Annotated in this window: 394 protein-coding genes, 1 tRNA gene and 1 other RNA gene (2 of these 396 cut by a window edge); 189 read left to right on the forward strand and 207 right to left on the reverse strand. The window is 37.0% G+C overall.

Translation table 11 applies throughout. The features are described 5' to 3' along the window. The 3 genes from smpB to JM84_RS07190 form a co-directional block, all read left to right on the forward strand. Positions 1–265: the 3' portion of an SsrA-binding protein SmpB gene (gene smpB / locus JM84_RS07180; protein ID WP_144783402.1), read on the forward strand. The gene continues 197 nt to the left of window position 1, outside the view; the window shows 265 of its 462 coding nt (coding positions 198–462); its start codon lies off the left edge, out of view; the stop codon is at positions 263–265. 78 nt (positions 266–343) lie between these two features. Continuing rightward, positions 344–1078 (forward strand): hypothetical protein, encoded by a 735-nt coding sequence (locus JM84_RS07185; RefSeq protein ID WP_144783404.1) that lies wholly within the window; start codon positions 344–346, stop codon positions 1076–1078. Between the two features lie 24 nt (positions 1079–1102). Then, positions 1103–3580, forward strand: a complete 2478-nt coding sequence (locus JM84_RS07190) for a DUF5686 and carboxypeptidase regulatory-like domain-containing protein (protein WP_144783406.1) — start codon at positions 1103–1105, stop codon at positions 3578–3580. A gap of 7 nt (positions 3581–3587) precedes the next feature. On the opposite strand, the gene JM84_RS07195 is transcribed toward JM84_RS07190, so the two are convergent. The 4 genes from JM84_RS07195 to JM84_RS07210 form a co-directional block, all read right to left on the reverse strand. Further along, a complete protein-coding gene (locus JM84_RS07195; protein WP_144783408.1) occupies positions 3588–4412 on the reverse strand; it encodes a M23 family metallopeptidase in 825 nt (274 codons plus the stop codon). A 17-nt stretch (positions 4413–4429) separates the two neighbouring features. Then, positions 4430–5986 (reverse strand): hypothetical protein, encoded by a 1557-nt coding sequence (locus JM84_RS07200; RefSeq protein WP_144783410.1) that lies wholly within the window; start codon positions 5984–5986, stop codon positions 4430–4432. 45 nt (positions 5987–6031) lie between these two features. Further along, entirely contained in the window at positions 6032–6778 is a 747-nt protein-coding gene (locus tag JM84_RS07205) for a carboxypeptidase-like regulatory domain-containing protein (RefSeq protein ID WP_144783412.1), read from the reverse strand. Positions 6779–6869: 91 nt separating this feature from the next. Then, a complete protein-coding gene (locus JM84_RS07210; RefSeq protein WP_144783414.1) occupies positions 6870–7931 on the reverse strand; it encodes a glutaminyl-peptide cyclotransferase in 1062 nt (353 codons plus the stop codon). Positions 7932–8015: 84 nt separating this feature from the next. Here JM84_RS07210 and ffs point away from each other — a divergent pair. Next, positions 8016–8114, forward strand: an RNA gene (ffs, locus tag JM84_RS07215) — signal recognition particle sRNA small type. Between the two features lie 193 nt (positions 8115–8307). Here ffs and JM84_RS07220 read toward each other — a convergent pair. From JM84_RS07220 to JM84_RS07295, 16 genes are all read right to left on the reverse strand, one after another. Next, the gene (locus JM84_RS07220; RefSeq protein WP_035334055.1) at positions 8308–8892 is read right to left on the reverse strand and encodes a hypothetical protein; all 585 of its coding nucleotides are present in this window, start codon (positions 8890–8892) and stop codon (positions 8308–8310) included. 11 nt (positions 8893–8903) lie between these two features. Further along, positions 8904–10046, reverse strand: a complete 1143-nt coding sequence (ribB, locus tag JM84_RS07225; RefSeq protein WP_144783416.1) for a 3,4-dihydroxy-2-butanone-4-phosphate synthase — start codon at positions 10044–10046, stop codon at positions 8904–8906. Positions 10047–10112: 66 nt separating this feature from the next. Continuing rightward, positions 10113–11768 carry an LptF/LptG family permease gene (locus JM84_RS07230; RefSeq protein ID WP_261375708.1) on the reverse strand — a complete coding sequence of 552 codons (1656 nt, stop codon included), beginning with the start codon at positions 11766–11768 and terminating at the stop codon, positions 10113–10115. A gap of 63 nt (positions 11769–11831) precedes the next feature. After that, positions 11832–12551 (reverse strand): LolA family protein, encoded by a 720-nt coding sequence (locus tag JM84_RS07235; protein ID WP_144783418.1) that lies wholly within the window; start codon positions 12549–12551, stop codon positions 11832–11834. Between the two features lie 6 nt (positions 12552–12557). Beyond that, a complete protein-coding gene (locus JM84_RS07240; RefSeq protein ID WP_144783420.1) occupies positions 12558–15008 on the reverse strand; it encodes an FtsK/SpoIIIE family DNA translocase in 2451 nt (816 codons plus the stop codon). Positions 15009–15188: 180 nt separating this feature from the next. Beyond that, a complete protein-coding gene (locus JM84_RS07245) occupies positions 15189–15878 on the reverse strand; it encodes a hypothetical protein (protein WP_013749705.1) in 690 nt (229 codons plus the stop codon). A 312-nt stretch (positions 15879–16190) separates the two neighbouring features. Continuing rightward, positions 16191–16925 carry a hypothetical protein gene (locus JM84_RS07250; RefSeq protein ID WP_013749704.1) on the reverse strand — a complete coding sequence of 245 codons (735 nt, stop codon included), beginning with the start codon at positions 16923–16925 and terminating at the stop codon, positions 16191–16193. Between the two features lie 17 nt (positions 16926–16942). After that, on the reverse strand, positions 16943–17434 hold the full coding sequence (locus tag JM84_RS07255; protein WP_013749703.1) for a hypothetical protein: 492 nt from the start codon (positions 17432–17434) through the stop codon (positions 16943–16945). A 275-nt stretch (positions 17435–17709) separates the two neighbouring features. Further along, positions 17710–18036, reverse strand: coding sequence for a diacylglycerol kinase (locus tag JM84_RS07260; RefSeq protein WP_049783458.1), 327 nt, complete (start codon positions 18034–18036; stop codon positions 17710–17712). Positions 18037–18147: 111 nt separating this feature from the next. After that, positions 18148–18648 (reverse strand): thiol peroxidase, encoded by a 501-nt coding sequence (gene tpx / locus JM84_RS07265; protein WP_013749701.1) that lies wholly within the window; start codon positions 18646–18648, stop codon positions 18148–18150. 90 nt (positions 18649–18738) lie between these two features. Then, a complete protein-coding gene (locus tag JM84_RS07270; protein ID WP_144783422.1) occupies positions 18739–19293 on the reverse strand; it encodes a DUF427 domain-containing protein in 555 nt (184 codons plus the stop codon). Between the two features lie 91 nt (positions 19294–19384). Next, positions 19385–19642, reverse strand: a complete 258-nt coding sequence (locus JM84_RS07275) for a DUF6952 family protein (protein WP_013749699.1) — start codon at positions 19640–19642, stop codon at positions 19385–19387. Next, positions 19623–19937: a thioredoxin family protein gene (locus JM84_RS07280; RefSeq protein ID WP_144783424.1), complete on the reverse strand. Its 315-nt coding sequence runs from the start codon at positions 19935–19937 to the stop codon at positions 19623–19625. The genes JM84_RS07275 and JM84_RS07280 overlap by 20 nt, the downstream gene beginning before the upstream one ends. Positions 19938–19951: 14 nt before the next feature. Further along, a complete protein-coding gene (locus JM84_RS07285) occupies positions 19952–20596 on the reverse strand; it encodes a peroxiredoxin (RefSeq protein ID WP_013749697.1) in 645 nt (214 codons plus the stop codon). A gap of 165 nt (positions 20597–20761) precedes the next feature. Next, positions 20762–22246: a Na+/H+ antiporter NhaC gene (gene nhaC / locus JM84_RS07290; protein WP_013749696.1), complete on the reverse strand. Its 1485-nt coding sequence runs from the start codon at positions 22244–22246 to the stop codon at positions 20762–20764. A 240-nt stretch (positions 22247–22486) separates the two neighbouring features. Further along, on the reverse strand, positions 22487–23701 hold the full coding sequence (locus JM84_RS07295; protein ID WP_013749695.1) for an aminotransferase class I/II-fold pyridoxal phosphate-dependent enzyme: 1215 nt from the start codon (positions 23699–23701) through the stop codon (positions 22487–22489). Between the two features lie 259 nt (positions 23702–23960). Here JM84_RS07295 and JM84_RS07300 point away from each other — a divergent pair, with 259 nt between their 5' ends. The 8 genes from JM84_RS07300 to JM84_RS07330 all read left to right on the forward strand — a co-directional run bounded on the left by JM84_RS07300 (position 23961) and on the right by JM84_RS07330 (position 29726). Beyond that, positions 23961–24419, forward strand: coding sequence for an Lrp/AsnC family transcriptional regulator (locus JM84_RS07300; RefSeq protein WP_013749694.1), 459 nt, complete (start codon positions 23961–23963; stop codon positions 24417–24419). Continuing rightward, positions 24419–25057 carry a CPBP family intramembrane glutamic endopeptidase gene (locus tag JM84_RS07305; protein WP_144783426.1) on the forward strand — a complete coding sequence of 213 codons (639 nt, stop codon included), beginning with the start codon at positions 24419–24421 and terminating at the stop codon, positions 25055–25057. The genes JM84_RS07300 and JM84_RS07305 overlap by 1 nt, the downstream gene beginning before the upstream one ends. Positions 25058–25118: 61 nt before the next feature. Further along, on the forward strand, positions 25119–25691 hold the full coding sequence (locus JM84_RS07310) for a Crp/Fnr family transcriptional regulator (RefSeq protein WP_144783428.1): 573 nt from the start codon (positions 25119–25121) through the stop codon (positions 25689–25691). 118 nt (positions 25692–25809) lie between these two features. Continuing rightward, positions 25810–26292 (forward strand): cupin domain-containing protein, encoded by a 483-nt coding sequence (locus JM84_RS07315; protein ID WP_013749691.1) that lies wholly within the window; start codon positions 25810–25812, stop codon positions 26290–26292. A 32-nt stretch (positions 26293–26324) separates the two neighbouring features. Beyond that, positions 26325–27422, forward strand: coding sequence for an L-dopachrome tautomerase-related protein (locus JM84_RS07320; protein ID WP_144783430.1), 1098 nt, complete (start codon positions 26325–26327; stop codon positions 27420–27422). Between the two features lie 133 nt (positions 27423–27555). After that, complete coding sequence (locus JM84_RS15520; RefSeq protein WP_222428939.1) at positions 27556–28170, forward strand: cyclase family protein; 615 nt, start codon at positions 27556–27558, stop codon at positions 28168–28170. Between the two features lie 9 nt (positions 28171–28179). Next, on the forward strand, positions 28180–28473 hold the full coding sequence (locus JM84_RS15525) for a cyclase family protein (RefSeq protein ID WP_222428940.1): 294 nt from the start codon (positions 28180–28182) through the stop codon (positions 28471–28473). A 44-nt stretch (positions 28474–28517) separates the two neighbouring features. Further along, positions 28518–29726: an MFS transporter gene (locus tag JM84_RS07330; RefSeq protein WP_013749688.1), complete on the forward strand. Its 1209-nt coding sequence runs from the start codon at positions 28518–28520 to the stop codon at positions 29724–29726. A gap of 69 nt (positions 29727–29795) precedes the next feature. Here JM84_RS07330 and prfB read toward each other — a convergent pair. From prfB to JM84_RS07365, 7 genes are all read right to left on the reverse strand, one after another. Continuing rightward, positions 29796–30903 (reverse strand): peptide chain release factor 2 gene (prfB, locus tag JM84_RS07335; RefSeq protein WP_108878351.1). Its coding sequence is split into 2 segments (ribosomal slippage): positions 29796–30839 and positions 30841–30903, totalling 1107 coding nucleotides; the frame shifts between segments, so codons are not numbered across the junction. A 100-nt stretch (positions 30904–31003) separates the two neighbouring features. Then, positions 31004–31681, reverse strand: a complete 678-nt coding sequence (gene trmD, locus JM84_RS07340) for a tRNA (guanosine(37)-N1)-methyltransferase TrmD (protein WP_144783432.1) — start codon at positions 31679–31681, stop codon at positions 31004–31006. A 40-nt stretch (positions 31682–31721) separates the two neighbouring features. After that, positions 31722–32165, reverse strand: a complete 444-nt coding sequence (locus tag JM84_RS07345; RefSeq protein WP_144783434.1) for a GNAT family N-acetyltransferase — start codon at positions 32163–32165, stop codon at positions 31722–31724. A 56-nt stretch (positions 32166–32221) separates the two neighbouring features. Next, positions 32222–32809: a hypothetical protein gene (locus JM84_RS07350; protein WP_144783436.1), complete on the reverse strand. Its 588-nt coding sequence runs from the start codon at positions 32807–32809 to the stop codon at positions 32222–32224. Positions 32810–32934: 125 nt separating this feature from the next. Continuing rightward, positions 32935–34167: a DUF748 domain-containing protein gene (locus tag JM84_RS07355; RefSeq protein WP_144783438.1), complete on the reverse strand. Its 1233-nt coding sequence runs from the start codon at positions 34165–34167 to the stop codon at positions 32935–32937. A 166-nt stretch (positions 34168–34333) separates the two neighbouring features. Beyond that, positions 34334–35776: a glyceraldehyde-3-phosphate dehydrogenase gene (locus tag JM84_RS07360; RefSeq protein WP_144783440.1), complete on the reverse strand. Its 1443-nt coding sequence runs from the start codon at positions 35774–35776 to the stop codon at positions 34334–34336. A 171-nt stretch (positions 35777–35947) separates the two neighbouring features. Beyond that, positions 35948–37354, reverse strand: a complete 1407-nt coding sequence (locus JM84_RS07365; protein WP_144783442.1) for a trypsin-like peptidase domain-containing protein — start codon at positions 37352–37354, stop codon at positions 35948–35950. Positions 37355–37483: 129 nt separating this feature from the next. Here JM84_RS07365 and dapF point away from each other — a divergent pair, with 129 nt between their 5' ends. The 11 genes from dapF (at position 37484) to JM84_RS07420 (ending at position 48950) form a co-directional block, all read left to right on the forward strand. Further along, entirely contained in the window at positions 37484–38260 is a 777-nt protein-coding gene (dapF, locus tag JM84_RS07370) for a diaminopimelate epimerase (protein ID WP_013749680.1), read from the forward strand. After that, on the forward strand, positions 38257–38799 hold the full coding sequence (locus tag JM84_RS07375) for a GNAT family N-acetyltransferase (protein ID WP_013749679.1): 543 nt from the start codon (positions 38257–38259) through the stop codon (positions 38797–38799). The genes dapF and JM84_RS07375 overlap by 4 nt, the downstream gene beginning before the upstream one ends. Beyond that, positions 38800–39843 (forward strand): endolytic transglycosylase MltG, encoded by a 1044-nt coding sequence (mltG, locus tag JM84_RS07380; protein ID WP_013749678.1) that lies wholly within the window; start codon positions 38800–38802, stop codon positions 39841–39843. Positions 39844–40089: 246 nt separating this feature from the next. Next, a complete protein-coding gene (locus tag JM84_RS07385; RefSeq protein WP_013749677.1) occupies positions 40090–40740 on the forward strand; it encodes a hypothetical protein in 651 nt (216 codons plus the stop codon). 399 nt (positions 40741–41139) lie between these two features. Continuing rightward, positions 41140–41799: a peptidoglycan-binding protein LysM gene (locus JM84_RS07390; protein ID WP_144783444.1), complete on the forward strand. Its 660-nt coding sequence runs from the start codon at positions 41140–41142 to the stop codon at positions 41797–41799. A gap of 250 nt (positions 41800–42049) precedes the next feature. Next, a complete protein-coding gene (htpG, locus tag JM84_RS07395) occupies positions 42050–43939 on the forward strand; it encodes a molecular chaperone HtpG (protein WP_144783446.1) in 1890 nt (629 codons plus the stop codon). Between the two features lie 189 nt (positions 43940–44128). After that, positions 44129–44686 carry a thioredoxin family protein gene (locus tag JM84_RS07400; protein WP_013749674.1) on the forward strand — a complete coding sequence of 186 codons (558 nt, stop codon included), beginning with the start codon at positions 44129–44131 and terminating at the stop codon, positions 44684–44686. A 215-nt stretch (positions 44687–44901) separates the two neighbouring features. Then, complete coding sequence (locus JM84_RS07405; RefSeq protein ID WP_013749673.1) at positions 44902–45675, forward strand: diadenylate cyclase; 774 nt, start codon at positions 44902–44904, stop codon at positions 45673–45675. Between the two features lie 4 nt (positions 45676–45679). Further along, on the forward strand, positions 45680–46678 hold the full coding sequence (locus tag JM84_RS07410; protein ID WP_013749672.1) for a DUF3667 domain-containing protein: 999 nt from the start codon (positions 45680–45682) through the stop codon (positions 46676–46678). A gap of 24 nt (positions 46679–46702) precedes the next feature. Next, complete coding sequence (locus tag JM84_RS07415) at positions 46703–47716, forward strand: DUF3667 domain-containing protein (protein WP_013749671.1); 1014 nt, start codon at positions 46703–46705, stop codon at positions 47714–47716. Positions 47717–47831: 115 nt separating this feature from the next. Then, the gene (locus JM84_RS07420; RefSeq protein ID WP_013749670.1) at positions 47832–48950 is read left to right on the forward strand and encodes an adenylate/guanylate cyclase domain-containing protein; all 1119 of its coding nucleotides are present in this window, start codon (positions 47832–47834) and stop codon (positions 48948–48950) included. 57 nt (positions 48951–49007) lie between these two features. Here the strand turns inward: JM84_RS07420 and JM84_RS07425 are convergent, their stop codons facing one another. Next, on the reverse strand, positions 49008–50774 hold the full coding sequence (locus JM84_RS07425) for an ABC transporter ATP-binding protein (protein ID WP_013749669.1): 1767 nt from the start codon (positions 50772–50774) through the stop codon (positions 49008–49010). Further along, positions 50761–51534 (reverse strand): tRNA pseudouridine(38-40) synthase TruA, encoded by a 774-nt coding sequence (gene truA / locus JM84_RS07430; RefSeq protein WP_144783448.1) that lies wholly within the window; start codon positions 51532–51534, stop codon positions 50761–50763. The genes JM84_RS07425 and truA overlap by 14 nt, the downstream gene beginning before the upstream one ends. Before the next feature lie 49 nt (positions 51535–51583). Here truA and JM84_RS07435 point away from each other — a divergent pair, with 49 nt between their 5' ends. From JM84_RS07435 to JM84_RS07445, 3 genes are all read left to right on the forward strand, one after another. Further along, entirely contained in the window at positions 51584–52075 is a 492-nt protein-coding gene (locus JM84_RS07435) for a metallophosphoesterase family protein (RefSeq protein ID WP_144783450.1), read from the forward strand. 159 nt (positions 52076–52234) lie between these two features. Further along, positions 52235–53167 carry a peptidylprolyl isomerase gene (locus tag JM84_RS07440; RefSeq protein ID WP_144783452.1) on the forward strand — a complete coding sequence of 311 codons (933 nt, stop codon included), beginning with the start codon at positions 52235–52237 and terminating at the stop codon, positions 53165–53167. Between the two features lie 106 nt (positions 53168–53273). Next, positions 53274–53801: a YfiT family bacillithiol transferase gene (locus JM84_RS07445; RefSeq protein WP_013749665.1), complete on the forward strand. Its 528-nt coding sequence runs from the start codon at positions 53274–53276 to the stop codon at positions 53799–53801. 81 nt (positions 53802–53882) lie between these two features. Here the strand turns inward: JM84_RS07445 and JM84_RS07450 are convergent, their stop codons facing one another. The 3 genes from JM84_RS07450 to JM84_RS07460 form a co-directional block, all read right to left on the reverse strand. Further along, the gene (locus JM84_RS07450; protein ID WP_144783454.1) at positions 53883–54890 is read right to left on the reverse strand and encodes a 3-oxoacyl-ACP synthase III family protein; all 1008 of its coding nucleotides are present in this window, start codon (positions 54888–54890) and stop codon (positions 53883–53885) included. 249 nt (positions 54891–55139) lie between these two features. Then, positions 55140–56465 (reverse strand): ABC1 kinase family protein, encoded by a 1326-nt coding sequence (locus tag JM84_RS07455; RefSeq protein WP_144783455.1) that lies wholly within the window; start codon positions 56463–56465, stop codon positions 55140–55142. A gap of 55 nt (positions 56466–56520) precedes the next feature. Next, positions 56521–57213: a TetR family transcriptional regulator C-terminal domain-containing protein gene (locus tag JM84_RS07460; RefSeq protein ID WP_144783457.1), complete on the reverse strand. Its 693-nt coding sequence runs from the start codon at positions 57211–57213 to the stop codon at positions 56521–56523. A gap of 315 nt (positions 57214–57528) precedes the next feature. Between JM84_RS07460 and dnaK the strand changes: the two genes are divergently transcribed. The 4 genes from dnaK to JM84_RS07480 all read left to right on the forward strand — a co-directional run bounded on the left by dnaK (position 57529) and on the right by JM84_RS07480 (position 66670). Next, positions 57529–59433 (forward strand): molecular chaperone DnaK, encoded by a 1905-nt coding sequence (gene dnaK / locus JM84_RS07465; RefSeq protein ID WP_013749661.1) that lies wholly within the window; start codon positions 57529–57531, stop codon positions 59431–59433. 471 nt (positions 59434–59904) lie between these two features. Then, positions 59905–63708, forward strand: coding sequence for a gliding motility-associated C-terminal domain-containing protein (locus JM84_RS07470; RefSeq protein ID WP_144783459.1), 3804 nt, complete (start codon positions 59905–59907; stop codon positions 63706–63708). Positions 63709–63723: 15 nt separating this feature from the next. Further along, positions 63724–64644, forward strand: a complete 921-nt coding sequence (locus tag JM84_RS07475; RefSeq protein WP_144783461.1) for a type IX secretion system membrane protein PorP/SprF — start codon at positions 63724–63726, stop codon at positions 64642–64644. 1 nt (position 64645) lies between these two features. Further along, entirely contained in the window at positions 64646–66670 is a 2025-nt protein-coding gene (locus JM84_RS07480; protein ID WP_013749658.1) for an OmpA family protein, read from the forward strand. Positions 66671–66763: 93 nt separating this feature from the next. Here the strand turns inward: JM84_RS07480 and JM84_RS07485 are convergent, their stop codons facing one another. Then, on the reverse strand, positions 66764–67423 hold the full coding sequence (locus tag JM84_RS07485) for an alpha/beta hydrolase (RefSeq protein WP_013749657.1): 660 nt from the start codon (positions 67421–67423) through the stop codon (positions 66764–66766). A gap of 100 nt (positions 67424–67523) precedes the next feature. Then, entirely contained in the window at positions 67524–67823 is a 300-nt protein-coding gene (locus JM84_RS07490; protein ID WP_013749656.1) for a hypothetical protein, read from the reverse strand. 201 nt (positions 67824–68024) lie between these two features. On the opposite strand from JM84_RS07490, the gene JM84_RS07495 reads away from it, so the two are divergent. The 3 genes from JM84_RS07495 to JM84_RS07505 all read left to right on the forward strand — a co-directional run bounded on the left by JM84_RS07495 (position 68025) and on the right by JM84_RS07505 (position 70146). Continuing rightward, positions 68025–68693, forward strand: a complete 669-nt coding sequence (locus JM84_RS07495; RefSeq protein WP_013749655.1) for an alpha/beta fold hydrolase — start codon at positions 68025–68027, stop codon at positions 68691–68693. 8 nt (positions 68694–68701) lie between these two features. Continuing rightward, a complete protein-coding gene (locus JM84_RS07500; protein ID WP_041295753.1) occupies positions 68702–69664 on the forward strand; it encodes a lytic transglycosylase domain-containing protein in 963 nt (320 codons plus the stop codon). 113 nt (positions 69665–69777) lie between these two features. Beyond that, a complete protein-coding gene (locus tag JM84_RS07505) occupies positions 69778–70146 on the forward strand; it encodes a sulfite exporter TauE/SafE family protein (protein WP_013749653.1) in 369 nt (122 codons plus the stop codon). 3 nt (positions 70147–70149) lie between these two features. Here the strand turns inward: JM84_RS07505 and JM84_RS07510 are convergent, their stop codons facing one another. The 5 genes from JM84_RS07510 to JM84_RS07530 form a co-directional block, all read right to left on the reverse strand. Beyond that, positions 70150–70842, reverse strand: coding sequence for a redoxin domain-containing protein (locus tag JM84_RS07510; protein ID WP_144783464.1), 693 nt, complete (start codon positions 70840–70842; stop codon positions 70150–70152). A 210-nt stretch (positions 70843–71052) separates the two neighbouring features. Then, positions 71053–72879, reverse strand: coding sequence for an OstA-like protein (locus tag JM84_RS07515; protein ID WP_013749651.1), 1827 nt, complete (start codon positions 72877–72879; stop codon positions 71053–71055). Positions 72880–73058: 179 nt separating this feature from the next. Beyond that, the gene (locus tag JM84_RS07520) at positions 73059–74333 is read right to left on the reverse strand and encodes an adenylosuccinate synthase (RefSeq protein ID WP_013749650.1); all 1275 of its coding nucleotides are present in this window, start codon (positions 74331–74333) and stop codon (positions 73059–73061) included. A gap of 7 nt (positions 74334–74340) precedes the next feature. Then, a complete protein-coding gene (locus tag JM84_RS07525) occupies positions 74341–74796 on the reverse strand; it encodes a Fur family transcriptional regulator (protein WP_013749649.1) in 456 nt (151 codons plus the stop codon). A gap of 29 nt (positions 74797–74825) precedes the next feature. Beyond that, positions 74826–77036, reverse strand: a complete 2211-nt coding sequence (locus JM84_RS07530) for a RelA/SpoT family protein (protein WP_041295578.1) — start codon at positions 77034–77036, stop codon at positions 74826–74828. Between the two features lie 213 nt (positions 77037–77249). Here JM84_RS07530 and JM84_RS07535 point away from each other — a divergent pair, with 213 nt between their 5' ends. After that, positions 77250–78200, forward strand: a complete 951-nt coding sequence (locus JM84_RS07535; RefSeq protein WP_013749647.1) for a calcium/sodium antiporter — start codon at positions 77250–77252, stop codon at positions 78198–78200. Between the two features lie 158 nt (positions 78201–78358). On the opposite strand, the gene JM84_RS07540 is transcribed toward JM84_RS07535, so the two are convergent. Continuing rightward, the gene (locus JM84_RS07540) at positions 78359–79369 is read right to left on the reverse strand and encodes a glutamine synthetase beta-grasp domain-containing protein (protein WP_013749646.1); all 1011 of its coding nucleotides are present in this window, start codon (positions 79367–79369) and stop codon (positions 78359–78361) included. A 304-nt stretch (positions 79370–79673) separates the two neighbouring features. Between JM84_RS07540 and JM84_RS07545 the strand changes: the two genes are divergently transcribed. From JM84_RS07545 to JM84_RS07575, 7 genes are all read left to right on the forward strand, one after another. After that, positions 79674–81857 carry a glutamine synthetase III gene (locus JM84_RS07545; protein ID WP_144783466.1) on the forward strand — a complete coding sequence of 728 codons (2184 nt, stop codon included), beginning with the start codon at positions 79674–79676 and terminating at the stop codon, positions 81855–81857. Between the two features lie 408 nt (positions 81858–82265). Beyond that, on the forward strand, positions 82266–83795 hold the full coding sequence (locus tag JM84_RS07550) for a curlin associated repeat-containing protein (protein WP_013749644.1): 1530 nt from the start codon (positions 82266–82268) through the stop codon (positions 83793–83795). A 148-nt stretch (positions 83796–83943) separates the two neighbouring features. After that, complete coding sequence (locus JM84_RS07555; protein ID WP_144783468.1) at positions 83944–84495, forward strand: hypothetical protein; 552 nt, start codon at positions 83944–83946, stop codon at positions 84493–84495. Between the two features lie 43 nt (positions 84496–84538). Then, the gene (locus tag JM84_RS07560; protein ID WP_083811785.1) at positions 84539–85282 is read left to right on the forward strand and encodes a CsgE family curli-type amyloid fiber assembly protein; all 744 of its coding nucleotides are present in this window, start codon (positions 84539–84541) and stop codon (positions 85280–85282) included. Position 85283: 1 nt separating this feature from the next. Then, positions 85284–85688, forward strand: coding sequence for a curli assembly protein CsgF (locus JM84_RS07565; RefSeq protein WP_013749641.1), 405 nt, complete (start codon positions 85284–85286; stop codon positions 85686–85688). Between the two features lie 16 nt (positions 85689–85704). Then, positions 85705–87129, forward strand: a complete 1425-nt coding sequence (locus tag JM84_RS07570; protein ID WP_013749640.1) for a CsgG/HfaB family protein — start codon at positions 85705–85707, stop codon at positions 87127–87129. A 20-nt stretch (positions 87130–87149) separates the two neighbouring features. Beyond that, the gene (locus JM84_RS07575; protein WP_013749639.1) at positions 87150–88664 is read left to right on the forward strand and encodes a carboxypeptidase regulatory-like domain-containing protein; all 1515 of its coding nucleotides are present in this window, start codon (positions 87150–87152) and stop codon (positions 88662–88664) included. 113 nt (positions 88665–88777) lie between these two features. On the opposite strand, the gene JM84_RS07580 is transcribed toward JM84_RS07575, so the two are convergent. Next, complete coding sequence (locus tag JM84_RS07580) at positions 88778–92113, reverse strand: ankyrin repeat domain-containing protein (protein WP_013749638.1); 3336 nt, start codon at positions 92111–92113, stop codon at positions 88778–88780. Positions 92114–92439: 326 nt separating this feature from the next. Here JM84_RS07580 and JM84_RS07585 point away from each other — a divergent pair, with 326 nt between their 5' ends. The 6 genes from JM84_RS07585 (at position 92440) to JM84_RS07610 (ending at position 98373) form a co-directional block, all read left to right on the forward strand. Beyond that, positions 92440–93621, forward strand: a complete 1182-nt coding sequence (locus JM84_RS07585; RefSeq protein WP_013749637.1) for an AIR synthase related protein — start codon at positions 92440–92442, stop codon at positions 93619–93621. Between the two features lie 329 nt (positions 93622–93950). After that, positions 93951–94613: a hypothetical protein gene (locus tag JM84_RS07590; protein WP_144783470.1), complete on the forward strand. Its 663-nt coding sequence runs from the start codon at positions 93951–93953 to the stop codon at positions 94611–94613. Positions 94614–95114: 501 nt separating this feature from the next. Continuing rightward, on the forward strand, positions 95115–95525 hold the full coding sequence (locus tag JM84_RS07595) for a hypothetical protein (protein WP_144783472.1): 411 nt from the start codon (positions 95115–95117) through the stop codon (positions 95523–95525). 105 nt (positions 95526–95630) lie between these two features. Next, positions 95631–96710: a peptide chain release factor 1 gene (gene prfA, locus JM84_RS07600; protein ID WP_013749634.1), complete on the forward strand. Its 1080-nt coding sequence runs from the start codon at positions 95631–95633 to the stop codon at positions 96708–96710. Positions 96711–96752: 42 nt separating this feature from the next. Further along, complete coding sequence (gene pyrF / locus JM84_RS07605) at positions 96753–97574, forward strand: orotidine-5'-phosphate decarboxylase (protein WP_144783474.1); 822 nt, start codon at positions 96753–96755, stop codon at positions 97572–97574. Position 97575: 1 nt separating this feature from the next. Beyond that, positions 97576–98373: an ABC transporter substrate-binding protein gene (locus tag JM84_RS07610; protein WP_013749632.1), complete on the forward strand. Its 798-nt coding sequence runs from the start codon at positions 97576–97578 to the stop codon at positions 98371–98373. Here the strand turns inward: JM84_RS07610 and JM84_RS07615 are convergent. From JM84_RS07615 to purU, 3 genes are all read right to left on the reverse strand, one after another. After that, positions 98353–98520, reverse strand: coding sequence for a Lacal_2735 family protein (locus JM84_RS07615; RefSeq protein ID WP_013749631.1), 168 nt, complete (start codon positions 98518–98520; stop codon positions 98353–98355). The genes JM84_RS07610 and JM84_RS07615 overlap by 21 nt on opposite strands. Positions 98521–98640: 120 nt before the next feature. Beyond that, positions 98641–99351 (reverse strand): DUF4197 domain-containing protein, encoded by a 711-nt coding sequence (locus JM84_RS07620; RefSeq protein WP_013749630.1) that lies wholly within the window; start codon positions 99349–99351, stop codon positions 98641–98643. Between the two features lie 79 nt (positions 99352–99430). Beyond that, complete coding sequence (gene purU, locus JM84_RS07625) at positions 99431–100285, reverse strand: formyltetrahydrofolate deformylase (RefSeq protein WP_144783476.1); 855 nt, start codon at positions 100283–100285, stop codon at positions 99431–99433. 144 nt (positions 100286–100429) lie between these two features. Here purU and JM84_RS07630 point away from each other — a divergent pair, with 144 nt between their 5' ends. Further along, positions 100430–103855: a methylmalonyl-CoA mutase family protein gene (locus JM84_RS07630; protein ID WP_144783478.1), complete on the forward strand. Its 3426-nt coding sequence runs from the start codon at positions 100430–100432 to the stop codon at positions 103853–103855. A gap of 69 nt (positions 103856–103924) precedes the next feature. Here the strand turns inward: JM84_RS07630 and JM84_RS07635 are convergent, their stop codons facing one another. From JM84_RS07635 to JM84_RS07680, 10 genes are all read right to left on the reverse strand, one after another. Beyond that, a complete protein-coding gene (locus tag JM84_RS07635; protein WP_144783480.1) occupies positions 103925–105031 on the reverse strand; it encodes a two-component regulator propeller domain-containing protein in 1107 nt (368 codons plus the stop codon). A 147-nt stretch (positions 105032–105178) separates the two neighbouring features. Beyond that, positions 105179–105376, reverse strand: a complete 198-nt coding sequence (locus tag JM84_RS07640) for a hypothetical protein (RefSeq protein WP_144783482.1) — start codon at positions 105374–105376, stop codon at positions 105179–105181. A 340-nt stretch (positions 105377–105716) separates the two neighbouring features. Next, positions 105717–106106, reverse strand: a complete 390-nt coding sequence (locus tag JM84_RS07645) for a hypothetical protein (protein ID WP_144783484.1) — start codon at positions 106104–106106, stop codon at positions 105717–105719. A gap of 4 nt (positions 106107–106110) precedes the next feature. Then, a complete protein-coding gene (locus JM84_RS07650) occupies positions 106111–107238 on the reverse strand; it encodes a hypothetical protein (RefSeq protein WP_144783490.1) in 1128 nt (375 codons plus the stop codon). A 487-nt stretch (positions 107239–107725) separates the two neighbouring features. Continuing rightward, a complete protein-coding gene (locus tag JM84_RS07655; protein WP_144783492.1) occupies positions 107726–108232 on the reverse strand; it encodes a DUF695 domain-containing protein in 507 nt (168 codons plus the stop codon). Between the two features lie 316 nt (positions 108233–108548). Next, positions 108549–109097 (reverse strand): hypothetical protein, encoded by a 549-nt coding sequence (locus tag JM84_RS07660; protein ID WP_144783494.1) that lies wholly within the window; start codon positions 109095–109097, stop codon positions 108549–108551. Positions 109098–109376: 279 nt separating this feature from the next. After that, a complete protein-coding gene (locus JM84_RS07665; RefSeq protein WP_186439105.1) occupies positions 109377–109673 on the reverse strand; it encodes a hypothetical protein in 297 nt (98 codons plus the stop codon). A gap of 131 nt (positions 109674–109804) precedes the next feature. Further along, positions 109805–110467 carry a CPBP family intramembrane glutamic endopeptidase gene (locus tag JM84_RS07670; protein ID WP_144783498.1) on the reverse strand — a complete coding sequence of 221 codons (663 nt, stop codon included), beginning with the start codon at positions 110465–110467 and terminating at the stop codon, positions 109805–109807. A gap of 122 nt (positions 110468–110589) precedes the next feature. Beyond that, positions 110590–111426 carry a LytR/AlgR family response regulator transcription factor gene (locus JM84_RS07675; protein WP_144783500.1) on the reverse strand — a complete coding sequence of 279 codons (837 nt, stop codon included), beginning with the start codon at positions 111424–111426 and terminating at the stop codon, positions 110590–110592. Positions 111427–111577: 151 nt separating this feature from the next. Further along, positions 111578–111763, reverse strand: coding sequence for a hypothetical protein (locus JM84_RS07680; protein ID WP_144783502.1), 186 nt, complete (start codon positions 111761–111763; stop codon positions 111578–111580). 1913 nt (positions 111764–113676) lie between these two features. Between JM84_RS07680 and ltrA (JM84_RS07685) the strand changes: the two genes are divergently transcribed. Beyond that, on the forward strand, positions 113677–114945 hold the full coding sequence (gene ltrA / locus JM84_RS07685) for a group II intron reverse transcriptase/maturase (protein ID WP_144783505.1): 1269 nt from the start codon (positions 113677–113679) through the stop codon (positions 114943–114945). Between the two features lie 98 nt (positions 114946–115043). Here the strand turns inward: ltrA (JM84_RS07685) and JM84_RS07690 are convergent, their stop codons facing one another. Together JM84_RS07690 and JM84_RS07695 are read right to left on the reverse strand one after the other, a co-directional pair. Then, positions 115044–115964 carry a YeiH family protein gene (locus JM84_RS07690; RefSeq protein ID WP_028284075.1) on the reverse strand — a complete coding sequence of 307 codons (921 nt, stop codon included), beginning with the start codon at positions 115962–115964 and terminating at the stop codon, positions 115044–115046. A 76-nt stretch (positions 115965–116040) separates the two neighbouring features. Continuing rightward, entirely contained in the window at positions 116041–116925 is an 885-nt protein-coding gene (locus tag JM84_RS07695) for a LysR family transcriptional regulator (protein WP_028284074.1), read from the reverse strand. Positions 116926–117117: 192 nt separating this feature from the next. On the opposite strand from JM84_RS07695, the gene JM84_RS15460 reads away from it, so the two are divergent. Then, entirely contained in the window at positions 117118–117249 is a 132-nt protein-coding gene (locus JM84_RS15460; RefSeq protein ID WP_261375711.1) for a hypothetical protein, read from the forward strand. On the opposite strand, the gene JM84_RS07700 is transcribed toward JM84_RS15460, so the two are convergent. Then, positions 117239–117502, reverse strand: coding sequence for a hypothetical protein (locus tag JM84_RS07700; RefSeq protein ID WP_144783507.1), 264 nt, complete (start codon positions 117500–117502; stop codon positions 117239–117241). The genes JM84_RS15460 and JM84_RS07700 overlap by 11 nt on opposite strands. Positions 117503–118378: 876 nt before the next feature. Between JM84_RS07700 and ltrA (JM84_RS07705) the strand changes: the two genes are divergently transcribed. Continuing rightward, positions 118379–119647, forward strand: a complete 1269-nt coding sequence (gene ltrA, locus JM84_RS07705; RefSeq protein WP_144783505.1) for a group II intron reverse transcriptase/maturase — start codon at positions 118379–118381, stop codon at positions 119645–119647. A 77-nt stretch (positions 119648–119724) separates the two neighbouring features. Here ltrA (JM84_RS07705) and JM84_RS07710 read toward each other — a convergent pair whose 3' ends face one another. Continuing rightward, entirely contained in the window at positions 119725–120156 is a 432-nt protein-coding gene (locus JM84_RS07710) for a winged helix-turn-helix transcriptional regulator (RefSeq protein ID WP_144783509.1), read from the reverse strand. 148 nt (positions 120157–120304) lie between these two features. Between JM84_RS07710 and JM84_RS07715 the strand changes: the two genes are divergently transcribed. After that, positions 120305–120841 (forward strand): hypothetical protein, encoded by a 537-nt coding sequence (locus tag JM84_RS07715; protein ID WP_144783512.1) that lies wholly within the window; start codon positions 120305–120307, stop codon positions 120839–120841. A gap of 22 nt (positions 120842–120863) precedes the next feature. Further along, on the forward strand, positions 120864–121730 hold the full coding sequence (locus JM84_RS07720; RefSeq protein ID WP_144783514.1) for an SDR family oxidoreductase: 867 nt from the start codon (positions 120864–120866) through the stop codon (positions 121728–121730). 760 nt (positions 121731–122490) lie between these two features. Here the strand turns inward: JM84_RS07720 and JM84_RS07725 are convergent. From JM84_RS07725 to JM84_RS07735, 3 genes are all read right to left on the reverse strand, one after another. Next, complete coding sequence (locus JM84_RS07725; protein ID WP_028284032.1) at positions 122491–122928, reverse strand: PaaI family thioesterase; 438 nt, start codon at positions 122926–122928, stop codon at positions 122491–122493. Positions 122929–123199: 271 nt separating this feature from the next. Next, positions 123200–123580: a hypothetical protein gene (locus JM84_RS07730; RefSeq protein ID WP_144783517.1), complete on the reverse strand. Its 381-nt coding sequence runs from the start codon at positions 123578–123580 to the stop codon at positions 123200–123202. Between the two features lie 7 nt (positions 123581–123587). Next, entirely contained in the window at positions 123588–124787 is a 1200-nt protein-coding gene (locus tag JM84_RS07735) for an alanine dehydrogenase (RefSeq protein WP_013749615.1), read from the reverse strand. Between the two features lie 644 nt (positions 124788–125431). On the opposite strand from JM84_RS07735, the gene JM84_RS07740 reads away from it, so the two are divergent. Then, positions 125432–126796 (forward strand): pyridoxal-phosphate dependent enzyme, encoded by a 1365-nt coding sequence (locus JM84_RS07740; RefSeq protein WP_035333956.1) that lies wholly within the window; start codon positions 125432–125434, stop codon positions 126794–126796. 143 nt (positions 126797–126939) lie between these two features. Beyond that, positions 126940–128214 carry a DUF2851 family protein gene (locus JM84_RS07745; RefSeq protein ID WP_144783519.1) on the forward strand — a complete coding sequence of 425 codons (1275 nt, stop codon included), beginning with the start codon at positions 126940–126942 and terminating at the stop codon, positions 128212–128214. Between the two features lie 271 nt (positions 128215–128485). On the opposite strand, the gene JM84_RS07750 is transcribed toward JM84_RS07745, so the two are convergent. Further along, positions 128486–130078, reverse strand: a complete 1593-nt coding sequence (locus JM84_RS07750) for a peptide chain release factor 3 (RefSeq protein WP_144783522.1) — start codon at positions 130076–130078, stop codon at positions 128486–128488. Between the two features lie 550 nt (positions 130079–130628). Between JM84_RS07750 and JM84_RS07755 the strand changes: the two genes are divergently transcribed. From JM84_RS07755 to JM84_RS07780, 6 genes are all read left to right on the forward strand, one after another. Next, entirely contained in the window at positions 130629–145292 is a 14664-nt protein-coding gene (locus JM84_RS07755) for an Ig-like domain-containing protein (RefSeq protein ID WP_186439106.1), read from the forward strand. Positions 145293–145500: 208 nt separating this feature from the next. Continuing rightward, positions 145501–146445, forward strand: a complete 945-nt coding sequence (locus tag JM84_RS07760) for a type IX secretion system membrane protein PorP/SprF (protein WP_013749610.1) — start codon at positions 145501–145503, stop codon at positions 146443–146445. Positions 146446–146457: 12 nt separating this feature from the next. Next, positions 146458–148404, forward strand: a complete 1947-nt coding sequence (locus JM84_RS07765) for an OmpA family protein (RefSeq protein ID WP_144783527.1) — start codon at positions 146458–146460, stop codon at positions 148402–148404. Positions 148405–148485: 81 nt separating this feature from the next. Beyond that, the gene (idi, locus tag JM84_RS07770) at positions 148486–149004 is read left to right on the forward strand and encodes an isopentenyl-diphosphate Delta-isomerase (RefSeq protein ID WP_013749608.1); all 519 of its coding nucleotides are present in this window, start codon (positions 148486–148488) and stop codon (positions 149002–149004) included. Further along, positions 149001–149411 (forward strand): 6-pyruvoyl trahydropterin synthase family protein, encoded by a 411-nt coding sequence (locus tag JM84_RS07775; RefSeq protein WP_013749607.1) that lies wholly within the window; start codon positions 149001–149003, stop codon positions 149409–149411. Before idi ends, JM84_RS07775 begins: the two co-directional genes overlap by 4 nt. Before the next feature lie 2 nt (positions 149412–149413). Beyond that, entirely contained in the window at positions 149414–149866 is a 453-nt protein-coding gene (locus JM84_RS07780) for a peroxiredoxin (RefSeq protein WP_013749606.1), read from the forward strand. An 84-nt stretch (positions 149867–149950) separates the two neighbouring features. Here the strand turns inward: JM84_RS07780 and JM84_RS07785 are convergent, their stop codons facing one another. The 13 genes from JM84_RS07785 to JM84_RS07845 form a co-directional block, all read right to left on the reverse strand. Next, positions 149951–151780 (reverse strand): PLP-dependent transferase, encoded by a 1830-nt coding sequence (locus JM84_RS07785; protein ID WP_013749605.1) that lies wholly within the window; start codon positions 151778–151780, stop codon positions 149951–149953. A gap of 356 nt (positions 151781–152136) precedes the next feature. After that, positions 152137–154023, reverse strand: a complete 1887-nt coding sequence (locus tag JM84_RS07790; RefSeq protein WP_013749604.1) for a CocE/NonD family hydrolase — start codon at positions 154021–154023, stop codon at positions 152137–152139. A 194-nt stretch (positions 154024–154217) separates the two neighbouring features. Then, the gene (locus tag JM84_RS07795) at positions 154218–155048 is read right to left on the reverse strand and encodes a DUF1963 domain-containing protein (protein ID WP_013749603.1); all 831 of its coding nucleotides are present in this window, start codon (positions 155046–155048) and stop codon (positions 154218–154220) included. A 130-nt stretch (positions 155049–155178) separates the two neighbouring features. Beyond that, positions 155179–155649, reverse strand: coding sequence for a GNAT family N-acetyltransferase (locus tag JM84_RS07800; RefSeq protein WP_013749602.1), 471 nt, complete (start codon positions 155647–155649; stop codon positions 155179–155181). A 147-nt stretch (positions 155650–155796) separates the two neighbouring features. Further along, positions 155797–156627 carry a M23 family metallopeptidase gene (locus tag JM84_RS07805; protein ID WP_186439107.1) on the reverse strand — a complete coding sequence of 277 codons (831 nt, stop codon included), beginning with the start codon at positions 156625–156627 and terminating at the stop codon, positions 155797–155799. Between the two features lie 90 nt (positions 156628–156717). Then, positions 156718–157428, reverse strand: coding sequence for a class I SAM-dependent methyltransferase (locus JM84_RS07810; protein ID WP_144783533.1), 711 nt, complete (start codon positions 157426–157428; stop codon positions 156718–156720). Between the two features lie 96 nt (positions 157429–157524). Continuing rightward, positions 157525–158472 (reverse strand): hypothetical protein, encoded by a 948-nt coding sequence (locus JM84_RS07815; RefSeq protein WP_144783536.1) that lies wholly within the window; start codon positions 158470–158472, stop codon positions 157525–157527. 158 nt (positions 158473–158630) lie between these two features. Beyond that, positions 158631–159551 (reverse strand): glycosyltransferase, encoded by a 921-nt coding sequence (locus tag JM84_RS07820; RefSeq protein ID WP_144783538.1) that lies wholly within the window; start codon positions 159549–159551, stop codon positions 158631–158633. Between the two features lie 313 nt (positions 159552–159864). Beyond that, positions 159865–160308, reverse strand: coding sequence for a hypothetical protein (locus JM84_RS07825; RefSeq protein ID WP_013749594.1), 444 nt, complete (start codon positions 160306–160308; stop codon positions 159865–159867). Positions 160309–160431: 123 nt separating this feature from the next. Continuing rightward, positions 160432–161151, reverse strand: a complete 720-nt coding sequence (locus tag JM84_RS07830) for a suppressor of fused domain protein (RefSeq protein WP_144783541.1) — start codon at positions 161149–161151, stop codon at positions 160432–160434. Between the two features lie 44 nt (positions 161152–161195). Next, entirely contained in the window at positions 161196–161933 is a 738-nt protein-coding gene (locus JM84_RS07835) for a toll/interleukin-1 receptor domain-containing protein (protein WP_144783544.1), read from the reverse strand. Between the two features lie 226 nt (positions 161934–162159). Beyond that, complete coding sequence (locus tag JM84_RS07840) at positions 162160–162984, reverse strand: RES domain-containing protein (protein ID WP_144783547.1); 825 nt, start codon at positions 162982–162984, stop codon at positions 162160–162162. A gap of 241 nt (positions 162985–163225) precedes the next feature. Continuing rightward, on the reverse strand, positions 163226–163609 hold the full coding sequence (locus JM84_RS07845; protein WP_144783549.1) for a VOC family protein: 384 nt from the start codon (positions 163607–163609) through the stop codon (positions 163226–163228). Positions 163610–163812: 203 nt separating this feature from the next. On the opposite strand from JM84_RS07845, the gene JM84_RS07850 reads away from it, so the two are divergent. Beyond that, a complete protein-coding gene (locus JM84_RS07850) occupies positions 163813–166149 on the forward strand; it encodes an ATP-dependent helicase (protein ID WP_144783552.1) in 2337 nt (778 codons plus the stop codon). A gap of 136 nt (positions 166150–166285) precedes the next feature. On the opposite strand, the gene JM84_RS07855 is transcribed toward JM84_RS07850, so the two are convergent. Next, positions 166286–167185 carry an alpha/beta hydrolase gene (locus tag JM84_RS07855; RefSeq protein WP_144783554.1) on the reverse strand — a complete coding sequence of 300 codons (900 nt, stop codon included), beginning with the start codon at positions 167183–167185 and terminating at the stop codon, positions 166286–166288. A 105-nt stretch (positions 167186–167290) separates the two neighbouring features. On the opposite strand from JM84_RS07855, the gene JM84_RS07860 reads away from it, so the two are divergent. Together JM84_RS07860 and JM84_RS07865 are read left to right on the forward strand one after the other, a co-directional pair. After that, on the forward strand, positions 167291–167503 hold the full coding sequence (locus JM84_RS07860) for a DUF2945 domain-containing protein (protein ID WP_013749586.1): 213 nt from the start codon (positions 167291–167293) through the stop codon (positions 167501–167503). A gap of 72 nt (positions 167504–167575) precedes the next feature. Continuing rightward, a complete protein-coding gene (locus JM84_RS07865) occupies positions 167576–168193 on the forward strand; it encodes an L-threonylcarbamoyladenylate synthase (protein WP_144783556.1) in 618 nt (205 codons plus the stop codon). 100 nt (positions 168194–168293) lie between these two features. On the opposite strand, the gene JM84_RS07870 is transcribed toward JM84_RS07865, so the two are convergent. The 4 genes from JM84_RS07870 to JM84_RS07885 all read right to left on the reverse strand — a co-directional run bounded on the left by JM84_RS07870 (position 168294) and on the right by JM84_RS07885 (position 171757). Beyond that, positions 168294–169052, reverse strand: coding sequence for a Two component regulator three Y domain protein (locus JM84_RS07870; RefSeq protein WP_144783559.1), 759 nt, complete (start codon positions 169050–169052; stop codon positions 168294–168296). A gap of 242 nt (positions 169053–169294) precedes the next feature. Continuing rightward, positions 169295–170176 carry a flagellar motor protein MotB gene (locus JM84_RS07875; protein WP_013749583.1) on the reverse strand — a complete coding sequence of 294 codons (882 nt, stop codon included), beginning with the start codon at positions 170174–170176 and terminating at the stop codon, positions 169295–169297. Positions 170177–170248: 72 nt separating this feature from the next. Then, positions 170249–171253, reverse strand: a complete 1005-nt coding sequence (locus JM84_RS07880; protein ID WP_013749582.1) for a glycosyltransferase family 2 protein — start codon at positions 171251–171253, stop codon at positions 170249–170251. Positions 171254–171301: 48 nt separating this feature from the next. Next, positions 171302–171757 (reverse strand): type I restriction enzyme HsdR N-terminal domain-containing protein, encoded by a 456-nt coding sequence (locus JM84_RS07885; protein ID WP_013749581.1) that lies wholly within the window; start codon positions 171755–171757, stop codon positions 171302–171304. Positions 171758–171793: 36 nt separating this feature from the next. On the opposite strand from JM84_RS07885, the gene holA reads away from it, so the two are divergent. Then, positions 171794–172798: a DNA polymerase III subunit delta gene (gene holA / locus JM84_RS07890; protein ID WP_013749580.1), complete on the forward strand. Its 1005-nt coding sequence runs from the start codon at positions 171794–171796 to the stop codon at positions 172796–172798. Between the two features lie 44 nt (positions 172799–172842). Here the strand turns inward: holA and JM84_RS07895 are convergent, their stop codons facing one another. Next, complete coding sequence (locus JM84_RS07895; RefSeq protein ID WP_041295568.1) at positions 172843–173223, reverse strand: Rid family detoxifying hydrolase; 381 nt, start codon at positions 173221–173223, stop codon at positions 172843–172845. A 52-nt stretch (positions 173224–173275) separates the two neighbouring features. Next, on the reverse strand, positions 173276–176041 hold the full coding sequence (locus JM84_RS07900) for a putative LPS assembly protein LptD (protein ID WP_013749578.1): 2766 nt from the start codon (positions 176039–176041) through the stop codon (positions 173276–173278). A gap of 177 nt (positions 176042–176218) precedes the next feature. Between JM84_RS07900 and JM84_RS07905 the strand changes: the two genes are divergently transcribed. The 9 genes from JM84_RS07905 to bshA all read left to right on the forward strand — a co-directional run bounded on the left by JM84_RS07905 (position 176219) and on the right by bshA (position 186171). Further along, positions 176219–177346 carry an N-acetylmuramoyl-L-alanine amidase gene (locus JM84_RS07905; protein WP_013749577.1) on the forward strand — a complete coding sequence of 376 codons (1128 nt, stop codon included), beginning with the start codon at positions 176219–176221 and terminating at the stop codon, positions 177344–177346. Between the two features lie 67 nt (positions 177347–177413). Next, positions 177414–178358 (forward strand): MlaD family protein, encoded by a 945-nt coding sequence (locus tag JM84_RS07910; RefSeq protein ID WP_013749576.1) that lies wholly within the window; start codon positions 177414–177416, stop codon positions 178356–178358. 25 nt (positions 178359–178383) lie between these two features. Further along, positions 178384–179730: a (Fe-S)-binding protein gene (locus JM84_RS07915; protein WP_013749575.1), complete on the forward strand. Its 1347-nt coding sequence runs from the start codon at positions 178384–178386 to the stop codon at positions 179728–179730. Beyond that, complete coding sequence (locus JM84_RS07920) at positions 179720–180061, forward strand: hypothetical protein (RefSeq protein ID WP_013749574.1); 342 nt, start codon at positions 179720–179722, stop codon at positions 180059–180061. Before JM84_RS07915 ends, JM84_RS07920 begins: the two co-directional genes overlap by 11 nt. Next, positions 180054–180488: a phosphoheptose isomerase gene (locus JM84_RS07925; RefSeq protein ID WP_013749573.1), complete on the forward strand. Its 435-nt coding sequence runs from the start codon at positions 180054–180056 to the stop codon at positions 180486–180488. The genes JM84_RS07920 and JM84_RS07925 overlap by 8 nt, the downstream gene beginning before the upstream one ends. A 33-nt stretch (positions 180489–180521) precedes the next feature. Next, positions 180522–181313 carry a (Fe-S)-binding protein gene (locus JM84_RS07930; protein WP_013749572.1) on the forward strand — a complete coding sequence of 264 codons (792 nt, stop codon included), beginning with the start codon at positions 180522–180524 and terminating at the stop codon, positions 181311–181313. Between the two features lie 70 nt (positions 181314–181383). Beyond that, complete coding sequence (locus JM84_RS07935; protein WP_144783561.1) at positions 181384–181878, forward strand: ABC transporter ATPase; 495 nt, start codon at positions 181384–181386, stop codon at positions 181876–181878. 147 nt (positions 181879–182025) lie between these two features. Then, a complete protein-coding gene (locus JM84_RS07940; protein ID WP_013749570.1) occupies positions 182026–184947 on the forward strand; it encodes a glycoside hydrolase family 3 N-terminal domain-containing protein in 2922 nt (973 codons plus the stop codon). Between the two features lie 93 nt (positions 184948–185040). Next, positions 185041–186171, forward strand: a complete 1131-nt coding sequence (gene bshA / locus JM84_RS07945) for an N-acetyl-alpha-D-glucosaminyl L-malate synthase BshA (protein WP_013749569.1) — start codon at positions 185041–185043, stop codon at positions 186169–186171. On the opposite strand, the gene JM84_RS07950 is transcribed toward bshA, so the two are convergent. Further along, positions 186172–186666, reverse strand: a complete 495-nt coding sequence (locus tag JM84_RS07950; RefSeq protein ID WP_144783564.1) for a hypothetical protein — start codon at positions 186664–186666, stop codon at positions 186172–186174. A gap of 90 nt (positions 186667–186756) precedes the next feature. On the opposite strand from JM84_RS07950, the gene JM84_RS07955 reads away from it, so the two are divergent. Beyond that, complete coding sequence (locus tag JM84_RS07955) at positions 186757–189672, forward strand: FAD-binding and (Fe-S)-binding domain-containing protein (RefSeq protein ID WP_144783566.1); 2916 nt, start codon at positions 186757–186759, stop codon at positions 189670–189672. 27 nt (positions 189673–189699) lie between these two features. Here JM84_RS07955 and JM84_RS07960 read toward each other — a convergent pair whose 3' ends face one another. Continuing rightward, the gene (locus JM84_RS07960; RefSeq protein WP_144783568.1) at positions 189700–190512 is read right to left on the reverse strand and encodes a UDP-2,3-diacylglucosamine diphosphatase; all 813 of its coding nucleotides are present in this window, start codon (positions 190510–190512) and stop codon (positions 189700–189702) included. Positions 190513–190684: 172 nt separating this feature from the next. On the opposite strand from JM84_RS07960, the gene aroC reads away from it, so the two are divergent. The 4 genes from aroC (at position 190685) to JM84_RS07980 (ending at position 195054) form a co-directional block, all read left to right on the forward strand. Next, the gene (gene aroC, locus JM84_RS07965; RefSeq protein WP_144783571.1) at positions 190685–191749 is read left to right on the forward strand and encodes a chorismate synthase; all 1065 of its coding nucleotides are present in this window, start codon (positions 190685–190687) and stop codon (positions 191747–191749) included. A 132-nt stretch (positions 191750–191881) separates the two neighbouring features. Beyond that, a complete protein-coding gene (locus JM84_RS07970; RefSeq protein WP_013749564.1) occupies positions 191882–193327 on the forward strand; it encodes a dicarboxylate/amino acid:cation symporter in 1446 nt (481 codons plus the stop codon). 119 nt (positions 193328–193446) lie between these two features. After that, positions 193447–194229, forward strand: coding sequence for a hypothetical protein (locus tag JM84_RS07975; RefSeq protein WP_144783574.1), 783 nt, complete (start codon positions 193447–193449; stop codon positions 194227–194229). 6 nt (positions 194230–194235) lie between these two features. Next, positions 194236–195054 (forward strand): lamin tail domain-containing protein, encoded by an 819-nt coding sequence (locus tag JM84_RS07980; protein WP_144783577.1) that lies wholly within the window; start codon positions 194236–194238, stop codon positions 195052–195054. Positions 195055–195074: 20 nt separating this feature from the next. Here JM84_RS07980 and JM84_RS07985 read toward each other — a convergent pair whose 3' ends face one another. Then, positions 195075–195929 (reverse strand): DUF5694 domain-containing protein, encoded by an 855-nt coding sequence (locus tag JM84_RS07985; protein WP_013749561.1) that lies wholly within the window; start codon positions 195927–195929, stop codon positions 195075–195077. A 92-nt stretch (positions 195930–196021) separates the two neighbouring features. On the opposite strand from JM84_RS07985, the gene JM84_RS07990 reads away from it, so the two are divergent. From JM84_RS07990 to JM84_RS08005, 4 genes are all read left to right on the forward strand, one after another. After that, positions 196022–196876, forward strand: a complete 855-nt coding sequence (locus JM84_RS07990) for a family 16 glycosylhydrolase (RefSeq protein ID WP_144783580.1) — start codon at positions 196022–196024, stop codon at positions 196874–196876. Between the two features lie 40 nt (positions 196877–196916). Then, the gene (locus tag JM84_RS07995) at positions 196917–197603 is read left to right on the forward strand and encodes an HAD family hydrolase (RefSeq protein ID WP_144783582.1); all 687 of its coding nucleotides are present in this window, start codon (positions 196917–196919) and stop codon (positions 197601–197603) included. Positions 197604–197750: 147 nt separating this feature from the next. Then, a complete protein-coding gene (locus tag JM84_RS08000) occupies positions 197751–198140 on the forward strand; it encodes an acyl-CoA thioesterase (protein WP_144783584.1) in 390 nt (129 codons plus the stop codon). A gap of 109 nt (positions 198141–198249) precedes the next feature. Then, positions 198250–200748 carry a zinc-dependent metalloprotease gene (locus JM84_RS08005; RefSeq protein ID WP_144783586.1) on the forward strand — a complete coding sequence of 833 codons (2499 nt, stop codon included), beginning with the start codon at positions 198250–198252 and terminating at the stop codon, positions 200746–200748. 2 nt (positions 200749–200750) lie between these two features. Here JM84_RS08005 and JM84_RS08010 read toward each other — a convergent pair whose 3' ends face one another. Then, positions 200751–201368, reverse strand: coding sequence for a M15 family metallopeptidase (locus JM84_RS08010; protein ID WP_144783589.1), 618 nt, complete (start codon positions 201366–201368; stop codon positions 200751–200753). Positions 201369–201441: 73 nt separating this feature from the next. Between JM84_RS08010 and JM84_RS08015 the strand changes: the two genes are divergently transcribed. Together JM84_RS08015 and JM84_RS08020 are read left to right on the forward strand one after the other, a co-directional pair. After that, complete coding sequence (locus tag JM84_RS08015) at positions 201442–202650, forward strand: class I SAM-dependent rRNA methyltransferase (RefSeq protein WP_144783591.1); 1209 nt, start codon at positions 201442–201444, stop codon at positions 202648–202650. 76 nt (positions 202651–202726) lie between these two features. Next, positions 202727–204208: a beta-N-acetylhexosaminidase gene (locus JM84_RS08020; RefSeq protein WP_261375712.1), complete on the forward strand. Its 1482-nt coding sequence runs from the start codon at positions 202727–202729 to the stop codon at positions 204206–204208. Here JM84_RS08020 and JM84_RS08025 read toward each other — a convergent pair. Continuing rightward, entirely contained in the window at positions 204198–204629 is a 432-nt protein-coding gene (locus JM84_RS08025) for a hypothetical protein (protein WP_144783594.1), read from the reverse strand. The genes JM84_RS08020 and JM84_RS08025 overlap by 11 nt on opposite strands. Positions 204630–204747: 118 nt before the next feature. After that, positions 204748–205803 (reverse strand): vWA domain-containing protein, encoded by a 1056-nt coding sequence (locus JM84_RS08030; protein ID WP_144783596.1) that lies wholly within the window; start codon positions 205801–205803, stop codon positions 204748–204750. Between the two features lie 246 nt (positions 205804–206049). Between JM84_RS08030 and JM84_RS08035 the strand changes: the two genes are divergently transcribed. Then, positions 206050–206757 carry a hypothetical protein gene (locus JM84_RS08035; RefSeq protein ID WP_144783598.1) on the forward strand — a complete coding sequence of 236 codons (708 nt, stop codon included), beginning with the start codon at positions 206050–206052 and terminating at the stop codon, positions 206755–206757. Between the two features lies 1 nt (position 206758). On the opposite strand, the gene JM84_RS08040 is transcribed toward JM84_RS08035, so the two are convergent. The 4 genes from JM84_RS08040 to JM84_RS08055 form a co-directional block, all read right to left on the reverse strand. Beyond that, positions 206759–208594 (reverse strand): ABC transporter ATP-binding protein, encoded by a 1836-nt coding sequence (locus tag JM84_RS08040; RefSeq protein WP_144783600.1) that lies wholly within the window; start codon positions 208592–208594, stop codon positions 206759–206761. Positions 208595–208628: 34 nt separating this feature from the next. Then, positions 208629–210356 (reverse strand): phospho-sugar mutase, encoded by a 1728-nt coding sequence (locus JM84_RS08045; RefSeq protein ID WP_144783603.1) that lies wholly within the window; start codon positions 210354–210356, stop codon positions 208629–208631. 89 nt (positions 210357–210445) lie between these two features. Next, positions 210446–211387 carry a glycosyltransferase family 2 protein gene (locus JM84_RS08050; protein ID WP_144783605.1) on the reverse strand — a complete coding sequence of 314 codons (942 nt, stop codon included), beginning with the start codon at positions 211385–211387 and terminating at the stop codon, positions 210446–210448. Between the two features lie 9 nt (positions 211388–211396). Beyond that, on the reverse strand, positions 211397–211936 hold the full coding sequence (locus JM84_RS08055; RefSeq protein WP_013749547.1) for a DUF4199 domain-containing protein: 540 nt from the start codon (positions 211934–211936) through the stop codon (positions 211397–211399). A 181-nt stretch (positions 211937–212117) separates the two neighbouring features. Between JM84_RS08055 and JM84_RS08060 the strand changes: the two genes are divergently transcribed. From JM84_RS08060 to JM84_RS08070, 3 genes are all read left to right on the forward strand, one after another. Next, positions 212118–212369 carry a type B 50S ribosomal protein L31 gene (locus JM84_RS08060; protein ID WP_013749546.1) on the forward strand — a complete coding sequence of 84 codons (252 nt, stop codon included), beginning with the start codon at positions 212118–212120 and terminating at the stop codon, positions 212367–212369. A 325-nt stretch (positions 212370–212694) separates the two neighbouring features. Continuing rightward, entirely contained in the window at positions 212695–214023 is a 1329-nt protein-coding gene (gene ffh, locus JM84_RS08065) for a signal recognition particle protein (RefSeq protein WP_144783608.1), read from the forward strand. Between the two features lie 78 nt (positions 214024–214101). Beyond that, positions 214102–214995: a bifunctional 5,10-methylenetetrahydrofolate dehydrogenase/5,10-methenyltetrahydrofolate cyclohydrolase gene (locus JM84_RS08070; protein ID WP_108878511.1), complete on the forward strand. Its 894-nt coding sequence runs from the start codon at positions 214102–214104 to the stop codon at positions 214993–214995. On the opposite strand, the gene JM84_RS08075 is transcribed toward JM84_RS08070, so the two are convergent. From JM84_RS08075 to JM84_RS08095, 6 genes are all read right to left on the reverse strand, one after another. Beyond that, complete coding sequence (locus JM84_RS08075; RefSeq protein ID WP_144783611.1) at positions 214996–215283, reverse strand: hypothetical protein; 288 nt, start codon at positions 215281–215283, stop codon at positions 214996–214998. It lies immediately after the preceding gene. Between the two features lies 1 nt (position 215284). Further along, positions 215285–215983 (reverse strand): hypothetical protein, encoded by a 699-nt coding sequence (locus JM84_RS08080; protein ID WP_144783613.1) that lies wholly within the window; start codon positions 215981–215983, stop codon positions 215285–215287. Positions 215984–216064: 81 nt separating this feature from the next. After that, entirely contained in the window at positions 216065–216457 is a 393-nt protein-coding gene (locus JM84_RS08085) for a cupredoxin domain-containing protein (protein ID WP_144783615.1), read from the reverse strand. Between the two features lie 442 nt (positions 216458–216899). After that, on the reverse strand, positions 216900–217040 hold the full coding sequence (locus JM84_RS15375; RefSeq protein WP_013749540.1) for a hypothetical protein: 141 nt from the start codon (positions 217038–217040) through the stop codon (positions 216900–216902). A 29-nt stretch (positions 217041–217069) separates the two neighbouring features. After that, a complete protein-coding gene (locus JM84_RS08090) occupies positions 217070–217228 on the reverse strand; it encodes a lmo0937 family membrane protein (RefSeq protein ID WP_035337578.1) in 159 nt (52 codons plus the stop codon). Between the two features lie 135 nt (positions 217229–217363). Further along, positions 217364–217786: a hypothetical protein gene (locus JM84_RS08095; protein WP_144783618.1), complete on the reverse strand. Its 423-nt coding sequence runs from the start codon at positions 217784–217786 to the stop codon at positions 217364–217366. A gap of 108 nt (positions 217787–217894) precedes the next feature. Between JM84_RS08095 and JM84_RS08100 the strand changes: the two genes are divergently transcribed. Further along, complete coding sequence (locus JM84_RS08100; RefSeq protein WP_013749537.1) at positions 217895–218329, forward strand: Lrp/AsnC family transcriptional regulator; 435 nt, start codon at positions 217895–217897, stop codon at positions 218327–218329. Positions 218330–218338: 9 nt separating this feature from the next. On the opposite strand, the gene JM84_RS08105 is transcribed toward JM84_RS08100, so the two are convergent. Then, positions 218339–218917, reverse strand: a complete 579-nt coding sequence (locus JM84_RS08105) for a hypothetical protein (protein WP_144783621.1) — start codon at positions 218915–218917, stop codon at positions 218339–218341. A gap of 382 nt (positions 218918–219299) precedes the next feature. Between JM84_RS08105 and guaA the strand changes: the two genes are divergently transcribed. Further along, a complete protein-coding gene (guaA, locus tag JM84_RS08110; protein WP_144783624.1) occupies positions 219300–220832 on the forward strand; it encodes a glutamine-hydrolyzing GMP synthase in 1533 nt (510 codons plus the stop codon). A 9-nt stretch (positions 220833–220841) separates the two neighbouring features. Further along, on the forward strand, positions 220842–222887 hold the full coding sequence (locus JM84_RS08115; protein WP_144783628.1) for a LysM peptidoglycan-binding domain-containing protein: 2046 nt from the start codon (positions 220842–220844) through the stop codon (positions 222885–222887). A gap of 74 nt (positions 222888–222961) precedes the next feature. Here the strand turns inward: JM84_RS08115 and JM84_RS08120 are convergent, their stop codons facing one another. After that, entirely contained in the window at positions 222962–223738 is a 777-nt protein-coding gene (locus tag JM84_RS08120; RefSeq protein WP_144783631.1) for a hypothetical protein, read from the reverse strand. Positions 223739–223781: 43 nt separating this feature from the next. On the opposite strand from JM84_RS08120, the gene JM84_RS08125 reads away from it, so the two are divergent. Beyond that, positions 223782–224312, forward strand: a complete 531-nt coding sequence (locus tag JM84_RS08125; RefSeq protein WP_144783633.1) for a DUF2059 domain-containing protein — start codon at positions 223782–223784, stop codon at positions 224310–224312. Here JM84_RS08125 and JM84_RS08130 read toward each other — a convergent pair. Beyond that, positions 224305–225015, reverse strand: coding sequence for a class I SAM-dependent methyltransferase (locus JM84_RS08130; RefSeq protein WP_144783636.1), 711 nt, complete (start codon positions 225013–225015; stop codon positions 224305–224307). The two genes, JM84_RS08125 and JM84_RS08130, sit on opposite strands and share 8 nt — an antisense overlap. A 23-nt stretch (positions 225016–225038) precedes the next feature. Here JM84_RS08130 and JM84_RS08135 point away from each other — a divergent pair, with 23 nt between their 5' ends. Further along, positions 225039–225533: a YkgJ family cysteine cluster protein gene (locus tag JM84_RS08135; protein ID WP_144783639.1), complete on the forward strand. Its 495-nt coding sequence runs from the start codon at positions 225039–225041 to the stop codon at positions 225531–225533. A 32-nt stretch (positions 225534–225565) separates the two neighbouring features. Here the strand turns inward: JM84_RS08135 and crcB are convergent, their stop codons facing one another. Both crcB and JM84_RS08145 read right to left on the reverse strand, forming a co-directional pair. After that, the gene (crcB, locus tag JM84_RS08140; protein WP_144783641.1) at positions 225566–225937 is read right to left on the reverse strand and encodes a fluoride efflux transporter CrcB; all 372 of its coding nucleotides are present in this window, start codon (positions 225935–225937) and stop codon (positions 225566–225568) included. Between the two features lie 6 nt (positions 225938–225943). Continuing rightward, positions 225944–226975 (reverse strand): SRPBCC family protein, encoded by a 1032-nt coding sequence (locus tag JM84_RS08145; protein WP_144783644.1) that lies wholly within the window; start codon positions 226973–226975, stop codon positions 225944–225946. 88 nt (positions 226976–227063) lie between these two features. On the opposite strand from JM84_RS08145, the gene JM84_RS08150 reads away from it, so the two are divergent. Then, positions 227064–229088: a dipeptidyl-peptidase 3 family protein gene (locus tag JM84_RS08150; RefSeq protein WP_144783647.1), complete on the forward strand. Its 2025-nt coding sequence runs from the start codon at positions 227064–227066 to the stop codon at positions 229086–229088. A 149-nt stretch (positions 229089–229237) separates the two neighbouring features. On the opposite strand, the gene JM84_RS08155 is transcribed toward JM84_RS08150, so the two are convergent. Then, the gene (locus JM84_RS08155) at positions 229238–230638 is read right to left on the reverse strand and encodes a fasciclin domain-containing protein (protein WP_144783650.1); all 1401 of its coding nucleotides are present in this window, start codon (positions 230636–230638) and stop codon (positions 229238–229240) included. Positions 230639–230714: 76 nt separating this feature from the next. Here JM84_RS08155 and JM84_RS08160 point away from each other — a divergent pair, with 76 nt between their 5' ends. The 4 genes from JM84_RS08160 to JM84_RS08175 all read left to right on the forward strand — a co-directional run bounded on the left by JM84_RS08160 (position 230715) and on the right by JM84_RS08175 (position 235364). Further along, positions 230715–231407: a toxin-antitoxin system YwqK family antitoxin gene (locus tag JM84_RS08160; RefSeq protein ID WP_144783653.1), complete on the forward strand. Its 693-nt coding sequence runs from the start codon at positions 230715–230717 to the stop codon at positions 231405–231407. Between the two features lie 162 nt (positions 231408–231569). Then, on the forward strand, positions 231570–232763 hold the full coding sequence (mnmA, locus tag JM84_RS08165) for a tRNA 2-thiouridine(34) synthase MnmA (RefSeq protein WP_144783655.1): 1194 nt from the start codon (positions 231570–231572) through the stop codon (positions 232761–232763). 37 nt (positions 232764–232800) lie between these two features. Next, positions 232801–234417: a S8 family serine peptidase gene (locus JM84_RS08170; protein WP_261375714.1), complete on the forward strand. Its 1617-nt coding sequence runs from the start codon at positions 232801–232803 to the stop codon at positions 234415–234417. Continuing rightward, positions 234417–235364 carry an NAD(P)H-dependent flavin oxidoreductase gene (locus JM84_RS08175; RefSeq protein ID WP_144783656.1) on the forward strand — a complete coding sequence of 316 codons (948 nt, stop codon included), beginning with the start codon at positions 234417–234419 and terminating at the stop codon, positions 235362–235364. Before JM84_RS08170 ends, JM84_RS08175 begins: the two co-directional genes overlap by 1 nt. Positions 235365–235380: 16 nt before the next feature. On the opposite strand, the gene JM84_RS08180 is transcribed toward JM84_RS08175, so the two are convergent. The 3 genes from JM84_RS08180 to lysA form a co-directional block, all read right to left on the reverse strand. Continuing rightward, positions 235381–235944 carry a PhnA domain-containing protein gene (locus JM84_RS08180; RefSeq protein ID WP_144783658.1) on the reverse strand — a complete coding sequence of 188 codons (564 nt, stop codon included), beginning with the start codon at positions 235942–235944 and terminating at the stop codon, positions 235381–235383. A gap of 101 nt (positions 235945–236045) precedes the next feature. Then, a complete protein-coding gene (locus JM84_RS08185; RefSeq protein ID WP_186439108.1) occupies positions 236046–237161 on the reverse strand; it encodes a serine hydrolase in 1116 nt (371 codons plus the stop codon). Between the two features lie 71 nt (positions 237162–237232). Further along, the gene (lysA, locus tag JM84_RS08190) at positions 237233–238438 is read right to left on the reverse strand and encodes a diaminopimelate decarboxylase (RefSeq protein WP_144783661.1); all 1206 of its coding nucleotides are present in this window, start codon (positions 238436–238438) and stop codon (positions 237233–237235) included. Positions 238439–238582: 144 nt separating this feature from the next. Here lysA and JM84_RS08195 point away from each other — a divergent pair, with 144 nt between their 5' ends. Together JM84_RS08195 and JM84_RS08200 are read left to right on the forward strand one after the other, a co-directional pair. After that, positions 238583–239233, forward strand: a complete 651-nt coding sequence (locus JM84_RS08195; RefSeq protein WP_144783663.1) for an LON peptidase substrate-binding domain-containing protein — start codon at positions 238583–238585, stop codon at positions 239231–239233. Positions 239234–239588: 355 nt separating this feature from the next. Further along, positions 239589–240467, forward strand: a complete 879-nt coding sequence (locus tag JM84_RS08200) for a zinc-dependent metalloprotease (RefSeq protein WP_013749517.1) — start codon at positions 239589–239591, stop codon at positions 240465–240467. Between the two features lie 102 nt (positions 240468–240569). On the opposite strand, the gene JM84_RS08205 is transcribed toward JM84_RS08200, so the two are convergent. Continuing rightward, positions 240570–241583: a pirin family protein gene (locus tag JM84_RS08205; RefSeq protein ID WP_144783665.1), complete on the reverse strand. Its 1014-nt coding sequence runs from the start codon at positions 241581–241583 to the stop codon at positions 240570–240572. A 357-nt stretch (positions 241584–241940) separates the two neighbouring features. Here JM84_RS08205 and JM84_RS08210 point away from each other — a divergent pair, with 357 nt between their 5' ends. The 6 genes from JM84_RS08210 (at position 241941) to JM84_RS08235 (ending at position 250674) form a co-directional block, all read left to right on the forward strand. Continuing rightward, positions 241941–244961 (forward strand): tetratricopeptide repeat protein, encoded by a 3021-nt coding sequence (locus JM84_RS08210; protein ID WP_144783667.1) that lies wholly within the window; start codon positions 241941–241943, stop codon positions 244959–244961. Between the two features lie 76 nt (positions 244962–245037). Then, the gene (locus JM84_RS08215) at positions 245038–246816 is read left to right on the forward strand and encodes a TonB-dependent receptor (RefSeq protein ID WP_144783669.1); all 1779 of its coding nucleotides are present in this window, start codon (positions 245038–245040) and stop codon (positions 246814–246816) included. Between the two features lie 49 nt (positions 246817–246865). Next, on the forward strand, positions 246866–247339 hold the full coding sequence (locus tag JM84_RS08220) for a hypothetical protein (RefSeq protein WP_144783671.1): 474 nt from the start codon (positions 246866–246868) through the stop codon (positions 247337–247339). Positions 247340–247997: 658 nt separating this feature from the next. After that, complete coding sequence (locus tag JM84_RS08225; RefSeq protein ID WP_144783673.1) at positions 247998–249629, forward strand: amidohydrolase; 1632 nt, start codon at positions 247998–248000, stop codon at positions 249627–249629. A gap of 68 nt (positions 249630–249697) precedes the next feature. After that, the gene (locus JM84_RS08230) at positions 249698–250411 is read left to right on the forward strand and encodes a YqjF family protein (RefSeq protein ID WP_144783674.1); all 714 of its coding nucleotides are present in this window, start codon (positions 249698–249700) and stop codon (positions 250409–250411) included. Positions 250412–250416: 5 nt separating this feature from the next. Next, positions 250417–250674, forward strand: a complete 258-nt coding sequence (locus tag JM84_RS08235) for a DUF3820 family protein (protein WP_013749509.1) — start codon at positions 250417–250419, stop codon at positions 250672–250674. Position 250675: 1 nt separating this feature from the next. Here the strand turns inward: JM84_RS08235 and JM84_RS08240 are convergent, their stop codons facing one another. The 5 genes from JM84_RS08240 to JM84_RS08260 form a co-directional block, all read right to left on the reverse strand. After that, positions 250676–251401 carry an SAM-dependent methyltransferase gene (locus JM84_RS08240; RefSeq protein ID WP_144783676.1) on the reverse strand — a complete coding sequence of 242 codons (726 nt, stop codon included), beginning with the start codon at positions 251399–251401 and terminating at the stop codon, positions 250676–250678. A gap of 120 nt (positions 251402–251521) precedes the next feature. Then, positions 251522–251995, reverse strand: a complete 474-nt coding sequence (locus tag JM84_RS08245; protein ID WP_144783678.1) for a low molecular weight protein-tyrosine-phosphatase — start codon at positions 251993–251995, stop codon at positions 251522–251524. 118 nt (positions 251996–252113) lie between these two features. After that, positions 252114–253349, reverse strand: a complete 1236-nt coding sequence (locus tag JM84_RS08250; RefSeq protein WP_144783680.1) for an ammonium transporter — start codon at positions 253347–253349, stop codon at positions 252114–252116. Positions 253350–253384: 35 nt separating this feature from the next. After that, positions 253385–253723, reverse strand: a complete 339-nt coding sequence (locus JM84_RS08255; protein WP_013749505.1) for a P-II family nitrogen regulator — start codon at positions 253721–253723, stop codon at positions 253385–253387. 12 nt (positions 253724–253735) lie between these two features. Beyond that, on the reverse strand, positions 253736–254776 hold the full coding sequence (locus tag JM84_RS08260) for a porin (RefSeq protein WP_013749504.1): 1041 nt from the start codon (positions 254774–254776) through the stop codon (positions 253736–253738). 439 nt (positions 254777–255215) lie between these two features. Here JM84_RS08260 and gltB point away from each other — a divergent pair, with 439 nt between their 5' ends. From gltB to JM84_RS08275, 3 genes are read left to right on the forward strand one after another with little or no spacing between them, the layout of a single operon-like run. Next, the gene (gene gltB, locus JM84_RS08265) at positions 255216–259754 is read left to right on the forward strand and encodes a glutamate synthase large subunit (protein WP_144783682.1); all 4539 of its coding nucleotides are present in this window, start codon (positions 255216–255218) and stop codon (positions 259752–259754) included. A 3-nt stretch (positions 259755–259757) separates the two neighbouring features. Beyond that, positions 259758–261221, forward strand: a complete 1464-nt coding sequence (locus JM84_RS08270) for a glutamate synthase subunit beta (protein WP_144783684.1) — start codon at positions 259758–259760, stop codon at positions 261219–261221. A 52-nt stretch (positions 261222–261273) separates the two neighbouring features. Beyond that, positions 261274–261468 (forward strand): hypothetical protein, encoded by a 195-nt coding sequence (locus tag JM84_RS08275; RefSeq protein ID WP_144783686.1) that lies wholly within the window; start codon positions 261274–261276, stop codon positions 261466–261468. 103 nt (positions 261469–261571) lie between these two features. Here the strand turns inward: JM84_RS08275 and dnaA are convergent, their stop codons facing one another. Then, positions 261572–262999, reverse strand: coding sequence for a chromosomal replication initiator protein DnaA (gene dnaA / locus JM84_RS08280; RefSeq protein WP_013749500.1), 1428 nt, complete (start codon positions 262997–262999; stop codon positions 261572–261574). Positions 263000–263202: 203 nt separating this feature from the next. Between dnaA and JM84_RS08285 the strand changes: the two genes are divergently transcribed. Then, the gene (locus JM84_RS08285; RefSeq protein WP_144783688.1) at positions 263203–263595 is read left to right on the forward strand and encodes an acyl-CoA thioesterase; all 393 of its coding nucleotides are present in this window, start codon (positions 263203–263205) and stop codon (positions 263593–263595) included. Here the strand turns inward: JM84_RS08285 and JM84_RS08290 are convergent, their stop codons facing one another. Genes JM84_RS08290 through gndA form a run of 3 tightly spaced genes read right to left on the reverse strand, consistent with a single transcriptional unit; the run spans position 263596 to position 267349 of the window. Further along, entirely contained in the window at positions 263596–264207 is a 612-nt protein-coding gene (locus tag JM84_RS08290) for an IMPACT family protein (protein ID WP_144783690.1), read from the reverse strand. A gap of 43 nt (positions 264208–264250) precedes the next feature. Further along, positions 264251–265900 (reverse strand): ABC transporter substrate-binding protein, encoded by a 1650-nt coding sequence (locus JM84_RS08295; RefSeq protein WP_409994607.1) that lies wholly within the window; start codon positions 265898–265900, stop codon positions 264251–264253. A 39-nt stretch (positions 265901–265939) separates the two neighbouring features. Then, positions 265940–267349 carry an NADP-dependent phosphogluconate dehydrogenase gene (gene gndA / locus JM84_RS08300; protein ID WP_144783692.1) on the reverse strand — a complete coding sequence of 470 codons (1410 nt, stop codon included), beginning with the start codon at positions 267347–267349 and terminating at the stop codon, positions 265940–265942. Positions 267350–267525: 176 nt separating this feature from the next. Between gndA and zwf the strand changes: the two genes are divergently transcribed. From zwf to JM84_RS08320, 4 genes are all read left to right on the forward strand, one after another. Next, positions 267526–269037 (forward strand): glucose-6-phosphate dehydrogenase, encoded by a 1512-nt coding sequence (zwf, locus tag JM84_RS08305; RefSeq protein ID WP_144783694.1) that lies wholly within the window; start codon positions 267526–267528, stop codon positions 269035–269037. 63 nt (positions 269038–269100) lie between these two features. After that, on the forward strand, positions 269101–269814 hold the full coding sequence (gene pgl, locus JM84_RS08310) for a 6-phosphogluconolactonase (protein WP_144783696.1): 714 nt from the start codon (positions 269101–269103) through the stop codon (positions 269812–269814). A 42-nt stretch (positions 269815–269856) separates the two neighbouring features. Beyond that, positions 269857–270858, forward strand: a complete 1002-nt coding sequence (locus tag JM84_RS08315) for a carboxypeptidase-like regulatory domain-containing protein (RefSeq protein WP_144783699.1) — start codon at positions 269857–269859, stop codon at positions 270856–270858. Positions 270859–270978: 120 nt separating this feature from the next. Further along, entirely contained in the window at positions 270979–272619 is a 1641-nt protein-coding gene (locus JM84_RS08320; protein ID WP_144783701.1) for an ABC-F family ATP-binding cassette domain-containing protein, read from the forward strand. Positions 272620–272738: 119 nt separating this feature from the next. On the opposite strand, the gene JM84_RS08325 is transcribed toward JM84_RS08320, so the two are convergent. The 11 genes from JM84_RS08325 to JM84_RS08375 all read right to left on the reverse strand — a co-directional run bounded on the left by JM84_RS08325 (position 272739) and on the right by JM84_RS08375 (position 281817). Continuing rightward, entirely contained in the window at positions 272739–274382 is a 1644-nt protein-coding gene (locus JM84_RS08325) for a serine hydrolase domain-containing protein (protein ID WP_186439109.1), read from the reverse strand. An 82-nt stretch (positions 274383–274464) separates the two neighbouring features. Next, on the reverse strand, positions 274465–274842 hold the full coding sequence (locus tag JM84_RS08330) for a VOC family protein (RefSeq protein WP_144783705.1): 378 nt from the start codon (positions 274840–274842) through the stop codon (positions 274465–274467). Positions 274843–275040: 198 nt separating this feature from the next. Next, positions 275041–275421 (reverse strand): nuclear transport factor 2 family protein, encoded by a 381-nt coding sequence (locus JM84_RS08335; RefSeq protein ID WP_144783707.1) that lies wholly within the window; start codon positions 275419–275421, stop codon positions 275041–275043. Positions 275422–275431: 10 nt separating this feature from the next. Then, a complete protein-coding gene (locus JM84_RS08340; protein WP_144783709.1) occupies positions 275432–275941 on the reverse strand; it encodes a VOC family protein in 510 nt (169 codons plus the stop codon). Next, positions 275941–277374 carry an amidohydrolase gene (locus JM84_RS08345; protein ID WP_144783711.1) on the reverse strand — a complete coding sequence of 478 codons (1434 nt, stop codon included), beginning with the start codon at positions 277372–277374 and terminating at the stop codon, positions 275941–275943. The genes JM84_RS08340 and JM84_RS08345 overlap by 1 nt, the downstream gene beginning before the upstream one ends. 67 nt (positions 277375–277441) lie before the next feature. Further along, complete coding sequence (locus JM84_RS08350; protein ID WP_222428942.1) at positions 277442–277729, reverse strand: hypothetical protein; 288 nt, start codon at positions 277727–277729, stop codon at positions 277442–277444. A gap of 143 nt (positions 277730–277872) precedes the next feature. Next, a complete protein-coding gene (locus JM84_RS08355) occupies positions 277873–278610 on the reverse strand; it encodes an SDR family oxidoreductase (RefSeq protein WP_144783713.1) in 738 nt (245 codons plus the stop codon). Beyond that, positions 278603–279004 (reverse strand): DoxX family protein, encoded by a 402-nt coding sequence (locus JM84_RS08360; protein ID WP_144783716.1) that lies wholly within the window; start codon positions 279002–279004, stop codon positions 278603–278605. Before JM84_RS08360 ends, JM84_RS08355 begins: the two co-directional genes overlap by 8 nt. Before the next feature lie 155 nt (positions 279005–279159). Then, on the reverse strand, positions 279160–280470 hold the full coding sequence (locus JM84_RS08365) for a cryptochrome/photolyase family protein (protein WP_144785159.1): 1311 nt from the start codon (positions 280468–280470) through the stop codon (positions 279160–279162). A 110-nt stretch (positions 280471–280580) separates the two neighbouring features. Further along, on the reverse strand, positions 280581–281279 hold the full coding sequence (locus tag JM84_RS08370) for an SDR family NAD(P)-dependent oxidoreductase (protein ID WP_144783718.1): 699 nt from the start codon (positions 281277–281279) through the stop codon (positions 280581–280583). Between the two features lie 28 nt (positions 281280–281307). Further along, positions 281308–281817: an SRPBCC family protein gene (locus JM84_RS08375; RefSeq protein WP_144783720.1), complete on the reverse strand. Its 510-nt coding sequence runs from the start codon at positions 281815–281817 to the stop codon at positions 281308–281310. Between the two features lie 324 nt (positions 281818–282141). Between JM84_RS08375 and JM84_RS08380 the strand changes: the two genes are divergently transcribed. Then, complete coding sequence (locus JM84_RS08380; RefSeq protein WP_144783722.1) at positions 282142–282987, forward strand: DUF2911 domain-containing protein; 846 nt, start codon at positions 282142–282144, stop codon at positions 282985–282987. 167 nt (positions 282988–283154) lie between these two features. Next, on the forward strand, positions 283155–284552 hold the full coding sequence (gene lpdA / locus JM84_RS08385) for a dihydrolipoyl dehydrogenase (RefSeq protein WP_144783724.1): 1398 nt from the start codon (positions 283155–283157) through the stop codon (positions 284550–284552). 110 nt (positions 284553–284662) lie between these two features. On the opposite strand, the gene JM84_RS08390 is transcribed toward lpdA, so the two are convergent. Together JM84_RS08390 and JM84_RS08395 are read right to left on the reverse strand one after the other, a co-directional pair. Further along, positions 284663–285082 carry a hypothetical protein gene (locus JM84_RS08390; protein ID WP_144783726.1) on the reverse strand — a complete coding sequence of 140 codons (420 nt, stop codon included), beginning with the start codon at positions 285080–285082 and terminating at the stop codon, positions 284663–284665. A 4-nt stretch (positions 285083–285086) separates the two neighbouring features. Next, entirely contained in the window at positions 285087–286043 is a 957-nt protein-coding gene (locus JM84_RS08395) for a hypothetical protein (RefSeq protein WP_144783728.1), read from the reverse strand. Between the two features lie 211 nt (positions 286044–286254). Here JM84_RS08395 and JM84_RS08400 point away from each other — a divergent pair, with 211 nt between their 5' ends. The 3 genes from JM84_RS08400 (at position 286255) to JM84_RS08410 (ending at position 288998) form a co-directional block, all read left to right on the forward strand. Beyond that, positions 286255–287310 carry a COX15/CtaA family protein gene (locus tag JM84_RS08400; RefSeq protein WP_144783730.1) on the forward strand — a complete coding sequence of 352 codons (1056 nt, stop codon included), beginning with the start codon at positions 286255–286257 and terminating at the stop codon, positions 287308–287310. Between the two features lie 39 nt (positions 287311–287349). Next, entirely contained in the window at positions 287350–287871 is a 522-nt protein-coding gene (locus JM84_RS08405; protein WP_144783732.1) for an IS1096 element passenger TnpR family protein, read from the forward strand. 71 nt (positions 287872–287942) lie between these two features. Continuing rightward, a complete protein-coding gene (locus JM84_RS08410; RefSeq protein WP_108878575.1) occupies positions 287943–288998 on the forward strand; it encodes a nucleoid-associated protein in 1056 nt (351 codons plus the stop codon). Positions 288999–289074: 76 nt separating this feature from the next. On the opposite strand, the gene JM84_RS08415 is transcribed toward JM84_RS08410, so the two are convergent. Then, entirely contained in the window at positions 289075–290145 is a 1071-nt protein-coding gene (locus JM84_RS08415; RefSeq protein WP_013752453.1) for a hypothetical protein, read from the reverse strand. Between the two features lie 94 nt (positions 290146–290239). On the opposite strand from JM84_RS08415, the gene JM84_RS08420 reads away from it, so the two are divergent. The 5 genes from JM84_RS08420 (at position 290240) to JM84_RS08440 (ending at position 294696) form a co-directional block, all read left to right on the forward strand. Further along, positions 290240–291133, forward strand: a complete 894-nt coding sequence (locus JM84_RS08420) for an ABC transporter ATP-binding protein (RefSeq protein WP_013752452.1) — start codon at positions 290240–290242, stop codon at positions 291131–291133. An 8-nt stretch (positions 291134–291141) separates the two neighbouring features. Then, a complete protein-coding gene (locus tag JM84_RS08425; RefSeq protein ID WP_013752451.1) occupies positions 291142–291984 on the forward strand; it encodes an ABC transporter permease in 843 nt (280 codons plus the stop codon). Positions 291985–292237: 253 nt separating this feature from the next. After that, complete coding sequence (locus JM84_RS08430; protein ID WP_013752450.1) at positions 292238–293596, forward strand: DEAD/DEAH box helicase; 1359 nt, start codon at positions 292238–292240, stop codon at positions 293594–293596. Between the two features lie 8 nt (positions 293597–293604). Further along, entirely contained in the window at positions 293605–294396 is a 792-nt protein-coding gene (bla, locus tag JM84_RS08435) for a subclass B1 metallo-beta-lactamase (protein WP_013752449.1), read from the forward strand. Between the two features lie 45 nt (positions 294397–294441). Then, on the forward strand, positions 294442–294696 hold the full coding sequence (locus JM84_RS08440; RefSeq protein WP_013752448.1) for a CDGSH iron-sulfur domain-containing protein: 255 nt from the start codon (positions 294442–294444) through the stop codon (positions 294694–294696). A gap of 78 nt (positions 294697–294774) precedes the next feature. Here the strand turns inward: JM84_RS08440 and JM84_RS08445 are convergent, their stop codons facing one another. Continuing rightward, positions 294775–296190: a CCA tRNA nucleotidyltransferase gene (locus JM84_RS08445; RefSeq protein WP_013752447.1), complete on the reverse strand. Its 1416-nt coding sequence runs from the start codon at positions 296188–296190 to the stop codon at positions 294775–294777. Between the two features lie 126 nt (positions 296191–296316). Further along, entirely contained in the window at positions 296317–296877 is a 561-nt protein-coding gene (locus tag JM84_RS08450; protein ID WP_013752446.1) for an L-threonylcarbamoyladenylate synthase, read from the reverse strand. 204 nt (positions 296878–297081) lie between these two features. Between JM84_RS08450 and JM84_RS08455 the strand changes: the two genes are divergently transcribed. The 7 genes from JM84_RS08455 (at position 297082) to JM84_RS08485 (ending at position 306240) form a co-directional block, all read left to right on the forward strand. After that, the gene (locus JM84_RS08455) at positions 297082–297837 is read left to right on the forward strand and encodes a Kdo domain containing protein (protein ID WP_144783734.1); all 756 of its coding nucleotides are present in this window, start codon (positions 297082–297084) and stop codon (positions 297835–297837) included. A 136-nt stretch (positions 297838–297973) separates the two neighbouring features. Then, the gene (locus JM84_RS08460; protein WP_144783736.1) at positions 297974–299257 is read left to right on the forward strand and encodes a DEAD/DEAH box helicase; all 1284 of its coding nucleotides are present in this window, start codon (positions 297974–297976) and stop codon (positions 299255–299257) included. A gap of 183 nt (positions 299258–299440) precedes the next feature. Beyond that, positions 299441–299908 carry a heme-binding domain-containing protein gene (locus tag JM84_RS08465; protein WP_013752443.1) on the forward strand — a complete coding sequence of 156 codons (468 nt, stop codon included), beginning with the start codon at positions 299441–299443 and terminating at the stop codon, positions 299906–299908. A gap of 128 nt (positions 299909–300036) precedes the next feature. Continuing rightward, a complete protein-coding gene (locus JM84_RS08470) occupies positions 300037–301245 on the forward strand; it encodes a DUF4856 domain-containing protein (RefSeq protein ID WP_013752442.1) in 1209 nt (402 codons plus the stop codon). A gap of 67 nt (positions 301246–301312) precedes the next feature. Then, entirely contained in the window at positions 301313–302434 is a 1122-nt protein-coding gene (locus tag JM84_RS08475; RefSeq protein WP_013752441.1) for an imelysin family protein, read from the forward strand. Between the two features lie 7 nt (positions 302435–302441). Then, entirely contained in the window at positions 302442–303821 is a 1380-nt protein-coding gene (locus tag JM84_RS08480) for an HTTM domain-containing protein (RefSeq protein ID WP_013752440.1), read from the forward strand. Further along, on the forward strand, positions 303802–306240 hold the full coding sequence (locus JM84_RS08485) for a TonB-dependent receptor (RefSeq protein ID WP_041295739.1): 2439 nt from the start codon (positions 303802–303804) through the stop codon (positions 306238–306240). The genes JM84_RS08480 and JM84_RS08485 overlap by 20 nt, the downstream gene beginning before the upstream one ends. A gap of 74 nt (positions 306241–306314) precedes the next feature. Here the strand turns inward: JM84_RS08485 and JM84_RS08490 are convergent, their stop codons facing one another. Then, entirely contained in the window at positions 306315–306560 is a 246-nt protein-coding gene (locus tag JM84_RS08490; protein WP_013752438.1) for a hypothetical protein, read from the reverse strand. Between the two features lie 336 nt (positions 306561–306896). Here JM84_RS08490 and guaB point away from each other — a divergent pair, with 336 nt between their 5' ends. From guaB to JM84_RS08540, 10 genes are all read left to right on the forward strand, one after another. Further along, a complete protein-coding gene (gene guaB / locus JM84_RS08495) occupies positions 306897–308369 on the forward strand; it encodes an IMP dehydrogenase (protein ID WP_013752437.1) in 1473 nt (490 codons plus the stop codon). Between the two features lie 156 nt (positions 308370–308525). Continuing rightward, a complete protein-coding gene (locus JM84_RS08500) occupies positions 308526–310160 on the forward strand; it encodes a CTP synthase (RefSeq protein ID WP_013752436.1) in 1635 nt (544 codons plus the stop codon). An 82-nt stretch (positions 310161–310242) separates the two neighbouring features. Further along, positions 310243–312129 (forward strand): membrane protein insertase YidC, encoded by a 1887-nt coding sequence (gene yidC / locus JM84_RS08505; protein ID WP_013752435.1) that lies wholly within the window; start codon positions 310243–310245, stop codon positions 312127–312129. Positions 312130–312315: 186 nt separating this feature from the next. After that, positions 312316–312825, forward strand: a complete 510-nt coding sequence (locus JM84_RS08510) for an RNA polymerase sigma factor (protein WP_013752434.1) — start codon at positions 312316–312318, stop codon at positions 312823–312825. Next, positions 312812–313255, forward strand: coding sequence for a hypothetical protein (locus tag JM84_RS08515; protein ID WP_013752433.1), 444 nt, complete (start codon positions 312812–312814; stop codon positions 313253–313255). The genes JM84_RS08510 and JM84_RS08515 overlap by 14 nt, the downstream gene beginning before the upstream one ends. A 20-nt stretch (positions 313256–313275) precedes the next feature. Further along, entirely contained in the window at positions 313276–313812 is a 537-nt protein-coding gene (locus JM84_RS08520; protein ID WP_041295737.1) for a DUF4252 domain-containing protein, read from the forward strand. Position 313813: 1 nt separating this feature from the next. Next, positions 313814–314362, forward strand: a complete 549-nt coding sequence (locus tag JM84_RS08525) for a DUF4252 domain-containing protein (protein ID WP_013752431.1) — start codon at positions 313814–313816, stop codon at positions 314360–314362. A 315-nt stretch (positions 314363–314677) separates the two neighbouring features. Then, entirely contained in the window at positions 314678–317074 is a 2397-nt protein-coding gene (locus JM84_RS08530; RefSeq protein ID WP_013752430.1) for a zinc-dependent metalloprotease, read from the forward strand. 85 nt (positions 317075–317159) lie between these two features. Beyond that, on the forward strand, positions 317160–318188 hold the full coding sequence (locus JM84_RS08535) for a threonine aldolase family protein (protein ID WP_013752429.1): 1029 nt from the start codon (positions 317160–317162) through the stop codon (positions 318186–318188). A gap of 192 nt (positions 318189–318380) precedes the next feature. Next, positions 318381–319487 (forward strand): OmpA family protein, encoded by a 1107-nt coding sequence (locus tag JM84_RS08540; RefSeq protein ID WP_144783738.1) that lies wholly within the window; start codon positions 318381–318383, stop codon positions 319485–319487. Positions 319488–319644: 157 nt separating this feature from the next. On the opposite strand, the gene JM84_RS08545 is transcribed toward JM84_RS08540, so the two are convergent. Further along, on the reverse strand, positions 319645–319968 hold the full coding sequence (locus JM84_RS08545; RefSeq protein WP_013752427.1) for a YbaB/EbfC family nucleoid-associated protein: 324 nt from the start codon (positions 319966–319968) through the stop codon (positions 319645–319647). A gap of 121 nt (positions 319969–320089) precedes the next feature. Between JM84_RS08545 and JM84_RS08550 the strand changes: the two genes are divergently transcribed. The 3 genes from JM84_RS08550 (at position 320090) to JM84_RS08560 (ending at position 324722) form a co-directional block, all read left to right on the forward strand. Beyond that, positions 320090–322150, forward strand: a complete 2061-nt coding sequence (locus JM84_RS08550) for a S9 family peptidase (protein ID WP_013752426.1) — start codon at positions 320090–320092, stop codon at positions 322148–322150. 133 nt (positions 322151–322283) lie between these two features. Beyond that, complete coding sequence (locus JM84_RS08555; protein WP_013752425.1) at positions 322284–323324, forward strand: PLP-dependent cysteine synthase family protein; 1041 nt, start codon at positions 322284–322286, stop codon at positions 323322–323324. 138 nt (positions 323325–323462) lie between these two features. After that, positions 323463–324722, forward strand: a complete 1260-nt coding sequence (locus JM84_RS08560; protein ID WP_013752424.1) for an aminotransferase class I/II-fold pyridoxal phosphate-dependent enzyme — start codon at positions 323463–323465, stop codon at positions 324720–324722. 76 nt (positions 324723–324798) lie between these two features. Here JM84_RS08560 and JM84_RS08565 read toward each other — a convergent pair whose 3' ends face one another. The 3 genes from JM84_RS08565 to JM84_RS08575 all read right to left on the reverse strand — a co-directional run bounded on the left by JM84_RS08565 (position 324799) and on the right by JM84_RS08575 (position 328107). Beyond that, a complete protein-coding gene (locus JM84_RS08565; RefSeq protein ID WP_013752423.1) occupies positions 324799–325686 on the reverse strand; it encodes a mechanosensitive ion channel family protein in 888 nt (295 codons plus the stop codon). Between the two features lie 160 nt (positions 325687–325846). Further along, a complete protein-coding gene (locus JM84_RS08570) occupies positions 325847–326902 on the reverse strand; it encodes an endonuclease/exonuclease/phosphatase family protein (RefSeq protein WP_013752422.1) in 1056 nt (351 codons plus the stop codon). Positions 326903–326970: 68 nt separating this feature from the next. After that, a complete protein-coding gene (locus JM84_RS08575; RefSeq protein WP_013752421.1) occupies positions 326971–328107 on the reverse strand; it encodes a TlpA disulfide reductase family protein in 1137 nt (378 codons plus the stop codon). Positions 328108–328188: 81 nt separating this feature from the next. Here JM84_RS08575 and JM84_RS08580 point away from each other — a divergent pair, with 81 nt between their 5' ends. Beyond that, complete coding sequence (locus JM84_RS08580; RefSeq protein WP_013752420.1) at positions 328189–330576, forward strand: GAF domain-containing protein; 2388 nt, start codon at positions 328189–328191, stop codon at positions 330574–330576. Between the two features lie 44 nt (positions 330577–330620). Here JM84_RS08580 and JM84_RS08585 read toward each other — a convergent pair whose 3' ends face one another. Then, the gene (locus tag JM84_RS08585) at positions 330621–331862 is read right to left on the reverse strand and encodes a Pycsar system effector family protein (protein WP_013752419.1); all 1242 of its coding nucleotides are present in this window, start codon (positions 331860–331862) and stop codon (positions 330621–330623) included. 48 nt (positions 331863–331910) lie between these two features. On the opposite strand from JM84_RS08585, the gene JM84_RS08590 reads away from it, so the two are divergent. Beyond that, entirely contained in the window at positions 331911–335633 is a 3723-nt protein-coding gene (locus tag JM84_RS08590; RefSeq protein ID WP_144783740.1) for a metallophosphoesterase, read from the forward strand. A 188-nt stretch (positions 335634–335821) separates the two neighbouring features. Here JM84_RS08590 and JM84_RS08595 read toward each other — a convergent pair whose 3' ends face one another. The 11 genes from JM84_RS08595 to JM84_RS08645 all read right to left on the reverse strand — a co-directional run bounded on the left by JM84_RS08595 (position 335822) and on the right by JM84_RS08645 (position 349915). After that, positions 335822–339487 carry a hypothetical protein gene (locus JM84_RS08595; RefSeq protein ID WP_144783742.1) on the reverse strand — a complete coding sequence of 1222 codons (3666 nt, stop codon included), beginning with the start codon at positions 339485–339487 and terminating at the stop codon, positions 335822–335824. A gap of 130 nt (positions 339488–339617) precedes the next feature. After that, positions 339618–339995 (reverse strand): hypothetical protein, encoded by a 378-nt coding sequence (locus JM84_RS08600; RefSeq protein WP_013752416.1) that lies wholly within the window; start codon positions 339993–339995, stop codon positions 339618–339620. A 147-nt stretch (positions 339996–340142) separates the two neighbouring features. Beyond that, entirely contained in the window at positions 340143–341240 is a 1098-nt protein-coding gene (gene amrB, locus JM84_RS08605) for an AmmeMemoRadiSam system protein B (RefSeq protein WP_013752415.1), read from the reverse strand. 34 nt (positions 341241–341274) lie between these two features. Next, on the reverse strand, positions 341275–342369 hold the full coding sequence (locus tag JM84_RS08610; RefSeq protein ID WP_013752414.1) for an endonuclease/exonuclease/phosphatase family protein: 1095 nt from the start codon (positions 342367–342369) through the stop codon (positions 341275–341277). 178 nt (positions 342370–342547) lie between these two features. Continuing rightward, positions 342548–342865, reverse strand: a complete 318-nt coding sequence (locus JM84_RS08615; RefSeq protein ID WP_013752413.1) for a YbjQ family protein — start codon at positions 342863–342865, stop codon at positions 342548–342550. A gap of 87 nt (positions 342866–342952) precedes the next feature. Beyond that, entirely contained in the window at positions 342953–344674 is a 1722-nt protein-coding gene (locus JM84_RS08620) for a mechanosensitive ion channel family protein (protein ID WP_144783744.1), read from the reverse strand. Between the two features lie 20 nt (positions 344675–344694). After that, complete coding sequence (locus JM84_RS08625) at positions 344695–345408, reverse strand: pirin family protein (RefSeq protein WP_144783746.1); 714 nt, start codon at positions 345406–345408, stop codon at positions 344695–344697. A 109-nt stretch (positions 345409–345517) separates the two neighbouring features. Next, positions 345518–346021: a GreA/GreB family elongation factor gene (locus JM84_RS08630; protein ID WP_013752410.1), complete on the reverse strand. Its 504-nt coding sequence runs from the start codon at positions 346019–346021 to the stop codon at positions 345518–345520. A 5-nt stretch (positions 346022–346026) separates the two neighbouring features. Then, positions 346027–347766 carry an FAD/NAD(P)-binding protein gene (locus tag JM84_RS08635; protein WP_144783748.1) on the reverse strand — a complete coding sequence of 580 codons (1740 nt, stop codon included), beginning with the start codon at positions 347764–347766 and terminating at the stop codon, positions 346027–346029. A gap of 101 nt (positions 347767–347867) precedes the next feature. Beyond that, a complete protein-coding gene (locus JM84_RS08640; protein WP_013752408.1) occupies positions 347868–348428 on the reverse strand; it encodes a hypothetical protein in 561 nt (186 codons plus the stop codon). Positions 348429–348625: 197 nt separating this feature from the next. Continuing rightward, entirely contained in the window at positions 348626–349915 is a 1290-nt protein-coding gene (locus JM84_RS08645) for a DUF2254 domain-containing protein (protein WP_013752407.1), read from the reverse strand. Positions 349916–350307: 392 nt separating this feature from the next. Here JM84_RS08645 and JM84_RS08650 point away from each other — a divergent pair, with 392 nt between their 5' ends. Further along, the gene (locus tag JM84_RS08650) at positions 350308–351189 is read left to right on the forward strand and encodes a hypothetical protein (RefSeq protein WP_013752406.1); all 882 of its coding nucleotides are present in this window, start codon (positions 350308–350310) and stop codon (positions 351187–351189) included. Positions 351190–351281: 92 nt separating this feature from the next. Here JM84_RS08650 and JM84_RS08655 read toward each other — a convergent pair whose 3' ends face one another. From JM84_RS08655 to JM84_RS08665, 3 genes are all read right to left on the reverse strand, one after another. Continuing rightward, on the reverse strand, positions 351282–352082 hold the full coding sequence (locus tag JM84_RS08655) for an MBL fold metallo-hydrolase (RefSeq protein WP_013752405.1): 801 nt from the start codon (positions 352080–352082) through the stop codon (positions 351282–351284). A 66-nt stretch (positions 352083–352148) separates the two neighbouring features. Then, complete coding sequence (locus tag JM84_RS08660) at positions 352149–352610, reverse strand: GNAT family N-acetyltransferase (RefSeq protein ID WP_013752404.1); 462 nt, start codon at positions 352608–352610, stop codon at positions 352149–352151. A gap of 30 nt (positions 352611–352640) precedes the next feature. Next, positions 352641–353219: a hypothetical protein gene (locus tag JM84_RS08665; RefSeq protein ID WP_013752403.1), complete on the reverse strand. Its 579-nt coding sequence runs from the start codon at positions 353217–353219 to the stop codon at positions 352641–352643. Between the two features lie 405 nt (positions 353220–353624). On the opposite strand from JM84_RS08665, the gene JM84_RS08670 reads away from it, so the two are divergent. The 3 genes from JM84_RS08670 (at position 353625) to JM84_RS08680 (ending at position 356009) form a co-directional block, all read left to right on the forward strand. Then, entirely contained in the window at positions 353625–354800 is a 1176-nt protein-coding gene (locus JM84_RS08670) for a trans-sulfuration enzyme family protein (RefSeq protein ID WP_144783750.1), read from the forward strand. Positions 354801–354934: 134 nt separating this feature from the next. Further along, a complete protein-coding gene (bshB1, locus tag JM84_RS08675; RefSeq protein WP_013752401.1) occupies positions 354935–355651 on the forward strand; it encodes a bacillithiol biosynthesis deacetylase BshB1 in 717 nt (238 codons plus the stop codon). Between the two features lie 7 nt (positions 355652–355658). Continuing rightward, on the forward strand, positions 355659–356009 hold the full coding sequence (locus tag JM84_RS08680) for a hypothetical protein (protein WP_013752400.1): 351 nt from the start codon (positions 355659–355661) through the stop codon (positions 356007–356009). Positions 356010–356142: 133 nt separating this feature from the next. On the opposite strand, the gene JM84_RS08685 is transcribed toward JM84_RS08680, so the two are convergent. The 7 genes from JM84_RS08685 to JM84_RS08715 form a co-directional block, all read right to left on the reverse strand. After that, positions 356143–356218: transfer RNA gene (locus JM84_RS08685), tRNA-His, on the reverse strand. A 150-nt stretch (positions 356219–356368) separates the two neighbouring features. After that, the gene (locus JM84_RS08690; RefSeq protein WP_013752399.1) at positions 356369–357442 is read right to left on the reverse strand and encodes a M28 family metallopeptidase; all 1074 of its coding nucleotides are present in this window, start codon (positions 357440–357442) and stop codon (positions 356369–356371) included. A 192-nt stretch (positions 357443–357634) separates the two neighbouring features. After that, the gene (dnaN, locus tag JM84_RS08695) at positions 357635–358753 is read right to left on the reverse strand and encodes a DNA polymerase III subunit beta (RefSeq protein WP_108878628.1); all 1119 of its coding nucleotides are present in this window, start codon (positions 358751–358753) and stop codon (positions 357635–357637) included. 118 nt (positions 358754–358871) lie between these two features. Further along, a complete protein-coding gene (gene gldG / locus JM84_RS08700; RefSeq protein ID WP_013752397.1) occupies positions 358872–360566 on the reverse strand; it encodes a gliding motility-associated ABC transporter substrate-binding protein GldG in 1695 nt (564 codons plus the stop codon). Then, the gene (gldF, locus tag JM84_RS08705; protein WP_013752396.1) at positions 360563–361300 is read right to left on the reverse strand and encodes a gliding motility-associated ABC transporter permease subunit GldF; all 738 of its coding nucleotides are present in this window, start codon (positions 361298–361300) and stop codon (positions 360563–360565) included. Before gldF ends, gldG begins: the two co-directional genes overlap by 4 nt. 56 nt (positions 361301–361356) lie before the next feature. Next, positions 361357–362025: a vancomycin high temperature exclusion protein gene (locus JM84_RS08710; protein ID WP_013752395.1), complete on the reverse strand. Its 669-nt coding sequence runs from the start codon at positions 362023–362025 to the stop codon at positions 361357–361359. Further along, positions 362025–362420, reverse strand: coding sequence for an acyl-CoA thioesterase (locus tag JM84_RS08715; RefSeq protein WP_013752394.1), 396 nt, complete (start codon positions 362418–362420; stop codon positions 362025–362027). Before JM84_RS08715 ends, JM84_RS08710 begins: the two co-directional genes overlap by 1 nt. Positions 362421–362510: 90 nt before the next feature. Between JM84_RS08715 and JM84_RS08720 the strand changes: the two genes are divergently transcribed. The 4 genes from JM84_RS08720 to fsa all read left to right on the forward strand — a co-directional run bounded on the left by JM84_RS08720 (position 362511) and on the right by fsa (position 365401). After that, a complete protein-coding gene (locus JM84_RS08720) occupies positions 362511–363143 on the forward strand; it encodes an NAD(P)H-dependent oxidoreductase (RefSeq protein WP_013752393.1) in 633 nt (210 codons plus the stop codon). Positions 363144–363239: 96 nt separating this feature from the next. After that, entirely contained in the window at positions 363240–363683 is a 444-nt protein-coding gene (locus JM84_RS08725; RefSeq protein ID WP_013752392.1) for a thioredoxin family protein, read from the forward strand. A 176-nt stretch (positions 363684–363859) separates the two neighbouring features. Continuing rightward, on the forward strand, positions 363860–364663 hold the full coding sequence (locus JM84_RS08730; protein ID WP_013752391.1) for an SDR family oxidoreductase: 804 nt from the start codon (positions 363860–363862) through the stop codon (positions 364661–364663). A gap of 81 nt (positions 364664–364744) precedes the next feature. Next, positions 364745–365401, forward strand: coding sequence for a fructose-6-phosphate aldolase (gene fsa, locus JM84_RS08735; RefSeq protein WP_013752390.1), 657 nt, complete (start codon positions 364745–364747; stop codon positions 365399–365401). A gap of 75 nt (positions 365402–365476) precedes the next feature. Here fsa and JM84_RS08740 read toward each other — a convergent pair whose 3' ends face one another. Then, positions 365477–366880, reverse strand: a complete 1404-nt coding sequence (locus JM84_RS08740; protein WP_013752389.1) for a TlpA family protein disulfide reductase — start codon at positions 366878–366880, stop codon at positions 365477–365479. A 166-nt stretch (positions 366881–367046) separates the two neighbouring features. Between JM84_RS08740 and JM84_RS08745 the strand changes: the two genes are divergently transcribed. Then, complete coding sequence (locus JM84_RS08745) at positions 367047–368666, forward strand: ABC-F family ATP-binding cassette domain-containing protein (protein WP_013752388.1); 1620 nt, start codon at positions 367047–367049, stop codon at positions 368664–368666. Between the two features lie 2 nt (positions 368667–368668). On the opposite strand, the gene JM84_RS08750 is transcribed toward JM84_RS08745, so the two are convergent. The 3 genes from JM84_RS08750 to pheT form a co-directional block, all read right to left on the reverse strand. Continuing rightward, a complete protein-coding gene (locus tag JM84_RS08750; protein WP_013752387.1) occupies positions 368669–369193 on the reverse strand; it encodes a putative signal transducing protein in 525 nt (174 codons plus the stop codon). Positions 369194–369210: 17 nt separating this feature from the next. Continuing rightward, the gene (locus JM84_RS08755; RefSeq protein WP_013752386.1) at positions 369211–369933 is read right to left on the reverse strand and encodes a hypothetical protein; all 723 of its coding nucleotides are present in this window, start codon (positions 369931–369933) and stop codon (positions 369211–369213) included. A 168-nt stretch (positions 369934–370101) separates the two neighbouring features. Next, entirely contained in the window at positions 370102–372528 is a 2427-nt protein-coding gene (gene pheT / locus JM84_RS08760) for a phenylalanine--tRNA ligase subunit beta (protein WP_013752385.1), read from the reverse strand. 290 nt (positions 372529–372818) lie between these two features. Between pheT and JM84_RS08765 the strand changes: the two genes are divergently transcribed. Then, positions 372819–374069, forward strand: coding sequence for a peroxiredoxin family protein (locus tag JM84_RS08765; RefSeq protein WP_013752384.1), 1251 nt, complete (start codon positions 372819–372821; stop codon positions 374067–374069). Here the strand turns inward: JM84_RS08765 and recG are convergent, their stop codons facing one another. Continuing rightward, positions 374070–376172 (reverse strand): ATP-dependent DNA helicase RecG, encoded by a 2103-nt coding sequence (gene recG / locus JM84_RS08770; RefSeq protein ID WP_013752383.1) that lies wholly within the window; start codon positions 376170–376172, stop codon positions 374070–374072. 81 nt (positions 376173–376253) lie between these two features. Here recG and JM84_RS08775 point away from each other — a divergent pair, with 81 nt between their 5' ends. Then, positions 376254–378350, forward strand: a complete 2097-nt coding sequence (locus JM84_RS08775) for a M1 family metallopeptidase (protein ID WP_144783752.1) — start codon at positions 376254–376256, stop codon at positions 378348–378350. Here the strand turns inward: JM84_RS08775 and JM84_RS08780 are convergent, their stop codons facing one another. From JM84_RS08780 to JM84_RS08845, 14 genes are all read right to left on the reverse strand, one after another. After that, complete coding sequence (locus JM84_RS08780; protein WP_144783754.1) at positions 378351–378869, reverse strand: hypothetical protein; 519 nt, start codon at positions 378867–378869, stop codon at positions 378351–378353. A gap of 164 nt (positions 378870–379033) precedes the next feature. Beyond that, on the reverse strand, positions 379034–380353 hold the full coding sequence (locus JM84_RS08785) for an MFS transporter (protein ID WP_144783756.1): 1320 nt from the start codon (positions 380351–380353) through the stop codon (positions 379034–379036). Positions 380354–380551: 198 nt separating this feature from the next. Further along, positions 380552–381061 (reverse strand): GNAT family N-acetyltransferase, encoded by a 510-nt coding sequence (locus JM84_RS08790; RefSeq protein WP_144783758.1) that lies wholly within the window; start codon positions 381059–381061, stop codon positions 380552–380554. A 286-nt stretch (positions 381062–381347) separates the two neighbouring features. Further along, positions 381348–381926: a hypothetical protein gene (locus JM84_RS08795; protein WP_035337299.1), complete on the reverse strand. Its 579-nt coding sequence runs from the start codon at positions 381924–381926 to the stop codon at positions 381348–381350. A 176-nt stretch (positions 381927–382102) separates the two neighbouring features. After that, positions 382103–383500 (reverse strand): DUF6794 domain-containing protein, encoded by a 1398-nt coding sequence (locus JM84_RS08800; RefSeq protein WP_144783760.1) that lies wholly within the window; start codon positions 383498–383500, stop codon positions 382103–382105. 252 nt (positions 383501–383752) lie between these two features. Next, positions 383753–384445 (reverse strand): hypothetical protein, encoded by a 693-nt coding sequence (locus JM84_RS08805; protein WP_144783762.1) that lies wholly within the window; start codon positions 384443–384445, stop codon positions 383753–383755. Between the two features lie 72 nt (positions 384446–384517). Then, positions 384518–385378 (reverse strand): glycerophosphodiester phosphodiesterase family protein, encoded by an 861-nt coding sequence (locus JM84_RS08810; protein WP_144783764.1) that lies wholly within the window; start codon positions 385376–385378, stop codon positions 384518–384520. A gap of 117 nt (positions 385379–385495) precedes the next feature. Continuing rightward, positions 385496–385990: a hypothetical protein gene (locus tag JM84_RS08815; protein WP_144783766.1), complete on the reverse strand. Its 495-nt coding sequence runs from the start codon at positions 385988–385990 to the stop codon at positions 385496–385498. Between the two features lie 289 nt (positions 385991–386279). Beyond that, complete coding sequence (locus tag JM84_RS08820) at positions 386280–386654, reverse strand: hypothetical protein (protein ID WP_144783768.1); 375 nt, start codon at positions 386652–386654, stop codon at positions 386280–386282. Positions 386655–386859: 205 nt separating this feature from the next. Next, positions 386860–387411 carry a hypothetical protein gene (locus JM84_RS08825; protein WP_144783770.1) on the reverse strand — a complete coding sequence of 184 codons (552 nt, stop codon included), beginning with the start codon at positions 387409–387411 and terminating at the stop codon, positions 386860–386862. A 139-nt stretch (positions 387412–387550) separates the two neighbouring features. Continuing rightward, entirely contained in the window at positions 387551–390103 is a 2553-nt protein-coding gene (locus JM84_RS08830) for a DUF7017 domain-containing protein (RefSeq protein ID WP_144783772.1), read from the reverse strand. 6 nt (positions 390104–390109) lie between these two features. Beyond that, on the reverse strand, positions 390110–393040 hold the full coding sequence (locus tag JM84_RS08835; protein WP_144783774.1) for an NERD domain-containing protein: 2931 nt from the start codon (positions 393038–393040) through the stop codon (positions 390110–390112). 405 nt (positions 393041–393445) lie between these two features. After that, positions 393446–394261 (reverse strand): FRG domain-containing protein, encoded by an 816-nt coding sequence (locus tag JM84_RS08840; protein ID WP_144783776.1) that lies wholly within the window; start codon positions 394259–394261, stop codon positions 393446–393448. Between the two features lie 147 nt (positions 394262–394408). Next, positions 394409–395020, reverse strand: a complete 612-nt coding sequence (locus tag JM84_RS08845; protein WP_261375715.1) for a GNAT family N-acetyltransferase — start codon at positions 395018–395020, stop codon at positions 394409–394411. Between the two features lie 139 nt (positions 395021–395159). Between JM84_RS08845 and JM84_RS08850 the strand changes: the two genes are divergently transcribed. The 3 genes from JM84_RS08850 to JM84_RS08860 all read left to right on the forward strand — a co-directional run bounded on the left by JM84_RS08850 (position 395160) and on the right by JM84_RS08860 (position 397624). Further along, entirely contained in the window at positions 395160–395825 is a 666-nt protein-coding gene (locus JM84_RS08850) for a Crp/Fnr family transcriptional regulator (protein ID WP_108878658.1), read from the forward strand. 83 nt (positions 395826–395908) lie between these two features. Then, positions 395909–396985, forward strand: coding sequence for a hypothetical protein (locus tag JM84_RS08855; protein WP_144783778.1), 1077 nt, complete (start codon positions 395909–395911; stop codon positions 396983–396985). Positions 396986–397099: 114 nt separating this feature from the next. Then, positions 397100–397624, forward strand: coding sequence for a TlpA family protein disulfide reductase (locus tag JM84_RS08860; protein WP_186439110.1), 525 nt, complete (start codon positions 397100–397102; stop codon positions 397622–397624). Here JM84_RS08860 and JM84_RS08865 read toward each other — a convergent pair. The 5 genes from JM84_RS08865 to JM84_RS08880 all read right to left on the reverse strand — a co-directional run bounded on the left by JM84_RS08865 (position 397621) and on the right by JM84_RS08880 (position 401123). Further along, positions 397621–398085, reverse strand: coding sequence for a DUF6265 family protein (locus JM84_RS08865; RefSeq protein ID WP_144783782.1), 465 nt, complete (start codon positions 398083–398085; stop codon positions 397621–397623). The two genes, JM84_RS08860 and JM84_RS08865, sit on opposite strands and share 4 nt — an antisense overlap. Before the next feature lie 37 nt (positions 398086–398122). After that, complete coding sequence (locus tag JM84_RS08870) at positions 398123–398704, reverse strand: tRNA-(ms[2]io[6]A)-hydroxylase (protein WP_144785167.1); 582 nt, start codon at positions 398702–398704, stop codon at positions 398123–398125. Between the two features lie 35 nt (positions 398705–398739). Further along, positions 398740–400644: a DNA polymerase III subunit gamma/tau gene (locus JM84_RS08875; RefSeq protein WP_144783784.1), complete on the reverse strand. Its 1905-nt coding sequence runs from the start codon at positions 400642–400644 to the stop codon at positions 398740–398742. Between the two features lie 58 nt (positions 400645–400702). Then, positions 400703–400876: a hypothetical protein gene (locus JM84_RS15380; RefSeq protein ID WP_160164977.1), complete on the reverse strand. Its 174-nt coding sequence runs from the start codon at positions 400874–400876 to the stop codon at positions 400703–400705. A gap of 82 nt (positions 400877–400958) precedes the next feature. Further along, positions 400959–401123: a Lacal_2735 family protein gene (locus JM84_RS08880; protein ID WP_144783786.1), complete on the reverse strand. Its 165-nt coding sequence runs from the start codon at positions 401121–401123 to the stop codon at positions 400959–400961. A 160-nt stretch (positions 401124–401283) separates the two neighbouring features. Here JM84_RS08880 and JM84_RS08885 point away from each other — a divergent pair, with 160 nt between their 5' ends. The 5 genes from JM84_RS08885 to JM84_RS08905 are packed head-to-tail and all read left to right on the forward strand — an operon-like array spanning position 401284 to position 404171. Continuing rightward, entirely contained in the window at positions 401284–401568 is a 285-nt protein-coding gene (locus JM84_RS08885) for a 2TM domain-containing protein (protein ID WP_144783788.1), read from the forward strand. A gap of 6 nt (positions 401569–401574) precedes the next feature. Then, positions 401575–401886 (forward strand): 2TM domain-containing protein, encoded by a 312-nt coding sequence (locus tag JM84_RS08890; RefSeq protein WP_108878665.1) that lies wholly within the window; start codon positions 401575–401577, stop codon positions 401884–401886. Continuing rightward, positions 401886–402230, forward strand: coding sequence for a 2TM domain-containing protein (locus JM84_RS08895; RefSeq protein ID WP_144783790.1), 345 nt, complete (start codon positions 401886–401888; stop codon positions 402228–402230). Before JM84_RS08890 ends, JM84_RS08895 begins: the two co-directional genes overlap by 1 nt. After that, positions 402227–403363, forward strand: coding sequence for an amidohydrolase family protein (locus tag JM84_RS08900; RefSeq protein ID WP_144783792.1), 1137 nt, complete (start codon positions 402227–402229; stop codon positions 403361–403363). The genes JM84_RS08895 and JM84_RS08900 overlap by 4 nt, the downstream gene beginning before the upstream one ends. A 49-nt stretch (positions 403364–403412) precedes the next feature. Further along, positions 403413–404171 (forward strand): LytR/AlgR family response regulator transcription factor, encoded by a 759-nt coding sequence (locus tag JM84_RS08905; RefSeq protein ID WP_013752352.1) that lies wholly within the window; start codon positions 403413–403415, stop codon positions 404169–404171. Here the strand turns inward: JM84_RS08905 and JM84_RS08910 are convergent. Next, positions 404168–405361, reverse strand: coding sequence for an LETM1-related biofilm-associated protein (locus JM84_RS08910; protein WP_144783794.1), 1194 nt, complete (start codon positions 405359–405361; stop codon positions 404168–404170). The two genes, JM84_RS08905 and JM84_RS08910, sit on opposite strands and share 4 nt — an antisense overlap. Before the next feature lie 58 nt (positions 405362–405419). Next, positions 405420–406661: a peptidase T gene (gene pepT / locus JM84_RS08915; RefSeq protein ID WP_144783796.1), complete on the reverse strand. Its 1242-nt coding sequence runs from the start codon at positions 406659–406661 to the stop codon at positions 405420–405422. Positions 406662–406768: 107 nt separating this feature from the next. Here pepT and JM84_RS08920 point away from each other — a divergent pair, with 107 nt between their 5' ends. The 3 genes from JM84_RS08920 to JM84_RS08925 are packed head-to-tail and all read left to right on the forward strand — an operon-like array spanning position 406769 to position 408683. Next, positions 406769–407803, forward strand: coding sequence for a quinone-dependent dihydroorotate dehydrogenase (locus JM84_RS08920; RefSeq protein ID WP_144783798.1), 1035 nt, complete (start codon positions 406769–406771; stop codon positions 407801–407803). Positions 407804–407847: 44 nt separating this feature from the next. Continuing rightward, entirely contained in the window at positions 407848–408009 is a 162-nt protein-coding gene (locus JM84_RS15385) for a hypothetical protein (protein WP_013752348.1), read from the forward strand. Between the two features lie 56 nt (positions 408010–408065). Then, positions 408066–408683 carry a LysE family translocator gene (locus JM84_RS08925; protein ID WP_144783800.1) on the forward strand — a complete coding sequence of 206 codons (618 nt, stop codon included), beginning with the start codon at positions 408066–408068 and terminating at the stop codon, positions 408681–408683. On the opposite strand, the gene JM84_RS08930 is transcribed toward JM84_RS08925, so the two are convergent. Then, on the reverse strand, positions 408680–410374 hold the full coding sequence (locus tag JM84_RS08930) for a glycoside hydrolase family 13 protein (protein ID WP_144783803.1): 1695 nt from the start codon (positions 410372–410374) through the stop codon (positions 408680–408682). The genes JM84_RS08925 and JM84_RS08930 overlap by 4 nt on opposite strands. A 124-nt stretch (positions 410375–410498) precedes the next feature. On the opposite strand from JM84_RS08930, the gene pyrR reads away from it, so the two are divergent. The 11 genes from pyrR (at position 410499) to JM84_RS08985 (ending at position 419367) form a co-directional block, all read left to right on the forward strand. Then, the gene (pyrR, locus tag JM84_RS08935; RefSeq protein ID WP_013752345.1) at positions 410499–411038 is read left to right on the forward strand and encodes a bifunctional pyr operon transcriptional regulator/uracil phosphoribosyltransferase PyrR; all 540 of its coding nucleotides are present in this window, start codon (positions 410499–410501) and stop codon (positions 411036–411038) included. A gap of 5 nt (positions 411039–411043) precedes the next feature. After that, positions 411044–411973, forward strand: a complete 930-nt coding sequence (locus JM84_RS08940) for an aspartate carbamoyltransferase catalytic subunit (RefSeq protein WP_013752344.1) — start codon at positions 411044–411046, stop codon at positions 411971–411973. After that, positions 411973–412308, forward strand: coding sequence for a ribonuclease Z (locus JM84_RS08945; RefSeq protein ID WP_144783805.1), 336 nt, complete (start codon positions 411973–411975; stop codon positions 412306–412308). Before JM84_RS08940 ends, JM84_RS08945 begins: the two co-directional genes overlap by 1 nt. Before the next feature lie 8 nt (positions 412309–412316). Then, positions 412317–413234 (forward strand): ribonuclease Z, encoded by a 918-nt coding sequence (locus JM84_RS08950; RefSeq protein WP_144783807.1) that lies wholly within the window; start codon positions 412317–412319, stop codon positions 413232–413234. A gap of 6 nt (positions 413235–413240) precedes the next feature. After that, a complete protein-coding gene (locus tag JM84_RS08955) occupies positions 413241–413657 on the forward strand; it encodes a hypothetical protein (protein ID WP_013752341.1) in 417 nt (138 codons plus the stop codon). 129 nt (positions 413658–413786) lie between these two features. Beyond that, a complete protein-coding gene (gene pdxH, locus JM84_RS08960; RefSeq protein ID WP_144783809.1) occupies positions 413787–414431 on the forward strand; it encodes a pyridoxamine 5'-phosphate oxidase in 645 nt (214 codons plus the stop codon). Position 414432: 1 nt separating this feature from the next. After that, positions 414433–414915 carry a SixA phosphatase family protein gene (locus JM84_RS08965; RefSeq protein WP_013752339.1) on the forward strand — a complete coding sequence of 161 codons (483 nt, stop codon included), beginning with the start codon at positions 414433–414435 and terminating at the stop codon, positions 414913–414915. 2 nt (positions 414916–414917) lie between these two features. Continuing rightward, positions 414918–416984, forward strand: a complete 2067-nt coding sequence (gene ppk1, locus JM84_RS08970) for a polyphosphate kinase 1 (RefSeq protein ID WP_013752338.1) — start codon at positions 414918–414920, stop codon at positions 416982–416984. Further along, entirely contained in the window at positions 416984–417877 is an 894-nt protein-coding gene (locus JM84_RS08975; protein ID WP_013752337.1) for a Ppx/GppA phosphatase family protein, read from the forward strand. The genes ppk1 and JM84_RS08975 overlap by 1 nt, the downstream gene beginning before the upstream one ends. Positions 417878–417938: 61 nt before the next feature. Next, on the forward strand, positions 417939–418544 hold the full coding sequence (locus tag JM84_RS08980) for a porin family protein (protein ID WP_144783810.1): 606 nt from the start codon (positions 417939–417941) through the stop codon (positions 418542–418544). A gap of 157 nt (positions 418545–418701) precedes the next feature. Then, on the forward strand, positions 418702–419367 hold the full coding sequence (locus JM84_RS08985; protein ID WP_041295728.1) for an outer membrane beta-barrel protein: 666 nt from the start codon (positions 418702–418704) through the stop codon (positions 419365–419367). A 76-nt stretch (positions 419368–419443) separates the two neighbouring features. Here the strand turns inward: JM84_RS08985 and JM84_RS08990 are convergent, their stop codons facing one another. From JM84_RS08990 to tsaD, 4 genes are all read right to left on the reverse strand, one after another. After that, complete coding sequence (locus tag JM84_RS08990) at positions 419444–420217, reverse strand: CDP-alcohol phosphatidyltransferase family protein (RefSeq protein ID WP_144783812.1); 774 nt, start codon at positions 420215–420217, stop codon at positions 419444–419446. 113 nt (positions 420218–420330) lie between these two features. Further along, on the reverse strand, positions 420331–421284 hold the full coding sequence (locus JM84_RS08995) for a hypothetical protein (RefSeq protein ID WP_041295727.1): 954 nt from the start codon (positions 421282–421284) through the stop codon (positions 420331–420333). A 180-nt stretch (positions 421285–421464) separates the two neighbouring features. Further along, positions 421465–422169, reverse strand: coding sequence for a 16S rRNA (uracil(1498)-N(3))-methyltransferase (locus JM84_RS09000; RefSeq protein WP_144783815.1), 705 nt, complete (start codon positions 422167–422169; stop codon positions 421465–421467). A 2-nt stretch (positions 422170–422171) separates the two neighbouring features. Beyond that, complete coding sequence (gene tsaD, locus JM84_RS09005) at positions 422172–423212, reverse strand: tRNA (adenosine(37)-N6)-threonylcarbamoyltransferase complex transferase subunit TsaD (protein ID WP_144783817.1); 1041 nt, start codon at positions 423210–423212, stop codon at positions 422172–422174. Positions 423213–423233: 21 nt separating this feature from the next. Here tsaD and JM84_RS09010 point away from each other — a divergent pair, with 21 nt between their 5' ends. The 4 genes from JM84_RS09010 to JM84_RS09025 all read left to right on the forward strand — a co-directional run bounded on the left by JM84_RS09010 (position 423234) and on the right by JM84_RS09025 (position 430898). Then, positions 423234–427694 (forward strand): translocation/assembly module TamB, encoded by a 4461-nt coding sequence (locus tag JM84_RS09010; RefSeq protein WP_144783818.1) that lies wholly within the window; start codon positions 423234–423236, stop codon positions 427692–427694. Positions 427695–427893: 199 nt separating this feature from the next. Continuing rightward, entirely contained in the window at positions 427894–428880 is a 987-nt protein-coding gene (gene pfkA / locus JM84_RS09015) for a 6-phosphofructokinase (protein WP_013752329.1), read from the forward strand. 16 nt (positions 428881–428896) lie between these two features. Continuing rightward, positions 428897–429898: a type I glyceraldehyde-3-phosphate dehydrogenase gene (gene gap, locus JM84_RS09020; RefSeq protein WP_013752328.1), complete on the forward strand. Its 1002-nt coding sequence runs from the start codon at positions 428897–428899 to the stop codon at positions 429896–429898. A 133-nt stretch (positions 429899–430031) separates the two neighbouring features. Further along, on the forward strand, positions 430032–430898 hold the full coding sequence (locus tag JM84_RS09025; RefSeq protein WP_013752327.1) for a hypothetical protein: 867 nt from the start codon (positions 430032–430034) through the stop codon (positions 430896–430898). 25 nt (positions 430899–430923) lie between these two features. Here JM84_RS09025 and JM84_RS09030 read toward each other — a convergent pair whose 3' ends face one another. From JM84_RS09030 to JM84_RS09040, 3 genes are read right to left on the reverse strand one after another with little or no spacing between them, the layout of a single operon-like run. Beyond that, a complete protein-coding gene (locus JM84_RS09030; protein WP_013752326.1) occupies positions 430924–431349 on the reverse strand; it encodes a hypothetical protein in 426 nt (141 codons plus the stop codon). Between the two features lie 40 nt (positions 431350–431389). Beyond that, the gene (locus tag JM84_RS09035; RefSeq protein ID WP_144785169.1) at positions 431390–432529 is read right to left on the reverse strand and encodes a GNAT family N-acetyltransferase; all 1140 of its coding nucleotides are present in this window, start codon (positions 432527–432529) and stop codon (positions 431390–431392) included. Positions 432530–432547: 18 nt separating this feature from the next. Beyond that, positions 432548–433621: a transporter gene (locus JM84_RS09040; protein WP_144783820.1), complete on the reverse strand. Its 1074-nt coding sequence runs from the start codon at positions 433619–433621 to the stop codon at positions 432548–432550. A gap of 30 nt (positions 433622–433651) precedes the next feature. Between JM84_RS09040 and JM84_RS09045 the strand changes: the two genes are divergently transcribed. The 3 genes from JM84_RS09045 (at position 433652) to JM84_RS09055 (ending at position 436536) form a co-directional block, all read left to right on the forward strand. Further along, entirely contained in the window at positions 433652–433921 is a 270-nt protein-coding gene (locus JM84_RS09045) for a DUF4834 domain-containing protein (RefSeq protein ID WP_144783822.1), read from the forward strand. A gap of 89 nt (positions 433922–434010) precedes the next feature. Beyond that, a complete protein-coding gene (locus JM84_RS09050; RefSeq protein WP_144783824.1) occupies positions 434011–435573 on the forward strand; it encodes an NAD(P)/FAD-dependent oxidoreductase in 1563 nt (520 codons plus the stop codon). 96 nt (positions 435574–435669) lie between these two features. Beyond that, complete coding sequence (locus JM84_RS09055; RefSeq protein ID WP_144783826.1) at positions 435670–436536, forward strand: hydroxymethylglutaryl-CoA lyase; 867 nt, start codon at positions 435670–435672, stop codon at positions 436534–436536. A 45-nt stretch (positions 436537–436581) separates the two neighbouring features. Here JM84_RS09055 and JM84_RS09060 read toward each other — a convergent pair whose 3' ends face one another. From JM84_RS09060 to JM84_RS09120, 13 genes are all read right to left on the reverse strand, one after another. Further along, the gene (locus JM84_RS09060) at positions 436582–438759 is read right to left on the reverse strand and encodes a B12-binding domain-containing radical SAM protein (protein WP_144783828.1); all 2178 of its coding nucleotides are present in this window, start codon (positions 438757–438759) and stop codon (positions 436582–436584) included. Between the two features lie 90 nt (positions 438760–438849). Continuing rightward, positions 438850–439323 carry a nuclear transport factor 2 family protein gene (locus JM84_RS09065; RefSeq protein WP_144783830.1) on the reverse strand — a complete coding sequence of 158 codons (474 nt, stop codon included), beginning with the start codon at positions 439321–439323 and terminating at the stop codon, positions 438850–438852. 5 nt (positions 439324–439328) lie between these two features. After that, the gene (locus JM84_RS09070; protein WP_144783832.1) at positions 439329–440219 is read right to left on the reverse strand and encodes a dienelactone hydrolase family protein; all 891 of its coding nucleotides are present in this window, start codon (positions 440217–440219) and stop codon (positions 439329–439331) included. A gap of 82 nt (positions 440220–440301) precedes the next feature. Continuing rightward, positions 440302–441852, reverse strand: coding sequence for a M20/M25/M40 family metallo-hydrolase (locus JM84_RS09075; protein WP_144783834.1), 1551 nt, complete (start codon positions 441850–441852; stop codon positions 440302–440304). 118 nt (positions 441853–441970) lie between these two features. Then, positions 441971–443707, reverse strand: a complete 1737-nt coding sequence (locus JM84_RS09080) for an alpha-amylase family glycosyl hydrolase (RefSeq protein ID WP_144783836.1) — start codon at positions 443705–443707, stop codon at positions 441971–441973. A 78-nt stretch (positions 443708–443785) separates the two neighbouring features. Further along, entirely contained in the window at positions 443786–444742 is a 957-nt protein-coding gene (locus JM84_RS09085) for a tRNA dihydrouridine synthase (RefSeq protein WP_144783838.1), read from the reverse strand. Between the two features lie 113 nt (positions 444743–444855). Next, on the reverse strand, positions 444856–446124 hold the full coding sequence (locus tag JM84_RS09090; RefSeq protein ID WP_144783840.1) for an MFS transporter: 1269 nt from the start codon (positions 446122–446124) through the stop codon (positions 444856–444858). A 102-nt stretch (positions 446125–446226) separates the two neighbouring features. Next, positions 446227–449367 carry a DEAD/DEAH box helicase gene (locus JM84_RS09095; protein ID WP_144783842.1) on the reverse strand — a complete coding sequence of 1047 codons (3141 nt, stop codon included), beginning with the start codon at positions 449365–449367 and terminating at the stop codon, positions 446227–446229. 198 nt (positions 449368–449565) lie between these two features. Beyond that, positions 449566–453018, reverse strand: a complete 3453-nt coding sequence (locus JM84_RS09100) for a pyruvate carboxylase (RefSeq protein WP_144783844.1) — start codon at positions 453016–453018, stop codon at positions 449566–449568. A 180-nt stretch (positions 453019–453198) separates the two neighbouring features. Then, a complete protein-coding gene (locus JM84_RS09105) occupies positions 453199–455013 on the reverse strand; it encodes an acyl-CoA dehydrogenase family protein (protein WP_144783846.1) in 1815 nt (604 codons plus the stop codon). A gap of 177 nt (positions 455014–455190) precedes the next feature. Further along, positions 455191–456384, reverse strand: coding sequence for an acetyl-CoA C-acyltransferase (locus JM84_RS09110; protein WP_144783848.1), 1194 nt, complete (start codon positions 456382–456384; stop codon positions 455191–455193). Between the two features lie 158 nt (positions 456385–456542). Beyond that, positions 456543–458951: a 3-hydroxyacyl-CoA dehydrogenase/enoyl-CoA hydratase family protein gene (locus tag JM84_RS09115; protein WP_144783850.1), complete on the reverse strand. Its 2409-nt coding sequence runs from the start codon at positions 458949–458951 to the stop codon at positions 456543–456545. Next, the gene (locus JM84_RS09120) at positions 458951–459406 is read right to left on the reverse strand and encodes a MarR family winged helix-turn-helix transcriptional regulator (RefSeq protein ID WP_013752306.1); all 456 of its coding nucleotides are present in this window, start codon (positions 459404–459406) and stop codon (positions 458951–458953) included. The genes JM84_RS09115 and JM84_RS09120 overlap by 1 nt, the downstream gene beginning before the upstream one ends. Positions 459407–459708: 302 nt before the next feature. Here JM84_RS09120 and JM84_RS09125 point away from each other — a divergent pair, with 302 nt between their 5' ends. Then, complete coding sequence (locus JM84_RS09125) at positions 459709–460911, forward strand: GAF domain-containing sensor histidine kinase (RefSeq protein WP_144783852.1); 1203 nt, start codon at positions 459709–459711, stop codon at positions 460909–460911. A gap of 211 nt (positions 460912–461122) precedes the next feature. After that, a protein-coding gene (locus tag JM84_RS09130; protein WP_144783854.1) for a PEP/pyruvate-binding domain-containing protein crosses the window boundary here: on the forward strand, positions 461123–461373 show its 5' portion. The gene runs 2668 nt beyond the window's last position; 251 of the gene's 2919 nt are visible here — the first part of the coding sequence; it begins with the start codon at positions 461123–461125; its stop codon lies beyond the right edge, outside the window.

A 461373-nucleotide genomic window follows, 5' to 3' on the forward strand; every position in this document is an offset into this window, starting at 1 on the left:
TTCTCATGCTACCTATTTTAATCACCAGCCTAAAAATCAACGTAAGTTATTACTTAATAAACGCGAACTCAAAAAATGGGAACGTGAGGTAAATAAATCAGGTCTTACTATTGTACCACTACGTTTATTTACAAACGAGAAAGGATTTGCAAAGCTTGAAATTGCACTTGCAAAAGGAAAGAAAACCTACGACAAACGAGAAACTATAAAAGATCGAGATAACAAGAAAAACTTAGATCGCATCAAGAAGTCTTTTAATAATTAAAACTCATTTTCTCAGTTTAACATTTTGTTAGGCAACTATTTATAATTTTATAACGTCTTTTATAGAGTACTATTCTCTATGCGTTTAAGATTACTTCTACTTTTATTATTTATCACCTTCCAAGTTGTTGCACAGTTTCCTATGTCTATGCAAGGACAGGTTACTCTTGAAGATAAAGTTCTAGAGTCTGCTCACGTGACTAATCTCAACTCACAGGGGAGTACTACTACAGATAATAACGGAATATTCTGGCTACAAGTAGATGTGGGTGATGTATTACTTGTATCCCATGTTTCGGCCAAAGAGAAATTTGTTATCATACACAAGCAGCTAGCAAATGAACCTTTGCTTTCTATATCGTTAAAAGAACAAAGAAATGAGCTAGATGAAGTGATCATAAAGGAACAGCCAGATATAACAGTACAAAGTGTAGGTATTATACAGGGAGAACAAAAAATTCCAACTGCAAATGAACGTAGGTTACATACAGCAGGAGATTTTAAACCTATTCATCTACTTAGTTTATTAGGTGGCAGTCTACAAGTAGACCCTATAATTAATGCTATTACTGGCCGTACTAAAAGGCTTAAACGTTATGTAGAAATAGATAAGCAAATCGCCGTTTTTCAAAGTCTATATGAATATCATGCCTATTTTGTAAAAGATAGGTTTGAGATAGACGATACCGAGGTTAAGCGATTTTTTAACGAGCTAGTAGACCACCCAAACATTACAGCATTACTTAAGAAAAATAATGAAGACCAGATTCGTATATGGCTTTGTGCTCAGTATCTTATCTTTAGTAATTCATAATTTTTCATTTTCTAAGACAATTACATGCGCACATACTTTACATTAGTTTTTATACTACTCTTTTCCTTTGTTACAGCTGCACAGATTACAGGTACTGTAGTAAGTAAAGAAGGTGAGGCGCTTCCATTTGTAAATGTGTTTATAGAAAATACTAACCGAGGTACTACCACAAATGGTGATGGGCAATACGCTCTAGAATTACTGGTAATAGATCAAGGAGAAACATTAAATGTCACCTTTCAGTTTCTAGGCTATGCAACGGTTATAAAGGAAGTGGAGGTAAATTCTGAAGAAATGACAGTTTCTGTTGTAATGGAAGAATCTTCTACATCCCTAGATGAAGTAATCGTGCAAGGTGGTATAAATCCCGCAGATCGCATTATACAAGGAGCAATAGCCTCAAGAAAAAAGAATTTACAGAAGATAGGAGCGTATACGGCCTCCTTTTACTCTAGAGGTCTGTGGCAGGTAAAAGATGCACCAGATAAAATTTTAGGGCAAGAAGTAGGAGATTTAGGCGGTGGTCTGGACTCTACACGAACAGGTATAATATATTTAAGTGAGACTATTTCAAATATTAAATATCAGCGTCCAGATAATTTTAGCGAGGTAATTGTAGCGAGTAAAGTAAGTGGAGATGATAACGGTTTTAGCTTTAATACTGCGAGCGATGCAAATTTCTCTTTTTATGAAAATACCCTAGATCTCAATACGCAGATCATTTCTCCTATCGCTAGTAATGCATTCTCTTACTACAAGTATAATCTTGAAGGAACGTTTTTTGAAAACGACCAACTCATCAATAAAATAACGGTAACACCACGTAGAGAAAACGACCGGGTATTTACTGGAACCATCTATATTGTAGAAGATTCATGGCAACTTTATGGCGTAGATTTACAAACGGATGGTAGTGCGATTCAAGTGCCATTTATTGAAAATCTCAACTTTAAGCAGAATTTTAAATATGAATCCTCACTTAGTCAGTGGGTAAAAATCTCACAAGTCATAGACTTTAGCTTTGGTTTTTTAGGACTTAAAGGTGATGGTAGATTTACAGCAGCTTATTCTGATTATGAGTTTGCTCCTCAGTTTACGAAGGGCTCTTTTTCGGCAGAGATTTTGTCTTTTGCAGATCAGGCAAATAAAAAAGATAGTGTGTTCTGGGAGCGCAGTCGTCCCGTGCCTTTAACGTCACTTGAAATAAATGATTATATCAAGAAAGATAGCATACAGGTTATAAGAAAATCAAAGAAGTACCTAGATTCTATAGATGACCGAGGCAATCGATTTAAGATTACTTCGTCCATCTTTGGATATTCTTATACAGATACTTATAATAAATGGCGATTTGGAATCACGCCACCTATCCAGAATATTCAGTTTAATACCGTTCAAGGTTGGAACGGAACCATGCAGGCAACTTATTCTAGTTGGAGTGATGAAGATTATAGTAAATCTCTTTCCGCTTTCGCGAAAGCGAACTATGGATTTTCAGAAGATCGTTTGCGTTATACATTAGGATTTACTAGACGTTTTAATCGTACTAATAGAGCCACTATAAGTGCTACGGGAGGAGTTGATATTTTACAAGTGAATAATGCAGACCCTATACGCCCTATTATAAATTCATATCTCACATTAACTCAGGAAAAGAACTTTGCAAAATATTACGAAAAGGAATTTGCACAACTATACTATGGACAAGAAATAGTGAATGGCTTGCGAGCAAACGCCATTATTGCTTACGAGCAGCGTAATCCTGTTTTCAACACTACAGACCAAACATTCTTCCCAAAAGAGGATCGTGAGTATACTAGTAATAATCCGCTCAATTCTTTTGATACTGAGAATGGAGCTTTTGAAGCGCACTCTTTAGGGAAGTTGCTTATAAGTGCCACGGCAAATTTTGGTCAGAAATACTACAGTTATCCTAGCGGGAAATTTAATGTTACCTCAGAAAAATATCCATCACTAACCTTAGTGTATGAAAAAGGTTTTGGAGCTTCTATAGCAGATTATAACTTTGACCAACTACGCGTTGTCGCTCAACAAGAGTTTAATGTGAGTAATAAGGGTAGAATGTCTTATGATGTGCGCGCTGGGACCTTCTTAGGCACCGCAAAAGGTGTGAGCTTTATAGATAGACAGCATTTTAATGGTAATCGCTCGCTTTTTTTTGAGCCATCACGCCTCAATCGATTTAATGTCTTACCTTATTATGAACGTAGTACAAACCAAGGGTATGTAGAAGGACATGCCGAGCATAATTTTAAAGGGTGGATACTAGGGAAGATTCCACTTGTAAATAAACTAAACTTCAATCTTATAGCAGGAGCTCACGTACTTAGCACAAATGAAAGTCCATTCTACAGAGAGTTCACCGTAGGAATAGGAAATGTAGGTTGGGGTAAATTTAGGCTATTGCGTTTTGACTATGTGTATGGTCAAGGAGCGCTAGGAGGTAATGATGGTGCGTTTCTGATAGGGTTGAGCTTGTAAAATTCTTTTAATAACCTTTCTTATAATTTTCTTTTTCTTTTAGAAATTGCACTGTGTCACCTGAATCAATTTTAAATTTAGTTTTGATGGTATGTCTATCTTGTATCTCTTGCCTATAAACTACAAAGTGTAGATGTGGTCCATCGCTATAGCCTACATTACCACTGTATCCTATTAATTCTCCTTGTTTTACTACAGTGCCTTTCTTGAGAGTAGATCCTTTAAATTTTAGGTGTGCATAATCTGCAAATGTGCCATCATCGTGATAGATGGTTATTTTGTTATTGAACTGTTTGCATTCTGGCTTAAAACACGTTTTATTGTTATTTACTATGACCGTAGTAACAATGCCTCCTCTCGCCGCAGTGATAGACGTCCCTATGGGCATGCTAAAGTCTAATGAATTCTCATTTTGATGCGTTTGCTTCCCATTGTAACCTTGAAATAAAAGATACTCCTCACCTTTTTTAAATGGTAGGTCATATATGTGATTTTCATCATATAACGTTTTATGGTGATTACCTTTATTAAAAAAGGTTTTGTAAGAGTATTTATAGGCTTTTACTTTATTTATTATGGCTAGTGAATTAGTGAGTTGTCTTTTTGAGTGAGCTGGAATAACATAAACAGTACCGTTTTTATCTTTACTTTTTAAATTAGTAAGGTCAAAATTTATTTTGATGCTTATCGGGTATGGTTCATTATTATCTACAAAAAAGTCATATCCATTTGCTATGGATTCTCCATAAGCTTTTATATCAAACTGTTCACTTTGAGCAGATGTAGACATGACTGCGCAAATTAGGGCAAGTAATAAAGTTGTTCTTTTCATTATTTGATCTTTTAAGATTATTCAGGAAACACAACACTTTCATACGCCCCAAAGTCTGAATTACTTGTGCGGCTCGTGCCTATAATATCTAACGGGAATTGGTTTGATGCACTTTGAAGTCCGAGGCCGTTGCTTGCTGTGTTTTCTCCTATTTGGAGCATGTTTTCTGTTGGCTCAAAGAAATCTGGATCTCCACCTCTTATAATGTCTTGATAGAAACTTACGTTTGTAAAATCAAATAACGGATTTTCATTAAAATCTCCAAAATCATCATCAAAACGAATCTGAGTATTTGTAAACTTGAAGTTAAACGGAGCGCTGTCATCTTTATTAAAACCTAGCTCCTCATCCTGATTACCATATATAATACAATTTGTAAAATTAGCTTGAGCAAGTTCGCCTACTAAAAGAGTGTCCCCACTTAGAAGGGTATTGTCTATAAATACTGCGGGTGTATTTCTGAAACTCTGCGTCCAGTAATTCGCAAAGGTGCTATGCGTGAAATTGTAACTACCGCCTAATTGTATAAGCATAGCAAACTGGCCACAGTTATTAATCACAGTATTAGAAGCTTCCACAGCCGAAAATCTATTGAGTAACCCCACAGCAGATGCATTGTAGATCTGAGTGTTGCTAAGAGTAAGGCTAGGAGTCGCTGAGTTGTTTGCGCTAGATTCATTAAGAATTCCTACCGTGGCATTTTTAATAGTTGCATGATTAATGGTATTGTTTACACTACCATCTGTAAGTAAGATAGTTCCCCATTGACCTGGAACATTAGAAAAAACAGTCTCAAGTCTATCGCTTTCAAAAATCACTTCATTTTCAAGAAGTACGCTATCTGTGCTTAATAATCCGTTTACTTGTAGCGATGCATTATCTGCAATGAGTAAGCCGCTATCTGCATGGAAGTGAATGCGTGCGCCAGCTTCTATGTTGAGCGTTTTAGCGTCAATTCCATTAGGATCTCCTACAGCCATATATCCATAAATTACATAAGGCTTATCATTTGTAAAAGTAAGCTCATCATCCATGAGATAGCGTCCTTCTAGCGAAGTTTCTACATTATTTACGGTAAGTGTTTCTACTATTCCAGTAGCTCCATCACGTTCTGGAAAAAGAAATATAGCATCTTTAACCAAGGTTACAAGATCTACTTGTTGCGTTGTTCCTGTGCTATTAAACTCTATAATATCTGTATATAAAAACTCATTAGAGCCATCGCCTACACTATTTATATCCAGCGTAGTTTCTACAAAAACAAAGATGCTATCATTTGCAAGAATCTCTACGTTTTCAAAAGTTCTACCAGGCATTCCATCTACGTTGAGTCTATAATTTGAAGATTCACCTAGTCCTAAACGCACACTAGGAATTGAAATATCCTCGTCACTGCGGTTATATACTTTAAGATTATAGGTGCTCGAGCCTATGTTTGTAAAAACAGTATCTAAAAAAATAGTATCTCTAGAGAACTCAAGATTACCCGTGCTTGCTGTCGTTTCAAAATCATTACGACAAGAGCTAAAGGTTATAATTCCAGCAAGGACGATGAGTAGGTATATACTGCGCATGTAAATGTAGTTTGTAACAAATATAAAGCATTAAGTGTAGTGTTTTTAGTGTCCTTTTTCTTTCTTGAGACGCCTTTTTTCTCTTCTCTCTTCTTTCTTAATTTGTTTGTAATCGAGTATGAGAACTTCTCCTAAAAGAATGTTTTGATCCTCATCTTTAAAATTCACATTTATTTCAACTTGTGAGCCTACGAGTATTGTACGTGGTTCGTAACCTAAGAAGCTATACTTAATCGTTTCTCCAGGATACACTTTGAGACTATAATTTCCTTCAAAATCTGTTTGATAAGCTCTTGAAGTTCCATGAACGGTTATGTTCACTCCAGGAAGCGGGCCAACCATATCGGTAACAGTGCCTTTTATGGTTACTAGTTTTTGTGGAGTTTTATGCTTTCGCGAAAGCGAACCAATTCCTAAACTATCATACGCATTAATAGGTAATTCAACGGGTGCTATGTCTCCAGTGATAAAGACCTCTTCTGTGGTTTGAGATGCCGCATCTCCAGCCGAAAGTGTAGCGATCGGCACTAACAAAGAAGCTGCATATTGCGCAAAACTACGGCCTTTATGATGCGATAAAGATAGGGGTGTACCTAGCTGGTCTTTTCTAAAACGACCACAAATCGAATCTCCACTCACTATACGATCACGTAATTGTGTTGTAGTGTGTGCTGTAAAATCAATGACCTCTTTATTACATACAGCGCAGTGTTTTCCTTGCTGGGTAGGAGTCATTTTAGTCCAGTCTTCATGACATGGCTTTGGGATTGTAAGGGCGATAGGCTTTTTCATAATGCTTTGATTAACTGATGTAAATCTAGTTAATCAAGCATCTTGCCAATAGTCATAATGAGTAAACGCGCGGTTACGGTGAGTAAACAGACTATTTTTCTACAATCTCTATTTCAAATAAGGTGTTCCAGTGTTTTCCAGTCACAAAAAGACGACCTTCATTTGCTTTATAAGCGATTCCATTAAGAACTTCGTTTGCTGAATCTAAGCCTGATTGTACTTCCTTTTTAAGTTCTCTTAAATCTATAAGTCCTTCTATAGCACCAGATTTAGGATTAATAATTGAAATTAAATCTACTTGATAATTATTTGCATAAATTTTTCCATTTACCCACTCAAGTTCATTAAGTCTACTCGTTACTTTAGAATTGTCTGTAGGCTCTATATAAGATTGCTCAGAAAGGTTAGAAGGGTCTAGCGTCCAGATTTTACTAGTTCCGTCAGACTTGTAAATAACCGTACCATCATTTGTAAGTCCCCAGCCTTCTTTACTTTGATTGTAAGCAAATGTTCCAGTCTTCTCAAAGGTATCTTTGTTGTAAATAAAGCCTGTATTTTTCTGCCATGTGAGTTGGTAGATATTGTCTCCTATGATCGTCATGCCTTCTGCAAAATAAGAGTTGTCTAGCTTTACTTCTTTGAGAACTGCGCCAGTCTTGTAGTCAAGTTTTCGCAGTGTAGACTCGCCATAGCTTCCATTACTTTCATAAAGTGTATCTCCTACAAATTCTAGTCCTTGTGTGTAGGCATCTGTTTGATGTGGGTATCTATTTATGATTTTATAACCATATACTTTAGGAGCTTTAGTGTGCAGTATATTTATTTTTTGAGTAGCAGTTGTCGTTCCATCTGGAGTAGAGATAGTTGCGGTTAAGGTTCTGCCACCTAATTTTGGCGAAGTAAGCGTAGTGGTATATTTACCGCTGTCTTTATTACTGCCTAAGCGCTGTCCGTCAAGATCATAAACGACAGAGTCTATTGCGATATTTTTTTTCGCTTTAAGCGAAATAGCAATCTCTCCACCATTTTTTATAGAATTTTTAATGGCACTAGTCTCGATTGTGAAGTTTCCATCTAGTGATCCTTTATCACCACAGCCTATGATAAGAAGTGGTAAAAGTAATAGAATGAGGTGCTTAGCGTATGCTGTCATGTGATGTTGAATTTTAAGGCAATTTAAAACAAAAAATCGGGCAAAAAAACCTTGCGACTTCTCAAAGAAGCTATATCTTTGCAGCGGCAAGTCCTACACAACCAGCTCCTGTCGAATCCCCCAGGGTGGGAACGCAGCAAGGGTAGATGGTCGTAGCGGTGTGATGTAGGTAGCTTGCCATTTTTTGTGCGCACAAGTCAAGCAATTTGACACTATATATAAAGAATCCCAAATTTCATAAGCTATTGAAATTTGGGATTTTGTTTTTTAAGCTTTCGCGAAAGCGTAATTGTACCTCAAAAAAAAGCCATCTCAATGTGAGATATGAAAGCTTTCATTTATATAATGATTAGAATATTTAGAATATTGTTCAGAGTTAATTGTTACAATGCTCAATATATAAGTTTGTAATAGCCGATAAATTCATTTTAGAAATTTTATTTTGTCTCATTATTTTTAAAAGCTCTGGGCAATTTTCGTAAAAGTTTTTAAACCTTTTTCTCCAGCCTTTATAACCAAACCCATGCATGAAAATTAATTCATGAAGATACTCTTCGTTTTTTCTTTTTATGCGAACACTAATACCTTTGTTGAACTTTTCCCGTCTTAAAGAGTCGGAATAGTTTTTTTTAAAAGGATTATAGCTTTCGTAAATTTCAAAATCTCCTCTGTCATAATACTTTATTCCAAACCATGTCGTTTTAATTTTATCAGTAGGAGTGCGAAGTATCGAATGCTTTTCTTGAAGAGAGTCAGATAAAAGAGTGAAATAATCAATATCTGTAGCTTTTATATTTTTCTTGGTTTGTTTTCCATAGAATATGTCCTTTTTCTGTATAAAAAAATCTATGTTTTCACTGCCATCTTTTAAGGTTACGTTTAATAGTCCCCTTTGTTGACCGGTCGAAGTAGTCGTAAAAAAGATAAATAAAGTGAATATAAAAAAATTAAAAATTTTCATGGTATACTTTTTTAATACCCTACACGCTCTACAATCTCTAGACCGTAGCCTACGATGCCTATACGTTTAAGACCTTCACTATTAGTCATTAGTTTTACCTTGGATATGCGCAGATCATGTAAGATTTGTGCACCTATGCCAAAATCTTTTGAGTCCATGACTACGTTAGGAGCTTTCATCTCTCCTTCCTTTTGTAATGTTTTTAGTTCGCTTAATCTTCCTAAAAGATTTGCACTTGCATTCTCTTGATTTATAAAAACAATTGCTCCTTTTCCAGCTTCATTAACTGCACGAAACATATCATCTAGTTTGGCATCTGGATTGTTTGTGAGCGTACCTAGTAGGTCATTGTTAATTTGAGTTGAGTTTACGCGTACAAGTACTGGCTCATCATCTTCCCAGCCACCTTTAGTAAGTGCTATGTGAACGGTGTCATTTGTAGTTTGTTCATACGCACGAAGTCTAAAATCTCCAAAACGCGTTTTAATCTCAAAGTCTTCTTTTTTATCAATAAGGCTATCGTGATTCATACGATAAGCAACGAGGTCTTCAATTGAAACTATCTTTAGGTCAAAAGTTTTGGCAACTTCTAGAAGCTGTGGCAATCTAGCCATCGTCCCGTCTGCATTCATGATCTCTACAATCACACCAGCTGGTTTGAAGCCAGCGAGCCTTGCAAAATCTATCGCTGCCTCTGTATGTCCCGTACGACGTAGTACACCTCCTTCTTTCGCTTTAAGCGGGAAGATATGTCCTGGTCTACTTAAATCGTAAGGTTTTGTATTTGGGTTTATTAGTGCCTGTACCGTTTTTGATCTATCTGAGGCAGATATTCCAGTTGTAACTCCATTGCCTTTAAGGTCTACAGAAACGGTAAAAGCAGTCTCCATAGGATCTGTATTACTAGTTACCATCATGTTGAGATGTAACTCTTCACAACGATCTTCTGTAATAGGTGTGCATATAAGACCACGACCATGAGTAGCCATAAAATTGATCATTTCTGGTGTTACTGCTTCTGCAGCAGCCAGAAAATCTCCTTCATTCTCACGATCCTCATCATCTACTACAATGATTACTTTTCCATTTTTAATATCTTTAATGGCTTCTTCAATAGTATGTAGTTGGATGCTTGTAGATGCTGTCTTTTGCATAGGTAATATTTTGTACAAAGATACGGGAACACCTTTGTTTTGTGTATAAGTTTTAAGCGCAAAAAGTTATTTGCTGTCTCGATAATATCCTTGGACTCTTAGGTTTTCTATGGTGATGCCTAATTGGTCAAGTCTATCAATAGCGGCTAAACGCATATCGTTAGAATATCCAAGATCTTTGTGGTTTTTTACCACGTCCTTAAGTTGGTTAGAAGAAAAGGAGTCTAATAATTTAATCTCATCTTCCGTGAGCACGTATGATTTATCTACCGTAGGAGGAATGATAAGTTCTTTTTTCTTTTTAGAAAATAATCTCTTTATAGGCTTAGGAACAATATCTACATCAAATATTCCTTGATCAGTAGTAGCTCGATAGGTAAGGTAAATACCTAGCGGTAATAATATAAAAGTACTAAGCCAACTAGCAACGAAGGGACTTATAGAGTTGTTTTCTGCACTATTTTTTGCAAAAATTCCTATAAAATGAAAGGTAAGGAATACTACAACACCTATTACAATAGGAAGACCTAATCCTCCTTTACGAATAATTGCACCTAGTGGAGCGCCCACAAAGAATAGTAGAATACAGCTAAACCCTAGTACGTACTTTTCGTGTAGTGAGATTTCAAATTTACTTAGGCGTTTTACATCTACTTTGAGTTTGTTCTTTCGATTCTCAAGATCTGCGACGGTATTATTTAAATTAGACTTTGCAATTTCTAGTATACGCACACGGTCTCTTACCTCGTAATTATCTAGAAGCGTGTCTTTAATCTCTATATCTTGAGCAGGAACTCCAGAATAAAGTGAGTCTAGGGATGTTAAGTTTGCTTTGTGTATGTACTTATCACTAAATGTGGTTCTGTCTTCTACGTAACGCTTTGATAGCTCTGTGATGCTAGAGTCTAATAAAACGATATTCATCATCTGGTAGCTGTTATTGATATCCTTATCGTCAAGGTCAACAGCATCTAGTTCGCTCAAGTCAATATTGAGGGTGTATGTTTCAAAATAACTTTTTGCAAACGGTTCTTTCTTACGCTCCTTATAATCTTTCTTTTGAACTTCGGTATAGTAATTACCGTCCGTAAGTTTTAAGGAAAGTGTAGGGGAGTCTATAGAACTTATGAGTTCGCCTTCAGAGGCTATAATAACAGTATAGTTACCCATTCTACCTTTTTCGGCTTGATGAATTACAATATCTCTGAGGTACTGATCTCTATCGCCATATTTCTCAGCCACACGCATATTAAAATCTTCTGTAATCTCATTAAACTGCCCACTGCGTATGAGCATGGCAGGTTTAAGTTTTCCTATGTTTCTACGTAAATTTCTGAACTCAATTTGAGAAGCAGGAATTACATGATTTGCAAATAAGAAAGAACCTACCGCAAGAAGAATCACAAAGTAAATCACACTTTTCATCGCGCGTTGTAGTGAGATTCCAGTAGATTTCATTGCTGCAAACTCATAGTTTTCGGCAAAGTTACCGAAGGTCATGATACTTGTAAGAAGAACTGAGAGTGGAAGTACTAGCGTTACCAGACTGGGCATTGCAAAAAGTAAGAACTTGACAATAACATCAAAGTCAAGATCTCTACCTGCTAGTTCTTGTATATATAACCAGACACTTTGTAAAACAAAAATGAACATCAAAATAGTGAAGATGCTCAGGAATGTTCTTACGAACGTAAAAAGAATATATCGGTCTAGTATTTTCATGTAAAAAGCTGAGGGCGCAAACAAAAATAAGAAGTCTGCGCCCTTGCTACTAGTATTATACTATTATAATTTATTGATGTAATAATCTGCGTACTTCGTCTTATCAAAAACAAATACATTTTTTGCCAAAGGTTGATTAGGCTTAAATGAATTTACAGTAATAGTCACTTTAGTACCATTCTTTTGTGTGATAATAAGCTTGTGTATATGCTTAGTCTGTGCGTCTACACCTAATAACGTATATTTTACGTCACTATTAGAGTCCATAGGAGTAAGCTTTACAAACTGTATTTCTCTACCGTTTACTTTTTGCACGATGTCCATCTTCTGTGTGTAACCTTCATTAAAGAAGGATAACATTTTTGAAGGTGTGATTGCGTTTTCATCTTGATCACTCATTGCACTAATGGTGATTTCCTCATCTTCAGGAACAATAGTATAAACGTTCCTTCCATCAAATAATTGCGTAGTCCCCATAAGAGATAGCTTGTAGTTGTTACCAGCCATGACTACGTTTCCTTTAGTCTCTTGATTTACACCTTCGGCTTCATTACTTAAGGCATATTTAAAATCAATAGCGATGTTGTCATAGCTTTTTACCTTGGTGTCTACCTCTTTAAGAAGGGTTTGTGCTGTTTGCGCTTTCGCGAAAGCGGTCATAAATAATAACAATACCACAGGCATTGCACGTTTTGCAAATTTGCGGTAACCTTTTACTGCGACAGGAACTAACACTTTCTTAAAAAGGATAGGAGCCAGCCAAAAAATAAGTTTCTTTTTCATTTTGATTTATTCGTTATTTAGGAGTTGATCCAGTCCAGCCATATCTTGAACTAGTACTTGACGTGCTTTACTTCCTTCAAAAGGACCTACCACACCTGCAGCTTCTAGTTGATCTATGATTCTTCCAGCTCTATTGTATCCTAGTTTTAATTTACGTTGTAATAGAGAAGCACTTCCTTGCTGTGCAATGACCAATACTTCGGCGGCATCGCGAAAGAGAGCATCCCTATCTGAAGCATCTATATCAAGACTTGTGCCACTCTCTTCACCTACATATTCTGGCAATAAGTGGGCGTTTGGATATGCTTTTTGATTTCCTATATAATCTACAATACGTTCTACTTCTGGAGTATCCACAAATGCACACTGTATACGCACCACGTCATTACCTTGAGTGTACAACATGTCACCACGACCTATAAGCTGGTCTGCGCCAGAGGTGTCAAGAATAGTACGGCTATCTATTTTTGAAGTTACTCTAAAAGCGATACGAGCTGGGAAGTTGGCTTTAATAATACCTGTAATTACATTTACAGAAGGACGTTGCGTTGCAATAATTAAATGAATACCAATGGCACGAGCAAGCTGAGCAAGCCTTGCTATTGGTGTTTCTACTTCTTTTCCAGAAGTCATAATAAGATCTGCAAACTCGTCTACTACTAGTATAATATAAGGTAAGAACTTATGTCCATTTTCTGGATTGAGCTTACGTGCCTTAAACTTGACGTTGTATTCCTTAATGTTACGACACATTGCATCCTTAAGCAAGTCATAACGGTTATCCATCTCTATACATAGAGAGTTAAGCGTGTTAATCACCTTAGAATTATCTGTGATAATGGCTTCGTCTGTATCTGGAAGTTTTGCTAGATAGTGTCGTTCTATTTTATTGAATAAAGTAAGCTCCACTTTTTTAGGATCTACCAGTACAAATTTCACTTCGGCAGGATGTTTTTTGTATAGTAGCGAAGTTAGGATTGCGTTAAGACCAACAGATTTACCTTGTCCTGTTGCACCTGCCATGAGTAGGTGAGGCATTTTGGCAAGGTCTACCACAAAAGTTTCGTTTGAAATGGTTTTACCTAGTGTAAGTGGTAGCTCCATTTCTGCTTCTTGAAATTTCTTACTAGCCACTGCAGAGCGCATACTCACAATACGCGGATTCTTATTAGGCACCTCAATACCTATCGTACCACGTCCAGGGATAGGAGCAATAATACGTATACCCAGTGCGCTGAGTGATAAAGCAATATCATCTTCAAGATTCTTGATTTTTGAAATACGAACCCCAGCCTCAGGTACAATCTCATATAATGTCACCGTAGGCCCTACGGTCGCTTTAATGTTTGAGATGCCTATTTTATAGTTGTTAAGCGTCTCAACAATTCGATTTTTATTTTCTTCAAGCTCTGCTTGGTTAATGGTGATACCTTGTCCGTTTGTATAATCTTTTAATAGATCAATAGGAGGGAAATTAAATTTTGAAAGTTCTAAGGTAGGGTCAAATTCGCCAAAATCTGCAACTAGCTTTGAGCTCAGGTTATCGGTGAGTTCTTCCTCTTCAATAGGTTTTTCTACCTCTACAGCAACTTCTTCCACAGGTACGACAACTTCTTCCTCTGGAGCTTTCGTTACTTGGAAGCTACTTGTAGGTTCCGCTTCTTTTTTGGTGAGTGCAGGTTGTAAATCTTGAACGTTTTGTTCAAAGGTAGATGTCTTAGGAGGTGTTGCGGTTTCCGCTTTCGCGAAAGCGGTCTCATCCTCAACCTTAGTTCCTTTTAAAAATTCTTCGGCTTCGTAAGTAGAGGAGTTATCTACAATAATAGGTTCTTTTCCATCTTCTGAAAACTCACCAGCGAGATCACTACGTTGTTTGTTTATAAAAGTGGATATACGTTCAGGTGTAAGTTTTAAACGCACAACTAGATAGACAATGGCTAGAAAAGCCATCACGATGATTGCTCCCGCAAGACCTAAATAATCTTGCAAGAAGTCATTGATTTCATAACCAACGGTACCTCCAAGGATATCATTCTTTTTATGGAAAAACCCAAGAAATACAGCTAACCAAAGCATGAGCAATATTCCCCAAAACCAAAATCTTTTTAATGACGTCTTTGCGTAATCAAAAAAGTAATGTATTCCAGTAAGTGCTGTGAGAATACAAAGTGCGAGGGCCGGGATACCAAAACCTTTATAGATAAAGAAATGGCTAATACGGGCACCCACAAGAGAGAGCCAGTTTGAAGCTTCGTCCTCTCTGGTTCCTGTAGCGATAAGACTTTGATCTACTTTCCAAGTAAATAAGTATGAGATAAAAGAAAACAGCAAACCGAGACCAAGTAAGAATAAAAAACTTCCTAAAATGATCTGCTGCTGGCGCGTCAACTTAAAGGAAATAGATTTTCTAGGAGTCTTAGTATTTGTTTTTTTAGCCGTGGATTTCTTTTTTGCCATAGAAGCGTTCAAGGTTGTTTTTTTGTGGGAGATAAAAGTACAATATTGAAACGGAAGTTTTCTTGGTTTATGATCCGTATTTATTGGCGAAGATGAGTAGTTTTTAAATATAGATACTTATAATGGTGGGTGAATAATCTCCTTTAATGTAAGTGGTGAAGAAATTTAAAAGTCACTACATTAAAGGCAAGGAGATGCTATAATTATTTGCTTTTGTATTTTATGGGTACTTACTATTTTTTCTTTCATAAACGTTTTTCCAGAATAAAATAACATGTGTTTTTCGATAAATAGTCCATTTGGAATGTTTCGTTCAGTTTTCCACTCTTCATAGGCCGTTGCAAATGTGAGTAAGGGTAAGTGCTCAGCAATACGTTTATCAATAATATATAGATTAGTTCCTAATTTATTTCTTTTGGCTCTTTTTGAATTATTAGAAGTAAGCTTATATGAGCTATATGCTATACCTTCTATTATGGTATCTTTAATGTCTGTAAAATCGTAATTTTTAACTTGATATTTATATGGATTCATATACTCAGAGACATTTTTACAAGTAGCTTCGAGTGTTTCTAGCTGTTCAAATTGAATTCTTGAAATGTCCATTGTTATTTTAATTCCATTACGGTCTGTCAACTTGAGAGTGAAATTAAGGGAGTCTTTTTTAGTAAGCTGTGCGAAGTAGCTATTGTCACTTTCTTGAGTTAAATAGATTACCTCCCGCTTTGTAATACTATCATTTTTGCCCTTTTTACTATCGCCAGGTTTTACTATTTCTCTACTGTATGTACTTATCCGATCAAAGACATATTTTTTTTGTGCTAGAATATTTGATGAGAATAAAATTAATAGTAAGAGAATGATTTTCATATAATGCAGAATTTAATGTTCTTAATATGTAGGTAGTTGTAAATATCGATAACTATAACTATTTCTGCTAGAGGTAAGAGGTACTAAAATATAATTAAGCTTGATGTTATTTACTATCATCCTATAATTTTATAAAAAAGTATAATATTAAAAACGAGAGCATAAACTGTTTGAAGCGTTATAGAGGTAATTACTATATAAAGGAAAGTAAGTAAAATGTATAAGGCGTATTTATAGAGTCTTATAGCAGGGTAATGTGGTATTGTTTATTAAGTTGACACTATTTTTAAGAAGTTATTGTAAAAATTTTGCTCAAAATCTCTGTTTTTTAAAACATGAACTCTTGAAAGAAACTTTTAGTATTCTAGATTTTATACTTGATAACCTTGCAGTTCTCCAGATTTCTCCTTTCTCATTAATTGAGTGTTTCTCTAGAAAAATTTTATTTGGTAATTTTTGAGATTCTTTCCATAGCGAATATTGAGTTCTTGATGTAAGTAAGGGAAGATGGTTAACACCTGATGTATCTACAATGTATTCCTCTCTGCTTTGCATTCTATCTAGTTTATGTTTTATTATCGAGAAATCATATCGTTTGAAATTATAATCGTTGCTAACTGTGTCAGGGATATTTTTTAAGTCATAGTATTCTGGATTATTATATGAATTCCAAAATTTTCTATACCGCTGACTTATGTCACAATTCATTTCAATAACATCGGCAACATTAAAATTTTCCTTTCCCATAACATCATTGGTGTAAAATTTTTCATTGTTGCGAAAAAAAAGCTGTACTACTAATTCATTTTTTTTAACAACTTTCAAATAATAGGAGTTGTCTTTGGAATTTGTTAAGTAAATAATTTTTGGTCTCCTGTCAGGGTTTTTCGTAATTCCTTTGGCATAATACAAAGAATCATTACTATATGAGACGTCATATTCAATTTGATAGTCAAATGTATACGTCTCTTGTGCATATATTATAGAAGAAATAAATAAGCTAATTATAAAAACAATAATCGTACGTACGTTTAAAGATAAATTCAAAATTGATAAATTATTAATTAGTACATTTTTTCTAAAAAATCTCGGGTAGTTAGAATGTCGTCAGTGGGCATTATTAAGAATGTTCTATCTGGATAAACAATAACTGTATTAGCATTGATTGTTTTATTGCCTTCTTGAGTTGAATTATGAGATGAGAAGAAGATTTTTTTCAATATTGATTTTTGATCTATAATCTGATTTTTGAATTTTTTTCGATCTTTTTTTCTTTTTGGAATTTCATTGATAAATTCAATGTGTTTAATGGAGTTTTTTGAAGCTATTAAGGCTTTGTAATTTTCATAATGCCCACTAGTCATATTTCGAATATTAGAACTGATAGTGCCCAAATCAATTAATAGTGTGTCTTTTGGAATTACATTCAGTCCATATTCATTTAGGTAGTTGATAAGTTGTACTTGATATAGATTACTTAATTTACCTGATTTGGTAAAGTCATTCTGAGCATTTAAATAAGAGGTCGTTAAAAATAGTAATAGTAGAAACCTCATTTGTTATGCGCCTTGATTGGATTTAATAACTTAAAATAATCTAGACGTATGTCTATTTTTAGATTACAAACTTCAATATAGGTATTATGTACATTTATTGATACTTACAAAGTAAATTTTCCAGATTAAAATCTTTCTGAATTAACGATAGTATTAATTTAGGTGGGGTGAATAATCTTTAAGGATTACTAGAGTTTATTATCAAACAAGAGACACTGGTCTTAGCTAAATACTCGCCCTTTTATTAGAAAAACTAGAATAAGATAAACTATTATCTAAAAAATACGTGGCACATATATAATCCCAGCCACAACAACAGACGCTAGTGCTGCGATACCTACCGCACCTGCAGCAATATCTTTAATGCGACCTATCTTCTCATGAAAGTCTGGATGTATAAAATCTGCAATTCCTTCTATGGCGGTATTGAGACCTTCGGCGGTCATTACGAGGCCTATGCATAATATTTGGGCAATCCACTCTGTGCGTGAGATGTTGTAGTATAATCCAGCAATAGTAATTAGTATGGCAACGCCAAACTGTACTTGAATACTAGCCTCAGAGCGTATAAGTTGTATACCTCCTTGAAGAGAATATTTCATTCCCTTAAGTCTTCCAGTAATAAATTTAATAGGCAATGGAGTGGAGGTATATAGTTAAAAAAATGCTGAGTATATCAGTCTGTGATACACTCAGCATTAAAGGTATGGATATTATTTAATAGCGCTCATTGCACCTTCATAATTAGGTTCTTGACCTACTTCTGGTACTTGCTCTGTATAAATTACTTTTCCAGCTTCATCGAGTACGACTACAGCTCTTGAATGAAGACCTTCAAAGGCTCCACCTTCTATAGTTACCCCATAGTTTTTTCCGAAATCACCAGATTTAAAATCAGAAAGTGTGTGTACATTTTCTAGACCTTCGGCTGCACAAAAACGAGCTTGTGCAAATGGTAGGTCACGAGAAATACAAAGTACCTCTGTGTTTTCTGCACTTGAAATCTTCTCATTAAAGGTGCGTACAGATTGAGCACAAACACCAGTATCCACCGATGGGAATATATTTAATACAACACGTTTTCCTTTAAAGTCTGCAAGACTTGCAGTAGACATGTCATTTTTTGAAAGTGAAAAATCTGGAGCTGTTGTTCCTACTTTTGGAAGTTCTCCTATCGTTGTTGCAGCGTTTCCGCCTAAAGTGATATTTGCCATATTATTTTTTTTGGTTACGTAAAAGTACAGAAATGCGAGAGCAATTTTATTAAAAGTATGGTAAAGAAATTTTTAAGAAATAGAGTGTATCTATAAGGATGCTTCTGGTATTTCGCCTTTTACGGGACCTACAATCTCATCAGTAATCCATCCTCCATAAAAACCTCCAGGTTGTGGGCGTACCTTTTCATCATCTATATAACAATCTAGAATCGCTGGGTAAAACGAGATACTATTACTTATCTCTTGAAATTCTTCATATGGATCTGGATAACTCCATGCAGCATTTTTAAATGTAGTAGATGGTAGTATAATATCCCAATAAGCCGCAGCTCCTTTCCACTCACAGTGCGAACTACCAACGACCTCCTCAAGCAATTCCATATCTATATCCTCCTGCGGAATATAATATGTGGGCGGGCTAGCAGTTTCAGTAATTCTAAAAGCTCTAGTAGTAGCAGCGATAACAATGTCTTTGTGCTTTACAATAATCTGCCTTTGATCTATTGTAATTTTTGGTGGTCTTGGGTAATCCCATACAGATTCTTGTCCCTCAGAAGGGGTGATTGCAAATGGCGGTCTTTTTTGACCTCTATATTCCCAAGAGTCGCGGTGTTCTAGTATCCAGCTAGGTGCTTTTTTCATTTTTATTCTAAAGATAACTTTTAAAGAACGTATAAAAAAAATGCGATGTCTGTAAGACATCGCATTTTAAAATTTATGTACTTAGGTAGACTTAATTGTCTATAGATCCCATTACTCGTTGCATGAAGCCGTTGAGAGCTTCTTTCTTTGCAGTACCACTTTGTATGTCTTTGTGCACTTCAAGCGCACCATACATATTTGAGATGAGTTCGCCTATAACGTCTAGCTCTTCATCTTTAAGAGAGGGAACTTCTGTAAGGTTTTCTAAAGTCTCCACAGTCTCAATAAGAAAATCTTGATCATTTTCTTCTATAAAACTTACGAGGTGTTTAATTACTGGTAACTTCATTTACGAGATCTTTAAGTATGTCAAACTTGTTAGTTTGCACTTGATTTTTAAATGCTCCTTTTGTAAATGTTGCAAATGTAGGAAGGTTATCTACCGTTGCCATTTTACGTGACTCTGGATTCTTCTCTGCATCTACTATTACAAATTTTACATTTTCATTTTCTGAAGCTAGTTTCTTGAACTTAGGCTTCATAATGCGACAGTTACCACACCATGTTGCACTATACTGTACAATAACAGTATTATTATCTGCAACAATCTGGTTAAGGTTATCTTGATCTAATTCTTGAATCATAGCTTCTTTATTATTTAGTTTGCGTGTGCAGCAAGGTAGCTGGCAACACCATCACGGTTTGCGTTCATTGCATCTTTTCCATCTTCCCAGTTTGCAGGACAAACTTCTCCTTTTTCTTGTACGTGCGTGTAAGCATCTACGAGTCTCAAGAACTCAGCTACATTACGACCAAGAGGCATATGGTTTACACCTTCGTGAAAAACAGTTCCTTCCTCATCAATAAGGTAAGTCGCTCTATAAGTAACATTGTCACCATCTACCATTACAGTTCCAGTCTCTTCATCAAAACGCTCGTTTGTCACGTCAAGAATTCCAAGTTGGTTTGCAAGGTTACGGTTAGTATCTGCAAGAATAGGGTATGTTACACCTTCTATACCTCCATTATCTTTCGCAGTGTTTAACCACGCAAAGTGTACTTCTGGAGTATCACATGAAGCTCCTATTACTAGCGTATTGCGATCTGCAAATGCTTGTTTAGCTGCCTCGAAAGCATGAAGCTCAGTAGGACAAACAAATGTAAAATCTTTTGGGTACCAGAAAAGAATGATTTTCTTTCCTTCTTCCTTAGCTTTTTCTAAGATGTTTAATTTAAAAGTATCTCCCATTTCATCCATTGCGTCAACAGCAAGGTTTGGAAATTTTTTACCGACTAAAGTCATTTTTCTAGGTTTTTTAATTCGGGTGCAAAAGTACCTAGAAAAAGAGTGAATTAAGATGTTTGAAAATGGGATAATCTTATAGTAGTATTGATTTCACTTATGCTTGTGCTTTAGGTATTGTAAATGTTGTAGTTACGCTTTCGCGAAAGCGTAATTTTAAGACCATTAAGCCGCCGAACGAGCATCTTTAAGTTGTCTAATTTTAATATTAAAAGCAGCAAATAGTAAAGTCATAAATGGAGAAAGCCAGTTAAAGATGGCATATACAAAGTAATCATACACAGAGACCCCAAGTACACCACTTTGATATGCTCCACAAGTATTCCAAGGTACAAGCACAGAAGTGACAGTCCCAGAATCTTCCAAGGTTCTGGAAAGATTTTCTGGCGCTAGACCTTTATCTTGAAAAGCTTTACTATACATTTTACCAGGAACGACAATAGCAAGGTATTGGTCACTAGCTGTTAAATTAAGAGCTAGACAACTTGCTACAGTACTAGCAAAAAGTCCAAAAGTAGTACTAAACAGCTTTAACAGGGCTTTACTTATGGTAGCAAGTGCACCTATTGCGTCCATAATTCCACCAAAAACCATAGCACATATTATTAGCCATATAGTCCCGAGCATTCCAGCCATACCCCCTGAAGAGAATAGGTCTTTGAGAATTGTATTATCAGTAGCTACACTTGTATCTACAGTAATTGCATTGAGAACCCCTTTGTATCCGTTAGTAAAGTTAAGTTCATTACCGCCAGAAACCGAAATGATGACATCCGGTTGAAAAATAAGTGCTGCAAGAGCTGCAAGTATAGTTCCTACTAGAAGTGCAATAAGTGGTGGAGTTTTTTTGATAATTAGAAATATCACTAGCACTGGAACTGTAAACAGCCACGGTGTTATATTAAAAGAAGTTCTTATATCGCTCAGAATTGCTGAGGTATCAGTAGGTCCTGATGTATCGAGGGTAAGGCCTAAAATAATAAATACAATAAGCGTAACAACTATAGTGGGAACTGTAGTGAGTGTCATATATCTTATATGAGTAAAAAGATCTGTCCCTGACATTGCTGGTGCTAGATTTGTGGTGTCACTCATAGGTGAAAGCTTGTCCCCAAAATAAGCTCCAGATAGTACTGCCCCGGCTGTCATACCTAGAGAAATCCCCAAAGCCTCTGCAATACCAATGAGAGCTATACCTACTGTTGCAGAGGTGGTCCAGCTACTCCCTGTTGCAATTGAGATAACTGCACAAATTATTACACAAGCAGGTAGAAATATGGTTGGATTTAGTATTTGAAGCCCATAGTATATCATTGTCGGTATAATACCACTTACAAGCCAAGTACCTGCTAGAGCACCTACCATTAATAATATGAGTATAGCTCCAGTTGTAGATTTTAGATTTTGAGAGACTTCCTCAACCATTGTCTCATAGCCCACTTTGTTAAAGTAACCCACAATCGCAGCTACAGCTGCACCTATAATTAGTATAAATTGATTAGAACCACTCAATGCATCATCACCAAAAACGTACACATTAAATGCTAGCATCGCAACAAGAACAATGATAGGTATGAGTGCTTCCCAAATATTTAATTCACGATTTTCAACAGTATGATGGTTTTTTTGATCTTCCAATTCGTTGTTCATAAGACTGTGCGGTTTCTATCCGTAATGTTACAATAATAGGAGGTATTCTGCAAGGTGTATGCTCAAAAACCAGCAATGTAAGATTACATAGTATTTTAAATAAAAATAACTCAAAGCGCTATCTTATTGAGTTGTTTCAAATCACTAGTCTTTAAAGTGTCTAAAATAGATACATTCAAAAAAAAAGCGAGGACAAAGCAGTTATGCTTTATCCTCGCATATCAATAAAATTGAAAAAAATTAAGCCACGACAGTTTGCAAAACTCCTACTTCTTCCATGCAAGACTTCATCATCTCAAAAGTGCGCTCTATATCTGCATCAAGACCTATTGAGAATCGTATAAGGCCATCTGTAAGTCCCATAGCTGCTTGCTCATCTTCTGGGATTTCTGACGAAGTTGAGGTTCCTGGTGCGCTAAAAAGTGTTTTATAAAAACCTAAGCTCACCGCTAGGTATCCAAGATTCTTTTCCTGCATTAATTCCATTAATGCATTTGCTTTGTCTAGAGAGCCCACATCTACTGTGAGCATTCCTCCGTAACCATATTTTTCGTTCATGTGTCTATTAAAAACCTCATGACTTGGGTGTGATGTAAGCCCCGGATATACAGTTCTTAACCCTAACTTTTCAAAACGCTCTGCCAGATACATAGCATTGTGACTGTGTTGCATCATACGTATATGAAGTGTACGTAAGTTTTTAAGAACAGAAGCAGCTCTCAAGCTATCCATTGTAGGACCTAGTAGCATACTTGCTCCATCATTTACATTGCGTAGTGCATCGATAAATTCTTGAGTACCGCAAACCACACCTCCTACAGTGTCTGAGGATCCATTTATAAATTTAGTAAGACTGTGTATCACCACATCTGCTCCGTGTTGTACAGGAGAAATAGAAAGTGGAGAGAACGTATTATCTACCACTAATGTAAGATTGTGTTTTTTTGCAATTACTGATAAAGCAGCGATATCTGCAATTTCTAAAAGCGGATTGCTCACAGACTCACAGTATAATACTTTTGTATCTTTTGTAATTGCCGCCTCAACAACCTCAAGGTTTGTGATATCCACAAAGCTCGTTGTAATATTAAGTCTTGGTGCAAAATTCTTTAAAAATGCATACGTTCCTCCGTAAATAGTACGACTAGAAACTACGTGATCGCCTGCTTGGCATAATTGTAACAGCACAGGTGTGATAGCACCCATTCCACTGGCGGCAACGTTTGCCGTTTCTGTTCCTTCCATTGCGGCAAGAGCTGCACCTAGATATAAGTTTGATGGAGTGCTGTGTCTAGAGTATAAATAACATCCATCTGCATTTCCTTCAAAGGTGTCAAACATTGTTTTTGCCGAAAGGAATGTGTAAGTAGAGCTGTCTGAAATAGAAGGGTTTACTCCTCCAAATTCTCCAAAATATTGTAAATCTTGAATCTCGTTCGCTGGTTTAAATTTCATGGTTGATATCGGTTTTTGTAATAGAGACCTGTTGAGGTGTTCTATTACATTTGTTGTTAGTGTTACAGGATCAAAGTAATTGTCTTTTAGTTATTAAGCTGGGGATCTTGTGATTGTGTTTAGTAAATGTATGTGATTGTAGATTTATAGTCAACGCTATCCATTAATTATAGATTTTAAAACTGTATTTTTGATAAAAAATAGAATTTAGCTTTCGCGAAAGCGTAAAATAATAATCCTCACTGATAATTTTTCTACCATGAAACTAGACGAGATAGACAAAAAGATACTAGGTTACCTTCAACATGATGCCAAAATCACAAATAAAGAACTCTCTGCAAAGTTGAACCTTTCTGTAACTGCTATTTATGAGCGTGTAAAAAAGATGGAGCGCTCTGGTGTTATTTCACAATATATCACACTCATTAATAAGGAGATAGTAGGACTTGGTTTTCAAGTGTTTTGTCATGTGAAACTAGAAAAACATGCGAAAGATGCTATAGATTCTTTTGAGAAAGAAGTAAGAGCATTAGATGAGGTGCTAGAGTGTTTTCACGTAAGTGGCGATTATGATTATCTACTCAAGGTGCTTGTGAGAGATATGGAGCACTTTCGTAATTTTATGGTAACCAAGCTTACTACGCTTAAGTATATAGGCAGCACGCAGAGTTCCTTTACGATAAGTGAGGTGAAGAATACCACAACAATCTCCGTATAATGAACGGTAAATACTACGTGCTTTCGGAGTTTTTTGTACTCTTTGTGTTATTACCATTAAGCCTCTTGCTGCCTTATGATTTCAAAATAAAAGTAGCTAGTGTACTCATAGGTTTCACCTATTTACTTGTAATGCTTTTTAAGAGTGGTTCTGTAAGTTTCAAACTGGAGCGCTCTATAAATTGGCACTCTTTTATAAAGAAGACTACCGTGAAACTTATTGCTATAGCAATTATTACAACCATATATGTTTATGTGGTGCAGCCTTCAAGTTTATTCTGCGTGCCATTAAGCAATCCAGGATTGTGGGTGATGATATTATTGTTTTATACTTTTCTGTCAGTATGGCCACAAGAATTGATTTATAGAACCTTTTTCTTTAATCGTTATGGCAGTTTCTTTAAAGACAAGCGATTGCTTATTGTAGTAAATGCGATTATGTTCGCAATGGCGCATTTATTCTTGCGTAACACCTTAGTGATTGTGCTTACATTTTTAGGAGGACTATTATTTGCTTATACCTTTAAGAAAACAAGATCTACCACGCTGGTGTTTATAGAACATGCACTGTATGGTAACTGGCTTTTTACAGTTGGGATGGGGCAAATACTTGCCTTTCCTGGGATGGAGGCGTGTTAATCTATAGCAAATGAGCATTTATCTTTAATTAAGATTCTAGTAAATAGTGTAATTTTGAACTATGGAAAACAAGTTTCATTCACTAAGGCAACATTTTGAAGAGTTATACTCGTTGACAGATGAAGAGTGGAATTTTATTGAGCCACACTTTCATTTTAAAACATTAAAAAAGCATCAATTTTTAATTCAAGCAGGGCAGGCTGTCAATTTTGAATACTGGATTATCAATGGCCTTGTGAAAGCCTATCACATAGATGATAAAGGTAAAGAGCACATTCTCCAGTTTGCAATGGAGAAATACTGGGTGAGTGATCACTGTGCTTTTCAGCATCAAGAACCAGGAACTATATTTGTAGATTGTCTAGAAAATTCTGAATTTTTCTGCTTGTCATTGGAAGATAGAGAGAAGATTTGTCTTGCAGTGCCAGCTGTTGCTAATTTCTTTAGAGTTAAATCAAACCACGGTTATATAAACCTGCAAAAAAGAGTGTTGTCATTACTTACAATGACTGCAGAAGATAGGTATCAATACCTAGTTACTAAACTACCTGCTTTAATACAGCGCGTGCCTAAAAAATTAATAGCTTCCTATTTAGGCGTTTCTAGAGAGACTTTAAGTCGTTTTAATAGCTAAAAGTGATCTAAATCACATTTTTATATTGATCTACCTCACATTAAAACTGTGAGGTATGTCCTCGCACACCCCTTTGTTTTCATAGAATTTTGTATCCAACAATTAAAAACAAATTATTATGAAAACATCAAGGACACTACTCTTAGTATTAGCAATAATTTCATTTGGATTTACATCATTTGCACAAGATGGTAAAGGACTTTCTTCTGGCAATTCTTATGGTGTAATTAACATAGATGAATATGTTGATTTACTACCAAAAGAACACAACGGTATCATCAAAGACATCAGATTAATAGACCGCGAGCACGCAGGTGTTAGAATCTTTCGATTATATGACGAAGTGCCTATGCACTACCACGCAAAATCTGATGCCTACCTCTACATTTTAAACGGCAAAGCAGAATTTTATGTTGCAGATCAAGGTCCTGTTGTTGCAGGAAAAGGCGACTTACTTTTTTGGGGAAAAGGCACAGCACATGGTAACGGAAAAATTTTAGAAGGTCCATTAGACGTACTCGTTTTTGACGCAATAGCCAGGGATCCAAGCGATGTTATTTGGGTAGACCCATCAACGCAAAAAAAGTTTTTAGGCAACTAAGTAAGTCATATTCAATTTTTAAAACAATAACGATGAAAACAGTAACAATTATAAAAACAGTCTTGTTTGCATTTGTAATGAACTTTACACTATTTGCACAAGCACAATTAGAAACTATAGCAACATTTCCAGAATCTAGACCAGGGAATATAACGGTGTCTAACGACGGAAGAATATTTGTAACGATGAGCGCCTTAAGCGCTTCAAAATATATGGTAGAGGAAATTTTGCCAAGTGGAGAAGCTATTCCGTTCGGAGATAAAGAATGGATTGTAAAACCAGAAAACGGAAGCATAAAAGGTATCAATTCAACCATCGGAATTCAAGCCGATGCAAATGGAATCCTTTGGGTGTTAGATATGGGCAATGTTAAACAAAATCAGGCTCCAAAATTAGTTGGTTTTGATTTAGTTACTGGTAACGTCACAAAGGTGTTTCCAATTCCGAATACGGTATTGTCATCAAAACCTTTTTTACAAGATTTTGTGATTGATGTAAAAAATAACACTGCTGTAATTGCAGATATGACCGATGCTTTAAATCCGCCAATTGCACCAGCTTTTGTCGTGATAAATCTAGAAACGGGTTATATAAGACGCGTTTTGGAAGGGAATGCTTCATTTTTGCCTGCTGATGAGCCAGTAAAAATTCACGGTAGACTAGTCTCTCATAAAAGAAAAGACGGTACTACAATCCAGCCAAGATATCCTTTAAATCCAATTTCTATAGATGATGAAAACAAGTATATCTACTATGGTGCAATGGGAAATACTAAGATTTACCGCATTCCGTCTGCCGTATTAGCAGATGAAAGTAAGAAAGATGGCGATCTTAATAAATACATCGAGTTCTATGCCAATAAACCAAAATCTGACGGATTTAAAGTGGGGGCAAACGGTAAAGTATATGTAACCGATGTTGAAAATTCAGCCATTGTAGAAAGTACGCCTGCTGGAACGAAAACCATTGCGCAATCCAAAAAAGATCTCTCTTGGCCAGATGGTGTTGCCATACACGGAAACCACTTATATATCGTAGCAAATCAGCTTCATAATCTGCCCTTGTTAAACGAAGGTAAAGATGCTAGTAAACCACCTTACTTGGTGCTAAAAATGAAGCTTCAAGATTAAATAAAATGAAAAGTATAGTGATGTATGAGCAGTGTTAACTGTGACATACATCACTTTAAAATGGTGATGTACATCCTCGCACACCCATTGCATTAATCAGAAATTTGTATAAGAAATTTAAAAACATATAAAAATGAAAACAATAGTAAATACTTTAAAAACAATAGCCGTAGCAGTCACACTGTTTGCTGCTTTAAGTACAAACGCACAACAAGTACCAACGTCACCTTATGGAGCAGACGATGAAATTGGTGCACTTAACCTTTTAAATGAAGAAACGGTTTTAGATGCTGTAAAATTGGTTGAAAAAGGAAAAGTATACCGCTTAGGAATGGTGGTAAACGCCGAGACTGCAGCTTTCCGCCACAGATATTTTCATATAAAAACTTTACAACCAGAAACTGCTGCTGCAGGTTCTAACAAATTTACTTACGTTGATGACCAGTTAATTGGTTGGACAGGTGTTGGTTCTCAAATAAATGGATTGGCACATTACGGTAGAGATAATGTTCATTATAACGGACATAAAGTTGAAGATTTTTTAACCGTTTCTGGTGTAAAAAAATTAGGACTAGAAAAATTACCTCCAATTGTTACCAGAGGAGTTGTCTTGGATATGCGTTCATACTACAATCAAGATATTGTAAAAGAGGGTACTGTTTTTACAGTGGAAGACATTGAAAAAGTAGCCAAGAAACAAGGTGTTGAAATCCGTAAAGGTGATGTAGTGCTTTTTTACACAGGATAGACCAAATTAATGGGTAAAGATGATAAACGTTATCTAGCTGGCGGACCTGGAATTGGTACGGAAGCTGCACATTACTTGGGTAAGAAAGGAATTGTTGCAGCCGGTGCAGACAACTGGTCTTTTGAGGCTGTGCCACACGAAAATAGTGCATTGTCTTTCCCAGTAAATCAAATGATGGCAACCGAATACGGCGTACAAGTATTGGAAAATATTCTTGTAGATGAGTTGGTTGAGGACAAGTTTGGGAATTCCTTTTTGTATTGGGTCATCCATTATATGAAGGCTCTACACAAGTACAAATAAATCCTGTAGCCATAAAATAAGGATAGAAAGAAAAATTAGAAATTATGAAAACAACAACTATAAATAAAGAAACAACGGTGACTAAAAAGAAGAGTCTACCAGCTGCTCTATGGGCATTGACCATAAGTGCCTTTGCGATAGGTACGACAGAATTTGTAATTGTAGGGCTGCTGTCTACAGTTGCAAACGACCTAGGTACATCATTAACATCAGCAGGATTATTAGTAAGCCTTTATGCTATTGGGGTAGCCATTGGCGCACCTATATTAACTGCTTTAACTGGTAAAATTCCAAGGAAACAATTATTGATGGGAATTATGTTGCTTTTCATCATTGGTAATGGTTTAGCAGCAATTTCAGCTAGTTTTGAATTGTTACTCTTATCAAGAGTCGTGACAGGTTTTGCACACGGTGTATTCTTTTCAATTGGGTCTACCATTGCCGCTAGTTTAGTGCCAAAAGACAAAAGAGCAACTGCCATTTCAATAATGTTTGCTGGTCTTACTGTGGCTATTGTGACTGGTGTGCCTTTGGGAACTTATATCGGTCAGAATTTTGGATGGAGAGCAACATTTATTGGTGTCGCATTATTAGGATTAATAGGAGCAATAGCAAGTTTAGTTTTGGTTCCTAAAAACATCAAACAATCGGCTCCATTAAGACTAGTAGACCAATTGAAAGTGATTAAAAATCCGTCTATTTTATTGGTGCTTGCCATTACTGCATTTGGTTATGGAGGCACATTTGTCACGTTTACTTACCTAACACCATTGTTAGAAAAAGTGACCGGCTTCTCTTCAGATATGACTAGTGTATTTCTTTTGATCTATGGAATTGCAATTGCTATAGGAAATATTGTAGGCGGTAAAGTTTCAAACAATAAACCAGGAAAAGCCTTATTGGTAATGTTTGCATTACAAGCCATTGTGTTGTTCGTATTGTACTTCACGGCTTCTAGTCAGACTTATTCCATAGCAACCTTATTTTTTATGGGAATACTTGCCTTTTCAAATGTACCTGCATTACAGTTGTATGTCGTAAAAATGTCCGAAAAATACCTACCAGGAACCGAAGATGTAGCTTCTGCATTAAACATCGCAGCATTTAATGTTGGGATTGCCATAGGGGCTTATGTAGGCGGAATGGTAGTGGAATCTGATCTAGGTGTTGCCGCAACGCCTTGGGTAGGAGGTATTCTTGTAATTGTAGGGTTCTTATTAACCTTAGTTTTATTTAAAAAAGAAAGAATATAGAAGTCATAAGTCTATAAATTTAAAAAGCCAATCTTTCGATTGGCTTTTTTTTATTTAAAATTGATCCTTTTAAAGCTCATCACTCGCTTCTTCTTGTCCCATCATCATTAGGTAACCTTTTAAGAAGAGGTCTATGTTACCATCTAGTACAGCATCTGTATTACCCGTCTCTACGCCGCTACGTACATCTTTTATGAGCTTGTAAGGATGTAATACGTAATTGCGTATTTGTGATCCCCATTCTATTGCTTTCTTATCTGCTTCAATAGCATTACGGGCTTCCATTTGCTTACGTAGTTCAAGTTCATATAACTGCGAGCGTAACATTTGTAATGCTTTTGCACGGTTGTCGTGTTGTGAGCGCGAGTCTGAACAAGAGATTTGTATACCAGTAGGGTGGTGGGTAAGTTGGACCTTAGTCTCAACTTTGTTTACATTTTGCCCTCCAGCACCAGAAGATCTAGCGGTTACAATATCATAGTCTGCTGGGTTAATTTCTATCTCGATACTATCATCTACAAGTGGGTATACGTATACAGAGGCAAATGAAGTATGACGTTTTGCATTACTGTCAAAAGGGGAGATGCGCACCAGTCTGTGCACACCGTTTTCACCTTTAAGCCATCCAAAAGCAAAGTCTCCTTCTATCTCTAGCGATACCGTTTTTATACCCGCAACATCACCCTCTTGAAAGTTAAGTTCTTTCACCTTCCAGCCTTGCTTTTCTGCATACATTAAGTACATGCGCATAAGCATTGCTGCCCAGTCGCAACTCTCTGTGCCACCAGCACCAGCGGTTATTTGTAAGACACAGCTAAGCTCATCACCTTCCTCAGAAAGCATGTTTCTAAACTCGATATCCTCTATAAAAGCAGCTGCCTTGTCGTAACGATCTTGCACATTTTCTTCGGGAGCTTCTCCTTCTTTTGCAAATTCGTACAAGACTTCAAGGTCCTCTATAAAAGTTTGAGCATCCTCATAATCTGTTACCCATTTCTTTTTAGAACGCAACGCTTTCATAAAAGCCTCGGCTTCCTTAGGGTCATTCCAAAAATTTGGGTCAAAGGTTTTTTCTTCTTCGTTTTGTATCTCGATGCGTTTACGATCTACGTCAAAGATATCTCCTTAAGCCGTCTACGCGCTCTTGGAGTGATTTTATGTGATCTGTTGTAATCATATGTTTCCCAGAAAGGGGGTGTATTTAAATTGATAATGTATGTAGTAAAAAACCAAGTGATGTCAATTGTTGAGGTTACGCTTTCGCGAAAGCGTACTCATTACTCATCTAGTAAATCTGGTCTTCTTTCTTTTGTTCTTTGGTATGCTTGTTCTTCTCGCCATTCTTCAATTTTAGGAGTGTTACCACTCGTTAAAATCTCAGGAACTTTCCAGCCATTATATTCTGCTGGGCGCGTGTAAATAGGTGGAGCAAGTAGTCCATCTTGAAAACTATCTGTAAGCGCCGAAGTCTCATTACCTAGCACCCCAGGAATTAAACGTATGACAGCGTCGCAAAGTATCAGAGCACCTAGCTCTCCACCACTCAAAACGTAGTCTCCTATGGATATTTCCTTGGTAATAAAATGATCTCTCACACGCTGATCTACTCCTTTATAATGACCGCACAAAATGATGATATTTCCTTTGAGAGAGATGGTATTTGCCATCCCTTGGTCTAGCGTTTCACCATCTGGAGTCATGTAGATTACCTCATCATAATCACGCTCAGATTTGAGCTTAGAAATACATTTATCTATAGGCTCAATTTGCATCACCATTCCTGCGCCACCACCAAACTGGTAGTCGTCTACTTGCTTATGATTTGTATCTGTGTAATCACGTAGATTATGAAACTGCACATCTACTAATCCTTTTGCGATAGAGCGCTGCATGATAGAAGCTTCAAAAGGGCTTTTAAGTAAATCTGGTACAACGGTAATGATATCTATTCTCATAATCTTAATAAGGTTGAGCTATTGTAATTGGGGTATTATACTAGCGAGCCCAAAAGTAATGTAAATCGGGGTCTTTATTAAATCCTAGGCGCTCATAAAGTTGTTGAGCAGGGTTTGTAGTCTCTGTTTGTAAAACGATGCCTTTATACTTTAACGATATGCATAGTTCTTTTGCACTGTTTATGAGTAATGTACCTATACCTTTTCCACGGTGAGTTGGGGTTATATATAAATCATTAAGCAGCAGCATGCGCTCCATGCTCACTGATGAGAAAAGCGGATAAAGCTGGGTAAATCCTACGGCTTCCGTTTCTTCTCTGTCATAAAAGGCTATGAAAATAATGCTCTCATTATAGGTAAGCCTTTCTTTCAGAAATACGCTTGCTCCTTCCAGGTTTGAAGCTTGCCTATAGAATTGTCTATACCCGTCAAACAGTGGCGTTATGATATCTAAATCTTGTAATGTTGCTTTGCGTATATGCATAAAAAAAACCTGTACTACAAAGTACAGATTTTTTGATTTTATTAAAAATAAGCAGACTATCCTTTTGCAGACTTAAGTGCTTTATTACGCTCGTCTTGAAGCTGGCGTCCTAATTTTTGTTCTTTTTCTAGTGCTTTGCGACGGTACTCATCAAACTCAACTTCTGTTTCATCAAGTTTGTGTTGTGCTTCTTTAGTGAGTACGTTGCTGCTTCTAAATTTGAAAATAAAAAACACAAGTCCAAGTAATAGAAGTCCAATAATACTCCACATCATGGTCTGGTAACTTCCTTTGCTCATCTGGATGCCAAAGAAGTTTATAGAGTCTTTTTCCTCTTCAGTTTCTGTAAGTGTTAGTTGTATTTTTTCTAAGTCGGCGCTTACTTTTGAGGCAGCTGATTGCTGCTTATTCATTTCAGACTTAAGATTTTCAATTTCTGTTTGCAGTACATCGATACGCGCTTTTGCATTTTCTTGCAGGCGTGTCATTTTTACTTTATCAATAACCTTAAATTGCTGGTAGTTATTAGAACCCTCGATGACTTCGGTAAATTGTTCGTCTATTGTTTTAGTAGCATCTTGAGCATGTGTCACAGAAAATGACAGGAGGAATATAAAAGCAATTGCTCTAGTAAAAAATCTCATATAGGTTGTTGTTTAAATATAATTGCGGATTGTGAAATCCTACGGTTTACAAAAATACGTGTAAAGTCTTAATGCTGGACGTCTCGATATTCAAAAATATCATTATTTCTTCCGTTCTGTAGCAATTATATTGATTCTTTCGCGTCATTTTCTGATTGTCGTTCCTTGCGTCTTTGTTCTCTCCTTTTTATACGTTGTTCTTTTTTATAAGCTCTTCTTTCTTTTCCACTCATTGCATCTAGTTCTTCCTCAGATATTCTATCTGCTTCTGCCTCTGCGTCAGAAAAATTAATCTCTTCATCTACATTCGTTTTAAAAGCATTAATCCATCCATTTTCAAAAATGCTAAATATCGTAGGAAAAACTCCTGCTTCTACATTATTAAGATCGCCCTCTAGCGGAACCTTAAGCGCGAGTGTATTTGTACCTTGGTTTTTGAGAATAAACTTAAAAACTCCTACAAAACCTTCCCATATCACTCCTAAGATACCGTCTTCCTTGCTTATCAGTTTACTATCTTCTATAAGTGGTTTTACATAACCTTTAAGATATCCATCTGCTATTGCAATCTCTCCAAAGACTTCTACGGTGCCATTTTTGAAGTCAATCCCTCCGTAGTGTCTTGTAAGATCATTAATGGCAGTGATATTTGCGTTTTCTAGCGCAAAATCAATGTCCATATCTGGAATCTCTTTGATAAGATTGATTTTACCATCTAGGTCAAATAAGCCCTGACCAATAGTCACGCCCGTAGCTTTTATAGGTGAGGGTAAATTGCGCTCTGTTTCTTTTACATTGCGCAGATTATCTGCAGTGAGTTCAACTTGATCCATGTATAAATCTATTTGTGGCTCAGTGGTTATTTGTGCAAATCCTAGTTTTCCATCATGTACTTCAAAATGGTTTATTTCTAAGGGTACAAGATCTGTAAGTACAGCAGTCCAATCATCTACATCTGCCTCTTGTCCTTCTGTTGGAGTATTTTGATCTTCAAAAATGTAGGTTACCTGCGGACTATACATCTTTATCTCGGCAACAATTTTACCATCAAAAATAGACTTCCACTCTACAGAAATATCTGTTTGCGGAAAATTGAGAAATGGCACCTGCGTTTGTGCGTCAACCTTGTTCAAGTAGAGTCCTTTTATCACATAAGCTCCTCTGTAAAGTGCTATGTCAATGTCTTCCACTTGGCCATAATAACCAGGTATGTTTGCAAGAGTTTTATTTACATACTTCTTTACTATATAAGGGAGAAGTAATCTTGCAATTATGAGCAGTAAAATAATAGTAACCGGAATCCAGTATCTTTTTTTCTTTACCGCTTTGCGCTTAGTCTTTTGCTCAATATTATTCATAGCGCAAATGTCTGTAAATGTTAAAATTACTTGCGTTAACAATCTCACAAATATAAAAAGCCACCTGGTGAGGTGGCTTTATGTGTATGCATAAGATTACTGTGAAGCAATCTGTCTTGTGTTTACATCACGCTTTCGCGAAAGCGTAACAACTACAAGTATAATCCTAGTAATATGTAAATCTGCGCACCTTTGCAATGAACTTAGCAAGGCGTATAACTTGATGGCTATATCCATACTCGTTATCATACCAAACGTAGAGTATAACGTTTTTACCATCCTTACGTACTATCGTAGCATTACTGTCATAAATGCTAGGAGCAGATGATCCTATGATGTCGCTAGATACGAGTTCGTTATCAATAGAATACTTGATTTGCTCCACAAGAGCTCCTTCAAGCGCATATTTTTTAAGAAGCGTGTTGATTCCCTTTATGCTTGTTTTCTTATTCAGTTCTAGATTAAGTATCGCAAGTGAACCGTTAGGTACAGGAACGCGTATCGCATTTGAAGTAAGTTTCCCTTCAAAATGAGGAAGCGCTTTACTCACTGCAGCTCCAGCACCAGTCTCTGTGATTACCATGTTAAGTGCAGCAGCACGACCTCTACGGTACTTGCTGTGCATGTTATCAACTAGGTTCTGATCGTTAGTATATGCGTGTATCGTTTCTAGGTGTCCTGTTTCTACACCTAATGTGTCATCAATCGCTTTAAGAATAGGAGTGATGGCATTAGTAGTACAAGAAGCTGCAGAGAAAATATTGATTTCATCTGGGTTATTCTCCATGTGGTTTACACCGTGTACGATGTTAGGAATCCCTTTTCCAGGAGCAGTAAGAAGTACCTTAGCAGCTCCTTTGCTTACTAGATGCCTACTCAGTTGTTCTTTATCACGGAAGGCTCCAGTATTATCAATAACTAACGCATCGCTAATGCCGTATGCCGTATAATCGATATCTTCTGGTGCATTTGCACTTATGAAGTTTACGGTGGTACCATTAATGATAAGTGCTTTATTTTCTGCATCTATAGTTACAGTTCCTGTAAAGTCACCGTGTACAGAATCACTTTTAAGAAGACTAGCTCTTTTTTCAAGAACCGTTTGATCTACAACACCGCGAGTCACTACTGCTCTTAGACGTAGCTGGCTTCCTTTGCCAGTGCGAGTCATTAACTCTCTTGCAACAAGACGACCTATACGTCCAAAACCGTAAAGAACAACATCTTTAGGCTCAATAGGAGTTACATTTTCGGCAGGCTTTAAGCGCTGCGCTACAAAACTAGTTGCATTTGCATTATCCTCTAGGTGATACTCATAAGTAAGTTTACCTATGTCTAGCTTAGAAGGAGGAAGGTTAAGTTGCTTGATTGCTTCTGCGATTTCTACACTATCAAAAATTGAGATAGGCTTCCCTACAAAGGCACCTGCATACTCGTGTAAATCTAGAATCTGGCTCACGTTGCGATCCATTACTTGATTTCTAAATACTACAAGTTCTATGGCGCTGTCGTACCATAAATCACTAGCAATTTTAATAAATTCTACAGTTGCTCTACGGCGATCTGCTTGAAAGGATAGTTCTTTTTCGTACGTTTCTGATTGACTCATTACGATGTAGTTAAAAGGTTTGTTTTGGTTTTAAAAAAATGTAAATTCACTTAAATTTTCGGCAAAAGTATATATTTTAAGTGGGTACGCAAACGATTTCGTTATCGAATTTGATGTAAAAAAATAACCCCTCTGGTACGGAAGGGTTATTCATTTTTATGTGTCTAATTATTAATCGAAGATGAAGCGGTTGCGTTCTCCTTTTTGATCAACAAAAACGATACTTACAGGTTCGTTTACACTTTTATTTTTAAAGATGTTCTTTACATCCTCTATAGAATTTACCATCACGTCATCTATCTCTGAGATTACAAGTCCTTCAATTCTATAACGTTTCATTGCTTCTGTAAGTGTCTGGCTTATAACTACGCCATTTTTGGCTTTGTATTTTGCAAGGTCTTTTGGTGAAGCATTTTTAACTTGTATACCTAGTCTTTCAATATCAAAAGTAATTGATTTGATTAATGTGACAGGTAATGTCATTTTAGTGTCGTCTCTTAAAATTTCAACTTGAACCACATCATCAGGTCTCTTTGAATTAATGTATCCAGTGAGATCAGAAAATTTTGTAATGTTAATATTGTCTATCTTTTTAATGATATCTCCAGTTTTTAAGCCTGCTTGTTCTGCGCCACTTTCAAACTCTACACCTGCGACATAAAAACCTTCGGCAGTTTTTAGGTTTTCGGCTTTTGCAATTTCGGCTGTAAGTGTACCACCACTTACTCCCAATATTCCTTTTTGTACAGAGCCAAACTGCATGATGTCTTCCATGATCTTACGAGCATTATTTGAAGGTACGGCAAATGCGTATCCTACGTAAGATCCAGTTTGTGAGGTGATGGCAGTATTAATACCAATTAACTCACCAAAGATATTCACCAAAGCTCCACCGCTGTTCCCAGGGTTGATAGCTGCATCTGTTTGTATAAAGGACTGGTAGTTTGCATCGCGCTCATCTATGTCACGAGCTTTTGCAGATACAATCCCTGCGGTTACTGTAGAGGTTAAGTTAAATGGATTACCTACGGCAAGTACCCATTCTCCTACCTTTGTGCCGTCACTATCGCCAAATGGGATATAAGGAAGTTCCTCACCAGCATCTATTTTTAATATTGCAATGTCTGCCTTTGCGTCTTTACCTACCACTTCTGCCATGAAGGTTTTGTTGTTGTTTAAAGTAACTTCAACTTCTGTAGCGCCATCTATTACGTGATTGTTTGTAATTATAAAGCCGTCGCCAGAGATGATAACTCCACTTCCTGCACCTACAATACCTTTGTTTGCCTGGCCGCCACCTCTCAGATATTCCATCATATTACGAGGCTGTCTATATTCTTGTACGTTTTTAACGTGTACCACTCCATTCACTGTTCTTTCGGCAGCTTCTGTAAAATCTACACCACTTGCAGCAGCAGTGAGTGCTTCATAATTGACCGGTTTATAAGTAGGTGTATTATCTATTTGATTAGGGTAAGAGGCTACTTGTATAGGCTCCTCAATAAATAGCTTATATGATCCTAGCGTGATTGCGCCTGCTAGTACGGCGATTAAAATTGTTCCTGCGATTTTTTTCATAGTCCGTTGCATTTAATCAATAATCGTTAAAATTAAAAATTTAGTATATCTACGGTTTCTATTTAACTGCCATTTAACACGAGAAACGAAATCGAGATTTGCTATTTTTGTCGCAATAAAGCATTAAAAATGACAATCCCATTTTCAAAATATCAAGGTACTGGCAATGATTTTGTAATCATAGATAACCGTACTCAATACTTTCCCAAAGATGATACCAAACTCATCTCAAAGCTCTGTGACAGAAAGTTTGGCATAGGAGCAGATGGATTAATGCTGTTAGAAAACCATCCTTCGGCAGATTTTAGAATGGTGTACTATAATGCAGATGGTAATGAAAGTAGTATGTGTGGTAATGGTGGACGTTGTTTGGTAGCTTTCGCGAAAGCGTTATCTATTATAGAAAACAACGCAACCTTTGAAGCGATAGATGGTTTACACGAGGCAAGCATAGAAGGTGATATCGTGCAGCTGAAAATGCAAGATGTATCTAAAATTAAGAAAGAACCTACATATACTTTTTTAGATACAGGGTCACCACATCACATTGCAATGGTAGACGATGTAGAAAAAGTAAACGTAAAAGCCGAAGGTGCAGCATTGCGCTACGGTAGTTTATATGGAGAAGCGGGTAGTAACATCAATTTTGTACAGCAATTGGATAATGCTCATTTTGCAGTGCGCACCTATGAGCGTGGAGTAGAGGATGAAACGTTGAGCTGTGGGACAGGAGTGACAGCTGTTGCAATCGCAGCACATACAAATGGCTTAACCACTAGCAATAAAGTAGCGCTAGATGTACAAGGTGGGAAACTGTCTGTACAGTTTGAGAAAACTAATGATGGGTATTCTAATATCTATTTAATAGGTCCTGCAACATTTGTTTTTAAAGGAGAATGGCAATGAAGACATTGCAAGGCACCCATTGCTATTTAAGAGCACTAGAACCAGAAGATATTGATCACGTATATCGTGTAGAAAATGATGAAGGTTTATGGAGTGTGGGAGAGACACTTGTTCCGTTTTCTAAATATGTGCTCAAAGAATACTTAGCAAACAGCCACCGTGATATCTTTGACGTACGTCAATTGCGCTTAGTGATATGTGATAGTACTTCACATAGTTTTGTAGGTCTTATTGATGTATTTGACTTTGATCCACATAATTTAAGAGCAGGTATAGGTATTGTAATTGCTGGTGAGGAACATAAGAGAAAAGGTTACGCCACAGAGAGTATTAACCTTCTCAAAAATTACTGCAATACACATCTAAATTTACATCAACTATATGCTAATATAGAAGAGGACAATAAGGCAAGTATCTCACTATTTGAAAAAGCAGGTTTTGAGTTAATAGGTATTAAAAAACAGTGGAGACGCAAACGCAGTCTCACTACAGGAAAAGAATCATATATAAACGAATTACTATACCAACACATATTCTAGATGTACATTAAAAAGATTTTACTACTTATAGTTGCCATAGGCATTGTTATAGGAGGCGTATTTGCTTACACAGTATACACTTCTATTTTTTCTGACAATACTGCCTTTAACAATGATCGCGCGCACTTATACATTGCAACAGGATCTGCTTTTAATGATGTGGTTGCAGATCTCTCACCACTTTTAAAAGACGAAGATTCTTTTATTACTGTAGCCGAAAAGAAAGGATATAATGATAATGTGAGACCTGGTCATTACATTATAAAAAAGGGGATGAGTAATAATGAGATTATCAATACCATCCGTATTAAAAATACACCTGTAAAAGTGGCTTTTAATAACCAAGAGCGTTTACAAGATATGGCGGGTAGAGTAGCAACCCAAATAGAAGCAGATAGTACATCGCTTATAACAGCGATGCTCGATACAAACTTCTTGAGAGAACATGACTTTAATAATGACACTGCACTCACTATGTATATCCCTAATAGCTATGAGTTTTTCTGGAACACGAGTGCAGAAGATTTTAGAGCAAGAATGCTAAGTGAGTATAAAAAATTCTGGAATGCCACGCGATTAGCCAAAGCAGCAGCGCTTAATCTAACTCCGCAAGAAGTATACTCGATAGCAGCCATTGTGCAAAAGGAAACTGCCAAAACTGATGAGAGACCTAGAGTAGCTGGTGTGTATTTAAACAGACTTAGAGATGGCATAAAACTAGATGCAGATCCTACTGTTATTTATGCCGTAAAGAGAGAAAAGAATGACTGGGACATGGTCATAAAACGTGTGCTGTATAAAGATCTAGAAGTAGACTCTCCGTATAATACTTATAGAAATAGGGGTATTCCTCCAGGGCCTATATTCATGCCAGATGTAACGGCTATCCAGGCCGTGCTCAATCCAGAAAAGCATAGCTACTATTACTTTGTAGCAGATGTAGAAAACTTTGGATATCACAAGTTTGCTAAGACATTGTCACAACACAATGCAAATAGCGCTGCTTACAGACGCTGGATCAACAATAAGGGTATCAATCGTTAAGTCCTTGTTAACTTTCATGTTAACAGGTATTAAATCATATTTCTAACACACTAAAGCTCCTTATATTGAAGTTGTTACCGTGATTCTCATAGAGACGCGGTTAACAGAAAATTCCTATAACAGGAATATGTTCTTTTAATTACAATAGAATAATGGCAAGCCGCGCTTGCAAGCTCTTATGAGAATTACTAAAGATTAGATCACACTAAGTGGTCGGTAATTGTAAACTTTAATTCGATTCATTATATGAAGAGACGTTATTTACTATTAGTAGTATTGCTACCTGTGTTATTTATAATATCTACAGGTTTCATTGTAAAAGATGATAATGGCAATGCGATAGCCGCAATGTGGTTCAAAAACCAGGCAGATACTTTTGTAACTCCTACGCTTGAATCATTTGTACCCGATTTTCCAGGAGGATTTAATAGTCCTGTTTTGGGAACATCGTATATAGGCTTTAAGGAAGCTTTGGCTTTTAGTGAGTCCAGTGGTAATTATTTTGCAGTAAACAGACTTGGTTATAAAGGCAGATACCAGTTTGGTCAATCTACTCTTAAGTGGGTAGGTGTAGACAGTGCAAGAGATTTTATGAGCTCTCCAGCCATGCAAGAAAGTGCATTTGATGCGCTTGTTGCAAGGAATAAATATGTTTTACGTGAGTATATCAACGCCTTTGACGGTAAAACAATAGGAGGTCATAAAGTTACCGAAAGTGGTCTCATAGCTGCGGCACATTTATGCGGAGCAGGAAACGTCAAGAAATTTCTTGACTCTGGTGGTGAGGATGTATTTGCAGATGCAAATAATGTACCTCTCACATCTTATCTAAGTCGCTTTGGCAACTTTGATACATCAATTATCCCCGCAAATGCGTCGGCAAAAGCTACTTTATAATTACTAAAAACCCAGACACTATTAGGTCTGGGTTTTTTATTGCGCATTATTTAAGGATCTATATAGTTGAATACCTTATGTTAAAGTAGTGTTATGTCTAGTTATTAAGGAAGTTTTCTGGTCTACTTTTGCACTGTTATTGTATCGTCTAGTAGTGTAAATTGACGTTTTGAAGTGGGATTGATTGTAGAGAGGAGAGCGTTTTTAAGTCTATTAGGTGTTGTAAGAGGTGTAAATAACCTCGTAAATGCAAGTAAATGAGCACAGAACAGTGCTTTTGAGTGATTTGCCGATTAAGCTTGCTGGTTACTCAAGATAGTTGTATTTTTGCGCGCCGAAATAGAGAGCACTTTAAGAAAGGTTTTAATTATGACCTTTTGGCGATCGAAAAGCAACCCTATGCTAAGAAACTTGATTAAAGTTACTGTATTACCTTTTATGTTAGGTATTCTGATGATTTCCCCAACATCTGACGAAACATATGATTTTACTCACTACGCTACAGATGGAACATCTCTAGATTATAGTGTTGCCCTTCCTAATGAAACTGAAGAAGTTCCATTTGTTTTTAACCCTACCCCACTTACTGGTAAAAATTACACAGGTTTTAAGGAAGCACTCGCTTTTAAAGAATCGAGAGGTGATTATTTGACAATTAACCGTTTTGGTTACCTTGGGAAGTATCAATTTGGTGCATCCACTCTTGATCTGCTTGGTATTACAGATGGATCTGAGTTTTTAGAAGACCCGCTACTTCAAGAACAGGCTTTTTTATTAAATGCTTCCCGTAATAAATGGGTTCTTAGACGTGATATTAAACGTTTTGAAGGACGATGGATTGCAGGAGTTCGAGTGACGGAGTCAGGTATACTTGCCGCAGCTCACCTTGCTGGACCTGGTAGTGTAAAGAAATTTTTAAGATCTGGTGGAGAAATAGGTTTTGCAGATGCCTTTGGTACTAACATACGTAGCTATATGAAACGATTTTCTGGTTATGATGTATCTAATGTAAAAGCAGTAAAATACCCATCTATTGACAAATTAACGGCTAGTCTATAAAGTATATAGCTTAGTGTAAGAATATATAAGACATCCAGTATCGTATAGATGCTGGATGTTTTTTTATACGCTTTCGCGAAAGCGTAATTACTCACACTTAAAACTCTGTCATTGTAGGTGTATTACTAGATAGATACAAGAAGCTACCATCTTTAAAAGGTTGTAAAATGTCAGTTTGTCACTTATGTCGTTGTGGTACTTTTTTCGCTTTAAGCGAGAAAGAATTATTACAAATCAAAACACATATAACATGTCAACAGGAAAAATTAATGTATCGGTAGAGAATATCTTTCCGCTTATTAAAAAGTTCTTATATAGTGATCACGAGATCTTTCTCCGTGAGCTCGTTTCAAATGCAACAGATGCAACACTTAAACTAAAGCACTTAACTTCAATAGGAGAGGCTAGTGTAGATTATGGAAATCCTAAAATTGAGATTAAGATTGATAAAGAAGGAAAGAAACTTCACATTATCGATCAAGGTCTTGGTATGACGCAAGATGAGGTTGAAAAGTACATCAACCAACTTGCATTTTCTGGAGCAGAGGAGTTTTTAAATAAGTATGAAGAAGGAGCAAAGGACACTGGAATTATAGGTCATTTTGGTCTAGGTTTCTACTCTGCTTTTATGGTAGCTTCTACTGTAGAGATTATCACAAAATCTTACAAAGATGAGCCTGCAGCACACTGGACGTGTGATGGTAGCCCTAACTTTACACTTGAAGCGGCAGATAAAACTGACAGAGGAACAGAAATCATACTACACATTGCAGATGATAGCTTAGAGTTTCTTGAAGAAAACCGCATCTCTGGATTACTAGCAAAGTATAACAAGTTTATGCCAGTGCCAATTAAGTTTGGTATGAAAACAGAAACACTTCCTAAGCCAGAAGACGCAAAAGAAGAAGATCCTGCACCTACACAAGAGGTAGATAATATCATCAACAACCCAGAACCAGCATGGACTAAGCAACCTGCAGATCTAGAGGATGAGGATTATAAGAACTTCTATCAAGAATTATATCGATCACAATTTGATGAGCCATTATTCAACATTCACTTAAATGTAGATTATCCTTTTAACCTAACAGGAATTTTATACTTCCCTAAGTTAGGACAGGATATGAACATACAGAAGGATCGCATACAGTTATATCAAAATCAAGTTTTTGTAACTGATAATGTAGAAGGTATTGTACCAGATTTCTTGACAATGTTACGCGGAGTGATAGACTCTCCAGATATTCCACTTAACGTATCACGTAGCTATTTACAAGCAGATGGTGCCGTAAAGAAAATCTCTGGTTACATCTCACGAAAAGTAGCAGATAAATTGAAGTCATTATTTAATAGCGATAGAGCAGACTTTGAGAAGAAATGGAATGACATTAAACTCGTAATTGAGTACGGAATGTTATCTGAAGATAAATTCTTTGAAAAAGCAGATAAGTTTGCTTTATACCCTACAGTAGATGATTCTTACTTTACATGGGAAGAGCTTGAAGCAAAAATAAAAGACAACCAGACGGATAAGGATGGTAAAATGGTGGTGCTTTATGCAAGTGATAAAGATACACAACACTCATACATAGAAAGTGCAAAGGCAAAAGGATATGAAGTTTTATTACTAGATACTCCTATTGTACCGCACTTAATTCAAAAGCTTGAAACAAGCAAAGAGAACGTGAGCTTTGTACGTGTAGATGGAGATCACATCAATAATCTTATCAAGAAAGACGAAGAAGAGATTTCTAAACTTTCTGATGAGGAGATGGAAACTGTAAAAACTACCATTACAGAAGCGATAGGGACTACTTCTTATACGGTTCAAGTAGAAGCGATGGACAGTAACGCTGCGCCATTTATCATTACACAACCTGAGTTTATGCGTCGTATGAAAGAGATGCAGCAAACTGGCGGTGGCGGTGGTATGAACATGTTTGGTAATATGCCAGAGATGTACAACCTCGTAGTAAATGGTAATCATGCACTTGTGTCAGAAATTCTCAATGCAGACTCAGAAGACACTAAAAAGCGCTTAATCACACAGTCATTTGATCTAGCAAAGCTTTCTCAAAATCTTCTTAAAGGAGAGGAACTTACTAGCTTTATCAAACGTTCTTACGAGATGATTAAATAATTTTACTCGATATTATTTATATCTAGTAAGAAGTAAATTTTATAAAAGCCACTTTTCATTTATGGAAAGTGGCTTTTTGATTTTATAAAAGCGTAACTTTTTAAGTAGCTTACCGTCCTATGAGATAGTAGCGCAATAACTTCACTTGTTACTTTGCAAACGACTACATTTAATAAATAAATAAATATCATGTCACTCACTCCTTCAACCATGCTCGATCTGGGCACAAAAGCCCCAGAATTTCAACTTATAGATACCGTTACAAATCAGCTGTGTAGTTACCATGATGTTAAAGGAGAACGCGGTACTGTGGTGATGTTTATATGTAATCACTGTCCTTTTGTTATTCATGTGATAGATGAGATCGTGCGTATAGCAAATGATTATCGCGTGCTTGGTTTTGGGTTTGTTGCCATAAGCAGTAATGATATTGTTAAGTATCCGCAAGATGGGCCAGAGATGATGTGGCAAAATGCTCGTAAAAACAACTTCACATTTCCTTATCTACTTGATGAAACACAAGAGGTAGCAAAAAACTATAAGGCGGCATGTACTCCAGATCTCTATGTTTTTGGACCTAATAACAAGCTAGTATATCGCGGTCAGCTTGATAATAGTCGTCCGGGTAATGGAATTCCTGTAAATGGACGTGACTTAAGAGAGGCGCTAGATAACATTTTCAATAGTAAGCCCCAATCTACCCTCCAAAAGCCAAGTATGGGTTGTAATATCAAGTGGAAATCATAAGTGGGGTAGTAGGATTAGTACGCTTTCGCGAAAGCGTGACTCAATAAATATATCTTTTAAAATTCTTAAATATCATTAAGCGTTAGGGTCGCAGTCTAGAGGTAAGCCGAAAGTAAAGACCGCAAAATCAAAGTAGTGCCACTTAAAATTAAGTTTTTAGGTGCTAGATTTTTTGCTCTCCCTTTTTCTGCTATTTTTACGTAAATCCTAGACTATTGGAAATTTTAGAAAATCTGCGCATCTTAGACGGTATCGACATTTTGCTCGTTGCTACCTTGATGTTTTATTTATACAGGCTCGTTAAGGGAACGGTAGCTATAAATATCTTTATAGGTATCGTGGTGATTTATCTCATCTGGCAACTCACAGTACTTCTCAAAATGGAAATGCTTAGTACCATACTAGGGCAGTTTATAGGCGTGGGGATGTTTGCGCTCATTGTAGTATTTCAACAAGAGATTAGAAAGTTTTTATTACTCATAGGAAGCACAAACCTCACGAAGGGCGGACTATTTAAGAATTTTAATTTTTCAAAAAAAGAAGGTGTTCTCAATCTAGATATTCATGCAATTCTAGGAGCTTGTGAGAATATGAGTAACACCAGGACAGGTGCACTTATCATTATAAGGAGAGCAACGAGTCTAGAGTTTGTAAAAGATACTGGAGACCGCATGGAAATAGAGGTAAACAGACCTATTATAGAAAGTGTTTTTTATAAGAACTCTACATTACACGATGGTGCAATGATTATTGAGGATAATAAGATAACAGCAACACGTGTTATTTTGCCTGTAACTCAGGAACGCAATATTCCATTACGCTTTGGACTTAGGCATCGTGCTGCAGTAGGAATTACAGAAAAGACAGACGCACTTGCCCTAGTGGTAAGTGAAGAAAGTGGTGCTATAAACTATATAAAGGATGGTGAGTTTGTACTCTTTGATACCATAGATGAGCTGCGTGTTTTATTAGAACAAGAACTAATGTAACGCTATGTCTAAGAAACCATCAGATAACAGTAAGATAGATAAAAAAAGTAATAAGCTTACTAAAAAAAGCAGAGATGTCCACGTAGTTTCTGACCACTGTAAGAACTGCGGAACCCCAGTACAACTAGACCAGGGATTCTGTTCTCATTGTGGAGCAAAGCGCATGTATAATAGGCTCAACACTCGTAATCTTCTAGAGGACTTCACAGAGCGTTTTCTCAATATTGAGAATGTATTCTTAAAAACCTTTATTGTATTATTTACCGCACCAGAAGATGTAATCCATGGCTATGTAGAAGGTCTTAGAAAAAGATACATGTCTGCTTTTGGGTATTTTGCTGTGGCGCTTACTATCACGAGTGTCTATACATTTTTCTTTAGAAATTGGTTTATTGATTCTGAGAGTTTCTCTGAGTTTTCAAATGGATTTGCTAGCGGATTCAAATCGCCTGATACTACAGTATTGAATGATTACTTGGACTTTGTGTTTGATTATCAAAGTCTCTTTAGTTTTCTGTGTATTCCGTTGTATGCTGTGATTTCAAAACTGGTTTTTTGGAACTATAAGCAATACAATTTTATAGAGCATGTTGTCATCTATTTGTACACCTACTCTCAGGTTCAGATTTTAATGTCTGTGCTTGGTATGCTCTTCATCTGGTCAGATATAGCACAGGTGATACTAGGAGTGGTGACTATTGCTTTTCCTATAATTTATACGATTTATGTCCTTTATAGAATATTTGATTTAACAATTGAAAAAGCAATACTTAAAACGATATTGTTTCTTGCCATACTATTACCGCTATCATGTCTTTTTATGAGTGCTGTGGGTGGGATTATGTATACCACTGGTATGCTTGATGAGTTTGTAGCAGACGTAAAACAGCAATCTGAAATAGCCAGAGCAGCTAGAGAAGCCGCTGCAAAAGCAAAGGACTCTATACGACGTGTAGATAGTGTCAAAGCAGCTGTGCAAATCGTAAAAGATACGCTTAACTAATCTCTTAAATATTAAAACCAACCTATGTCCAAGTTGTCTCGCGCTGAGAAAAAAACTTTAAAAAAGAAACAGACCCAACTTGAGGTAAAAGATACCTGTGTGAACTGTGAGCAGTTTATAGCGCTAGATCAAAGGTTTTGCTCACACTGTGGTGGTAAGCGTATTTATAATAAACTCACATGGCGTAACTTACTAGAAGACTTTGTAGATCGATTTTTTAATCTAGAAAATTCTTTTGTCAAGACTTTTGTAGCAATGTTTCGCCAGCCAGAAGATGTGATAGGTGGTTACATAAATGGGATGCGCAAGAAGTATCTTCCGGCCTTCAGCTACTTTGCAATTGCAATTACATTTAGCGGATTTTACTCATTTATATTAAAAGGTTGGTTTCTTGACGAACTTATAGCTACACAAACTAGCTTCTATGGCGTAGATATGGCAAGTGCTCAAGTGGAAATGACAGAGACCGTTACAAATACCATGATGGAATATCAGTCCGTATATATGTTCCTTAGTATACCTATTATGGCGCTTATATCTAAACTCGTATTTTGGAACTATAAGAATTATAATCTAGTTGAACATTTTGTAATATACCTATATACATATTCCCATATATCAATAATATCTGTAACGCTCAACATCTTGGTTATTTGGAATACAACATTACTATTTGCATTTAGTTTTGTAACTGTCTTGCTATTATTTGTATTTACAGTGTATGTGTTGAAACGTTTATATAAATTGGATAATGCCAGTGTAATTTTAAAAAGCGCTTTATTTTTAGTCGTTATACTCGCATTTTCTTGCTTTTCAACGATTCCTATTATATTATATGGAGCAGTACAAGGAGTAAAGATTGCAAAAGGGGAGGAGCTAGATATTGATGAAAACTCATTTATAGGCAATATGATGAAGCCAGCTCTAGAGCAAGCAGAACGTAAAAAAATTCTAGACTCTCTAAAACAAGATAGTCTCAAACGTCTAGAGTATGAGCTAGAGATCACTCCAGATATGATTAAAAATAGACCTCAGTAGGTATACGTTTTCGCGAAAGCGTAGTAAAAATACTTTTTCTCACAAATCTCTCTTAAACGAGCAATGATTGTTAGTATATATGAGGTACTTTGATAGACGCAGCATAAGATAATATATGAAACTATTTAAAAGAGAACTTACCAACAACGAAATCCTATTCTACGTAAGGCGTGCCTTGTGGATTCTCTTTGCGTGGATGCTGGTTGCAAATATTATTTTCTTGTACGACTATGCCACACTCGTATCTGCAGATGCGCTTACGTCAGATTTTGATTTTGAAGTTTCCTTTAAGGCGAACTTATTGGTGTCAATCATGGCTGGGTTAATAGGAGGGATTTTTACCGTAAATATTATGGAGTTGTGGCTGCGTAAATATGCCTTCTGGAGAGCGCTTATTTACATCACATTACTCTATGTGATTATTGCGTTTATTGTAGGTACCGTAGGGGCATATTACTATTATGCAGATTACCTAGGCTTACAACTTACCAGTGACTTACTTTATGACCGCGTGATCTCTTTTTATACAGAACACATATTTATTAAGAATTTTGTGGTGTGGCTGTTTATTGTCATTCTAACGCTCATCATCCTTATGATTAATGATAAGTATGGTCCAGGCGTTTTTCCAGATTACTTAATGGGGCGTTATTTTCATCCTAAAACTGAGACGCGTATTTTCATGTTTGCAGATATACGAGACGCCACAAGAATCGCCGAAAAACTAGGCGAACAAGAATACTTCAATTTCTTAAAAGATTTTTTTAATGATATCGCACCAGCTATTATGCAAACTAAGGGCGAGGTATACCAGTACGTAGGCGATGAGGTTGTCATCACCTGGAAGATGAAAAATGGTGTGAAAAATGCAAATGCCTTACGTTGCTATTATCGTATGAAAAATATCATTTACAAGAAATCTATAAAATATTACAAGCGCTATAATGCTTTGCCAGATTTTAAAGTTGGCTTTCATTATGGCCAAGTTACAGTAGGGGAGCTGGGTAAAATAAAGAGAGATATCGCCTTTTCTGGAGATGTACTTAATACTACGGCTCGTATCCAGAGCATGTGTAACGAAAAGGGTGTAGATATCCTAGCGTCAAAAGCTTTTGCAAATATACTACCTAAGTTGCCAGGTACTACACGAGTAGTATCTATGGGTGAGGAGCTTCTTAAGGGTAAAAAAGAGGAAGTTTCGCTAGTGACTTTTGAGCAGGGTAATGTGATTTAAACATTATAAATTATATACGCTTTCGCGAAAATGTGCCTAGCAAACCAATAGTAACATCTAGCTAGCTTCTGCTTGCATAAATTGTACTTCATACAGATTGCGGTAATGTCCATCTTCCTTAGCGAGAAGTTCTTTATGAGTACCCTGCTCGATGATTTTACCTTTTTCCATCACAATAATCTGATCTGCTTTTTTAATAGTAGCAAGACGGTGAGCAATCACAATAGAGGTTCTTCCTTTAGTAATTTTATTAATCGCTTTTTGGATTAACTGCTCGCTGTGTGAGTCTACAGATGAAGTAGCTTCATCAAGAACAAGAATTGAAGGATTGCTCACATATGCTCTTAAAAAAGCAATAAGCTGTCGCTGACCGCTAGATAACATAGAGCCTCGCTCTTTTACGTTATAGTGATATCCATCAGGAAGGCTAGAAATAAATTTATGAACGCCTATGGTCTTTGCACTTTCTATCACCGTTTCCTCAGAAATGTCTGGATTGTTAAGCGTGATATTATTCAAAATAGTGTCGGCAAAAAGGAATACATCTTGTAGCACGACAGCAATCTCATTTCTTAGATTGTTTAGTTTTATGTCTTTAATATCTGTTCCGTCTAGTAATATCTTACCGCTATCTATCTCATAAAATCTACTAAGTAAGTTGATAATAGTAGATTTTCCAGCTCCCGTAGATCCTACAATAGCAATGGTTTGTCCTGGTGCTGCGGTGAGTGATATTCCTTTGAGTACCTCTTCATTCTCTACATAAGAAAATCTAACATCTTCAAAGTCTATTTTACCTTGTACGTTATTAAGTTCTAAGGTTCCTATGTCTTGTATAGAAGACTGTGTGTCTAAAATGCCAAAAACACGATTTGCAGCAACCATTCCCATTTGCAAGGTGTTGAATTTATCTGCTATCTGTCTAAGTGGTGTAAAAAGCATCTGGATATAGCTTATAAATGCTGTTATTAATCCTATGGTGATGACATCACTTTGCGCAGCTTTAAGACCACCATACCATACAATAAGACCTATGGTGACAGAAGTACATATCTCTGCAATAGGGAAGAAGATAGAGTTGTACCATACCGTCTTATTCCACGCATCCATATGTTTTTTATTAATGGCTTGGAATTTTTTATGCTCTATAGCTTCACGGTTAAAAATCTGTACGATTTTCATCCCAGTCACACGTTCTTGTACAAAAGTGTTGAGGTTTGCTACTTGCGTGCGTACTTCCTCAAAGGCAACTTTCATCGCTTTTTGAAATACACGTGTTGCATATAAAATCACCGGGAAAACAGCAAGAACAATGAGCGTAAGTCTCCAGCTCTCATAAAACATAAATGCAAGAACGACACTCATCTTCAATAAATCTGCAATAATCATAAAGAGACCTTGAGAGAAAATACTTGAGATGGTCTCAATATCACCTACGGCTCTAGTAACTAATCTCCCCACTGCCGACTTGTCAAAATATTGCATCTTGAACGTAAGCATGTGATCAAAGAGTTTTACTCTTATATCCTTAATTACTTGTTGGCCTATCCAGTTAGAAAAATAAATAAATAGTAATTGAAAGAGAACTTCGCCAAAGAGTACAGCGGCCATGAGCCTCATATAAAAGAATAAGTCATCACTAGATCGTTGTGATATCCCTAAATCTATGGCGTTTTTAAGGAAATATGGGCGTAGTGCAGCACAAAGTGAGAGTACTACGGCAGCTATAGCAGCTATATATAATCTACTGCGATACGGTGTCGTAAAAGCGAGTAGACGTTTAAATAATTGCGTATCAAAAGCTTTTCCTTTAGTCTCTGCCATGATCTTTATAAATTGTTTCTGGGTATAAAATCTCTGTTAAGTATAAACCGCGTCCAGGAACTGATTTTCCTGCCTGTGATCTACTTTTACCAGTTATTACCTCGTGCATCCATTTAATGTCTCTCTTTCCTTCGCCTATTTCTAGTAAAGTACCTACAATAGCTCGTACCATATTACGTAAAAATCTATTTGCCGTAATGTGAAAATGATACTCATCTTCGGTCTCTATCCAGGTTGCACGTGTAATATCACAAAGATAGGTGTTCACGTCAGTATTTGATTTAGAAAAACACTCAAAATCACTATAGTCAAGCAGGATCGCTGCCGCCTTATTCATAGCTTCAATATGCACTTTATTCCGTACTGTTGGGGCGTGATCTGATGTAAATGGGTTTTTTTCTTTCCCTATGCGATACACATAAGACCTACTAGTGGCGTCAAAACGTGTATGTGCTTTGTCTGCCACTTGAAAAATGCGTTTAAAGGCTATATCTTTTGGTAAAAGACGATTGAATTTATGGGTAAGTTTTTCTATACTTTCTTGAGTAGTAAACTGCTCGCCATCCCAATCAAAATGTGCATACATCTGTGTGGCATGCACACCAGCGTCAGTGCGCCCAGCACCCATGATTTGGACTGGTTTTCTCAAAATCATAGATAGTGCCTTCTCTATCGTTTCTTGCACGGTAACGGCATTAGGTTGACGTTGCCAGCCGTGGTAGTGTTTTCCAAAGTAAGAAAGCTCGATAAAATAACGCACTGTGTTGTATTTTTGTGGCAAATATACGCTTTCGCGAAAGCGCACTCAAATGAAAAAGATACTCCTATTAAGCGATACACATAGTTATATAGATGATCATATCTTGGGTCACGTAGACTGGGCAGATGAGGTCTGGCATGCAGGTGACATAGGTGACTTAAAAGTAACAGATGCTATAGCAAAACGGAAACCGCTACGAGCTGTTTTTGGAAATATAGATGATACAGAAGCACGACAAGAATTCCCTCTCAATAATAGATTTGTATGTGAAGGAGTAGATGTTTTGATTACTCACATAGGTGGATACCCTGGGAGATATTCTCCAGCTATTAGAGATGAGATTTATAGTAACCCGCCTAAGTTGTTTATTTGCGGCCATAGCCACATCTTAAAGGTTATGCCAGATAAAAAAAGAGGCCTCTTACATATGAATCCTGGAGCGATAGGTAAGCACGGTTTTCATAAAGTGCGCACCATGCTCAGATTTACGGTTCATTCAGGCAAGATTGAGAATCTTGAGGTGATTGAGGTAGCGCGGTAGTTGTCGTTATTAGCTATTGATAATCAGATTGTAAGACTCATAAGTCAAGCTTTGCATTACTTGAAGCTGACAATGTGGAGGTTTGTAACATTTTCGCGCAAGCATATTTGCCTTCCCACTAGTAAATAGTATCTTTGCAGCTCATTAAAAATAAGGATAATGAAAGACGGAATTTACGCAAAGATACATACGCCTAAAGGCGAAATTATTTTAAAATTAGAGCACGAGAAGACGCCAGGAACGGTAGGAAACTTTGTAGCGCTAGCAGAAGGAAACCTTGAGAACTCTCAAAAGCCTCAAGGAACTCCATATTATGATGGTTTGAAATTTCACCGTGTAATTCCTGATTTCATGATTCAAGGTGGTTGCCCACTAGGAACAGGAACTGGTGATGGAGGATATAAATTTGATGATGAGATTCACCCAGACTTAAAGCACGATGCTCCAGGAATACTTTCTATGGCAAATGCAGGTCCTGGAACAAACGGAACTCAGTTTTTTATTACACACATCGCTACAGACTGGTTAGACGGTAAGCATACTGTTTTTGGGAACGTTGTAGAAGGACAAGAAGTTGTAAATGCAGTGGCTCAAGGTGATGAGATGACAAAAATCGAAATCATTAGAGTAGGAGCAGAGGCAGAAGCTTGGAACGCAGTTGAAGCTTTTAGAACTTTTGAAGGTTCAAGAACAAAACGTGTTGAAGAAGAAAAAGCTGCACAAGCTGCAGAAATTGAAGCGCTAGCAACTGGTTTTGAAACGACAGCTAGTGGTTTGCGTTACCAGATTATCCAAAAAGGTACTGGTGCAAAAGCAGAAAAAGGTAAAACAGTTTCTGTACACTACAAAGGAGCACTTCCTGATGGAACTGTGTTTGATAGTTCATTTAAAAGAAACCAACCTATTGACTTTCAATTAGGAGTAGGACAAGTAATTCCAGGATGGGATGAAGGTATTTCTTTATTAAATGTAGGAGATAAAGCACGCTTAGTAATCCCTTCAGATTTAGGATACGGAAGCGCTGGTGCAGGTGGAGTAATCCCTCCAAATGCAACTTTAGTTTTTGACGTAGAGCTTGTTGCTGTAAAGTAATTAGTTTTTGATACATATTTTAAAAGGTCTGACTTGCGTCAGACCTTTTTTTATGGACTTGAGTCAGTAATGTTTTGTATCGCAAAGCTTTCCTATTTTTGATGATATGGAAACACTACAATATCCTATAGGAAAATTTCAAGCACCTGCGCAAATTAGTCAAGAGCATCTCACGGCGTGGATTGATATTTTAGAACAATTACCAGCTAGACTACGAGCACTTACAAAGGATTTAAGTGACCAGCAGCTAGATACTCCATACAGACCAGAAGGATGGACGGTAAGACAAGTGGTGCATCACCTAGCAGATAGTCATCATAATAGTTACATACGTTTTAAATGGGCACTTACAGAAGATAATCCTATGATTAAGGCGTATGATGAGAAGGCATGGACATTGCTGCCAGATGTAGAAGCATCACCTATAGAATGGTCATTGCGACATCTTGAGGTAGTCCATCATAAACTGGTGCAATTACTAAAAGTAATGACAGAAGCGCAGTATCAAAGAACCTTCACGCACCCAGACGGAAATAAAGTACTAACCTTAGAAGAAAACCTAGGACACTACGCATGGCATAGTAACCATCACTATGCGCATATAGAAAGCCTAATTAAAAGGGGCAATTGGTAGCGATATTTAGAACACATAAAAAAGTCCCACATAGAGAACTATGTGGGACTTTTCTTTGACAGCAATACTAGTTACAAGTAATTACCATTTTATGATGGAGCTGGCCCAAGTGAATCCACTACCAAAGGCAGCGAGTACAACAGTGTCACCTTCTTTAATTTTTCCATTTTCCCAGGCTTCGGTAAGAGCAATTGGGATAGAAGCTGCGGTTGTATTACCGTATTTCTGAATGTTGTTATATACTTTGTCATCGCTCAGCTTAAACTTTTTCTGCACAAATTGTGAGATACGCAAGTTGGCTTGATGAGGGATAAGCATGTCAATATCTGACACCTCTAAGTTATTCTTTTGTAAACCTTCCATAATCACTTCAGAGAAGCGTACTACGGCGTTTTTAAATACAAATTGCCCGTTCATGTGTGGGTAATAAGGAATGTTCTCTTGCGGATTAGTTGCTATAAGTTCTGGAACCCATTGCTCTGTGCTTGGTCCTTTTAGAGAAAGCTCCAGTGCGTGCTCACCTTCACTATGTAAGTGAGAAGAAAGAATACCTTTACTGTTTTCCTCTTCGCGAGAAAGCACTGCCGCACCTGCACCGTCACCAAATATGACAGACACACTACGGCCTCGAGTAGTAAAATCTAATCCTCCACTATGATTTTCTGAACCTATAACAAGTACATTTTTATACATGCCTGATTTTATAAACTGATCTGCCGTTGCAAGGGCATATATAAACCCAGAACACTGGTTACGCACATCTAGTGCAGGTACGGTTTCCATACCCATCAAGTGTTGAACTTGCACACCACAACCAGGGAAGTAATAGTCTGGACTAAGCGTTGCAAAAACAATCATGTCAATGTCCTTGTTTGTCAAGCCTGCGCGTTCTATTGCGATTTCGGCAGCTTTTACTCCCATTTTGGCAGTAGAGTTGCCGTCACCCTTTTTTATATGTCTTCTTTCTTTTATACCTGTACGTTCTTGGATCCATTCATCATTAGTATCCATCAGTTTTGATAGATCATCATTTGTTACGACGTTTTCAGGAACGTATTTACCAAGACCGGTAATTTTAGAATTATACATAGTGTGTGATGTGTGTTTGAAAGAGTGTTTTGTGAGCAGATACGCTTTCGCGAAAGCGTACTAATCAATTTCTCGGGTGTAAAGATACTTTTTTACAAGGCGGAGATAAAGCGTAAATGTGTCAATTGCTATGCGTGCATAGTTTAATGACAGGAAGGCATAAAAAAGAGCGCCCGACTAAAAGCGCTCTTTTAAAAAACAACCTAACCAATAAAGTACCGTAAAAGATTACGGTACACTTATTACCGTTTATGCTACAGAATCTGTAGCGATATAATTTTTAAAATTATTGACCTTAATTTGTGCCTTTAAGTCATGCATCAAATTATAAAGTCCAAAAAATGTTCTGTTTATATACAGGAAGTGCTTACTTCCTCTATTTCCATTCATTTTGCGTATTTCTGTATCCTTACTGTACTTCTCACTTAGCACTGCTATTTGATCAAAGAAGGTACTGTCTCTAAAATCAAAATCTTCTTGTTGCATAGGTTGTGTAAACAAACTCAACATCTCGTGGAAGAGTGCCGAAAAGAATGTTACAGTATCTGCATCATCATCTTTTCTCAGTATTTCTAGCTGATATAGTTTCTCTTCAAAAACAGCAGGATTATTAATATTTGCAGGCTCTGCTAGTTCGAAATAAGGAATGTAAAAGTCTTCTGGAACGTGTTTTATACATCCAAAATCTATTGCGATAAGATTATTATCTTTATCTACCATGAAATTTCCAGGATGTGGATCCGCATGTATACGTTTTAGCACGTGCATTTGATACATGTAGAAATCCCATAATGCCTGTCCTAATTTATTGGCAGCTTCTTGATTAGTATTGTATGCTACAAATTCACTCAGGTGCTCACCATCCATCCAGTCCATAGTAAGGATGCGCTCGCTTGATAACTCTTCGTAATACTTAGGAAAGGTAAGATTAGGTATTGCTGCACAGTCTTCAGTCATGGCAATACTTTGAGCAAGCTCAAGATTGTAATCTGTTTCCTCAAGAAGCTTGTCTTCTATCTCTTTAAAGAACTTTTCTTTTCCTTCACCTTGAAGGTTAAACATTTTCTTTGCAATAGGCTTTACTAATGCCAGATCACTACTGATACTGTCTGCGACTCCTGGATATTGGATTTTCACAGCAAGTTTTTTCCCATTTAATGTCGCTTGGTGAACTTGGCCTATACTGGCCGCGTTCACACTTTGAGCCGCAAACGTATCAAATAGATCTTCTGGGTATTTACCTAAATATTTTTTAAATGTCTTACGCACTAAGGGTGCAGAAAGCGGGGGGACTGAAAATTGTGATAGGGAGAATTTTTCTACATATGCTTTAGGCATAATATTTTTCTCCATGCTAAGCATTTGTGCCACCTTAAGTGCACTACCTTTTAAACTCTTTAATCCGTCATATATATCCTCAGCATTATCTTCATTAAGTTGATCCTTTGTTAAGGAAGGATTAACCACTTTCTTACCATAATATTTGGCATAATTTGCGCCCACTTTCACACCAGTGGTAACGAGCTTAGATGCTCGCTGGAGTTTGTTAGTAGGTATGTGGTCTATTGTTTTCATATATATAATCCCATGAGGGATGTGTGTTAAAATTTATTGTTTGAGAACCTAATCTTTATGATTTTGAACCAAAGTTTTCTTTAAATAGAAACTTTCCAAAGTCAATAATGCTTTCTAGTGGAGTAGTTTCAAAAATGTCAAATATTGCATTGACAGATTTTTCAATAGCTACATCTGTCTTCTCAAATCCTGGTGAATTATCGCTCATCCAATATTTCAATAAGAATAAAAATTGTACCCATGCTCCTTCACTAAATAAGCGAACAGGATTTTTTGTAATCTTGTAGTTTTTGTCGTCATTACCAGCTTCTATAAGATTTGATGCATATGAGGTTAGATGTCCTCTCAACTCCTTAAGCTGACTTATGTTCTTAAGCATGTTTTTGTGCTTGTCTAGAGAAAATAACACATAACTTCTATTTGCTGTGAGCAATTCAAACATTGTAAAGAAGTATGAAAGCATCTTTTCTTTATTTGGATAGCTTTCATAATCAGCGTCCATATTAAGAACAGCTAAGGTGTTAGTATGAAAGGCATTCCAAATACCCGTTTTGAGGTTTTCAAAAGATCCAAAAAATTGATAGAATTCTGATTCTTCAACTTTTAGGTCCTTACAAAATTTATATATAGTTTTTGGCTCCTCTCCATGTTCTAATACATAATCCATGTATGCAGAAATTATCATGGTCGAAGTCACTGCTTTCTTTTTGGCTGTTGTTTTTTTAGTCGGTGTCTTTGTAGTTGCCATAGTACTTGTTGTTTGATGTAAAGATACATTATGTTTATCGTTATTGCGATTTGATTAAACAAAAGTTAAGTTAAAATTATTTCAAATTATATGAAACTCAATGGCTACAATAGAAATGCACATTTTTTGCTTTAGAAATATAGTAGAGTATTAAGAGTATGCTTTCGCGAAAGCGTAACAACATTATACATGCATCTGTCTTAAAATAACTAGCTGCATATGTCTAGCTGTGACACCTTGTCATACTTTCTCTAGTGGCATACTCCTTGTCTATTTGTGTTTGTTGAAAATTAATAACACTTAAATACATATATAATGAGTAAAATAATAGGAATTGACTTGGGTACTACCAACTCGTGCGTTGCTGTAATGGAAGGTAACGAACCAACGGTAATCCCTAATGCAGAAGGTAAGAGAACTACACCATCTGTAATCGCTTTTGTAGAAGGCGGTGAGATTAAGGTAGGAGACCCTGCAAAAAGACAGGCTGTAACAAACCCAACTAAAACGGTTGCTTCTATCAAACGTTTTATGGGAAATAAATTTAGCGGAAGTGCTAAAGAAGCAGATCGTAGTGCTTATAACGTCGTAAAAGGAGATAATGACACGCCTCGTGTTGATATTGACGGACGTTTATACACGCCACAAGAGCTTAGTGCAATGATTCTTCAAAAAATGAAGAAAACTGCCGAAGATTACTTAGGTCAAGATGTAACTCGTGCGGTAATTACTGTACCTGCTTATTTTAATGATAGTCAGCGTCAAGCTACTAAAGAAGCTGGAGAAATCGCAGGCCTTAAAGTAGAGCGTATCATTAACGAGCCTACTGCAGCGGCACTAGCTTACGGACTTGATAAGAAAGATACAGATCAAAAAATCGTTGTATTTGACTTTGGAGGAGGAACGCATGATGTTTCTATCCTTGAGTTAGGTGATGGAGTTTTTGAAGTTTTATCAACAGATGGTGATACACACTTAGGTGGAGATGACGTAGATCAAAAAATTATCGATTGGCTTGCAGATGAGTTTAAGGCTGAGGAAGACATGGACCTTCGTAAGGATCCTATGGCATTACAGAGACTTAAAGAAGCAGCTGAGAAAGCAAAAATTGAGCTTTCATCATCTACATCTACAGAGGTAAACTTACCTTATGTTACTGCAACAGCATCGGGACCTAAGCACTTAGTACGTACATTAAGTCGTGCAAAGTTTGAGGCACTTATAGATGACTTAGTAAAAAGAACAATTGAGCCATGTCAAACAGCACTTAAATCTGCTGGATTAAGTACTGGCGATATAGATGAAATCATATTGGTAGGAGGATCTACTCGTATTCCTGCAGTACAGGCAGCGGTAGAAAAATTCTTTGGCAAAGCACCATCAAAAGGAGTAAATCCTGATGAGGTTGTAGCTGTAGGAGCTGCTATCCAAGGAGGTGTACTTACTGGAGACGTAAAAGATGTGTTACTTCTTGATGTAACTCCACTTTCATTAGGTATTGAAACAATGGGTAATGTATTTACAAAGCTTATTGAGTCTAATACTACAATCCCTACTAAAAAGTCACAAGTATTCTCTACAGCGGCAGATAACCAACCAAGTGTTGATATCCACGTATTACAAGGTGAAAGACCAATGGCTGCAGATAACAATACAATAGGACGCTTCCAACTTACAGATATTCCACCAGCACAGCGTGGAGTACCTCAAATTGAAGTTGTTTTTGATATTGATGCAAATGGAATCATTAAAGTTTCTGCAATAGATAAGGCTACTGGAAAATCTCAAGATATTCGTATCGAGGCATCTTCTGGACTTTCTGAAGAAGAAATTGCAAAGATGAAAGCAGAGGCAGAAGCAAATGCAGAGTCTGATGCAAAAGCAAAAGAAACTGCAGACAAAATCAACGAAGCAGATGGTATGATTTTCCAAACGGAAAAGCAACTAACTGAATTTGGTGATAAATTATCTGATGATAAGAAGAAGCCTATCGAGGATGCACTTGCAGAATTGAAAGCAGCTTATGAAACGAAGTCTGTAGATGCTATTACTCCAGCGCTTGATAAAATCAACGAAGCTTGGAAAGTAGCCTCTGAAGAAATGTACAAAGCACAAGCAGAAGGAGCTGGACAACCAGGACCTGATGCACAAGCTGGAGGAGATGCAGGAGCAGATACCGCTAGTGATGTGGAAGACGTAGACTTCGAAGAAGTTAAGTAGCCTGTGCTGAGCGAAGTCGAAGTATAGATTTTGAGGAAGTGAAGTAATCATTTTCGCGAAACTGGAATTATTTGAGACGTATGATTTAATATCCCATACAACTTCAAATCAATAATAGAAAAGTCTCACAACGTATGTTGTGAGACTTTTTTTATGTCTTTTTATTTCCTGATTCCACAAAAAATATAGCATGGAAAATAGCTGATTCATATGTCGTTACAATTAGGGCTTGAATGGTGTTTTAGGTGTTCAGTAAATTCGTAAACTTCATGTTTTCAGTAAATTACTGTCAGTTTTTTCTATATTTAATTATGAATTTGAAAGCATTTTTATATTGTAACATACTGATAGTCAGCATTAGTGTAACGTTATAACGTTGTCAATGTGTATTTCATCGATATTAATTAACATAATATTAGGTTTGTATAAGCGGTCTGATTTATCTTCGTTGCACCTTAATCCAACTTAACTATGGGGAAATTATACCTTTTTCTTACTTTATTGTTATGCTCTACGGTAGCGGCTTTTAGTCAGTGTGCCGAGGTAGAGACATTTACTGTGTGCGACATGACGGTTGTAGACGGTAACGGTGATTCAATTCCAGATGGAATCATAAATCTCTATGAAGAATTTTCTGCAATTACCGGAACAACAATCACTCCTGCAGATGGGATGTGGTTTGATCCTAACTTTAATTTTGCACTTGATGTTGTGACTGGAGATCTGTATTTATGGGATCTTGGTAGCTCATCTGAAAATATTGCAGATTACCAATTTGAGTTTCTTAATGGAGCTACAGGATGTCCAGATGATGTACAGTTTTTATTCAATGTAGTTCTAGGACCTTACTCAGGAACCGCAGCAAGTACTACCGCAGGTGGAGTGAATCTTCAAGTGTGTCAAGGAGCTCCGCCTTTTGAGTGTGACAGTACTACAAATATTGATTTATTTCAAACTTTATTATCTAACCCTAGTCCGCATGGAAATGGAGAGTGGGTTTATGTAGGTTCAAGTCCTAATTACGTTGGAATCTCAGGAAATAGATTTCTTAACGTTAATATACCGTATCAAGCTGGTCCACCACTTGTAGACGAAGAGACTTTTGAGTTAGAATATCGTGTGCCTGGAATTACTCCTTGTTCAGCAGAAGAAATTACTTCTGTTTTGGTATCTGTTACTAAAGAGCCATTTGCAGGATTTGCAAATTCATTTGTGATATGTGAGACAGAGTTGTTAGCAGGTAACTTTGATATGGATATTAATTTACGTGATGATGAATATCTAGTAAATGAAAATATTGAAGGTATTTGGTTAACGGATTCTACAGGCCAAATATCTGGACCTGGTGATTCTATAATCAATCTTAGAGAAATTTATGACGACCTTGTAGCTACTACTCCAGAATTTGGATGTATAACTTATGACTTTACATATTTTGTAGAAAGTAGATCATCAATTTGTTCTGACCAACAAAGTACAATCAGATTTACATTTTATGAATATATACGACCTTTTGAACAAAATGATATTCCAGAATTATGTGTAGGAGATGAAACTCTGACGACGTTAAATTTATACGATTATATAGACTTTGCGCAAGAAGGAGCTACATTATTTGATTACCCAAACAATAGTTGTACAAATTGGAGGTTGGTCTCTGGGCCTTCTAACCTAGGACTTGTATCTAATTTAGATGAAATATGTTCGCTTGTAGGAGATGTTGATTATACGAGTGCCGGTACAATTGATGTATCAACACTTACAGACAATACTTCTGCAGGAACCTATGTGTTTGAATTCATTGTAAATGAAAGTTACCATTGTGGTCCAGGTATCACGCAAACATATATAGGTCCAGATGGCTGCGAAGTAGTCGTGTCTGGAGATCAGCCGTGTGAATCACAATCTACACTAGTTACCTTAATAGTTAACCCAACAAACTACGCAGGAGAAGACACTGCAGATCTTGAGATTTGTGAAACAGAGAGTCCTCTAGTACTCACGGACTTATTAGAAGTGAATACTGATGAAGGTCCTATTTATGTAGGTCCAAACGGAGTATGGACTAATACTGCAAATGGAGACGTAGTTGATAATAACTTTGAAATACCTACTATTACAGACTCTCAATTATTCAACTTTGAATATAATACGGTAACAGAAAACGGATGTGAAGACAGTGCTACACTAAGCTTTACTGTATATGAGCAATACGATCCAGGAGAAAGTGGACCGCTTGCAGTTTGTAGTGATGCAGCTGAGGTTGATCTTTTTACTCTCTTAGGGGGAACTCCAGATACTAACGGTACTTGGTCTGGCCCTGATGGTTTTACAACTACAGATAATGTTGCTTTGTTTACACCAGGAACAAGTGTAGAAGGAGAGTATATCTATACCGTTCCGGCAAACGGAACCTGTGAAGAAGCGTCTGCAACGGTAGATGTGACTTTAGGAGATGCAATATATGCAGGTGAAGATACTACGGGTGTTGAGTTATGTAATACAACGACAACTGTAGATTTAATTTCACTTCTAGAAGATAACGGCACAGATACTATAGATACTAATGGTGATTGGACTGATAGCTCTGGAGCAGTTATAGTAAATCCATTTACAATACCATCAATTACAGATTCTCAAACTTTTGAGTTTATTTATACTACTGGAGGTGGTGGTTGTGAAGATACAGCGACTTTATCTTTTACAGTTTTTGAGCAAGGTGATGCTGGTATAGATGCAGCTTATGAAACTTGTGAAGATGGAGCCACTATAAATCTCTTTACATTATTAGGAGGTACACCAGATCCAAATGGAACTTGGTCTGGTCCTAATGGATATACCACTACGGATAATGAAGCTAACTTTGACCCATCTGTAAATGCAGAAGGCGCTTATGTTTACACTATAGCTGCAAATGGTGCTTGTGAAGCGGTAACTGCTATGGTGACGGTTTCATTTTTTGCAACTAATTATGCTGGCGAAGATACTACGGGAGTGGAGCTTTGTGACGATAGTTTTACAAATCCTATTGATCTAATTTCATTACTAGAAACTAACGGTACAGATACGATTTACGTTGGAGCACAAGGTGTTTGGACAGACACAGCTACTGGTGCGGTAATATCTAATCCGTTTACAGTTCCTGCTGTAGATGGGCAGCAAGTATTTGAATTTACGTATACAACAACTACAGATGATGGTTGTGGAGATGTAGCTACATTATCTTTTATTGTTTTTGAAAGTAGTAATGCTGGAATTGGAGGTACTTTTCAGGCTTGTGAGGATGGCGCTATTGTAGATTTATTTACAATTTTAGGAGGAAGCCCTGATAGTAATGGTAGCTGGTCTGGTCCAGAAGGATATGCTACAGCAGATAATAATGGTTCTATTGACCCAATGACTGCAGTGAGCGGTGACTACGTGTATAGTATTGCAGCAAACGGAGCATGTGATGCGGTGAGTGCAACGATATCAGTAAGTATTGTACCTGTCTCAAACGCAGGAGACGATATAGATACGTTTGTTTGTGCAGGAGATTACACAACTTCTTTATTTGGATTATTATCTAATGATGCTCAGCTTACAGGAGAGTTTATAAATATCGATACATCAGAAACTGTAGTAGATGGATTAATTGATGTGGGAGCCTTAGGTGAAGGTACTTTCTCATATCTATACATAGTTTTTACAGATGCTTGTGGTCAAGATGATGCAACTATTACATTTACTATTACACCGGTTATGGCGCCTACAGTAGTATTAAATGAGCCATTTATCTGTATTAATGATGGAGTTACCTTAGGGAATCTTGTTGTTAGTGTAGAAGACTTTGTTTGGTACGCTTCCGCGGAAGGTGGAGATCCATTACCATTATCTACTTTATTAGTAGATGAGACAACTTATTATGTGAGTGCGGTAGATGACAACGGATGTGAATCACCTAGAGTACCATATCTAGCAGATGTTTTACCACTAAGCGATGGAAGATGTCAGATTCAAATCTCTGATGGAGTGTCAGACAATGATGATGGTCAGAATGACTTCTTAGAATTAGGAACTTTACCAAATATCTTCCCGAATTTTGATATTCAAATTTTCAATAGATACGGAACTATCGTTTACAGAGGAAATAGAAATACGCCACTTTTTGATGGAAGTTCTAATACAGGATCTGGATTAGGTGATCAACTACCTACAGGTGTATATTTTTACATCTTCTATCCTAATGATTCAAACTCAGAACCGATAGACGGATCTTTTTACTTAAGTAGATAAAAAAACAACCTCAAGATGAAATTTAAAATATTCATACTAGCGACATTTTGTAGTTTATCTACGTTTGCTCAACAAGAACCACAGTACACGCAGTATATGTACAATCAAGGTGTGGTAAATCCAGCCTATATGATTAATGAACCAGGACTTATAAGAGTAGGTAGTTTGTACCGCTCTCAATGGGTAGGTCTAGATGGTGCGCCAAAAACTGCAAATATTTTTGCAAATATTCCTCTTAACGAGCGAGTAGAAATAGGCGTAAACTATGTAAATGATCAAATAGGAGACGTACTCACTACAAATAATTTTAATGTAAATTTTGCTTACAGAATTAATGTAGCAGAAAATACAAACCTATCTTTTGGATTAAAATTAGGCGTAGATAATCAGAGTCTTGATTTTACAGATCAAAATGTAGGAGGAGATTTAGCTTTTCAAAATGGGGAAACTACCTCACTAGATGTTGGTGTAGGAGCTTTTCTTTTTAAAGATAATTACTACATTGGGTTAAGTTCGCCAAGCGTGATACCGTACAAAATTGAAAATAATTTAGGCAATGGTGATTCCTCTATTCTATATAAGAAGGATCCTACTGCATATTTAATGGCAGGTTACGTGTATGATGTGAGTGATGTGCTTAAAATAAAGCCTTCTGCTGTTGCAAAATGGATAAGCGGGGCACCATTAACCTACGACCTTTCGCTAAATGCTTTGTATGACGAGAAATTTGAACTCGGTGTTTCATACAGACATCAAGATGCTATCGCAGCACTAGCAGGATTTAATATTACAAATGATTTAAAAATAGGATACAGTTATGACTTTAATGTGAGCGATCTTAATCGTTTTAACAATGGAAGTCACGAGGTAGTACTATTATACACATTTGATTTGCTAGGCGTACAAAAACGTTACATCTCACCAAGATTTTACTAAGATGAAAAATATATACACATTACTTATTATACTCTGTGTAAGTGCAGGTGCATTTGGGCAAGTACAAAAGGGAGATCGTTTTTTTAATAAGGGAGACTACGCTAGTGCTGCAAAGTATTATGAAGTGGCTTTAAGAAAAAATAACTCTAAAGAAATACTAGGGAAACTTATTGACGCTTACTATTTAGATCAAGATTATAGAAGCGCTTCTATATATCTTAATCAGCTAGTAGGACAGCGATTTAATGACGAGGATAGAACATATGATAATGAGTTTAATTTCAAAATGTTTCACGTACTTAATACTACTTTAGATTCTGATCAGGGTATTGACTACCTTGATATTTATTATAAAAACAAAGGTGAAGACTTTGATAAAGTCGCTGCTATTAAATTATTGGAAGATTTAATGAAGAAAAATCCAAAATTTGACGCTACCAAGAGTAATATAAGCTCAGAAGCAGACGACTTTGGACCCGTAAGAGTAGGAGATAGTGTTTTCTTTACATCAGATAGATTAAATGACGATGTACTTAGAACCTTATTTGCAAGGCGTTTTAAGACTACACAAAGACCATTCTTAGATATTTACGGAGTACGAGTAAATGACAAAAATGAACTCGCAGGTGAAGCTGTAAGACTTAAGCAAGGAGTAAACTCACCACTTCATGATGGTAATCTGTGTTTTAACACAGCAGGCGATGAGATGTACTTATCTCGTAGTGCTTATAAAAATGGAGATAGCGGGAAGATGTTTGATGAAGAACAAACTAATAGGGTTCATCTTTATAAAAGTGTTCGTATTGATGGAATATGGAGAGATGCAGAACGTCTGTCATTTGTAAATGAAAATTATTCTTACATGCATCCTACACTTACTAGAGATGGAAAGCGTTTGTACTTTGCCTCAGATATGGAAGGAGGTCTTGGCGGGTTTGATATCTACTATGTAACCGTACAGCTAGATGGGACGTATAGTACTCCGGTAAATTTAGGGCCTACAATTAATACTATTCATAGAGAGCAATTTCCATTTGTTTCGAACACAGGAGATTTATATTTTTCTACAGATGGACGTTTAGGTTTAGGTTTACTTGATATTTTTGTAGCACCACTCACAGTAAAAGGGTTCACAGAGCCTATTAACCTAGGAGCACCTATTAATTCTAAATATGATGATTTTAGTCTAAGTTACTATTCTGATAATAACGGATTGTATGCCACTAATCGTAATGGAACAGATGACGATATCTATAGCTTTGTACAAACTGGAGAAATCATAACTCGCGAGTTTAAAACGCAGTTTGAAATACGTGACGCAGATACTGATGAACTTATCTCAGATGCGGCAATAAAGATCCTAGGATATCAAGGGAAAGAAGTTTATGCAGACCGTAAAGAGGATGCTGCACCTTTCCAAGTACCACTTACTGTAGACGATTATACGTTTATAGCTTCTGGAGATAATCATGAAGAAGGACGTATGGATATTCAAATACGAGGTATACAGACAGCACCTTATGTAATCAAAGTAAAGAGGATATTTACAGACAGTGAGCTTGCTCTTATGAAAGAGAAAAATCTTTCTAAAGACCTTAAAGAGAAAGATCCAAGTCGTTTTGAGTTGCTTACAGATGTAAATGCACCACAGGTTGTGGAGAAGGAAGGTAAGCTATTTATGGATGTAGCTCCTATTTATTTTGATTTTGATTTACATGTGGTGCGTGAAGATTCGCAAGCTGTACTTGATAGACTGGCTGCTAAGCTTACCAAATACAAGCGCATTAAAATAAAAATAAGCTCTCACACAGATAGTCGTGGTCCAGCCGCATATAATATGCCGCTATCAGAAAAAAGAGCAAAAAGTACCTTTGACTACCTAGTTAGTAAAGGAATCGATGCTTCAAGAATACAATATCAAGGATATGGCGATACAAAGCCTGTGATTAACTGTCCTGTAGGTAAGTGTACAGAAGATGATCATCAGCTTAACAGACGTAGTGAATTTGAAATCACTGGTTATTAATAAGCATTTCATTAAATAACAAAATCGGCAATTCAATGAGTTGCCGATTTTTTTGTTTTACGCTTTCGCGAAAGCGTAACCTACACCATTAATTTACTCTTCCAGTGCAGTTAATATCTTCGGGAAGAATGCTGTGTGAACCTCATGAATACCAGAAAATACAACAACTTCAAGACGATTTCCAAAAAGAGCAGAACCGTTGAGATGTTGTTCTGTAACACGAGCTTCTGTGATATATTCGTCTTTATCTCCATAAATATATGTGACTGGAGTGGTGTTAGAAAGATGCTCAAAATCCGTCGGATTTAACTCAGCTGGTATTGCGCCAGAATGTAACAGAAGATAGGAGCAATCTATTTTTCTAGAAGCAATCCATCTGGTGACGATAGATACACCTTGAGAATACCCCATCATGATCACGTTTACGGCACTTTTGTCGATAGTTGCTAGTTCCATATCCCATAGCTCATCAAGGTAGTTAAAAACATTGTTCTTCTCTGTTTCTGTGTTTTCTTTAGTAAGCCAGCTAGCACCTACATATTTAAAACGTTTGTCTTGGTAATATTTACTAGGTGCTTGTGGGGCTATGATGTAATTCTCTTCTGGTGGAAGCTCCTTGAAGTAATTGATAAAATATCTTGACAAGTAACCCATGCCGTGAAAAACGAACCAAACATTCTTAGTTTTTTCTGATAGCTCGTTAAGGGTGGAGTATGTATTAGTATGTGTGTAGGGTATATTTTTTTCTATCATAAATAGTGTAAAATTTTATAGGATATATGTTTCAAGGTAATCTCGCAATATTGCATAAAAAAACCACTCATGGAGTGGTTTTTAAATAGAATAAGATCACCTATATGTTAATTCCTACAGGTAGTAATTTTTTGTATTTACGTCTGTTAGAACGCATGAATTTTGCAATTTCAGGACTCGTAGGTACGAGGCTTATTTCTCTCTCTGCAACTTCATTAAATACTGCTATAATAAATTCATTCATGTGCTCCTCTGTGCCTTCTGGCATGAAGATTTTTGTCAGGAAGATTTTACGCTCTTGTAACGAGTATTCCATTTTTGCCATTTTCCCTGCAAATGTTGCTTCAAACTGTCTTTGGAACTCATTATCTGTCAATTCAACTGCTGTCGTCGCTTCCATAAATTTTGAAAAATATTTAAAGTATTTGTAAAATTATTAACGGGGTTATTAGAAATCTCTCCTTAATTTTGACCCCTAAGAGGCAAGAAATAATAAGATAATCAAATCTTAATAATTTCTTTTTGAGAAAGTCTTGCAAATGTATAAAAAATTCCCGAAATAGAGCGCTTCTCTTATGTTAAACCCTTACTTATAAGTTAGATGACGCACGTGTATTTAATGCCAGGTATGGCGGCCAATCCTTCTATTTTTGAGAATATAAAGTTACCCGAGGATTCTTATCAAATTCATTTGCTAGAATGGTTCATTCCAGAGGTAAATGAGTCACTACAAGACTATGCCTTGAGAATGACAACTCATATTAAGCATGACAATGTCGTATTGCTAGGCGTTAGTTTTGGCGGGATACTCGTACAAGAAATGGCAAAGCACATCGAAGTGGCAAAGCTTATTATTGTAAGTAGTGTTAAAACTAAGCATGAGTTACCACGTAGAATGAAGCTTTCGCGAAAGCTAAAGTTATACAACATATTGCCTACGAGATTAGTAGAAGATATAGATACACTAGCAAAATATGCCTTTGGCGAGACCATAAAAAATAGAGTGGCACTATATAAAAAGTACCTATCTATGAATGATAGAAGATACTTGAGTTGGGCAGTAAAAGAAATGGTCTGTTGGGATCAAGAAATTGCGCCGCCAGGAATTATTCACATACACGGAAGTGCAGATAAGGTCTTCCCAGTGAAGTATATAGATAACTGTATTAATATAGAAGGAGGGACTCACATTATGGTGATAACTCGAGCAAAATGGTTTAATAAAAACTTAATCGAACTGATTGAAAATGATTACATTGATTTAAAATAGAAAAGATGATGATAATGATAAAGAAAGTTGTTGCAGGTATTGCAGTAGTAGCTATTGCAGGCCTAGTTATAAACTCTGCACAAGCACCACAAGAAGAAGTGGTAGAAGAAAAAGGAGAGGTGCAGAATGAAAAAATGACATCAAAGAAGTTACTTAATGACTATAACGTGTATGCGATCCCAATGCCAGATGGATTAAACTTTGCAGGAGAGGCAGTTCCTGTAGAAAATCCTGACATTAGAGAACGTATGGATCGTGAGCTTTTGGTTAATACTTACTGGCAGTCTAACGCGCTGCTCATTTTTAAAAGAGCAAATAAGTATTTTCCAACGATAGAAAAGATTCTAGCAGAGGAAGGTGTGCCAGATGATCTTAAATATCTAGCAGTAATTGAAAGCGGACTAACACAAGCAGTTTCTCCTGCTAGAGCCACTGGTTTCTGGCAAATTCTCAAAGAAACTGGAAGAGAATACGGTCTAGAGGTAAATGATAATGTGGATGAAAGATATCATGTGGAGAAGTCTACACGTGCTGCTTGTAAATATTTAAAGCAGTCTAAGGAGAAGTTTGGCAATTGGACGGCTGCAGCAGCAGCTTATAATGCTGGTAATTACGGTGTTTCTCGTCGTTTTGAAGAACAAAATGTACAAGATTACTACGATTTGCTTTTAGGAGAAGAAACGGGGCGTTACGTATTTAGAATTATTGCACTTAAGGAGATTTTAAGCAATCCAAAGAAGTATGGTTTCAACTTTAGAGCAGAGGATTTATATGCAGAGGTGCCTACTTATAAAGTGGAGGTCGATACAGCAGTGACAGATTTCGTAAAATTTGCAGAGCGCTTTGACATTAACTATAAGCTTCTTAAACTTCACAATCCTTGGTTGCGTGAGACTAAACTCAATAATAGTTCAAGAAAGAAATATTATATAGAGATACCAGAAAAAGGTACATACACGCTAGGTAGATAATACAGATAACTAGTTAATTATTTAATAGGCTTCTCATTTTGTAAAATGAGAAGCCTATTTTTATTTATAAGACTCGCTAATATGGTATTTTTATTGAATCAAAATTTAATGTAATGAATGCATCAGTTATTATAGCGCTTATAGCCATAGGTCTTATTGCCGGAGTCTTGAGTGGTATTATGGGAGTAGGTGGAGGTGTTATTATGATACCTCTTATGATTATGTTACTGCACTTTAATCAACATGAAGCTCAAGGTACAAGTCTTGCTGTGCTTGCAGTTCCAGTAACATTTCTTGCTGCTTATAATTACTATAACGAAGGCTATGTAAACTGGAAATATGCTGCGGTTATCGCTGTGTTTTTTGTGGTAGGCGGGTTTCTAGGATCAAAACTAGCTGTAAATCTTGATCAAAAAACGCTTAAAAGAATCTTTGGAGCGGTGCTTCTCGTCCTTTCTATTAAAATGCTGTGGGGTAAATAACTATTAATTGATAACTATAGGGTCATCACTTAACAGTTGCTGATTATACAGTAGCTCTGTGAGCATCCCTTTGTATAGTTTAAAATTATTTGTAGTAGATAATGCCTCATCTTGAGACAGCTTGTTAGATAGACGTCTTTTTATATCTATAATTTTCTTATCAGAAGTAATGGTATAAGCAAGAGGAAGTCCTAAAGAGTGTTTGAGATTCTTGATAACTAAAGAGTAATTATTATCAGAATCATCAACATAAAGTATATCTATATTGCGATCGTAGTCTTTACTTAATTTTTTTACTTGCTTAACATCTCCCCAAAATAAAAGGACAATCGCTACGTCATCACCATAATGATTTGCTAGCTCGTTAAGAGCTGCTTGTTCTCCTTTGCTACTTATTCTCCAGCTAGAGTAGGTGAGTAGCATTACAGGTTTGTTATAATCTGCTAATGATTTACTTTTCTTTGAGGTTGTTTTAACCTTAAAATTATTCATTAAGGATCCCACAAGTTTATCCTCTACAAGATCATCAAAAAGCACTTTGACTTTGTCTTGTTCAAGATTCCTAATAGCTTCTTCTGCTTGTAATAAATATGAAGGAAGGTGAGCATCTAGTGCCTCAGAAAAGAACATCTGAGAGTTCTGTGCTGTTAGGTTAGTTATTGCTATAAATACGAGTAAAAGTAAAAATTTTCTCATAGTCTAATGATTTGGGACTATAAAGATAGGAGGGTAAAAAGGCGTATAAAAATTTTTTCGCCAACTGACTTATAAATTGGGTCAAAACGCAATATTCTGTACTATATTGGTTCTTTTAGATGTATAAAAACCTGATATTTAGCTCTTTTTGTAAGAATATCATATTCTATTTGATTTTCCCTCAGAGGATTTCACTTCAAAAATTGCATGTTAATTGCCGTCTTTTTTAACGGGTTTTAATAATCTTGGTGTGGTTTTTAGGGTTGGACTCTGCGCCCGTTGTGTAGAGGTATTTTGGTTGCGCTCAATTAGTGCGTCTTTTTCAATTTTACTCTTTTCATCTAGATTTTCTTGGCCGTATTTTGGCTTATTTTCTTCTCTATTTTCTAGAGTACCTTCTTTAATGTCTGAGCTTGTAGATAGAGGTTTAATTGTAGAGTCATCACTAGTTGAAAAGAAACCTTCATCTATTTCAGGAAGAGGAATACCTTGAATTTTAGTAAGTACAAAAGGCGATTCTCCTCTAAAAATATCTTCCTTACTTAGTAGCTCTTCATCACCTCTCCAGTTAAATCCTTCAAAGGTTTGTGGTTCATTCTTAAATTGTGACTCAGGAAAAATGGTTCCTCCAGGACTTTTAAGTTTATTAATCTCGTCTATCGTATTTTCAAAAAATGTAATTTCTATACGAGCAGAGGTTCCTCTATCTATACCGGTGAGGTCACCGTTTTCTTCACGCATATACATTATGGTCTCTGCGTTGTTTATAATGTCTACTTGCTTGAGCTGATTCTCATCATCAAAAAAGCCATACAGTTTTTGTCCTTTGACTTGGTTAAATCCAGAGATTGTGTCTTTCTGAGCGATAAACGCATTATCAAAAACCTTAAGCGAGTCTACTTTTTCAGTTTCTAGATTATTGAGAAGGTGAATGCTATCTCCAGTGATTTGGCTCTTCTCACTCCATAATATAGGCTTTCCTATCATTTGGGTGAGTCCTGTGCGCTGGTTACTGTGTAGGGAGTCGCTCTTTCCACTCATGTTACTCTTATAAAGTTTTACGTTCTTAAAAGCTCGGATAATTCGGTTCTCTGGCTTTCCTGTAAGTAGGAGTCTATCTCCATGCACATAAACAGAGTCATTGTCTTCTACTGTGATAGCAACGGCTCGTTGTGTGATTAAAACGGAATCCTTTGCTCTGTACACCTCTGCATAGTGTCCTTTTATAAGACTTCTATTTAGGGTATCAAGTACTTTGATGTTGTTTGTGGCACTTGCAAAATTTCTAGCACGGTCAAAATAGAGGCTATCTCCATATACCTGCCTATTGTCGTAATCTATTCTCGAGTTTTTTACAAAATAACCATAGTCATTTGCGGTGTCATAAAAACCACGTTCGCAGTATACCTTAGATGTCGAGCTCGTGATTGTAGTAGGTCCATATAAGTAAGCATGTTCTGGGACGCTGTAAAAATCTAGTTGCTCACTATTAATTACATACTCTGTATTTGTAACTACAACATCATTGATGAAAGAAATTTTATCCTGCTCGATATAGTAGCGACCTACGCGACTCGTTATTTTGCTATTGGGTGAAGTGACAACTCCTCCCGTGCGATAATATGCTTGCTGGCTTATGCGGTTAAAGTACATGGTGTCTGTAGTCACTGTCGTAGTATCTTTTTTTAAGAAGACATCACCTGCGGCATAAGCAAACTTCGTATCACCATTATATTCTATATATCTACCGCGCATCGATATAGAGTCACCTTGTTTTAAGCGTACGTTTCTGTATGCTTTTACAAAGTTCTCATCTTTGTAATAGAACGCAAGATCGCACCACATTTCGGCGCCTTCGTGTTGTATGTATACTTGCTTATTTGATTTCTGAAAAATAATTGCGCCAGGAAATTCTTCTTCATTGATGCGTTCAATGTCAGATTCTATGAGGATTTCTTTAGGTTGGTTTTGTTGTGCTTTCGCGAAAGCAGAACATAAAAACATCCCAGTAAGTAAAATGTAAAAGTAATTTTTCATCAGTGTCAAAAATAATCAAATTGCCTCCCGAAATCGATAACAGTTTATCAAAAAGCAGTTAATACTGCCTTGTCTCTACGTTGGGTATTCTTTTAACGCCGTTTGCTTAAAATAAGTGTATATAAAAAGCCTCCAGATTGATATCTGAAGGCTTTCTTATAATTTAAATTTCAATACGCTTATCTAAGTATCGTTTGTGTACGATCTGGTCCTACAGATACAATCTTAATAGGAGTTTCAAGTTCTTTCTCAAGATAATCTATATAGTCATTAAGGGCCTTAGGAAGTTGATCTGCAGTAGTCATACCTGTTAGATCTTCAGACCATCCAGCCATTTCTTTATAAACTACTTCAACGTTTTCTGGCTCAATATTATAAGGAAGGTGCTCGATAGTCTCTCCTTTATATTTATATGCAGTACATACTTTCAAGGTTTTAAAACCAGAAAGTACATCACCTTTCATCATCATAAGTTGAGTGACTCCGTTTACACGTACGGCATATTTAAGAGCTACAAGATCTAACCATCCACAACGACGTGCACGGCCAGTAGTAGCGCCAAATTCATTACCTACGCGTCCCATAGTCTCACCATCTTCGTCAAAAAGCTCTGTAGGGAATGGTCCAGAACCTACACGAGTTGTATATGCTTTGAAGATTCCAAATACTTCGCCTATTTGATTAGGAGCAACACCAAGACCTGTACAAGCTCCTGCTGCTGTCGTGTTTGAAGAAGTCACATAAGGATAAGTACCAAAGTCAATATCAAGTAGTGACCCTTGAGCACCCTCTGCAAGTATAGACTTTCCAGATTTTTGTGCTTGGTATAAATACTCTTCTGAGTCTATAAACTTGAGCGTCTTAAGTGTTTTTATAGCAGCAAAGAATTCTGTTTCTAGTTCGTCTAGATCGTAATCAATCTTTGCATCATAAAAATCAATCATTGAGATATGCTTATCTCTCAATGTAGCATAGCGCTCTTTCCAGTCTGCAAGTTCTAGGTCTCCTACACGTATACCGTTACGGCCTGTTTTATCCATATAAGTAGGACCTATTCCTTTAAGAGTAGAACCTATTTTTGCCTTTCCTTTTGAAGCTTCAGAAGCTGCATCTAGTAAGCGGTGTGTAGGAAGTATAAGGTGTGCTTTACGTGAGATCACCATTTTTGCTTTATAATCTAGTCCTTCAAACTTATCAAGATTTTGAAGTTCTTTCTTAAAAATCACAGGATCTATCACAACGCCATTACCTATGACATTCATAGCATTGTCATGAAAAATTCCAGAAGGAATCGTATGTAATACGTGCTTTATACCGTCAAATTCAAGAGTATGACCTGCATTAGGTCCTCCTTGAAAACGTGCAATAATATCGTAGTCCTTCGTAAGAACGTCTACAATTTTTCCTTTTCCTTCGTCGCCCCATTGGAGGCCCAGTAGTAAGTCTACAGCCATTGTTATGTTAATTAGTCGTGTTTTTCTTTCCGTAAAAATAGAGTGAATGCTTGTCTATTGTGATATCAAAAACCTCTTCAATGGTTTTCTTTATAGACTGTATACGAGGATCGCAAAATTCTATAACTTCTCCTGTATCTGTAAGTATAACGTGATCATGTTGTTTATCAAAGTATGACTTTTCATACTGAGCTTGATTATTGCCAAACTGGTGTTTGCGCACGAGCCCACATTCTAGTAAGAGCTCTATGGTGTTGTATAGTGTCGCACGGCTCACCCTGTAGTTTTTATTTTTCATGCTAATGTAGAGAGCTTCTATATCAAAGTGCTCTTCATTGCTATATATCTCCTGCAAGATGGCAAAACGTTCAGGTGTTTTGCGGTGGCCTTTTTCTTCTAGATAGGCAGTAAAAACGCCTTTTACAACGTCTTGATCCTTATTTATGGTAGCTTTTAGTGGCATCGTTTTTAGTAAAGGACGAATTTACGGATTTATACTCGAGTCACTTGGTCGATACCGTCTATTTTTTTAAGATTTTCTATCAGGGTTTTCAACAATTCATTGTTTCTCACTAGTACCGTTATTTTTCCTTTAAAAACACCTCCTTGCGTAGTGAAATTTATACCCTTTATTTCTACATGCTGGTGTTTTGAAATCTCTGCGGTTACGGTATTTACAAGTCCTAAATTATCAATACCTGTAAGTATAATGTCTGTTTGATAACCAGTGTCTGACGAGTCTACCCACTTTGCTTTTATAATTCTATAGGCATAGTTGCTTCGCATAGATATTGCATTAGGGCAATTATTTTTATGGACTTTAATGCCATCTTTTATTGTTGTAAATCCAAAAACTGGATCACCAGGAATAGGACTACAACACTTTGCAAATGAGTAATCAAGTTTTTGATCTTCTGGTCCAAAAACTAATGAGTCATAATTGTTAGTAATTTCATCTTTATTTACATCTGGAGGACTGTTAGGCTTACGTATTTTACTTTTTATAAATGACATTAAAGCGTTGCTACGCTGCGCAGCAAACTCTTTAATCATTTTATTATCTATTGTTCCATTACCTATACGATAAAACAAATCTAGACTAGTGTTTAGCTTGAAGTAAGAAACTAATTCATTAATAGTTTTCTCGTTAAGAGGTATTTTTTGAGATTTAAGTTTACGATGTAAGATAGCTTTACCATCATCTGCAAGTTCTTTCTTTTCATCTTTGAGGGATGATTTTATTTTAGCACGCGCCCTTGCTGTGGTAGCATAATCAAGCCAGTTATTTGTAGGGTGAGCAGATTCTGATGTGATGATTTCTACTTGGTCACCACTTTTGAGTTCATGACTTAACGGCACCAACCTTCCATTTACTCTTGATCCGCGAGTGTGAAGCCCTACTTCTGTGTGTACACTAAAGGCAAAATCAAGCGGAGTTGCGCCTTTAGGTAGAGATTTAAGCTCACCTTGAGGTGTAAATACAAAGATTTCCTTGTTGTAAAGATTGAGTTTGAAGTTTTCAACAAAGTCCACTGCATTTTGATCAGGATTTTCTAGCGCTTCTTGAAGTTTATTAATCCAGTCGTCTAGTGTAGAATCTCCATCGTTCCCTTGTTTATACTTAAAGTGAGCTGCATATCCTTTCTCTGCTATTTCATTCATTCGTTCAGAACGAATTTGTACTTCTACCCATCGTCCTTTAAGGCCCATTACGGTAATGTGCAATGCTTCATAACCCGTCGTTTTAGGAGAAGAAATCCAGTCTCGCAAACGAGTAGGGTTAGGTCTAAAGTGATCTGTAACGATAGAATATATTTTCCAGGCTAAGAATTTTTCATTTGCCTTATCACTCTTATAGATGATGCGTATTGCAAACTTGTCATACACCTCTTCAAAAGTGACACCCTGGGCAAGAATTTTACGCCTTATACTATATATTGATTTTGGCCGCCCTTTTATCTCATAATTAAGTCCCTCTTCATCTAGAGAGTCTTCTATAACTTTTTTAAAGTCCTTAATGTAATCATCTTGTTGTGCTTTACTCTCTGTAATTTTGCTAGAAAGGTCTTTGTAAACTTCTGGTTCTGTATATTTTAGACTTAAGTCTTCAAGCTCAGTTTTTATATTGTAAAGTCCCATTCTATGAGCGAGTGGTGCATAGATGTACAAAGTCTCACTTGCAATTTTTGATTGCTTATCTGGACGCATGGAATCCATGGTCTGCATATTGTGAAGGCGGTCTGCTATTTTAATAATAATAACTCTAGGGTCGTCATTAATAGTAAGTAGCATTTTTCTAAAATTCTCTGCTTGTAAAGACACATCTCTGTCCTTTTTTAAACTAGATATTTTAGTTAGTCCATTTACAATACGAGCGACAGTCTCGCCAAACATTTGTTCAAGGTCAGATAGGGTATACTCAGTATCTTCTACTACATCATGTAATAATGCGCTGGCTATAGATGTGGCATCAAGGCCTATCTCGCTTGCAACAATTTGTGCCACTGCAACTGGATGAAAAATGTATGCCTCACCAGACTTTCGGCGTTGTGATTTGTGAGCATCAACAGCAACATCAAATGCTTTACGAATCATTTTTTTATCATCCTCTGATAAGGTTTGATAGCTTATGCGCAACAGTTTTTTATACTGTCTCGTCAGCTCCTTATTCTCTGCCTCTATAAATTCTGTCGTTAATTCCATATGATATCTTAAATGTACCATTTTCTCATAAATGAACAACATATTATAACGACATCTTGTGAGGATTTATGTAACGATGTCTTTTTAAGATATATGGGTTCATTTATTAATAACGCTTTCGCGAAAGCGCACTACTCATTACGACCATCAGTACTTATTTATTCCCATTACACATGAGTGTTAATTCTTATCTTCGCCCTAAAAGTAGAATTTATGAGCATTTTTTATATCCTAGTGGGTTTGGTATTGCTAGTAGTAGGAGGGGAGTTTTTAGTAAGGGCATCTGTAGGATTGTCATTTAAACTCAACCTTTCTAAAATGGTAATAGGTCTCACAGTTGTGTCATTTGCAACCTCTGCTCCAGAGTTGTTAGTGAGTGTTCAAGCTGCTTTAGACGGTAGTTCTGATATTGCATTAGGTAATGTCATAGGGTCTAATATTGCAAACATAGGTCTCGTTTTAGGTATCACTGCAGTAATTTCTGCACTTGCGATAGATCGTGATTTTTACCGTTTTAACTGGCCGGTGATGATGTTCTTTTCTGTAGCCTTGTTTTTCTTACTCTCAAATGATGGAAAACTCACCGCTACCGAAGGTGGAGGACTACTTGCAGCACTTGGTGTTTATTTATATTTCTTATTGCGCAGAGCTAGAAAAAGTGCAGCGCTAGAAGAAAGTGATGGTGTAGATGAGGGATTAGGTCAAGCATCTTATTTTAAAATAATCCTCTGGCTTCTCATAGGTGGAGCAGCATTGTACTTTGGTTCTGAGTGGTTAGTTTCTGGAGCAAAGGAGCTTGCAACAGCCGTTGGTATAAGTGAGTATGCTATTTCTGTAACTGTTATCGCAATAGGAACTAGTGTTCCAGAACTTGCGGCATCTGTTATTGCGGCTTTAAAGAAAGAAAAAGCTATTTCCTTAGGAAACTTAATAGGTTCTAATATTTTTAATATTGCCTCAGTATTAGGGATAACATCACTTATTAAGGACATTAATGTGGTAGATGATGCTATTTTGGGCACTAATATTTACTGGATGATAGGCTTTGCAGCAATCTTATTACCACTTGCTTTTATACCTACAAAACTACAGATAGGGAGAATTAAAGGGTTGGTTCTTGTAGGAGCTTACATATTATTTATAGCACTCGCATTTGCGGCCTAACGTAAACTGGTTGCTCGTAAAATTTACAATCGTATTAAGTATGTCAATATGTTGATTATATAATGCTCTTAGTGTCTTCAAAGTACGCTTTCGCGAAAGCGTAACAAAAAAAATGCTCAACCTAAGTTGAGCATTTTTTACATTTATATAAATCAGAATTAAACCTTTGCAGTTTTTACAGTCTCGATAATACGACCTGCTACTCTGTATGGATCTGCGTTTGAAGCTGGACGACGATCTTCTAGCCATCCTTTCCATCCTTGCTCTACAGTAATAATAGGAATACGTAATGATGCTCCACGATCTGATACTCCATAAGAGAAATCTGTAATAGAAGCGGTCTCGTGATCACCTGTAAGGCGCTCTTCATTGTGAGCTCCGTATGCTTTTATGTGTTCTTTAGTTACTGGGCGGAAAGCCTCACAGATAGTGTTGTAAGTTTCCTCAGATCCACAAGTTCTCAAGGTTGTGTTTGAGAAGTTTGCATGCATACCAGATCCATTCCAATCTCCTTTTACTGGTTTAGGGTGATACTCAATGTACCATCCATACTGTTCAGTAAGACGGTCTAGAAGGTAGCGAGATACCCATATTTCATCTCCTGCTTTTTTTGCTCCTTTTGCAAATAATTGGTATTCCCACTGTCCAGAAGCAACCTCTTGGTTTATTCCTTCAAAGTTAAGACCAGCCTCGATACAAAGATCTGCGTGCTCTTCTACAAAATCACGACCATGTGTATGACGACCTCCTACAGAACAGTAGTACATTCCTTGTGGTCCAGGGTATCCACCTATTGGGAAGCCTAAAGGTAGTTGAGTTTCTCTATCCATGATAAAATATTCTTGTTCAAAACCGAACCAGAAATCATTATCATCGTCATCTATTTTTGCTCTGTGGTTTGATGCATGTGGCGTACCATCTGCACTCAGCACTTCTGTCATTACTAAAAATCCATCAGTACGTTGTGGATCTGGGTAGATAGCTACTGGTTTTAGAAGGCAATCTGAAGCTCCTCCAGATGCTTGCTTAGTAGAAGACCCATCAAAAGACCATATTGGACAGTCTTCTAATTTTCCGCTAAAGTCGTTTACAACTTTAGTCTTGCTTCTCATATTTTGTGTGGGTGTGTACCCGTCTAACCAAATGTATTCTAGTTTTGACTTACTCATAATAGCATTTAATGTTTTAGTTAACGAAGGCAAATATAAAATAATTTTAAAAGGCAATCAGTATTTTAGGGCTTAGTTATTAAAAAATATTGATTTTTATAAACAACCCCTTAAAATTTAGGGGGTCTGTAATATTTGGCTATAATTTTTATATTTCCCTTATATTTGTGCCCTAGTTTAGGGGTGTTATTAGGTTTTTAGCAACGGCTATTATTAAACATCTCGTAAAATATTTATAATCATTGCGTTATGATAATTTTTCTTTAGTAGAAAATATTGTAACTATAATAATGTAAGATCAATTATGTCAAAAATCCGTTTTAAGGCCTTGCATGATGTGCAACACAGGCCAGCAGTAAGTTTTGAAGCTTTAGGAAGGCCATCTTCATTATTTAAGTCTAACGTTTTTGGAGAGCAAGCTATGCGTCAGTTTCTTTCTAAATCTACCATAGACAGTGTGCAGACAGCGATACGAAAAGGAGATAATATAGATCGCATCACCGCAGATGCCATTGCTACAGGAATGAAATCTTGGGCACTTGATAAAGGAGCTACTCATTACACGCATTGGTTTCAACCGCTCACAGGTGCCACGGCAGAGAAGCATGATGCTTTTTTTGAAATTACAACAGATGGTCATGTTATTGATAAATTTGACGGTGGGCAGCTAGCACAGCAAGAGCCAGATGCAAGTAGTTTTCCTAATGGAGGAATACGCAACACTTTTGAAGCAAGAGGATATACCGCTTGGGATCCTACTTCACCAGCATTTATATATGACAATACCTTGTGTATTCCAACGGTTTTTGTTGCATACACGGGAGAAGCACTTGATTATAAGACACCTTTATTAAAAGCTCTTAACACGATTGATCAAGCTGCTACGGCAGTCGCTCAATATTTTAATAAAAATGTAAATAAAGTAACAGCGACCTTAGGTTGGGAGCAGGAGTTTTATCTTATAGATGCATCACTAGCAGCTGCGAGACCAGACTTAATGCTTACAGGAAGAACGCTTTTAGGCCATGCGGCTGCCAAAGGACAGCAACTCGATGATCATTACTTTGGATCTATTCCTATCCGTGTGCTGGCATATTTAAAGGAGTTAGAGCAAGAATGCTTGTTACTTGGTATTCCTTTAAAGACAAGGCATAATGAAGTTGCTCCTAATCAATTTGAGATGGCTCCTATTTTTGAAGAAGCAAATCTAGCGGTAGATCATAATGCATTACTCATGGATGTGATGCAGAAAGTAGCGCAACGTCATCACTTTAAGGTACTCTTTCATGAGAAACCATTTGAGAATATAAATGGTAGCGGGAAACATAATAACTGGTCACTAGCTACAGATACTGGAGTAAACCTACTAAGCCCAGGAAGTACTCCAATGAAAAATTTACAATTTCTCACCTTCTTTGTAAATACTATTAAAGCGGTTCATGAGCATGAAGCTTTGCTTAGAGCTTCTATTGCTAGTGCGGGTAATGATTATCGTCTAGGTGCAAATGAAGCACCACCAGCCATTATATCTGTATTTATAGGTTCGCAACTCACACAAGTGTTAGATGAGTTAGAAAAAGTAACAGATGGGAAATTATCTCCACAAGAAAAAACAGATTTAAAACTTAATGTAATAGGTAAGATTCCAGAGATTTTACTTGATAATACAGATCGCAATCGTACCTCACCTTTTGCGTTTACAGGTAATAAATTTGAATTTAGAGCCGTAGGTGCTACTGCAAACTGCGCAAACCCGATGACGGTTCTTAACGCAATCGTGGCGCAACAGCTTATTGCTTTTAAAAAGGAGGTAGATGCTCTTATTGATAATAAGGACATGAAAAAGGACGATGCTATCTTTAATATCCTTAGAGAGTATATAAAGGATAGTAAGAAAATAAGATTTGAGGGAGATGGTTATGGAGCCTCTTGGGAAAAAGAAGCAAAAAAGCGCAAGCTTAGCAATAATAAGACTACAGTATCTGCTCTTGAAGGTCGTATAAGTAAGAGTACGATAGCATTATTTGAGTCTTTAGGTATTATGAACAATGTTGAGATTCAAGCGCGTTACGAGATTGAATTAGAAGAATATGTTAAGCGCATACAAATAGAAAGCCGTGTGCTGGGTGATGTAGCTCGTAATCATATTATTCCTACAGCTTTGAGATATCAAAATGTTTTGATAGACAATGTAAGAGGTTTGAAAGAAATATACGGAGAAGATTTTACCGCTTTCGCGAAAGCGCAAACAACCATTATTAAATCAATCTCAGAACATACCGCTAGTATTAATAGTCTCATAACGGAAATGATAAATGCTCGAAAAGAAGCAAATGCACTTGACCTTAAAGACAAGGCAGGCAGTTATGCTGCGAAAGTGAAACCATTTTTTGAACAGATAAGAAGAGATTGTGACAAGCTAGAACTTTTAGTAGAAGATGAGTTATGGCCTTTACCAAAATATAGAGAATTACTCTTCGTAAATTAAGGGATGTTTTTAATTTAAGTCGCAAGGCTTTATAATGTACAAGTATAAGACGACTGTAAGTTTCTTATAGTCAGCGTACTCGTAAGAAAAATCTGATTCTAATATAGCCGCACCTATAAAGGGGTGTTTACCCCTACGTGCTTAGACACTGTAAACACTAGTGCTAACCGAAAAATGTTAAAAATACCATAACGTTTCATCGAAAACAGCTGGTAACTTCTTGGAAGAGAGATAGATTTTCCTAATTTAGTACTCGTATTACAACCATTATCTCCCCCTCGTAATACATACTCCCCCGTAATAATAGATTAAAAGACGCAATTGCGATGACAATGACGATGATTTGTTGTGTCTTATAAATATGTATTTATTAACCATTTATATATTATTAACTTAAACTCAATTATTATGAAAAAAGTAATTTTTAGTGCTGCGGCACTCATGATCGGAGCAGTTGCTCTGGGGCAGACAACCACAGAAGCTACTGAGGCAAATTTCCAGGACACTCCAGTACTAGTAACGGCAGGTTTTCCTTTAACTAGTTCGGCAACTATTGAAACGGCAGACGCATTACCACAAGCTTTTGGAATAGGCCCTAATACTGGTTATTCTACACAAAACGGAAATAATAACCTAGTACGAGCTCGTCAGGCTGGTGATTTAAACTCTATGTATGCAACTCAAGACGGTGATGGAAACCTTGTTTCTATGCGTCAAACAGGTAACACTAATAACGGAGGTTTCTTCATAAGCGCCATTGATAACGATGCACAAGCAAATCAAGTAGGAGATCAGAATGATGCCCGCATTGAGCAACAAGGAGATTTTAACGATGCTCAAGTGTATCAAGAAAACTCGGTAGCAGGAACAACAGGAAACTCTGCAGATATCCAGCAAGGTACTGCTCAAAATGCAGAAAACAATTATGCAGGCGTTGACCAAAGAGGTAATGATAACTCTGCTAGAATTTTACAAACTTGGGATAACAGTGATGCATTAGCGTTACAAAGTGGTACAAACAATGCAGTTGAAATTAAGCAACAAGCAGATCCAGAAAATAGCCTAGGTCAAGAAGCTCTTTCTGAGCAACTAGGTGTGGATAACCAAGGAACAATTAATCAACTTTCTGACGGTACTTCTGGACGTAATTATGCAAGACTTTTCCAAGAAGGTAACAACAATATGTCAAATCAAACTCAGACTACGGATGATAACGTTTTAGGAAATGAGGCATTAGTTAATCAAGGTAGTAATATTCTTTTAGATGATGCTAACACTGCAGCTCAGTTTACTGCTGTAAACGGTGTAGACGATATCTCTAACGGTATTGAAAGTCAAGTTTCAAGTTGGAGTAAAGCTATCCAAGTACAAGAAGGAAATAGCAATTTAGCTGAGACTCATCAATTTGGGGATGGTACTAGTGATACTAACGGAGATTATTCTGAGCAAAATCAAGACGGTGTAGGGAACGAAGCTTATGTATTTCAAAACATTTTTGGATCACCAACAGGTCGTGGTAACTCTGTAGTTCAAAACCAAACTGGAGACGATAACTACGTAGCGACTGGTCAAAATGGGCGTCGTAATGATATCACAATTGATCAGCAAGGAACAAACAACTACGCTATCTCTACTCAAAGAGGAAAAGATCACGTTGTTGATGCACTTCAAACTGGAGATTTTAACGCTTTAGAAACTGCACAAAGAGGAGATATGAACACTATCGTAGTTCGTCAAGATGGAGACATAGGACAAAGCTGGAAAGCTGAGCAAAATGTACCAGGAGGACTTCCTGATGGAGGAAATACACTTGATGTTTTCCAAACTACAGGTTTCTCAGGAATCTTACCTGCTATAGGAACTTCTCAAACTGCTAATATGGTTACAAGAGCTGCTATGGCTGCTCCAGCAAGAGCTAGATCTGGTTCAGGTCTATAAATCAATTGATTGAATTTTAGATTGGGTCATTTTTATTACAAAAAAATGATTTACATCTAAATTAATAAAAACTTGGACATACTTGATATCAAGTATGTCCACTGTTTTTTTAGAATATGTATCTGAATTAACTTAATATGATAATATTATGAAATTATATATAATGTGTTTAGTGTTTTTTTTTACGACAATTTCGGTTAATGCACAAACCTATAATGAGGATATTGAGGGTACTACTAAACTCACAAACGTAGAACTTGTAAAGAAAGATATTGTAACAAAAGCTGCTCTTGGTGATTTTGGAATAGGTACTGCAAAGAATACTAGGAATACTTCAATTCAGGGAAATAGTGTTTTTATTGCGCAAATAGGAGACTTTAATGCTGCGTTATTAAATGTAAAAAGTAGAGCAAGTGAAATAAATATAGAGCAAAATGGAGACTTTAACCTTACGGGTTTAGATTATAATGTTGACACTGTAATCACAGATATTAAACAGGAGGGTAATAGAAATGTAGTATTTGATATTGTTCAAGACAGAACAGCAAATATTTCATTAGATCTAGAGCAACAAGGAAATAATCTCAATTTTCAAAGATTAGGCTCTAATAGCCTTACAGAATCATTACAATTTATTCAAACAGAAGCATCACCATCATTAATAATTAGAAGTAGCACTAACGGAACACCAGATAATTAAAATTTTAAATACAAAGATAATTTTGAAGTTGTTTAAGAAGCTTATGTTACTATTTTTCTTTTCATCCTTAGGGATGCAGGCGCAATATTATAATAAAGAAGTAGCTGCATCAGTAAGAATAGAAAGAAATAGCGAGTTTTTAAAGTTTTTTGCATTAGCAGAAAATAAAACACCTGTCGAGTTACCTCTTGAATATGAATTTTTGATTTTCAAAACACAAGATGATGGTACTATACAAAAGGATAGTGATAAGCAACGGTTTGTTTTAAAGCCGTATGAGAAAAAAGTATTACAAACATTGGTTCTGGGAAATGCGGTTACAAATAAAACAGTACTCGCATTACTCATTTTTGATAAGGACGGTAAACCTTTAGGTAAAGATCGAATAGTTCTAGAAAATGGGAGTCTTTCAGAAATTGATATCCAGCAACCTAAGAAGGATCTTTTTCGATCAAGCGATCAAGCAAAACCGCAAGATGGCTTTTTTATAGAGGGGTTAGTAATTCAGAAGACAATTACAAAAGCGGGAAGAGACTTTTTTAAGTATTTCTACTCGCTATACTTTAATAAATCTATTAAGTCACCTAAAGATATTATTATCGAAGAAGTGCCTGGTAGATCAAGAACAACATTAATAACAGTTAAGGTTGATAATCAAATAGTATGGAAATTTTTCTCTCAACCTCAGCGTAAATTTTTAGAAGAGCAGGCACAGTTTACAATTAGTAGAGTAGGTAAAATATTGCAAATTTTAGAACAACAAAAGGATCAACAAATACAATATTGATATGAGAATATTACTTTTTTTATTTATTGCTGTAGGAGTTTCTGCTTTCGCGAAAGCACAACAATTTTCTTATAAACCTATAAGCCCTTTTTTTGGAGGGGATACCTTTAATTATCAGCAAATTATAACTTCTGTAACATTACAAAATAGCCTTTCAGAATCTGTTGATGAGCAAGAGAACTTATCGGAGCTGCAGCAGTTTGGCAGAGAGCTTAATAGGAATTTATTAAATGCTATAGAGAGCCAGCTAAGTCAGGCACAACTAAACGCTTTAAATATTACTGAAGAAGGAACTTTTACTTTTGGATCGCTTAATGTAGAGGTGTTCGAAACCTTTGAGGGATTAGTTATAAATATTTTGGATACCAATAATGGTGAAGAAACGCAAATAGTAGTACCTAACTAGAACTAACTGAATGTTTATGAGAATTTTACAAAAGTTGACACTTGTAATCAGCTTCTTTTTATTGTCTTCATGTGGAGCTTATTTTAATCAGAAATTTGACCAGCAGCCTGCTAGAACGGGGGAGTTTGGGAAAACCACAAAAAAGTTATTAGATCTTCCAGAAGCATCATTGCCTGTTGAAGTTGCAGTTTATAATTTCAGTGATCAAACTGGGCAGTTTAAAGCTATTGAAACTGGAAGTACTTTTAGCACGGCCGTTACCCAAGGTGGAACAACAATTTTGATAAAAGCTCTAGAAGATTCTGGGTGGTTTAGACCTATTGAAAGAGAGAATTTAAGCAACTTATCTACAGAACGTAATATTATACGTAATACAAAACAAGAATATATTAAAAACTTAAACCCCAATGAACCACCTTTGCCGCCATTATTATATGCAGGGTTACTATTAGAGGGGGGAATCGTATCTTATGATACGAATATCGTTACAGGAGGTCTTGGTGTTAGATATTTTGGGTTAGGCGGATCTGCTAAATACAGGCAGGATAGAATAACTGTTTATCTCAGAGCTGTATCAACAAGTAATGGTGAGATTTTAAAAACAATATATGTCTCAAAAACTATCTTATCACAAGCTCTTGACGCAAGCTTTTTTAGATTTGTTAAGTTTCAGCGGTTGTTGGAGGCAGAAACGGGAATCACTCAAAATGAACCTGTTCAGATTGCGGTAAAAGATGCAATAGAGCGGGCAGTACACGATTTAATAATGGAAGGGCTCATTGATCAATATTGGAGTGCAAAAGATGGTCGTGAAGTGAATGAAGAGCTTATTTCAAATTATTTGAAGGAAAAGGAGCTAGAAGAAAGTTCAGGTCTTTACGATAGAATGTTTGTAAATGATGAGTATGATACTCATGTTACACTTCAAGGTGGTGTAAACTTAATAGATGGCGATTTAACTCCAAACAAACCTGGTTTCATGTCAAAACTTACTATAGAGCACGATGTTACGGATAACTTTAGTGTCGGTCTTTCTGGGAGTGCTTTTGAATTAAATAATGGTGACGCATACTCAAATATTATGGGGAGTGTAGATTTAAATGCAAGAATGTTTTTATTACCGAAAGATGATTTTGGTCCATATATATATGGAGGTCCTGGTTTGGTAGTTGATTTAGTAGACTCGGCCCAAGATGGATTAGGTCTTGGTAAAACTTTTCCCAAATTACAATACGGAGCAGGTTTACAATATAAGTTTTCACCTAGATTGAGCTTCACTGCTTTTGCTGAACATAATGTATTACTTAACGATGATATTGATTTTATTGATCAAGGAAAGCGCAATGATTTCTACTATAATTTTGGTTTTGGTTTAAGGTATGGGCTAAACTTTAAAAGCCATAAGAAGAAAGATAATAAGTTAATAGTAATTGAAAATTGAAGAATTTAAAAATGTCAACAATGAATAAGTACTTTTTAATTATAGTCACATTTGCAATTTTATTATTCTTAGGTTGTTCTGAAGATACTATAGAGGCAGATGTATTCGGATCAATATCAGGAGTTGTTACAGCAGAAGACACAAACGAGCCACTAAATAATGTAAAGATCTCTACTAGTCCTGCTAGTAATACCGTTTTCACAAATGAAGAAGGGAAATTTAGTATTTCTAATGTACTTGTAAATTCATATTCAGTGGAAGCCGAATTAGATAACTATAATACCGAGTTTGAGGGAGTGGAAGTTCTTGAAGGATTGACTTCTGAAGTAGCTATAGAATTAGTGCTTTCAAACACAGGAAATGGAGCTCCAAGTACACCTGTTCTTCTCAACCCTGTTGATGGATCTGTAAATCAATTACTTGAAATTGAGTTTGCATGGAATTCAATAGATCCCGAGGACGATGAACTTAGTTATACAATTCAATTAAGAAATGGTTCTACAAATGAGATGGAAGAATTTCAAATAGTAGGAGATACTACGTATACTGTAAATAATTTAAGTCTTGAGACCAATTATTTTTGGCAAGTCTCTGCAAAAGATGAACTTAATGAATCAGTAAGTTCAGAAATAAGTTCTTTCACTACATTTTCTGCGCAAAATAATCCTTTCTTATTCATAAAAAGGATAGACGGAAATAGTGTTGTATTTTCTGGAGCAAATTCTGATGAGGTTAATGAAACCACTGATGCAAATGTTCTACAGCTTACAGATGAATCTAAAAATAGTTTTCGACCTAAGCGAAATAACAACGTCGGTAAAATTGCATTTCTAAGAACTATAGGAGGAGAAAATCAAATTTTTACAATGAGTCTTGCTGGAGCAAATGAACAACAAATCACTTCCACGGTTCCTGTTGCTGGATTTAGACAGGAAAGTATACAATTTACTTGGGCTGAAAATGGACAAAAATTTTATTATCCAAACTTTGATAAACTATACGCCATTAATAATGATGGTAGTGGGTTATCTCAAATATATCAAACGAATGATGGGTCATTAATATCTGATGTAGCTGTTTCGTCATTCAATCCCGATACTATTATTTTAAAAACCAATGATGTTGACGGTTACAATGTTAGAGTATTTGCTATTTCTCAGAGCTCAGGTCAACTATTATACACAGTTTTAGAAAATCAACTCGGTGCAGTTTCGGGAATAGATGTAACTGCAAATATGGATAAAGTCCTCTATGCGCGTGATGTTTCAGGCTCAGAAAATGGAGATTATAGAATTTTCACAAGTCGAATTTTTGAATATAATGTAAATACTCAAGAGACCTCAGTGGTAGAGACAGAGGTAATAGCAGGGGAGAATGATCTTTTTCCTAGTTACTCTCCTGACGAAGGGAGAATTATATTGACAAGAGTTTTAAATAACCAAGGAGCAATACCTTCAATATATCTCGCCTTTCTGAATGATTCTGATGATAATGATGAACTATTTACAAACGCTCTTATGCCAGATTGGGAATAATAACGGAAATCAATGGTAAGTTGTTTATTAATATATAAACTCACAGGAATTTTATACGAAAGAGCGCATTTATATAAATGCGCTCTTTTTTATTTATTTAATATTTGTTCTATCTATTTCGCCCGCATTGCTTTCTTAAAAATGCTTCTTGTAGTTTTATTTAATGCATAATCAAGTGGCTTCTTACCTTTATGGTTCATTTGATTTGGATTTGCATCATTGGTTATCAAGAGTTCTATTATAGGTAGCGCATATTCCTTTTGACTAGCTAGAATATGTAATGCCGTATCACCAGATGAATCTTGAATGTTTATGCGAGCGCCAAGTTCAATGAGCATTTGCATAATTAATTTACTCTCTTCAGTTAATGATCTACTTAGGGTATGTATTGGGTAATTACCATTATCAAAAGCAGTATTTAAATCTATTTCTTGCTGTTTCACAAGTAGTAATACTCCTTCAGTAAACTGATAATCTATGGCTATTCTTAAATGCTCTTGACTGCATGTAGCTCCATTTTTAATAAGCTCTTTTAGAGAACCTATCATTTTATAACGGATAGCATCTTCAATAGCTAGGGAAGGATTTGCTCCATTATATAGTAGCCTTTTTGCAACTGATAAATTTCCTTTACGTGCTGCGCTGCGAATAAACTCATTACTATTTAAACTAGATACATAATCCATTAGTAATAAAATAAGAGGTTCATTTTTAGTTTCCATTGCATTAGCTAATGACTCATCAGCTTTAGCTCCGCTTTTTAATAAGGAATTTACAATTTCAATATTTTCTGTTTTTGTTGCGTCAAGTAATGCTTGGTTGAGGTTAATGTCTCCTTGATTCACAAGTAACTCAACAAGACCTAGGTTTTCATTTGTAATTGCTGATTCGATGAGTCGTGGGTCTGTAGTGTCTGCCCCCATAGAGATTAAGTACTGACTTATAGTTTGGTTCTCTATAGTTATGGCTTTATTAATTCCGCTACTAGGGTTGCTATTATTAGAAACCAATAGTTTTACCATGTCAACATTTTCACCAGCTACAGCAAGGGGTAACAGATTATCAACATTCATCCCTTCTTTCTTTGTAGCAATCACAGATGCTGCAAAAGGTAAGTTGTCTTCTTTAATAGCTGCTTTCATAGCTACATGTGGGTTTCCATTATACAGGTTTAATACATCATTAAATAATTGAGCATCATCTTTCTGAGCAGCATAAAATAGTGCGCTGTCTGGAGCTGCCTTATTTTGAAGCGCGACATTGATAGCTTTGATATTCTCTTTGATGATGGCATACTCTAATGACTCAGAAGCGTTTCCCCCATTTTTAAGTGAGATATCTAGAATTTCATAATTATTATTGTCTGTTGCTATATTAGGGATTTTATTACTGCTTATACGTGCATTCTTATTAATAAAGTAATTGAATAACGCTGTGTTATCAAGCATTGATGTGACTTCGAGAGTATTTTCATTTGCTTCAGTTACAGGTATGATTATATTTTTAAGATCTTCATTATCATTTCTCAGAGCGCTATCTAAAAGAGATGCATCTGCGGTTGCACCAAGTATTGTAAATTTTTCAGCGAGGTCAGCATCATTGTTTTCTACGGCTAGAGATAGTTCTTTTTTACCTGCTTCAAATGCATCAAACTCAACACTCATTAAAGCCTTGACAGATGGATAATGATAGGTGTCTAGCGCAAATGATAAATCATTGTTTACAGGAGTAGCTCCTTCTCTCAGTAACGCATAAATAATAGGTTCACTTTGAAAAGCAACCGCCTTATAAATCATATTATTTTTAAAAGGAGCACCTCTTTCTAAAAGGATTAATACTTTTTGTTCATCAAAATATTCTTTAAGGAATAGTAAGTCGAGATCTTCACTGGTTGGTATTACTCCTTTGTCTAGTACAAAATTTAAAATTTGAGAAGATTGTTTTGAAGTAATAATAGCAGCGATTAAACCCGGGATTCTTCTAGTTGCATTTTGTGCCAATAAAGTTTTCATGCGAGCTAGATCGCCTATGTTTGCAGCTCTTACAATTTCTGTTTGTAATGCAGTATTGTAATGTTGTGCGCTATTTTCTAATAATTTTTTTTCCTTTTCTAGGGACAATACGTAAGCCACTTCATAAATATCGCCGTCTATAGTCGTTATCTCCACATCTTTATGAATATCCCTTACGAGTGCTTCTTTATAAAAAGTTTTTGCTTCTTCCGGACCAGAAACTCGTAAGCGCTTGCGTTCTCTGCTTTTGACTAGTTTTTTTGTATCATCCCATACACTTACATATCCTTTTTCTAAGTCCTCAGGTTTTGCTGTAATGATGACTTGCTTATTGAGTTTTATTTCTTCGTCAGTGATTAAGGTTTCTAGCCGTACACCGCCACGATCTATGAGTGGTGCGGTACGTAGCATAGCTTCGTCTTTTGAAAATCCTCCAAAAAATAAATCACCCGTATAGGCATCCACATCACTTGAGGTAGCGCCAGCACTTTTTTTAACTAGTTTGTCGATAGCTTGTTTGAAACGTAAGGAATATTTAGTGAAATAAGCAGAAGGCTGCGGGGCATGTAATTGATTTTTACAAGTGCTTACAGCTATTTCAATAACACTATCTAGTAATTGTATTTTCCTTTCTGTTTCCTGTATGTTTTCTGTAGTTAGGCTTCTAAATGCCTTAGTCCAGGGTTGTAGTGAGACATCTATGGGGGCAGTATTGTTTTCTAAAGTAGCTTGCCAGTCTGTAAACCATGGTGCGTTTATATCACCTCCCTTTGTAAATGAGCTGCTAGATCCAGCGGTAATGTATGGATCTGTATCCTCTTGATTTTGATGTGATGCACTAATATCTTCAATTACCTTTTTCTTAAATAAGTCACGATCATACGGAGAGTATATAAAGTCGTCACTTTTTATTAAGTTTCTCTTTAAGAAAAGACCTCCATAAATGACTTCATGAGCATAATGTGTGCCGTAACGATATATAAATCCTTCTGGGGTGATATCGCGTCCTAGTCTTTTAAAATCTTCAACCATTGCACTATCTAGTACGTTAGAAGAAACAGCTACAAGTATATCTTTTGATAATGGTATTTGTTTTTTAGTATAGACTAATAGGGTTTTATTTGACTCATCGTTATTAAAGCCTTTGTAATGTGCTTCACTATGTAACGCATGATAGGGTTTTGAAAGCGTATCGGCATTTAAAATTTGTTTTTCAAACTCGTAGGGAGATGTTATAAAATGAAAACTCTCAATTGGACTAGTATTAATAGGAGTGCTATGCACGGATCCATGGATAAGTTGTTTTCCTTTTGAAGATCCTAGCCAGTCTAAGGCATCAACATAACGTATGTCAAAACCCTGCCCAATGAGATTAGGATTTAGTTGTTGCTGGCAGAATAAAGGGTTATTTAAAATTAATAGGAATAGGGGGAGCATAAAGTATTCCTTTCGGAAAAAGCGTGTAGTCTCCAAAGGCAAAGGTGTTAGTTAAATAAAATGGTCAATAAGTATCTAAAATACTTATAAAAAAGCTAAGAAAAAATTCAATTAGATTAAGGTGTAAATAACTGGATTAAAGAGGGTTTGAAGTAAAATGTTTGTAAGAAACGACTGATTTTTAATGATTTTTATCACGCTTTCGCGAAAGCGTAATTATAAAATATAAAATAGAAATAAATATTTTAGAAACTTGGTCAAACTGTTTGTAAATCAATTTTAAAGCCCATTATATAATCCCTATTTTTGCGATGTAAAATTTATAGATGAGCCAAGAAATTTCTAAACGATACGCACAACGCGGAGTCTCTGCAGGTAAGGAAGATGTGCACAATGCCATTAAAAATGTAGACAAGGGATTGTTTCCTAAAGCATTTTGTAAGATTGTACCAGACGCACTTACGGGAGACGAGGATTATTGTCTTGTAATGCATGCAGATGGGGCAGGAACAAAATCTGCTCTTGCATACATGTACTGGAAAGAAACTGGTGATATCTCTGTATGGAAAGGCATCGCTCAAGATGCTCTTATCATGAATATAGATGATCTATTATGTGTGGGTGCAACAGACCATATCATGCTATCATCAACAATAGGGCGTAATAAGAATGTAATTCCAGGTGAAGTTATTTCGGCCATTATTAATGGATCTGAAGAACTTTTGGCGGAGTTAAAATCTTACGGTGTTACCATTCACTCTACAGGTGGAGAAACAGCAGATGTAGGTGATCTTGTGCGCACAATCATAGTAGACTCTACTGTTACGGCACGTATGAAGCGCAGCGATGTTATTGATAATGCAAACATACGTCCTGGAGATGTTATTGTAGGTCTTTCATCGAGCGGTCAAGCGACTTACGAAAAAGAATATAATGGAGGTATGGGAAGTAACGGACTAACTTCTGCACGTCACGATGTGTTTGATAAGTACCTTGCACAAAAATATCCAGAGAGTTTTGACGCAGCAGTACCAGAAGATCTAGTGTATAGCGGTTCAAAAAAGCTTACAGATGCAGTAACGGGTAGTCCTCTAGACGCTGGCAAGCTTGTGCTTTCTCCTACGAGAACCTATGCGCCTATAATTAAAGATATTTTGTCCAAATATAACTCAGACAGTATACATGGTATGGTGCACTGTAGTGGTGGTGCTCAAACAAAGATTTTACATTTTGTAGAGGACTTACATATTATCAAGGATAATCTATTTGAAACTCCGCCACTTTTTAAACTTATACAAGAAGAGAGTGGTACAGACTGGAAGGAGATGTACCAAGTGTTTAATATGGGACATCGTATGGAGATCTACTGCCCACAAGAGGTAGCTCAAGAGCTTATAAAGATCTCAACATCTTATAATGTTGATGCACAAATAGTAGGTAGTGTAGAAGCTTCTCAAAGTGGAAAGAGACTTACTATAAAAAGTGAGAAAGGAACTTTTTCTTATTAATATACTTTATAAAGCACCTTTTAAAAGAGGGGATGTTATTATTAAACAAAAGGTCTGTATTCTTTACAGATCTTTTTTTATGCACGTGAAATGAGTATTAAGTTTTGTTTCACATACGGTAATAATTTGCTTTTAGGAAAGTTAGCTTTTTCTTTTAAGTTTTTTTTATGATTCAAGAAATCCAATGGCTATCGTTTTTTCGTATATTTTCTATCCCAAGTCAAATGATTATTTAACTACCCCTAATTAGTCAAATAGCTATCCATATGGAGAAAATTACATCAGCGATAAAATGTAGAAGATTACCATTAATCATTGGATTTGTAATTTTGATTAATATAATCGCCGTTATCACCTCAGATATGCAAATTATGAGGATGGTGCGTTTACTCACGATAGGGATTTATATTTCATATTATCTTTTTCAAGCTTCACAAAAGAGTCTTATAGTAATTCTAATTCTATTTGGATTACTTTCAAGAGATATAGCGGTTTTGTATTATGAGACTAGTTTAGGACATAAATTATATCTTATATTGGGTGTCGTCGCTTACGCAACTATCTGTCTAGAGCGAGGAGATATACTTAAGGTAATTAGTAGGGATAGAAGCGCTTTAATTTTTACTTTTATATTTATTGTTTTAAATACGTTTGCTCTCAATGAGATAACCAAATTAGTTAGTCTTGGCTTTCAAGGACCATTTGAACCATATCTCTTTTATGTGTACGGCGTATTTATGATTATTTTTGGAGCAACGGCTATTATTTATAATCAAGTATATAATAGCAATAGATCACTAGCTTATATTTTATTTATGATAAGCTTCCTCACTAGTGATGTCACTTCATTATTTGCTTATTATTTTGGTTATGAGATGCTTTTTTATGTAGATCGTGTCGCTTATGCTATAGGTTTAGGTCTATTTTCTTATACCGTTATTGAAACCAGTAGTCAGCTAGAAGAAGCGGAGCAGTATGATATGCTGTCTTAATGCTTTTTTTTAAATAATAAAAAGGTTAATAATTATCTAAATGATAGATATAAGTACCTTAATATTAGGTAATTATGAATTGATATTACTTGTTAAATTCACTTTTTTGTATCATTTACGACTTTATTTTACATATTTTTAGAAAAGTGAAAAGATTTAAGTTTTCCCCCAACCAACAACGAACTAATGCAATTTTCATTACGTGAAACAGGTAAAAGTTTACCATTAATAACGATAGGATTAATAGTCTTGAACATCCTTTCAATTTATTTAGGTTATAAGATTTACATTCTAAGGTATATTCCGCTTTTTACCGTGCTGTTTTTTCTAGTTTTTTATATAATTAAGACACCCAAAACTAGAGCCATTGTTGTATCAATTTTTGTAATGCTAGCATTACGGGAGCTTTCAGTTTTTTATTATTATAAAAGCTTTGGGCAAATATCATATATCCTCCTTGGTTGCTTGACGTACAGTCTTATTATCGTTAAGCGATTAGATATGTTCACTACATTTTTAAAAGATAGAGCAGCAATTATATGTACTCTCATTTTTATAATTCTCAACATACTTATTCTTAATGAATTGATAGGCTTAGTTAAGGATAGCTACCAAGGAACTTTCCAGTCTGGTCTCATCTTTCTTTTTGGAGTTATAATAAGTTTACTTGGCGCAATAGCAGTGTTGTATAACCAAGTAGTAAATAGTGATAGATCTTTGGCCTTTGTATTTTTTGTATTTTGTTTTATCTTCTCAGACGTGTCGTCTCTTCTTGGTTACTATCTCGATATTTATTTCTTCTATTATATTGATTTTATTTGCGCTACTTTAGGGTTAGCTTTTTTTGTCTATACGGTATTAAATACTAGGAATAATGAGGAAGAAAATAATGAACTCACCGAATTCTATTAACAGCTAATTGGTTTTTTTGCTTTCGCGAAAGCGTATATAGACCTCCATTTACCTTTCATTCCTTGTTTAAATTATCGTAAATTCGCTACTTATTATAGAAAGTAGATGTTAGAAAAATTACAGATCGTAAAGCAACGTTTTGATGAGATAAGTGATCTCATCATACAACCAGATATTATAACAGATCAAAAGCGCTATGTCCAGCTCAATAAGGAATATAGCGATCTCAAGGCGCTCATGGAAGTGCGCGAGGTATACATAGAACTTAGTGAAAATCTTAAAGAGGCCGAAGAAATCATAGCTGACGGTAGTGATGCAGAAATGGTTGAAATGGCCAAAATGCAATACGAAGAGGCAAAAACTGGTATTCCTGAACTAGAGGAAAAAATCAGAATGATGCTTATTCCTAAAGATCCAGAAGATGCAAAGAATGTCGTTGTAGAAATACGCGCTGGAACTGGTGGTGATGAAGCAAGTATTTTTGCTGGAGACTTGTACAGAATGTATACTAAGTATGTAGATTCTGTGCCAGGATGGAAACACAGTACGGTAGATTATTCTGAAGGTACTTCTGGAGGTTTTAAAGAAATCCAATTTGAAATTACAGGCCAAGATGTATACGGTACTATGAAGTTTGAAGCTGGAGTGCACCGTGTACAGCGAGTACCGCAAACAGAAACTCAAGGTCGTGTGCATACTAGTGCTGCAACAGTAATGGTACTTCCAGAAGCAGAGGAGTTTGATGTTCAAATAGAGCCTAAAGATGTGCGTGTAGATTTTTTCTGTTCTTCTGGACCAGGTGGACAGTCTGTAAACACAACATACTCTGCAGTACGATTAACACACATCCCTACAGGACTTGTAGCACAGTGTCAAGATCAAAAATCTCAACATAAAAACAAGGAGAAGGCTTTTAAAGTACTACGCTCGCGTTTATATGATATGGAACTTGCCAAAAAACAAGAAGAAGATGCCGCAAAACGTAACTCTCAAGTAAGTAGTGGTGACCGTAGTGCAAAAATTCGTACATATAATTACCCTCAAGGACGTGTAACGGATCACCGTATTGGATTAACATTATATGATTTACAAAATATCGTAAATGGTGATATTCAAAAAATTCTTGAAGAGTTAAGACTTGTTGAGAATACAGAGAAACTCAAATTTACCGAAGGCGAACTATAATATAATAAAGCTGATTATTATCTAGATCTGAAATAAACGACAATGAAAACAGCTGATTTAATTACCCAAATTAAAAAGAAGCAATCTTTTTTAATAGTTGGTCTAGATACAGATCTTGATAAGATTCCTGCGAATTTATTGAAGGAGGAAGATCCCATTTTTGCTTTTAACAAAGCGATTATAGATGCTACTCACGATTTATGTGTGGGCTATAAACCTAATACTGCTTTTTATGAAGCTTATGGTATCAAAGGATGGCAAGCACTAGAGAAAACCATTTACTATATCAACGAAAAGTATCCAGAGCAATTCACTATTGCAGATGCAAAACGCGGAGATATAGGGAATACATCTACTCGATATGCTAAGGCATTTTTTGAGGATTTAAACTTTGACTCTGTAACGGTTGCTCCATACATGGGTAAAGACTCTGTAGAGCCATTTCTTGAGTTTAAAGATAAGCACACCATATTACTAGCACTTACTTCAAATAAAGGAGCCTTTGATTTTCAAACCAAGGAAATTGACGGTAAAGAAGTGTATAAACACGTACTTGAAACATCTAAGTCATATACAAATAGTGAGCAACTTATGTATGTAGTAGGTGCTACAAAAGCTGAGTATCTTACAGATATACGAGCAATCATTCCTGAGGCATTCTTACTTGTGCCGGGAGTAGGAGCACAGGGAGGTAGTTTACGTGAAGTTTGTAAATACGGAATGACTAAGGATATAGGACTTCTTGTTAATTCTTCTCGAGGTATTATTTATAATTCTCAAGGAGAAGACTTTGCCATCGCCGCGCGCAATGTTGCACAGCAGATGCAAGAAGAAATGAGAGAGCTTATTTTAGAATATATCTAATATGAACGTTATAGATCAAATAGGCACTCGTCTTGAGTTTGATCATACACCACTGCGCATTGTTTCTTTAGTACCTAGTCAGACAGAACTTCTCGTTCACCTAGGGTTAGAAGAGCATATCATGGGTGTGACAAAATTTTGTGTTCATCCTTCTCATCTGCGTGGTGATAAAGAAGTTGTAGGAGGTACAAAGCAAGTAGATATTGCAAAAATAACCGCGCTACAGCCAGATATTATTCTCTGCAATAAAGAAGAAAACACAAAAGAGATTGTAGAAAGTTTGCGAGCTATTGCTCCGGTACACACATCAGATATTATAAGCGTACAAGAGTCTCTAGATCTCATACTACAATACGGATTAATTTTCAAAAAAGAGACACAAGCTCAGCAGCTAGTTACTGCTATTACAGAAGAGCGTAATCAATTTTTAAAGGAACTAAAGACATCAAGTCAAGGTAGTGTAGGTTACTTTATCTGGAAAGAACCAATGATGGTTGCTGGTGCAGATACTTTTATAAATACACTATTAGAAGAGGCTGGCTTTAAAAATACTTTTACATCTTTAGAAGGTAGATACCCAGAGGTCCAAGCAGAACAGTTAGCAAATCTTGATTACATCTTCTTATCATCAGAGCCTTTTCCATTTAAGGAAGAACACATCGCATTATTCAAAAAAAATACCACTGCTAGAGTGGTATTAGTAGACGGTGAGTATTTCTCTTGGTATGGCAGTAGGCTTTTAGCAGCATACTCATACTTTAGAAATTTACGAGCTCAACTAGAATTGCAAGAACTTTAATTTTGAATCTAGTTGCAGTGCTTCAAAGGTAAGCACATCACTTTGCTCATGATCTGTGTACTTTAAATTGTATGCCTCTTCTACAAGTTTTTTATGCTTGCGCTCCATGTAAGTCTTGATGCGCTGGTGTTTATATTGAGAATTCATATTACAATTAGGTTGATTTGGGGTTAAACTTATTTTCTCTACTTAAATGTATTAAAAAAAAATCAATCTAAATCACTATAACTATATAAAAATCAAGCAATTAATGTAAGAATAATCTTGTTAATCTTGAAGTGCAAATACACGTTGTAAAAGATCTGTAGTTCTACTTTGTGTTTTAGTACGGATTTCCTTTTCCTCCACCGCAATCATTTTATAAACCCCTTCAAGTGCTTGTTGCGTTACATAATCTGTAAGGTCAGGGTTTACATCATTAGTAAGTGGTAACTCGTTATACTTTGTAATCAGGTTAGTCCATATTTGATCTGCACCTACTTTTGTAAAACTATTTTTTATCACAGGATTAAATTTCCCATAAAGTACTGTTTGTGTTTTTCCTTCTAAGTATGAAGTCGCAGCATTGTCAGATCCTAATAAGATGTTGCGCACATCATTAAATGTAATTTGCTTTACTGCATCTACAAAGATTGGAGTAGCCTCACTTACTGCATCTTCGGCAGCGCGGTTAAGGGCTTTGATGCCTTCATCTGCAAGGCTTCCTAAGCCTATTGCTCTTAGTGTTTTATCTACTTTTTGTAACTCTTCTGGAAGTAAGATTTTTACTAATTCGTTTTTATAAAACCCATCTGTAGACGTAAGTTTTGTTACCTGTTTATCAATTCCAAAGTCTAACGCTTGCTTGAGACCGTTCCCTATCATTTGGTTGCTAATTCCAGAAGTTCCAGTTTCTGTAGGTAAACTATCTATTACGCCTTGCAATTCGGCACAAGAGATTAGTGAAAACAAAGCAAATACAGCGATAATCTTTTTCATGATACTATGGGTTTTAATGTGTGGTAAAGATAGTTTTTAATTGCGCTTTCGCGAAAGCGTAACTCAGCTTATTCATATGTTAAGTAAAAATCACCGTCTTATTATCGTAAACAAAACACTTGTGCTGTGCGTGTAATTTTATAGCTCTTGAGAGTACAATCTTCTCCAGATCTCTCCCTTTTGCAATAAGATCTGGAATCGTGTGGCTGTGAGTTACACGTATGGTATCTTGCTCAATAATAGGACCTGCATCGAGTTCTTCAGTAACATAGTGACTTGTGGTTCCTATAATTTTCACACCACGAGCAAAGGCCGCATGATAAGGCTTTGCGCCTACAAAGGCAGGTAAAAAGGAGTGGTGTATGTTTATAATGCGATGCGTGTATTCACTTATAATGGTAGGCGTCACAATCTGCATATAGCGAGCAAGAACGATAAAATCAACCTTAAATTTTCGCAGTAAGTCTAACTGGCGTTGCTCTGCGAGTGCCTTCGTACCTTTTGTGACGGGAATATGGTAAAATGGGATATCAAAATTTGCTGCAATATGAGCTAGATCCTTGTGATTACTCACAATAAACGGGATGTGTACTTGGAGTTCTCCAGCGTTATAACGACCCAGAATATCATAGAGGCAGTGATCATATTTAGATACAAAAATTGCCATTTGCAATTTTTGTGTAGCAGGATATAACTGCCATTGCATCTCAAATGGATCTCCTATGTCTTGAGCGAAATTTTTTGTAAAAAGCTCCACATTAAAATCTGCTTGTTCAAAAAAGCACTCTAATCGCATAAAGAACACATTTTCCTGCGCATCTACATGTTGATCTATGTAGGTGGTGTTTCCGCCATGATCAAGTATGAAATTAGTAACAGAAGCGATGATTCCCTTTTGATCTTTGCAATGTATAAGCAGTGTAAGATGTGCCATAAATCAGATTTTTATCACCTCTAAATTGCAATTATTATAACGCAATTCAGCTATAAACAATCCTTTTTGTGTTATTCATATTCAAGCGTCGTTTTTACTGATTATTACGTAAATTTACATCATCAAACACACCAATAATTACAGATGGAACAAGCTACTCCTTACACACCAAAATATAAAGTTAGAATAGTTACTGCAGCTGCACTCTTTGATGGTCACGATGCCGCTATAAATATTATGCGTCGTATCATTCAGAGCACAGGCGTTGAGGTGATCCATTTGGGTCACGATCGCTCGGTAGAAGAGGTGGTGAATACCGCAATACAAGAAGATGCAAATGCAATAGCGATAACCTCTTATCAAGGAGGCCACAATGAGTATTTTAAATATATGTATGATCTTCTTAAAGAGAAGGGAGCGTCACATATTAAAATCTTCGGAGGTGGAGGTGGTGTGATCTTGCCAGAAGAGATACAAGAACTCATGGATTATGGGATTACTCGTATCTACGCTCCAGATGATGGTCGTGCCATGGGATTACAAGGGATGATTAATGACCTTGTAAAACAATCTGACTATGCCATAGGAGATAAGCTTGATGTAACTGTAGATAGCTTAAGCGAAAAAGTGCCTACGGCAATCGCTAGAGTTATATCTGCTGCCGAAAACTTTCCAGAGGTTGCAAAGAAAACCCTAGATGCAATTCATAAAAAGAATGAAAACTCGCTTACACCCGTACTTGGTATTACAGGTACAGGAGGTGCAGGAAAGTCATCACTTGTAGATGAATTAGTACGTAGATTTCTAATTGACTTTCCAAAGAAAAAGATAGGATTAATATCTGTAGATCCTTCTAAGCGTAAGACGGGAGGAGCATTACTAGGAGATCGTATCCGTATGAATGCGATTAATAGTGACCGTGTTTACATGCGCTCACTAGCAACTCGCCAGAGTAACCTTGCACTTTCTAAGTATGTAGGAGAGGCTATTGAGGTATTAAAAGCAGCCGAGTATGACCTAATTATCCTTGAGACTTCAGGAATAGGACAGTCTGATACGGAGATTATAGAACACAGTGATGTTTCTTTATATGTGATGACGCCAGAATTTGGTGCAGCAACACAGCTAGAGAAAATCGATATGCTTGACTTTGCAGATTTAGTTGCTATCAACAAGTTTGATAAGCGTGGATCACTAGACGCACTACGTGATGTAAAGAAGCAGTACATGCGTAACAACAACCTTTGGGATATCCCACAAGATGAGTTACCAGTTTTTGGTACCATTGCAAGCCAATTTAATGATCCTGGGATGAACACGCTCTATAAGCGCATCATGGAAAAGGTAAACGCAGTAAACGAGTCTGATCTTACTAGTACGTTTGAGATCAGCCAAGAGATGAGTGAGAAAATCTTTGTGATCCCTCCATCTCGTACGCGCTACCTAAGTGAGATCGCAGAGAGCAACCGTGCATATGACGCTTTCGCGAAAGCGCAACAAGAAACAGCACAACGTCTCTACGGAATTTATAAGACCATAGAAACTATTGCCGGTACAGCTCCAGCACTAGACAAAGCAGGAGTACAGTTAGCCGATTTCACTACCGAAAATACAGAAGAAGATAAAGACCTTATCAAATTGTTGCTAGCACAGTTTGACCGAGTAAAAATGGATCTTGATCCGTATAACTGGGAAGTTATCACTGGATGGGATGAGAAAGTAAATAGATATAAAGCACCTCTGTTTACCTTTAAGGTAAGAGATAAGGAGATTAAAATCCCTACGCACAGCGCATCGCTATCACATACAGAAATCCCTAAGATAGCATTACCTAAGTACCAAGCTTGGGGAGATATCTTAATCTGGTGTTTACAAGAAAATGTACCAGGAGAATTCCCATATACAGCAGGGCTATATCCTTTTAAACGTACAGGAGAAGATCCTACACGTATGTTTGCAGGAGAAGGAGGACCGGAACGTACTAACAGACGTTTTCACTACGTGAGTGCTGGATTACCGGCTAAGCGTTTGAGTACGGCTTTTGACTCTGTGACTTTGTATGGTAATGATCCAGGAATGCGTCCAGATATCTATGGGAAAATAGGAAATGCAGGAGTAAGTATTTGCTGTCTTGATGATGCAAAGAAGCTCTATTCTGGTTTCGACTTAAGTCATGCTATGACATCGGTAAGTATGACGATAAACGGGCCAGCACCTATGTTACTTGGTTTCTTTATGAATGCCGCTATAGATCAAAACTGTGAGAAGTACATTAAAGAAAACGAACTAGAAGCAGAGGTAGAAGCAAAGATTGCAGCTATGTATAAAGGAAAAACACGTCCAGCATACCAAGGCGATCTTCCAGAAGGAAACGATGGTCTAGGTTTAATGCTGCTGGGAGTAACGGGTGATCAAGTATTACCAGCAGATGTGTACAGCCGCATAAAAGTAGAGACACTCACACAAGTGCGTGGTACGGTACAAGCAGATATTCTTAAAGAAGATCAGGCACAAAATACGTGTATCTTCTCTACAGAATTTGCACTGCGCTTAATGGGAGATGTACAAGAGTACTTTATTGAGCAAAAAGTGCGTAACTTCTATAGTGTGTCAATCTCTGGATATCACATTGCAGAGGCAGGAGCAAACCCTATCACACAACTAGCACTTACATTGTCTAACGGATTTACGTATGTAGAGTACTACCTAAGCCGTGGGATGGATATCAATAAATTTGGTCCTAACTTATCGTTCTTTTTCTCAAACGGAATCGATCCAGAATATGCAGTTATAGGTCGTGTTGCACGTAAGATTTGGGCAAAAGCAATGAAGGAAAAATATAAGGCAAATCCTCGTGCACAAATGCTTAAGTACCACATCCAGACATCTGGGCGTAGCTTACACGCACAAGAGATTGACTTTAACGACATCCGTACTACATTACAAGCGTTATATGCGATTTATGACAACTGTAACTCGTTACACACAAATGCATATGATGAGGCGATTACAACGCCTACAGAAGAGAGTGTACGTCGTGCAATGGCAATCCAGCTTATTATCAATAAAGAGCTAGGACTTACTAAAAACGAAAACCCAATACAGGGATCATTTATTATAGAAGAACTTACAGAGCTTGTAGAAGAAGTCGTCTTACTAGAATTTGACAGAATCACAGAGCGTGGAGGAGTTTTAGGAGCAATGGAAACGATGTACCAGCGTTCTAAAATTCAAGAAGAAAGCTTGTATTATGAAACGCTTAAGCATAACGGTGAGTTTCCAATAATTGGAGTAAATACGTTCTTGAGTTCAAAAGGAAGTCCTACGGTACGTCCAGCAGAAGTAATAAGAGCTACCGAAGAGGAGAAGCAATATCAAATTGATATGCTTAATAATCTCCACAAGGAAAAAGCAGATAAGATAGAAGCACAACTTGAGACTATTCAAGATGCAGCGATTAATAACCGCAACATTTTTGAAGAATTAATGGAAGCGACTAAAGTTTGCTCACTAGGGCAAATTACAAGTGCGCTCTTTGAAGTAGGAGGACAGTATAGACGTAATATGTAATACTACGAGATTATAATCAATAAAAAAGGCGACCCAGAGGGTCGCCTTTTTTATTGATTTTTTTCAAGATTAATCCTTCCAAGGTCCGCTCTCGGTGATATGTATAAAGCGATTATCTTTTAATCTTGATAGGCCAAGGTATCCTCCTAACCAAATGGTGCCAACAGTATCCTCATAAATAGTCTGGATAGCATTGCTTTGCAAGCCATCCTTCTCATTATAGTTTGTAAAGCTATTACTATCGTATTTGTAAACGCCAGCATTTTCGGCGGGAAACCAAATGTTCCCTTTGGAGTCTTCAAAGAGCGACCAGATCTCTTCTCCTGTAATCACACCATCTGTAGTGAAATTTGTAAACGAAGTTCCGTCATAACGGCTCACGCCATTATGATGTGTTGCAAACCAGATATTTCCTGAGCGATCTTCTAGCATGTCATTTACATTATTTCCCGCAAGTCCATCTTTTGTAGATAAGGAATCTAGAGAAGTCCCATCCCAGATAAAGGTACCAGCGTTTGAAGCAAACCATAAACGTCCTTTGTTATCTTCCATGATACTATGCACGATTTTAGTACTTGAAACACCTCTTGAATTATCTACTACCGTTTCTGGAAGAGCGAACGGTTTAAAAGTAGTTCCATCATAACTATTAACGCCATTTAAAGCTCCTATCCACAACGTTCCTTCAGCGTCCAGCAACATACTCCATACATTACTTTCTTTAAGTCCTTGCGCTTCTGTGTAGTTTATAAAAGAAGGTTTTACTGTTGTTGTAGATGTAGTCAAGTCAAGCGATGTAATTCCTCTATTAGTCCCAAACCAGATTGTTCCATTTTTATCTTCCAGAATCGCACGCACGGCTTTACCATTAAAACCTTCGTCTATAGAAAAGTAGTCTACACTCGTTCCATTATATCGTATCACCCCATCACCATTAGTTCCCATCCACATCGTTCCTTGTGAATCTTGAAAGATTCTTCGTATGAATTGGCTTAATGGAGGAGGAGCCAAATCAATGACAGTAGGTCCCATGATTGTGTTAGTAGCTGAGGTCGTATCGCTCAAGGCGAAATGAGGAGCTTCATCTATAACATGCGTTGGTATCGCTTCTTTACAAGAAATGCTAAGCAGTAGCACCATAGAAAATACAATCAAAGTAATTCTGCCGAAGGTCATAGCGATAATTTTAAGTGTGGATACTTAAAAGTAAACTATTCAAATCAATTAGTAAGTGAGATGATTACTGATTGTCTTTTGTCCAGATAGTCTCAAAAGTCTCACACACAATGAGCATATTATCTATGGCTTTAATCAATTTTTGGCTTATTGGATTTTATAAATCCAAAGTGATTCACCTAAAGGCTCTGCTGGGCTTAGACCACACTCTTCAGCTCTTTCTATACTTTCTGGATCATCGATGTTAATTGTCAATTGGTCAGGACAATTGTCATCACTTGAGCAACCTGTTACTACAGTTATGATCAATATTATTAACAAGTATTCAAAAGCTTTTTTTATCATATTATTTTTGTTGGGTCTTCTAGAACAAGCTGAACATGGAGAAAATTAAGCTCCTTAAGACTTGCATAATAGCTAATTGGTTTTAGTTTGTGGTCTGGTTTGTTTGGACTAAATATACAATGAATTTTGAAGTTGTGGGCTGTGTATAAGGCTTTCAAAGTTGATAGCTAGATAGATGTTTTCTAGGAAGCACAAAGAGCGAAAGAAAAGCTGTTGTAATCCTTAAATCAGTAAGAACCTACAATTAGAATTATAGATCAAAATTAGCTTAAAAGCATGTGCTGAGCTTAGTCGAAGTAGGCTTGTTTTTTTAGCTTGCCTCTTTGTTGTCCTTTCATCTTTATTCTTCATTATTGATAAAAATCCAGCCTCTTTTGCTAGCGTAATTTTTCATTTTTTTAGCCTTCTTTTTAATAGCTCCTGTTTCTAAACCATTGTAATCAATAGAGCAATGTCCTTCAAAAGGAATGTTGTCTTCATTTACAGGTAAAGATTCTGCATCACATTCTCCTTTAGAAACACCGACAACTCCTGCAGAAGTGTAGCCTTGTTCAGAGAAATGATCAAAAGATTCTTTTGCAGAGAAAAGAGTTTCATTGTAAACAGATAACTTATTATCATCCTTAGGTGTCGGTCTAAAAGTTTGAGATGAAAAAACTTGAGATGAAATAGAATCTCCTTGTACAAAACTAGGATGAACTTGACGTAAAAGTATATTTTTAGAGTCCATAATGTTATGTAAAGTGAATTTGAATCTGTTCATTTAATTTTTTCCAACCATCAATACTATTAAGGTCTAAATCAAATAAAATTTCATCATCTTTATCTATTTTTAATATCGATAATTCACCTTTTTTATTTTTCAAATCCACAAATAAATCTGCTTCTATATTGTCTGAAGACCATTCAAATTGAATATTTGCATCAGGAGATGGGAATGTGTAGGGTAATTTTAATTCAGGATTAAATTTGTCATCAAATTCCGTTGAAAGCCAGAGTAATTGTTGCATATTAAAACTGTCACTTTCAGAGTTTAACCAGCCTTTTTTCAAATACCCTATTTCTTCAAGTCTAAAAGAAACGTCTAAATCTTCCAAATCAGAAATTGATTCAACGGATTCAATTTTAATTATATTATCGGTTTTGTTAAATCTAACTGATGAAGAAATTGATATTTTTTTCTTGATTCTCTCAGTAAAACTAATTAAAGCTGTTTTTAAAATATCTTGAAACTCTGATTCGTAAGAAGAAGTTAATCTCTGACCATTAAGCAAGTCAATAGTAAATGACATTTTTTGAAAATCCATTTCAGAAATAAAACCACGCAATTTTACATCTTCATTATATTCATTAGCTTTTGAAGATGCCTTGATTATTTTTTTTCTAGACTCTCGCGTGAACTTAGCCTTTTTTGTTCCATTAGGATTAAATTCTATAAATTCATTTTCTCCAAGTTTTTTACCAAATCTAGAGAAGTATTTTAAAACAAAATCAGGAGCATGACTATTAATATTTGTATCATCTTCTGCAGATTGAACTACTTCAATTATTCTATCTTTAGCTTCTTCAAAATATGCAACATTTTGTTGAGGGAATAAACCGCTCATTGCTGTTATTAAAACAATCTTTGGAATTGTACTTCCTTCTACAATGTTTTCTAATTCAAATGAAATTCCTTTTGTGAAGTCTTTAGGGATTCTTTCTCTTCCCTGATTTTTTTCTTTGTAAATAACCTTAGCCATTGCAATAGTCATCTCTTGGAAAACAGATAAATCTTCAATTAAGTCAAGTGGTAAACGGTGTTCATTGAATCGTTCACCTTCATAACGAGGTGCAAATATTTCAATTCTATGTTTATCCATTTCTCTCGTCTTTCATTTTGTTTCTATTTAGAAAGTTTTACAAATTTACGATGAATTTAATGTAGTAATAATATTTTATTCTACTTTTCCTCAAAGTATTAAATATTCGTAGTTTTTTAATGAAGCACAACAAGCCACTACAAAAAGCAAAGATAGCTCCCGATAGCTATAGGGATTGCTAGTTTCCTTTAATTTATGACCTCGTTTCTTTAAGCTAAATATACAATGAATTTTGGAGTTGCTGCTGTACGTAGCACTTTCAAAGTTGGCTATTAAGCTTTTGCGAAAGCGGTACCCAAATATGGGAAGTGAAGAGCATTTGTTATAGTAGTAAACAAGGACTTAAAACAAGTCTTTGCCATAATAAAATCAGGAAGACTCTACAGTGAAAATGATAGATAAAAACTAGCTTAAAAGCATGTGCTGAGTGAAGTCGAAGTAGGCTTATTTTTTAACTCAGTTCTTTGTTGTGTGTACGTGCTTTTTATTACGACTTATATAATTTAACAGGATAGTCTTTAATGAAACTCCAATCAGAGTCATTTCGATAATCCAATTCTAATTTTTTGTCAGAGTGTTTACTTTTTAATTCCTCAAACGTATTAAAGAAGAATTTAGGATCAGTTATGTAAAACCAATAATTTCTTGCTCCACCATAAGTTTCCACTAAAATGACAATTCCGCTTTTGTTTGGGTCAAAAAGATTAACAACTTCTCCGTCAAAGTCAATCAATGGTTCGTTGTATTCTGCTGTTGCCAACCCGTTATCTTTTACACTATCAAATTCGTGCGTAATGCAAATCAGTTTAGGGTATTTTGATTTATATTCCCAAACGTTTTTATAATTCGGAAGTCGTAAGTAGAGTGGAAGTCCATCGTATTCCGTTTCGGTTGTTAACCATTCCATTTCTTCTGTCGTTTTATTTTGGCTGAAACAAACGATTGTAAAAGTCAGAAAGAGTAAAGTCAATATTTTTCTAAATTTGTTCTTCATTTCGTTCTTTCGGCATTACACATAACAGGCTACTGCATAAAGCGAGTACCGCTCCCAATAACTTTCGGGATTGCTGGTTTGCTTTAATTTATGGTCTGGTTTGTTTGATCTAAATATACAATGAATTTTAGAGTTGTGCGCCGCGTGTAGGGGTTTCAAACTTAATACTCATCGCAGTGGCAAATAAACTCTTAAAACAAGCCTTTGCCATTATAAAATCGATAAGGCTCTAAGATGTGAATTATAGATCAAGATTAGCTTAAAAGCTTGTGCAGAGTGAAGTCGAAGTAGGTTTGTTTTTTAACTCTGTTGTTTGTTATAGCCAGTTTTTTATTTGATTTAGCGTTCCAATTATCAGTCCGACAATTCCTCCGATATATGAGAAATCATGGATTTTCGCCACTTTATTAAATTTCGCTTTATGTTCAATTTCAAACGGGAAATTATAATTCGTAATAATTTCCGATGGATTTAATTCCGCAATTCCATATCCAACGAATCCGAACAGAATTGTAATTCCGATTACGATTAGTATTGATTTCAGCGTTTTATTGAGCATTTTTTTTTCGTCGCTATATTTCATTCCGACAATTCCGAGAATCAGTCCAGTTAAAACACCAAACCACCAAGTTGAGAGAAATCCAACCCAAACCAGAGCAAAAGTCCAATTCCCACCAAATTCTCTCGAATAATCATCTAAAATCCCAAAATTGAAAAAAGTCCATTTTGTGTAAAATTCAGGTGAAATTTTTGAAGTAATAAAATCGTGCGAAATTCCATAAATCACGCTTATGATTATGGAAATGAAGATGATTAATATTAAAGTTGATGTTTTTCTCAAATTGGTGGTAACAGGCCACTGCATTAAGCGAGTATCACTCCCGATAGCTATCGGGAGTGATAGTTTGCTTTAGTTTATGGTCTTGTTTGTTTGATCTAAATATACAATGAATTATAGTATTACTTGATTCACATATAGACTACACATTTGTAAATGATAATCACATTTTCGCGAAAGCGTAAAAACCAACAATGATAATTTCCTCTATGTGAAAAGAAAACTGTTGAAATTCTTTTGTGCGAAATCTATTGGAAACCTATACTAAAAGTATGATGGTTCCTTTGTTTACTCTTTATGCTAGAGCTAATTGACATCAGAATTTAAAATAATGCGATAGCCTATGATGTTTTCTGGTAAGTCATTACGATCATCATTTTCTATATGCATCATAAAGTAATTACTTTTTGCTCTCACAGGTCCTTGTACTGTCCAAAATTGCCCTAATTTATTGGCTTTTAATAGTATTTCATTGACCGCAGTTTTATAGTCTCTAGCTTTATATGAAAGATTGATTGCAAAAGACTTTGTGCCATTAGCTTCGGGAAACTGAGTAGTATAATCATCACTATTGAGATCTACCTCCTTTGAGGTGTCAAACAATTGGACGATTTTTTTAATTAGCACATCAGGTTTGTCGTTCTGATACCTTATAGAAATAATAAGCTGTTGAGGCATTTTGGTGTAATTGCTCTTGTGGTTTTCCTTAAATGTAATGCAATAATTTCAAATCGCTATGCTAGGCCAAAGTAAAAACTTAAAATACCTAGTGTGTTGAAAATGCCATGTATCATAATCATAAACCACAAGTCGTATTTGCGCTTGTAGAATATGATAGATAAGAGTGCTCCTATAATTATTACAACAAGTTGCCCCGTGATTCCTTGCTGCATGTGCATATATCCGAAAAAGCCACAAATGACTAGAATATTAATAGCAAGACTGATGTTGCTATCTCCAAAGAACTTGACGAACTGTCGCATGAGATAACCTCTAAAAATAATTTCTTCTCCAAATCCCGCAGTAACCCAAACTATCAATAACCAAACAATTGTTGTTTGAAGATCTCCTTCCAGTTGACTCATGCTGGAATAATCAATAGGAACTCCTGTGAGTATCTCGATTCCCGGAACCACAGCAAAGACGTAAAAAATAAAGAGTGCCAGTGCAACTAAGGGAGCATGTACAAGGAGATTTTTTGCATTGAAATTTGTACGTTTAAATCCAAGCGCTGTAAATGGTTTTCCTTTGTATTCTATATAATTTGCTATAATGATGATTATAGAGATAATTATATTTTCAAAAGGTGTTCTGGTAATTGGACCAAAGTACATGAAACAAATAATGGCAAGGATCACTAATGGAATTACTATTTGTCGTACGGTAAGTTTGTTCATTTTCTTGATTTTAAATTCAATACGAAATAATGAACTTAAACTCTTAAAAACCCTTTAAACACTGATGTTTTTACTGAATGGTCGCAAATTGATAACTGAATAGCAGACGGTATCGTTGCATGTTACTGAAACCAATTCATAAATGCTTCTCGCTTATAACGGCTAATGGTGATATTATGGATTGCTTTGTTTTCAATAGCAGTTTTTAACTGGACACGCAACCTGCTATTTTCAATCTTTTCAATGTGGTCCACAGCATCTTTGTGGATAATGATTTGCCTGTTTGCTCTAAAAAATAATTGATCATTTATCTTTTCTTCAAGCGCATTTAATGTGAAATCTGAGGTGATTGTTTTCCCATCTTTTTGAACAGCATAAACAATTTTATTTTCGCTGTAAAAGCAGGCAATATTATCATAAGAAAGCTTCGTTATTGTTGCGCCACTTTCAATAGTGATTTCGGCATCTTTTATGGGTAGCTTATATAAATTATAGATATCAAGGGAATATGCAAACCCTATGAGAATGAAACTTACCAACAAGGTAACTAGCAGTCCAGTTAGTAAGTAATAGAATTCAGTTTCTCCTCCCGCAATTTTATTTAAAATTATACCTAACGGGATATACATGATGGTAATATATCCAAGCGTAGTGACCATATACCGAGAGATAGATTTGATTTCTACCTTTTTTGAGAAATACTTTCTCTCGTAAAATTTAAAATTAAGATACGCTATAATCCCAATGAATGTACACAAGGCAAGAGACGATAGAAAACCTTCCAAGGGAAATCGGTACGACTCACCGTCTGGAAAACTCTCTCGCGTGGCTAGATGATTAACCACTAAAGAGAAAATCACCAAGAACATTACTTTTTTAAACAAATTCCATGCAGCTCTACGGGTAGTTGAGTGGTCTCGCGTGTTGGGAGTATTCTTGGCTGGTTGTTTAGTACTCATGAATGAGAAGCTCCTTTTTTATTAAGTCTGTTCCTAGTAGATGCGATTTGTGTTTAGGTAGCTAGTCGTACATGTTTAAATAAGATAGCTTGGAGAAAGATACTAGCTTTAAGAATTACAAAGGCTGTATTATGAATTATTCTGAATCTCGTTACTCTTTAATTTCTCTATTTTGGGTAATACTTTTAAATAATTTGTAAGCATACAAGACTGCAATTAAGGTTAAGAGGCAACAAATTAAATACTTCTCTTCTGCGTAATAACTTAATGCACCAACGACTCCAAAGGCAGTCCATAGGAGGTTAGTAAGGGTGTCGTTTTTGAGTAGGTTTTTCATGGGTTTTTAAGTCGGTTCTTTGTTAGTAAACGTTTAACAAGATTAAAATATCAGATGTTCTAATTGATTCCTAGTTAAAAATAAAAATAACACAATTGAAAGTACAATCAAGTTAGTTTTGAAATTCACGTGTTCTTGTTTGCGGTATTGCTGAATTATTGAATAGATTGAAATTCCACCAACGATTAACATTGGGAAATAATTTATTATTAAATCAACATACCACAATTGAGCTATTCTACTTGAGCCTTCCCCTGAACCATATAAAAGAAAGAAAGCAATAATCTCAATTAGAAATAGAAGTATAATCAGTCCAGTAAATAGAATTGTCCGAATTCCAATTCCGAGATAATTCGTTTTTACGTTTAAAAATTCGGTTAGATTCATCCGTTAAAAGTTTCAGTTGGTAAATTCAGACAAATGATTGTAGAAACGATATGTATTCCAAATATTAGGATAGTCCATTTCCCTTTTTTAACTATCAAAAATCCGTAAACAGGAATTTGAAGAATGGCAATGATTATTGGCACAATTCCGATTTTATTATTCAGCGCACTTATTATCATTGAATACGGATAAACGACTTTCGCTGGCCAATAAAAACCGTGTCCACTACCCATTGAAAGCACTATAAATGCTAAAATAAGAAGGGTTGTTAATGTTATGAAGATTATTTTTTTCAATGTCTGGTAACACGCCACTGCATAAAGCGAGTGCGACTCCCGATAGCTATCGAGATTGCTGATTTGCTTTAGTTTGCGGTCTCGTTTGTTTGGACTAAATATACAATGAATTTTGGAGTTGTGCGCCGCGCGTAGAGCTTTCAAATCCCGATGTACTTCGGGACGCTTTATGTTGTAGTTCTTGCATCCGACGAGTGAGGATCGAGGGAGAGGAATGCACAGGCGCAACAACGTTTGAGCTGTCTATGTTTTAGATGTATACCTTAGACATTTTTGAGTCCTGCCTCCGACGAGCATAGCGAGAGGAAGGCATCAAAGAACCGCTTAGTCAGCACATAACGAATAATCAATAAGAAGACACCAAGAGCTTTAAAATCCTTGCGGATTTACTCTTACTTGATCTATACTCAACTCTTCGATATTTCAACGACTTTTGAGGTGTTCTGATTTTGAAGCGGAGCCATACGATGGCGGAAATTTCCAAGTATGCTACTGCCTTGGATGTGGCTTATCTTGAGATGAAAAACATGTCCTTTGGCAATCAGCCGTCCACGGTTTTGTATATGGCTTGTAGCGTGCAAAATAGCTTTTATTTTTCGGTTGAGCACAAGCCAGATTTTTAAATTTTACTATTTATCTTTTTTTATGGAAATCGTCAAATTTAAAAATTTGGCGACTTTCCAAATACGCCTTAACTTCGATTATGTAACTGAACAGCTATGAGCTACATACGTTGTGTGTGCCCAGTATGGGCATCTTTAGACTACTTATTAAAAGTAGTGTATTTATCTAGAGGGTGCAAGTCCCTTATGGGCAGGGGTAACGCCTTGAACCATTAGTAAGCTGCAAGGTTGCTAGTTGTGAAGCTAGGACTGAAGAAAGCAGGACTACAAATCTTGGTACTGACGAACAGGAACCGTATATGAGGCATAATTATTTGGGTAAGCAAGCACATCATTGTTACGCTCTAAATAGTATCAAAAGGGTAATTATGTAGATACGGCAGGGATTGAGAGAAAGAAGATGTTCTTACCTGGGGAGGTCTCTATAACCACGAGTTGGTCTATTAGAGAAGTCAGCAGAAGTCATAGTAGCTAAAGCCTGATATTTTAGTGAAGGACAGAACAATAATTGTCTTTAATGACCAAAGGAGTTGTTTTATGTTACGGATAGTTTTCTAGTAAAACAGTAGCCTTCGATTAAGCGAGATAGCAATTCAAATTATGAGTATTGATTAAACAAGTAACAAGTAAAAAGAACCTAAACGAAGCCTACGCGCGAGTGTATCGTAACAAGGGATCTGCTGGAGTGGATAAGGTTCATATTAAAGAGCTAAAATCTATACTACAGATTCATGGAAAGCAATACGTTTCGCACATAGAAAGAAAGCGCTATCAGGTGTCTCCTATATTAGGTGTTGAAATCCCAAAAAGCAATGGCAAGAAACGATTACTCGGTATTCCTACAGTTGTTGATAGAGTATTTCAGCAGGCATTACATCAAGTATTGCAACCTTTATTTGAGCCAGACTTTCAAAAGCATAGTTACGGGTTCAGACCACAACGTAATGCCCATCAAGCCACGGCACAAAGCCTTTTAAATATCAATGCTGGTTTTCAAGATATAGTAGATATAGATTTAAAGAGTTTCTTTGATGAAGTATCACACTGTATACTTCTAGAGTTGATTTACAAAAAGGTACAGTGCAAAGCTACGATGCGGTTATTGCGTTCATTTCTTAGAGCGCCTATACTGATTAACGGTCGATTACAAAAACGCAGAAAAGGCGTTCCTCAGGGTTCGCCATTAAGTCCATTGCTTTCTAATATTCTGCTCAATGAGCTTGATAAAGAATTAGAGCAACGAGGACATCGTTATGTAAGATATGCCGATGATTTTAGTATTTACGTTAAAAGTAAAGAGGCTGCAAAGCGTGTAGGTAACAGTATCTATAAGTATTTGCGAGACCACCTCCAACTTCCCATAAATAGGGTAAAGAGCGGTGTGCGGAGACCTTTAGATTTCCAAGTATTAGGCTTTGGATTTGTGCCAACGTATAAGAAAGGGGAAAAAGGGAAGTATCAGCTCGTGGTAACTAGGTCTAAATGGCAAGATTTTAAGTCAAAACTTAAATACCTGACCAAAAAGACGATACCTGCAAGTTTTGATGAGCGTATCAAACGTATCAACCTATTAATACGTGGTTGGATAAATTACTTTAAACCTGCCTCCATTCAGTCGAAGCTTAAGAAGCTAGAAGAATGGCTAAGGAACCGATTGAGGTACTGCATATGGCATCACTGGAAGAAACCAGAACGGAAGCGTAAAAACCTAATCCGTTTAGGAGTAAACTTAGACCACGCCTATGCTTGGAGTCGCACAAGAATGGGAGGATGGGCAGTCGCTCAAAGCCCTATACTAGGCACTACAATTACTATTAAACGGTTAAAAATGAGAGGTTATGTTAGTCTAATCGAGTACTATAATCGAGCTGTATAATTATTGAACCGCCGTATACGAGACCCGTATGTACGGTGGTGTGAGAGGCGCACTCTGCTAGTTGCTAGCAGAGCCGTCTACTCGATTGTACACTGGCTTTAGTTCAATATATATATTAATGAAAAAATTGAAATAAAAATCCACAAAGTTAGTGCGAATACAATGGGTTTCATTCCTGTAGATTTCAAATCTTTTATAGAAATGGTAGAACCTACAAGAAACAATGTTATTATTAATAATCGTTTAGCCATTAATACAATAAAATTAGTAGCTGGTTCAGGTAAAATATGGTAACTATTAATAATAATCGCAATAATAAATAAAACAATAAAGTAAGGAATTTTTATTTTTTCTCCTTTTGTTTTGAATAGAAACATTGAAAAAATTGATAAAGGGATAATCCACAAAGTTCTAGATAGTTTTACTGTTGTTGCTATTCTCAAGGCTTCGTCTCCATAACCTAGCGCAGCTCCGACTACCGAACTTGTATCGTGTATAGCAATAGCACACCATAAGCCAAATTGTTCTTGTGTTAAATTTAGAAAATGACCGACTGCAGGAAACACAAACAACGCAATAGAGTTTAATAGAAATACGATACCTAAAGCAATACTTATAGTTTTACTTTTAGCTTTAATTACTGGGGAAATTGCAGCAATTGCGCTTCCACCACAAATTGCTGTTCCAGATGTAATTAGATGACCTAGTTTTAAATCTAACTTCAAAAGTCTTGTTAACAACAAACCTAACGATACGGTTAAAAATATTGAATATATAGTTAAACTTAATCCCTCTTTACTTGTTTCCAAAGTTTCTTTGATAAACATCCCAAAGCCCAGCCCTACAACCGAAATTTTTAGAAAATAATGAATTGCTTTATGACTGTATGCTTTAAACGGATTATTGAAAATAAGTGTATATACAAAACCAAGTAACAATGCAGTTGGACTGTTTATAATGCCTAAAAGGGCAATAATAATTATAAGGAAGTAAACTATTTTTGAAAAAATCTCTTTCATATCATTTAGTATTATTTGATACAAAAGTAGATTGAATTAATAACCTTTAAGCAAATTAATTAGTTATTTGAGATAACTAAAAGTTATAGTTAAGCCGAATATATTTTTCGAAATATTCCACGGTATTTGAAAGATAACCTGTTCTTTTTACAAAATAAAACCACCTTTCAATACTTAAATCTTTAATATCTATAATTTTGAGTTTATTATTTAACAAATCTTCAGTGATAGCACTAATTGAAAGAAGTGCATAATCATCAGAATTGTATAAATAATTTTTAATAGCTTCAGTACTGTTTAAAGTTACTGCTACATTAAGCTTTTTGATATTATTTTCCAATAAAAATTTATTAATAATTACTTTAGTTCCAGAACCTTTTTCACGTTCAATCATTGGAATTCTTTGCAACTTTTCGATATCGATACTTCCTTTTTTAAAAGAATTATTATTAACATTGGTTACGAGGACAATTTCATCTTTAATAAATTTTTCAAATTGTAATTTTGGATTCGAAATACTTCCTTCAGTAATTCCGAAATCAATTTCCTGATTCAAAATTAAATTTTCAATATTTTCAGAATTATTACTGATTATGTTAAAATTTGTTTCAGGAAATTGTACTCTAAACTTCGCAATTATTTTAGGTATAATGTAGTTAGACAAGGTTGTGCTTACTCCGAAGTTTATTAGTTTTGGGAAGGTTTCTTTCTTATGTAGAAACTGTTCGTCCATTTCAGAATAGATAGCTAAAATTTTATTAACGTATATAAGAAATGACTTTCCTTCCTTGGTCATTTCTATCGAGTTTCTTTTTCGAATAAATAACGTTGTTTTATATTCTTGCTCTAAATTTTTAATTGCCTTGGATATAGCAGGCTGTGAAATATACAATTGCTCGGCAGCTTTTGTGAAGCTTAAATGTTTAGCAACAATTTTGAATATATGTAACTTGGTTTTCATCAGCTTGTGTACAACGTGGGGGTCTATGTTTTGATGCGTGTTACGGCTGTGCCCTTTTCGGGTACAGAGGTAGTAACGTAAGCATCAAAAAAATTAAAAGGCACTCAATGCCCTAAGCATTGAAATATAGACAGTGTTGCTCACAGTAACACTGTCTGAGTGAATCAATAATTAATATTAAAACCTGAAATTATGATAAAAGAGTCTATACCTCCAAAAACATTTAATGAAATTAAGAGAGCTAAGGAATTACTAGAAATAATAAATACCGCTAAAAATGAATTAAACGATTTAGGATATGATATCTCAAATGTTAAGGTTTAAGTTCTTTAACTAGTTTATTGGCTGCTTCAAAATTTATTTTCTGCATTTTATTAATGTCTGAATCTGAAAATTCTTTGCCTTTAGCATATTCATTACCAACCTTCACCAACTGCTTATTGGTATATGTCAATATCTTCTCATAATATTCAAGATATTCTGACATTCCTTGTAGTGTACCTTTCGACTTAGGTTTTTTGAATTTGTTTTTAGCTTTTTTAATCTCTAAATCAATTACCCTTTTGTATTCATCCATATTGCTTAAATATTTAGTCCCTCTCGTTTTTCAGAGAGGGCAAGTGCCTTTTTATTTTAATAGACCCCCACGTTGCTCACAATTAGACTTACAGGGGAAACGGAATGAAATGAGTTTCGTAAGGCGTATCCGAGACGTTATAGATATTTTAACGAGGTACGAGAGAATATCTATAACGTTGAGGTTATTGTGAGCAACGGTTTTGTATATGGCTCGTAGCGTGTAAATTAGCGATTGTTTTTCGGTTGAGCACAAGCCATATTTTTAAATTTTACTATTTATCTTTTTTCTTGGAAATCGTCAAATTTAAAAATTTGTCGACATTCCAAATACGCTTTAACTTTGGATTGAGCAATTAATTAGCTATGAGATATATACGTTGTGTGTGCCCAGTATGGGCATCTTTAGACTACTTATTAAAAGTAGTGTATTTATCTAGAGGGTGCAAGTCCCTTATGGGCAGGGGTAACGCCTTGAACCATTAGTAAGCTGCAAGGTTGCTAGTTGTGAAGCTAGGACTGAAGAAAGCAGGACTACAAATCTTGGTACTGACGAACAGGAACCGTATATGAGGCATAATTATTTGGGTAAGCAAGCACATCATTGTTACGCTCTAAATAGTATCAAAAGGGTAATTATGTAGATACGGCAGGGATTGAGAGAAAGAAGATGTTCTTACCTGGGGAGGTCTCTATAACCACGAGTTGGTCTATTAGAGAAGTCAGCAGAAGTCATAGTAGCTAAAGCCTGATATTTTAGTGAAGGACAGAACAATAATTGTCTTTAATGACCAAAGGAGTTGTTTTATGTTACGGATAGTTTTCTAGTAAAACAGTAGCCTTCGATTAAGCGAGATAGCAATTCAAATTATGAGTATTGATTAAACAAGTAACAAGTAAAAAGAACCTAAACGAAGCCTACGCGCGAGTGTATCGTAACAAGGGATCTGCTGGAGTGGATAAGGTTCATATTAAAGAGCTAAAATCTATACTACAGATTCATGGAAAGCAATACGTTTCGCACATAGAAAGAAAGCGCTATCAGGTGTCTCCTATATTAGGTGTTGAAATCCCAAAAAGCAATGGCAAGAAACGATTACTCGGTATTCCTACAGTTGTTGATAGAGTATTTCAGCAGGCATTACATCAAGTATTGCAACCTTTATTTGAGCCAGACTTTCAAAAGCATAGTTACGGGTTCAGACCACAACGTAATGCCCATCAAGCCACGGCACAAAGCCTTTTAAATATCAATGCTGGTTTTCAAGATATAGTAGATATAGATTTAAAGAGTTTCTTTGATGAAGTATCACACTGTATACTTCTAGAGTTGATTTACAAAAAGGTACAGTGCAAAGCTACGATGCGGTTATTGCGTTCATTTCTTAGAGCGCCTATACTGATTAACGGTCGATTACAAAAACGCAGAAAAGGCGTTCCTCAGGGTTCGCCATTAAGTCCATTGCTTTCTAATATTCTGCTCAATGAGCTTGATAAAGAATTAGAGCAACGAGGACATCGTTATGTAAGATATGCCGATGATTTTAGTATTTACGTTAAAAGTAAAGAGGCTGCAAAGCGTGTAGGTAACAGTATCTATAAGTATTTGCGAGACCACCTCCAACTTCCCATAAATAGGGTAAAGAGCGGTGTGCGGAGACCTTTAGATTTCCAAGTATTAGGCTTTGGATTTGTGCCAACGTATAAGAAAGGGGAAAAAGGGAAGTATCAGCTCGTGGTAACTAGGTCTAAATGGCAAGATTTTAAGTCAAAACTTAAATACCTGACCAAAAAGACGATACCTGCAAGTTTTGATGAGCGTATCAAACGTATCAACCTATTAATACGTGGTTGGATAAATTACTTTAAACCTGCCTCCATTCAGTCGAAGCTTAAGAAGCTAGAAGAATGGCTAAGGAACCGATTGAGGTACTGCATATGGCATCACTGGAAGAAACCAGAACGGAAGCGTAAAAACCTAATCCGTTTAGGAGTAAACTTAGACCACGCCTATGCTTGGAGTCGCACAAGAATGGGAGGATGGGCAGTCGCTCAAAGCCCTATACTAGGCACTACAATTACTATTAAACGGTTAAAAATGAGAGGTTATGTTAGTCTAATCGAGTACTATAATCGAGCTGTATAATTATTGAACCGCCGTATACGAGACCCGTATGTACGGTGGTGTGAGAGGCGCACTCTGCTAGTTGCTAGCAGAGCCGTCTACTCGATTGTAGCCAGTTTTTTTCTATAATTCTCCCGAAGAACCTTAATAAAATCCGCTTTGTTGTTTTTCATTAATTCAAGTTCGTTAGGATTTCTCATATCAATATTAAGTTCACTCAGATTTGCATCACTCCAAAGCGCTAAATCTACTATAATAGTTGCTAACGACAATCCTCGTTCCGTTAATTGATAAAGATTTGTTTTCTTATTATTAGGAAGTTTTGATTTTGTTACAATTTCTAATTCTTCAAGTAATTTTAGCTTAATTGTAAGAATATTTGTTGCAATAGCTTCGTCACTTTCAATAAAATCCTTAAAGGTCTGTTTGTGTTCTACCAGCATTTGTTTAATTATAACTAACATCCATTTATCTCCTAAAATATCAAGGGCAGAAGTTATAGGACAATCACAACGAAAGGTATGTTTCATATTAAACCATTCTTTACATTCTATTACAAAGGTACAAAAAATGATTTATTACTTGTAAAACACAACTTATTTGCAATATTACTTGCAAATTAAAAGTAATTATATATATTTGCTTGTAAATCACAAGTAATGTTTAGTGCTAAATAAAATGAGCGAAATTCAAATTTCAACATTAGCACTTATTCTATCCATTATTCCCGTTACACTTCATGGAATCGAAGTTTTATTTCCTATGCAGACAAGGTGGATTGTAAACTGGGTATTACCATTTTTTGGACTCAAAACACCGAGCAAATCAAGTGCTTTGACGCGAAATGAACAAATCAATATGATTGATGCTGCTTTGGAAGCTGCGCCAGAGAAGAAGAAAACAAATGCAAAGGACTATCTATTTCTATTACTTTTTGAGCAACGCCAAGGGGCAATTGGTTTTACAGCAGTAGCTATTGGGGCAATTTATGGAATGAACTTAGAACTTGCTGCACGTCAACCTTTACATCTTGTTTTTGGGGTGGTTGCCGTACTTATGATGTTAGTCAATGCCAATCAAGCGGGGTTTTTACCATTTTTTGGTAAGCATCCTAAAATTTCTAAACACGGCAAAAATGTAGGTATTGTTTTTACACCATTTTGGTTCGCAGTTGCTCTACTCAATTATTTGGCTTTTACCTATGTATCAATTTAATTTTTAAACTTAAATAAATAAAATGAAAAAAATAGTAATCACAGGAAGCAGTAGCGGTTTTGGATTAAAAGCCGTTAAAGATTTTGCCGATAAAGGCAACAAAGTATTTGCCACAATGCGAAATCCAGAAGGAAAAAACGCAGAGGTAAAAAAAGAATTAGAAGCATATTCATCTCTCATTACGGTAGTTGATATGGATGTTACTAATGATACTTCTGTAAAAGAAGCTATGAATAGCATCCTTGAGCAAGCAGGAAATATTGATATTCTAATTAACAATGCAGGTATTATGTATATAGGCATTACTGAAGCCTATAGCGTTGAGCAGGCAAAGTGGCAAATGGAAACCAACTATTATGGTGCTATTAGAACAATGCAAGCGGTTCTGCCTTCAATGCGAAGCTCAGGTTCAGGTTTAATTATCAATACATCTTCGTTAGTTGGTCGCATGTCTCCACCATTTTTCGGAACATATACTGCTACCAAACACGCTTTAGAAGGCTATTCTCAGGCTTTACGATATGAGGTTTCGCCTTTTGGTGTTGATGTTGTTATGGTAGAACCAGGTCCGTTTGGAACAGGATTATTGGCATCAGGACAAGTTCCTGCTCATAATGATATTTTAGAATCTTATGGTGAATTGGCAGGTGTTCCTTCGGCTATGGGTGAAAATTTTGCTCAAATGTTACAAAGCGAAGATGCTCCGGACCCACAATGGGTAGTAGATGCTTATTTAAAATTAGCAGAATTGCCTTTTGGCAAACGTCCAACTCGAACTGTTGTTGGAATTACTTGGGGCGTTGATGAAATTAACGAATTGACACAACCTATTCAAGACAGGGTTCTTAAAGAAATGCAGTTAGAGAATGTACTTGGTGGCGTTTCGTGATAATCATAAAATCCTCAGTTAACTTTTTAAAATCACAAGGGTTTCGGCTCTTGTGATTTTTTTTTGGAATGTGCTGTTAAATTGGTTACAACAGGCCACTGCATAAAGCGAGTGCGGCATTTTGCTGGATAGCCTCTATTTATTTGTTTATTAATTGATTGTCTAAATATACAGTTATTTGTGGTTCTGTCGCCGCGCGTAGAGCTTTCAAACTTGCCTCCGACGAGCGCAGCGAGAGGAAGGCATAATATTCGCTTTATGCTGTAGTTGTGGCTGGTTGCAACCACGTCTCGAGCTTTCTATGCTTTAGATGTATACCCTAGACATTTTTGAGTAGTGGCCTGTGGACGGCTGATTGGTAGGGTGGGAGCTTTAAAATCCTTGCGGATTTGCTCTAACTTGATTCATGCTCAACCCTTCGATATTTCAACGACTTTTGAGGTGTTCTGATTTTGAAGTGGAGCCATACGACGGCGGGAATTTGCAAGTATGCTACTGCCTTGGATGTGGCTTATCTTTAGATGAAAAACATGTCCTTTGGCAATCAGCCGTCCACGGTTTGTGTAAGAATAGTAAGGGATTTCGAAGGACTGAACTTTCAATTTATCACTTAGCCAAATTTGCAATTTTTTCTTTAATTAATAGACATGCAAAATTGTAAATTTTGCGGACTTTGTAAAATGCACTTCACTTTGGGATAAGCACTAAAACCCTTATTATTTTTACACTTTGTTACCTGTAGGCTATTTTGTTTCAGTTCCTATTTTTCCGTTGATTTGTTAATTCGTATGAAATTATATACGCCTTTTCCTTCTGCAATTAATTCATCATTCTGAAAGGCTTTCATTTTCGTTACAAGTATTCTATTACCTAACCTAACTATTTTACCTTCCACAATTATTTCAGATGCTTCAGCACCTTTTAAATAATCTATTCTTAAATCAATAGTTACTAATTTATCTTCCAATGACGTAAAGTGAGTGCTTCCTGCAATACCACCAACAGAGTCCATTATTGTAGCAATAATTCCTCCGTGCCACCTGTTTGTTCTCATATCTCCAACAATTTCATCTCTAAAGGGAACTTTAACTTTTACAAACCCTTTTTCAAGTTCCAATAATTTTAGTCCTAAAAATTTATGAACTGGAATACCTTCTTCAATTATTTGTTTAATAAATCCTATGTTTTTTTCTATCATTTATTTTGATTCTAATTATTGTTCTTGGCTTACAGGTAACGTTTATATAAACGCAAGTTATTACATATTAGTCATATATCATACCCATACCAGGTGTATAAACGAATGTTTTTACTTAATCCTAGCAATCTCGATTTTCAGCGTATAAACGCATGTTTTTCAATTGTACACGTTTGTAAACAACTATTAAAGGATTTGTAATAGGTCGTAATAATCTACCACGAGACTTGGTTGTGTGATATCACATTTTCGCGAAAGCGTACTAAAGAGGCTAGTTGGTTATTTTGGTAAGGGACTTGATGTTTACTGCTTCTTTACAGTTATCTAGTTCCATCTTGAGATCGTTTCCTGCTTCGTCTTGTCCTGTGATTACATAATGACCACATGGCTCGCGGCGAGGTACGCTCTCTCCAAAATCTACATCCCCTAGTTTTAATAAACGGTTTATAGTGACCGTATCTAGTTGCATACTAGCAAGTGACTGTGTTGCTCCTGGGGTGAGATTATAAGGTTTTACACGCAGGTTTTTAAGTACACGCTCTTGTGGGAAGTAAGCACAGCTGGTTTTTTTACCGCTAAAAAAGAAAGCAAGTAAAACAAGTCCAATGGAAAAGCCACCGAGGTAATATCCTATACGTTTAAGAGTATGCATTGCTTAACTAAAAGATCAAAAGGTTGATATCACGGTAAGAAAGGTCAAACCAATCTGCTACCGATTTTTTGGTTAAAATACCGTGGTAAAAATACAATCCATTTTTTAATCCGCGGTCGTAGCGTAGCTTATTTTCTATACCGCCTTCCTCTGCAATGTCAAGTAGGTAAGGGGTAAAAATATTACTGAGAGATACAGATGCCGTACGGGCAAATCTTGCAGGAATATTAGGCACGCAATAGTGCGTCACGCCGTGTTTCTTATAGGTAGGTTTATCATGCGTAGTTACTTCTGAGGTTTCAAAACAACCTCCCATATCGATACTTACGTCTATAATGACAGCGCCATTTTTCATCCCTTCTACCATGCGCTCGCTCACAATGACTGGTGCGCGGTTTGCACCTCGTACAGCACCTATGACTACGTCACAACGTTTGAGGGCTTTTACAAGATTCTTAGGCTGTAGGGTAGAGGTATATAATGGCCTGCCTACATTAGTCTGTATGCAGCGTAACTTTGTGATTGAGTTATCAAAAATCTTCACATTTGCTCCTAGTCCAATAGCAGATCGCGCGGCAAACTCGCCTACGGTGCCTGCTCCTATAATCACAATCTCTGCTGGTGGCACGCCGCTTATGTTGCCTAGCAGCATACCTGTGCCCGTTTCTGGGCTAGACATAATCTCTGCCGCCATTTGTACGGCAGCGGTACCGGCAATTTCAGAAAGTGTGCGCACGGCAGGGTAGGTGCCGTCCTCATCTTTTATAAACTCAAAAGCGAGTGCAGTGATGCGCTTGCTGGCAAGTTTTTCAAAATATTGTTTCTTCTGGGTTTTGATCTGTAAGGCAGAGATAAGCACCGTTTGCGGGTTCATCATCTCTATTTCTTCTAGGGAAGGCGGTTCTACCTTAAGAATCATAGGGCAAGAAAACACTTTGGCAGTGTCTTGCGTGATTTCTGCGCCGTTTTCTGAGTAGTCCTTATCTGTGTAGCGAGCTCCTTTTCCAGCTTTAGACTCTACCATCACGCGGTGTCCATTTGCCGTAAGTGCTCCCACAGCATCAGGGGTTAAGCACACCCTGCGTTCTTGAAAGTGTGTCTCACGCGGAATCCCAATAAAGAGCTCTCCTCGTTTCTTTTCGACCTCAAGACATTCCTCTTGAGGAAGCAACATTTCTCTAGTAAAAGGTGAGCTATTGGTTTCCATGTGTGTTTGTATGCGATTACCCAAAAGTAAGGAATAATTTAAAATATAGACTAGATATAAATCAAGACGCAGCTGTAGGGTGAATTGCAGTATTGAACTAGTACAGCGTGGTATAATTATTAGTGAATTTTTTAACTCTACGCTGTAGCTATGTGTCTAATAAAACTATTTTTTTAAAATTCAATTCATCATCTTAATTGGCCTAAGCAAGTTTTACGTAAAAAATGATGTGAGCTTAAGGTTAAGCAAATTAGCTACAGCTGAGTATATAGTTTAAGCTATAAGTTCATATCGATAAAGAAAATATTTATTTAATAAGATGATGCTTTTAATTTGTGCTTAAGCGAGGGAAATTTTTAGTAAAGTTTGATTAAGCCTAGCTTTTTTTGGTTCGTTTTTTTAGCGATGAAAAAAATGAACAATTTTTATAAAATTTGGTAGATTATAATTTCGTTGATTTAATGCGCTGTAGTTCTCTAATCTCCCAAGTTTTAATAGTAGATAATTAATAACATAGTTACGTTTCTTGAAGTAAATGCGAGACAGCTTTCGCGAAAGCGTAAAAAACCACATTGCCAATAATCTGTAAAGGCATTCTCGCATCTGTCTTGTAAAAAGTATCTTTGCACCCACAAAAGAAGATTATGAAATACGCTGAAAATATATTAGGAACGATAGGAGACACTCCTATGGTAAAAATGAATGCACTTGTAAAAGACCTTCCTTGTCTTGTGCTAGCAAAATATGAAACTTTTAATCCTGGAAACTCTGTAAAAGACCGTATGGCGTTACAGATGGTAGAAGATGCAGAGGCAGCAGGTGTACTTAAGCCTGGTGGGACTATTATAGAAGGTACTTCTGGTAATACGGGAATGGGTCTTGCCCTTGCTGCTATTATTAAAGGCTATAAAATGATCTGTGTAATCTCAGACAAGCAGTCTAAAGAGAAGATGGATATCTTGCGTGCTGTAGGTAGTGAGGTGGTAGTGTGTCCTACAAATGTAGAGCCAGATGATCCAAGATCATACTACTCTACATCAAAAAGACTTGCCGAAGAAACACCAAATAGCTGGTATGTAAACCAGTATGATAATCCTTCTAACTGTAAGGCACACTTTAATAGTACAGGACCAGAAATCTGGGATCAAACAGATGGAAAGGTAACGCACTTTGTGGTAGGTGTAGGAACAGGAGGTACCATCTCTGGGGTAGGAAGCTATCTTAAAATGAAAAACCCAAATGTAAAAGTATGGGGAATTGATACGTATGGATCTGTATTTAAAAAATATAAAGAGACAGGTATTTTTGACGAGAATGAGATTTACCCATACATCACTGAGGGAATAGGGGAAGATATATTACCACTTAATGTAAACTTTAGCATCATCGATGGATTTACAAAGGTGACAGATAAGGATGCTGCAGTATACACAAGACGCCTTGCCAAAGAGGAAGGGATGTTCTTGGGGAATTCGGCTGGATCTGCTATCAAAGGGTTGTTACAACTTAATGAGGAAGGAAAATTTGGTCCAGATGATGTCGTTGTCGTACTCTTCCACGATCATGGAAGCCGTTACGTAGGTAAGATGTTTAATGACGACTGGATGCGCGAGCGCGGTTTCTTAGACCAAGAATATAAGGTAGCAAGCGATTTGATCCAGAATCACATAGATAAACCACTTGTGACTGTAAAGACAGAGGAGCTTGTATCACACGCGATAGAGCGCATGCGTGATTATAAAATCTCACAAATCCCAGTAGAAGATGTGACAGGTATTGTAGGTTCTGTAGATGAGGGAGACCTTTTTAGAGCATATATGGAGAATAATGAGGTGGCAGACTTACCTATCAAGGATGTAATGGGAGCAGCATATCCTATTGTGCAGAAAAATGCAACCGTAGCAGAGGTTTCAAAGCTTATCTCAAAAGAGAATAATGCAGTCTTAGTAGATCTGGGAGATGGTAAACATCATATCATTACAAAGCATGATATTATTAATGCGATGTAATTAAATAGCAATTTTTAGAAAAAAACGCGGGACATTGTCCCGCGTTTTTTTTTGTGCGCTATTGTAATGTTATTCTTATTTGTAAGCAGCGTATTTTGTTAGTAATCAGAAAGATGTATTTTAGCTTTGAGAAATAAGCTCCTATGCAAGAAGACTTTTTACATTACTTATGGAAATTTAAGAAGTACGCTTTCGCGAAAGCAGAAACAACCACAGGATTACCCATTACATTAATCAAGGTAGGACAACATAATCATCTCGCCGGTCCAGACTTTTTTAATACCACACTTGTAATAGGCGGTCAAAAGTGGGCTGGAAATGTAGAAATACACTTAAAATCTTCAGATTGGTATGCGCATAATCATGAGGTAGATGCTGCTTATGACAATGTGATTCTTCATGTAGTGTGGGAGCATGATGTAGAGATTTACAGAAAAGACAACTCTGCCATCCCAACCTTAGTACTCAAAGATCTAGTTGCCGAAAAGGCGTTGAGAAGTTATAAGGAACTCTTTAATAATCAGTCACAACAATGGATTAATTGTGAGAACAGCATAAGAGAGATTCCACAGATGATACAAAGTAACTGGCTAGAACGTCTCTATTTTGAACGCTTAACGCGAAAAACGGAAGGCATCACACCTATGCTTAACAAGGTAAACGGTGACTGGGAAGCGGCACTTTTTGTGTTGCTCATGCGCAGTTTTGGCACTAAAGTAAATGCAAACGCCTTTCAATCCATCGCCGAAAAACTTGACTTTTCTACCATTCGTAAATGCGCTCAAGAACCCTTTAGACTAGAAGCATTATTATTAGGCATAGGCGGATTGTTACCAGAAAACACCATAGACTCATACCCGATGCAGCTACAAGGAGAGTATGAGTTTGTTTCTCATAAATTTCAGATTGCAAGCGATGGCATATTGCCAGTGCAATTCTATAAGTTGAGGCCAGATAACTTTCCCACAATACGCCTGTCACAAGTGGCGCAGCTCTACCATAAACACCTGAATTTGTTTCAGAAGATGATGTCTGCTTCAACTATTGCTGAGTTATACGCCCTGCTTGATGTTAAAGCTTCTCAGTATTGGGATACACACTATTCTTTTGGGAAAGACCAGAAAAAACGTGCTAAGAAGCTATCGTCGTCATTTATAGATATCATCATTATAAATGCGATTATACCATTACGGTTTTCTTATAATCAATACCTAGGGAAAGATGAGAGTGAGGTGCTGCTGTCTATGATGCACGCTATCAAGCCAGAATGTAACAGTATTATCAAAAAGTATAACACCTTAAGAGATCGCGCACAAAATGCTCAAGAAACCCAAGCCTTATTAGAATTAAAAGCCAATTACTGTGATCTCAACAAATGCCTGTCATGTGCTGTAGGTAATTATTTGATTAAGCATTAAAATATATATTTCGTTTAAGAAACCTAAAAAGGTGTGATCATTAAAATGAACACACCTTTTTTAAAAATAACTATCAGCTAGAAATTATGAGTATTTGTAATTTCTATACAAAAATTATTTTCAATAAGTATAACTAATTAGTATTGGATTAAAGTAAACCTAATTTAAGCGACGATTAGATTTTTGTCTCGCAACCAGTTGTCTTTTATTGTAAAATACTCTTAAACGTCTTTAAAGTGAATTTTGTGTAAAAAATTTAGTTTTAAAACTCTTAGTCTTTAAATTCACTTACATAGTGCATTTTTACAGACGGATATTTTTGTTGCGTCATCTGTAATGTGAAAGGAGAATCTGCTAGAAAAACGAGTTGGCCTCTTTTGTCTTTTGCCATAAAACGTTGTTTTACTCGTAAAAATTCTTTGAATTCTTCACTTTTTGGATCTTCTGGGTCAACCCAGCAGGCTTTTGATACACTTAGAGGTTCGTAGGTGCACTTAGCTCCGTATTCGTGTTCAAGACGGTATTGTATTACTTCATATTGTAATGCTCCTACAGTACCTATTACTTTACGACCGTTAAGTTCTAGCGTGAATAATTGAGCCACACCTTCATCCATAAGTTGGTCAATTCCCTTAGCAAGCTGTTTAGACTTCATTGGGTCTGCATTATTGATATATCTAAAGTGCTCAGGAGAGAACGCAGGTATACCTTTATAATGCAGCTCCTCACCAGAAGTAAGTGTATCACCTATTTTAAAGTTACCAGTATCATGCAGTCCTACAATATCCCCTGGATATGAGATGTCTACAATCTCCTTGCGCTCTGCAAAGAATGCATTAGGACTTGAGAATTTTAATTTTTTCTTGTTTCTAACGTGCAGGTATGGCTTGTTGCGTTCAAAAACACCAGAAACTATTTTTATAAATGCAAGCCTGTCTCTATGCTTGGGGTCCATGTTTGCGTGAATCTTAAATACAAAACCAGAGAAGTCTTTTTCGTCAGGTTGTACAAGACGTTCTTCACTCTTTTTTGGACGTGGTGGTGGAGCAATTTTCACAAAACAATCTAGTAATTCCCTTACTCCAAAATTATTTAAAGCAGAACCAAAAAATACAGGTTGTTGCTTTCCATCAAGATAATCCTGCTGATTGAAAGCAGGGTATACTCCTTGTACTAGTTCGATTTCTTCTCTGAGATTATCGGCAGCTTTAGGGCCTACGAGCTTATCAAGCACTTCATCTTTAAGATTTGAGATTTTGATGGTTTCCTCGATATTTTTTCTGCTGTCTCCACTAAAAAGGTTAACATTTTTCTCCCAAAGGTTGTAAATTCCTTTAAAGTCATACCCCATACCAATAGGGAAACTTAAAGGAGTAACTGAGAGGTGTAGTTTTTCTTCTATTTCATCTAGTAGTTCAAATGCATCTTTACCCTCACGGTCCAGTTTGTTTACAAAAACAATCATCGGGATATTGCGCATACGGCATACTTCAACAAGTTTTTCTGTTTGCGGCTCTACTCCCTTTGCTACATCTACAACTACAATCACGCTGTCTACAGCAGTTAATGTTCTAAAAGTATCCTCTGCAAAATCCTTGTGACCAGGAGTGTCAAGGATGTTTATTTTAATGCCATTATATTCAAAAGCAAGCACAGAAGTTGCTACAGAAATACCACGCTGGCGTTCTATTTCCATAAAGTCACTCGTAGCTCCTTTTTTAATTTTATTAGATTTTACAGCCCCAGCTTCTTGTATCGCTCCACCAAAGAGGAGTAATTTTTCAGTAAGTGTTGTCTTTCCTGCATCTGGGTGAGATACAATTCCAAACGTTCGGCGACGGGCTATTTCTTTTTTAAAACTCATAGAATTCACTAATATTTTAGAGTGTAAAGATACTATATAGTCTTAAGGAATAAGAAGTATATTTGAAAGCTACTTTAAAGGTAATTTTGACTGAGTTGAGGGTGGTTTTAGGCGCTTTCGCGAAAGCTGATTTGATTTTATATTGGGCGATTTTTCAATGATAATAGTTAGAACTTATTATATAGAAGATTGGTTTTTGTGTAGTTTGTCGATGATAATAAGTAGCATAACTAATACATTGAAAAGTAAAATTGTAGATGTAATAATCGCTTTATATTTGGACACCCAACTTAGAATGACATAAATTGACTAAATCTCAAATGAGGTTTACTATGGTTTCGATTTTTTTTGATTTTTTGTTGTGGTCTATTCTATTGCAAACCTGCATCAAAATGTAATGTGTGTCTCACATTACTTTAATCACTGAAACTTTATTAAACCAAACCTGAGTCGAATTAATTTCGTGCTTAAAATGTATAATTATGCGTTTGCATAATAATTGAATAAGATGAAAAGAAAATTACAATTTGCTTCACTCCGAAGTTTAACTATGTTACTCCTAATAGGGAGCTTTAGTGTTTTAGGAACATTTGAGATGCACTCCCAAGTTATAGGGCAACAAGAAGCCTCAATTACTCAGGGTGTCACCTTTCAATGGGAGGATGATCAAGATGTCAATGGGGATAATGATATTGATAATACAGAAAATAATAGATCTGCAACCATACAGTCTATAACGGTAGGTAATGATGTGTTTAACACCTTCGTGGCTCCTTCTGGTTATCAACTCACGAGATTGGGTGGAAATGGGAATATTGCTGCCAGACATAGTAGGAATGGGATAGTACTTAATCGTACTACACCACCTTTTAGTGGAGAAGTTATTGGTACAAGTGCAAGTGCAACTTTTGATCCTACAGACACTGGTAGTGCTTGGGATAATGCTGCTCTCGCTGCTTTTCAAGATAAAAATTTAAATCACTATTTTACTTCAAATGGTAATGGGCAAAACATCTGTGGTAATTTTAGTGGTGTTGTGGATACGGGTAATGCTCAAAAACAGACATTATTTTATAATCCACCTATTCCTTCTAACCAAGATGGTATCATCGCTATTACAGAGCGTGGTGGTAATAACTGTTTTTATATACGTTTTTATGGTACTAAATTAGGGTCAAATACAGAAACGATACTTGGAGATACTTTCGTTAGAACATCCGGAGACCTTAGAGGTGGTGATGGTCCTAATCCACCGGCACCGGGATCTGATTATTGGGAGTCTGATAGGGAGATTGAAAATAGCCAATCCATTGCTATAGCGCTGTTTGAATTAAATAGTGTGGCACCTACAGGTTCGAAAATTACAAGAGTTGAATTTGTGGCTGCATCTTTAGATGATGGTGATGGTAAATTATTTATTCTTCAGAAATATGCCGTAGATCAATTAGAGATAGGATGCCTTAATGAGAAGTTTGAAGGAAATATTGATCTTTCAAATAATGTTCCTCAGGGTTCAACATACTCTGTGGTGAGTGGTCCTTCTCCTGCCGGTGAAGCATTTAATTTAAATAGCAATGGTACTTTTAGTTATACACCACCTGCTGGTTATACCGGTAGTGTAGTATTTGAGTATCAAGTGTGCTTGCCTGCTCCTAACTCCAGTGTGTGTGATACTGCATTTGTAACGCTTGATTATGTAAGCCCTCCTGAGGCTGCAATTATAGATTTAGATTGTAATTCAAACGGAACTACTAATTTAATTGTCACGAGTCCACTAGGTAATAATCTTGAATACTCTATAAACAATGGACCATTCCAGTCCGACACAACTTTTTCAAATTTATCTGAAGGTAGTTATGTTGTAACTGTAAGAGATAAAAATACTGGATGTTCCCAAGCATCTGTATCTGGATTTGTTATAGAGAATCTTGAAGTCGCTATACCTATTGATGTAGCTGATGTAAGTTGTTTTGGAGGTAATGATGGAGCTATAAATCTTGAGCCATCTGGAGGCAAGGCACCTTATGAGTTTGAATGGAGTAACGGAGCAACTACAGAAGATCTTAGTGGTTTGAGTGCGGGAACATACACAGTCGTTGTGACAGATGCTTATGGTTGTGAGCTTGAGGCAACTGCAGTTGTAAGTGGACCTGCTAAGGCAGTTTCAATCAAACCTAATACTGTAATTACAGCTGTATCTTGTTTTGAGGGTAACGATGGTGCTATAAATATTACGCCGGATGGTGGAACTCCTCCTTATACATATGTATGGAGTAACGGTGCGACTACACAAGATATTTCTAATCTTGAAGCGGGATCATATACGGTTACTGTTATAGATGCTAATAACTGTGAAGCTGAAAGTACATTTAGTGTAGAACAGCCTACCGCAGCATTGTCAATAACTGATACAATAACTAATGTGTTGTGTAATGGTGATGATAGTGGTGCTGTACAATTAACAGTTAGTGGTGGTACAGCTCCTTATACTTATGAATGGAGTGATGGATCAACTACAGCACACTTAGAAGATGTTACTGCTGGAAGTTATTCGGTAGTGGTTAGAGATGCTAATGATTGTGAAATTCAGGAGTCTTTTACAATTACAGAGCCAGACTCTCCACTAAGTATAAATCTTACTAGAGAAAATGCTACAACTGCACAGAATTGTGCAGATGGCACTGCTATTGCTGCAGTAACGGGAGGAACAGCTCCTTATACTTACTTGTGGAGTAACGGAGCAACGGTTGCAACAATTTCAAACCTTGCGGATGGTACGTATTCTGTAACAGTGAAAGATGCAAATGGTTGTGAAATAACACAGAGCGTTGTTGTAGACTGTATTAATACGTGTGATGCAGTTATAGCAATAGGGACTGTGAGAGATGTACTTTGTGCTGGTGAGGAAACTGGTTCTACTACGGTAAGCGCTAGCTCGGAAGCTAATCCTGATGCGCTTTTTACTTTTACTTGGAGTAATGGAGATGTAGATGCTGGTGTTACTTCTAGTACCTTAGATAATATTGGTGCCGGGGTTTATACAGTAAGTGTTACTATAGATGGGACAGTGTGCCAGCCGGTAGAACAGAGTGTAACAATATCAGAGCCTAGTTCTGCAGTAGGAGTAACAATTGTTACTGAAGATGAAACTGGACCTGGTTTGTCAAATGGTGAGGCTAAAGCAACTGCAACTGGTGGTGTGGCACCTTATACGTATTCTTGGAGTACTGGCGCAACTACTGCAGAAATAAATAACTTAAGTCCTGGTGATTATACCGTAGAGGTGACAGATGCTAATGGATGTACAGTAGAGAATACTGTGACTATTAATCCAGGTAGTTGTAATAATTTAGCAATTACGACAGGGGTAGAGGATGTGACTTGTAATGGTTTTTCAGATGGTTCTATTATATCAACAACAACTGGAGGAAATGGACCATTTACCTACTCTTGGAGTAATGGAGCTACAACAGAAAATATCAATAATGTAACTGCAGGTTCATATACGGTTACTGTTACAGATTCTTTTACAAATTGTACAGCTCAGTCGACTGTTACAGTAAATGAGCCTACAGTATTAAGTGCAGGTATTGCTGTAAATAATGTATTGTGTTTTGGAGAATCAACAGGTTCTTTAAATCTTACAGTATCTGGTGGTACTCCAGATTATACATACGAGTGGAGTGGTGGTCAGACTATTGAAGATTTAACTGCTTTACCAGCTGGAAATTATTCGGTTATTGTTACTGATGGAAATGGTTGTACAACTACAGCTCAAGCTGTAATCAGTCAACCAGCTAGTGCGGTAACAGCTGATGTTTCTAGTACAAACGAAAATGGTGCTACGGCAAATGATGGTACTGCGACTGTTTTACCAGAAGGTGGAACTATGCCTTACACGATTTTGTGGAGTAATGGAGAGACTACTAATACTATTGATGGTCTTGATGCTGGGGATTATGCAGTTGTCGTTACAGATGCAAATGGATGTACATATGAAGAGACTATTACTGTAGCTTCGACAAATCAAGTACCCGCTCCAGTTAATGATTCAGCAACAACAAGCGAAGATACTGCTGTGGCGATTAATGTTACAGATAATGATAGTTTTGGGTCAGATGGTCCAAATGATTCAGTGATAGTTATTACAGAACAACCAGAGAATGGATCTGTAACTGTTGATGATGGTGGAACTCCAAATGACCCAACTGATGATACTGTACTTTATACTCCAGAACCTGATTTTAATGGAACTGATACCTTTGAGTACGAAATTACAGACAGTAATGGAGATTCTGAGACGGCTACTGTAACGGTAGTGGTTACTCCAGTGGATGATGTAGTTTCAGATACTTCAAATACAGATGAAGATGTACCTGTTGAAATAGATGTATTAGGGAATGATACTTTCGATGAAAATGCTGATGTGGCAATAACAGATGTTACGGATCCTGCAAACGGAACAGTAGAGATCAACGATAATGGCACTGTAACCTATACTCCAAATCCTGATTTCAACGGAGAAGATACTTTTGAATACACGGTAACAGTAACGAATCCAGATGGAACAACTACCACTGAGACAGCTATCGTTACCGTAACGGTAAGTCCTATTGTAGATGTCGCTGATGATGCGGAGACTACGCCGGAAGATACTCCTGTGAATGTAGATGTGTTAGGTAATGATACTTTTGAGGGTACCAATAACGAGGTAACAGATGTTACGGATCCTGCAAACGGAACTGTAGTTATCAACGATGATGGCACTGTAACCTATACTCCAGATCCTGATTTCAACGGAGAAGATACTTTTGATTACACAGTAACTGTAACAAACCCTGATGGAACAACAACAACTGAGACTGCTACTGTAGTAGTAACAGTAACTCCAGAGCAGGATGTAATGGATGACGCTGCAACAACACCAGAAGATACACCAGTAGATATTGATGTATTAGAGAATGATGGTTTCGATCCTGCTGCCGATGTAGCAGTAACAGATGTTACGGATCCTGCAAACGGAACTGTAGTTATCAACGATGATGGCACTGTAACCTATACTCCAGATCCTGATTTCAACGGAGAAGATACTTTTGATTACACAGTAACTGTAACAAATCCTGATGGAACAACAACAACTGAGACTGCTACTGTAGTAGTAACAGTAACTCCAGAGGAGGATGTAATGGATGATGCTGCGACAACACCAGAAGATACACCAGTAGATATTGATGTATTAGAGAATGATGGTTTCGATCCTGCTGCTGATGTAGCAGTAACAGATGTTACGGATCCTGCAAACGGAACTGTAGTTATCAACGATGATGGAACTGTAACCTATACTCCAGATCCTGATTTCAACGGAGAAGATACTTTTGATTACACAGTAACTGTAACAAACCCTGATGGAACAACAACAACTGAGACTGCTACTGTAGTAGTAACAGTAACTCCAGAGGAGGATGTAATGGATGATGCTGCGACAACACCAGAAGATACACCAGTAGATATTGATGTATTAGAGAATGATGGTTTCGATCCTGCTGCCGATGTAGCAGTAACAGATGTTACGGATCCTGCAAACGGAACTGTAGTTATCAACGATGATGGCACTGTAACTTACACTCCAGATCCTGATTTCAACGGAGAAGATACTTTTGATTACACAGTAACTGTAACAAATCCTGATGGAACAACAACAACTGAGACTGCTACTGTAGTAGTAACAGTAACTCCAGAGGAGGATGTAATGGATGATGCTGCGACAACACCAGAAGATACACCAGTAGATATTGATGTATTAGAGAATGATGGTTTCGATCCTGCTGCTGATGTAGCAGTAACAGATGTTACGGATCCTGCAAACGGAACTGTAGTTATCAACGATGATGGAACTGTAACCTATACTCCAGATCCTGATTTCAACGGAGAAGATACTTTTGATTACACAGTAACTGTAACAAATCCTGATGGAACAACAACAACTGAGACTGCTACTGTAGTAGTAACAGTAACTCCAGAGCAGGATGTAATGGATGACGCTGCAACAACACCAGAAGATACACCAGTAGATATTGATGTATTAGAGAATGATGGTTTTGATCCTGCTGCCGATGTAGCAGTAACAGATGTTACGGATCCTGCAAATGGAACAGTAGTTATCAACGATGATGGCACTGTAACCTATACTCCAGATCCTGATTTCAACGGAGAAGATACTTTTGATTACACAGTAACTGTAACAAACCCTGATGGAACAACAACAACTGAGACTGCTACTGTAGTAGTAACAGTAACTCCAGAGCAGGATGTAATGGATGATGCTGCGACAACACCAGAAGATACACCAGTAGATATTGATGTATTAGAGAATGATGGTTTCGATCCTGCTGCTGATGTAGCAGTAACAGATGTTACGGATCCTGCAAACGGAACTGTAGTTATCAACGATGATGGAACTGTAACCTATACTCCAGATCCTGATTTCAACGGAGAAGATACTTTTGATTACACAGTAACTGTAACAAATCCTGATGGAACAACAACAACTGAGACTGCTACTGTAGTAGTAACAGTAACTCCAGAGGAGGATGTAATGGATGATGCTGCGACAACACCAGAAGATACACCAGTAGATATTGATGTATTAGAGAATGATGGTTTCGATCCTGCTGCTGATGTAGCAGTAACAGATGTTACGGATCCTGCAAACGGAACTGTAGTTATCAACGATGATGGAACTGTAACCTATACTCCAGATCCTGATTTCAACGGAGAAGATACTTTTGATTACACAGTAACTGTAACAAATCCTGATGGAACAACAACAACTGAGACTGCTACTGTAGTAGTAACAGTAACTCCAGAGGAGGATGTAATGGATGATGCTGCGACAACACCAGAAGATACACCAGTAGATATTGATGTATTAGAGAATGATGGTTTCGATCCTGCTGCTGATGTAGCAGTAACAGATGTTACGGATCCTGCAAACGGAACTGTAGTTATCAACGATGATGGCACTGTAACCTATACTCCAGATCCTGATTTCAACGGAGAAGATACTTTTGATTACACAGTAACTGTAACAAACCCTGATGGAACAACAACAACTGAGACTGCTACTGTAGTAGTAACAGTAACTCCAGAGGAGGATGTAATGGATGATGCTGCGACAACACCAGAAGATACACCAGTAGATATTGATGTATTAGAGAATGATGGTTTCGATCCTGCTGCTGATGTAGCAGTAACAGATGTTACGGATCCTGCAAACGGAACTGTAGTTATCAACGATGATGGCACTGTAACCTATACTCCAGATCCTGATTTCAACGGAGAAGATACTTTTGATTACACAGTAACTGTAACAAATCCTGATGGAACAACAACAACTGAGACTGCTACTGTAGTAGTAACAGTAACTCCAGAGGAGGATGTAATGGATGATGCTGCGACAACACCAGAAGATACACCAGTAGATATTGATGTATTAGAGAATGATGGTTTCGATCCTGCTGCCGATGTAGCAGTAACAGATGTTACGGATCCTGCAAACGGAACTGTAGTTATCAACGATGATGGCACTGTAACCTATACTCCAGATCCTGATTTCAACGGAGAAGATACTTTTGATTACACAGTAACTGTAACAAACCCTGATGGAACAACAACAACTGAGACTGCTACTGTAGTAGTAACAGTAACTCCAGAGGAGGATGTAATGGATGATGCTGCGACAACACCAGAAGATACACCAGTAGATATTGATGTATTAGAGAATGATGGTTTCGATCCTGCTGCCGATGTAGCAGTAACAGATGTTACGGATCCTGCAAACGGAACTGTAGTTATCAACGATGATGGCACTGTAACCTATACTCCAGATCCTGATTTCAACGGAGAAGATACTTTTGATTACACAGTAACTGTAACAAATCCTGATGGAACAACAACAACTGAGACTGCTACTGTAGTAGTAACAGTAACTCCAGAGGAGGATGTAATGGATGATGCTGCGACAACACCAGAAGATACACCAGTAGATATTGATGTATTAGAGAATGATGGTTTCGATCCTGCTGCTGATGTAGCAGTAACAGATGTTACGGATCCTGCAAACGGAACTGTAGTTATCAACGATGATGGAACTGTAACCTATACTCCAGATCCTGATTTCAACGGAGAAGATACTTTTGATTACACAGTAACTGTAACAAATCCTGATGGAACAACAACAACTGAGACTGCTACTGTAGTAGTAACAGTAACTCCAGAGCAGGATGTAATGGATGACGCTGCAACAACACCAGAAGATACACCAGTAGATATTGATGTATTAGAGAATGATGGTTTTGATCCTGCTGCCGATGTAGCAGTAACAGATGTTACGGATCCTGCAAATGGAACAGTAGTAATCAACGATGATGGAACTGTAACCTATACTCCAGATCCTGATTTCAACGGAGAAGATACTTTTGATTACACAGTAACTGTAACAAACCCTGATGGAACAACAACAACTGAGACTGCTACTGTAGTAGTAACAGTAACTCCAGAGCAGGATGTAATGGATGACGCTGCAACAACACCAGAAGATACACCAGTAGATATTGATGTATTAGAGAATGATGGTTTCGATCCTGCTGCCGATGTAGCAGTAACAGATGTTACGGATCCTGCAAACGGAACTGTAGTTATCAACGATGATGGCACTGTAACCTATACTCCAGATCCTGATTTCAACGGAGAAGATACTTTTGATTACACAGTAACTGTAACAAATCCTGATGGAACAACAACAACTGAGACTGCTACTGTAGTAGTAACAGTAACTCCAGAGGAGGATGTAATGGATGATGCTGCGACAACACCAGAAGATACACCAGTAGATATTGATGTATTAGAGAATGATGGTTTCGATCCTGCTGCCGATGTAGCAGTAACAGATGTTACGGATCCTGCAAACGGAACTGTAGTTATCAACGATGATGGAACTGTAACCTATACTCCAGATCCTGATTTCAACGGAGAAGATACTTTTGATTACACAGTAACTGTAACAAACCCTGATGGAACAACAACAACTGAGACTGCTACTGTAGTAGTAACAGTAACTCCAGAGGAGGATGTAATGGATGATGCTGCGACAACACCAGAAGATACACCAGTAGATATTGATGTATTAGAGAATGATGGTTTCGATCCTGCTGCCGATGTAGCAGTAACAGATGTTACGGATCCTGCAAACGGAACTGTAGTTATCAACGATGATGGCACTGTAACTTACACTCCAGATCCTGATTTCAACGGAGAAGATACTTTTGATTACACAGTAACTGTAACAAATCCTGATGGAACAACAACAACTGAGACTGCTACTGTAGTAGTAACAGTAACTCCAGAGGAGGATGTAATGGATGATGCTGCGACAACACCAGAAGATACACCAGTAGATATTGATGTATTAGAGAATGATGGTTTCGATCCTGCTGCTGATGTAGCAGTAACAGATGTTACGGATCCTGCAAACGGAACTGTAGTTATCAACGATGATGGAACTGTAACCTATACTCCAGATCCTGATTTCAACGGAGAAGATACTTTTGATTACACAGTAACTGTAACAAATCCTGATGGAACAACAACAACTGAGACTGCTACTGTAGTAGTAACAGTAACTCCAGAGCAGGATGTAATGGATGACGCTGCAACAACACCAGAAGATACACCAGTAGATATTGATGTATTAGAGAATGATGGTTTTGATCCTGCTGCCGATGTAGCAGTAACAGATGTTACGGATCCTGCAAATGGAACAGTAGTTATCAACGATGATGGCACTGTAACCTATACTCCAGATCCTGATTTCAACGGAGAAGATACTTTTGATTACACAGTAACTGTAACAAACCCTGATGGAACAACAACAACTGAGACTGCTACTGTAGTAGTAACAGTAACTCCAGAGCAGGATGTAATGGATGATGCTGCGACAACACCAGAAGATACACCAGTAGATATTGATGTATTAGAGAATGATGGTTTCGATCCTGCTGCTGATGTAGCAGTAACAGATGTTACGGATCCTGCAAACGGAACTGTAGTTATCAACGATGATGGAACTGTAACCTATACTCCAGATCCTGATTTCAACGGAGAAGATACTTTTGATTACACAGTAACTGTAACAAATCCTGATGGAACAACAACAACTGAGACTGCTACTGTAGTAGTAACAGTAACTCCAGAGGAGGATGTAATGGATGATGCTGCGACAACACCAGAAGATACACCAGTAGATATTGATGTATTAGAGAATGATGGTTTCGATCCTGCTGCTGATGTAGCAGTAACAGATGTTACGGATCCTGCAAACGGAACTGTAGTTATCAACGATGATGGCACTGTAACCTATACTCCAGATCCTGATTTCAACGGAGAAGATACTTTTGATTACACAGTAACTGTAACAAACCCTGATGGAACAACAACAACTGAGACTGCTACTGTAGTAGTAACAGTAACTCCAGAGGAGGATGTAATGGATGATGCTGCGACAACACCAGAAGATACACCAGTAGATATTGATGTATTAGAGAATGATGGTTTCGATCCTGCTGCTGATGTAGCAGTAACAGATGTTACGGATCCTGCAAATGGAACTGTAGTTATCAACGATGATGGCACTGTAACCTATACTCCAGATCCTGATTTCAACGGAGAAGATACTTTTGATTACACAGTAACTGTAACAAATCCTGATGGAACAACAACAACTGAGACTGCTACTGTAGTAGTAACAGTAACTCCAGAGGAGGATGTAATGGATGACGCTGCGACAACACCAGAAGATACACCAGTAGATATTGATGTATTAGAGAATGATGGTTTCGATCCTGCTGCCGATGTAGCAGTAACAGATGTTACGGATCCTGCAAACGGAACTGTAGTTATCAACGATGATGGAACTGTAACTTACACTCCAGATCCTAACTTCAACGGAGAAGATACTTTTGATTACACAGTAACTGTAACAAACCCTGATGGAACAACAACAACTGAAACTGCTACTGTAGTAGTAACAGTAACTCCAGATAATCCATCACTAGATCTATTTAAAGAAGGTAATTATGAAGATACAAATGAAGATGGGGTAGTAAATCTTGGAGATTCTATTATATACAACTTTATAGTATTCAATAATGGTGATGTTCCACTTAGTAATATTACTCTAACTGATGAATTAGTTGAAGTAATGGGTGGACCTATAGATCTTGAAGTTGGAGAAAGTGATTCGATGACATTTACAGCGATATACGCTATTACTCAAGATGATATTAATGCAGGAGCTGTATATAACCAAGCAATTGCTACTGGTGAAGATCCAGCTGGAGAATTAGCAACAGATGCATCTGAAGATCCAACCGGTATAGATCCTAATAATCCTCTTAACGATCCAGATTGTATGGAATGTACTATTACAGTTCTTAATCAAGATCCGGAAATTGCAATTGTTAAGACTGGACTGTTCAATGATCAAAATGGAGACGGTTTCGCTCAAGCTGGTGAGACAATCACTTATAACTTCTCTGTGACAAACACTGGAAATGTTACAGTAACTAATATTGTTGTAACAGATCCATTAGTAACAGTAACTGGAGGTCCTATTGATTTAGTGCCTGGAACTAGTGATGATACTACGTTTTTAGCTGAATATGTCTTAACACAAGAAGATGTGGATGCAGGACTAGTAGAAAACCAAGCACTTGCAACTGGTCAAGATCCAAATGGAGATGATGTAGTAGATACTTCTGATGATAATAGTACAATAGAAGGGGAAGAGGATGTAACAATCACAGATTTACCAGAAGATCCAGGAATGATAGCAATAGTTAAGACTGGAACGTTCAATGATGAAGATGGAGATGGTTTTGCTCAAGCTGGTGAAACAATCACTTATAACTTCACAGTGACAAACACTGGAAATGTAACCGTAACAAACATTGTGGTAACAGATCCATTGGTAACTGTAACTGGAGGTCCTATAGATTTAGCACCTGATGCTATTGACGCTACTACATTTGTAGCTCAGTATGTATTAACACAAGAAGATGTAGACGCAGGAATGGTAGAAAACCAAGCCCTTGCAACTGGTCAGAACCCTAATGGAGATGACGTTGTAGATACATCAGATGATGATAGTAGTGTAGAAGGTGAAGAAGATGTGACAGTCACAGATTTACCAGAAGATCCAGGAATGATAGCAATAGTTAAGACTGGAACGTTCAATGATGAAGATGGAGATGGTTTTGCACAAGCTGGTGAGACAATCACTTATAACTTCACAATTACAAACACTGGAAATGTAACAGTGACTAATATTGTTGTAACAGACCCATTAGTAACAGTAACTGGAGGTCCTATAGATTTAGCACCTGATGCTATTGACGCTACTACATTTGTAGCTCAGTATGTATTAACACAAGAAGATGTAGACGCAGGAATGGTAGAAAACCAAGCCCTTGCAACTGGTCAGAACCCTAATGGAGATGACGTTGTAGATACATCAGATGATGATAGTAGTGTAGAAGGTGAAGAAGATGTGACAGTCACAGATTTACCAGAAGATCCAGGAATGATAGCAATAGTTAAGACTGGAACGTTCAATGATGAAGATGGAGATGGTTTTGCACAAGCTGGTGAGACAATCACTTATAACTTCACAATTACAAACACTGGAAATGTAACAGTGACTAATATTGTTGTAACAGACCCATTAGTAACAGTAACTGGAGGTCCTATAGATTTAGCACCTGATGCTATTGACGCTACTACATTTGTAGCTCAGTATGTATTAACACAAGAAGATGTAGACGCAGGAATGGTAGAAAACCAAGCCCTTGCAACTGGTCAGAACCCTAATGGAGAAGACGTTGTAGATACATCAGATGATGATAGTAGTGTAGAAGGTGAAGAAGATGTGACAGTCACAGATTTACCAGAAGATCCAGGAATGATAGCAATAGTTAAGACTGGAACGTTCAATGATGAAGATGGAGATGGTTTTGCTCAAGCTGGTGAAACAATCACTTATAACTTCACAGTGACAAACACTGGAAATGTAACCGTAACAAACATTGTGGTAACAGATCCATTGGTAACTGTAACTGGAGGTCCTATAGATTTAGCACCTGATGCTATTGACGCTACTACATTTGTAGCTCAGTATGTATTAACACAAGAAGATGTAGACGCAGGAATGGTAGAAAACCAAGCCCTTGCAACTGGTCAGAACCCTAATGGAGATGACGTTGTAGATACATCAGATGATGATAGTAGTGTAGAAGGTGAAGAAGATGTGACAGTTACAGATTTACCAGAAGATCCAGGAATGATAGCAATAGTTAAGACTGGAACGTTCAATGATGAAGATGGAGATGGTTTTGCACAAGCTGGTGAGACAATCACTTATAACTTCACAATTACAAACACTGGAAATGTAACAGTGACTAATATTGTTGTAACAGACCCATTAGTAACAGTAACTGGTGGACCGATTGATTTAAATGCTGGCGCTTCAGATGCTACAACTTTTAGTGCTATTTATACTATTACGCAAGCAGATATTGACAATGGCGGAGTAACAAATCAAGCACTTGCAACAGGACAGAATCCTGATGGCGATGATGTAACAGATACTTCAGATGACGATAGTAATCTTGAGGATGATGAAACAATCACTACGTTCCCAACAGACGAAGGAGCGATTGCATTAATCAAGACTGGATTCTTTAATGATGAAAGCGGAGATGGTTTTGCGCAAGTAGGAGAGACGGTGACGTATAACTTCACCGTAACGAACACAGGAAATATAACGATTACAAATATTGTGATCAATGACCCATTAGTGACTGTAACTGGTGGACCGATTGATTTATCAGCAGGGGAAGTAGATACTGATACTTTTAGTGCAGTATATACATTAACTCAAGCCGACGTAGATGCTGGAGGAGTAACAAATCAAGCGGTAGTTACAGGGCAAAACCCTGATGGCAATGACGTATTAGATACTTCAGATGACGATAGTAACCTAGAGGATGACATAACTGTAACAGACTTGCCTCAAGGAGCTAGCATAAGTTTAATTAAAACTGCTGTATTTAATGATGTTGACGGTGACGGATTTGCTCAAGTAGGCGAAACCATTACTTACAACTTTATAGTTACAAATACAGGAAATGTAACCGTCACAAATATTATCATTGAAGACCCATTAGTAAATGTAACTGGCGGACCTATCGACTTGGACCCAGGTGAGACAGATAGTACAACATTTGTAGCTATTTATACTATAGTTCAAAGTGATATTGCTCTTGGTTATGTTACGAACCAGGCTATTGCAACAGGGCAAGATCCTGATGGTATTGATGTTGTTGATATTTCAGACGATAATAATAGTGTCGAAGATGATGAAACAGTTACTAATCTTCCAATTAAAAGTTCAATAGCTTTAGAGAAAGTAGGAACAACTGTCGATATTGATGGTGATGGTTTAATTCAGGATGGAGAAGTAATTCAGTACACATTTACTGTCACTAACACAGGATCACTTCCATTAAATAATATTTCAATAACTGACCCATTGGTAACAGTTGATGGAGGACCTATATCATTATTACCTGGAGAATCAGACAGTACTACATTTACAGCAACCTATGTAGTAACCCCTCTTGATATAGCAAACGGATTTGTACTAAATCAAGCTGTAGTAAACTCCATCGATTCAAATGGTCTTGACGTAACTGATTTATCTGATGACCCTAACAATGATGAGAACGTTGATCCAAATATGGATGGTAATCCAGATGATCCAACACTTACTACATTTGAAGGAGTTCTTAATATTTTTGATTTGGAAGTATTTAATGGAATATCACCAGATGGAGATGGGATAAATGATTTCTTTATTATAGAAGGAATTGATGCTTTCCCAGAAAATAATGTACAGATATTTAACAGATGGGGTGTACAAGTTTTTGAACAAGATGGTTATACAAATAGTCCAACTACTGGTTTTAAAGGTATTTCAGAAGGTAGAGCAACTATAAGTGCCGATAATTTATTACCAGCGGGCACTTATTTCTACCTCATTTCTTACCAGACACCAGACGGTTTGAGAAGGAAGAGTGGATATTTATACATTAATCGTTAATATAAATTACGCTTTCGCGAAAGCGTTATAACAACTAACATAAATAATATTCGACTTTTTGGAATTTAGTTAAGAACAAGATATAGTAATCAAATTTCTAGATGAAATGCATTATGAAACTTGTAAATAATTATAAAAATCAAATTATTTAATTTGAGCTAATTTTACCCAAAAGTCTTTTATTATAGGTGCAATAAATTAAGTTAGAATGAAACAACTACATCTTTTAGTCCTATTAGTTATTACGGGTTTAAGCCTTACAGAGGTAAGTGCTCAACAAGACCCTCAGTATACACAATACATGTATAATACTGTAGCTATAAATCCAGCATACGCAGGTAACAGAGGTGTTACTAGTATTGTAGGATTGCATAGAAGTCAATGGGTAGGTCTTGATGGAGCTCCTCGTACGCAAAGTCTCAGCATACATTCACCAATAGGGGAAGGAAAGGTAGGACTTGGTTTATCGATAGTAAATGACGCATTAGGTCCAGCACAAGAGACTTACATAGGTGCAGATTTTAGTTATACTGTCAATACGTCAAATAGTGGTAAACTTAGTTTTGGTTTAAAAGCTGGAGGACACGTTTTAGATGTAGACTTTACCAAGTTGACATTATTTGATGTTTCTGATCCTCGTTTTTCTCAAAATATAGACAATAAGATTTCGCCAATTGTTGGAGCAGGACTTTATTATCATACTGATAGATTTTATGTGGGACTAAGCGTACCAAACCTTATCCAGACAGAGCATTTTGATGAGAGTAATAACAGTAACCAAGCTAGCTTTGTGGCAAAAGAGCGTATAAATTACTACGGTATTATGGGTTATACTTTTGATATTAATGATCAGCTTAAATTTAAGCCTAGTACTTTAGTAAAGCTAGTATCTGGAGCACCATTACAAGTTGATATTACTGCAAACTTTTTAGTAATGGAAAAATTACATTTAGGGGCAGCATATAGATGGAGTGCGGCTCTAAGTGGTTTAGTTGGTTTTCAAGTATCGGATAGTATGCTCATAGGTCTTGCTTATGATAGAGAAAGTACTGATCTAGGAAATACAGTTTATAATGATGGAAGTTTTGAAGTGTTTTTACGTTTTGAACTTTTCAATGAGTATGACAGAATGTTAACACCGAGATTCTTTTAATAAAAGTCTACTATGAGATATATTACTATTGCACTCCTTTTGTTTGCTACCATTGTAGGAAACGCACAGGAAGGAAAAATAGAGAGAGGTACAAAGAATTTCAATAAATATGATTTCGTAGATGCTCAAGAAATCTATCAAAAAGTTGCTGATAAAGGTTATGAGTCTGCAGACTTATTCAAGAGATTAGGAGACTCTTATTATCTCAACGCAAGCTATAAGAAATCTTCAACTTATTATGGAAAACTTATTGAGCAATTTCCTGAAGCCGCTCAAGCAGAAGCATATTTTAGATATGCTCTTTCGTTGAGAGCAACAAAAGATTATGCGCTTTCTGATAGAATGATGTCTAGATTTTTTGATCTTAAGGAAGATGATAGAAGAGCAAGTTTATTTAAGGAAACTCCAGATTACTTAAGGGAAATAGATTACCAAAAAGGTTCTTACGAGGTTTCAAATACTACAATCAATTCTGGTTATTCAGATTTTGGTCCTATGCTTTATAATGACAAACTGATTTTTGCTTCTAACAGAGATACAGGATCTTTTACAAAGCGTATACACAAGTGGAATGGTCAGCCATTTTTAAACTTATACCAAGTAAGCTTAAATAAAGTTGATCAAGATGCTGGTAATAAATATGTTGAAAAATTTAGTGCTTATTTAAACACACAGTACCACGAAAGTACTCCTGTATTTACAGAAGATGGTAAAACGGTTTACTTTACTCGTAATAATTATAATAACGGGAAGTATAGAGAAGATAATGATGGAACAAATAGGCTTAAGCTTTATAAGGCATCATTAGTTAATGGCAAATGGACAGACTCTCAAGAGCTTCCATTTAATAGTGATGAATATACAGTTGCACATCCGGCTTTAAGCGTTGATGGTAGTCGATTGTATTTTGCGTCTGATATGCCTGGAACTTTTGGCCTTTCTGATTTATGGTATGTTTCTATAAATGGGGATAAGACTTATGGAACTCCGGTAAACCTTGGTAGCGACATTAACACAGAGGGTAGAGAGTCATTTCCTTTTATTAGTTCGGAAAATGATATTTATTTTGCATCAGACGGTCACCCTGGATTGGGAGGTTTAGATCTATTTGTTACTGCTTTAGGCAGAAATGGAGAAACTGCAGAAATACTAAACCTAGGAGAGCCTGCAAATACCTCAAAGGACGATTTTGCCTTTGTAATTAATAGTGAGTCTAATACAGGGTTTTTATCATCTAATCGTGGTAAAAGAGGTGTAGATGATAATATTTATATGCTAAAGCAAATAAAGAAACCTTCTCCCCCTTGCGATATTTTATTATCGGGAATTGTTACTGATAAGAGTACTGGAGATTATCTTGAGGGTGCTACAGTTAGCTTGTATGATACCAACAATAATTTGTTCAAATCTGTTGTTACTGGAGCGTCTGCAGCGTTTGCTTTCATTCCTGATTGTGATAAGATTTTCCTTATCAGAGCAGAGAAGGAAGGATACAATACTTCGGAGAAAATGGTAACCACGCCTAATGTTTCTTCTGAAATAGAAGAGATATTACAATTAGACAAAACCTTGAAACCAGTGGTTCCTGGAGATGATATCGCAAAAATATTAGACCTTAATCCTATTTACTTTAACTTTGATAAGTATGATATACGTCCTGATGCAGAGGTAGAACTTGCAAAAGTATTAGTATATATGGAAACTTACCCATCTGTACGCATAGATGTTCGATCTCATACAGATAGTAGAGGAAGAGATGCGTATAACCTTAATTTATCACAAAACAGAAATGTTTCTACTAGAGACTGGCTTATTTCAAAAGGAATAAGTGCATCTAGATTAACTGGAAAGGGATATGGAGAAACACAACTTGTAAACGATTGTGGCAACGGTGTACGTTGTAGTAAAGATCAACATCAATTAAATAGACGTAGTGAATTTATAGTACTTAGTAACTAAGACTAGAATTCTTACATTTTAAAGAAGAGCGCCTCAATTGAGGCGCTTTTTTTATGAGTTATTTGTATTTTTACAAAGCTTATGAAAGAAGAATTAGTCATCCTTGTGGATGAAAATGACAATCAAATAGGGCTTATGCCCAAAATGGAAGCTCATGAAAAAGCTGTGTTACACAGAGCTTTTTCAGTGTTTGTTTTTAACAGTAAGAATGAACTTATGTTACAGCAACGAGCATTACATAAATACCACAGCCCCGGTCTTTGGACAAATACCTGTTGCAGTCATCAACGTGAAGGTGAAAGTAATATAGAAGCTGGTATGCGACGTCTACAAGAAGAAATGGGTTTCTCTGTACCTTTAGAAGAGACGATCTCATTTATTTACAAAGCTCCTTTTGATAATGGTCTTACAGAACATGAGCTAGATCATATTCTAATAGGTCATTCGGAACAATCTCCGGCTATCAATGAAGACGAAGTTGCGGCTTGGAAATGGATGGATCTAGAAAATGTGAAAACTGATATCGCAAATCATCCAGAACTATATACAGAGTGGTTTAAAATCATTTTTGATAAATTTTATACACACATTAAGAGATGAGAATAACCGCACATAGAAAAGCGCATTTTAATGCTGCTCACAGATTGTATAGAGCAGATTGGGACGACGCAAAGAATATGCAAATATTCGGGAAGTGTAGTAACCCTAATTTTCATGGTCATAATTATGACCTTACGGTTAGTGTAAGTGGAGAAATTGATCCCGAAACAGGATTTCTCATTGACCTTAAGATTTTAAAAGATATTATAAAGGCAGAGGTAGAGGATTATTTAGATCACAAAAATCTCAATCTTGAGGTTCCTGAATTTAAAACGCTTAATCCTACGGCCGAAAATATTGCTGTTGTTATTCATAAAAAGATTAAAGCGGTTTTAGATCCTAAATTTGATCTAGAGATCACCTTATATGAGACGCCTCGTAACTTTGTAACCTATAAAGGCGAGTAGTTATGGCATTAAAAATAGGAGATAAAGCACCTGGTTTTACACTCAATAATCAGGATAACGTAGCAGTATTAGTAGACGAATTGATAGGGAAAGTGCCTATGGTAATTTATTTCTACCCTAAAAACTTTACACCTGGATGTACAGCTCAGGCTTGTAGCTTTAGAGATCAATACCAAGATTTTACAGATGCAGGAGCAAAAGTATTTGGTATAAGCGCAGATAGTGTAGAAAGTCATAAACGCTTTAGATCAAAGCATAATCTACCCTTTGATACGCTCTCAGACGCAAATAATAAGGTGCGTAAAAAGTATGGCGTTAAAAATGAACTATTAGGATTGCTACCTGGTAGAGAAACTTTCGTAGTAGATGCAAACGGAATTATAAAGATTCGTTTCAATAGCATGATGGCTGCAAAACATATACCTAAAGCACTTGCAGTTATTAAAGGATTGTAAATCAAAGCATGTTTTCGCGAAAGCGTAACCATTACATAATACCACAAAAATAAAAGGGAGATGCTTAGCATCTCCCTTTTTATGTTATATAGATTTTACAAAATCTAGAAATACTTTTTTATGTAAATCTAAATCTAAATCTGGTGAGAGAGAAGCTCTCACGATGTAATCTTTATCACCTTCTTTAGTGGTTCCTTGCGTAGAGGTAGCTGGAATAGTCCAGTAACAGCCTTTAAGCTGGCCGTAGCTTACACAGAATTTACTCTCATTAGGAATCTCTGTAATCATTAAGTTAATAAGCTTAAGATTAAGAGCTCTTTTGTATTGCTCTCTTTCTATGTCATTAGCTCCTTTAGTTGGTAAATCTAGAGAAAATACAGAAGGAGTAAATCCTTGTGATGCTAGCTCCTCAGACACAAAATTAATTTTTGCGCCCGGAAGTTCTTTTTCTATAAAGGTTACAAACTCACGCGTGTTTACATAAGCTGCTGCAATACGATCGTTCATAGAAGGTAACTGTGCGGCTAGTATCTCATATTGTAAATCTGTAGCCTCGTTATCACAAAGCTCAAGGTGAAAAGCGATACTCTTAATGAGGTCTTCTGCTTTATTGTTTACCACGCAATAGCCTGCAGTACATTTACCACCACTTGGGAATTTTGATCCGCTGGCATATGAAATAGTGCGCACGGTAGATAGTATTTTATCTTCTCCTAAGAAGTGTACATTAGGACAAAACGTTTGATCAAGGATAAAAACAGGGTCTATTGCTGTTGCTCCAGTAGGAGTGGTACGTTTTTTACTAAGCGCCTCTTTGAGTTGTAAAAGATCTGGAACTTCTACTCTTGGGTTCGTTGGTATTTCTGCAATAATATAGGGTACTGCGTCCTCTGCAGCTATTTTAGTAAGTACAGTGTCTATGCTCTGCACCATATCATTATCTCCATCTACAGGAAGATCCACAACTTCTACATTATCAAGGCAAGCAGCAACGCGTCTAGCTTGATCATTTGTACCACCATAACAGTTAGGAGGAACAATAAATTTAATCGCCTTACCAGGATGTTTATTGATAGCATCATCTACTAACCCCATCATAATAGCGTACTGTATAGAAAGTCCGCTAGAAGCCACGAGAGGCTCTGTATCGGTTCCATTTACTTCTTTAATGAGTTCATGTACACGCGCTTTATCTTTTGCTACATCACCAGCCTTGTAATCTATAGGAGCATTGTTTACCAATGATTTTAATGCCACTAAAGAATTTGATGGCGTCATCGCAATGGTTTCCCTTCTACGCACGTGTTGGATATCTGAAACATAGTGTGCGTTCTTCTCACCATTTATAACGAGTAGACTACCTATATTTTCATATACACTTACGTGAAAATCAATGCTGTTTGCTATAGGTTCTGCCTTTATTTGGTTTTCTTGCGAGAGATAAACAGTACTCCCGTCAAAAGCCGAAATATCTTCTGGGTTGTTCACTTGATTAAGTTCGAAGTGATATCCGTAAACGCTTTTCAAAGCTTCTGCATCAAATATAGCAGGAAGTTTCCCTGTGTAGTTGATTTGTGTTTTTTTACCGTCTAATAAATTTTTTCTCAGCACGGCAAGTACTGGAACGGTAATAGAATCAAAGCTAATAACGCTGTCTGCTTCTAGGCCTAGCAATCTCGCTACGCTCCATTCTAGAATACTAGAAAGTGGGTGGCCTAACCTTATGTAATCATAGGCTGTTGGAAGATTTGCTAGAGCAACAGTAGTTGCATTTTTCTCATTGTATAAAGCTTCAAATTCATTTAGAAACTCAGATTTAGCAAGCTTTTCATTATAAATATCCAATCGGTGGGTGGTGAGACCTATCCAGTCGTTGGGCATATTATCGAGTACTTCTTTGATGTAGTGTAACATTTATAAGTTTTAAAACAGTGTCTTCATCGCATAAAGACACCTTAAATATTAATTTTTTAAAGGATAATTTTAGACGCTTTTTTCGGAAATTCCTAACAGTAAATACTCTCAAATAGTACTAGTCTCAATGAGTGTAAATATGGTTAACTACAAGTAATGTAAACCGTTCATTTACTTAAAAAACCAATTAAAGTTTGAGCAGATAAAACGATTTTACAAAAGTATGCGAGTCATTTGCAATAGCAAAGACTCGCACTATGAATTATTATTTTTTAATGAAGGTTTAACAATGAAATGACTTAGCTAGTAAATAGCCAAGCTATGATACATTGAAAACTTACAATGATGTTTGTTATCTAATCTTTGATCATTGGCAGTTCGATAGATGATGCATGCACGGCCGAGTGATGCACGTTATTATGTGCTACAACACCTTCTTTTTCGTCATAATTATTTCCTCCTGTATTGAGATTACGAGCAAAACGTGGGAAGTTACTACTTGAGATTTCTACACGAATACGATGTCCTTTTTTAAAATAATTACTTGTAGACATCGGCGTAAGGTCTAATTTATATACTTCGCCCTCTTTCATAAATACTTCCTTATCATATCCTTCTCGATATCTTGCGCGTTGTATCGTTTCATCAAGATTGTAAGCTGTACCGTCAGGGTAAACGTCAATTAGTTTGATAGTAAAGTCGGTATCTTTCACGTCAGAGGAGAAGTATAACGTGCTATTTATAAAACCAGATACTTCTACGCCTTCCTCTAGCGGATCTGTAGTATACACTAAGATGTCATTTCTAGTTTCCATTTGTTGTTGGTCAAAAGCGCCACCTTGAACGGCATTACCTGTACAACATACATTACCACCGTATGAGGGTACTGGTTGCATAGGGTCATATGTAAACCCATCTGCATTATCCGAAGTTGCTTTAGTAGTAGATAATGTTCCGTCTCCAAAACGGCTATTAGCATTTCCATTACTATTTAAATAATAGGTGGTAGGTTCAGTTTTTTTAGGTGGCCAGGTTTCGGCAGCTTGCCACTTATTGCTACCCATAGTGTAGTACTGAACTCTCGGTGTTTTTTCTTTAAAGTCATTTTTCTCATCTTTAAGCCATAAATCAAACCATCCATAAATCTGCTCCTCATAATTGAGTGTTGCATCACCTACGCTGCGCTCACCCACAATAGTATTTTCGGTTGCTCTTGTGTATGCACAATGTAGGGTAGGAGCAATGACGAGATATTGATTATCTCTTATGTTTTCATCCTTCGTATTATTTCTCACGTGATTAAATAGGGCTAGGTTAGGAGTGATAGAAACATCATACCAAGAGGCAAACCAGAAACTAGGAACACCAATATCTTTGTTGTCATGATAAATGCCTCCTTCAAACCATGCCTTATCATTAGGTTTGCGACGTATCATTTTGTCAAAAATCTCGTTCTTACCGTTGATGTTTTTCAAAATATCTTGAATAGGCAAGTGCTTTAAAGCCTCCGCCATATCTACTGGCGGGTTTTCTGGTGCTAGATCATAAAATCGTGAAATTCTTATTAAATCTTCTTGTGTTGCTCCTTCAGGAATACGAGGTTTAAATTTATCATGTTCCACACCGTACAACCATGAGAAAAAGAGCATCTGCTCAACACCACCACGATACCAGTTTCCTTGTTCTTGAATATCGCCTATTCTTCCTACGCCAGCTCCATAGCCTTGCGGTACCATAGCTGCATGAGAAGGATGATCTAAAGCTGCAACTGCCATCTGCCACTCTGCAGTAGAGGAGCAGCCAAGTGTGCCAATTTTTCCGTTAGACCAGGATTGATTTTTCATCCATGTAAATGCGTCATATCCATCTGTGAGCGGTACGCCTAGTATATCCCATTCACCTTCAGAGTAGTATCTTCCTCTTTCATTTTGAACCACGTAAGCATATCCTCTTTTTACAGCTTCTAGCGCTCGCTCGGCGGTTCTTGTTCTTTGTTTTCCATCTCCCCAAGAATTGAAGTTATAAGGAGTTCGCGAGAATATAATAGGAACCTTACCACTCGTCTTTGGTCTATAGATATCAGTAGCGAGGCGTATGCCATCGCGCATAGGCATCATGACTTTTTGATCTACAATGGCTATTTTTTCAAGTTCGGCGAGTACATCGTTTTGTGCGTAAAGGGTGTCGCTCGATATCATAGACATCGCAAGCGCAAGAAATAAAAGAAACGTAATTTTCTTCATCGTGTAGGGATATTAGCTTGTAATAAGGATTACAATGATTAATCAATAAATATGCTTCTAAATATACAATGAATTTATTGGTGCTTATAATTTTTGTGGTAACAAGCAGCTAATATTGAGATATATAGGTGTTAGGAGTTAATTGCAATTATGCATATAATGATATCAAACAACCTTGGGATTGTGTGTAAAGTCTAGTGACACTGTAAGGTAAACTCTATCTTTCCAGAAGATTCATCATAAAAAACATAAATCAGTCCTACATCTCCCCACATCAATTCGGCATTATCTTCGGAGTCTATTTGAAATAGAAGCTTCATTGGATTTCCATCGCCGTCATTAGGTGTTTCTTCACCTTGTACCCAATTAGGATAACCTCCCAGCTGACTCAAATAATCTTGTTCTCCTATCAGCTTTTGAACAACTTGATCATAACTATCCCAAGGTTCATCTTCGTCAAGAACACAAGATAGTTTAGAAGCCGCTGGACTGTGTAGATCTATTCCTTCCCAGTCAGGGAGAGATTTTGTAGCGCTAAAATTTATCAAGCAATACTTAGACATTTCTAGCGTGCTGGGTGTCGCAATAAATTGAACATTATCTTGGTTCACTTTCTTATAAATTTTCACAAGCCAGCCGTCACTTGATGTTTCCCAAGGAAATTCTTCCCAATCGTAATAGAATTGAACTAATGCTATACTTTCTGGAAGTTCCAATGCTGGAGTGTTGAAAATTTGGAAGATAAAGGCTAGATGATCTCCTTTGTTAGTTTCTGGCCATGATTCTCCCTTTTCAAAATATGGGTGTCCCCCAAAATGTGAAACCATTTGAGAGTTTTCTAGAGGCCTAGAAGCTGGTAATACCTCTAGCTTAGTAGCCGTTCTAATTAAAGGTTTTACTAAATTTTCTAAATCAGAAAATGTTTTTAAGTTAAGATCATTTAGCTCCTCACGATATTTATTAAAATGTGACATAGCCTTAGGTTTGTTTTCTTTGCTTTGAAATAGTTTTTTAAGAAAGTTCATCTTACAGGTTTAGTTTAGATTACAAAGACAAGTTTAATCTGGGATAAGTGGAATGTTTAATGAGAAGAAGCTATTTAATCTTTACACTAGATCAACGCTCAATTCTTTTTTAATAGATCTTTTGTCCACATTAATCGCTTGTATCCATTCTCATTTTAAGCAAGTCTGGTTTAAATCCTTTCTTTCTATAAGCTTGCAGTGCGCTTTCATTTTCGGCATACACATCAAGTTGAATCTCTGTAATATTTTTCTTCTTTACATCGGTAATTAGCGCATCAATGATTTTACCATTTATTCCCTTTCCTCGGTAGCTAGGCAATACATACATAAAACCTAGGTACGCATATTTCGCAGGGTTCTTGTAGGGTTTAGCATCTAGTATGAGCGCATATCCCGAGCCTACAATCTTATTATCTACTTCGGCAACTAGTAGGGTAGCGTCTTCATTATTTATGAGATCTACTATATTGTAATAGGTGATAGGATCTTCTTTTAAATTTGGAGCAAAGGGACGCTCATAAGAGATCACTGCCTGCTCAAAAGATTTTAAAATCTCAAGGTCATTTATATGGGCATTACGTATGATGATATTTTCTGTCATGATAGTATTATATATTTATCTGATGTAAGCAGAGTAGGAGCACTAAAATATATTTCATAAAGATTTCAATTGTTACAGGCACGCTTTCGCGAAAGCGTAATTACTTAAACAGCACTAAGTTGATGAGTAGACACTTTGCTATTCATCTTAATTTTTGACTACATCACCCTTTTTTAATGTACTTGCATCTACGGCATTGTCAAATGTATACTCGGTAGATATGAGGCCATTAGTTGCAGATGGAATTTTAACATTAAAATGTAGGTGCTCAACGGTGGTAAAACCCGTCATTCCACTAATAGCGATGGGTTGCCCTTTCTCCACATAATCACCAAGCTCAACGATGGCTCCATCATAGTTTAAGTGTACATATTGAGAGTATAAACCGCTGTCAGGATGATAAACGGTTAGGTAATTACTTTTATCATTATCCCTCCATTGCTGGCTTGTACCATGATCTTTGTATTTATCAATCAAACCCACTACATATCCATCATCTACACTGACGATGGTATCCCCTATGCTTAGATCGAAATCAATTGCATACTTACTCGTGATTTTATTATGAGAAAAGCTGTTGTTAAAGCCTTGTATGATTTTGTACTGCTTACCCTTTGGAAATGGTAATCCTATGCTGCTTTTGTTGATTTCACGCTGTAAATCCCCATATCTAATGCTGTATTTTGGTTTTATAGTAGATTGTACATCTGGATAATGAATTTTAATAATAGTGTCTTGCAGTTTACTTAGGGTTACATGCCCAAATAGTGTTGCTAGGTCAGGATTTGCAGCATCTTTAACGAGCTTTACTTTCATGGGACACATGAGAGGGTTCTTTAAATGAAAAGCGATCGTGTCATTTTCATACGCATCTTTAAAGTTTAATTTAGCTGGAGCGTACTGCTCTTTAGGGAAATTGTCTAGGCTATTGCAAGCTGCAAGGCAAATTATGGACAGGAAAAGGATAAGTTTTTTCATATATTTTCCATCTATTTCAAACTTGGAGATAACACTTAGAATTCCCAATATTTTGATGCTCTTTTTAATCCAGCTCTTCATATTTAAATATTATTTTTTCACACCTTTAATTCCGCTGGCGCACCCGAAAAAATATTCAATATACTCAACTTCAAAATTGGCTTTTTTAAAAATACCATATACATTTTTAGAGTTCCCGAATTCTTGAGTGTAAATACCTAGCATCTTGTAAGTCTCAGGACTTCCTAAAAATACTTTTCCTAAAATTGGAATAATGTTCTTTAGGTAAAACATATAAAAAGGCTTTAAAATTCTGAATTTCGGTACAGAAACATCAATCAATGAGAACTTTCCATTTGGCTTGAGAATCCGGTCGATTTCATTGGCAAGTTGTACAAGTTGCTCATCATTAAATGTTTTTAATCCAAATCCAGAAATCACGCAATCTGCAGAACCACTTTCTATAGAGTTATCAAATACATTTTCCTTTAGTAATGCGATGTTAGCATCACTGAACTTTACCTTTCTTCGTTCAGCGCGATTAATCATTCCAGATGAAAAGTCAAGACCAATTAGTTGAGAGTTACTATCTGAGTTTTTTAAAATATGTTTCCAGCATTCTCCCATTCCAGTCATTAGATCAACCACAACTTTCCCTTCTTCAATGTCAATTTCCTCCACACATTGTCTTCTCCATCTTTCGCTGAACCCAAATGATGTGATGTAATTCATCTTTGTATAAGAACTTGACATGTTATCAAATAGCCTTTCTACAAATTTCGGTTCGTAAATTTCCTTCATCTGCCGTAGTTGGTTAGTGTTATTTGCGATTTGCGTGGACGTAAGAAGAGTGTTTTTAAAGAATTTACCATCTTAAAAGCAATATACTAATCACAACTACTCCTTCCTTTCAAAAGTTTGCACAACGTTCTTTATATCTGATATGGCTTGACTGCTTCCAGGAACATAGGTTCCTACAAATAAATAATAACCACCATTCTCATCATATAAGATCACTTGATACATCTCCTCGTTATTATTGCCATTATTTGTGGCAAAGAGCTCAAAACCTTCTAGTCCGTCAATAGTTATATTGTTGATTCCTTTGTTTGGAATTACGGAGTAATCATCAGGATATTTTTTTAATCGCGAAATACAAAACAATTTCTTATCTGTGATATTTACTTTTGCAAAAGATTTGTCGGTGAGTAAGCTGGCTTTATCAATACTTTCAGTAGGTGTTTTTAGATCCCTATTAAAGAGCATTCCATTACCTATGACTGCTACATATTTTAAAGATCCTATACCTTCATTTAGTGAGTAATTAAGTGCCTCTCTAGGGTTGTTTTCCACCATAGCGTCCACAAAGGTGCTTAGTACACTTTGTTTTATTTTTTTACCTAATTCAAGAGAATCCTTTACATACACACCATTTAGTAAGGTGCTAGATTTTTCGTCACCATAAATAAGAATGTGTTTTGAAAAAATCATTCCGTTTGCGGGTTGTTCTACATCTAGAAATATTCCATTATAGTTACCTACTTTAATTTCCTTTCTGGATTTCATTTCCATGCCTTGCGTTTTTAGCATGTCTGCATTAAAACCTTTTGATACTTCACTGTAAGGTCCTGGGATCTCAAAAGCCATAATCATGGAAGATGGATCTTGCGGATCTTGAAAACCCTTAAAATTATCTGAAGCTGTAAATGATACCGGAGGAATCATAAAAATATTCGTTCCCTTAATTTGAAGGTGACGCTCCGTTTTTTGTGATGGAAATTCTTGCCCAACAATAATACTAGAAATGGATAATAGAAGTAGGGTGATTATTAATGAATGTTTCATTGTTATTGTTTTTAGCCTTTCGGCGAAAATTTTAGGTTCAAGTTATATTGTAAAGATTTTGTTTTTAGCGCAATGCATTATCAATGCTTAAATGTAAGTGGTATGTTAAATCTAGAAATTAGGTAATTTGTGATAATTGCGCCTATATATAAGATTAACTATATAGGCTGCTGCCAGCCATGCTTCCTTAAAATTTTATTAGCTTTTCTGTATCCAAGTTTTAATCCAATGAATTGAAATTTTGCTAAAAGCTCATTTGCTAAATTCCTTTCGTTCGGTCGGAAAACCCTAGGTTTTAAATCTGTATCCCATAATTCCTGTACGATTCTATTACCTTCTCCGTATCTCTTAAATCTTTTATAAAAACCAATAATTCCATCTGAAAAATCGTGGACTGCAACACTATCAAAAGCATAGGCTAGATTTCCGATTTGTGAAAGTCGTAAACCTAAATCAACATCTTCACCACCTGCAATTCCTATTTGTTCATTAAACCCACCTATTTGATTGAATGATTTTTTCCAAATTAGTGAATTGGCTGTAATTAAATATTGTGGAACAAAATTGCCATTTTCATCTTGAGTTTTCAGAGGAATTAGTATTTCTTGACTCTCGTAATATTTTGAAAGTTTGTCATTATCTAATGATTTTATGTTTCCTGCATAAGCCACAGAATTATTGTCAGCTTTCAGGTATCCCTTTAGGAGTGATTTTGTTGGAATACAATCACTATCATTAAACAGTAACCATTTTCCTTTCGCAATTTCAGCGCCTTTATTTCTCGCAGAGGCTGGTCCAATTTTACGACATTCAATCAATTTAATTGGTAAGCCATAGTTTAGATAGTCAGGTTTTAATGTTATTGGTAAACTTGAATTGTTGTCAACAATTATTATCTCTTTTGGAAAATCTATTTTCGAGTGGGTTTCAAAGAACTTGGTTAAATAATTATCAATTCCCTTTTGATTGTCTTTTACTGGTATTACGACTGATATTTCGTTTTTAATAATTGATTCAGAAAAGTTTTTTTCTATTTTCTTTTCGTCTTTAAAGAATACTAATCGGCTTATTAATGTCATGCGTGGTTTTTTATATGGTAATAACGGTCTCCTTTAAAAATAGCATCACTTTAAAAAATACTTGCTTTTCAGATTAAACTCAACCCTAATCATCAAATTTTAATACGAATACTATGCTCTAGCTTGTAATTCTGCTTTTATGTTCTTGTGTTTTTTATCCAAAAATATAATCGCTAAAACCATTGCGATAGTAATTAGTGAGAAGGTAGAATCAATTCCATCATCATTCATGATCCAATTGTAAACAAAAAATACAGCTGTTATTATGGTAACTGTTGATAGCACTTGTATGATTTTTTTGGTGCTATTAAGTTTAGTTTTTATCTAATTCTAAGTAATAGAGTTTTGCTGCTTCTTGAATTTCATTATCTAAGTTATCATCAAGAGCGTATGAATATAATACCCATTTGTCATTTGGTTTGTAAAATTTGAATATAAACCTAAGGGGCTGTCTATCGTATTTTACTAGGTATGAATATAATTCAAAGCTCTCAGCAAATTTCTTTGTAGTTATGATTTCATATCCATAGTACTTACCCATGTAGCTTTCAGAAAACCCATTCACAGTACCAATAATTTTATCGATATCATCTTTTATTCTATCAGTCCATTTGTTTGTCTCATATAATTCTTTTACAGCTTTACCAGCGTCTTTTTCATATGTTTCAAAAAAGGTGTCAATTAAATCTTGTGGACTAGATTGAGCATATGAGTTTCCAGATATTGTGATTAGTAATAGAAGTAATAATTTTTTCATTTATTTAGTTTTTAATGGTTATTAAGAGTGCTTTAGATAGAGGTTGACTTATAAAAAGACCAAACCGTTTCGTGTTAAACACAAGTCATATTTTTGAGTTCATTGATTTAAAAGTTATCCTCCCTAAAACAACCCAAAAAGCTTTTTTCTTTTGGCAGTATTAGGCCTGTTTAATTCTAATATATCTGTCACTGCGTGCTTGTCAAAGCCGTCAAAAAGCGCTTCTACGCCTTTTTTAATCTTTACATTAACTTCATCGGTATATAGCGGTATTAATGAATAAAAGTCAATGTTTTTATTTGCCAACTTTAGAGAATGGAAATCTTCCTTAAAAACAATAGTTGGTAAGAGTACCATGGTGTTAAGCTGTGTGTTTGGAGCAAAAGGATCAGCGGGGTTTCCATTGGGTATGGTGTGTCCGTAACCGACCCAAGTGTTGTATTCGTGAGGGAATCTAGCTATTTGTTTTAACCATCTAATAGGCCAGTAGTTGTTTTCATCCTTAAAGTCTTCTTCAGAGATTTTCCAGGATGCCGGTAGACAAATACTTATTTCTGCATAATCGCAATCTATTACATCTTCTGGTGTATTCATTGCCTTATCACTCATGCCAGAAGTAACGAGTGTATGAAATGGTCTCTCATCTGTAGGCTTTACCCAGTGTACATCAATGTGAACTTGATCTGATATAAGCTCATGAAACACCATATGAATCTCTCCAATATGTTTTTCAATATGATCTGATATATCATCTATATGATCTCCTCCAGTAGCTAACTCAAAATCATTTCTATTGGATTCTGTGTAACGATAAACAGGTGCGCCTGATTCAGATTTTTCCATGTTGTTTGAGGTTGTATTTAATTCAGTTTTTTCATAATGTTAATTTAATCGACCATATTCTTGTTGAAGGCATACATTAATCCTTTATCAGTTGCTTTAATCCATTTGTTATTTGAATACCATTGAGCATAACCAAGTTTTATCAATTTTATAGCGAGTACTTTAAACATTGATGGAGATATATTCAGTCTGATTGCCACTCCAGAAGAGTTAGCATAACTTTCTACTCCTTGTAGTTTTATTATCATCGAGAGCGTTTCATCTAACACTTTAATATCTCCATCTAATTGATGATCTTTAATTATAGTAAATGGATTATTTCCGATTGGCGGCTTTTCAAAAATTGGAGTATTATGAATAGTTCGAACTAGGTTATCATAATTAAATTCAAAATTACTTTCTTTAGAAAAATCAATGTATAATTTTGTTTTTAAGAAAGTTGGTACTGCTATAATATCATTTTGGCGTATTATAGGTATGATTTTATTCTCATCAATTCTATTTAAAAGATTCGATGTAATAATCATTTTTTCATATCCAACTCCACCTTGACCATCATTGGCCTTATCAACGTAAGTTTCTGTGCAAATCATTAAAATTTTATCAGCTCTAGCTAAGTTGATTTCCATGAATTGTGGTAAATCATCCCCTGCAGTAAGTTCAAACTGGTCAATGATGGCATCTATCCCATTATTTCGAAGTCTAATAGCTAATTCTAGAGTCCATTTTTTATGCTCGAGAGTATCGTGGGAATATGAAATAAAGACTTTTGGTACTTCCATAAAGTTATTCTTAGAATTATGTTTTCGTCGGCTCCTTATATGATATGTAGCGCTGATTTGCACGCTATCCATTCGGTTAAACTCAAGCCGAATTTTTAAATTTTTCCTTTAATCTTTATTTTACTAAAGGCATATTCAAAAATTTGGCGACTTTCCAAAAATGCCCAAGCCTTAGTTTTAGCAATGACTTGCGGTATTTTTTCTATACATTGTTACCCACTGGCTTTTACCAGTTTATTTCATCTTTTTCTCTGTTGTAGCTGACACTTTCATTTATTAATTCCTCAACAAATGTTTTGTGTTTAGTCTTTTTAAAGACTGTTTTTCGAGCCGCCACAAACTCCAGCTTTTTATCAACAACTTCTGGCCAAAGAACAATATTTACACCTTTATATTCAGATTTTACACTCGCATACATAATTCCGTCAACCTCTGGTATTTGCTCTTTAATATACATCGCAAATGCGCAAGATATTTTATAATTAGAATTGTGTTTTTCGATGTCAAGAGTAAATTCATTTGCTAAAAATTCATTAAGAATTTTCAAGTCTTCAAATTCTGGACTTTCTTCAAAACGATTAAAATCAGCCTTCATCATATCAAAGTCTTTGTTGTTACCAATAATTTGTTCGCTAGGAAGTATCATTGCTAATGTCAAATTCTGATTCACATCCCAAGCACCAATAGTTAAAACTTCTTCTTCACTATTTATGTTTCCACGAAATATAGATACAATCTCTGTGATTCCTGTATTTTGATTTTCGTTATCGTTGCAATAGAACAATCCTTGTCCAGACTCGTTTGCACGTCCAAATTCATTTATATTCAGTATATCAGTTCTGTAAGACAACTCTTTTGAACTCCCAAAAAGCTTGTCCCTATTGCCATCATTATGACTTCTATATCTAATTAATTTAAAAGGTTTTAGTTCAGTAAAGGCAATAGGAATCCGCTGATTCTTAAGAATGTTTTTGATGTGTGGATAGCTTGAAATAGAATTACTCACTTTTAATTTCGATAGTTTTTCTATAATTTCTTTTGAAGCACTCATTTTCTTTAGCTTGTGGGTAACTTGCATATATAAACAAGCTCCATATTTACATCACCCAACCCAAGCAAAAACCAGAATCACGATGACCTATATTATTAATTCTTGATATTTAAAAAGTAAAATCACTCATTCACTTTCTAAAAAGCTAATCTACAACCTCAAACCCACACTTCTTTACGACTTTCCTCATTTTGGGCAAAAAAATGTAGAATATTTAGTTTCAGTAGGATAAATCTTGGTGCTAGGCATCGTCATTTACTTCTATCCAGTAGCCATCTGGATCTTGGAAATACACTTGCTGTATCCCGTCATTGCGCACATAATCTTTAGTGGGCGTTCCTCGCCAGTCGGCATAATCTATATTGAGGCTTTTAAGGTGTGTGATAAAGGAAGCAAGGTCTGCTGTGGCAAGTGCGAGGTGTACTGCTTTGTTTGTGATTACGGTTTCGCCTGGTCTTGGGATGAGGTGCAGTTGCTTGCCATCACCTAGTGCGAGCCAGCGAGTAGGGGAGACAGAGGCGGTGTTTTCTATTTCGGTAAGCCCAAATACTTTTTGGTAAAAAGCAATGGAGACGGCTACGTCTTGTACAGAAATGGCAATATGATTTATAAAGAATGTGCTCATGATGATTGGTTTTGGAGGCTAAATATCTTCATTTTTAATGAAATACGCTGCTCCTCGCCAGCAATAGTTATCATGGAACGCGGTAGGTGCGAGGTGTCATATTTTCGCGAAAGCGTACCTATTGTTATTGTTTACAAAAGAGCTATAAAATCATAGATTGTGGTTTTAATTCTTGTGATCAATCCGTACTTTGTACCCCTGCTATGGATTCAAAATTAGAAGTATATATTGAGGGCTTAAACGAGGCCCAACGCGCTCCTACACTACATAAAGAGGGAGCATTAATTGTAATTGCAGGTGCGGGATCTGGTAAAACGCGTGTGCTTACCTTACGTATTGCTTACCTCATGTCACAGGGAGTAGACGCCTTTAACATCTTATCACTCACCTTTACAAATAAGGCGGCACGTGAGATGAAAAAGCGTATCTCTGATATTGTGGGTAGCTCTGAGGCAAAGAATTTATGGATGGGAACCTTTCACTCCATTTTTGCCAAAATCTTGCGTATCGAGGCAGATAAGCTAGGGTACCCGTCTAACTTTACGATTTATGATACCCAAGACTCGCAGCGTTTAATAAGCGCGATTATCAAGGAGCTGCAGCTGGATAAGGATATCTATAAGTACAAGCAGATACAAAACCGTATTTCTTCTTTTAAAAACAGCTTGATTACGGTACGTGCGTATCAAAATGATCCTGAGCTGGTAGAGGCAGATGCGATGGCAAAACGCCCGCGTATGGGGGAGATTTATGCAGAGTATGTAGATCGCTGTTTTAAGGCAGGAGCGATGGACTTTGATGATTTACTGCTACGCACAAATGAGTTGCTTAACCGTTTTCCAGAGGTGCTTAATAAATACCAGAATCGTTTTAAATACATACTGGTAGATGAGTACCAAGATACAAACCATAGTCAGTACCTAATTGTAAAGGCACTGTCTGATAAGTTTCAGAATATCTGTGTAGTGGGAGATGACTCGCAGAGTATCTACGCCTTCCGTGGGGCAAACATTAATAACATTTTGAACTTCCAGAAGGATTATGAGAATGTAGCGATGTACCGCCTGGAGCAGAATTATCGCTCCTCAAAAGTGATTGTGGAGGCGGCAAACAGTGTGATAGAAAAAAATAAAACCAGACTGGATAAAACAGTATGGACCGCAAACCCAGATGGTGGCGAGATTATCGTGCACCGCTCTCCTACAGATGGTGAGGAGGGACGCTATGTGGCAAGTTCTATTTTTGAAAATAGAATGAATCACCAACTCATGAATGGGGATTTTGCGATTTTATATAGAACAAACGCACAGTCACGTGCGATGGAGGATGCCTTGCGCAAGCGAGATATCCCATACCGTATTTATGGAGGATTATCCTTCTATCAACGTAAGGAGATTAAGGATGTGCTGGGTTACCTGCGCGTGCTTGTTAATCCAAAGGATGAGGAGGCACTTAAACGTGTGGTAAACTACCCAGCACGTGGTATAGGTGGTACCACCTTAGACAAGCTTACGGTGGCGGCAAAGCATTATGGCCGCTCTATGTTTGAGGTGATGGAGAAGATCGAGCAGCTGGGTCCCTCGATGAATATAAATCGTGGTACACAGACTAAGCTTAAGAACTTTGTAACGATGATTAAGAGTTTCCAGATTCTTAATGAGCAAAGCGATGCCTTTACCGTGGCAGAAACGGTTGCAAAGAAAACAGGACTTTTACAAGAACTTAAAAAGGATGGAACTCCAGAGGGTGTTGCTCGTATAGAAAATATAGAGGAGCTACTCAATGGTATGCGTGACTTTGTAGAGGAGCAAAAGGAGCTGGCAGATACTACAGGATCGCTAGCAGAGTTTCTAGAAGATGTGGCACTTGCCACAAGTATGGATAATGATACGGGTGATGATGATCGCGTGGCGTTAATGACCATCCACCTAGCAAAGGGACTTGAGTTTCCATTTGTATACATCGTGGGGATGGAGGAAGATCTCTTTCCTTCTGGTATGAGTATGAGCACGCGTAGTGAGCTAGAGGAGGAGCGCCGCTTGTTTTATGTGGCACTTACAAGAGCAGAGAAGCAGGCATACCTTACCTATACAGAGTCTAGATATCGCTGGGGTAAACTGGTAGATGCAGAGCCTAGCCGTTTTATAGAGGAAATAGATGATAAGTATCTGGATTACCAGACGCCTATGATGAGAAACCGCTATAAGTCACTCATGGATATAGATGAGTATGGCGAGGTAGATAAAAGTAAATTACGATTAAAGAAGCCAGTGAGTGGTACACCGCCTAGAGTGGGTAATCCATCACAAGACCAGCTACGCAAGTTGCGCAAGATAAGACCTACTAGCGGTGATGAGCCTGTCTCTTCACTCGCAGGTGCGCTGGAAGCGGGTACGGTGGTAAAGCATATCCGTTTTGGTAAAGGGATTGTGGTAGGACTAGAAGGGAAAGGCCAAGATCAAAAAGCAGAAATTAATTTTGAAAACGGTGGTCTCAAAAAGTTGTTACTACGATTTGCAAAGCTTGAGATTGTAAGCTAGTACGCACACAAGCTGATATAAAACACAAATGCTGACGTCTAATAGATGTCAGCATTTTTTTATGGTGATAAATACGCTTTCGCGAAAGCTAAACAGGAACACTCCCTATCTCGTCATACTGTTTAATACGATGTGCTTAATCTTCAATAGGTAAGTAGAGGTCGATGTACGTGCCTATTTTTTGTTGTACATCGAGGTAGCTAGTTGCGTCCCAATCTCCATGACCACCTTCATAAATAGTAAAGATGTGCGGAACACCAGCATTAGAAAGCGCCGTGTCTAGTCGCTGACCATTAGTAAGCGGCACCAGCGGATCTTGATCTCCGTAAAATTGTAGCGTAGGACTAGCACTTGCAGTCACTACTTTGGCAGGGCTTAATAACTCGCTGTAATTTGCATTCTCAGGATACGCACTTTCATCGGTAAGTGCGGCTACATAGGTTTCAAAACCTGGGCCGTCTGCATAAAAAGGATCTGTAAAATCTGCTGGGCCCACAATGTTGGCTACAAATTTTACTTGATCGTCCACATCATACGTATAGTCATACATCATCGCAATATGTGCGCCAGCACTAAGTCCTATAAAACCATACTCGTTATTAAATTGCAATTCGCTACTAGTAGCATTCAGCTGATTGATCACCGCCTGCACATCTAGAAACTGATTAGGAAATGCCGGTATCGCTGGCGGATCTGCCAGTATGTAATTCATATTTACCACGCCATAATCTGGATGTTGTGATTGCACCAGATTTATAAAAGCAGATACATTTTCCTTATCTCCCTCTGTCCAGCCACCACCGTGTATGAGGATAATCATCTTTGTTTTGGCAGCACTACGTCCTGCAGGTAAATAGAGGTCATACACCTGCGCAGGGTCATTACCGTAGGGAACATCTGTAAGCGTAAGCGCCTCGAGTGCAACAGCTTCTTCCATCTCTGTATCAGGAGTAATGACATCTATGGTAGTATCGTCACTATCTGAGCAGCTCCAACTCATTGTAGCCAGTAAGCATAGGATATATAGTAGTTTCATTAAGATAATTTTAAGGTATAACGCACAGATTTTACTTTTATGTTAAGGTTGCGTTAGTTTCTGCGAGATATTTTAAGCTTATAAGTAACTTTAAATAAAAAAGTTATGATCAAAGAAGGAACAAAAGTACAGTGGAAGTGGGGTAACGGTACCGCAGAAGGAAAAGTAACCGAAACTTTTACAGAGAAAGTAACCAAAACCATCAAAGGTAGCGAAGTCACTCGCAATGGAGAGTCAGGCAATAAAGCATTGTATATCGAGCAAGAAGATGGAGATAAAGTACTCAAACTTGAGGACGAAGTAGAGCGCGTAGATTAGGGAAGTTACGCTTTCGCGAAAGCGTGATTATCATATTAATTGTTACTCGTACATTCACAAAAAATTACAGCCATGTCAAAGTTTATAAAACTCTACGAAGAAAATCCAAACCCCAAGGACTTACAGGAAATCGTAAAAATCCTAAAAAACGGCGGACTCATCATTTATCCAAGTGATACCGTGTATGCATTAGGCTGCGATATTACAAATACCAAAGCACTAGAACGCGTAGCACAGATAAAAGGAGTAAAGCTAGCTAAGGCCAACTTCTCCTTTGTATGTGAAGATCTAAGTAATCTCTCAGATTATGTGAAACAAATAGATACGAAGACCTTTAAAATATTGAAAAGAGCACTACCAGGACCTTATACCTTTATATTACCAGGTAACAATAACCTACCTAGCGTCTTTAAAAAGAAAAAGGAAGTAGGAATACGTGTTCCAGATAACGAGATTACAAGAGCCATCGTAAGAGCACTGGGTAATCCTATTATCTCTACGTCCATCTATGATGAAGATGAGGTGATAGAATACACCACAGATCCAGAACTCATCTTTGAGAAATGGCAGAACCGTGTTGATGTAATTGTAGATGGTGGTTATGGAGGTAATATTCCTTCTACTGTAATTGACCTTACGGGTGATGAGCCTATCCTTATAAGAGAAGGAAAAGGTAGCCCAGAATTTTAAAACGTATACCTATTAAAAAACCTCTCCAAAGGGAGAGGCTCTTAACTAAATCTAATTAAAGATTTGGGGTACTTACTAATCTAACCTAAAGACTAGTAACTTATTCGCCAGCCGCAAGTAGGGTAGCAGTTTCTGTAAAGTTGTTGTTGTTGTATGTAAGCTCATCTAAGTTAAGAGCATTAAGCTGTGTAGGAAACTCACCTGTAAAGTTATTATCAAAAAGGTTAAGCTTCTTTAACTGTGCTAATGATGATAGACCTTTTGGTAACTTACCTGAAAAGTTGTTACTACTAATTTGTAGGTCTGTAAGTTTTTCTAATGATACTATCGCTGCAGGTAACTGTCCTCTAAAGTCGTTGTTTGCAAGACTTAGTCTTTTTAAATTTTTTAATCCTGAAAGATCGCTTTGTAATTCTCCACTTAAGTTATTAAAGAAAAGATCTAAATACTCTAAACTTCCCATCGCAAGGATCTCATTAGGGATATTCCCTTCAAGTTTGTTTAAAGATAAGTTGATTGTTTTAAGACCCTTAATAGAACCTAAAGAAGCTGGTATTGTTCCTTCTAAGTTATTTTTGTGCAGATTTAATATTTTAAGACCTGTAAGGTTACCAATACTTGCTGGGAGCGTACCCGTAAGATTATTGTCCTTAAGGCTTATAGCAAACACCTTATCACTGATGATCGTCACACCCATCCAGTTTTCTGGAGTTTGAGAAAGATCCCAAGAACTTGTCCACTCATTTCCATTAGTGCTATTGTATAAGTCTACAAGAGCCTGCTTCTCCTTTGGAGAAATTCCTGCAACAAGTATTGATGAGCAGAAAAGAGCTAAGATAATTAGTGTAAAATTCTTCATAATTGGTCTGTATTAATTTGCGATAGAACTAAAGTATTGTGAAAACATCTATGAACCGCACATTTAAGACGATAATCGACCAAGTACACTAAATTTTAACATTTAAACGTATAATTTGTGTCTTTAAGCGATGATTTTGACGTGCAAGAACATAGTTTGAGAATCTGTTTTGTGTCTTTAAACGAAAAAAGCGACTATCTTGCCGATAGTCGCTTTTCTCTGTAAGAGTTCTAATGAGATTCTTAGTTTCCTTCTTCAACCTCTACATCCTCTCCAGACATGTTCTTCATTTCTTGTTCAATCATATCATAAAATTGATCAATCTTAGGAAGTACATATATCTTCGTTCTACGGTTTGTAGATCTGTTTTCTGCAGTACTGTTATCTACTAGAGGAACAAACTCGCTACGTCCAGCAGCAATAAGCTGTGCAGGATTTGCTCCTAGGTCTACGAGCTTTCTTACGATAGCAGTTGCTCTTTTTGCACTTAAATCCCAGTTGTCTATAAGAACACCTCCTTTATTATAAGGAACGTTATCTGTATGACCTTCTACAAGTGCTTCAAAGTTAGGCTTACCATTAATTACAGTAGCAACCTTTCCTAAGATCTCTTCTGCTCTTGAAGTAATATTATAGCTTCCGCTCTTAAATAATACTTTATCAGAAAGTGATATAAATACCACACCTTTCTCAACATTGATTTCAATATCTGTATCGTTGATACCTACTTCTTTCTTAAGGCTTGTAACTAGTGCAAGTGTTACACTATCCTTTTTAGTAAGGGCATCTTGAAGACGGTTAATCTTAAGGTCTTTTTCTTTTAAGCTCTCTAGTGACTTTTCTAAGTTAGACGCTCCTTGCTTTGTAAGCATCGTAAGGTCTTTAGAACTTTGTATAAGTTCATTTTTGTCTTTTCTCATTTCAGCAATGCGCTCTTCTAATGACTTCACACGAGTAGTGGCACTTGCTTTTTCTTCTAGACAAGAATTTAACTTTACCGTAGCAGAGTTTAGAAGATCTTGAGTTTCTTGTTGTCTTGCTTCAAGCGCAGCATATTCTTTCTTAGAAACGCAAGAAGTAAGTAATAGGGCACTGGTAATACCAGCAATCAATAATCGTTTCATAGTTTGTGTAACTTTTAAATTTGTGATAAATGTACTAAAACGGCAATGCCATAGATACTTGTTAACAGTAATTTATGGTTTGTTACTTAAGTTCTTATATGTGTGCTTTTTCTGCACAAAATAACTCCATATAATAGAGGTTGTACCGGCATAACGTCTAGAGGATACTAGATGAAAGCGTCTTTCTAATAGCGCAGGTAAGTGTAAATAGAAACTTAAATGAGCCTTCAATATAGCCAAAAGATGCTTAGGCTGCCCAGATAATAGAAACTTTAGTGCCGCAATACCATCAAGCACAAGTCTTGAAAATATGATAAATATCGCTTTAAACCCCTTAATATTCTTTACAATATTAAAAAGCGTATTTCTAAAGTTATAAAATGTCTTCTTTGGGTTTGCAGAGGGTAGTGTAGCTCCGCCTAGATGATACACTTCGCTATCACCACAAGCGAGTACACGATATCCCTTGTTTTTAATGCGCCAGCATAGATCTATTTCTTCCTGATGAGCAAAGAATATTTCATCTAGTGCTCCCACTTCCCAGAAGGTAGATGCTCTCACAAAGAGACAAGCACCACTTGCCCATTGTACTTCTATAGTAGTATCGTATTGTCCTGTATCTTCCTCGCAAGTGTCAAAAAGTCTACCTCTACAATATGGATATCCTAACTTATCAAGAAAACCTCCAGCCGCACCTGCATATTCAAAGTGTGAAGGTTTTTTTAAATCTTTAATTTTAGGTTGCGCTGCAGACACCCTAGGGTCGTCAAAAAGAGCAATCATAGGTGTTAGCCAGCCCTTAGTCACTTGCACATCACTATTAAGGAGTACATAAATATCTGCCTTTATAGTCTTAAGTGCGTCATTATAGCCCTTTGCATAACCGCCATTTATAGCATTCTTTATAATGTGAACGCTAGGGAAGTGTTCTTTTACATAACCTACAGAGTTATCTGTACTTGCATTATCGGCTACATAAATACTAGCGAGGTCTGTGCTATGCTCAATTATAGTGGGAAGGAATCGTTCAAGTAGTTCTTTTCCGTTCCAGTTTAAGATGACGATGGCTGTTTTCACGCTGCAAATAAAAGCTTTTTATGGGATTCCGCTTTCGCGAAAGCGTACTTATTTTACTTCTCGCTCATAATCTGGTAGTGATCGCAAGAAGTCATAACGCTCTGCTACTGTGTCTACTTGGCAATAATAATGTGAAAGTCCGTTGCTCACCATCAAGTAATCTGCTTGTAATTGCAAATTATAACGGGCTATCTGATCAAAGGTTTCTTGGGTAATTTTTATAGCCGGAGCTTTACACTCTACAATAAGTAGGAGGGAGCCATCTTTATTAAAAATGACAATATCATAACGTTTGCGCGTATTGCCTACTTTTATTTCTTTCTCAACATTGATAAGGCTTAGCGGATATCCTTTTTCAGTCAGGAGCCATTGTAATATATGTTGTCGCACCCATTCTTCGGGAGTGAGTACCAAGAACTTTTTACGAATGACGTCAAAAATATACCGTTTGTTTTCGCTACTTTTGAGTCTGAAAGAGTATGCAGGAAAAGAGAGTTGTTGCATACCACAATAGTACGAGTTCTGCAGGAAAACCCAAAGGTGAAGCACGCAAAAAACATAGTTGAAGACATTAAAAAAGGAATCATAAAACCCATTTACTTTTTAAGTGGGGAAGAGCCTTATTTTATAGATCAAATTTCAGATTATATAGAGCATAATCTACTCGATGAAGCTGAAAAAGGCTTCAATCAAGTGGTGCTTTATGGTCGTGACGTTACCATAGAAGATATTGTGAGTAACGCAAAGCGCTATCCTATGATGGCAGAACGCCAGGTGGTAATTGTAAAGGAAGCGCAAGATCTCTCGCGCCAGATTGAGAAGCTAGCAGATTATGTGAAAAACCCACAACCTACAACGGTGCTTGTGGTGGCATATAAGTATAAGAAGCTTGACAAACGTAAAGGACTCGCAAAAGCCCTAAAGGAATACGGAGTTCATTATGAAAGTAAGAAACTTTATGAAAACCAAGTAGGCGACTGGTTGCGTCGTGTGCTTATAGATGAGGGATACCATATCCAACCTAAAGCGGCACAAATTCTAGTAGACTATCTAGGGAATGACTTAGGGAAAGTAATTAATGAGCTCAATAAGTTGATGCTTATTCTTCCTAAAGGAAGCGAGATTACACCACAAGCCATAGAAGAGAATATCGGGATCAGTAAGGACTTCAATATTTTTGAGTTACGTAAAGCAATCTCAGAGAAGGATATTGTGAAGGCACAGCGGATTGCACAATACTTTACACAGAATCCTAAGGATAATCCGCTGGTCTTAACAGTGAGCCAGTTGTTTAGTTTGTTTGCGAGTATTCTCAAATATCACGGGCTTCCTCAAAAGGATAAGACTACGGTAGCAAGAGCACTGGGTGTCTCGCCTTTTTTTGTAGAGGAATATATTACTGCAGGTCGCAATTACCCTATGAAAAAAGTAAGTGCTTGTATCTCCTTAATAAGAGAAGTAGATGTAAAGAGTAAAGGGGTAGGAGCGAGTGCTTTTGCAAGTAACGACTTACTAAAAGAGCTGCTTGTAAAAATCATGAATTAAGATTTTACAAGCAGCTCTCAGAATTATTTGAAGTGTAGGTTAGCTTATTCTGCTGCGATAACGCTTATTTCTACATTTACATATTTAGGAAGATTTGCCACCTCTACCGTTTCCCTTGCAGGAGCTGTCGCTTCATCAAAGTACTTTCCATACACACTATTAATCTTCCCGAAGTTTTCCATATCACTAATGAAAATAGAAGTCTTCACGACGTTTTCAAAAGTCATCCCCGCTTCTGTAAGAATCGCTTTTACGCTTTGCATTACAAGTTCAGTCTCCTCTTCTATACATCCTTTAAAGAGTTCACCAGTAGCTGGTATAATCGCAATCTGTCCGCTTGTGTACAGCATTCCATTTACTAATGTTGCTTGGTTGTAAGGGCCTATTGGAGCCGGAGCGTTTAGTGTGGTGATAATTTTTTTCATGAGTAATAGTATTTGGTACGCTTTCGCGAAAGCGTGATTATACATTTCGTACTTATAATTGTTGATCAGGAGTACGGCGTTTGTCGTATTTAATATCACTAAGTAGGTTACCAGTAATCCCGATAAAGAAATTCCAAGAGGTTCTACTAGGATCTGAGTTTACAGGAGGAACCCAACTGAAACGCATATTCCAACTCTCAAGATCACGCGCAAAGTTAAGAGAGGTAAAGGTGATACCTGGGTTCGCAAGATCATATCCTGTAGATCCACCTACCGTCCATCTATTTCCTAATTTTACATCTCCGCTTATCACGATAGAGTGGGAGCTTACGTCGTTTTGACGTGCATTGTTTGCGTATCCTACTTGATACCCAAAGCGTAAATTCCATGGAATTTTAAACCTATAAAATTCAATCTCTTTTTCTTCTTCGTCTTCTGGCTCCTGATTTCCAGCATTTGTATTTCCAGTAATGTCAACACCTTTTCCTAATAAATCATCTGGACGTCCACCACCTGCAAAGGTTTCGTTTTCTGTTCGATCTGTATTTACGCCAGCCTTAGCATCTTTGTCAAAGTCTCTACTAGAAAAACTGTACCCAAAACTCGCCTGCCCACTTGTAAGTCTAAAAAGGCTACCTCCATTATTTATATTAAGCGTGTTTATACGCTGGTTTGCACTATTAAGTGCGTAGAGGTCTAAATTTGCACTAAAGTTTACGTCAAGCTTTTCTTGTAAAACTGGGATAGATCCATTTACAGAGATAGGTGACAACTTGAGATCATCTGCAGCAAAATTATAGGAAGTCCTGATGTTGAGGTTATTGATGAGTTTTATTTTCTTGGGTTCTGTATCTGTGCTATCCTTACTCCGTACTTTTGCTTCTAGTGTGTTTGCAAGACTAAACGAGAGCGAATTAGAAACGCGATTACTAGGGGCACCAAAGAATCCTCCATCAAATCTTGAGTATTCTACTTCTACATTTTGAGGATCTGTCACGTCATTAGGATCAGGTCTAGTGTAGGTCTCGTAAAACTGATCAAAAGCTGGGGTGTAAGACCAGCTTAACGATGGACGCACTACGTGGCGTATGGTTTGAATCTTACTCGTCTCCTTAAAATTAAAAGTTCCGTACACTGTGGTACCTAAACTTAAACCTCCTCTGTAGGTTCTATAAGCATCAAAACCATTTACAGTATCTCGCACAACAGTATTGGTTTCTTCGTCAAAACTTTGATCTATGGTCTTAAATACCCAACTCTCCTCAAGACTACCACTTACAGAAGCACTGATGTAGTTAAAGAGTTTAAAGTTGGTTGCAATAGGAATACTATGTCTTATTCCGGTTTCTGCACTTTCAAACATGGCAGCTGTAAAAAACTCATCGTCATTTGTTCTAAAGCGGTTATCTGCTCTTAAAGCATAACTCAAGTTCAAATTCTTGATAAGCCCTTTTTTAGATCCAGAATTACCAGCAAAAGGATATATTCTATCTACGTTAAGTTGGGTAGTAGGAAGCGACATGGTAATTTCTTCCGTACGTGAGTTTTGGCTGTGAGTTGCAGCAACAGTTAGATTTACAGGCACTGTACCAGGAAACGTGCGAGAGTAAGAAACCGAAGAACTAAAGTTGTTATTTAAGAAGTTACCTGTGTTGGCTTGATTAAGTGATTGTCTATAAAAGTTACTACTACCTAAATTTACAGAGGCCGAAAATCTACTGTTAGGACTAGACTTCGTATCCTGACTATGATTCCAGCGTATGTTATATGTATTAGTCTCAGAAAAGTCTGGAAGGCCACGCTCACTAAACAAGATGCGCTCCGAACTAAAGCTAAACCTACCATTAAACTTATAACGTACTTTATAATCCGTGTCTGCTCTAATGGCATAACTACCGTTTGTGTAATAATCACCTGTAAGTGCAAGGTTAAAGTACTCGCTAAGTGCAAAATAGTAACCACCATTTGTAAGGGAATATCCACGTTCTCTACTTTCTCCAGGTCCTGGTAATATAAAACCAGAAACGCTTGTTTCCTTTTCCATAGGGAAAAAAGCAAATGGTAATCCTATAGGAGTAGGAACATCTGCGATGTACATATTAGTAAGTCCGGCAACAAGTTTTTTACCAGGTACAAACTTTACTTTACGAGCTAGAAAGTAATATTCTGGATTATCAAGATCTTCAGAGGTGGTAATCTTTACATTACTCATAAAGATTACAGAGTCATTTACTCTCTTACTGCGTTCTGCTTTTAAATTTATTTGCTGTCCGCCAGCTTTTTCTACGCGCGAACCATAGATAAGAGCTCGTTGCGTATCAAAATTAAATTTTATGGAATCTGGCTTAACTTGATTAGGACCTTGGACAAAAAATGGTATTTGAGAATAGTTTCCTGCAGAATCTTCGATTCCTCGAGCAAAAACGGTGTTAGTCTCATAATCAAGAATAATCTCACCCGCGTTTATTTTCATATCCTCGTAAACGATTTCGGCTTCATTATAAAGGTAAATTTTCTTTTTACGCTGTGATATGCGCTGGTAGTCTGTTGCCTTGTAAACAACCTTGTCAGTCAGGGTTTCTGGCTTTTGTTTGATGGAATCTTGTATAGTTCTCGTAGTATCTTCTATAGTAACTACGGTAGGAGTGATAGAATCAAGCCTCGCAAAACCTTCTGTCGCCGATTGGATTAAAGTCGTGTCCCTTGCTGGTACGCGTCTGGCATCATTCTTGGATGGGAGTTCTTGTGCACTTACCTTAAGCAATGGTAGCAAGCAAAGAGAGAGTACAATAAGAAAGTGTGCAGTTTTTGTTTGCAATGCGATTAGCCTATTTTTGTGCAAATAATTATCAATTAAAGTGTCAAAATTACGTATATTTTTTTCGGCTACAGCCCTAGAAATGCAATTTTGAAAATAACAAGCGTGTAAAGCACGTTACCTATTTACAGAGATCAATTTAATACCTAACGTTCAAAAGAGTCATATTTGATATAAATGATGCGTAAAAAAAACATATTTAATATTTATTTAACAACTACCTTGCTTGTAGTTAGTTGTTTTTCAGGCGCTTTCGCGAAAGCGCAATCCAATAATTCTTCTAAAAAATTTAAAGTCGTTCTTGATGCGGGACATGGAGGAGGCGATAGTGGTAACCGTGGAAACGGATACTATGAGAAAAATATAGCCCTTAATGTCGTCTTGGCATTAGGGAAAGAATTAGAAAAGCAGTCTGATGTCGAAGTAATTTATACCAGGAAAACAGATGTTTTCTTAGAATTATGGGAGCGAGCAGATATTGCAAATAATGCAAATGCAGACCTTTTTATAAGTGTACATTGTAATTCCCACTCCTCACAAGCAAAAGGAACGGAAACTTTTGTACTTGGTATAGACGGTAACGCTAAAAACATGGCTATTGCCAAAAAAGAAAACTCAGTAATCTTACTGGAGGAAAACTATGAGAAGCGATACGCAGGTTTTGATCCTAACAGTCCCGAAACGAGTATAGGTCTTGAGCTTATGCAAGAAGAATACCTAGATCAAAGTATCAACCTAGCAAGCTTTGTAGAAAATGAATTTACAGGGAGCGTAAAGCGCAGCAGTCGTGGTGTGAAGCAAGCTATTTTCTGGGTATTGCACAGATCTGTAATGCCTAGTGTGCTTATAGAAACAGGTTTCCTTACTAATAATGAGGAAGGGAAGTTCTTAAACTCTAGTGCAGGTCAAGATAAAATGGCTAAAGCGATAAGTAAAGCAGTTACTAATTACAAGAAGAGTATACAGATAAATGAGCGTGTAGAGATTGCAGATCATGTAGTGAAAACTCCAAGTGCTCCGGTTACTGCTACTAAGTCTAAGGTAGTAGAGGGCGTAACTTTTAAAGTACAACTGGCAGCGAGTAAACGTAAGCTAGAAACTAAATCTTATAATTTTAAGGGTCTCAAGTCTGTAAGTCGTTCTAAAGATGGTCGTCTATATAAGTATTATTATGGCGCAACCTCAGACTATAACTTAGCTCGCACGCAATTACAAGAAGCAAAAAACAAAGGGTATAAAGAGGCTTTTATCGTATCATTTAATAAGGATAATATAAAGGTGCCCCTCAATCAAGTGTTAAATTAGTCTTATACGTAAGGACTGCCTTTAACAATTGACCTACATTTGTTTTAACCAATAAGCATCTTATTTAATGTCTAAAGAAATAAAAACCGCCATTCTAGTTATCGCAGCATTGCTGCTTGTAATATTTGGCTACAACTATCTAAAAGGCAATAACCTTTTAGATAAAAGCAAAATCCTTTATGCAAAATATGACAATGTAGAAGGACTTGCACCGTCTTCACAGGTAACCATAAACGGATTACCAGTAGGTAGAGTAATGTCTATAGACTTTGCAGATAGTAGCGGTAAACTCGTGGTTAAATTTGTAGTAGAAAAAGATTTTGAATTTTCAAACAATAGCCTCGCGAGAGTATACGGAGGTGGTCTTATAGGTGGTAAATCTTTGGCTATTATTCCTTCTTACGAGAAAGGAAGAAATGCGAAAACGGGGGATACTTTGCCTGGTGAAATGGGCGAAGGAATCATGGAGCTTGTAAATGAGCGTCTAACTCCACTTCAAAATCAAGTTGAAAAAGTAATAGGAGATACAGATTCATTGCTAGTGAATGTGAACTCAGTATTAGATAGAGATACAAGAGCCAACTTAAGGGATGCAATTGCAAACTTTACAGATGCTTCTCGAGAGATGAAAGGAATTTCTAAATCTGTAAATGGGTTGCTGGCTTCTAATCAAGACAAATTAGATCGTACGATTACTAATCTAGATAAAATGAGTGGCAACTTTGCAACTTTATCAGATTCGCTTTCTAAAATTCAAATGGGACAAATGGTTGCAGATTTAGAGAAAACTATAGCAGATTTCCAAGAATTATCTAATAAGTTAAATTCTCCTGAAGGAACCGTAGGTAAACTTTTGAATGATGACCAACTTTACTTAAATTTGGATCGTACAGCAAACCAGATGGGAGATCTTCTACAAGATATGAAGCTTAACCCAAAACGTTATGTACATTTTTCACTCTTCGGGAAAAAACCAGGGGAGTACACTCCGCCTAAAGATTCGTTACAGTAGGCGCGAGCTTAACTAACGAATTTATATGCAATACGTACAAAACATCATTTTTCTCATTGTTCTAGTTTTAGGAGTTGGTTTTTTTGTTAAAAACATCAAGAAACTCCTACGTAATATTAATCTAGGAAAGGACGTAGATCGTTCTGATAACAAACCACAACGCTGGCGGAACATGGCAAAAATTGCCTTGGGCCAGTACAAAATGGTAAAGAGACCAGTTTCTGGGATTTTACACGTAGTTGTTTACGTAGGTTTTATCATTATTAATATCGAAGTCCTCGAGATTATCATAGATGGACTTTTTGGTACTCACAGAATATTTAGTTTTCTAGGCGGACTTTATGATTTCTTAATTGGAAGTTTTGAAATTCTTGCTTTCTTAGTATTAGTTGCCGTAATTATATTCTGGCTACGTCGTAATGTGATGAACATTAAACGATTTATAAGCTCAGATCTTAAAGGATGGCCTAAGGCTGACGGTAATATCATCTTGTATTTTGAAGTGGTATTAATGGGTTTATTTCTCACAATGAACGCCGCAGATTTACAATTGCAATTAATGGGAGCAGACCATTATGCTTCGGCAGATGGAAGCATTACAGGTTCATTCCCAATAAGTAGTTTTATTGCACCACTTTTTGATGGCATGTCAATAAGCTCGATTGTTGTTGTTGAGCGTGCTGCTTGGTGGTTACACATTGTAGGTATTCTAATTTTCTTAAACTACCTATACTATTCTAAGCACTTACATATCTTACTTGCATTTCCAAATACTTGGTATGCTAAGCTTAAACCACAAGGAGAATTTAATAATCTTAAGGCTGTAACAGACGAGGTTATGCTTATGATGGATCCTAATGCAGATCCTTTTGCAGCCCCAGCCGAAGGTGCAGAAGAAGTTGAGGTGGGTAAATTTGGAGCAAGTGATGTGACAGATCTTAACTGGGTACAACTTATGAACTCATATAGCTGTACAGAGTGTGGTCGCTGTACAAGTGAATGTCCTGCAAACCAAACTGGAAAAAAATTGAGCCCTCGTAAAATCATGATGGATACGCGTGACCGTCTTGAGGAAGTAGGTAAAAATATAGATGAAAATAATGGAGTATTTGTGATGGATAACAAGCAGTTGCTTGATGATTATATCACAAAAGAGGAACTTTGGGCCTGTACGACCTGTAATGCTTGTGTGGAGGCGTGTCCTATAGGTATCGATCCTTTAAGCATTATAATTGATATGCGTCGTTACATGGTAATGGAAGAAAGTGCAGCGCCTACAGATTTAAACAACGCGATGACAAATATCGAGAATAATGGAGCGCCATGGCCGTTTAACCAGATGGATAGAGGTAACTGGATTAATGAAGCATAGATATTTTATAATTGTAGGGTTATTGTTGAGTTTCGCTTTTGCGAAAGCGCAATCTTCTACAAAGAATTATAAAATAGATAGCTTACAATTTAAAATGTACACACGTCTTTTTGTAAATGAACAGTTGCAAGTAGATAGCGTCACCGTAAAGAAGATTTTTTGTGATTACTGTAGTGAGTCTCAGATGGCAGTGTTACGTGAAGAAGCAATGAGGCAGTCCCTTGTGGAGCGGTATAATCCAAAGTATAAAAAGCCAGGTGAACACAGATTGGCACTTTATGTAAGATTTAGTAAAAGAGATTTTAAGAATTTAAACGACAACCATGAATAAAGAAGACGTAGACAAGATGTTAAGTGAGAAACTAGAGGATGGTGAACACGTAAGTCCGGTGCTTCCTGAAGGAGTCAAAAATTACTTAATTGACATAGATGGCACCATTACAGAAGATGTTCCTAATGAGGAGCCAGAGCGTATGGGTACATGTGAGCCATTTCCAGATGCGCTTAAAACATTAAATAAATGGCATGATGAAGGTCATATTATTTGCTTCTTTACCTCTAGAACAGAAGAGCACAGAGCGGTTACTACAGAATGGCTTAACCGTCATGGGTTTAAATTCCACAGCTTACTTATGGGGAAACCTAGAGGAGGTAACTATCACTGGGTAGATAATCACTTAGTAAAAGCAACTCGTTACAAAGGGAAGTTTACAGACCTTATCGAGAAGAAAGTAACTATTGAAGTTTTTGAAGATTAATTAAATACCGTTTTTTACACGGAATACAAGAATATGAGCGAGACACTTAAAGTACCCACTATGGCCGAGTATGTGGCGCTAGGAAAACAACCAGAAGTATTATTTTGGGTAGGTTGTGCAGGAAGTTTTGATGATAGAGCAAAGAAGATAACAAAGGCTTTTGCACGTATCTTAAATAAAGCAAATGTAGATTTTGCTGTCTTAGGAGCAGAAGAAAGCTGTACTGGAGATCCAGCAAAACGTGCTGGAAATGAATTTTTATTCCAGATGCAAGCTGTGACCAACATTGAGGTGCTTAATGGATATGAAGTTAAGAAAATAGTAACGGCTTGTCCGCACTGTTTTAATACTCTCAAAAATGAGTACCCATCATTAGGTGGAAATTATGAAGTAGTACACCACACGCAATTTTTAAAGTCATTATTAGACGATGGCCGCCTTACGGTAGAAGGAGGTAAGTTTAAAGGAAAGCGTATCACTTTTCATGATCCTTGTTATTTAGGTCGTGCAAATGGAGTATATGAGGCGCCAAGAGATTTACTACGTAAGCTTGATGTAGAACTTGTAGAAATGCGTAAGTGCAAGACTAACGGACTCTGTTGTGGAGCTGGTGGAGCGCAAATGTTTAAAGAGCCAGAACCAGGAAATAAAGACGTAAACATAGAGCGCACAGAGCAAGCACTCGAAGTAAAGCCTGATATTATTGCTGCTGGATGTCCTTTCTGTAATACTATGATGACAGACGGAATAAAAGGTAAAGAAAAAGAAGGTAGCGTCGAGGTAATGGATGTTGCCGAAATGATAGCATCTGCCGAAGAATTATAAAATTATATTTTTTGAAATATTAGAAAAGCGGATTTCGAAAGAGTCCGCTTTTTTACCTAAATAATAAATTATGCTTGTAGATTTTAATTCACTTTCTGACTCATCAAGAATCTGGTTATATCAATCTGATCAAAAATTTACAGAAGAACAAGTAGCTCAACTAGAGAAAGATATAGCTACTTTTTTAACAAGCTGGACAGCTCACGGAGCAAGCCTAAAGGCTGGTTTTGAGATTAAATATGACCGCTTTATTGTGATAGGTCTTGACCAGTCTGAAGCTGCTGCAACAGGATGCTCAATTGATAGTCAAGTGCGTTTTATCATAGCGCAGCAAGAGGAGCTAGGTGTAGACTTACTAGATAAAATGAATGTGACCTATTATCAGAATGATCGTATTCATTATAAAACATTGCTTGAGTTTAAGAAGATGGTTAAAGATGGTGCGGTAAGTAAAAACACTATAGTTTTCAATAACCTTGTTGCAAATGTAGGTGAGTATAAAACTAATTGGGAAATTCCAGCAATAGATAGCTGGCATTCTCGTTTTCTCAAGAAGGGTAAATAGAAGTAACTTGAAGGTCTTAAGATGTTGTTAAGATTTGCACGCTTTCGCGAAAGCGTACCTCAAACCCTTTACTTTTATATTAGAATGTAATAAGCGCTATCTGGCGTCGTTATTGCAGTCGTTTCTACAACTTAAAATATTGCATTTATGGCGCCTAGACGCATTATCACCATATTATTCTTCTTATTTGTTTCCGTAATTTCTTATGCTCAAGAGCGATACCCGCTCTATGCAAATGACATTATTGCACAGCGTAAATGGGTAGATTCTGTTTATATGCAAATGACGCCAAAGGAACGCGTGGGACAGTTATTTATGGTTGATGTGTTCTCTAGTGATCCTAAGGCTAAAATTGATAAAATTAAAAAGCTTATCAAAGAAGAACACATAGGCGGACTTATATTTTCTAAGGGTGGGCCTATGCGTCAAGCAAAACTCAATAATGAATTTCAAGAACTGGCAAAAACGAAGCTTCTCATAGGGATGGATGCAGAGTGGGGACTTGCGATGAGATTAGATAGTACCTATGCTTTTCCTTGGAATATGACGCTAGGAGCTATACAAGATAATAATATTGTAAGGAAAGTAGGAAAGCGTATAGGAGAGCATTCTAAGCGTTTAGGGGTACATATTAATTTTGCTCCAGTGGTAGATATTAATATCAATCCCGCAAATCCTATTATAGGAAATAGATCTTTTGGCGAAGATAAAATCAACGTTACAGAAAAAGCAATTGCCTTCATGGAAGGAATGCAAGAAGCTGGAGTCTTAGGAAGCGCAAAACACTTCCCAGGTCACGGTGATACAGATAAAGACAGTCATAAAACGCTACCTACGCTTAACTTCACTAAGGAACGTCTGCAGAGTGTAGAGATGTATCCATATAAGCCAATTATTGAGAACGGTATTGCGAGTATTATGGTTGCACACCTTAATGTGCCAGCTCTCGTACCAGAAGTGGGAGTGCCTACAAGTATCTCACCTACTATCGTGACAAAAATGCTTAAGGAAGATTACCGCTTTCACGGTTTGATATTTACAGATGCGTTAAATATGAAAGGCGCTGCAAATTTTAAAGAGCCTGGAGATATTGATCTTGCAGCTTTTGAGGCAGGAAATGATATTTTATTGATAAGTGAAGATGTATCTTCTGCATCTGCCAAAATTATGAAGGCTCTTGAGTCTGGTAAGATTACAGAAGAGAGACTAGCGCACTCGGTAAAGAAAATTTTATATGCTAAGTATAAAGTGGGCTTAAATAAATACAAACCCGTAGTCACAAAATACCTTCTTGATGATCTTAATGCACGTATTGATGACGTGGTTTATAGTGAAGCTATAGAAAACGCAATAACCGTTACTAAGAATAACAATAATGTGCTTCCTGTAGTAAATATAGATCAGAAAAAGATTGCTTATTTAGGCTTAGGTGATGATGATGGATCTGCATTTAAATTCCAACTACGCAAGTATGCGCAGATGGCTGAGATAAAATCAAAAACTCTTGAAGCTGCACAGAAAGAATTAAAAGATTATAATTATGTTATTATAGGTTTTCATAGATCTAATGCAAACCCTTGGAAGTCCTATAAATTTTCGGCAGAAGAGATTAGATGGATTACAGAGATAGCAAAAACTAAAACTGTCGTTTTAGACCTTTTTGTAAGACCTTATGCAATGCTAGATTTGCAAAATAGCTCAGATATTGAGGCTATAATTCACAGTTATCAAAATAGCCAGCTAGCCCAAGAAAAAAGCGCCCAACTTATTTTTGGAGCTATACCTAGTAAAGGAAGGCTACCAGTTTCTCTTGGTAAAACGCCAATAAGGACAGGTTTACAATCTGGAACTTTAAGAAGACTTTCATATGGAATTCCAGAAGAGGTAGGAGTAGATTCAGATACGCTTAATATCAAAATTGATTCCCTTGTAAATCTTGGAATCAAAAGAGCGATGATGCCAGGTGCTCAGGTACTAGTTGCCCGCCGTGGTAAAGTGATTTACGATAAAAGCTTTGGATATCACACCTACAATAAAAAGCGCGCTGTACGTCCAGAAGACATGTATGATGTTGCTTCTATGACAAAAATACTAGCTTCTTTACCTTTATTGATGGAGCTTGAGAGTGAAGGGTCTATTGCATTAGAAAATAAACTAGGCGCTCTTATTCCTGCACTTAAAGGGAGTAATAAAGCAAATATAACACTCAAAGATGCGCTATCACACTATGGTCGTTTTAAGGCATGGATCCCTTTTTATATCAGCACACTAGATTCTGTTACAAAAAAGCCACTTGATGATTATTATAGCACGGCATACTCAGAAAATTATAATATTAAAGTTGCCGAAAAAATGTACCTGCGCACAGGATACGGTGATACTCTAGTAAAGAAAATAGCAGATAGTGATCTTAGGTCTAGGCTTTCTTACAAGTACAGTGACCTTCCTTATTATTTGATGAAAAAATTTCTAGAAGATCACTACAATGATAATCTTGATGAAATTACACGATCACATTTTTATAATGCATTAGGAGCAAATTTTACTGGCTACAGACCATTGCGTAAGTATGCTAAAGATATGATTGTACCATCAGAAAATGACTCTTACTGGCGCAACCAGAAAGTGCAAGGCTATGTACATGACATGGGAGCGGCTATGCAGAGTAATATTGGAGGTCATGCTGGATTATTTTCAAACTCAAATGACGTTGCCAAAATGATGCAAATGTATCTTCAAAATGGTTATTATGGTGGTAAGCGCTATTTTTCAAAAGAGACTATGGATCGCTTTAATACTTGTTATTACTGTGATAATAATGTTAGACGAGGTGTGGGTTTTGATAAGCCACAATTGAGCGGTGGTGGTCCTACCTGTGGTTGTGTGCCTATGACGAGTTTTGGGCACAGTGGTTTTACGGGTACATACACTTGGGCAGATCCAGAAAACGAACTTGTCTATGTGTTTCTATCAAATAGAACATTCCCCACTATGGATAACCGTGCCCTCATAAAATCTGGTTTGAGAACCCAAATTCAAGAAGTCATTTATAATGCTTTAATTGATTAAATTTGAAGTGCTATTTATATACTCGTATTGTAGGTGATATGATGTGAGTGCGCTTTCGCGAAAGCAAAAAAGAAATCTATCAAAAATCCTGTTATGAAAATTGCAATTGTCTGTTACCCAACCTTTGGAGGAAGTGGAGTAGTAGCAACAGAACTAGGAATCGCCCTGTCAAAAAGAGGTCACGAAGTACATTTTGTAACATATAAGCAACCTGTACGCCTAGCTTTATTAAATGACAATATTCATTTTCACGAGGTAAACGTTCCAGATTATCCGCTTTTTCATTATCAGCCATATGAGCTAGCACTTTCTAGTAAGCTGGTAAAAATTATTAAGAAAGAAAAAATTGATATTTTACACGTACACTATGCGATTCCTCACGCATATGCAGGATACATGGCAAAGGAAATGCTCAAGCAAGAAGGAATCCATGTGCCTATGGTAACGACGCTACATGGTACAGATATTACGCTTGTAGGTAGTCACCCATTTTATCGCCCTGCGGTAAGTTTTAGCATCAATAATAGTGATGTTGTAACCTCCGTGTCAGAAAGTTTAAAACAGGATACGCTAAGGCTTTTTGAAATTACTAGAGAGATAGATGTGGTGCCTAATTTTATAGATTTTGGTGCAATAACAGATACTTTTACAGAGTGCCAGCGTGATTTAATGGCAAATGAAGGGGAGCGTATTGTTACGCATGTGAGTAATTTTAGAAAGGTAAAACGCATCTCAGACGTGATTGAGGTGTTCTATCGTTTGCAACTAGAAATTCCTTCTAAGCTACTTATGGTAGGTGAAGGTCCAGAAAGAGAAGCTGCAGAGGAACGCGTAAAAGAACTAGGTATAGAAGATAAAGTACGTTTCTTAGGAAACAGTAATGAAGTAGATAAAATCTTATGTTTTTCTGATTTATTCCTGCTGCCATCTGAAGCAGAAAGCTTCGGACTTGCGGCGCTAGAAGCTATGGTAAATCGTGTCCCTGTGATTTCAAGTAATGCAGGCGGTATTCCAGAAGTAAATGTAGATGGAGTGACCGGTTACTTATCTAACGTCGGTAACATTGCAGATATGGCTCAAAATGCTATCAGAATCTTAGAAGATGATGATACGCTTGCAAAGTTCAAAACAAACGCAAGAAAAGAAGCGGCCAAGTTTGATATACAAAACATTGTGCCGCTTTATGAATCTCTTTATAAGAGAGCTTTAGAAAAAGTCTCTTGATTAAAATAGGTAACGTATTCCTAACGCTACGTCAAATTCTAGATCATCATCAAAGTCATTTAGTATCCCTATTTCTGGTCTAAAATCTAGCGATAATAGTAATGGGATATCAAAACGATACTCAATACCTATATCTCCAGCTGCGTTTACAAAAAACTCATTGTCATCATCGTCAAAGAAAGGAGCGTCGTTATCTACATCAAAAGCACCTACAGCGGCACCTACACCTGCATACCAGTTAAAACCGCCATCGATGTTCCATACCCACTGGTAAATTCCTGTTCCTTTTACTGCGTCAAAGTTGTTTCCTGATCTCCAAGCTAGTCCTAATTCTAGTCTGTTGTTTTCACTTAAAGCTCTTTGGTAATTTACTTCTGTACTGAATCCGTCGTTGTCTCCAATTCTCAATCCTATTGCATTAGGAGAGATTTCTTGAGCATAAATTATTCCACTTAATCCTAGAAAAAGCAGGGCAATAATTAGTGTTTTTTTCATTGTCATTGTTTGTTTGAGTCGGTAAAACTATTAGTAATTATATAGTAATAACGTTAAGAGCTACATAAAGTTTTAGTTACATTTATCTTAATGAAAATGGGTCTTAAAAAATTAGAAAGTCAGTTAGAAGGTGATTTGCATGTAGATCAACTACATAAGATTATCTATGCCACAGATGCCTCTGTATATCGCAAAATTCCGCTTGCTGTTGCATTTCCTAAGACGGTAAATGATATTAAGAAATTATGCGCTTTCGCGAAAGCGCAACACATCACCCTTATCCCAAGAACGGCAGGAACCTCCCTTGCTGGGCAATGTGTGGGCGATGGTATTGTGGTAGATGTGTCTAAGCATTTTACAGAGATTATTCACTTTGATAAAGACAAGCAGCAGGTAACAGTACAACCTGGTGTTATAAGAGACGAACTCAATTTGTTTTTAAAGCCCCATGGTTTGTTTTTTGGGCCAAATACGTCTACTGCAAACAGATGTATGATAGGTGGAATGGTGGGAAATAACTCATCTGGAACCACTAGTATTAAGTACGGTGTTACAAGAGATAAAGTTGTTCGATTAAAGACGGTATTATCTGATGGTAGTGAGGCTATTTTTGAAGAAGTGGATGCAGTTGGCTTTCGCCAAAAATTGAACCTTGACAACTTGGAAGGTTCCATTTACAAAAGAACAAATGATTACTTTTCTCAAAGTATCGTTCGCAATGAGATTAAAGAGCAGTTTCCAAAACCTGAAATCCATCGCCGAAATACGGGTTACGCACTTGATGAAATCGCTAGTACCGCACCATTTGAAGAGCATGGAAAACCTTTTAATTTCTGTAAACTATTATCTGGTAGTGAAGGTACACTTGCATTTACCACAGAGATCACCTTGCAGTTAGATGTGCTACCGCCTGCTTCTGGTGTTATGGTTGCAGGGCATTACAAGGATTTAGATTCATGTTTACAGGCTGTGGTACCCGCCATGAAGCATGATCTTTATACTTGTGAGATGATGGACAAGGTGATCCTAGATTGTACTAAGAACAATCGGGAGCAAGAGAAAAATAGATTTTTTATAGAAGGCGACCCAGCAGCAATATTAATGTTCGAGTTAAGGGATGCTACTCTTGAAGGGGCCATGCAGCAGGCAGAAGAGCTTATAGATAGTTTACAGCAGGATGGGCAAGGATATGCATATCCTATATTACAAGGAGATCAGATTGTACAAGCAATGGATCTGCGCAAAGCTGGTCTTGGCTTGCTTGGGAATATGATAGGTGATAGAAAGGCCGTGGCATGTATAGAAGATACAGCGGTAGCACTAGATGATCTTGCACCATATATAAGTGAATTTACTGCGCTCATGAAAAGACATGAGCAAGATGCCGTGTACTACGCCCACGCTGGTGCGGGAGAAATACATTTACGTCCTATTCTTGATCTCAAAACGTCACAAGATGTAGCACTTTTTAGACAGATAACTACAGATGTAGCGCATCTGGTTAAAAAATACAATGGTTCTATGAGCGGCGAGCATGGAGATGGCATCGTGCGAGCAGAGTTTATCTCTATGATGGTAGGTGATGAGAATTATGAGGTAATGAAAGCTGTAAAAAAAGCTTTTGACCCTCATCAAGTATTTAATGCTGGAAAAGTAATCGATGCTTTCCCGATGGACGAAAGCTTGAGGTATGAAGTAGATCGCAAAGAGCCAGCGGTAGAGACACTCATGAATTTTGAGGATAACCAAGGAATTCTAAGACTTGCCGAAAAATGTAATGGAAGCGGCAATTGTAGAAAATTACCAAGCGCAGGAGGTGCGATGTGCCCTAGTTACAGAGCAACAAGAGACGAGAAGGATACAACAAGAGCAAGAGCAAATGCCTTAAGGGAGTTTCTTACTACATCAAATAAGTCTAATAAATATGATCATACAGAGTTAAAGGAGGTCTTTGACCTTTGCTTAAGCTGTAAAGCCTGTGCTAGTGAGTGCCCTAGTAATGTGGATGTAGCTACATTAAAAGCTGAGTTTGAGTATCAATATCAGAAAGCTAACGGGAGCAGTCTTCGTACTAAATTATTTGCAAATACCACTAAAATCAATAAGCTAGGAGCATTTTCTCCTAAAATATATAATACGCTACTTAGGATAACTGCAGGGATAGCAAAAGCTAGCTTGGGAATAGCACATGAGCGAAGTCTACCTTTATTAAATGTATTTTCAGATCCTGCAGATGTATCTGGAAAAGCTAATTTTAGTGTAAATCAGAAATTGAACAGCGCGATAAAGGTTATTTTATATATTGATGAATTCACTCAGTTTCTAGATGGAAATATTGGTCAAGATGCTTTAACGCTGTTACGTCGCCTTGGTTATGAGGTGGAAGTAGTGATAAACCATGATAGTGGGCGCTCTTACATTTCAAAAGGATTTCTTGAGGAAGCAAAGACACTGGCAAATAAGAATATTGCACTATTCAAGGATTTAGCAGAAGACACTGTAATTCTAGGTATTGAACCTTCGGCTATTTTGTCATTTAGAGATGAGTATCTAAGGCTTGCAGATGATGTGGAGGTTGCCCAAAAGCTTTCGGTACAATCATTTTTAATTGAAGAGTTTTTACATAGTGAAATCAAACGAGGTGTTATTACCTCCGAGCAATTTTCGGCGAAAGCCAAAAAACTAAAAATACATGGTCACTGTCACCAGAAAGCACTTTCCTCTGTGTCACATACGTTTGCCATTCTTAATCTTCCTTTAAATTATACTCCTACTATTATACCTTCTGGTTGTTGTGGGATGGCAGGTAGTTTTGGGTATGAAAAAGAGCATTATGAGCTGAGTATGAAAGTAGGCGAGCAAACGCTATTTCCTGCGATAAGAAAAGCAGATGGTGAGACTATTATTGTAGCCAATGGTACAAGCTGTAGGCATCAGATTAAAGACGGTACAGCACGAGTCGCTGTGCATCCTGTAACCGTGTTACGCGATGCGCTTTTAGAGTAGTAATTAATGGTACGTGGCTATTGAGTATTAATTAAGAATATCTGGTTTGAACATTCTGGGCTCTAGGAGAATTTTTGAGCTGTTATGCGATTTTTTAGGCTGGATTTCTCTGTAGTAGTTGAGACTCCATTTACGGTTATGGTACTCTAGATAGCTCAAGTTTTCAATCCAGTCGCCGCTATTTAGGTAAAGTGTGCTTCCTTTCGGAGTGTTTACTTGTTGTTTTGCTGGTTGATGTATATGACCACAGATAACGTAATCAAAATTATTTTCGATAGCAAGATCTGTTGCTGTTGTTTCAAAATCATTGATAAACTTCACTGCTCCTTTTACACTGTTTTTGATCTTTTTTGAGAGAGAATACTTTTCTCTTCCCGTACTTACGAGCCATTTGTTGAGGAGTCTATTAAATAGAATTAAAAAATCATAACCCCATCCGCCTAGTTTTGCAATCCACTTAGTGTGCTGTATAGAAACATCAAAAACATCACCATGAAAAAACCAAGCTTTTTTACCATCTAGATTAAGCACAAGCTTATCGATAAGGTGAATATTTCCCATAGTAGCATCACTAAATTTTCTAAGCATCTCATCATGATTACCTGTGATGTAATACACGTGAGTTCCCTTAGAAGCAAGTGTGATTATTTTTTTAATGACTTTGAGATGCTCTTTAGGGAAGAAACGTTTTCTAAACTGCCAGATGTCAATGATATCACCGTTTAAGATGAGTATTTCTGGTGTGATAGAATTTAAATATTGGCAGACTTCTGCAGCATGGCAGCCGTAAGTGCCTAGATGAATGTCTGATAGTACAGCAATTTCTACGGGTCTTTTCACCGAGATTGTTTTGCTTGTAAGATCTTTAGATTTTAAGAGAGGATGGTAAAGTAGATGTTAAGAAGTATAAAAGTTATAGTTATTTAATAGAGACCAAGTTAATTAATCATTAAGTGAGTTTTTAGCTTTTGATTATGGCCTTTTCAATTTACATTTGTTAAAAACACATACGATGGCAGGTAATACGTACGGAACTATATTTAAGGTCACAACTTTTGGTGAATCACATGGTAAGGCTATAGGTGGAATTATAGATGGATGTCCTGCCGGTTTGAGTATTGACTTTGATGCGATTCAACATGATTTAGATCGTCGTAAGCCTGGTCAATCTAAGATTGTAACACAACGTAAGGAGCCAGATACCGTAGATTTCTTATCAGGAATTTTTGAGGATAAAACAACGGGAACGCCTATTGGGTTTCAGATTGTTAATACTAATCAGAAATCTAAGGATTACGGACATATTAAAGATACTTACAGACCTAGTCACGCAGATTATACATATGACAAGAAGTACGGTAACCGTGATTACCGTGGCGGAGGAAGATCTTCGGCTAGAGAAACTGCCAGTCGCGTTGTAGCTGGAGCTATTGCAAAACAATTTTTGAAGGGCATATCCTTTCACGCATTTACAAGTGCTGTGGGAGATTTATCTATGGATACACCATATCAAGATCTTGACTTTAGCGAGATTGAAAAAAATGATGTTAGGTGTGCAGATGCCGCTTTCGCGAAAGCGTGTGAAGAAAAAATTAAAGAAATAAAAAAACAAGGTGACACCATAGGAGGTGTTATTACTTGTGTAATACAAAATGTGCCAGTAGGTCTTGGAGAGCCAGTTTTTGATAAACTTCATGCAGAGCTAGGAAAAGCAATGCTATCAATAAATGCTGTAAAAGGGTTTGAATATGGAAGCGGTTTTGAAGGGGCGACTATGAAAGGCAGTGATCATAACGATCATTTTAATACAGACGGAACTACTAAAACTAACCTGAGTGGCGGTGTTCAAGGAGGTATTTCTAACGGAATGGACATTTACTTCAAGGTGGCATTTAAGCCAGTTGCAACTGTAATGCAAAAGCAAGAAACTATAAATGCCGCTGGGGAAGTAGTGGAAATGCAAGGAAAGGGAAGGCACGATCCGTGTGTAGTACCTCGTGCAGTACCTATTGTAGAGGCGATGGCAGCACTTGTTATTGCAGATTTTGTACTACGAGATAAATCTATTAGATTGTAGAAATAAAATTGCGAGGAATGGTAAGTAGTAAAGCTGTTTGCCTCCGAGGGATTTATAGTATTTTGAAATAAATTTAAACATCACATTTTCAACTCACTAGTTGGGTTTTCATTCAAGAAGGAACTACTACCTATGAAAAAATTAGCACTACACTGGAAGATTATTATTGGATTAATTTTAGGTGTGGTTTGGGCACTAGTGTCTTCTTCGGTAGGATTAAGTGATTTTACGATTAATTGGATTGCTCCTTTTGGAACTATTTTTATCAACCTTTTAAAGCTTATTGCAGTTCCTTTAGTTCTGTTTTCTATCATAGCTGGAGTTGCTGGTATAGGTGATCCTTCTAGTCTAGGTAGAATGGGTGGAAAAACACTTCTAGCTTACCTCATCACAACATTACTAGCTGTAGGATTAGGGCTAACACTTGTAAATATTGTAAAACCTGGTGCCCTTGTAGATCAAGAGAGTCGTATAGATAATAGAATAAGCTATGAGCTATGGGCTCAAGAACAAGGTGTAGAAATTAAGGATGGCGTAAATTATTTACAAGATCCTCAATTTATGGAACGCGCAGGACGTGTAAATGAACTCGTAAAATCTAAAGGAGAAGATGCTACTGTTGCAGAAAAAATGAAAACTGCAAATGCGACTAAAGACGCTGGTCCTTTACAGCCTCTTATTGATCTTGTGCCTCAAAACTTCTTTAAAGCACTTACTGATAATGGTTTAATGTTGCAAATTATCTTCTTTGCCATATTTTTTGGGATTAGCTTGTTGTTTATTCCTAAAGAAAAGTCTGGACCAGTCATTAAACTAGTAGATAGTGTGATGGAGGTCTTTTTAAAGATGGTAGATTTTGTGATGCAAGCTTCCCCATTTTTCGTGTTTGCATTATTAGCGGGTGTCATAAGTAAGATGGCAGGTGACGATATAGGTAAGGTGGTTGAAATATTTAAAGGACTTTCATGGTACTCACTTACAGTGTTCTTAGGCTTAATGCTTATGGTATTTGTGATGTACCCACTTATTATTAAAATCTTTGTGCGTACTATTCCTTATAAAGGCTTTTTTAAAGCAATGGGACTTGCACAAACTACAGCTTTCTCTACCTCAAGTAGCGCTGCGACACTTCCTGTAACGATGGAGTGTGTGGAGGATAATCTAGGAGTAGATAAGAAAATAACAAGTTTTGTACTCCCTATAGGTGCTACAGTAAATATGGATGGTACCGTTTTATACCAAGCTGTAGCAGTTGTTTTTCTGGCACAACTTCACATGATTGATCTTACGATAGGGCAACAACTTACAATCGTGCTCACGGCGACACTAGCCTCTATAGGATCTGCAGCGGTACCTAGTGCTGGACTTGTGATGCTAATTATTGTTCTAGGTTCTGTAGATTTAAATCCAGCTTGGATTGCGATTATCTTTCCTGTAGACCGTATTCTTGATATGTGTAGAACGGTGGTAAATGTTACAGGAGATGCAACGGTTTCTTCTATTATTGCAAAAACGGAAGGAATGCTCAATTATGATGATACAGTAAATCCAGACGACGCCTTTAATCCTGAAAAATAGGTAGTTAGCCGAAAATTACATGTAATTATATTTTGTAAGATAAATCTTCATTACTTTCATAATCCCAAACTACTACATTGTAAATTAATTGCTTAGCTATGATGTTTAAAATCATAGTTATGAAAGTCTTTATGTTTTCTTTGTTGCTACTAGCAACTACATTTTCGTATGCCCAAGTTGGTATAGGAACCACTACACCCTCTGATGCTGCTATGCTCGAAATTAGTGGTGTTACTACAGCTGGTGCTTATAAAGGGTTTATACCTCCTAGAGTAGCAACTACGGCAAATCAAGTAAGTATTGCACCTACTACTACAGATATAGGCCTAATGGTTTTTGTAGAAGAAACTGGCTGTTTAGACTTTTGGACAGGCACAGCATGGGAAAGTATTTATTGCTCTGGAGGACCCTCAGACATTTGGATCAATGAATTTCATTATACAAATAGTGGGACAGATGTAAATCAGTTCATAGAAATTGCAGGGCCTGCAGGTTTAGATATCTCGGGTTATTACTTGGTGAGATATCGTGCGGATACTGGACAACCCTATGGTGATATTCTAACGCTCTCAGGCACTATAGATGATGAAGAAAATGGCTTCGGAGCGGTTTCTGTAGATGCTAGCAATTTAAGAAATGACACTAGTGGCTTTGCGCTAGTAGGTCCGGATGGTAAAGTGATACAGTTTTTGAGTTATGAAGGAACTATCACAGCTACTGGTGGACCAGCAAACGGACTTACATCAATTAATGTAGGTGTAGTAGAGAACACAAGTACAACAGCAACACAATCTATACATCTTACTGGATCAGGTAATTCTTTTATAGATTTTGCTTGGAGTATAAGTGCCGCAGGTCAAAGCACAGCAGGTGTAAAGAATGTAGGGCAAACTTTTAATTAGAAGATTATGAGTTTTTCAAAAAAGTGTTTGTGTGTAATTGGAGTGATTTTCTATTCATTTGTTGTAGTAGGCCAAGTAGGAGTAGGGACAAGAAACCCCTCAGAAAAGTCGATGCTTGAAGTAAGTAGTCAGGTAGATGGTGCGGGAGCTTATTTAGGTTTTATGCCACCACGAATTCCATCTGATGCAGCTAGGGATGGTATACCAACAACTATAGCAGATAAAGGTATGATGGTCTATGTAGAAGCTACTGGATGTATTGATATTTTTAATGGAGAATTTTGGGGACATATAAAATGTGCTTCAGAGATTCCTGCAAGAACAGATATTTGGATAAATGAAATACATTATGACAATGCAGGAGTAGACGCTGGTGAATTTATAGAAGTCGCTGGTATTGCAGGATTAGATATAAATGGATATTCTGTGGTGTTGTATAATGGGAATAATACCTCTCCATATAACACTATGTCTCTCTCGGGGCTTATAGCTAACGATACGGGAAATGGTTTTGGCTTTATAGTCATTAATTATCCACCTGGTGGAATTCAAAACGGCGGACCATCTCCTGATGGTATCGCACTTGTAAATCCTGCTGGTAAACTCATTCAGTTTTTAAGTTATGAAGGTGCGTTTACTGCGACGGCTGGAGTGGCAGCGGGAATAACTTCTATAGATATAGGAGTAGAAGAAGAGGGTACAAACCCCGCAGGCGAATCTCTACAACTTACCGGTGGGCCAGGTAATATGTATGCTAATTTTAGCTGGACAACTTCTGCGACTAGTACTCCTGGAGCATCAAATAATAGTCAGAGTTTCAATTAGGAGTTATATAGTGTTTACACCTATAAACTATCAAATTCTATGTATTCAAATTCTGGAGAGGCTTCATAAAGATGTCTAAGTATCGATGCATGACCATTACCTATTATTACCAAAACCCTATCATTATTATCATTAGTGATTTTCTGGATGTTGTTAAAGATTCTAAGATTACGATCATACCACCAAGTAGCAAGGTGATCTGCTCCTTGACCATCGCCAGTTTCAAAAGAACCTGTTAAGTACAAACCATAATTAAAATTATGAGCGGCTCTCGTATTCATTCTTTTAAAATAATCGAGGAGTGGTAATTCCTTCGTAAGTCTATCATCTTGCTCAAAAGATTTTTCGGCCATTTTCCAGTATGGATCAGATACTTCCCAATCTATCTTTCCAAAAAGCTCTTTAAAAGTAATAGAATCTCTTTCCCATAGTTCGCTTCGCATATTTCCAGCATCCACGGGATATAAAGAGTCTATAGATAACTCTTGCGCAATACGCATGGCAAGCTGGTAGCGCTCATCGCGCTCATTATTTTTGAGTCCTTTCTTGTAATCTTTAAATTTCTCGTTCGTGTTCCACTCAGGAAAAGCTTCTATAGCAATTTTAGTAGGATTAAAGCGCTTTATATAGTTGACTAGCGCTGTTACTTCAGATTTTTTAGGCTCTGTAAGAATATCTATTTTATCACTTTCGGCAGTTTTGACTTCATCGAGGCCAGGATAATCAAAATGAAATGTACCCACTACAAGTACCTTAGCCCTTTCTTGGTTATAGAAAGAGTCATAGCTAGCAACAGACGGATTTTCAGAGATTTTTGGCTCGACTTGTGCACAAGAAGCCATTAAAATTATACATAATAGAATAACGTATTTCATGGTGTGGTTGTTTACTCATATTGACCCATTACATTTATGATTGTTACACTTATATTGTATTTTTAAACTTTACAAATTCACACCCTATTATCATGAAAAATAGCATCCTTCTAATATTTCTTTTTACAGCTATTGTGAGCTGTAAAGAAACAAATCAAAACAACAATGACTTAGAGAGTAATGTTGAACAAGTAGAATCATCTTCTCAAGAAGCAACAGAAACTAAAAAGTTAAAGTGGAGCGAAGAGTTTAACGGTACAACTGTAGATACCTCGCAGTGGAATTACAAAACAGGTGCTACTGGGTGGGGAAATGACGAATTACAAAATTATACAGATGGGAATAATGTTGAGGTGGCAGACGGGTCTCTCAAAATTATAGTAAAGAAAGAGGGCGAAGGTCAAAAAGTAGGTGATTATACTTCTGCTAGAATTACTAGTACTCAGAAAGTGCAATACGGTCACGTAGCCATCAGAGCAAAGATGCCAGATTATAAAGGAAAAGGTATCTGGCCTGCCCTATGGATGCTAGGTGCAGATATTACAGAGATAGGATGGCCACAGTGTGGTGAGATTGATGTGATGGAGTACGTAAGTAAGAATCCAGATCAAGTATTACAAACCATACACAGCGTTGCAAATAACCACTCTAATGGAACCCAAATTTCAACAGATTTTATTGCGCTTCCTACTATTGAAGAGGAATTTCACATTTATGGATTGCTGTGGAAAGAAGATCAACTTCAATTTTACATAGACAGCCCAGATAACATCACGCTTACCATAGATCGTCCAGAAGATTATAATAATGAAAACTGGCCTTTTATGAAGGAGTACTATTTTATACTCAATATTGCCGTAGGAGGTAATCTTGGAGGTGAGGTAGACGACCTTATTTTTCCAGCAGCAATGGAAGTAGATTATGTACGTGTTTACGAATTAGACTAAGAGATTTACGCTTTCGCAAAAGCGTGCTTAAAATAATACCATGAACAACATTCATACAATTGCTTTTGATGCAGATGATACCTTATGGGTCAATGAAACTTTCTTTCGTGATGCCGAAGATGAGGTATGTAAATTATTGAGTCCTTACATTGACTATGAGTCGTGCCAAAAACGACTTTTTGAAATGGAAATGCGCAATCTCTCTCTTTACGGATACGGGATAAAGCCCTTTACATTATCACTAATTGAATGTGCGCAAGAAGTTTCTGAGGGGAAGGTGACTAATGAGATTATTGCAAGCATTATAGATATAGGTAAAGAAATGCTTAACGCTCCGGTAGATCTTATTGTTGGTATTGAAGAGGTGCTAGAGCAGCTATCTGATAAGTATAAACTTGTAGTGGCTACTAAGGGAGATCTTCTCGATCAAGAGCGTAAACTTGAAAAATCTGGACTTTCAAAATATTTTCATCATATAGAAGTAATGTCAGACAAGCAGCCAGCAAATTATCTCAAGCTTGTAAAACACCTTGATATAGACCCAACATCTTTTCTTATGATAGGTAATTCATTAAAGTCTGATGTGCTGCCAGTCTTAGAAATAGGAGGTCATGCATTTCATATTCCTTTCCATACTACATGGGCGCATGAGCAGGTAGATATAGAGATTACTCACGAGCGTTTCAAGTCTTTTGGAATGTCCAGCGAGATTCTTAAGCATTTATAATGTCAATTTTATGGTAGCCATTTCATAAATACTGTTCATATTTATGAAGATTATTGATGATCTGGTAAAATGAGTTTTTTAAGTACGCTTTCGCGAAAGCGTGACACATCTTTTTACTAACTTTAAATAAATCTCAACCTAGATATTATGAATTTTCACACACGTAAATGGATAAAACCTGAAGACTTAAATCCTAATGGAACACTCTTTGGCGGAAGGCTCTTAGAATGGATTGATGAAGAAGCGGCGCTTTATGCCATCATCCAACTAGAAAATCCTAGGACGGTTACAAAGTACATGAGTGAGATAGACTTTCGCTCTAGTGCCAAAATAGGTGATATTATTGAGATAGGGATTGAAGCTACTGCTTTTGGTACAGCATCACTCACATTGAGATGCGAGGTGCGCAATAAGATGACTAGAGAGATTATCATAAGCATTGAGCGTATTGTAATGGTAGGTCTAGATGAAGATGGAAAAGCCCTAGCGCATGGTAAAAAGCAAATAGAATTTGTAAAAGATAGACTGGACAAATAGCGAGTGATAAACACTAATGTTAATACGACCGTATTCTGTTAATGTTATCTAAAATTAATCTTGCTCATTGCAGTCAATTCTTATTTTCGGAGTACTTTAAACAAACTCCATGAAAAGAATACTACTCCTTTGTCTCATTGTCACCTTTTTTAATGTTCAAGATTCTTTTGCACAACGCAAAGAATTAAGAAAACGTAAGTTAAAAAACAAGAAAGAGCAGGTTGCAACTCCTAAGAAAGCTGATAAGGATGCAATCAAATCATATACTGATGTAATTACAAAAGAAGCAGTAACAGATTCTGGTTTATTTCAAGTACATAAGGTAAAGAATAATTTCTATTATGAAATCCCATTTACGGCGCTTGAAAAAGACATGCTATGGGTCACTCGTATAGCTCAAATCCCTAATGGATTAGGTGGAGGATACATGAATGCTGGTTCAAAAACTAACGAGCAAGTTGTACACTGGCAGCGTTTTCAAGATAAGGTCTTACTTAAGATAAAGTCATACACCAACATTGCAGATAGTAGCAAGGCGATAAGCAACTCTGTACGAGTAAACAATTATGAACCTACATTATATGCTTTTGATGTAGAAACGTTCAATCAAGACTCTACTGCCGTAGTCATTGATGTTACAAAATTATTTTCTACAGACGTAAAAGCGATTAGTCCGCTATCTGGTCGTTTACGTAAAGAATACAAAGTAAAAAAACTTGATGGTAGCCGTAGCTTTATCAACAGTGTTAAGAGTTTTCCAGAAAACATTGAAGTAAAGCAAGACTTTACGTATGATGCCTCAGAACCACCTACAGAACGTTCTGCAGAGAGTATCAGTTTGCAAGTAAATCAATCTATGATTTTACTTCCAGAGGTGGCAATGCAACCTAGATTGTATGACCCACGTGTTGGTTTTTTTACTGTAAATCAGTTTGATTATGGAAGCGATGCTTTAAAAGCAGATGAGAAAACATACATACGTCGCTGGAGACTAGAGCCTAGTGATCCAGAAGCGTATAAAAGAGGTGAGCTGGTAGATCCAGTAAAGCCTATTGTCTACTACTTAGACCCAGGAACACCAGAAAGCCTTAGAGAGTACATCAAACAGGGAATAGAAGACTGGCAAAAGCCATTTGAAACTGCAGGTTTTAAAAATGCAATTATTGCAAAGGATGCTCCTACACCAGAAGAAGATCCAGATTTTAGCCCAGAAGATATAAGATACTCTGTTGTGAGATATGTGGCAAGTACTACGCGTAATGCCGTAGGGCCAAGTGTATCAGATCCTCGAAGTGGTGAGATTATAGAAAGTGATATTATCTGGTATCACAATCACCTGCGCAGTTATAGAAATAGATACCTCCTTGAAACAGGAGCAGCAAACCCAAGCGCTAGAACGCTAGATACTCCAGAGGAAGAGATAGGAGAGATGATGCGTATGGTTATTGCTCATGAGGTAGGGCACGCATTAGGTTTTCCACATAACATGGCAGCAAGTTATGCTTATGATGTAGAATCTTACAGAGACGGAGCTTTTACTCAAGAAAATGGGATAGCAGCTAGTCTTATGGATTATGCTAGATATAATTATATAGCGCAGCCAGGAGATACAAACATCCGTTTTGTGCGCCAGATGGGACCTTATGATCATTATGCGACTAACTGGGGTTACCGCTGGTTGCCAGAAGCTTCTTCACCGTTAATGGAAAAAGGAACACTTAATAAGTGGATTCAAGAAAAAGCTGGAGATCCCCGTTTTAAATTTGGACGACAGTCCAGTAGTTTTGATCCGCAATCACAGACGGAATCTATAGGTAATGATCCTGTAAAAGCAAGTACTTACGGAATTAAAAACTTGCGTTATGTAGCACAAAATCTTCCAAGTTGGACGTCAGATAAAACAAACGACTATGGAGATCTAGAAGAGCTTTATGGAGAGCTTGTAGGTGTTTATAGCAGATTTGTAGGTCATGTAGTTACAAATATAGGAGGAGTTTTTGAAGATATTAAAATGCCTTCTCAATCTGGAGTAGTGTATACGCACCTAGATAAAGCTGCACAAAAAGAATCTATGAGCTGGTTACAAAACAATCTTTTTGAAACTCCTACATGGCTTGTAGATCCAGCGATCATGCAAAACATAGATCACGCAGGATATGCAGAAAAGGTGAGAAGAACACAATCACGCTATTTAAATAGAATCTTAAGTTTTGATAGGATAGGTCGTCTTATAGATGCAGAGACTACGCAAACAGATTACTATAGCGCTCTTGATATGCTGTCAGACCTTAGAAATGGTATCTGGTCAGAAACTAGCAGAGGCACTTCGGTAGATCTTTATCGTCGTAATTTACAGCGTTCTTACTTAGATAGAATGGAGTTTTTAATGACGGACCAAGGTCCAAAAGCTAGATCTGGAAGATCTGGTTTTGAAGGAACTCTATATTACGATGTGAGTGTATCAGATGTGCGACCGCTAGTAAGAGGTGAACTAGGAAAACTGCGTAGTAAACTACGCTCAGCGCGTAATAGCAATGTGAATACGGTTACAAAATATCACTATGAAGATGCCATTGCACGCATAGAGCAATTGCTAGATCCTAAATAAAATTACTCACAGTCAAAATCGATGTCGAGCACTTTGAGACCATAGTTCTTTGCATCATAATTAAAATGCCACCACTCGGTACGAATAGGTGAGAAGCCAAATTTTTTCATAACAGACCATAGCTGCTTTCTATTTGCAGTTATGGTCTCATTATGTGGATGATCAATATGAGCAGCTTTACCAAAAAAGTCATAGTCACTCCCCATATCTAGCGGAGTGCCATCAAGCTTAACAATAGTCATATCTATAGCAGCACCACGATTATGTATGGAGGCACTACCATATGGATTTCCTACGTAACCTGGATTAGGGTATATCTCCCACATCTTTTTCTGTACAGATAATGGCCTGTAGCAATCATAAAGTTTTACCATGTAGCCTAACTCACAGAAGTAATTATTTGCATCTACAAGCGCCTCTGCCACCTCGGGTATGAGTAAGCATTGCACACAGTCATAAACTGTTTGTTTTAAAAAATTATCATCTGTTGCATAACGTACATCGTATGCAAAAGTTGAGTCAAACTGGTCTATATTTACCAGCGGACTTTCATCATCACTTTGGAAGGTTAGAAAAAAAAGGGCCGATACTACTAAAAAAAGCGTGCGATACATTCTCATACTGGAAAATTACGATTAATTTGGTTTTTTTCACGCTTTCGCGAAAGCGTAATTTCATAATACTACATCTTACATGATAGATTTACCTCAAATAAAGACAAAGAGACTTGCAGTACACCTCACAACAAATGCCGAAAAGCTTGTAAAACAAGGACATCCTTGGATTTTTGAAAATAGTATAGCAAAGCTTAATAAAGCTGGAAGCTCCGGCGACATTGCCATTCTTTTTGATAATCGATCTGATAAAGTGTTTGGAATAGGATTGTATGATCCAGATTCTCCTATACGAATAAAGGTTCTCAGTAATGTGCCGGCAACTATAAATGAAGAGTTTTTTAAAACTAGAATAAAGGAAGCATTCTCCTTGAGAAAACAACTATTGAGAACAAATACCAATAGTTATCGTCTCATCTTTGGCGAGAATGATGGTTTCCCAGGGCTCATTGCAGATGTTTATGACGATGTCATTGTTGTAAAAATTTACAGCGCCATTTGGTTTCCATATCTAGAAGAAATATTACCTGAGCTTATTGAAACCTCAAAAGCAAATACGATGGTATTACGCTTAAGTCGAAACGTGGCCAAAGGTAAATCACATGGGTTTACAGATGGACAAGTGATTTATGGAACGCTCAAAAAAGAAGTAGTTCGTTTTGTGGAACACGGTGTGAAATTTTCGGCAAACGTGATTCATGGGCATAAAACAGGTTACTTTCTAGACCACCGTAACAATAGAAAAAGAGTAGGAGACATGGCAAAGGGTAAGACTGTGCTAGATGTCTTTAGCTATGCTGGAGGATTCTCTGTACATGCACTTGCAGGAGGAGCAACAGAGGTGTTGAGTCTTGATATTAGTGCTCAGGCATTACAGGTTGCTCTAGATAATGGTAAACTCAATAAGCATGCTGGTAATCATAAAATTCTTGCTATAGATGCCTTTGTTGGTTTACAGCAACTTATAGATGAAGGTGAGAAGTATGATATCGTTGTGATAGACCCACCAAGTTTTGCAAAGAGCGCAAAGGAAGTAAATACGGCTAGAAATAGTTATGCTAGACTTGCTCAATTAGGAACTAAGTTAACATCAAAAAGAGGGATGCTCGTATTAGCTTCTTGCTCATCTAGAGTAGAAGCAGAGGCATTTTTTGATATCTGTGAACTCAATATAAAAAAGGCAGATCGCAAGTTTACGGTTGAAGGTAAAACCTACCATGATAGCGATCACCCTATTAGTTTTCCTGAAGGAGCATATCTTAAGTGTGGTTATTATAGATTAAATTAATCAAGTTATGGCTTTGAGATTTTTAGTGCTAGTTATTTGTTTCTCATTTTTCTCTTGTAAAAAGGAGAAACCTCTTGTGCAAACAAGTATTGAAAAGCTCGTTCTTATCCCAATTCCAGATCAGATAGTTGCAGAGGATTATGGCTTTTTATTTGATCAGGAAACAGTTGTTACTAGCGATACGCTACCAGAAATTAAAGCGATTGCTTCCCAGTTTAAAAAATTATTAAAGAACACAGCTTTTCCATTAAAGAGTGGTGATGATGAGGTAAAGCAAAATGTTATCTCGTTTGATATGGTGTCTAGTGATAGTATATCTTCTCCAGAGGGCTACGTACTTGCTATAAATAATAAGAGGCTGTCACTTGCTGGGTCTACACCTACTGGTGTCTTTAGAGGTATGCAAACGCTATTGCAAGTATTACCAGATGCTGTTATCGTAGGAAAGCAGATTGATAGTCTGGTAATCCCCGGACTAAAAATTGTTGATGAACCGCAGTACGAGTATAGAGGCATGATGCTAGACGTTGCACGTCACTTTTTTACGGTAGATGAAGTAAAGCGTCTCATTGATCAAATGGCATTTTATAAACTTAATAAATTACACTTACACTTAACCGATGACCAAGGGTGGCGTATTGAGATCAAGTCATGGCCTAAACTTACGGAAATAGGAGGGAGCTCGTCTGTGCGTAATGAACGCCCTGGATTTTATACTCAAGAAGATTATAAATCGATTGTAGCTTATGCTCAATCAAAATTTATTACGGTGATCCCAGAGATTGACATGCCTGGACATACAAATGCAGCACTGGCATCTTATCCCGAGCTCAACTGTAATGGTAAAGCCACAAAGCTGTATAAGGGAATGCGTGTAGGTTTTAGCACCTTATGCGTAGATAAAGATATTACATACACATTTGTAGAAGATGTGATAAAGGAAATAGCAGCAATGACCCCTGGGCCATATATACATCTAGGAGGTGATGAATCTCACGTCACTTCAAAAAAGGATTATAATATATTTCTCAATAAAGTGTTTCCGATAGTAAAGAAGTGTAATAAACAAGTGATAGGCTGGGAAGAGATAGAAAGTGCTGGGATAGATAGCACCTACATAGTACAACACTGGCAAAGAACCACTACCGCATCGCGAGGACTTGCTCAAGGTGCAAAAGTTATTTTATCTCCTGCAAAGCGTATGTATCTTGATATGAAATACACAAAGAAGTCACCTATAGGACTTACTTGGGCCGGAACGGTTGAGTTAGATAGCGCTTATATCTGGAATCCATCACAAATTTTTAAAAATGTTCTTGTCTCACAAGTGTTGGGTATTGAATCTCCTTTGTGGTCTGAGACTATAAAATCCTCTGATGATATTGAGTATCTTGCTTTTCCAAGACTCATAGGTCACGCTGAATTAGGCTGGAGTAACCCCAGTAATTATAATTGGGATTCTTATAAGAAGCGATTAAATAAGCATTATAAGAGAATGGATATACTTGAGATTAACTATTATAATTCTCCAGTACTCGAAACTAAAATCAAGCTGTAGTTTTTTTTATCTTATATTCTTTCTGCTGTTCTATAGCCCATGTTACCGCCTCATTTAAGTCAAAGAATTTTTTGATTTTAGACTTAAAAAAAAGGCGTTCTATAAGGATATCAGATTTTTCTTTTTCATTATATGAGACTACAGCAAACGCACTAATAGAATTGCGAGCCTTAAAAAACTTCAGCCAATCTTGAGGCACTAAAGAATACGAGTGTATACGGTTAGATATGTATGCTACCTTGTTATTTTTACCGTAATGGTTTTCGGCTAGATTAATAAGTTCTTGCGCCATCTCCCAATCAAACAGTAAACCTTCATTGATTTCTGAGATAATAAAATCTTCAAAAAAATAGTAAGTCCCTGTTTTTAAGATATAAACATCTTCTAATCCGTTGTTGAGGTTTGATTCTGATACTAGCATAATACAAAGATATACTATTGTCTAAAATCAATAGTGAACAATAGAATTTTGTAATCATATCAATCCATAAAGCCATCTTTTAAGTCGATTAACTACTCAAATTGAGTAGTTTAAAAACCTATTCACAACCACTAGTGAATCCTGTAGCATCAAAAGAAGTTTGAACTAGACCATCTTGCCCGCCATTAATTACTTGAATCACAAGGTTATTCATACCACTTCCATCACGTTTAGGGCTGCAGTATTCAAACAAGTAAAAACTATTTGCTTGTCCTGCTACTCCAGTAGAAATATCATTAAATACAGATTCTAGTTCTGCTGCATTAGATGCAAATACACTTTCTGTCTGTCCTATTTTAGAAAGTATGCCTTCATCTATCTCTGAGCCAAGACCTATAGTAAAGAAGCTTATATCATCATCTGCATCAGAAACAGCATCTACTGCCTCTTGTTCTGTATATCTAGCTGCCTGATCTGTTCCGTCTGTAAAAATTACTACAGAGGCTGCTGCAAAAAGTTCTTCATTTTCAGAAACGTCAATAATATCATCTGCAATTTCGGTAGCTTTAATTACGGCACCATATAAATCTGTTGAGGGATCATTACTGATATCCTCTGTAATTCCATCTATAGCTTCTTGTAGCACCGCTGCACTGGTGGTGAGTGGTTGTAATTCATGAAGAACATCTTCTCCATCAAACCAGTAAATAGCCATTTTAAAAGAATCTGTAGGAATTGCTGGCATTACATTAGCTATGAAACTGCTTGACGCTTGCTTAAGTTCTTGTAAGCTTGTACTCAAGACACTGTTACTTAAATCTAACACTAGCAGTGTGTTATTTGAAAAAATCTGAGCATTTGGAGATATCGCGCCAGATGCCTCAGAATTTGAAATTTCATTATAGCAATCGTCATTACGGCCTTGCTCAAAAATTGTAAAATTAGAAGGTGTTAATCCTGCTACGGGACTACCGTCACTACCATTTACTTTAAAGAAAACAGATACCTTAGAAGGTAGTGTGGTAAAAGATTCTTGTATGGTAATATCAAGCTCTTGGGTTCCTAAGTTGAGACAGTCTATATCTGTTGTGCTATTTCCATCGTCGTCTCTTGAGCTACAAGAGAAAGATAAAGAGGCTAAGACAAAAAGAGCAAGTAATGCACGTAGTTTCATAAGTGTTCATTTGTTTGATGTGGTTAGAACGCATTACATTTCAATTTATTTCTTAATACGTTGTAATGAACAACAAATTTTGCCAACTGATATATTGAGCTATAAATTTCAAATATTTTATCTTTGATTGCGTTTGTTTGCTGGTACGCTTTCGCGAAAGCGTAATTTTAATCAACAATGGCATACTTTATGGTAAATATGCATGGAAGCCATAACTCTAAAATGTTACATCGACTCACTTACTATTTGAAAAGCACTTTCCTCATATCAATTAAAGCTCTTCCATTACTAGCCTTACTCTTAGTATCTCTAAGTGCACAAGCTCAAATAGATGCGCCAAGTGCTTCTATAGAAATTAAGGGAAAGCAGCCTAATGATGTTCCAGCGCCTGTGTTTATAGCACCTATGGCAAGAAAAAAGAGTAGTGATGTACAATCTGGTTCTCTTATTTTTAAAAGTAAAATAAAACTTAAAGATCCTTTTAAATCAAATGAGAAAAGAGAGATTAACTTTATGGAAGGCACCGACTTTGCCGAAAAAACTTATACTGCTCTTGAAAACAAGATGAATAATTCTCAAGAAAAAGATATAGAAAAACTTCGTCCAGAATATTTTAGAAATCAAAATTTAGGAGACTTTAAAAGCGGATCCAAATTTGTAAACTTTACATACAGAGATCACGGCGCAGTAGATGGAGATCTAGTAAGCGTGAGTGTAAATGATACGATCGTACATCCTAGAATATTTCTTGAAGGTCAGTTTCAAGGATTTTATCTAGACCTTAAGAAAGGATTTAATAAAATAGAAATTAAGGCACTTAATCAGGGCTCTGTAGGAGCAAATACCGCACAGTTTGTGATGTATGATGATATGAAAAAGGTGATTTCTTCAAACACCTGGTTTCTAGCATCTGGCTATACAGCAACTGTTGTGATTGTAAAAGAAAACGACTAGTCTAAGCCTCTTCAAAAGATTGCATTGATACTAGTTTGTGATACATTCCTTTCTTATCAATAAGCTCTTGATGTTTCCCTTGCTCTACAATTTCTCCTTTTTGCATGACCACAATCTCATCTGCATTTTGAATAGTAGAAAGTCTGTGAGCAATTACAATAGAAGTTCTGTTCTTCATCATATTTTCTAGCGCTTTCTGCACGAGACGCTCACTCTCCGTATCTAGTGCTGAGGTAGCTTCATCAAGAATCATTATAGGTGGATTCTTAAGAACCGCTCTAGCGATTGAGAGGCGCTGCTTTTGCCCACCACTCAATTTATTACCACTATCACCTATATTAGTATCAAGCCCCTTAGGAAGGTCTTGTACAAACTCCCAAGCGTTGGCAATTTTTAATGCATCGATGATTTCTTGATCTGTGGCGTTCTCTTTACCTAGATTTATATTGTTGCGTATAGTGTCATTAAAGAGAATAGCGTCTTGAGTGACTAACCCCATGAGGTTACGTAGAGATTTTTTAGAAATATCTTTTATATCTGTATTGTCTATTTTTATGTTTCCTTCATTAACGTCATAAAAACGAGTAACTAGATTTGCAATTGTACTTTTTCCAGAACCAGATTGACCTACAAGTGCTACAGTATGTCCTTTCTTTACATTAAGTGTAAAGTTCTTTAGTACACTTTCCTCATCATACTTGAAAGAGATGCCCTCTAAATTTATACGACTGTCAAATGTATCTTTACTAATCGCTCTGGGGTTGTCTTTTATAGTTGTTTCAGTTTCTAATACTTCTAGAATACGAGCGGCAGCAGCGTCTCCCTTTTTAACCGAGTAACTAGCCTTTGCAATAGATTTTGCAGGGGTTAAAATTTGGTATGCTAATCCCATATAAACAATGAACTGAGCTCCATCTAGTCCTCCAGAACCATCTAACACCATATTGCCGCCGTACCATAATAAGATTCCGATTACTGTAATTCCCAAAAACTCACTTACGGGAGATGCTAAGTTTTGCCTATGTGTAAGAGTATTGCTGTATTTTTCAAAATTAGTAGTAGAGGTTTGAAACTTAGTTTCCATTCTATCTTCGGCTGCAAATCCTTTTATAATTTTAAGATTGGCTAGTGTTTCTTCTACTAGAGACAAGAAATATCCTTGTTCTGTCTGTACTTGACCTGATTTCTTTTTGAGGCTTTTTCCAATTTTAGAAATTATAAATCCAGCCACAGGTATGAAAATAAATACAAAAAGAGTCAGTTGTGCACTCATAAACAACATAGTACCTATAGCAAAAAGAATAGTAAGAGGTTCTCTTATAAAAAGCTCTAGTATTGATAAGAAAGAATGTTGCACTTCAAGAACATCAGACGTGATTCTTGCAATAGTATCTCCTTTCCTTTTTTCTGAGTAGAAACTTAAATTAAGATTGACGATACGGTTGTACATCTTATTACGGATGTCTTTAAGAACTCCATTCCTTAGATAGGTGATGAAGTAGTTTGCTAAGTATCCAAAGACATTTTTTAATAAAAAGGTGACAATGACAAGTCCAACCATTATACCTAATACATACACGTCACCATGCAGATCAGTTTGCGTATTGATAAAATAGTTAAGAGAGTCATCTAAAAAGCTTTTAAAACTGCTGGAAGATTCAAGAGTAGGTTTTACTCTCACAGGGTCTACTTGTTTAAGTAGCACTGTAAGCATAGGTATAAGCGAAACGAAAGCTAGCGTACCAAAAAGAGCATATAAAATATTAAACAAAATATTTAAAAATCCGTATTTCTTATAAGGAATGGCAAACTTGAGAATCTTCTTAAAATATTCCATAGAGGGTTTCCGCTTGCGCGAAATTTTGAGTTGTTTAAACGCCTAATGCATTTTTTATACCAGCAAGACGTTTATCTAATGAAGCAGAAATTGTGTCATACTCATTTAACGAAGCTAGTGGAGCATTTACACTTATATAAAACTTTACTTTAGGTTCTGTGCCACTTGGTCGCGCGGCAACTTTGCTACCGTCTTCTGTATAAAAGATAAGTACATTAGACTTTGGAACATCAATGGTAGTGGTTTCTCCAGTAATAAGGTCACGACTTATAGATGATTGATAGTCCTCTACACGTATCACCTTACTTCCATTAATTTCTTTCATAGGCTCAAGACGAAGATCTTTGAGCATTTGTTTGATTTCTGCTGCGCCAGATTGTCCTTTTTTTACAAGAGCAATTAATGTTTCCTTGTAAAAACCGTGTTTTACGTACAGTGTTTTAAGTTTTTCAAACAGTGTTTGTCCTTCTTCTTTTGCTTGAGCAGCAATTGAACAAGCGAGTAGGGTAGCGGTTACAGCATCCTTATCTCTTACAAAGTCACCTACCATATATCCAAAGCTTTCTTCACCACCACCTATAAAGTGTTGGTTAGGATAATCTTCAATCATTTTGGCAATCCATTTAAAGCCTGTAAGGCCTGTTTTGCATTCTACATTATACGCTGCAGCAAGAATATCCATCATAGGTGTAGATACGATGGTGCTTCCTATAAATGGTGATGAGTGTTGATCCGCACTTTCGCGAAAGCGTTCTAATAAATAATCTGTCATTAAGATCATGGTTTGATTACCATTTAAAATGGTAAGCTTGCCATCATCTCCTCTCACAGCAATCCCTAGTCGATCACAGTCTGGGTCTGTGCCTATGACAATATCTGCTTTTTTTTCTTCTCCTAGTTCAAGCGCCATTTTAAGAGCAGCAGTTTCTTCTGGATTAGGAGAAACTACAGTAGGGAAGTTACCATCTGGTACTTCTTGTTCTTTTACAATGTTAAGAGTGGTAAAACCAGCTTGTTTTAATGTGTCTGGCACGAGTGTGATTGAGGTACCGTGTAACGAGGTGAAAACGATATTTAAGTTCTCCTTTACTTCATTAGTAAGGCCAAAAGATACATTTGCAACACTTGCATCTACAAAGGCTTTATCTACCTCTTCATCTACAAGTTCAATAAGGGAGTCATCTCCTTTGAATTTTATAGCGCTAAAATCAAGCGCTTCAATAATAGCTATTATTTCTGCATCTTGTGGTGGTACCAGCTGTCCACCGTCTTCCCAGTACACTTTGTAACCGTTATATTCTGGCGGGTTGTGACTTGCAGTGAGTACAATACCACACTGGCAATCTAGATGACGCACAGCAAAACTTAATTCTGGTGTAGGTCTCAGGTCAGAAAATAGGAATACTTTAATCCCATTTGCCGAAAATACATTTGCAACCACCTGAGCAAGTTCTTTACTGTTATGACGGCAATCATAAGCAATAGCGACTTTTATTTTTTTGTCAGGAAACTGTTTGTGTAGGTAGTCAGATAGACCTTGAGTGTTTTTTCCCAAGGTATATTTATTAATTCTGTTAGTTCCAGCTCCCATGATACCGCGCATACCGCCAGTACCAAATTCTAGATTTTTATAGAAACTATCTGCAAGCTCATCTGGATTGTGAGCGATATTTTCTTTAATGGCTTGTTGAGTTTCCTCATCAAAGGTCTCTGTAAGCCATGCATTTGCTTTTTCTAAAATAGCGGGATCGTGGTATACCATAAGAATGTATGTTGTTTACTAACAAAAGTACGATTTTGTTATAATTTATAAAGCTCACTACGAGGGATGTCTACGTGTTGAGTTATGTATTATAAAGTCTCTTTAATATTGTATCTCTTTTTATCACGTTTTGATCTTAGTACGAGTTCGCCTAAGAAGCCAGCAATAAATAGTTGAATACCCATAAGCATCGCAACAAGTGATATATAAAATTGTGGTCTCTCTGTAATCAGTCTGCCCGCTCTATGAAAGAATACTTTATCTATACCTAAGTATCCGGCAAATCCAAAACCTATTACAAACATTAGTACGCCTAGTGCTCCAAAAAGATGCATAGGTCGCTTTCCAAAACTTCCTAAAAACCAAATCGTGAGTAAATCTAAGAAGCCATTTAAAAAGCGTTCCATACCAAATTTAGTCTCACCATACTTACGAGCTTGATGTTGTACTACTTTCTCACCTATGTTTGAAAACCCTGCATTCTTAGCAAGTACGGGTATGTAACGGTGCATCTCACCATATACATCTACAGTTTTGATGACCTCTTTTTTATAAGCTTTTAAGCCACAATTAAAGTCGTGTAGTTTGAGTCCGCTTGTTTTCCTTGCCGCTGCATTAAATAGTTTGCTAGGTAAGTTTTTTGCAATTACAGAGTCGTAGCGTTTCTTTTTCCATCCTGAGACCAGGTCATACTTATCTTCGGTAATCATTCTGTATAAGTCTGGAATCTCCTCTGGATTGTCTTGCAAATCTGCATCCATAGTGATAATTACATCACCTTCGGCAGCTTCAAAACCTGCATGTAAGGCTTGAGATTTACCGTAGTTACGGTTAAAGCGAATTCCTTTGATGTTATTACGCTTTCGCGAAAGCGTTTCAATCACCTCCCAAGAAGCATCTGTACTTCCATCATCTATAAATAGGATTTCATAAGAAAAACCATTGGTTTCCAGAGTTTCTGAAATCCAATGGTGTAGTTCTTTAAGTGATTCTTCCTCGTTGAGAAGAGGTATGACAACAGATATTTGCATAAATAATTTTTAAGCGTCTGCGTATGGGTTTTCTTTTTTCATTATTAATCCTCCTATTAAAGAGATAATAAATCCAAAAAATAATGACAACATGATCGCAATAGGAATCATAAAGCCAATTTTAGTAAAAGGTTCTTGAAAAGAAATAGTCTGATCAATTTGTGAGTCTGTCATATCTGGGTACATCTCAATCATTTGAGTGCGGATTGCATCAAGCGCTAACTCTGAGTAGTTAGGTTCGAGAACTTGAGTAAGTACGAGAACCCACAGTGCACCTAAAAGTGCTGCTATAAGTGAAACTCCAAGGCCAATTTTAATCGCTTGTCCAAGTTTTAAAAAGCCACCGTTACTTTCTTTAAACGCTTTTAAAGCTAGAATAATAACGACTACAGTCATTACAAAATTGAGAATTCCTAATGACCAGTGAGGGGCAAGGAAGTTGTCTGTCACGTATAGTATTACATTAAAGAGAATAGCTAGTATACCTAGTACTAGACCAAATTTGAGCATTACATCTTTTGCAGATGTTGGTTTGTCTTCTAATATCATAATAATGGTTGTTTTGGTTATGGTCAGTTAGTAGACAAATATACAATATCGTTACACCGAGCGTAGAAAAATCGTAACTTCGTGAAATAGGTAATATTTATTTTAAAAAATAGTTGCTCATTTTTAAAATTTATGTAAATTTGCACCTCGAAAAATAGAATAATTTTTAAGTACGATTATAATGAAAGCAGATATACACCCAGAAAATTTTAGAGTAGTAGCATTTAAAGACATGTCTAATGAAGAGGTGTTCTTAACGAAGTCTGCTGCAGATACTAAAGAAACTATTGAGATTGAAGGAACTGAGTATCCTTTAATAAAATTAGAAATTTCTAGAACTTCACATCCATTCTATACAGGTAAAGCTAAGCTTGTAGATACAGCTGGACGTATTGATAAGTTCAAAAACAAATACGCTAAGTTCAAGAAGTAGTTTCTTGTTCTTATCAAGTTCAAAGCCTCCTTTTATGGGAGGCTTTTTTTGTTTGTTACAACTCATGTTTAAAAGCTGTTTGATTTTCTTATTAGAGTTGGTGCTGAGCCTATTAGCTCTTCATGTAAATAGCAGTTCCTTGCTTACTATCCCATCTTATAAGAAGTTAAGCGCAAGCATGAATCAATTGTACTAGTGGCGCTCATTGCATTGCTTCTAGTTATTAAGTAGTTTTCTACACATTTTTATAGAATCTGTAATTATTATAGGAGTGATAAACCACTACAAATCCTTAAATTTGCAACCTTTACAATAGCAGATAACTATGTTTGATAATTTAAGTGATAAGTTAGATAAAGCCCTACACGTACTCAAAGGTCACGGTAGCATTACGGAAGTAAACGTTGCAGAGACACTTAAGGAAGTGCGTCGTGCTCTTATAGATGCAGATGTTAACTTTAAGACTGCAAAGGAATTTACAAACCGTGTTAAAGAAAAAGCTTTAGGATCTGATGTATTAACGACCCTACAACCAGGGCAGTTAATGGTGAAGCTTGTAAAAGATGAGCTTACAGAATTAATGGGAGGTGATGCAGAAGGAATTAATCTTTCTGGCACTCCATCTATTATCTTAATGTCAGGTTTACAAGGTTCTGGTAAGACAACCTTTTCAGGTAAGCTTGCAAACTTTCTTAAAACTAAGAAGACAAAAAAACCTTTATTAGTAGCCTGTGATGTATATCGTCCAGCGGCTATTGATCAGTTACACGTAGTAGGAGATCAGATTAAGGTAGATGTATATTCTGATCGTGACGAGAAGAACCCTGTAAAGATTGCTCAAGATGGTATCGCTTTCGCGAAAGCAAACGGTCACAACGTAGTAATCATTGATACAGCAGGTCGTCTTGCTGTAGATGAGGTGATGATGAAAGAAATTGCAGACGTTCATGCTGCAATACAACCACAAGAGACACTCTTTGTAGTAGACTCGATGACTGGTCAAGATGCTGTAAATACAGCAAAAGCCTTTAATGATATTCTTAACTTTGACGGGGTTATCCTTACAAAGCTAGATGGAGATACAAGAGGTGGAGCAGCAATTTCTATTAAATCTGTAGTAAACAAGCCTATTAAATTTGTAGGTACAGGGGAGAAAATGGAAGCGATAGATGTATTCTATCCTTCACGTATGGCAGATCGAATTCTTGGAATGGGAGATGTTGTGTCACTTGTAGAGAGAGCACAAGAGCAGTTTGATGAAGAAGAAGCTAGAAAGCTTCAAAAGAAAATTGCAAAAAACCAATTCGGTTTTGATGATTTCTTAAAGCAAATCCAGCAAGTAAAGAAAATGGGTAACATGAAGGACCTAATGGGAATGATCCCAGGTGCCGGAAAGATGCTCAAAGATGTAGACATTGATGACGATGCTTTTAAGCATATAGAAGCAATCATTCACTCCATGACGCCTAGTGAGCGTGAAAATCCTTCCTCAATTAATGCGAGTCGTAAAAAGCGCATAGGAAAAGGATCTGGTACTTCGGTACAACAAGTAAATCAGTTACTCAAGCAATTTAATCAAATGAGTAAGATGATGAAAATGATGCAAGGAGGCGGAGGCCGCAAGATGATGCAGATGATGAATCAAATGAAATAACAATATCCTTAAAAGGCACCCATAACGGGTGTCTTTTTAATTTATATGAATACAAACTAAACCATAACGCTATTACCTATGACTATTCTTGACGGGAAGAAAACTTCAAACGACATTAAAAATGAAATCAAAGCCGAAGTTGATAAAATGAAAGCAAACGGTGAGAAAGTTCCTCATCTTGCTGCAGTGATTGTAGGTAATGATGGAGCTTCTCTTACATACGTAGGAAGTAAAGTGCGTGCCTGTGAGCGTGTAGGTTTTGAGTCTACTATGGTGCGCATGACAAACATGACTAGTGAAATTGAATTGCTAGACAAAATTGAGGAGCTTAACCAGAACGAAGATATCGATGGTTTTATAGTGCAGTTGCCATTACCTCCTCAAATTGATACTCAAAAAGTATTACTAGCAGTAGATCCAGATAAGGATGTAGATGGTTTTCATCCTACAAACTTTGGAAAGATGTCTCTTGATATGAGTACATTTATCCCTGCAACGCCATTTGGTATCCTTGAGCTTATGGATCGCTACGGTGTAGAGACTAAGGGAAAACATACCGTTGTTATAGGACGTAGCCACATTGTAGGTAGACCTATGAGTATATTAATGGGGCGTAAAGGCTTCCCAGGAAACTCTACTGTTACCTTAACACACAGTCATACTAAGAATATAACGCAAATTACATCACAAGCAGATATCATTATTACTGCACTAGGAGTTCCTGGATTCCTTAAAGCCGAAATGGTAAAAGATGGAGCTGTAATTGTAGATGTGGGGATTACTCGTGTACCAGATGAAACTCGTGAGAGAGGTTATTATATTACTGGAGATGTAGACTTTGAGCCTGTAAGTAAAAAGGCAAGTTTTATCACGCCAGTACCTGGAGGAGTAGGACCTATGACAATCGCAATGTTGCTTAAGAATACATTGCTAGCACGCGAACGTCACAGAGCAATGTCTAAGAAAAAATAATTAAGCGTGTCTTGCGGCTCCAAAGAAAATAGGAAGCGCTATCATGAGCATGCTCATGATACCTAGGATAGTAATAATCCAGTTATATCGTTTACCAATGAGTCTTGATAAAACATATAGCAAAGCTGTTGCAACTCCTAGAATAAGTGGAATCCCAGCAACCGAAGCTGCGTTCTTGCTTAAAGTACCATAATCGCCATAATAGAGCATTGTGGTACAGATGATAATAAAACAGCCCAGAGTGATTAAGTTCCACTTTGGGCTGTTCTTTTTTTGTTTAAAATTCATATTATTTGATGACGTTTACATCTGTAAAGTATAGTCTAAAGCTACCATCTTCACTCTTGTGATCTGTAGCTATAGAAAGCCCTTCGATATTTTTGTATCCTTCAAAAGTTGTAACCATAGAAGGTTCAGTAGCATTTCCTTTTCTAAATACCCATTCGGTAATTACGTAGTCATCGCCATAGTAGAAGTCGTAGGCGTCTCCTGGTGTGTAACCTCCTTCATTTCCGTACAGAAGAGTAAGTTTTTTAGTTTGCTTTCGCGAAAGCGGACTCATAACACTGTCGGTTACTTTTATTGAAGTTCCTTCATCCCAAACAAGTTGATAAGGAGCAAGAAGCCAGTATTTATCATTTATAAACCCTTGGTCTGCTTGCATAGAGGTGCTGTCTACGGTAGCACGATTATAAGAAATGGTATCTCCAGCGGCAATCATAGTCACATCATTTGTGACTGGTTTCCAAGACCATGAACGACTTGCTACAGTAGCACCGTTGCGATCTACATTAAATGTAAAGTCAAGTTGTTTTACATCTTTCCAGTTTGCTAGACCGTTTGCATAAGCAACTTTTTCTGCCTCTGTGGTTGGTGTGAATGTAGCTTCAACTTCTAAGTTATTGGTGTCTCCTATAGTTGTGGTGTTCTCCTCTTTACAGCTTAATATAACTAGAGAAGATGCAAGAAGCATTGAGTATAATTTCATAGTGTTATTTTTGAGTTACAAAAATAACTAAAAAAAAGCCCTGTATAAGATTATACAGGGCTTTGCTATATTTATTATAGATTACTGTACTACAAGAACGTTGTCTGTAGATGTCTTGTTAAGTGGGCAGAAGTAAACATACTCACCTTTAGTAAGTTTTGTAACGTTTGAAGTTCCTGTTGTATTGTTAGGTACTACTGCAGTTACATAGGCAGTTTTGATGTGATTTTCTGGATTAGAAATATCTTTTCCTTTAGGTACTAACACAAAACCTACATCTGTACCTACATTGTTATTTGCAATTGAAAACGTGTAAGTTCCTTCACTTACTACGATTTGCTTTTGAGTAAACTCTCCTTTAGTTTGCTCTAATGCGATTACTTTGTTTGAGCTCTCCTTCATCCTTTTATCTTGCGCCTGTGCAGAAAAAGAAACCGTTAAGATAAGTACGAAAATTGAAATTATTTTTTTCATTGTATTGGATTTTGAACGTAAATGTTTTTTTAAAAATCAGTTTAGTAATTTCATGGTGGTTATAGTGATCACTAAAGCTTTACCATTTGAAATTCTTATGCTCGGTTGGACGGAGCTTTATGGGAACGCTTACATCTTAGTAGAGATAATTTTGTAATTAAGTAGTAACTAGTTGTAAGTCAATTATAAATAGAACTTTTTTTTGTGCTGAGTAATCCAAATACAATCTTTCTAGCGTATATCATATTATATAATGGTTCTTAAATGTGTTGAGTCATTTAAGATTGATAAATAGCTTACCGCAAGTTCTCCAAATAAATCCCTCATTCTAAAATGCGTTTTGCAGAGCAATTCTTCAAAACGCATTTTTTCTTGATAACATGAGAAACAAAAAAAGCCTTTCCATTTTGGAAAGGCTTTTCTATTAAAAATTTTGATGCGATTAATCTACTGCATCTTCTACGTCATCTACTGCATTTTCTACTGCGTTTCCTACTTTTTCGCCAGTAGTTTTTTCTCTACAGCTTGAAAATGAAAGTGTAAAAATTGCGATTGCTGCTAGTGTTAAAAATTTCTTAGTCATTGTTTTATGGTTTATTGATTAATTTGTTTTTATAACTTTTTTCCGGTTGCTAGTCTATAGAGAATGCCTACTACAGCTAGTACGAGTAAAATGTGAATTAAACTTCCTACTGCATCTCCAAAGCCAAAATAGCCTACGAGCCAGCCTATAATTAGGAGTACTACAATTAGGGATATAATATCTCTCATAACAATTGGTTTTATAGTTGTTCAATGTTAAAAGTAGGTGGATTGCTGAAATCCAGATGTTTGCTTAACGATATTTAACAAGGCATTCTTAATATATTGACAATTTCCCTGGAGACGTTGGGAAAATTTATCGTGCTAGTTTTGGCTAGTCAACTGTAACGACCACTTTTTAAATCCTGTCTCAAGCTTATGAGCTGTATGTGCTAATTGTTGTACACTATGACAGCGATTGCGGTAAAGGACTTCGAGCTTTTTGCAAAGTTTAGAAAGTTGGCTTACGCGTTCTTCAATATGTTTTTGAAAATAAAGCTTCTTTGAGTAGTCGGCAGTTATTGCGGCTTCGGCAATAGACATAGGTAGTGATAGTGCTGTGTGTGAAATAAATTCAGATAGATTTGTGGCAAGTTCTTTTTCTGAAGGACAGTTTAAAATACTGTGTTGCAAATTTCCATTAGACAGCTTTCGCGAAAGCGTAAAAAGATCCATAGCCTCATTGTATAAAGCGTGGCGCTTTATATCAAAAGATTGCTTAAACTGTGGTTCTTGAACTATTTTCATCGTAAAGTAAAAATACAATCAGAATACTTATTGTAAATTTGGTTTATTAAGCAGAATGCTATTTTTGCTTTAAGAATATTGTATTATTAACCTTGAAGTTTAAATTATATGGTAGATGCACTTAATAATCGTATTTTAAAATGTTTGCAAGAAAATGCGAGACAGTCTAACACTGCAATTGCTACCCAAGTAGGAATAAGTTCGCCAGCCGTAGGAGAGCGCATAAGAAAGATGGAAGATGCAGGGATAATACTAGGTTATAAGGCAGAAGTCTCTGAGGAGGCTTTGGGGTATCAACTCAAAGCAATTATTACGATAAGAGCTTTTATGGGGAAGTTGAAACCTTTTTTAGAAAACGTAAAAGGATGGGAAGAGGTAGTGAATTGCTATCGTATTACAGGTAATGAAAATATTGTGATGGAAGTCGTGTTGCGAAATCAAAAACACCTTGAGCAATTTATAGATAGAGTGATATCGTACGGGGAGTCAAAAACGCAAATAGTGCTTTCTCACGTAGTTGCTCAAAATCCTATTCTTAAATAGCAAAGAAGCTTAATTTTTTAAGCCTTCGTCCTCACTATCCTCCCAGTCATCATCTTCATCTAGATTATTTAAAAATGTGTTTGGGTCTATGTTCTTTAGTTGGGCGGGATCATCAAAGTTTACACCTGGGGGATTAAAGAGGCCCCATCTATCAATGATATATTGAGTGGCATCAAAGGTCTGAACCCAGCGAGCAAAAATAGGTCTAAGCATCTCAATAGCATCTCCTAATAAATCGAGATACTCAACATCTTTATAGTTAGAGGCTAGTAAACCTTTTGAATCCTGAATGATTTCTCTAGCCGCCTTTCTTACTACGGTAGCATTCTCCATTTTGAGGTCATACAGATCTACTCCGTGAGCAGTGGCTATGGCAGATGGAATAAGAATCGCATTATCCATCATTTGTTCTGTATATCGCTGGTAGAGCGCTTTTTTATATTGAGAGTTAGGATTGTTGTCCTCTAGCTTAATACCTTCTATGATATGCTCTACAAGATGAAGAATCACAACGCCTTGTCTAAAAACAGGGAGCTTGCGCCATTCATCTATTCCGCTTTCATAGTGATTGTTTTCATCTTCGGTCATAAGGATTTATAAGAAGTTGTTTATGTGGTCGTTACTTACTATTAAATATAGTTAGAGATACATAATTGCATGTAAAATTAAATATTTTATAATAGTTTAAAATTAGTAATTAATGTACTTCGCTACTTCTCGTTGAGTAGGTAGAAATCACCGTTTATAGGTTACTAATTTCTGAAATATAACTGCCGCTGCATTCTTCATGCAACGGATTAATAAAAGTCATTATTACCTTTAACTTAGTAGCTATTATAGACTGCAATTTTAAATAAGTTTAAGTGGTTACATGGGATGTCCTCTAATGGTAAAAGCGCTGTAGAAAAAAATCCAAATATTTCTGCTTTTGTCTTTATAGGAACTCTATCAAATTATGCTATTTTTGTCTATGCAAAATAACGTCCTCATATTAGACTTCGGGTCTCAATACACGCAGTTAATAGCACGTAGAGTGCGAGAATTAAATATATACTGCGAGATAAAACCATTTAATAATCCACCCAAAGATCTTTCTTCTTATAAGGCTGTAATCCTTTCGGGATCACCGCATTCTGTAAGAGGAGAAGATGCACCGCATCCAGATCTTTCAGAAATAAAAGGTAAAAAACCTCTTCTAGGAGTTTGTTACGGAGCGCAATACCTAGCTCACTTTTATGATGGTGAGGTAGGACAGTCTAGTACTCGTGAGTATGGACGAGCAAAACTCTCTGTAGTAGACGAAGGAGAACTTTTTTTAGAAGGTGTTTCTGTAGGAAGTCAGGTATGGATGAGTCATAGTGATACCATAAAGAAATTACCAGAAGGAGCAAAACGTATCGCATCTACACACGATGTAGAAAACGCTGGATACAAACTAGAGGGAGAAGAAACTTATGGGATACAGTTTCACCCAGAAGTATATCACTCTACAGACGGAAAGCAGATTTTAGAAAACTTCTTAGTGAAAATTGCAGGAGTTGAACAAACATGGACGCCTGATGCCTTTGTAGATACTACGGTTGCAGATCTAAAAGCAAAGCTAGGTGATGATCGCGTTATTCTAGGACTCTCTGGCGGTGTTGATAGCACAGTAGCCGCTACATTACTTCATAAAGCTATAGGAAGAAATCTTTACTGCATTTTTGTAAATAATGGATTGTTACGTAAGGACGAGTATACGCAAGTGCTTAAACAGTACGAAGGTATGGGTCTTAATGTAAAAGGTGTAGATGCTTCGGCACGTTTCTTGGAAGCCCTAAAAGGTGAGAGTGATCCAGAGACTAAGCGTAAAGCTATAGGACGCGTTTTTGTAGAAGTATTTGATGACGAAAGTAAACTTGTAGAAAATGCAAAGTGGCTTGGTCAAGGTACTATCTACCCAGACGTTATTGAATCTGTAAGTGCAACAGGAGGACCAAGTGCAACTATAAAATCTCACCACAATGTGGGAGGATTACCAGATTATATGACGCTTAAGGTTGTAGAGCCTTTGAGAATGTTATTTAAAGACGAAGTTCGTAGAGTAGGAGCGAGTATGGGATTATCACCTGAGTTACTAGGTAGACATCCATTCCCTGGTCCTGGACTTGCGATTAGAATTCTAGGTGATATTACTGCCGAGAAAGTGCGCATTTTACAAGAAGTAGATCATATATTTATAAGTGGTCTTCGCGATTGGGGATTATACGATCAAGTATGGCAAGCAGGAGCGATGTTATTACCTGTAAACTCTGTTGGAGTGATGGGTGATGAGCGCACTTATGAAAAATGCGTTGCACTTAGAGCTGTGGAGAGTACAGATGGAATGACCGCAGATTGGGTAAATCTTCCTTATGAATTTTTACAAAAAGTGTCTAACGATATAATTAATAAGGTAAAAGGCGTTAATAGAGTAGTCTATGATATAAGTTCTAAGCCACCCGCTACAATTGAGTGGGAATAAATTTTAACTATGAATAAATATATTACTGTAATTGCGATAGTTGTTTTTAGCGCTTTCGCGAAAGCGTGCTCAACACCAGCAGCTACAATAGCTAGCAATACTGCGACTGTTCAAAAGTTTGTTTCTCATCAAGTGAAAGCTGGAGAAACTCTCAAGGACATAGCCTATAAGTTTGGTATTACCGAAACAGAAATTACTAAGCTCAATCCAGACGCTCGTGAGGAGGTTTACGAAGGATTGGTGTTAATTTTACCATCTACAGCAACTGCTGATAGAAAGTCAGATAGTGTTACTCAGGATAACCTAAAGTTTAAAATACACAAGGTGAAACGCAAGGAAACACTTTATAGCATCTCTAAAAAGTATGGTGTTTCTCAAGAAGTGATAAAACGTTTTAATAAGTCTTTATATAGCGAAGTGTTACGAAAAGGTGATAAACTTCGTATACCTGTCAACTATAGCGAAAATAGTGTTACAGATGCAGTAGTAAATGTGCCGCAAACGCAAGTAGCGTATATAACGCACAATGTAATTGCAAAAGAGACTAAATACGGTATCGCTAGAAAGTATGGAATTACTATAGCAGAGCTTGAGAGTACAAATCCATCACTTAGAGATGGACTTAAAATAGGCGATGAGCTTAAAGTTCCTAAAGCAAATTTTGCAAAAAGCACCATCATAGATAATGATGAATATGCCTTTTATGAAGTGCAAAAAGGAAACACTTTGTACAGTTTATTACGCATTTTTAAGCTAGAGGCAGATGAGTTAATCGCACTAAATCCAGCATTAGACGAAGGTCTTAAGGAAGGAATGATCCTCAAAGTGCCTAAGGGAAGCCCAGGTTCTGGTACCCCAACGCAAGCTGTTGCAGAAAACCAAGGAAATCCTGACGTTACTATTCTAGAAGGTGAAAAAGGATCTCTGGTTAATCAATTAACGGATTTCTCTCCTAAACGTGTAGCTATAATGCTTCCATTTGGTGTGGGGCGTGCAAATGCTGGTAATGCCGAAGTAAATGAAAATCTACTTAGAAATGATCGTGTACTTAGACTATCACTAGATTTATATAGTGGAATGCTTATGGCAGTACAAGATGCTAAAAAAGCTGGTATAACCACAATTGTTGATACTTATGACACATCATACAATAGCAAAGATGGCGCGGCAACAAATGCACGTAAAGTAGAAACGATTATTCAGTCCAATGATTTTTCTGGTGTTAATGCAGTAATAGGTCCGCTTCTAGGTAATAATATAGACAGAGCGTCTTCACTACTTAATGCACGTAAGATACCAGTAATCTCACCTATGTCTAACAAAGTAGCTGGTGGAAATAACGTTTTTGTATCAAGACCAGAAGATAATTTGTTAAGTAAAAAGATGCTTTCTTACTTAAAAGCTAATGGGGTAGGCAAAAATATCGTTGTAATAGCAGACAAGAAAAATAGTGCTACATTATCAAAGATAAAGGCAATTTTTCCTAATCTAAAGACGGTAACACCTCGTTCTAACGATAAAGGATATTTCTTGTATCCAGGAGATATCCCAGCACAGCTTTCTAGCGAACTAGAAAACTGGGTGATTGTAGAGACTAATGATGTTCCTTTGATTAGTAGTGTAACCACAAGTCTTAATGGGCAGTTAGGTACTATGAAGGTAGTGATGTTTACTACTGATAGGGGTAATGCTTATGAAAGTGATGAGATACAACATGATCACCTAAAGAATCTTGCTTTTCATTTTCCATCTGCCGAGAAAGAATATAAGTACAGTCAAGCAAAAGCATTTATTGATAGTTATGAAACCATGTATGGAGTGAGTCCAAGCGAATCTGCCATAAAGGGATATGATTTGATGTATGATACTTTACTGCGTCTAGCATACTCATCAGATTTATATGCTGCGGCAGCTACCGGTGTGGAGACAGATTATGTAGAAAACAAGTTTAAGTATAGCTCTAGAGCAAAAGGTGGATTTTCAAATAACGCGGTGTATCTTATGAAATATACAGATACATTAGAGCTTGAAGAAGTACCTTTTGTAGAAGACTAATTTGATGAAATTGAATTGTATTAAAAAAGGAATTGACGCAAGTCAATCCCTTTTTTAATTGTTAGAATAAATTTTTATAACCCTCCATTTGCTTGTAAATCTTGAATGCATAACGTGTCAAAATCGGGTAATGAATCTGTGTTGCTAGTATTAAAGATCGATGTTACAGTTTGAAAATACATTAAGCAGTCTTCTACATCACAATGTCTACCATTTTCTTCATCTTGATGATCTGATGTAAGCGGTGTTCCACCATTTACCAAGCCAAAAATATGACCAAACTCATGACGAATTGTTCCTGTCTCAATGGCTGTTCTATTTCCTGGGGTTATTGTGTTCTCACTTATGTCCATCAGAGTTTTTTCATAAATGACCATAGATGTGTTTCTATATGCTGTTCCTAATACGACAGAAGTATCAGTATCAGTAGGGTTGCTTTCATCAGAAAAGAATAACCATACACCCATCTCATCACCATTGTTAAAAACAGATCTATTAGCATCTTCTATGGCGACGATATCGTTTATGTCATAAGGACCCTCTTTATTTGTTATAATTGTAGATTCTACAAGTGTAATGCCATCTGGTTTATTGAGTCTCTCTTCTAAAAATGGTATTAGTAAATTTATAGTGTTATTCGTTGGTCTAAAGCCTTCTGGATAGGCTATTTCTACTCGTACGCTAGTAAACTCGTCACTTGATAATAATTCATTTGCAGAGGTTCCTAGCGGTTGCTTATTAGCAGCATTTTCTACTGGATCAGATGATATGGTGGTAGGGTCATCATCATCACAACTTAAAACAAAAAGAAGTGATAGTATCAAAAATGCAAGCTGTTTCAATGATTTCATGTGTATTATGTTCTATATTTATGCTCTAAATTGAACAGCAAAAATGATGAAAAAATTATATATAGCGTTATTTCTACTTACTTCTTTATCTGGATATGCACAAGAGAAAACATATCACGAAGAAGTTCTAAGGTATTTTCAAGTGAATGGCACTGCAGATCAGTATAGTAATGCCACAAAAGGTCTTTTTGATTTATTGAAAAATCAATATGCTAGCAAGAATGTTCCAGAGGCAGTGTGGAACGAGTTAAAAACAGAAACACCTAAACAAGTTGATCGCGTCTTAAATATGCTTGTCTCTGCTTATAGAGGAAGCTATAATCAAGAGGATATACAGAATATGCTTGCTTTTTATGAAACCGATGCAGGCCGCCAGACACTTACGGATAAAACAGCACTAAATTACGAGCAACAAAAGGAAATTGCAGTTTTTTACAACACACCTACAGGTCAAAAGATCTTAACTGTAGAGCCAGATATTGCTCAGAACATAGGAGAAATATCAGAAATCTGGAGTAGAGATTTATACAGAATGATGGTAGATAAACTTGCCGAAAAAGGATATACTATGTAAGCGTAAGTTTGGCTAAATATTCATAATGATCACCTTCTAAAATGAGCTCACAATTGAGCTCATTTTTTTGTGCATACCATGCAAGTCTTTCATAGTCTAGGTAAAGCCAGTCAAAGCTAGAGCTCTGCTCGCCTTTATAGCTCATCGAGTACATCACCTCTCCATAGTAGTCACGATGTGTATCCATCCAGAAGCCGCCATCTTCGTCTTCAAACATAAATGCAATATCTGATCCATCTATAAGAATCTGACCATCTTTATTAAGTAATGTTTTAAGGTGCTTTAAGTAATCGTCTATTTTTGATATTCGCTCAAAAATTCCAGTACCATTCATGAGTAATAAAAGTGTGTCGTAGGTGCCTTTATGTTCGAGAATATTAGAGTGTACAGCTTTTTTTAAACCACGCTTTCGCGAAAGCGTAACAGCTCCCTCACTAATATCTATTCCAGTAACATCAAGTCCTTGCTCTTGTAACCATAAACTATGACTGCCCGCGCCACTTCCTATGTCGAGTATAGTTCCCTTAGAAAGTGATAATGCTCGTTGCTCTATCACTGGCATTTCTTCAAATGGCCTGAATAAATATGGAATAGGGATTATATCATCTTCTGCAATAGAGGAGTGCACCACGATATCTTCTGTGTACTTGTTATCAATAAAATCTTGGAGTGCTGCCCCAAAAATATCTACCTCTTTTGCCATAGCTTTATGATTACCTTTGCGCCATGGAAGATTTTATTAAAGCCCTCCCGCAGCTGGCCAAAGATAAGCAGAATGAGAATAAAAAGTTCTTTGCAAAGCTGCGCAGTAAACCTCCAAAAAACTTGGACTACATCATGCAAGAACTGCATGAAGATGAGTTTGTAAGAACAGATTGCCTTACGTGTGCAAACTGTTGTAAGACAACAGGACCGCTCTTTACAGACAAGGATATCCAGCGTATCTCAAAACACTTCCGTATGAAGGAATTTGACTTTATTAAAACGTATTTACGTATTGATGAAGAGAAGGATTACGTGCTACAAGAAACACCATGCACATTCTTAGGGGCAGATAACTACTGCTCTATCTATGATGTGAGACCTAAGGCATGTAGAGAATTTCCACATACGGATAGAAAGAAATTTCAGCAAATTTCTAAGCTTACTATGGAAAACGTAAAGATGTGTCCAGCTGCTTTTAATATCGTAGAGGAGATGAAAAAGAGAATCAAAGTATAGTTGATATACTTAAAAGTCAAAAGTTGGATATTTTAAAAACTCTTTCCTAGCTCAATTCCTCCAAACACTGCAAGAATACCAAGTGCAAAACTTGCAATGGCATACAATGCAAATGTCATAAAATCCCCAGATTTTAGAAGCACGTGATTTTCATATGCAAAGGTAGAAAAGGTGGTAAAACCTCCGCAAAAACCTGTTGCTAGTAATAATGTAGTGTTACTATTAAGTGTGTTGTTTTTAAGAGCCCATCCTAAGATAATACCTATCAACAAGCTACCTATAATATTTGCAGCAAAGGTGCCGTAGGGTATGCCAGAACTAGGGTCATTTATAAACTTCCCTAAAAGGTATCTTGCAATACTTCCAGTACCACCACCTATAAAAACGAGTATTAGAGTTTTCAAGGGAGCTTATTTTAAATCTTCAATTGGCACATAAATTTCTGTAATCCAATCTGCAGGGTTAGGATGATCTTGAGGGTCTGTTACATAAACCTCAAAAGGCTTTTCTTTAGAAAGTGTATATCCTTTGTCCTGCACATGTTTCATAGCAGTGCTCCATGCCTCTCCTAGATTTATATAGTTACCCACTAGAGTTACTTTTACCGCAGTCACTGTAGGCATATATCCGCTAAAAACGTTTGTATCTCCAGCTACAATAATTTTTTCACGCACAGGTAATGCATTTGTCATAATAACATCACCGTTGGGGAATGTCTCATTATAAATAGTAAAAGGCATTCCAGTTACTGCAATATTATTTTCAGACATAAATGTAGAGATGCCGTTATAATTTTGAGACATGATAGTAGGTACAGAAGGAGCTTTGGCAGAAGTAGTTCTGTAAAGATAAAAACCACCACTGTATTGCGTGATTCCATCTATATTAACGTTGTATTTTCCTATTTCTTCACGAGCAGCTGCTTCAAGACCAGTAAGCCCTTGCTCATACATTTCTTGCATATCCGCTTCAAAGTCCATTCCTGTAAAGGCAAAATATACTTTATCCATGAGCGTATGCTCACCTTTGATTCCCCATGTTGCTATGGTAGCAAGTTGTTCTGTAGTTTCAAATGTCCAGTACACCTCAGGTTTGCGTTCACCTCCTGGTGTTTGCAGCGTCATATCTTGTTTTAGTGAAATGCCAGGAACAGCTTCTGTAGTAGTCATGCTTCCGTCCACTTCACCTTGCCAGCTGTATGAAGCCCCTTCACCAGATGTTTTATCAGCATAATTAAAAACCATAGTAGGCTCTTCCTTCTTCCAAGGGCCCCATTCTTCCCATGTTTTGTACTCGTTTACAATATCGTAAACCACCTCTCTTGGCGCATTAATCTCTCTAGAAGCTTCTATTTGATAAGTGCCATCTTGAGTGCCAAAGTATATTGCTCCAGCAATAACAACAATAAGAATAACGAAGAGTAAAAATTTTAAAAATTTCATTGGTGATGGTTTGGTTGTGCAGTAAAGATAACAAAATTCATCGTGTGGAATTTTGCTATATTTACGTGCACAAATTATTAAATAACTTATGAGTCACAAAGGATTATACGCGCTAGCAATTGCAGCGATTCTCGCAGTAGGATGTGGAGAAGAAAATAAGGATGATAACACTTTCGCGAAAGCGGAAACAACAACCGCAGATTTTGATTTTACAGTTGGCCAGTTTGCCGATATTAAGATATTACGTTACCAAATTCCAGGTTTTGAAGACCTAACACTTAAGGAGCAAAAGCTGGTTTATTATATGACACAAGCGGGACTTGCAGGTCGTGATATTATGTGGGCTCAAAACTACCGTCATAATCTTGAGATTAGGAATGCGCTAGAGACGATTTATACGTCTGACAAGGTTGCAAAAACAGGAGAAGAGTGGGAGCAGTTTGAAACATTCATGAAGCGAGTATGGTTTGCAAACGGTATACACCACCATTACAGCAATGCTAAGATGAAGCCAGATTTTTCTCAAGATTACTTAAAACAATTACTTGCCGAAAGCGGAGCAACACTAGAAGGAGAAGCTTTTGAAGTACTCTTTAATAATAAGGACAGTAAGAAAGTAAACCTAGCCAAAGATGTTGATATCGTACTTGAAAGCGCGATTAACTTTTATGGTCCAGACGTAACTACAGCAGAAGCAGAAGCATTTTATGATGCAATTAAAGTAGATGAAAATGAGCCTATAGAAAAAGGACTCAATACACGCCTTGTAAAAGAAAACGGAAAACTAGTAGAACAAGTTTACAAGAGTGGAGGATTATATGGCGAGGCTATAGATAATATAATCGGTTGGTTAGAAAAAGCACAAACCGTTGCCGAAAATGAGCAGCAAGGAAAAGCTTTAGGACTGCTTATTGAATATTACAAGACGGGAAGCCTTGATACTTGGGATGATTACTGCATCGCGTGGGCAAAGTCTACAGAAGGAAATATAGATTGGATTAACGGATTTATAGAAGTCTACAATGACCCTAAAGGGTATAAAGGTTCTTATGAAACTGTAGTTCAAATTAAAGATTTTGACATGTCAAAAAAGATGGCAGCACTATCTGTAGATGCACAATGGTTTGAAGACAACTCACCATTAATGCCAGAGCATAAGAAGAAGGAAGTAAAAGGAGTTTCTTACAAAACAGTGATTGTAGCAGGAGAAGCGGGAGATGCCTCACCATCTACACCTATAGGTGTAAACTTGCCTAACAATAACTGGATACGCCAGACGCATGGTAGTAAATCAGTTTCTCTAGGTAACATAATCAATGCTTACAACAATGCTGGTGGATCTGGACGTCTTAAAGAGTTTGCTCATGATGCAGAGGAAGTTGAGCTAGAAGAAGCATATGGACAATTAGGAGATAAGCTTCACACAGCTTTACATGAAGTAGTAGGTCATGCCTCTGGACAGATTAACAAAGGAGTGGGAACTCCTAAGGAAACTCTTAAACGTTATAAGTCTACGATAGAAGAAGGTCGCGCAGATCTTTTTGGGCTGTATTACCTTATGGATCCAAAACTTCAAGAAATAGGACTGGTAGAAGACTGGGAAAAAACAGGAATGGCTGCTTACGATGGTTACATCCGCAACGGATTGATGACACAGCTTATACGTCTTGAATTAGGAGATAATGTAGAAGAAGCACACATGGTAAATCGCCAGTGGGTTAGTGCTTGGGCTTTTGAGCGTGGTGCAAATGAGAATGTAATTGAGAAAGTAACTCGTGATGGTAAGACTTACTTTAATATCACAGATTACAAGAAGCTTCGTGCAATCTTTGGAGAATTACTAAGAGAGACACAGCGCATTACTTCAGAAGGTGATTATGAAGCTGCAAAGGCACTTGTTGAAAATTATGGGGTGATTGTAGATCAAGACATACACAAGGAAGTGCTGGCTCGTAATAGCCAATTCAAAAGTGCTCCATACAGTGGTTTTGTAAACCCTGTAATCGTTCCGCAAATGGAAGGTGAGGAAATTACTGGCTTTACTATAGAGCAACCAGAAAGCTTTGAGAAGCAAATGCTTGATTATTCTAGCAAATACGGTCATTTAGATTAAGTATAAAAAGCACGCTTTCGCGAAAGTGTAATACTTAAAACCTCCCATCTCAAAAAAAGATGGGAGGTTTTTTTATAATGTAATATCAAAAAAATCTCCACTACAATAAATTGCAGGGGAGATTTTAAATAGTTGGGTAAGAATCTCTTTTATAAGTCTCTTAGCACTCTACTTACAGCATGTATTACACCATTTGTAGCTTGTACATTTGTAGCGACAATTGGGTTTGCATCGCCATCTGGGTCAATAACCGCTGCAGGATCTGCTTGTATAGTCACATCTGCTCCTCCTAATGGAGTTACTGCAGTACCATCAAGATCTGCAAGGTCTTCTGCTCTTACATTTGCATTAGGAATCACATGCAGTTCTAAGGTCGCAGCAAGTGTCTCTGTAGGAATATCTGATAAACTCTCTAATTCTAGGTCTGCTAGTAAATCTGTAAAGGCATCATTAGTAGGTGCAAATACTGTGAATGGTGCTGGTGATGTTCCAAAAGGAGTTTGCAATGCAGCTACATATTCAAAAGATTCGTCTGCAGTTAATGCTGCAACAAGTGTAGAAAAATTAGGATCTGCAGTGGCAAATGTCGTGATATCTGGAAGTCCTATTACGGTGTCAACTACATGAATCACTCCATTTACAGTTACAATATCTGCTATAATTACATTTGAAGTTCCGTTAAGTGTTACCCCATCATCTGTATTTACATAAAGACTTATAGGCGCATCTTCATTTCCTTCAAAAGTAGCAGCTGTATTTACATATCCATTACTTAATGTTGTAGAAATTGCAACAGCTCCCGGTACTACGTGGTTTGATAATACTTGTGCAAGCACGCCATTATCTACATCTGCAAGGGTGTTATCACCTAAAAATGTTGCAAAGGCGTCATTAGTAGGTGCAAATACTGTAAAGTCTGCATCTGTATCACTTAATAGATCTGTAAAAGTTGTATTTCCTTCATCTGTAAGAGCGGCAACTAGTGATGTTAATGCAGGATTTGTAGTTGCAAATGTTACGATGGTTGGTAAATCAATCACGGTATCTACAGCATGTATTACGCCGTTATCCGTTACGATATCTGCAGTTGTTACTGTAGATTGTCCATTAAGTACAACACCATCTGTTGTGTCTACATATAGACTTATGTTTGCGTTAGAAGAAGGCTCAGTAGCTAGATTACTTACGTATCCAGTTGATAGTTCGCTAGAAGTTACAGTCGAGTTAAGAACATGGTTTAATAGTACTTGAGTTAATACCGCATCATCTACTTCCTCAAGAGCAGCTCCATTTAAAAATGTTTCAAAAGCTGCGTTATCAGGTGCAAATACAGTAAATGTTCCGCTTCCTGCTAGTGTGGCGTCGAGATTGGTGCGTTGTAAAGCGGCTAGTAAAGAACTATAGTTTTCATTACCTGCTACAAAGTCTGCAATGGTGTTGCTTTCTCCTTCTATAATGTTTCCATTATCATCGTCATCGTTACAAGAAATTGTAACTAATAGCGTTAATGCAATAAACGCTAATTTTGTGATACTCATTAGATTTTTCATAAAAATGTAGTTTTTGATTTTGTTTAACGTAAAATTAAAATGAGTAGACAAAATAATCTCCTAATAAATAGTTAAAATGTCAAGATTAACAATTGTTTTAATAATTCTAATGGCTCAATATCAGCAGTTGAGCGTAGCACAAAGCTATAATCAATTTGATGAAGATGGTAAGCGCCACGGCCTATGGCAGAAAACTTTTGATAATGAAAAGCAATTGCGATATACTGGAGCTTTTAGTCATGGTCAAGAAGTAGGTACCTTCAATTTTTATGATAGTAAAGGAGGTCATCCCACTGCTGTAAAAGTATATACGCCAGATTCACCTTATATAGACGTAACCTTTTTTACAACCGATGGAATGATGGTAAGTAAAGGGAAGATGAATAAGAGAGAACGCATAGGAGAGTGGTTGTCATATCATCAAGATGGAAAATCAATAATGATAAAAGAGAATTATGAAAACGGCAAATTAGAAGGAGAACGATCTGTTTATTTTATGAATGGCTTACTGGCTCAGCAAGTATTTTATAAGAAAGGTTTAAAAGAAGGGAAAGCCACTTATTACTCAGAAGAAAAGAAAGTACTTAAAGAATTACAGTATGTAAATGACAAACTAGAAGGGGCAGTACGATTATACAATGGTTTTGGACAACTAGAAGTAGAGGGTACTTACAAGAATAATCGTAAGCACGGTCTCTGGAAGTATTATAAAGGTGATAGGGTAGATAAAGAAATTAAATACCCTCGTAACAAGATAGGAGTTCAGTAATCTTAGTGTAAGTTTTCTCTATAAATATCAACTACTTCTTATGTGAAAAAATGCACTCTTATTGTGTAAATTTGCATCCTCAATTATGAGCAAGAATAATAGCTCTTAAAATAGCAAAGTGAAGCTATAATTAGCCGATGTTTTGCAAACATATATCAGAAAATGAAAACGGTAGTAGTAGGTCTTAGTGGTGGAGTAGATAGTAGTGTTACGGCTCACTTATTAAAGGAACAAGGATACAACGTGATCGGTCTTTTTATGAAGAACTGGCACGATGATTCTGTAACGATATCTGACGAATGTCCATGGCTAGATGATAGCAATGACGCAATGCTCGTTGCTGAAAAATTGGGAATTCCTTTTCAAACAGTAGATTTAAGCGAGCAATACAGAGAGCGTATTGTTAATTACATGTTTAAAGAATATGAGATGGGACGCACCCCTAATCCCGATGTCCTTTGTAATCGCGAGATTAAGTTTGATGTGTTTATGAAAATTGCACTTTCTCTCGGAGCAGATTATGTAGCGACAGGACATTACTGTCAAATGACTTCGATTGAAGTAGACGGTAAGACAATATATCAGCTTAAAGCCGGAGCAGACGATAATAAAGATCAATCATATTTTTTATGCCAGCTATCACAAGAGCAATTGGCAAAGACATTATTTCCTATAGGTCATTTACAAAAACCTAAGGTGCGCGAGATTGCCTTAGAGCAAGATCTCGTAACTGCTGGGAAGAAAGATTCTCAAGGACTTTGTTTTATAGGGAAGGTACGATTACCAGACTTTTTACAACAACAATTAAAACCTAAGGAAGGTGTGATTGTTGAGGTGATGGAAGATACTATTCCTGAAGTTGCAGGTGGTATGGAGGCTAGTAACGCTTTCGCGAAAGCGGACTTAGAAAACCTAGTAAAAAAACCAACATATAGCGTTGCCGAAGGAAAGGTGGTAGGAAAGCACCAAGGAGCACATTACTTTACAATTGGTCAGCGTAAGGGACTCGCAGTAGGCGGAACCGTAGAGCCACTTTTTGTAATAGATACCGACGTAAATGAAAATGTGATTTACACAGGCCAAGGAAAAAATCACAGAGGATTATACCGAAAAGGACTCTTTGTAAAAGAAGAAGAAATACACTGGATACGTGAGGATCTCACGCTTGCAGTAGACGAAACTATGGAAGTTGAGGCAAGAATACGCTATAGACAGCCACTAGAAAGGGCGACACTTTATAGAGTAGAAGGTGGCATGTATGTAATTTTTGACAATCCTCAAACCGCAATTGCCGAAGGTCAGTTTGTGGCATGGCATCATGGAGAAGAGTGCTTAGGTTCTGGAGTTATTTCGTAACTTACGTACTCATCTTACGGAGCTTAACTTCTTGCTTATGAATATAAAACTACTTCTAGTACTCCTACTTATGACGGCTTATGGAAATGCCCAGCAGGATGCTTGGGTATTTTTTGTAGATAAAGAAAACGTTGCGGCAAGCCTTGATAATCCTATTTCTATACTCACACAAGATGCGCTAGACCGAAAAGAACTACACGGTGTAGCTATAGATGAACGTGATGTGCCCGTAAATGAAAATTATATCACTCAAATTAAATCTGAGCCTGGTATAACTGTATTAGCAAAATCTAAATGGATGAACTGTGTCCACGTAAGGGGTTCACTAGCGCAAATTGAAGCTTTAGAAGCATTGCAAATTGTAGATTATATAGAGTATGCAGATCGAAGTATAACAAGACAAGCCACTCCATTTGAGTTTTTAAAAGGTGATCCTTTAGCTCCACAATCACGAGTTACATTTAATTACGGAGCAACAGATAATCAAGTGACTATGCTCTCTGTAGATGAGTTGCATGAGCAAGATTTTACGGGCGCAGGAATGGTAATTGCAATTATGGATTCTGGTTTCCCAGGAGTTAATAATAATGAAGGATTCTCACGATTGAGAAATGCAGGAAACTTGCTAGATGGTTATGATTTTGTGGGGAGAAATAACGATGAGTTTGAATTTTCAAACAGTAGCCACGGCACTAGAGTAGCAAGTGACATTGTAGGTTTTATAGAAAATCAATTTGTAGGCACAGCTCCAGATGCTGCTATTTACTGTTTTAGAACAGAAGATGTGGCAAGTGAGAATCCAGTAGAAGAATCTTATTGGGTGGAAGCTGCAGAAAGAGCAGATAGTCTAGGAGTAGATGTAATAAATACATCACTAGGATATAGAACTTTTGATAATTCTGATTATGACTATAGCTACGATGACATGGATGGTGAGACTACTTTCATTTCTAGAGGCGCTACACTTGCTTTTGAAAAAGGAATGCTCGTGGTTACTAGTGCTGGAAATAGTGGTACAGGAATGATAAGCGCGCCGGCAGATGCTGTAGGTTCATTTACAGTAGGTGCTGTAAATGCTAGTGGTAATTATGCTAGTTTTAGTAGTATAGGACCGTCAAGTGATGGCAGGATAAAGCCAGACGTAGTAGCAAAGGGAGCGGGTAGTGCAGTTATAGATCAAAACGATAACATTACTACAAATAATGGTACAAGCTTTAGTTCGCCAATAATGGCTGGAGCAATGGCTAGCTTTTGGCAGGCAAATCCAGAGCTTACAAATGCCGTTATAATGCAGCTCGTTCGGGAGAGTGCTAGTATTTATGATAATCCTACTGTGCAGTTAGGGTATGGTATACCAGATTTTGGTGCAGCATTAGAAGAGGTTTTAAATACTGCAACGTTTAATGAAGCTCAAGAGTTTAAAGACTATCAAATTTTACCTAATCCAGCATCTGAGATCGCAGTATTAGTATTGCCTAAGGAAGTAACTCAAGTTGAAGTGACCATTTTTGATATTTTAGGTAAGAAGATCACAACCAAACGTATGTCGCAACAAGTAAATGCACTTCCTATCTCAACACTTAAAAAAGGAGTTTATCTCATTCAAATAAACGATGGAACTTCAATCGTTACTCAAAAATTTATAAAAGCATAATGAATAGAATTACATCCCTATTTAACGTTAAGTATCCACTAGTACAAGGTGGAATGATATGGAACTCTGGCTGGCGTCTTGCAAGTGCTGTGAGTAATGCTGGAGGTCTAGGGTTAATAGGAGCAGCTTCTATGTATCCAGAGGTACTAGTGGAGCACGTTGAGAAATGTAAAAAAGCTACTGATAAGCCTTTTGGGGTCAATATACCTATGTTATATCCTAACATAGAAGAGCACATGAAAACGGTAGTAGATTATAAAGTTCCTATTGTCTTCACGAGCGCCGGTAATCCAAAACTATGGACTAAAGAATTAAAGAAGCACGGAATAAAAGTGGTGCACGTAGTAAGTAGTGTAAAGTTTGCTTTAAAATCACAAGAAGCAGGAGTGGACGCAGTAGTAGCCGAAGGTTTTGAAGCTGGAGGTCACAATGGTAGAGAGGAGACTACAACATTCACGCTAATACCAATGGTAAAAGAAAAGTTAGATATCCCTCTTATTGCGGCGGGTGGTATTGCAACAGGTAGAGGTATGCTTGCAGCAATGACATTAGGTGCAGACGGTGTGCAAGTAGGAAGTCGTTTTGCCGCAAGTGAAGAATCTAGTGCTCATCAATTATTTAAACAAGCAATAGTAGATACACAAGAGGGAGATACTGTATTAACACTTAAAGAACTTGCGCCTGTAAGACTCATAAAAAACAAATTTTATGAGCAGGTAGCAGAATTATATACTACGGCACCATCAAAGGAGCAGTTGTCACAATTATTAGGACGTGCACGTGCAAAGCGAGGTATGTTTGAGGGAGATCTTGAGGACGGCGAACTAGAAATAGGTCAGATTTCTGGGCTTATACATGATATAAAACCAGCGGGGCAAATAGTGTCAGATATGATAACAGAATATACTGAAGCAAAGAACGCTTTACTCAATTTTGACAACTGGTAGAGTAATTAGTCATAGTCTAGTTGCTCTTCTTTACGTATTGAGTAACTATAACAACCTGCTGTCCTTGAATGCGTCCTTCTATGTGCTCAGGATTATCATGTACAAGATTAATATTACGCATAAACTCTCCACGTTTTGCAGTAAAGTTGGCTCCCTTTACATCTAGATCTTTAATGAGCACTACGCTATCACCGTTGGCCAGCCTCGTTCCATTGGAGTCTTTATGAATAATCGTGTTTTCATCTTCTTCTATGTGCTCTCCTGTAGCTTTTGCCCACTCTAACGTTTCTTCTTCTAGATACATCATGTCGAGAAGATCTTGTGGCCATCCTTCTTTGCGTAGTCTTGTAAGCATACGCCACGCTACAACTTGTACTGCAGGTTCTGTGCTCCACATGCTATCATTAAGACATCTCCAGTGGTTTACATCTACTTCCTCTGGATTATTGATCTGGTTAATACATGTTTTACAGGCTAGAATATCATCTTCTCTTGGTTCCACGCTAAATGGAGAAAGATCGTATTCATTGCTGCATAGTTCGCAAATAGTGGTGCGTTTATTAAGTTCTCTTAAGCTCACAGTACTCGATTTATAGGTTGTAAAAGCAAATTAATTTGCTGTCAATTTAAGGCATTGCCTTGATAGTGCTGCGAAGTAACAAAATTTACATCTAAGGTGCTTTATTCCCTGCGCTCTTTTTCTTGTTTATAGAACTCACGACCTAGTTGCGCGAGAAAGGGGATACCTATATTTTCATACTCATAGGTATCATCATTGTAAATTGCGTTCTCATTTACTAAAATAGTTGCAGAGAGTATAAAGCGTATGTCATTCTCTGTGTCAACAATGTATGCAGTCTCTGTAAGCGTTCCATACGCATACCCCACTTTATTATAAATTTTGATATTACTAGGCATAGGATTTTTTGAATCTCCATATATGAAAAACTTGACATAACTGTCATAATACGCTGGCGAGGTATATTTTGCCTCCCTAGGTATTGCTTTCATTGCAGATAGTAAGCGAGTTCTACTTTCTTCGGAGAGGTCAAATCGTTCTACTTCGGGAAAGACTTCTGGGGCTATAAGCTTTTTGATTAGTACATGCTGCTCTTTAAGCGGGAAGTAGTTTTTCTTACTAAAATTCATTGGAGATTCTTCAAAAACCCCATCTTCTATATATCCTTTGCCTTTGTCGGTACCTTCTATGGTAATTGGTGTGATGTCGCTATCTGTTTGATTTTTTAATTCAATTACGTCTTCTGTATATCCTGGAAAGAATTGAATATTGCTCCTGCTAGCTTTATCAGCATTTGGCGTAGATAATCTATGGGCGACACGGGTGTTGTTTAGTCCTTTTTCGCGTAAGCGCTTATTAATATAATCTCTACCTAAAATCTCATAAAGCCTGTTGTAGGAATCATTATCACTTACTGCAAAAATCTGTCTAATATCGTCAGACACTGTATGCAAGTTGTCGTCATCACCTATAATATATGGTGTGTCAAGATGTAGGTTCTCACGTACATCCATAAACTCTGCAGCTAGTAGTGCTACAGGGAATTTTACCGTGCTTGCAGGGTAAAAATATTGGTTACTGTCTACGTTATACTCATAATCTGTAAATACCATCTCACCAGTATTAGACGTATCGATTTGTGTATACAGTATTTGTACTTCGTGTTTTTTAATATCGCTTACAACGGTTTTTATAAGCTCATTTTTTGAGCTTAATGCTGTCTCGATAGGATTGCTACAACTTGCAAATATTACTGCTATAAATACCCAATATTTCATAGTATAAATGTACTCAGTATTCATAAAAAAGACCAGCTGTTTGCTGGTCTTTGTGATAGTTTTAAGTGTAGTTATTCTTTAAGAATAACTTGGTTACTTATGAGATCTTCAAAGGTTTCTCGTTTACGTATTAAATGTGCTTCGCCATTTTTGATCAACACCTCTGCAGGTCTATAGCGGCTGTTATAATTACTCGCCATCGTAAAGCAATATGCACCGGCATTATCAAAGGCAAGAATGTCACCTTCAGAAATTTCTGAGATGCGACGGTTGTTTGCAAAAGTATCTGTCTCACAGATATATCCTACAACACTGTAAAAGCGTTCTCGCCCTTTTGGGTTACTTATATTATGTATTTCATGCTGGCTTCCATAAAGCATAGGTCGTATTAAGTGGTTGAACCCGCTATCCACTTGAGCAAATACTGTTGAGGTTGTTTGTTTTACCACATTTACTTGTACAAGAAATTTACCTGCCTCGCTTACAAGGAATTTACCAGGTTCAAAGGTAAGAGTTAGGGGTTTTCCGTACGCTTTCGCGAAAGCGTTAAAACGTTTCCCTAATTTCTCTCCTAGTTCCTCTATGTTAGTCTCAATGTCTCCTTCTTTATAGGGTACTTTAAAACCGCTACCGAAGTCAATAAAAGTAAGGTCGCTGAATTTTTGTGCCGCATCAAATAATATTTCAGTCGCATATACAAATACATCAATATCGAGAATGTCACTTCCGGTGTGCATGTGAATTCCATTGATATTCATTCCGGTATTTTCCACAATACGCAGTACATGCGGTAGTTGGTGGATACTTATCCCAAACTTGCTATCAATGTGTCCTACAGAAATATTGGTGTTTCCTCCTGCCATCACGTGAGGATTCACGCGGATACACACAGGTATTTGAGGATGCTTCGTCCCAAACTGTTCTAGTATAGAAAGGTTATCTATATTGATTTGAACACCCATTTGTGCTACTTCCTCTATCTCTGCAAGCGATACACCATTAGGTGTAAAGATGATACGATCTGGTGTAAAGCCAGCTAGAAGTCCTAGTTGTACTTCTTGAATAGAAACCGTGTCTAGTCCAGAACCCAAGCTCTTTAAATGCTGTAATATAGAAATGTTGCTTAAAGCTTTTACGGCATAGTTAAGTCTTAACTGTTTTACATCCTTAAATGCATTAGTAAGTCTATTATATTGTGCGGTAATAGTCTCTGCATCGTACACATAAACTGGACTTCCGTGGGTGTTAACCACGTTTAAAAGATCTCTGTTTTTCATCTTAACGTATTTAAAGCAAAATTAGAAGAGTTTTGTAAATTCATAAGATACAATGTCTATAAATGTTGAACAATAAGGTTAAAAATTGTTCATTATATAACAGTAAGCAGAAGCTTTTGTATTTTTCATAGCCAAAATTAAGTTATGACTACAGCAATACTCCCCATGTTCCCGCTAGAAATGGTAGCCTTTCCAGGTGAGCCGCTCAATTTACATGTGTTTGAAGATAGGTACCAGCAATTACTACAAGATTGTGAATCTGGAGGAATCACCTTTGGTATTCCCACTTATATAAATAATAGCCTTGCTTATGGTACAGAAATGGAAGTTACACAGGTTGTAAAACGTTATCCTTCTGGAGCTGCAGATATTATCTGTAAAGGTTTAAGGGTTTTTAAGCTTATGAATTTTTATAATACGTTAGGAGAACGTTTATATGCTGGAGGAGAGGTTACATTCATAGAAGAGCGTCAAGAGCCAACATCCTCACGTAAAATAAGGTTTATTACATTGCTAGCTGATTTTTACGATGAGCTTGATATGAAAACTCCAGAAATCAACGAGAACAACATACGAAGTTTTACATTTGCTCATAAGATGGGATTGACTTTAGAACAAGAGTATGAGTTATTAAAAATAACTTCCGAGAATAATAGGTTACAATATCTCATAGAGCACCTAGAGATAGCGTTGCCTACACTAAAGTCTGTAAATAGAACAAAACGACTCATAGCTCTTAATGGTCATTTTAAAAATTTTGATCCTTTGGACTTTGATGATTATACTACTCAATAGTTAATATAAGAGTTTGTTTATTCAATTATCGTTAAATTGATTGCGAAATCCTCAATAATTGATAAGTTGTTGAGGATTTTTAATGTAAAAATGTGGGGTGATTTGTGTATTTTGGTTGATGATTGTTAAAAAAAATATTAGTAATACTTATCCTACAAAATTTTAATCTATTGTTGGTCAGAGCGTTAATGCCCTATAAAGGATTTCCTTTATCACTTTGTGGATATTTAGGTGTTTAATATGTTGATTTGATAAAAATGTTTACGAAAACGTTGTAGTGTTGTAATTAATGTATTTGTTATGTTAAAATGAGTTAATTTTGGACGAAACGTTAACCCTTAATTAAACAATCCAAATGAAAAATCAATTCAAATTTAGTGCAATGGCTATCGCTTTGATGGCTATAACGTTCACATCATGTGAAAAAGAAACAGAAGAAGCTATCGAGAACGACTTAGTAACCGAAGAGTTTGTAGCTGACACTAGAGAGGCTGTAACAGATGCAGGTGTTCTAGGCAAAATTAGAGAAGATCTTAAGCTTGATGCAGGTGCAGTAACAAAAGGGGATTTTCATCTTCCTGATGGTACAGTACAGCAACGTATTTACATAGGTGAAGATATTGTTGTGACAGCAAAGGAACTCGATGAAATGACAGTAAACCAAGATACAAGACAGTTTAGAACAAACAACCTTGTGACTGGAGCAAACAGAACCATAGATATCATAGGATATACTGGTAATGACAACTTCGGACTTTCTACAAAAGGGCGTACTGCATTAGAGTGGGCTGTAGCAAACTTTAACCGTATTTCTGGTTCTGCTTTACGCTTCCGTCTTACTTTTGGGACTAACTTCAATAACAGTGATATGGTAGTGTATGATAACACTGCGAATAATCCTGGTCAAAGTGGAGGTGTAGCTGGTTTTCCAAGTGCACAAGGACTTCCTAACAAGTTTGTACAGATTTATGGTCTTGAGGGATCATCTACAAACGTAAATGAGCACGTAATTACACACGAGATAGGTCACTCTATAGGTTTCCGTCACTCTGATTACTATGATCGCGCGAGCTGTGGAAGCGGTGGAGGTGAGTCTGCTGGATCTACAGGAGCAATACAATTACCTGGGACTCCAACAAGAGATTTTGACTCTATCATGCAAGCTTGTTTCTCAAACAATGAGGATGGTGAATTCAGCTCAAATGATGTTACTGCATTAAGAGCTATGTACTAAGAGCTATAGTTTACCCACACTATAGGTTAAAAATTAAACACCTCGTCTGTAAAAGGCGAGGTGTTTTTTTTGTGTAACGCTTTCGCGAAAATGTGATAGATCTTACTTAATCTCTTCGCGACCATCTGCATGCAGGGCAAAACGGCCACGTTCTTTAGGGTGTGTATGACCATAAGAACTCCAAGGCCAGCCACCAAAAGCCGTCTTTCTAAATTCGGTGATGGCTTCATGAATTTCTTGAGGGCTATTCATTACAAAAGGTCCTTGTTGAGCAACTGGCTCATTGATAGGTTTTCCTTGTAATAGTAAGAAACTTGCAGTGGTATTGCCGTTTTTTATCTCAAGCTCTTGATCACTTAAAAGATCAAGACTGTGATTAACTGGTATCTGATTACCTTCTATAGTTACTTTTTCTCCGCTAAAAAAATATAGAGATCTATTTAGCTGTGCAGCTGCCGAAGGTAATTTCCAGACAGCGCTTGGTTCCATAGTAATGAGCCAGATGGCTACGTGATTACTAGCATCCATAGCCCAAGAATCTGGAGCAGCATCGGGAGCTTTTGTATCATTGTAATCTCCAGATATGAGTTTTATGCTTGTACTTTTTCCATCGTCGTCTTGTAAGTAATGAATAGGAATGTCTTCTTTCCACAGCATTTTAAAATGTGGATCAACCAGCTTATTCTTTTTAGGAAGGTTGAGCCAGAGTTGAAATAATAACAGCGGATTTTCTTTATCATCATTCAGTAGCGGAAACATCTCGCTATGCTGTACGCCTTTACCAGCGGTCATCCACTGTACATCTCCATTTCCAAAACGCCCAGCAGCTCCTAGAGAATCACTATGGTCTGCGAGACCTCGCTCTACAATAGTTACAGTCTCAAAACCGCGATGAGGATGCGCAGGAAATCCCGGTACTGTCGTGCCGTGATACATATTCCATCCCTCTGCGTTGGGTTCAAAATCCATTCCTAGATTACGACCTTGTAGTGATGCAGCTGGACCTAGCTGCTCATTACCTTTCGGGTAATTATCTAGATGATATGCGCAAAAAAGAAAAGGATCTTGTGTTTCCCACTGAAAACCGAGTTGTTTAATTTTTTTAATTGCTGTCATAGGTGTTTCGTTTTTACATAGCATTACAAAGGTATGAATGAATGTTCTGCATTGTTAGCTACAATAGAATTTCAAATTTAATTAGAGATGTATGTAAATCTGATGTGAGGTCATAATTTCCTTAAGGGCAGGGTATTCAATTTTATTTTTTTAAGTTTTTAAAGTACTGTTTTAGACTGTTAAAATCCTTTTCACAACTCTATATAATTAACAAAGATTTCTGACGTTATGCTTAGGGAAGAAACTTAACTTTGAAGCGATGTAAATAGCGTGTTTAGCTTTCGCGAAAGCATTCTTATTTTACATTTTTTAGTCTATTCCTGATAATGATCAGAACTCATAAAACAACTCTTAACTATGCATAAAATCAAGTACGTACTTGTTGCATTATTTTTATATTCAACTATTGCTGTAGCGCAACAATCGGCAATATATACGAATGATCTTGTACAATTTAATAAGGCGCTCTCCTTATATAATAGCAAGCAATATCTAGCATCGCAAACTCTTTTTGAAGAAGTAAAGGGAGATACAGATGACACTACGGTAAAAGGTGATTGTGCGTATTACATCGCAAATGCGGCAGTGCGCCTCAATCAGCAAGGGGCAGATGATCTCATGACTACTTTTGTGACAGAATACCCTACAAGTACAAAGCGCAACAGCGCATTTCTAGATGTAGCTCAGTATTACTTTGATAATGGCAAATTTGCTTATGCTCGTAAATGGTATGATCGCGTAGATGAAAGCACTCTTACGGCAGGAGAGAAGGAGACTTTTTACTTTAATAATGGCTATGCTTACTTTAAAAGTAATCGTTTTGACGAGGCGAAGAAATATTTAAACCGCGTACGTGATTCAAAAAAATATGGAGCGCAGGCTAAATATTACATTGGCTTCATGGCTTATGAGGGTGACGATTATGAGGAAGCAAATGAGCTTTTTGAAGAAGTAGAAGCAGAGACAGGAGGAGCATATAATGAGGATCTTGCATACTTTAAAGCAGACCTTAATTTTAAGTTAGGAAAATTTGATGAAGCAATTTCAGAGGGAAAGTCACAACTAGCCAGCGCAAACCCAACAGAAAAGTCTGAGCTTAATAAAATTATAGGTGAAAGCTATTTTAACCAAAAGAAGTATGCAGAGGCATTACCATATTTACAAGCCTACAAAGGAAAGCGCGGTAAGTGGAATAATACAGATTATTACCAGCTGGGATATACTTATTATAAGCAAGGAGATTATGCAAATGCGATTAATGAGTTTAATAAAATAATTGATGGTAACAATAGTGTAGCACAAAATGGATATTACCACCTAGCAGAATCTTACCTAAAATTAGATAAAAAGCAAGAAGCACTCAATGCATTTAAAAATGCAAGTGAAATGGACTTTAATGCACAAATTAAAGAAGATAGTGGTCTTAATTATGCAAAGTTGAGCTATGAAATAGGTAATGCATACAAGTCTACACCTGCTGTGATTACAGATTATATAGATACATATCCAAAATCTCCAGCTAAGACAGAACTAGAAGCATTACTAATAGATTCTTACATCACCTCAAAAAATTACAAAGAGGCAATGCGCTTGCTAGAAAGCAATAATAATTTTGATAATAAGGTAGCTTATCAAAAAGTAGCGTTTCTTTATGGGCTTGATCTTTATAATGAAGGTAATTATCCAGAGGCTGCTGCTGCATTTAAAAAATCTCTTAATGAACCACGCGATCCTTTATATGTGACACGTGCGACTTACTGGAAAGCAGAGAGTGATTATGTTGCAAATGATTTTAAAGAAGCAATTATAGGCTACAAGCAGTTTTTAAATAATAGTAACGCTGCAAGTACTCCAGAATATCAAGACATCAATTATAACCTTGCATATGCATATTTTTCGGATAAGCAGTATGAACAAGCAGCGACCGTTTTTGAGTCGTATACTGCAAGTAATGTGCAAGATCAAACTAAGCTTAATGATGCGTATTTACGTTTAGGTGATAGCCGTTTTATAAGTAGTAAGTACTGGCCTGCACTTGAAGCCTACAATAAGTCTATAGCGCTTAATATGACAGATCAAGATTATGCAACTTTTCAAAAATCGATGAGTTATGGTTTTATAAAAAAGGATGAGGACAAAATAAGCGGACTTCAAACTTTTTCGACCAAGTTTCCAAATTCTACTTATCGCGATGATGCGCTTTATGAATTAGGTAACATCTATGTATCTCAAAACAAAAATGATCAAGCAATTACTGCTTATGATAAACTAGTAAGAGATTTACCTGGTAGCTCTTATGTGTCAAAAGCAATGCTTAAAAAAGCGTTGATACTTGATAATAAAAACAAGTCCGATGAGGCACTCGCACTTTTACGCAAAGTAGCTGGTGATTATCCTGGGACTCCGGAGGCATTGCAAGCAGTGACTACAGCAAAACTTATTTATATAGATCTGGGTCGTGTTGATGAATATGGTCAATGGGTGAGTACACTAGATTTTATCGATGTGGAGGATGCAGAGCTTGATGATGCTGCATACGCTTCGGCAGAGAAGCAATATGTGGAGAATAATGTAGGTCAAGCAGAACGACTTTTTGAGTCATACTTGAGTGACTATCCTAATGGGCAGCATGCATTACAAGCTCATTTTTATTTAGGGCAGCTCGCTTTCGCGAAAGCGGAATACAAAAAAACAATTCCACATTACCAATTTGTTATTGCAAAGGAGCGTAGTGAATTTACGGAGCAAGCACTTGCACGTCTAGGGCAAGTATATCTTACAGATAAAAATTACACAGCTGCAATTCCGGTGTTAAAACGATTAGAAACAGAAGCAGACTTCCCGCAGAATATTGTTTTTGCTCAGTCTAACCTGATGAAATCTTTTTATGAAAGTGAAGACTTGACAAAGGCAGTGAGATATGCTGAAAAGGTGCTTGGAAATGCAAAAATTGATAATGCAGTAAAAAGTGATGCGCAAATAATAATTGCTCGCTCTTCTATAAAAACAGGTGATAAAGCAAGAGCTAAAATGGCGTATGCTGAGGTTCAGAAAATTGCTACAGGAGCACTAGCAGCAGAGGCTTTATATTATGATGCTTATTTTAAAAATGAGGCGCAAAACTTTGAAGCATCTAATGTAGCAGTGCAAAAACTTGCTAAAGATTACAGTGGTTTTAAAGAGTATGGAGCAAAAGGTCTTGTGCTTATGGCAAAGAACTTTTATGCACTAGGAGATGCATATCAAGCGACCTACATTTTAGAAAGTGTGATTACAAATTTTGCAGATTATCCAGAAACTGTAGAAAAAGCACGTGGCGAACTAGCAATTATTAAACAAGCAGAAGGAAAAACGAATGCCTCTGTAGAAAAAGGGTAGTTGTTGATTAATATATCAACAAATCACTTGCTTTATAAATAAGACAAACGTCTAACGAATTAAGACAATACATTATATGAATCGTTCATTCAATACATTATATAACTTAGGACTTGTTGCATTTGCAATGCTTTTTGTTCAAGTAGTTACTGCACAAGAAGAAGAGTCTACCATAGGTACAGAAGTGGTAAACGTTGTAAAAGCGTATACTCCTACCATAAGTGATGCTTTTAAAGTAAAAGCGACTCCTGCGCTTAATGACTCTATCACTACAGCAAAAAAGAAAGTGACTTATAGCATCTTTTCTGTGCCTGTAGCGAGTACGTTTACTCCAGCCAAAGGCAAAGCTGCCGTAGTAAAGAAAACTAAAAAAGAAAAGTTGTATGATAACTATGCAACTATTGGTTTTGGTAGCTATACATCTGTTTTAGCAGAGCTTTATAGTAATTTTCAAATAAGCCGTACAGAGGATTTTGGTGTCTTTTTAAACCATAATTCTTCTCAGGGCGGAATAGACGGTACTGTAGTTGACGATTATTTTTATGATAGCAGACTTAATTTAAGTTACGGAGCGCGTGAGCGTGATATGACATGGAGAGCAGATCTTGATGCAAAACACCAAGTATATAACTGGTATGGAATTCCTGAGGAACTTAAGACAATTAACGGAGCAGGTAATACGCCTTTATTTAATGAAGATTTTGACGTGTCTCATTCTTTTCTCACAGCAGGATTAAATGGTAGTGTGAGTTTGCAAGATTCTTTCTTTAAGAAAGCAAATGCTACGTTGAGATACTTTGGTGATGATCAAGATAGCGGCGAACTTAGAGCATTAGTTGCTCCTACATTTGAGTTTCCTATTGCGGGAGAGCTTATTACAACAAAAGTAACAGCAGATTATGTAAGCGGTTCTTTTGACAACGCATTTGATACCGTAGATACAGAAATCAACTATAGCTTTCTTAATGCGGGGATTAATCCAAGTCTTGTAATTTTAAGAGATGACCTTGAAGTGACTTTAGGAGTAGAGGCAATGGTGTCGATAGATACTGAGGCAAGTGAAACAGACTTTTTTGTGTATCCAAAAATTACAGCATCTTACCGAGTGGCTGGAGATTATTTTATTGCGTATGCAGGTCTTGAAGGTGGATTACAACAAAATAATTACCATGATTTTGCTCAAGAAAATCCTTTTATATCACCTACACTTACTATCAAGCCAACAGATAAGCAGTATGACGGGTATTTAGGAATGAAAGGTAAATTATCTGAAGCTTTGAGTTACAACCTACGTGCAAGTTATACGGCAGAGAGTGATAAGGCTTTATTCATTCACAATCCATACTCTCAAAGTGGTAATGGCTTTGGTGCAAACGGATATGCAAACGGAAACTCTTTCTCAATTGCTTATGACGATATTAATACGGTAGGAGTATTTGCAGAGCTCAATTTTGATGTGAATGCAAACTTTAAAATGAAAGTAAACGGTCAATATTATACTTATAACACAGATAGCCAGCAAGAAGCTTGGAACCTTCCAGACTTACAGGCATCTGTTTTTGCAGATTACCAGATTACAGAAAAATGGTTTGCCGGAGTAAACTTATTCTTCATGGGAGAACGCAGTGATTTAGTATCTAGTAACGACCCTGCAGATCTTTTGATTACAAATACAGTGGAAACCCTAGATAGCTATTTTGATGCAAATGCTCATGTGGGCTATCGCTTTAATAATCGCTTGTCTGCATTTGCTCGTGTAAATAACATTCTAGACAGTAATTACGAGAAATGGCTCAATTATGAAGTTCAAGGTCTACAAGGAATGGTGGGAGCTACTTATAAATTTGACTTTTAAAAGCAACCTTTCTGTAAAGATTGCATCTTACATATAAACCCTTAAGGTTATGAAGAAATTTATAGGTGTACTAGCTTTCATTATTATGTTTATGTTCAGTTCTTGCAGTAGCGATGCAGATAGTGCACTAGCAGACTGCAGTGCTGTATCTTGTGCATCAGGCAATATTATAATACAATTTTTAGATGCCGAAACAGGAGAAGATGTATTCTTTAACGACACATATTCTTTTGATGAACTAACGATTACCGATGTATCTAACGACGCAGATTTCCCTTTTGTCACGGGTATATCTGATGATTCTCAGATTGCCCAAGTGGTACTCAATGCCTTTTCTGAAAGTCGCTCTAATGTAATGTTGCGTTTAACAGTTCCTGATGGTTTTGAAACAGACTTATCTTTTGATGTGGAATATAAGGAAGGAGAATGCTGCAATATAAATGACTACTCAGACGTACAGTTTTCAAATGTTGTAAATGTGGTACAGAGTCAGGGTGGTTTTTTCTATAATGTATATCTTTAGGCTCCTCTGTTATTAAGATAGTAGCAGTTATTTAAGATATTAGACACTATTGAAAAACAATTGGCACTGCGAACTTTGTAATCACCAGCGTAAAAATTTACGTGAGGGTTCAATTTGTAATCTCACAAAACGCAAACCAGACTTTAATCGTACGTGCTCAAAAAAGCTATTTTCTACAAAATTCAAAAACAGGCTAAGGGAGGTTAATATTCTTTTTGAGTATGCTAAAATTGAAAGGAAATCAAAGTTTAAAAGTGTATTTGTCTTTGGTCTATTAGGTTTGTTCTTAATAGGTGTTGGAGTTTATTTCCTATACTACATGTATACGATACTTGAATCTATGAAATCCCCTGGATATTATATAATTTTTAAATTGTATGGATTACCTTTCTTCATTTTTATTTTCGCTTATAAGTTTTTATCAGATAGCGTTAAGATATATAGTTATCACGTATTAAAGCTTCGCGAAGCAAAGCTCAAAAAAGATAGAATAGACGCAGTTCTGGAGCTGTATCACATTACATATGATTTAGAGATTGATCTCCATCCCAATTATAGGTCACCACAGGATGCAAAAGTTAATCTTGAGGTTCATAATCTTAGATAAAAACTATCAACGTACTAGGAGTCTTTTGTATTTTTAAACAAAAAACCAACGATGCGTAAAATTCTATATTCTTTAGCAATTCTTCCTTTATTATTCTCTTGCGAGACTAAGCAATCTGTAGACCTTATTGTCACAAATGCAAATGTGTATACGGTAGATAACGCTTTCGCGAAAGCGGAATCTTTTGCTATCAAAGATGGAAAATTTATAGCAGTAGGCACATCTAACGACATTACCGAAAAGTATGAAGCTGCTGAAACAATAGATGCTACAGGAAAAACTGTGTTGCCAGGACTTATAGATGGTCACTGTCACTTTTATGGACTCGGTCAAAACCTCCAAATAGCAGATCTCGTTGGTACTGAAAGTTATGATGAAGTAATTGCAAAAGTGTCTGCCTTTGCAAAGGCAAATCCTGATGCAACTGTGTTGAGAGGAAGAGGATGGGATCAGAACGATTGGGCTGTAAAAGAGTTTCCTACAAAAGATAAGTTAGACGTTTTATTTCCAGATGTTCCTGTTGTTTTAGAACGTGTGGATGGTCACGCATATTTAGTAAATCAAAAAGCGTTAGATCTTGCCAGTATTGACGCTTCTACAAAGGTAAGTGGAGGAGAAGTAATACTTGTAGATGGTAAAGTTACTGGTGTTCTTATCGACACACCGCAAACATTAGTTGACGCGGTATTACCACAACCTAGCACTGCCGAAAGTGCTCAAGTGTTACTAGAAGCACAGGAGCTTTGTTTTTCTTACGGTCTTACTACAGTAAATGATGCAGGTCTTAATAAAAACATTGTAGAACTTATAGATAGCCTTCAGCAAGATGGAAGTTTGCAAATGAGAGTATATGCAATGTTATCTAATAATGAAGAAAATCTAGATCACTACCTAACTACAGGAAAAGTAAAAACAGATCGTCTTAATGTACGTTCTATTAAGGTTTATGGTGATGGAGCTCTTGGTTCTCGTGGAGCGACAATGCGTGAGGCTTATAGTGATAAGGATGGACATTTTGGAGCGATGATCACACCATCTGAAGAGATGAATGATCTTGCAAAGCGTATCGCCGCAGCAGATTTCCAAATGAATACACATGCCATAGGTGATAGTGCAAACGTAGTCGTACTAAGAGCTTATGAAAAAGTGCTAGCTTCTAAAACAGATCCAAGATGGAAAGTAGAACATGCACAAATAGTATCAAGAGAAGATTTTGATGTTTTTAGTGAGAAGATTTTACCTTCTGTACAGCCTACACACGCTACTAGCGATATGTATTGGGCAGAAGATAGAGTAGGAGCAGAGCGTATTAAAGGAGCATATGCATACAAAGACTTATTAAATCAGTCAGGTATTGTAATCCTAGGAACAGATTTTCCTGTAGAACAGGTAAGTCCGTTTTATACATTTTATGCATCTGTTGCTCGTAAAGATTTAAAGCAATATCCAGAAGGTGGATATCAAATGGAGAATGCACTTACTAGAGAAGAAACTTTAAAAGGAATGACAATCTGGGCTGCCTATTCAAATTTTGAAGAAGACGAGAAAGGAAGTATTGAAACTGGAAAGTTTGCAGATTTTATCATCATGGATGAAGATATCATGACGGTAGAAGAGGATAAGATTCCTAACTTAAAAGTCGCTGCTACGTATGTAGATGGTATAAAAGTGTATCAGCAGTAAACGATCCTACTTTACAGTCTAGGTGAGACTAGCAGTACTTTATATAATTACAATCACACTATAATTCTATGAGCTTCCTTACCGCAGCATGGCGCCAGCTTGTATTTATAAATTATGAGGTAGATCCAACTCTTTTAGAGCCCTATGTCCCTTATGGAACAGAGTTAGATTTTTATGAAGGTAAATGTTACGTGAGTGTCATTGCCTTTATGTTTATGGATACATGTATTAAGGGTATTAAAATTCCGTTTCACGTAAATTTTGAAGAGGTGAATCTCCGTTTTTACGTGCGTAGGAAAGATGGTGGTATTTGGAAACGTGGAGCAGTGTTTATAAAAGAAGTAGTTCCTAAGCCTGCAATTTCTTTTGTTGCAAATGCACTTTATAATGAGAGCTATGAAACCTTACCAATGCGACATGAGTGGGAGATTACAAGTGAACATCGCAAGATCTCATATGGATGGAAAAAGGATGGCACCTGGCAGTCTATTAGTATAGAGGCTGCTGTAGCTTCGCAACCTATTGAGAAGAATAGCGAGATGGAGTTCATATCAGAACATTACTGGGGATACGCCAGTCCTTCTAAGTTTAAAACTAATGAGTACGAGGTGACGCACCCGCGATGGAATCATCATCCTATAAAGAAAGCAACGTTTGATATTGACTTTGAGGCGATGTATGGTGCTAAATTTAGCTTCCTACAAGCGCAGGAGCCTACTTCTATATATTTGATAGAAGGTTCGGCAATAACGATTGAGGGTAAAACGGTGGTTAAAAAATAACATGCATGGCAGATATACATAAAGAAGCACAAGATCACCTTATAGAGATGGCTTATTATAGAATGCCTTTTGGTAAATACAAAGGCTGGTACTTAGTAGATCTGCCAGAATCATATTTTGTATGGTTTAGGCAGCAAGGTTTTCCAGAGGGTAAGCTGGGAAGACTACTTCAAGAAATGATGGAAATAAAAGTAAATGGTCTAGAACCTATGATCAAAAAAATCCAACAAAAGTATCCTAGGCCAGCTAATTTAAGACGCTAAGTTAGTACGACTTGTGAATTATGAAAATTGCAGGTCTTTTGTGTAGATCTGGTGCATTTTTTTTCCAGAAAGAAGCACTCTTTGTCACTATATATTCTGTAGGAAGCGTGATATCACAAGCAACACAAACTTGTGTGTCAGGATGAACAGTATTACAAATGTCTTCTAGCATCTTGTTATTGCGATATGGAGTTTCAATGAATAATTGCGTCTGTCCCTGCTCAGAAGATAATCGTTCTAATCGTTTTAACTCTTGCTTACGCTGTTGTGCGTCAATAGGTAGATATCCATTAAAAGCAAAATTTTGACCATTCATACCGCTACTCATCATTGCCATAAGTATAGATGATGGACCTACAAGTGGCACAACTTGGATACCTTTTTGATGTGCAATTTTTACAACTTCTGCTCCGGGATCTGCGACACCTGGAACTCCAGCCTCAGATAGTAACCCTACAGATTCCCCTTGTAAACATGGCTCTAAATACGATGGCAGCTCAGCAATATCTGTGTATTTATTTAAAGGAAAGAGTTTAAGTGAGGGCTGTGATTTACTAGGGCATATTGCTTTTATGGAGCGACGTGCCGTTTTTTCGTTTTCTACGATGTACGTATCTATAAATTCTACCACCTTTTTTACTGAGATAGGCATTACTTCTAGTGCGCTTGTGTCACCTAGAGTAGTGGGTATCAAATATAATTTTCCAGTTGCAGTAAATGAACTCATAGGACGTAGTTTATAGGTTGGGGTTATGGTATAGGTTGCAATATAATTACATCGCGGGATATGGGCAATAATTACTTTTGCAATGTCTATAATTTCTAATGAGATGTATGATGTAATAAATTACGCTAGTTCTTTTGCAATCTGGTCACAGGCTGTATCTAGCATTTCATACACTCTCTCAAAGTCTTCTGCACTTCCATGATATGGGTCTGGAACATCTACTTTTTCTCCATGAAAAACCACATCAAGAATCATTACCACTTTACGGCGTTGCTCGTCAGTAGTTGCTTTGGCTAGCACATCTTCCAGATTGTTTTGATCCATCACATAAATATGATCAAAATCATTAAAATCACTTTGAGATAACTGTCTCCCTCTAAGTCCTGAGATATCCACACCGTGAGATAATCCTACTTTTACACTCCTAGGGTCTGGCGGATTACCAACGTGCCAATCTCCTGTGCTTACGGAGTCTATATTAAAATGGGTTGCATCTAGTTTAGATCTTAAAATACCTTCGGCAAGTGGGGATCTACATATGTTTCCTAGACATACCATCAGGATATTTGTAACTGTAGTGGGTGCTTCGTTCATTACTCTAAGGTAATTAAATTTATCACGCTTTCGCGAAAGCAAAACCAAAAACCCTAAAAACAGTAAACCCCGACCAAAAATGGTCGAGGCTTACATACACATAGCACAAATCTCAATATTAATGCTCGTTTAGACGGAAATCTGGATAAGCACTCATTCCGTGTTCGTGAGGGTCAAGCCCCTCAATTTCTTCAGTTTCTGAAACTCTAATGCCAACTGTCTTCTTAAGAACAAACAGTATAATAAATGAAGTGATAATACAGAAAGCAGCATAACATCCTACACCTATAAGCTGGCTCACAAATTGAGCTCCACTAGCTAAGCTTCCAAAAATACCCACTGCAAGTGTTCCCCAGATACCACAAATTAAGTGTACTGCAATAGCTCCTACAGGATCGTCTAGCCTTAATTTGTCAACAAGAGCAACACCAAACACAATGATAGCTCCTGCAATAGCGCCTATGGCAATCGCATCTGTAGGGCTCATTACATCTGCTCCCGCGGTAATACCTACAAGACCTCCTAGTATACCATTTAAAAACATGGTGAGGTCATAGTTTTTATACATTAAGGTAGATACAAGAAAAGCAAACACTCCTCCAGCTGCTGCTGCAAGTGAGGTTGTAACAAGTGTAAGTGAAGTAAGCGCAGGATCTGCAGATAGTACAGAACCTCCATTAAAGCCAAACCAACCTAACCATAAGATAAGTACACCTGCCGTTGCGAGTGGTACATTATGTCCAGGGATGGCTTGTGGTTTACCATTTTCATCAAACTTCCCTATACGTGATCCCAGTAAGAATACGGCAACGAGTGCGGCCCATCCTCCTACAGAGTGAACAAGTGTAGATCCAGCAAAATCATAAAAAGGTGTTTCTAGTGTTTGTAAAAATCCACCTCCCCATTTCCAAGAACCAGCGATAGGGTATACAAATCCTACATAAAGTAATACAAAGACCATAAAAGGACCTATTTTAATACGCTCTGCTACGGCACCAGATACAATGGTTGCTGCTGTTGCTGCAAACATCCCTTGAAAAAGGAAGTCTGTCCAGTAGGTGTAGCCTTCGTTATATGTAAGATCAAGAACACCTTCTGCGTTAAGAGGTGCATCTAGTCCAAAACCTGCAAAGCCTAAAAACCCATTAAACTCTCCGGGATACATAAGATTAAAGCCTACTAAGCAATAAAGTAGAAGACCTACTGTGATGATAAAAATATTCTTAAAGAGAATGTTGATGGTGTTTTTTTGACGAGTAAGACCTATTTCTAAAAATGAAAAGCCAAGGTGCATGAAGAAGACAAGACCAGTACAGATCATCATCCATACGTTATTTACAGTTAAAATTTCCATAAGTTGTTAATGCTATATTATTATAAGTTTTTAGACTACTTGAGTGTTTGATTTCCTTTCTCTCCGGTGCGTATGCGATAGCACTCGCTTATGTCTGAGACAAAGATTTTACCGTCACCTACATCGCCAGTACGAGCAGACTCGATAATTGTTTTGATTGTAATTTCTTCAAATTCATTATTTACTACGATGCTTAAATAGCGTCGTTGTATGTCGCTGGTGCTATAGCTCACGCCGCGGTAAACAGAACCTTTTTTTTCGTTACCAAGTCCAGTAACATCCCAATAGGAGAAGAAGTTTACACCCACATCATGCAGTGCTTTTTTTACTGCCGAAAATTTGGATTTACGTATGATTGCTTCTATTTTTTTCATGTTTTAGGTTATTTAAAATTTATATATGCCTGCGATTAGAAATGAAGATAATGAGCTGTTAGGCTCAAGGTCAGTATCAAGGAAGGTGTCTTCACTAGCACTGTCTAAACGAAATTCTGGTTTGATGGTAAGGTCACCTACGGTATAACTTCCAGTAAGAGTAAGTGCAAGTACAGATGCATCTCCTTCATCATCATAACCTCCTATGGCTCCAGCACCACCTTCAGCTTCTGCAAAGTATTCTCCTCTCAGTCCTAGTGTAAAAGATTCTGATGTTTTGTACTGTGGGTATAGAGCTACTCCATAAAATGAAGCTCCGTCTGTATCATTGTATGTAGCGTTGAGACCTAGGTAAAAGTCATCTGATAGATCGTGACCAGTAGTAAGATCTACTTGGAGCGTACTTTCTGTGCTTCCTCCTTGTTTTCCATATAGAAAGTTAAGGTAAGTGGTTTTATAACCTAGCTGAGCGCCTAGTGTGTAATCGTTGTCAAAATTAAATTCTGTTGCATCTGTCTGGTTGAGTACACCAAGCATTGCGCTCCAATCTTCAGATAGTGTAAAATCTGCTTTTATACCTGTATGAGAAAATGGTCCATATGAAAACATATAAGACGTAGAGTAGTTGAAGTTAAGAGTGGGAGAGATTACTTCATAACCTAAGAACGTATTGAAATTTCCTAAAGTAAGTTTTACTTTTTCCGAAACATTCCAGTAAACGTATAGTTGGTTTACAATGTTTGAAGAAGGTCCAGATAGGAAAACAGCTTCTTCACCTCTAGGGCCAAAAACTAAATCTGCGACTGCACCTACTTTTCCATTTTCACTTTCAAAAGAGCCTATCACATTTGCCATACCTATTGCAAAGCCATTGCGATTTGCAAAAGAGGTGTTTGGTGCGATAGCATCCTCACCATTTGGTCCAGAAAGATTTTGTCTAAAGTAAGTATCGACGCTTCCCTCTACACTAAATTTTTTCTTTGTTGATTCTTCTTGAGCAAATAAGGAAGTGGTGGTAATGGCCAGCACTAAGAACGTAATAATGAACTTCATAAGAGTGTAATATTTTGTTGATTAGGTCTCAAATGTATCTTAAAATTTAGTTAAGGGTGTGAAATAGGTAGGTGTTTTGTAAATTTTTATGATTTTTTTAAAATGACCCCTTTAAAATTAGGGGTGTGATAAATAATTTGTGATTTTATTGAGATATGTGTTTTGAGGTTGTTGCGCTTTTTGTAGTAATTAAGCGTTATTGTTGAGGATATTATTGATTTTAACAGTATTTATTAAAATAGCTATAACGTTTTCGTAGTTTTTAAGATAATTTAAGAGTCAGAATATGATAAAATAACATACCTAATAATGAACTTTTGTGAAATATTAAGTATCTATATTTCATTAATCGTAATAATGAGATGTGATTTTTGACCCTTAGATAAGTAGGATTATCTTGTGAATAAGTAATAATGGTTTCACCATAAAAATGTAGACAATGCTTAAGGATCAGGGATTATATTTAAGAGAATTTGAACACGATGCTTGTGGAGCAGGATTCATTTGTAGTTTAAAAGGAATAAAGTCAAACGACATTATCCACAAAGCACTAGAAATTCTTGAAAAACTAGAGCATCGAGGAGCAGTAAGTGCAGATGGAAGAACGGGAGATGGTGCAGGAATACTTATAGATATTCCTCATGATTATTTTCAAGCTAGCTGTGATTTTGAGTTGCCACAAGAAGGAAGTTATGCTGTGAGTAATGTGTTTCTCCCTCTTAAACAAAATCAACGAGATTACTGTATTTCGGTGTTTGAAAAGAGTCTTACAGATCAGGGCATACATATTATAGGATGGAGAGATGTGCCGGTAGATAAATCTATCTTAGGTGAGATTGCTCAGGTTTCTGAGCCCTTTGTAAAGCAAATCTTTGTTTCATATGACGGTGGTGATAAAAATCCCGCTTTCGCGAAAGCGCAACAAAAACACACTCCAGAATTTGCATTCAACTTAAAATTATTTACTGCACGTAAAATTGCAGAACACACTATATATGATTCTAAGCTATCTGAAAGTTCATTCTTTTATGTACCTAGTTTTTCAACCAAAACAATAATTTATAAGGGGCTATTAATGCCTCAAGACATTAAGGTTTATTATAAGGACTTGATGGATCCTAGGGTTGTGACGCGCCTGGCACTTGTGCATCAGCGTTTTTCAACAAATACATTCCCTACATGGGATCTTGCGCAGCCTTTTAGATACATGTGCCATAATGGAGAGATTAATACGTTGCGAGGCAATGTAACTCGTATGTATTCCAGAGAAGAACTTATGGAGAGTCCGCTCTTTGGAGAGGATATTAAAGCTGTTCTTCCAGTGGTGATACCAGGCAAATCTGATAGTGCTTCTATGGATATGGTGGTGGAGCTGTTATTAATGACAGGTCGCTCACTTCCAGAGGTAATGATGATGCTCGTGCCAGAAGCATGGGAGAAAAATAAGGAAATGTCTCCTGCAAAACGTGCTTTTTATGAATTTAACTCCTGCCTAATGGAGCCTTGGGATGGTCCTGCATCTATTCCATTTACAGATGGTAATTATATAGGAGCGGTACTTGATCGTAATGGATTGCGTCCATCGCGTTATTCTGTTACAAAGGATGGCTACGTGATTATGGCTTCAGAAATTGGTGTAGTAGATATTGAGCCTAGCAATGTACAGTTTCACGGTCGTTTAGAACCTGGTAAGATGTTTCTAGTAGATATGGCGCAAGGTCGTATCATTAACGATGAGGAAATAAAAGAGGAGATTGCTACGCGTAACCCTTATCAAGAATGGCTTGATGAAAATTTAATTCACTTAAGGAATATTCCTTATAATGAGTGTCCGCTATTTTTAAATGAAGCACCGCTTAAGGATCGTTTAATCACCTTTGGGTACACACAAGAAGATATAAATACCATCATATTACCCATGGCTGCAAATGCTAAGGAGCCTATAGGTTCTATGGGTAATGATGCTCCTATTGCTGCGCTTTCAGAAAGACCGCAACTCATTTATAACTACTTCAAACAATTATTTGCTCAGGTTACAAACCCACCACTAGATGGTATTAGAGAAGAGTTGATTACAGATATTTCTCTAACCCTGGGAGCCGATTATAATATTTTTGACATAAATCCCGAGCATTGTAGAAAACTTAAAATCCAAAACCCAGTTATATCAAAACAAGATTTAGATAAGATTAAAAGTCTAGATGATAAAAACTTCAAAGTGGTTTCTGTGCCGATGTTATATCAGGTAGAGAGAGGTCATAACGGTCTTGAAGAAGCGCTAGAAAAACTGTTGCAAAATGTAAGTAAGCAGCTTGATGAGGGAGCAAATATTGTTATTCTATCAGATCGAAATACGTCAATTACAGAGGCGCCTATACCAGCATTGCTTGCCTGCTCTTATGTAAACAACGGACTAGCAACTCATAAGAAGAGATCTCAATTAAGTTTAATTATTGAATCTGCAGAGCCTAGAGAGGTGCATCATTTTGCATTATTGTTTGGTTATGGTGCGAGTGCGATTAATCCTTATATGGTAAATGAGATAATAGAAAATCATCCTGAAGATCTTGAGCTTGCTAGTGTAGATGTAGAGGAGGCTATTCAAAACTTTAATAAAGCTGTAGGTAAGGGTGTGCTTAAGGTGATGAACAAGATTGGAATTTCTACACTTAATTCATATCGTAGTTCGCAGCTATTTGAATGTATAGGTATTAGTAAAAAAGTAGTTTCAAAATACTTTCCTCGCACGGTGACTAGAATTGAGGGTGTTGGATTACACCAATTAGAAGGAGAAATAAGTAAGCGTCATACAGCTGCTTACGATAAGAAAGAAATTGCTGCGGACTTGCCTCTAGAAATAGGTGGTGAGTATAGATGGAGAAGAGATGGTGAAGCGCATTTATTTAATCCGCTTACGATTGCAAAACTTCAAGAATCTGTACGAAGCAATAAGCCAGTAATTTATAAGGAATATGCAGATCGTGTAAATAATCAAGCTAAACAACTAATGACTATTAGAGGCTTGTTTGAATTTACAAACTATGATCCTATAGATATTGACGAAGTAGAGCCTTGGACGGATATTGTAAAGCGTTTTAAAACGGGAGCAATGTCTTATGGATCTATTAGTAAAGAGGCGCACGAGACACTAGCTGTAGCGATGAATCGTATAGATGGTAAATCAAATTCTGGCGAAGGAGGAGAAAACCAAGAGCGTTTTTATAAAGATGTTAATGGTGATTGGAAAAACAGTGCAATCAAGCAAGTAGCTTCTGGGCGATTTGGGGTAACTTCAAATTACCTTACAAATGCTGCAGAGATTCAAATTAAAATGGCACAAGGAGCTAAGCCTGGTGAAGGAGGGCAGTTGCCTGGGCCTAAAGTCAATCCAGAAATTGCAAAAACACGTAATTCTACTCCTTATGTAGGATTGATTTCTCCACCACCGCACCATGATATTTACTCTATTGAAGATTTATCACAGCTTATTTATGACCTTAAATCTGCAAATAGAGAGGCACGTATTAATGTAAAATTAGTATCAGAAGTAGGTGTAGGTACTGTAGCCGCTGGTGTTGCAAAAGCTAAGGCAGATGTAATCTTGATCTCTGGGCATGATGGAGGAACTGGTGCAACGCCGCTTACTTCATTAAAACATACAGGGCTTCCGTGGGAGTTAGGACTAGCCGAAGCGCAGCAAACACTCGTTATGAATGATTTGCGTGGTCGTGTGAGATTAGAATGTGATGGCCAACTTAAAACCGGTAGAGACGTAGCAATTGCATGTCTTTTAGGAGCAGAGGAGTTTGGTTTTGCAACTGCACCGCTAGTGGCTTCTGGATGTATTATGATGCGTGTATGTCACTTAAATACTTGTCCTGTGGGAATTGCTACGCAAAACCCAGAGTTACGTAAGCGTTTCAAAGGAAAGCCAGAACATGTAGTTAACTTCATGTATTTCGTGGCGCAAGAGCTTCGTGAGATTATGGCAAAGCTTGGCTTCAAGACCGTAGATGAAATGGTTGGGCAAGTGCAAAAACTAGAGCGAAACACCGCTATAGATCAGTATAAAGCATTAGGTCTAGACTTGTCTCCTATATTACACAAGATTGCTGTTAAAGAAGGACAGTCCTTACGAAATACAGAGAAGCAAGATCACGATTTAGAAAAAGCATTAGATTTCAAAATTATATCTCAGGCGCACCCTGCATTATTCAGAAAAGAGAAAACCACGCTTGATCTTAAGATTACAAATGAAGACAGAGCAGTAGGAGCCATTTTAAGTAATGAGATCTCAAAAATTTATGGAGTTAATGGGCTGCCAGAAAATACATTAAAAATCAACTTTGAAGGTTCGGCTGGGCAGAGTTTTGCAGCATTTGCAACGCATGGACTAACACTTTCGGTTACTGGAAATACAAATGACTATATAGGCAAAGGACTTTCTGGAGCAAAAGTGATTGTAAAAGTACCTGTAGAGGCAACCATAATTCCTGAGGATAATGTCATTATTGGAAACGTAGCATTTTACGGTGCCACTGCTGGAGAGGCTTACATCAATGGAAAGGCTGGAGAGCGTTTTTGTGTACGTAACTCGGGAGCTAGAGCTGTTGTAGAAGGTATAGGTGATCATGGTTGTGAGTATATGACAGGAGGAGTAGCAGTGATTTTAGGAGCTGTGGGAAGAAACTTCGGAGCTGGAATGAGTGGTGGAATTGCATATGTGTATGATGTTGATAGTTCGCTTTCGCGAAAAGCAAACTCAGAGGGCTTAAACTTCTTAAAAGTAGAAGAAACACAAGATCGTGAGGAACTTAGACAATTGGTCGAAAACCATTATAATGCCACACAATCTCCACTAGCACAACGTTTCCTAGAAAATTGGGATGTGGAAATAGGCAATTTCACGAAAGTGTTACCAGAAGAATACCGCCAGGCTTTAATAAGACTAGAGGAAGAACAAAAATTAGCAAACTAAGAGATGGGAAAAGTAACAGGATTTTTAGAATATAAGCGCAAAGATGAGAGCTATGTAGCTCCGGAGGAACGCTTAAAAAATTACAAAGAATTTACCGTTCCTCTTGAAGAGTCAGATCTCAAAAAGCAGGGAGGAAGGTGTATGGATTGTGGGATTCCATTTTGTCATTCTGGATGCCCGCTAGGTAACCTCATACCAGACTTTAATGATGCAGTGTATAAAGGTCGCTGGAAAGTGGCTGCAGGGATATTACATGCAACTAATAATTTTCCAGAATTTACAGGAAGACTTTGTCCTGCCCCATGTGAGGAAGCTTGTGTTCTTGGTATTAATGAAGATCCAGTAACTATTGAAAATATAGAAAAAAATATAGTAGAGCGTGCTTTTGAAGAAGGATGGATTACTGCGCAACCACCTGTGAAACGTACAGGGAAATCTGTTGCTGTTATTGGTTCTGGACCTTCTGGACTTGCTACGGCACAACAGCTTAACAGAGCTGGACATGCGGTGACTGTTTTTGAAAGGGATGCAAAAGTGGGCGGATTACTACGTTATGGAATTCCAGATTTTAAGATGGAAAAAAATGTAATAGATCGTCGTCTTGAGGTCCTTGAAGAAGAAGGAATCACCTTTAAAACAAATGCGCATGTGGGTAATAACATAAGTGTAGAGGCGCTCCAAGATGAGTACGATGCTATTGTACTGTGCGGAGGAGCAACCATAAGAAGATCAATACCAATTAAGGGTGCACATCTTAAAGGAGTGTATCAAGCAATGGATTTTTTAAAGCAAAATAATGAGCGTCAAGATGGTCTAAATGATTGGGAAGAAGAAATTGTAGCAACCGGTAAAAACGTTGTTGTAATAGGAGGCGGAGATACAGGTTCTGATTGTATAGGCACGAGTAATAGGCAAGGAGCAAGTAGTGTGACTAACTTTGAGATTCTTAATAAGCCTACTGTAGGGCGACCTACAGAACAGCCTTGGCCATATTATCCTATGCGATTACGCACAAGTTCTTCACATAAAGAAGGGGTTGATCGTGTGTTTAGTATATCTACCAAAGAATTTGTGGGTGACGCTGCAGGAAATCTTACAGGACTAATTACCGCAGAGGTGGAGTGGATTACTCATGAAAGTGGAAGACGAGAGTTAAAAGAAGTTCCTAATTCAGAAAAAGAATGGGAATGTGATATGGCATTTCTAGCATTAGGTTTCACCGGTCCAGAAAAAACATTAATTGACCAATTACATCTCGATACAGATTTGAGAGGTAACATTAAGGCAACTGATTATAGTACTAATGTTTCTGGTGTATTTGCAGCAGGTGATATGCGTAGGGGGCAATCCCTTATCGTCTGGGCAATTTCTGAAGGGCGTCAAGCAGCACATCACGTAGATAAGTTTTTAATGGGAAGTTCTGAGCTTCCATTAAAAGATGAGGAAAGCGATTTGCCTAGACGTTAACTATTTGTGATGTTAATTGTATATTGACATTTCTAACAATAGAAGTAATATCATGAAAATTCAAAAAAGTTCAAAAGGAGAATGGATATCAACTTTTGGTGGTGTACTTATAACTACTGGTATTATGTGTATGGCTTTAGAGGCTAGTAATTATTTTATTTTTGGCTTTCTTCTCACGGGTATGGCTGTAACGATTTACGGTATAGTTAGTTCTTCTAGAGAAAAAGCTGCGAGTGACAACATTTAAAAAGAAATAAGTGACTCAATAGTTTTTATTCATTCCTAAAAACTAACAAAGCCTCTACGTGAAAATGTAGAGGCTTTGTTATATGTTTAATTTAAGTTAGAAATTACACAGAGAGCTTCTTTCCTAAATCTTCTACGTATTTTCTAAACTGCTTGTCTGTGCTAGCAAGGTTATCTACCGTTTTACAAGCGTGTAATACGGTTGCGTGATCGCGTTGTCCTATTTGAGAACCTATACTTGCAAGTGATGCCTTTGTAAGCTTCTTTGCAAAGAACATAGCGAGCTGTCTCGCTTGTACAATGTGACGTTTACGAGTTTTAGACTGTAGTGTCTCTACATCCATCTGGAAGTAATCTGATACAATCTTTTGTATGTAATCTATAGATACTTCGCGCTTCGTATGCTTCACGTAGTTGTCTACAATCTTCTTAGCTAAATCTAATGTGATTTCTTTCTTATTGAAAGAAGAGTGAGCAATAAGTGATATAATAGCACCTTCTAGCTCTCTTACATTTGTCTTGATGTTATTTGCAAGAAATTCTACAATCTCTTCTGGCATCTCAACACCATCTTGATATAGCTTTTGCTTTATGATGGCTATACGCGTTTCAAAGCTTGGGTGTTGTAGCTCTGCGCTTAATCCCCATTTAAAACGAGAAAGAAGGCGTTGCTCGATGTCTTGCATATCAACCGGCGCCTTATCTGAGGTAAGAATTACTTGCTTACCATTCTGATGTAGGTGATTAAAGATATGGAAGAACACATCTTGAGTTCCTGCTTTACCACTTAGTAATTGAATATCATCTACAATAAGAACATCAATAACTTGATAGAAATGTATAAAGTCATTTCTGTTGTTCTTTTTTACAGACTCAATATACTGTTGTGTAAACTTCTCAGCAGATATGTATAAAACAGTCTTTGCTGGATATTTATCTTTTATTTGAACACCTATAGCGTGTGCAAGGTGAGTTTTTCCTAAACCTACACCGCCAAAAACGAGTAGTGGATTAAATGATGTTCCTCCAGGTTTATTTGCAACTGCCATTCCTGCAGAACGTGCAAGACGGTTAGAGTCGCCTTCAAGGAAGTTATCAAAGTTATAATTAGGATTGAGCTGTGATTCAATTTGTAAATTTCTGATACCAGGAATTACAAAAGGATTTTTAAGCTCTGGGTTCTTGTTTTTAAATGGAGCATCAACATCTTGAGATTTCATAGTGCTACGATTTGCACTAGGAATCTTTTCAGTAAACGGTTGATTGTTTCCGTAAGTGTTTTCCATTCTGATTACATAAACCAGTTTGGCATTTTCACCTAGTACTTTGTTAAGCGCAACTTTAAGAAGTTTAACATAGTGCTCTTCTAGCCATTCATAAAAGAACTTACTAGGCACTTGTATGCTTAATGCGTTATCTGTGAGCTTGACCGCTTTAATCGGTTCAAACCACGTCTTGTATGCCTGGGGTGTAATATTGTCTTTAATAAAAGAGAGACAATTATCCCATACAGATTGCGCAGTTAGAGTCATTCGTTGAGTTAAATTATTGGTTGTTTTTTAGTACAGAATGCCTTTTAAAAGGATTATCGTATTGTTGATAAGGCCCCCTTTAAAAGCTAAGCAAATATGTGAACAAAAAAAGTAATAAAAAAACTAGTAGAGGGTTGTTTTTTTGCAAATTTTGTTGCATCATATATCAGATTTAAAATTACAAAAAATTAGACCTCTCTACTGTGAAAAACCATATTACTTTTGTTAAAGTTCGCTACTCAGAAACCGACCAGATGGGCTTTGTGCACCATAGTAACTACGCTCAATATCTTGAAATTGCGAGACTTGAATGGCTAGAACAGCTTGGAATTTCATATAAATGGATGGAAGAAAATGGAGTTATGCTACCGGTATATAATTTAAATACGACCTTTAAAAAATCTGCACTTTTCGATGATCGCCTTAAAATAGAAACTTCACTTAGGAATATTCCTACGGTGCGTATTATGTTCGATTATAAAGTTTATAACCAAAAGGAAGAGTTATTAACAGTGGCAAGTACAGAATTGATCTTTATGAATACTAAAACTGGGAGACCTATGAGGTGCCCAAAATACATTTTAGAGAAGCTCTAATTAATCTTCTTTTAGAAGGTTAATTCCATAGACTTCATTAAAAGCCTCAATCACCTTTTCAGACTCTTTTCTGCGTATGGCGAGATGGAAGACGCAGTCCATTTCCATTTTTTGCTCGATAATGGTCACCTTATGATCATTTATTAAGCGCATTGCTTTGTTGAGTAGGGGATATTCAAATTGTACTGAGAAAGGAATATCAATTGTTTTCTTTACAATACGAGCATTCTCAAGTGCGAGTTGTGCACCCGTTCTATAAGCATTGATTAGACCACCTACACCTAATTTTGTTCCACCAAAATATCTTACAACCACCACAAGTACATTTGTAACATCAAAAGATTGTAGCTGTCCATAAATAGGAGCACCCGCACTGTTAGAAGGCTCGCCATCGTCATTTGCTCGGTATTGTTCGTATTCCTTACCTAACACATAAGCATAGCACCAGTGCCTGGCTTGATAGTGCTGCTTTTTTAGTGCATCTATACGTTCCTTGACTTCTTCCTCTGTGGTAACGGGAAATGCATAGCCAAAGAATTTGCTATTACGATCTTTAAAGAGTGTCTCTTCAGAAGGTGATAAAATGGTGTTGTAAGTGTCTTTTTGTTCGATGTTGTAATTTTTTTAGGTACGCTTTCGCGAAAGCGTAATCACACTACTTTTTACTCTTTTTCACATGTTTCAAAACTAAAAAGTTCTGAGCATTGGGTTCAAAACCTGAAATGGTCTTCTGTGTAAATCGTACCACTTCGTCATAATAAAGCGGAATAATAGGGGATTGCTCTATAATAAGAGAGTCCATTTTTATATAGTACTGTTTGCGTTCATTAATATCTACAATACTTAAACTTTTCTCGTAAAGACTGTCGAAGGTCGCACTTTTAAAGTGTGTATAGTTAGGTCCGTTAGGAGTGAAGTTTTTACTGTAAAATAAACTCAAGTAGTTTTCGGCATCTGGATAATCTGCTATCCAACTAGCACGGAAAGCGTCTAGCTCACCACTACTTTTCATCTGACGTAAGGTAGATGGAGGCATCACATCAATTTGTACATCCAGTCCTACTTTTTGTAGCTCCCGTTGAATGTACTCACATATATCAAGATACTGACTATTTGTACCGATAGTGAGTTGTGGTGACTGATCTCCAGTTTGTGCGGTGTACTGAGCTACAAGTTCTTTAGCAAGTGTAGGATTGTAATTATAACCATCTATGTCGTTAAAACCAGGAAGCCCCTTGGGGATAAAACCGTTTACTGCAGGTTTTCCTATCCCATTGCGCAGGTAGGTGATCATTTTCTCACGATCAAAACCGTAGTTCACTGCCTTACGTAATAAAGTAGATTGAACTTCTGGAGTGTTACTATCTAGATAGAAACCTATATACTCAGTGTTGAGCCATGGCACTTTTTCAAAATTTACTTGATCTTGATATTTTTCTCGTAGTTGTCCAGAGGCAGTGAGTATCTCGTCTTTATAAGAAGGATCAAGACTATTTAAAAAATCAATATTACCTTGAGCAAACTGTAAAAATTCGCTTTGCTTGTCTGGCAAAAATGTAATGGCAACCGCCTCTAAGTAAGGAAGACTATTTCCATCAGCATCTTTCTCATAATATAATTCGTTTTTACGAAGTACGAGTTTCACGCCTTCTTCCCAACGTTTAAATTTAAACGGACCAGTACCTATAGGGTTTGACCTAAATTCGTTTCCATAAAAAGTAGTCACTTCCTTAGGTACAACAGAGCAGTATCTCATGCTAAGCAATCCTAAATAGGCTGGAAAAGGCTGCTTTAATTTTACTGTAAAAGTACTGTCATTTTCTGCCTTATAATGTTCCACATTACTAAGTACCCAACTTCCAGGTGATGCGATAGCTGGATCTGTAAGTCTATCAAAGGAATATACAAAGTCACTTGCAACCACATTCCTTGTGCTATCTACAGTATTAAAAGCTTCATGTTTATGAAACTTTACATCATCACGTAGCGTGAAAGAGTAGGTGAGGGCATCTTCAGAAATTATCCAAGACTTAGCGATATCTGGCTGCACATTAAGATGATTATCTAATTGTACAAGTCCATTAAATAATTGATTCACCGGCCAGATAATAGGCGGATTACGAGCAAAAGCAGGATCTAATGTTGAAATCTGGTATTGCTCGTTGTATCTAAAAACCTCATGATCTCGATCAGTGTTTGTAGTGTTTGAACAACCTATTACAAATAGACTTAAAAGCACGACAACAAGCCATGCAGCTGCTGTCCATGTGCTAGATTTTCTTAAAAAGATATTGTTATGATACAATAGGGAAGTGCTTCAATGGTGATATTAATTATTGCGTTCTTATTTCTCCCATTCTGTGTGGAAGATTCCCTCGCGGTCTAATCTTTCGTAGGTGTGTGAACCAAAATAATCTCGTTGTGCTTGGATAAGATTAAGTGGTAATCTCGTAGAAGTATATGCGTCAAAATAAGTTAACGAGTTTGATACTCCAGGAAGCGGGATTCCATTAATAGCTCCGTAAGCAACAAGTTCTCTAGCCGAGTCCACAGTGCTTTGTATTTTTTTAATAAACGATGGAGATAACAATAGATTAGGTAGCTCCGTATCTTCTGTAAAAGCATCTGTGATATCTGCAAGGAGCTTTGCTCTTATGATACATCCAGCTCTCCATATTTTTGCAATTACTGCAATATCGAGGTCATATCCATATTCCTTAGATGCATCTGCTAGCTGATGCAAACCTTGAGCATAAGTAATAATGTAAGAGAAGTAAAGCGCTTCTTCTGTAAGTTTAGTCAGCTTTTCTTTATCCATTGTTGCCACTTCTGGACGATCGTACAGAGAGTCTGCAATGGTGCGCTCATCTTTAAGTGCAGAGATTTCTCTCATACTCACAGCAATATCAATAGAAGGTACGGGAATACCAAGATCCATCGCATTTTGCGAAGTCCATTTTCCTGTGCCTTTCTGTTTTGCTTTATCAAGAATCTGGTCTACAAGGTCACCACTAGTAAGAGTGTCCTTTTCGGCAAAAATTTCTGATGTAATCTCTACTAAGAAGGATTGTAAACGTCCTTCATTCCATGATTTATAGGTTTCGTGAAGTTCTTGATTAGATAAGTTTCCTGCCTTTTTAAGCACGTCATATATCTCAGAAGTGAGTTGCATGAGTCCGTACTCAATACCGTTGTGCACCATTTTTACATAGTTACCAGCAGATTTAGGTCCTAAGTAAGCAACACAAGGTTCTCCGTTGTATTTGGCAGATACTGCTTCAAAAATAGGCTGTACTGCTGCATATCCAGGTTTTGATCCTCCAGGCATGATGCTAGGTCCTATACGTGCGCCTTTGGCTCCTCCAGAAACTCCTGCTCCAAAAAAGTGAATTCCTTTTTCAGATAAGTAAGCTTCTCTTCGGTCTGTATCGGTAAAGAAAGAGTTTCCTCCGTCTATGATGATATCTCCTTTATCTAAGTGTGGTAGTAAACTTTCTATGACGATGTCTACTACTTTACCTGCGGGTACTAGTAACATGATTTTACGTGGGGATGATAACGCTTTCGCGAAAGCGGATATATCAACCGTCGCATCTACGCGTTTTGGGTCACCGCCTTCTTCTATAAGCGCTTGCACTTTTTCTGGGTCAAGATCATTGCCCATCGCGCTAAAGCCATTATCGGCTACATTTAATATAAAGTTGCGTCCCATTACGCCCAGTCCAACCAAGCCAAAATCGTAAGAATTTTTCATAAGTAAAGTTTCATTCCCCACTAATATGCTCAGAAAAGCAGCTCAAAATTATCAGTGGGCATTGCTCTTCAAAAATAGTGGAAAAATAATTGTTTTTGTGAGTAAGTGGTAGGGAAGTCGGTTGGGAATGGACGAAAGTTTCAATACTTTTGAAGCACCTTAAATAAGTTATTCATATGCGCAAGACAGAGAATCAGTTATTAGTCATTTTTGGCGCCTCGGGTGACCTCACTGCTCGAAAATTAGTTCCTGCTCTATATAAATTATATAAAGATAAACACCTACCTAAGCATTTTGCTGTACTTGGTGTGGCGCGTAGTTTTATGACCGATGAGGAGTTTAGAAAACGCGTAGCGCTAGAAAGCAAATATCTAGACGATAGTGAGGAGTTTATAGCCGCATTTTCTGAGAAGTTATTTTATGAAGATCTTCATAAAAAATACGATGTAGATTACCGTGAGCTTAATGAGCGTATACAAGATATCAATACCACATACCAGTGTGATAATAATATCATCTTCTATTTATCTACACCGCCTAGTTTATTTGAAGCCATTGCAAAGAATCTTACTGCAAAAGGACTTAATGATGAGCGTCTAGGTTGGAAACGACTTATAGTAGAAAAACCTTTTGGCTACAGTCTTGAGACTGCAAAGTCACTTAACGAGGGATTACACAGATATTTTAAAGAATCGCAGATTTATAGAATAGATCATTACTTAGGTAAAGAGACCGTTCAAAATATACTTGTCACCCGATTTGCAAATAGCATTTTTGAACCTTTATGGAATCGTGACTACATAGACCACGTTGAGATTACAAATGCAGAGAGTGGAGGCGTAGAGTCTCGTGGTGGTTATTATGATAAGTCTGGAGCATTGCGAGATATGTTTCAAAGTCACTTATTACAGCTTGTTGCATTAATAGTAATGGAACCGCCATTAAGTGCAGATCCAGAAGAAATACGTAACGAGAAGTTAAAAGCACTAAAGTCATTACGATTAATGACAGACCCAGAGGTGCTTGATAAAAATACCATACGCGGGCAATATTTAAGCAGTGAGATAGATGGCGAGCGTGTAAATAGCTACCGCGAGGAAGAAGATGTAGACCCAGATAGTATTACAGAAACCTATGCTGCGGTTAAGTTTTTTGTAGATAACTGGCGATGGGCAGATGTTCCTTTTTATGTGCGTACGGCAAAACGTATGCCTACTAAGGTTACAGAAGTTGTGATACACTTCAAGTCACCGCACCACCAGATCTTTAAAAACTCAGACATTAATAAGGATAATAAACTCATCATACGTATTCAACCTGATGAGGGTATCTTAGTAAAGTTTGGTGTGAAAGTGCCAGGACAAGGATTTAAGGTAGAACGTGGTAATCTTGATTTTTACTACTCTAGCTTAGGTGATACAGATATTATGGAGGCTTACGAACGTCTATTGCTTGATGCAATGCAAGGTGATGCTACTTTATATTCTCGTGCAGACGAGGTAGAAGCAGCATGGAGATTTACAGATCCTATACTAGAATATTGGACAAGTCGTGATGTAAAGATGTATGGTTATGCAGCGGGAGTCTGGGGACCAGAATTTGCAGATGATCTTATAGAAGGTCGTGGCGGCTGGCGTAATCCAGGAGCACATCTAGCAGATGATCCAGGATACTGTGTGATAGAATAACAAAATTGAGTTGTTACCCATTTTAACTAGCGTTCTGCGGTTGTAATTATAGAATAGAAAACAATGACACTACATATATCAAAAACAAAGCAAGATGTAGCACAAGATTTTGCTACTTATTTAATGGAAGCTGCAAGTGGTAAAGATCGTTTTACTGTTGCGCTATCTGGAGGAAGTACTCCTAAAATTGTTTTTGACTTACTTGCAGAGAAGCATAAAGATGCAGACTGGTCTAAGTTCCAGTTTTATTGGGGTGATGAGCGTTGTGTCGCTCCTACAGATGAGCAAAGCAATTACAAAATGACCGTCGATCATTTATTTTCAAAAATTAATATCCCTGCCGAAAATATACACCGCATCCTTGGCGAAAATAATCCAGAAGCAGAAGCTATACGCTATGCAGAGGTTTTAGAAAGTACGCTCGCTTCAGAAAATGAGGTGCCTCAATTTGATTTAGTCATATTAGGTATGGGAGACGATGGTCATACTGCATCTATATTTCCTCATGAGATAGAGTTGTGGGACTCATCAAACTGGTGCGAAGTCGCTACACATCCAGAATCTGGACAACAACGCGTGAGTATTACGGGCGATATTATCAATAATGCGCAAGCCGTAGCATTTCTAGTTACTGGAGCTTCAAAAGAAGAAAAGGTAGTCACTATCATTAATCAAGAAGAAGATTTCAGAGATTATCCAGCAAGTCTTGTTTCACCACTCTCTGGAGAACTTCATTGGTTTATGGACGAAGATGCAGCAAGTGGTTTAGATCAATAAATTTACTCTTAAAAAATAATATGTTGTCGTAATTTATATCTTATGAAAGTAGCTAGTTGTATTGTCTTTTTTCTTTTTGCGATAACAATACACGCTCAAGATGTAATTACAGGAACACTACTAGCTACACAAGACAGTCTTGCCATCGAGAATGCCTCTGTCTATTTTAATAATACCACAATTGGCGCTATATCTAATGCGCAAGGAGATTTCAAAATCACTAGAGATAATGCGATAGAAACCGAACTTATTATAAGTGTTTTAGGTTTTGAGACGCTTATTATCCCCCACAATCAACTAGGCTCCTTAGGAACGCTATACCTCAAGGAAAGTATCGCTTCACTAGATGAGGTAATATTAGATGACGATACTTGGTCAAGAGAACGTAAAATGAGAGCTTTTAAAAAGTACTTTATAGGCTCGGTATTAAATACGAAGGATGTCAAAATTCTTAATGAAAAAGATATCCGGTTGAGATATAGTGCTACTAACGGAATGCTATATGCAGACAGCAATGTGCCTATTAGGATTAGAAATAAAAACTTAGGGTATCTCGTATCTTATGATCTCATGGACTTTGAGGTTACTTATGAGAAAAGTCTTAATGGATTTAATATGGCGAGCAAGTCCTTTTTTGTGGGCACTGTGTTTTTTGAAAACATTAAAGAAAAAACGAGCCGTAAGATTTTAAAAAATAGAACTGTAGAATATAAAGGCTCACTACTTCACTTTTTGAGAGCCTTACGTGATCATAAATTGGTAGAAGAAAAGTATAGAGTTTTTCTAGGCAAATATGAGACTGCTCCATATGCGCCTTTTAAAATAATTGCTACAGATAAAGGGCATGAAGTAACCCTTCTTGAAGAAGATATCCAGATTCTTTATAACCAAGACGAGCAATCAAAACTTGAAGCTACAGCTTCATTTTTTATTGATTCATTCGGAAATCACAGTCCTGTTGATGTATTGTATACAGGAGGTGCGATGGCAGCACGTAAGGTAGGAGCAATGCTACCTCTGACTTTTGAACTAGCAGAAGAATAGTATGCTAATTTTTTATCTTTTCGCTTAGATTAATGTTTGAAAATTACGCTTTCGCGAAAGCGTACTAATCTTCACACAGCACCACTTAATATAGTATTTTTGCAATCTTAAATTTATATTATGATTGCAGTAGATAACCTTGCCGTTGAGTTTAGCGGAGACACACTTTTTGCAGATGTTTCTTTCTCTATTAATGAGAATGATAAAATTGCCCTCATGGGTAAAAACGGAGCTGGTAAGTCTACCATGATGAAAATTATCGCAGGAGCGCTAAAACCTACTCGCGGTAACGTGCGAACTCCTAAGGATGCAGTCATAGCATACTTACCACAGCATTTACTTACAGATGATGATTGTACGGTAATGGAGGAGGCTTCTAAGGCGTTTTCTACTGTTTTTACAATGAAGGAGGAGATGGCTCGTCTTAACAAGGAGCTTGAAACTCGTACAGATTATGAGTCTAAGGAATACATGGATATCATTACCAAGGTGACCGATCTTGGAGAGAAGTTCTATGCGATTGAGGAGGTAAATTATGAAGAGGAAGTTGAGAAAGCGTTAAAAGGACTTGGGTTTAAACGTGAGGATTTTACAAGACCTACGAGCGAATTTTCTGGAGGATGGCGCATGCGTATTGAGCTAGCCAAAATCTTACTACAAAAACCAGATCTTATCTTACTGGATGAGCCTACAAACCACGTAGATATTGAGTCTGTGATATGGTTAGAGGATTTCTTGTTGAATAAGGCAAAGGCAGTGGTTGTGATCTCTCACGATAAGGCGTTTATTGATAATATTACAAATCGTACGATAGAGGTGACGATGGGACGCATTTACGATTACAAAGCAAATTACTCGCACTATCTTGAGCTACGTGCAGATCGTCGTACGCATCAAATCAAAGCCTACCAAGAGCAGCAAAAGTTTATTGCAGATAACCAAGCCTTTATAGATCGTTTTAAAGGAACATATAGTAAAACAAATCAAGTCTCTTCTCGTGAGCGTATGCTAGAAAAGCTTACCATCATTGAGATTGATGAGGTAGATAACTCGGCACTAGCATTGAGATTTCCACCGGCGCCTAGGTCTGGAGATTTTCCTGTAAAAGTGAAAGATCTTACTAAGAAGTATGACAATCATACGGTCTTTAGTAGTGCAAATATGGATATCGCTCGAGGCGAAAAAGTGAGCTTTGTAGGTAGAAATGGCGAGGGAAAATCGACGATGATTAAAGCCATTCTTGGCGAAATCGAGGTAGAAGGTGCTTGCGAACTAGGACATAACGTAAAAGTGGGTTATTTCGCCCAAAATCAGGCTGCTTTATTAGATCCAGATCTTACCGTTTTCCAAACGGTAGATGAGGTTGCCAAAGGCGATATGCGCACGCAGATTAAAAATATATTAGGTCGCTTTATGTTTTCTGGAGATAATCTAGATAAAAAGGTAAGTGTACTTTCTGGAGGAGAAAAAACACGACTAGCAATGGTGAAGTTGCTTCTTGATCCAGTAAACTTATTAATACTGGATGAGCCTACAAACCACCTAGATATTAAGTCTAAAGATGTTTTAAAAGAAGCACTACAAACCTTTGATGGAACACTTATCCTTGTTTCTCACGATCGTGATTTTTTACAAGGACTATCTAAAAAGGTATTCGAATTTAAGGAGAAGCGAGTTATTGAACACTTTGAAAGCATAGACGATTTCTTAAAAAGAAACCGTATTGAAAATCTTAAGGAAATAGATTTAATGAAGTCTTAAGTCACTCTAGGTAACGAGCGACTTAAGACCTAAGTTTTAATACATCGTATTTAGGTTTGCAGATGTTTTTGGAATTAGAATATACTTTGCAATAACATTGTATCATTAGATAAATGATGCTAATGAGTTATGCGTCTAAAAACGATATTTCGAGCACGTTCATTTGCCGTTCCTTTAAAGCCATTTACTACGTTATCTTTTCTTGTGAATTCTAGAAAAAGACGCTCACAGTTGCCTCTATCACGAGACACCAATAATGAACTAGACTGTCCTGGAGAAAATTCTATAACAAGCTGACTATCTTTAATTAAAATAGTATAAGTTGTGTCTAGTTCTTCTGAATAATAATTACCCACGTAATCATTAAAATTTATTTCTCCAGAAGATTTTGCTAATCTTTTAAACGTTGAAGTCGTATTATCTTGTTTGATTTCTAGTTTTTGAAATTTTTCAAACTTATTTTCTAAAAAAGTAAAAGAAAGAGAATTATCTTCTGGAACTATATAGGTGTTACCTTCCTTAAATTTCAATAAATAATCTTGTTTATCCCATTTCTGAAAAACTTTTAGTGATTTGTTTTCAATGGTGATTTCCATTTCAATGCCTGGTTGTAACTCGTATGCACCTTTGAAAAATTCTAAATCTGTAATTTTAACCTCACTATCTTCAATTTGATTATTAGATTCGTTATTCTCTACTTTATCAATAAATAGATTTAGAATTTGATAAGTCTTCTGATATCTTTTAATGTCATCTCTATTTGCGAAAATTATAATAGATAGATGTAGTTCAGGTACTCTCAAATATTGAGTTTTAAAACCAGCTTTATCTCCTCCATGAGATATAGTTTTATAGCCTTTGTAACTTCTAGGAAATTGACCAAAACTGTAACCTGAACCTTTGCCATCATTGAGTTTACTCTCTGTTTGCATTTTATCAATAATTTCCTGATTTCCTTTTCCTAATTTATTGTCATAGAAATTTTGATCCCATAAATATATATCTTCTATTGTTGTATATATACCGCTTGGACCAACGATATCAGAGCGAATTATTTGATTTTCAAATTCACCATATTCATTATGATGGTAACTAAATACCCTGTTTTTTATCAATTTTGTATTGTCATTATAAAACACGGTATTAGACATGCCTAGTGGTTTAAAAATATAATGTTGACCAAATTCATCTATCGATTTACCACTTACTTTTTCTATTATTTTTACTAATAAGAAGTATCCGCTGTTGCTGTATGAGAATTCTTCTCCCGTGGGGAAGTTTAATTCTTTTTGAGATTTTATAAGTTTATACAGATCTGCAGGGTCAATATTGTCTAGGCTATTAATTCCTTTTAAATATAATAATACACCGCTATCTCTAAGACCACTTGTATGATGAATGAGGTGTGATAACGTTATAGGAGAAGCATATTTTGTAAAGTCAGGTAAATGTTTCTGAATTGGATCTTCTAGGTTTAATTTACCTTGCTCTTCTAGTAAGAGGATAGAAAAAGCTACAAACTGTTTTGTTATTGATGCTATGTTAAACACAGAATGTTCTGTTAATGGAATATTGTGCTCTAAATCTGCGCTACCATATCCATTTTTGTATATAAGTTTGCCGTCCTTAATTATCCCTAATGAAGCACCAGGATCGTCCGTATTTTCGTATTCTTTAAATAAAGAGTCTACTTTTGAAATTGAAAAATTTTGACTAAAAACAACAGTCGAAAATAAGATTAAGATAATTTTTAAAAACTTCATTAATTGTTTTTTAATATAAGTTGCTGAGTAAATATAAGCTTCAATGTTAAGGTATCTCCACACATTCCTTATACTTTTCATTTTAATTAAACTGTTTTCTATCATTTACTTCCACCCAATATTCATCGAGATCTTGAAAGTAGAGTTGGCGTACTTTATCTGGACGTGTTGAAATTTGGTTAGCACTTCCTGGCCAGTCGTAGTAGTTGAGGTTTTGTTTTTCTATGCTTTCGCAAAAGCTGTCAAAATCACCTACAGCAAGTGCAATATGTACACCTTTAGGTATTTTCTTATTAAGGCTATCTACTTCAATAATATGTAATTCTTGCGATGGTCCTAGTCTAAACCATCTTATATGTGGCTGCTCTGTACCGTCTTTTATTTCATTCAAACCAAAGACCTCTTGATAGAAAGTGATACTCTGATCTAAATCTGCAACATTTATGACATAATGATCTATAGCAACTTGAAATCCAGACGCTAAGTCTAAATTATTCGATGGCGTGTTAGTTTACTCTGCACAAGAGGATAAGTACAACGCAGTAACTTTGAAAGCATTGACGATTTCTTAAAAAGAAACCGAATAGAAAATCTTAAGGAAATAGATTTAATGAAGTCTTAAGTCACTCTAGGCTACGAGTGACTTAAGATCTAAGTTTTAATACATCGTATTAGGATTTGCAGATGTTTTTGGTATTCGCTGGATAGCATCCCAGTGTTCTACGATTTTTCCGTTGGTGTCAAATCTAAAAAAGTCCATCGTGATGTATTGATCATCGTCTGGCCATATTTGATGCGTATGTAAGGAAACAAGGTCACCTTCGGCAATGGCGCGTACAAAGTCAATTGACTTTTCTGGATACTCAGCCTGCATTCTTTCAAAGTAGGAAATGAATCCTTCGGTTCCATTTTCGACGTCGGGATTGTGCTGTATATATTCATCACCTACGTATAAAGAAACCGCCTCTCGCGGATTTCCCTCATATGCCATTTTGTAAAAAGCAATGGCATTTTCTTTCATAGTTTCGGTTTTAGACATGATGAGGTTTTTAGTGATTAAACTGCTTCCCATCATTTACTTCCACCCAATAACCATCTGGATCTTGGAAGTAGAGTTGGCGTACCTTATCAGGACGTGTTGAAATTTGGCTAGCACTTCCTGGCCAGTCATAGTAGTTGAGGTTTCTTTTTTCTATGCTTTCGCGAAAGCGGTCAAAATCACCTACAGCAAGGGCAATATGTACACCTTTAGGTATTTTCTTATCAAGGCTATCTACTTGAATGATATGTAATTCTTGCGATGATCCTAGTCTAAACCATCTTATATGTGGCTGCTCTGTGCCATCCTTAATTTCTTTCAAACCGAAAACCTCTTGATAAAAAACGACGCTTTGATCTAGATCTGCTACGTTAATCGCATAATGATCTATCGCAACTTGAAATCCAGATACTGAGTCTGGATTAGCGGGTGCTGTGCTTGTTTTTTCTGCACATGAGTAAAAGCATAACGCAGTAACTACAATAGCTACTGCGTTTATAGATAATTTGTTATTCATCATTATTTTCCTTGGTTTACTGGCGGCGGTCCTGCTGGTACAATTGCTTCGTACACGGCATCTCCTTTACGTTCTTTATATTCTGCTTTCACTTCGTTTACAAGCGTAGGATCTTCAAAAAGATCAAGCATCGTCATGCTCATTGCTTTACTGGCATATGTCATTCCTTTGTGACCAATAGACATCCCGCCACAAGCAACGACAGCCCACGAGTGCCATGGTGTATCCTTGGGAGCAGTGGTAACACCAAGGTTAATATTTGCAACATTCCAGCTCACATCTCCCACATCTGTACTACCGCCACCTGGATTTTCTCTAGTCGCTTCAAGTGGTTTGATAGCACTATCCATTCCTACTTGAGGCTTTCCAGTTACTTCTTGAATTTTTTTACCAAAGGCAATTTCTTCTGGCGTATAATTAATAGGTCCTAGAAGCTCAAGATTGTTTTGCATGACTGCTCCACCAGTTCTATTGACGAGTACTTCATAAATCCCAGAAATAAGAGACACTTTAAAATCCACATCTGCGAGGATGGCTGCGCCTTCTACCATTTCTTGTAAGCGTTCATACACGGGCATCATCCCTTTACGTTCAGTATCGCGCACGCGCATCCATAGACGCGAGTAATCTGGAACTACATTTACCACTTGACCACCATCTTGGATGTGGTAGTGCATGCGTACGGTAGGTTTTACGTGCTCACGATAATAGTTTACACCTGTTGTATAAAGTTCAAGCGCATCGGAGGCAGAGCGTCCATTCCATGGGTCTGCGCTTGCATGTGCTGCTTGACCAAAAAATTCTATTTTAAAATCTACAAGCGCGAGAGAGCTTTGTACATCTGCTTTCATTTCTGCTGCTGGATGCCAAGAAATATTTACATCTACATCATCCCAGAGACCTTCACGCACCATCCATATTTTCCCAAAGAACTTTTCTTCGGATGGTGTTCCCATGAACTTTACGGTTCCTTTGATTTTTCCAGCTTCTATTTGTTCTTTTATGGCAATGGCAGCACCTAAACTCGCTGCGCCAAACATATTGTGACCACAGCCATGACCAGGCTCGCCTTCGTTAAGCGGATTCTTTGTTGGCTCTGTTTTTTGAGAAAGTCCTGGTAGTGCATCAAACTCTCCCAAAACACTAATTACAGGGCTTCCAGATCCATACGTAGCAACAAAAGCCGTAGGCATTCCTGCAACGCCGCGATCTACTTTAAATCCATTTTTCTCGGCGTAACTGGCAAGAATTTCAGCCGACTGGGTTTCTTCAAAAGCAGTTTCGGCTATAGACCATATTTCATCGGAAATGCGGATGAGTTCTTTTTCATGTTTTTCAACAGAGGCAATTACTGCTTGTTTGTTTTTTGATAGTTTTTGAGCAGAGACGCTTAGCGTGATCATACTCAAAACGTAGAGGAGTGTCAATTTTTTCATTAAAGTCTAACATTTCGGTTGGTAGCTTCTAAGATACACAAAATCAAAACTCCAGAAAATGATATCGTTACGATAGGTTGCTGCTTATCACTCCATACCACAATACTGCAGCCCAGGCCCAGCATATAAGCGCATACATCACTCTGAGCACATGTAGAGAATGTATCTTACTATGCAGAAAGTGCCAAGCAAGTCCAGCCCAGATAAAGCCAAAAGACCAAAACATCCCAACACCTATAGTTGCTGGCCATACCCAATCACCAGTCCAGTCATTGAGGGTGGGATAGGAGGTTAATAAGAATGAAACAGGATAATAAAGTAACGCACCTAGAATTCCCATACTAAAGAGCCCCATAGGAAGTATTGCGATAAAGGCTATGATGGAGAATCTGGTAGTGTATGATCAGGACTTCCAGAAGGCGAGTATGGATGATAGCATGAATGATTGTTAGCTACTAATACATAAAAAGTACGCTTTCGCGAAAGCGAAAAGAAAAGCTATACGATACCACCATTTGTGTATAGCACTTGGCTAGAGACCCATTTTGAGTCATCGCTTACCATAAAGAGAACTGCTTTTGCGATATCTTCTGGTTGTGCCAGTCTGTTGAATGGGGATTTACTTTTAAGTTGCTCTATAAAGTCGGCAGATTTGCCTTCTAAAAACAAATCTGTTTCTGTAGGGCCAGGAGCTATGCAGTTTACAGAAATTCCGCGTCCTATTTCTTGACTCACCACTCGTGACATTTGTTCTACAGCAGCTTTGGTTGCTGAGTAAATAGCGTAGCTAGGCAACATCATTTTTGTAGTACTAGATGAAAAATTAAGTATAGTTCCGTTATCTGAAAGATCTTGGTATGCGCGTTGCATGGTGTTAAAAACACCTCTCACGTTTACATCAAATTGTGATGTAAAATCATCTTGTTCTATGTCTTGAAAAGGCTTGTTTTTCATGATTCCCGCACAATTAATAAGCACATCTACTTTGCCATAGTGAGTAATTGTTTTATCAAAAAGTATTGCTACTTCTTCTGGCTTACTTACGTCTGCTTTTATAGCAATTGCATCACCTCCGTTCTCTTTGATGGTTTCTAATGTTTTAGAAGCCTCCTTATCGCTTGATGCGTAGTTAATCACCACTTTTGCGCCATGTGCTGCAAGTAGTTTTGCTGTCGCGCTGCCTATTCCTTTTGATGATCCTGTGATGAGTATTACTTTATCTAGTGAGTTATTCATGATCAACGGTTTTAAGTGAGTAGGTATTTAAAAGTTGGTACACAGCAATTATAAGCAAAGCTATGGCAATATAAACAAGCATCATTTTAGGCTCGGGACGTATTAAATATTCTGTGAGTAGTCCACCTAGCATCGTTCCAGTTAGAAGTAAATAACCTAAAATGTGTGCAACTTCACTTTTTCTTGTAAGCGAGAGTATAAGGAGGATGGCTGTGATTAACTCTACAACTCCCGTGACGTATCGCGCGATGTTGTTAGGAATGCCTATGACCTCATTAAAATTAGAAAAACCTTTAACGCTTTGTTCAAGGCCTATCAGTTTTGGTAATGCAAAATAACCTATTGCCACAATGGTTATTATTGTTAGTAATTTTGCTATGGTTGTTGTTTTCATAATTATTTTTAAAACAAATCTCTAGTAAGTACGAGACGCGTCAAAAGTAATTATGTGTTCTTTGTGAAAATTTTGGCAGCGTTGTTAAACCTATTTTTTTTTGTAAGGTTTTTTGAAATTTGCTGTTTGTGTCGTTACGCTTTCGCGAAAGCGTACTAAGCCACCGCCTCCTTATACGTCTTTAAACAGCGCTCTCTAGCTTCTTTGTGATCTACCATTTTCTCTGGATACTTATCTGTATCATGCTCTGGAATCCACTTTGAGATGTATTCTTTTTGCTTGTCAAATTTATCAACCTGCGTCATAGGATTAAATATGCGGAAGTAAGGCGCTGCATCCACTCCAGAACCTGCTGCCCACTGCCAGTTTCCTACGTTTGAACTCATGTCGTAATCCAGTAGTTTTTCGGCAAAATAAGTTTCCCCCCATCTCCAGTCAATAAGTAAGTGCTTACATAAAAAGCTCGCCACCAGCATACGCACTCTGTTGTGCATGTATCCCGTAGTGTTGAGTTCGCGCATACCGGCATCTACTAGTAGATATCCCGTCTCGCCATTTTTCCACTTTTCAAATTCTTCTTCGTTATTACGCCAGTCTATACGGTCGTATTTTGATCTGAAGGCTTTATCCTTTGTATGTGGGAAGTGATACAGAATTTGCATAAAAAACTCCCTCCATATGAGTTCGCTCCAGAAAATCTCATTGGTTTCTGCGATGGCTTTTTTCATCATTTTACGTACACTTACCGTCCCAAAACGCAAATGCGGACCTAAATGTGAGGTGCCATCTTGTGCGGGGAAGTTACGAGTGTCTTCATAATTCTGGATAAGAGTAGGAGTGACGTCATACTCAGGAACCTCAATAGAAGATTTTTTAAACCCCATGTCTGATAAGCTCAGATTAGGCAGTCGACTGTGTTCTATAAGATTGTTGAGATGCTGGGAAGTGTAGTGTATGGTAAGATCTTTATCTGCATCAAAGCGTTCTTTCCACTTATTCTTAAACGGTGTGTAGACTACGTATGGATCACCATCGCCTTTAACCACCTCGTCTTTTTCAAAAATCACTTGATCTTTGAAGGTTTTGAATTCAATATCATTTTCTTCTAGCAATGATGTAATCGCCTCATCTCTCTCCTTTGCATACGGTTCATAATCACGATTTGTAAAAACCGTAGCAATCTCATAATCTTTACTGAGCTGTGTAAATACCTCTTCTGGCGTATCGTAATACATGGCTAGCGAACTATCATGCTCATCCTGCAAGGTGCTGCGCATTTTTTGTAGCGTTTCAAAAATGAACGTCACGCGGGCATCATCTTTTGGTAATTTGTCAAGAATTTCTTTGTCAAATATGAAGATAGGAAGCACGGGTAAGTCACCTTTTAGTGCTTCAAGAAATCCTACGTTATCATCTAATCGTAAATCACGACGAAACCAAAAAATATTTACTTTATTACTGCTCATAGTTGTTGCATAAGAAAGCTCAAAGATACTAATCGCATCTTTGAGCCTTGTGATAATGAGTTCCACGCTTTTGCGAAAGCGTACCACCCATAATTATTAAATGTAGGGATTTAATTTACGTTAAGCGTACTCATTCCTCCGTCTACACCAATCACTTGTCCGGTGATCCAAGAGCTCTCATCGCCTAATAAAAAGGCTGCAATGTTTGCAATGTCTTGGCTAGTACCTACGCGTTTAAGCGGGTGACGAGCGTCCATCATTTCTTTTTTCTTGTCATTGCTCAATAATCTTTTGGCAAGAGGAGTATCTGTAAGCGATGGAGCAATCACGTTTACTCTAAGCTTAGGAGCATACTCGGCTGCTAGTGCTTTTGCAAAACCTTCGATAGCGCCTTTTGCCGCAGCTACACTCGTGTGGAAAGGCATACCTACCTTAACTGCTACGGTACTGAAGAATACTAAACTCGCTTGCTCCGATTTTTTTAAGTGCTCCATAATCTGGTGCACTACTTTAATCATGCTCAAAAAGTTGAGTTCCATGTCGTCTCTAAAGGTATCTACGCTTAGCATTTTAAAAGGCTTAAGGTTGATAGTTCCAGGGCAGAATACAAAACCATCGATATGATCTGGCAGCTGGCTCAAATCTAGTTCGTCTTTTTCTGTGTCATACTCGATGTAATTTACATCAAGATTTCCAAGATTTTCATTAGTACGCGATGCTACGTATACAGTGTGGTCATGATGTAGTTTGCTGGCTATTTCAAAACCAATTCCGTGACTTCCTCCTATTAAAAGTATGTTTTTGCCCATAATGTTCTTTGTTATTGTGGTGATGCAGTTATGCGATTATATCTTGTTTTAAAGTTGTGGTAGTATCTGTAGGAGCTTTGTACACTCCAAATTTTTCTTCAAGCGCTTTCTTTCTATATTCAAAAATCTCATCAAGCTTAGGTTGTACTAGATAGGGATGTGCTAGTCTACCTAAGAATCCTGCGGGTACCGCATAATCTACAATATCTTCCATCTCTACACCACCCGGTATTGCTTTAATAAAGTGTTTGTGGTGCCATAATGTATATGGACCATATTTTTGCTCATCTACAAAGTACTCTCCTTCCTTTACACTTATAATTTCTGTCACCCATTTCATTTTAATGTTAGAAATAGGAGTCACCGTATATTGTATAAGCTGTCCTGCATACACAGGTCTATCTGCACCAGATAAGATATTAAAGTTCATATACGATGGTGTGATGGTACCTAGGTTACGAGCGTTTGATAAGAAATTCCAAGCTTCCTCCACCGTGATGGGAACATTTTGCTTGGTATGTATTTGATAGATTTTCATAGTCGCTTTATTGAGAGTTTAAAAATACAATCAAAATGTTTAATTACAAGTACCAAAAGGTTAAACAAAAATTAAATTAAAATAATATATCATTTTGACGCATTACTATATGAGTACCTTATTTAAAGAGTAAAGCAGACAGAAGCATCAAGAGTAGCGGCACACACTAAATACATATTATGGAAAGAAACGGTTTTAAGCCATTTAAGAGAATGCGCTGATATTAAGATTTTGTTAACACTTACCCCTTTAGAACGCCTTATTTTTGTGAGAGACTTTTTCGCGAAAGCGTAAAAAATCACATTAACTAAAAAAACAACAACAATGAAAAAATTACTTTTTGTAGCTTTCTTAGGTCTTATGACTGCGGGCGTTACTGCACAAATTGACACACCAGCACCTAGCCCAGCGGCCAAAGTGATGCAAGTAGTAGGTCTTACAGATGTTACATTAGAATACTCACGCCCAGCAATGAAAGGACGTACCATCATGGGAGATCTAGTGCCTTATGGTGCAATGTGGCGTACGGGAGCAAATGCAAATACTACGGTAAGCTTTTCTACTCCAGTAACCGTAGGAGGGAAGGAACTTAGAGCAGGTTCTTATGCTGTATTTACTAAGCCTACGCAAGATGCATGGGAAGTATATTTTTACAATGATACAAGCAACTGGGGAACTCCAGCAACTTGGGATGATAGTAAAGTAGCAGCTACGTTTACAGCAAAAGTACAAATGAGTAACATGGTTGCAGAGTCATTTACTATGGGTATCAACCACATTACTAACGAGGGTGCACACTTAACAATGCAGTGGGATAAAACGTTTGTTGCAGTACCTTTTAATGTACCGGCAAACGAGACAGTAATGGCTCAGATTGATAAAATCATGGCTGGACCAGGAGTAAATGATTACTATGCTGCTGCAGTATATCTTTCAAGCACTGGTCAATCTCTAGAAAAGGCAAATACGTACATGGAGAAAGCAATGTCTATGACTAAGGAGCCAAAATTCTGGCAACTACGCCAGCAGTCTTTATTACTTGCAAAAGTAGGTAACAAGAAAGCTGCTATCAAGGCTGCACAAGCATCTCTAGAAGGAGCAAAGGAAGCAAAGAATCAAGATTATGTAAAAATGAACATGGACTCTCTTAAAGAATGGGGAGCAATGTAAGTAGTACTTTTTCGCTTTCGCGAAAACAGGAAAGCCCTCACTAGAGGGCTTTTTTTATGGAAAATTAATACTTGTCGTTATGATGAGTTTATACAAAAAAAGGAGTCTTGTTTATGTTTTAACTACTGCTCATATTTGTATCTTTGAATAACTTTTAAAAATAAATTATGAGTTCATACGATGTAGCCATTATAGGCTCTGGTCCTGGAGGATATGTTGCAGCAATACGCTGTGCACAACTAGGAATGAAAACTGCAATTATAGAAAAATATAGTACACTAGGAGGAACTTGCTTAAACGTAGGTTGTATTCCTTCTAAGGCACTTTTAGACTCTTCTCACCACTACGAAGACGCCATAAAACATTTTGAAGATCACGGAATAGATGTAGGTGAAGTAAGCCTTAATCTTGAGAAAATGATCTCGCGTAAGCAAGGTGTTGTAGATACTACTACAAAGGGTATCGAGTTCTTGATGGGTAAAAATAACATAGACGTTTATCAAGGTGTAGGATCTTTTAAAGATGCTACGCACATCAATATTGCTGGTGAAAAGAACGAAACTATTGAGGCAAAAAATACCATTATTGCCACAGGTTCTAAGCCTAGTACATTACCTTTTATCACACTAGATAAAGAGCGTATCATTACATCTACAGAGGCATTAAAACTTCCAGAAGTACCTAAGCACTTAGTTGTGATAGGTGGAGGAGTAATAGGTCTTGAGCTTGGACAAGTATACAAGCGTCTAGGCGCAGAGGTAACCGTAGTAGAGTATATGGATCGCATCATCCCTACTATGGATGGCGCGCAAAGTAAAGAATTACTTAAAGTCTTCAAGAAGCAAAAAATGAAATTTGCTCTTTCTCATGGTGTTACTGCTGTAGAGAGAAATGGAGATGAGGTAACTGTAAAAGCGACAGATAAGAAAGGTCAAGAAGTTGAGTTTAAAGCAGACTACGTGCTTGTAGCTGTAGGACGTCATGCTTATACAGATGGTCTTAATCTTGATGCTGTAGGTATCAAGACAGATGAGAGAGGAAAAGTTGAGGTAAACGAGCACTTGCAAACTAATGTATCAAACATTTATGCAATAGGTGATGTGATTAAAGGAGCAATGCTTGCTCACAAAGCTGAGGAAGAAGGAACACTCGTTGCCGAAATCATGGCAGGTCAAAAACCTCATATTGATTATAACTTAATTCCAGGTGTTGTATACACATGGCCAGAAGTTGCCTCTGTAGGTAAAACTGAGGAGCAGCTTAAAGAAGCTGGAGTAGCCTACAAGTCTGGACAGTTCCCTATGCGTGCATTAGGACGTAGCCGTGCGAGTGGTGATACCGACGGATTTGTAAAAATCCTTGCAGATAAAACTACAGATGAGGTACTAGGAGTACACATGGTAGGAGCTCGTGTAGCAGACTTAATTGCTGAAGGTGTAACCGCAATGGAATTCCGTGCAAGTGCAGAAGATATTGCACGCATGAGCCACGCACACCCTACGTATGCAGAAGCTGTAAAAGAAGCAGCACTAGCTGCTACGGAAGACAGAGCATTACACGTGTAATCACAGTAACATATTATAGAGTACTAAAAAACCTGCTAGTTGATAGCAGGTTTTTTTTGGTTTGTGGTTATTACGCTTTCGTAAGAGGATATACTGATGTAATTGTTTTTTTAAATCTGAATTTCGTTTAAATAATTTTTAATTGTTTTTATTAATAGATAAACAATATGGATTATTAATATTATAGCTAATACGAAAATAATTATCGAGGCGTAAAATTTAAAACTTAATTCATCGCTTAAATATTTCACAATAATACTTGAAGTATAGATTAATAATGAAAAAAATATACTGCAAATTAAATGTAAGTTTGTTTGTCTTAAATTAGAAATATATTTAATAGCATTGGATTTCCTTTGACCTAAAATAGGATTAACTTCTCCTCCCTTGATTCTATCATTAAATTCTTTTAAGTTTTCACGTTTATTGATTATGAAAGAATATAAAACAGTGAATAATGTTGCTGTAAAACCAAAGACAACCAATGAAATATTAGCAATGTCGCTCAAAATGTCATTAATAATTTCCATAAGATTAATTCTCACTTAAATATTCCTCAATAATTGGCGATAATTTTTCAAGAATAAATTTTGTTTCAAAAAGTGAATCAGTTTCTGACTCATTTACAACTATTTCTGAGTTAAATATTTCCTCTACAGTATTTTGTATCTTTTCTTTTGCTTCTAAAAACTGATTGGTAAGTTTAATTTCTTTTTTATTAATGAAAAACGAAATGATTCTTTTCTGGTAATTATTCTCATATATATCGTCTGATATTAATTCTTCAATATTAGCTGACGGTACATTCTCAAATTTTTCTACTTTTATTTTTTTTAAATTAGATTTAACCAAATATTGTTTTAGACTATTTTCAACTTCGTTAGCATCATTTGACTGAGAATAAAATTGCATTTTCAATTCACTAATAATTCTTCTGTCTTCAAGCATTTTTAAAACCCTATCAAGTTTTAAATTACAAAATTTAATTTGAAAAACCTTTTCTAAGACTGTTTTACAAACACCTACCAGTTCACGATTTTCTTTAGTTGGATCTTCATAAAGTAAAATTTTCCACTGATACTGATATTCTTCTTTGTTTAGCCCAATTATTCTAGGGTATAAAAGCATAAAATGTGTGTCGCTACCTAACTTATCATTTTTGTTCAGCTTAATTTTTTCCTCTCTCTCAACAAATCCATCTATTAAGTTCGTATTGTAAGCTGAAATTTTTAGTAGCCTTATAGGTACATCTCCTATTTTTCCTTCAATCTTCTCAATATTCTCTATTTCAATTTCTTTGATTTTATTTCTTCTTTTTCTAGATAACTTTGGTTTTGTTTGTGAGTACTTGTCGAGTTTCAAATCAACATATTTTACCATATGTTCATATGTATGTCCTCCAAACAGTCCTTTTTTATTATCTAACAGTTCTGAAGAATATACTGGCACTTTAATTTTATAATACTTTTCCTTTACTTTTGACTTTTCCATTTTGATTGATGTGAAATTATCGTACTTATTTGCTTTTTAATTGATTACCTAAATATACACACAACAAGGCATCAAAAAGTCTTTCACTTTCAACGTTATCAACACCTTATGCACTAAGGGTGACTGTCCCCAATTTTCAAGTATTTTGAACGCCAAACGAGATTTAAAATAAGGTCGTTTTGTATTTTTGCACCTCTTAAAAAGAGCATTTATGTGGTACAGACGCCTTCTTAAAATATCCATTATATTTTTATACTTAATTATCATTGCTGGAGCAGTGGTACGTATGACGGGAAGTGGTATGGGGTGTCCAGACTGGCCGCAATGTTTTGGATATTTAGTACCACCTACAGAGGAAAGTGAGCTGCGATGGGAGCCTAACCATCTATATGAAGATGGACAAGTAATCATACTAGAGGAATCATTGCGTATTGCTCCTACAGATTTTACTTCTGGAGATTCTTATAACGAAGCAAACTGGGATACCTATGATAAACATGATTACGCTAGTTTTAATGTGTGGCATACGTGGATAGAGTATATAAACAGACTCGTTACTGCACTTGCAGGAATCCCTATGTTACTCATGGTTATCCTAGCTTTCTGGTACTGGAAGGGTAATAAATGGCTCATTTTTGCCACGTTTATGGTGTTGCCACTCATGCTTTTTCAAGCATGGCTTGGTAAGCAAGTTGTGGACTCAAATTTACTTCCTGTGAAGATTACCATTCACATGATAGCGGCGTTATTTATTGTTGCTCTATTACTATTCTTATGGTGGAAATCTCAGATAAAGGAAGGTATGCAGGATACGCTTTCTCGAAAGCGTACCTATGACCCACGTTTTAAAAACTTAATAATTATTGCTAGTCTATTAACACTTATCCAAATAGCACTAGGAACCCAAGTGCGTCAATATGTAGACGAGCGCGTTGCTGAAGTAGGCTATGAAGCAAAAGAATTATGGCTTAACCCTGCGACCATATGGTTTTATGTGCATAGATCTTTTTCTATACTTGTCACGCTCCTCAATCTTTATATTTTCTGGCGTAACAGAAGTTTAGTCTTAGGTCATACTAAGTTGCTCAACTGGGTGCTTATTTTTATAGGGCTGGAGGTAGTAACTGGGATTGCTATGTATTATATAGATTTCCCATTTGGCACACAACCTTTACACTTAGTGATATCGTCATTATTATTTGGCGCACAATTCTACGTATTGTTAGAAAGTTTCCCAAAAAGGGTAGCAGTCTCTCCCATGAGATAACACAAAACCAAGTATCTTTACCATCTTAAAATTTTTACAATGATTTACCGTTTTAGAGCAATTCTAGACACAGAAGAAGACGTTTTTCGCGATCTTGAAATTGAAGCAACAGATACTTTAGAAGATTTACATAATGCTATAAATCAGTCTTTTGGATTTGATGGAGCAGAGGTTGCCGCTTTTTACTTAAGTGATGAAACCTGGATGCAAGGAGAGGAGTTTGCACAATTTGATATGGGAGAAGGTGAGAGCCAGCTACGTATTATGAATGAGACTTCGCTAGATGGTCTTTTAGGAGAACACCAGACGCGTCTTATCTATGTGTATGACTTTTTAAATATGTGGCGTTTTCTAGTAGAACTAGCCGAAATTACAGAACCAGAAGATGGCATGACGTATCCTAACTTGATGTATGTGCAAGGGCAAGTGCCAGATCAAGCACCAGAGTTTGAAATGGAAGATCAGGAGCTAGGAGCAGAGGACGACGATGAAGATGAGTTTAATGATGACTATAACATTGACGATTTTGACGATCTTAGTTTTGATGAAAACTGGAACTAGTTTGCTTTAAATTTTACGTAGTACCTTGAGCATGCTATTGCAAGCTCATAATTAACAACCTATACCTACAAATGATAAACTTATACAGTGCCCAGATAGAATCACTTTCCATTCACCGTATTGGGAATAAAGGTAAAGCAGAAGGGCTTTTTGTATCTCAAGATCCATATCCATTAAGTGACGAACTTACACCACTTATTAAGGAGTTTTTCTTTAAGCCTTTTCGTGAGAAAGAGGAGAATTATTATAAATTCTTCCATGAGCAAGATATAGAGTTTAACACGCTTTTTAGTCTAGCAAAGAAAATCTTTGATAACCCAAGTGGTACACACTTACTTTCTGAAGATATCGCAAAGCATTTATATGCACAAAGTGATCACCCGCATATCAAGCCAGGAGAGTTATACATCGTACACTTAGATGGTGTGCAGATTGATAATATTAAAACAGATGCAATAGGAATCTTTAAGAGCGAACTTAAACAGGATTTCTTACAGTTTCGCGAAAGCGGGACAAACCTACAGATGATTCTTGAGCAAGGGATTAATCTTAATAAACTAGACAAAGGGTGTTTGATTTTTAACCATAAAGAAGAAGAAGGTTATAAAGTGCTCTCTATAGATTCTAACCGCTATGATACGAAGTACTGGCTAGAAAATTTTCTAGGCGTAGAGATTTTTGAAGACGAGACTTTCTACACTAAAAAGTACTTGAAGTTCTGTCAAGACTTTGCAAAAGACGTGGTATTACCTGCAGAGGATAAGAAGGAGGAAGTCCTTTTTATGAACCGTGCGGTAAATCATTTTGCAAAGAATGATACGTTTGACGAGTCTGCTTTTATGAATGAGGTGATCGAAAATCCAGATTTAATACCTGAGTTTAGAAACTATAAAACAGAGCAATCTCCAAAATATAAAATAGAGGATCTTACCGATTTTTCTATAAGCAACAAAGCAGTAACAGCACAGCGTAAGAAGATCAAGAGTGTTATTAATCTTGATACTAATATCCAGATAAAACTAGATTTTATCAATGGAGAAAGCGCAGAGAAGTTTGTTGAAAAAGGATGGGATGAAGAAAAACAGATGTACTATTACTTAGTGTACTTTAATAAAGAACAGAAATAGTAATAACCAGTTCTGATATAAAAAAAAGCGTAGCACACAGTGCTACGCTTTTTTTATACTACTATTTTATGAAGCGTTATATATCTTTTATTAGCCTCTTTAAACTGATGTCTTCATAGTTACGTTTTACAAATTCTAGTGCGGCTCGCAACACTGCACCCATATTTGCCGCACGTCTAAATTTCATATCGTTTGTAAAGTCATAAATATCTGCTCGTAATTGTTTAACATTTTCACGAGGAGAGATATTATCGGTGGCCATTACACGAAGTAAGCGTGTAAGGCGCTTTTTTCCATTAATTATTCTTCTTGCAAGAAGTGCTCTCTCTTCATTGCGATATTGTTCTATTGAGCGGTTATCTAGGCGTTTTGCAACTAGCCGCACAAGCTTTATATTTTCTTTAAAAATTGCTGGTTGGTATACTTTAAAGTTACCTTCGTAACACTGCTGGTCAAAATCTATTGCGCGTATTTTGTAACGAACTGTATCAAAATCGTGTGTTGGCACAATTACAAAATTATAAGCTCTCATATCACCTAACAGTGTGATCATGCAGCGTTCATTGAACTTTACAAACTCTTTTGCGATTTGAGTCAGACCTAGATCATCACAGGTTTCCATGTGATCTTTGATAAAATCATCACCAGGAATACCAGATATGTGTTCTTCTATAAGTGTATTTTCAAAAACTAGAAAACTAATTCGGTTAGGAGATAATATATGCTCGAGTTCTAATCCATACACTCTACTTGCATCTGCTTGCTTTACATAAAAATAGACGTAATTATTGTTATATATATTAAGCACCTTAATGCGGAATGGTTTTGAGTTTCCAAAAGTGCAAAAGTCGATACCGCCTATTTTTAAATAATCAAAAATATTTTCATTACCATCAGAGTGCAGCTGGGTATAAATACGTTTGAGGTTATATTCTATTTCATCTTGCTCAAATTCTGGATAGTAAACTCGCATCCATAAGGTGTCATTATCATCATTGTCATACACGCTAACACCGCCAGAAAATCTAAGTAAGTCTTCATAAGATATTGTCACCTCAGAAGTTCTTGCGTATGTTTTGAGGTATGAAAGAAGCTTCTCATTTACAGGAAATGAGGGTTTCTTTTTAGACATCAGTTTACTTTCCATTGGGGTGTATTTTATGTAAAGATACTAAAGGCTTGTAACAAATAGTAGAGACAAACGTCTTGTAAACACTAGCAATCAAAAAACAACCGAGATATTGGAAACTATATTAACGATTAACAATCTTACGAAGCATTACGGCCATGTGAAGGCCGTAAATGATCTCTCGTTTACGATAGAAAAAGGAAATGTGTACGGAATTCTAGGACCTAATGGTAGTGGTAAATCTACCACCTTAGGGATGGTGCTCAATGTAGTGAATCCTACCGCAGGAACCTTCCACTGGTTTGACGGGACAGATACTACACACAATGCTTTAAAGAAAGTAGGAGCAATTATAGAGCGGCCTAATTTTTACCCTTATATGACAGCGGCACAAAATCTTGCTCTAGTTTGTAAGATTAAGGATGTCTCACCAGATAAGATACAAGAAAAGCTTACTATCGTAGGTCTACTAGATCGCATGCACAGCAAGTTTAGCACGTATTCTTTAGGTATGAAACAGCGTCTTGCAATAGCCTCTGCATTGCTTAATGATCCAGAGATTTTAATTCTTGACGAACCTACCAATGGTTTAGATCCTCAGGGAATACACCAGATAAGAGAGATTATAAAAAACATTGCAGCAGGGGGAACTACCATTCTCTTAGCTTCTCACTTACTAGACGAGGTAGAAAAAGTATGTACGCATGTCGTGATCTTACGTAAAGGAGTAAAACTATATGCTGGACGTGTAGATGCCATGAATGCAAGTCACGGATTTTTTGAGCTACGTTCAGATAATCTTGCATTATTAAAAACGTATTTAGAGAGTCATTCAGACTTTGGAGAAGTAAGTATAAAAGATGATCTTCTCACGGGATTTTTAACAAATCCGCTTGACGCGAAAACGTTAAATACCCAACTACACCAGCAAGGTATTGTACTTACGCACTTAGTGAAGCGTAAAGAAAGCCTTGAAGAGCAATTCCTTGAATTAACTAAAAACTAACCAACCAGATGTTACGACTACTTACCATAGAATATCATAAACTCAAGCACAGTAAAACGTCTCGGGTACTCATAATTGGCTATTTCATTTTACTTTCTGCAATTGCATTGCTTGCCTCTATAAAATTTAATCTTTTTGGAGCCGAATTCCGCTTGGCAGATCAGGGTATATTTAATTTCCCTTACATCTGGCACTTTAACACCTATGTTGCGGCTATACTTAAATTTTTTCTTGCCGTAGTGATTGTCTCCATGACGGCAAATGAATATAGCAACAGAACACTCAAGCAAAACCTTATAGATGGATTAAGCAAGAAAGAGTTTATACTTTCTAAGTTTCTTACGGTCGTTGTATTTTCGGCAGTGTCTACCATATTTGTAGCAGTATTGAGTTTGATTTTAGGCTTTGCTTTTTCAGATTTTACAGAGGCATCTATCGTTTTTTCTGACATGGAGTACTTGTTAGCCTTTTTTATCAAATTAGTCGCATTCTTTTCATTCTGTCTCTTTTTAGGAATATTAATAAAGCGTTCGGCTTTTGCATTAGGATTTTTATTGATGTGGTATTTCTTTGAAGGCGTAGTACAATTAGTGTGCTTGTTCTTTCAAGAGAAGTATGACATGGAAGGCTTGCGCAGTAATGTAACACAGTTTTTGCCGCTTGAGTCTATGAGTAATCTTATTGAACAACCTATTACAAGATTAAACGTAGTACAGTCTGCAGCAAATCAGATTCAGGCAGATGTGCTTTCAGATTACACGGTATATTTCCACGAGATTGCCATTGTATCTCTATGGATATTCATATTTATTTATGCGAGTCTTGCCTTGCTTAAGAAGAGGGATTTATAAGATCTCGCTTTCGCGAAAGCGTATATACACCAAAGCGCTCACATCATCGTGAGTGCTTTTTTTATGTGTTATAGTTTCATTATTGAGACTTAGTATAGTTCTGAAAATTCTATCCCAAAAGAAGATTGCTGATTATTATTGCGTGACCAAATTCTAAAAAGAGGCAATACCCACAAATGATATACTTTTAAGCGATAATACGCTCTAAAGTACTGTCAATCTTTAAAAAAGAGGTATTTTCGCGTTTATAGCTATGACTTTTAAAGACCTCAATCTCGATAAATTTTTGTGGAATGCCCTAGACGATATGGGATTCACTCAACCTACTCCTATACAGGTGGATGCACTCGCTCCAGTTATGTCTGGTGGAGATGTGGTTGGGATTGCACAAACTGGTACGGGTAAAACCTACGCGTATTTACTTCCTATACTTAGAACACTACCATATTCTCGCCAAGAGAATCCGCGTGTGCTTATCCTTGTCCCTACAAGAGAATTAGTGCTGCAAGTGGTAAGTGAGTTAGAAAAGCTTACAACGTACATAGATGTGCGCGTGGCTGGTGTATATGGAGGAGCAAATATTAATACTCAAAAAGCACTTATTGCTCAAGGGCAAGATATTGTGGTTGCTACTCCAGGAAGGCTTTATGACCTTGCGGTGAGTAGAGTATTACAACTCAAGAGTATCCAGAAAGTGGTGATTGATGAGGTAGATGTGATGCTTGATCTAGGTTTTAGACCGCAGCTCATGAATATTTTTGATATTCTACCTAAGCGTCGCCAGCATATCATGTTTAGTGCAACGATGACAGAAGATGTGGATGCACTTATAAAAGATTTCTTTAGCACACCTCAATTTATTAGGGTTGCAAAAAGTGGTACACCGCTAGAAAATATCACGCAGATAGGTTATAAAATGCCTAACTTTTATACAAAGGTAAATTTCCTTTTAGAAGAACTTGCTTTCTCAAAGAAGTACCCAAAAACTCTATTATTTGTGCGTGATAAACGCATGGCAGACAGACTTTATTTAAAATTAGAAGAAGCATTTCCGGGTGATGTAGATCTTATACACTCAAATAAAACGCAAAACTACCGTATCAATAGTATCAATGCATTTGCAAAAGGGAAGGTACGTATGATGGTAGCTACAGATGTAATGGCACGTGGTCTTGATATAGATGATATTACACATGTAATCAACATTAACACTCCACGTTTTCCAGAAAATTACCTGCACAGAATAGGTCGTACAGGTCGTGCTCAAAAAGAAGGAGTTTCTATTGTGTTAAGTACTCCAGAAGAGGATGAATATCTAGCAGAAATCGAAGCATTAATGGGAGTAAAGGTTGCTATTCAACCGCTGCCAGAAGATGTTGCGATTTCTAAGGAACTTACTCCAGAGGAACGCCCAGAAGCAAAAGAAATTTTTAATCCGCATCGATGGAATAAAAATGATGACGATGCTCCGGGGCCAGCTTTTCATGATAAAAGTGAAAAGAACTCTAAGGTCAATTTAGGTGGTGCTTATAGAAGGGAAATAGCCCAAAAATATAAGAAACCTAAGACTAGGGGAGATAAGAACTACAACAAAAGAAATAAACGTAAATAAGTAAAGAAATGTGTCGACTACTACAGATGTTAGGGATCTGTCTAGCCGTACTACTATTAAACTCCTGTTTTGATAATAGTAAGTATGATCCAGAACCATATGTAAGATCCTTGGAGATCATAAAATTATCAGAGCAAGACTACGTGCATGTATCTTACCTAAAAGATAGTTATGGTGGTTATATTCCTTGCAATGGTTACATACGAGTAGAAGGAAGCGAAGCTTTTATTTTTGACACACCTCTTAACGATACACTTTCTGAACAGCTTATCACATTTGTACAAGAAGACCTAAAGGCAACTATAAAAGGGGTGCAAGTGAGTCACTCTCATATAGATGGTGCTGGTGGTATTAACGCTTTCGCGAAAGCAAAAATACCCACTTACGCTTCTGCCAAAACAGCAGCATTACTAGCCAAAGATTCTCTAGCTATTAGTAATCCTTTCTCACAAAAAGACAGCATACAGATAGCCGAAAATTTTATTGTAATGGAGTATCTAGGACCTGCTCACAGTGATGATAATTCTATTGCATACATACCAGCATCAGATATTTTATTAGGTGGTTGTATGATCAAGCCGCTAGATGGAACAAAAGGAAATCTTGCAGATGCAAATCTCGATGAGTGGGCAAACACGGTAACTACTTTACAAAATCGTTATCCAAATGTCTTACAAGTGATTCCTGGACATGGTGGTAGAGGAGATAAAGAGTTACTTGACTATACAATTGGTATGTTCCAGAAGAGTAGTGAAGTAATAGGCGATAACGAAGAGACAGTTGAAGTCGCTACAAATTAAAAATATAAATCATCACCACTCTTTGAGGTGATTATCAAATAAATTATGGAAGACAATAAAAAGGTAGCAGGTATTGCACCAATAGCAGTAGAGCTAGAAGAAGGAAAGAAATATTCATGGTGCACTTGTGGTCACTCTGAGAAGCAACCTTTTTGCGACGGAGGACACAAAGCAGCAGAAAGTACGCCTAGCTTACGTTTTGAAGCAGAAAAGACAGGGACAGCATACTTATGTAACTGTAAGATGACAAAGAATCCACCATACTGTGATGGAAGTCACAAGACGTGTGAAATAGGATAAACTTAACTAACTGTTATTAAAAAGCCCTTAGTATATCTACGATATGCTAAGGGCTTTTTAGTTGAATGAAAACCTTCTCTATTTAATGAGTTTTATGTCTTTTGCTTTTTTGATCATAAAAGCAATGGCAGCTTCCTTTTCGTTAGGGATTTCACCTTCTAAGATAGCTTCTTTAATTGCTTCCTTAAGTATCCCTATCTCACGACCTGGTTTAAGATTAAAAGCTTCCATGATTTCCTCTCCAGAAACTGGCGGCTGAAAGTTGCGCACGTGGTCACGCTCTTCAACCTCTTTCATTTTCTCACGTACTACTTTAAAATTGTTGTGGTATCTCTTAAAGCGTTTTGGGTTTTTGGTAGTGATGTCTGCCTCACATAGTGTCATGAGATCTTCAATATGATCTCCTGCGTCAAAAATGAGTCTTCGTACAGCGCTATCTGTAACATGATCTTCTGAGATAACGATAGGTCGCGAACTCATAAGTACCATTTTTTGGACAAATTTCATTTTGTCATTTAATGGCATTTTCAGGCGTTTAAATAATTTGTAAACCATTTTTGAGCCTACAAACTCGTGCCCATGAAAGGTCCAGCCCACCTTTTTTGAAAACTTCTTTGTTGGCGCTTTACCTATGTCATGTAACAATGCAGCCCAGCGTAACCAGAGATCATCAGTATGTTCGGAGATGTTATCTACCACTTCAAGGGTGTGGTAAAAGTTGTCTTTATGCTTTTGCCCCTCAATCTCATCTATGCCTTTTAACGCCATAAGCTCCGGTAAGATATATGGGAGTAGTCCTGTTTTTTCCAGCAGTAAAAAACCTTTAGAAGGAGTAGGGCTCAACATTATTTTATTAAGCTCATCTACAATGCGCTCGTTTGTAATAATCTTAATGCGCTCTGCATTTTTAGTGATAGACTCAAGCGACGTGCGCTCAATCATGAAGTCTAGCTGTGAAGCAAAACGGATTGCACGCATCATACGAAGTGGATCGTCACTGTATGTGATATCTGGATCTAAGGGCGTTCTTATAATCTTACGTTCAAGATCGCTTATTCCATTAAAGGGATCAATCACATCGCCATAACCGTTATCATTAAGTTTAATAGCTAGTGCGTTTATAGTAAAGTCACGACGGTTTTGGTCATCTTCTAGTGTGCCATCTTCTACTACGGGATTACGACTTTCTGTAGCATAAGATTCTTTACGGGCACCTACAAACTCAATATCCATATTACCAGAACGTAACATAGCAGTACCGTATGTTTTAAATACTTGTACTTTAGGCTTGTTCGGTAAAATTTGCGATACTTTACGAGCAAGTGCAATACCACTACCCACAGCTACAACATCAATATCTTTTACTTCTTTATTACGTTTTAAAAGGTAATCGCGTACAAATCCACCTATAACGTAGGTTTCTAGTTCGAGTGCATCTGCGGCATTAGAAATATTGTTAAAGATAGGAAGGGAGAGTGCGTTCTTTAGATTCATTACTAGAATTTAAATAGAGGTAAAGGTGTGGATTTGGCACATTTTCGCGAAAGCGAGATCATGCCAAGCATATTTTTATAAAAATAGAGATAGGCTTACTTAATTAAAAGTAGGTACTTAAATGAATTATTCTCTAATGATGGTTACTTTACCATCTTCTGTAAGTTTTATAATTGCGCTAGGTTTAGTTGATGTGCGATCACGATCTAAATTCACTACATAATCTACACCGTCTATAATTTCTTGAGAAATCTCACTAAAACTTTGAGGGGTAGGCTTTCCAGTTATATTTGCGCTTGTAGAAACGATAGGTTTTCTAAACTTTTTAAGTAAAAAGTTACAAAACTGATTGCGACACACTCTAAAGGCAGTGCTGTTATCTGGTGCAATCACATTAGTCGCTATACGTATAGGATCATCATAGATGATTGTAGTAGGTTTTGCAGCATATTTGAGTATGTCATAAGCTACCTCAGGAATATTTTCAATGTACTGGTTAAGCATTTTAAAATCACTTACAAGACAGATAAGAGATTTACTCTCTGCGCGCTTTTTAAGTGCATATACTTTATCTACGGCATCTGGGTTTGTAGCATCACAACCTATTCCCCATACAGTATCTGTAGGGTAAAGAATAAGGCCACCTCTTTTTAAAACGGCTAGTGCTGCGTCGTGTTCTTGTTTCATCAAATAAATTTAACTGCAAAAATAACCTATTCTTTTTTTATTAGTATACTCTAAGGCACTTTGTAAAGGGAAGGATAGCAATTTTATATATTTGCGGGATATAATGTATTGATGTTTTATAGTAAGCGACTGTAATCGTAAGAGCGACTTCTTATGAATTTCTAACGCAACGACATTAATTACCATCTTAACTAACTCATATCTGTGAACATAGTTTTCTCTAAAAATTTTAAGGGTGATACAAAAGCAATCGAGCAATGTATTACAGATTTTGATACTTCCGGTAAGAAGTTTGATGAGCGCAAGCGCAATTCTTTAAAGCTTTTTGAAGTAGGAGGAAGCGTGATTAATGTGAAGTCCTTTAAGGTGCCTAATCTTATTAATAGATTAGCTTATAGGTATTTACGTAGCTCAAAAGCAGCAAGATCTTTTGAGTATGCTCATAAACTTTTAGAAAACGGTATTCTTACACCACAGCCCATTGCTTATTTTGAGGAAGAAGGAATGTTATTTGGACAAAGTTTTTACGTGAGTAGTCATCTTAACTATGACCTTACGTATAGAGAACTATGTGAAGTATCTCCTTACTTAGGAAATAAAGATATACTAAGTGCTTTTGCAAGGTTTACATATAATTTACATGAAAAGGGAATACATTTCCTTGATCACTCCTTAGGTAATACCTTAATTGTAATTACTGACAAAGGCTATGATTTTTACCTAGTAGATCTTAATAGGATGAAATTTGGCCCTATGGATTTTGAAACTCGCATGAATAACTTTGCGCGATTATCTCCACGTCCTGAGGATATTGCAGTGATGGCTAGTGCTTATGCTGCAGAGAGTGGTGATAATGAGAAAAAAGTATTTGATACTATGCTAGCAGGAGTACAAAAATTTCAAAAAGCTTTTTATAAAAAGAAACAACTTAAAAAGAAATTAAAATTCTGGAAACAGTAGTAAAAGCAGTAAGTAATCACTTGAAAATCCATTAAGTCACAACACTTTGCTAATAGCGGAGTAAGTAATTAAATAAGCCCTACCTTCGCGCCTTTAAGGAAGTGACTACATTTAGGTCATTTCACAAAACCTTTATATGTCATTTAAATCTTTAGGGCTCTCTGATGCCCTGCTCAAAGCTGTGAGCGAAAAAGGCTATACAACGCCATCACCTATTCAACAAAAAGCAATTCCAGAAGTACTCAAAGGCAAAGATGTCCTTGCGAGTGCACAAACAGGAACAGGAAAAACCGCAGGATTCACACTGCCTATGATCCATAGGCTTATAAATAACCCAAAACAAGGACGCCGTAAGATAAGAGCACTTGTGCTTACACCTACAAGAGAGCTTGCTGCTCAAATACAAGAGAATGTATTAGAGTACAGTAAGTACGTAGATATAAAATCTATGGTGATTTTTGGAGGAGTAAACCAAAACCCACAAGTACGCACCTTACGTCAAGGAGTAGATATTCTAGTTGCCACTCCTGGTAGATTATTAGATTTACAAAACCAAGGTTTATTAAGCCTTTCTGATGTAGAGTTTTTAGTACTTGATGAAGCAGACCGTATGCTTGATATGGGCTTTATACATGATATAAAGAAAGTATTAAAAATGGTTCCGGCGAAAAGGCAGAACCTCCTTTTTAGTGCAACCTTTAATACAGATATTAAGAAGTTTGCAAGTAGCATTCTTACTAATCCTGTATTAGTAGAAGTAACACCAGAAAACACTACTGCAGAGAAAGTAGATCAAAAATCGTATAGAGTAGATAAGTCTCGTAAAACAGAAATGCTTATCAAATTTATAAGAGAAGGAAACTGGGATCAAGTGCTGGTGTTCACAAGAACTAAGCACGGTGCAAACAGACTTTCTCAAAAATTAGAGAAAGACGGAATCTCATCTGCAGCAATACACGGTAATAAAACACAAAACGCAAGAGTAAAAGCACTTGCTGGTTTTAAGAGTGGAAAAGTTCGCGTACTTGTAGCAACAGACATTGCTGCTCGTGGACTTGATATCCCATTATTACCTTATGTGATTAACTATGAGCTTCCTAATGTGCCAGAAGATTATGTACACCGTATAGGTCGTACTGGTAGGGCAGGAGCAAGTGGTCAAGCAATATCACTAGTAGGAGTGGATGAGGTAGATTATGTAAGAGGGATAGAAAAGCTATTAGGAGAAAAGCTACATAGCGAAGTATTAGAAGGTTTTCAGCCAACAGATACGCTAGCGCAGATCAAAAAAGAAGCTGCCGAAAATAAAGCAAGACACCAGCAAGGTCGTCGTAACTCTGGTAACAGTGGAGGACGAGGGAAAAGTGCTGGAGGAAGTAAAAGTTCTGATAGTAGAAACAAAAACTCAAGAAGACGTTAATAGTTTTCTTTAATAAATATGAAACCTCTTATCTGTATGGATAAGGGGTTTTTTTTATGCTTTCGCGAAAGCGTATGTTAAGTAAACTTTATTATCCTTAAACTTATTTAGAATAATTAAAGATAAGGTTGTCTCTTTTTCAACTACGTATTATTTTTGCCGCATAATACAAACAACCATATTATGAAGATTCTTCGATATTTTTTGATCATAGCACTTATTGCGCTTGTAGTTATTCAATTTATTAGACCAGATAAGCAAGAAGGTAATTATCTCGCTATAGATGCATTTGAAACAGAAACTAATATGCCTGCAGAGGTGAGAGCGATATTCAGCAACAATTGTTATGATTGTCATAGTGGTGTAACTACATATCCTTGGTATGCAGATATTGCACCTTTATCTTATTGGGTAAACGATCATATTGAAGATGGTAAAAGACATTTTGATGTAGAAGAGTGGAATAACTATTCCCTCAAGAAAAAAGACCATAAACTAGATGAGCTCATAGAAGAAGTTGAAGAGGGAGAAATGCCTCTAAAATCATATACACTGCTTCATGGAGACTTATCTGACGAAGAAAAAGAGCTTTTAGAAAACTGGGCAAAAGAAGCTCGAGCCCAGATACAGAGCGAGATGGTTGTGCAATAAAAACAGCAAAAATTAATTTTAACACATTCTTATTCTTATTTATTCTAAATAAGCTTGCTAGAACGAGAAATGACTATTATTTTTGCCGTCGTAAACAAATTTACTATTTATATTAAGTCTAAATAAAAATGAAAAACTTCTTACCAATAGCACTAGCAATTACGACAATCGCCTTTACATCTTGTGAAGATGACGATAGCCCAGTAATCGAACAAGAAATTGAAGTAGTTGCACCAGCAACTTATTCTTTTGAAAGAAATGGAGAAAGCACTGTAAGCTTCTCAGGACAAACAACACGCATCGCAATGGCACAAGAAATTGTGAGCGAGATGAGTGATTTTGATAATGCTTCTATAGCATCATTAACAGACATGTTTGCAAATGAGAATAACCCTTTTGAGGATGCAGATTTAAATGCGTCTGATAAGAGTGTAAAAAGTAAAGTAGCTGCTTCTACAGATTACTTTTCTACAAATGCAGCAGCCTCTGCTGAAATCAAAGCATATATAGAGTCACACTTCACAACACAGATAAACGAAGTATTTCCAGCTCAAAATACACAAGCTTCTATAGGTGTTGCTGGTCAAATAGCAGATGGAGAAAGCACTCGTTATGTAGCAGCAAATGGTTTGGAATATAACCAAATTGTTGCAAAGAGTCTTATAGGTGCACTAATGGTTGATCAAATGCTTAACAATTACTTAGGTACAAACGTACTAGACGCTGGTACAAACATAGCAGATAATGATGCAGATGTTCTTGTAGAGGGTAAAGTATACACAGATATGGAGCACAAGTGGGATGAGGCTTTTGGTTACCTTTTTGGCAACAGTGCAGATCCAGCAAATGCAAATGCTACTATAGGTTCTGATGATTTCTTCTTAAACAGATATTTAGGTCGTGTAGAAGGAGATGAAGACTTTGCAGGTATTGCTCAAGATGTTTTTGATGCTTTTAAACTAGGTCGTGCAGCAATCGTTGCAAAGGATTACGAATTAAGAGATGAGCAAGCAGAAATCTTAAGAACAAAAATCTCTGAGGTAGTAGGGATTCGTGCAGTTTACTACTTACAACAAGGTAAAAATGCTATAGAGGCAGGTAATTTTGGAACTGCATTTCATGATCTATCAGAAGGTTTTGGATTTGTATATAGCTTACAATTTACACGTAACCCTGATACAGATGCACCATACTTATCTAGAGAAGAAGTACAAGGAATCGTAAGCCAACTAACAGCTGGTAACGGACTTTGGGAAGTTACACCAGCAACTCTTGATTTAATATCAACTACGATAACAGATCGTTTTGACTTCACATTAGAGCAAGCAGGAAGCTAATAAGAAATAACACCTACTCACAGGGAGCCCATTGGCTCCCTTTTGGTGGAAAAAAGAAGAATTAACTATGAAAAAGATTTTTGGAATTATAGCAATTGCTTTGTTCTTTTATGCATGTGGTAGTGATGATACAACCATTACAACAGACGATAGTGGAACAGGAAACACAGGTAACTTTGATCGTAGCGCGATGCTTACTAATTGGGCAGATAATATTATTGTGCCAGGTTATGTAGACTTTAATGCAAAGGTAAATACACTAGAAAGCGCAACAGCAGCATTTACTGCAGATGCTAGTGACCTAACCGCAGTGCGTGCCGCATGGTTAGACGCTTATACAACATGGCAACGAGTTTCTATTTTTGAAATAGGCCCAGCCGAAACGGTTAACCTACGTCTTAACGTAAACATTTACCCAGCAAATGTTACTACCATAGAGAGTAACATTGATAATGGTTCTTATGATTTTGGACTATCATCTAACCGCTCTGCCAAAGGTTTTCCAGCAATTGATTACTTATTATACGGTTTAGGAGCAGACGAGACTGCGATTCTTGCAGTTTATAATGGAGCAGAAGGAGCTGCTTACAAGCAATATCTTAATGATGTAGTTGCAGATATGAAGCAACTTACAGTATCAGTATTAAGCGAGTGGCAAGGTTCTTACAGAGCTGCATTTATAGAAAACGATGGAGCTTCGGCGACGGCGTCTACAGATCGTTTTGTAAATGATTACATATTCTATTACGAGAAGTTCTTACGTGCTGGTAAAATGGGAATTCCTGGAGGCGTATTTTCTGGTAATGTAGAAGTTGGCAATCTAGAAGCACTGTATGCAGGCAACCTTTCTAAAGAATTATTTTTAGTAGGTCTAGATGCAACTCAAGACTTCTTTAATGGAAAAGCATATAATACAAATGCTCAAGGCGAAAGCTTATCATCTTATCTTGATGAACTTAATGCAATAAAAGACGGCGTAGATCTAAATGAGATCATAAACTCGCAATTTGATGTTGCACGTGCTTCGGTAAGTGCATTGGGAAGTTTTGAAAGCGAACTTTCTCAAAATCCTCCTTCGACATTTTTAGAGTCTTATAATGAAGTACAACGCCTTGTACCACTTCTTAAAGTAGATATGGTAAGCGCAATGAGCATTAGTATTGATTTTGCAGATGCAGACGGAGATTAGATCTTAGATGATACAGCAAGTCAAAAGATATTTAAATACACAAAGAGAGGCCGCACCACTAGCGGTCTTTCGTGTGTCTTTTGGATTGCTCATGCTAGCCAGTCTCATCAGATTCTGGAGTCACGGGTGGATTGAGAAATTCTATATTGCACCATCCTTCCATTTTACATTTTATGGTTTTGAGTGGGTGCGTCCTTTCGAGAATTATACCTACTTGTTATTTGCGATATGTGCGTTAAGTACGATCATGATAACCATAGGTTATAAATACCGTCTGGCAATTATCATATTCTTTTTGAGCTTCACATATATAGAGCTCATGGATAAAACCATGTATCTCAATCACTATTACTTCATCAGCATGCTTAGCTTCTTGATGATTTTTATACCTGCTGGTTCTTATTTTTCGATTGATGCATTACAGCTTTCGCGAAAGCGTGCAGCTACACCCATCCAGTTTGTGCCTCGCTGGACAATAGATAGTATCAAACTACTGCTGGGGATAGTGTATGTATATGCAGGACTAGCAAAGCTTAATAGTGACTGGCTTGTAAAGGCCATGCCGCTTAAAATTTGGTTGCCTTCTAAATTTGATATTCCGTTTATAGGTGATTTGTTGGGTCAAGAATGGGTGCATTATGCCTTTAGTTGGTTTGGAGCGGGATATGATTTGTTGATTCCTTTTTTCTTGCTCTGGCGTAAGTCGAGGCCTTTTGCATTTATCATGGTCATCATTTTCCATGTGCTTACACGAGTGTTGTTTCCTATCGGGATGTTTCCGTATGTGATGATAGTGAGCGCGTTGATTTTCTTTGATGTAGGTTTTCATAAAAAGATTATTTATGCTTTCGCGAAAGCGGTAAAATATCCACAACAGTTATTAGAAACTACACAGCATTATGCGCCTAGAAACCTTAATCTAGCAAAGGCTTCTATAGTTATTGTAGCGATATTTTTTACAGTCCAACTACTATTGCCATGGCGTTACCTAGCGTATCCTGGGGAGTTATTCTGGACAGAAGAGGGCTATAGATTCTCATGGAGAGTGATGCTCATGGAGAAATCTGGCTATGCACAATTTAAAATAGTAGATGGCGTAAGCGGAAAGCGATTTTATGTAGATAATACAGATTTCTTAACTCCACTACAAGAAAAGCAAATGAGCTTCCAGCCAGACTTTATTTTAGAATATGCTCACTATCTTCGCGACCATTTTGAGGGTCAGGGTCACCAAGAGGTAGAAGTCTACGTGGAGTCTTATGTTGCTCTTAATGGAAGGTTGAGTACCACATATATTGATCCCAAAGCGGATCTCGCGCAAATAGAAGATTCTTTTGCTCATAAAAATTGGATTATACCATTTACAGATGAAATTAAAGGTTTATAATACGTTGTTATTGATTTTATGTGCGCTTTCTATGAGTGCACAATTTACATTTTCAGGTAAAGTAACAGACGCTACAGGTGCGGGTATTGCTGAGGTTGAGGTATATGTGCGTCAGGCAAATATGGTCGTTACTACAGATGCTTCTGGAGCGTTTACATTTGATAATGTGACATCTGGAAGCTACGCGGTAGTTGTTTTTGGCTTTGCTTATGAGCTTGTAGAAGATCAAGTTTCAATTACCAATAATGTTACTAAGAATTATACTCTTCAAGAGCTAGGGGAATCACTTTCTGAAGTGGTGCTTACAAGCCGTCGTGAGAAGATTTTTGCTTTACGCTCACTTAAAAAAGTAGAGGGAACAGCAATTTATGCTGGTAAAAAGAGTGAAGTAGTACTTGTAGACCAACTTACGGCAAACCTAGCTACAAATGCACCTAGACAGATTTATAGTCAGGTAGTAGGACTCAACATTTATGAAAATGGAGATGCTGGATTGCAACTCAACATTGGAGGAAGAGGATTAGACCCTAACCGTTCTGCCAACTTTAATATTAGACAGAATAACTATGATATAAGTGCAGACGTTCTTGGATATCCAGAGAGTTACTACACGCCACCGGCAGAGGCTCTTAAAGAAATTCAAGTAGTACGTGGAGCAGCATCATTGCAATATGGAACACAGTTTGGCGGATTGATAAATTTCAAATTTAGAGAGCCAGTAAAAGACAAAAAAATAGAATTGATATCAAGACAGACAGCAGGTTCTTATGGGTTGCTTACCTCGTTTAATAGTTTAAGTGGTACGGTAGGGAAATTCAGTTATTACACTTATTTCAATTACAAAGAAGGAGATGGCTGGAGACCTAACTCTCAGTTTAATAGCCGTAATTACTTTGCGCACGCAGCATACCAGCTTAGTGAGAATACTAAAATAATAGGAGAATTGACCCTGTTTAATTATTTAGCAAAGCAGGCTGGAGGTCTTACAGATGCTCAATTTATAGAGGATCCTAACTTTAGTAATCGTGATCGCAATTGGTTTGATGTAGACTGGAAAGTATATTCTTTACGCCTTGATCACGCCTTTAGTGATAAAACAGATTTTAGCTTAAACGTGTTTGGTCTAGACGCACAACGTAGTGCCGTAGGTTTTAGAACAAACAGAGTGTCACAGCCAGATGATCTAGAAGAACCTAGAGAACTTCTAGTGGATAACTTTACAAACTGGGGTGCAGAAGCACGCTTGCTTACGAGATATAAGATAGGAGAGAAGGATGCTGTTTTCTTAATAGGAAGTAAATATTATGACGCAAGTAATAGTCAGCAGCAAGGACCTGGAACTACGGCTGCAGATGCAGATTTTAGTTTTGCTACAGCGCAGTTTCCTAATTATGAGCGTCAAGCTGAATTTGATTTTCCTAATAGAAACCTAGCTATTTTTGGAGAAAACATCTTTAATGTTACAGATAGACTTTCTATAACTCCAGGTTTTAGATATGAGCAAATCAAAACAGAGAGTGCAGGTTCTTTTAATAATGTAGTGGTTGACCTAGCGGGTAATTTACTTGTAAATGAGGATATAGCAGATAATAGAGTTTTTGACCGTGATTTTTTACTGTTAGGTGCAGGCGTAACATATGATCTATCTCCAGCAGTTGAATTGTACGGGAACTTTAGCCAGAATTATCGTTCTGTTACATTTAATGATATTAGAATTACAAATCCATCATTTGTAGTTGATGAGAATATAACTGATGAGGAGGGATTTACTGTAGACTTAGGAGCTAGAGGACGCATAGATAATAAGTTTGCTTATGATTTTAGTTTGTTTGGTGTGCGATATGATGACCGACTAGGAGAAGTGTTATTTGTAGACTCAGATAATAGTATAAAAAGACGTCGTGGCAACATAGGAGATGCATTTATTTACGGTTTAGAATTTTTTACAGATTGGAATATAAAAAACACATTTTTTGAAGAACAATCAGATTATAAACTTAAGCTCTTTACAAACCTAGCGCTTACAAGTTCAGAATATTTAAACTCTGATAGAAATGGTGTAGAGGGTAATGAAGTAGAGTTTATTCCAGATATAAACTTTAAAACTGGAGTGAATTTTGGATATAAAAATTTTACAGGAAGTGTACAATACACATACCTTACAGAACAATTTACAGACGCATCAAATGCTCCACAAGACGTAAATGATAATCAACGTGGTATAGAGGGGACAATCCCTTCATACGGAGTACTAGATATTTCGGCGGCATATACTTGGAAGCGTTTCAAATTAGAGGCTGGATTAAATAATGCGCTAGATGAGTCTTACTTCACGAGACGTGCTACAGGATATCCTGGCCCTGGGATTATACCAGCAGAGCCGGTTACTTTTTATACGACGCTACAGATTAAAATATAGCAATAGAGTTTTACTCAAAGACAAAGCCATCTCATAAACTTATGAGATGGCTTTGTCTTTGTAATATCCTTGTCTTAAGCTTCGCCTTGCGGAGCCCAAGAAGCGCATAGCATTCCAGGAGCTGCTTGTGTAGGATTTGCACAATCACTTTCTTGATAGCGAGTGCAAGTCACACAATTACGATCGTCTTTTAAAGCAGCTTTCATATCAAAGCTATCACAGGTGTATTGAGCACCTACGTGTACTTCGTGTTTTTTGCAAAAATTTCCATCTCTAAGTTGGTTACAGTTTGAACAGTTGTGTGCGAGTTTGATAGCCATAGTTTCTTTTTTTAATTCATTTCTTCTCTAAAGTTAAGTAGAAAGAATGTTGGATAATCGTAAATAATTGTTAATCAGTTTGTTTGTATTTAGATTGAGTAAGAATAGCTAGCACATACTAGATGTTGTTGCTAGTGGATTATTATAGAAAATTAGAATAAGCTAGTCCGGTTTAAAGCATCGAGGCTGTTAATTATTAGATTACAATTGATTCCCTTACATATTGAGGAATAAAATGTATCTTTGCATGCAATTAATTGTTAGCGTGGATTTATAGTTTATTCGCTTTCGCGAAAGCGTAATAATCCACTCTCACTTCTTAAAACAATAATTGCGATGACTGCACACGAGAATAAAATCTTAGGAGAAGGACTTACGTACGATGACGTACTATTAGTACCAGCATTTTCTGAAGTACTTCCAAGAGAGGTTAGTATACAATCAAAATTTACCCGTAATATAACACTTAACGTACCTATTGTCTCTGCGGCAATGGACACAGTGACAGAAAGTCGTATGGCAATAGCTATAGCGCAAGAGGGTGGAATAGGCGTGTTGCATAAAAACATGACGATCGAGGAGCAAGCCATTAAAGTGCGCAAAGTAAAGCGTGCCGAAAGTGGGATGATTATCGATCCAGTTACATTACCTCTTGAATCAAATGTAGGCGATGCAAAAGCAGCCATGAAAGAGCATAGCATAGGAGGTATTCCTATTGTTGATGATGCTGGGAAATTGATAGGTATCGTGACCAATAGAGATTTACGTTTTGAGAAAAACAATGATCGTCCGGTAAGCGAAGTAATGACTTCAGAAAACCTCGTTACAGCTGCCGAAGGAACATCACTACAACAAGCAGAAGAAATTCTGCAAAATCACAAAATTGAAAAACTACCTGTAGTTACAGATAGCAATACACTTATAGGTCTCATCACTTTTAGAGACATCACAAAACTTACTTTAAAGCCTAACGCAAATAAAGACATCTATGGTAGACTGCGTGTTGCAGCTGCGATAGGTGTAACTGGAGATGCTGTTGAGCGTGCAGGTGCATTAGTAAAAGCGGGAGTAGATGCTATTGTTATAGATACTGCTCACGGTCATACTAAAGGTGTGGTAGAGGTCTTAAAGTCTGTTAAAGCATCTTACCCAGATCTAGATTGTGTAGTAGGAAACATTGCAACTGGAGCTGCTGCAAAATATCTTGTAGAAGCAGGAGCAGATGCGGTAAAAGTAGGTATAGGTCCGGGATCTATATGTACTACGCGTGTAGTAGCAGGTGTTGGTTTCCCACAATTTAGTGCAGTACTTGAATGTGCCGCAGCTATTAAAGGAACAGGAGTTCCAGTAATTGCAGATGGTGGAATACGTTATACAGGTGATATCCCTAAAGCAATTGCTGCAGGAGCAGATTGTGTGATGCTAGGATCTTTACTTGCGGGAACTAAAGAATCACCAGGAGAGACTATTATCTATGAAGGGCGTAAGTTTAAGTCTTACCGTGGAATGGGTTCTGTAGAAGCAATGAAACAGGGATCAAAAGATCGTTACTTTCAGGATGTAGAGGATGATATTAAAAAACTAGTCCCAGAAGGAATTGTAGGTCGCGTACCATATAAAGGCGAACTGAATGAGAGTATCCACCAGTTTGTAGGTGGTCTTAGAGCAGGAATGGGATATTGCGGAGCTGGAAGTGTAGAGGCACTGAAGGAAAATGGACAATTCGTAAAAATCACGGCTAGTGGTATCAATGAAAGTCACCCACACGATGTGACAATTACAAAAGAAGCACCTAATTACTCTAGATAAATAGGCTGCTTTTATTAAAGCATAACATAAATTACAAAAGGCAATCCAGCTTAGGATTGCCTTTTGTTTTGATTAAATAAACGGGTCAAGTGTCTTAAAGTCTCCTTAAAATCTTGTACTTTTACACCCCGTAAACGAACTACAGAAAAACCTTCAATGGCATCTACAAAATACATTTTCGTAACGGGCGGAGTTTCTTCTTCTCTAGGTAAAGGTATCATCGCTGCATCGCTAGCTAAATTACTTCAAGCCAGAGGCTACAGAGTTACTATCCAAAAATTAGATCCTTATATAAATATTGATCCAGGTACTTTAAATCCTTATGAGCACGGTGAGTGTTATGTAACAGATGATGGTGCTGAGACAGATCTTGACCTAGGTCACTATGAACGTTTTCTTAACGTTCCTACATCACAAGCAAATAATGTCACTACAGGACGTATCTACCAAAGCGTTATCGATAAAGAACGTCGTGGAGAATTCCTTGGTAAAACGGTTCAAGTAATCCCTCACATTACTAATGAAATCAAGGAGCGTATCCAGATTTTAGGTAAAAGTGGAGATTATGATATCGTTATAACAGAAATAGGTGGAACCGTAGGTGATATCGAATCACTTCCATATATAGAGAGCATCAGACAACTTAAGTGGGAATTAGGAAAGCAGAATTCGTTAGTAATTCACTTAACGCTTATTCCTTTCCTAGCAGCAGCAGGAGAGCTTAAGACTAAGCCTACACAACATAGTGTAAAAACACTTATGGAAAGTGGTATCATGGCAGATATCTTAGTATGTCGTACTGAGCATGAATTAGGGTATGAGCTTAAGTCAAAACTTGCTCGTTTTTGTAATGTAGAGCAAGAAGCAGTGATAGAGTCTAGAGATGCAAGCACGATTTATGATGTTCCTAATCTTATGCTAGAGGAAGGGCTTGATCTAATTTCCCTTAAGAAATTAGATCTTTCAGATACCACACAACCAGAGCTTACTGGATGGAATGAGTTTATTGCAAAACATAAGAACCCAAAATCTACAGTTACTATTGGATTGATAGGGAAGTATGTAGAGTTACAAGATTCCTATAAATCTATACTTGAATCGTTCATTCATGCAGGTGCAGAAAATGAGGTAAAAGTAAAGATAGAAAGCATACATAGTGAGCATATTACTCCAGACGTCATCAAAAATAAAATAGCAAAACTAGATGGTGTTCTTGTGGCGCCAGGTTTTGGAGAACGTGGTATTGAGGGTAAAATCAAAGCGGTACAGTATGCTAGAGAGCATAAAATTCCATTTTTAGGAATCTGTCTTGGTATGCAAATGGCAGTGATAGAATATGGTAGGAACGTTTGTGGTCTTGAAAAAGCAAACTCTACAGAGATGGATGCAAATACTCCGCATCCAGTAATTGGTTTGATGGACGAGCAAAAAAACATCACAGAGATGGGAGGTACCATGCGTTTGGGAGCTTGGGCTTGTAAACTGGAGCCTAACAGTATTGTGAGTGATGTTTATGGTGAGGAAGTAATTATGGAGCGTCACCGTCATAGATATGAATTTAACGATGCATACCGCGAGCAGCTAGAAAAAGCTGGAATGAAAATCACTGGAACAAATCCAGACACTGGACTTGTAGAAATTATAGAAATAGAAGACCACCCATGGTTTGTGGGAGTGCAATATCACCCAGAATATAAGAGTACGGTTTCAAATCCACATCCATTATTTGTGGCATTTGTAAGAGCAGCTGTAAGTTATGCTCAAGATAGTACGCGTGCCACTATGTCATAAATTTTAATAATGGAGGCAGAATTGCTTTGAGAAAATCACGCTTTCGCGAAAGCGTAATAAAAACACTACCTAAATACAATTGATGAAAAAGAACTTCGACACAAATTCTCTTATCGGAATGCTCCTAATGGGAGGGATTCTAGTATGGATTATATATTTTAATAAGCCTACCCCTGAAGAAATAGAAGCACAAAAAGCAGCACAAACAGAACAACTTCAAGAAACTGAAGATGATGTTGCCGCACTGCCAGTAATGGATGCTGCGCCTGCAATTGCGACAGATTCTTTAAGTAATGTAGCATTACAAAATAGATTAGGAACATTTGCTTACTCTGGTTCGCTCCCATCTGCAAAGGAAGGAGCAACCACTACCATTGCAAATGATGTATTGGAGCTTAAAGTAAGTAATAAAGGAGGTTATATTACAGAAGTAAAACTGCTTAAACACAGTACTTTTGATTCAATTCCTGTATACCTTATTAAGGATGGAAATAGCCAATTTAATGTAAGTTTTAGTACTGCAGATAATCGTAATCTTAATACAAAGGATTTGTTTTTTGAGCCTACGTTATCAAAAAATGGAGGGAATGACGTCCTCTCTATGAAGCTTAAAGTTTCTCCAAGTGAATACTTAGAGTATCGTTATGAGCTTAAAGAAGGAGATTATATGATGGATTTTGGGATGAAGTCTCAAGGGCTTTCTTCTCGTTTAAATACGTCTAACCCTATGCGCATGCAGTGGGACTTTAAAGGAATGCGCCACGCACGTAGCCAGTCTTACGAAAATAGATACACACGTCTTACTTATAAATATGAAGAAGATAAGACAGATAAGTTATCTCCAGCAGGAGATGACGATGAGATAGAAGAAGATCTTGTATGGATGAATTATCGCCAGCACTTCTTTAGCTCAATGCTTATCTCTAAGACTCCATTTAAAGAAGCAAGATTATCATCTACCGATTTATATAAGGAGGCAGACGATAGAGATGAGGCAACTATTTTTACAAAAGAATACAAGTCTGATGTATTGCTAGAAGCAAAAAATGGTGAGCTAGATTACGCCATGCAGATGTACTACGGTCCTACAGATTATACAATCCTAAAATCTTATGATCAAGGTCTTGATGAGGCAATGCCATTAGGATGGGGAATCTTTGGGTTTTTAAACAAATACTTAGTAATTCCGTTTTTTGCATTCTTAACTGGATTCTTACCAGCAGGAATTGCAATTATCGTAATGACTATTTCAATCAAGTTATTGTTGTCTCCAGTACAGTACAAGCAATATACTTCTCAGGCTAAAATGAAAATCTTAAAGCCAGAGATTGCAGCAATTTCAGAGAAGCATAAGGACAATGCAATGAAAAAGCAGCAGGAAACAATGGCGCTTTATAGCAAAGCTGGAGCGAGTCCCGCCGCAGGTTGTCTACCAGCGTTATTACAGATTCCTGTGTTTTATGCGCTGTTTACATTTTTCCCATCTGCTTTTGATTTGAGAGGAAAGAGCTTCTTATGGGCAGATGATTTATCTAGCTATGATGAGATTGCAAAGCTTCCGTTTGAGATTCCTTTTTATGGAGATCACGTGAGTTTATTCCCAATACTTGCAGCAGTTACTATTTTCTTCTCAATGAGGTTAACTACAGGTAACCAGCAAATGCAACAACCTACGCAAGAAGGAATGCCAGATATGAGTAAAATGATGAAGTACATGATGTATTTCTCTCCACTACTTATGCTTGTTTTCTTTAACCAGTATGCAAGTGGATTGAGTTTATATTACTTCATATCAAACCTTCTTACGATTGGAATTATTTTGGTAATCAAAAACTTCATCATTGATGAGGAAAAGATTAAAGCAAAAATTGAAGTAAAAAAGGCTAAGCCTAAAAAGCAAGGTAAATTTGCTAAGAAAATGCAACAGATGATGGAGCAGGCAGAGCAACAACAAAAAGGAAAGAAATAATACGCTTTAGTATTACTACTTCATAATTACTAGGAAATCCCGTCTTTATTGAGACGGGATTTCTGTTTTTATTCGAGAGTTGTTTGTGATTGTATCACGTTTTCGCGAAAGCGAAATAAAAATTCTTATCCCCATTGTAACAAAAGTAATACTGCTTCGTCTTCCTTATAACTAACCAATTAATCGATGGACCAACATAAGTTCATAAATCTTGTAACTCCTTTTAAGGATAAAGTGTACCGCGTTGCAAAGCGGTTGCTCGTATCTGACGATGAGGCTCAAGATGCTACGCAGGAAGTACTACTGCGTTTATGGACAAAGAGGTCCGACATAAAAAAATATCGAAGTGTTGAAGCATTTGCGATGACGATGACAAAAAATTATTGCTATGATAAGCTTAAAGCAAAAGGAAGCAATAATCTTAAAATCGTTCATAACAATTACGAAGATCACTCAGGAAATACAAGTAAGCATATAGAAGTTGCAGATGAGGTAGCTTGGGTTTTTAAACTCATGGAAGATTTACCAGAGCAGCAACGACTTATTGTACAAATGAGAGATGTTGAGCAAATGGATAACGCAGAGATTGCTGTGATACTTGAGATGAATGAAACTGCTGTAAGAGTTGCATTGTCAAGAGCTCGCAAAAAACTAAGAGAAGAATTGATTAAAAAACGAAACTATGGAATCTCATAATATAGAGAAGCTACTAGATGGTTACTTTGAAGGAGCAACTACACTTAAGGAAGAGCAGGAGTTGAGAACTTATTTTACAAGTGACCATGTGGCGCCGCACTTAGAAAAATATGCTAGCATGTTTACGGCATTTAGTGTCGCTTCAAAGGAAACTTATGATGCACAAATAGTGCTACCTCATAAACAACGATCAAAGTCTATTTATAGATTTGCAGCCAGTGCTGCAGCTGCAGTTATTGTGGGACTAGTATTATGGACGCAAAATACACAGGTAGATGCTAGTATTTCTACTAATTATGAGAATGAAGAACTAGCCATCTTAAAAACAAAACAAGCACTTGGGATGATGTCCCAAATGATTAATCAAAGTACTACGCAGCTGGAGGTGGTGCAAGAATTTGATAAGGCATCGAGCACTTTATTTAAATAAAAATTCAAATTAAAAATATTATGAAAAAGTCAATAATGTTAGTGGCATTTGCCCTCGTAACTTTAGTAGGTTACGCACAAAGTCCTTTTGATAAATACGAGGATGTAAAAGGAGTTACTTCTATAGTAATGAATCAAAAGATGTTTAAGCTGCTTAGTAAAGTAGACCTTAACTCATCTGACCCAGAAATGCAAAAGTATATCAACCTTGTAGACAATCTTGAGAATGTAAAGATGTACACAAGTACAAATACGGGAGTAATGGACCAGATGAGCGGAACGATGAAGAGCTACATTACAAGTAGCAATCTTCAAGAGCTCATGAGAGTAAAGGACGATGGTAAGAATGTAAAATTTTATTACAAGGAAGGTAGTAGTGAAGATTATGTAAAAGAATTTGTAATGTTCTTAAATGGGGATATGGATGGTGAGAAACGTGCTGTATTCTTTCAAGTAACAGGAAACATTGATCTCAAGCAAATTTCAAAACTTGCACAAGATTTAGACTTTAAAGGTAGTGATGCCCTTAAAGAAGTAGGTAACGCAAAAAAATCGTAAGATGAACACATTTATAAAAGTAACCATCACTGCAGTGCTAGCTGTTGTTACACTGGCCAGTTGTAGTAATAAGCAGTCTTTACAAGAATATTATGTAGATAATCAAGAGAATGGAGATTTCATTCTTGTAGATGTACCTACAAGCCTACTTGGTAAGAATGTAGAAGCATTGACAGAAGAGCAGCAAAAGGTTTTTAAGACCGTGCGTAAGATCAATCTTATGGCATATCAAACAAAATCTGGAGACACTGCAGCAATGCAGATAGAGCGTGATAAAGTAAAAGATATCCTTACCTCAGATGATTATGAAGAGCTTATGAAAGCTTCTGGAGATATGGGGCAAATGCGCCTATATTTTAAAGGAGAAGAAGAGGCTATCGATGAAGTAATTTTCTTTGGTGCAGATGATAATAAAGGTTTCGTTCTAGCTCGTCTATTAGGTAATGACATGAATATAGGAGATATGATGCGTATGGCAGAGTCGCTTAATAAGAGCGATATAGATGTATCTCAATTTGGCAGTATTATGGAAGTTTTTGAAAATCAGTAATGATCAAAAAATGTTGAACGCATGAGTCCTATTTGGCGATAGGCTTTCCATATATAAAGAGCATCCCTTGGGGTGCTCTTTTTTTTGTTTGTAGCATATGGGTATTATGTATTATGCATCTGGGTTTCCCGCTTTCTGTTGCAATTCCTCGCGCCGGCTGTGCCAGGCAGCTGTGGGATTTACACGACAATCGGGGCTAGCTTGTAGGGTGTTGTGTGTCTCTAATATATTTAGCCAGATGATATCAGCTATTTTGATATTTGGATTTACTTTTTTGAGCTAAACATGTATCTTAGACAACCTTAACAACAATCCATGAAAAAATATCTAATTCTTACCGTTAGCCTGCTTGTCGCAAGCTCTGCGTTCGCACAATTTTTAGAAACAAAAAAGGACCTCGTTACAGAAAAAGGTTTCTTCACTCTTCACTATGATGAGAGCGAGGATAAAGTATATGTCGAAGTTGACAAGCTGGATGAAGAGTTTTTATACGTTCACTCCCTTCGTACAGGTTTAGGAAGTAATGATATCGGGATTGATAGAGGTCAACTAGGAGGAACTGCTGTGGTAAAATTTCAAAAGGCAGGTAATAAATTATTATTAGTCCAACCTAACTTGAAATACCGAGCAAATACGGATAACGCCTTAGAGCGTAGATCTATAGAGGAAGCATTTGCAAAGTCGGTGCTGTTTGGGTTTCCTATTAAGGAAACAAAAGGAGCGAAGTACCTTATTGATTTTACACCATTTTTACTAGAAGACACTCATGGAGTGGCTGCTAGATTAAAGCGAAGCAAGGAAGGAACCTATAAACTTGATAAAACTAGAAGCGCGATGTATATGGAACGCACAAAAGCATTTCCAGAAAACACAGAGTTTGAAGCGCTACTCACGTTTAAGGGAACTCCTACTGGCAGAAACATAAGAAGTGTAGCTCCAGATGCGAGTGCACTCACAGTGGTGCAACATTACTCATTTGTAAAATTACCAGATGATAATTATACACCTAGACGTTTTGACCCAAGAGCTGGAAATATTTCTACCACATACTTAGATTATGCAACACCTATACAAGAGCCAATTGTAAAGCGTTATGCAAATCGTCATCGTTTAGAAAAGAAAGATCCTGCGGCAGCAGTAAGTGAGGCGGTAGAACCTATCATATATTATCTAGACCCAGGTACTCCAGAACCTGTTCGTTCTGCATTGTTAGAAGGTGCTAGCTGGTGGAATCAAGCCTATGAAGCTGCTGGTTTTAAAGATGCTTTTCAAGTAAAAATGTTACCAGAAAATGCAGATCCTATGGACGTGCGATATAACGTTATACAATGGGTACACCGCAGTACAAGAGGATGGAGTTATGGAGCAAGTGTTACAGATCCACGTACAGGTGAGATTATCAAAGGTCATGTAAGTTTGGGGAGTCTGCGCATTCGTCAAGATTTCCTTATTGCTCAAGCGCTTATGAATAAGCCTTTTGCCGAAAGAGATGATAATTATAAGCCTATGCTAGAAATGGCACTAGCTAGAATACGCCAGCTAAGCGCTCACGAAGTGGGGCATACCATAGGTTTTGCTCATAACTTTGCTGCCAGCACAGAAAATAGAGCAAGTGTGATGGATTATCCTCATCCTACGCTTACATGGGCTGGTAATGAAGTAGACTTTTCTAATGCCTATGCCACTGGAATAGGAGCTTGGGATAAAGTAACAGTTAACTATAGCTACGGAGTGGCTCCTCAAGGAACATCAGAAGAGGTCTTTCTTGATAATATACTTACTACCGCAGAAAAGGCCGGATTACGATACATTACAGATAGCGATGCAAGAGCTCAAGGAGGAGCACATTATAAGGCCCATCTTTGGGACAATGGAACAGATGCCGCAGAGGAGTTAGAAAAAATGCTTGTACTTAGAAAAGGTGCGATTTCAAACTTTTCTATAGACAACATCCGCACAAACGAGCCATACTCAATGCTTGAAGATGTTTTTGTCCCTTTATATTTCTATCACAGATATCAAACCGAAGGAGCAGTAAAGATGATAGGAGGTCTTGATTATAACTATGCTGTTAAAGGAGATAATAATCTCAAAGTAACAGAAACACTTACGCCCAATGAGCAGCAGAGAGCTTTAAAAAGTGTTTTAAAGACACTTACCGCTAGCGAACTAGCAATTCCCAAAGATAAATTGGCTTTATTTCCACCTAGAGCGCAGGGATATTCTCGCTCTAGAGAAAGTTTCAAAAGCAATGATGGAGTAGCATTTGATGCACTAGGCGCAGCAGCAACAGCTAGTGATATGACATTGAGCTTGTTATTACATCCAGAACGTGCAAACAGGCTAGTACAACAGAAGGCCTTAGATAATAAGCAAATGGGGTTAGATGGTATGCTAGATTCCTTAGTTGAGACTACACTTTTTTCAAAAGAATCAGATAGTTACCGCAAAGAGGTACAGCAAACTATAAATTACAATGTATTAAAGCACCTAATGAACCTTGCAAATCATACAAATGCGATACCTCAAACTAAGGCTTTTGCAAAAGCACAGTTAAAAGAGGTGATGTCAAAACTAGGTTCAAAATCTCCTGATGCTAATGCAGCATTTATGGTCGATGAGATTAAAGACTTTTTAAAATCACCAGAGAAGTTCAAAGTTCTTCCTTCGCCTAAGATTCCTGATGGATCGCCGATAGGGTGTTTTGAGTAACATTTTCGCGAAAGCGTATACATTTATAAAACAATCATAATGGAGATTAACCAATGGTCTCTATAATTAATACCTATATTTTTTGATGAAAATAGATTTACGTTCTGATACAATTACAAAGCCTACGCCTGAAATGCTTGATTATATGATGCGTGCAGAAGTGGGTGACGATGTTTATAAAGAAGATCCTACGGTAAATGAACTTGAACAGCGCGTTGCAGAGATGTTTGGGATGGATAGTGCACTTTATTTTCCTACGGGAAGTATGACTAATCAAGCTGCCATAAAAATTCATACACAACCTGGTGAACAACTCATTGCAGATAAGTATGCACATGTTTACAATTATGAAGGTGGAGGAGTATCTTTTAATAGTGGAGTGTCGTGTAAGCTTATAGATGGTAATCGTGGGTTAATAACTGCAGCACAAGTCGAGGAGTCTATAAATCCACCAGATTTTTATCATAGTCCGCTCACAACATTGGTCTGTTTAGAAAACACGACTAATAAAGGGGGTGGAGCTTGTTATGATCTAGAGGAGATTGTGAAAATAAAAGAGGTTTGTGATACCAATGGGTTAGGCTTGCATCTAGATGGAGCACGTCTATGGAATGCGCTTGTTGCTACTGGTCAAACAGCTAGCTCTTATGGTGAACTGTTTGATACCATTTCTGTATGTCTATCAAAAGGGCTTGGTGCTCCTATGGGGTCTGTTTTAGTAGGTAAACAACAGTTTATGAATAAGGCTATGCGCGTACGTAAGGTGCTAGGAGGAGGTATGAGACAAGTGGGCTTTATGGCAGCTGCTGGATTATATGGGCTAGATCACCATGTCGAAAGAATGAGTGATGATCACGCTAAGGCAAAAGATATTGCAACGCTACTTGAATCGCTATCCTATGTGAAATCTGTAGAGAAAACAGAGACCAATATTTTAATATTTAATTTAAAAGAAACCACTGATGAAGCTGCTTTCGTTAGTTATCTTTTTGATAATGATGTCATTATAAGTAATATGGGGCATGGTAAGTTGAGAATTGTTACTCATTATGATTACAATAATTCATCTCACAAGCTTGTTTTAGACGTTTTGAAGAGATTTGATAATGCCTAGTATTTTCAAAAATGTGCATCAATATTCGTACAATTAACAAGGATGTAATTTTTTATGTCTTTCATCGGCAGTAATTTACTTTTCATCAGAAAAATAAATTCTTAAAAAAAAGTTAACGCTTTTGTTAATGAAACCTTCTATTTTCGTACTTTGAAATTGAAATTCACCATATTAACTTAAACTATCAACATTATGAAGAAAATTTTATTTTTATGTGCCTTTGTAAGTTTTGCATTTGCAAATGTGCAAGCACAAGATTTACCGAGCAACCCTGAGCCAGGAAAATGTTATGTACGTTGTACTACTCCTGATATATATGAGACTCAAAGTGTACAAATTCAAAAGACTCCTGCTTACAAGGTTCTTAAGGTAGTACCCGCTCAATACGATACAGTAACTGAGCGTGTTATGGTAAAAGAAGCTTCTAAGCGTCTACGCGTAATTCCAGCTACTTACAAAACTGAAACAGTAACTTATGTAAAAAGTACTTCAGGTTCTTCTTTAAGAATAGTTCCTGCATCTTTTTCTAATGATACTGAAACGATTGAAGTAAAATCTGCATATGCGCAGTGGGAATTAGGTGCTCCAGCTCCTGATTGTGCTTCTTCTAACCCTGACGATTGTCGTTACTGGTGTTACAAAGGATACCCAGCAGAATATACTACGGTATCCAAGCGTACATTAGCATCTGATGCTACTGTTCAATCTACACCAGGAGGTTCTGCAAACGGAACTTATACTGTAAGAGTAATTGATCAACCAGCGAGTGTAGTTGAGGAAGAAATCCCAGCTGAGTTTGCGACTATAACTAAGACTGTAATGGTAAAAGATGCAACTACAACTGAAGAAGTTGTTGCTGCTACTTTTGATACTGTATCTAAAGAAGTTCTTAAGCAGAAAGGTGGACTTACTACATGGAGAGAAGTTGAGTGTGCTCTTGTTGAGTACCAAGCACTCCCTATCAACTGGAATACTAACTCTGCAACATTAACTCCTGCTGCAAAGAGCATCATTGACACACGTCTTATGCCATTATTAGCTCAAAACCCAGGTGTAAAATTAGAGATTGCTTCACATACTGATTCTAGAGGAGCTGCTTCTTCTAATCAAGATCTTTCTGAGCGTCGCGCGCAATCAGTAGCAAACTACCTTATTTCTAAAGGAGTTAACAATAGTCTTCTTGTAGCAAACGGATTTGGTGAGCGTAAGCTTAAGAACCGTTGTGCAGATGGTGTTTCTTGTACTGAGCGTCAGCATGCTGACAACCGTCGTACTGAATTCCGTCTTATCAATAACTAAGACTTTATAAAACATTAGCTAACCAGCCCAATGTTAAAGCGCCTTCGAAAGAAGGCGCTTTTTTTGTATATAATATTATAATCTTTATAGATAGTGTGCAAAAAAAATCCAATCACTTGAAAAGTGATTGGATTTTGATATTAATTAAATAATTCCTCTATTTGAACATATCCATTCCTGGGATGTTAGGCATTCCTTCCTTGGCTACAGCTGCCATTTCTGTATCGTGGATGCTTTGTGCTTTTTCTAGCGCTTTATTAAGCGTTAAGATTAAATAATCTTCTAGTTGCTCCTTATCTTCAAGTAGACTGTCATCAAGGTGGATTTCCTTTAAACGCCCGCTTGCAGTTACTGTTAGTTTTAATAAATTATCAGATGACGACTCATCTACAAGTACAGTTTTAAGACGTTCTTTTGTTTCCTCTGCTTTTACTTTTGCTTCTTGGAGTTTCCCCATTAAGCCCATCATATCTCCAAACATAGTTTTGTGTTTTATATTAAGAATACAAAGTTATTAAATGATTATGAAGCTATTTACAAGAACAGAAAATAGTTAAGCTTGTGCGTTGTATTTTTGTAAGCATTTTATAAAATAAATTACTTTGACAAAGCACATATTCCCTCCAGTAGCCAAAAAGATTCCAGTACAATTAGAAAAGCATGGAGATATCCGTACTGATGACTATTTCTGGATGAAAGAGCGCGATGCTCCGGAGGTTCTTGATTATTTAAATCAAGAGAATGAATATTATCATAAACTTACAGAGCATACAAAGGACTTTCAGAAATCACTTTTTGAAGAAATGAAAGGTCGTATTAAAGAAGATGATTCGTCGGTACCTTATAAGCACAATGGTTTCTGGTATTACCGTCGTTTTGAGACTGGAAAAGACTATCCACTATATTGTAGAAAAGAAGCTACCTTGGATAGTGAAGAGATTATTGTATTTGATAATAATAAAATGGCAGAAGGGCATTCTTATTTTAGTCAAGCTAGTTATGCCGTATCTGAGGATAATATGATTGCTGCTTTTGGGATAGACACGGTAAGTAGAAGGCAATATACAATCAGGTTTAAAAATCTTAAGACTGGAGAAATTTATCCAGCTGAAATCAAAAACACCACTGGAGGCGCTGTTTGGTCAAATGATAATAAAACGGTTTATTATTCTAGAAAAGATGAAGAAACCCTGAGATCTAATCAAATATTTAAGCACACCTTAGGAACAGATCCTAGTCAAGACGAACTTGTTTATCAAGAAAATGACGAGACGTTTTATACCTATGTTTTTAAATCTAAGTCTAAGGATTACATTATGATAGGTTGTGACAGCACGATGACGAGTGAATTTCGCTTTGCATCTGCAGCAGAAGGTACTACAGATTTTAAGGTTTTTCAAGAACGTACAAGAGGGCTGGAGTATGCAGTGTCTCATTATGACGATTCTTTTTATATACAGACTAATAAAGATAAGGCGACCAACTTTAAACTCATGAAAACCCTAGTATCTGCTACTGGAATGGAAAATTGGGTAGACATAATCCCTCATCGAGATGATACCTTGCTAGAAGATGTAGAGATTTTTAAGGATTTTCTTGTGGTAAGTGAGCGTAGCAATGGTTTGAATAAAATACACATCAAGCGATGGGATAATTCAGAAAGCTATTATTTGCCTTTTGATAATGAAACATACGACGCTTATCCTACCACAAATATCGATTTTGATACTCAGATTTTACGATATGCTTATAATGCGCTTAATACACCTGCGTCTGTTATAGATTTTGATATGGTCACTCAAGAAAAAGTGGTCCTTAAAGAGCAAGAGGTATTAGGCGGAAACTTTGATAAAGATAATTATAACATGGAGCGCATCTGGACAATAGCTCAAGATGGAGTTAAGGTTCCAGTATCTATAATCTACCACAAAGACACACAACTAGATGGTACAGCTCCTTTGTTACAGTATGCCTATGGAAGTTACGGTAGTACTACAGATCCTTCTTTCTCAACAATAAGATTATCTCTTTTAGATCGTGGTTTTATTTATGCCATCGCACACGTAAGAGGAGGTGAGTATTTAGGAAGAATGTGGTATGAGGATGGAAAGTTGCTCAAGAAAAGAAATACGTTCACAGATTTTATTGATGTTTCAAAACATTTGATAAGTAACTCTTACACTTCGGCTAGTCATTTATATGCTTACGGAGGTTCGGCAGGAGGATTATTGATGGGTGCAATTGTAAACATGGCGCCAGAGCTTTATAATGGAATTATTGCAGCCGTACCTTTTGTAGACGTTGTGACAACCATGCTTGACGATACCATTCCGCTTACCACAGGTGAGTATGATGAGTGGGGCAATCCTAATGAAAAGGAGTCCTATGAGTATATGAAGAGCTACAGTCCTTATGATAACGCTTTCGCGAAAGCGTACCCAAATATATTTGTTACCACAGGATACCATGATAGTCAAGTGCAATATTGGGAACCTGCAAAGTGGGTAGCGAGACTAAGAGAAACGAATCAAGCTGATACAAAAATCATGTTTCATTGTAATATGGATGCAGGTCATGGTGGTGCTTCTGGACGATTTGAAGCATTAAAAGAAATCGCCGAAGATTATGCCTTTTTACTTGACTTAGAGTCTATTACTCAGTAAGTGGGTAAAACGCTGTTTATAACTGTATGATATTGAACTAGTGTAGAGGAAACACGTTCCATATTTTTATGTTACTTTTGCTCTGTTTTGCACGTCTCATTTTTGAGATTGTGTAGCGCTTTAACCAAGATATATGAATAAGGATTTAAACGTGTATGATAACGTGTTACAACTAGTAGGTAACACACCACTCATCAAGTTAAATAAAATTACAGAAGGCTTTGAAGGTCAGTTTTACGCAAAGGTAGAGGCTTTTAACCCGGGACACTCATCAAAAGATCGTATAGCTCTTCATATTATAGAAGAGGCAGAACGTACAGGAGTTCTTAAACCTGGTGATACTATTATTGAAACTACATCTGGAAACACAGGGTTTAGTATCGCAATGGTAAGTATTATTAAAGGATATGAATGTATTCTTGCAGTGAGCTCAAAATCATCACCAGATAAGATTGATGCTTTAAAAGCGATGGGAGCAAAGGTGTATGTATGTCCTGCAAATGTAAAGGCAGACGACCCGAGATCTTATTATAGTGTGGCAAAGCGTTTACATGAAGAAAATAAGGGCTCTGTTTATATCAACCAATATTTTAATGAGTTGAATATAGACGCTCACTTTAATACTACAGGACCAGAAATCTGGAATCAAACAGAAGGTAACATTACACACTTAATTGCTTGTAGTGGAACTGGAGGTACCATATCTGGTACTGCACGTTTTTTAAAGCAACAAAATCCAGCAATAAAAATTATAGGTATAGATGCTTATGGATCTGTGATTCAAAAGTATCATCAAACCCGTGAGTTTGACGCAGCAGAAATTTATCCGTACCGTATAGAAGGACTAGGAAAAAACTTAATACCCTCTGCAACAGACTTTGATGCAATAGATAAATTTGAAAAAGTAAGTGATCAAGAGAGTGCTCACAGTGCGAGAGAGATTGCTACTACAGAAGGTCTATTTGTAGGATATACAAGTGGTGCTGCTATTCAAGGGGTAAAACAACTTGCTGCGCAAGGGGAGTTTGACGAGAATAGCAAGGTGGTGGTTATTTTTCCAGATCACGGAAGTCGCTACATGAGTAAAGTGTTTTCTGATAAGTGGATGAATGATCAAGGTTTTTTTGATAGTCAAAATGAAGAGACTGTAGCAACTATAGAATACATCAAATAAACGTCTAAAATATTACGTATATTTAAGCTCCTACCTATGTAGGAGCTTTTTGATTTTTGGCATCATATTACAATTGTTTTTGTATTTGTTCAAAATATCAAAAATGTGTACTTTTGCACCTGTTTTCAAAACAAGTATATGAGAGATTTATTTGATAAAATTTACAAGGATAAGGGGCCATTAGGTAAATGGGCTTCAGTGGCAGAGGGATACTTTGTTTTTCCTAAACTAGAAGGACCTATTTCTAACAGAATGAAGTTCCAAGGAAAGGAAGTAATTACATGGAGTGTAAATGATTATTTAGGTCTTGCAAATCGTCCAGAAATACGTGAGGTAGATGCGCAAGCAGCAGCAGATTATGGTGCGGCTTATCCTATGGGTGCTCGTATGATGTCTGGTCATACTTCATTGCATGAACAACTACAAAATGAGTGTGCGGAGTTTGTACAAAAAGAAGCTGCCTATCTTTTAAACTTTGGATACCAAGGTATCATGTCTACTATTGATGCATTAGTAGGTAAAGATGATATTATCGTATATGACGTAGATACTCACGCTTGTATTATAGACGGTGTTCGTTTGCATATGGGTAAACGTTTTACCTACAAGCATAACGATATGGCAAGTATCGAAAAGAATCTTGAGCGTGCTACTAAAATGGCAGAGCAAACAGGAGGAGGAATCCTCGTGATTTCTGAAGGTGTTTTTGGAATGCGTGGAGAACAAGGGAAGCTTAAAGAAATAGTAGCCCTTAAGAAAAAATTTAACTTCCGTTTACTTGTTGACGATGCACATGGTTTTGGAACTTTAGGAGCGACGGGAGCAGGAGCAGGAGAAGAACAAGGAGTACAAGATGATATTGATGTGTATTTTGCAACATTTGCAAAGTCTATGGCATCTACAGGAGCTTTTATTGCGGGAGATCAAGAAATCATTGATTACTTAAAATATAACCTAAGATCACAAATGTTTGCAAAGTCATTGCAAATGCAACTTGTGGTAGGAGCACTTAAACGTCTTGATATGTTACGTACAATGCCAGAACTTCGTGAGAAATTATGGGAGAATGTAAATGCACTTCAAGGAGGGTTAAAAGATAGAGGTTTTGATATAGGGACTACACAATCATGTGTAACTCCTGTATACCTTAAAGGAAGCGTACCAGAAGCAATGGCACTTGTAAAAGATCTTCGTGAGAATCACGGTGTATTTTGTTCTATTGTGGTGTATCCAGTGATTCCTAAAGGACTTATCTTACTTAGAATGATACCTACAGCTTCACACACACTTACAGATGTAGAAGAGACTTTAAATGCTTTTGAAGCAATTCGTGAGCGATTAGATAATGGGACTTATAAAAGACTTTCTGCTAAAGTAGCAGAAGCTTTTGGAGCATAAAACTCCACTATATACTTAAAAAAATAAGCCGTTACTTTTAAAAGTAACGGCTTATTTTTTTTAAACTATTTAAAATCTATTCTTGACTATCATTAGAAGAAGCCATTTGTAGTTGATTATCAAATTGCAGTGTTCTAATAGGGAACGGAATATTTACATCATTTGCGTCAAAAGCTTTCTTTATCGCTAGCATTCCTTGATGCTTAGCGGTTAGTTTTTGCTTTCCATTTACACAATCTACCCAGTATCTACATATAAAATCGATTGAACTTCCACCAAAAGCAGTATAGAAAAATTCTACTTCTTCTTTATTTCCATTTTGAGGGAATTTGCTCGCTATCGTTTCTTTAGTTAGTTTTTCTACCATTTCTAAGTCAGACTCATAACCTACACCACATTCTATAATAATGCGCATACGCTCTGTAACCGAATAATTTTTCATTGGGTTATCAGTAATCGTCTTGTTTGGTATTACAACAATATTATTATCTGGCTCCCTTATACTAAAGTTGTTGAGCTTAATATCTTCTATAAATCCTACATACCCACTAGTTTCTACCCAGTCTCCTATATTTACCCTTTTTCTAAATGATAAAATAATACCCGCGATTCCATTTGCAAGAGCTCCTTGAAGTGCAAGACCTATTACAAGTCCAGAAACTCCTGCTCCAGCAATTAGCGTATTCAGTGTTTTATCTAGGTTTAATACACCTAATGCGAGAAATATACCTACGAGTACTACGAATACAGCAAGGGCTCTACCTATGAGTTTTGTGATAGATTGTTGTGGTACGTATCGCTTTACAATCTTTTGAGAGTACTTATTGACAAATCTCGATACGAAATAAGCAATTAATAGCACTAGGAGAGCGACTCCTAAGTTTGGTAAGTTCCTTATGAAAGCTTCTACCCATCCCCAGAGTTTTTCTGAGAGATTATTTAATGATTCAGTAATCTTATCCATGTCTTTTTTTTGGTTGGATTTAAATTTACTTCTGCTTGCTATTGTGCACAAAGGCTTTAACCATCATTAACGCATGGAGTAAGATTTTTTGAGTAAATATTAAGAAGTTATATGAGAATGTTACGCTTTCGCGAAAGCGTGAAAAAACAATAATCCTCGCTTAATGATTCTGTGAAGCGCTAGCCGAAAGAATCCCATCGCCTATTATCTCCTGAATATTTTCCTTGTCCTCTGTAGTAATTTTAGGATTTGCAACATCAATATTTACCATAGGAAATGCTATGTTATAGTACATAGCAAAATGATCTGACCCAAAATAAGCTAGTCGCTTCATGTTTGTTACATGAAGATCTTTTGAGTAAAATAAATGGTCAAGAGGGAATCTGAGTAACCAATAATTTGCATGAAAGGACGGATAGAGACCACGACCTACGCGCGGATCTAGATACCCTGTGATTTTGCTAAAAAGTCTAGAAGTCTTAGACCACACCACATCATTGAGATCGCCGCAAACTACGGTTGCGTCCTTAGACTCTCTACATTGCTTACCTACGAGCATCAACTCGGCATCACGTTCTTTTGAAGTTTCGTTTTCTGATGGACTAGGAGGAGCAGGGTGTATTGCTATAAGATTAAAGGGCTGATCTGCATACATTATCTCGCAGTGTATGGATGGAATATCCTCTTCTATAAGATATTTTATCTCTGATGATTGAAAGGGGATTTTTGAGTACACATGCATTCCATAAAAATTATCTAGTGTAGCTTTTACGGTGTGAGTATACTCTGGAAAAGCTTTAGATATTTCTTTATCCCACTTTTGATCAGACTCCATGGTGATAAATATATGAGGATTGCTCTCCTTTATGATAGTTATAAATTTATCGTAGTTCGTGTTGGTCTGTAATACATTTGCGGTCACAAGAGTGAGCTGTTCTTTGTGGAACTCTGCCTGAGGTTTACGCCTATGATAGAAAGGTGTGTAGGGTCTTATAAGCCATAATTGAAATATAATAACGGCTATCATCAAACCTACAAAAATAATATGCGTGACCGTGAAGACATCCCAAAATATGAAGGCAACTCCTAATAAAAGTAGCTGTACAACTACTGTCTGTATTCTTACAAAATCAAAAAAGCGAATGCTCCAATGCGTAGCAGGAAGCAAGGGTAGTAGTGGCCCTATGATAAATATTGAGAAGAGTAGTAGTATCATTATAGTAAATGTAAAAAAGCATCACGATAGGAGCGATGCTTTTTTAGAATAGTTTGTGATTTAAAGTGCTATATTTCCCCTAGTAGCTCTTTCATTTTTGCTCCTAGTGCAGGACCTCTTAGATCTTTTGCTATAATAACGCCATTTTCATCAAGTAAAAATGTTGCAGGAATTGCTCTTACCCCATAACTTCTAGGGATAGGATCTTGCCAAAACTGTAGGTTTGAGACATGGTACCAATCCATTTTATCTTTTTTTATAGCTTGTAGCCATCTTTCTTTTTGATCTGGTCTATCAAGTGATACACTAATGATGTTAAGACCTTTATCATGATATTGATTATACACATTTACAACATTAGGATTTTCCATGCGACAAGGGCGACACCATGAAGCCCAAAAGTCAATGATGGTGTATTTACCTAAAGTCTCTGAGAGTGAAAGTTCTTTACCTTCTGGAGTTTTTGCGCTAAACTCAGGAGCTTTATTTCCTATACTGGCAAGTCCGCTAGCGATACGTTGTGACTTGAGTTGTGCGATATAGTTTTCTACACTTTCTCCCACAGTAGAGTTTTGAATATCCTCAGAAAGACTATTATAATATGCTTCGGACTCTTCAATTTTCAAGACTTTCTCATTTATTAAGTCAGATAGTGCGATTACGGAGACCATTTTGTCAGTATTTTTCTCAACTACTGCTTTTTTATCGGTAATAAATTGCGTGTCCATGGCTGCTATTTGGTCACGGATAATGTTTACCTTAATTCCATCTGTTTCTCTCTGTGCCTTTTGCATCTCTTGAATGAGCTTTTGTCTCTTTTTATTAGTCTGCATAGCAGTCATACGGTAATTATTAAACAACTCATTTTCTATACTACCTGTGACTAAAGAGCTAGATAAGCTATCTTTGTACAGAGTTAGAGTAAGTGGTTGCTCATCTTTTACTAGCAAAAGTTGGCTAGTAGCTGTAGCTTCACTTAGTATTAATAAACCAGTTCCTTCTGTTATAGCTTTTGTAAAAGTGAATTTACCAGCATTTACAACGGCAGTGTCTAAAGGAATACGTTTATTATTAGGCCCTAATTCCTCTAAGATAAGTGACGTACCATCAGCCATACCAGCAGCGGTACCTTTTATAGGAGTACTATTATTATCTCCACAGGAGAATAAAGAGAATAAAATTACAAGAATTAGTAATTGTTTCATGAGATCATATTTTTATAATAACAAAAATAAGGTTTACAGTTATTAATAAAGAAGAGAAGAGGAGTTTTGAAGACCCATTTTATGAAAAGCGGAGTACATTTTAAAGATCAAGAGTTTCCACTAGAATTACATTTTAGTGTAGGGAAATTAGTGAGTCATTATAAAAACAATCTTACTTCAGATAATTTAAGATTAAAAAGACGTGCAACAGAAATAATGGAAATTATTTCTGACTATCCAGAATTAGAATCAGGAATAAATAATCTAGAGACTATAGGGAGCTATAAGAATCAAATTGATGATCTTCTTAGTGAGCTATTTCCAGAAGTACTGCAGCAGAATGAAATAAAAATTGCATCTATGCCTTTTCAAGAGGCTGTGCTACAATCTACGCAGAGGTATGATAATATACTTCTCAATGCAGGTGATAATTTTATTCCAGAGATAAAGAATTTTAATGCAGACCATTACTACCTCATGGGATGTAGCATTATCCTAATGCAGTATTATGGTTTTAAAATAGACTTTAGACGTCCATTTTACTATGAAATTCCTGATGGTTTGGGTATGACACGTTTTTATAGAATGCTCTATAATGGGGATTATATAGATATAGAACGTAAGGAAGGAACACCTCAAATAACAGAAGAAGAAGTAAACGTACTGCTAGATAATTTTGATAATATAGAGATGTGGAAAGAAAAATTTCCTCCGCACAGTTATATTTTCAAAGGCTTTGTGATAGCAAATTTATATGATGCCACTACTGAAGTTTCAATATCAGATTTTAAGTCTGGCTTACTTCGTTATGAAGATGAGGACATAAACTTTACACATGACTTCCATAGAATTTTTCAAGCCATTTTTGATCTTCCAGAATTACAAATAGGTTTTTCTAATTATAATAAGGAAGACGAGGCCTTTGAGCTTGTGCCATTTAAGGATATAAGTAGTTATCTATTATATGGAGATACAGAAGCGTCGTGTAATACGATACTTTGTAAAGGGTCTTATGATGCTGTATTTAATACTGGAGACTACTTTGCGGTTTCAGATATTGCAAAACATCACAAAAGCGATAAGAGTATAAAGATGTATCAAAATCTTTATGACCAGGGGATAAAAAGTGTTATTCTAGCCCCAATACGTCACAAAGGTGTTTTATTAGGTATTCTAGAGCTAGCCTCCCCTAATAAAGGAGCGCTTAATAGTATAAATGCAAATAAGCTTGCAGACATAATGCCGTATCTTATTGATGCTGTATTACGTAACAAGGAGCAACAAGAAAATGAAATAGACCTAATTATTCAAAATGAATGTACATCTATTCATAAAAGTGTGTACTGGAAATTTGAAAAGGAAGCAAAACGATATTTAAGATTGCAGATAGAAGGGGATAACAACGTTCAATATAGGGATGTTGTATTTAAAGATGTTTATCCGTTATTTGGACAGATTGATATTAAAGGATCTTCAGAGTCTCGTAATGCTGCGACACAAAAAGATATTTTATTACAACTTCACAATGCCATCGCCATTTTAGAGGCGGCTAAGACTAATGAAAGTCTACCTATATATGAGCAGCTTATTTTTAATCTAAATGATTTTTTAGAAAGGACACAAGAAAAATTAGAGGTAGATAGTGAACGAAAGATATTAAAATTCTTGAGTGAAAATATCAGACCGTTATTTACTCACTTACTAGAAAAGAGTGATGAACTCAATGAATTAATTACTGCATATAGAAGTCAGATCGAAGATAGTCTTGGCCTTGTGTATCGACATCGTAAGTTTTATGATGAGTCTGTAATGTTATTAAATAAACGTCTAGCGTCTGTACTACAGCGCAAACAAAAGGAGGCGCAAATGATGTATCCTCACTTTTTTGAACTCTTTAAAACCGATGGGGTAGAGCACAATATGTATGTAGGTGAGTCTATAACAAAGCATAATAGCTTTAATAAGATTTATCTTTATAACTTACGTTTATGGCAGCTTCAGGTAATGTGCGAAATGGAGAATGAGCACTTTTCGCTTGCGCAAAAAATGGATCACCCACTTGAGGTGGCTTCTATGATATTAGTGTTTAATACTTCATTATCTGTGCGATATCGTATGGATGAGAAGAGGTTTGATGTAGATGGAACTTATAACGCTCGTTATGAAGTTGTAAAGAAGCGTGTAGATAAGGCTTTCATAAAAGGAACTACAGAACGTATAACACAAGCTGGAAAAATCACTATAGTCTACTCACAAGAAGCAGATGAGCAAGAGTATCTCAGATACATTAACTTCTTACAGTTAAAGAATCACTTAGGTAATGAAGTAGAAATTCTTGAGCTAGAAGACTTACAAGCTGTTACCGGATTAAAGGCTATTCGTGTGAATGTATTATATAAAAAAGTAATAGGTAAAGAGACAAAAGAATTTTACACCTATGAAGATCTCATTGAGGAAATAAAAAATTAAGAAAGCATAAAAAAACGGGTTCTGTAAAGAACCCGTTTTGCTTTTTATAATAGTGTTGTCACCATATTAGTGAGGCTTTCTACGTCCTCCATGACTTCTACTGCTTGATCTCTGTAAGCAAAGAACACAGCAAACGTTAGTACAGATATAATGATACCCACCATAAAAATATTATAGGTTATTCTTAAGAGCTTATATTTTCTGTCGAGTACAACTCCTAGAAAATATAAATCTTTAGTAAGGGCAGAGTAGATATAATCTTTGTCTTGAAGCATTTCTCCTATAGCCCATTCATAATCTTCAAGTTTCATTTTATGAAAATTACCAAAAAATAATAGGTTCACCTTTTTCAATTTTACATCTTCTCTGTCAAACTCACCCCTTGTTACATTAGGTCGTGTAGCAATAATTGACATAATCATCGATATCATGGCAAAAAGTACAAATACCGCCGTTGGATATATAAGGTGAGCATTACTAGGAGACTCTAGTTTTGGGATCAGGTTTGCAAGAGCAAGAGAAATCACAATCGCATTTACAGAAAGCAATATGTTTGCCTTAGTATCTGCAATATCACTTAATTTAATATGGTTGCGTAGCGCGATGCGATACATAGACTGGATTCCTTTTTCTGGGCTAGCATCTTTAAGTTGTACTTTTAGTTTTTCCTTTTTACGTGCCTTTTTAGCTTTCTTTCTTGCTTTGGTGAGATCGTTTAGGTTATTATCTTTTTTCGGTTTCCAGTTTTCTTGGGCATAGTGCGTATAATAGCGATGTTTTATGGTGAACATCTCAATATTTGCCTTATTCCACTCCTCCGTGGTAAACTCTTTAATACCTTTTATTTTTAATTCTTGACGTAAATACTCACTAGCCTCAGGAAAATAATCCTTGGCAAAATGTGAAGCATCTGCGTCTCTTAAAACTTGTTCTAGGTATGTTTGTGGTTCTACGCGCATGTCTGTGGCAAGAATCACTTTTTTCACCTCTTCTATAATAGTAGCCTCAACGCCCTGTTCTTTCAAAAACGTTTCAGCCATTTCGGCACTGCGTGCTTCATGATTTTCGGTTCCATCTACATACCCTATGTCATGTAGTAGTGCGCTAAGCTGTAAGATGAGCTTTTCTTCATCTTTAAGACTTTCTTCACTATTATCAATTATTTCTTGGGTACTTTTAAGTACTCGTTTGGTATGGACATAGTTATGATATATACATGTCTTAGGTAGTTCATTATCAAATAGTTCAGAAATAAATCTATCTGTCTTTTCTAGTAGTTCAGTCATAGTTACTATAAGCCTGTTAGACCTCTAATGTACATTAAAAACAAGGACATGAACAAATATTACCGTTTTCTTAACTTCTCAGTAGCCATTTTACTTAGTAGTTGTGCGACTTATTCGCCTAAATATGCAGATGAGTCAAGCGAGCCTTCTCGTTTTGATAACAGTTCGCTTTCGCGAAAGCGTATTCATAAAACCTTCTACCTCATAGGAGATGCAGGAGGAGATAAAGATGGTGGTAGTACTTATGCCCTTGATGCGTTTAAGAAAGTGATAGACACAGCGCAAACAGAAAATGACTATGCAATCTTTTTAGGTGATAATATTTATGATGCTGGACTTCCATCAAAGAATAATCCAGAAAGAGCCGAAGCTGAGCGCAGATTAAATATTCAAGTAGCGGCAGTCGAAAACTTTAAGGGAAAAACTTTTTTTATTCCTGGAAATCATGACTGGTACGCAGATGGTGTTGAAGGTGTAAAGCGTCAAGAAAAATATATAGAAGATGCGCTAGATGATAAGGAAGCATTTCAACCTGAAAATGGATGTCCTATTGAAATGAAAAGCATAAGCGACTCTGTGGAATTAATGATCATTGACACGCAGTGGTATCTAGAAGACTGGGACAAGCATCCTACAATAAATGATAATTGCGATATTAGAAATAGAACTGATTTATTTTTAGAAATAGAAAATGAGTTCAAAAAGAATAACGAAAAGACAATACTTGTAGCAATGCACCACCCTATGTATACAAATGGGATTCATGGTGGTAAATATGGTATAAGAAAGCAGTTATATCCTACACAAAGCAATCTGCCGCTTCCAGTACTTGCCTCTCTTGTCACTCAAGTAAGATCACAAGGTGGAGTGTCAATTCAAGATCGCTATAACAAGCAATATAATGAGTTAATGCAACGCATCTCTGTACTTGCGAGAGATACAGATAAAGTGATTTTTGCATCAGGTCACGAGCATAGTATCCAATATATAGAGCATGATGGTATAAAACAGATTGTGAGTGGAGCAGGAGCAAAGAACAGTGCCGCAGCTTTAGGAGACGATGGTTTGTTTTCTTACGGAGGTCAAGGATTTGCTATTTTAGACATATATGAAGATGAATCTTCATCTGTAAGATTTTATGCGGCAAATCAAGGAGAACCTACGTTACTATACACAAAAGAGGTTTTTGCACCTCGTAAGGAAGTAAATTTAGATTCGCTACCAGAAATATATCCAGAGACTGTAATGGCTACGGTGTATGCTCAGAATAATACAGATGTGTCAGATGTACATGAGTCACTATGGGGAGATCATTATAGAGCTGTTTACGGAACTCCAGTAACGGCTAAAGTTGCTACGCTAGATACACTCATGGGCGGATTTACAGTTGACCGTAAGGGTGGTGGTCACCAGACAAGATCATTACGATTAAAAGATAAAGACGGAAGAGCTTATAATTTAAGAGCAGTGAGAAAAAGCGCCGTGCAGTTCTTGCAAAGTGTTGCTTTTAAAGAGGTTTTTGTTCAAGAAGAATTCAGAGATACATTTACAGAGGATTTAATATTAGATTTTTATACATCTGCACATCCATATGCTTCCCTTGCGGTGGCAGAGCTCTCTGATGCAGTGGGTATTTATCACACAAATCCTAGCTTAATTTATGTTCCAAAACATGATGCATTAGGTAAGTATAATGCAGATTACGGTAATGAATTATATATTATAGAAGAACGCCCAGACGAAGATTTTCTAGATGTACCATCTTTTGGAAACCCTGATAGTATTGACAGTACAGATGATCTCTATGAAAACCTACGTAAAGATGAGAAGTATCAAGTAGATGAAGACTCTTATTTACGAGCACGTATTTTTGACATGCTTATAGGAGACTGGGACCGTCATGCAGACCAGTGGAGGTGGGCACGTTTTGATAGTGATGGAAAGAAAATATATAAACCTATCCCAAGAGATAGAGATCAGGTATTTTCAAAGTTTGATGGTGCTATTTTAGGCTTACTTAAAACTTTAATCCCCGCATCTAGACAATTCCAAAATTACGATGGAGATCTTGAAAACGTGAAGTGGATCAACGAGGCAGGTATTAAGATGGATAGAGCGCTTACCAAGAACTCTGTAAAGAAGGATTGGATAGCACAAGCTCAGTATATACAAGATAATCTTAGTGATGAAGATATCGCTAGAGCATTTACAAAACTACCTCTCGAAGTGCAAGACGTAGGTGTAGATGAAATTAAGAAAAGCCTTAAAGAACGTAGAGGCAACATTGTTGACATCGCAGGTGAATATTATGATTATCTGGCTTCGCTGGTAGTACTTACTGGAACAGATAAGGATGATCATTTTGAAATTACTCGTAATGATAAGGAGACTAGAGTTCAAATCTCAAGAATTAAAGGTGGAGAAATTGAAACACCTTTTGTAGATCGCGTAATTAACGCCGATGAGACCGGTGAGATATGGATTTATGGTCTTGATGATGATGATAGCTTTAAAGTAAGTGGAGAAGGAAAGTCGCCTATAAGAATGAAAATTGTAGGAGGACAAAACAATGATATCTATGAAATTAAAGATGGTCGCCGTCTTAAAATATACGAGCACAAAACTTTACCCAACACTATTAAAGAAAAAGGAGGTGCCAGTTTCAAGATGTCAAATATCTATACGTTTAATACCTATGACCCTTTAAAGAAAAAGAGTTATGCAAATAACATTTTACCAGCTATAGGTTTTAATCCTGACGATGGTTTCTTGATAGGAATAAATGATGTGTTTACTACAAATGGTTTTAAGAATGATCCATTTAGTAGTAAGCATACGCTAAATGGAACTTATTCATTTGCTACGGAGTACCTAAGTTTAAAATATGAAGGAAATTTTGCAAACGCATTTGGACAGTGGAACTTGATAGTAGGAGGTAAGTTTACAAACGAAGCTTTTTCTCGTAACTTCTTTGGTTTTGGTAACGAGACTGTAAATAACGATGATGATTTAGGTTTAGACTTCAACAGAGTTCGTAATGGAGAAGTAGGCGCACATATAGGAGTAGAGAGTGACAACACCTTTGGTAGTAGATTGCGATTTGTATTTAATTATGAGCGTATTGAAATCGAACCTACAGGTGGCCGAGTGATTGATGACGCTAGCTTATTTACACCAGATCGCAGTAATTTCTTTGGAGGGCAATCTTTTATAGGTGTAGAAGGAGCTTATACTTATGTAAGTGCAGATAACCAAGCTAATCCTACGAGAGGAATGGATTTTGCAACAGTAATAGGTGCAAAGCGCAACATAAGCGATGGTAGTAGAATGTATGCATATGTAAATCCTAAATTAGGGTTCTACAATGCACTATCTAAAAACAGAAAGTTAGTCCTTAAAACACTTGTGCAAGCTCAAGTGCGTATAGGTGATGACTATGAGTTCTATCAGGCCGCATCTTTAGGTGCAAATTCTGGTTTGAGAGGATATAGATTCAATAGATTTACAGGAGAATCAGCACTAGCTGGTTCAGCAGATTTGAGATATAGTTTTAATAGATTTTCTACAGGATTAATTCCTATCCAAATAGGTGTTTTTGGTGGAGGAGATGTAGGTCGTGTATGGCTTGATGGAGAAGATAGTGAGAAGTGGCACAATGATTTCGGTGGAGGTTTCTGGTTGAATATGATAGATACTGTTTCAGGTCAATTAGGTGCCTTTGCTGGAGAAGATGGAGTAAGAATTGACTTTAGATTCGGTGTGAGACTGTAATAATATTTCATAGCAAGACTTTACCATCTCGTTATTATGTATAAAAAATAAGCTCCCAAACAGGGAGCTTTTTTTATGCGTAATATTTTCAACTTGTAGCTAGTGCAAGACTAAGATTTGATCCTTTACTAATGGGTAAATTTTTATTTACGCTTTCGCGAAAGCGTAATTTTAAAACTGTTAGTCAATTATAATCCTAGTGAGATTCCAAAGCCCAATCGCCCACCTTCTGGTCCATTAAAATAGCTTAAAGTTCCCTTTAGTGCTCCAGCAGTAGATACATTGAGACCGCCACCATAGCTATAGTGTAGCGTGTTGCTTTCATTGAGTTCGCTCCACACTCCTCCAGTATCATATCCAGCATAGGTGTCAATTCTTATTGGAAAGAAAGCTGTTTTTATAGGCTTAAATAAGTATGCTATATCTACCGAGCCTGCTAGGGATTGCTGGCCAATAAAACGGCTTTGTCTGTAAGATCTCAATCCATTATTTGCTCCTAAGGTTGCCGCTTTGTAAAAAGGTATTTTATCTCCAAAACGTAGCTGACTCGTCACAGTTGTTTTAATTACAAGATTTCTTGATCTATCAATGGCATTCCATAAACTTATGCTCGGATCTATAATCCCAACAGTATTTGTATTTGTAAGCTCATCAAGGAATCCTCCTTTTAATGATACTTCCATACCGCGAGTGGGAAAGTGCTCATTATCTATACTGTGATAGTTGTAATAACCACTCACTCCTAAATATTGCACAGCTGTTATTAAGGGCTCATTATTGAATACTGTATCTATATTTTCATAAGTGATGTTTACTCCTGTGCTAGTCCCATACTCTCCGTTGTAATATAGACCAACACCACCCATAAGATATTGCGTATTAATACGATTATCATCAAATGATCTGCTCTCATTAGTGCTACTATTTCCTAAGCCAAAAAAGTTCTCTGTAAAATTTGCTGTAGTCGCTCGTCCAAAAACTTTAAAATTCCAATCGTGGAAGAGGTGTGCTTTATGCCAAGCTATTCTTACATCTGCGGCTTGCGTAAGAGAAATATAGCGCGCATCTAATTCAAATTTTGTTGTAAACGGATTCCCTTCAAAGCCTATTGTAGATTTACTGAATTTAAAACTTGGAGTAATTCCTTCGTCAGGGTTATAAGAGGTTTGAAGTGCAAAGCTACCTGCGTTATCTGGTCTACGCTCTGTATCAAAAATGCGATTCTCATAAATGTCATCTATGTGCCTAGTTGCCTTTCCTTTATTTATGATATTATTTTTGGAAGATTTTTGGTCATAGAGCGTGACATTTTTTCCTCCTTCAATAGTATAACTATCATTATCCAGTCCTCCTGATAAGACTATATTTATAGGACTTTTTAATAATCCTTGAACATTAAAGATATCTTTGTCATCAAGACCATAAATCCAGATATCATTTGTGGTTTCTGATGAAAATGTGCGGTCAAAAAGTAATGCGCCTTTTTCACCATCTTTTATTCTATATCCCATTATGTGCACATCACCATTATCAAGATTTGTGATGTCAAAATGGTCGTCTTTATCTGTTCCTTTTAATACTTGAAATTTAAGGAAATGATTGTAGTATCTATCTACGATATCATCTAGGCGATCCTTACGAGCTAGTAAATCTGCCTGAATACCTTTCCATATGTTATCTTGAATTTCCATTGGCGCTTCGCTAAATGCTTTTGAAATAACGTCTGGTGTAATATGTTGTTGGATGTATGCGACTTCTTCAAGCCATACAGACTTATTTGATCGTAAAACCACAGAGCGGTCTAGATTAATTGCACTCTCGCTAAATTGTTCTATGTAAGGAATATCTGGACCATAATTTCCAAATTGTCTCATGCCACTCATTATACTTTGCATACGAGTTAAAAACTCACCGTCAAACTTTGCAAAGACTTGATCTCGATCACGAGGTACTGCACTGTAAATGGTTACACCTTCCTCTTCGTCAACTTGGTTTTGTGCCCAGCGCCATTGATCTTCATGTCTATCCCAGTCACCTATGAGCATATCAAAAATACGAGCTCTTATATAGGTTCTCTCATCTAGTTTGTGCTGCTCATCTTCTCTAAGTTCTTTAAAAAGATCTTGAGTACTTTCTACCTCTTTACTAAATTTAAACATATGTGATTTATCAAAATCACCATCAGGTTTTTCTACAATCATATATAACTGATCACCGTGTACTTTATTAAAATCACCTAGGGCTTTCTGTTTTGGAACATAGAATAACTTAGGATGTGTATGTGGTAATTTTATCGCACCAGCTAATCTTGGAATGGCAAAAGCACCATAAGGATGTGCAGCCGTATAAAAATCTTGAATAATAGTTGCTGGAACAGTGCCAGCAAAATAATCATCTGCATCAAGGTCATTATACCCAGCAGATTTTAGAAAGGCGATAGGGTCTTTTGCAATGGCTCGCATATTATATTCTTTATCGTCTTTTGTTACAAGACGTAACCCATTAGTCTGGTTTCCACCACCGGCTCTTTCTACAGTAAGTCCTCCATATAAGGTATCGAGTAGTACAACGGGTGCCTCAATTTCTACTCCATATACATATCGATAATGTTTACCCCAAAATTTTTCATACTTCTCAGATTTCTTTACAGCCTCTGCAGGATACACAGATGCCTTCACCGTTTTAGGAAATACCGTAGGAAGTGAATCAAGGTTATAAGGTTCTGGTTGTTTAAAAGCTCTCTGGCTAAAGGCTTCTTTAAACGCACCGTCTTGCAAAGTAAAGAAGTGAACAGATGACGAGTTGTCTTCATAAATTCTTACTTCTGTATATCCAGGTTTTGTTGAGGTAAATAGTCCTCTCTTGCTTAAACGGGCAGGTTTCACACTACTTCCCGTTCCCGAAATTACTTGTTTTATTGCTCCGTGATCTATGTACTGTAAAGAGCGTTCATGACCAGAAACTATAATTACTTTAGGAACATCAAACGCAGCTAGTTCTATGGTAGACATTAACTCGTTCATAAGAGGATTATATCGGTCTTGCTTTGATAGACCTCCTTGTGATCTTAAAAATGACCATGAGGCCCCTGCAAGTGGTATAAATGCATTTTCTGACGTGGGCTTATAAACTACACTTGACGGGATTTCTCCTCCATATATTCCATTTGAGTATAGAGGATGATGCATAGCAATAAGCACTGCTTTGTGACGTGCTTTACGCATTTCGCTAGCAAGTAATGCATTAAATTGAGTGCGCGTTTTTAATTCGCATTTGTCATTAATTCCATCCGTTTTACTCCAGTCCTCAATATACCATTGTGAGTTTATGAGTATAAGTTCTATCTCATCGTTCACGCTTATCACCTCTAGCGGACAACCATTTTTAGGTAAGAAGTGGTCTTCTTCCTTGTAAAAGTCTTCAATGTACGTCTCAATATCTTCAAGTCCTTCCACACCGCGCTCATTCCATTCTTGTTCTCCAGTGAGAAATAAGGAAGTTCCTTTGAAAGACTTAGATAATGACAATTGTGCATCAAGTTGAGAAGCTACTCGGCTATCCTCTAGATTACTATTGTGTACATTATCTCCTAAAAATAAGAGGTAGTCATCTTCCTTTGAAAATGACACAATATTCTCTGTCAACGCATCTAGCAGCTTGTCGTTTGGACCACTTAATGCTGCACCAGCGTTTGCTATAGAAAATATGCTCGTGTATTCTCTAGAATTGGAGTCAAAAAAAATGCTATTTTCCTTATCTCTATAGTTGTCACGATGGACAGCGCAGGCTATAAATAGCAGTGATAGCGTAGATAAGGATAATGATTTACTAAAAATGCGTAATTTTTTATTCACAGAAAATATTTTTTCCAATGTACATTTCTTTTCTGCTAAATAGTTGCCATAGTTCTATTAAAGTATGTTAATAAAAAAGGGTCTTGCTTATATAAGCAAGACCCTTTAAGTGATTGTACTGTATTGATATTTATATGCGAATGAAATCTTTGTTGAGATTAGTATCTGCAATCATATCTCTTGTAAAGCTAAGATGTCCTTTGGTTGTTATGATTCTAAAGCGGTAATCTTTCATTCTAGTTAATGTATCTAGAAGTAACCACTTAGATTTTAATAATTTTGGTTTCGAACTTTTTAAACTTACTTCAAAAAAGTATTTAATACCGCGTTTTTCGGCTACGATATCTGGAGTAAGAGAGTTGCCGGTTTCCTGCCTCTTAAAAGAAATAGGAGTCTCGTAACCTTCAGCATCTGCCTTAATATTTTCGAATCCCTTATTTTCTAGATATTCGATAGTTTCTGTTAAAAAAGCGTTGTTCTTGTTTTCTATTTTATCTGAGTATATCATAATCAGTAATATACAAGATAGCTGAACCTTTATGTATTAAGCTCGGGTTAAAATAGTTACAATTAATGTTAAAGATAGTATTGATGATAGGTACGTTTTCGCGAAAGCGTAACACAAAGCAAATTACATCATCGAGAAATTGTAAAGCTATTGATAAGACATACCTACATAAGCCACCCAGTGCGTGCTATCTGCCTGTGCGGTGTGTCCCATGTGTAAATCATCAACCTTAATATGGGGATTGTGTATACTAGATCGCCAGTCTATAAATGTGCCAGTAAGGTTAGAAAATTGTTCATCTTCACTAGGTGTTGCCGTAAGTTTCTCTATGCGATTTGCAAGCAGTAAGCCAAAAGGAGTGGAATATCTTCCACACCAAGTCCATTTATAAGCCTTATAATCATCCTCCATAATGGTGATGTCATTGAACTTTTTAACCCTTTTTATGGTAAGTTCTCCCTGGAGTGTCTCGTTGACAATATCAAGATCTTTCTGCCTAGCCTGAGCTGTGCCTGTATTGTCTGTGCCAAAGGGAGCAAGATTACCGCCTCCCCAGCCTTCAGAGCCATAATGTATAGCATCATTAGAAATCACGACAGCAATATCTTTACCATATATAAGATTCTCTTTCTTCATAAGGGCAGCAATACCACTTCCTATGTCATCAGAAAAGGACTTCATATTTTGGAACGTATTGTAAGGAACGAGCATGGGTATGATTTCTAAAGCAGGGTTTTTACGTTTCAAAAAAGGGGTTATAGCTTCTAGAGAATGCTCTAACTGCATCATAGAATCATGTACAACGTATGTTTCTTTATTAAGTTTGGTGAGCAGTTTATCTCTTAGGTTACTTACCGGAATGAGACCATCCGGAGATTGCCAACTATCATAACTCCCAAAAATGATACGATCTTGTAAGTCAAAATTTCTTGCTCTGTGAGCTACGCCCACAAGAATAATTGTTTTGGCTTTTATTCCAGAGAGCGTTTTGTAATACAAACCTCCGGCATATCCATAATCATCATGTGGGCATATTACGGCTTTGTAGGTTTCAGAATTTGGCAGTTTATCAGCGTCATCTATTCTACTGATTATACTATCCATTTGCCATGAATATTGAGCAAAACCTATAGTATCCTCTTGATGCCTAATATAATTTTTAAGAGTTACAGTCTTTGCATCTGGCGTATTGTTGCAAGAAATAATACCTATAGAACAAATACATATTAATAGAATAAAGCGCATGAATTGTGAGTTAGACTATAAATATAGGTAATCTTTAAGAGCCTATAATTGTAGGGATTTCCATATTGAGTAGATGCTGTTCTTTTAATTGTGACTGTGCTCTATCTAAAATTTCCTGAGATGGTTTATTTGCTTTTTGTTCTTTTGCTTTCGCTGGTTCAAAAGTAAGCTCTGTATACATCGGGAAATGGTCAGACTTGATATCTTTTGTGCGCACTAGAGTTTTCACTCTAAACTCTTCTGAGGTAAATAAATGGTCAAGTGGCCACCTCATCAATACATTTTTTGCATTAAAAGTATTATAGAAACCACGACCTATGCGAGGGTCAAGTAATGTGCTTGTTTTTCTAAAGAGTGAAGTAGTTTCAGACCATGCAACATCATTAAAATCCCCCATGACAATCACTGGCATTTTTCTTTTATAAACGCGCAGTGCCGTAGTCATCATCTCTGTATCTCTGTCTGAGCTCATAGGATTATGTTGTGGCATAGGTGGAGTAGGGTGGATGGCAAATAATTGAAATTGATTACCGCTCTCCAAGGTAACAATCGCCTCCATAGATGGAATCTCTTTATCTACAAGATGATTAATTTTGTTTTGAGACATAGGTAAGCGAGAGTATAGCAACATCCCGTAGGTGTTATCTAGAGGTTCTAGCATACTATAAGGGTAAGTTGCAGATAATGTTTTGTGTACGGCATTTTTCCACAGTTGGTCAGTCTCCATGAGCAGTACAATGTCAGGATTTTTCTCGGCTATTTGGTCGAGTAAGAGTTGGTACTCTTCATTCTTCTGTAAAACATTGGCTGTGTAAATTTTCAATGTATTTGAAGCGTCTGTAATCGTACTTTCTTTTGCCTCATACGAAGAAAAAGGCGTGTAGGCATAAATCTTGCCTAGTTGAAATGTAAAGCAGGAAATAAGAATAATTACAAAGAGGTAGTCTTTGTAATATTTTATATCAAACCGTATGAAGTAGGTAAGAATAGCAATAAATGTAAGCCCCGTAAGCTGCGCATGCGGAAAATCAAATACGCGTATCCACCAGTAATCTATAGCAATGAGTGGTAATAATGTCAATACAACAGCAGTAATGCCAAATCCCTGGAGAAAGCTCTTTAATTTCAAAATATAATTGGTTGGTTAGTATGAGCGAAAGTACTCCATATGTTAAAGCAGCCGTCTTAAAATCATATTAAATGGGATATATTTAAGATTTGAAACATCAGCTACACTTGGACACTAATCAAGTAAATAGCGCCTGTTGTAATTCTTGAGAGTTGATGTGACACATTTTACCTTGACACTACTTTAACGCAACCGCAGTCCCCATTGCCGAAATTCCCAACTTAAGACCTTGATTTATAACTTCTACATCCATTGTAACTCCCACAATCGCGTGAGCTCCCATTTCTGTAGCTTTGGCCTCCAGTTTCTTGAGTACTTCTTGTTTGGCAGCATCTATACCTTCTTCGCTACTTTCATAAATCTTGTCACTATTAAGTGAATCTCGAAAACTGAGTCCTTTAGTATTGTAAATCTTTGCATAGATGAAGTCTGTAATCACACCTAAGTATTGCGTGATCTCTCTGCCTTGTATACTATTTGTAGTTGTAATAATCATTTATATAAGTTTGTATGTAAGTAGCTTTTAACAGGGTTTTGTTACGCTTTCGCGAAAGCGTAATTAATGATTATAATTTTAATCAACTTAATCTTTCTCAATCTGATGACGCTGTTTGGCTAGATATTCTCCACTATTAAGTGAAGCCACAAACTGTACTAGCTGTTCTCTTAGTTTACAATGCAAATCCCATGTAGTAGAAGCATCTTTTGCACTGCAAAGTGCTCTTATTTCAATAGATTTTTCTGTTACACCAGTAACCTGTACAGTAGGCTCGTGCTCTTCATCCCAATCTTCAGAATCTATCAAAAGTTGAGCAAACTTCTCTCTTACTTTTTGCACATCAATACGATAATCTGCATAAACGATAATTGGTCTTACCTGTTTTGGATTGGTCATAGACCAATTTTCAAAAGGTTTTGAAATAACATCTTTTAATGGAATTATGAGTCGTCTTGAGTCCCAAGTTCGCACTACCATATAAGTAAATCTAATATCTTCTACATAACCCCACTCGTCCTCAATATTGATAGTATCTCCTATACTTGCGGGTTGTGTAAGTGCAATCTGTATTCCTGCGATAATATTTCCAAGAGTATTTTGAGCTGCGACACCCAATATTATTGTTATAAGTCCAGCAGATGCCAGAAGGGAAATTCCTAGTTTTTCCAGAGATCTAAACTGCGAAAAAATTACAGTGATAGCCACAACTATTATAATTATTGTCAAGACTCTTCTTGCAACAGAAATATAAGTCATCATCATTCGGGCATGCTTGTTTTCTTCTAGTGATGAATCGCCCAATCGATTTTCTGTAACATAAGCAAAAATGTAATCTATAAAACTCATTAAAAACCAAGCAATAGAGGTAATGACAATGATTAATAATATAGCATAAACGGTACTTGCCATACTTCCAGAAAAGGAAATTAGATACGTTAATGTTAGGTAAAAGAAAATTACACCTATTACAATACCTGCTGGTTTAGCCATTTTTGTCGCGATGGACTTGAGTAATGGTTTGTTTGAACTGAGAAATAATTTTCTAGTTATAAAAGACATAAAACAACCAAGAATATAGCCTAAAAATGCTAAAAGTATAGTTCCAATAATTTTCCAAATAGGGATTCCTAAAACACCAACTTTTGACCAATTAGGCATTATTCTGTCTAATTTTCTCGGGCCATAAAGTGCATATAGCGGTTCGATATTCTCAACAGTATTTGCGCTTATTATCCAGAATGCTCCCCAATCTTTAAGCTTGACTCGTTGAAGTCGTAGTACTACATCTCTATTTTCTATGGCAACTTCTCCAAAAACTACACTTCGTCTTGGTGTACCAGAGATATTCTTATTGGTTGATGTAGTGATGTCAACTTGACCATCTAATCTATCTGAAATTCCTTCCCAGTTAATAGCTATTCTTTGATTTATAACAAAATAAAATTTTTCCGCTAGGATTGATGCTTCTTCCTTTGTAACGTTTTTTGGAAAAAGATTGAGATTTAAAGCATAAGCAGCATCTTCAAATCTCTCTTCGCGACAACTCAATATAAAATGCTCAAGTGTAGCTTGAGGTGTAGTAAAGTTAAATTTATTTGGAGGTAACCCAATGTTATCGTTAAGTCTTTCTAGCTGATAGTATGCGTCATTATATTCGCCTATAGGATTTCTATTATACGCCCCTTTTGAAGTTATAGTATCACTAAGCTTAGGAAATTCTTTTGTTTCATTTTTTTGAGCAAGTGTAGATAAATTGAAAAAATAAATAAAACAACAAATGATAATTGAAATGGGTTTACTACTCATAGGTTTGAACGTTTGATTTATTAAAACTGCATAGGCACCTCGATAAGTAAAATTTTTGAATCAGACTGTGCGGTGATTTCTAGCTCGGCAATGTCATAAACTCCTATGGCATCACGTCTGTCTAATAGTTCGCCAGCGGCGTGAGCGCTACCTTCGAGTACAAAAACAAAAAGGCCATTCTCTTCTTTATGAATTTTATGTACAACCGTTTGCTCTTGAGTAAACTCACCCATATGAAACCAAGCATTTTGGTAAATCCACACACCCTCATCTTCTTGATTTGGTGAGAGTATTTGCACAAATTCATTTTTGAGGTGGTGTTCGTTTATTTTAATTTGGTCATAACGAGGCGATACTGGTCGCTGGTTAGGCATAATCCAAATTTGTAAAAACTGTACCTCACGATCCTTATTTTTATTATACTCACTATGATCAATTCCCGTCCCGGCGCTCATCACTTGGATGTCACCTTGCTGTATCACCGTCTGGTTACCCATACTATCTTTATGCTCTAGATCGCCAGAGAGTGGGATAGATACAATTTCCATATTAAGATGCCTGTGCATATCAAAACCTCTACCGGCCGCTACGGTGTCATCATTGAGCACGCGCATCGCCCCAAAGGTTATACGTTCTGGATTATGGTAACTCGCAAAGCTAAAGGTGTGAAAACTCTGTAACCAGCCGTGGTTTGCGTTTCCTCGAGTGTTTGCTTTATATAGAATCGTTTGCATAGGTGATAAATTAGGGATTAAGTAGCTTTATTTTTGATGATAAAGTTACGATATGCGATTTTGTTTTTAAACGTATTTGTTACGCTTTCGCGAAAGCGTAATTTTATTTCTAAACAGTGTAAACTATATTTTTAATAGTAAGTTTCCTCTCCTCATTACCCAGCTGAAATGTAGTTGTTTCATCTATTCTCTTGCCGATAAGTGCTCTAGCAATAGGAGCGGTAAAGGCGATCTTTTTATCTTTAACACTGGCCTCATCTACACCCACAATTTGGATGGTAATGGGCTTAGGCATACCAGCGATGGTATACGTGACTGTGGCGCCAAAACGTATCTCGCCCTCATCCTTTATATGATCAAGCAGTCTTACACTCTGTATGCGTTCTAGTAGTAAGTTGCGCTTTCCATTAAGTACTGCAAGTGCTCGTCTGCGCTCGCGCTCATCTGTTTCATCTAGGGTGGAGATTTTAGTATCTAGTGTACTGAGCTCTTCCTTAAGTTGGGATAGTCCGTGGCTTGTGACGTAGTTTATCACACCATCTGGCAGTGCCGCTCTAGGTGGAATTATAGGAGTTTCTTCTTGGTCATCTTCTTTTACAAATCCTCTACTCATCTTCTTTATTTTTCGTTCTTCATTAAATCTATGCTGCGCTCAGACCAGCTTATCGTGCGTGGTCCAAAGCATTCTAAAATTGCATCTACACCTATCACACTTCCTTTAGATAATCTCCCTAATACCGCTAGCGGAACAAAACTTTTTCCTTCAGGCACTTCTACATAACCATAATCTCCAGTGCGTATGCCTAGGTCAGTATGCTTAGGCTCAATCATCTCGTTGTGCAGTAAGTTTTTAATTATTGGTGTATCTACTGTGACAAGTTGTGGAGCGTCAAGTACGGCGTTAAGCATTACGTCTATTGTTACCTTGTTACTGTCAGACTCAAGCTGCCAGCCGTTTTCAACACAAGTGATTTCTGGGTTGTTTACAAAGTCAAGATCTAAAATTCCTGCTTTTGCAAGTGCAATAAGCTGTTGTATGCTTTCAACTGGTGGTCCGTAAGAATATCTTTTTGATGCTTCGTCAAGGGCAATAACTTCTGCCACCACATCATCTGCAATTTCTGGATATGAGAACTCTCTATAGATGGTAGGCTGGCAGTGTCGCCATACTTGACCTATAAAGTAGTCAAGGCTTACTGGCGCTTCTCCTACTGCCATTGCAACTTGCTGTTGCATCATTTTTAATACAGATGTCTCGTGTGATAGAAGTAGGGAATGGTCTAGGGATTTATTGTTGAGGTAATTTATGCTTAAGAAATAAACTTCCTCTTCAGACAAGTCGTGTGAAAGTGCCTTGTCTTCTATTCCTAAAAATAATGGAGCTACCACAGCTGCCATTGCTTCTAGCAAGAAATACTGATCTTTTGCTAGGTGATCGCCACAAGCTCCTTTATGTATCGCTTTCGCGAAAGCGTCTATAGCATCATCACTGGGCATAAATAACTTATCTACCGCCTCGTTTATAGGCTTAGGCACCATAGGAAGCCCATCCAAAGAAAAAGGAACAAACCGCTGCGGATGGTTTTTTGTGCCGTGAAAAATAAGCTCCTTTGTATCTTCATTTATAGTCTCAAAATGTGCTCCACGTTGTAAAGTGAGTGCTCGTATCTGGTCTATCATAGCAAGTCCAAAACCCCTAAAAGCAACTATGCTATCTGAAGTTATGTTTGCTTGCATTATTTTTTCTACTGGGTATGCCTCTGTAAACAGAATGGCGTTGTCAGTTTCTGCCACGTGATCTTGCCACTCTTGCAGCTGATCTGAAAGTATCGTGTCTTGATGACCTATCGTGAGGACCACTTCTTCTATTTCTTCTACAGACTGCGTTGATGTCTTTGCGGTAAAGTGTGGTGCTATGTAGGTGAGTTCGGTTACGGTTTCTGTTATGATATCTAGCAACCCAAATCCTTTAAGTGCCGCCGCGAGGACTTCAAATCGAGCATTAAGGTAGGTACCCATTTTTGCCCGTGGAGGGAACTGGTCGGGATGTGTAGCAGGAGGGTTTTGTTGTTCTTCTGGTAACCACTCCGTATAAGAGGGAAATGCGGGGATAATAGCATCACCTAGTTTCATTTCTGGTCTGCCAGGTAAGTCTTGCAAGGCACGCTCCGTAATATTAAGCCAGTTACTTGCTACTTGTTCTGGGTTCCACACCCACCCTGAACCTGGGTACTCAAAAGGTTCAAATAACGTAACTTTTATTTGAGCATCTAGAGCGTTATTGTAAAGCGCAGTAAAAAGGCTTTCAAGAGCAAAAAGCCCTCTAGGGCCGCCTCCTATTATGGCGTAGTGTTTCATAGGTTGGTTGTTATACTTAGACCTTTAAGAAAGGTAAGTATAACAAAGCTATAAGATAACTAGCGCTAGTGTATAGAGTTTAAGATTGTGTTAGGAGTTATTTAAGACCCTATACTGATAGTGACATCGTTTGCAAAGCGCTCGCTATTAACTACAAACCGTGTGTGCAACTCTTTAAATAAATCTATAAGTGGAAGCACAGGACTGTTCCAATTATCAAATTCTAGATGATACTTTGCTATTAATGTGTAGTAGTTATCCTCATTGCTTCCTGTAATAATAGGCTGGAAGCTATCTTCTTGAGCAATTTCTTTTAAGCTCGCAATATGGCTGTTGTTTCTTAAAAACTCAGTCATTTGAGAGCTGGCGCTATTGATGTTAAAACGCTTTGATTTTCCTATGAACAGTGATTTAATATGCGAGTTTGTAGTGAGTTCAAAAATGTGACTTTCTAGCTGTATAGGCAACTTCATAGAGATGTGACCAGAAAATTCTTTTCCAGTGATATTAATGATGTTTATCTCAGTATCCCCAACAGGGATTTTTAATAAATACTGTACCTTAGGAAGTCGTATGCCGCCACCTATGCCTATATCTTTATCACGATATAAGAAAGTACCTCCTTGTTCTGTCGCTATATTTTGAAAAAATGATTTATACATACCCTATATGTAGGAAAGTATTTCACTTTGTTACATTAACTACGTTTTTTAAATCTGTTAAAGTCTAAAAACCAACGCATACGCAAACGTAAGGTACTTTATCAAGTATTATAATCGCTAGTAGCTAAAACATTTTTACAAATCTAGCCTGTTGTATTATTAGGATTGTGAACTGGGTGGTTATGAAATATTTTATTTTACTTAAATTTTTGAGTAAACTCTTTTAGATTTTTTAAGTCTGTTTCATTTTTAATAAATGTTTGTGCATCCTCAAGAACGAGATGGGCTTGTGTATTTATGACCTCTTTATAGGTATCGTCTATGGTCTCCACATTTTTGAGATAATAAAGTGAGGTCAACATTTTTGTCATCATAATAAAATCTGCCTTGCAATACTGACGGAGGCTAGCAAATATGTAATAAATAAGCTCATCAAAATCTACCGTATCTAGCGACACAACAGCTTTATTATCATTATTTACTACGTAGCTATTATCTTTCTTGAGCATTCTTAATGCAAAAAGCTCTGTAAGGTAATCAATACAGGTTATGGCAGTTCCAGGGTCATTTATACCTGGACTCATCGCTTTTACAGCAATTTCTGTAAGCTGTTTAAAACCTAATACATAATTGAGTTTCACTATCTCACTACGAGAAAACCCAAAACATGATTGAAGCATATCTTGATTTTCTTCATCAAGCTCTTTATTTACCTTTACTATTGGGACATCTACTAGTACAAACTCTCCTTTAGAAACGAGCATCTTTATAGAGATATCCTGCTCTTTTGCAAGTTTTGACAGTGAATCAAAGGCAATATCATTAAGATATCCAGATGAAGTGCTTTTATAGCCATGCCAATCAGAAACGTCGTCAAAAATGTCAAGGCCTTCCACTTCATTTTCCTTATCAATGAGTGTTTGTAGTCTCTTTCGTGCTGCGCTAAAAATACGATCAGTAATATTGTTAATCTGTATTGCTTGCGAAATCGAGTGAATAAAGTAGATAAATGCTGCAAGTACATGAATACTTAAAATAATACCCACTAGAACTGCAAAACCTGGTAATTGATGTTTATCATCTGTAGGAACTATACTCAATAATATGATGATACAATAGATAATTACAGCAATGTAAAAACCTAACACATACTGGTGCTTTTTATTTGATATAAGTCCTGGGAGAATACGAGGAGAATAATTACTAGATGCTTGATTGAGTAATAACATCACCATAGAAAAGCTAAAAACCATAAGAGAGATAATACCTCCTATAAATGTGCTTAATAGTGTGCGCGCAGTATCTGCATTATTAATAACGAGCCACGGGAAATTGTCAATAAAGTATTTGGAAACTCCTTGTTCCTCTATGTAGAGCATTAAAAAAGCAAAGGCAAGTCCCATCAAAGCTATAAGACTTGGAAAGAAACCTATGTTTCCTGTGACTTGACTATATAGCAATTTGAGTTTTGTGTAAATTTTATTCATCGTTGCAATTTCCGTAAAATAGTTTGAGTAGGATTCTATTTTAATATTAGTTAACAGTGATAGTAGGGTGTTGAGGTGTTACGCTTTCGCGAAAGCGTAAAAATAAAATTGGTTTACCCGTATTATGAGACTATTCCATATTGAAGAATTCTAATAACCCGAACTCTCAAACGCTATATGTAAATTAAGAATTTTAAAATTAATTTATGCACAAGGGCAAACAAACAATTATTAAGAATCTCATCTTCTACAATCTAGGCCGTTAATATATTTTAACATTTTTTAAAAGTTGGCGTTAATTGTATGGTAAAAAGAATATTTTCGCTAAAGCGTTTATAATAAAATCCAATTCTTTGCATTAAACGTATAACCATTAAAACAACTATTAAATTATGGATAACGAAAAAAGTGGAAACGGGATTAAGATTATTGCAGGAATCCTTGCAGTACTTCTTGTCGTGGCCGGTGCCTTTGCTGTAAAATTGTATAACCAAGAGAAGGATACAAAGAGCCAACTCACAAAGGAAAAAAACGTAGTACTCTCAGATCTTAAAGAAATGGTGAGTAAATACGATGTAGTCATTGAGGAGAATAACCTTAAGGACACAGAACTTAATGATGCACGTGATAGAATCCAAAAGCTTATAGGTGATATTGAGGCAAAAGATGCAACTATTGCAAGCTTAGGAAAGTATAGAGCAGAGGTTTTTAAATTACGTAATGAACGTGATTTCTTATTTGCTCAAAATGATTCACTACGAGGAAGTAACCAGATGCTCGCTATGCGTATTGATAGTACTACCTATGAGCTTGAAGTACAGCGCGGGGTAGGGGACTCACTTACGCTCGAGAATTCTGCCCTAGCAGAAAGAGTGACCTTAGGATCTGCACTAGCAGCAAACAAGCTAAGAGCGGTGGGTGTTATAGAACGTTCTTCTGGTAAGCTGGTAGAGAACTCAAACAATAGGCGCGTAGATAAGCTAAGGGCATGTTATACAGTACCGCAAAATAGACTTGCAGAAGCTGGAGACCGTGTATTATATGTACAAATTATAGATCCTTCTGGAGCAACACTAGGAGAAAATAAGCAAGTTGCCTTTGATGGTAAAGTGGTTAATTATAGTGCAATTTCAAAGTTTTACTATGAGAACACCGCACTTGATATTTGTGAGAATATAGGTAAAACAACAAAGGATTTTCTTGAAGGGAAATACGAAGTAAACGTGTTTGATAAAGGAGTACTTATTGCTCAAACATCATTCAGTTTAAAATAGAAGAAACTTAAGTAGGTTAAGTAAGAAACCGCAATGCGACCTAGGTCCATTGCGGCTTTCTTTTGTTATAAACGCTACTATTAAAATGTGTTTTAGCTACGATTAGGATACCAATCTAGCTGTACAACCTCAATAGCATCACTTCCTTTATTGACAATGGATTTAAATGTGTCAACATCACTTAAACCTTCTGACCCTCTGTAATGAAATGGATATACTTGTGTAGGTTTAAAATCTAAAACTGCACTAGCAGCACTCTCTACCGTCATTGTATAAGGTAAGTTCATACAAACAAAGGCAATGTCAATATTTTGTAAATTGCGCATCTCTGGAATATCTTCTGTATCTCCAGAAAAGTAAACTCTCTTACCGTCTTTCTCTAGTACATAACCATTACCCCATCCCTTTTTGTGACGGCGTTCCTCTACTGGACCTAGATTATACATGGGTACAGCGTTTGTCGTGATGCCTAAAGTTTCTGTTTTTTCTCCGTTATTTAAGATGTCAAGTTTTGAGCTAAAGGCTTCTGGCATCTTATCTGCTACAGATTGTGGCACTACGATTCTCGCGGTTGAGGTGTCTAGCCCTTCGAGAGTTTGTACATTGAGGTGATCTCCATGAAGGTGGGTAATTACAATAAGATCTGGCTTTTTATAACCTTCGTAAAGCTCAGGTTTTCCCACTGGATCTACATAAACGGTTCTACCATCCCAGTTAAGAATAGTAGATGCATGTTCAATAGGGATAATTTCAAACTCTTTAACTTCTGAGTCTGTTGTGGTAGTTAGTTCTTCCACTTCTTCTACCGTGGTAACGGTTTCCGTTTCTTTTGCGGTTTCTTTACAGCTGCTCATCGCACAAGCGATAATAAAGAGGGTACATAAATATTTCATAACATCATTATTTTAATGGATTACATTAACAAAGTTATCGTCTTACAGGTTACATTATGACAAAAATTAGTTAAATGCGAGCTCCATTTTAATGTTTGCGCGCTCGTAAGCAGCGTTTTCTTCTAGTGGAATTTCCTTAAAACCCCATTTTTTATAAATATAAATAGCATTTTCAAGCTTACGGTGTGAGTATAAAATCAGTTTGTTGAGATGTTGCGCTTTCGCGAAAGCGAGACAATGTGCAATCAATTGCTGTCCAATACCCATCCCTCTAGCCGAAGGTGAGACTGCCATCTTTGTAAGTTCTAACGCACCAGTATTTCCAGTAGGCATAAGCGCTACCGTACCTAGAATTTGATCATCTTTTAATGCAAAAAAGATAAAACCTCCTTTGTTAATGATATATTCTTCGGGATTACTCAACACTTTGAGATCATAAGGCTCTACGTAAAAAAAGGCCTCAAGCCATTCTATATTAAGAGTTTTAAAATCTGCAGCAAATTGAGAATTATATGGAATGATGTTCACGATAATTAGTTTATAAAAGCTGTGACTGTTTTAATGTGATTTTACAGCGCTTAGTTCTTGTATACACTCTTCTCTTATCTTCCATATTTCATCAAGACTATATGCTAGCTTATCTCTTTCTATCCAATCTTGTAGTACAGATTTGTGATAGTCTTCTTTATAATCCTGTATCTGATCTGTATCTATAGTGGTTTGCATAAGTACCGCATCTCTCCATTTCATACTGTATGTTCCAGCAAAGGTATAATCGTACATCTCATCATCATATGCCAGTACTGTATGTGCCTCAAGTATATAAGGTAGGTTATACTTTTCAAGCACATTACCTATGCCTGGGGTATTGGTATTATCCATGGCATAAATTATGAGCTCTAGTTGCAGTCCATAGATTGCATGCTCATCTGTGAGTGCCTTTAGAGTTGCATGCTTTGTACTACATGTGCCTTGCCCTTCGGTAATTACAGATCCCAAATCTAAGGGGTCCTTTAACCTACCGTATGGAAGGTTATGTACAGCTCGTATAGCATCGTAAAAAGTCCTTATTCCTTTATTAATAAAAATGTCCCCTACGGTATTGCCGGGTGTGATGTTAAAGTTAGGTATGATCATATTATTCCTTCATATACGTATTGCTATTTGCTGGGTTCTTATTTAAAGACAATAACATAAGGCATTACTAGAAGGTTGGTATTTATGTGGTTATTAAATGACTTATTTTTCGAGTTTTACTTCAAATAATAAAATTATGTACTAATGGTCATCAATTGTGGATACTTACGAGTCAAAAGTGTATTTTGCTTTACAATCTAATATTATAATTTCATTGTCTTAAAGGTAGCTACTTTAACTGATAGTTTATCTAAGTTTAGACCGAGAATTTCATATTAAAATGTAAAATATTGAACGTTAGTGCTGTAAGAATTTTCTTGATAAGTCCGCTCCTAAACTATAATAAATTGGCTGATTTACTGTAACCCTTTTTTGTATTTTTAGATTTGAAAAAAAACATACACTATGAGTAAATCACATAAAGGCCTTAATACCATTTGTACGCATACAGGAGAAATTAAAGACGAGCAGTTTCAAGGAGCTGTATCTCCTATCTACTTATCATCTTCTTATGCCTTTATGGATGTAGATGTAAAGCGCTACCCTCGCTACTTTAATACTCCTAATCAAGAAGGATTAAGCAAGAAAATTGCTGCCCTTGAGAAGACAGAGGCTGGGATGATCTTTGGTAGTGGTATGGCGGCAGTAAGTACTGCATTGCTTGCTTTTTTGAGAAGTGGCGACCATGTTGTGCTTCAAGAAACATTATATGGAGGCACGTATAACCTCGTCGTTGAGGAGTTTGAAAAATACGGTATTACCTATTCATTTACTGAGGATTTGAGTGAGGCCGCTTTCGCGAAAGCGATAACTCCACAAACTAAAGTGATTTACATTGAGACACCTTCTAATCCACTTATGAAAGTGACAGATATGAAGATGGTTGCTACACTTGCCAAAAAACACGGCATTGTGACCATGATAGATAATACATTTGCCTCTCCAGTAAATCAAAATCCAGCAGATTTTGGGATTGATATTATACTTCACTCTGCAACAAAATATATGGGAGGGCACAGTGACATCTGTGCAGGAGCAATTGCTGCGAGCCAAGAACATATGGATCGCATCTGGAATCTGGCAAAAAATCTAGGTGGAAGTCTAAGTGACCTTACCGTATGGATGCTTGAGCGTAGCATGAAAACCATGGCATTACGTGTAAAAGCACAAAATAGAAATGCAAAGAAAATAGCCAAATGGCTTGATAAAAAAGATGAGATAAGCCGCGTGTACTATCCGGGATTAAAATCTCATCCAGACTACAAACTTGCCAAAAAGCAGATGAGTGGTTTTGGAGGAATGATGTTATTTGAGTTAGCATCACACATTGATGCCGAAGATTTTCAAAAAGCGCTACACCTTATCAAACCCTCTATGAGCCTTGCAGGTGTAGAGAGTACTATGTTATGTCCAGCACAAACTTCGCACTCATTGTTAGGAGAAGAAGAGCGAGCAAAACAAGGCATCGCAGATGGCTTAATTCGTTTTTCTGTAGGAATAGAGGAGAAGGAAGACCTGATGGAAGATATAGATCAAGCGCTAAAGGCAGTATTAAAAAAGACAGTACTGGTTGCAGATTAAAGCTTGATCGAGTCTAGCCTTCTTGGTTTGTTTTTTTAGAAATGAAAAAATGGCCAAGTGTGCATGTAATTGATGAGTGAATCCGATTACAATATAATTATAATCCAAAAGACACTCGCCTAGCGAGCATACATATGAAACTAGATATACTTGCCATCGGAGCACACCCAGACGATGTAGAATTAGGTTGTGGTGCAACCCTAGCAAAAGAGATAGCAAATGGAAAGAAAGTAGGAATACTTGATCTCACAAGAGGCGAACTAGGAACCCGTGGTAGTGCAGAGATACGCGATGAGGAAGCTGCAGCTGCAGCAAAGATTCTAGGTGTAGCAGTACGTGAGAATCTTGCACTTGCAGATGGTTTCTTTGTTAATGATAAAGAAAGCCAACTCAAAATCATCGAAGTAATAAGAAAGTATCAACCGGAAATGGTGCTCTGTAATGCAATTACAGATAGGCATATAGACCACGGAAAGGGAAGTAAACTTGCAAGTGATGCTTGCTTCTTGAGCGGATTGAAAAAAATAGAAACTTCTGTAGACGGAAAGTCACAAGAAAAATGGCGCCCTAAGACTGTGTATCACTATATACAATGGCAACACATCGAGCCAGATGTGGTGGTAGATGTAAGCGGGTTTATAGATAAAAAGTGTGATGCCGTCTTTGCATATAGCTCACAGTTTCACAATCCAAACAATAAAGATGGTGACACTCCTATTTCTAGCGAAACCTTTAAAGAGAGCATTAACTATCGCTCTAGAGACCTAGGACGTCTCATAGGTACAGAATATGGAGAAGGTTTTACTGTAGAGCGCTATCCAGCGGTAGATAGCTTGTTTGATTTAAAATGAAATGGAGATGATACAGCGAATTTTAACTATTTGTTTTTTAATGTGCGGAGTGGTTGCGATAGGACAAACGTCTTCGTTTCGTTTAGAGAGTGTCCCTAATTCGATATCTTTCAATTACGCATCAAATGTATCTGGCTTAGATACCCTTAAGAAGTTACCATCACAACTGCTTATGAAGTATGATGTGAAAGGTGACAACATAGTTGATAAAAAGTTAACGTTTAGAGAGCAAAATGCTTACACCATGACCATTTATCCTATTAAATCAAATGACGAGATGAGAGTTGTTACCCCAGACACTACCACAAAGCAATACTTAAGAGTATATGGAGTAAATAAGATCACATTAAGCAACTAGGGAATAAATATTCTGAGTTATAAAAAAGCCACCTAAGGGTGGTTTTTTTGTGCTTATTGCTTTCAGCTAAGTGATGAGTCGCTCACATATAAGCATAAAAAAAGTCTTCAGATTTCTCTGAAGACTTGAATAAGGGTGGAAGACCGGGTTCGAACCGGCGACCTCTGGTACCACAAACCAGCGCTCTAACCAACTGAGCTACAACCACCATTTTAATTGCGAGTGCAAAGATAATTAATATTAGAAGATGTGCAACATTTTCTAATAAAAAAAGGAGTGAAATTTTTCACTCCTTTTTCAAAGTGTTGATTATTAGGTGAATTTACTTAAATAAAACACATAATAATTTTAAAAATAATTTATTCTTCTTTCTCTGCTTTGTCTACCACAGGTCTATCCTTACGATTTGCAAGTTCCCAAGCAGTTGCAAAGACAAGTTTTGTGCGCTTTTCAAGTAAAGGGTAGTTAATCTTATCTGGTGTATCACCTATTTTGTGATAATCTTCATGTGTTCCATTAAAGTAAAAAATTATAGGCACATTCTTCTTTGCAAAGTTGTAGTGATCTGAGCGGTAGTAAAAACGGTTAGGCTCATTTTCTACATTATAACGGTAATCTAGATTGATATCAAAATACTTAGCATTTACAGCAGAAGATACATTGTGTAAATCTGTACTTAATTTATCTGATCCTATTAAATAAACGTAGTTGTTGTCCTCTAAGTGTGCATCATCATTACGTCCTATCATATCGATATTGAGGTCTGCAATAGTGTTTGCTAGCGGGTATACAGGATTTTCTGAGTAATATCTAGACCCGTATAAGCCTTTCTCTTCTCCTGTAACGTGTAAAAAGAGGATAGAGCGCTTTGGTCCTTTTCCGTCTTTTACAGCTTGTTTAAAAGCTTCTGCGATTTCTAGTAAAGCTACAGTACCAGATCCATCATCATCTGCTCCGTTAAAGACATTACCTTTGGAGTCCATTCCTACGTGATCTAGGTGTGCAGAGAGTACAAGTACTTCCTCAGGCTTCTCTGAACCTTCTATAAAAGCTAGCACGTTTTCTGAGTCATTTAATTCGCTTCCTTTTCTAAAAAATGTTTTAGGTACAATCTGGTAATAATCTCCATTATTTCCCGGAGCCACTTCTAGTTGCTTATAATAGTTTACGAGGTATGCAGCTGCTTTCTTTTGTCCTGGATCTCCAGTATTACGTCCCTCAAAATCATCTCCTGCAAATACGTAGAGCATGTCTTGAAGCTCATTTGCAGTTATAGTATTGGTATACTTACGTACATCATTCTCATTGCTTTCAAGTGAGGTAACATCTATAAGTACAGGTTCAGATGGAGCAGCAGGAGCTACTATTTTTTTTGATTCGTTACAAGAAAGGGCAATAAGTCCCAGTCCCATCAGGGCAATATATTTTTTCATTTATGAGGTATTGTTTATTATGCTAAAAGTACTGATTTCAACTGAATAAAAATATGTGAGATTCGTTTGAAGTTTTTTTTGCTTTCGCGAAAGCCTAATTGCTCAAACACTTTTTGAAGAGATTAAAGAAATGCAAAAAAAAAGGTCATTCTAGTTACAGAATGACCTTTTCATTGTAAAAGACTTTAAATCTTAGTTGTTAAGCATAACCGGCATTACAAGCATTGTTACTTGCTCTCCTTCATCTAGTCCATCAACTGGAGTAAGGATACCTGCTCTATTAGGTAGTGACATTTCTAGTGAAACATCATTTGCATTCATATTATTAAGCATCTCTGTTAAGAAACGAGAGTTGAAGCCTATTTGCATATCATCACCTTGATAATCACAAGTAAGACGCTCTTCTGCTTTATTACTGTAATCAATATCTTCTGCCGAAATATTAAGCTCTGCTCCAGCGATTTTCAAACGAATCTGGTGTGTAGTCTTATTAGAGAAAATAGAAACACGACGTACAGAATTTAAAAACTGATTACGATCAATTGTTAATCTATTTGGATTCTCTTTTGGGATTACCGCTTCATAGTTAGGGTATTTACCATCAATAAGACGACATACAAGTTCTACATTGTCAAATGTAAATTTTGCATTACTCTCGTTGTATTCTACGGCGATTTCATCATCAGAAGTAGAAAGTATTCCCTTAAGTAAGTTAAGTGGTTTCTTAGGCATGATAAACTCTGCTGCTTGAGAAGCTACCACATCTGTGCGGCCATACTTTACAAGCTTGTGAGCATCTGTTGCTACAAAGGTTAGTCCATCTGTACCAAACTGAAAAAATACACCACTCATTACTGGGCGTAAATCATCATTTCCTGTAGCAAAAATTGTATTGCTTATTGCTGTAGCTAGTACACTTCCAGGTATTTTTACAACACTAGGATCTTCTAGCGATACTGCATTAGGAAACTCTGCTCCATCTGCATATGCTAGTGCATATTTACCATGGTTTGAGCTTATCTCTACGGTATTATTCTCGTGCTGTGTAAACGTAAGTGGTTGCTCTGGAAACGTCTTAAGCGTATCAAGAAGTAAACGAGCTGGTAACGCAATCGCACCATTATCACTAGACTCAACATCTAACTTTGATGTCATGGTAGTTTCTAGATCTGATGCAGAAACTGTTAGTGTATTTCCATCTAGTTCAAAAAGGAAATTATCGAGTATAGGTAGGGTGTTACTATTATTTATCACACCACCCAATACTTGTAATTGTTTAAGGAGGTATGTACTAGAGACTATAAATTTCATAGAAAGTTAGGTTTTGCAATACAATAAAATGGTATCAAAAGTGACGCTATTTATGCCTCACTCACTACTTACAAATATATTTTAAATGCGACGGCTTTTATAATTAACTTATCAACATCTAGCGCGCGTAACGGCGCTTCCTAATTGCGTTGTAGATGAGTCCAAAGATAAGCAAAATAGCCAGCGGAAGCCCAATAGTCAAGACCTGCCACGTGCTCATACTTCGTGCTGCCTTTTTTATATCAAGAAAAGGAAGTGCAATTTCTTTACTACGTATGTTAATAAGCCCAGTGTCATCAAGGAGATAGTTAATCGCATTGAGCAAAAACTCTTTATTTCCATAGCTGGTTCTTGTGTAATAATCAAATCCTAATTCTAGTGGTTGCCCGCGTGCATCAAGACTATTTGAGATTATATCACCATCGGCTATGAGTATAAGCTTAGGATTTTTTTGTGCGCTTTCGCGAAAATTACTTTTATCACTTCCATCTGGTAATACTCTATTAGTAAAAGCCGAATTAAACGATCCTTCTAGCAAAACGGCCAGTGGTTGTTGCCCATTTTGAAAATCACTTTCTATAGGTTCAATATCTACCTGACCGAGAGAGATTTCTCGTGGCGTACTTTCTATTTTAGTATAAATACTAGATTGCAATAAAACCGTTTTATTTACGCCTCTATTGTTGTCTAATAAAGTGATAGGATTTGCATAATTGAAAAGAACAGGTTTTTCAATATTAGTATTAATGGGATGCGTATTCATACTGGGTACTTGTGGTCTATACAACCATGGTAGCTGTATGTACTGAGCATCACTGCCATCACCAGAGGCAACACTAAGCGGGGCAGAGTAGAGGTCTACTACTAAGGATGGGTCTACTCTAATTCCATATTTAAACAGTTGGTCATCTAGATTAATATCTCTAGGGAAAGCAATAGTTTTACCTTGATCATTGCGAAGACTATCATCTTCCATGGCTACAGCATCTAGCATCCAAAGGCTGTTACCACCATTCATGATATATTGATCAATCACATACTTCTGCTTGTCTGTAAATGCTTTTGTAGGCTTTGCAATAACTACTAGATCAAAGGTGTTTTGTAAAGCTTTGAGTGCCTTTTCTGGATCTTGGTTTGCAAATTCTAATGGGAAAGGAGCGATATTATAGGTGTCACCTAGTTTACGAAACATATCTGCAATGTTTGCATCTGGTAGCTCGCCATTATCTCTTAAAACTGCAATACGCTTAGACTTTGCATTTAATGTGCTGTGTAAACTTTCGGCAAAAACGTATTCAAGGTTTTGTATAGAAGCGTATACGAGTTGCTCAGGAGAAGCACCTACTACATTCTTTACAAGTCCTACCGGTACTGCTTTGTCATTAAAATTTATAGTAGCCCACGGAAAAATAGTTTGCGTGGTCTCCTTTCCGTTTTCTTTTACTTTGAGAGGGATGGTAGTCATCCCAAATTCATTGAATTGTCCAGCAACTTCGGCTACATTTTCTCCATCTTCTACTGGGTTTGAAAATTCGAACCTAATGTTATCATTATAGGCTTGCATTTCCTCTAGCAGATAGCGCGTTTCGTTTTGTAGTTTTTTAAACTCCGCGGGAAAATTACCTTCTAGAAAAACATCAATAATCAACGGACTGTCTAATTGATCTAATAAATCAAGCGTAGGATCACTTAAACTGTAGCGTTGATCTTGCGTAAGGTCATAGCGTTTGTGAACTAGCGAACCTATAATGTTAATTATAAATAGGCCTATGATTACAAGCAGGAGCGATAGTATGTATTTTATATTTTTCACGAAAGTGTACTCCTTTTATGCAATCTCATCATCGTAATAATGATAAAGAATGCGGTTACACTAATAAAGTAAATGAGATCTCTAGTATCAACCACACCGCGGCTTATGCTAGTATAATGCGATTGTAAACCCATTAAATTTATGAAATCTCTCACGCTGCTTGTGGTACTAAATGCTGCTATGCCTGCAAGTCCAAAATATAAAAAGAAGCTTAAGAACACGGCGATTATAAAAGCTATGATTTGATTATCTGTAAGGCTTGAGGCAAATATGCCTATTGCCGTAAATGTTGCAGCTAGAAGCATTAGTCCTATATAACTGCCTATGGTTACTCCTACATCAAGGTTTCCCACGGGATTACCCAGTTGGTAAATAGCGATTACATAAATAAGTGTGGGTATGATAGCAAGTATGATAAGAGCAAATGCTCCTAAAAATTTTCCTAGTGTTAACTGGAGTTTAGAGATAGGTTTTGTGAGTAGAAGTTCTAAGGTGCCTACTTTTTGTTCTTCACTAAAACTGCGCATGGTTATAGCAGGAATAAGAAATATAAATATCCAAGGTGCAATCTGGAAGAACGGTGCGAGATCTGCAAATCCAGTCTCTGTGATATTAAAAGGCCCTTGAAAAACCCATAGAAATAAACCGGTAACTACGAGAAATAACCCAATAACCAGATACCCAATTGCCGAGGAGAAAAATGAGGATATTTCTTTTTTAAGTATAGCGAACAAAGTGGTTTGTTTTAAAAAGTAAATGTACTGTAGTTTTTGAATTCCTTAAAAATTATTTATTGAGGATAGCTTGACTGTGGCGGTCCATCAATTGGGATTTTTGCACCTAAGTACGTAGGTTCTTTATTAATAGTCAACTCCAGAAAAGCTTTTACATTTGCTAGTAATTCTCTGCGTTTATTTGCGCTTTCCCGTTGGTAAGTTCGCTGGTCTCCCACAAAGCCGTAATAGGTAAGGCCAAGTTGATTTGCAATATACAGTGCTCGTGGCAAGTGAAACTCTTGAGTAACCACTACAGCCTCCTTTACATTAAATACAGAGCTGGCTCTATACATACTGTCGTAGGTGTCAAAACCAGCATAATCTAGAAAGATATCATCTTCTGGAACACCTTTATCCATGAGATATGCTTTCATTGCCTTTGGCTCGTTATAGGATGCAGTGCCATTATCTCCCGAGAGTAAAAAACGCTTAACTTTACCTTCTTTATATAGGCTGAGGGCGCTTGATACACGATCTTCGAGCATTGTAGATAGATTACCGTTTGCTCGTACACTAGCGCCTAAGACAATTACAGTATAAGCTTTTGGAACCTGCGAAATATTTGTAAAAGTTTGGCTTTTTGTACTTTCTTCAACATGGTAAGAAAGCGCATAAACTCCACAAATAAGAAGGATTATCCCAACGAGAGTGACGGCAATTATTTTTTTAAAATGTTTAAGCACTAGACGTTATCTATGATTTTAATAGGTTTCTTTTTATCATTGATAGCTACAAAAGTAAATGTTCCAGCTACGGCTAGCTCACGATCATAATTGTACATATCTTCTTTGTAAATCTCAACGCGTACCACACAACTTGTATTGCCCACTTTCTCTATACGAGCTATTAATTCTACAATAGTTCCTTGAGGAATGGCTTTAGTAAAGTCTATTTGACTGGTAGAAATGGTAACCACTTTTTTTCGGCTAAAGCGTGTGGCGCATATAAAAGCTGCTTCATCCATCATATGCATTGCAGTCCCACCAAAAAGAGTGTCATAGTGATTTGTGGTGTTGGGAAAGACCGCTTTAAAGATGCGAGTTTCTGAGATTTCAATGCGTTCTTTGAGAGTAATCATAATTGTTTAACCATTTTGCATATTTAATAGACAAAAAAGATGCAGTGCTTACTTCTAAGTGTATCTTTGCAAGGTCTTAAAATAGAACAGATGCCACAAGTAATAGAAGCTTTAAAATGGAGATATGCGACTAAAAAGTTTGACAATACACGCATGCTACCAGATTCAAAAATAGAAATAATCAAAAACGCCTTTAACCTTACTGCTACAAGCTTTGGCTTACAGCCCGTGCGATTAGTTGTAGTAAGTAATAAAGAGAAACAAGAAGCTCTCGTTCCTTTGTCAATGAACCAGCGACAAGTAGCAGATGCTTCACATGTGCTAATTTTCTGTATTGAAAAGCAGGTAGATGAGCATTATGTAGAAAGTTATTTTGATAACGTAAAAGAAATAAGAAATACACCAGAGGAAATTATTAAACCATTTAAGAATTATCTTCTTGATCACTTTAAAAAAGCTACAAATGCAGAAAATGACTTATGGGCTTCAAAACAAGCTTATCTCGCAATGGGTAATTTGCTCACCGTTTGTGCGATTGAAGAAGTAGATGCGTGTCCTATGGAGGGTTTTACACCTGAGGGTTACGATAAGTTTTTAGGCCTTACTGAGATAGGCTTACAGTCGGTTTTGGTATTGCCCATAGGTTATAGAGCAGAAGATGATATGTTTTCTACTATGAAAAAGGTGCGCAAATCTTTGGACAATGCGGTCCTTGATTTGTAACTTCCGATAGAATACAGGGTTTAGTGCAATATTATGGCAAGATTCTTGTTATTTTTTAAAAGTTTATAACTTTGCAGTAGCCCTAATAGTAGTACAATGAAACATATAGCATTTTTATTATTCATTTCAACAGTAACATTACAAGCTCAAGAGGCTAAATGGTATACTGATTTTGACAAAGCAAAAAAAATAGCGCAACGCCAGGGAAAACCCATTATCATGTACTTTACAGGCAGCGACTGGTGCGGACCTTGTAAAATGCTTAAAAAAGACCTCTGGGAGACTGATAAATTTATACAACAAGCAGATGACTTTGTGTTGCTTGAGGTAGATATCCCTTTTAGAGAAGATATCATTTCTCCAGAACAAAAGAAGAAAAACATGAAGCTTCAAGATAAATATAATAAGGACAAATCTTTTCCGACTGTATTGCTACTAGATTCAAATGGTAAAAGAAAGGATGAAGTTTCAGGATATAGTATGCTAAGAGATACAGCACCTTACTATGCATTTTTTAATAAAGCAAGACGTTCGAGATAGTTACAAGCTCTTACAATCATATATAGAACGTTTGGCATATGCTGGACGTTTTTTTTATGCTTTCGCGAAAGCGTAACCCTCAAATTGCCCTTTAGAAAGATACTACTAACAAAATCTCTCATGTATTAATTAACAATAAGCGAACTTCTTATCTTTGACCACCTTTAAATAGATTTATGTCAAAAGTAGTTTTAATCACTGGGGCTTCCTCAGGAATAGGTTTAGCCATTGCTCAGTATCTTGTAAACCAGTCGTATACTGTATATGGAACGAGCCGTAACCCAAAAAATAATATAGAAAAAGGAGTGCATATGGTTGCACTAGATGTTACAAAGCCAGCGACTATTGCGGCTGCTGTAACGTCTGTATTAGAAAAGGAAGGGAGATTAGACTACCTGATTAACAATGCTGGAATGGGTATTACAGGTCCTCTAGAGGAAACACCAGATGCTGAAATTAAAAGAGTATTTGAGACTAATTACTTTGGAGCATTAGAAGTAATAAAGGCGGTGTTGCCCACAATGCGTAAACAGCGCAGCGGCATGGTAATTAATATAACCTCAATAGCAGGGTATATGGGATTACCTTATAGAGGTATTTACTCTGCGACCAAAGGAGCCCTTGGGATTACTACAGAGGCGTACCGCATGGAACTTAAAGAGTTTAATGTAAAGATGACTACGGTTGCTCCAGGTGACTTTGCTACTAATATTGCTGCAGGCCGTTACCATGCACCAGTGCTTCACAATTCGCCATACAAAGAGAATTATAAGAATACACTTTCATTAATGGATGCGCATGTAGATGAAGGAATGGACACCGTAATCATGGCAAAAGTGGTTAAACGTGTGATGGAGTCAAAAAACCCTAAAGTGCATTATCGAGTAGGATTCTTTATGCAGCGTTTTAGTATTGCGCTTAAGCGCATACTGCCAGATACTTGGTATGAAAAACTACTTCTTAATCATTATAAACTTTAGTTAACAAACAATTAAACACGCTCTTAGCTTCTGCACATCACTTTTAGCTACATTTGTGTAAAATCATAAAAAGAAAAGACTATGAAATTTTTTATAGATACAGCAAACCTTGACCAAATTAAAGAAGCACAAGATCTAGGAATTCTTGATGGTGTTACTACAAATCCATCACTAATGGCTAAAGAGGGCATTACTGGACGTGAAAAGATATTACAACATTATAAAGATATCTGTGAGATCGTAACTGGTGATGTAAGTGCAGAGGTAATCGCAACCACTTATGATGAGATGGTAAAAGAGGGGGAAGAGCTTGCTGCATTACATGAGCAAATCGTTGTAAAAGTACCTATGATTAAAGATGGTATTAAAGCTATAAAATATTTTTCTGATAAAGGAATACGCACAAACTGTACACTTGTATTTTCTTGCGGGCAAGCTTTACTTGCAGCAAAGGCTGGAGCAACATATGTCTCTCCATTTATAGGACGACTAGATGACATCTCTACAGATGGGTTAAATTTAATTGCAGAGATTCGTCACATTTATGATAACTATATGTTTGAAACTCAAATTCTAGCAGCATCTGTACGTCACACTATGCACGTAATAGATTGTGCAAAAATAGGAGCAGATGTAATGACGGGACCATTATCATCTATAGAGGGATTATTAAAGCACCCACTTACAGATAGCGGTCTTGCAAAATTCTTAGCAGATTACGAGAAGGGTAATAATTAATACATATCTCACACCATTTAAAAGCCCCTTTTACTGTAAAGTAAAAGGGGCTTTTTCATTGATATAAGTTGGTGCCTATTGATTTAAATAAGCTAGTAGTTCGTTTTCAAATTTAGAGTTGTGCAAGTTTGCGTGACTGTTTAAAATTTTTCCATTTTTATCAAGCACGATGGTCTTGTTAATATCATTAAGCACAAGTTGCTTTCTAGCTTGTTCTGGTTTTGCTAGTCTAAATTCTTTAGATTCGTCAAAGTCATTTTTCTCTAAGTGAAGCATCCATTTGTTATGCTCTGTATTCACATTAATAGCAATAAAATTGAACTCAGGATACTTTGCTTGCAGCTCGCGAACTTTTGCATGGGAGTTGTCCATATGAGCCATTCTTAAATACGACCAAAAAAATAACACTGTAGGCTTTGTAATACGACTAGAGAGGGTAGTCATTCCAGAATCTACACCTACGATCATGACATCAGGAATCATATTTCCTGCTTGCATAGATTTATTATTGTCATATAATGCATCGACTAGCGTTACCGTTTCATCAGAAGTAGAGACTTCCTTTATTTCGTCAAAAAGCTTATCAACTTCGTCTAGATTATTACTGTTAGCAATAAAAATACGAGACATTTGAGATAAAAGTCGCTCCTTAAGGTCTTTATTATTGATAAGACTGTCTATAACCGCTATCTGGTGATGGTTGTGTATGTATGATGTGCGATTATAATCGTTTTCCTTTCCATAACGAAGGTAGGTGAGGTTATTAATGTAAGAAGCAAGATATCTTCTAAAACTGTAAAGTTCTTCAAGATTGGGATTGTTTACATCTATGCTTTCGCGAAAGCTATAAAAATCATTAGGTAAGCTATCAATGAAGGATAACTTGTCTTTCCCATAATGAGCAAATGGATACCATTCTTTACGCTGGTAATTATCAAATTCTGTTACAGATGTTGCTATTTCAATAAATTCATCCGAATAATCTTTATCAAGCAAAAACTTATCTAGTTCTTCTTTATGAGTAATCGCCATGGAATCTAGCGTCTTCTGAAAATTCTTTGGATTTTTTTGATATTTTTTCTTAATGCCTTCGTTTTCACTCTCCCAATGTAAATACATGTCTAGTAAAAAAGTGCTTTTTTCCGACCCATAACCAGAAAAACTAAGTGACTCATCAAAATCCTTAGTATTTACTCTTAGTAATATACTGTCTCCTTCTTCTATATGCACTAATTGATGTTCTCCATGCTCTAGTCTGTATAGTCCAGGTTGGAAATCGTCAAATTTATATAGAAACCTATTTCTTCTGTCTAGTGGAATACTATCTGTCACTACTTCTCCCTTACGTAGCAGCACATAACTCTGTACAGGATTGATAATCTGCCCACCTAGATATGTCCCTTGAGCTTTATCATTTTCTTCAAAAACGCAGCTTGTAAAGGTGGTAGATACTATAAGTAAGAGTAGGAGGTACTTCATAAAAGGTAAATTTACACTTAATAAGATAGCTTATTGTGCTATTTCCAAAAGTAACTTTAATGACTTTTGCATATTGTTAACATATCGTTAAAAGCATTTTGTGTTTGTTATCATTATAATTTCTTTAATTATAGGTATTTTTGCACGCTCAAAATAGAAGTTTTTTATGTTATCAGTCTCTAATCTTTCAGTTCAATTTGGTAAGCGTGTTTTATTTGATGAAGTTAATACTTCATTTCTTAACGGTAATTGCTACGGCATCATAGGTGCAAACGGAGCAGGAAAGTCTACCTTTTTAAAAATACTTACAGGGCAACAAGATCCTACCTCTGGTCATGTGCACCTCGAGCCAGGAAAACGTATGTCTGTGCTAGAGCAAAACCACTATGCTTATGATGAGTATAATGTCCTTGAGACAGTGGTGATGGGTAACAAGCCTCTTTATGAAATTAAAGCAGAAATCGATGCACTGTATGCAGACTATACGGATGAAAACGCAGATCGTATCGGAGAGCTTCAAGTAAAGTTTGAGGAAATGAATGGATGGAATGCAGATAGTAATGCTGCAACTATGCTTTCTAACTTAGGTATCAAAGAAGATAACCATTATACCATGATGGCAGATCTTGATGGTAAGCAACGTGTACGTGTGCTTATTGCACAAGCGCTTTTTGGAAATCCAGATGTTCTTATTATGGATGAGCCTACAAACGACTTGGATTATGAAACAATTTCTTGGCTAGAGAATTTCCTTGCAAACTATGACAACTGTGTGATCGTTGTATCGCATGACCGTCACTTCCTTGATGCGGTTTGTACACATATCTCAGACATTGATCACAATAAAATTACCCACTATAGCGGTAACTATACCTTTTGGTATGAGTCTTCACAACTAGCAGCAAGACAACGCGCACAGCAAAATAAAAAGTCTGAAGAGAAGAAAAAAGAACTTCAAGAATTTATCGCTCGTTTCTCTGCAAACGTTGCAAAGTCTAAGCAAGCAACTTCTCGAAAGAAGATGATTGATAAGCTAGACATCGAAGAGATTAAGCCATCAAGTCGTCGATACCCAGGGATTATATTTGATAGAGATCGTGAGGCTGGTGATCAGATTTTTAACTGTACTGGTTTAAGTGCTTCTCTAGATGGTGAAGTTTTGTTCAAAGGAGTTGATATGAATTTGAATAAAGGCGATAAAGCTGTGTTATTTTCAAGAGATAGCCGTGCAACCTCTGCTTTTTATGAGATTATAAATGGTAATCAACAAGCAGATAGCGGGACTTTTGATTTTGGAGTAACTACTACACAATCTTATTTGCCTTTAGATAACGCTTCTTACTTTCAAGATGGAACGCTTAATCTTGTAGACTGGTTACGTCAGTATGCGCAAACAGAAGAGGAAAGAGAAGAAGTTTTCTTGAGAGGTTTCTTAGGGAAAATGATTTTCTCTGGCGAAGAGGCGCTTAAAATGTCTAATGTCCTTTCAGGAGGGGAGAAGGTACGTTGCATGATTTCAAAAATGATGATGAAGCGTGCAAATATCCTTATGGTAGATGAACCTACTAACCACTTGGATCTAGAATCAATTACAGCGTTTAACAATGCACTTAAAAACTTCAAGGGCACTGTGATGCTTACAACACATGATCATGAGTTTGCGAGCACGGTAGGTAACCGTGTGATAGAATTAACGCCTAAGGGTGTTATAGATCGCTACATGAACTTTGATGAGTACATGAGCGATAAGAGTATAAAAGAACAACGTATGGCAATGTATGAGTAAGGCTAAGCCTTACTCTTGTTCATAAAGTGTGTAATGAGCATATAGCTACAAAAAACAATGAGGCCTCCACTTAGCACAATGCGCAAAGTAGGAAGCTCTTCACCTTGAAGTAACGGTGAGAGTCTCCATATGGATAGTCCTAAGAAAAATACATATAAGAGAAGACGGCCAGAAGATAATTCTGGCTTTTTCTTTTCTGGTGCTGGTCTTGTGATTCTATTGATTGTTACTTTCGGCGCTTCTTGTTGCGATAGATTGTTTAATTCCTCGTCAGATAGTGCGTTGTTTGAAAAGTCTTCAAGAGCAATTTCTACAATATGTTTTGCCTTTACCAGATACTCTTTGTCAACAAGCAATCTAGATTGATCAGGAGAGCCTAGCGCGTAGCCTGCCAGCTTTGCACTCTCGTTATCATCTCTCACTATACTTGGGATGTCTTTCTCCTCTAGAATGGCCTGTAATCTTTTTGTTTCGATGATAGACCCAGTGTGGATTTTTTCATAACGAGAATCTGGAAGTATGCTCATATATTATTTTGGTAAGGTTATCTTGTTTTATCGTACTTACTATTCCATATCGCTTTATTAAAGTTCTTACCTAGTGCAAATGCATAAAATAAAACTACCGCTCCGATGGATTTAAACATAAAGAAAAATACCATAATATCTTGACCAAAATCTTGATTCTTTGTAAAAAGACCGTCTGGTGTTAATAATGTCGCCACTATACTAATGAGTACTGTTGTAATTATTAAGTTTTCAATAGACTTAAATGACCATGCCCATTGTTTTCTGAAAGGATTGAGGTCATTACCCCACTGGTGTATAAGGTAGTAATAGCCATTACCCATAGGTGCAAATAATAAAGGATCATCTGCTTTTTCTAACACAAACATTTTAGAAGGAGCGATGATCTTAAAACCATCAAGTTCTGTTTGGTGTGTGTTTTCAAGGTACTTAATATTATCAAGAACCTCTTGAGGGTATTTTCCTTTAAAGTATTTGGTATCGAGAAAACGCAGTCTGTAGTCTACGCAAATTTTCTCTATTTGTTTAATGTGGAAGATTTTTGAAGTTTCAAGTAAGTCAAAGTCAAACTCGTTATAACCTGCCTCAGAAGCTTCGTTTAGGGTTTTGAGGATTCCGCTTTCGCGAAAGCGGTCTTGATCAAAAACCTGTTGTACTTGTGCTAGGATATCTTGTTCTTGCTCACTTTTACTGCGCTCACGAAGTAACTTTTCGTGAATGTTGGTTCTGGATAATAGCATCTTTTTTTCTTTTAAAGATACAATACAAATGCGATAATGTCAATGGGAATAATTGATACTAGGTGATTTATGTATTAATTAAACAAAACAGTTAAGAAAATATGAGCAAAAAAAAAGCTCTTAGATACATCAAGTATCTAAGAGCTTCAAAATAGTACAGCTACCTTACTATCGAAGTGTAGCTCCTAGCTCTTTTTCAAAACGCTGTTGCAGTTTATTCATCGTTTTGTCTATCTGCTTATCTGTAAGTGTCTTGTTTTCGTCTTGTAACAAGAAGCTTACTGCATAACTTTTCTTGCCTTCAGGAAGATTTTTACCTTCGTAAACGTCAAAAAGATTTACATCTTTAAGTAATTGTTTCTCGGTTTGCTTTGCAATGGTTGTAATATCTTCAAACTGAACATTTGCATCTAGTAAAAGTGCAAAGTCACGTCGTACAGAAGGATATTTTGGAATGTCCTTAAACTTAACATTATTACGAGCAGCAATCTCTAAAATAGCATCCCAGTTAAAATCTGCATAATACACATCTTGGGATAAGTCAAATTTCTTGAGGATACTTTTCTTAACGATACCGTAGCTTACTACTTGTTGTTTTCCTAGTGATAGTCCTACGGCTTCAGAAAAAATATCATTCTTCACTGCAGAAGACCGTACTCTAGTAATCCCTAATTTTTCTAGTACAGCGCTTACCACGCCTTTGAGGTAATAGAAGTTAGTTGGAGTGGTAGGGTTGGTCCATGATTCTTCGGTGCGACTTCCAGTAACAAATAGGGCAAGGTGCTTATCTTCTTTGCGCTCCTCTGTGTAGTTATGGTAGGTTTTACCAAACTCAAAGAGTTTAATGTTTCCTCTACGACGGTTTACGTTGTATGAGATAGCTTCTAATCCAGAAAATAACATAGACTGTCGCATCACACTCAATTCTTTCCCTAGCGGATTAAGCATCTCAACTTGATGCTCCTCCTTAAGATTTTCAGAAAGTGCTGTATATGCTGGTGTAGTAAGACTATTTGCCATCATCTCATAAAAACCTTGAGCGGCAAGTTGGTTTCCTATCACGTCGCTTACTTTGTGATCGTCAAATTTTGAACTTGAAGACACCGTAGCATTAAGCTTTTTACCAAAGGTGATATTATTGTAACCGTACACTCTTAGAATTTCTTCTATAACATCTGCCTCGCGAGTTACATCGTTTCTAAAAGCAGGAATAGTCATCCCAATGCCACTTTCTGTAACGTTATTGATTTTGATATCTAGTGACATCAATATACCTTTAATAACTTCCTTAGGAAGTTCTTCTCCTATAAGTTTTGTAGCGTTATCAAAGTTCAAGAATACCTGTTGATCTTCTATTTTCTTTGGGTAGATGTCTACAATCTCGCTAGTAATTTCTCCACCAGCAATTTCCATAATAAGAAGCGCGGCTCTAGTGAGAGCATACTCTGCAATATTAGGATCGATACCTCTCTCAAAACGGAAAGATGCATCTGTATTTAAACCATGACGTTTAGCCGTCTTACGTACAGCAACAGGGTTGAAATAGGCGCTTTCTAAAAATATAGCAGAGGTGTTTTCTGTAACTCCGCTGTGGGCTCCACCAAAAACTCCTGCAATACACATAGGTTTCTCTGCGTCACAAATCATTAAGTCATCTTCATGTAACTCACGCTCTACACCGTCTAGTGTAGTAAACTTAGTACCTGCTTCTACAGTGCGCACTTCAATCTTATCTCCTGCAATCTTGTTTAAATCAAAAGCGTGTAGTGGTTGTCCTAGATCATGTAATACATAATTAGTCGCATCTACAATGTTGTTAATAGGAGAGAGGCCTATGGCTTTAAGTCTGTGCTTTAACCACTCTGGAGATTCGCTCACTTTTAAGTCGCTGATCACAACTCCTGCATAACGAGGTGCTTTTTCTGCATCTAGTACTTGAACATCGATCTTGTGTAGGCGCTTCTCAATTTTAAATGAAGATGTAGATGGAGTAATAAGACCTTTATTAACCCCTTGTTGTAATAAACCTGCCTTAAGATCACGGGCAACACCCCAATGGCTCATTGCATCTGCACGGTTAGGTGTTAATCCTATCTCAAAAACTTGGTCGTTTTCTATTTCAAAAACCTCTGCGGCTGGTGTTCCAGGGATAAGATCCTCATTAAGAATCATAATTCCATCGTGGCTTTTACCTAGCCCAAGCTCGTCTTCTGCACAGATCATTCCGTGAGATTCTTCACCGCGTATTTTACCTTTCTTTATTTTCCAAGCCTCACCTTCTTCTGTGTAAAGTGTAGTTCCTATGGTTGCTACGGGTACTTTCTGTCCTGCTGCGACATTAGGAGCTCCACATACTATTTGTACAGGTTTATCTGCACCTATATCTACTGTGGTTATCTTGAGTTTGTCTGCATTTTCATGCTGCACACAAGTAAGTACGTGACCTATTACAATTCCTTCTAGTCCACCTTTTACACTTTGGTAGGTGTCTATTCCTTCAATTTCTAGACCTAGGTCTGTAAGGAGGTTTCCGGTTTTTTCGGCACTCCAATCTATATCGATAAACTGCTTTAGCCAGTTGTAAGAAATCTTCATAAAACGTTGCGATTTTAAGACGTCAAAGATAGAATAACCTAGCTAGTGAGCAAAGCAGATGAGCGAGTATCTCAGTAGTTTTTTTACGCCTCCCGAGGTGAGTTAGGTACTAGTTTCGCAAAAGCGTGTTTTAGCAACACGTCATCTCGATAATTGGTGACTATAAACACTGTTTTGTAGGTGTTTGGCATTTTCTAATTACTAGGCGGTGAGACTTTATGCGTAGCTTACTATTTTAAACTTCTGTAAAGCTTTAAAAGAATGAGACTGTGTTGGTATATCTTTGATTTATGAAACAGATACTTATTCTCATCTCATTTATTAACATTATTTCTTGCAAACAAGACAAGGTAGTAATCACCCCTCAAAAGTTGAATTCAGGCTTTTGGAGAGCTACACTAGCTGTTCAAGATCAAGAAGAACTTCCCTTTATATTTGAGGCAAATGATGATGGAACTATTTCCATTTATAACGCAGAGGAGCGCATAGAAGTGGACGAGATTGTGATTAATGGCGATAGTATACGTATCCAAACTCCTGTTTTTGAAGGATATTTTGTGGGACGCTTTCGCGAAAGCGGAAATCAAATAACGGGCTCTTTTATAAAGCCAAGTCTTGATCGTGTGGTGCCGTTTACAATAAATTACGGAGTAAAAGAGCGTTTTATTTCTGCAGGCGAAGCACTAAGCGAGAATGAAGCGATTGTCAATATTGATGGTAGTTGGGAGACTGTTTTTAGTCCAGATAATGCTGACGAACGATACATCGCCAAAGGTACTTTCAAGTCAGATGGTGATATTGTTACGGGTACTTTTAGAACAACTACAGGGGATTACCGTTATCTCGAGGGGAAGTTAGATGGCGACGAACTTAGACTGTCAACATTTGACGGAGCGCATGCTTTTCTCTTTGTGGCAACTGTAACAGATAGTACGATGCAGGGGCAGTTCTATAGCGGAAACCACTTTAAAGAAGCATTTACAGCGATAAAAAATAATGACTACGAATTGCCAGACGCAAAAGGGCTTACGTATTTAAAAGAAGGGTATGATCGATTTGATTTTTCATTTAAAGATACCAGCGGTCGTATAGTTTCTTTGCAAGATGAGGAATACAAGGATAAAGTGGTGCTTGTGCAAATACTAGGTTCATGGTGTCCTAATTGTCTTGAAGAGTCTACGTTTTTTAGAGATTACCTAGTGAGTCACCCTAATGAGGATTTAAAATTAGTGGGACTAGCATTTGAATATGCAAAAACCGAAGAGACAGCAATACAAAGTATTAACCGACTTACAGATAGGTTGCAATTACCTTATCCAGTGCTGCTTGCGCAGTATGGAGAAGGAGCCGACAAGAAAAAAGCAGCCGAAAAGCTGCCTATGCTTAATCATGTACTTTCATACCCAACTACGATTTATATTGATAAAGATGGTGCTGTGAGACGCATCCACACTGGATATAACGGTACAGCGACAGGGGAGAAGCACCTTGAGTTTAAAGAGGAGTTTGAGGAATTTGTAGCGCAGTTACTAGCTGAGTAATTAAGATATATAGCTCCAGATATTTTTAAATTTCATCATCTGGGCATACATGAAGCGTATGATTTGATTTTCTTCTTTTTTAAAGGTGGGATCATCCTTAACCACAGCCCACGCATAGCTTCGGGCTACTTTGAGGATGTCATTATCTCTTATAATATCGGCTATCTTGAGGTTTAAGGCACCACTTTGTTGGGTTCCTGTAATATCACCAGGACCACGTAGCTTTAGATCAACCTCTGCGATTTCAAAACCATCATTGGTGCGTGTCATCGTCTCTAAACGCACTTTACTGTCGCTTGACAACTTATGACTGGTCATCAAAATACAGTAACTCTGCTCTGCGCCACGACCTACACGACCACGTAATTGGTGTAGCTGACTTAACCCAAAACGTTCTGCGCTTTCTATAATCATCACAGATGCGTTAGGCACATTTACGCCAACTTCAATAACGGTAGTGGCGACCATGATTTGTGTTTCGCCTTTGATAAAACGATTCATTTCAATCTCCTTATCGGCTGGTTTCATTTGTCCGTGGACGATAGAAATTTGATATTTTGGCATGGGGAATTCTCGCGAAATACTCTCATATCCATCCATCAAATCTTTGTAATCCATGGCCTCAGATTCTTGGATTAATGGGTATACAATATAGACCTGTCTTCCTAGTGCAATTTCGTCTCTAATAAACTTGAAAACTTTGAGCCTGTTTGAGTCATATCTGTGCACTGTTTTTATGGACTTTCTACCCGGTGGAAGTTCGTCTATAACACTCACATCTAGATCGCCGTAAACGGTCATAGCAAGGGTACGTGGAATAGGGGTGGCGGTCATCACAAGTACGTGTGGTGGGTACTCATTTTTATGCCATAATTTACTGCGTTGTTTTACGCCAAAACGGTGTTGCTCATCGATTACTGCAAGTCCAAGATTCTTAAATTTCACCTTGTCTTCTAGCAGTGCGTGGGTCCCAATTAAGATGTTTAACTCACCATTTTCTAGCTGTTCATGAATGATTCTTCTTTTTGAAGTTTTGGTTGAGCCTTGTAGTAGTGAAATACTGGTGTTCAATTCTTTACATAATTCTTTTAAACCATGATAGTGCTGCACTGCCAGGATGGCAGTAGGCGCCATCAGGCAAGCTTGAAAACCGTTGTCAAGCGCCATGAGCATTGACATGAGTGCTACTATGGTCTTCCCAGAACCTACATCTCCTTGTAAAAGACGATTCATCTGGGCATTTGTGCCCAGGTCATGACGAATTTCTTTGAGCACTCTTTTTTGTGCACCCGTTAATTCAAAGGGTAAATGGTCATTGTAAAAGGTGGTGAAATTAGGTCCTATTTTTTCAAATGGATACCCTTTTATTTTAGTTTTATGGTTTACATTTTTGAATGCTAATTGCAGCTGAATGTAAAAAAATTCTTCAAATTTTAATCGGTATTGTGCCCTTGCTAAATGCTCTTGAGATTGCGGGAAATGAACGTTCAAAAGCGCCTCTCTTTTTGGCATCAATTTAAGCTCAGTTAGGATGGGTTTTGAGAGGCTCTCAAAGAGGTGATTTTTACACTCTAAAAAGAGGGTTTGCATGACGCCATTTACCACCTTATTTGTGATCCCTCGATTGCTCAATTTTTCGGTAGATGGATATACCGGTTGCATCGCAGATTTGATACTTTTTTCATGATCTGCAAGTAGCTCCATTTCTGGATGAGGCATGGAAAAATTACCGTTGTAATAATTACATTTTCCAAAAATCACATAAGGAGTATTGAGCTTTATACTCTCCCTAATCCATTTATGTCCTCTAAACCACACAAGCTCCATTTGCCCAGTTTCATCTTTAAAAGTAGCAACGAGTCGTCGCCCTTTTCCTTCTATCATTTTGAGTCCTGAAAACTTGCCTATTATTTGCACATCGGCATTATTACGTTCTAGTTCGCCTATTTTGTAATACTGCGTTTTATCAATATACCGATTCGGAAACAGGTGCATCAAGTCCTGAAAGGTATGAATACCCAGCTCAGAGCGGAGCAAGTCTGCTCTGTTAGGACCTACGCCTTTGAGGTAATCTATTGGAGTTTGTAAAAAAGTGGGATTCATTAAAGTAAAAATAAGGTCTTTAATCAGATTTTCGAATTGATATTTAAAAGATAGTGGCTTAAAAGTTGTTATTTTTAAATTATGAAATACCTATTCCTGTTTTTAATCACCTGTTGCGCTTTCGCGAAGGCGTATGCTCAAGATATATCTCCACAAACCGCTTCTGTTGATTTTAAGACCATAAATGCGTCCTTGTCCTTAGATTTTGACAGTAAATCCGTTTTGGGATCCATTGAAACCACCTTTATGATATTACAAAATGTAGATCAGGTAGTCGTGGATGGCGTCGCAATGAAGGTTGTAGATAAAACACCGTCAATCACTGTCACTGCTACAGATAGTACCATTGTTCTCACTGGGGAATTTAAGGCAGGTACAACCTACAAAGCCCAATTTGATTATCAAGTGAAACCATTAAAAGCGGCTTACTTTGTAAATAATAACGGTAAAGAAGAATTCTGGACGCAAGGACAAGGGAAGTATACATCGCACTGGTTACCGAGTATAGATGATATGAACGATAAGATTGTTTTTGACTTAAAAGTAGCTGGACATAATAGTAAGACCATCATAGCAAATGGAAAAGGGAATAGAGTTTTAAAAGATTATGGTGCTCTGTTTTCTTCTTTTGATATGCAACAACCTATTTCTAGCTATCTCGTTGCGCTTGTAGCTGGGAATTATGCCATGAAGAGCGAGACTGCTAGTTCTGGAGTTACGTTGGAGTATTATTACCATCCTGAGGACTCGCTCAAAGTTGCGACTACTTATAAACACTCAAAAGAGATTTTTGACTTCTTAGAAACCACGATTGGAGTGCCGTTTCCTTTCCAAGATTATAAACAAGTTCCCGTAAAGGATTTTCTGTATGCAGGGATGGAAAACGCAAGCCTCACTGTGTTTTCAGATAGTTTTATGGTAGATGAGATAGGCTTTACAGATCGTAATTATGTAAATGTAAACGCACACGAGCTCGCGCATCAATGGTTTGGAGATTTAGTCACAGAAATTAGTAGTGAGCATCACTGGCTCCATGAAGGTTTTGCTACGTATTACGCATTCCTAGCAGAGCGTGAGATTTTTGGAGATGATTATTTTTACTTCAAGCTTTTTGAAACCGCAGAGCAGCTACGTGAACTCAGCGATATGGGCGAAGGGCAGAGACTCGTAGCTGCTGGAGGGAGCAGCCTCACGTATTATCAAAAAGGCGCGTGGGCAGTGCATATACTACGAGAACAATTAGGAGCCGAAGCTTTTGATACCGCAGTAAGAAATTACCTGACTAAGTACGCTTATAAAAACGTCACAACAGACCTATTTATGGCAGAAGTAGCCGCAGTAACAAGCATGGATCTCACTGCATTTAAGAAAAACTGGTTATACCAGAGTGCCTTCCAAGCAGAGGAAGCGCTTGCTTCCCTCAAGGAAAACGCATTCATGCAGCAGTATTTCCAACTGCAGTCGGGTAGAGCAGTGGCGCTTTCTTCTAAGTTTACAGCGCTCATGAATGCCATAAATACAAAAAACGACTATCTAGGTGCAGAGGCGATTTACCAGCTCTCACAAGAATCTATAAACGCTACGCTTCCGGCATATAAAAGCGCCATGGCAACAGAGAATGTTTTTATAAGACAAGCTATTGCTAGTTCGCTTGAGGAAGTTCCAGAAGTACTAGTTCTTGAGTTTTATGAGTTGCTTAGTGATCAGAGCTATATCACACGAGAGCAGGCTATGATTAAATTGTGGGTATATCACCAGCAACGCAATGATCCTACGTCACAACGTAAAGTACTCGACCTTATGGATAATCAGATGGGATTTTCAGATGGCAATATAAGAACACTGTGGCTTGCGTTATCCCTCGCGACACCACAATATAAGCCTGAGCAATCTTTAGCTCGTTATAAAGAGCTTATAGGTTATACAGCACCATCTCAACCGTATCAGCTACGGGAGAATGCATTTAACTATTTAAGACAGCTAGAATCTTATGAGGAGGAGAGCCTGCATAATCTTATAGAAGCTAGTGTACATCACGTTTGGCGTTTTCGCGAAAGCGCAAGAAGGCTACTTACTAATGCCCTTAAAAATCCAAAAATAGCCGCTATGCTTCTAAATATAAAAAGCGACCTCTCAGAACAAGAAATCGCTTATTTGCAACGTATAAAGGCGTTATAGCTAGATAATCTCGCTCACTTCTTGCTTGATAAATTGTAAAGCCGTGTCGCTAGGAGCTGCCGTATCCATAAGATCACGTAAGATCGTCTCACGCAATTTATCACTGGTATCAACTTTATCACTCATATTAGTCTTACGTATAAGGGCAGCAGTTGCACTTTTGGCAGTGCGCACCACGTTCCAGCACTCTTGAGTAATATAGATTTGCTGAGATAAGTTATGTTCAAACTCCTCTGTAATGGTGCGTAATAAAAGCGCTTCATAATCATTTGCATCATCACTGTAGGGCTTTACACGTGATACTAGATTGCCTGGGGAGATGCGCTCAAGGAAGAGCGTAATGCGCTCATAGGCTTGTAATTTTTGAGGTAATGCATTTGCCTGATTGGCTTTATGAAGTTGGAATCTGCGTTGTCCATCTTGCTCCTTTATGTATTGGCTAAAAAAGTAATATGCCAGCAACGCAACGATTACTGCGGGTAGAAGGTTAAAGGCTAGATTAGTAAGGTCTTGTGTCATGATAAGTAGGTTCTGGTTGCTATGTTCTGGATGAATAACAAACTTACTTGCTTTTTAGTATGCAACCAAATGGGATGTGATTATTCGCTTTTGCGAAAATTTGAGTTTCATCAACCCATGCCATTAGATTATACATGAGAATTTAGTAATAAGTTGGCTCATAATTACCCGTTCTCTTTTTCAACATTAGGTAGGCGGTAGCTTTTTATGGCACCCCAAAAGCCTAGAATAGATAGTACAACGATAACAACCTCTACGGATATCAAGGATAGCGCAGCACTCAAGCCTCCTGTAAAAAGTAAAATAATCCCTATGATGGTGTTACTTACAGAGACATAATTTGTTCTTTCATTTCCCTTTGCCATATCTAAAACATATGTTTTTCTACCTTGACGCACGCCACTGTGCGCAATACCGAGGATAAAGAAAGCCAAGGGATATAACCATAACTGTGCTTTTAAACTAGATGAAAAGCTTACAAGAATGACTAGTACAATACCGCAAAGCGAGGCTATAGTAACTGCATATGCCATCGTATTTTTACTAGATTTATCTGCCAGTTTTCCCCAAGATGGCGAACTCACAATAGAGGCAAGTCCATTTGAGATAATGAGTAACCCTAATAGATAGCTAGTTCCCTCAACGTTATTTTGTGCTAATGTGACGTAAAACGGCGCAGATAGGGCAGAGCAGAGTAATAATGATCTTGCAATCACGAAGTTTCTTAGGTGGCTATCTTCTTTAAGCAGTTTTATATTATCTAGAATACTGTTTTGCTCACTCTCGTCTGTTGTAATGTCTGTTGGAAATTCTTTTATAAAAGCATAAATCACCGCTGCAATGATCCACATGGAAGCTGCAAAAAATATGAGGTTTGTATAAAACTGTATATCCTCATTAGTTTTAGACTTATAAGTAATGTACAAACCTGCAACAAGAACTAAAATACCAGCAAAAGACGAGGTATATCCTCCTAGTTTTCCCCTTCTTGTTTTTGGGATAGTCTTTCCTTTTACATCCTTAGAACTCACAGAAGCTAGAGCACGCGCAAGGCTAAAAATGATTAAACATATAATTATTAACCATCCCGCAGTTTGTTTTTCAAATTGTAATGCTACAATCCCTATTGCAGCAATAGCAAGACCTTGAATAATAGCACCTATAACCCAGATGTACTTACGTATGCGTTTTCTTTTTACATAGTTTGAGATAGCAACTTGCGGGATAAGGGCGCCAGACTCGCGTATAGGGACAATGAGACTTATGAGAAAAACCGGTGCTCCCACATAATTCATGAGCCATGTGAGCACTGTCTTAGGGTTACTAAGAGTATCACCTAGTTTTGTAAAGGTGTGTGTAAAGAGTATGCTAAAGTAATTTGTAGCAACATGTTTACAGGCCTCATCTGTAATGCCTTTACAAACACGCTCATCGCCTTCATTATTTAAGTACTTGTAAAGTTTATTGAGGGAAGATGATGGCATAAAGCGTATTGAGAAAATTACATAATAACAAAGCGATAAATATACGTTTATTATGTCTTTCAGACTTTAATGGAAGTTATTGATGGATTAGTGCGCTTTCGCGAAAGCTACAACTATTGAGAATCCTGTACTTAAAAGAGATGTAGTCTTGTAAGTTGGTATGAATGAATATCCCAAATATGCCATTGTAATCCAATGCTATGAGAGCGTCCTACCTAAGATAATGCGGTCGCCTCTATCTTCAGATGTTACTTGATCCATAAATTTCATATCAAGTTTTTCCAATACTCTTCTTGATGCTAGGTTGTGCGGACTTACAGTGGCTATAATCTGGTCTAGTTGTAGGGTTTCCGCTGCATACAAAATCCAGTGATGACCTATCTCCGTAGCAAAACCTTGACCCCAGTGTCTATCGTTTAATATAAAACCAAATTCACAATACTCTTCATCTTGATACTTAATTTTATGGATACCAGAGACTCCTATAAAACGATTGCTCTCTTTTAATATGATGCACCAGAAGCCAAATACAGGCTCTTGCTCATTTATAAAATCTGTATGAAGTAAGGAATCAAATTCGCTTCTAGTAAAAACGCTGCCTTTTAGTGTAGATGCCATAACGCGATTATTAGTACAAAACATATCTGCAGCATCTTCTAGATGTTTTGGAGATATTGGCTCAAACCTTAGTCTGATAGTTTCTAGCATAAATAATAATCAAAGATTAGGAAGTGGAACTTTATGGATTCTAATCTGCTAATAGTGAATAGCAATTTATCTTACATTAAAGATACAAGAATTTATAGTGAAGCATACGCTTTCGCGAAAGCGTAACAGCAATTGAAATATCTATAAAAAAACAAGCTCTTAATACAATCATGAGCTACAACTTATAGCGCGAGCCAAAGGTTTATAATAGCATAGATTGAATTAAAAGCTTGTAGTAATGGACTAGAACGCTAACTGCTTAGTGCAGCTTTTTTATTCTAATGTCTTATTCCTCATCTTCATCCTCTTGAAACTTGAATTGGTGCGCTTGCTCTAATTTGGCTAGCTGCGTTAATTCGTTCAAGTAATTCTGCTCTTGAATAGAAAAGGTAGTCATCATTTTTGAAGAGCCTCCTGATAAGATAAATGCGATTATTTCATCAATAAGGTTTATGATTTTATCCAACCATTTAGGCAGTTTGATACCTATCATATCAAGAATAGCGTAGATAATCTTTTTAATTTCTTTGATAATTCTATCAATTCCAAGTTTTCCTACGAGGGAACCTATGCTAGGGAACATCCCTTTTGCATTTTTGGCAAGTGATACTCCTGAGCTAATTTTCAAAACTTCAATAACGTCATGTTCTTGTTGTTTTGATGACTTTTTTGAACCTTCTCTAATAAACTGATTGAGTTCAAAAATTTGATTATTAAGTGAAGGAGCAAATGATTGTATCACCGCTTTTTCATCTTCGTCCTCTGCATTTTTTAATGCGTGCTCGGTGATTCCGGATACTAAGGTTTCAAATTCGCTTAAAAATTGTTCAAGAACGTTGTCTGATTTTTTTGTTTCTGTAGGCATGTCAAAAGTTTTATGATTTATATTGACACAAAACTATATTTAGAGCATTGATATGTAGTTAGTTAATTGCTCATCTTCATTGAGCGCAATCTCCCTTTATACAGCGTGAAACAACTATTGGTTCAATAGGTTTTACGATTAGAAGAAGAATCGATTACAGAACTAATTGAGAAATTCTATTTTATCATTGGATTTTCTTCCTCCCATATTTTATACGACTCCTTATCTCCATTAAGCCAGTTTATGTATTGCATAATTAAAATTCCAGAAATCTCATCTCTGTCATAAATATCTCTTTTATTGAAATAGTATGAAAGCCTAGAACCTTCGTTAATATGCCATCTATATTTAATCGTCATACCCAGTCCTCCCATATGTGAATTGAGCATCCATTGATTCTCTTTTTCCAATACTTGCTTTTTTGCATGAAAACTTAAAAAATTATCTAAGGCTACATTAGCTTCATAAATATTTTTAGGAATATAAATCCCATTGATTGAATCAAGAAGGATATCTCTTCTATAATTCTCTAGTCTTAAAGCTCTTCTTTCTTTTATTAGATCACGTGATTTTGTTATACTTTTTGGTCTGAATCTTCCAAAAAAACTATTTATAAATAATCTATCTACTTCTTTTGGAATCATACCATCGATATCAAAGTGTGTATTTTGCAAATAGCCTAGAATTAATTCTCTATCAAATACAGTGGTATCAATTACTAATTTTTCAACTTCAAACGTACCTCCTCTTACTAAGTATCCTTCTAAGTCAATTTTGTTACTTGCCTTATAATATTTATCATCATAATCGATATATTTAAGTTTTGATAAATTGGCAATTCCTTTTGCGATAGTTTTATTTGACTTTATTTCTTTTACATCAGACAAAGCAATATACTTGTCATTGTAATAGTCGAAATATTCAATATTTGATTGTGGAGGAGAAAAGTCTTTCAAAAAGTCAAATATACCGTCAAAGTCAAACAGCTTAATTACTTTTAGTTGCTCAATATCATATTTTATTACTTGTTTTCTTTGATCAACTAAATAGATAAAACCATTATTTACTAACAAGAAATTATTTTTTAGAAATATTTCTTTCTCATTATCTGGGATTCCTGATTTTAAAGTGGCGATTCTTTCTATTTGAGATTTTGTATACATCAGGCCACAATCTTCGTTGCTGTAATTGCAATTGGTAAACTCACTAGTGCTGTATGACTCAACTAGTTTTCCGTGTTTGTAAATAGTTACATTATTAAAATCATCCCCTTCATAATTCTTGTGATTAGTAAAATATATAATTGTGCTTCCATCATTAGATAGAACTAATCTAAATTTTGCATTTTTATATAAATCAAATGATCTGTTTAGGGTATATAATTTTTCACCATTTTTATAAACTTCTGAAAAACCTCTGGTTGTTGCAATTTCATTGTCGTAGGAAGTTGACTTAATAAAAGCCTGCCCATTTTCTGAGTAGGTGATAGATATAGGAACTTTACCAGATGTGGCTTGAGCTTTTAAGTTGTACCCTAGAAAAATTATGAGGACTAAGCATAGAAGTTTTTTCATGTAGGTTTTGACTATAATTATATATTTCCGTTGACTTATATCACGATGTAATAAAAAGCCTTTACATTGAAACTTAAAATTAGTTTAAAAGTTTTGACTATCAGTTAGATGTATGTAATTCAGAACGTAAATTCTTAATTTACATTTTTTTTATAATAACACACAAGTAATCATAGTGAAGCATACGCTTTCGCGAAAGCGTAACAACATCACAGTAATCGTATTTACAAAATCACTATGCACCTAAAAACCCTACCCACCAATCAACTCATAGATATTACCGTCATTGATTGCAGAAATAGGCAATAGCTTCTTATCTAAATTCGTTGTTTTATTTTTACCAATAGTCGACACTCTTTTGCCTTCTATAAAGTTGGAGCTTATGTTACCGGCGCCATCTTTTGCGGCGTTGCTGTAGTTGTTGTATTCAGAGCCTATGAGCATATAGTCGTTGTATGTTTTATCATATTTGATTTTTAACTCATAATCATGCTCTTTAGATTCGTGCTTCACACTGATCACATTTGCTCTGGCAACTTTTATTCTTCGGTTAGGGTTTACATGTAAAAAGACCGAAGTCAAATTACCGGTTTGGCTCTTGAGTACGAAAGAACCATCTGCTTGTCCTTCAAAAATCGCAAGGCGCACATCTTTTGTGTTTGAGTAGTCTCTGTCGTTTTTTCCGCTGGCTAGTAATACCGCATAATCAGAAATGCCGTCTTTATTAAAATCTGACATTACTTTATTAAGTTCATTTCTAGAAATCACAAGTTCGTAATCGCTCGGGATGAAATCATTAAAACGTTTGATTTTGCTTTTGACTTCTTCAATGGATTTTATTGTTGGTTGTACAACTTCTTTTTTCTTTGGAAGCTGCTCCTTCTTTTCGGTGTTATTGCAAGAAATTAATACGATTGAAAGGAGTAGAAGTGTTAGTCTGTTCATTGGTGTGGTAATCTAAGGTTGTAAATGCTGTTACTGGGTTATTTTAAATACTAGGTGTTGCTGGTTGATTTGCTACTTTGAAATTGCTTTTTGCACTTCAAGTGGTCTATCGGTTGCGAAAACGTCTATGCCAAGCTTTGTCCATTCGTTATAGAGTACATCGCCTCTTGCTTTGGCTTTTTTATCAAGGTTACCTAAAGTTCCTAGCATACACATCACTCCCTTTTCATGCAACTTGGCATATAATGATGGATCTGATTCTATGGTTCCCGTAAAAGCGACCATATTTTTCCATGGAATGCCAGAGCTAGCAGCTGTATCAAACTCTTTCATATTTCTAATGCTAACAGAAAGTACAACCTCAGGATTTAACTTGTAAAGTTGCTGTGCCGTCTCCATAGAGTAAGTAATAATCACCGATTGCGCTAAGGCATCATTTTCCTCTATGAAACGGAGTACAAGTTCTGGATCAACGCTGCGCTTGATGTCAACCGTGAGTATAGCATTTTCCTTTTTTGCCCAGTCTAGCACATCTTTAAATAACGGGATTTGATAATCAGTGATGGAGTCAAAATCATCTTTAAGGTGGAGTTGGGAGAGTGTTTCCCAATCTTTCTGGTCCACTCTTCCAGAGCCAGTTGTTGTTCTTTCTAGCGAACTGTCATGCATAAGAAATAGAACGCCATCTTCACTACTTGCCACGTCAATTTCAAACAACGCGTTTGGAATAGACTCTTTGATGTATTTCATGGTTTCTAAGCAGTTCTCAGGGTAGCCTGCATAACTTTTACCACCACGATGCGCACTGATTAAGGTCTCGCCATCCTCAGTATAACTAAAGAACTCTTGTAGCGTATTTGTTTTCTTAGTTGACGGAGTGCATCCTGCAATAAGAATTCCAAATAGGAGTAGGGGAAGTAGTAGTTTATTCATTGGTGTGGTTGAATTGGGATTTTGGTTTTGTAAACTTAAAAATAAGGAATTGTAGAGGTTGTTAATCAGGGTTCGGTATTATTGTTAGCTATTCTTAATAAAATCTTCTTTTTGGGATTATCTAGTTTTCGATTGATCAATTCCTTTTTTTAATCTCCAGATGCCAATTCCAATTAATAATAGTGGTATTATACCAATAAGAGCTCCGGTATTTAATAAGAGTAAACCAAAGATCAATGGTAGTATGATCATTGCAATTCCTATAGCAATATTCTCTTTACCTTTTACTTGAAGACTAATATGAATCAATTGAGCATATTCAGGACTAATACCATAGTCCTCTTTTAATTTTATATCAATTTCATCTTCTGACATTAATGATTTTCGATAGCTTAAAATAGTATCAAATAAAGCATCATCTGAAATATGATATTTAATAGAAATTAAATATTTGGTTATATCTAAAGCTCCATGTATTTCATTTCTATCAATAAGCTCTTCTTGCAGTAAAGGAATATATTCAGGCTTTATAGACTTAAGCTCTAGCACTAGTTTTAATAGTTCTTCCGTAGTAAAATTTTTATAATTTTCCTTTATTGAATTGCTTTCCATTTCTTTTCAAGAAGTATTATTGGTGGGTTATTAGGCTTTGTATACCTTTTAAATTGGAAATTATAAAATCACCTTCGTTTCACCTTCAATATGCATAGATTTTAAGTAGTGCGACCAACTTAATATAATGTTTTCATTTTCTGATATCCGAGACGTTGTTTCGGATATCAATAACGCAGACAACGTTTGCGGTTTGTTCTTTTTATATTTTGTAGAGAGCTTTTCGGATTTCTCATAAGTCAAATAGAACTTACGCATATTCTCTTAATTATCTAAAAGAATAAACCCTTTACTCAATCTTCAATGACAATAACACCCTTTGGTTTTCTATGTCTACATCTATTTCGTAGGCATATTTCCCATTTTCTAAGAGTCTTTCTCCTACATAATCTATAGGCTGATATGTAAAAGTTTCTCCATCAATTTGAAACTCAACAAAACCATATCTGTAAGCCGACTCAAAAACAATATACTCAGAGCTAGTGCCAGCAGCTAAATCCCCAAAATCAACTAAGTCGCCAGTGGTGCTAACTTGTATATTGTCATAATCAAAAGTGCTTACGTTTGTAATTCGTAGTTGTAAATTGTCTGGACTTGCATCATCATCTGATGAACATGCTAATAAAGTGAAGCTGATGAGTACTAAAAACAATAATTTTTTCATGATTAATTTTTGATTGTAATGAATGGTTTGTTAGTTGTTTGGCAATAGTAAAGTTCCGTATAAGTCTTACCAATTGCAAATTATAAAATTACCTCCGAAATAAGGCAGATAGCAAAACAAAATCCGGAAATCCTTAAGGCGTAGATGTAGCAATTAGGTAATTACTGAGAGACGATGAAATAATCTTACTTTTTAACCCAATTCCTTACTCACACTCTGCTTGCGTTGTTTTGTTTTTCCATTGGATCCAATACTCTTGTAATCCCTCAGGTGTCGTTATTAGTTTGCTTATCACTAATTTATGACCTGTCATAGTCACTGCTTCAAGTTCTTTTTTTCTTCTAGCTAATGCAGGTGTGTGATTCCAGCCTCCTACGTGGTCAAAAGAAGTATAAGCATCGCATGGCTCATTAACAGTTGTAAAGGGTATCTCAAGCATGTAAACGACTTTACCGCTTCCCATTCCTTGAGTGCTCATGGTTATGGAAGAAAAATCTACTTTTTTATATTTTTCTTCACGATAGAGTTCTTTTAGCTTGTTTCCTACGGCATTACTCATGGTGTTAGAAAATTGATGCGCAACATCATCTCCATTTATAAACTCAGCTCCGGAGTATGAACCACTACAACCATTATCTGTGCAGCGTATTCCATTATTTTCTTGATGAGTCATTGCTAAGATAGAAGCAGGCTGTTTTTCATTCTTACAAGAAACAGACAACAAGAACACAGATAAAATAACAAAGAAGATTCTCAAGAGGATGGGTTTAAGTTTGTTTAGTACTAGTTTTTCTTTCCGCAAACTTGCTAGCGTTGGCAAGGCATACTCTTTTGCAATTTTTGGCGTAGCGTTAGATGGTGCGAATTGCGAATGTGTATGGCTTTTAGCGTTAGCATTATATTTCTTGTAATTCTATTATTTTCCATTTATCGCCCGCATAAATAGCTCTAGCATTTACTCTACAGTCAGAAATTTTTTTGTGTTTTTCCAAAAGGTATTTCGGAACATAATAGTCACCAATAAAAGCAAAGTCTGGAATAACTTCTTCATAATTATAGTTCTTATACTTCATTACCATTAATCCTGTAATGTCCTTGCGTAAATTTGGATTGATTTCTTCAGTTAGCTCAATATTCAAAACTTTCAATCTCAATTTTCTGTCTTTGCCCGTTTTTGAAGCATAAGAAATCTTAACAAAATCTCCTTCCTCTGGTCTGAGTTCTGTTTCTGAGCATTTGACAATTCCTTGCAACTTGGAAGAAATTACAAAGTGAAACAATTGTTTCTCTTCATTCACTCCATCAACGATAGCTATTTGGGTTTGAAATTTTGAAATAGCACAATCTTTGTCAACTTTCTGAATTTGACGTAATTCCGTTCTAATTTTATCTTTTACTTTTCTAGTGTAAATTTTTGCAGTAACAAAATCTCCAATTTGCAATTGAGTTTTGATTTGAGGAAAAAAGACTTCTTTGTTTTCTGTTGTAATTGCGTGAACTATATTTTTTCCTTTGTTTATGTAATCAATTATAGCTGTAGTATCTTCCAAGATACTCCATTGTTCTTTTTCTGTTTTATTCGCTAAGAGAGGAATATACTTGTGTTCTATAGCAATAGTTTTTCCCAACCAAGCAAATTTTACTTCTACTTCTTTTTTAATTTCTTGTTTGTGAAGTTTAAACTGCAAAACCTGTCCTAATTCAGTTTTTTTTAAAATTTCAAAACGATTTTTACCAATTACAAATTCTATTGTTTTACCATCCGTAAAAGTCAATCGTTCTTTTCCTTTCTTATCTTTCCATTTATCTGCTAAAACAACTTCAGTCCAATTAAAATCCGCATAGGTATAGTCTTCTGCAAAAGGAATATATTTTTTATAAAGTTCTCGATTGTCTTTTAAATTTAGTTCTATGGAACTTGTTTTTTTATGTAATTCATCGAAAATTGGAGAAAGTTTCCAACCTTTGATTTCTCTATGATTCTTGTAAGATTCAAGTTCTATGAGTGCATTTTCTAATAGTTTTTCACTAATTAATGCACTTGCTAAATCTAAATGAATATCACCTAAAAAGTCTTCGTTTTTTTCTAAACTCAATGCTTTAGATAACATTCCTATTTTTATAGGATTATCTGAAATAATACAGTTTGAAAATTCTTGCCAAACATAGTGTTTGGTGGAAAGCTCTAATACAAGTTGTTTGTATATTTTGATTGCTAATTCCAATTCATTGTTTTTGAAGTGTAGCAATGCTTTTTCTCTTAACAGCCATTCATCATCTGGAAATAATTTAATTGCTGTTTCATATGGTTGAATAAGCCAAGACAAATTCTGTTCTGATGTTTGAGATTTTAGAACTTCAAACGCTTTTTTTAATACTTTAGTTGCTAGTGGTTTGTATGTGTTTTCATCTTTTTTTGTTTTTTTCCAATCGGCAGGTCTTAAATTTTCTGGATTCCAATTTTTGAAAAAGTTATGAAAACGCCATTCGTCATTTTCTTTCATAAACCTTTCCGAAAGATTTAAAATTTCGGAATGCCATTTTGATTGTACGTATTTTGAATATTTGATGTTGTATTGTTCAAATAAATACCATAAGTCAGAAAATCTATTTTCCTTGTGAGCATTGAAAAGGTTCCAAAAAAATGTTTCTCTAAAAAAGTTCAAAACAGTTTCTTCGTCAAGGTTTATTTTGTCTAAAAACTCATCAAAATCAAATTTGGTATTTGAGTTTACAAACTCTCTGCAAATGCGTGAAATAAGAGAAGGAATACTTTTATCATCTTTGTATCCATCGTGTAAATCTTCGTGGCGAAGATTGTCAGGATTCCACAAAAGGAAAAAGTTGTAAAACTTAAAGTCGTTGTGTGTTTTAGAATAGTTTAAAGCAAAATTTAAAATCATAGAATGTAATAACGAAGGGCGTTCATTTTTTAAATTCATATAATCTCTTAAAAAAGTTCTGACTTGAATTGATGTCAGTTCTTTTTCATCATTTTTTATATGTCTGTAAATTACCCATCCATATGCTTCGTGATGTAAATCGCTTAGAAGGTTTTCAGAAATAAGTTGTTTAAAAATATTAAGTGCTTCTTGGTGATTGTTGTTTTTGCTTAATTCTTCGGCTTTGTTAATTTCTTGATAATTTATATCAATCCTTGGTTTTAGATATTTTTTTTGACTTTCAATAATATCGTCAGGATAATCAAATTGAATAATGTTCAATTGGTTAAAATGAATCAAAGCTTGATTCAAATTATTAAGAGGTATGTAATATTTGCATAAGTCAATTAAAACCCAAGCAAATGCTTTTTGAATCCATTCATCATCAGGTTCTAACTGATAAAGATTGTTCGCTATTTTAAGAGCTTCATTTAATTTGTTGGCTTTGTTAATTCCGATTAATTCCTTAGCTTGATTTCTAAGTTCAAATACTGTTATTGAGTCCATTAGAAACTAGTTTTTTTGTTTTAATATTTCTTGAAATTGCTCCCAAATTTTAGGTTCATCATAAAATGAAGCTAAAACAGTTGAATAGAAACCGTCTCCATCATAATACATATCAACGATTAATGAGTGTTCTAAACTTTTTATTTTTATTGTGTCTTTGTAAGGTGCTTGAATTATAAAAGCAAAGTCCATATCATTTGAGTTCAAAGCGATTTTTAAAACTTTGTACGCACTTTTTCTCCAATCATCTTTAATGAATTCAAAGTCCTTAATCGAATTATTGGCAGTAAGAACTTCTAATACTTCATCTCCGAATTCTTTAGGTTCGGATTTCATAAGTGTAGGGCGTTTAAATTGACCTTTTTTATTGTAGTAAATTGAGATTGTTGCAATTTCTCCATCACTTCCTTTAACTTCATAAAGTTCTTGGTAGTTAGGATGATTAATCAGATTGACCTTTAGTTTCTTTGATTCTAATTTTGAATTAACAAATTGATGCAACTGAAGTAAGGAAGATGTAATCTCTTCATGTGGGAAATTAAACTTTTGAGAAATATCCTTATTACTTAAGGTTAAATCGGCTGTTAAATCGGAAACGAAAAATAGCTTTTTATCATTTTTCTGAACTATTGTAGAAGGCTTAATATCCATTTTAATAAATGGATTTATTGATTCATAGTTTATTAAGTTGACTTTATGAGTTGCTCTTATTAAACCTGTGTAAATCCATTTAAAATATGTTTCATTAGTTTTTCCGCCACCAGTTTCTACGTTAAAAAATACTTCATCCCATTTATAGGACATTGCTTTGTGTACAGTCAAAGCCCAACCAAATCTTAATTGAGCAGAATTTTTGTACTTGTAAAACTCTGACGAAGGCTTATTACTTAATAACTTTTGAATTTTTCTATTGATTTTAGTTTTTACCCTTTCCCCATTTTCTAACTTTTTCAAAAGTTCTGTTAGTTCATCATCTGAATGAAGTTTACCACTTTTAAAGTTCTCTAACTCTTTTTCTGCAAGTTGATTTAAAAGAATTTTATAAGAAATGGTTTCATCTTTTGAAAGTTCTCCTTTGTCACTTAACCTAAAATTCTCAAAACTGAAAAATTTCAAATTATGCCCAGAATCTTGAAGTTTGATATTTACTTCCCTGAAAGTTAAATTAGTTTTTAAGTTGTTTTTTATTATTGGTTCGGATACTGAAGTTACTGTACCAAATTGACCGTTATATATTTTTTTTGGTTCAGCAAAAGGATCGTTTTCATCTTCTACACGTATATTATTGCTGAAAATCATTAAATCATTTTCCGATAAATCAGTTCCGTTCTTAAGAATTGATTTTTTAATCCAAAAGTTAATTTCTTGAGCATCATAATTTGAGAAACTCAAAATGTGTGCATTTGAGTTGTTTTTTAAACTATTTGAAATTGTAGTAAGTAAATCTTTCTTTTGCAATTTCTTAAAGCTTTCTCCAATTTTAAAAGACAGATTATTAAACCTTTCTTGTCTAATGCAGTTAACTGCTGAAAGTGCTTGTTTGACAATCTCTGATCTGTTCTCTTTATCTATAAGTTGAAATGCTCTTGTTTTACATTCGTACCTTTCTTCTAAATAAGCTGGGTTTAAAGCACTTTCTTCTTTTTTGCCTATAGATAACTGAAAGCTATCTCCAACAAAAATCAATTTTCTTTTAGTGTTTTTCAAATCGGAAAACAAAATAAAGTCTTGAAGTAATTTTCCAGAACCAAACCTCAAATCTATTGACTGATAATAGTTATCTGAAACCAAGTTTGATTCATCAACTATATATATTGTTGACTCGTCATCCTCATTATCTTTTAAACCTAATATGTCAAAATAATAATCCTTTGGATATTTCTTTTTTAATTCTTGAATATCTACTTTGTTTTTGTGAATGTCAAAATACCCATCTTTAGTTTCTTTTAAAGATATTTCTTCTCCATCTTCATTAAATAGAATCAAGAAAAGTTCAGGATTACTGCTGTATATTTGAGAATACATACTATTAAATTCCTGATTACTTTCCTTTTGTAAGTTGTTGGCTATTCTGGCAGAAGAAGTATAACATTTTACTTCAGGAATTTCATTGTTAAATGCAATATCTTGAATGAAAGGAACTAAATGAGTTTTACCACTCAAAGAAGTACCTTGAAGCACAAATATTTGTTCATCTTCCGATTTGATAAAAGATGTGATTTCTTTTAAAGCAGATTTTTGGTCTGAATACAAGTTGTCAAAATCTAATTCAGTTGAGTAGTCATTGTAATTGACTGTTTCCTCGTACATTTCATTTAAGTCAAATTTGTCAGCTCGAAAAACTTCTTTGAATAGATTAAATGATTCATTTGATAATGAAACTTGTTTGTCTGTAATATCAATAATGTCTCTAATCTTTTCAAGATAATTGCTTTTATCAATCACGAAGAAATTTAATTCCTCCTTGGAAGGAATTGCACCTATTAGTTCAATTTCTTTTTGAAAACATACTGCTCTAACCGTATGAAATGGGTTAAATAAGTCGGATTTAGGAAATTTGTTTTTAATGTTTTTGTCGAATACTTTTATAAATTTTTCTTTTTGATTTTTTAACTGAACAAAAGGATTTATTGAACTTCCGCCTTTTATGATATCGCCTTTTTGATTAGTCCATCTTCCAAATTCAAATTCCGATTTTGCATTTTTTGGCAATGTGATTTTACCGTCAAAATTTTTAAAGTCTATTATACAAACTGCATTTTGAGTTACAAGCAAAGCATCTATTTGAAGTCTTTTGTCAGTTTCACATTCAGAATTTGCAATTAGAAGTCCGTCAAGCGAATACTTGTCAAAAAGATTTTTAAGATTTTCTGCAAACTCACGAAAAAACGTGTTTTCATAATTTTTTGAGGCTGTTCCTTTTCTTATTTCAAGCATCTTTATTTTTCAGTTTTGGATATCAAAATACAGCCTTCTTTTATTTGCACATTATGGCTTTCCATATTCATTTTAAGCGTTGGCAAATAAAACAGCTCTTTTGGTTTTTTTAGCGTTGGTTTATGTGTCGGCAAAAAACCAAATGTACTGTTTGTGAGTTGGCGTTTTTAGTTCAAATGTTCAATTTTAGCACAATTTCCACATTATGCACAACGTCTCCGTACATGAAACGTAGCTTATAAAAAGGCACTACATTTTGGATTTAACGCTGAGCTAAATTTTTATATTTTGTTTAACTTTTCTATCATAGAGCCAAATTAAAAATTTTGTGGTCTTTGAAAATACTTACAAAAATTTCAGGTTAACACTTATTAGTTATGTCTTTAACCCAATTCTTAGTTGGGCTTAGTTTTTTCTATACTTATTAAATACATAACGACCTAAAGAGTCTAAATCTTGAAAAATTGAGTATTCATTAATTCCGCAACTTTCAAGAGTCTCACGAATACTTTTAACTTTTTTTCTAGGAATCAAAATTTTATTTAGTCTAACAGATTCGTCTAGGTTAGTTTCAATACGTTCGTAATAACCTTGTCCTCCGTAGGGGTGGATGCTAAACCAACCTGATTGGGAAGAAACTCGTTGTATTATATCAGCTGGCTTAAATAATTTTAACTCATTTAATTTAAAGGGATTCTTACTTAAATCAGTTAATAAAAAATTGCTATTTCTCTGCAAACTTAAAACCCAAACTACAGCGAATTCTTCAGAGTCTTTTAATTCTACGTTTGTCGCAAAAAAGAGCGCAGTCAAAGCATTTTCAGTCCAATCCAATAATCTTGTTGGGATTCCATAATGTTGAGCTATAGTCAGGTGTTCAAGTTTCAGAGTTGGATTGTATTTGATATGAGCTAAAGATTTAGAACTAAATTCATCTAACATTCTTTGTTCGTCTTTTTCTCGACTCTTCTGAAATAGATGTCTAGCTATTTTAGGTATCAGAGCTTTGTCAACAGTTTGACCTCTAAATAGAATTATCCTATTCCTATCGTCAATTCGTGTTTCCAATTCCTTAACAAACTCTGATAAAGAAGTTATTTCTGTTGTATGATATTCTTTCATTTCTAAATTAAGCCTAATTTTAATACCCAAGCAATCTACCAAATCCCCAGCCACAAACCAATGAATATCAGTTGATAAAAGATTATTTAAGATTGCCATTTATTGCTGTAAATAATCAATACCTACAAGCAAACCACTAATCTACCACCTCAAATCCAAACTCCCATGCGGTAATCCTCATTTAGGGCCAAATAATTGAAAATAAGTAGTTTTTCTTGTAAATAGGGAAGGAGTGCGCTGTGATTTTTAGCGCTTGCGAGGATCATTTTCTAAGATGGCATATTCATAGTTATCTGCCCAGCCAGTGCTTAGTGGTAATATCTGCCTGCATCTGCCTTCTCTGGTCATGCCTACTTTTTCTAGAACTTTATAAGAGCCTATATTTTCTACTGCGCAGCCAGCTGCTACGCGGTGCAGGTGTTGGCTGTCAAAACAAAAATCGAGAATGCATTGTGTTGCTTCGGTAGCATAGCCGTTGTTCCAGTAGTCGCGGTGTATTTTATACCATATTTCGGCTCTTTGGTATTTTGGGCTTCCTATTTTGAGTCCGTAGAGTCCTATAAATTTATGGTCTTCGGTGCGCACGATGGCAAGAGTGTGATTTGTGATGTTTTCTTGCTGGTTTTCTGCTATCCAGGGTGTGATAATCGCCTTGGTTATTGCGATGTTCTCTGGAATGCCAAGGGCGTTATAAGCATCTGTTTCTGGTAAGGAGTGCAGGTTGTGTATCACATCAAGATCTGCGATTGTGATAGGGCGTAGGGTGATTCGTTCGGTGGTGAGTGGGAAGTGATTCATGGGTATTAAAGATACTATTTCGGCAGCAGTCACGCTGTAAAAACCAACCACTAACCACATTACTCATAAAAACATCTGGGTATAACGCGAGACATTTTCGCGAAAGCGTACTGCACCCACAATGCTATAAACGCCTACTGGCTGTAAGGTTACAGAGGAGTTGCCGACAGATGTGTAATAATTAAATCCTACACGCGCTATGTCAAAAATCTGGTTTCTTGAAGATGTAAATGTTTTTAGCGTGTTGTGTCCCCATAAAACAAAGCAGTATAGAAAGCGGCATAACTTCTCACAATACGGGAAGCAAGACTTTATTTACTTTGAGGAGGATGCGGCAAATAAGGTGTACTTGATAGAGAAGGGTAAGGTGAAGCTGGGCTACTATGCAGAGGATGGTAAGGAGGTGGTGCGGGCGATACTTACTAAGGGCGAACTCTTTGGCGAGAAGGCAATACTAGGGGAGGAGTCGCGCAGTGAGTTTGCACAGTCTATAGATGCAAAAACCTCGGTTTGCCCCGTGCCGGTGTGCCAGATGCAGGAGTTAATGCGCAATAATCACAGCTTTAGTCTTAAGGTGTATAAATTTCTCGGGATTAGGTTTAAAAAGTTAGAACGCCGTCTAGACTTGCTACTCTTTAAAGATGCAACCACACGTGTAAAGGAATTTATGACAGAACTAGCCGAAGATTATGGCTACTGCTGTCCAAATACGGGAGATACGGTAATCAAACATCCATACACTCAAAAAGATATTGCGAGTCTCATAGGCACCTCGCGACCTACGCTTAATGCGATTATGAACGAGCTAAAGGCGACGCAGTTTTTAGAGTTTTCTCGCAATGAAATTCGCATAAAAGTGGCATAAAATCACCAAATGTAAGCTAGCTTACATTTAAGCAATCTTGATGGTTTTAGATTTACCATATAAATCAAAAAAAACTATCAATAATGAAAAAGCAACTATTAATGGGATGCTTCGCTCTAGGAGCTATCCTTGTATCATGTGACTCTGACGACGATACCACCACAAACGCAATCACACCAGAAGCTGGCACACTAGCAGGAGGTCCTTTTACCTTCTTTGTAGATGGAGCACCAGATATGGTAACGGGCGTGACACTCACTGGCGAACTAGCGGGAGATGTGACTACTTTTGTAGTGACAGATGACTCAAAAAACATCTTAGGAATACCACCTACGCTGGAGGCGCTGGAGGGTGTAAACTTTGACGATGCTGGCGTAGGATCTTGTTATATCTATCACCTTGCGTATCAAGATGGCTTGAGCGGACTAGCAACGGGTGAAAATCTTGATGACTTTGCAGGAGATTTTGAGCTCTCTAACTTTCTAGTAGTAAACCGCAACGCGGGACCACTTGCTGCCGAAATCGTGGGAGGACCTTTTGAGTTTTGTGTAGACGGTACACCAGATATGGTGAGCGGTTTATCACTCATGGGAGATTCTGTAGGATCTGAGAATAGTTGGGTGATTACCACAGACACTGGCGAAATTTTAGGATTACCACCTACGCTTGATGCAGTGCAGGGTGTAAACTTTGACGATGCAGGAGCAGGAATCTGCCTTATCTGGTACCTACGCTATGAGCCAGGACTAGAAGGGCTAGAAGTTGGCGCAAATGCAAATGACCTTACGGGAGTTTTTGATCTTTCTGAACCTGTAGAAGTAGTACGTAACGAGGCTATCGCTGCCGAAATTACTGGAGGTCCTTTTACCTTTACCGTAGACGGCACACCAGATATGGTAAGCGGGCTAGGTCTTACGGGAGAGAGCGTAGGCGCTTTAAATAGCTGGGTGATCACTACAGATACTGGAGAGATTCTGGGATTACCACCTACACTGGCTGCGGTAGAGGGCGTAAACTTTGACGATGCTGGAACGGGCGTTTGCCTTATCTGGTACCTGCGTTATGAGGAAGGACTTACCGGTCTTATGGTGGGTGCAAATGCAAATGACCTAAGCGGTTGTTTTGACTTATCAGAACCTGTGACGGTTACTCGTAATTAAGTATAAAAAAACGTAAGTTTAATGCGTGTGTACGACTCATCGTGCACACGCATTTTTTTATTCCCTATGGCTCAGAAAAAAAGATTTAGTTGGCAAAATATAGTGTTCATCATTGTGATTCTCTTGCTTATTATCCCGCAGACGAGGACTCCTATCCAGGTGGCAATAAATAAGGTGAAGGTGGCGATCTTTTCTCCGTCCGCTTTCGCGAAAAAGGACCAAACTCAACTCCAGTCTTTTGATTATAAAGTAAGCTCACTAGAAGGAATCCCAGCCGAAGTAGGCATAGGGAAGGGCAAAGTTACATTTATAAGTTACTGGGCAACCTGGTGCCCACCGTGTATTGCCGAACTACCATCTATAGCCGAACTGCATGCAGATTATGGAGATAAAATAATGTTCTTGCTCATCACAAACGAAGATCCTGAGGTAGTCAAAAAGTTTATGACCAAAAGAGAACTAGACCTCCCAGCAGTATTACCTGCCATGGAAACACCGGAGTTACTTTTTGAACGCTCGATACCTACCAGTTACATTATAGATCAAGAAGGAAATATAGTGGTAAAAGAAACAGGCGCCTCAGACTGGAATAGCGACAGCATAAGAACCATCATAGACAACCTCCTCACCGAAGATTAATCTTCTACCCGCCAGAATATAAACGGAATTTCCATTTCCTCTGAAGAAATTGTTGCCGTAAGCACATCATCAAAGTAAGAATACCTAATCACCTTAGGAAACTCATTTTCAGGATTTACTGCTGTAAATGACTTGCCGTCATTCTCGGTGATTTTAAAAATAGTTGGCGTTTCATTTGGCCCACTTATTTGCAGTTGCCACTCGTTTTTCTTTTGTACAAGGCGTATGCGCTCGTTAAAAACGGTGTCCTTGTCTTCTAAGGTGTAACCATGACCACGTAGCTCTGTAGCCGTAACTGTTTTCCAGTGTTCAAAGGTCTCACTACCGCCTTTACTATTAGTTCGCTCCCAGTCTCCTAGTAGATAATCAAAAGGTGTGGTTGGTTTTTGCACAACAGCTTTCTCCTTACAAGCGATACAGCTCATTACTAAACAAGAAATGATAAGAAAACGTGTGCGCATATAAGCTTGTGTTTAGGTGAGAAAATTAGTAGTGCTTTTATCCGTGTATGGTTTCTGTAACACTTAGATCCTTCATCACTTGCTTTTCAAAATCTAGTAGCTCTTGCCACTTCGCATCTACTTTTGCTCTGTCTCCGTACTGGCGCGCAAAGTTTAAGAACATCGTGTAATGTCCAGCCTCGCTTATCATGAGTTTGCGGTAAAACTTAGCAAGTTTTTTATCTTCAAGCTCCTCAGACAGTAAGCGGAAACGCTCACAGCTTCTACCTTCAATAAGCGCCGCAACTAGCAAGCGATTTACTAAACTCTCTACTCTTGATCCTCCTTTTGGGAAAAAGAAGCGTAGCTTATGTACGTATGCATCTTTACGCTCACGACCTAAGTGTAATCCTCTTTCTATCATGATATCATGCACCATTTTAAAGTGGCTCATTTCTTCCATGGCAAGATCACTCATCGCAGTCACAAGTTCTGAGTATTCTGGAAAACCTATGATAAAGGAAATCGCACTTGAAGCAGCTTTCTGCTCGCAATATGCGTGATCTGTAAGTATTTCTTCTATGTTTTTTTCTACAATATTTACCCAGCGAGGATCTGTAGGTAATTTAAGGTGGAGCATCTGGATAGCTTCTTTATTTTCCATAGCGTGTTTTTTTATAAGTCGAGATCAAACGTTTTCCTGAGGATATCTAGCGCAGGATTATGTTCTCGTAGTTTATCATATCGTTCTTGAGCAGTATACGCATACTTGCGCTGTACTTCTTCATTTACTGTAATTCCTAAAGTAATATCATAATTGTTAAGACTACGTTTTAAAAATTCAAGTAGCGGCCCTTGAGCGCGTTCTACCTCAATTTTCATCGTCTCGTTAGGATATTCTAGTTCAATGGTAGTCCCATTCAATGTCGGCTGATCTGCTTCTAGGTTAGAGGCAATAATACGTTCTCCCTTGGCAAGAAGACGTTTTACATACTCTGCCCAGGCAGCTTGCATTGCAATTTCTGTAAATGGCTGCGTAGGTAGATTTTCTACATCTACTTTTTTATCAGCTTTCTTTAGCTCTAGCTCTTTTTTGCGCTGTAATCCTTTAAGTGATAACCCAGACACACGATCCTTGCGCAATGATAATTCGGGTACGCTAGGAGTTGTTGGTGAAGCTTGTGGTGTTACGGGAGCAGGTTGTTGCGCCGCTGCTGTGTTCTGTGTAGGAGCTGCATTTTGCGTTTGAGCTTGCGTTGCTTGTGGAGCGACTGCATTTGGTGCAACTGTATTTTCTTGTACAGGTACACTTTGCTGTATAGTAGGCGGCGGAGTAGGAGTACTCGGCGTTTGTGTAGCAGGTGCTGCTACCTGTGCAGCATTCGTAGCAGTTGGTGCTTGTGTAGCTGCAGTATTATCTGGAGTGACTGCCGTTTGCGTCTGTGGTGCTGCGCCAGTTTGTGTATGATCTACTTTATAATAAGAAGGAGGTACTAAGAACGGACCGTCATTTTTTTTTTCTCCATCAAAAGTGATAGAGGCAAGTTGCATGAGACAAAGTTCTACAAGAAGTCGCTGATTACGGCTGGTTCTAAATTTAAGATCACAGTCATTTGCGATATTGATAGCTTCCATTAAGAAAGCCATATCGGTTTTTTGTGATTGCTCGTAGTACTTTTTCTTAGTCGTATCGCCTACTTCCAATAAATGAATCGTCGGCGGATTTTTACAAACCATTAAGTCTCTAAAGTGAGAAGCTAGACCAGCAATGTAGTGATGTCCATCAAAACCACGAGACAAGATATCATTATATTGTACAAGTACTTGCGGTATATCGTTTGCAAGTAAATAATCTGTGGTGGTAAAATAGGTATCGTAGTCAAGAACGTTTAAGTTCTCTGTCACTGCCTTTCGCGAAAGCGTTTTACCACTAAAACTCACTACGCGGTCAAAAATGGATAATGCATCACGCATCGCACCATCTGCTTTTTGAGCAATGATATGTAATGCTTCTTCATCTGCTTCAATACCTTCTTCTTGCGCAATCTGTACAAGGTGCTTGCGAGCATCTGTTACCGTAATACGCTTGAAGTCAAAAATCTGACAACGAGAAAGTATCGTAGGGATGATTTTATGTTTTTCTGTAGTCGCTAGTATAAAAATAGCGTGCTTAGGAGGTTCTTCTAGTGTTTTAAGAAACGCATTAAAGGCCGCAGCAGAGAGCATGTGCACCTCATCAATAACATACACTTTGTACTTTCCTACTTGTGGCGGGATGCGTACTTGGTCTATAAGACTACGTATATCATCTACAGAGTTGTTGGACGCTGCATCAAGCTCAAATACGTTAAAAGCAAAGTCCTCATCTGGACTTGTGTTCTCGTCAGTATTGATTTGCTTTGCAAGAATACGTGCACAAGACGTCTTACCCACACCACGAGGACCACAAAAAAGTAGCGCTTGAGCGAGGTGGTTGTTGCGTATTGCGTTTTCTAAAGTGTTAGTAATAGCCTGTTGCCCAACAACATCTTTAAAAGTGGTGGGACGGTATTTTCGGGCAGATACTATAAAAGGTTCCATACTCACAAATATAATGGGGTACGTAATATTATGCTAGTGAGTATGGACTCTTTATTGCTTATTTATTAACAGTAAGTGCAGAGAGCTTCTGGTCAATTACATGCACCATAATCTGGTAGCTGTGACTAGCCATTTCATCTTTATTGCTCCATTTTTTTGCGTTGCACATGGCTTTCCTTCGATACGCCATTAATCGCCTCAATTTTGGCGATGAGTAGAATAGGGATTTCATACTAGAGTGTTTTTGTTTGCCGTTGTAAAATATAATTTTTTTCGCAAATAGTTAACGATATGTTAACAATTTGTGTGTAAAATTATGAATGCTGTGATATTTGCTTTTCTATCTCTGCAGCTTCTGCATATAGACTATCGCTAGCACTTCTGTCACTCTTAGATAGTTGGAAGGCCCTTTCTAAAACCTTTTTGTGTTTTTCCTGAAGTTTTTCTACTTCGCTTTTCTTTTTAAATAATCCGAACATAGCTTCTTTTTTTACATAAAGATACGGTTTCTAAGAAGGGATGTCAACCAGTTTAGGAGAGTTTTACAATTCAGTAATGAATTTCTACACTTCGGTAAGTACTAGTTTTAAAAAAGAGGGTTTGATATGATATTTACACCATCAAACAAAAACAAACATTATGAACACATCAACAGAAAACACAAAGTACGATAGAGCAAGAGCAAAAGTAAGCGAGCTTAAAGAGTTTTATACACACCTAGGTACTTACCTCATCTTTGTATGCTTCTTCTTAGCATTAAACTTTTATACCACAGGCTTTTTCTGGGCAATATTTCCTATTGCAGGTTGGGGAATTGGGATACTAAGTCATGCTGCAAAGACCTTTGGCTGGAATCCTTTCTTTTCAAAAGATTGGGAAAAACGTAAGATAGATGAGTACATTCGTAAAGAAGACTTTAAATAAACTAACATGGAAACACAGAAAGAAAAGTATCAAAGAGCTACAGAACATGTGCAAAATGTTAAGAAATTTTATGGCAAGATTATTAATGCCATCATCGTTTCGGCTATCGTTGCAGCTATAAATTACTATGTAAACGAGTTTCGCAACCCGTGGGTATTATGGGTAATAGGTTTCTCTTTACTGGGTATCGTGATAGAAGCCATCAAGCTATATGGAATCAACTTTTTTTTAGGCAAGGGATGGGAGCAACGTAAGATACAAGAGCATTTAAAAAAAGAAGAAAACGAATCACAGTCTAATACACTATTTAAAAAATAATGGAATCTAATAATAGTAAATACGAACGCGCAAAAAAACGCGTAGAAGAAGAGAAAGGATTTTACAGGCATCTCACGGTTTATCTTTTGATAAATATCCTGCTGCAATTATTCTACTCGGGGATGTTCTTTAACTTCGATGTGTTGGGCAATGCACCTTGGTGGGTACGTTATACAACACCATTTTTCTGGGGATTATCGCTGCTAGTTCATTGGATTTATGTTTTTAAAGGCTTCCGCTTCTTTAAAGGATTAAAGAAATGGGAAGATCGCAAGATTCAAGAATTTATGGATCAAGAGGAAGAGGAGTTTTCAAACCGCTTTCGCGAAAACAGGAACCCATGATACGTAGGCTATTTATCTTACTATTGGTGAGCTTCTACTCAGTGAGCGCGCAACAAAGCTTTGTAGTAGAACATGTGACCGTATTTAACGGCACCGAAATCTTATCAAATCAATTTGTAAAAGTAGAAAACGGAACCATCGGCGAGGTGTCCTCAAATACACTTACTGCCCAGACTACCATAGATGGCACTGGGAAGTTTTTAATGCCAGCTCTTACTAATTCTCATGTTCACACGTGGGCAGCACCGCAACTACAAGAAGCAGCCCAAGCAGGTGTTCTCAATTTGCTAGACATGCACGGCATGGAACCTATGCAAGAGGCAATGATTAATCTACGTGATACCCCTAGCAATGCTAGATTGTATCGCGCAGGATATGCAGCTACCACAGAAGGCGGTCACGGGACACAATACGGTTTTCCTATTCCCACACTTTCGGGGCCAGAAGATGCTGCGCAATGGGTTGCAGATCGTGTAGCCGCTGGAGTTGATTACATAAAAATCATTGTAGAACCTTGGAAAGCTACACTTGATAAAGAAACAGTAGCAGCTATTATTGAAGAAGCTCATAAAGCAGATAAAATTGCAGTTGTACATGTGTCACGAGCGCAAGATGCTTTTGATGCACTCTCTAGTGGTGCAGATGGTCTCGTGCATATTTATAATGATGCGCCTCTCACAGCAGCACAGCTCGCCATACTTAAGGAAGATGCAAACTTCTTTGTGATACCTACCATACTCACTACAGTATTGATTCAGCCATTGTACTACAATAAAACAGCAGAAGAAACCGCCATAATAGAAGCACGTCTCCTCAAGGAAGTTAAACGCTTATATGATGCAGGAATTCCGATACTAGCAGGTACGGATCCACCTAATGCCAATATTAATATAGGCAGCGATTTGTATAAGGAATTGGCTTTTTTCGCGAAAGCGGGATTACCCATAGAGTCAGTGCTAGCGAGTGCCACCTCATTACCAGCAGATAAGTTTTCTCTAGAGAACGTAGGTTATATAAAAGAAGGCTTTAAAGCAGATATGTTATTGCTTGATAAATCTCCTGTTGAAGATGTATTAAACATGAACTCGATAGTGAAAATCTGGAAAGAGGGTGCACTAATCCCACAAGAATAAAGAATTAGTATTTTTACGTACATCAATAAAACCATCAAACAATCAATCCATGAACGTACTCATTATAGAAGACGAAAAACCATCTGCAAGACGCCTTAATAGAATGCTTGCCGAAGTAGGAGTTACTGTAAATGAAATGCTACATTCTGTAGAGGAAGCTGTGGCTTGGTTTAAAACGAATACGCACCCAGATTTGATTTTTCTAGACATCCAACTTTCAGATGGCTTGTCTTTTGAGATTTTTGATCAAGTAGAGGTGAAGAGTGCTATTATTTTTACAACAGCGTTTGATGAGTATGCCCTGCAAGCTTTTAAACTTAATAGCGTAGATTATCTATTAAAACCTATAGACGACGAAGATCTTGAAAAAGCAGTAAACAAGTATAAAGAGCGCATGCCTAAGGCGCAAGATGTGTCACTTAACTTTGAAGACATTCGTAAGTTACTAGGCGCAACAGCAGTAGAACGTGAGTATAAAAAGCGATTTACAACTAAAATAGGGCAGCACATAAAAATGATTCCTATAGATGAGATTGAGTGTTTTTATAGTGAAAACAAAGGAACATATGCTGGTACTATAGATGGTCGCAACTATTTGCTGGATACGACACTTGAGTTGCTAGAAAATGATCTAGAGCCTGAAACCTTCTTCCGCGTAAGCAGGAAATTCTATGTCAATATCAATGCGATAGCAGATATCATAGCATACACTAACTCAAGATTAAAAATAAAGTTGAACACCTGGAGCGAGCAAGAAATTATTGTGAGCAGGGAGCGTGTAAAAGACTTTAAAACGTGGATTGCTTAATCCTCAAGGTTTTCATTAAAAGCACTAGGTAGCATTGTTGGGATTAATCGCACGAGAATAGGAAGCAATAATCCGCCTCCTGGAAGTAAGAATACTGCCAGTGATGGTATGCTCTTGCAAATGTCAAGTAGCTGTTTTTTTACCACTTTGCGTTCTTCTTTAGATAAATCTCGCGTAGTAGACTGGCCTAGTAAAATCACTAAGTCACGGCTCTCTCTTATTTCTCTCACAAGGCGATTGCTATTGCGTGATATAAGATTACCCACAGAAGAAGTCGTCTGACTATAAAAATGCTTTATAGGATTACTGTATTTAAGATACGATATCTCTGTACCGTGTTCCGTCAGGAATGTTTTTACAGCAAGTACCGCATCAAGGTAGCCCTTTTCATCAAGACCCATAATCGTACAGAACTGCATGATGAATTCGCGTTCGTGCTTATCGATTTTCTCGTCATCCCATAAGGATAAACTGCATAGGTCTAGAAGGTATTGTTGCTCTAGAGGTTCGGTAATTATCTTCAGGTTAATCTCAGAAACCTCGGTATGTGTGTGCTTTATGAGTTCGTTATAGCGTACAGAGCTTTCAAATAGTTTTATAAGAAGCTTGTTATATTCATCCTTACTCTCCTTTTGTTGCAATGCCAGCCATATAGATTCTGTAAGTACAGCTTCTAGGTTTTTTGCATACTCGTAGGGATCACCTTGGGTAATGAGGTAGTGATCAAAACTTAGAATATCTATAAACACTAAAGCATTAGTGATAAGATGACTAAAACTCTTCTGCAAGGCAGACTCATTAGTCTGCACTCGCTGATGGATAATCTTTTCCACCTTAGCAGCTGCAGATTCATTACCCAATGGAATTTTAATAAAGTACTGTTCCTTTTTATCTAGCTGTCTATAAAATGAAACGATAGCTTCTAGGCAATCTTCTTGCCTAGCATTTGCAATCGTATCGTAATACGTAAAAGCAAGTGCGTCAAAGAGATTAATCTTTGTTTTCTCCTGTACCGTCCACTTAAGTTGTGAGGACTCACTATCCAGCAAGGTATCTAGAGAGTGTCCATAGATAAAACCCTTGGCTCGTAGCGAATCATAAAATGCACGCTCATCCATAGGGTTCTTAACTAGATAGTCAAGAAGCTTTGGGAAGTGTTTATTTATCCAGCCAGTGGCAGAAGGATTCATAAGTGAGCTAATTTATAAAACGATAGTTATTTGAAATTCGCTAATTGCGAGCGTTGTCTTAAGCGTTCTTTTGTGCTGTAATTTCTGTAATTCTTACAATAACCTCAACGGCTTTCATCATACTCTCTACAGGTACATATTCATATCGCCCATGGAAGTTATGACCACCTGCAAAAATGTTAGGACACGGTAATCCCATAAACGAGAGTTGCGATCCATCTGTACCACCACGTATAGGTTTAATAAGTGGTTCTATGTCTAGCGATTTCATTGCTTCCTCTGCAATATCTACAATGTGCATTACAGGTTCCACTTTCTCACGCATATTAAAGTATTGATCTTTGATCTCTACAGTCACTACTTCTTTTTCTAGCTGTGCATTAAGCTCATCTGCTAGTTGGATCATCATTTCCTTGCGAGCTTCAAAATGTCCTTTGTCGTGATCTCTTATGATATATTCTAGCGTTGTATTATCTACGCTGCCAGTAATGTCATGTAAGTGAAAAAAGCCCTCACGATCAGAAGTGTGTTCTGGAGTTTCTAGTCTTGGTAAGCTATTGATGTAGTCTGTAGCGATGTACATACTATTTACCATTTTTCCTTTTGCATAGCCTGGGTGTACAATTTTACCTTCTATGGTAACGACCGCCCCAGCAGCATTAAAGTTTTCATATTCTAGTTCGCCTATCTGGCTACCATCCATAGTATACGCCCATTCGGCACCAAATTTTGCTACATCAAATTTATGTGCACCACGACCTATTTCCTCATCTGGAGTAAAACCTACGCGTATTTTACCGTGTTTTACCTGAGGATTTTCAAGCAAGTATTTCATTGCTTCCATAATCTCAGTAATACCCGCCTTGTCATCTGCTCCAAGTAGGGTAGTACCATCTGTTGTGATAATGGTTTGCCCTTTATATTGCTTTAAATCATCAAAGTATTCTGGAGACAACACGATATTCTGTTCCTTATTAATAATGAGATCTCCGCCGTCATAATTTTCCCAAATTTGCGGTTTTACGTCTTTTCCTGTAAAATCTGGAGTTGTATCGAAGTGCGAGATAAATCCAATAACTGGCACATCATGAGCTACATTACTAGGTAGTGTAGCCATTACATAAGCATGCTCATCTATAGTCACATCACTCATTCCCATCGCTTCCAGTTCATCCTTAAGTTGTCTAGCGAGATCCCACTGGCACTCAGTACTTGGCGTGGTGTCGCTGTTAGGATCACTTTCGGTATAGGTAGTAACGTAGCTTATAAATCTTTTAAGAAGTGCGTCTTTATCAATCATAATGGGTGGTTGTGAGTACGCTTTCGCGAAAGCGTAAAAATCATCATTCAGTTCTGCTTCAAAAATACCTCTTTTTGGACTATTTTTGCACCACAGAAACCACCGAAATGTACAAACTCCTCATACGCCCAATTCTCTTTTCCTTTGATCCAGAAAAAGTGCATTATTTTACCTTTAGATGGATAAAGCGATTGCACAAATTAGGACTCTCAGGACTTCTTAATCGTATGGGTAAGGTGGAAGACAAGCGACTAGAGCGCAAAGTGCTGGGACTTACTTTTAAAAATCCCGTAGGACTAGCAGCAGGTTTTGATAAAGATGCAAATCTTTTTAATGAGTTAGGAGACTTAGGATTTGGTTTTATTGAGATAGGTACGGTTACTCCAAAGGCACAAGAAGGAAACCCAAAGCAGCGTCTGTTTCGATTAAAAGAAGATCAAGGGCTCATAAACAGAATGGGCTTCAATAACGGAGGAGTAGCCGAAGCGGTAACTCGATTAAAATCTCGTAAAAACAACAAGATCATCATAGGTGGAAACATCGGTAAAAACACCGATACTAAGCCGGAAGATTATACAGCAGACTATCTAACTTGTTTTCACGAATTACATCCTGTAGTAGATTATTTTGTGCTTAATGTAAGTTGCCCGAATGTCTCTAGTCACGCGAAACTCAATGACAAAGATTATCTAGAGGAACTTATAGGAGCAGTGCAGCAAGCAAATAAGAAGTATGCAGTACAACGACCAATTGTACTTAAAATAGCTCCAGATCTTAATGATCAGCAATTAGATGAAATCGTATCGCTTGTAAAAGAAACAGGTCTAGATGGTGTGATAGCAAGTAATACCTCTGTAAATAGAGAGGGATTAATAACCACAGAAGCCCGTCTAGCAGAAATAGGCAACGGCGGACTAAGCGGTAAGCCAGTAACCGATAGTTCTACACGTGTGATTAAGTACCTATCAGAGAAGAGTAATAATTCATTCCCAATTATAGGTGTAGGAGGAATTCACTCTGCACAAGACGCTCTGGATAAACTTGAAGCAGGAGCATCCCTCGTACAACTATATACAGGGTTTGTATATGAAGGTCCAGGGTTAATTAAAGAGATAAATCACGCCATCTTAGCGAAAGGATAGTACGTTACTGCCGTCTAGTAACTACACGCTAATCAATTCATACCATGAGGAATTCTCATAAACTTATTTTTGCTTCCATTGCCGTCATGCTTTTTGCTATGAAACCTGATATCGCAACCTTTATCCCGCAATGGGCAAAGCTCGCTGCAGCAGGTCTTTTATTATTGCTAGGCTTTTACTCGATGTGGAAGGAACGACAGTGGTAGTGTTGTAAGCATCTTGTTTTTTCTTATTTTGCAATGATTAACTAACTAGTATTCCTTTGATAGAATCTCTCATTGCTTTTCTTGCAGCAACAGCATTGCTTGCGTTTTCGCCAGGGCCAGATAACATCTATGTACTCACGCAGAGCGTTGCAAATGGCAGTAAATCTGGACTTGCAACCACCGCAGGGTTAATTTCTGGATGTATTGTACATACTACACTTGTTGCTTTTGGGCTATCGGCAGTGATTGCTGCTTCGCCTTTTCTGTTTTTTGCAATTAAAACGGTAGGAGCAATGTACTTACTTTATCTAGCCTTTAAAGTATACCGCAGCGATGCATCGATAAATCTCTCAGATGGCGCTCCAAAAAAATCTTATACAGCCCTTTTTAAACAAGGCGTGATTATGAATATCCTTAACCCTAAGGTGACCATATTCTTCTTAGCATTTTTCCCAGGATTCCTCTGGGATCCAGAAGGAAATACGGTGTATCAGTTTTATGTCTTAGGATTGCTGTTTATGCTAGAATCCTTTGTCATTTTTGGGAGTATCGCACTCGTAGCGGGTAAAATCTCTCATGTACTTCGCACTAATAAGAATGCAGGAGTTGTTTTAAAGTGGCTCCAGATTATCGTTTTTATAGGGATTGCTGTTTACATTTTTATAGACGGCTAGTTTTCCAAACGATATACAATAGCTTGCCATGGGCGAAGGGTAAACTCCTTAAAGGTTCTATCATCTATAATTTTATCATTAGAAATCACTTTGATCTTTCTGTTATAGCTTACAGTAAGTGGCAGTGAGAAGTGTGCTGTGTCTTCAGAGAAGTTTAAGAGCACTAAAAAGCGATCACTCTCCAGCGTTCGTGTGTAGCAATATACTTGCTCATCTTCTGGCTTGATACACTCATAAGCGCCATATACAAGTGCTGGGTATTTCTTACGTAAGGCAGTCATCTGTTTGAAGTAAGAAAGTATAGAGTCTTTTTTATTATGTTGGTCTTTTACACTCACACCTGTCTTGTAATCACTATTTACATTTATCCACGGGGTGCCGCTTGTAAATCCAGCGTTTTCTGTATTGTCCCACTGCATGGGAGTGCGTGCATTCTCTCTAGCAGCATGTTGCTCGCTGTCCATAAAAGCCTCAAGATCTCCGCCTCTTTTCTTTACTGTTTCATACCTATTTATAGTATTGATATCTCGATAATCTTCTATGTCTGTAAAGCATACGTTAGTCATCCCAATCTCATCGCCTTGATAAAAGTATGGAGTACCGCGCATGGTCAAGAGAAACGTTTGAAGGAGGGTAGCGCTATTTTTCCAGTGTTCTGGAGTGTCATTACCCCAGCGGCTTACCGTTCTAGGGAAATCATGGTTTGCTAGAAATAATGATCCCCAGCCAGCTTTTGCAAATGCCGCATCCCAGTCAGTAAATACTTTTTTAAATTCAGGTAAGGAGTAGCCGCCATCACGCATTTTAAATACTTCGCCAGGTGCACGATCTAAGCTCATAAGGTCAAAGTGGAAGAACATATCCATCTCCTTGCGGTCTTCATGAACAAAATCCAGTGCATCATCAATACTTATCCCTGGGCCTTCACCTACCGTAAACGCATCGTATTTTGAAATTACTTCATTATTGAGTTCGTTGAGGTATTTATGCACTTTGGGGCCATTTGCATAATATGCAATGTATTCATGAGGTTCTTTTGCGTCAATTTCGGGGTAGCTTGTGTCTTTGCTTATAAAGGGAATTACATCCATACGGAAACCATCGACGCCTTTTTTAAACCAAAAGTGCATCATATCATATATTTCGGCTCTCACTTTTGGGTTTTCCCATTTGAGGTCGGGCTGCTTTACCGCAAAGTAGTGTAAGTAATAGGCATCTGTTTGCTTATCGTATTGCCATGCATTTTCTTCTACGTCAAAATAACTCCATCTTTTTGGAGGTGTTCCTTTTTCCGCTGGCCACCAGTGGAAGTAGTCTCGGTAAGGATTATCACGAGAAGTCCTACTTTCTTTAAACCATTCATGCTCGTCACTACAATGATTAACTACAAGATCCATCACTAAACGCAGTCCTCTGGCTTTCATGCCTGCAAGTAACTCGTCAAAATCATCCATAGTGCCAAACTCTGCCATAATTTTACGGTAGTGACGTATGTCATAACCATTATCATCATTAGGCGAATCATAAATAGGGTTGAGCCAGATAATATCTACCCCTAGACTAGCGATGTAATCTAACTTTTCTATGATTCCACGCAAGTCACCTATACCATTACCTGTGGTATCGCGATAGGATCTAGGGTAAATCTGGTATACAATTCCTTCTTTCCACCATGTTTGAGATTGCATCATTTTTTGAAAGTTTAGATTATAACGAAGTTAGTAATAGATACGCTTTCGCGAAAGCGTAACAAACATTACCATCAATCCACAGAATTATGTAACTTTGACCCCCGAACAGATTTCGGAAAATTCTATGAGCCAAAAAGTACTTCTTACTGCGACAGAGATTAACATCATTCTCAATCGTCTGGCTTGTCAACTCATTGAAAATCATACTGATTTTAAAAATACCGTTCTTATAGGGATACAGCCTCGCGGCGTTTATCTAGCAGAACGTATTAAGAAATTGCTCACCACAGACTATGGCATTGAGGCTATCAAACTTGGTTATCTAGACATTACATTTTATCGTGATGATTTTCGCCGTAGCGAGAAAACACTAGAAGCAAATAAGACCAAAATAGACTTTGTAGTAGAGGACAAGAAGGTGGTCTTTATAGATGATGTGTTGTATACTGGACGTAGCATAAACGCTGCTCTTACTGCTGTGCAGAGTTTTGGGAGACCAGAAGAAGTAGAGTTATTATGTCTTATAGATAGACGTTTTTCTCGTCATTTACCTATCCAGCCAGATTATAAAGGGCGTCAGGTAGATGCTATAAATGATGAACAAGTGAAGGTGTGCTGGGAAGAAAATGATGGAGAAGACACCGTATATCTAGTAAAAAGCTAACTATTATGAGCGAGTTGAGTGTCAATCATCTGTTAGGTATCAAGTACATAAACGAGGCAGATATTGATCTTATTTTTAAAACGGCAGATCACTTTAAGGAAGTGATTAATCGCCCTATTAAAAAGGTGCCATCACTGCGTGATATTACTATTGCAAATCTCTTTTTTGAAAATAGTACACGTACAAAATTGTCTTTTGAGCTTGCAGAAAAACGTTTAAGTGCAGACGTAATTAACTTTTCGGCAGCAGCATCATCTGTAAAGAAAGGAGAAACGCTTATCGATACAGTAAATAACATTCTATCCATGAAGGTTGATATGGTTGTCATGAGACACCCTAATCCTGGAGCTGGCGTATTTTTATCAAAACATATTAAGGCAAGTATTGTAAATGCTGGAGATGGTGCACATGAACATCCTACACAAGCATTACTAGATAGTTATTCTATAAGAGAACGTCTAGGTGATGTTGCCGGTAAAAATGTGGTGATCGTAGGTGATATTTTACACAGTCGTGTTGCACTTTCAAATATATATGCACTAAAATTACAAGGGGCAAACGTAAAAGTTTGTGGTCCAAAAACACTCTTACCTAAATACATAGAATCACTAGGAGTAGAAGTAGAGCTAGACTTGCGTAAAGCACTTGAGTGGTGCGATGTAGCAAATATGCTCCGTGTGCAAAATGAGCGAATGGATATTAGTTATTTCCCGAGCACAAGAGAATACACACAGCAATACGGAGTAAATAAGAAGTTACTAGATTCTCTAGATAAGCAAATTGTAATTATGCACCCAGGTCCCATAAACCGTGGTGTGGAGATTACCAGTGATGTAGCAGACTCAGAACATGCAATCATCTTAGATCAAGTGCAAAACGGAGTAGCAGTAAGGATGGCAGTAATGTATCTACTTGCATCAAAAATTAAACAATAATGACGGTTACAGAAAGACCTACCTATACCATACTTACAGATGACCGCACAGACGTGCGTGATTTTGCATTATACCTAGAAAATATAGTGCCAGAACATTATGATCAAAAGAATCTAGTCATAGATCTTCTCAAGTATGATAAACTCACTCTCGAGGATCTTGTACAATTCTTAAAACTCTCAAACTACCAGCGTGCAGATAAGAAATCATTTGTATTTGTAAATACAGGGATAAATTATGATGCTGTACCAGATGAGATGATTGTGGTTCCTACGATTGAGGAAGCTGGAGACGTTATTGAAATGGAAGAAATAGAGCGCGATCTCGGATTTTAAAATTTTATATGTCTAGCAATCTACATCTTACAATTTTAGGTTGTTATGCGGCAGCTCCCAGCTCTTTTAAAAATCCTACCTCACAGGTTTTAGATATACGCAATCATTTATTTCTCATAGACTGTGGAGAAGGTACACAAGTTGCACTACGCCGTAATAAGATTAAATTTTCTCGTATAAAGCATATATTTATATCGCATTTGCACGGAGATCATTTTTTTGGACTCATGGGAGTCATTACTACGTTTAGTCTTCTTAAGAGAACCGCACCACTTACCATTTATGGACCTAAGGGTCTTAAAGAAATTATACTTTTACAACTCAAAATCACGCAAGGATTTACTAGTTATCCGCTACGCTTTGTAGAGATTACTAGCAAAGAACCTACGGTTATTTATGAGGATGATGAGGTGACGGTAAGTACAATACCACTTAAACATCGGATTTACACTAATGGTTTTTACTTTCAAGAAAAGCTAGGTGAACGTAAGCTTGATATAAATGCGTGCCTCAATCTTGAAATTGATAAAGCCTATTATTCAAAAATTAAGCAAGGAGGCGATATTACCTTAGACGATGGAAGGCTTATCCCTAATGATAAGCTTACCTTTGACCCGGCTAAGCCTAAGAGTTATGCATATTGTAGTGATACTGCTTACAAAGAGGCAATAGCTACACAGATTAAAGGAGCTACCGTGTTATATCATGAAGCAACTTTTTTAGAAAGTCACGCACATCTGTGTAAGCCTACGGGTCACAGTACTGCGGCACAAGCAGCACAGATAGCCGCAAAGGCAGAGGTAGAAAGCTTGGTATTAGGTCATTACTCCATAAGGTATGGAGATTTGAATCTATTTGCAGAAGAAGCTAGACCTCATTTTGAGAATGTCTTATTAGGAGACGATGGTAAAGAATTTACATTTTAAAGCGTTATGATGGAAGAAGAAATTAAGAAAATAGCAAAACCAGTGCTGGCTAAGTTGCAAGAGCATTTTGATATTTTGATACCGCGTAACCTATTTCTAGTAAGCCCAGATACGCAGCTTAAGAAGATTAATACCATTTATGGATCTACTTCTGTAAAAGGAAATATCAGTATTACTTTTAAGTTATTTATGCTGGAAGATCAATATATCTGTGAGTATTTTTTACAAGCAGATGGATTTACAGAGCATCGTCGTTATAATATTTACACAGATCGTGTGGAGATGTTAGAAAACTTTGAAGGTCAGTTTGCCGCATCAGGAGTAGATGATGAGGATATGGATTATGAGGAGTTCACACGTATTAGAAAGCATAATGATAAGGTGAGAAAACTTTTGATTAAAAAAAGATTCATGAGGAAGTAGAAGTACGCTTTCACGAAAGCGTGCATCTCAAAATCTTTATCTTTTAAAGCGCATATTTTGGGTCATTTTTAGGAATTCTGAACTAATTCTGACTTTTATCTTCACCACGGTCTTCGTACATTTACTGCAATGAACAGAGACTTACACGACTACAGAAAATCATACGAGAAAGGCGAGTTGCTATTAGAAAACTCGGCTTTAAACCCTATGGACCAATTTAAAACTTGGTTTAAAGAAGTGGAAGACGCCGGAGGCGTTGCCGAACCGAATGCGATGACTGTTGCCACTTTAGGAACAGACGGTTTTCCAAAATCAAGAATTGTTCTTCTCAAAGAACTAGATGCAGATGGGTTTGTTTTTTATACAAATTATACAAGCGAGAAAGGGGAGAGTATAGCTCACCACGATAAGGTGGGAATTTCTTTTTTCTGGCCTAATCTAGAACGTCAAGTGATTATCAAAGGTGATATAGAAAAAGTAAGTACAGAGCGCTCTGATACTTATTTTAATGCTAGACCAAAAGATAGTCAGCTAGGTGCTTGGGTTTCTGACCAAAGTAGTGTGATTGGAGGAAGAGAAGTTCTGGAAGATAAGATGAAGGCACTCAAAGTAACTTACGAAGGAAAAGATATACCACGTCCAGCACACTGGGGTGGTTATATTGTAAAGCCCGTATCTATAGAGTTCTGGCAAGGAAGACCGAGCCGTTTACATGATAGAATACGCTACAGACTAGAAAACGACCAGTGGATTAAAGAAAGATTAGCCTCGTAATATGAAAACACTCTACCTCGTAAGACACGCAAAATCAAGTTGGAAATTTGATGTTATAGATCATGAGCGACCGCTCAATGAAAGAGGCTTAAATGACGCACCCGCGATGGCAGACCATATTGCGTCAACAATGCCTAAGCCAGATCTTATGATGAGTAGTGATGCTTTAAGAGCAAAAACAACTGCTGTATACTTTGCAAAAGCATATGGTATCGATGATAGAGAAATACAGTTAGACTATAAAATGTATGACTTTGCGGGAGCAGATCTCGTTGAGGTGATACGTAATGTGAGTGATGAAGTTAATTGTTTAATGGTTTTTGGGCATAATAATGCAATGACTAATGTGGTCAATACTTATGGAAATGAAACTATAGATAATGTCTCTACAGCTGCGTTTACAGCAATAACTTTTGATATTGATAGTTGGAAAAATCTCAAACAAGGAAAGACGATTTATTACAAAGCTCCTAAAGAATTATAATAATGACGCAAACAGACGAAAACAGATATATAAACCGTGAGTTAAGTTGGTTACAATTTAACGCTAGGGTATTGCAAGAAGCTGCTGATGAAAATGTACCACTTATTGAGCGTTTTCGTTTTTTAGGTATTTTTTCAAATAACCTAGACGAGTTCTTTAGAGTACGATATGCTACGGTGCGTAGAATTGTAGATGCTGGTAAAACAGGAAGAAAGGCCTTAGGAGTTTATTCTGCCGAAGAGTTACTTGAAAAAATCACTGAGATTGTAATAGAACAGCAAACAGAAAGCCTCAAGATTCTTGAGGATATTTATAAAAAGCTAGAGAAAGAAAACATTTACATGCTCACCGAAGATGAAATTACACTTCCGGAGCATAAAACATTTATTAAAGACTTCTTTACAGATCAAGTATCTCTCGCTGTAGAAACTATTATCCTACGTGAAGATGTAGAGCTGCCACGTATTCAAGATCTTGACGCCTATTTAATGGTAAAGATGGTGCTTTCAGATACAAAGAAGCCGTTATATGCACTTTTGGAGATTCCAAGTACGATAGATCGTTTTGTAGTGTTGCCGCAAGTAGATGGTAAGGATTACATCATGATGCTAGATGATTTGATTAGGTATAATCTTGATACCATTTTTAGCATTTTTGATTATGACAGTATTACTGCTCATATGATTAAAATAACACGTGACGCAGAGCTAGATATTGAGTCTGATTTAGGTAAGAGCTTTTTAGAAAAACTCACTCGAAGCGTAAAAGGAAGAGAAGATGGGGAACCTGTGCGCTTTGTTTTTGATAAAACAATTGAGCAAGAAACGCTACAGTTTCTACTTAGTAAATTAGGTATAGAGCGTATAGATAGTATCATTCCTGGTGGTAGATATCACAACAGGAAAGATTATATGAACTTCCCGACCTTTGGTAGGAAAGAGCTCTACTACCCAAGTGTCAAGCCATTACCTATTGCGGGAATAAGCCTAGAAGATAACCTACTAGCTAAGGTCGCAAAGAAAGACTTCTTGCAATACACACCTTACCAGAGCTTCTCTTATACTATCAAATTTTTAAGAGAAGCAGCACTAGATCCTAAAGTGAGATCTATAAAAATTACTATCTATAGACTTGCAAAATTATCAAGTATCGCAAGTGCACTTATTAACGCAGCCCAAAATGGAAAAGAAGTAACGGTACAAATAGAGCTGCGAGCACGTTTTGACGAAGAGTCGAACATGCGCTATGCAAAGAAAATGCAAAACGAAGGTGTACGTCTCATCTTTGGTGTGCCTGGTTTAAAAGTTCATAGTAAAGTCTGTGTGATTGATAGAGAGGAAGAGGGTAAGATAGTACGTTATGGTTTTATAAGTACAGGAAATTTTAACCACTCTACGGCCCGTATTTATACAGATTACACACTCTTTACAGCAAACAAGGAAATATTAAAGGATTTAAGCAAGCTCTTCAATTTCTTTGACACCAATTATATAGTAAATAAATATAAGCATCTCGTAGTAGCACCACACTACTCAAGAAATAAGATGTATAGGCTTATTCAAGAACAAATAGAGGTTGTAAAAAATGGTGGAAACGGTTTAATACGATTAAAGCTCAATAGTATCTCTAATTATGAAATCATTGATAAGCTTTACGAGGCGAGTAACGCTGGTGTAAAGATAGAAATGATTGTACGTGGTGTATGTTGTTTGATTCCTGGGGTACCAGGAATGAGTGAGAACATTAAAATTATTAGTGTCATCGATAAATTCCTTGAACATACTAGAGTCTACATCTTTGGAGAGCCAGGATGGGAGAAGGTATTCATTTCTTCATCAGACTGGATGAGCCGTAACCTTGATAATAGGGTAGAAGTTACAGTCCCTATTTACGATGAGGATGTCAAGAAAGAAATAATAGAGACACATGAGATTGCGTGGAGTGATAACGTAAAAGCACGTGTACTCAACAAAGAGATGGATAACAGATACAAAAAAGACGATAAGCCAGCGATAAGATCACAATTTGCTACGTATGACTATTATGTAAATAAACTCTCTCAATTATAGTGCTTACCATAAAAAAATATGCCGCAATAGACATAGGTTCTAATGCAGTACGTCTACTCATCGCAAACATCATTGAGCAGGAAGATGGTCCTACGCTATTTAGAAAAAACGCGTTAGTTCGTGTGCCTATTAGGCTTGGAGAAGACGTTTTTATTAACGGGGAGATTTCTGCAAAGAACCAAGAGCGCATGGAGGATGCCATGAAAGCTTTTAGGTTACTTATGAATGCTCATCAAGTGCTAGAATATAGAGCTTGTGCTACGAGTGCGATGAGAGATGCTCGCAATGGTTTTGCTTTCGCGAAAGCGTTAAAGAAAAAAACGAATATTACCATAGATATCATAGACGGCGAGGAAGAGGCAAAAATTATAGCTGCCACAGATCTTAATAGCTTTATAAAAGAAGACCGAACCTATATTTATGTAGATGTAGGAGGAGGAAGTACAGAGATAACCATCTATTATATGGGTAGCATGATTGCATCTAGATCGTTTAAAATAGGAACTGTACGCTTATTAAATGATCTCGTATCTCAAGAAGATTGGGAAATTATGCAGAAATGGATTGCTTTAAAATGCGAAAACTATGATCATATTGACCTAATAGGATCTGGAGGAAATATAAACAAGGTGTTTAAGTTAAGTGCAAAAAAGCCAGGGAAAACTTTATCATACCTCTTCCTTACTCAATTATATAAAGAACTAAAAACTTTAAGCTATGAAGAGCGAATTGTAAAGCTGTCTCTCAACCCAGACCGTGCAGATGTAATAATTCCAGCATTGCATATTTATTTACAAGCAATGAAATCATCAAAAGCAAAACAGATAATCGTTCCAAAAATTGGACTTGCAGATGGTATTATCAAGAGTTTGTATCATGCTAACAATTCATAATGAGGATTTTAAATTTAATGTATATTTGCTTGTAAAACGTAGAACGACAAAACTTTAGCTTATGAAAAAATCATTATTTTTTATTACGGGATTGTTTCTTTTATCTTTTTCTTGCATCAATGCGCAAGTTACTTCTGGATTCAAAGCAGGTTTAAATATTGCTGATGTAAATGGATTATCCTTCAATAATGATGGCAGCGCTTCGGCAGATAGAATTGAAAACCAACTTGACGGTAAGCGCACAAGTTATTTTGTAGGTTTTTTAGTAGATATTCCTATCTCAGAGAAATTAAGTTTTATGCCAGAATTTATCTTCTCACAACAAGGAAAGAATTTAGAAAGTTTTCGCTTAGATTACTTAAACCTTCCTTTAGGATTGAAACTTAATTTAAGTAATCTGTATATTAATGCTGGACCACAGGTAGGTGTAAAAGTATGGGATCCTAATAAGTCTGGAATATTTTCAAATTTTGAGGCCTCAGCATTTGGAGGTTTAGGTTACATCTTTGATTCTAACATTTTTATCGAAGCAAGATATACTTATGGTCTCACAGATATCTTTCAAGATGATAATAATTTTACTTTTGATAATACTGGAAATATTAGATTTTCAGGTCTAGAAGGTAAAAATGCAGTGATTCAACTAGGAATAGGCTACAGACTTTAAGGCAAATCGTGTTCGTTATCGGTTGTAATTTGTTTTTTATAGTTTATTTACTGGGTTTTTATATTTTACTACAGAAAACTGATTTATACAATTTATCTTTATACCCTGAGATTCCCAACGTCATCTCTATTTACTAATGACGAATATTCTTTTAATTATGAAAAAAATAGTACTATCTATCATCTTTTTTGCATTTTTATGTAGCACACAGCTTTTTGCACAAGGCGTACGTTTTGGCTTTAAAGCAGGATTGAGTGTGAGTGAAATAAGCAATCTTGAGTACACTATCGTAAATACAGGTTTAGATGGTGACCCTGCTATTGCGCCATTCAATTCTATAGATGAAGGTCGCTACGGATTTGCAGTTGCATTTCTTGCAGAAATTCCAGTAACTAACAAATTAAGCTTTCAGCCAGAATTTGCTTTTGCATCACAAGGAAACAAGTATGAAGGTGTTCGTTATGATTTTCTACAAATTCCTTTAGGATTACGTCTTAACCTTAATAGACTTTTTCTTATTGCAGGACCACAAGCAGGGCTTAAGATTTCATTTTTTGAGCAATCAGAAAATTACAAATCATTTGACTTTTCTGCATTTGGTGGTCTAGGATATCACTTTAACGAGAGCATCTTTGTAGAAGCTCGCTTTACTAAAGGATTCTTAGAGGTTTTTGAAGACGATGCAGCGGTACGTTTACCATATACACCAGGAGAAGGAGATCCACAAGCAGATAATAATAGCCTTGTGAATGGAGATAACTTCCTTGTAAATGGATCAGGAACTAATCAATACATTACATTGAGTATAGGGTACCGTTTATAACCTACCTTATTATTTAATCAAAAAGCCCAGCTATATATAATAGCTGGGCTTTTTTGGTTTATAAGAAGAGGAAGTGTTACACTTCTCTTGTAACTATCATTCTAGTGATTATTAAAATAGGTATCATAATTGAGTATCCTATAAAAAAAGGAATTATATAATCTGCAAGTCCAACCACAAGAAAAAATGCAATTAATAATAATTGAAAACCTAGACCAAAAGTAGAAACTATTGTCATCAACCAGTTAGGTGTAATAGACCCTTTCTCTGCCTTAGGGTCCAGCTTATAAATAAGAGCGTCAAATGCGCCATACAACACTCTGTATGTTTTATATAAAAATGTAACAGTACTTTGCTGCTCTCCTGGCAACGCCTTAGGAATTCCTATTTCTATAACACGACTTGTGGTGTCGCCATAAAGCTTGCTACGTAGTATCACATAGTAGTAATTATATAATGTTCCTTGAAGTTGTATGCAAAGAAAGGCACACACCGTCCAGTATAAGTCAGTATTAGTTATATATCCAATGGTGTATAGTATTGCAGCATTTAGTAGAATATCAGATATTGAATCTAGATATCTTCCAGTGTAAGAAGGTGTTTTTTTAATTCTAGCAAGTTCGCCATCTGCTGCGTCAAGAATTGATTTTAGAATCAAGAAAAATGCAGCCAAAAAGTAATACCCCTTAATAATACAAATAATAGCAATAATGCCACTTACTACAAAAGAGTAGGTTACTTGTACAGGAGTTGTTGCTGTGTTTTTTAGGGAAAGTGCGATAAGGCGCGCAATGCTTCGGCCATAATCAGAAAGGTCAACAAATTTGTGTGCTTTGGGTAATTTTGACATAAATTTCTAGGTAGTAGCATTTTTAAAAACCTAGAAGGTGCATTTAAAACAGCAATTTATTTTATGTAAAGATAAGGTTTAAGTAGTTCTTTCTGCTTTCGCGAAAGCGTAAATCAGCCATTAATTTCTCGTTTTACGAAAGGATATATAGAAAGCATTAAGAAGAAAATGATGCTCACTACAACAGTTATAGATATAAAACCGAATACTACATTCAACCCAAAAAGAAGGGTGATGGTAGGTTGTATTACCCCGAATATTACGAGCAATACAATTAGTATAAATGCAACCGTTATAACTTTGGGAACTTTCCGTACAGACTGCGATGTAAGACTTAGTAATTGAGGAAGTACTTCTTCAGAAAGGTGCATTCCAAGTTTTGAAATAAGCTCTTCGCTGAATCCCATACCTCTGTATCTTATGGGGTCTAGCTGTGTTGCATACTTTAAAATCCTCTCTTGATGGCGTTCATACACGCGATGTATATCTAGTTCTTCTTTAAACTGGTTATATTTAAATCCAAAGTAATGGTTCCAGCCCATTCCTACCTTATGCTCTGTCCATTTTTTGAGCATGCGTACATCATATTCTTTAGGATTCATATAACCTTTTACACTGCTCTTACTAGGATCATTGAGAAGTAGTGATTTGGTTTCTAGGTATAGTATTTCTGTTTCTCCGTAGCGATCTTTTTCTTCTATATATTCTAATGCTAGTTTAGACCTTCCTTTGTAGAACTCTTTGACTAAAAAGTAATTGAGATTTGAAAATTCCTCGTCAATGTATTCTTTAAGCCCTGGTGTCCACACTGATGATCTTAAAAGAATATCTGCAATATCCCTAAAATAGTGAACTTGCTGTGTCAATTTTTGTATCTCTTGAGATAATGAATCTCCAGAAAACTTAAGACGGGCTGTTTTTGAAAGAATAAAACCAAGAACAACGACAACAAGAATAGAACTCAAAAATATTAGTAACAGAAGTATGTTTTTGAACTCAGGTAGGTGGTCATTTGTAAAAAATAACTCTAAACTTATCATCATAGTAATGCCTCCGAAAACGCTCATAAGCGCCGGGATAAAGGGTACAACCGTCTTGACAAAATTGCGCAATTTTATCTAATCTTTTGATTAATAATAGGTTGGGCCTTTATCTCTTGTGGAGACGCAGGAAGCAAATAAACCATTAATATTTGAATTTACAAAATCTGCTTTTTGTTCTAGTTTTTTGAGTTTAAATGCCAGTAATTATTCATTAATAAAAGCGACGCTGTGACAAGCAACTATAGCTGCTGTCTCTGTGCGTAAACGACTCTTACCAAGAGACACAGGAATAATACCTTGTTTAAGAGCAAGTTCAATTTCGGCAGGAGAAAAATCTCCTTCTGGACCTATGAGTATAGTGTATGATTTGTTTGGCTTGAGATAGTCTTTAAGGGACTCTTTTTTAAGATCTTCACAGTGTGCAATAAATATATCTTCATGATTTTGATGCCCCACAAAATCAGAAAAGGAGGTGAGAGCATTCATTTTAGGGAGATGATAATGTAGTGATTGCTTCATAGCGCTTTGGATAATCTTCATGAAACGCTCTTCTTTTATAACCTTGCGTTCGCTATGATCACAAAGTAGTGGTGTAATTTCTGTAATACCTATTTCTGTAGCTTTCTCTAAGAACCACTCAAAGCGGTCATTAAGTTTTGTAGGTGCAACAGCTAGATGAAGTTTATAATTTCTAGGCTCTTGATAACTATAACTTTCTATTTGCAATCTACACTTGTTAGGATTTTCTTCTGCCACGATTGCATTAAAAAGATATCCGTGGCCATTAGTGAGGTGAATGGCATCACCAGTTTTTTTACGTAAAACACGTATTACGTGCTTACTTTCATCTTTAGGTAGGGTATAGGTGTCGCTATCTATTGTTAATGTCTCACTATAAAATAACTGCATTCTTATATTTTTAATCGTGATTGAGCACTAATACCAAGGTCTTGATACGCGTTTTTATCAGATAGCTCATTATATTTTAAATAACCCACAATTCCTATCATTGCTGCGTTATCTGTGGTGTATTGAAATTTAGGTAAATAGGTAGTCCATCCATATTTTGACTCAGTTGCTTTTAGAGCAGCCCGTATTCCACTATTTGCTGAAACACCACCACCTATTGCAATTTGAGTAATCCCTGTTTCTTTTACAGCTTTTTTAATTTTATCCATCAAAATATTGACAATAGTATATTGAATTGATGCACAAACATCATCGCGACGATTATCTATAAAGCTGGGATCTGCTAGCTGTTGCTTTTGTACAAAATACATAATTTGCGTTTTGAGACCACTAAAACTGAAGTCTAGTCCGCCTACTTTAGGTTTTGTAAAAGGAAAGGCTTTAGGGTCTCCGTTTTGTGCATATTTATCAATTAATGGTCCTCCAGGATAGGGTAAGCCTAATATTTTTGCACTTTTATCAAAAGCTTCCCCTACGGCGTCGTCTATAGTTTGCCCTATAACCTCCATGGTGAAGTAATCATCTACACGAACAATCTGTGTGTGACCTCCGGAGATAGTAACTCCTAGAAAGGGAAATGTAGGTTTACTATAGCCTTCTTCATCAATAAAATGAGCTAGAATGTGTGCTTGCATATGATTAACATCAATAAGGGGTATATCTAAACCCAAAGCAAATGATTTAGCAAAAGAGGTACCCACAAGTAAAGATCCTAATAAGCCTGGACCACTTGTAAAAGCTATAGCGCTTAGCTGATTTTTATCGATATTTGCTTTGCGTAAAGCAGCTGTTACAACGGGAACAATATTTTGTTGATGTGCACGTGAAGCAAGCTCTGGAACTACCCCTCCATATTCTTGATGAATGTCTTGGTTTGCAACAACATTTGAGAGTACCTTGTCGTTGTGTAAAACAGCAGCAGCAGTGTCATCACAAGATGATTCTATTGCAAGAATATAAGTAGAAGTAATCGTATTATTCATAAGGCACGTATGTTGCAGTAAGTGTACAAAGTTAAAACAATAAGCCCTATCAAGAAATTTAAAAAAATAGCACTTCGCACACTTCTAGTGTTATTCTTGCTTTTTGGGCTCATTCTATTGTTGTTTTCTCTTCCCAGCGTTCAAACTCGAATTGCCAAGAGTGTTACGGAGCGCATAAATAATACCTACGGTACGAGCATACAAGTAGAACGTGTAGGTCTCAAATGGAATGGAGATGTTCTTGTGAAAGGAACATTAATTAAAGATCATAAGCAGGATACTATGATCTACGTGAGAGAGCTTGCTACAAGTCTTTATAGTGTCCAGAAGGTGCTAGACAATAATATGGAACTAGGCGATATTACACTTGAAGGTGTAAACTTTTACCTCACAAAGTATAAAGGTGAAGCCTCAGATAACTTAACGCTATTCTCACGCCAGTTTGCGACAAATGCTCCTAAATCTGGAAAGGCTTTTATTATGTCTTCAGATAATGTGGCAATTTCTGAAGGTCGATTTATGTATGTAAATGGAGATTTAGAAAACTCGTTAGTACTCGATTATCAAGACCTTTCAACTAACTGGGAAGATTTTCATCTCAATAGCAGCTCTGTAGATGCTCATATTGAGTCACTATCATTTGATGCTATAAGAGGCTACCAGATAAGATCGCTAGATGGAACTTTTCACTATGATCCAGATTTAATAACGCTCAAAGATTTTTCACTTACAACAGACTTTTCTGCTATTGAGGGTGATATCAAGTTAGATACCTCAGATGGAGCGCTAGATGATTTTAATACGCTAGTGGAGTTGGATGCCGCTTTCGCGAAAGCAAAAATATCTACTAACGATATACGTCCATTCTATAGAGAGATTGCGCCAGACATTGATTTAGATATATCTGGGAATGTAACTGGGTACCTTAATGACTTTAGAGTGCCAAATCTTAGAGTAACAGGATTAGGGAATTCTGTAATAGAAGGTGATGTTTATTTTGACGGAGTAGTGAGCGGTGATGATTTTAGAATATCTGGAAATTATAATAAGATTGAAACCAATTATTTTGATCTAAAAAGATTGTTGCCAGACGTACTTTCTTCGTTACCACCAGAAATGTCAAAATTAGGTCAAGTATCTTTCCGAGGTGCTAACGCAGTAACGCTTTCTACAGTTGTAGCTGAAGGTGATATCGCCACAAACTTAGGTGATATCTCACTAAATCTTTTATTGAAGGGATTGAGAGATGCAGATAATGCAGGCTATGAGGGTAATGTAAAGTTCGATAACTTTAACTTAGGTAAACTGCTAGATGATAAACGACTGGGGAAGACCACCTTTGATATGGATGTTGAGGGAAAAGGATTTATACAAGAAACCATAAATACAAAGCTCTCTGGAAGTATAAAAAGTATGGGGTATAATAACTATGTCTATAAAAATATTACGGTCTTTGGAAATCTTAAAGCGCCAGTTTTTGATGGAGAGTTATTGCTTGATGATCCTAATGCAAAAGCAAAACTTAACGGATTAATAGATATCTCAAAAGAGTTTAATAGCTACGATCTAGAAGCTCAAATTGACTACGCAGATCTTAAAATGCTCAATTTTATCAATGATAGCATTTCCATCCTTAAGGGTAATGTTATTATAGACATGAAGGGTACAAACATAGAAGACGTCTATGGTAGAATTTCTTTTGCAGATGCTAGTTATCAAAATAAGAATAATACCTACAGCTTTAAAGATTTTGAAATCACCGCAAAGTTTGACGCAAAAAAAGTGCGTACCATTGATATTAACTCCACAGAGATTATAAGTGGTGAGGTTCGAGGTATTTTTAAGTTTAATGAAGTGGTACCATTATTTAAAAATGCTATTGGGAGTTTATACACAAACTATCAGCCAGAAATTCTTACACAAGATCAGTTTATGGATTTTGAGTTTACCATCTTTAATAAGATAGTAGCCATATTTGTTCCCGAGTTAGATTTTGAGCCAGAAACAATCATACGAGGTAGTGTGGTGGCAAATGATTCTGAATTCAAACTCACCTTCAAGTCACCAAAGATAGATGCCTTTGGTTACATGGCAGAAGCAATTGAGGTCCGTGTAGATAATAAGAACCCTTTATTTAATACTTACGTAGCTGCAGATAGTATAAATGCAGGTTTCTATGCAGTATCAGATTTTAATCTCATTAATGTTACTCTAAAGGATACATTATTCATGAGGTCAGAATTTAAAGGTGGTAAGCGCAACGATGATTCCTTTGATCTCTCTTTATATCACACCATTAACGCAGAAGGAAACTCTGTATTAGGGTTTAAAAAATCAAAAATCATTTTTAAAGAGAATCCTTGGTTTATTAATGAAGAGAATGATAGAAAGAACAGTGTAGTCTTTGATAATAACTTTAAAGATATTGACATTAATACATTAGTGCTGAGCCACAATGATGAACGTATTGATCTTAAAGGGCAACTTAGGGATAGTACTTATAAGGATGTCAAAGCCAATTTTAAAAATGTTGATCTTGCCAAGGTAACACCAGATCTTGACAGTCTTGATTTAGGAGGACGTATCAATGGTAAACTCGATATCTTACAAAAGAACGGTGCTTATTTGCCAAATACGTCTCTTGCCATTAAAGACTTTTCGGTAAACGGGACTAATCTTGGTCAGCTGGACTTAAATGTTACTGGTAATGCTACACTTTCAAAATATAGTATAAAATCTAAGTTAGAGCGCGATGGTCTCCGTTCTTTAACAGCAGATGGAAGTATAGATGCTTCGGGAAAAGTGCCTTATATTGATATGGATGTAGGACTCAGTGATTTAGATTTAAGCCCCTTTAACCCGATGGGTAAAGGAGTTATAGATCAAATAAGAGGACTAGCAAGCGGAGAGGCAAAAGTAGTAGGTGATTACAGAAATCCTGACATCAATGGGAATCTCACGCTAGAGAATGCGGGAATTGCCATTCCTTATTTAAATGTTAACTACGACTTCAAAGGCACTTCAAATGTTACATTAAATAAACAACAGTTCATTTTTGATGCAATACAGTTGGAGGATGTTAAGTATAAAACGCTAGGTGCACTTAACGGTTCTATAAGTCATAAGTCTTTTAGTGATTGGAAACTTGATCTTGGCATTTCGGCTACAAGAATTGCAGTGCTGGATACCGAAGAAGATCTAGAATCTCTCTATTATGGTACAGCATTTTTAGAAGGTGAAGCGTTTATCAAAGGGCCTACAGATAACTTGGTTATTGATGTTTTTGGAGAAACTGCGAGAGGAACTACTTTTAAGATTCCGATAGATGACTCTGAGGCACTAGGAGACAACTCTTATATTAAATTCTTAAGTCCAGAAGAAAAAGAAGCGCGCATTAATGGCGTACAAGTAATTACAGAGGCTGTAAAAGGACTTTCTGTAAACTTTGATCTAGATATTGATCCAGATGCAGAAGTGGAGGTGGTGGTCGATAAAGCAAACGGAAGTACGCTAAGAGGTAGAGGAGTGGGAACACTATTGATACAGCTAGATACTAACGGCAAGTTTATAATGAACGGGGATTTTATTGCTACCGAAGGTGTCTTTAACTTTAGATATGGTGGCTTTATTACAAAGGATTTTATATTACAACAAGATGCAAACATACGTTGGGATGGCGATCCTGCAAAAGCACTTCTAGATGTAAGCGCAATCTATAGAACGCAAGCAAATCCAGGAACGTTACTGCAAACTTCTACGGTAAATAGAAAGATTCCTGTAAACGTAGTTATCAATTTAGATGGTGAGCTACTCAAGCCAGATATTACTTTTGATATAGAATTTCCTGGAGCAGGTAGTACGGTGGTTTCAGAATTAGAGTTTTTACTTCAAGATAGAAATGCTAAGGAGCTTAATGCGATATCCCTAGTATCTCAAGGAGCCTTTTTAAGTTCGGCAGATATTAATACGGCTTCGGCTGCGGTAAATAACTTACTTGAGACTACATCATCTATTCTATCTGGAATTCTCTTTAATGATGACGACAGTATTTTTGACGTAGGTATAGATCTTGTACAAGCAGATCGTGACCCTACTCTCGATGTACAGTCTGCCGGTAGAGTGGGAGTGACGCTCTCCACACAAATTACAAACCGTGTACTTATTAATGGTAAGGTTGGAGTGCCTACGGGTGGAGTGAGTGAGAGCGTGATTGTAGGGGATGTAGAAATAGATTTTCTCTTGAACGAAGATGGGACACTGCGCGCCAAAGTTTTCAACCGCCAGACAGATATTCAATTTATAGGCGAGACAGAAGGATATACGCAAGGAGTGGGATTATCGTATGCGGTAGATTTCAATACCTTCAAAGAATTGCTTCGTAAAATCTTTAAGGGCAAAATAAAAGAAGCTGTTGAGCAAGCCAAAGGTGAAAAGGACGTGCCTAAAAAAATAGCTCCAGATGGAGTACAGTTTAATCGCTAATTAGACTTTTTTTACGCTTTCGCGAAAGCGTATTTCTAATATTTCCCTTCTATTTTCTTCATTTTTTCTCCCAAATTCTTAGAATCTGAAAAAACTTTTCAAACGAAAACGTTTGAAATTGACAATCCCGCAAAATACCCTCTAATTCCTTGATATTTCTAGGGTAAGTTTCCTAAATTTAATTTTTATTGGCTTTTATATGACAAAAAAAATAAACAAAATCGCAGTGATGACCTCTGGAGGAGATGCTCCAGGGATGAATGCTGCTGTGCGTTCTGTAGTGCGTACTTGTGCCTACCATAATATAGATTGTGTTGGTATCTACAGAGGTTATGATGGAATGATTGAAGGTGACTTTATTCCTCTCGATGCAAGAAGCGTACGGGGGATTATTAATAAAGGAGGAACTTTTTTAAAGTCTGCAAGATGTCAACGCTTCAGGACAGAAGATGGAAGGCAGATTGCACACAACGAGATGGTAAAAGCCGGTATAGATGCACTTGTTGTTATAGGCGGTGATGGAACGTTTACTGGAGCACTTCACTTTAGCGAAGAGTTTGATTTTCCAGTAATAGGAATCCCAGGTACTATAGATAATGATATATCTGGTACAGATCGTACCCTTGGATATGATACGGCACTTAATACAGCAGTAGAGGCGATTGACAAAATACGTGATACTGCACACTCACACGACAGACTTTTCTTTGTAGAGGTAATGGGTCGTGATGTAGGCCATATTGCTCTTAACGCAGGAGTAGGGGCAGGAGCAGAAGAAATTTTAATCCCAGAAGAAAACATGGGGATAGAAAGGCTGGTAGAGTCTTTACAACGTTCTAAAATATCAGGAAAATCCTCAAGTATTGTTGTTGTAGCCGAAGGTGATAAAATAGGAAAGTCTGTTTTTGAACTAAAAGACTATGTAGACGAGAATATGGAGGGATATGATGTACGAGTATCTGTACTAGGTCATATGCAGCGTGGAGGCTCTCCTACGTGTTATGATCGTGTTCTTGCAAGTAGAATGGGAGTAAAGGCTGTAGAGTCACTTCTAGAGGGTAAAAGTAATTTTATGGTGGGTACTATTCATGATATGATGGAGCTTACACCACTAGATGAAGCAATAAAAGGTAAAAGTAAAATTAATAAGGAATTAATCCGTGTGTCAGAGATAATGACCACATAATTGTAAATAAGATAAGATGGCAAACTTGAAATTAGGAATAAACGGTTTTGGACGAATAGGACGTATTGTTTTCAGAGCAACTGTAAAGCGAGATAATGTAGATGTGGTTGCAATAAATGACCTTCTAGATGTAGAGCACCTTGCATATCTTTTAAAGTATGATTCTGTGCACGGTCGTTTTGATGGAACCATTGATGTAAAAGATGGAAACCTAGTGGTAAATGGTAAAACAATACGTATTACTGCAGAGCGTGATCCTAAAAACCTTAAGTGGGATGAAGTGGATACAGATGTTGTAGCAGAGTGTACAGGTATTTTTACTACACTTGATACTGCAGATTATCATATTCAAGCAGGAGCAAAAAAGGTAGTGATATCTGCACCTTCTAAAGATGCACCTATGTTTGTAATGGGTGTAAACGACGAGAAATTAACAGCAGATCATAAGATTGTTTCTAACGCGTCTTGTACAACTAACTGTCTTGCACCACTTGCAAAAGTAGTAGAGGATAATTGGGGTCTTGAAGAAGGTCTTATGACTACAATCCACGCAACTACAGCGACACAACTTACAGTAGATGGTCCTTCTAAAAAGGATTACCGTGGAGGTCGTAGTGCACTTGTAAATATTGTGCCAGCTTCTACAGGAGCAGCAAAAGCAGTAGGAAAAGTATTTCCTGCGGTAGATGGTAAACTTACTGGTATGGCGTTTAGAGTTCCTACAGTAGATGTATCTGTAGTAGATCTTACAGTACGTACTAAAAAGGAAACTAGTCTAGAAGAAATTAAAGCTGCTTTCAAAAAAGCATCTGAAGGTTCAATGAAAGGAATCTTAGGATATACAGAAGAAGGAGTTGTATCTCAAGATTTTGTAAGTGATGATCGCACAAGTATTTTTGATGCAGACGCTTCTATTGAGCTTAACTCAAAATTCTTTAAGCTAGTATCATGGTATGATAACGAGTTTGGTTACTCAAACAAACTAGTAGACCTAGCAGAAAAGATTAACGGCCTATAATACCGTTATTTATAATCTAGTAGCTATTGATGTGCAATACTTCAATAGCTATTAGAATTATTTATCATACAACTATATATGCGCTCTCGTAGCGCATTATTTTCTCTTTATACACAATCTTACACACTTCTATATGATCTTAGTAGTAGATAGCGGATCCACAAAAACAGATTGGATCGCACTTTCTGATGATGGTAAACACCTCTTCCAGACTCAAACATTGGGCTTAAATCCGCAGGTATTATCACAAGAAATTTTACGTGAACGCATCGTAAATAATTTTGAGCTATATAAGGATCGAAAAAAAGTAAAAGGACTTTACTTTTATGGAGCAGGTTGTGGAACTACAAAACCTCGCGAACTCATAAGAGAGGTATTTGATGAGATATTTAAGGAGGCAGATGAGATTGTAATTAAGGAAGATACATATGCTGCACTATATGCAACTGCTACAGAAGGTGAGAAGAGCGTCGTTTGTATACTAGGTACTGGTTCCAACTGTAGTTATTTTGATGGTAATGATATCATTCAAAAAGTAGTGTCACTGGGTTATGTATTAATGGATGACGCTAGTGGTAATTACTATGGAGCAGAACTTATAAGAGACTATAAGTTTGGAAAAATGCCTAAATATTTATCAGAGAAGTTTGAGACAGAATATGACCTTACCTCAGAAAATATTAAAAATCATTTATATAAAAACCCTAACCCTAATACATATCTAGCAACTTTTGCTCGTTTTCTTATTGAAAATAAGGACGAGGATTATTGCCAAGGTGTAATAATGAGAGGACTTTCTCTCTTTATAGAGCATCAAGTAGTGCTTCAATTTCCAGATGCTAAGGAAATACCAATTCACTTTGTAGGCTCTATAGGTTTCTATTTACAAGCAGAATTAAAAGAAGTGCTTAAAGGTTTTGGATTAACACCTGGTAAAATTTTAAAAAGACCTATTGATGGCTTAGTTGCTCATCATAAGCAGCACATTTTAGAAGCTTAACCGTTTGTAGCAATGTCTTAGATTATTAAGCTAGATAGTACTTAAATAGGCTTAGCAACATGATCAAAACCCAAAGTATTACTCGTATCCAATTATGATGTACAAGCTTTTGTAGGTCCTTATTGGTATGTTTACTTTTTCCAATCCGATTGTGAATAGGTACGAACAAGACTGCCGTAGATATCCACGTAGCAGTGACTAGTAACAAATACATACTCCCAAATAAAAATTCTTGATGTGCTATTAATGCGTAGATAGCCATTCCAAGTTGTGCAAGCATTAATGGACCTACAATAACCGCTATGGCACCTGTATACTTCTGATGCCAGCTTAGTAAATCTTCAGTCTTGTAATACAGAAAACTAGGATAAATGGTGAGTTGTACCATAAGGATCAACACCACGAGCCCAAAATCAATAAGAAGTTGAAAAAGGCTTAAAGCATCTATCATGATAGTTGGTTTTTGCTTTTAAAATTTTTTAGCGTAGTTGCTAGAAGTCCTTTCTATAGGTTCTTCTACGTTTATGGAGAATATGTTCATAGTTTTTCCACAGCTGCTGTATGGCTTTGTTTTCTTCTAGCTCAGGGTTAGTCTCAACTTGAGTAATCCCTCGCTTATTAAAAAGCTCTTGCATTTTTTGAAAGATTACCGCAGTAACTCCTTTGTTTTGATATTCTGGATCAATACCTATGAGATAGAACGCAGCAGTGTCATTTCGCTTTTTCGCTTTAAGCAAGTGATAAAAACCAAAAGGGAATAAACTTCCATTCGCTTTTTTGAGTGCTTCATTAAATGAAGGCATAGTAATAGCAAATGCAACTAGTTTTCCATCTTTATCTTGGACACATTTAATAAAATCTGGATGTATGTACTTGATGTACTTTTCCTTATAATGATCAATCTGGTACTGCTGTATAGGTACAAACGTACTTAGCTTGTCATAAGTTTTGTTAAGCAAACCAAACATCTCATTTACATAAGGTTTTACATCTGCAGAGGTTTTAAACTCTAGCGGACTAAGCTCATATCTTTTTGCAATGATATCTGCAAACTTCTTAACCTTTGGATTCTGTGCTTCTGGCGGATCAATTTGTATTTTAAATTCTACCCATTCGGCAGCTTTTTCAAATCCTAATTGCTCAAAATGGTCTTTATAATATGGGAAATTATACCAAGTTATCATGGTATTCATATACTCATAACCTTCTACAAGTAATCCTGCTTTTTCCATATTAGAAAATCCTACCGGACCTTCTATAAACTCCAGATTATTCTCTTTTCCTATTTCGGTAACCTTAGCAAGCAGTGCCTTGGTTACTTCGATATCATCAATAGCGTCAAACCAACCGAAACGCATTTTTGGCTTTCCTTGTTCTTTAATTTCTATATCATTTATAATGGCACAGATTCTTCCTACTATTTCTTCTTTTCCATTTTTCGCTTTCGCGAAAGCGAGAAAATAACGAGCAGTAGCATTTTTAAATACAGGATTTTTTGTTGGATCCATACTATCTAGCTCATCTGCCACGATAGGAGGTACCCATTTAGGTTCGTTTTTATATAGGGAAAATGGGAACTTAACAAATTGTTTAAGTTCTCTAGGGGTAATCATTTCCTTAAGGGTAATCATCGATTGCATTTAGGGGAGTTAGTTTGTATCGTTGCTTTGACCATCAGGATCTACAGCATCTTTACGTTTCTTTTTATTTATGCGTTTTGCTTGTCTCTTAGATGAACTATTCTTGTCATCTGCCGCATTTTTATCTTCTATAATTTCGTCTTTCTCATGTAGGTCTAGTCGGTATGAAACACCTGCCGAAACATTCCATCTAGACGGTGTATCCTTGAAGTTTACAAGACCACCTAAATCAACCTGAAGATTCTTTGTGATTAAATATGCACCACCAGCTCTTACTATATAGTCTGCATATAAATCGCCACTTATAAGTTGGTACTCTGCAAACCCAGCAAACTTCTCATTGAAGGAGTGCGTAATCGTAGTAATCCAAGAGTTAGTAGGAAATTCTGTCCCTACTCTGTCTAAAATGATATTATTTACCCATACCCAACGACCCCAGTTGTGCTGTAATAGTAAAGCAATATTAGGACTAATCCCGTCTTCGCGTACGGTGTTAAATTGGCTATTTGTAAAGTCAAAAACACCGGCGGCATAAACACTTACTGCTGGAATTAATGTTTTCCACTTGAAGCGGTTATTAGCATGATAGCTGTATAGATTTACCTCGTTTTGAGCGTATTTGTAAGGATCATATACTAAATATTTTGCTCCTATTTGTACCGTTTCAAGTCCAGATATAGGGTCTAATGGAGCAGATCCAGAAGTAAAGGAAACTTCGTTACGTTGATAACGCATAAGTCCATTTAGTTCTAGATTTTCAAAAAACAAACCATATCTTAAATTAAGATTATAGCCTATTATATCTGTATCTGTTTGTAATAAGGAGTGGGTGTCGTTACCTATATCAAAACCTGTCTCTACTTGTAAAACTCGAGTGCCTACACTAAAAGCACCTTGGGATTCTCCAGGTCTGTTTGAATTAATTGTCTCAGTATATTGAGCAGTAGCTGTAGCCACGAGTGCTAAGTATATAAAGGCTGAGGTTAAAAAACGCAACGTATGCATAGGTTTGTAGGTTAGTATATCAAATATAGGAGAATTTATCTTTTTTTTAAGCTTATACGGGGTATTGTTGCGATTCATAATTACTAATTTTGTCTAAAAGCTATATTTATGCTCTTAGTTGCAGAAATTCCTAGTTTCATAAAAACATTAGCCATCATATTGATGGTTTATTTTGGGTTGCGATTCTTAGGTAAATTACTTTGGCCTTATTTCGTAAAATACATTACTAAAAAAGCGGGACAGAAAATGGAAAACGCTTTTAAAGGTTTCCAGCAGCAAGCACAACAAACACAAAGACCTACAGCTCAAACTAAAGATGTACCTAAAAAGGCGTCAAAAGTAGTAGGTGAATATGTAGACTATGAAGAAATAGACTAATCTTCTTTTTGTCTACAATTCCTAAAAATTACGTTTCAATTTTTAAATTCTAGTTCGGTTTCAAGATGGTAAGGACTTATCTTCGCGCTATGTCTACACTTGTTCAAATAAACGTACTCCCATACCAAGCAGAAGATGATGATTACATCGCAGAAGTTGCCTTTAAAAAAGCCCGACTAAGAGCAGATGATGTAAGAGAATGGGATATACGCAAGCGATCTATAGATGCTCGCAAATCACCAGTGAAAGTCTCACTACAAATTGAATTTTGGAAAAATGGAGAAGAGCGTCCCCAGATTCCTCCTTTTGTACCCCAAGATGTTTCAAATGCAAAGGAAATTGCAATTATAGGTGCTGGTCCCGCAGGATTATATGCTGCGCTACGTGCCGTAGAAGGTGGATTGAAACCTATCGTATTTGAGCGAGGAAAAGATGTACGTGCAAGAAGACGCGACCTAGCTGCTATCAATAAGGAACATATTGTAAATCCCGATTCTAACTACTGTTTTGGAGAAGGAGGAGCAGGCACATATTCTGACGGTAAACTATATACACGTTCGAAAAAACGTGGTAACGTACTCAAAGCACTTGAATGGTTTGTACACTTTGGGGCGGTAGAAGATATCTTAGTTGATGCACACCCACATATAGGCACCAATAAATTGCCTAAAATCATTACTGCGATGCGTGAAGCCATCATCGAGTATGGAGGAGAGGTGAGATTTGATACTAAACTTACAGATCTCAAAATTGAAGATAGCGCCATTACAGCAATACAAGTTAATGATACCGATTGGCTTAATTTCGATAATGTAATTCTTGCGACTGGTCATTCTGCACGAGATATATTTTACTTACTTCATAAACGTAACATTAAGATAGAGGCAAAGCCCTTTGCTATAGGCGTGCGCATTGAGCACCAGCAGGAACTTATAGATGATATACAGTATCACTCAGATGGTGATAATCCATATTTACCACCAGCTTCTTATAGCCTAGTACAGCAGGTGGACGGACTAGGAGTATACTCTTTCTGTATGTGTCCTGGAGGAATTATAGCTCCTTGTGCTACAGATCAAGAAGAGATTGTAACTAATGGATGGAGCCCGTCAAAACGTGATAATCCATATGCAAACTCAGGAATTGTGGTAAGTGTAACTCCAGAAGATTTGCCTAATTACAAAGAGGGAGATCCTTTTGTGTGTTTAGACTTTCAAAAGTTGGTAGAGCGTGCATGTTGGGAAGCGGCAGGAAAAACACAAGCTGCCCCTGCACAACGTATGCGTGATTTTATAGATGGTCGTGTGTCAAAAGACTTTCCTAAAACCTCCTACCAACCAGGAATTGTAGCAGTAGATCTGAATAAAGTGCTTCCAGATTTAATTGCAAAACGATTAAAGAAAGCGTTCTTAGGTTTTGGAAGAAAAATGAAAGGCTACCTCACTAATGATGCTGTAATACACGCTCCAGAAAGTCGTACATCATCTCCAGTTTCTATTCCTCGCGATTGGGAAACACTTGAGCATGTAGAGATTAAGGGATTATATCCATGTGGTGAAGGTGCTGGATATGCTGGAGGGATTATCTCGGCGGCAATTGACGGTATAAACTGTGTAGATAAAATTGTTGCAAAACAAGAAGCGCAGCAGTAGATGCTGTTAAATATTGTTGACAATTAAATTATAAAATCGTCACTTAATTGTCGCTTCTAGTTGTGATACAACAATTGAAACTCCTACTTTTACGTAGTGAATGAGAATGTAAAAATTATTGAGTGTCCTCGTGACGCGATGCAAGGTATAAAAGACTGGATTCCTACGGAGTCTAAGGTTCAATATATACAATCATTATTACGCTGTGGTTTTGACACCATAGACGTAGGAAGTTTTGTATCGCCTAAGGCGATTCCTCAAATGAAGGATTCTGCAGAGGTTTTACATAGTCTTGATCTCTCAAAAACCGATAGTAAGTTACTTTCTATTGTGGCAAACTTGCGTGGTGCTCAAGATGCCGTGCAGCATGAAATGGTAGATTATCTTGGTTATCCATTTTCTATCTCAGAGAACTTCCAGATGCGTAATACGCATAAAACTATCGCACAATCTGTAGATTTATTGAAAGATATTATAGAGCTCGCTTCTTCTAAGGATAAAGAGCTCGTTGTTTATATTTCTATGGGATTTGGTAATCCATATGGTGATCCGTGGAATGTGGATATCGTAGGGGAGTGGGCAGAGAAGCTCAGCAGTATGGGAGTAAAAATACTTTCACTATCAGATACCGTAGGTACTTCAGATGCAGAGACGATTGATTATCTTTTTTCTAATCTTATTAAGCGTTACCCAGAAGTGGAGTTTGGCGCTCATCTTCACACAACGCCAACGACATGGCATGAGAAAGTTGATGCCGCTTATAAAGCTGGTTGCCGCAGATTTGATGGTGCAATTCAAGGTTTTGGAGGTTGCCCTATGGCAGCAGATGATCTTACGGGTAACATGCCTACAGAGAAACTCGTTTCTTATTTTGCCTCTGTAAAGGCAAATGATAACGTGAATGCAATGAGTTTTGAAAGTAGCTACAACGAAGCTTTAAAAATCTTTCAGAAGTACCATTAATTCTTTTACGCTTTCGCGAAAGCGTACCTTCAACAACCTATAATCTTATATGACGAGGAGTCCTGCTTCTCGCAAACTTAGCATCGCCTTCGAATACCAGAATAACTCAAAATTTTCTTGCGTTTCCTCATACGAAGTCTTGAGTGCTGCGTAAGTCGGTAACTTATCTTGATGTGGGCTCGCGATTTCTAACATATCAATTAGCCAAAGTGCATCCTGAGTATCTACCGTAATTTGTGTAGTTCCTGTTTGATCGTGAAACGTAAGCTCTGTGAGTTCGCGTTTTTTCTTTTTAAATGTTCTCTGCGTGGGAGCAAAACCAAGCCACAGTATTCTAGAGGTAGATTTTGTGCTTAACTGTAATTCGTCTTGAAGACTATCTTCTATCACATGTGGATGAATTGTTGTGCTAGGAACATCAAAGTCAAACCACTCTTGTAATCCTTCATCAAACCCAATTCCGTGCATGTAGTTGAATAAGGACTTCTTAAGTCCGTAGCTGAATTTGCTATGGTCTATACCTGTTTTATCACTAAAGTCTACATCATTATTTGCAAAGGTAATCTCGTTATAATGTGGAGTTACTCCGTAGCTCTCGGGGTCTTTACCTACAGGGCTGTGCGTGGTAAGGGCAAATTGATGCCAGAATCCAGATTGTATAATGCCGAGGTCAAAAAGCTGGCGTACCATCTCAAGACTATCTATCGTTTCTTGCTCGGTTTGAGTAGGATATCCATACATCAAGTAGGAGTGCACCATAATATTTGCCTCCGTGAAGTTGAGTGTGACTTGAGCAACTTGTGCAACGGTTACCCCTTTATCAATAAGCTTCAATAGTCTATCTGAAGCGACTTCTAGTCCGCCAGAAACGGCAATACAGCCAGAGGCTTTGAGAAGTCTACATAAATCTTTAGTAAAGTTTTTCTCAAACCTAATATTTGTCCACCAGGTGACCACCAGTTTACGTTTGATGATTTCTAGCGCAAGCGCTTTCATCAATGCTGGTGGCGCGGCTTCGTCTACAAAGTGGAAACCAGTTTCTCCAGTTTGCGTTATAAGTGTTTCCATACGATCTACGAGAATACTCGCAGCGATGGGTTCGTAGATTTTTATATAATCTAACGAAATATCACAAAAGGTACATTTACCCCAATAGCAACCATGCGCCATGGTTAGTTTGTTCCAGCGACCATCACTCCACAAGCTGTGCATAGGGTTTGCAATCTCAATCACAGAGACATACTGATCAAGCAATAAATCTGAATAGTCGGGAGTGCCGAGATATGCTTGTTTATAATCTTGACGGAGCGTGTTATTCTTGTAAACAACTTCACTATTTTCTAGTATGAATGTGCGCTTATAGGTAGGGTTTTCAACGTTTTGCACAACATCTTCTACAAGAAGTTCTACTGGAAGTTCGCCATCATCTAGCGTGATATAATCTATAAATTCAAAGACTCTTGTGTCTGTTAATTCTCGTAACTCTGTATTAGGGAAACCACCTCCCATAGCCACTTTAACTGTTGGATAGTGTTCTTTAATCCACTGCCCACATCTAAAGGCGCTGTATAGATTTCCTGGAAATGGAACCGACAGTAATACTAGTTTTGGTACGCTTTCGCGAAAGCGTGCTTCTAAAATCTCTATAGTAATCTCATCTACAATAGTAAAGTCATCTTGTAACGAGGTATATAACTCATCAAAAGAGTTTGCACTCTGACCCAAACGCTCAGCATAGCGACTAAATCCAAAATTAGGATCAATGCATTCTACAATAAAGTCCGATAAATCTTCTAGAAAGAGTGTGGCAAGGTGTTTTGCTTTGTCTTGCATTCCCATCTCACCAAAAGCCCACTCCATATCATCTAGCTGATCAAAACGAGAAGCGCGTGGTAAGAAGTTGCCCGTGCATACTTGTCTAGCGATGGTTTGGTTATTTCCTTGTAAGAAGGACATTACGTCATCAAGTAGCTTTACATATGTATCTCGCATTGCAAAGATACGCCTGCAATTATCTGAAACAATCGTGTTATGCTCGTGGGCAATCTCAAAAAGCCTTGTAAACTTCTTTGCCGAAAATAGTTGCAAAATCACCTCTATACCTAGATCCATCTGGAATGATGAGATATTCTTAGTATTTAAAAACCCTTTAATGTATGCCGTAGCTGGATAAGGGGTGTTGAGTTGCGTAAATGGCGGAGTGATGAGTAAAATATCTTTCAAAAAGAATGCTTTTTCTAACGGGGCATAAAGATACTTGAATTACTCCACACTATGGATATGAGTAACGTGACACTTTAAAAGTAAGCTGTTCTATAGCGCATTGTTCTCCATGTACATTTTTAGCATCCCATTCGTCTTTTTTTGAATCGAGTTGCGCATAAATCCTGACCATCCTAATAAAGCTCCTGGCAACCCAAGTGCTTGTTTGGTCCAGCTATACATATCAAAAGTGTCGTGATGTTCTATGATTTTACCATCCTTAAATGTAAAGTTTGCAGTCACATGATTTACTACGGGACGTTTTTTTGGTCCGTATGGATAGCGGGCCGTCCACTGCGCGCTTCCAGTGGTGGCTGTGGTTTCAATGTTACTATAGCTCACTTTATTGGCTCCTTTACCACGCTCGATAAGCATGTGCCACATGGCCTTAGCTTCTTTACCTTTTAAGGTTCCAAACGCAGAATCAGAAAAAATAATGTCATCATGATAGCAATCAGTCATTCCTGCTGCATCTCCGTTAGTAAACGCCTTGTAAAATGTTTCAATAAGAGTATTGTGGTTCATAAAGACTAGGCCTTGAGATATGTATTAAAAAATGCTATCGTTCTATCCCAAGCGAGCGTAGCGGCTTTCTCGTCAAATCGCGGAGTCGTGTTATTATGAAATCCATGATTGACACCTTCATAAAAGTGAGCCGTATGCGGAATATTATTTGCAGTAAGCACTTTTTCAAAAGCGGGCCATCCGGCATTTACGCGCTCGTCGAGTCCTCCGTATTGTAGTAGGAGCGGAGCTTTGATTTCGGCGGCTTGCTCATCATCTGGTTGTCTTCCATAGAACGGAACAGCTCCTGCAAGATCAGGTAATAAAACTGCCATCATATTTGAAACCCATCCTCCAAAACAAAAACCTACAACAGCAACTTTGCCATTACAGTCTTCATGATTCTTAAGATAGTGATAGGCAGCTATAAAATCTTCTAGCATTTCTAGACGATCTCGCTTGCGTTGCATCGCTCTACCATCATCATCATTACCAGGATACCCACCCAGCGGACTTAAAGCATCTGGTGCTAGGGATAAGAACCCAGCTTTAGCAGTACGTCTTCCTACATCTTCTATGTACGGATTGAGTCCTCTGTTTTCATGTACCACAATGACTCCAGGCAATTTGCCTGTTGCATTTGCAGGTTTTGAGTATAATCCTTTAATGCTACCGCCACCTTTGGGAGAATCGTACTGAATGTAGTCGCTATCTATAGTAGGATCATCTTGCGCTACGGTTTGCGTTGTTTCATAATCTGGTGTCATAAAACTAAGCAGTGCTGGTAGCGTTACCGCGCCTACAGCAAATACAGATAAACGTTCGATAAAGATTCTTCGGTCTATTTTATTATGAGCGTAGTCGTCATAAAGATCAAAAACTCCTTGAGCAATATCTTCTTTTCTTAATGGTTTCATAGGCTTTTTGTCTTTTTAATATTAAACGCTTATCTCAAAAAAAGATGGGTACACTTTCGCGAAAGCGTACCCATTATTCTAATTAGTCCATTCCACCTTTACGAGTAGGAGATCTTGGAGTAGGCCATTCTCTAGGCTCTCCAGAACGACGATCGATAGGTAATACTGCTCGCTCACGAGATGTAAACTCTGGATCTTCACTAGCCATATACGTTAATATTGCTGTAAGAATTACGTTGTTACGTATATCGTCAAAAACAATTTTATCATAGGTGTCACGGTTGGTGTGCCATGTGTAGTTCCAGTAAGACCAGTTAAGGCTGCTTAGGCTAAATCCTGGTGCACCAGCTGCTTGAAAGGAAGCATAATCAGATCCTCCACGTGCAGGAGCTCCTGGAAATGTAGTCTCAATCTCATCTGTAATTTCGTTTGGCACCGCATTGAGCCACCTGTTTAAATAGTCGTAACTTCTTAAAAATCCGCCACCATTAAGGCGTACTACACGTCCAGTACCGTTGTCTTGGTTAAAAGATGCCTGCACCTTTGCTACAATCTCTGGATGATCTTCTACAAAAGCTCTTGAGCCATTAAGACCTTGCTCTTCACTTCCCCAATGACCTACAAGAATAGTACGCTTTGGGTTAGGGTATATTTTCTTTAAAATACGCATAGCTTCCATCATTACTAGCGTTCCTGTACCGTTGTCTGTTGCACCTGTACCGCCATCCCAAGAATCAAAATGCGCCGAAAGTATCACATATTCCTCTGGCTTTTCGGTCCCTTTAATTTCAGCTATAGTGTTAAAAGTAGGTACCGCTCCAAGTTCTTTTGAAATGGCTGTGATGTTGATTTTTGGTGTATGTCCAGACTCAGCAAGTCTATATAACATTCCATAATCTTCTAGTTCTAAATCTACGGTTGGGATTTTCTTCGTGCGTGCGCTAAAGATTTTATTCACGCCAAAACCTCTTGACCAGTTTGAAGTTACAATACCGACAGCTCCAGCATTTTCTAGTGCTTCTGGCAATCCTCTGTTTGTAAATCCTGTGCGTTGTATGTTATCATTCCATAGGTTAGAAAGCGAGTCGCGTTGTCTTTTCATTTTGGCAAAAGACTTTTCGGTTGCAAACTCTTCCCAGTTATAATCTGGTCGTCCCGTGATTTGTGGCATAGAAAGAAGTACAATTTTTCCTTTTACATTTTTAAGCCATTTTTCAAAATCTTTAGCATCTTTTACAGAAGGTAAAGTGATTACCTCTGCAGTAACTCCTTCTTTTGAGGTACTAGGATTCCATGCGAGTTGTGTACCGCGCAAACTTTGTACACGTGGTTCTAGCATATCTATGTGTGAGATACCACGTTCCCAGCCGCGCCATTCTCCATATTGTTCATTTCTTGCTTCAATTCCCCAAGATTTATATTGCGCTACTGCCCAATCATTGGCAGCTTGCATTTGCGGAGTTCCTACAAGTCTAGGTCCTAGTACGTCTGTAATTTCATGAGCTAGTGTTTCTAGCTGTGAGTTGGTGGTGGCTTCTTTAATGAGCGCCTGAACGGTTGGGTTGTCCTTTTGGGCAAATAGCGAAGTACTTAGTACAAGACCTAGCGCTAGTGTGCTGTATTTTAATTTCATTTGGATTGGTTTTTAAGATGGTAAAAGTTACGAATGCATTTTAAATTATGAGCAACATCATTCACAATAAAGTAATTACACGCTTGTTAATTAAAATTATGCGGAGTTTTATGATCAATTAGCTATTAGCAATGACCGTTTCTTCACCATTTGTAACATGAGTGACCGTAAATGAGTAGTCAGTAAGATTTGCTTTTAAGGTGGCTGTATCCTCGTCCTGTTTCCAACTAATTTCCAGCTGACTAACATCTTCAATTTCTATGGTCATTGTACCAGAAAAAGCAGCAGCTGTGTTACGTAAACGTAGTAATTCTAGTTGTTTTAAGACCACAGGTTTTTCTAGTCCGCGCTCAATATCTTCTTGTGTTAAGGTAGTGCGGTTAATTTCTTTATGACCTCCGGTTCCAGCAGCGTCTGCCGCCTCATAATCATTCTTTCCTGCAAAAAGGTCTAAGTACCAAACCTGCGGGATTCCAGGCATAAATACTTGTAGTGCACGAGCAAGCAAGAGCTTGCGGTCATCTTCGCCTAAGGCGCTGTAAAACGTAGCGTTTACTTGATAGTATGAGATTTTGTTTCCTTCGGGATCATAGATATTCTTGACACGCCCACCACGACTCAAAATCGTTTCAATGATATGTTCAATTTCGGTGTCTTTGAGGAGTCCTGGATGGTTATTTCCTTGCGCATCTGTAATTCCTTTAAGGTCGAGCACGGGAATCCCATCGTGACAGCCTAGCATATTTACGGTTTTGTAACCTTTGGTAATAACTTCTTGTGCCCATGACAAAAGAGCGCTAGCACTTCCAGTTTCAATGGTGTGAATAACAAGTCCAGGGAAAAAGAAATCATAGATTTGATATCCTTCAGAAGCAACTTCGTCGTGTAGGCCTAAACCGTATTCTGAGTGAATCTCAGGAAGTAAGGTAAGATCATATTTTTTAGCAATTTGGTTGATACGCTCTAGGTACGTCCAGGTTCCAGGTTTGTTAAAAAAGTTAGTTTCGCCCACTTCTTTATGCAAATAAGCAAAGGCATCAAGGCGCAAAATTTTACACCCAAAATCGGCTACTTTTTTTAGTGTCTCATCATAAAAATCCCACACCATTTCCGAGTTTCCATTCACATCCATTTGCCCTAGGTAAGAACGTTGTTGCTCTATCATCTTTAAAAGCTCAGGGATGTGAGGTGTTACGCTTTCGCGAAAGCGTACTTCAGAAATATCATATCCACCAGCAATGGCATTATTTACAAGTGCTACGGTATCCTTTTTATCCTCGGTTGATAGTTCGCTTAAAGTTTCTAAATCCTCAATGGTTATTTCATGATACGTAATTTGCTGATAAAAAGTGTTCCAGTATGGTCGTTCTGTACCATCGGGAAATAATACTTTAAGCACAGGCAGACCTGGCTTGCGCATAAATAATTTATTGAGATGTTCCTTTTTGGGAACTGCTACGCCGTTGTTGTAAGAAACTGTATTGCCCTCCCAAAAGGAATTCCAGTCAATAAAAAAGTCTTTGTATGGTGATGCATCTCCCTTTTCAAGAATATCCTTAAACTGTGGTGAGCCTACAGAAAGGTGATTAAGCACAATGTCAAACTTAAGCATAACATCTAGCTTTTTAAGCGCATCGAGATCCTCTTGCGAGACAAGCTCCGTATTGATGTTGTAATCAACAATCGAAAATCCGCGATCTAGGTCGCTATTAAAAAAAGTAGGTAAGACGTAAAATAGGGAGAATACATCCTGTAATTCTGGGCGTTGCAGTAAAGCTACGGTATCGCTTAATTTTTTTCCTATACTATCTGGGTATGCATTAAGCATTACACCGTTTGGGATTGTTGACTTCATAGTGGATAATAGATTATGAAATCTAAAAATAACAAAATACTTAGAAGAAAACGCGGCTATGAACTTCTTATATGAAAATTACTGCGCTCTGCGTTGTGCAGCGATAATTTCGCCCACAGCCTGTTTATATTTTACAGGATTTCCTGCTTTTTTGATAGCCTTATACACCTTTTGCGGATTGTGAGTAGACTGAGAGAAAAACTCCCAGAAACCTAACATTTTCATCTTGATAGGTGTAGGACCAGAAAGGGCAGCATCATATTGCTCGTAAATGGTATCGTGAAAAGCTCTAAAAGTTTCCCATCTATTTGCAGTATACTCTGTCGTATCTGCTTTAATCATACTTGGCAAAAACGGATCTGCAATGAGACCTCTACCTATCATAAAATGATTGATAGAAGGGAAGCGCTCGCGCATTTTTCTAAACTGCTCGACGCTTGTAATATCACCATTGTAGTACAAGGTATGTTTTGCCACGTCTATACATTTCTGAAACCCTTCTAGATCAACACCGCCTTTATAGAGCTGTTTACCAAGCCTAGCATGAATAGCCACATTTTTGAGCGGATATTTATCTAGCACCTTAAAAGATTCTAAAATCTCATTTGGGCTCTCATAACCTAGACGCATTTTCATAGAGATGGTCACATTAGACTCACTATGTGCGCGATCAAGAATATGATCAATTTTTTCTGTGTTACAGATAAGCCCAGAACCCATTCCGCTTTTTGTAACCATCGGGTAGGGGCAACCTAAGTTCCAGTTGAGCTCCGTGTAGCCCAGTGACTCAATATATTTAATTACAAACATAAACTCATCTGCACTTGCCGTCATCACCTGTGGGATTACCTCAAGTGTTGTGTTTACTGCAGGATCAAGGTCGCGTTGATAAGACCCCTTTATTGCCATCTTCCCGTTGAGACGTATGTAAGGCGCATAGTACGTGTCTATACCACCAAAAAATTGCTGTTGCGCATTACGGAATCTAAAGTCTGTAAAGCCTTGTAGTGGAGAGGAAAGAAGGGTATAGGGCATTGTTTGTATTTGGCTGCAAAGATAAATTTAAAAAGGATGGTATGAGATACGTTTTTTACGCTTTCGCGAAATGAAATCGGGACGAGTTGACCAAAAGCTTATTTTTTTAAAGACTAGGCTTTATCATTACGAAGCGAAAATCGATAAAACAGTACAGAAGCACCCAACCCAACTGCCGAAAACGCAGCAAGTAGCCAAAAAACTGCCTCGTGACCCGCACGACCAGGCATCCCGTCTAAAAAGTAGCCAATCATAGGGCCAGCAAAAATATCTGGGGTGTAGCCTATAAATGAAATAACACCCACAGCAGTACCGGTGAGATACAACGGAATATTACCTTCCTTCATGACTGCAAAATACAGCACACGCGCAGCATACACGCCTACGGCTGTGATGATAATAGAGACAAAAAATAGGATGGTAGTTCCTTCATGAAGCACTCCCGAAGCAAATAATATGGCGCCAAAAACAGACAGTACAAAACCTATCATCAAATATACAGACGCTCTAGATCTATCTGCTAGAAAACCAATTACCACGCCTACTACAGGACGAATAAAGAGTAAGAAAGTACCCGTTTTGGCAGCGTCCACCTCATTGTATCCCATGACTACATTTGCATATAGCGAGAAGATATCTGTGATTTTATAGCCTACATATGCGCATAAAATAATAATCATTAATAAGGGCACAGAGGGAAGTTTGAGCACTGTTTTTATAGTATTCAAAGTAATTTTTTCCTTATTTATTTCTTGAGCTTCTACATCACTTTTAAGAAAGAAAAACACAAGAACCCCAATAATCGCTACAATAGCAGAGGAGTAGTAGATTACAGAAGTAAACGCCTCCGCTTGCTGTTCTGGTGATAGTTCGCTTCCATTTTCTGGAGCAAACAGTGAAAAGATAAATACTCCCAACGCTCCAAAAAGTGCACCTACAAGGCCGCGACCGCCATCTAGAAAGCCGAAGGCTTTCCCTTGGCTTTTTTCACCACCCCAAACGCGTGTGGCTTTTATCATCGCTGCCCAAAACAAGAAAATCGTCGTAAAACCCCAAAAACCATACAGCACTTGTAAAGTAACTAGCGACGGACTATTTGCATATACCAGTCCGCCCAGGGCGGTAAGCACAAGTGCCACACCCATTAACTTACGAGGAGGAAACTTATCTGCCAGCGGACCGCCAAAAAGATAAGAAACCAGTGCCACCAGACCATAAATAGAAAAGCAAAAACCAAGCTCTGTGTTGTTTATCTCAAATACATCAAGCACCGTCGTCCTAAAAACCCTAGCCAGCACAAACGGCAATATAAAAACCGCCTCTCCCGCTAGTATGAGTAATACGATATAGGTTACAGAATGTTTTTGCGGTTTGGCGTCCATAGGTTGTGTGGTGGTATGTTACTCAAAGATATGGTTTTGGTAGGGATGGGGAGGTTATTGTAAATATCTCAAATACGTTTACGCGAAATGTAGATAGATATCCTAAACAATTAATTTAGCTGACTCGTTCCAAATATATTTTGGTAAAGGCTCTTCTAATTCCCAATTTATATTCATAGGTTTTGACCCTGAGTAGTCTTTTAGTTTGCCACGTCCTATAAATACATATCCAATTGTATTCCCATATTCATCTTTGGCTTGCTCTCTCAGGAATAGAAGAATAATCTTTTCATTTTTTTCATGTTCTATATAAGACAATCCTTTACCAATATCTGGTCGGGCAGAATTTTGTGTTTGCCAGTGAAATAGTGACTCTGTTACTGCATAATCATCATACATCGTTGTTGGCGAAAAATTCTCTTCTGATTTGATAAGATTTATAAATAGAATCTCAGTGTTTAGTTTTTTATTTTCAGCAGCTCCTTCTCGGTTTGAAGATTTTTTCTCAAATGTACTACTACCAAATCCTGCTAAAATTTGGTCTCTAGTGTATCGAGCGTGAACTTTCAATGGTTGAACATATGGAAGAGAAATATCATATTCTTTAAAGTCTATTTTATCAATAAGAATCTCTAGAACTTCTTTCAATTCTTTAACTAATATTTTATTAGCTCCTATTTTTCTAATGCTCTCCTCTAGGTTTTTAAATCCTGCCTCTTTTTGCCAAAAATCATAATGTAGCATTAACAACATTTTCTGTTCACTCTCAGAGTATTCTTCAAGTTTTATGTCAAAGTTTTTCTTAGTTAAAGACAATAGAAAATTGAAATAGCTTGATGATTTGCATGACAGCCATTTTTTACCAATTGTAGAAACTATTTCTTTCTCATTAGTTTGAGGGAAATTCGGAATTTTTCCAGCAATTTGACATAGCCTTGACCAACAGCCTTTTTTATAAATGGTTTGAATAGGAATATTTGTAAAGTCAACAAAATTGGTAAGTGTTAGCTTAAGGTCAGTTTTATTATTGAAAGTTTTTATTTTATCAATAAGTTGATTGCGGTTGAATCGCGTCGCATTTCGAATATTATTTAATATTGTTTTTTTTGCTATTTTTTCAAGTATTATGGAACATCCTAGTGGTAAGTGAGGAAACTCATCTTCTATTTCTTTCATTACAGAACTGTTGGTTTTCCCAATCAAGGCTCTAAATTTATTTTCAAAATTATATTCAGGTTTTGCATTACCAACAAAGTCTAACACAGTTAAACAATCTTTACCTTCTGAAAGCCTCAATCCCCTGCCTAGTTGTTGAAGAAAAACTGTTAAACTTTCAGTTGGTCTTAAAAATAATACCGTATCAATCTCAGGTATATCCACACCTTCGTTAAAAATGTCAACTACGAAGAGATAATTAATAGTTTTCATTTCTAAGTCTCTGCGTATTCGCGTTCTTTCTAATTTGTCAGTATTTCCAGTTATAAAATTAGCACTTAAACCTGCTAGCGTAAACTTCTCAGCCATATATTGAGCGTGTTTAATTCCTGCGCAAAAACATAGAGCACGTACTTCATTTATATCATTGGTATATTTTTCTAGACCACTTATTATTTCTCCAACTCGGATATCATTTTTTGTATAAATCTTTGTCAGTTCAGATGCCTTATATTTTCCTTTTTCCCAAGTAACTCCAGATAAATCTATACTGTCAGAAATTCCAAAATAATGAAATGGACAAAGAAGTTTGTTATTGAGTGCTTCGGGTAATCTTATTTCTGCTGCTATTCTATTCCCAAAATCTTCCTTTATATCTTCACCACTCATTCGTTCCGGTGTGGCGGTCAAACCTAAAAGAACTTTAGGTTTGAAATACTCAAGAATTGTTCTGTAACTAGAAGCTGTAGAATGATGACATTCGTCAATAATTATGTAGTCGTAATAATCTGGAGATAGGTCTAATGAACTTAATTGGTTTTTTACAGTTTGTACTGAAGCGAAAACATTATTGTAGGAAGCAGGTGCTTTTCCATCACCCCAAAATTCACCAAAATTTTGATCTTTTAGGACAGCTTGAAATGTTTGTAGAGACTTATGAAGAATTTCTTTTCTATGAGCTATAAATAGAAGCTTACTTGATGAATGAGTAATTTTAAATCTTTTGTAGTCAAAGGCAGCAATCATTGTTTTTCCTGTACCAGTGGCTGCGACAACAAGGTTTTTATGCTCTTTGTGTACAGTTCGCTCAACTTCTAATTTTTCTAAAATTTCTTCCTGAAAAGGATAAGGCTTTAGATCAAAATAGGTCATCAAACTATTTGAAATATTTGGAACTCCTCCTTCTTTAAGAGCACCGATTAATTTTTCCTGTTGCTTTTTGTCATCATAAATTTCAAAGTCTCTATTTTCCCAATAGCTGTCAAAAATCTTTTCAAATTTTTCTATAATATGAGGAACTTCTTTAGTAGTTATTTTAATATTCCATTCTAAGCCATTTGTTAGTGCAGAACGAGAAAAATTTGAAGAACCTATATAGGCAGTATGAAAACCAGTGTTTCTTTTAAATAAGTATGCTTTCGCATGTAATCGTTCATTTCCTGTATTATAAGATATCTTGATTGTAGTGTTAGGTAAATTTGACAATAATTTGATTGCTTTATAATCGGAAGCCCCCATATAGGTTGTTGTAATGATGCGCAACTGACCTCCATTAGAAACAAATCTTTTTAATGCCGGTTCCAGGATTCGTATTCCTGAAAATTTAATAAAAGACACAATTAAATCAATTTTATCTGAAGAAAGAATTTCTTTACGAAGTTCACTTTCGAGTGAAATTCCCTTATTCGACCCAGTAAATAATTCACTATGGGTCAATCTCGTATATGGAGTTATTTCCGAAAGCTTTAAGTCCATATCAGAATAATAATTATCTGCTTTGGTAAATACACCTTTTAGTATACTGCCTTCGTTCTCAATTATATCATCTTCAAAGTTTACATTTTCTAATTCATCACGAAGTAGTCTAATTATTTTATTGGCGATACTAATTTTCCTATTAGTTTTATCTGAGTTCTTAATTAGATTAAGCGCCTGTTTAATAGAATAAAAAAGATGTCTTGAAAGTATGAGTGAAGCTTCATCTCTATCAACGGGTACTTCTTTAATATAAAAGACATCCGCATTTATGGTTTCTATTTTTGTTCTTACCAATTTAGTGATGATCTGTTCATATATACCTTCCTCCATAACTGTGCGAAATAATTTGATAAAGTTTTAAAGGCTGAAATTAATGAAAATGTTTATCACAACTATGTGGTTACCCACAAATAGAGAAAATAATTTGATTTATATTAAGACACAAAAAAACCACCCAATTCCTCGGGTAGTTTTTAGTTTGTTACACTTTCGCGAAAGCGTACTTATAAGAAATCAATAGCCAGCGTACTACTCAATGGTAAGAACAAGGTCATTTTGTGAGACCATATAGCCGTCGCTTACGGTAATGGATGCTACGCGGCCGTCTTTTGAGGCGACTACGGTGGTTTCCATTTTCATGGCTTCTATAATAAATAGTGGGTCGTTTTCCTTTACCTCTTGCCCTTTTTTGACAAGTACCTTGTAGAGTGATCCTTGTAGGGGAGCGCCTATCTGGTTGCTGTCTTCTGGGTCTACTTTAAGATTTTCTACTTTCTTAATGTTGAGCGAGGTGTCGTGTACTTCGACAAAGCGGTTTTCACCATTTACTTTAAAGAACACAGTGCGCATTCCTTCATCACTTGGTATCCCAATAGAAAGCAACTTGATGATGACCGTTTTACCAGGTTCTAGCTCAATGAGAATCTCTTCTCCTAATGCCATACCGTAGAAGAAATTCTTAGTAGGTACGAGGGCTAGGTTACCGTACTTCTTGTAATTTTCATGCGCCTGCTCAAACACCTTAGGGTAGAGCATGTATGATAAGAAGTCTTCCATCTCTAGAGGACGTGTAAATCCTTTTTGGAATTTGGCCGTAAAGGTTTCATATTCCTTGTCAAAATCTACAGGAGCCAGATGCGCGTTAGGGCGGTCTGTGTAGGCGTCTTTATTCTTTAAGATGATAGCTTGTAACTTTTTAGGGAAACCACCTACTGGCTGCCCTAAATCGCCTTTAAAGAAATTAATCACAGATTCTGGGAAGGAAATCGTGTCGCCACGTTCCATCACATCTTCTGGTGTGAGGTTATTAGTCACCATAAATATCGCCATATCACCTACTACTTTTGAGCTAGGTGTTACTTTAACTAGGTTTCCAAACATACTATTTACAGCAGCATACATCTTTTTTACTTCGGCAAAGCGATCACCAAGACCTAGCGCTGTTGCTTGTGGTCTAAGGTTAGAATATTGCCCTCCAGGAATCTCATGTTCAAAAATCTCTGCGGTTCCTGCCTTGAGTCCAGACTCAAAAGGGTAGTAGAGTTCGCGGGTATCCTCCCAGAAATTTGAAAACTGATTGAGTTTCTCCATTTCAAAAGGATGCTCACGTTCTTGATATTTCATCATCTCCACGACCGCATTAAAGTTAGGTTGAGAGGTAAGTCCTGATAGTCCGCCTAGGGCTACATCTACCACATCTACATTTGCCTCAATGGCTTTGAGATAGGTAGCCGTTTGTAAAGACGAGGTATCATGCGTATGTAAGTGTATCGGTAAGTTTACGGTGTCTTTAAGCGCTGTGACGAGTTCTGTGGCGGCATACGGTTTTAAGAGTCCTGCCATGTCTTTTATGGCAATCATATGTGCTCCTGCGTTTTCAAGATCTTTTGCGAGCTGGGTATAATACTTAAGATCATACTTAGTTTGCTTTACATCAAGAATATCTCCGGTGTAGCTTATCGCACCTTCGGCAATTCCTCCTGTGAGGTTACGCACATACTGGATGCTAGGTTCCATGGCTTTTACCCAGTTAAGCGAATCGAAAATTCTAAAAATATCTACACCATTCTCCCAAGATTTTTCGACAAATTTCTCTATCAAGTTATCTGGATACGCCTTGTATCCCACACCGTTTGATCCTCTTAAGAGCATCTGGAAAAGAATGTTAGGCACCGCTTTACGCAGTTCGCGCAGGCGTGTCCACGGGCTTTCGTGCAAGAAACGTAAGCAAACATCAAAGGTTGCACCTCCCCAAACTTCCATACTAAAGGTGTTAGGGTGATTCTTTGCAAAACTTGATGCTACCTTAAGCATGTCATACGAACGCATGCGTGTAGCCAGTAGGGACTGGTGTGCATCACGCATGGTCGTATCTGTGTAATGAATCTTTTTCTCTGCCATGAGCCATTTGCAGAACTCCTCTGGACCTAGCTCTGTGAGTAAGTCTTTGGTCCCTTTCAGGAAAGGGTCTGAGAGGCTGTATAATGGGGTTTCTGGCGTTCTAAAAATTTTAGAATCGTCTTTTTTCTTTACGTCAGAATTTCCATTGACACTTACCTCTGCAAGAAACTGAACCACTTTTGAAGTTCTGTCTTGTGATAGCTTGATGTCAAATAGGGCAGGAGTGTTCTGTATAAAGTTTACGGTAGTTTTTCCGTTTTTAAAGGTATCTGTCTGGATGACATTTTGCAGAAAGTGAATGTTAGTTTCTACACCACGTATTCTAAATTCTTTTAATGCTCTAACCATCTTACGAATGGAGCCATCAAGCGTTCTACCATGTGCAGAAACCTTAACTAGCATAGAGTCAAAAAACGGACTTACTTTATAACCTTGGTAAATACTTCCTGCATCAAGACGGATTCCCATTCCCGAAGCACTACGGTAGGTAGTAATCTTCCCATAGTCTGGCGTAAAGTTATTTACAGGATCTTCGGTTGTAATTCGGCACTGTATTGCAAAACCATAAGTACCTATAGATTCCTGACCGTAAATTTTAATCTGCTTGTCTGATAGGTCGTAACCTCCTGCGACAAAAATCTGAGTTTTTACAAGATCGATACCTGTCACCATCTCAGTAACCGTATGCTCCACTTGAATACGCGGATTTACCTCAATGAAGTAAATATTATCATCTGCATCTACCAAAAACTCAACAGTACCAATATTGTTGTAGTTTACTTCGGTAGCGATGGCAACGGCATATTTGTATAGATTATCACGTAGGGTTTGTGATAACCCAAAAGAAGGAGCCATCTCTACCACCTTCTGATGTCTACGTTGTACAGAGCAATCACGCTCATACAGATGTCTGATGTTACCGTGATAATCTGCTACAATCTGTACTTCTATATGCTTAGGATCTTCTACATATTTCTCAAGAAACATAGTATCATCACCAAAGGAGTTGAGCGCCTCATTACGAGCGGAGTCAAAGCTAAGCTGTAAATCTTCTTCTTTGCGTATGATGCGCATCCCGCGACCACCACCACCTGAGGCAGCTTTAAGCATCAATGGGTAGCCAATTTTTGTAGCTTCGCTAAGAGCGATATCTAGTGTATCTAGCGCAATTTTATTACTTTCTATTATGGGCACATTACACTTTTGTGCTACTTTTTTTGCAGTGATTTTATCACCTAGCGCATCCATTACCTCAGGTTCAGGGCCTATAAAAATGATACCGTTTTCGGCACATTTTCTAGCAAAGGTGGAGTTTTCAGACAAGAAACCGTATCCGGGGTGAATGGCATCTACATTTTTAGATTTGGCTAAGTCAATAATCTGATCCATATCAAGGTAGGGCTTGAGTGGCTCATTGTTCTTGCCTATTTGGTAAGACTCATCTGCTTTATTGCGATGTTGTGAGTATCTGTCTTCGTAGGTATAAATCGCAACTGTAGCGATATTAAGTTCGGTACAGGCACGCAGTACTCTAATAGCAATTTCCCCGCGATTGGCGACAAGGACTTTTTTAATTTTCATTATATAAGATAGATTGTTGTGTTACGAAATCGTTGTAGTAGTAGGGTACAAAAAAAGCCACTTCGGTTATAGAAGTGGCTTTGATAAAATTAAATTTTCGCGCAAGCGAACATAAACACTTTTAAGTCATTTTCAATACGTAATCTATTACACATAGTTTTAGTGACTTATTAAGATATATTATGCGTCAAAGCGATATTTTCCATGTTGCTCAACATCTGCAGCAATCTGGTTACGTAAGCCTATTACGTTAGGCTGGTTTGTGTACTTTGTAAAACGCTTAAGACCCATAAGCATCATACGTTGCTCATCACCTTCGGCAAAAGAAATTATAGCTTCTTTAGCCTTCGTCTGGATAATATCTACTGCGTTAAATAAGTATAGTTGAGTCATTGCAAGTTGCGTTGCCTGGCTCTCAAGACCTGTACGTTTGATATTCTTCTCTGTACGTAAGATTGCACTCTCAGACATATAGATTTCAATCAAGATATCTGCAGCAGCCATTAGTAATTGCTGGTGTTTCTCTAGCTCTGTTCCATATTTCTTTGCAGCAGATCCTGCTACCATTAAGAATACTTTCTTAAGACGCTTAAGAAGATCTTTCTCTTCAGATAGTGTTTCAGAAAAATCTGGTGTATCAAAAGAAGGAATACCCATAAGTTCTTCACCTACAGCAGTAGCAGGCCCCATAAAGTCTACATGACCTTTCATTGCCTTCTTCACCATCATTCCTACCGCTAGCATACGGTTAATCTCGTTTGTACCTTCATAGATACGAGCGATACGAGCATCTCTCCAAGCAGATTCCATAGGAGCATCTGCACTAAAGCCCATTCCTCCAAAAACTTGGATACCTTCATCTGTTGTATTCTGTACATCTTCAGATACAGCAACTTTAAGGATAGAACACTCAATAGCATATTCCTCAACACCTTTAAGCTCTGCTTCTTGGTGTGTATTTCCTTCTGCATGACGCATAGCGATACGATCCTCTATGTTCTTTGCTGCTCTGTATGATGCAGACTCATCTACATAGACGTTTGTTGCCATAGTAGCAATCTTTTGCTTGATAGCTCCAAAGTTTATGATAGGAGTTTTAAACTGTACACGCTCCTTAGCATATGTTACTGCTTCATTTACTACACGACGTTGTGCATCAAGGCAAGCAGCAGCAAGTTTAATACGACCTACGTTAAGTGCATTCATTGCAATTTTAAATCCGTTACCACGCTCAGAAAGCATATTCTCTGCAGATACTACAGTATCGTTAAAGAATACCTGACGTGTAGAAGAAGAGTGGATACCTAATTTCTTCTCTTCGTCACCTAGTGTGATTCCGTTAGAAGGATCATTTTCTACGATAAATCCTGTGATGTTCTTATCGTCTTCTATTCTTGCGAATACGATAAAAAGGTTACAGAATCCTGCGTTTGAAATCCACATTTTCTGTCCAGAAATCTTGTAAGATTTTCCATCTTCAGAAAGTACTGCTTTTGTTTTTCCTGAGTTTGCATCAGATCCAGCACCTGGCTCTGTAAGACAGTAAGCACCAAACCACTCACCAGTAGCAAGTTTAGGTACATATTTTTGTTTTTGCGCTTCGTTACCGTATAAAGTAATTGGCATGGTACCAATTCCTGTATGTGCTCCAAAGGCTGTACTAAAAGATCCAGTTGCACCAGAGATGTAATCACAAACAAGCATTGTAGATACAAAGCCCATTCCTAATCCTCCATACTCTTCTGGTACTGCAACACCTAGTAAACCAAGTTCACCAGCCGTACGCATTGTTTCCTCTGTGTATGCATAATCTTTCTTTTCAAAGCGCTCCCAGTGTGCCCATAGATCACGATCTACAAACTCCTTAGTACTATCGCGCATCATTCTTTGCTCTTCGTCAAGATCTTCCATTGTGAATACATCTTCACAAGCTGTTTCTTTTACGATAAATTGTCCACCGCGTAGGATATCTTTTTTTGTTTCTTCTGTTGCCATAATTTGATATTAGATTCGAGATTTTAGACGTTAGATAGGGGGTAATCATCCTTCTAAAATCTGATCTCTATGTTTAAATTGTGTTATTCTTTTTTTAATTTTTCTTTTCCCGCTTTCGCGAAAACGAACTTTACATAGATGAGATGCTCCTTTTAACAGAAGATCTCATCCATCATATTATTTAAGGAATTCGTAAATTCCTGCTGCTCCTTGTCCAGTACCTACACACATAGTTACCATCCCGTATTTACCTGACATATCACGCTTGCGCATCTCGTCAAATAACTGTACCGAAAGTTTTCCTCCTGTACATCCTAGTGGGTGACCTAAAGCAATAGCTCCACCATTTACGTTTATGATATTTGGGTCAAGACCTAGCTCACGAATTACCGCAAGAGATTGTGATGCAAATGCCTCGTTAAGCTCGATAAGCTCAATATCATTTTGCTTAAGACCTGCTTGCTTTAATGCCTTAGGAATCGCAGCTACAGGACCTATTCCCATAATACGTGGTGGTACACCAGCCGCAGCATAGTTTACCATACGTGCGATAGGCTCGATGTTAAGTTCTTTTACCATTTCCTCACTCATAACCATTACAAAGGCAGCACCATCACTCATTTGTGAAGAGTTACCTGCAGTAACACTTCCTCCAGCAGCAAATACTGCTCTAAGCTTTGCAAGTGCTTCTTTACTAGTTCCTGCACGTGGTCCTTCGTCTTTATTTACTGTGTAAGATTTAGTTGCTCTCTTACCATTTGCATCGATATACGTTTGCTCCACATCAATAGGAACAATCTGATCTTGGAAACGGTCTTCTGCCAGCGCACGTAGTGCTTTCATGTGTGAGTTGTATGCAAACTCATCTTGATCTTCACGAGATACCTTGAATTCATTTGCAACAGCCTCTGCCGTGTTACCCATTCCCCAGTAGTAATCTTCGTGCCCTGTTTTTACAATGGCATCGTAGTTTAATTCTGGTTTAAATCCTGTCATAGGTACAGAAGACATAGACTCTGCACCACCAGCGATAATACAATCGCCCATTCCTGCTTGAATCTTTGCTACTGCCATCCCGATAGTCTCTATTCCAGAAGAACAGAAACGGTTTACCGTTACACCAGGTACATCAATTACGTCAAGTCCCATTAAAGAGATAAGACGTGCCATGTTAAGACCTTGCGATCCTTCTGGCATTGCATTTCCTACGATTACGTCATCTATGCGTTTTTTGTCAAATTCTGGCAGCTCCTTCATCATATACTGGATGGTTTCTGCAGCAAGCTCATCTGCTCGCTTGAATCTGAAGACACCCTTAGGTGCTTTTCCTACTGCGGTACGGTAGGCTTTTACTATATATGCTGTTTTCATAATAACAGTGTTTCTTTATTAGGTTATAATCCCCCTCTTTGAAGAGGGGCTAGGGGAGATGTTGTGTTATGATTAGAAAATTATACACTGATAAGAATCTAAACTCATACATCCCCACCAACCTCCCCTTCAAAGGGGAGGCTAAGGGCATTTATATATTAGTTACGTAAAGGCTTTCCTTTCTGTAACATATGCTGGATACGCTCTAACGATTTTCTCTCTGTCGCTAGTGATAAGAACGCCTCACGCTCTAGGTCTAATAAGTACTGCTCAGAAACTCTTGTAGGTTCAGAAAGATCTCCTCCTGCCATTACATAAGCGAGTTTATTTGCAATCTTCTTGTCATGTTCAGAGATGTAGTGAGAAGCTTCCATAGAATCTGTTCCTACTAAGAACATCCCTAATGCTTGCTTACCTAATACAAGTACATCATTACGTTTTACCGGTTGTGTATATCCTTGATCTGCCATCTGGCGTGCTACAGCCTTAGCCGTTGCAATCTGACGATCACGGTTTACCACTACGATATCTTTACCGTGCTTAAGTATGTTAAGGTCATACGCTTCATGAGCAGAGGTAGAGACTTTTGCCATACCAATAGTAAGGAAGTGCTCTTGTAGTACGTTTAACTGTACATCACCTTTATCAAACTTATCTGATGCTCTTAAGGCCATTTCCTTAGATCCACCACCACCAGGTATTACACCTACACCAAACTCAACGAGTCCAATATAAGATTCGGCAGCAGCTACAACGCGGTCTGCGTGCAGTGTCATCTCACATCCACCACCTAATGTCATACCGTGGGGTGCAACCACTGTAGGGATAGCAGAGTAACGAAGACGCATACACGTATCTTGGAAATATTTTATAGCAGCGTTAAGCTCATCATATTCTTGCTCTACGGCATACATGAAAATCATTCCAATATTTGCACCTACAGAGAAGTTAGTCCCTTGATTTCCTATTACTAGTCCGTCGTAGTTTGTTTCGGCCATATCAATAGCCTTATTTAATCCTGCAAGTACATCACCACCTATAGAATTCATCTTAGAGCGGAATTCTACATTTAAGATTCCGTCTCCTAGATCTTGTACAGATACTCCAGAGTTTGAGAATACTTCAGTTTGCTTTCTAATGTTATCAAGAATGATAAATGAATCTTGACCAGGTTTTTTTACATGCGCTTTCGCGGAAGCGGAATATACATGCGTAGCACCATCTTTTACAGAATAGAAAGTCTCGATTCCAGCAGCAGTCATGTCTGTTACCCAAGAGGCAACTTCAAGACCTTCTGCTTTCATTAGTTCGATACCTTTTTCTACACCTACAGCATCCCAAATTTGGAATGGTCCGTGCTCCCAGCCGAAACCAGCCTTCATAGCATCATCTATCTTGTAAAGCTCGTCTGTAATTTCTGGAATACGATTTTGTACGTATGCAAATAAGTGAGCAAAAGACTTACGGTAAAATTCACCGGCTTTGTCTTTACCACCTACAAGCACTTTAAAACGATCGTATACATTATCGATAGTTTTAGTAAGCTCTAAGGTTGCAAATTTTGCTCTTTTTGCAGAGCGGTAATCCATAGTATCTAGGTCTAGCGTGAGGATTTCTTTTTGTCCTGTCGCATCAACATTCTTTTTATAGAATCCTTGACCAGTTTTTGAACCTAACCATTTATTTTCCATCATCGTGCTGATGAAACCTGGTAAGGCAAATAATTCTTTTCTTTCGTCCTTAGGGCAGTTTTCTGCAATACCGTTTGCAACATGTACAAGTGTATCAAGACCTACAACATCTACCGTACGGAAGGTTGCAGACTTAGGACGACCTATTACTGGTCCCGTAAGTTTATCTACTTCCTCAACCGTCATTCCCATTTCCTTAACGGTATGGAATAATGACATGATAGAGAAGATACCGATACGGTTACCTATAAACGCTGGAGTATCTTTTGCTACTACAGATGTTTTTCCTAAAAATTGCTCACCGTAGTTGTTTAAGAAATCAAGTACGCTCTGGTCTGTTTTTGGTCCAGGGATGATTTCAAATAATTTCAGGTAACGCGCAGGGTTAAAGAAGTGTGTCCCACAGAAGTGCTTCTGGAAGTCTTCACTACGACCCTCAGACATAAACTGGATAGGAATACCAGAGGTGTTTGAAGTAATAAGTGTACCAGGAGTTCTGTGTTTTTCTAAGTTTTCAAAAACTTGCTTTTTAATGTCAAGTCTTTCTACAACTACTTCTATAATCCAGTCTACATCCTTCACTTTTGCAATATCATCCTCAAGGTTTCCTGTGGTGATTCTACTTGCAAAAGACTGGTTGTAAATAGGAGAAGGCTTACTTTTTAAAGCAGTAGTAAGTGCATCGTTTACCATGCGGTTACGAACTACTTTATCTTCAAGTGTAAGACCTTTTGCTTGCTCTTTAGCATTGAGTTCTCTAGGTACGATGTCTAGTAAGAGTACATCTACACCGATATTTGCAAAATGACAAGCGATACCGCTTCCCATAATTCCGCTACCGATGACGGCTACTTTCTTTATTCTACGTTTTGCCATTATTTTACTAAGGTTTCTTTTTGGTTAAAAACTTTTCTATTTTGAATCAAATCATTGATGGTATCAATAACTTCATAAAAGTTGTTGATTTTTTCTTCACTTATAGTATTTCTCACAGCACCATTAAAGGTCTTTACTTTTGTTTTTGAGAAATCTCTTTTTTCTTTTCCGAATGGAGTAAGATGTATAAGAACACCGCGTCCGTCTGCTGGATTAGGTTTGCGTTCTATCAAGCCTTTTTCTTCCATAGTCTTAAGTGTACGAGATAGGGAAGTAGCTTCCATACCCATACGAGGACCTAATGCTGTAGATGGTGTTCCTTGGTCTGGATCTATACTTAATAAGGCAAAACCAACGGCCATCGTTACATCAAACTCTGCTGCTTGTTCATTATACATTTTCATAACTGCTTGCCAAGTGGCTCTCAAACAGTAGTCTATTGTTTTATCATTCATAGGGTTTTATTCCGAAATCGTTGTAAATATACAATAATTTACTATGCACGCACAGTAGTTTTTATGAATTTTATTGATTTCTACTATTTATTTTACTTGAGTAGTTGCTAATACATTGACTGTAATATACCTCAAGTTCGTAGAATTTTTGTAAATTCTATGTTATTATATCGTCTCATGCTATTCAATACAGTCAAAATGATATTGTATAAACGCTATAACGTTAAAAGGAAGCCATTATCTTTGTCCCTTGAGCCGAACTGTTCAACACCCTAAAACGGCTCTTAAAATGTATCGCCAGTATGATAGCACCAGCAACACCAGTAAATGAGTTTAAGCGCATGAAAGCTTTGCATGGTCTAGAACTTCTAGACACAGCTCAAGAACCAGACTTTGATTACATTACTAAACTTGCTACTTACATATGCAATACGCCTGTAGCCCTCGTCACTCTAGTAGATGAAGACAGACAGTGGTTTAAGTCTAAAGTAGGGTTTGCACCTTGTGAAACCTCTCGAGATAGCTCATTTTGTGCACACGCGATTTTAACACCTAATGAGATTTTTGAGATTCCAGACGCTACAAAGGATTTGAGGTTTGTAAACAACCCACTTACTAAGGGTGATTCACCAGTTATTTTCTATGCTGGAATCCCATTGCGTACTAAGAACAAGATGGCTGTAGGATCATTATGTGTGATTGATCATAAGCCTAATAAACTTAATCAGGAACAAAGAGAAGCACTCATTACCTTAGGTAAGCAGGTAGAACGTCTTTTTGAATTACGATCTGTAAATGCTAAGCTAAGAGCTGCCAAGGAGAACCTCACTAAGCATAATTCTTTACTTCAGGATTTTGCAGGTACTGTTTCTCATGACCTCAAGATGCCACTAGCAAACCTCATACTTACATCAGATATATTAAAGAAGAAATATAATGACGAGATAGATGAAAAAGGTAAAAACTACTTGAGCTACCTTAAAAAGTCATCTATGTCTATGAGTAAGTATATCACTAATATTCTTACGCATTATGAGAGTACCGCTTATGATAAGGATGATGTGCATGAATTCATGCTTAATGATATGCTTGAGGATCTTGTAGACCTTCTTAATATTAACTACGAATGTGAAGTTCATTTCCCAGAAAATAATATAGAATTACATTGCAACAGATCTGCACTAGATCAGATTTTCTTAAATCTTATAGGAAACAGTCTTAAGTATAATGATAAGAAGCATACAGTAATAGATATTAAAGCCACACAAACGGCTAAGCATTTTGAATTTTCTGTAAGAGATAATGGTCGCGGTATTGAAGAAGATAAGGTTGATAGCATATTTACTCTTTTTAGTACTGTAGGACACCTTGATAAGAATGGAGAACGCGGCCATGGAATTGGACTTTCTACGGTGCAGAAACTTGTAAATAATCTTGGTGGTACGATAAGAGTTGAGTCGGAGCTAGGGAAATTTACAGAGTTTATTTTCACGATTGCAAGGTAGGTTATTACGCTTTCGCGAAAGCGTAACGCTTCATTTTAATGATGATTCTAGCCTATAAATTTTACTGTAGGTGTATGGCTACCAAATAGGATGGCTGTAGACTGTAATCGTTATTATTAAGTTAATTATCACTTAGATTTACGTTAATCTCTAGTCAATCAAATTTGGACTAACCTATATTAGTCCAAACAATCAAATCAAACAAGACTACATGTTGAAAATTACCCAGTTATTGCTTACATGCCTTACTATTTGTATAGCAAGTACAGTGTATGCGCAGGACCTTCCTGTTGCATCTATAAAAAAGAGTATTGAAACATTTAAAGAAAATGCTCGTGGTCCTTACAAAAAGATTGAATGGTTTTGTAAAGATGGTACACAGCGCGAAGCACGTGACCCTTGTCCAGATGACATAGGTGGTGGAGTACAACATGCTAGTTACAGTGATGATCTTATCGCACT

Source organism: Dokdonia sp. Hel_I_63 (genome assembly GCF_007827285.1).
Lineage (GTDB): Bacteria > Bacteroidota > Bacteroidia > Flavobacteriales > Flavobacteriaceae > Dokdonia.

Coding starts and splice junctions, on each gene's coding strand:
- JM84_RS08515 (WP_013752433.1), top strand. CDS start 312,812: ATGGAATCTCATAATATAGAGAAGCTACTAGATGGTTACTTTGAAGGA.
- JM84_RS08775 (WP_144783752.1), top strand. CDS start 376,254: ATGAAATACCTATTCCTGTTTTTAATCACCTGTTGCGCTTTCGCGAAG.
- JM84_RS08880 (WP_144783786.1), bottom strand. CDS start 401,123: ATGTTCGGATTATTTAAAAAGAAAAGCGAAGTAGAAAAACTTCAGGAA.
- JM84_RS08410 (WP_108878575.1), top strand. CDS start 287,943: ATGATAAACTTATACAGTGCCCAGATAGAATCACTTTCCATTCACCGT.
- JM84_RS07530 (WP_041295578.1), bottom strand. CDS start 77,036: ATGGAATTAACGACAGAATTTATAGAGGCAGAGAATAAGGAGCTGACG.
- JM84_RS08950 (WP_144783807.1), top strand. CDS start 412,317: ATGTCTAGCAATCTACATCTTACAATTTTAGGTTGTTATGCGGCAGCT.
- JM84_RS08160 (WP_144783653.1), top strand. CDS start 230,715: ATGTCAAGATTAACAATTGTTTTAATAATTCTAATGGCTCAATATCAG.
- JM84_RS07975 (WP_144783574.1), top strand. CDS start 193,447: ATGAAAGTCTTTATGTTTTCTTTGTTGCTACTAGCAACTACATTTTCG.
- JM84_RS08360 (WP_144783716.1), bottom strand. CDS start 279,004: ATGAAAACAACAACCATAGCAAAATTACTAACAATAATAACCATTGTG.
- JM84_RS07990 (WP_144783580.1), top strand. CDS start 196,022: ATGAAAAATAGCATCCTTCTAATATTTCTTTTTACAGCTATTGTGAGC.
- JM84_RS08415 (WP_013752453.1), bottom strand. CDS start 290,145: ATGGAAAGTAAACTGATGTCTAAAAAGAAACCCTCATTTCCTGTAAAT.
- JM84_RS08645 (WP_013752407.1), bottom strand. CDS start 349,915: ATGAATAAAATTTACACAAAACTCAAATTGCTATATAGTCAAGTCACA.
- JM84_RS07240 (WP_144783420.1), bottom strand. CDS start 15,008: ATGGCAAAAAAGAAATCCACGGCTAAAAAAACAAATACTAAGACTCCT.
- JM84_RS08525 (WP_013752431.1), top strand. CDS start 313,814: ATGAACACATTTATAAAAGTAACCATCACTGCAGTGCTAGCTGTTGTT.
- JM84_RS07355 (WP_144783438.1), bottom strand. CDS start 34,167: ATGAATAATATTGAGCAAAAGACTAAGCGCAAAGCGGTAAAGAAAAAA.
- purU (WP_144783476.1), bottom strand. CDS start 100,285: ATGGCACATCTTACACTGCTTATACATTGCAAAGATCAAAAGGGAATC.
- JM84_RS08170 (WP_261375714.1), top strand. CDS start 232,801: ATGAATATAAAACTACTTCTAGTACTCCTACTTATGACGGCTTATGGA.
- JM84_RS08070 (WP_108878511.1), top strand. CDS start 214,102: ATGACTATTCTTGACGGGAAGAAAACTTCAAACGACATTAAAAATGAA.
- JM84_RS08490 (WP_013752438.1), bottom strand. CDS start 306,560: ATGGCTATCAAACTCGCACACAACTGTTCAAACTGTAACCAACTTAGA.
- JM84_RS07815 (WP_144783536.1), bottom strand. CDS start 158,472: ATGAAACATTCATTAATAATCACCCTACTTCTATTATCCATTTCTAGT.
- JM84_RS07205 (WP_144783412.1), bottom strand. CDS start 6,778: ATGAAAAAGCCTATCGCCCTTACAATCCCAAAGCCATGTCATGAAGAC.
- JM84_RS07310 (WP_144783428.1), top strand. CDS start 25,119: ATGGAAAACAAGTTTCATTCACTAAGGCAACATTTTGAAGAGTTATAC.
- JM84_RS08500 (WP_013752436.1), top strand. CDS start 308,526: ATGGCATCTACAAAATACATTTTCGTAACGGGCGGAGTTTCTTCTTCT.
- JM84_RS08585 (WP_013752419.1), bottom strand. CDS start 331,862: ATGACTGAACTACTAGAAAAGACAGATAGATTTATTTCTGAACTATTT.
- JM84_RS08890 (WP_108878665.1), top strand. CDS start 401,575: ATGGAAACACAGAAAGAAAAGTATCAAAGAGCTACAGAACATGTGCAA.
- JM84_RS08790 (WP_144783758.1), bottom strand. CDS start 381,061: ATGCTAGAAACTATCAGACTAAGGTTTGAGCCAATATCTCCAAAACAT.
- JM84_RS07795 (WP_013749603.1), bottom strand. CDS start 155,048: ATGAACTTTCTTAAAAAACTATTTCAAAGCAAAGAAAACAAACCTAAG.
- JM84_RS08135 (WP_144783639.1), top strand. CDS start 225,039: ATGGAAGATTTTATTAAAGCCCTCCCGCAGCTGGCCAAAGATAAGCAG.
- JM84_RS08720 (WP_013752393.1), top strand. CDS start 362,511: ATGCCACAAGTAATAGAAGCTTTAAAATGGAGATATGCGACTAAAAAG.
- JM84_RS08155 (WP_144783650.1), bottom strand. CDS start 230,638: ATGAAAAATCTAATGAGTATCACAAAATTAGCGTTTATTGCATTAACG.
- JM84_RS07450 (WP_144783454.1), bottom strand. CDS start 54,890: ATGTATAATTCTAAAATTACCGGTCTTGGTAAATACGTTCCTGAAAAC.
- JM84_RS07485 (WP_013749657.1), bottom strand. CDS start 67,423: ATGATAGAAAAAAATATACCCTACACACATACTAATACATACTCCACC.
- JM84_RS08105 (WP_144783621.1), bottom strand. CDS start 218,917: ATGACCGAAGATGAAAACAATCACTATGAAAGCGGAATAGATGAATGG.
- JM84_RS07210 (WP_144783414.1), bottom strand. CDS start 7,931: ATGACAGCATACGCTAAGCACCTCATTCTATTACTTTTACCACTTCTT.
- JM84_RS08625 (WP_144783746.1), bottom strand. CDS start 345,408: ATGCAAACGATTCTATATAAAGCAAACACTCGAGGAAACGCAAACCAC.
- JM84_RS08750 (WP_013752387.1), bottom strand. CDS start 369,193: ATGAGCATACTTCCAGATTCTCGTTATGAAAAAATCCACACTGGGTCT.
- JM84_RS07385 (WP_013749677.1), top strand. CDS start 40,090: ATGAAGAGACGTTATTTACTATTAGTAGTATTGCTACCTGTGTTATTT.
- JM84_RS08150 (WP_144783647.1), top strand. CDS start 227,064: ATGAGTCACAAAGGATTATACGCGCTAGCAATTGCAGCGATTCTCGCA.
- JM84_RS07330 (WP_013749688.1), top strand. CDS start 28,518: ATGAAAACAACAACTATAAATAAAGAAACAACGGTGACTAAAAAGAAG.
- JM84_RS07810 (WP_144783533.1), bottom strand. CDS start 157,428: ATGAAGGAAATTTACGAACCGAAATTTGTAGAAAGGCTATTTGATAAC.
- JM84_RS07710 (WP_144783509.1), bottom strand. CDS start 120,156: ATGAAACATACCTTTCGTTGTGATTGTCCTATAACTTCTGCCCTTGAT.
- JM84_RS09115 (WP_144783850.1), bottom strand. CDS start 458,951: ATGGCAAAACGTAGAATAAAGAAAGTAGCCGTCATCGGTAGCGGAATT.
- JM84_RS07540 (WP_013749646.1), bottom strand. CDS start 79,369: ATGAGTAAGTCAAAACTAGAATACATTTGGTTAGACGGGTACACACCC.
- JM84_RS08875 (WP_144783784.1), bottom strand. CDS start 400,644: ATGGAACCTTTTATAGTATCTGCCCGAAAATACCGTCCCACCACTTTT.
- JM84_RS07860 (WP_013749586.1), top strand. CDS start 167,291: ATGATCAAAGAAGGAACAAAAGTACAGTGGAAGTGGGGTAACGGTACC.
- JM84_RS07455 (WP_144783455.1), bottom strand. CDS start 56,465: ATGAAAACAATAGACCACATACCTACTAACAAACTCCAGCGAGCATCT.
- JM84_RS07440 (WP_144783452.1), top strand. CDS start 52,235: ATGAAAGACGGAATTTACGCAAAGATACATACGCCTAAAGGCGAAATT.
- JM84_RS07740 (WP_035333956.1), top strand. CDS start 125,432: ATGAAATACGCTGAAAATATATTAGGAACGATAGGAGACACTCCTATG.
- JM84_RS07850 (WP_144783552.1), top strand. CDS start 163,813: ATGGATTCAAAATTAGAAGTATATATTGAGGGCTTAAACGAGGCCCAA.
- JM84_RS08025 (WP_144783594.1), bottom strand. CDS start 204,629: ATGCTAGTATCAGAATCAAACCTCAACAACGGATTAGAAGATGTTTAT.
- JM84_RS08225 (WP_144783673.1), top strand. CDS start 247,998: ATGCGTAAAATTCTATATTCTTTAGCAATTCTTCCTTTATTATTCTCT.
- JM84_RS07185 (WP_144783404.1), top strand. CDS start 344: ATGCGTTTAAGATTACTTCTACTTTTATTATTTATCACCTTCCAAGTT.
- JM84_RS08395 (WP_144783728.1), bottom strand. CDS start 286,043: ATGGAAAAGTCAAAAGTAAAGGAAAAGTATTATAAAATTAAAGTGCCA.
- guaB (WP_013752437.1), top strand. CDS start 306,897: ATGACTGCACACGAGAATAAAATCTTAGGAGAAGGACTTACGTACGAT.
- JM84_RS08620 (WP_144783744.1), bottom strand. CDS start 344,674: ATGAGTAGTAAACCCATTTCAATTATCATTTGTTGTTTTATTTATTTT.
- JM84_RS07830 (WP_144783541.1), bottom strand. CDS start 161,151: ATGGAAAAATCTGAATCAGGCGCACCTGTTTATCGTTACACAGAATCC.
- JM84_RS07390 (WP_144783444.1), top strand. CDS start 41,140: ATGCTAAGAAACTTGATTAAAGTTACTGTATTACCTTTTATGTTAGGT.
- JM84_RS08865 (WP_144783782.1), bottom strand. CDS start 398,085: ATGCGCACACGTTTTCTTATCATTTCTTGTTTAGTAATGAGCTGTATC.
- JM84_RS08130 (WP_144783636.1), bottom strand. CDS start 225,015: ATGGCAAAAGAGGTAGATATTTTTGGGGCAGCACTCCAAGATTTTATT.
- JM84_RS07610 (WP_013749632.1), top strand. CDS start 97,576: ATGAACGTTATAGATCAAATAGGCACTCGTCTTGAGTTTGATCATACA.
- idi (WP_013749608.1), top strand. CDS start 148,486: ATGAAAGAAGAATTAGTCATCCTTGTGGATGAAAATGACAATCAAATA.
- JM84_RS08015 (WP_144783591.1), top strand. CDS start 201,442: ATGATAGATTTACCTCAAATAAAGACAAAGAGACTTGCAGTACACCTC.
- JM84_RS07585 (WP_013749637.1), top strand. CDS start 92,440: ATGAGCCAAGAAATTTCTAAACGATACGCACAACGCGGAGTCTCTGCA.
- JM84_RS08745 (WP_013752388.1), top strand. CDS start 367,047: ATGTTATCAGTCTCTAATCTTTCAGTTCAATTTGGTAAGCGTGTTTTA.
- JM84_RS07845 (WP_144783549.1), bottom strand. CDS start 163,609: ATGAGCACATTCTTTATAAATCATATTGCCATTTCTGTACAAGACGTA.
- JM84_RS09035 (WP_144785169.1), bottom strand. CDS start 432,529: ATGATTACCCTTAAGGAAATGATTACCCCTAGAGAACTTAAACAATTT.
- JM84_RS07375 (WP_013749679.1), top strand. CDS start 38,257: ATGAAGACATTGCAAGGCACCCATTGCTATTTAAGAGCACTAGAACCA.
- JM84_RS08090 (WP_035337578.1), bottom strand. CDS start 217,228: ATGAGAGATATTATATCCCTAATTGTAGTACTCCTAATTATAGGCTGG.
- JM84_RS08530 (WP_013752430.1), top strand. CDS start 314,678: ATGAAAAAATATCTAATTCTTACCGTTAGCCTGCTTGTCGCAAGCTCT.
- JM84_RS08220 (WP_144783671.1), top strand. CDS start 246,866: ATGAAGAAATTTATAGGTGTACTAGCTTTCATTATTATGTTTATGTTC.
- JM84_RS07620 (WP_013749630.1), bottom strand. CDS start 99,351: ATGAAAAAGATTATCGCTGTATTTGCTTTGTTTTCACTAATCTCTTGT.
- JM84_RS08345 (WP_144783711.1), bottom strand. CDS start 277,374: ATGAAAAAATTGACACTCCTCTACGTTTTGAGTATGATCACGCTAAGC.
- JM84_RS08835 (WP_144783774.1), bottom strand. CDS start 393,040: ATGCTTGAAATAAGAAAAGGAACAGCCTCAAAAAATTATGAAAACACG.
- JM84_RS08885 (WP_144783788.1), top strand. CDS start 401,284: ATGAACACATCAACAGAAAACACAAAGTACGATAGAGCAAGAGCAAAA.
- JM84_RS08780 (WP_144783754.1), bottom strand. CDS start 378,869: ATGACACAAGACCTTACTAATCTAGCCTTTAACCTTCTACCCGCAGTA.
- JM84_RS08485 (WP_041295739.1), top strand. CDS start 303,802: ATGAAATTAAAGGTTTATAATACGTTGTTATTGATTTTATGTGCGCTT.
- JM84_RS08985 (WP_041295728.1), top strand. CDS start 418,702: ATGAAAAAAATAGTACTATCTATCATCTTTTTTGCATTTTTATGTAGC.
- JM84_RS15525 (WP_222428940.1), top strand. CDS start 28,180: ATGGGTAAAGATGATAAACGTTATCTAGCTGGCGGACCTGGAATTGGT.
- JM84_RS08080 (WP_144783613.1), bottom strand. CDS start 215,983: ATGAAATTATACTCAATGCTTCTTGCATCTTCTCTAGTTATATTAAGC.
- JM84_RS07835 (WP_144783544.1), bottom strand. CDS start 161,933: ATGGAAGTACCAAAAGTCTTTATTTCATATTCCCACGATACTCTCGAG.
- JM84_RS07755 (WP_186439106.1), top strand. CDS start 130,629: ATGTTACTCCTAATAGGGAGCTTTAGTGTTTTAGGAACATTTGAGATG.
- JM84_RS07955 (WP_144783566.1), top strand. CDS start 186,757: ATGAAAATGGGTCTTAAAAAATTAGAAAGTCAGTTAGAAGGTGATTTG.
- JM84_RS08680 (WP_013752400.1), top strand. CDS start 355,659: ATGATACAGCGAATTTTAACTATTTGTTTTTTAATGTGCGGAGTGGTT.
- JM84_RS07515 (WP_013749651.1), bottom strand. CDS start 72,879: ATGAAAAATTACTTTTACATTTTACTTACTGGGATGTTTTTATGTTCT.
- JM84_RS07920 (WP_013749574.1), top strand. CDS start 179,720: ATGAAGCATAGATATTTTATAATTGTAGGGTTATTGTTGAGTTTCGCT.
- JM84_RS08565 (WP_013752423.1), bottom strand. CDS start 325,686: ATGGATAAGATTACTGAATCATTAAATAATCTCTCAGAAAAACTCTGG.
- JM84_RS09120 (WP_013752306.1), bottom strand. CDS start 459,406: ATGAATGATAAAACAATAGACTACTGTTTGAGAGCCACTTGGCAAGCA.
- JM84_RS07630 (WP_144783478.1), top strand. CDS start 100,430: ATGGAACAAGCTACTCCTTACACACCAAAATATAAAGTTAGAATAGTT.
- JM84_RS08575 (WP_013752421.1), bottom strand. CDS start 328,107: ATGAAACAATTACTAATTCTTGTAATTTTATTCTCTTTATTCTCCTGT.
- JM84_RS08850 (WP_108878658.1), top strand. CDS start 395,160: ATGTCAAAAATCTGGTTTCTTGAAGATGTAAATGTTTTTAGCGTGTTG.
- JM84_RS08580 (WP_013752420.1), top strand. CDS start 328,189: ATGAAAAGCGGAGTACATTTTAAAGATCAAGAGTTTCCACTAGAATTA.
- JM84_RS07655 (WP_144783492.1), bottom strand. CDS start 108,232: ATGAAGAACAAATTTAGAAAAATATTGACTTTACTCTTTCTGACTTTT.
- JM84_RS08235 (WP_013749509.1), top strand. CDS start 250,417: ATGGCAGATATACATAAAGAAGCACAAGATCACCTTATAGAGATGGCT.
- JM84_RS08060 (WP_013749546.1), top strand. CDS start 212,118: ATGAAAGCAGATATACACCCAGAAAATTTTAGAGTAGTAGCATTTAAA.
- JM84_RS08815 (WP_144783766.1), bottom strand. CDS start 385,990: ATGGAAAGCAATTCAATAAAGGAAAATTATAAAAATTTTACTACGGAA.
- gltB (WP_144783682.1), top strand. CDS start 255,216: ATGCTTAAGGATCAGGGATTATATTTAAGAGAATTTGAACACGATGCT.
- JM84_RS09075 (WP_144783834.1), bottom strand. CDS start 441,852: ATGAAATTAAAATACAGCACACTAGCGCTAGGTCTTGTACTAAGTACT.
- JM84_RS07985 (WP_013749561.1), bottom strand. CDS start 195,929: ATGAAATACGTTATTCTATTATGTATAATTTTAATGGCTTCTTGTGCA.
- JM84_RS07260 (WP_049783458.1), bottom strand. CDS start 18,036: ATGAAATATTCTCTTCAAGGAGGTATACAACTTATACGCTCTGAGGCT.
- JM84_RS08375 (WP_144783720.1), bottom strand. CDS start 281,817: ATGAAAATCTATCAAATACATACCAAGCAAAATGTTCCCATCACGGTG.
- tpx (WP_013749701.1), bottom strand. CDS start 18,648: ATGGCAAATATCACTTTAGGCGGAAACGCTGCAACAACGATAGGAGAA.
- JM84_RS08910 (WP_144783794.1), bottom strand. CDS start 405,361: ATGAATCCTTCTGCCACTGGCTGGATAAATAAACACTTCCCAAAGCTT.
- JM84_RS09090 (WP_144783840.1), bottom strand. CDS start 446,124: ATGGACGCCAAACCGCAAAAACATTCTGTAACCTATATCGTATTACTC.
- JM84_RS09110 (WP_144783848.1), bottom strand. CDS start 456,384: ATGAAAACAGCATATATAGTAAAAGCCTACCGTACCGCAGTAGGAAAA.
- JM84_RS07500 (WP_041295753.1), top strand. CDS start 68,702: ATGATAATGATAAAGAAAGTTGTTGCAGGTATTGCAGTAGTAGCTATT.
- JM84_RS07730 (WP_144783517.1), bottom strand. CDS start 123,580: ATGCATACTCTTAAACGTATAGGATATTACCTCGGTGGCTTTTCCATT.
- JM84_RS07970 (WP_013749564.1), top strand. CDS start 191,882: ATGAAAAAATTAGCACTACACTGGAAGATTATTATTGGATTAATTTTA.
- JM84_RS08765 (WP_013752384.1), top strand. CDS start 372,819: ATGAAACAGATACTTATTCTCATCTCATTTATTAACATTATTTCTTGC.
- prfA (WP_013749634.1), top strand. CDS start 95,631: ATGTTAGAAAAATTACAGATCGTAAAGCAACGTTTTGATGAGATAAGT.
- JM84_RS07195 (WP_144783408.1), bottom strand. CDS start 4,412: ATGAAAAGAACAACTTTATTACTTGCCCTAATTTGCGCAGTCATGTCT.
- JM84_RS08100 (WP_013749537.1), top strand. CDS start 217,895: ATGGTAGATGCACTTAATAATCGTATTTTAAAATGTTTGCAAGAAAAT.
- JM84_RS07570 (WP_013749640.1), top strand. CDS start 85,705: ATGAGAATTTTACAAAAGTTGACACTTGTAATCAGCTTCTTTTTATTG.
- pheT (WP_013752385.1), bottom strand. CDS start 372,528: ATGAAGATTTCTTACAACTGGCTAAAGCAGTTTATCGATATAGATTGG.
- JM84_RS08400 (WP_144783730.1), top strand. CDS start 286,255: ATGTGGTACAGACGCCTTCTTAAAATATCCATTATATTTTTATACTTA.
- JM84_RS07940 (WP_013749570.1), top strand. CDS start 182,026: ATGGCGCCTAGACGCATTATCACCATATTATTCTTCTTATTTGTTTCC.
- JM84_RS08590 (WP_144783740.1), top strand. CDS start 331,911: ATGAACAAATATTACCGTTTTCTTAACTTCTCAGTAGCCATTTTACTT.
- JM84_RS08805 (WP_144783762.1), bottom strand. CDS start 384,445: ATGAACAGACTAACACTTCTACTCCTTTCAATCGTATTAATTTCTTGC.
- pyrF (WP_144783474.1), top strand. CDS start 96,753: ATGAAAACAGCTGATTTAATTACCCAAATTAAAAAGAAGCAATCTTTT.
- mnmA (WP_144783655.1), top strand. CDS start 231,570: ATGAAAACGGTAGTAGTAGGTCTTAGTGGTGGAGTAGATAGTAGTGTT.
- htpG (WP_144783446.1), top strand. CDS start 42,050: ATGTCAACAGGAAAAATTAATGTATCGGTAGAGAATATCTTTCCGCTT.
- JM84_RS15460 (WP_261375711.1), top strand. CDS start 117,118: ATGATAAAAGAGTCTATACCTCCAAAAACATTTAATGAAATTAAGAGA.
- JM84_RS07790 (WP_013749604.1), bottom strand. CDS start 154,023: ATGAAGAAAATTACGTTTCTTTTATTTCTTGCGCTTGCGATGTCTATG.
- JM84_RS08895 (WP_144783790.1), top strand. CDS start 401,886: ATGGAATCTAATAATAGTAAATACGAACGCGCAAAAAAACGCGTAGAA.
- JM84_RS09030 (WP_013752326.1), bottom strand. CDS start 431,349: ATGATAGATGCTTTAAGCCTTTTTCAACTTCTTATTGATTTTGGGCTC.
- JM84_RS15380 (WP_160164977.1), bottom strand. CDS start 400,876: ATGAAATCCCTATTCTACTCATCGCCAAAATTGAGGCGATTAATGGCG.
- JM84_RS07190 (WP_144783406.1), top strand. CDS start 1,103: ATGCGCACATACTTTACATTAGTTTTTATACTACTCTTTTCCTTTGTT.
- JM84_RS07635 (WP_144783480.1), bottom strand. CDS start 105,031: ATGACCTTCGGCAGAATTACTTTGATTGTATTTTCTATGGTGCTACTG.
- JM84_RS08390 (WP_144783726.1), bottom strand. CDS start 285,082: ATGGAAATTATTAATGACATTTTGAGCGACATTGCTAATATTTCATTG.
- JM84_RS07930 (WP_013749572.1), top strand. CDS start 180,522: ATGAGCGAGACACTTAAAGTACCCACTATGGCCGAGTATGTGGCGCTA.
- JM84_RS09070 (WP_144783832.1), bottom strand. CDS start 440,219: ATGAAACCATTAAGAAAAGAAGATATTGCTCAAGGAGTTTTTGATCTT.
- JM84_RS07320 (WP_144783430.1), top strand. CDS start 26,325: ATGAAAACAGTAACAATTATAAAAACAGTCTTGTTTGCATTTGTAATG.
- JM84_RS08275 (WP_144783686.1), top strand. CDS start 261,274: ATGAAAATTCAAAAAAGTTCAAAAGGAGAATGGATATCAACTTTTGGT.
- JM84_RS08690 (WP_013752399.1), bottom strand. CDS start 357,442: ATGAAAAAATATATTGCCCTGATGGGACTGGGACTTATTGCCCTTTCT.
- JM84_RS07935 (WP_144783561.1), top strand. CDS start 181,384: ATGCTTGTAGATTTTAATTCACTTTCTGACTCATCAAGAATCTGGTTA.
- JM84_RS08520 (WP_041295737.1), top strand. CDS start 313,276: ATGAAAAAGTCAATAATGTTAGTGGCATTTGCCCTCGTAACTTTAGTA.
- JM84_RS07980 (WP_144783577.1), top strand. CDS start 194,236: ATGAGTTTTTCAAAAAAGTGTTTGTGTGTAATTGGAGTGATTTTCTAT.
- bshB1 (WP_013752401.1), top strand. CDS start 354,935: ATGAAACTAGATATACTTGCCATCGGAGCACACCCAGACGATGTAGAA.
- JM84_RS07800 (WP_013749602.1), bottom strand. CDS start 155,649: ATGACAGAAAATATCATCATACGTAATGCCCATATAAATGACCTTGAG.
- JM84_RS07560 (WP_083811785.1), top strand. CDS start 84,539: ATGTTACTATTTTTCTTTTCATCCTTAGGGATGCAGGCGCAATATTAT.
- JM84_RS09000 (WP_144783815.1), bottom strand. CDS start 422,169: ATGCAGTTATTTTATAGTGAGACATTAACAATAGATAGCGACACCTAT.
- dnaK (WP_013749661.1), top strand. CDS start 57,529: ATGAGTAAAATAATAGGAATTGACTTGGGTACTACCAACTCGTGCGTT.
- JM84_RS07245 (WP_013749705.1), bottom strand. CDS start 15,878: ATGAAAATCATTCTCTTACTATTAATTTTATTCTCATCAAATATTCTA.
- pyrR (WP_013752345.1), top strand. CDS start 410,499: ATGAGCCAAAAAGTACTTCTTACTGCGACAGAGATTAACATCATTCTC.
- JM84_RS07855 (WP_144783554.1), bottom strand. CDS start 167,185: ATGAAACTACTATATATCCTATGCTTACTGGCTACAATGAGTTGGAGC.
- JM84_RS07865 (WP_144783556.1), top strand. CDS start 167,576: ATGTCAAAGTTTATAAAACTCTACGAAGAAAATCCAAACCCCAAGGAC.
- JM84_RS07555 (WP_144783468.1), top strand. CDS start 83,944: ATGAAATTATATATAATGTGTTTAGTGTTTTTTTTTACGACAATTTCG.
- JM84_RS07765 (WP_144783527.1), top strand. CDS start 146,458: ATGAGATATATTACTATTGCACTCCTTTTGTTTGCTACCATTGTAGGA.
- JM84_RS08665 (WP_013752403.1), bottom strand. CDS start 353,219: ATGATCATACCTAACTTTAACATCACACCCGGCAATACCGTAGGGGAC.
- JM84_RS07660 (WP_144783494.1), bottom strand. CDS start 109,097: ATGCAGTGGCCTGTTACCACCAATTTGAGAAAAACATCAACTTTAATA.
- JM84_RS08460 (WP_144783736.1), top strand. CDS start 297,974: ATGTCATTTAAATCTTTAGGGCTCTCTGATGCCCTGCTCAAAGCTGTG.
- JM84_RS08475 (WP_013752441.1), top strand. CDS start 301,313: ATGAAAAAGATTTTTGGAATTATAGCAATTGCTTTGTTCTTTTATGCA.
- JM84_RS08365 (WP_144785159.1), bottom strand. CDS start 280,470: ATGAGCAGTAATAAAGTAAATATTTTTTGGTTTCGTCGTGATTTACGA.
- JM84_RS08465 (WP_013752443.1), top strand. CDS start 299,441: ATGAAGATTCTTCGATATTTTTTGATCATAGCACTTATTGCGCTTGTA.
- JM84_RS08245 (WP_144783678.1), bottom strand. CDS start 251,995: ATGAACGAAGCACCCACTACAGTTACAAATATCCTGATGGTATGTCTA.
- JM84_RS08795 (WP_035337299.1), bottom strand. CDS start 381,926: ATGCCTACAGAAACAAAAAAATCAGACAACGTTCTTGAACAATTTTTA.
- JM84_RS08740 (WP_013752389.1), bottom strand. CDS start 366,880: ATGAAGTACCTCCTACTCTTACTTATAGTATCTACCACCTTTACAAGC.
- recG (WP_013752383.1), bottom strand. CDS start 376,172: ATGAATCCCACTTTTTTACAAACTCCAATAGATTACCTCAAAGGCGTA.
- JM84_RS08555 (WP_013752425.1), top strand. CDS start 322,284: ATGAATAAGGATTTAAACGTGTATGATAACGTGTTACAACTAGTAGGT.
- JM84_RS07460 (WP_144783457.1), bottom strand. CDS start 57,213: ATGGCAACTACAAAGACACCGACTAAAAAAACAACAGCCAAAAAGAAA.
- JM84_RS08370 (WP_144783718.1), bottom strand. CDS start 281,279: ATGGGCAAAAACATACTTTTAATAGGAGGAAGTCACGGAATTGGTTTT.
- dnaN (WP_108878628.1), bottom strand. CDS start 358,753: ATGAAATTTATAGTCTCTAGTACATACCTCCTTAAACAATTACAAGTA.
- JM84_RS07905 (WP_013749577.1), top strand. CDS start 176,219: ATGATGCGTAAAAAAAACATATTTAATATTTATTTAACAACTACCTTG.
- JM84_RS07315 (WP_013749691.1), top strand. CDS start 25,810: ATGAAAACATCAAGGACACTACTCTTAGTATTAGCAATAATTTCATTT.
- JM84_RS07805 (WP_186439107.1), bottom strand. CDS start 156,627: ATGAAAAAACTTATCCTTTTCCTGTCCATAATTTGCCTTGCAGCTTGC.
- JM84_RS07200 (WP_144783410.1), bottom strand. CDS start 5,986: ATGCGCAGTATATACCTACTCATCGTCCTTGCTGGAATTATAACCTTT.
- JM84_RS07870 (WP_144783559.1), bottom strand. CDS start 169,052: ATGAAGAATTTTACACTAATTATCTTAGCTCTTTTCTGCTCATCAATA.
- JM84_RS09050 (WP_144783824.1), top strand. CDS start 434,011: ATGTCTACACTTGTTCAAATAAACGTACTCCCATACCAAGCAGAAGAT.
- JM84_RS07345 (WP_144783434.1), bottom strand. CDS start 32,165: ATGCATATACGCAAAGCAACATTACAAGATTTAGATATCATAACGCCA.
- yidC (WP_013752435.1), top strand. CDS start 310,243: ATGAAAAAGAACTTCGACACAAATTCTCTTATCGGAATGCTCCTAATG.
- JM84_RS07725 (WP_028284032.1), bottom strand. CDS start 122,928: ATGATAGAAAAAAACATAGGATTTATTAAACAAATAATTGAAGAAGGT.
- JM84_RS07575 (WP_013749639.1), top strand. CDS start 87,150: ATGAATAAGTACTTTTTAATTATAGTCACATTTGCAATTTTATTATTC.
- JM84_RS07700 (WP_144783507.1), bottom strand. CDS start 117,502: ATGGATGAATACAAAAGGGTAATTGATTTAGAGATTAAAAAAGCTAAA.
- JM84_RS08085 (WP_144783615.1), bottom strand. CDS start 216,457: ATGAAAAAAATAATTTCAATTTTCGTACTTATCTTAACGGTTTCTTTT.
- JM84_RS07435 (WP_144783450.1), top strand. CDS start 51,584: ATGAAAAAGATACTCCTATTAAGCGATACACATAGTTATATAGATGAT.
- JM84_RS07615 (WP_013749631.1), bottom strand. CDS start 98,520: ATGAATTCTCAATATAAACACCAGCGCATCAAGACTTACATGGAGCGC.
- JM84_RS08600 (WP_013752416.1), bottom strand. CDS start 339,995: ATGATATACTCAGATAAAATAGAAAACAAGAACAACGCTTTTTTAACA.
- bshA (WP_013749569.1), top strand. CDS start 185,041: ATGAAAATTGCAATTGTCTGTTACCCAACCTTTGGAGGAAGTGGAGTA.
- JM84_RS08325 (WP_186439109.1), bottom strand. CDS start 274,382: ATGAAGTTTTTAAAAATTATCTTAATCTTATTTTCGACTGTTGTTTTT.
- JM84_RS08640 (WP_013752408.1), bottom strand. CDS start 348,428: ATGTATAAATCATTTTTTCAAAATATAGCGACAGAACAAGGAGGTACT.
- JM84_RS08350 (WP_222428942.1), bottom strand. CDS start 277,729: ATGGGGCTCTTTAGTATGGGAATTCTAGGTGCGTTACTTTATTATCCT.
- JM84_RS07285 (WP_013749697.1), bottom strand. CDS start 20,596: ATGACTTTAGTCGGTAAAAAATTTCCAAACCTTGCTGTTGACGCAATG.
- JM84_RS07695 (WP_028284074.1), bottom strand. CDS start 116,925: ATGAAAACCAAGTTACATATATTCAAAATTGTTGCTAAACATTTAAGC.
- JM84_RS07270 (WP_144783422.1), bottom strand. CDS start 19,293: ATGAAAAAAGCACCTAGCTGGATACTAGAACACCGCGACTCTTGGGAA.
- JM84_RS07400 (WP_013749674.1), top strand. CDS start 44,129: ATGTCACTCACTCCTTCAACCATGCTCGATCTGGGCACAAAAGCCCCA.
- JM84_RS08115 (WP_144783628.1), top strand. CDS start 220,842: ATGAATAAATATATTACTGTAATTGCGATAGTTGTTTTTAGCGCTTTC.
- JM84_RS08630 (WP_013752410.1), bottom strand. CDS start 346,021: ATGAGTAGAGGATTTGTAAAAGAAGATGACCAAGAAGAAACTCCTATA.
- JM84_RS07690 (WP_028284075.1), bottom strand. CDS start 115,964: ATGAAAGAGATTTTTTCAAAAATAGTTTACTTCCTTATAATTATTATT.
- JM84_RS08260 (WP_013749504.1), bottom strand. CDS start 254,776: ATGAAGTTCATTATTACGTTCTTAGTGCTGGCCATTACCACCACTTCC.
- JM84_RS08050 (WP_144783605.1), bottom strand. CDS start 211,387: ATGCAAATATCTGTTGTCATACCTCTTCTCAACGAGGAAGAATCACTT.
- bla (WP_013752449.1), top strand. CDS start 293,605: ATGTGTCGACTACTACAGATGTTAGGGATCTGTCTAGCCGTACTACTA.
- JM84_RS07350 (WP_144783436.1), bottom strand. CDS start 32,809: ATGAGATTTTTTACTAGAGCAATTGCTTTTATATTCCTCCTGTCATTT.
- JM84_RS08990 (WP_144783812.1), bottom strand. CDS start 420,217: ATGTCAAAATTACCCAAAGCACACAAATTTGTTGACCTTTCTGATTAT.
- dapF (WP_013749680.1), top strand. CDS start 37,484: ATGACAATCCCATTTTCAAAATATCAAGGTACTGGCAATGATTTTGTA.
- JM84_RS08940 (WP_013752344.1), top strand. CDS start 411,044: ATGAGCGAGTTGAGTGTCAATCATCTGTTAGGTATCAAGTACATAAAC.
- JM84_RS07595 (WP_144783472.1), top strand. CDS start 95,115: ATGTTCACTACATTTTTAAAAGATAGAGCAGCAATTATATGTACTCTC.
- JM84_RS08845 (WP_261375715.1), bottom strand. CDS start 395,020: ATGTGGTTAGTGGTTGGTTTTTACAGCGTGACTGCTGCCGAAATAGTA.
- JM84_RS07670 (WP_144783498.1), bottom strand. CDS start 110,467: ATGAACAAACTTACCGTACGACAAATAGTAATTCCATTAGTGATCCTT.
- JM84_RS09105 (WP_144783846.1), bottom strand. CDS start 455,013: ATGGCAACAGAAGAAACAAAAAAAGATATCCTACGCGGTGGACAATTT.
- JM84_RS08340 (WP_144783709.1), bottom strand. CDS start 275,941: ATGATGAATAACAAATTATCTATAAACGCAGTAGCTATTGTAGTTACT.
- JM84_RS08440 (WP_013752448.1), top strand. CDS start 294,442: ATGGAAGACAATAAAAAGGTAGCAGGTATTGCACCAATAGCAGTAGAG.
- JM84_RS07915 (WP_013749575.1), top strand. CDS start 178,384: ATGCAATACGTACAAAACATCATTTTTCTCATTGTTCTAGTTTTAGGA.
- ppk1 (WP_013752338.1), top strand. CDS start 414,918: ATGACGCAAACAGACGAAAACAGATATATAAACCGTGAGTTAAGTTGG.
- JM84_RS07490 (WP_013749656.1), bottom strand. CDS start 67,823: ATGGAAGCGACGACAGCAGTTGAATTGACAGATAATGAGTTCCAAAGA.
- JM84_RS08655 (WP_013752405.1), bottom strand. CDS start 352,082: ATGAAATATTTATGTACCCTCTTTATTATCGCTTGTGCGATGAGCAGC.
- JM84_RS07785 (WP_013749605.1), bottom strand. CDS start 151,780: ATGTTACACTACATCAAAGAAGTACTCGATAATATGCCCAACGACTGG.
- JM84_RS08905 (WP_013752352.1), top strand. CDS start 403,413: ATGAACGTACTCATTATAGAAGACGAAAAACCATCTGCAAGACGCCTT.
- JM84_RS08785 (WP_144783756.1), bottom strand. CDS start 380,353: ATGCCATCATCTTCCCTCAATAAACTTTACAAGTACTTAAATAATGAA.
- JM84_RS08095 (WP_144783618.1), bottom strand. CDS start 217,786: ATGAAAATAGTTCAAGAACCACAGTTTAAGCAATCTTTTGATATAAAG.
- JM84_RS07550 (WP_013749644.1), top strand. CDS start 82,266: ATGAAAAAAGTAATTTTTAGTGCTGCGGCACTCATGATCGGAGCAGTT.
- JM84_RS07235 (WP_144783418.1), bottom strand. CDS start 12,551: ATGAAAAAGAAACTTATTTTTTGGCTGGCTCCTATCCTTTTTAAGAAA.
- JM84_RS08560 (WP_013752424.1), top strand. CDS start 323,463: ATGAGAGATTTATTTGATAAAATTTACAAGGATAAGGGGCCATTAGGT.
- amrB (WP_013752415.1), bottom strand. CDS start 341,240: ATGCGCTTTATTCTATTAATATGTATTTGTTCTATAGGTATTATTTCT.
- JM84_RS07885 (WP_013749581.1), bottom strand. CDS start 171,757: ATGCAACAACTCTCTTTTCCTGCATACTCTTTCAGACTCAAAAGTAGC.
- JM84_RS07415 (WP_013749671.1), top strand. CDS start 46,703: ATGTCCAAGTTGTCTCGCGCTGAGAAAAAAACTTTAAAAAAGAAACAG.
- JM84_RS08920 (WP_144783798.1), top strand. CDS start 406,769: ATGTACAAACTCCTCATACGCCCAATTCTCTTTTCCTTTGATCCAGAA.
- JM84_RS08185 (WP_186439108.1), bottom strand. CDS start 237,161: ATGAAATATTGGGTATTTATAGCAGTAATATTTGCAAGTTGTAGCAAT.
- JM84_RS07305 (WP_144783426.1), top strand. CDS start 24,419: ATGAACGGTAAATACTACGTGCTTTCGGAGTTTTTTGTACTCTTTGTG.
- tsaD (WP_144783817.1), bottom strand. CDS start 423,212: ATGAATAATACGATTACTTCTACTTATATTCTTGCAATAGAATCATCT.
- dnaA (WP_013749500.1), bottom strand. CDS start 262,999: ATGACTCTAACTGCGCAATCTGTATGGGATAATTGTCTCTCTTTTATT.
- JM84_RS08715 (WP_013752394.1), bottom strand. CDS start 362,420: ATGATTACTCTCAAAGAACGCATTGAAATCTCAGAAACTCGCATCTTT.
- JM84_RS08535 (WP_013752429.1), top strand. CDS start 317,160: ATGAAAATAGATTTACGTTCTGATACAATTACAAAGCCTACGCCTGAA.
- pfkA (WP_013752329.1), top strand. CDS start 427,894: ATGACAAAAAAAATAAACAAAATCGCAGTGATGACCTCTGGAGGAGAT.
- JM84_RS08470 (WP_013752442.1), top strand. CDS start 300,037: ATGAAAAACTTCTTACCAATAGCACTAGCAATTACGACAATCGCCTTT.
- JM84_RS08430 (WP_013752450.1), top strand. CDS start 292,238: ATGACTTTTAAAGACCTCAATCTCGATAAATTTTTGTGGAATGCCCTA.
- JM84_RS08205 (WP_144783665.1), bottom strand. CDS start 241,583: ATGACAGCAATTAAAAAAATTAAACAACTCGGTTTTCAGTGGGAAACA.
- JM84_RS08930 (WP_144783803.1), bottom strand. CDS start 410,374: ATGATGCAATCTCAAACATGGTGGAAAGAAGGAATTGTATACCAGATT.
- JM84_RS07995 (WP_144783582.1), top strand. CDS start 196,917: ATGAACAACATTCATACAATTGCTTTTGATGCAGATGATACCTTATGG.
- JM84_RS07825 (WP_013749594.1), bottom strand. CDS start 160,308: ATGAAAAAATTATTACTTCTATTACTAATCACAATATCTGGAAACTCA.
- JM84_RS08840 (WP_144783776.1), bottom strand. CDS start 394,261: ATGGCAATCTTAAATAATCTTTTATCAACTGATATTCATTGGTTTGTG.
- JM84_RS07295 (WP_013749695.1), bottom strand. CDS start 23,701: ATGAAATTTAAACCAGCGAACGAGATTCAAGATTTACAATATTTTGGA.
- fsa (WP_013752390.1), top strand. CDS start 364,745: ATGAAATTTTTTATAGATACAGCAAACCTTGACCAAATTAAAGAAGCA.
- JM84_RS08215 (WP_144783669.1), top strand. CDS start 245,038: ATGAATCGTTCATTCAATACATTATATAACTTAGGACTTGTTGCATTT.
- JM84_RS08055 (WP_013749547.1), bottom strand. CDS start 211,936: ATGATATTAGAAGACAAACCAACATCTGCAAAAGATGTAATGCTCAAA.
- JM84_RS08635 (WP_144783748.1), bottom strand. CDS start 347,766: ATGAAACACTACGCCATAATAGGAGGCGGCCCTAGAGGGCTTTTTGCT.
- JM84_RS08725 (WP_013752392.1), top strand. CDS start 363,240: ATGAAACATATAGCATTTTTATTATTCATTTCAACAGTAACATTACAA.
- JM84_RS07640 (WP_144783482.1), bottom strand. CDS start 105,376: ATGATAAAAAAAGCTTTTGAATACTTGTTAATAATATTGATCATAACT.
- JM84_RS08730 (WP_013752391.1), top strand. CDS start 363,860: ATGTCAAAAGTAGTTTTAATCACTGGGGCTTCCTCAGGAATAGGTTTA.
- JM84_RS08900 (WP_144783792.1), top strand. CDS start 402,227: ATGATACGTAGGCTATTTATCTTACTATTGGTGAGCTTCTACTCAGTG.
- JM84_RS07840 (WP_144783547.1), bottom strand. CDS start 162,984: ATGAGTGCTTCAAAAGAAATTATAGAAAAACTATCGAAATTAAAAGTG.
- JM84_RS08355 (WP_144783713.1), bottom strand. CDS start 278,610: ATGAATAACTCACTAGATAAAGTAATACTCATCACAGGATCATCAAAA.
- JM84_RS07565 (WP_013749641.1), top strand. CDS start 85,284: ATGAGAATATTACTTTTTTTATTTATTGCTGTAGGAGTTTCTGCTTTC.
- JM84_RS08320 (WP_144783701.1), top strand. CDS start 270,979: ATGATTGCAGTAGATAACCTTGCCGTTGAGTTTAGCGGAGACACACTT.
- JM84_RS08145 (WP_144783644.1), bottom strand. CDS start 226,975: ATGAAATTTTTAAAATTTTTACTCTTCGTTATTCTTATTGTTGTTATT.
- JM84_RS08075 (WP_144783611.1), bottom strand. CDS start 215,283: ATGAATTTTAAACAAAAAAAGAACAGCCCAAAGTGGAACTTAATCACT.
- JM84_RS08010 (WP_144783589.1), bottom strand. CDS start 201,368: ATGAGAATGTATCGCACGCTTTTTTTAGTAGTATCGGCCCTTTTTTTT.
- JM84_RS08820 (WP_144783768.1), bottom strand. CDS start 386,654: ATGAAAAAATTATTGTTTTTAGTACTCATCAGCTTCACTTTATTAGCA.
- JM84_RS09095 (WP_144783842.1), bottom strand. CDS start 449,367: ATGGAGGAAGGTATATATGAACAGATCATCACTAAATTGGTAAGAACA.
- JM84_RS07520 (WP_013749650.1), bottom strand. CDS start 74,333: ATGGCTGTAGACTTACTACTGGGCCTCCAATGGGGCGACGAAGGAAAA.
- guaA (WP_144783624.1), top strand. CDS start 219,300: ATGCAAAATAACGTCCTCATATTAGACTTCGGGTCTCAATACACGCAG.
- lpdA (WP_144783724.1), top strand. CDS start 283,155: ATGAGTTCATACGATGTAGCCATTATAGGCTCTGGTCCTGGAGGATAT.
- gndA (WP_144783692.1), bottom strand. CDS start 267,349: ATGAAAAATTCTTACGATTTTGGCTTGGTTGGACTGGGCGTAATGGGA.
- JM84_RS08945 (WP_144783805.1), top strand. CDS start 411,973: ATGACGGTTACAGAAAGACCTACCTATACCATACTTACAGATGACCGC.
- JM84_RS09125 (WP_144783852.1), top strand. CDS start 459,709: ATGATAGCACCAGCAACACCAGTAAATGAGTTTAAGCGCATGAAAGCT.
- JM84_RS07950 (WP_144783564.1), bottom strand. CDS start 186,666: ATGAAAAAAACACTAATTATTGCCCTGCTTTTTCTAGGATTAAGTGGA.
- JM84_RS09080 (WP_144783836.1), bottom strand. CDS start 443,707: ATGAAGTCAACAATCCCAAACGGTGTAATGCTTAATGCATACCCAGAT.
- JM84_RS07745 (WP_144783519.1), top strand. CDS start 126,940: ATGCAAGAAGACTTTTTACATTACTTATGGAAATTTAAGAAGTACGCT.
- JM84_RS08120 (WP_144783631.1), bottom strand. CDS start 223,738: ATGAAATCATTGAAACAGCTTGCATTTTTGATACTATCACTTCTTTTT.
- JM84_RS07255 (WP_013749703.1), bottom strand. CDS start 17,434: ATGAGGTTTCTACTATTACTATTTTTAACGACCTCTTATTTAAATGCT.
- JM84_RS09040 (WP_144783820.1), bottom strand. CDS start 433,621: ATGAATCGCAACAATACCCCGTATAAGCTTAAAAAAAAGATAAATTCT.
- JM84_RS07420 (WP_013749670.1), top strand. CDS start 47,832: ATGAAACTATTTAAAAGAGAACTTACCAACAACGAAATCCTATTCTAC.
- JM84_RS08240 (WP_144783676.1), bottom strand. CDS start 251,401: ATGAGTTCATTTACTGCAACTGGAAAATTATATTTGATACCCACTACT.
- JM84_RS07365 (WP_144783442.1), bottom strand. CDS start 37,354: ATGAAAAAAATCGCAGGAACAATTTTAATCGCCGTACTAGCAGGCGCA.
- JM84_RS08045 (WP_144783603.1), bottom strand. CDS start 210,356: ATGGTATACCACGATCCCGCTATTTTAGAAAAAGCAAATGCATGGCTT.
- nhaC (WP_013749696.1), bottom strand. CDS start 22,246: ATGAACAACGAATTGGAAGATCAAAAAAACCATCATACTGTTGAAAAT.
- ribB (WP_144783416.1), bottom strand. CDS start 10,046: ATGCAAAAGACAGCATCTACAAGCATCCAACTACATACTATTGAAGAA.
- JM84_RS08855 (WP_144783778.1), top strand. CDS start 395,909: ATGAAAAAGCAACTATTAATGGGATGCTTCGCTCTAGGAGCTATCCTT.
- JM84_RS07720 (WP_144783514.1), top strand. CDS start 120,864: ATGAAAAAAATAGTAATCACAGGAAGCAGTAGCGGTTTTGGATTAAAA.
- JM84_RS08510 (WP_013752434.1), top strand. CDS start 312,316: ATGGACCAACATAAGTTCATAAATCTTGTAACTCCTTTTAAGGATAAA.
- JM84_RS07645 (WP_144783484.1), bottom strand. CDS start 106,106: ATGGACTCTAAAAATATACTTTTACGTCAAGTTCATCCTAGTTTTGTA.
- trmD (WP_144783432.1), bottom strand. CDS start 31,681: ATGAGAATAGATATCATTACCGTTGTACCAGATTTACTTAAAAGCCCT.
- JM84_RS08175 (WP_144783656.1), top strand. CDS start 234,417: ATGAATAGAATTACATCCCTATTTAACGTTAAGTATCCACTAGTACAA.
- JM84_RS08800 (WP_144783760.1), bottom strand. CDS start 383,500: ATGAAAAAACTTCTATGCTTAGTCCTCATAATTTTTCTAGGGTACAAC.
- JM84_RS08030 (WP_144783596.1), bottom strand. CDS start 205,803: ATGAAACTACGTGCATTACTTGCTCTTTTTGTCTTAGCCTCTTTATCT.
- JM84_RS07220 (WP_035334055.1), bottom strand. CDS start 8,892: ATGAAAATTTTTAATTTTTTTATATTCACTTTATTTATCTTTTTTACG.
- JM84_RS08210 (WP_144783667.1), top strand. CDS start 241,941: ATGCATAAAATCAAGTACGTACTTGTTGCATTATTTTTATATTCAACT.
- JM84_RS08540 (WP_144783738.1), top strand. CDS start 318,381: ATGAAGAAAATTTTATTTTTATGTGCCTTTGTAAGTTTTGCATTTGCA.
- JM84_RS08200 (WP_013749517.1), top strand. CDS start 239,589: ATGAAAAATCAATTCAAATTTAGTGCAATGGCTATCGCTTTGATGGCT.
- JM84_RS07480 (WP_013749658.1), top strand. CDS start 64,646: ATGAAAAATATATACACATTACTTATTATACTCTGTGTAAGTGCAGGT.
- JM84_RS07875 (WP_013749583.1), bottom strand. CDS start 170,176: ATGAAACGATTATTGATTGCTGGTATTACCAGTGCCCTATTACTTACT.
- JM84_RS07780 (WP_013749606.1), top strand. CDS start 149,414: ATGGCATTAAAAATAGGAGATAAAGCACCTGGTTTTACACTCAATAAT.
- JM84_RS07470 (WP_144783459.1), top strand. CDS start 59,905: ATGGGGAAATTATACCTTTTTCTTACTTTATTGTTATGCTCTACGGTA.
- pgl (WP_144783696.1), top strand. CDS start 269,101: ATGACACTACATATATCAAAAACAAAGCAAGATGTAGCACAAGATTTT.
- JM84_RS08005 (WP_144783586.1), top strand. CDS start 198,250: ATGAAAAGAATACTACTCCTTTGTCTCATTGTCACCTTTTTTAATGTT.
- JM84_RS07510 (WP_144783464.1), bottom strand. CDS start 70,842: ATGAGAAAATTTTTACTTTTACTCGTATTTATAGCAATAACTAACCTA.
- JM84_RS07650 (WP_144783490.1), bottom strand. CDS start 107,238: ATGGATAAACATAGAATTGAAATATTTGCACCTCGTTATGAAGGTGAA.
- JM84_RS07715 (WP_144783512.1), top strand. CDS start 120,305: ATGAGCGAAATTCAAATTTCAACATTAGCACTTATTCTATCCATTATT.
- zwf (WP_144783694.1), top strand. CDS start 267,526: ATGCGCAAGACAGAGAATCAGTTATTAGTCATTTTTGGCGCCTCGGGT.
- JM84_RS15375 (WP_013749540.1), bottom strand. CDS start 217,040: ATGACTAAGAAATTTTTAACACTAGCAGCAATCGCAATTTTTACACTT.
- JM84_RS08650 (WP_013752406.1), top strand. CDS start 350,308: ATGGATAACGAAAAAAGTGGAAACGGGATTAAGATTATTGCAGGAATC.
- JM84_RS07925 (WP_013749573.1), top strand. CDS start 180,054: ATGAATAAAGAAGACGTAGACAAGATGTTAAGTGAGAAACTAGAGGAT.
- JM84_RS08955 (WP_013752341.1), top strand. CDS start 413,241: ATGATGGAAGAAGAAATTAAGAAAATAGCAAAACCAGTGCTGGCTAAG.
- JM84_RS07580 (WP_013749638.1), bottom strand. CDS start 92,113: ATGCTCCCCCTATTCCTATTAATTTTAAATAACCCTTTATTCTGCCAG.
- JM84_RS07275 (WP_013749699.1), bottom strand. CDS start 19,642: ATGAAGTTACCAGTAATTAAACACCTCGTAAGTTTTATAGAAGAAAAT.
- JM84_RS07535 (WP_013749647.1), top strand. CDS start 77,250: ATGAGCATTTTTTATATCCTAGTGGGTTTGGTATTGCTAGTAGTAGGA.
- JM84_RS09065 (WP_144783830.1), bottom strand. CDS start 439,323: ATGAACCACAATACTCTTATTGAAACATTTTACAAGGCGTTTACTAAC.
- JM84_RS07360 (WP_144783440.1), bottom strand. CDS start 35,776: ATGAGTCAATCAGAAACGTACGAAAAAGAACTATCCTTTCAAGCAGAT.
- JM84_RS07475 (WP_144783461.1), top strand. CDS start 63,724: ATGAAATTTAAAATATTCATACTAGCGACATTTTGTAGTTTATCTACG.
- JM84_RS07675 (WP_144783500.1), bottom strand. CDS start 111,426: ATGAGTACTAAACAACCAGCCAAGAATACTCCCAACACGCGAGACCAC.
- pdxH (WP_144783809.1), top strand. CDS start 413,787: ATGAACAGAGACTTACACGACTACAGAAAATCATACGAGAAAGGCGAG.
- JM84_RS07910 (WP_013749576.1), top strand. CDS start 177,414: ATGTCTAAAGAAATAAAAACCGCCATTCTAGTTATCGCAGCATTGCTG.
- JM84_RS09025 (WP_013752327.1), top strand. CDS start 430,032: ATGATCTTAGTAGTAGATAGCGGATCCACAAAAACAGATTGGATCGCA.
- JM84_RS08870 (WP_144785167.1), bottom strand. CDS start 398,704: ATGCTCCACCTTAAATTACCTACAGATCCTCGCTGGGTAAATATTGTA.
- JM84_RS07445 (WP_013749665.1), top strand. CDS start 53,274: ATGGAAACACTACAATATCCTATAGGAAAATTTCAAGCACCTGCGCAA.
- JM84_RS08255 (WP_013749505.1), bottom strand. CDS start 253,723: ATGAAAAAAATAGAAGCAATCATACGTAAATCCAAATTTTCGGCAGTA.
- JM84_RS07680 (WP_144783502.1), bottom strand. CDS start 111,763: ATGAAAAACCTACTCAAAAACGACACCCTTACTAACCTCCTATGGACT.
- JM84_RS09100 (WP_144783844.1), bottom strand. CDS start 453,018: ATGAAAATTAAAAAAGTCCTTGTCGCCAATCGCGGGGAAATTGCTATT.
- JM84_RS08755 (WP_013752386.1), bottom strand. CDS start 369,933: ATGCTATTATCCAGAACCAACATTCACGAAAAGTTACTTCGTGAGCGC.
- JM84_RS07895 (WP_041295568.1), bottom strand. CDS start 173,223: ATGAAAAAAATTATCACCACACTAAACGCTCCGGCTCCAATAGGCCCT.
- JM84_RS07820 (WP_144783538.1), bottom strand. CDS start 159,551: ATGACATTAATAAGCCGATTAGTATTCTTTAAAGACGAAAAGAAAATA.
- pepT (WP_144783796.1), bottom strand. CDS start 406,661: ATGATTGATAAAGACGCACTTCTTAAAAGATTTATAAGCTACGTTACT.
- JM84_RS08040 (WP_144783600.1), bottom strand. CDS start 208,594: ATGGAATATTTTAAGAAGATTCTCAAGTTTGCCATTCCTTATAAGAAA.
- gap (WP_013752328.1), top strand. CDS start 428,897: ATGGCAAACTTGAAATTAGGAATAAACGGTTTTGGACGAATAGGACGT.
- JM84_RS08995 (WP_041295727.1), bottom strand. CDS start 421,284: ATGAGCGTTTTCGGAGGCATTACTATGATGATAAGTTTAGAGTTATTT.
- JM84_RS07750 (WP_144783522.1), bottom strand. CDS start 130,078: ATGAGTTTTAAAAAAGAAATAGCCCGTCGCCGAACGTTTGGAATTGTA.
- JM84_RS08195 (WP_144783663.1), top strand. CDS start 238,583: ATGACTACAGCAATACTCCCCATGTTCCCGCTAGAAATGGTAGCCTTT.
- JM84_RS08125 (WP_144783633.1), top strand. CDS start 223,782: ATGATGAAAAAATTATATATAGCGTTATTTCTACTTACTTCTTTATCT.
- JM84_RS07495 (WP_013749655.1), top strand. CDS start 68,025: ATGACGCACGTGTATTTAATGCCAGGTATGGCGGCCAATCCTTCTATT.
- JM84_RS09045 (WP_144783822.1), top strand. CDS start 433,652: ATGCTCTTAGTTGCAGAAATTCCTAGTTTCATAAAAACATTAGCCATC.
- JM84_RS08545 (WP_013752427.1), bottom strand. CDS start 319,968: ATGTTTGGAGATATGATGGGCTTAATGGGGAAACTCCAAGAAGCAAAA.
- JM84_RS08615 (WP_013752413.1), bottom strand. CDS start 342,865: ATGATTATTACAACTACAAATAGTATACAAGGCAGAGAGATCACGCAA.
- JM84_RS07230 (WP_261375708.1), bottom strand. CDS start 11,768: ATGAAAATACTAGACCGATATATTCTTTTTACGTTCGTAAGAACATTC.
- JM84_RS08250 (WP_144783680.1), bottom strand. CDS start 253,349: ATGGAAATTTTAACTGTAAATAACGTATGGATGATGATCTGTACTGGT.
- lysA (WP_144783661.1), bottom strand. CDS start 238,438: ATGAAAAACAGAGATCTTTTAAACGTGGTTAACACCCACGGAAGTCCA.
- JM84_RS09085 (WP_144783838.1), bottom strand. CDS start 444,742: ATGCCCTATACCCTTCTTTCCTCTCCACTACAAGGCTTTACAGACTTT.
- JM84_RS08450 (WP_013752446.1), bottom strand. CDS start 296,877: ATGAAACAAGAACACGACGCAGCACTAGCCGTTTTAAAAAGAGGTGGC.
- JM84_RS08480 (WP_013752440.1), top strand. CDS start 302,442: ATGATACAGCAAGTCAAAAGATATTTAAATACACAAAGAGAGGCCGCA.
- JM84_RS15385 (WP_013752348.1), top strand. CDS start 407,848: ATGAGGAATTCTCATAAACTTATTTTTGCTTCCATTGCCGTCATGCTT.
- JM84_RS08335 (WP_144783707.1), bottom strand. CDS start 275,421: ATGTCTAAAACCGAAACTATGAAAGAAAATGCCATTGCTTTTTACAAA.
- JM84_RS08965 (WP_013752339.1), top strand. CDS start 414,433: ATGAAAACACTCTACCTCGTAAGACACGCAAAATCAAGTTGGAAATTT.
- JM84_RS08445 (WP_013752447.1), bottom strand. CDS start 296,190: ATGAATCTAAAGAACGCACTCTCCCTTCCTATCTTTAACAATATTTCT.
- JM84_RS07525 (WP_013749649.1), bottom strand. CDS start 74,796: ATGCCACTAAAAGCTACCATAAATAAGGATCAAGACGTTGTAAAAGGC.
- JM84_RS08380 (WP_144783722.1), top strand. CDS start 282,142: ATGAAAAAATTACTTTTTGTAGCTTTCTTAGGTCTTATGACTGCGGGC.
- JM84_RS07300 (WP_013749694.1), top strand. CDS start 23,961: ATGAAACTAGACGAGATAGACAAAAAGATACTAGGTTACCTTCAACAT.
- JM84_RS07735 (WP_013749615.1), bottom strand. CDS start 124,787: ATGGAAACCAATAGCTCACCTTTTACTAGAGAAATGTTGCTTCCTCAA.
- JM84_RS08570 (WP_013752422.1), bottom strand. CDS start 326,902: ATGATACTACTACTCTTCTCAATATTTATCATAGGGCCACTACTACCC.
- JM84_RS08315 (WP_144783699.1), top strand. CDS start 269,857: ATGAAAGTAGCTAGTTGTATTGTCTTTTTTCTTTTTGCGATAACAATA.
- JM84_RS07545 (WP_144783466.1), top strand. CDS start 79,674: ATGTCAAAAATCCGTTTTAAGGCCTTGCATGATGTGCAACACAGGCCA.
- JM84_RS07425 (WP_013749669.1), bottom strand. CDS start 50,774: ATGGCAGAGACTAAAGGAAAAGCTTTTGATACGCAATTATTTAAACGT.
- JM84_RS08810 (WP_144783764.1), bottom strand. CDS start 385,378: ATGAATAAACTACTACTTCCCCTACTCCTATTTGGAATTCTTATTGCA.
- aroC (WP_144783571.1), top strand. CDS start 190,685: ATGGCAGGTAATACGTACGGAACTATATTTAAGGTCACAACTTTTGGT.
- JM84_RS07775 (WP_013749607.1), top strand. CDS start 149,001: ATGAGAATAACCGCACATAGAAAAGCGCATTTTAATGCTGCTCACAGA.
- JM84_RS08830 (WP_144783772.1), bottom strand. CDS start 390,103: ATGGACTCAATAACAGTATTTGAACTTAGAAATCAAGCTAAGGAATTA.
- JM84_RS07505 (WP_013749653.1), top strand. CDS start 69,778: ATGAATGCATCAGTTATTATAGCGCTTATAGCCATAGGTCTTATTGCC.
- JM84_RS08000 (WP_144783584.1), top strand. CDS start 197,751: ATGAATTTTCACACACGTAAATGGATAAAACCTGAAGACTTAAATCCT.
- ffh (WP_144783608.1), top strand. CDS start 212,695: ATGTTTGATAATTTAAGTGATAAGTTAGATAAAGCCCTACACGTACTC.
- JM84_RS08425 (WP_013752451.1), top strand. CDS start 291,142: ATGTTACGACTACTTACCATAGAATATCATAAACTCAAGCACAGTAAA.
- JM84_RS08270 (WP_144783684.1), top strand. CDS start 259,758: ATGGGAAAAGTAACAGGATTTTTAGAATATAAGCGCAAAGATGAGAGC.
- JM84_RS08405 (WP_144783732.1), top strand. CDS start 287,350: ATGATTTACCGTTTTAGAGCAATTCTAGACACAGAAGAAGACGTTTTT.
- JM84_RS08980 (WP_144783810.1), top strand. CDS start 417,939: ATGAAAAAATCATTATTTTTTATTACGGGATTGTTTCTTTTATCTTTT.
- JM84_RS08230 (WP_144783674.1), top strand. CDS start 249,698: ATGAGCTTCCTTACCGCAGCATGGCGCCAGCTTGTATTTATAAATTAT.
- mltG (WP_013749678.1), top strand. CDS start 38,800: ATGTACATTAAAAAGATTTTACTACTTATAGTTGCCATAGGCATTGTT.
- JM84_RS07280 (WP_144783424.1), bottom strand. CDS start 19,937: ATGATTCAAGAATTAGATCAAGATAACCTTAACCAGATTGTTGCAGAT.
- JM84_RS08670 (WP_144783750.1), top strand. CDS start 353,625: ATGAGTAAATCACATAAAGGCCTTAATACCATTTGTACGCATACAGGA.
- JM84_RS07760 (WP_013749610.1), top strand. CDS start 145,501: ATGAAACAACTACATCTTTTAGTCCTATTAGTTATTACGGGTTTAAGC.
- JM84_RS15520 (WP_222428939.1), top strand. CDS start 27,556: ATGAAAACAATAGTAAATACTTTAAAAACAATAGCCGTAGCAGTCACA.
- JM84_RS07410 (WP_013749672.1), top strand. CDS start 45,680: ATGTCTAAGAAACCATCAGATAACAGTAAGATAGATAAAAAAAGTAAT.